Raw genomic sequence first — 452,009 nt, forward strand, 5'->3', positions numbered from 1 at the left:
CCGGCTACGTCGATGCCGAGGGCAAGGTGCTGCAGAAGACCGACTGGCAGCACATCGCCATCGCCAACCCCAAGCTCGCCCCCTACGGCCTGGCCGCGATGCAGGCGCTGGACAAGCTCGGCCTCACGGCCCAGGTGCAGCCGCGCATCGTGCAGGGCGAGAACATCGGCCAGACCTACCAGTTCGCTGCCTCGGGCAACGCGCAGCTGGGCTTCGTCGCGCTGTCGCAGGTGACGGAGAACGGCAAGCTGCGCGAGGGCTCGGCCTGGGTGGTGCCGGCGAACCTGCACGAGCCGATCCGCCAGGACGCCATCGTGCTCAAGCCCGGCCAGGGCAACGCCGCCGCCACGGCGCTGATGCAGTACCTGCGCGGCGACAAGGCGCGCGCCGTGATCCAGTCCTACGGCTATTCTTTTTGAAGCGCCTGGCGCTTGATGCAAGCGCCTTTGCGTATCATTCGGCCTTCAAAACGGCTTGCAGCAAGCGCTGCAAGCTCCTTTATCCATAGCAATCCCCTGCGTGCCGTTCAGCCTTGAAGACTGGGCCGCCATCCGGCTGACGCTGGAGCTGGCCGCCACCACCACCGTGCTGCTGCTGTTGCTGTGCACGCCGCTGGCGTGGTGGCTGGCGCACACGCGCTCGCGCTGGCGCGGCCCGGTGGGCGCGGTGGTGGCGCTGCCGCTGGTGCTGCCGCCCACGGTGATCGGCTTCTACCTGCTCGTCACCATGGGCCCCAACGGCCCCATCGGCCACCTCACCCAATCGCTGGGGCTGGGGCGGCTGCCCTTCACGTTCCCAGGCCTGGTCGTGGGCTCGCTGGTGTATTCGCTGCCCTTTGCCGTGCAGCCGCTGCAGCGCGCCTTCGAGGCCCTGGGCACGCGCCCGCTGGAGGCCGCTGCGACGCTGGGCGCCGGGCCGCTGGACCGTTTCTTCACCGTGGCGCTGCCGCTGGCGCGGCCCGGCTTCATCACGGCGGCGGTGCTGGCCTTCGCGCACACGGTGGGCGAATTCGGCGTGGTGCTCATGCTCGGCGGCAACATTCCGGGCGTGACGCGCGTGGTGTCGGTGCAGATCTACGACCACGTCGAGGCCATGGAGTACGCGCAGGCGCACTGGCTGGCCGGCGGCATGGTGGTGTTCTCTTTCATCGTGCTGATGGCGCTGCACTGGCTGCAGCCGCGCAGCAGGCCGCTGTGAAGCCCATGCGTGAAATCCTCGCCCGCCTGCGCATGGAGCGCCCCGGCTTCACGCTCGACGTGGACCTGCAGTTGCCCGGCCAGGGCGTTTCCGCGCTGTTCGGCCCCTCGGGCTGCGGCAAGACGACCTGCCTGCGCGCGCTGGCCGGCCTGGAGCGCCCCCCGGAAGGCCGCGTGGTGGTGCACGGCGAGGTCTGGCAGGACGAGGCCCGGGGCCAGTGGCTGCCCACGCACCGGCGCGCACTGGGCTATGTGTTCCAGGAAGCCAGCCTGTTCGACCACCTGAGCGTGCGCGGCAACATCGAATACGGCCTGCGCCGCCTGCCGCCCGCGCGCCGGCGCGTGCCCGTGGAGCAGGCGGTGGAGCTGCTGGGCCTGACGGCGATGATGGAGCGCCGCCCCGCCACGCTCTCGGGCGGCGAGCGCCAGCGCGTGGCCATCGCGCGCGCGCTGGCCGCCAGCCCGGCGCTGCTGCTGATGGACGAGCCCCTGGCCGCGCTCGACGCCGCGCGCAAGGCCGAGCTGCTGCCCTACCTCGACCGGCTGCAGCGCCAGCTCGACATTCCCATGGTCTACGTCAGCCACTCGCCCGACGAAGTGGCGCGCCTGGCGCACCACCTGGTGCTGCTGAGCGCCGGCCAGGTGGTGGCCAGCGGCCCCACGCTGGAGCTGATGGCGCGGCTCGACCTGCCGCTGGCCCAGGGCGATGCCGCCGCCTGCGTGGTGCTGGCCGAGGTGGCGGGCCACGACGCGGCGGCCTGCCTGACCACCGTGCGGTTTCCCGGCGGCGAGATGCACCTGGTGGGCACGCAGGCGCGCGTGCCGGGCGAACGCCTGCGCCTGCGCGTGCAGGCGCGCGACGTGAGCCTCACACTGGCGCGGCAGGAGGGCACCAGCATCCTCAACATCCTGCCCGCGCGCGTGGTGCAGCTGCGCGAGGACGGGCCGGGCCAGGCCATGGTGGCGCTGGACGCCGGGGGCACGGCGCTGCTCGCGCGCGTCACCCAGCGCTCGGCACAGATGCTGGCCCTGGCGCCGGGCCTGCCGGTTTTCGCGCAGGTCAAGGGCGTGGCGCTGCTCGATTAAGCCCCTCGGGTAAACCCGCAAAACATACGCAGTTTCCCGGATTGCTATGCTTTTCAAAGCAGTAGCGCCTTGGTGCATCAGGGGAAAACACGGCCTGCCCGTCTGCAAGGCGCGCCGTTGTTCCGTAGAATCGCGCTCCTACCCATGCTCCCGGCTGCTGCGCGCCCACCCCACGGCGCGTACCAGTGCAGCCCTTGCCAGCCTCACCATCGGAGACACCATGCAGGCGCTACTTTCCCTGTCCCGGGCCATCGACAGGCTCAACGCATTCGTCGGCAAATACAGCATCTGGCTGATCTTCGCCGCCACCTTCGTCAGCGCCGCCAACGCCATCGTGCGCAAGGCCTTCGACACCAGCTCGAACGCCTTCCTCGAAGTGCAGTGGTACTTCTTCGCCTGGTCGTTCCTGATTGCCGCGGGCTACACGCTGCTGCACCGCGAGCACGTGCGCATCGACGTGGTGAACAGCCGCCTGTCGAAGAAGGCGCAGGTGTGGATCGACATCATCGGCTTCGCCTTCTTCCTCACGCCGCTGTGCATCGTCATCCTGTGGCTGAGCATGCCGGAGGTGATCCAGAAATACACCTCGGGCGAGATGTCGGGCAACCCCGGCGGCCTGATCCGCTGGCCCGTGTGGGTGGCGATTCCGGTGGGCGTCACGCTGCTGATGCTGCAGGGCTGGTCGGAGCTGATCAAGCGCATCGCCTTCCTCACCGGCCACGGCCCCGACCCGATGGGCAAGCTCAGCGACAAGAGCGCTGAGGAGGAGCTGCTCGAGGCGCTGCGCGCCGAGGAAGCGAAGAAACAGGCCCCGGCACCCGCCGCCGCACACCGCTGACCCCGCCGCCGGAGCGCATACACCATGGAATTTCTCACCACCAACTACGCCCCCATCATGTTCGCGGGGCTGATCGTCTTCCTGCTGCTGGGCTTTCCCGTGGCGTTCAGCCTGGGCGCCTGCGGCCTGCTGTTCGGCTTCGTGGGCATCGAGCTGGGCGTGTTCCCCGCCTCGGTCATGGCCTGGCTGCCGCAGCGCCTCATCGGCATCATGGCCAACGACACCCTGCTGGCCGTGCCGTTCTTCACCTTCATGGGGTTGATCCTGGAGCGCTCGGGCATGGCCGAGGATCTGCTCGACACCGTGGGCCAGGTGTTCGGCCCGATCCGCGGCGGCCTGGCGCTGGCCGTGATCTTCGTCGGCGCACTGCTCGCGGCCACCACCGGCGTGGTGGCGGCCTCGGTCATCTCGATGGGCCTGATCTCGCTGCCCATCATGCTGCGCTACGGCTATGACCGGTCGCTCTCCAGCGGCGTGATCGCCGCCTCGGGCACGCTGGCGCAGATCATCCCGCCGTCGCTGGTGCTGATCCTGATGGCCGACCAGCTCGGCAAGAGCGTGGGCGAGATGTACAAGGGCGCGTTCATTCCCGGCTTCATGCTCATGGGCCTGTACGTGGTGTGGGTGGTGATCCTGGCGATCTTCAAGCCGCACACCGTGCCCGCCCTGCCGCCCGAGGCACGCATCTACCGCGAGGACGACGGCCGCTCCGGCTACCTGTCGCTGGCGGTGGTGATGGCGCTCTCCACCGGCCTGGCCATCTTCCTGGCAGCCCACATGGCCGACGTGCACACCTGGTGGCTGGGCGAGGAAGTGCTGGAGGTGCCGACCGACGAGAAGGTCGTCACCGCCATGTGCGGCGGCACCTTCCTGGCCTTCGTGCTCGCCAGCATCAACCGCGTGTTCAAGCTGGGCCTGCTGTCGCGCCTGGCCGAGCGCGTGACCTTCGTGCTGATCCCGCCGCTGCTGCTGATCTTCCTGGTGCTGGGCACCATCTTCCTGGGCATCGCCACCCCCACCGAGGGCGGCGCCATGGGCGCCATGGCGGCCCTGGTCATCGGCTTCGCGCGCGGGCGCCTGAACATGAAGCTGCTGCAGCAGGCGCTGTCTTCCACCACCAGACTGGCCAGCTTCGTCATGTTCATCATGGTGGGCGCCACCACCTTCAGCATGATCTTCCAGGCCGCCGATGGCCCGAAGTGGGTCGAGCACCTGATGTCCAGCCTGCCCGGCGGGCAGGTGGGCTTCCTGATCGTGGTGAACATCATGATCTTCCTCCTGGCGTTCTTCCTCGACTACTTCGAGCTGTCGTTCATCGTGGTGCCGCTGCTGGGCCCCGTGGCCGAGAAGATGGGCATCGACCTGATCTGGTTCGGCGTGCTGCTGGCCATGAACATGCAGACCTCGTTCATGCACCCGCCGTTCGGCTTCGCGCTGTTCTTCCTGCGCTCCGTGGCCCCGGACAAGCCCTACGTGGACCGCGTGACGCACAAGACGATCCAGCCCGTGACGACGATGCAGATCTACAAGGGCGCGATTCCCTTCGTGCTGATCCAGCTGGTCATGGTGGGCGTGCTCATCGCCTTCCCCGGCATCGTCACCGGCAGCCTGGACAAGAAGGTCGAGGTGAACATGGAAGCCGTGGGCAGCCAGATGATGGACGCCCTGCAAAACAACGAGAGCTACGGCAGCGGCGACGACCCGTTCGCCACCCCGCCCGATGGCGAGGAAGCCACGCCCGAGACGCCCGCCGCCGAGGACGCCAGCGACCCGGCCAAGGCAATGCAGGACGCGCTGGACGCCGCCGCCCAGCCCGCCTCCGAAGCGGCACGCTGACAAGCCCCCGCCGCCACACGAGCCAGCGCCCTCCGGGGCGCTGGCTTTTTTTCTTGCCGCACGCATAACGACATGCAATAAACATGCTTCGCCGCGCGCCGCCGAGGTTCTCTAATCGGCCCCAAGCCCCGGGGCTGGAGCCGCCCGGCACGCCTTGCGCACGCCACTGGCCCGGTCCCTTGCCCGTTGATTCCACACGACAAGGACTTCCCATGACCCAAGCCGCCACCGCCTCGCCGGAGATCTTCTGGTTCCTGCCCACGTCGGGCGATACGCGCTACCTCGGCACCTCGGACTTCGGCCGCGCGCCGACCAACGCCTACATGCGCCAGATCGCCGTCACCGCCGAGCACCTGGGCTACGACGGCCTGCTCATCCCCACCGGCAGCTCCTGCCTCGACCCCTGGGTGACGGCCGCGAGCCTGGCGCCCATCACGCAGCGCATCAAGCTGCTGGTGGCGCTGCGCACCTCGCTGGGCGCGCCGGTGTCCAGCGCGCGCCAGGCCGCCACGCTCGACCAGGCCCTGGGCGGGCGCCTGTTGCTCAACGTGGTGCCCGGCGGCGACGCCACCGAGCTGGCCGCCGACGGCATCTTCCTCGACCATGACGAACGCTACGCCCACGCCGACGAATTCCTGACCATCTGGCGCCGCCTGCTTTCGGGCGAGACGGTGGACTTCGAGGGCCGGCACTTCCAGGTGCGGCAGGGACGCAATTACTTTGCGCCCGTGCAGAAGCCCTACCCGCCGCTGTACTTCGGCGGCTCCTCCGACGCCGCGCACGACCTGGCGGCACGCCAGGTGGACGCCTACCTGACCTGGGGCGAGCCGCCGCAGGCCGTGGGCGAGAAGTTCGCCGACATCCGCCAGCGCGCCGCGCGCCAGGGCCGCCAGGTCAAGCTGGGCGTGCGCCTGCACGTCATCGTGCGCGAAACCAACGAGGAGGCCTGGGCCGACGCCGAGCGCCTCATCAGCAAGCTGACCGACGAAGACATCGCCAAGGCCCAGGCCAGCTACGCGCGCATGGACTCGGTCGGCCAGGCGCGCATGGCCGCGCTGCACGGCGGGCGGCGCGACAGGCTGGAAGTGGCCCCCAACCTCTGGGCCGGCGTGGGCCTGGTGCGCGGCGGCGCGGGCACCGCGCTGGTGGGCGACGCGGCCACCGTGGCCGAGCGCCTGCGCGAATACGTGGCGCTGGGGGCCGACACCTTCGTGCTCTCGGGCTACCCGCACCTGGAGGAATCCATCCGCTTCGCCGAGCTGGTGTTCCCGCTGCTGGGCAAGCAGGCCGTGACCGACGGCGGCCGCGCACAGACCGGCGGCGCCTTCGACATCCGTGGCGTGCAGCAGCAGAAGGTGTCGGCCTCATGAGCCGCCGCGTCATCGACATGCGCTGCAGGCCGGCGTTCCTGCACGACTTCTTCGGCGCCACGCCCGGCTCGCCCGAGTACGCCACGGCGCGCTGGCTCAACCGGCGCGTGGGCACGCGCGGCCCCGACGACCACTTCGAGCGCTCGCTCACGCAGGACGGCTTTCTGCAGGAAGTGCGCGACGCGGGCCTGGCGAAGGCCGTGGTGGTGGGCCGGCACACCCCGAGCCAGCATCTGCCCAACGACACCATCCACCGCATCGTGCACGGCCACGGCGCGCTGCTGGGCATCGCCGGGGTCGATCCAGCGCTGCAGGGCACGCAGGCGGCACTGGACGAGATCGAGCGCGCCATCAAGGTGCTCGGCCTCTCGGGCGTGGGCATCGAGCCCGGCTTCGGCGCGCCGCCCCGCCACCCCGACGATGCGCTCTACTGGCCCGTGTACGAACTGGCGCGCAGCCTGGGCGTGCCCGTGTTCCTGATGAGCGGCCCGACCACGCCCGACCCGCGCTTCAACGACCCGGCCGGCCTGGCCAGGGTGGCGCAGGCCTTCCCGGACCTGCCGCTGGTGGTCTACCACGGCTACTGGCCCCACGTGCAAGCGGCCATCGGCCTGGCCTTCCGCCACGAGAACGTGCACCTGGTGCCCGACATGTACCTGTTCCAGCCGGGCAAGGAAGCCTACGTGCAGGCGGCCAACCAGTTCCTGGCGGCGCAGCTGCTGTTCGGCTCCTCGTACCCGTTCCGCCCCATCGGCCAGAGCATCGACGACTTCGCCGCGCTGGGCTTCAAGGACGAAGTGCTCGACGGCCTGTTCTACGGCAACGCGGCGCGGCTGTTCAATCTGGCATAGCCATTTTCATGGCCAAAATGGCCTCCAGCGCTTGACTGACAAGCGCTGACAGCTATCAAACGAGGAGCATCAGCGGCGTGCCTTGCGCGCCTTGCCCTTGGCGGCCGGTTTTTCTGCTTTCGCCGCGGCCTTGGCATGCCGCTTGGGGCTGGCGCCCTCGGCGGGCGCGGGCTTGCGCGCCTCGGGCTTGCCGGCCTGGGGTGCCGGGCCGCCTTTGCCGCCCTTGTCCCGCGCGGGGCGCGCGGGCAGCGCGTCCCCGCCCTCCTGCACCAGGCGGAAGTCGATCTTGCGCCCATCCAGGTCCACGCGGCTGACCTGCACGCGCACGCGCGTGCCCAGCGCATAGCGGATGCCCGTGCGCTCGCCGCGCAGCTCCTGGCGGGCCTCGTCGTAGCGGAAATACTCGCCGCCCAGCTCGGTGATGTGCACCAGGCCTTCGACGTACAGCGCATCGAGCGTGACGAAGATGCCGAAGCTGGTCACGGCGGAGACCAGGCCGCTGTACTCCTCGCCCAGATGCTCGCGCATGTACTTGCACTTGAGCCAGGCCTCGACGTCGCGGCTGGCCTCGTCGGCGCGGCGCTCGTTGGCGCTGCAGTGCAGGCCCGCGGCCTCCCAGGCCTGGGTCTCCGCCACCGAGGCGGCCCCGGCGGCCTTGCGCGGGCGCTGGCGCGGCGCGCTCACGCGCTCCGCCAGGCGCTTGGAGAGCTTGGCATGCGCCTCGCCCGGGGTCGGCAGCGTGGGCAGTTGGTAACGCTGCCCCAGCAGGATGGCCTTGATGACGCGGTGCACCAGCAAGTCGGGGTAGCGCCGGATCGGGCTGGTGAAATGCGTATAGGCCTCGTAGGCCAGGCCGAAGTGGCCGCTGTTGATGGGCGTGTAGATGGCCTGCTGCATCGAGCGCAGCAGCATGGTGTGGATCTGCTGGGCGTCGGGCCGCTCCTTGGTGGCCTCGGCAATGGCCTGGAACTCGCCAGGCCGCGGGTCGTCGCTGATCGTCAGGCCCACGCCCATGGACTTGAGGTAGCCGCGCAGGATGTCCTGCTTTTCCGGCGTCGGCCCCTCGTGCACGCGGTACAGGCCGGGCTGGCCGCCCTGGGCAATGAAGTCGGCGCTGCACACGTTGGCGGCCAGCATGGCCTCCTCGATCAGGCGGTGCGCCTCGGTGCGCGTACGCGGCACGATCTTCTCGATGCGGCCGTTGTCGTCGCAGACGATCTGCGTTTCCGTGGTCTCGAAGTCCACCGCACCGCGCTGCTGGCGCGCCACCAGCAACGCCCGGTACACGTCGGACAGGTGGATCAGGTCCTGCACGCGCTCCTGGCGCCGCTGCGCCTCGGGGCCGCGCGTATTGGCCAGGATGGCCGCCACCTCGGTGTAGGTGAAGCGCGCATGGCTGTGCATGACGGCCGGGTAGAACTGGTAGGCCGCGACTTCGCCCTTGCCGCTGACCAGCATGTCGCAGACCATGCACAGGCGGTCCACCTCGGGGTTGAGCGAGCACAGGCCGTTGCTGAGCTTTTCGGGCAGCATCGGGATGACGCGGCGCGGAAAGTACACGCTGGTGGCGCGGTCATAGGCATCGACGTCGATGGCGCTGCCCGTCTGCACGTAGTGGCTCACGTCGGCGATGGCCACCAGCAGGCGCCAGCCCTTGCCGCGCCCCACCTTGGCGGGCTCGCAGTAGACCGCGTCATCGAAGTCGCGGGCATCCTCCCCGTCGATGGTGACGAGCGGAATGTCGGTGAGGTCCACGCGGCGTTTCTTGTCCTGGGCGCGCACCTTGTCGGGCAGCGCCTTGGCCTGCGCCAGGCAGGCTGCGGAGAATTCATGCGGCACGCCGTACTTGCGCACGGCGATCTCGATCTCCATGCCGGGATCGTCCACCTCGCCCAGCACCTCGGTGATGCGTCCCACGGGCTGGCCGTACAGGGCCGGCGGCTCGGTCAGCTCCACCACCACGACCTGGCCCGTCTTCGCCGTGCCGGTGGCGCCCTTGGGAATCAGCACGTCCTGGCCGTAGCGCTTGTCCTCGGGCGCGACCAGCCACACCCCGCTCTCCTGCAACAGGCGGCCGATGATGGGCTGGGCGGGGCGCTCAAGGATCTCGACCACGCGCCCCTCGGGGCGCCCGCGCCGGTCCTGCCCCACCACGCGCACGCGCACCCGGTCCTTGTGCAGCACCGCGCGCATTTCGTTGGGGGGGAGATAGATGTCGCTGTCGCCGTCATCTCGCACCACGAAGCCATGGCCATCGCGGTGCCCCTGCACGCTGCCTTCAATTTCCAGAGCCGGAGCGGCAGAGCGCGTGCGGGAGTTCATTTTTTTGCTATACAATCTGTGTCTTTCCTGAAATGCCCAGGTGGCGGAATTGGTAGACGCACTAGTTTCAGGTACTAGCGGGTAACTCCGTGGAGGTTCGAGTCCTCTCCTGGGCACCAAGTTTAACGAGAACCTGTGAAGGTTTTTGCTAAAAAGGCCACTGCTTCGTCAGTGGCCTTTTTTATGAGAGGGTTGCATGGTGAGACCGCGAGGTTGCAAAAAAGTTCGCAAAACACCAAGCAGCACCTAAAAGCACTATATAATTCAAATCTTTCCTGAAATGCCCAGGTGGCGGAATTGGTAGACGCACTAGTTTCAGGTACTAGCGGGTAACTCCGTGGAGGTTCGAGTCCTCTCCTGGGCACCAAAATTGAAAAGGCCGTTGCGCACGCAACGGCCTTTTTCTTTTTGCAATCACGGTACACCGCATTCGCGGCAATGCGGCACGGGAATGAAAAAGGGCTGCCTGTTGCAGCCCTTTCCCGTCAGGCCCATGGAAGAAGATCCACGGGCTTTCCTCCATCACGCTACTACTTCCGCAGCAACGCCTTCAGCACCGATTGCAGACGGCGCGCGCGCGCGGCATCGCTGGCGCTGGCCAGCACGCGCGCCGCGTCCTCGCCCCAGGTCTGCGCAGGCGCCGGATCATTGCGGCGCGTGAGCAGCTGCAGTTGCAGCGCACGACGCGCGTTGAGCTGTTCCGCTGGCGTCGGCACCTCCGCCGCCATCTCCAGGCGCAGCAACGCCTCCGCGGCATCGCCCTGGGGTGCAGACGACAGGGCCTGCGCCCAGGCATTGCGCACCGGCGCCGTCACGCGGCCGCCCAGCTCCTGGCCGCTGGGCAACTGGGCCGGATCACGCTTCTCCCACGCGGCCAGCAATTGGGTAAGCGCCTCGCCGTGGGCGTGCGCTGCCAGCTTCTTGAGCGCCAGTTGCGCATGTTCCATGGCTTCGCGCTGCGCGCGGAACGCGGCATCGCCCAGGCGTGGGCCGCGCTCCTCGCGCGCCGGGCGGTCGCCGAAGCGCCCGCCACGCTCCGCGCGGCCGTCCTGCCCGCGCATGGGCGGTCGGCCATCCCGGCGGTCACCCGGGCGGCCAGGACGGCTGGGCACCGCAGCGGCTTCGCGCTTCATGCCAGGACGGTCGTCGCCGCGCACCGCCACCACGGGTCGGGCAGGCGCAGCCTTGGGCGCGGCCTGTTCCTGCGGCGCTTCGGTTTCTGTAGCTGCTGGCGCTTGCCCATCCTGGGCTGGGGCCTGTTTTTCCTCCGATGCGGCGGCCTCGGCCTGGTGGCGCAACGCGGCTTCCAACGCCTGCATGGCACTGCGGATCTGCTGCGCGTCCCCGCTGGCATTGGCGGCCTCCAGCGCCTTGGAGGCGTCGAGCACGGCGCGGTCGCGCACGCTCAGTTCGGTGGCCGCGCGCTCGCGGTCGGCGCTCTTGCGGTTGAACGCCTCGTCGATGGGTTTGCGGAAGGCATCCCAGAGCTTTTGCTCCTGCTTGCGGTCGAGCGGCACGGCCTGCGCCTCGGCCTGCCAGCGCTGCTGCAGCGCCTTGATGGCGTCGATGCGCAACTGCGGCGCGGCGCCCAGCGCCGTGGCTTCGTCGATCATGGCGTGGCGGCGCACCAGGCTTTCCTTCTGCGCAGCCTCCAGCGGCGCGCTGGCCTGGGTGAAGGCCTGCTTCCACAGCGGCTGCAGCTCGGCGAACACTTTCTCGCCCACATGGCCGCCATCGCGCCAGCGGTCGGCGAACTGGTGCAGCGCGCGGTTCAGCGCCTTCCAGTCGGCCGATGCGGCCTCGGACTGGGATTGCGCCCAGGTTTTCAGCTCCTCGATCAGCGCCAGGCGCTTGGCCTTGTGCTCGGCGGACTCGGCGCGGATCTTGTCGAGCCAGGTTTCGACCACCTTGTGCGCGGCGTTGCAGGCCTCATCGAACTTGCGCCACAGCGCGTGGTTGGCCGGCCCACCCTGGTCGGCCTGCTTCCACTGTTCGCGCAACTGGCGCAGGGTTTCCTGCATCTTGCGCCCGCCCAGCGCCTGCCCCTCGGGGCGCAGCAGCAGGGCCTCGGCCTTGGCCACGAGGTCCTCGCGCACCTGGTCGGCACTCCAGCGCTGCCAGCCTTGCAGTTCGCCCGCGGCCACCAGCGCCTGGTGCACCTGCTGCTCCAATGCTGCGCCGATGTGGCGGCCCTGCGTCTTGAGCACGGCGCGCAGCGCGCCGGCCGCGCCCACGCTGGCCTTGCCATGGCCTTCGGCGGTTTCCTTTTCCAGCTTGGCCAATGCTTCGCGCACGGCGTGCTCGGCTTTCTCGACCACGGCGGGGTCGGTCTTCGGCTTGGCCTGCTTGGCCTCGGCCGCAGCCGCCGTGGCGGCGGCCTCGGTGGGCAGGCCGCGCGCCACGCGCAGCTCATCGGCCCACACCGGCACGGGGGGCAGCGGCGCATTGGCGTCCTGCGCGGCGGCGGCCGTCTGCGCCAGGGCGGACTGGAACGCCTCCCACACCACCAAGAGCTGGGTGCGCGAAGCATCGAGCAGCGGCGGGAAGCGTGCCTCGACGCTGGCCCAGCTCGCATCGCCGGTCAGCTCGGCGGCCTGCTCCTGCCAGCGGTCCACATCGGTGCGCAGCAGTTCGAGCGCGGCCTGGGCATCGGTCCAGGGCTTGGTGGACAGGACTTCGATGCGCTGCGCCAGCAGCACGGCGGCCTCGCGCTGCACCTGCACGCGGTGCTGCAGGTCTTCGATGACCTTGACGCGCTCGGCCAGCTGGGTCTTGAGCGCGGACAGCGGCTCGCGCGACAGCGGCGCGCCGGCCTTGGCGGCGTCGCGCTGCCAGGCCAGGGCGTCGGCGATGTTCAGGCGCGGCGCGGCCAGCAGGGCCTGCGCCTTTTCCGCCCATTCGGCGGCGATGGCTTCCTGGCCCTTGGCACGCTTGATTTCGTCGATGCGCTCGCGGATGGCGCGGGCAGCGCCCTTGTCGCGCACGCTCAATTCCTTGAACACCTCCTGCAGTTGCTCGGGCGAAGGCTGGGTGGCCAGCCAGTCGCGCACGCGCGCGGCGCGCTCGCCCGAAGTGGCGGCCGAGAAGGCGCCACCAGTCAGCGCATCGAGAGGATGCGGCTCAGGGGTCTTGGCCGGGGCCGGGGTCACTTCAGGAGCGTCGGACATTTTGCTGCGGGAAGAAAAAGGGAACATGGGTGATTTGAATGGAACAACCCCGGCCAGCGCCTTGAGCGGGCCGGGGTGAAAAGCGTATTTTCGCCGGGATTTGCTTCGATTCCCAAACGCCCTACGGCATGGCCAGGGTGAGTTGCGCGCGGGGCGTCCATTTGGCGTCATCCGGCCTGGTGTCGACTGCCCCCAGGAACAGGCGGTCCCTGGGCACCTGGTGCTGCGCCAGATAGTCGCGCACCACCACACCGCGCGCCACCGCCAGCTCGCGCATGGCGTTTTCGGGCACGGCAATGCTGGCCAGCAGCAGCGCTTCCATCTCCGGCCGGGGCAGGTCCTTGGCCAGGCCGATGAGGTTGCGCGGCTTGGGGATGTCGGCCCGGCGATAGACCTCCTTGAGCAATGCCGGCGCCTCCTCGGGCGTCACGGGCGCCACGTCACCGGCCTCCTGGCCATCGCGCCGCGCCGCGCGGCGCTTTTGCGCCAGCAGCATGCCCTGCAGCTGCGCCTGCTTCCAGCCCTCGCGCTCGCTGTCGAGCTGTGCCTGCCCGACGACCGTCATCGTCAGGGCGGGCCGGTCGGTCAGCGCCTTGGCGACCTTGTCCAGCCCCGCACGTGCGGCCTCGTCGAGCTGCGCGCTTCCTGGTGCGAAAGCCACCGTGCTCAGGTCGCTGGAGCCGCCCAGGGCGTTGGCCAGCAGCGCGAAAGGCGCGGTGACGGCCTTCATGATGAGGTTGCCGATGATCTTGAAGATCACCGGCGCCAGGCGGAATTCGGGGTCGTTGAGCGAACCGCTGACCGGCAGGTCGAGGTCGATGACGCCGTTGCGGTCGGCCAGCAGCGCCGTGGCCAGGCGCACGGGCAGGCTGGCCGGGGCGCCTTCGACCGGCTCGCCGAAGGTCAACTGGTTCAGCACCAGCTTGTTGCTGGCGGTGAGCTGCCCATCGGGCTCGATCTTGTAGGCCACGTCCATGCTGAGCTTGCCGCGCTCGATGCCGTGGCCCGCGTACTTCACCGTGTAGGGCGACAGCGGCGGCAGCTCCAAGTCGCGCATCTTGCCCACGATGTCGAGCGCCAGGGGCTGCACCAGCGGGTTGAGCTTGCCCGTGACCTCGAGCGACGCCGTGCCTTCTGCCCGGCCGCGCAGCTCCAGGTCGGCCATGGCCGGGGCCGCGCCCTGGGCGGGCGGCTCCGAGGAAAACGCGCTCAGGCGCCCGGTCAACTCGCTCAGGTCGGCCGAGTAATTGGGCTTGATGAAGTAGTCGGAGAAGCGCACCGAGCCCCCGGTGAGGGAAACCGGGCCGAAACGCACCACCGCCGCGGGCGCGGCAGCAGCGGTGGAAACGGGTGCCGACGCCTGCGGCTGCGGTGCCGCAGCCGTACCGTCCTGCGCAGGCGCGGCCTTGACCAGATCCTGCAGGTTGATGCGCCCGCTTTCCTGCACGATCAAGCGCGCGAAAAAGTCGCTGAGCGCGGTTTCCCGCACCTCCACCCGGGTGGCCTGCCCTGGCGCCAGAGCCACGTCCACACCGCGCAGGCCGAGGGATTTCCAGCGCAGCAGATCGTCGTCCTGTGCCGTGAGCCTGCGTGGCTGGCCATCGTCCTGCACGGCATCCTTGCCCTGCGTCAGCAGCGCCGAGCGCACCCGCAGGTCGTCGAGCGAGGCATCGCCCTGCACCCGGGCCGCGGCCCCCTGGGGCTGCTCCGCATATTGCACGCTGCCCTTGAAGCTGCCGTCGGCGCGCAGCACGCGCACGTTCAGCGCATCGGCCACATAGGGCTCGAAGGCATACAACGGCAGCTGGGTCGCCAGCACCTTGCCTTGCGCGCTGACAGGCGCCAGGCCAAGCGTGCCGTCATATTCCAGGCGTCCCGGATCGACGCGCCCCGCGCCAACGCGCGCAGCGAACTGCAACTGTGCGGGTTTGCCGCCGGGGGGCGCCAGCGGCACCAGGTTCTCCAGCCGCACGCGCAGCCCCGACACAGTAAGCGCCACGGGCCGCACGGGCTGTGCATCCTGCAGCGCCAGCGCGCCCCCGTCCACGTCGATGGTGCCCAGCCGCACGGCCCAGGGTGCCGCCTGGGCAGGCGCCCGCGCAGGCGGCACGGCGGAGGCCGGCGCATGGCGCGCCACCATCCATTGCTGCGCCATCCATTGGCCGTCCTTGCTGCGCGCCACCATGGCACGGGGCTGGGTGACGGCGATGCGCCCGACGTCAAGCGATTGGCGCAACAGGTCCAACCGCGCGTTCTCCACGCGCAAGACCTTGACCTCGGCCAGGCTGTCCTTGCCGCGCATGGCGACACCGGGCAGCCCCGCGCCCGCGCAAACCACCTTGGCGGGGCATGCCAAGGCGATGTCGTCCACGGACAGGCGCGCCAGGTGCGCCATGACCGCCGGGCCATTCCAGGCCAGCCCCAGGTCGGCATCCAGGCGTCCGCGCACCCGGGGAATCCATTGCTCTGCCACGTAAGGCGCACCGGCCTCCAGCGGCAGCCCGCGCACCGAGGCAGCCACCGTCGCCATGCGTTCGCTCGCTTCCCCTTGGAAGCCCAGCTCGGCACCCTGGAGCTGTGCGGAACCGGCGAACTGCAGCGGCTTGCGCAGCGGCACGGCAATGGCCGATGCATCCAGCCGCAAGGCCTGCAGCGCCAGTTTGGCGCCTCCGGCGACCGCATCGTCCTGCCAATCGACCTGCCCCGCACGCAATGCCACGCGGTCTACGGCCAGTTGCCATCCGGCGTCGTCCTGCGCCTTGGGCGCCGGCTTGGCAGCAGGCTTTGGGGCCGCGCCGGGCGGCGATGCCAGCCGCTGCCAGTTGATCTGCCCGTCCTGGGCGCGCCGGGCCAGCACCCGGGGCTCCTCGATCTCGACCGATGCGATGTGGCCCCTCTGTGCCAGGGGCTGCAGATCCGCGATCTCCACCGCCATCGATCCCACCTCCAGCAAAGGCTGCTGGCGGCTGTCGCTCAGGCGCAGCCCCCGGGCTTGCACGAGCCCGCGCACATGCACGGCCGCATCGGGATGCTGCTCGAACGAAAGCGTCAGATCCAGGCCGAGCACGCCCGACTGCAAGCGCACCGGCAGACTCTCGGGCAAGTAGCCCAGGTAAGGCGCCAGATCGAAATCCGCCAGGCGGATATGCGCTTGCGTCTTGCGGCTGGAGAGAAAGGGCGTGGCCTCGGCCGAGGAATCGAACGCGCTGTCATTGAGCTTGAAGGCCAGCCGCGGCTCCACCTTGATCTCGCGCTTGGACGGCAGGCTGCTCAGGAAGGGCACGCTCAGCGCCAAGTCGCGCACGGTGTGGGTGCGCGCCACGGTGCGGTCCTCAAAGTCCACTGCGCCATCGCGCAAGGCGATGTTGTAGAGGGCGAAGCGCGGCGGCGGACCTGCGGGTGCGGGATCGGGTTCGGCCGGCTGGGCGAAGCGGGCCAGGATGTCGTCGATGTCGTAATGCCCAGGCGCCACCTGCGCCAGGTGCAGCACCGGCTGGTCCACCTCCAGCGCATCCAGCACGGGGGCCAGGCGCAGCAGCGATGCCATGCCGACGTCCGCATGCACACGCTTGACGGAGAACTGGTCCCCCTGCCCATCCGCCCTGGCCACGGCCACGTCATGCACCGTGAGCTGCAGCGACCAGGGAGCGAACTCGATGCGCCCGATGCGTACGTCCCGCCCCAGCGCCTCGCTCGCCAGCTTCTGTCCTTGGCTGCGCAACAAGGGCGGCACCGCCAGCCAGCCCACGGCCCACAGCACCAGGACGGCCAGCACCGACCAGGCGGCGCGCCGCAGCCACGTCTTGTTTTTGAGTATGTCCACCAAGCCCCTGCTCCCGCAGTCCAAAAGCAGGATTGCACCAGATTTTGGGACACAGGGGTACATCAAAGAGAAAGCCCGGTGGCAGGCGCGAAGCCAACCACCGGGCTTGACGGCTGGCGCAACGGCCTTTGCCATCGATTGGCGGCAAGGGAGGATGGAGTCCCCCGCCAGCCAGGGGGCAAGGTATTGCCCCCAAGGGGTTTGCCTGGGAAGCGCTTCCTTGGCTGCGGGGCACTTGGCGCCCATGGTGCAGAAGGTGTTGCTTCGTTCGGCAGGTACCTGGAACATCCAGGCAGCTCTACCTTAGCAAAACTAGGCGCCAGACTCAAATCACATTGTTTATGAACAAGCCCTTGCCGATTGCCCCTCCTCGGTAGAACAAAGCCCTGGCACCCTCAAAACTGTCTTCAAATACAGTGTTTTCATGCAAAACAAATCTAAAAATTCACTTTTTTAGTATTGACTATGCATTTAATACACTTCTAGAATCCGCCAGCTTTCCAACAGCTAGTACAAACCCCAGCGCTGCCGACCCCGGCTAAGTCAGTTCGCCACCCCTTCGCGCCTGCGGCGCCCGGGCGAATTCGATGGCGTACCAATCCGAAGCCCGCCCTGCCCCGCCGACCAAACGGACGGCCATGGACAGGGGGCCCCACGAAAGGAAGAGCTATGACAGCGTCAGGAAAAGTGGCTGCCTCCGTGCGCACGTTCGTGTCCGATGTGACCGACGGTTTTCTTGAAATCACCCATAACAGCTTCGCCCTCCTGGGCCTGGCTGTGGCCTTCGTGGCCCTGACCCTGGTGGCGCGCCCCGACCTGCGCCAAACCGGGGAAGAAGAGCTGCGCGGCTGGCTGCAATCGCGCCAGGCGGCGCTGCTGGCCGCGCCCATCGAGCCGGACGCCATTGAGCGCGCCACGGCTACCAACCCTAAGGATCTGCCGAAGGAGCAGGCCACCGTGGCCTATTGGCTGAGCAAGAAATACCGCGTCGCGCCCGAACCAATCGCCGCGCTGGTATCCGAAGCCTACGAACTGGGCACGCGCAACAAGCTGGACCCGACGCTGATCCTGGCCATCATGGCGATCGAATCGAGCTTCAACCCCTTCGCCCAGAGCGCCGTGGGCGCCCAGGGGCTGATGCAGGTGATGACCCGCGTGCACCAGGACAAATACCAGCATTTCGGCGGCCATCTGGCCGCGTTCGATCCGGTGAGCAACCTGCGCGTCGGCGTCACAGTGCTCAAGGAGTGCATCGCACGCGCCGGTTCCCTCGAAGGCGGCCTGCGCTACTACGTGGGCGCGGCCAACCTGGAAGATGACGGCGGCTACGCCATCAAGGTTCTGGCCGAACACATGCGCCTGCGCCAGGTCGCCGCGGGCCGCGCGGTTCCCATGAACCAGCCCCAGGGCCCGATGCTCTCCACCCAGGCGCCAGCGCCGGCGCCGGCCCCCGCGGCAACCGCCAGCACCTCGGACAAGGTGGCCATGCTGTCGGATTCCAGCCTGTAAGCCGCGGGCCAGGGCACGGCCTCAGCTACACTAGCGGGCGTACGCGACTGGCGATAGGCGCGGCGCCCTGGCAAAGCCAAGGCACCGCCGCTGACGTGGAAACCAGCAGGAAACCTTTCCTGTGACCACTGGGGAGCGTACCGCGCGGGCCCTCCACCCCGCAGCGTTTCAGCCGTTCGCCTGGGCAGCCCTTGTTTCTCCAAGGGACTCCAATGCAAAAGGACTGCCATGTACCAACGCAATATTCTTGTCGAACAAACCGATCCCGAGCTCTTTGCCGCCATCCAGGCCGAGAACAAGCGCCAGGAAGAGCACATCGAGCTGATTGCCAGTGAGAACTACGCCTCGCCCGCCGTCATGTGGGCCCAGGGCACGCAGCTGACCAACAAATATGCCGAGGGCTACCCTGGCAAGCGCTACTACGGCGGCTGCGAATACGTCGATGTGGCCGAGCAACTGGCCATCGACCGCGTCAAGCAGATCTTCGGCGCCGATGCCGCCAACGTGCAGCCGCACTGCGGCGCCTCGGCCAACGAGGCCGTGTTCCTGGCCTTCCTCAAGCCCGGCGATACCATCATGGGCATGAGCCTGGCCGAAGGCGGCCACCTGACGCACGGCATGGCGCTGAACATGTCGGGCAAGTGGTTCAACGTGGTCTCCTACGGCCTGAACGCCAAGGAAGAGATCGACTACGACGCCATGGAAGCCAAGGCGCGCGAGCACAAGCCCAAGCTCATCGTGGCCGGCGCCTCGGCCTACAGCCTGCACATCGACTTCGCGCGCTTCGCGAAGATCGCCAAGGAAATCGGCGCCATCTTCATGGTGGACATGGCCCACTACGCCGGCCTGATCGCCGCCGGCGTGTACCCCAACCCGGTGCCGCATGCCGACGTGGTCACCTCCACCACACACAAGAGCCTGCGCGGCCCGCGCGGCGGCATCATCCTCATGAAGGCCGAGCACGAGAAGGCCATCAACAGCGCCATCTTCCCCGGCCTGCAGGGCGGCCCGCTGATGCACGTCATCGCAGCCAAGGCCGTGGCCTTCAAGGAAGCGCTGCAGCCCGAATTCAAGGCTTACCAGCAGCAGGTAGTGGCCAATGCGCGCATCGTGGCCGAGACGCTCACGCAGCGCGGCCTGCGCATCGTCAGCGGCGGCACGCAAAGCCACGTCATGCTGGTGGACCTGCGCTCCAAGGGCATCACGGGCAAGGAAGCCGAGGCCGTGCTGGGCCAGGCGCACATGACGATCAACAAGAACGCCATCCCCAACGACCCCGAGAAGCCGATGGTGACCAGCGGCATCCGCGTGGGCACGCCGGCGATGACCACGCGCGGCTTCAAGGACGAAGAGGCGCGCGCCACGGCCCACCTGATCGCCGACGTGCTGGACAACCCGCGCGACGAAGCCCACATCGCCGCCGTGCGCGCCAAGGTGCACGCGCTGACCAGCCGCTTCCCCGTCTACCGCTGAAGCGGCCCGCGCCATGAAGTGCCCGTTCTGCAGCCACCCCGAGACGCAAGTCGTCGAAACCCGTGTGGCAGAGGACGGGGACTTCATCCGCCGCCGCCGCCAGTGCGGCGCCTGCGACAAGCGCTTCACCACCTACGAGCGGCCGGACGTGAGCTTCCCGGCCATCGTCAAGAAGGACGGGCGGCGCGTCGAATACGACCGCCGCAAGCTCCAGGGCTCGTTCGCCATCGCGCTGCGCAAGCGGCCGGTGAGCACCACGCAGGTCGATTCGGCCATCGAGCGCATCGAGGAACGGCTGCTCAACCTGGGCCAGCGCGAGGTGCTGTCGAGCCGCATCGGCGAGTTGGTCATGCGCGAGCTGCAGAAGCTCGACAAGGTGGCCTACGTGCGCTACGCGAGTGTGTACCGCAGCTTCGAGGACATCGACGAGTTCAAGACCCTGGTGGACGAAGTACGCTGAATGCGTGCTGCGTACAACAGCCGGTCACTCCTGAAAACATAGCTGCCAGCGCTTGCCCCGCAAGCGTTGGAGCCGTTTTTCATTCACATCTCTGTACTCATGCGCCCACGCGCGTGATGCGGTCCGCCCGGGGCGGCGCCACCGGGCCGTGGGCACGGAAATAGTCCTCGAACACGTCCAGGTCCTGCCCGCCGCCCACCGCGTCCTGGCCTTCCAGGAACACGGTGAAGTTGTCGCCGCCCGCCGCCAGGTAGCTGCTGACGACCACGCGCAGCGTGTCCTGCGGCGCGATCGGGCGGCCCTGCAGCGCCAGGCCCTCCACGCGCTGGCCGCGCGGCCGGGAGAGGTCATAGCGGTAGGCGAAGCCCTCGGACACCGCCAGCACACGCGGGTTCTGCACGGTGTTGCTGCCGCTGTCGAACTGCTGCTCCAGCAGCGCCTGCAACTGGGCGCCGGTGTAGCTGCGCACCACCAGGCTGTTGCCGAAGGGCTGGACCGCGAACAGCTGGCCGTAGCGCACCAGGCCCTGCGCATCGGGCAGCAGGTCGGCGCGCACGCCGCCCGGGTTCATGAAGGAAATCTGCGCCCCGCCGCGCTCCGGCGCGCGCGTGGCGGCCAGTTGGGCATCGGCGATCAGGTTGCCCAGCACCGACTCGCCCGAAGGCTGCCGCCGGCGCAAGAACGGCCCGCTGGCCTGCCCCACCGGGCGCTGCGCCAGGGGCACGGCCGCTTCGCGGTAGCGCTCCACCAGGCGCGCCACGCCCGCATCGGGGGCGAACACCGGAAAGCCCGGGTGCAGCTCCACGCGCCCCTGCGCGCCGGTGAACGGCTCGCCCTGCACGATGACCTGGCGCGCGCTCTTGCGCACCACGCGGCGCGCCCGCGTGTCCACGGACAGACGGATTTCGGTCAGCAGCGTGCCGTAGTAGCCCGCGCTGGTGAGCAGGAAGGGCCGCGCCGCGTTCACCCGCCCGTAGTCGCAGACGTAGGCCTGGTGGGTGTGGCCCGACACCACCACGTCCACCGCCGGGTCGAGCCGCTCCAGGATGGGCACGATGTCGCCGCTCAGGCCCTCGCAGCCGGGCGCGGTGACCGGCGCATCGGCGCGGCCGCCTTCGTGCACCACGGCCACGATCACGTCGGCGCCCTGCGCGCGCAGCAGCGGCACCAGCGCGTTGGCGGTCTCTGCCTCGTCGGCGAAGCGCAGCCCGGCCACGCCGCTGGGCGTGACCATGGTGGGCGTGGCGCGCAGCGTCAGGCCGATGAAGCCGACGGTGATGGTGGCGCCACTCTCGCTGAAGCGCTTGAGCCCCGTGGCGGGCAGCAGGGTCTGGCCGTCGGCGCGCAAGGTGTTGGCCGTGAGGATGGGAAAGCCCGCGCCCGCGAACGGCTGGCTGAGCTGGCAGGGCTCGCGCACGGTGTGCTTCTCGCAGCCGCCCTGCTGCAGCCGCAGCAGCTCGCGCCAGCCCCGGTCGAACTCGTGGTTGCCGGCGGCGTGGAAGTCCACGCCCATGGTGTTGAAGGCCTCGACCGTGGGTTCGTCGAGGAACAGCGCCGACACCAGCGGCGACGCGCCCACCATGTCGCCCGCCGATACCACCGCATGGTGCGGGTGGCGCGCCTTGAGCGCGGCGATGGCGCTGGCGAAGTGCGCCGCCCCGCCCGCCGGCACCTGCGTGGCGCCGGTGCTGGCGGGCACCGGCACGGCCAGGCGCGGCGGCTCCAGGTTGCCGTGGAAGTCGTTGAAGCCGATCAGCGCGATATCCATGACCGGCGCCTGCGTGCTGCCACAGCCCGCCAGCACGCCGGCAAGGCCCGCGCACAGCGCCAGCGCCGCGCCGCGCAGGCGCGCGCCCATGGCCACGCTCATGGCCGTGCTGCGGCGATGGGCGGCACGGCCTGCGCCACGCCGCCGCACTGCGCGCGGTGGCGCAGCGCGTGGTCCATCAGCACCAGCGCCAGCAGCGCCTCGGCGATGGGTGCCGCGCGGATGCCGACGCACGGGTCGTGGCGGCCCTTGGTCACCACCTCCACCGGCTGCCCGTCGATGTCGATCGACGGGCGCGGGCTGAGGATGGAGCTGGTGGGCTTGATGGCAATGCCGACCTCGATGTCCTGCCCCGTGCTGATGCCGCCGAGCACGCCGCCCGCGTGGTTGCTGGCAAAGCCCCCGGGGGTGAGCGCGTCGCCATGCACGGTGCCACGCTGCGCCACGCTGGCGAAGCCGGCGCCGATCTCCACGCCCTTGACGGCGTTCAGGCCCATCATGGCGTGTGCGATGTCGGCGTCGAGCCGGTCGTACAGCGGCTCGCCCAGGCCCACGGGCACGCCCGTGGCCTGCACGCGCAGGCGCGCACCGCAGGAGTCGTGCGCCTTGCGCAGGGCGTCCATGTAGTCCTCGTAGCGCTGCACGTCGGCCACGGGGGCGAAGAAGGGGTTGTTCGGCACGTGTTCCCAGCCCTCGAACGGGATGGGCAGCTCGCCCAATTGCGTCATGCAGGCGCGGAATTCGGTGCCGAACTGCTCGCGCAGCCACTTCCTGGCCACGGCCCCGGCGGCCACGGTGGGTGCCGTCAGCCGCGCCGAGGAGCGCCCGCCGCCGCGCGGATCGCGCAGGCCGTACTTGTGCCAGTAGGCATAGTCGGCATGGCCCGGGCGGAAGGTGCGCAGGATGTCGCCGTAGTCCTTGCTGCGCTGGTCGGTGTTGCGAATCAAGAGCCCGATCGGCGTGCCGGTGGTGCGGCCCTCGTACACGCCGGAGAGGATCTCCACCGCGTCCGGCTCGTTGCGTTGCGTCACGTGGCGGCTGGTGCCGGGGCGGCGGCGGTCCAGGTCGTGCTGGATGTCGGCCGCGCTCAGTGCCATGCCGGGCGGGCAGCCGTCGATCACGCAGCCAATGGCCGGGCCGTGGGATTCACCGAAGTTGGTGACGCAGAAAAGGGTGCCTAGGGTGTTGCCGCTCATAGGGGTGGAATTATCGCGTACTCACAAAAAAATAGCTGCCAGCGCTTGTCTGGCAAGCCCTGGCAGCCGTTTTGGCGCGAAAAATATCAGGACTGCGCCTGGCTCGGCTCTTCCTGTGGCCAGTCGCGGATATAGGCCTTGAGCAGCTTGTTCTCGAAGTTCTGGCTGTCCACCACGGCCTTGGCCACGTCGTAGAAGCTGACCACGCCCATGAGCATGCGGTTTTCCATCACCGGCATGTAGCGCGCGTGGCAGCCCAGCATCATGCGGCGCACCTCGTCCATGTCGGTCTCCAGCGTGCAGGTCAGCGGCGCGTCGTCCATGGCGGTGCGCACCAGCATGGTGCCCACGCTGCCGCCGTTGCGCGCCAGCACCAGGTTGATCTCGCGGAAGGTGAGCATGCCCACCAGGTCGCCGTACTCCATCACCACGAGCGAGCCGATGTCGCGCTCGGCCATGGTCTGCACGGCTTGCGCCAGGTGTTCATCGGGGTGGACGGTGTAGAGGGTGTTGCCCTTGACGCGCAGGATGTCGCTGACTTTCATGGCGGTGTCTTCTCAAGAAATGCTCGAAGGAATATAGCCCACAAATACCCCACAATGGTGCGCGCATTGTTTACCTTGGAGACACCGAAGATGCCCGGATATTCCGACCCTGGCTTCGACACGCTCGCGCTGCACGCGGGCGCCCAGCCAGACCCCACGACCGGCGCGCGCGCCACGCCCATCCATCTCACGACCTCGTTCGTGTTCGAGTCGAGCGACCACGCCGCCGCGCTGTTCAACATGGAACGCCCGGGGCACGTGTACAGCCGCCTGAGCAACCCGACCAACGCCGTGCTGGAGCAGCGCGTGGCGGCGCTGGAAGGCGGCGTGGGCGCCATCGCCACGGCCAGTGGCCAGGCAGCGCTGCACCTGGCCATAGCCACGCTGATGGGCGCGGGCGGGCACATCGTGGCCAGCACGGCGCTGTACGGCGGCTCGCACAACCTGCTGCACTTCACGCTGCGCCGCTTCGGCATCGAAACCACCTTCGTGCCGCCCGGCGACCTGGACGCCTGGCGCGCCGCCGTGCGCCCGGCCACGCGCCTGTTCTTCGGCGAGACTGTGGGCAACCCGGGGCTCGACGTGCTCGACATTCCCGCTGTGGCGCAGATCGCGCACGAGGCCGGCGTGCCGCTGCTGGTGGACTCCACGCTCACCTCGCCCTGGCTCATCAAGCCCCTTGAACTGGGTGCCGACCTGGTGTACCACTCGGCCACCAAGTTCCTCTCGGGCCACGGCACGGTGATGGGCGGCGTGGTGGCCGATGGCGGCAGCTTCGACTGGGACGCCTCGGGGCGTTTTCCCGAGCTGGCCGCGCCGTACGACGGCTTCCACGGCATGGTGTTTTCCGAGGAAAGCAGCGTCGGCGCCTTCCTGCTGCGCGCGCGCCGCGAGGGCCTGCGCGACTTCGGCGCCTGCATGAGCCCGCACACCGCGTGGCTGATCCTGCAGGGCATCGAAACCCTGCCGCTGCGCATGGAGCGGCACATGCGCAACACCGGGAAGGTGGTGCAGTTCCTGGCCAGCCATCCGTTCGTGGCGCGCGTGGGCCACCCGCTGCTCGAATCCCACCCCAGCCACCAGCTGGCGCAGAAGCTGCTGCCGCGCGGCGCGGGCTCGGTGTTCAGCTTCGACATCAAGGGCAGCCGCGCGCAGGGCAAGGCCTTCATCGAGGCGCTGCAGCTGTTCAGCCACCTGGCCAACGTGGGCGACTGCCGCTCGCTGGTCATCCACCCGGCCAGCACCACGCACTTCCGCATGAGCGACGAAGCGCTGGCGGGCGCGGGCATCGGCCAGGGCACCATCCGCCTGTCGATCGGCCTGGAGGACGCCGACGACCTCATCGCCGACCTGCAGCGCGCGCTCAAGGCGGCCGAGAAATCCGCCGCCGCCCCCACGGCACAGGCACAAGCACAGGCACAAGCACAAGCACAAGCACAAGCAAAGGCAGGTGCATGATGTTCTACACCGTCAACGGCGCCCCCGCCTACTGCTACACCGCCGGCAAGCCTTTCGACCCCGCCAGGCCCACGGTGGTCTTCATCCACGGCGTGCTGTGCGACCACAGCGTGTGGGCGCTGCAAAGCCGCCACCTGGCCAACCACGGCTGGAACGTGCTCGCCGTGGACCTGCCGGGCCACGCGCGCAGCCAGGGCGAGGCCCCGGCGAGCGTGGAGCAGGCGGCGGATTTCATCGTCGCGCTGCTGGACGCCGTGGGCGCGCCGCGCGCCGCGCTGGCCGGCCACAGCTGGGGCTCGCTCATCGCCCTGGAGGCCGCCGCGCGCCTGGGCCAGCGCGCCACGCACCTGGTGATGGTCGGCTCGGCCTATCCCATGAAGGTGTCGCCCGCACTGCTCGACTCGGCCCTGAACACGCCCGAGAAGGCGCTGAAGATGGTCACCGTGTTTTCCTGCAGCACGCTGGCGCCGCCCTCGGGCGCGGGCTTCTGGGTGTTCGGCGCCGGCATGGCGCTGGGGCGGCGCGTGCTGCGCAGCAATGCCCAGGTGAACCTGCTGCACCGCGGCTTCACCGCCTGCGACAGCTACGCCGGCGGCGAGCAGGCCATGGCGGCGGTGCAATGCCCGGTGCTGTTCGTGCTCGGCGAGAAGGACCAGATGACCCCGCCCAAGGCCGCGCAAACGCTGGTCAACGCCGCGCGCAGCGCCGGGCGCCAGGTGCAGGTGGCGACGGTGCCCGTGGGCCACAACCAGATGACCGAGGCGCCCGACGCCACGCTGGCGGCGCTGCGCGGCTTCCTGGCGCAAGCCTGATCCTGGGAATTCGCGGTGTTTCAGGGCGCCAGCGCTTGTACAGAAAGCGCTGGCAGCTCTTATTTCAGGAGCACCTCGCCACCTTCCAGCGCGTCCGCCAGGCGCAAGTCGGCCAGGCCGGCGCGGCGCCACAGCGGCGCCAGGCTGTCGTCCGGCGCCACCAGCAGCCGGGCCACCAGGGGTGCCAGCGGCGTGGCCTGCACGTCGGCCAGCAGCACGAAGCGCGGCGGCTGGTCGCTGCTGCCCAGGGGCAGGTCGCTCAGCTGCCCCACCCAGTCGAGCGCGCACAGCGCCTCCAGCACGGGTTCGAGCTGCACCACGTCCACGCGCAGGCGCTGCGCCAGCTGCGGCATGCGCAGGCCCTTGTGCGGCAGCGCGCGCGCCTGGTGGAGCTGCTGCAGCACCTCCACCGCCAGCACGAAGCCCCCGCCCTGGCGGCTGGGCGTGCGCGCCACGCCGGCCAGCAGGCTCGGCAGGTAGGCCGTGACCACCGCCCCGGCCAGCACGATGACCCAGGCCACGTAGATCCAGACCAGCAGGATCGGCAGCGTGGCGAAGGTGCCGTAGATCACCGAGTACGTGGGCACCTGCGCCAGGTACAGGCCCAGCACCTTCTTGGCCAGCTCCATGGCCAGGGCGACGAAAAGCCCCCCGGTCCAGGCATGGCGCCACTGCACCTGCGTGTTCGGCACGTAGTGGTACAGCCCGGCCATGCCGGCGGCGAGCACGAAGAACTCGATCGAGTCGAACACCAGCCGCACGCCGGAGGGCAGCTGCTCCACCATGCCGCGCGAGGCCGACATGACGTAGGAAGTCAGCGCCAGGCTCAGCCCCAGCAGCAGCGGCCCCAGCGTGATGGCGGCCCAGTAGATGAGCACGCGCTGGCCCAGCGGGCGCAGCCGGCGCACGCGCCAGATGGTGTTCAGCGTGCGGTCGATGGTCAGGATCAGCATCAGCGCCGTGACCATGAGCACGGAAAAGCCCGCCATCCCCAGCCGGCTGGCCTTGGCCGCGAACTGCGTGATGTAGCCCAGCACCTGGCGCGCGATGGTCTCGGGAACCAGGCTGTCGATGAGCCAGCGCTGCAGCACCTCCTGCGCCTTGCCGAAGATGGGAAACGCCGTGAACGCCGCCAGCGCCACCGTGGCGAACGGCACCAACGCCAGGATGGTGGTGAAGGTGAGGCTGCTGGCCGTGAGGCCGAGCCGGTCCTCCCGGAAGCGCTGGCCCAGCGTGCGCACCGTGGAGCGCCAGGGAAAGCGCGCCAGCCGCGCCAACAGCGCCCGAACGTGCTGCATCGCATTCTGTAAGGACAAGGACATGGCCGATATGATGCCAGCCCGATGACGACCGACACCCCTTCCCGCCCCCCGGCCCCGGTGGCCGCCACCCGCTGGCTCGCCGTGGGCAGCCTGCTGGGGCTGATCCTGCTGTGCCTGGCCTGGGAGCTGGCCCTGGCGCCCGTGCGCCCCGGCGGCTCGTGGCTCGCGCTCAAGGCGCTGCCGCTGTGCATTCCGCTGGCCGGCCTGCTGAAGAACCGCATGTACACCTACCGCTGGGTCAGCCTGGTGGTGTGGCTGTACTTCACCGAAGGCGTGGTGCGCGCCTGGAGCGACAAGCCCCCGGGCAACTGGCTGGCGCTGGGCGAAATCGCCCTGTGCCTGCTGCTGTTCACCGCCTGCGCGCTGCATGTGCGCTTACGCCAGCGCGCCGCGCGCTTGAAATGAAACATCCCCTGAGTCGCCTTCGGCGCCTTCCCCCTCTCTCACGCTTCGCGTGGGAGGGGGACGCAGCCAGCGCGGCGGGGCGGCCCTTGCGCGGCTGCCCGCGCATGGGGCGCGCCAGTTTCATGCGACGCGCCATGAATCACTGAAAGACCTCTGCCATGACCGACCTGCTCGACACCCTGCGCGCCACCGTGGGCGCGGCCCACGTCCTCGTCGAGGGCGACCTCGCCGCCTGGGAACAGGACTGGCGCCGCCGCGCGCGCGGCAAGGCCCTCGCCGTGGTGCGCCCCGGCTCCACCGCCGAAGTGGCCGCCGTGGTGCGCGCCTGCGCCGCTGCAGGCCATTCCATCGTGCCGCAGGGCGGCAACACCGGCCTGTCGGTCGGCTCCACGCCCGACGCCAGCGGCACCCAGGTGGTGCTGAGCCTGGCGCGCCTGAACGCCGTGCGCGCCATCGACAAGGACAACCTGACCCTGACCGTGGAGGCCGGCTGCATCCTGCAGAACGTGCAGGAGGCCGCCGCCCAGGCCGGCCTGCTGTTCCCTCTGAGCCTGGCGGCCGAAGGCAGCTGCACCATCGGCGGCAACCTGGGCACCAATGCCGGCGGCACGCAGGTGGTGCGCTACGGCAACGCGCGCGAGCTGTGCCTGGGGCTGGAGGTGGTCACGCCCCAGGGCGCGGTGTGGGACGGCCTCAAGGGGCTGCGCAAGGACAACACCGGCTACGACCTGCGCGACCTGTTCATCGGCAGCGAGGGCACGCTGGGCATCATCACCGCCGCCACGCTCAAGCTCTTTCCGCAGCCCGCCGCCAGCCTCACCGCCTGGGCCGCCGTGCCGTCGATGGAGGCCGCCGTGCGCCTGCTGGGCCTGGCGCACCAGCACCTGGGTGCGGGGCTCACGGGCTTCGAGGTGATGGGGCGCTTCGCCCTGTCGCTCGTGGCCCGGCACATGCCGCAGCTGCGCGTGCCCTTCGCCGAACGGGAGGACGTGCCCTGCTGCGTGCTGCTGGAGAACGCCGACAGCGAATCCGAGGCGCATGCGCGCGCGCGCTTCGAGGCGCTGCTGGAAACCGCCTTCGAGGACGGCTGCGTGCAGGACGCCGTGGTGGCCGAGAGCCTGGCGCAAGCGCATGGCCTGTGGCACATCCGCGAGAACATCCCGCTGGCGCAGGCCGAGGAAGGGCTGAACATCAAGCACGACATCTCGGTGCCGATCTCGCGCATCCCGGCATTCTGCGACTACGCCGACGCGCTGCTGGCGCGCGAGATTCCCGGCGTGCGCCTGGTCAACTTCGGCCACCTGGGCGACGGCAACCTGCACTACAACGTGCAGGCACCCGAGGGCGGTGACGCACGCGCCTTCCTGCGCGACCAGGAAGCGCAGGTGAACCACCTGGTCTACGAGGCCGTGGCCCGGTTCGGCGGCTCGTTCTCGGCCGAGCACGGCGTGGGCGGGCTGAAGGTCGGCGAGCTGGAGAAATACCAGTCGCCCGTGGCACTGTCGATGATGCGGGCGATCAAGGGGGCGCTGGACCCGCAGGGGATCATGAACCCTGGGCGGGTGCTGAGGACGGAGGGCATTCAAAAACCATAGCTTCCAGCGCTTGCTGCATAAGCGCTGAAGGCCTATTTGATTCAAAGATAAGAGGAGAAGCCCGTCGCCGGACGGCTTCCTCACCCATGTATCAGAACTCGTAGCCCAGCCGTACGTAGAACTGGCGGCCCGGCAGGATTTCGGCCCAGCCGTAGCCTCTGTAGTCACGCTTGTTGAAGAGGTTCTTCAGGTTGACTTGCAGCGTGGCACGGCCTTGGCCCAGGCGCTGGCTCCAGGTGGCGGCCAAGTCTACCAGCGTGGCGGGTGGAATTTCCTGGTCATTGCTGGCGGTGACGAACATGTTTCCGTGATGGAACACGCCTGCGCCGGCAGTCCAGGCGCTGTCGAACCGGTAGTTGGCCCACAGGCTGGCCTTGGTGCGATACACGTTGGTGACCCACCGCCCATCGTTGGGGCCGCCCACCACACGGTTGTCGAGGTGCGTGAGGCCACCGGTCAGACTCAGGCGTGGCAGCACCTCGCCGCTGATCTCCAATTCGGCACCCTGGGTGCGCACCTTGCGCTCCTGCACCGAGAAGCCGATGCGCACGGGGTCGGACAGAGTGAGGTTGTGTTGTTCCAGGCGGAACACGCTGCCGGTCAGGAAGGCAGCATGGCCTATCTCCTGCTTGAAGCCCAGCTCCACCTGCCGCCCCTCGGTCGGCTCGAAGGTACCGCCGTCAAAGCGCCGGCCCACCAGTTGCTCGAACGATTCGGCGTAGCTACCGTACAGCGACAGCCCCGGCGCGGCCTTGTACAACAGCCCCAGGCTACCGGTAACAGCACCGTCCTTCTGCGCGGAATTGATGGTGTGCTTCGTGGTGTTGCGGCTCTCGCTTGCAACGCGGGTGTAGCGCAAGCCCGTCTGTGCTTGCAGGCGCTCAGTGATCCAACTGACGTTCTGCACGAACACGGCGCGTTCGCGCAGACGGTTGTCCTGGCCGTCATAGCGCGTAACTCCGGTGGCCGGGCTACAGTCGCGCAGCATGTCCAGCGGCGAGCGGCTGTAGTCCGGCGCGTCAATGGATGCGGTGTAGGCATTCAGGAAGTAGCTCGTGCACTCCCGGTAGTTGGAGAACCGGTTGTGCGCTTCCACGCCCGCCGTCAGCGTGTTGCGCGTGCCGCCCAGCGTCCAGCCATGGGTGCCGCGCAGCTCGAAGGCATGCTCATCGTTGTTCACCGTGGGCAGCACCGCCGTGCCGTACATGGTGTAGAGGCGGGTGGCCGGGTCGTAGTCCCCAAACCGGTAGCTGTACGACTCGTGGGTTGACCTGGCATGACTGTAGGTGGCCGTGACACTGGAATCCGGCGCGAACCGGCGCGTGGCCTGCACATAGGCCATGTCGTCGCCCTGCTTGCGGATGTTGTCGGGGTGTCCCAGGAAAAGCGTGCGCGGCAGGCTGGTGTCCGGCCTGCCATTGACGAAAGGATGCGCGCCGTAGCCCATGGTGCTTTGCTCGCGCCCGTATTCCAACCCCGCGTCCACCAGCCAGTCGGCATTCTGGTAGCGCAGCGAGGGCGCGATGAAATGGGACTTCTGCTGCGCGTAGTCGATGTGCAGGTTGGTATCGAGCCCTGCGGCGATCAACCGGTACGACAGTTCTCCCGATGCGCCGAGCGGCCCGGTCAGGTCTGCGTTGAGCTTCTTGTATGCCTCGGAGCCCAGCGTGACCGAGACTGCGCGATAGGACTCTGCCTGCGGCTTCTTGCGCGTGTAGGCGAGCAGCCCGCCGGGCTGGATGCTGCCGTACAGCACCGAGGCAGGGCCTTTCACCACTTCCACGGTCTCGATGTTGTCCAGCGGCAGATTGCCAATCGAATTGATGCGCAACCCATCCTTGTAGGCCGCGCCCGTGTAGAACCCCCGAAGGCTGTTGGCGCCCGTGCTGCCAACGTTGCCCGTCGTCGCCCAGGGCGTGACCGATGAGGCGTTGCGCAGCACCTCATCCACCGTCTGAGCCATCTGGTCCCGCATCACCGCCTCGGTGATCACCGTCACCGATGTGGGCGTGTCGATCAGGGCCGTATCGGTCTTGGTGGCCGCCGATGCGCGCTGCACGCGGTACGAGGTGCTGGCCTCGCCCTGCTGCGCGGCAGTCACGCGCACTTCGGAGAGCGTGGCCTGTGCCTGCCTCGGCACGGGCACAGGCACGGCTGGCGCGGACGCGGCGGCGGGCGCCGCCCGCAGCGTATAGCCCCCGCCCGTGGTGGCCAGCAGTTCCAGCCCCGAGCCGGCCAGCGCCTGGCGCAGCGCCTGCGTGGCGCTCAAGCGCCCGCGCACGGGCGCGGCGCTGCGGCCCTCGACCAATTGGGCCTCCATCGTCAGCGCCAGTCCCGCCTGGCGCGCGATGCGGTTCAGCGTGGCGGCCAGCGCGCCGGCGGGCAGATCGTAATCGCGCACGGACTCGGCTGCTGCGGCGGCGGGAGCCTGGGCATGCGCCTCGGACAGCAAGAAACCGCTGCTGCCCAGCGCCAGCAGCAAGGCAGCGGTGCCGGGACGCGGGCGGAAAGGGGCGGCTGGCGGCAAGATTCTGATGGTCACGGATCGGACTCCGAAAAGCATGAAGGAAGGCCGTGCGCCCACAAGGGGCACGCGGTGCTGCGGGACCGGCGAGCCGGTCTTGCTCCTCTTGCCGAACGAGAACGGAAAAGTGAGAGGGGGTGCGAAAAAAAACTTTCACCCATCTGCATTGATATGATGCGTGATGTTTGATGCTCCCGAAACCGGAGGCCCTGATGCGAACCACCCTCACCATTGATGACGATGTGCTGGCAACCGCCCGCCACCACGCCCAGCGCGAGCACAAGAGCGTGGGCGAGGTGATTTCCGCGTTGGCGCGGCAGGCGCTGCTGATGCAGAAGGCGCAGGGCGGGCTGGCTGCTCCGGCGCGCAGCCGCAATGGCATTCCGTTGCTGGCCGTTCCGGCGGGCAAGGATGCTGCCGTGGTGACGCCCGAGCTGGTCAACCAGTTGCGTGACGAGCTGCCATGACTGCGGCATATCTGCTGGACGTGAATGTGTTGATCGCGCTGGTGGATTCGCACCACGTGCAGCACGATGCGGCGCATGCCTGGTTCGCTGGCGAGGGACATGCGGCATGGGCGACTTGCCCGTTGACGGAAAACGGGCTGCTGCGCATCGTGGGCCATCCGCGCTATCCCAATTCGCCCGGCTCTCCGGCCTTGGTTGCGGGGCTGCTGGCGGGCTTGCGCAACCTGCCGGGGCATTGCTTTTGGGCGGATGACATCAGCTTGACCAACCCTGCCCTGGTGGACGCTACCCGGCTGCTGGATGCCGCGCAGGTCACCGACACCTACCTTCTGGCGCTGGCGCAGGCGCATGGAGGGCAATTGGCGACTTTCGACCGGCGGCTGGTAACCACCGCCGTGCAGGGCGGCGCCGGGGCGCTGCGCCTGATTCCTGTCTGAAACAGCAGATTGCTCTTGTATTCATAGCTTCCAGCGCTTTACCAGCAAGCGCTAAAGGCCAATTTGGCTATGAATTCACTGCCGGGGTTCCAGCGTCACCCACCAGCGCGTGGCGTAGGCCGCCTCCACCGGCACGGCGGCGGTGAGGGCCAGCAGGGCCTGGTCGGTGTCGGCCAGCGGCAGGGTGCCGGTGACGCGCAGGTGCGCCACGCGCGGATCAACGGCGAGGCGGCCTGGGCGGTAGCGGGCGAGTTGCGCCACCACGTCGGCCAGGGGCTGGTTCTCGACGACCAGCATGCCGTCCTTCCAGGCGTCGGGCTCGGGCGGCGCAGCCTCGGGGGCGTCCACGCGGCCACCGCGCAGCAGCGCGGTCTGGCCGGCGCGCACGATGCGCTCGCCCGCGCAGGGCCGGGCCGGGTCGGCGGCGCAATCCGCCGGGCGGGCAGCCACGGCGGACTGGGTGACGGTGACGCGGCTGGCGGCGCCCCCGCCCTCCTCCTGGGCCTGTACGGTGAAGCGCGTGCCCAGGGCGCGCAGGCTGCCGCCGGGCGCGATGACGACGAAGGGGCGCTGCTCCCCGGCATCGGCATGCGCGGTTTCGATGGCCACCTGGCCGGCGCGCAGCACGATGGCGCGGCGCGCGGCGTCGAAGGCCAGATCGACGGCGCTGCGCGTGTCCAGGTGCAGCACGGTGCCATCGGGCAGCGTGACGGCGCGGCGCTCGCCCGTGCCGGTGCGGTAGTCGGCCACCAAGTGCGCGGTGGGCTGGTAGCGCTCCAGCACGCCCCAGCCCGCAGCAGCCGCCACGGCCATGGCGAGGATGGCCGCCGCGCGGCGGCGCGCGGCCGCGGGGCGGGTGAGCGCCTGGCGCGCCGCCGGGCCGCGCACGGCGGCCAGGCGCGCGTCCAGCTCGGCGCCGAGCTGGTTCAACTGGCTACAAGGGCTTCCCCACATTCGCAAGCAATACCTCTCCCTGGGTTTATCGCGCAGCGATAGACCCAGGCATGGTCTTCAACGGTTTCAGCTCAGTTCCCAGCCTTGTGCGTGCAGCGCGTCGATGCTTCTTGGCAAACGGTGCGGACGGCGTGACTACAAACGGTCATTAGCGCTACCTTCTGTGTCGGCAGCAAACCCTGATGAAAGACGCGCGCCGGGGGCTCCATTCGTTAGTCGGGTCTTGGGATCTCTCCCATGGCTCCCCTCCAGTTAACCGAGCATTCCCCGGCGCAGGTCCAACCTTTTGCACATCAACGACTGCCTTCACGCGGCGGATTCCTGATCTGTTGGGCTTGTCTTGCTTGCGTTGTTTGTCTTGCCTGGCCTGATCGGCTCAGGCGGGCATCTTGAAGTTCTCCCCCCTTTGCAGCACGGCCCAGCACATGCGTGCGTTCTTGGCCGCTATCGCCACCACCGCGCGCCAGTAGCCCCGGCGCTCGGCCAGGCTGCGTGCCCAGCGGCTGAGGCTGTCTTGCTTGGGCGCTCGGGGGTTCATGGCGGCAGCCAGCACGGCCCGCGCTCCCATCACGAGCAGGCTGCGCAGGTAGGCGTCTCCTGCCTTGGTGATGCGCCCCAGGCGCTGTTTGCCGCCCGAGCTGTATTGCCCGGGCACCAGGCCCAGCCAGGCGCTGAAGCTGCGCCCGCAGGCGAAGTCGTGGCCGTTGCCCACGGTGCTGATGAGGGCCATGGCGGTGGTCTGGCCTATGCCGCTCAGTTGCATCAACTGCCGTGCCTGCGTGTTGTGGCGGGCCATGAAGGCAATGTGGCGGTCGTATTCGGCGATGCGTTCATCCAGCCCGGTGACTTCACTGAGCAGGTCGCCGATGACGGTGTTGGCCCAGCCGGGCAGGTCTTCGAGGTGGGCCAATGCTTCGCGCCGCACGGTGGCGGCCTTCAGGGGCAGCACGATGCCCAGTTCCGACAGCAGGCCCCGGATGCGGTTGAGGGTGGCGGTGCGCTGCTCCACGAAGCCCTGGCGGGCGCGGTGCACCATCAACTGGCCTTGTTGTTCAATGGTCTTGAGGGGCACGAAGCGCATTTGGGGCCGGGTGACAGCTTCGCAGATCGCCGCAGCGTCGGCGGCATCGTTCTTGCCTCGTTTGCCCGAGAGGCGGTAGGGGGCGACGAACTTGGGGGCCATCAGGCGCACGGTGTGGCCGAGCTTGTCGAATTCCCTGGCCCAGTGGTGTGCGCCGGAGCACGCTTCCATGCCGATGAGGCACGGGGGCAAGGCGGCGATGAGTTCCAGCAGTTTGTCTCGGGCCACGCTGGGGCGCACCAGCGCGGGCTTACCTGCTGCATCCACACCGTGAACGGCGAAGACGTTCTTTGCCAGGTCGATTCCTACGGTTACGATGGTCATGGACTTCCCCTTCCATAAAACAAGCGTGTTGATGAGAGATTGCACTTCCCATCGTGGCACTTGGTTGCCGTTCTGCGCAAATGCGCGCTGCGCTTGGGACGGGGAAGTCCCTTTCATTCGCCAGGCGCGCGCGTGGTCGGGGTGGCTGTCCAGCCAGCGGCGCAGGGCCTCGGGGTCATGGCCGGGCGGGCCTTCGGCCTCGCGCAATTGCCAGTCGATGGCCTCGCCCAGCACCTTGGCGGGCACGGGCACGGCTTGCGCGTCTGCGCTCGGCACGGTGGTCACGGCGCCACCCCGAAGCGCAGCGCATAGGCATGGCGCATGGCGCTGGCCAGGTACTGGCGCACGCGCGGCACGGAGACTTGCAGCTGCGCCGCGATCTCGGCGTGCGTGAGGCCGTCGAGCCGGCTCATGAGCCAGGCGGCACGGGTCTTGGGCGTGAGCCCGTGCAGCAGCGCATCGACGACCTGCAGCATCTGCACCGCGGCCAGTCGCTCCTCGGGCGAAGGGTGCAGCGCCTCGGGCTGCGCGGCCAAATCGGCCAGGTAGGCGCGCTCCAGCTCGCCACGGCGCCAGAAGTCCACCAGCAGGCCGCGCGCCACGGTGGTGAGGTAGGCGCGCGGCGCGCGCAGCACCTCGGGCGCGACGGCCTGGGCCGGGCGCGCGAGCAGGCGCACGAAGGTGTCCTGCGCCAGATCGTCGGCATCCTGCGCGCAGCCCAGGCGCCGCCGCAGCCATGCCTGCAGCCAGCCATGGTGGTGGCTGTAGAGCGCGTGCAGGGGGTGGGAATCGGCGGGCATACCTATGAATTAAGAACCATTCTCGATTATAGGAACACCGGACGCCCAACGCCCGGGTGCCTGACCCCAGGGGCCTAGAATCGCGGCCTTGCAGCGCAGGCACGGTGCCCGCGCGCTCCGCCCGCAGGTCTTTCGCCCATGTCCAGCCCCCGCCCCGTCCGCTCGCAGTACGAAGATTTCATGCGCCACGTGTTCACCCACGGCGTGGCCAAGGGCGACCGCACGGGCACGGGCACGCGCAGCGTGTTCGGGCACCAGATGCGCTTCGACCTCAGCGAAGGCTTCCCCCTGGTCACAACGAAGAAGGTGCACCTCAAGTCCATCATCGTCGAGCTGCTGTGGTTCCTCACGGGTTCGTCGAACAACCACTGGCTGCGCGAGCGCGGCGTGACGATCTGGGACGAATGGGCGCGCGCCGACGGCGACCTGGGCCCCGTGTACGGCGTGCAGTGGCGCAGCTGGCCGACGCCGGACGGCGGCCACATCGACCAGATCCAGCAGGTGGTCGACACGCTGAAAAGCAACCCCGACTCGCGCCGCATCATCGTGAGCGCCTGGAACGTGGCCGAGCTGGACAAAATGGCGCTCATGCCCTGCCATGCGTTCTTCCAGTTCTACGTGGCCGAGGGGCGGCTGTCGTGCCAGCTCTACCAGCGCAGCGCCGACATCTTCCTGGGCGTGCCCTTCAACATCGCCAGCTACGCCCTGCTGACCCACATGCTGGCGCAGCAGTGCGACCTGCAGGTGGGCGACTTCATCTGGACCGGCGGCGACTGCCACATCTACAGCAACCACTTCGAGCAGGTGCAGACGCAGCTGGCTCGCGCGCCCTACGCCTACCCGCGGCTGCACATCAAGCGCCGCCCGGACTCGATCTTCGATTACGCCTATGAAGACTTCGAGATCCTGGGGTACGAGCACCACCCCGCCATCAAAGCCCCCGTGGCGGTGTAGCGCCTTGCGCCGCCACCTCGCCTCCGCCCTGCTGGCCGGCCTCCTGGCGGGCAGCACGTACGCGGCCCCCGCCAGCACAGCCGGACTGGAAGCGGTCGCCGCAACCCTGGAAGGCCGCCTGGTGGTGGGCGGATCGACCTTCTACCGGGTGGCGCGCGTGCTGTCGATCGACACGCAGGACGGCACGGCCACCCTGCACGCCGAGGCCGACCCGCTGTACGAAGGCCAGTACGCGGGCAACCCCGAGGGGCAAACCGGCGACGGCCGCCTTTACTACAACGTCCGCATCGACCCCGGGGCCGCCTGCGGCCTGCCGGGCGTGAGCGCCCGGCTCGACACGAGCGACCTCCTGGTCTTTCACCAGGGCGCATTCGTCACCTTGCGCGAAGCCTTCCCCGGCATGCACCTGCGCGCCTGGGACCGGCCCATCAACTTCGTCACCCCGCAAACCCTCGCCAGACTCCGGCAATGCGCCAGACAGCTCGCGCAGGCGGCCGATGCCATGCCGTTTCGCAGCATCGCGGTGTATGCGGGCGCGCAGCCCATCGCCGAGGTCGGCCGCACCTCCACGGCTGCGTTCCGCTACGAAGAAGAACCAGGGGGAGAGCTGATCGGCGCCATGACGCACCTGGCCATCACGCCGAAAAAGCATGCGGCGCTCGGCGATTTCACCGTCAGCGTGCGTGCCATCTCCGTGATGCACTGCGACTACGAAGGGCCACACATCGAACTGGACCGCTGGAAGCAGGGCCAGGGGCCGGAAGTGCCCCTGGCGCGCGTCGGCAAGAAATTCGTGATAGCCCCCCAGGCGCTGCCCACCACGGCGCCGCCGTTTCCCCGCTACACGCCCACGGAGCTGCGCCGTGCCATTGCCCAGCACTGGGGCAACGCCGGCCTGGCGTCGAGCGAAGAGGCCAGGCCCTGCCAGCCATTCCTGCGCGGCTACCGTTTCGCCGTGCGCTACCAGTCCCGGCTGGTGCAGGAGCTGTCCGTGTCCTTCGCGGGCGGCTGCTGAGAGATACCGACTGGAGTCACCCCATGGAAATCGCACTCATCTACGCCCGCGCGGCCAACGGCGTCATCGGCAAGGACGGCACCATGCCCTGGCACCTGCCGGAAGACATGGCGCATTTCAAACGGCTCACGCAGGGCAGCCCCGTCATCATGGGCCGCAAGACCTGGGACTCGCTCCCGCCGCGCTTCCGCCCGCTGCCGGGGCGCACCAACATCGTCGTCACGCGCCAGCCGGATTGGCATGAAACAGGCGCCCAGCGCGCTCCCAGCCTTCGCGAAGCGCTACAAATGTGCGAGCACGCCGCGACGGCGTGGGTGATCGGCGGCGCGCAGATCTACGCCCAGGCCCTGCCGCTGGCCCAGCGCGTCGAAGTCACCGAGATCGGGCGCGACTTCGACGGCGACGCCTACGCGCCCGAGCTGGGGCCGCAATGGCGGGAGACGGCGCGCGAAAGCCTGGTCAGCGCCAGCGGGCTGCCGCTGCGCTTCGTCACCTACCTGCGGCAGGGTTGAGCTTTTTTGATAGCTGGTTGCGCTTGCTGGGCTTGGGTTTGCTGCGGTTTTGGCTGTGTTTTTGGGTTTGCTTTCCGGGGCCGGGACTCGCCCCGGCGGGCGAGGTACTTTCTTGCCGCGCGGCAAGAAAGTACCCAAAGAAACGAGCCCCGCAGTCTGCGACCCCTTCGCTGCGCTACGGGGCAAACCTGGGGCGAGGCGCTGGCGGGGTGCGCTGCGGAACTCGCTGCGCGCCTGCGGCGCTTCGCTCAAACAGCCACAGCGAGTCAGTTCACGAAGCATGCGCGACTTCGCGCATGCCACCCCGCCACCGCCTCGCCCCAGGCGCAGCCTGAAAGGGGGTGGAGACGACACGGGCCATCGCTGCGCTCGGCCTGGACTTCGCGGCGCGCAGCGCCTGCGTGTTGGGGGCCGAGCGCAGCGATGGCCCGTGTGGGGCTTCAAACCCCTTCTGGCCGTACCGAGGAGCGCAGGGCGTGGGGCGGGCGCGTGTGCCGCAGGACACACGCGCTTCGTGATCTGACTTGCCGCGTCTGTTTGAACGGAGCGCGTAGCGCGCAGTGAGTTACGCGGCACCGCCCCACGCCCGAGCACCGCAGGCTGCCCCGGAGCGAAGCGAAGGGGATACGGGCAGCAGGGGCGTGCTTCTTTTGCTTCCTTTTCTTGCACGAGCAAGAAAAGGAAGTCGCCCGCCGGGGCGAGTCCCGGCCCCGGAAAGCAAACCCACCACAAGCATCAAAACAGCCCCCAACCCAATCGCAGCAAGCGCAACCAGCTACAAAAACCGCAGCATCCATCGGCTCTCAAGCCGAACGCCCCTTCCCAGGCTTGCCCTTTGCCTTGCGCCGCGCCGCCACAGGTGGCGGCACGCCAGGCGCCTGCATCTGCTCCAGCCACAGCAGCGCATCGACATAGGGCACGAAGCGCTGCAGGTACTCGGGCGCGGTCTCGCGCATCAGCAGCAGGGCCCGGTACACCAGATGGCTCGAATTCAGCGGCCCGGCCTGCGGCGGCACATGGGCCAGCGCCTGCTGCACGCGCTCCTCGGCCGCCAGGCGCGACCAGGTGGCGCGAAAGCGCTGCAGCGCCTGCAGCTCGGGCAGCGCGGCCTCGGGCGCAGCGCAAAGGCCGGATGCCATGGCCGCCGGAGTGGCGGGCCCTGCATCGCCCCGTGCCAGCGCATCGGCCAGGCGGCCCAGGGGCCCGCGCACCGGGGCGGGCGCCGCCGCCTGCGGCACGGCAGCCACCGCCCCGCCCTGCTCCAGCGCCGCCAGCCGCACCGCGAGCCTGCGGCGCACCGGCTCGGGCTGCGCCGCGGCGCGGCGCGCCAGGGCCTCGGCCCAGAGCTGGCGCACCGCCGCGGCACCCGGCCGCGGCGCGGCGCTGTCGTCCAGGCTCATGGCGCCGCAGCCCCTTCGCGCGCGGGGCGCGGCATGGGCGCCATCTCCACGCGGCGGTTCAGCGCGCGGCCCGCGGCATCGTGGTTCGAGGCCACGGCCTGCTCGGCGCCGAAGGCGGCGGCAAACACACTGGATGCGGGGATGCCTTCGTCGATGAGCGCGCGCGTCACGGTGAGCGCGCGCTGCGCCGACAGCTCCCAGTTGTCGGCAAAGCGCGCCGCCCCGCCTGCGCCACCGCGCATGGGCCGGTCGTCGGTGAAGCCGCTGACCATGAGGATCTCGCCGCGCTGGCGCAGGTAGGCCGCCAGCGGGCCCGCCAGGCTGTGCAGCAGTTGCCGCCCTTCGGGCTGCAGCTCGTCGGAGTTGAAGGCGAACAGCACGCTGCCGCTGATGCCGATGCGCCCATGGGCCAGCGTGACGCGGCCGGCGGCCAGCGGGCCGGCCAGCGCCTGCTCCAGGCTGACCAGGCGCTGCGCCTGCTCGGCGCGCTGCGCCTGCTCGGTGCGCAGCCGCTCGGCCAGCTCCATCTGCATGCCCAGCGCCGCCACCAGGATGAGCGCGAACGCCCCCAGCGCCCCGGCCATCAGGTCGCCAAAGGCGGCCCAGACGGGCACGCTGCCTTCCAGGCCGTCTTCGAGCGCGTCGCCGCTCATGCCGCCGCCTCGCCGCGCGCGGCGGCCAGCTGCTGCAGCGCGTCGATGATCTGCTTTTGCGCGCCCACGCTCAGCTCGATCACTTCGCGCGCCTGGGCCACGTAGTAGTCGAGTTGTTCGTCGCTGCGCGCCAGCGACTGGGCCAGCGCCGCCTCGATGCGCTGCAGCTGCGCCAGCGTCTGCGCGTTGGCGTCGCCAAAGAGCTGTACCGCGCCGCCGAAGGCCTCGCCCAGGCTGGCCACCTCAACGGCGCTGGCGCCGACCTGGGCGCCCACGCCCTCCATCTGGGCGGCCTGGGCCTGCAGCGTGCCTTCGAATCGCGCCTGGACCTGCGCCAGCATGTCCGTGGCGGCCTGGACCAGCGCGTCGATGGCGCTGCGCTGCGCGGTGGCAGCGGCGCGCGCGGCTTCCAGTTGCGCGGCCAGCGCCTCCAGGATGCGCCCGCGCTCCTGCAGCATGGCGTCGTCGCGCGCCATGCTGTCGGCCAGCTTGGCGCGCAGCTCGCCCATGGCCTCGGCGGCGGCGCGCGGCGCCTCGCCCGCGGCCTGCAGCAAGGCGGCCACCTCGCCCAGGGTGCCCTGCGCCTGGGCATGGAGCTGGCGCGTGATCTCGCCCGCCGCATCGGCCAGCGCCGCGCTCACCTGCTGCTGCTGCGCCGTGGCCTCGGCGGCGGTCTGGCGCAGGGCTTCGTGCTGCTGCACGGCCTGGGCCTGCAGGGTTTGCGTCCAGGCCGCCAGGCGCTGTTCGTCCTGCGCGGCACGCTGGGCCAGGCCGTCCAGCAGGTGCCGGGCCTGGGCGCTGCCCTGGGTGTGGATGTCGTGGGCCGCGCGGGCCAGGGTGTCTTGCAGTTGCTGCAGCTGCGCCTGGGTCTGGGCGCTGCCATCCTGCCACTGCGTGCGCAGGGCCTGGGCCTGGGCCTGCAGGGCCTGGGTCCAGGCCGCCAGGCGCTGTTCGTCCTGCGCGGCGCGCTGGGCCAGGCCGTCCAGCAGGCGCTGCGCCTGGGCTTCGTTCTGGGCGGTGACGTGGTCCGCCGTGCGCGCCAGGGTTTCATGCAGTTGCCGCATCTCCTCCTGGGCCTGGGCGCCGTGCGCCTGCCACTGGGCCAGCAGGGCCGCCGCCTGCGCCTGCAGGGCCTGGGTCCAGGCGGCCAGGCGCTGCTCGTCCTGCGCAGCGCGCTGGGCGTGGGTGTCGGCCAGCTGCTGGGCCTGGGCCTCGCCCTGAGTCTGCAGGGCCTGCGCCGTGTGCGCCAGGGCCTCGTGCACCTGCTGTAATTGGGCCTGCGCCTGGGTGCCGTGCGTTTGCCACTGGGTTTGCAGGGCGGCGGCCTGGGCCTGCAGGGCCTGGGTCCAGGCCGCGAGGCGGGTTTCATCCTGCGCGGCCCAGCGGGCCTGCAGCGCTTCGTGCGCCTGCCCCACCGTGGTCTGCAGGGCGGCGGCGTGGCCCGCCAGGCCGTCGGTGGCGGCCTGCAGCGCCTGCTGCTGCTGCGCCGCGAGTTGCCCGGCCTGCTGGCTCTGCTGCGCCAGCGCGGCCTCCCAGCGCGCGCTGTGCGCCTCGGTCTGCGCGCTGGACTGCTGCGCCAGCCGCTGCGCCAAGGCATGGGCATGCTGCGCAAAGCCCTCGGTGAACTGCGTCAGCGCAGCGCCCAAGGCCTGGCTGTGCGCGGCATGGGCCTGCTGGTGCGCGGCCAGGGCGTCGTGCCAATGGGCGGCGGTGGCCGCCGTGGCCTGGCCCCACTGGGAGGCCAGCCCGTCGAGCTGCTGGCGCAGTTGCCCGGCCATGGCGTCCTGCAGGCGCGTGCTTTCTTGCGCCAGGCCCGCCAGGGCGGCCTGCACCGCGGGCTGCAGCGCGGCGCCGGCACGCTCGGCGCTGTCGGCGGCGCTGCGGCTCAGGGTGTGCTGCACGGACGTGGCCAGGCCCTGGAAGGCCTGTTCGGTATCGCGGTAGAAGCGCGTCTGCTCGGCCTGCAGGCGCTCGCCCAGGGCCTGCTGCTGGCGCTCCAGCGCGTCCATGCAGGCCTGGATGCGTTCGGCCACGCCGGGCAGCAGGCCCGCCTGCTGCTCCATCAGGTGCAGTTGGGCTTCGCGCTGGTGCTGGCTGGAAAACGGCCGCAGGGCCGTGGCCATCGCCGCGTCGAGCTGCTGCGCGGCCTGGATGCGCTCGCGCCGCGCCAGCGCGGTCATCAGCCCGAGGGCGGCCGAAGCCGCCACGCCCGCCACCGAGGTGCCGAAGGCCAGGCCCAGGCCGCGCACCGGGGCCGAGAGCGCATCGCGAATGGCGGCCAGCCCCTGCGCGCCTTCCAGCGCGGCACCGGTGCCGTTCAGCGCCACGGCCATGCCGGCAAAAGTGCCCAGCATGCCCAGCAGCACCAGCAGGCCGCTGAGGTACGGCGCCAGCACCGGCCCGGGCAGCGCGGCACGGGTGCCTTCGATGCGCTGTTGCACCGCGCTGCGCAGGGCATCGGGCAGCGGCGCCAGCCAGTCGGCCAGGCGCCCGGGCGTGCCTTGCAGGGCCTGCAGGGCGCCGCGCAAGGCATCGGTGGCGCGCATGAAGCGCAGCAGCTCCAGCGCCCCCAGCACGTAGAAGCCCGCAATGAGCAGCGTGGTGGCCAGCGCCAGCGGGTGCGATGCGAGGTAGCCCGTGCCCACCCAGCCTACGACGGCCAGGCCTGTGGCGAATGCGGCGGCGAAAAACGGTTTCTTCATGGAGAAGGCGATGTAGAGAAAGGACGCAGGGCGGCGATCAGCCCCTCGACCGGTTGCAATCGGTGTTCCAGCTCGGCCAGCAGCAGGGCCTGCAGCTCCTGCCGCAGGGTGTCGGCCAGCACCGCCTCGGGCACGCCTTGCTGGCCCAGGCGCTGGCAGCGCTTTTCCAGCCAGCCAGGCAAGCCGCCCAGCAGGCGGCGCTCGTGTGGCGCCAGGGCCTGGGCCATGACGGCGTCCACGGCAGCCAGGCGGGCCTGCTGCGGGCCGCAGGCGGCCAGGGCCGCGCGCACGCGCTCGCGCAGCGGGGCAATGGCCAGTTCCATGGCCTGCTGGCGCGCCACATGGCACTGCCGGTAGGCGGCAAAGCCCAGCCCTGCTTCCAGCGGCGAGCGGCCCACGGCCTGCGTTTCGCGCGCAATGGCCTGGGCCAGCAGGCTGCGTAGCTGTTCACAGGCGGCATGCTGGGCCGCATGGCGGGCCTCGGCCTCCTCGCCGGCCGCCACGGGCAGGGCGGCGCCAGGGCGTTCGAGTGCGGAGGACAGGGCGATGGCATCCGTCCAGCCGGTCCATTGGCTCAGGCCATCGGCAAAAGCGCCCGTGCGGGCGTGGGCCTGCGGGCCGCCCATGCTGGACAGCAGACGAACCAGGGCCGAGCTGGTAATGCTGGTGCGCTGCGCCATCGTGCCGGATCAAAAAACCCGCCAGTCTACACGGCCGCGGCATGCGCCTGGGCGGGGCGGATAAACCCGCCTCCCCAGCATCAAAAAAGAGAGCTGCCAGCGCTTGCTGGCAAAGGGCTGGAGGCCAAAAACAGTAGAAATTCTTCCCCATGCCCCTGCGGATCGGTCAAAACCATTTGACGGAATGTCCACTTTCTTTGCCATTGTCAAAGCCCAGCCCAGGCCGAACAATCGGTGCCACCTTTTACGCACTGCCCGCCTGCCATGCCTCAGACGCCCCAAGCCTTCATCTGCGACGCCATCCGCACCCCCTTCGGCCGCTACGGCGGCGCCCTCTGCAGCCTCCGCACCGACGACCTCGCCGCCCTGCCCCTCAAGGCCCTGCGTGCGCGCAACCCCGGCGTGGACTGGGCTGCCGTGGCCGATGTGCTCTACGGCTGCGCCAACCAGGCCGGCGAGGACAACCGCAATGTCGCCCGCATGGCCAGCCTGCTCGCGGGCCTGCCCATGGAGGTGCCGGGGGCCACCATCAACCGCCTGTGCGGCTCGGGCCTGGATGCCGTGGGCAGCGCCGCGCGCGCCATCAAGGCGGGCGAGGCGGGCCTGGTGATCGCCGGCGGCGTGGAGAGCATGAGCCGCGCGCCGTTCGTCATGCCCAAGGCGCAGAGTGCCTTCAGCCGGGCCAACGCGGTGTATGACACCACCATTGGCTGGCGTTTCGTCAACCCGCTGATGCAGGCGCAGTACGGCGTGGATTCGATGCCGGAGACGGCGGAGAACGTGGCGCAGGCATTCGGCATCGAGCGCGCGGCGCAGGATCGCATGGCCCTGGCCAGCCAGTGCAAGGCGCTGGCCGCGCAGCAGGCCGGCCACCTGGCGCGCGAGATCGTGCCGGTGCACATCGCGCAGAAGAAGGGCGAGGCCCTTGTCGTGGACCAGGATGAGCATCCGCGCGCGACCAGCCTGGAGGCGCTGGCCCGGCTCAAGGGCGTGGTGCGCCCGGACGGCACGGTGACCGCGGGCAACGCCAGCGGCGTGAACGACGGCGCCTGCGCGCTGCTATTGGCCGATGAGGCCAGCGCCGCGCGCCACGGCCTGACGCCGCGCGCGCGCGTGGTGGGCATGGCGGTGGCGGGCGTGGCGCCGCGCCTCATGGGCATCGGCCCGGTGCCGGCCACGCAGAAGGTGCTGGCGCAGACCGGCCTGGCGCTCGCGCAACTGGACGTGATCGAGCTCAACGAAGCCTTCGCCGCCCAGGGCCTGGCGGTGCTGCGCCAGCTGGGCTTGCCGGACGACGACGAACGCGTGAACGCCTGGGGCGGCGCCATCGCCCTGGGCCACCCGCTGGGCGCCAGCGGCGCGCGCCTGGCCACCACGGCGGTGAACCGCCTGCAGGCCACGGGCGGGCGCTATGCGCTGTGCACCATGTGCATTGGTGTCGGGCAGGGGATTGCGCTGGTGCTGGAGCGCGTGTGATGACTGCGCTGCCTCCCTCCCTCCCTGGAGAACCGGGTACGAGAAAGACCCGGTACCGGCGGTGATGGAGGCTTTGCGCAAGGCCGCTGGTTGAATGCACGCGACAGCACAAAAACAAACGCCGCAACGAAACTCGTTGCGGCGTTGAATGAATCTGTGGCGGAGTGGACGGGACTCGAACCCGCGACCCCCGGCGTGACAGGCCGGTATTCTAACCAACTGAACTACCACTCCTGGCAGGAAGCGTTGCCAGCTCTCGCGAGCTTCAAGTGCTTCAAACTTGGCGACCCTACGGGGATTCGAACCCCGGTACTCACCGTGAAAGGGTGATGTCCTAGGCCTCTAGACGATAGGGTCAAAACCTAAGAACTTCCGTTCAATTCTCAATGGTGGAGGTAAACGGGATCGAACCGATGACCTCTTGCATGCCATGCAAGCGCTCTCCCAGCTGAGCTATACCCCCAAGGGAATCTGGCGGAGTGGACGGGACTCGAACCCGCGACCCCCGGCGTGACAGGCCGGTATTCTAACCAACTGAACTACCACTCCTGGCAGGAAGCGTTGCCAGCTCTTGCGAGCTTCAAGTGCTTCAAACTTGGCGACCCTACGGGGATTCGAACCCCGGTACTCACCGTGAAAGGGTGATGTCCTAGGCCTCTAGACGATAGGGTCAAAACCTAAGAACTTCCGTTCAATTCTCAATGGTGGAGGTAAACGGGATCGAACCGATGACCTCTTGCATGCCATGCAAGCGCTCTCCCAGCTGAGCTATACCCCCACTCAGATTTAACACAGCCATTACAGCCACATCGTTATCTGCTGAGCCTCGAATTATAGACAGGTTCTCAACGGTTTTTCAATCTCGCGCAAATTTTTTCGCGCCCCAGCAGCTCCAGCACCGCATCGACCGAAGGGGTGTGCGCCGTGCCCAGCGTCAGCACGCGCACGGGCATGGCGAGCTGCGGCATCTTGAGGCCCTGGGCCTTGAGCACGTCCTTGATGGCCGCGGCGATCGCGTCCTTGCTCCATTCGACCTGTTCGATGGCTGCGGCAAAAGCGGCCAGCGCGGGCTCGGCGGCGGGCGTGACGTGCCTGGCGAAGTCCTCGGCGTTGCGCTCGATGGAGTCCACGTAGAACAGGCGCACCCAGCCCGCCAGATCGGCCAGCGTCTCGCAACGGTCCTTGAACAGGCCGCAGATGCGCGGCAGGCGCGCGTCGAGCTGGGCCGCCGGCACGCCGGCCTGCTCGGCGAAAGGCGTCACCAGCGTGGCCAGTTGGGCGTCATCCAGGGCCTTCAGGTGCTGGGCGTTGACCCAGCGCAGCTTGGCCTCGTCGAACTGGCCGGCGCTGCGGCCCAGGTGGTCGAGGTTGAACCACTCCAGGAACTGCGCGCGGCTGAAGATTTCGTCGTCGCCATGGCTCCAGCCCAGGCGCGCCAGGTAGTTCACCATGGCGTCGGGCAGGTAGCCTTCGTCGCGGTACTGCGTCACGGCCTTGGCGCCGTTGCGCTTGCTCATCTTCTCGCCCTGCTCGTTGAGCACGGTGGGCAGGTGGGCGAACACCGGCACCTGGGCGCCCAGTGCCTCGAAGATGTGGATCTGGCGCGGCGTGTTGTTGACGTGGTCGTCGCCGCGGATGACGTGGGTGATGGCCATGTCGATGTCATCCACGCAGACGCAGAAGTTGTAGGTGGGCGTGCCATCCGGGCGCGCGATCACCAGGTCGTCCAGCTCGCTGTTCTGGAACTCGATGCGGCCCTTGCACTTGTCGTCCCAGGCGACCACGCCGTCCTGCGGCGTCTTGAAGCGCAGCACGGGCTTGACGCCTTCGGGGATGGGCGGCAGCACCTTGCCGGGCGCGGGGCGCCAGGTGCCGTCGTAGCGCGGTTTTTCCTTGTTCGCCATCTGGCGCTCGCGCAGGGCGTCGAGCTCTTCCACGCGCATGTAGCAGGGATAGACGTGGCCCGCGGCCTGCAGCTGCGCCAGCACTTCCTTGTAGCGGTCCATGCGCTGCATCTGGAAGAACGGGCCTTCGTCCGGGGTGAGCTGCAGCCAGGCCATGCCCTCCAGGATCACATCCACCGAAGCCTGGGTGGAGCGCTCGACGTCGGTGTCTTCGATGCGCAGGATGAAATCGCCGCCATTGGCGCGGGCAAAGGCCCAGGGGTACAGCGCCGAGCGGATGTTGCCCAGGTGGATGAAGCCCGTGGGAGACGGGGCGAAACGGGTGCGTACTTTGTGTGCGGTCATGCCAATGTGTCCAGTCCTCGGCTGAGGTCTGCTTTCAAATCGTCGAGGTGTTCCAGTCCCACGGAGACGCGGATCAGCCCCTGGCCGATGCCCGCCGCCTGGCGTTGCGCCTCGGTCAGGCGGCCGTGCGAGGTGCTGCCCGGGTGGGTGATGGTGGTCTTCACGTCGCCCAGGTTGGCCGTGATGGAGCACACGCGCGTGCTGTCGGCCACGTGGAAGGCATTGGCGCGCAGCAGCTCGGCGCCCTCGCCCACCACGTCGAAGGCGATGACCGAGCCGCCCAGGCCGCCCTGCTGGCGCATGGCCAGCGCGTGCTGGGCGTGGCTGGGCAGGCCGGGGTAGTAGACGCGCGCCACCTTCGGGTGCGCCTCCAGCCAGCGCGCCAGCTCCAGCGCCGCGGCGCTTTGCGCCTTGACGCGCAGGGACAGCGTCTCCAGCCCCTTGAGCACCACCCAGGCGTTGAACGGCGCCAAGTTGAGTCCGGCGCTGCGCATGAAGGCGCCCATCACCTTGTCCACCAGCGCCGTGCTGCCGCAGACGGCGCCGGCCATGACGCGGCCCTGGCCGTCGAGCAGCTTGGTGCCCGAATAGACCACCAGGTCCGCGCCCAGCTGCGCCGGGCGCTGCAGCACGGGCGAGGCGAAGCTGTTGTCCACCGCCAGCAGCGCGCCGTGGGCGTGCGCCAGCGCGGCCAGCGCGGCAATGTCGCACAGGTCGGTGAGCGGGTTGGTCGGCGTCTCGGCGAACAGCAGGCGCGTGTTCGGGCGGATCGCCGCTTGCCAGGCCTGCACGTCGGTCTGGGAGACGAAGGTGGTCTCGATGCCGAAGCGCGCCATCTCGCCGCCCAGCAGCTTGATGGTCGAGCCGAACATGGACTGCGAGGCCACCACATGGTCGCCCGCCTTGAGCATGGTCAGCGCCATCAGCAGGATGGCCGACATGCCGGTGCTGGTGGCCACGGCGCACTCGGTGCCCTCTATCGCCGCCAGGCGGCGCTCGAAGCTCGTGACCGTGGGGTTGGCGGTGCGGCTGTAGGTGTAGCCCGGCTCTTCGTTGGCGAAGCGGCGCGCGGCGCTGGCGCAGTCGGGCTGCACGAAGCTGCTGGTGAGGTACAGCGCCTCGCTGTGCTCGCCCCACGGACTGCGCTCCACGGCCTCGCGCACGGCGAGGGTGTCCGGGTGCAGGCCCGGGGGCAGGGTTGGTTCAGTCACGGTCGGATTCCTTGCTTCAAAAATAGGAGCTGCCAGCGCTTTATACACAAGGATTCAGGAATCCTTTAATGCGCAAACCGCCTGAAGATAAGCGCCAGGCGCTCATCTTTTCGCAGCAGCCGCCCGATGCGTTCAGTCCTGCGCGTTGGGCAGGGACAGGCGCGAGCTGTCGCCGTCGTCCTCTTCCTCGCCCCGGTTGCGGCCTTCGTTGAGCGCCGTCACCTCGGCGTCGGAGATGTCGCCGGTGATGTAGCAGCCGTCGAAGCACGACGCCTCGAAGCCCTGCACCGCCGGGTTGATCTTGCCCACGGCCTGCTTCATGGCCTGCACGTCCTGGTAGATCAGCGCATCGGCGCCGATCACCTGGCGGATTTCCTCCACCGTGCGGCCGTGCGCCACCAGCTCGGTCTTGGTCGGCATGTCGATGCCGTAAACGTTGGGGTAGCGCACCGGCGGCGCGGCCGAGGCCAGGTACACCTTCACCGCCCCGGCGTCGCGTGCCATCTGCACGATTTCCTTGGAGGTGGTGCCGCGCACGATGGAGTCGTCCACCAGCAGCACGCGGCGGCCCTTGAACTCGCTGCCGATGGCGTTGAGCTTCTGGCGCACCGACTTCTTGCGCGTGCCCTGGCCCGGCATGATGAAGGTGCGGCCCACGTAGCGGTTCTTGACGAAGCCCTCGCGGTACGGAATGCCCAGCAACTGCGCCAGCTGCATGGCACTGGGGCGGCTCGATTCGGGAATGGGGATGATGGCGTCGATCTCTCCCGGCGGCACGGTGGAGATGACGCGCTTGGCCAGCGTCTCGCCCATGTTCAGGCGCGCCTGGTAGACGGAGATGCCGTCCATGACCGAATCGGGCCGCGCCAGGTACACGTACTCGAACACGCAGGGGTTCAGGTGCGGGTTCTCGGCGCACTGCTGCGTCTCGATGCGGCCGTCGGTATGCAGGAACACCGCCTCGCCCGGCGCGATGTCGCGCTCCAGCACGTGGCTGGTGCCCTCCAGCGCCACGGACTCGCTGGCCAGCATCACCGTGCCGTCGCTGCCGCGGCCCATGCACAGCGGGCGGATGCCGAACGGGTCGCGGAACGCCAGCAGACCGTAGCCGGCGATCAGCGCGATCACGGCATACGAGCCCTTGATGCGCTTGTGCACCGCGCGCACGGCCTGGAAGATGTCCTCGCTGCGCAGCGGCGCGCCGCGGCTGGCGCGCGCCAGCTCGTGCGCCAGCACGTTGAGCAGCACCTCGGAATCGCTCTCGGTATTGGTGTGGCGGTGGTCGGTCTCCGACAGCTCGCGGCGCAGCGTGTGCGCGTTGGTCAGGTTGCCGTTGTGCACCATGACGATGCCGAAGGGCGCGTTCACGTAGAAGGGCTGCGCCTCTTCCTCGCTGGCGGCGCTGCCCGCCGTGGGGTAGCGCACCTGCCCCAGGCCGACGTTGCCCGGCAGCGCCCGCATGTTGCGCGTGCGGAAGACATCGCGCACCATGCCCTTGGCTTTGTGCATGAAGAACTTGCGCTCCTGCTGGGTGACGATGCCCGCGGCATCCTGCCCCCGGTGCTGCAGCAGCAGCAGCGCGTCGTAGATCAACTGGTTCACGGGCGCATGACTGACAACGCCAACGATTCCACACATAGGTCCGGTTCCATTCGTTTGCGGGACAAGCCCGCAGGTATCACGCCAGCCGCCACGGTATGCGGCGCACCGGCTTTCCAAGCGAGAACGCTCGCGCGCCCTCAGGAAGGCAGATGCCTCCCGAACTCCTCGGGCAGCGCCGGGCGCAGGCCCTGCAGCACCTGCGCCATCCATGGCGCCACGTGCGACTGCCGCCACCAGTCGGCCTCGTGCAGCGGCGTCCAGCCCGCCACCGCCGCCACCGCCAGCAGCACCAGGCCGCCGCGCAGCACGCCGAACAGGGCGCCCAGCGCCCGGTCGGCCGGCCGCAGGCCCACGGCCTCGATCAGCTTCTTGGCCAGCCAGGCCACGAAGCCGCAGGCGAACACCGCCAGCACGAACACCACGGCGAACCCCGCCGCGTGGCGCACCGCGTCCTGCGCCTCGCCCATGGGCAGCCAGGCCGCCATGGGTGCCGCCCACCACTGGGCCAGGAAGAAAGCCACCACCCAGCCCGCCAGCGACAGCAGCTCGAACACCAGGCCGCGCCAGGCGCCGATCAGCATCGAGGCCAGCAGCACGGCGGCGAAGATCCAGTCCAGGGCAGCCATGGGGCACGGGTGTCAGAACCTGTGGCTCTTACAGTGTCAGCACCGAGGCCGGCAGATCCAGCCCCTTGATGCGCGCCGCCGCCTTGTCGGCGTCCGTGCGGTTGTTGAACGGCCCCACACGCACCCGGGTGCGCTTGCCATCCTTGGTGTCCACCGTCTGCGCATAGGTCTTGAGGCCCGCGCGCTCCAGCTTGGCGCGCACCTCGCGCGCCTTGTCCATGTCGCCGAAGGCCCCCACCTGCACGATGAACCGCGCCTCCTGCGCGGCCGCGGCGGAGGCCGCCGCCGGCTCGAAGCTGCGCCCCTCCAGCAGCGCGCGCGCGCGGGCTGCATCGTCGGAGCGCGCAGGCGCCGGTGCAGGCTTGGGTTCAGGTTTCGGTTCCGGCTTGGGCTCTGGCTTGCGCTCGGGCTTGGGTTCCGGCCGCGATTCGAACTTGGGCTCCGGTTTGGGCACGGGCGCTGCGGCGGGCTTCGGCTCCGGCTTGGGCACGGCCACCGGCAAGGGCGGCGCCGGTATTGCCGGCCTGGCCGCAGGCGCCGGAGCCACTGCCACGACCTCCTCGCCGTCCGCCAGGCTCTCGGCCACGCCCGGCGTACCGGCGCCGCCGGCCAGGGCGGGGGCCTTGTTGCGGTCAGGAATCTCGATGGGGATATCAACGGGTACCGGACGCGGCTGCGTGTCGAACAGCAGCGGAAAGCCCACCACCCCCAGCAGCACCAGCACCGTGGCGCCGATCAGGCGGTGGCGCGCCCGCCTGCGCATGGCCTCGATGCTCTCGGCCTGGGGGGCGCGCGAGCGCTTGGCAGGCTTTTCGTCCTGCTCCTTGCGGCCAGGCCAGGGAAACTTGAAAAATGCCATGGAATGCGGAACGCGCGAGGGGTGGCCTGAAAAGTATGCGCTTTTACGCGGCAGGCGCCTGCGGCGAAGCCAAGTGCTTGGCCTCCAGCCGTGGCGTTCCATGCTGCAGGACGCCCCCTACGGTGTAGAACGAGCCAAAGACGACGATTCTATCAGCCGGGTCGGCGGCGGCCACGGCGGCGGCCAGCGCCTGCTCGGGGCTGGCGTGCAGGCTGGTGGTGACCGGCCGGCGCCCGCCCGCGGCCATCTGCACGGCGTTCCATTTCTGCTGCAGCACGGCGGCCGTCTCGGCCCGGGGCGTGGGCAGGCTGGTGAAATACCAGCGGTCGATCACCGGGCCGATGCGCGCCAGCATGGGCGCCAGGTCCTTGTCGGCCATGGCGCCGAACACGGCGTGCGTGGTGGGGAAAAAGCCCATGGCGTCGAGGTTGGCCGTGAGCGCCGCCACCGAATGCGGGTTGTGCGCCACGTCCAGCACCAGCGTGGGCTGGCCCGGCACGATCTGGAAGCGCCCCGGCAGCTCCACCAGCGCCAGCCCGGCACGCACGGCCTGGGCGTTGATGGGCAGGCGCTCGCGCAGCGCCTCCAGCGCCGCCAGCGCGCCCGAGGCGTTGACCAGCTGGTTGGCGCCGCGCAGCGCCGGGTAGGCCAGGCCGGCATAGCGGCGCCCGCGCCCGGCCCAGGCCCATTGCTGCTTGTCGCCGGAATAGTTGAAGTCATGGCCGAAGCGCCACAGGTCGGCGCCGATCTCGCGCGCATGGTCGATCACGCTCTGCGGCGCCATCGGGTCGCCCACGATCACCGGGCGGCCGGTGCGCATGATGCCGGCCTTCTCGCGCCCGATGCTTTCGCGGTCGGACCCGAGGAATTCGGTGTGGTCGATGTCGATGCTGGTGATCACCGCGCAGTCGGCATCGACGACGTTGGTCGCATCCAGTCGGCCGCCGAGGCCGACTTCCAGGATGGCCACGTCCAGCCGCGACTGGCTCATCAGGTGCAGGATGGCCAGCGTGGTGAACTCGAAATAGGTCAGCGAAATTTCATCGCCCGCGGTGCGCGCGCGCTCCACGGCCTCGAAATGCGCCAGCAGGTCGCCGACCGGCACGATCTCGCCATGGATGCGGCAGCGCTCCTCGAAATGCACCAGGTGCGGCGAGGTGTAGACGCCGGTGCGGTAGCCCGCCTGCAGCGCCACGGCTTCCAGCATGGCGCAGGTCGAGCCCTTGCCGTTGGTGCCTGCCACGGTGATCACCGGGCAGCCGAAGTGCAGGCCCAGGCGCTGCGCGACGGCGCGCACGCGCTCCAGGCCCATGTCGATGTTGCGCGGGTGCAGGCGCTCGCAGTGCGCCAGCCAGCCGTCCAGGGAGTCGAATCGGGTGTGCATACGGGGAGGGATTGTCGCCGAGCCCGGGCCAAGTGCATGATCGGGGGCATGAATCCCCCCACCATCACCGTCTACGGCATTCCCAATTGCGACACCGTGAAAAAGGCCCGCGCCTGGCTGAGCGCCCAGGGCGTGGACTACCAGTTCCACGATTTCAAGAAACAGGGCGTGCCCGCCGAGCGCCTGCCGCAATGGATTGCCGCCCTGGGCTGGGAAAAGCTCGTCAACCGCCAGGGCACCACCTGGCGCAAGCTCGATGCCGCAGCCCAGGCCCGCGTGCAGGACGCCGCCAGCGCCATGGCGCTGATGCGCGAGCAGCCCAGCGTCATCAAGCGCCCCGTGGTCGAGTGGCCCGCGGGCGCCATCACCGCCGGTTTCGACAGCGCCCGCTGGAGTGAACTGCACGGCCCGGCCTGACTCCAATTCCTTGCTTGTTTCGCATTTCTTTACCCAGCTTTACGCGACCGCCGACACGCAGCAGGCACACTGGCTCAACCCTTGGCACCCATCGCGCGTTATGGGTGGACTGACGAAGGAACCTCTCATGAAAAAGACCGTGCTCTTGATCCTTTTGGCCGGTGCGGCCTGCGCAGCCTCCGCGCAGGAGCAGGGCCGCGTGCTCTCCTCCACCCCCATCGTCCAGCAGGTGGCCATACCGCGCCAGGTCTGCGGCACCGACACGGTGTACGCAGGCTCGTCCAACAGCGGCGCGGGTGCCGTCATGGGCGCCATTGCCGGTGGCGCCATCGGCAACTCCATCGGCGGCGGCAGCGGCCGTGCGGCCGCCACCGCGCTGGGCGTGATCGGCGGGGCCCTGATGGGCAACCAGATCGAGGGCACCGGCCAGCCGCGCTACCAGAACGTGCAGCGCTGCAATACCGAGACGTACTACGAGAACCGCACCGTGGGCTACAACGTGGTGTACGAATACGCGGGCCGCCAGTACAGCACGCAGACGAGCCACGACCCCGGCAACTGGATCCCGGTGAGCGTGCAGCCCTCGCCCGGCTACGGCAACACCTACTCGACCAACAACGCCTACACCTACCCGGCGCAGCCCGGCGTGGTGCAGACCTACCCGGTGCAGCCGCCCGCCGCCTACGTGAGCCCGCCGGTGACCATCGAGTACAACTACTACCAGCGCCCGCACCACTACAACCCCTACTGGCGCTGAAACGGCCCCCGCCGCTGCACGAGAGCCCCTTGCGGGGCTCTTCGTCTTTGGGGCCTAGAATCCCGGGTTCTGTCCGTTTTCACCAGCCCGCACCACTCCATGACCACCGCAAGCATCGACGGCGTCGCCGTCACCACCCAGGCCAATGTGTATTTCGACGGCAAGTGCGTGAGCCACGGCATCACCTACCCCGACGGCACGAAGAAATCCGTGGGCGTGGTGCTGCCCGCCACGCTCACCTTCAACACCGGCGCGCCCGAAGTGATGGAGTGCGTGGCCGGCGGCTGCGAGTACCGCCTGGCGGGTACCGATGCCTGGCTGAAGTCGGGCCCGGGCGACACGTTCAGCATCCCTGGCAACTCCAGCTTCGACATCCGCGTGAACGAGGCCTACCACTACATCTGCCACTTCGGCTGATTCCCCCACCATCGCATCCGACACCGCCATGGCAACCATTCTGCAAAACCTCCCCGTCGGCCAGAAGGTCGGCATCGCCTTCTCGGGCGGCCTCGACACCAGCGCCGCGCTGCGCTGGATGAAGAACAAGGGCGCCCTGCCCTACGCCTACACCGCCAACCTGGGCCAGCCCGACGAGGCCGACTACGACGAGATCCCGCGCAAGGCGATGGAATACGGTGCCGAGCAGGCCCGCCTGATCGACTGCCGCACCCAGCTCGCGCACGAAGGCATCGCCGCCATCCAGGCCGGCGCCTTCCACATCAGCACCGGCGGCATCACCTACTTCAACACCACGCCGCTGGGCCGCGCCGTGACAGGCACCATGCTGGTGGCCGCGATGAAGGAGGACGACGTGCACATCTGGGGCGACGGCTCCACCTTCAAGGGCAACGACATCGAGCGCTTCTACCGCTACGGCCTGCTCACCAACCCGGCGCTGAAGATCTACAAGCCCTGGCTCGACCAGAAGTTCATCGACGAACTCGGCGGCCGCGCCGAGATGTCGGCCTTCATGACCAAGGAGGGCTTCGGCTACAAGATGAGCGCCGAGAAAGCCTACAGCACCGACAGCAACATGCTCGGCGCCACGCACGAGGCCAAGGACCTGGAGTTCCTCAGCAGCGGCATCCGCATCGTCAACCCCATCATGGGCGTGGCGTTCTGGAAGCCCGAGGTCGAAGTGCCGGCCGAAGAGGTCTCGATCACCTTCGACGAAGGCCAGCCCGTGGCCATCAACGGCAAGGAAATCGCCGACCCCGTGGAGCTGTTCCTCGAAGCCAACCGCATCGGCGGGCGCCACGGCCTGGGCATGAGCGACCAGATCGAGAACCGCATCATCGAGGCCAAGAGCCGCGGCATCTACGAGGCCCCCGGCATGGCGCTGCTGCACATCGCCTACGAGCGCCTGGTGACCGGCATCCACAACGAGGACACCATCGAGCAGTACCGCCTCAACGGCCTCAAGCTCGGCCGCCTGCTGTACCAGGGCCGCTGGTTCGACCCCCAGGCCATCATGCTGCGCGAGACCGCCCAGCGCTGGGTGGCGCGCGCCGTGACCGGCACCGTCACGCTGGAGCTGCGCCGCGGCAACGACTATTCGCTGCTCAACACCGAAAGCCCCAACCTGACCTACGCGCCCGAGCGCCTGTCGATGGAAAAGGTGGAAGACGCGCCGTTCAGCCCGCTGGACCGCATCGGCCAGCTCACCATGCGCAACCTCGACATCTCCGACACGCGCGACAAGCTCGGCGTGTACTCGCGCGCCGGCCTGCTGTCGCTGGGCGGCAACGCAGCGCTGGCGCAGCTGGAAGACGGCGGCGCCAAGAAATAAGCCCAAAAAGTGGCTCCAGCGCTTGCCTAGCAAGCGCCAGCAGCTACCAAAACATGAGCAAACCGCCTGCGCTGCAAAGCCAGGCGGTTTTTTCTTGGGGCAATTGTTCAGGCCGCGGCCGGCGCGGGCGGCGTACGCATGGCGCGCACGATGGCCGCCAGCGCCACGCCGTAGGCAGGCACGAACAGCAGCAGGCTCACCGTGAGCTTGATGACGTAATCGACCACGGCGATCTCGCCCCAGTGCGCGGCCATGAAGGCGTCCTGGCTGCGCCAGAAGGCGATGGAGAAGAACGCCGCCGTGTCCAGCGCCTGCCCGAACACCGAGGCCGCCGCAGGCGCCAGCCACCAGGCATGGCTTTGCTGGCGGATGCGGTCGAACACCTGGATGTCGAGCAACTGCCCCAGCACGTAGGCCGCGAAGCTGGCGAAGGCGATGCGGAAGACGAAGGCATTGAAGTCACCCAATGCGCCCCAGCCGTTGAAGCGGCCTTCATGGAACAGCACGCCCACGATGTACGAGGCCACCAGCGCGGGCAGCATGGCGCGCGTGATGACGCGCCGCGCGGGCTGCTTGCCGATGAGCCGCACCGTCAGGTCGGTGGCCAGGAAGATGAACGGAAAGCTGAACGCCCCCCAGGTGCTGTGAAAGCCCAGCAGCGTGATGGGCAGTTGCACCAGGTAATTGCTGGCGATGACGATGGCGATGTGGAACGCCACCAGCAGGGAGAGGAAAAGCGGCACGCGCGACGGCGTGGCCTGGATGGAACGCATGGCAGTCCTTTTTGGTGAATGGGGGCGAGGGAACCCATGGGCGGCAACAGTGCCGGGCGGCGATTGTAGCCAGCTTTGGCCGGCGGTGCGGGGATTCAGTCCACGGGGCGGCGGCGCGCGTCGATGAGAGGCTGGCCGTCGTACACCCACCACCCGGCCCCGGGAATCCGTGCCACCGGCAGCACGAACTGCGCGCCATCCGCCTGGCGGCGCCAGAACGACACGCCGGTGTTGATCTCGATGGGCGGTACCCCGGCCCCGGCCACCGGCCGCAGCACGATGGGGCCGGGGTCGAGGGTGCGCTTGTCGAGGGTGAACGCCATGGCCCGCGGCGGCTGCCATGCCCCGGCCCCGGCCCAGGGCAGCGCAGCGCCCGCCAGCCACGCCGCCATGGCCCCACCGAGCAGCGCCATGAAGGCCGCTGCCGCCCGCGCCTGCTGCCGTGCGGACGCCTGCGCCATGCCCGGCTGGTGCGCCACCTCGCGCGGCCACAGCAGCACGGCACCCAGGACGGTACCGGCCAGCCCTGCCCCCAGATACAAGGCCCACGGCGTGGCAAAGAACTGCCAGCGCTCCCAGGCCAGCAGGGCCAGCACGCTGGCCGCCAGCAGCGCCAGCAAGGCCCAGAGCCCCCGGCGCAGGGCCGGAACCTGGGCAAGGTCAAGCTGGCCGAAGGTTTCGAGCCGGGAAGGAAAGTCCTGCGTTTCACTCAAGCGAGGCAGCACCACGCCCCGCTGCTGCAAGGCCTGCACCAAGGGCAGTTGCGCCATGCGCCGGTCCAGATCGCGCAGCGCCGCGGCATCGACCGGCGGCGTGCGCATCAGGAACATCTGCCATGCCGTGGGTTGCGTCGCGGGCGCGGGCCAAGGACCGGAAACGTCCACGCCATCGCGCAGCGGCGCCCACTGCGCCGGGCTGAGGAGGCGGCGCGGCACCAGTGCGCGCCACGGCGCGCTGTCCGCCAACGGCAGTTCCAGCGCGAATGCCGGCAGAAGGTCTGGCGCCTGGGCCCTCTGCGGCCGATGCGGTACCCAGCGCGCACGCCGCGCCACCACGGGCAGCGGCACGCTCCAGCCCATCTGCCGATCCAGCCAGGCCCAGGGATAGCGCAGCGTCAGAAGGGAATCGGTGAGCACCAGCGCACGCCGGTCGCTGACCCACTGCGCAACGCCCAGGCCCAGGCCCACGGCACACCACAGCAGGATCTCCAGCACCAGGCCAAGGAACTTGGGATCGGTGAACGCTCGGGGCCAGGGCTGCGCTTTCCACGCCGGCACGGCCAGGTGCATGTTGATCGCCACCATCGCCAGCAAGGACGCCCCCACCAGCCAGGACCACGGATTGCCCGCGCGCTGGGCCTTGCCCTGGCGCCAGCGCACCATATCCACCGTCCTGAAGACCAGCGTTTCCCCCTGCGCCAATCCCTGGGCCTGCGCCGCCCACGTTGCCATGTTCCCCCCTGTCCGTGCGTATAGTGGCGCGAGTATGCCCGGCCGCTGTCACAAACCGCCGCCGCCGTGCGTCTTACCGGCATGCACCCCGCAATACCTTCCCCACTGGCCGGCCACACCGCCGTCTTCCAGCAGCACCGCCCGCGCCTGGCCGGCGTGGCCTACCGCATGCTGGGCAGCCGCGCCGATGCCGACGACGTGCTGCAGGACGCCTGGCTGCGCTGGCAGGCCACGCCCCTGGAACGCGTGCACACGGCCGAGGCCTGGCTGGTGACCACCGTCACGCGGCTGTGCCTGGACCGCCTGCGCGCCGCACGCACCGAGCGCGCGGCCTACGACGGCCCCTGGCTGCCCGAGCCCTGGATCGCACCCGACGCGGCGCCGCCCGCCGACGCCCGCGCCGAGCTGGCCAGCGACCTGTCGGTGGCGCTGCTGGTGGTGCTGGAGCGCCTCACGCCGGACGAGCGCGCGGCCTTCCTGCTGCACGACGTGTTCGACAGCGACTACGCCGAGGTGGCCGCCGTGCTGGGCAGGAGCGAGGCCGCGTGCCGCCAGCTCGTGCACCGCGCGCGCACCCAGGTGCGCCAGCGCAAGGCCCGCTTCACGGCCACGCCCGAGGCGGCGCGCGCGCTCATCGCGCGCTTCGTGCAAGCCATGCGCACGCAGGACCATGCCGCCCTGCTGGCCCTTTTTGCCGAAGACGCGCAATGGACCGCCGACGGCGGCGGCAAGGTGCGCGCAGCCAGCAAGGTGCTGCGCGGCCCGCGCGCGCTCGCGCGCCTGGCCGCGGCCGTGTGGCGCGTGTACCTGCACGGCCACCAGATCGAGCCCGTGCAGGTCAACGGCGCGCCGGGCCTGCTGCTGCGCGACGCTGGCGGCGTGCGCTCGGTGATGGCCTTCGAGACCGATGGCGTGCGCATCCGCGCCGTGTACTCGGTGCTCAACCCCGACAAGCTGCGCGGCCTGTAAGCCCCGCGCCCACGGGCCGCGCACGCGGCCCGGCCCCTTTTTTCACCCCCAGGAGAACACCATGCCCCATGCCCAGCGCATCGACCTGCCGCGCAACCACGCCGCGGCCTACGCGGCCATGTACGGCCTGCAGAAGCACGTGAACGCCGGCAGCCTGCCCGTGCAGCTGCACGAACTCGTGAAGATGCGCGCCTCGCAGATCAACGGCTGCGCCTTCTGCCTCGACCTGCACGCCCGCGTGGCGCGCGAGCACGGCGAGAGCGACCGGCGCCTGCACCTGCTCAACGCCTGGCGCGAGAGCGGCGCGTTCGACGCGCGCGAATGCGCGGCCCTGGCCTGGACCGAGGCGCTCACGCGCGTGGAGCAGTCGCAGGTGCCCGACAGCGTGTACGCCGAAGTGCGCGCGCAGTTCACCGAGGCGGAGATCGTCGAGCTGTCGCTGGCCATCGTCGCCATCAACGGCTGGAACCGGCTGATGGTCGCCTTCCGCACGCCGCCGGGCGGGCACACGCCGGGCTGATTCTTGTAGCCAAATCAGGCCGTAGCGCTTGCTGGACAAGCGCTGGAAGCTCTCATTTTTGGTGCACCTACCACGGCGCGCCCGCGAAGCGCTGCACCAGGAAGTCCAGCAGCGCGCGCACCGCCGGGGCCAGGTGGCGGCGCGACGGGTACAGCGCATACACCGTAAGCTGCGGCGGCGCCCAACCGGGCAGCAGCGCCTGCAGCGCGCCCACCTGCAGCAGCGGCCGCACCAGGTAGGCGGGCTGCAGCGCGATGCCCGCGCCGGCCTGCGCCGCCGCCATCAGCACCACGGCGTCGTTGGCCGTGAAGCGCGTGGGCACGCTCACCGCCTGTGCGCCGGCCTGCGCGTGGGTGAAACGCCATTCGCTGCGGCCGAAGTTGGCGTGGCCCAGGCAGCGGTGCGCAGCCAGGTCGGCCGGCTGCGCCGGGCGCCCCATGCGCGCCAGGTAGGCGGGCGCGGCCACCAGCACCGATTCGCACACGGCCAGCGGCCGCGCGATCAGGGCCGGGTCGGGGTCGGCGCTGATGCGGATGGCCAGGTCGATGCGCTCGGCCACCAGGTTCACCGCGCCCTCGCTCACGTTCAGGTCCACGTGGAGCTGCGGGTGCAGCACCAGGAAGTCGCCCAGCGCCGCCGCGAGCTGCGCGTAGCCGAAGGACATGCTGCAGGTCAGCCGCAGTTGCCCGCGCAGCGCGCCGCCGGCGGGGGCGGTTTCCTCCTCCACCTCCTGGGCGATGGCCAGCATCTGCTGGCAGCGGCGCAGGCACTGCTCGCCCGCGTCGGTCAGCGTCACGCGGCGCGTGGTGCGCTGCAGCAGGCGCGCGCCCAGCCACTGCTCCATGGCGGCCACATGGCGCGTGACCATGGCGCGCGACAGGGCCAGGCGCTCGCTGGTGGCGGTGAAGCTGCCGGTCTGCGCCACATCGGCGAAGACGCGCATGGCGGTGAGGCGGTCCATGGTATTTGCGCGAATAAAGAAACAATCAAGCGCATTCTGAGGCGTTTATCTGTTCCGTTTCAAGCAATAAAGTCCTGTCCATCGTTTTTTCAACCGGACTTCTCCATGACTTTGCGCACCACCCTGCTCTCCACCACGCTCGCCCTCGCCTTCGGCGCCGCCCACGCCGCCGGGCCCCTGCAGCTCACGGTCTACAACGCCGACGCGAACAGCTTCCACGTCAACTCCGTGCTGCTGAGCGGCGAGAAGGAGGCGATGGTGATCGACACCGGCTTCACGCGCGCCGACGCCTACCGCATCGCCGCCAACGTGCTCGACAGCGGCAAGACGCTCACCACTATCCTGGTGAGCAACGCCGACCCCGACTACTACTTCGGCGCCGAGACGCTCCAGGCCCTGTTCCCGCAAGCCAAGGTGGTGGCCACGCCCGCCGTGCGCGAGAAGATCCAGGCCAAGATGGCGGGCAAGCTCGCGTTCTGGGGCCCCAAGATGGGCGTGAACGCCCCCGCGCGGCCGGTGCTGCCCGAGGCCCTGGCTGGCACCACGCTCACCGTGGACGGCCAGGCCGTGGAGCTGCGCGGCACCACCGGGCCGCTGGCGCACCGCCCGTACGTGTGGGTGCCGTCGCTGCACGCCATCGTGGGCAACGTGGCGCTGTTCGGCAACATGCACGTGTGGACGGCCGATACGCAAAAGCCCGCCGAGCGCCAGGCCTGGATCGCCCAGCTCGACGAGATGAAGGCCCTGCAGCCGCGCGTGGTGGTGCCGGGCCACATGGCCGCCGGCACGGCGACCGACGCCGGAGTGATCGACTACACGCGCGGCTACCTGGTGAAGTTCGAGGCGGCGCTGCAGCAGTCGCAGGACAGCGCGGGCGTCATCCAGGCCCTGCGCGCGGCCTACCCGCAACTGGGCGAGAGCGCCTCGCTCGACCTCGGCGCCAAGGTGAACAAGGGCGAGATGGCCTGGTGATTCTTTGAGGGTTTTCGGGCTCCAGCGCTTGCTGGGCAAGCGCTGGGAGCTATGGAAACAGGAGTCTTACCCTACCCCGCCAGCCCAGGCCAGCACACGCAGCCAGCGCGGGCGCCAGGCCAGCGCCAGCCCCACCGCCAGCGCGGCGAAGGCCAGGGCCATGACCCACACGAGCGAGGCCATCGACGCATGGTCCACCGCCAGGCACAGGCCCAGCGCACCGAGCAGGCCCAGCGCGCCCAGCACACGCAGGCGCATCGCCTGGGCGGGGCGGGGCGCGGCGGCGCCGCGCACCTGCTCCCAGTGCACGTCCATGGCCAGGGCCAGCCAGCCCATGCCCGCCACGGCGCAGGCCACGGCGGCGGTCAGCAGCAGTGCGTCATGCATGGGCGGCCTCCGCTGCGGCCAGGCCGGGGGCGGCGGGCGCGGCCTGCGCGCGCTGCTTGAGCCGGCGCGCGGTCCACGCGGCCAGGGCGCCGCCGGCCAGGATGAACAGGTCCACCCCCGCCACCGGCCAGTAGCCCGCGCCCAGGGTCTTGAGCAGGTGGTCGCCGGTGGTCACCCAGTTGAGCAGCACGGTAGCCACGGCCATGGCGGCCACGGCCCAGCACTGCTCGTGCCACGCCGGGTTCCGGCGGCCCTGCGCCACCGGGGCGCTGCGCACGAAGGCGTGCGCCATGGCCGCTACCCAGCCGGCCCAGAACAGGTACTGCTCCAGATCGCCACGCGGGGGCCAGCCAGCGGGCAACACGTCGGGCAGCAGCCGGTTGGCGGTCAGGATGGTGAGCGAAGCCAGCAGCATGCCGGTGACGGTGGTCACGGCCAGCGCATCCACCACGCGCGCCCCTTGGCTGCCCTGCTTGGCATGCTGCTTCTTGCGCTTTTCCACGAAGAAGATGAAGCCCGTGGCGATGCACACGCAGCCCATCAGCCCGCCCAGCACGTACAGCCAGCGCAGCAGCCAGTGGCGGAAGTGCTGCAGGTGCAGCCCGGTGAGGAAGGTGTTGACGCTGTCCACCGCGGTGGGCGGCGGGTCTTCGCGCAGCACCTCGCCGGTGCTGGCCTTGAAGTGGATGCCGTCGCCCACGAGCGCGATGCGGTCCGTGCCCGCGCGGTAGATGCTGACGTAGCCGTTGGCATCGCCCACGTGCTGCACCGCGAGGAAGCCCACCTCGCCCGCCATGTCCTTGGCGGCCCAGCGGCGCTGGGCCTCGGCCACCATGGCGTCCACCGAGGCCAGCGGCGCGGCCACGCCGGCGCGGTCGTGCGGCAGGCCGGTTTCCTCGGCTTCGAGCTTTTCGTGCAGTTCGTGCAGCGGCTCCAGCTGGGTGTGCGACACGGGGAAGTAGATGCCCGCGAAGATCACCAGCCCGGTGAAGGCGAAGAAGAAGTGGAACGGCAGCGCCAGCACGCCGGTCATATTGTGCAGGTCGAGCGTGCTGCGCTGCGTGGCCTTCTTGGGGCGGAAGGTGAAGAACTCGCGGAAGATCTTGCGGTGCATGACCACGCCGCTGACCAGCGCCGCCAGCATCACCAGCGCCGCGAAGCCCACGATCCAGTAGCCCAGGCCCGCCCAGCGCAGGTTCAGGCTGTAGTGCAGCGGGTAGAAGAACTGGCTGCCGATCTTGAGCCGGTCGTCCGGCAGCGCCGCCCCGCTGCGCGGGTCGATGGTGCGGTTGCCCCAGGCGCCCTGCTCCGGGTCCTTGGCGTTGGGCACCTCGTAGCCCGCGAACAGGCCCAGCACCGGGTCGCGGTGGGTGGTGTAGGCGCCCCAGCGGCGCACGGTGTCGAAACGCTCGGGCAGCGCGCCGTTGACGCGGTCGCGCATGAAGTCCAGGCTCTGCTTACTGGGCTGCATGTCCTCGAACACCGGGCGCAGCAGCTTGTCGAACGACGGCATGGGCTGCGGCGCGAAGCGCGACTGCGGAATCGCCCAGCGGTCGATCTCGCGGTCGAACACCGACAGCGCGCCGAAGAAGAAGCAGGCCATGAGCACGAAGCCCAGCGCCAGGCCGAACCAGGTGTGCAGCCAGGCCATGGCCAGGCGGAAGTTTTGGAACATCGTGGCCTCCTTTACGCCAGCACGCTTTGCAGCAGCGAGGCCGCCGCCGCCATGAAGGCGCCGCCGCCCAGGAGCACGGCCCCCAGGCGGGCCAGGCTGCGGGCCGCGAAGGCCCACAGGAACGCCACCAGGTACACCAGCATGCCCAGCATGCTGCTGAGGTGCTCGGCGTCGTGGAACGACATGCCCAGCGCGAACAGGCCGGACATGCCCAGGGCGATGAAGCCCCACGTGAAGGCGTAGCCGCCCAGCACGGCGGCGGCGATGCGCAGCGCGGTGTGCAGGCGGGGACGGGTGGTGAGGCTGGCGGTCATGCGCAACGATCAAAAATGAGAACGGTTTGTATTATCGCAAATAAGGGAATTCCATGCCAAATCGGCCTCCAGCGCTTTCCCATCGGGCGCTGGAAGCTCTGTTTTCAGGAGCACCCCATTCAGAATCGGTGCCTGAGGCTCACCGAGAACCGGCGGGGCTCGCCGAACGGCGAGTACCAGAGGTTGTGCACGGTCGCGTAGTAGCGCTTGTCGAACAGGTTGTCCACCACGGCGTGCACATCGGTGCTGGGGCTGAGCTGGTACTTCGCCGTCACGCCGAACAAGGCCAGGCCCCCGCGCCGGATGTGGTAGGTGGTGTTGGTGATGCTGCTGTAGGCCCGCACGCTGCCGCCCAGCGTCCAGCCGGTGCCCGCGATCCGCTGGCTCGAGGCAATGCTCAGGCTGTGCCGCGGCAGGCTGGACATGTAGCGCTCGCCCTGCTGCTTGCCCGATGCATAGCGGCTGTTCACGTAGGTGTAGCCCGCCGCCACGTTCCAGCCCGGGCGGATCTCTCCGTTGAGGCCCAGGTCGACGCCCCGGCTGCGCACCGTGTCGTCGGCCACGTAGCACCAGCCGCCGCAGGCGTTGCTTCGGTCGAAGGGGATAGAGGCGTCCTGCCGGGCCAGGTTCTGCTGGTCGAGTTGGAACAGCGCCGCCGTGGCGTTCAGCCGGCCGCCCAGCAATGCGCCCTTGGCTCCCACCTCGTAGTTCGACCCGACCACCGGCTTGACCGTGCCGCCGCCAACACCCCGCTGGCTTTGCGGCGTGAAGATGTCGGAATAGCTGGCATAGACCGAATACTGCGCATGCAGGTCGTACACCAGCCCGGCATAGGGCGAGACCACGCCGCTCTCTTTCTGGTCGACCACGCCGTTGACGAGGTTGCGGGACTCGTACCAGCTGATGCGCGTGCCGGCGATGAGCTTGAGCGCATCCGTCAGGCCCAGGCGCGCCACGCCGTAGAGCCCCTTCTGGCGCGTCTTGCTGCCGTACTCGTAGGGCGCCCCGCCCACCGGATCGGGCAGCGCGTGCGGATCGAACCCCAGCACGTTGATCGCCGTGGGCAGGTAGCCAGACGCCTGCGCATAGTCATGGGCGCTGGAAACATTGGCCCCCAGCACGAACTCGTGCGTGCGGCCCCAGAACGACGCCGGGCCGGAGACGAACACGTCCGCGGTGTTGGCTTTGACCTCCCGATCGAACAGGCGTGCCTGGTAGAGCGAGAGCCCGTTGCCCGTGGCACGGTCCAGGGAGCCCGACAGCCAGCTGTCGTTGGGCTGCCGGGTGCTGGCGCGCCCATGGTCGTACGCTGCCTTCATGCGCCAGCCGGACGAGAGCTGCTGCTCCAGGCCCAGGGTGTAGAGCGCGTAGTCCTTGTCGTTGCGGCTGCGCGGATTGCCGAAGAACGCCGAGCGGTCGAAGCCCATGTCGCTGCCGTCGGCGCCATAGGGCACCCCGGAGTGGTCACGCCCCTGGTCCTTCTGGTACTGGACGCTGGCGCTGACCAGGGTCGTGGGCGTCAGGTCCGCATCGATGGCCCCATACAGCCCCCGCCGGTGGTTGAAGGCATGGTCCACGAACGCATCCCGGTAGTCCACCAGCGCCACGAGGCGGCCGCGCACCTGGCCGGACGCCGTGAGCGCGCCCGACACGTCGGCCATGGCGCGCTTCTGGTTCCACGAGCCCGCCTGGACTTCCACCTGCGCCTGGAAATCCTGCGTCGGCCGCTTGCGCACCAGGTTGATCGTGCCGCCGGGATAGCCCGCACCGCTGAGCAGGCCGGACGCGCCCTGGAGCACCTCCATGCGGTCCAGGAACGCGCTGTCCACCATCGGACTCTTGTTGTCGTTGCTGATGCCGATGGGGTTGGCCATGCCGTCGTACTGCGACTGCAGGTAGAAGCCCCGGCTGAAGTAGTAGCTGCCCAGGTTGCCGCGCTCGTAGACGAAGACCCCGCTGGTGGCCTTGAGCGCGTCATCCACCGAGTTCAGGCCGAAGTCGTCCATCTGCTGGCGCGTCACCACGGTAACCGTCTGCGGTGTCTCGCGGGGCGACAGGGCCAGCCTGGTGGCCGTGGCGGTATGCCCGGCCCGGTAGGAGCCCGTCCCTTCGGTGGTGCCGTCCCGCACGCCCTGGGCCGTGACCTTGACCGTCTGCAGCGTGGCAGCGCCGCCACCGGCATCTTCCCGCGCCGCCGGCGCCAGCGCATAGCTGCCATTGGCCTGGCGCACCGCCTGCAGGCCGGTGCCGGCCAGCAGCGCGGCCAGCCCCGCCTCGACCGAATAGCTGCCGCGCAGCCCCGGGCTGCGCAGCCCCTCGGTCACGGCGGGGCTGAACGGCAGCAGGATGCCGGCCTCGCTGCCGAAGCGGCCGAGCGCCTCGTCGAGCGGCCCTGCCGGTATGTCGTAGCCACGCACGGGCGCCGCGCCCGGCTGGGCCAGCGCCGCCACGGGCACGGCCAGCAAGGCCCCGGCGGCCAGGGCGCCCAGGCCCGGCCGGGCGATCGCCCGCGCGAGGGCGGAAGGGGAAAACAGGTGGCGGAGATGGCGGCGCAGCGCCCGGGTCTGGTTCATGCGGGAAATCCGATGCGGAAGGTGAAGGAAAAAGTGCGTTCCCCCTTCATGTCCCGCGAGGCGCAGCGAACCGGACAGGTTGATACAAATCGTTTCAACCAGGCGGCGTGCGCTGCGCCAGCTCGATGCGCACGGCCTGGCGGCCCCAGAAGCGGGTGACCGTGCGCACCTCCAGCCCTAGCACGGCGCTGAGCGCCTCGAGCGCCTTGGCGACGTCGTCCGTGGGGTACGAGCCCGAGACGCGCAGGTGGGCCACGGCCGGGTCGCACGCCAGCGGCGTGCCGCTGTAGCGGCCCAGCTCGGCGAGGAAGTCGTCCAGCCGCATCGACAGCGCCACGAGGGCGCCGCGCGTCCAGGCGGTATCGGCCTGGGCGGCGGGCCCGGGCGCGGACACGTCCGTGGCGCCGAAGCGGGCCTGCTGGCCGGCCTGCAGCCGCAGCGCGGGCGCGCCCGGGCTGCGGGGCCGGATTTCCACCGCGCCGTCGTACACGGCCACGCGCGCGTCCTGCGCCCCCTGGCGCACCGTGAAGCGCGTGCCCAGGGCACGCACCTCGCCCTGCGCGGTTTCGACCAGGAAGGGGCGCGGCGCGGGCCGCCCGTCCCTGGCGGTGGTGACGAGGATCTCGCCCGCCACGAGCACCAGGCGGCGCTCGGCGGCGCCGTAGCGCACGTCGATGGCGCTGGCGGTGTTCAGTTCCACCCGGGTGCCGTCGGGCAGTGTGACCACGCGGTGCTCCCCCACGGCGGTGCGGTGGTCGGCCAGCGCCTCGCGCCAGGGCGTGCGCTGGTGCACGGCCCAGGCGCCCCCCGCGCCGAAGGCCAGCACGGCCAGCGCCTGCACCGCGCGGCGCCGGCCGCGCGCGGCCTCGCCCGCCAGCTTGGCCTGCGCCACGGCCGAGGCGAAGGGCGAGGCACCGCCCTGCAGCGTGCGGCCCACGCGCTCGATGCGCTGCCAGGCCCGCTCGTGCACGGGGCTGGCGGCGCGCCAGCGCAGCCAGTCCTCGCGCAGGCGCGGCGCGGGCCCGGGGGTTTGCAGGTCGAGGAACCACTGCACGGCCTCGCGGGCCGCTGCGGGGGTGATGGAGGCGTCCGGGCCGTTCGTCCCGTCTTGTGGCGCGGCTGCGGTATTCATGCCCGCGCGCGGCCCAGCACGTCCGCGAAGAAGCAGGTTTCGGCGGCCTGGGTGAGGTAGCGGCGCACGGTGCGCTCGGTCACGCCGAGCCGCTCGGCAATCTGCGCCTGCGTGAGCCCGTCGAGCTGGCTGAAGAGGAAGGCGCGCTTGGCGGGCACCGGCAGGCCGTCGAGCAGCGCGTCGATCTCGCACAGCGCCTCCAGCAGCAGGGCGCGCTCCTCGGGGGAAGGCGCCAGCGCCAGCGCCTGCGGCAGGTGGCGCAGTGTCTCCAGGTAGGCACGCTCCAGCTGTTCGCGGCGCCAGTGGTTGGCCAGCACGCGCGTGGCCACGGTGGTCAGGAAGGCGCGCGGCTCTTCGACCGCCAGCGCCTCCGTGCGGCCGAGCAGGCGCAGGAAGGTGTCGTGCGCCAGGTCGGCGGCGGCGAAGGAGTCGCCCAGCCGCCGGCGCAGCCAGGCCTTCAGCCAGCCATGGTGGTCGGCATAGAGCCCTTCGATGCACTGCTGGCGCAGCGTGGTGTCGGTGGTTGGCACGGCGTGGACCTCCAATGCAGTCGGGCCGCGCGTGGCGTGTGGTGCGCCATCGAACCGATGCAAACAAGAATTAGTATCAATTCTAGCGAAATCGAGGAAAAACCAGCCAAAACGGCCTCCAGCCCTTTGCCAGAAAGCGCAAGCAGCTACTAAAACAGGAGTATCAGACCACCACCGGCTCGGGCTCCAGGCGGATGCCGAAGCGCTCGTACACGCTGGTCTGGATGGCACGCGCCAGCGTCATCACCTCGCCGCCGGTCACGCTGTCCGAGCGCGTGCCGCGGTTGACCAGCACCAGGGCCTGCTTTTCGTACACCCCGGCGCGGCCCACGGTCTTGCCCTTCCAGCCGCAGGCGTCGATGAGCCAGCCCGCCGCCAGCTTGATGCTGCCGTCCGCCAGGGGGTAGTGCACGATCTTCGGGTCGCGCGCGATGATGTCCTGGCACTGCTCGGGCGTCACCGTGGGGTTCTTGAAGAAGCTGCCGGCGTTGCCGACCACCGCCGGGTCGGGCAGCTTGGCGCGGCGGATCTCGCACACCCAGTCGAAGATCTGCCGCGCCGTGGGCTGGGCCACACCGCACTCCTGGCGCTTGCGCTCCAGGTCGAGGTAGCCCAGCGCGGGGCGCCATTCCTTGGGCAGCGCCAGGCGCACGTGCGTGATGACGGCACGCCCGGCCAGCCCCATGCCCCGGGGCAGGCCCGCACCCTCGTGCTCGGCCAGGGGGGCGGCGTGCTTGAACACCGAGTCGCGGTAGCCGAAGGCGCACTGCGCAGCGTCGAGCGTGAACGGGCGGCCGCTGGCGAAGTCCACCGCCACCAGCGAGTGGAAGCGGTCCTGCAGCTCGACGCCGTAGGCGCCGATGTTCTGCACCGGCGCCGCGCCCACGGTGCCGGGGATGAGCGCCAGGTTCTCCAGCCCGGGATAGCCCTGCGCCAGCGTCCAGGCCACGGCGTCGTGCCAGGCCTCGCCCGCGCCGGCCTCGACGATCCAGGCCTTGCCGGTTTCTTCGAGCAGGCGCAGGCCCTTGATCTCCATCTTCAGCACCACGGGCTTGACGTCGCCCGTGAGCACGATGTTGCTGCCCCCGCCGAGCACGAACAGCGGCTGGCGCGCCAGGCGGTGGTCGGCCAGCAGCGCCTGTAGGTCGTGCGCCGAACGCACGCGCACCAGGGTGTGCGCGCGCGCGGCGATGCCAAAGGTGTTGCAGCTTTGTAAGGGGACGTTTTTCTCGACTAACATCGGCCGGATTGTCGCACCCGCCCCTGGCGGGGCGTTTGTCCAGAATCCGCCAGGAGTCACGCCATGCCCTCTTTCGATACCGTTTGCGAAGCCAACCTCGTTGAAGTGAAAAACGCCGTGGAGAACACGGCCAAGGAGATCGGCACGCGCTTCGACTTCAAGGGCACGTCGGCCGGCATCGAGCTGAAGGACAAGGAAATCACCCTGTTCGGCGACGCCGATTTCCAGCTCCAGCAGGTGGAGGACATCCTGCGCAACAAGCTCACCAAGCGCAGCGTGGACGTGCGCTTCCTCGACGTGCAGAAGCCACAGAAGATCGGCGGCGACAAGCTCAAGCAACTGGTCAAGGTGAAGAACGGCATCGAGTCCGAGCTGGCCAAGAAGATCCAGAAGCTGCTCAAGGAAAGCAAGCTCAAGGTGCAGGCCGCCATCCAGGAGGACAAGGTGCGCGTTACCGGTGCCAAGCGAGACGACCTGCAGACGGCGATGGCGCTGATCCGCAAGGAGATCGACGACACGCCGCTGTCGTTCGACAACTTCCGCGAATGACCATCGCACAACCCCCTGAGCGGCTGCGCCGCTTCCCCCTTCTCTCGCGTTGCTGCGCAACGCGGGAAGGGGGACGACGCCCGCGCGGCGGGGCGGCCCTTGCGCGGCGTCTGCTGAGGTGGGGCGCGCCAGTCAGTGCCGCCGCGCTCCTCGCCATCCTTGTTTCAATGCCGCTGCGGGCGAACGCGCAGGCGGTCGCCCTGAGCGGGGTGCTGGGCAGCAAGGCGCTGCTGGTGGTCGATGGCAGCGCGCCGCGCGCCGTGGCGGCGGGCGAGGCGCACAAGGGCGTGCAGGTCGTCTCCGTGGGGCGCGAGGAGGCCGTGGTGCTGGTGGGCGGCGAGCGCCGCATGCTGCGCCTGGGCGAGTCGCCGGTGAGCGTGCGCAGCGCCGTGCAGCGCGTGGTGCTGCAGGCCGACGCGCAGGGGCACTTCGTCCACCACGGCCGCATCAACGGCAAGGCCATGCAGTACATGGTGGACACGGGCGCCAGCGCGGTGTCGATCGGCCAGAACGACGCCGACCGCATGGGTATCCGCTACCGCAGCGGCCAGCCAGTGCAGATGCAGACGGCCAACGGCGTGGCCTCGGGCTGGCGCCTGCGGCTCGACTCGGTGCACATCGGCGACGTGGAGCTGCGCGGCGTCGAGGCCATCGTCACCCAGCAGTCCATGCCCTTCGTGCTGCTGGGCAACAGCGTGCTGACCCAGTTCAACATGACCCGCAGCGGCAACGAAATGGTGCTGGAAAAGCGCTGAACCCCTCCCCTTCCCCCGCCATGCACCCGCGCGACCACGCCACCCCCGCCGACGACCAGTACGAGGATCTGCTGGGCCTGTGGTCCGACCTGGAGTCGGCGCTGTCGGTGGTGCTCGCGCGGCCGCTGCAGGTGCAGGAGTTCGCCGCCAAGGTGCAGCAGGTCGACCGCTGGCTGCAGGACCTGGTGGCGCACGACATCGACGCCGCGCTGTACCTGATGTTCCAGCTTGCCACCACCTCGACGGTAGGCTACAGCGCCTCGCACGCGCTGGTGTGCGGCACGCTGTGCCACATCCTGGCGCTGGAGCTGCGCCTGCCGCAGCCCGAGCGCGACAGCCTGGTGCGCGCCGCGCTGACCATGAACATCGCCATGACCGCGCTGCAAGACGTGCTGGCCGAGCAGCGCGAGCGCCCCAGCGCGGCGCAGCAGGACGCCATCCGCAACCACCCGCACGAGAGCCAGGCGCTGCTCACGCGCCTGTTCATCAAGGACGCCCTGTGGCTCGACGTGGTGGGCCAGCACCATGCGGCGCTGCCCGAGCGCGTGCCGCTGGCGCAGCAGCCGGCCAAGGACCGGCTCACGCGCATCCTGGGCACCATCGACCGCTACGCGGCCATGATCAGCCCGCGCAAGTCGCGCGCCGGGCGCAGCGCCACCGATTCGGTGCGCGCCATCGTGGGCCAGGAGAATGCGCTGCGCGACGAAGTGAGCTACACGCTGGTGCGCGCCGTCGGCCTGTGCCCGCCGGGCACCTTCGTGCGCCTGGACAACGGCGACATCGCCGTGGTGCTGCGGCGCAGCGACAAGGCCAACCACCCGCTGGTGGCCAGCATCATCGACGCGCGCGGCGAACACCGCCACGAGCCCCGGCTGCACCAGACCGCCGTGAGCAAGCCGCGCGTGCAGTCGGCCCTGGCGCGCTCGGCCGTGACGGTGGAGCTGAACCACCGCACCATGGTGCGCCTGGGCCTGTACGCGGCCCAGCACAGCCAGGAGCTGCGCAGCATGGTCACGGTGCCCGGGGCGCTGCACTAGGCGCCATGACAAGCGCCGTGCCCGGCGGCTCAGCCTGGGGAGAAACTTCTTTTTTGATAGCTTCCAGCGCTTGCCCCATAAGGGATGGGGCCGTTTTTCATGCCCAAACCCTGTACGGCGCCTCTCAGCGCGGCTGCTTCGGGTGGCGCCGGCCGTGCTTGGCCGGCTTCGGAGGATGCGCCGCCGCCGCGGCGGCCTCCGGGGCCTTCTTCTTGCCCAGCCTGGACTCGGTGCCCGCCAGCAGGCGCTGGATGTTTTCCTTGTGCCGCCAGCCCAGCAGCGCCGCCATGGCCGCCATGGCCACGGCAATGGGCGTCTCGGCGTACCACAGCGTGCCGCCGCCCAGCAGGTAGATGACCGGCGCGCACACCGCCGCCACCAGCGAAGCCAGCGACGAATAGCGGAACACCACGGCCACGAACAGCCACACCAGCCCCGCCGCCAGGCCCAGCCAGGCGCTGAAGCCCAGCAGCACGCCCAGCGCCGTGGCCACGCCCTTGCCGCCTGCAAAGCGGAAGAACACCGGCCACAGGTGGCCCAGGAAAGCCGCCAGCCCCACCAGCGCGGCCGTGCCCTCCTCCAGCCCGTAGGGCTTGCCGAACCACTGCACCAGCGCCACGGGCAGCCAGCCCTTCACGGCGTCCAGCAGCAGGGTGACGGCGGCGGCGGCCTTGGAGCCCGAGCGCAGCACATTGGTTGCGCCAGGGTTCTTGCTGCCGTAGGTGCGCGGATCGGACAGGCCCATGGCCCGGCTCACGATCACGGCGAACGACAGGGAACCGAGCAGGTAGGCGGCGACAGTCGCCAGGGCGGAATAGGCAAGGGACACGCGATGGCTCTCTCGAAAGCGGGCGGTTGGAAGGGTGGCGGAGCCGCGCATGGGGCAGGCGCTGGTTTGGAACACGCCCCCGATCGCGGCGCGCCATTTTGCCATCCGCCGCGCCCCTGGCCCGCAGGATCAGGCCGCCGCGCCGGGAGCTGCGGCAGAGGCATCGTGCCCCCGCTCGATGCGGTTGCGCCCGGACGCCTTGCCCCGGTAGAGCGCCGCGTCGGCCTCCTGCATGGCCGCGTCGAACCCGTCCAGGCCGTGAAAGGCGCGCGCGATCCCGATGGTCACGGTACAGCGCAGCGGCACCTTGGCACCCGGCACGGGCACCGCCTGCTGCGCGATGGCGCCGCGCAAGCGCTCGGCCAGGCCCATCACGCCCGCGTCGTCCGCGTCGAGGCAGACGATGACGAACTCCTCCCCGCCCGTGCGGCTGGCCAGGTCCCCGCGCCGCAGCGCGTCGCGCAGCACCTCGGCCACATGGCACAGCACCACGTCGCCGGCCTTGTGGCCATGGGCGTCGTTGATGCGCTTGAAATGGTCGATGTCGAGCACCAGCAGGCGCGCGGGCCCTGCCGCACGCGCGCTGAAATGCCCCTCCAGCCCCGCCAGCAGGCCGCGCCGGTTCAGCAGCTGCGTCAACGGATCGCGCGCCGCGGTGGCCCGCAGCGCATCGGTCAGGCGGCGCAGCACCAGCCAGATCATGGATGGCGCCAGCACCGTGGCCAGGAAGGACATGTAGATATAGAACACGACCTGGAAGGGGTGCCCCATGTCCAGCGCCGCCAGCCCGCCCTGGGCCACGCGCAGGCACTTGATGGCGTTCAGCACGCCCAGCCCGCCGCTGAACAGCGCGAAGAACGCCATCTCCACGCGCAGGTCCTTCGCCACGCCGCGCATGGCGTGGACCACGCCCCCGGCCATGGCCGCGAGGAGCAGCGCCGAGGCGAGCGACAGCATGGCATAGCGGGCGACCGGGCCCAGCAGCCACTGCACCAGCACCTGCGCCGCCGTGTAGGCCAGCGCCAGCATGCACAGGGGTTTCAGCAGGGGCGTGGAGCGGCCGAAGAACCGCATGCCCCCCACCCCATAGACCATGGGCACGCACAGGGTCAGCGTATGGTTGGCCACGCTCAACGCATCCCAGGCCGGCGGGCCGCCCAGCAGCTGCAGCACATAGGCCAGCCCCAGCATGGCATTGCCGACGGCGAAGGCGTCCATGCCGAGCTTGCTGCCCTCCAAACGTGTGCTGATGAGCCAGAACATGACGGCAAAGCACAGCAAATGCACGCACAGCATGCCGACGATGACGGTTGCGACCATGGAGCCTCTCGCCGTGCGGCCTACCCGCGCCCGGGGGACTCGTCGCCCAGCGCGCACTGTACGGGCCGCGCGCCCAGCAACTGCACGCACACCTGCGGGTCGATCTGCACCAGGAAGCCGCGCCGCCCGCCGTTGATGGCGATGCGCGGCAGCTGCAGGATGCTTTCCTCGATGAACACCGGCATGGCCTTGCGCGTGCCGAAAGGCGAGGTGCCGCCCACCAGGTAGCCGCTGTGGCGGCTGGCCACCTCGGGCTTGCACGGCTCCACGCTCTTGGCGCCGATCTGGCGCGCCAGGTTCTTGGTGGAGACCTTGCAGTCGCCGTGCATGAGCACGATCAGCGGCCTGGCGTCCTGGTCCTGCATTACCAGCGTCTTGACCACGGTGTGTTCGTCCAGCCCCAGTTGGCGCGCCGATTCGGCCGTACCACCGTGCTCCACGTAGTCGTAGGGGTGCTCGGTGAATGCCACCTGGTGCTGGCGCAGCACCTGGGTGGCGGGGGTTTCGCTGACGTGGACGTTCTTCTTGCGCATGGCCTCAATTTTTATTGTTTTACAATAAATTTTTATCGAATCAATTGCACAATCGATTCACCATGGACTATACGCCAGCCCTCCCGGACGCGCCGCTGCGGCGCCATGCGCGCATCGCCCGCGCCTTGATCGTGCTGGGTGCGGCGCTGCTCGCGGCCCTGCCCCCGGCCTTGCTGCTGCTGGGCGAGGCCGGCATTCCCCCGGGCCAGGCCGATAGCCTGCTGGGCCTGCCCGCCATGCCGCTGGACGCCGGTGCGCGCTGGCGCACCGCCCTGGCCAGCCTGCTGCCGGTGGGCGGCGGCCTGTACGCCCTGCGCCAGCTATGGGTGCTGTTCGGCGCGTACAGCCAGGGCCGGGTGTTCTGCGCCACCGCGCAGCAGGCGCTGCTGCGCTTCGCCTGGGCGGTGCTCGGGCTGGCGCTGGCGCTGCCGCTGGCACGCGCGCTGATGTCGGTGGCCGCGAGCCTGGGCAACGCGCCGGGGCAGCGTTTCGTCAGCCTGAGCCTGTACTGGCATGACGGCGTGCATCTGCTGCTGGGGCTGGCGCTGCTGTCGATCGCGCATGTGATGGCCCAGGCGCAGCGCCTGGCCAACGAGAACGCTGGCTTCGTCTGAGAAGGTTGAACGAACCCGCCATGGCCATCATCGTGCACCTGGACGTGATGCTCGCACGCCGCAAGATGCGCTCGCGCGAGCTGGCCGAGCGCGTCGGCATCACCGAGCAGAACATCTCCCTGCTCAAGAGCGGCAGGGTGCGCGGCGTGCGCTTCGACACGCTGGAGCGCATCTGCGCCACATTGGAATGCCAGCCCGGCGACCTGCTGGAGTGGCGCCCGGACGGCACGCCATGACGACGCCCTCCTCCGCCGGCACCCGGCGCCTGGGCTGGGCACTGGCCGGCGCCGTGGCCCTCCACCTGCTGGCGCTGTGGCTGCTGCGCGATGCCCTGGGGCCGCGCCAAACACCCGCCACCGGCCAGGCACGGCCGCACATGGTGTGGGTGGAGGCAGCGCCCCGCGCCACGATCGCCACCGGACCTGCCGCCCCGCCCCGGGCCCTGCCCATGCGCCGGGCAGAGGAAAGCACCAGGCCACCACCCCGCCGGCCATCGCCGAATGCGCCAGCACGCCACACGCCGCCCGGCATGGAAGCTGCCCGCGCAGAAGCCGCCGAACCCGCTGGCACAACCGCCGCCGCGCCACCACCAGACGCAGGACACGGCCCGGGCAGCGCAACCGCGCAGTTCCTGGACGCCCCGCACAGCCAACGGGCCTTGGCCCGGGCAGCGCGTGCCGCCACGCCGGCGGCACAAGCCATGCAGGCCCTGCCGCACGGCGGCCTGAGCACACAAGAAAAGCTCACCCATGGGCTGCAGCAGGCACGCCATGGCGACTGCGCCAAAGGCGAATTCAAGGGCGGCAACATGGGGCTGCTGAGCCTGCCCGCGCTGGCCGCCGCCGTGGCCCGGGGCGAATGCAGCCGCTGAGCGCCTCCCGGCCGCCCGGCGTTACTGCGCCGGGTCGCGCAGCGCCCAGCGGATGCGGTCGATCTCGGCCAGCAGCTCGGGCGACAGGGTGGTTTGCCAGGCATCCAGGTCTTCATCGAGCTGCGCACGCGAGGTCACGCCGATGATGGTGCTGGCCACGCGCCAGTTGCGGTAGCAGAAAGACAGCGCCATCTGCACCGGCGTCAGGCCATGGTCGCGCGCCAGCTGGTTGTAGCGGCGCGCCGCCGCCAGCGCCTCGGGCCGGCCCCAGCGCTGCTGGCGTACCGAGGCGTAGCGGGCCAGGCGCGCAGCCTGGGGTGCCGCGGCATCGGCCGGGGCATGCACGTCGAACTTGCCCGTGAGCAGGCCAAAGCCCAGGGGCGAATAGGCCAGCAGCGACACGCCCAGGCGGTGGCAGGTTTCGTCGAGCGCGTTTTCCCAGCTGCGGTTGACTAGGCAATACGGGTTCTGCACCGAGGCCACGCGCGGCAGGCCATGCTGCTCCGCCAGCCGCACGAACTCATGCACGCCATAGGGCGTCTCGTTGGACAGGCCCACATAGCGCACCTTGCCCGCGCGCACCAGCCGGGCCAGCGTGTCGAGCTGCGCGTGGATCGGCGTTTGCGACGCCTCCTTGGCAGGGTCGTAGTGCAGTTGGCCGAACATCGGCACATGGCGCTCGGGCCAGTGGATCTGGTAGAGATCGATCATGTCCGTCTGCAGCCGGCGCAGGCTGGCCTCGCACGAGCGCACGATGTCGTCCGGCGTCAGGCCCTTGCCCTCGCGGATCCAGGGCATGCCGCGCGACGGGCCCGCCACCTTGCTCGCCAGCACCACGCGCTGGCGCACGCCCGGCCGGCTGGCGAACCAGCGCCCCAGGATGGTTTCGGTGGCGCCGCAGGTCTCGGCACGCGCCGGCACGGCATACATCTCGGCCGTGTCGAGAAAGTTCACCCCGCGCGCCAGGGCGTGGTCGAGGATGGCGTGGGCCTGGGTCTCGTCCACCTGCTCGCCAAAGGTCATGGTGCCCAGACAAATGGGCGACACGCGCAGCGCGCTCTGCCCCAGGGAAATGCTGTTCATACGTATGATCTCCTGCGCGCAGTGTACGGACTCCCTCCGATGCCTGCAGACATAAGCAAACACCCTCTCCCCCACCACGCGCCCATGTACCAGCCGCAACGCCCCAGCCGCTCCGAAACCCTGCACATCCGCGGGCTCGACTACCACGTGCGCCTGTGGGGCCAGTCCCAGCCCGGCCAGGCCCCGCTGGTGCTGCTGCACGGCTGGATGGACACCAGCGCCTCCTACCAGTTCATGGCCGACGCGTTCAGCGACGCCTTCGCGGCGCAGCGCCTCATCGTCGCGCCGGACTGGCGCGGCTTCGGCCACACCACCCTGCCCTGGCCCTGCGACAGCTTCCACTTCGCCGACTACCTGGCCGACCTCGACCTGCTGCTGGACCACTACGCCGGCACCCAGCCCATCGATCTGGTAGGCCACAGCATGGGCGGCAACATCGCCATGGTCTACGCGGGCGCCCAGCCCGCCCGCGTGCGCAGCCTGGTCAACCTGGAAGGCTTCGGCCTGCCCGCCACAACGCCCGCCGACGCGCCGAAACGCCTGGCGCAGTGGCTGCGCGAACTACGCCAGCACCGCGAGGGCGCCATGGCGCTGAAAGACTACGACAGCGCCGACGGCGTGGCCCAGCGCCTGACCAAGACCAACCCGCGCCTGCCCGCCGACAAGGCCGCCTGGCTGGCACGCCACTGGGCATGCCAGGGCGCCAACGGCCGCTGGGCCATCATGGGGAACGCCGCACACAAGGTCGTCAACCCCCAGCTCTACCGTGTGGAAGAAGCCAATGCACTCTACGCCGCCATCACCGCACCCGTGCTGAGTGTGCAAGCCAGCGACGACAGCCTGGCCGGGTGGTGGAAGGGCAAATACAGCTTGGCGGAATACCACCAGCGCTTGGCCCACGTGCGCCGCTGCAGCACCACCACCGTGCAGGACGCAGGCCACATGCTGCACCATGACCAGCCGCAGGCGGCGGCGCGGCTGATCGAACAGTTCGCTTTGCAAGCGGTTGAATGAATCGACCTGGCACAGGCCAAGATTGGGGCTTGGCGCCAAGACTATAACGGGGAACCTCTCAATACCCGGGCTTTCTATCAGAACCGGCTCAAGCGGCAGCTTCGATGCGAACGCAGGGTGAACCCAGCACGCTTTCACGCGTTGCCGCCTCACGCAAGGTCTTGGATGGTGGTCGCAGGCGAGCGACTCGATTGCCCGCCGCCAGGCTTTTTGGCGCTCGATGGCCCCGTTGAGGCCCTGCGCCTACGCCTGGGCGTGTTTGTAGAACGAGTCCACGCCCTTGTGCAAGAACATCGCCAGCCGCTTGATGTTGTAGCACGCAGCCATCATCGTCATCGCCACATCCGCGCGCGCCTGCCCTATGGTGCGGATGAACTTGCCTCCCAGGTGCCGGATCCCGGCGAACACGTGCTCGACCTTGGCCCGCTTTCTGGCGATGCGTTGGTTTCGCCGCTTCTGGCATTCACTCAGAGGCTGGTCTTTGCCCGCCCTGCGCTGTATGCCATCGCGCCAGCCCAATACCTTGAGCATTTCCTGCCTGCGCTTGGACGGGTAGGCCTTGTCGGCGTAGACATCCCGCCCGGTGTTGTCTTCGTCCAGCACTTCTTCAAAGTGGTGGCCGTCGTGCTCGCTGGCTGTGCCGGTGGCGATCTTGCGGATGAAGCCGTGCTTGAGGTCCACGCTCACACTGAGCTTGTAGCCGAAGTGGCTCTTCTTGCCGTGCTTGCTGGTGTGCGTGGCATCCAGGTCCTTTTGCCTGCGCTTGGCTTCGTTCCAGTCAGGCGCCTTGCCCTGGGCCAGGCGTTCCTTGTCTTGCTTGCCGATGTGCTGGCGCGGGGCTGGCACCAAGGTGGCATCGATGGCCTGTCCTCCCGGGCGATGTAGCCATGGCGCTGCAACTGGGCATCCACGCCTTGGAACAAGGCCGTGGCGCCGTCCACCCCGATGCGCTGGGCGAAGCGCCAGATGGTGTTGCGGTCGGGGATGTTCATGGCATCCTGCAGCAGGCAAAAGCGCTGGTAGCTCATGCGGTCCAGCAATTGGTACTCCATCTGCTCATCCGAGAGGTTGTACAGGCGCTTCAAGACCAGCACGCGCACCATCACTTCGCTGGGGTAGGCGGGCCGTCCACCCTTGCGGCCGTCGCCCCGTGCAAGAAGACCATCCACCAGCGCAGCCAGTTCGGCGAAATCGATGTGCTGGGCGATGGTCTGCAGCGGGTCACCCACCTCGTCGATCTTGCGCTGGCGCGAGGCGTCGGCGAACAGGTCGAACTTCAGGGCACTGCGAGGGCTGATCATGTGGCGGTCAGGACAGGTGTAAAGGGCTCTGGGTTGAGCAGTGGGGTTTTGAGAGGTTCCCAACGAGAGTCGCCACCCACTCTGCGCTGGAGTGGGCGACACCTGCCGAATTCGCCCGCCAATGCAGGCTGCAGTCGGCCTTGGCGAATTCCGAGGGAGCGGAAGTTTCTACTTCTGAGTCACCGTCTTGGAAGTCAAGCACCGTGAAGCGATTTGTCCCAAGGTTTGCCGGTAACCAGAACACTTGCCTACCTCGGCGTGTCGCTAGACATCATTGATCGCTGCCAAAACCACATCTTGCCTGGTTCCAAGGTGCGCCGCCACTATTTGCACCATCAGTACGCCGCTGAGACTCGCACGGCCTGGAGAAAGCTAGGCAAGCACATAGAAGCTGTCTTGGCAGAACCGACTACGTATAGCGATCCTCGATGAAATCCACCCACAGAGAAACCGACGAGTCAGACCGAATAGCCTAATTGGGTCTGACAGCAGACGCTCAGGGTCTTTGGCAAGGCTCTGCCTGACCCATCCTTAGAACGCTGCAGATCGCATGAAAGCTGCGCAACTATGACCTTAACGGTCTGATCGGCGGCGGCACTTAGCAGACTGCGCAACTCAAACCCAAACAGTCTTTCCCGAACCTAGCCGTAGCGGCAAGACTTGCTTTGCCAGCCTTCTCACATCAACCAAGCCGATGGATCATCATACCCGCTCTGCTTACGAATTGATACAGGCGATTGCAGGCTCGTAGCGCGAAGGAAATCCAACCCCTGCGCGCACCTTAGCCGCGACCGCCCACGGCAAGCACGAATACACCGCTTAAGGTCATGTGAGGCTGCGCCCGCGCCTGCCCCACAAGTAAGTCGGATGTTTCAAATCAACATCAATCAGGTGGGGTCGCATGGACAATTCGCTCTCTCCCAAGAAACGTGTCAAGGTGTTTTACAGCCCCATCGAAGCAGCCATCCGATGGACTGGCCTTTCGCGCCAGGAACCGCGCATCCTCCTGGCCCTGGTGGATACCCGCCTGCCGGAGCAGGCCGACTTTCCGCGCTGGCAACAGCTTCTGCTGAACGCGGAGCGCATCCAGGACGCGTTGGTGCACGGCGACTTGCCATACGGCAAGAGCGGCATCACCACCAACGACCCGGCGCTTCTCGAGGACCCCGACCTGACCATCCGCCATGTCGACCTGCGGGCCTGGATGATCCGCTTCTATCCGGATCAGCGGCCAGGCTTCCTCTTCGACGCCTTCGAACGGCATCTCCATCCCGCAGTCAGCATGGACGCCGTCAAAGCCCTTCTCATGGACCGAGAAGCCCTGAAGGTCCAGCTCGCCGATCGGTTGCGGGCCTGGGATGCTCTGCATGCCGAGTTCGAGACGCTCACCGCAGCCTACGAGGCCAGCGCGACCGAGGACAAGCATGTCGCCGATCTGGGGCCCCGCAGCGAATCGACCTACCTGAACATCGTCGGTGGATTGCTGACCCTGCTGCTAGTCTTACTGTGTCAAAAACGTAGCCTAGCGTTGATGCGCATGCAACATGGACACCTGGGCAGCGTCCTGAGCAATGCTGCGGCGATACGCAGCCGCAACGTCGTGATGGATGATGGGACGTGGCGCTGCGTGCGCTGGGCTTCCGCGAGGCTTGTAATGCGTGGGTAGGGCAGATTCTTCGCCTCGTGCGGCGTTTTTTTTGCTCACCCCTTCCTGATGGCGCAACTGCTGCGCCATCAGAAAGCCGTAGGCCGCAATGCTCAGGCTGGCGTGGTGGTGGAACCCGCGCCAGCCCCGGCCTTCGTAGTGTCCCAGTCCCAGATCCTGCTTGAGGTCCTGGTAGTCGCGCTCGATGCGCCAGCGCATCTTGGCCTCAAGCACCATGCGTTGCAGTTCTGTGTCTTCGGGCAGCGTGTTCAGCCAATACTTCATTGGCTCTTTGTGGCCTTCGGGCCATTCGATGAGCAGCCACTCTTGTGGCCGTTGCTGCGTGCGTAGCTGCTCTCGGTGGGCTGCCTTGACACGCACACGCGCAAAGCGCGAGCGCAGCGTGAAGTTCGTGCCCTCTCGCCATTCAATGCTGTGCCACTGGGCAGGTTCCAGGCCGAACGCCACGTCCCTGGCCGACAGGGGCCGCTCGTGCATGGCATCACCCAGCCGCTGGCGTTTGGGAACTGGGCCGCGACCGCTGTAGGGCGCTGGCGACAGCGGTGCATGCCCTGGTGGCCATACCGTCACGGGGCCCGTCACACCCACCACGTAGGGCAGACCCATCTCGCTCAGCCCCTCTCGAAACGCGGTATCCACGCCGTAGCCTGCATCGGCCAGCACGCAGTGCCTGGGTGCGCCTTGCGCCACCAGGTGCTTGATCTGGGCCAGCGCGATCTGCCCCTTGGTGGCGAATTGCAACTCTTGAGGGATGCCAGCCTTGTGGCGCCGCACCGGATCGTCCGCCCATTCCTTGGGCAAGTACAGCTGCCAGGCCACCGGCAGACTTCCCGCCTGACAGGCCAGGCTCACGCTGACCGCCACTTGGCAGTTGTCCTGCTTGCCCAGCATGCCGCAGTACTGCCGGGCCACGCCCACCGAATGGTGGCCTTGCTTGGGAAAGCCCGTGTCGTCCACGATCCACCAACCGCCCTCCTGGAAGTCCATCGCGGGCACCACCCACTGGGCTACGCGCAGCAGCATCTCTTCATCTGACCACGCAGAGTCGGCGACAAAATGATGTAGTGACTGGTGGCGCGAGCGTGTGGCCTGCGGCGCCAGGTGTGCGGCCATGGGCTCCACGCTCTTGCGCGAAAGCGGTGCCATCAGCCCGGTGCAGTACCCGCGCAGCCCGGCCTGCCGGTCTGCATGACCAAGCCCGCCACCCAGGTGCGCGAGGTAGCGCTCAAACTCTTGAAGTTCTTCCATCAAGGCTCACCTCCTGCGCGACGATTCTCGCATAAGGCCTTGATTTTATTAACACAGTAAGACTAGGCAAATCCCCCAGCGGGGTGCCCTACTCATCCTTTGACACGCTGGAGGCCGTCATCAGCGCGCTGGTGGCGCACTTCGGTGATCGCTCGGGCATCAGCGAACGCACGCTGTGGTCCAAGCTGGCGGCCGCGCGGCGCCATCTCTCCTCGTGATGCACCCGACTGCAACTGCAGACACGCACTCTGCAGTTGCAGTGCTTTTTCAGCTCTTGCGCTATTGAATACATGGCACTTCCACAACGGACGCTGCACAGCGTCAAGGAGTGCCTCTCATGTCTTCGCAGATCATCGCCCCGGCGGCAGCAACTGAGCACCGCATCCTGCGTCGCGCCGAAGTCGAGGCCAGGACCGGCTTCAAGCGCGCGCACATCTACAGCCTGATGAAGGAGGGCAAGTTCCCCAAGGCGCTGCGCTTGGGCGTGCGTGCTGTGGGCTGGGACTCGGCCGAGATCGACCAGTGGATCACCGAGCGCCTCAAGGAGCGGACCTGATCGGCCTCACGCCGAACGGTCCCTTCCACCAGGAGAGCGCACCATGCAGGTGGTTTCCATCATCTCGACCAAAGGCGGCGTCGGCAAGACAACCACTGCGGCAAACCTCGGCGGATTTGCCGCCGACGCCGGACTGCGCGTGCTGCTGCTGGACCTCGACGTGCAGCCCACGCTGTCGAGCTACTTCACCCTGGACGTGCGCGCGCCCGCCGGCATCTACGAGCTTCTGGCATTCAATGAACGGCATATAGAGCAACTGGTGTCCCGCACCGCGATCGAGGGCCTGGATCTGATTCTGTCCAACGATGACCGGGGCGAACTGAACACGCTGCTGCTGCACGCGCCCGACGGACGCCTGCGCCTGCGGCATCTGCTACCGACGCTGGCCCCTTTCTACGACCTCCTGCTGATCGACACCCAGGGCGCTCGAAGCGTGCTGCTGGAGATGGCGGTGCTGGCCTCGAACCTGGCACTGTCGCCGGTCACCCCGGAAATCCTCGCGGCGCGCGAGCTGCGGCGCGGCACGTTGCAGCTGATCGAGGACATCGCCCCCTACCGCCACCTGGGCATCGAGCCGCCGCCGCTGCACCTACTCATCAACCGCGTGCACCCGGTCTCGTCGAACGCGCGGCTGATCCAGCAGTCCCTGCGGCAGATCTTCCAGGGCCATACAGACGTGCGCGTGCTCGACACCGATGTGCCAGCCATTGAAGCCTATCCCCGCGCCTCGACGCGGGGCCTGCCCGTGCATCGCATCGAGTACCGGCAGCCGGCGGGCCGCGCGGCGCCGGCGGCGCTGGAGACGATGCGCGCACTGGCCTGCGAGCTGTTCCCGGCGTGGCGGGACCAGTTCGCCCGCGTCACTGGCCGGCCCGCAGCGAGCACAGCGACCAGGAGCGCAGGCCATGGCGAACGCCCATGAGCTGGCACGCGGCCACAAGCGGTTGCGCACGCTGATCGAGTTCGCCCTGGGCGAAGGCTGGTCCGTGGCGCGCACATCGGGCGGGCACCTGAAGTTCACCAAGCCAGGCTGCGCCTCGATCTACACGAGTTCGACGGCGAGCGACCACCGAGCCGGCCGCAATGCCCAAGCGACGCTGCGCCGCGCCGACCGCTTGGCGCACGGCGCTGGCAGTGCGCTGCAGCCTCGTGAGAACAACCATGGCTGACCTCACGCCGCAGGAGATGGCAGGCAAGCTGATGGCCGTGGGGTTCGAGCGCAGCGGCCCGTCGGCCACCGCGCTGACCGATCCCATCGCCGACACGCCGATGGTCGTGACCCTCGACCAGTTGCGTCCCTACGATCATGACCCGCGCGTGCGGCGCAACCCAGCCTACGAGGAGATCAAGGCGTCGATTCGCGAGCGCGGGCTGGATGCGCCGCCGGCCATCACGCGCCGCCCCGGCGAAGCGAGCTACATCATCCGCAACGGCGGCAACACCCGCTTGGCGATCCTGCGTGAGCTTTGGGCCGAGACCAAGAACGAACGCTTCTTCCGGGTTCCTTGTCTGTTTCGCCCGTGGCCGCAGCGCGGCGAGATCGTCGCGCTCACAGGCCACCTGGCCGAGAACGAGCTGCGCGGCAGCCTCACCTTCATCGAGCGCGCGCTGGCCATCGAGAAAGCGCGCGAGTTCTACGAGCAAGAGAGTGGACAGGCGCTGTCGCAGTCCGAGCTGGCGCGGCGCCTGACGGCCGACGGCTACCCGGTACAACAGTCCCACATCAGCCGCATGCAGGACGCGGTGCGCTACCTGCTGCCAGCCTTGCCGACCGTGCTCTACGCCGGGCTGGGACGGCACCAGGTCGAGCGGCTTTCCGTGCTGCGCAGGGCCTGCGAACGCACTTGGGAGCGGCGCGCGATCGGCCAGCGGTTGCCGGTGGACTTCGCTTCTCTGTTCCAGGACGTGCTGGCCCAGTTCGATGCCCGGGCGGACGACTTCTCGCCCCAGCGGGTGCAGGACGAGTTGATCGGGCAGATGGCCGAACTGCTGGGCACGGACTACGACTCGCTGACGCTGGAGATCGACGACAGCGAAGCCCGACACCGGGTGCTGACCAGTGAGCCCACGCCGGCCGGTGTGCCGCCGACGCCTTCCCTGCCTGCCGCTGCGCCGGTCGCGCTGCCGCCGTCTTCGCCCCCTGTGGCCCCCAGCCCACCCCCGACCAACGCACCACCGTCGCCGTCCGCCCCGTCACCTCCGGCAGTCGACGATACCGATGGCGGTGAACAGGAGGGCCGGCTCCAGGGGCACATCGTGTCGCCCGCGCCGACCACCGAGCGCCTGCAGGCCATCCAGCGGCTGGTCGCCGACCAGATGGGTGACACCCTGCCCGACTTCGAGACCAACGTCCTGCGCGCAATCCCGGTGCAGGTCGGCGGCCTGTACCCAATCTCCGACGTCTGGTACGTCGAACCCGGGCTGGATTCGCCCGAGCGGCTGCGGGTGCACATCGCGCAGTTCGCGCGCGAGATCGCCGAGGAAGCCACGCTGGCCGATTGCGTCGAACCCAGCGATGCAGGCATCGGCTTCGCCTGCAAGACGCCAGCGACCACGGATGCCAAGGCGCTCACGAGCCTCGCCCGCGCGGTACTGCTCCTGTTGCATGCCCTGAGCGGTGCGCGCACGACGCTGGCAGGGCTGGACGGTGACCTCGCACCGCTGCTGCGCGGTGGTGGCCAACACACGCGATTGAGCGATGCAGGCCTGGTCAAGCTGTTCCGACTGCTGCGCCTGGCGCGCCGGCTGCTGGACCTGGAATCCAGCGCCGCCGACGGTGGTGGCTGAGCCGGCAGGAGGCGCGCATGTCAGGACCGAACCCCCTGAACCAAGCTGTCATCGCCCAGGCACTGCACGACCTGCGCAACGGACAGTTGCGCCGCTGCAAGGCAATGGGCTTCGGTGACGAAGAGCTGGAAGCGCTCAAGCACCCGGCCCTGGTCAGCGTCCTGATGAATGCCGCGGTATCGTGGTGTTCCGTGTCGGTCAACCGCGAGGTGCTGCAGCGGCTGGTGAACCAGGTCCACGACGTGGAGCAGGAGATCGCCACGGTCGACCGCATGCTGCGCCTGGGCGCCAGCACGGAAATGGTGAGCCACTTCTACGGCCTCACGCACCAGGAGGTGGCGCTGCGGCGGGACATCCTGGGCCTGCCCAAGCGCAAGGGGCGCTATCCGGTGCTCGATGAGGCGCAGGACGCGGCCTTGTGGAAGCGATGGAAGGCCGGCATCACGGAGCACGGCATCGCTCTGGACAACGACACCGCCATGCTGGCCTTGGCCATGGATCTGTCCGAAACCATGAGCCTGCCCATGTCGGTGGTCTGGGCGGCGATACGGAACTGGATCGACCAAGGACTGGTGTAGGCCATGGCGACGGACCCGGCTCCCCGGCGCCATGGCCCCGTTACCCTGTCGTCGGTGTTCGACGAGGCGCTCGAGCATCTGACCCCCGAGCCGGGCCCCATGCCACCGCCACCGGGCGACGGCTTCCTCTACAGGGGCAACCGCCACGAGAGCGTGCCCCGTGCGCTGTTCCTCGACCGGCGCCTGACGCCGCTGGAACGCAACGCCTGGCAAGTCTTCCGCCTGCAACTCAACGACGACGGCGTGACGGCCTTCCCTACCTATGACCAGTTGCGGCCCTATCTGGCCTCCATGCCCTGCGCGGCACAGGCCTCACACGAGACCGTGGCGCGGGCCTTGACGCTGCTGCGGCTGACGCGCTGGCTCAGCCTGGTCCGGCGCCGGCGCGATGCCAAGACTGGCCGCATCCTGGGCAACCTCTACGTGCTGCACGACGAGCCACTGACGCCCTTCGAAGCGATGCAGTTGGACCCGGACTACCTCGGCCTAGTCAGCCAGGCGCTCACCCATGCCGCCAAGGCGGTGCAGGTCGTGGGCGCGAACACGCTGCGCGAGATCGCCGAAGACCCCTTGCTCAACGGCCGCACGCTGCCGACGCGCCTGCAGGTACTGACCCAGCGCATGGCGCGGCATGGCTGGGCGACTGAAAGTTATCCACAGGGCGAGGCCGGCCACGAATCCGAAGAAGGCCCAGAAGCCCTTCTTCGGAATGGCGCACGCCCGTCTTCGGAATCCGAAGCAGGGGCGAAACCCGCGCCGGACGGCGCTCTTCGGAATCCGAAGGAAGACCGTACAGTACGTAGTAGTCGTATCAATGAAGTACGTACAGTACCGCGTGCACGAGGGTTGCAGGGCTTGCAGTTGCCCCAGAGCTTCCTGGGCCTGAAGGACGAGCAGCAAATGGGCGCCGCGGTGGCGCTGCAGCAGGTGGACGAGGCCCTGCGCCAGGCCGTGCTCGACGAGTGGGCCGCGCGTTGCCGCAGCAGCACGGTGCGCAATCCCGCTGCGTACCTCTTCGGCATCATCCAGAAAGCGCTCCGGGGGGAGTTCAGGGCATGGGCGGCCGAAGGCGAGGAGTTCACAGGCCGTCACCCGACCACCGCCCCGCCAGGGCCCCCCTCCCCGCCACCCCCACCGGGGGACGAACAGCGCCCAGCGCACCCCGACGTGGCCAAGGCACATCTGGCGCGGATACGGGCTGCGTTGCGTGGCCCCTGATGGCTCCTGCTATCCCCAGGGGATAGCCTGGGCCCGCAATCATTTGCCACGAAGGGGAGCGATCTTGAGCAACACTCCTTCCGGGTCATACATGCGCAGTTGGTCCGCAGGCCGAGCAGAACGTCGGTGGATCGCCAGGTTGGTGCCATCGGGGCGTGCCTGCGAAGGCTTCAACCGGTGGCGTTCTTGGCAGTTTCAACCTAAGATTTGCTGCGCAGCAAACTTAGGCATTTATGCTATATTTGCTGCGCAGCAAATCAAGCCGTATGCCCGACCACACCACCGCCCTCCTGGACCGGTTCGTCACTGAGTTGCACGACGCAACCTCGATATCGCTCGCACGCCGGAAGATGGAGGTGCCGTTTGCGACCGACGACAGCCGGGCACGGCTCGATGCGTTGCTACGCATGACCCTCCCGATGGGTGACAAAGTCGAGTTGGCCGTCGAAGTGCTGAGGGCGGGATACCCGCGCGACGTCCGGCTGGCCGTCCATCAGCTCCATGCCTATCAGGCGGCACGCCGAGACAGCGCCGTGCCGCTGGAACTGTGCGTCCTGGCTGACTACCTCAGTCCCGGCTCCCGCAAGGAGCTGAAGCACGCCGGCATCAACTACTACGACGGCACTGGCTCGATGCACTTCAAGCACCGAACCTATCTGGTGGTCGTGGAGCGCGAGCCGCGCAACCCGTCGCCGCGTCGGGCCCAGAAACTGTTCTCGGGTGCACGCGAACAGGTGGTCCACGCCTTGCTCGAACACTGGCGGCAGACCGGCGGCCAGGACTTCATCTCGGGCGCCGAACTGGCTGAACGAGCGCAGACCTCCCCCTACACCGTATCGCTCACGATGCAGGAGCTTGAACGGGAGGACTGGGTGGAGACCACCGGCAAAGGCCCTGCCCAACGCAGGCGCGTGTCCGATGCCGCCGGACTGCTCGATGCCTGGGCCGCCGACTGGACCTCACGGCGCGAGCCAATAACCCGCTGGTACACCTACGCGCCGCAGTCCAACCCCACGGACGCACTGCTGTCGCGCCTCGCCCATCGTCAAGGCTGGGCCATCACCGGCGCGGCCGCGGCCAATGCCGTGGTGGCTCATCTCACCCATGTCGATCGCGTGCAGGTCATCGTGCCGCCGGGCCAGGCCGAAGCCTGGGGCCATGACTTGAAGCTCAAACCGGTCGACAAGGGCGCGAACGTCGTCTTGATCGAGCGCGAAGGCGCGTCCCTGATGTTCCTCGACGAGCATCCCGAACGGCTAGGCTCGCGCTTCGCGAGCCGCTTCATCCAATATCTGGACCTGCTGGACAGCTACGGCCGCAACAAGGAGTTGGCCGACGAGTTCCGGCGCAGGGCCTTGAAGATCGAGAAGGCGCCTACGCCATGAACGAGAAGTTCAAGACCGCGGCGGGCTACAGCGCCGATCTCACCCGCGACTGCGAGACGGCTCTGGTCGTGCTGTTGCAGGCGTTCGGTTCACTCAAGAACACCTTGCGTCTCGTCGGCGGACTCGTGCCGCGCTACCTGACGCCAGCCCGCCCGCCCGAGGTTCCCCCGCATGCAGGCACCACGGATGTCGATGTGGTCTTGAATGTATCGGTGTTGGCTGCCAGGGGCGTCTACGACAAGCTGCGCAGGCAGCTCAAGGACAACGGCTTCGTCCCCTATGAACCGGCCCCCGGCAAGGTCAGTAGCTGGCAATGGGTGTATGAACTGAACGGCCACCCGGTGCGCATCGAGTTCCTTCAGAACACCGACGATCCGGACGAGAGCGGCAAACTGGGAACGGTCGATGGCGAAGGAGTCTCCGCTGTCCAGTTCCTCCATGCGGGCGTGGCCCACGAGTGGTTCGAGGAACATGCCATCACCACCGAACTGCCAGGGGGCAACGGCGTGGTGACCGAGGTGGTGCGTTTCGCCGACGTTGTGGCTTTTATCGTTTTGAAGGCGGTGGCTTTTCATCAGCGGCACGAACACAAGGACGTGGCCGACCTCGTTCACGTCATGCGCTACTGGGGGTCGATCGATGACCTGGCATCGCTCTATGCACAGCGGCAGTTGGACAGCCCCCACAGCGGCATCTTGGGCGAAGTGCTGCAGTTGCTGGAAGCGCATTTCTGCGACAGCGAAGACGTCGAGGGCTGGCGCAAGGACGGACCGGCCAAGTTCGCGAACTTCCATCAGATCGGCCAGCCCGGCAGCGACGAATTCGTCCGCGAGCAGCGGGACGTGAGTGCCATGGTGGACTACTTCGTCGGCCGGGTGCGCGAGCAGTTGTCTCCGTCGTCGGAACCCTGACCGCATCAACTCGGGATCCGCCGCACCGCCGACCTATCCCCTGGGGATAGCCCCTGACGCCCTGGTAAGCAAGTAGGAGTATCACGCGGGGTTTGCCGATGCTCCAGCTATCCCCAGGGTATCGTCACCATCCAGCCTTGGCCAACCGGGCATGCGCCGGATGCGGTTTGTTGACTGACCGCCTTCCGGTCCATATCCATGCTGGCGACTCGTTTCCCCTTGCGAGTCGTCCTCATGGCCACGAACGAACCTCTCCAACTCAACCTCGGGTCGCTGCGTAGCGCAATGTCGCTGACGCTGCACACGCACCACGCCTCCCGCATCTGGCACGGCCGCGCACCGGCCGAGGGACGCCCCGGCATCGTCGGGCTCAACGGCTTCATCAGCGTGATGACCAAGATGAAGCGCGGCGCCGAGCAGGACGACCCGTACAGCGACTGGTGGATGCTGCGCATCGAAGACAAGCTGGAGCAGACCAGGGAGGTGCTCAAGACGCTGCGGGAACAGGTGGACCAGACGCTGGCCGATGTCCCGCCCGCGCTCAGCCTCGGCGAGAACCTGAACGTGCAGCCCGTGAAGCTGCCGCTGTTCGTGAACGCCCAGCTCGGCTTCATGGCGGTCTACCTGCTCGCCGACTACGACGATCTGGCGCGGCGCCTGATCCTGGCGCACCACACGGCGCTGATCGACCGCGGCACGCTCGAACGCTGGCTCGCCGAAGGCGCGCATGCGCTGCGCAGCCTGTTCAGCCTGGCCCAGCAGTACCGCTTCTCCGGCTGCACCCGCGGGGATTTCGCGGCCAGGAACGCTGCGGCGCGCGCGGCGCTGGAGAAGTTCGGCGAACTGCCCGTGGAGGTGATGACGGGCACGCGCCGCTCCCGCTTCGCGCCGCCGATCGCGCGGCGGGGCACCGCCTCCGATGCATCCGAAGCGCCTGCAGTCCCGCCAGAGGCCGAGGCCCCTGCCCCCGTGGCGCCGGATGACGGGGCCAGCGCGGCCGGGACGGCGGCAGACGACGGGGACGCCACGGCATGACGGCGACATCGTCCGGCGGCGCACCGGCGCGCTTCGCTCCGCTGGAACAGGCGGACTTCCAGCGGCTGGAACACGCGGGCTACCTAAAAGGCCTTTTGATGCCTTTTAAAGGTAAGGGGCCATTGGACACCTGGGCCAGCCAGTGCCAGGCCTTGCGCGACGGCCTCGTGGTCCTGGCGCAGCGGCGCGTATTGACCCAGGCGCGCGCCTATCCCTTCAGCCTGCTCGGCGCGCAACTGGCCCAGCAGACGACTGGCCCAGCAGACGACTGGCGCAGGCACGGCGTTCCTGCGCTGGCGCAACCAGGACCGCTCCGCGATGGGCGTGTCCCTGTGGGAGGCGCTGCTGGCCCAGCGCTCGACGCCCGCCTCGCTGATCGGCGACCTGTACGCGATCGAGCGCCAGCGCGTCGTCCTCAACATGCAGATCAGCCTGACGCACAGCATCGCGCGCCAGGCGCTCGAATGCGCCAGCAAGCTGGCCCATGCCGAGGCGGTCTACCTGCACCGGATGGACGCGGACCGGACGCGCCCACGGCCGGTTCCTTGAACCTCAGCACCTGCACGGATGCCCCGGCGCAGGATCATTCCCACCACCATGGAGGATTCACCATGAGCACCCATTTCAGCGGCGAGGGCAACATCGGCTCCGCGCCGGAATACCGGGAGTTTCCCAACGGCAACGACGAGCCCAGCAGGCTGCTGCGCCTGAACGTCTATTTCGACAACCCGGTCCCGAAGAAGGACGGCACCTATGAGGACCGCGGGGGCTTCTGGGCGCCGGTGGAACTGTGGCACCGCGATGCCGGGCAGTGGCTGGCGCTGTACCAGAAAGGCATGCGCGTTCTGGTCGAAGGCCGCACGGTGCGCGACGAATGGGAGGATTCGGAATCGAACGAGCGCGTCACGTTCAAGGTCGAGGCCCGCCGCGTCGGCATCCTGCCGTACCGCCTCCAGGCCGTCACGCTGAGCCCGAAGCAGCAGGAGATCGAAACGGAACCCAGGCCGAAGGAAGCCAAGGGCGCGAAGACGCCGAAGGATGCGAAAGCCAAGGGCTAGCACCGCTGCGCGGGCGGCCGCGACGGATCACGGCCATCCTCTCTGCGCCAGCCTCGCTATACCCGGGGTATAGGGCCATCGGCGTTGCGCGGACCCAAGGCGCCCGCCTACCAATCGAGCACAACCGACACCGGCTTGTGGTCGCTGGGACGGCTGTCGCGCGACGCCTCCGAGTTTCCAACCACGCCCATCTGCCAGGCCGCCTCCTCGACCTGGCAACTGCCGGCCTTGATGGCGTACGCGCCCAGGCCGCTCCAGATGGCAGGTGACACGACGATGTGGTCGATGAGTTCACCCACGATCTGGCCATTCTGGAGCGGGTCAGGAAACCGCGTCGTGCTGGCGGACGACAGCACGGCGGGGTCCATCGCGTGCTTGAAGTAGGTGTTCGGATCAAGGAAGGAGCCCACCAGCTCATCAAGAATGCTCTTGGTGAGGAACTCGGTTTCCATGAGGTCCTTGAAAGGCCCGTCGTTGAAGTCGCCGACCACCACGACGCTGGCCTGCGCTGGGCCGACGGCCACGACGGAAGTCAGGACTTCCCGGAGGCGAACGATTTCCGCCGAAAGCTTCTGGCGGCTGCTGAGCGCGTCAAGGACCGGCCCGGGGTTGGCTCCCCGTTCGTCCCACTGCCTCTTGGTCTTGAGCAGCGAGAACTTCGACTTGGTGTGAACGCCGCCGAGGATGAGATCCTGCCCGGCGGCAAGCTCGGCCCGCAGCAGGAGCGGATAGCGCGCGAGGCTGTGCTGCTTCCGGTCGGCCGCGGCGATCTTTCCCCAAGGGTAGAACGGAACGTTCCGCCAGAGCTTCTGCGGTGTGCTTCCAGCGGGCAGCCACGGTGTCACCTTCTGGGCAAGGCTCCTGCGCACCAGTGCATGGATGGCCTGATCGGTCCGGTTTGACCGGTGGACCGCATACTCGTCGTCCAGGAATGTCTTGACGAAGAGTTCCATCTGTTCCTGCAGCGGTGGCCCCTCCTGGACAAACAGCACGTCCGGATCCACGGCCCGGATGCCGGCGGCGATGCGCTGGCACAGGCCGTGAATGTCACCGATGGGGCCCAGCCTGATACCCCCGGCGCTTTTGCGAACGACTGGGGAACCACCTGGTCCGCGAGCCAATCGGCATCGCGCCTGGCGCCGAAGAACGACGTCATCCACTCGATGTTGTACGTGCAGACTTTGATCTGTCCCATGTGAGGCCCTCCCGTCCTTCGCAAAACGCCCGGCCAGCGGCGCTGGTGGTTTGCTGGCGCGCCGGACGACCGCTGCTGTTCCATTCGGGCCGCCGCTCACCGTACTGCAACGGCCTGCGTCGCTCTTCGTGCATGTCGCGCCAGCGGCCATCCTTCTGGCAACGCACAGTCCGTCCGCACAGTTTAGCGAGGGGGCGCTGTCGCGCCCAGGGACCGGAAAGCCCGACGGTTGCCTGGCTGGCCATGGCCGAAGCCATAGGCAGATGCCAATCCCTCCACCATCCGCACTCCCCGGCTTCCGTTTCTCCGGCACGGCATGCACGCTGCACCCAGGCAATCCGGTGCCTGCCGGGTCCGCCTTATTGGCTGCCGTCACGGCGGCATTCGGAGATGCTGACGGCCAGTCGAGATCGTCACGCACACCCGGAGGCTTCATGCGCGTGTTTCTGTGCGAGAAGCCTTCGCAAGGCAAGGACATCGCCCGTGTGCTGGGCGCCGGGCAGCGGGGCAGCGGCTGCTACACCGGTTCCGGTGTCGTCGTGACCTGGTGCATCGGCCATCTGGTCGAAGCCGCTCCCCCCGAGGGCTACGGCGAGCAATTCAAACGCTGGTCCATTGACCAGCTTCCCATCCTGCCGGAGCACTGGCGCGTCGAGCCGAAGCCGGCGACCGCCGCGCAGTTCAAGGTCGTCAGGCAATTTCTCGGCCAGGCCACCGAACTGGTGATCGCCACCGACGCCGACCGCGAAGGCGAGATGATCGCCCGAGAGCTGGTTGACCTGTGCGGCTACCGTGGTCCCATCCAGCGGCTGTGGCTATCGGCGCTCAACGACGCGTCCATCCGCAAGGCGCTCGGCGCGCTGCGGCCATCGGCCGAGACGCTGCCGCTGTACCACTCGGCACTGGCCCGCTCCCGAGCCGATTGGCTGATCGGCATGAACCTCAGCCGTCTCTTCACGCTGCTGGGCCGCCAGGCCGGCTACCAGGGCGTGCTGTCGGTCGGCCGCGTGCAGACACCCACGCTCAAGCTGGTCGTCGATCGCGACCGCGAGATCGCGCGTTTCGTCTCCGTGCCCTACTGGACGGTGGAGGCCACGCTGTCGCAGGCCGGGCAGAGCTTCGTCGCACACTGGATCGCGCCCGAAGGCACGACGGACGAAGCTGGAAGGTGCGTGCAGCAGCCGGTCGCGCAACAGGCGGCCGAACGCATGCGCAGTTCCCCCGAAGCGCTGGTGCAATCGGTCCAGACCGAGCGCATGCGCGAAGCACCGCCGCTGCCTTTCGACCTGGGCACGCTGCAGGAAGTGTGCTCCAGGCAGTTGGGCCTCGACGTGCAGGAGACCCTGGACATCGCCCAGGCGCTGTACGAGACGCACAAGGCCACGACCTATCCGCGCTCCGACTCGGGCTACCTGCCCGAGAGCATGCTGGCCGAGGTGCCCGCCGTCCTCGATGCCCTGCTCGTTACCGACCCCGGCCTTCGGCTACTGCTCGCCCAACTCGACCGGACCCAGCGCTCGCGTGCCTGGAACGACGGCAAGGTGACGGCCCACCACGGCATCATTCCCACGCTCGAACCCGCGAACCTGGCGGCCATGAACGAGAAGGAACTGGCGGTCTACCGCCTGATCCGCGCGCACTACCTGGCGCAGTTCCTGCCCCATCACGAGTCCGACCGCACCGTGGCGCGGCTCACCTGCACCGGGCAATCGCTGCAGGCGGCCGGCAAGCAGGTCGTGGTGCCGGGCTGGCATCTGGCCCTGGGCCAGCCCGGCCAGCACCCGCAGGACGCCGCGGACGACGAGCCGGCGCAGCGCGGCCAGATCCTCCCGCCGTTGGCCGATGGCCAGCGCTGCAAGATCGAACAGGTCGCGCCGAAGGCGCTGAAGACACTTCCGCCGAAGCCCTACACCCAGGGCGAACTCGTGAAGGCGATGAAGACCGTCGCCAAACTGGTCACCGACCCGCGCCTGAAGCAGAAGCTCAAGGAGACGACGGGCATCGGCACCGAGGCCACGCGCGCCAGCATCATCAACGGCCTGCTGGGCCGCAGCTACCTCGTGAAGAAGGGGCGCGGCATCCGCGCGTCGGACGCCGCCTTCACGCTCATCGACGCCGTGCCCGCGGCGATCGCCGATCCCGGCACCACCGCCGTCTGGGAGCAGGCGCTCGGCATGATCGAGGCCGGCCAGATGACGCTCGACGCCTTCATCGCCCGGCAATCCGCCTGGGTCGCCCAGCTCGTGCAGCAGTACCGCGGCGCGGAGCTGTCCATCAAGCTGCCGCCGTCGCCGCCGTGCCCGCAATGCGGTGCACCGATGCACCAGCGCACGGGCAGGAGCGGCGCCTTCTGGTCCTGCAGCCGCTACCCCGGCTGCAAGGGCACGCTGCCGGCCGAGTCCCAGCCGTCCCGGCGCGGTGCGCCGTCCGGGCGGCGTCCGGCACGCAAAGCCCCCTAAGGTCCCCGGACCCGTAGCCGCGCCCCCTGGACGGCGCGGCACACCGCTCCCGCAGCCCTGCGGGAATCCCCGAGCGCGTCCCGCCTTCTGCAACGCGATGCACATCCCGTCCGGCCGGCCCCGGCGCGCGGGATGGGAAGGTTTTTTCCGTCCCCGGATCGCCCTTGCGGCCATCCCCCTGATCAGGTTCTTCCGTCCATCGCGAGAGGTCTCCCGGCGCCTTGCCGCGCGCCGCCGTGGCGAGCCGCGGGGAGACCCCTCGGGTCGACGGTATTCGGCGCCGGCGCCCTCCGGTGAAACAACGGGTTCCCTTTGTGCGCGGATGTGTGCCAGAGGTTGCCGGCCCCAACCACGACACGGGCCGGGTGTGACGCTGATGCAGCGACAGGCTCCACCGACGGCCGCGTTCCTGCGACAGCCCACGGGTGGCTTCTTCATCCGCAGCCGGAGGCCCTGGGCCTTCGGCGTCTTTCTCCTGCCCACCCGAAACCCCTGAACAGGAGACAGCCCATGAACCCCCAACCACCACCCGCCTTGCGCTACGGAAGCGTCTGCAGCGGCATCGAAGCCGTGAGCCTGGCCTGGCAGCCCCTCGGGCTGGAGCCGGACTGGTTCGCAGAAATCGACCCCTTCCCTTGCGCGGTCCTGGCCCACCACTACCCCGAGGTCCGCAACCTCGGTGACATGGCGCTGATCCCGGACCAGGTGCGCGCCGGCACCGTGCCCGCCCCCGGCATCCTGGCCGGCGGAACCCCCTGCCAGGCCTTCAGCGTGGCAGGCCTGCGCGAGTCGCTGGCCGACGTCCGCGGAAACCTCACTCTCACATTCGTGGAGATCGCTGATGCAATCGACCAAGCTCGTACCCGGCTCGGCGAAGACGGGTGCATCGTCTTCTGGGAGAACGTCCCCGGCGTCCTCTCGACCAAGGACAACGCCTTCGGGTGCTTTCTGGCTGGGCTTGCCGGAGAAGATGGCGCGCTGGAACCGCCAGAGCCCAGGCCGGCAGCAGGCAAGTCCTCGCGGCACTGGAAGTGGGACCGCAAGCTCCACGCCCACACTCCACGCTGGGCGAACGCTGGTGCTGTGTATGGACCCCGGCGCGCAGCCGCCTGGCGGACCCTGGACGCCCAATATTTCGGAGTGGCCCAACGACGCCGCCGTGTGTTCGTTGTCGCAAGCGCTCGAAAAGGGTTCGATCCCGCCACGGTTCTTTTTGAGTGGGGCGGCATGCGCAGGGATACTGCGCCGGGCAGAGAAGCGCGGCAAACGGCTCCCACCCTCCCTGCACGCCGTACTGCAGGCGGTGGCCTCGGCACGGACTTCGACTGCGATGGCGGACTGATTGCGGCGCTGCCGCCGCCATGGGCTGCGGACGCAGGCCCGTGGCATGGGGGCGAGGCCATTGCCCCCGTCGCGCACAGCCTTCGCGGCGAAGGATTCGACGCCAGCGAGGACGGGACCGGGCGCGGCACGCCCCTGGTGGCGGTTGCCGTGGACTGCACGAACGGGCGATTGGCGCCAGGCGGACCCAGTGGAACGCTGGAGGCGGCCCAAAGCAAGGGCAACCGGGGCGCGGGGGTTCTCGCATTCGACACCACGCAGATCACCAGTGCGGCGAACCGCAGCAACCCGCGGCCTGGCGATGCATGCCATCCGCTGGCCGCGGGGGCGCACGCTCCGGCGATTGCGCTCCCGGCGGATCCATCCAGCACCCCGTACGCAGGCGCCGAGGGCACCACCCCCTCCATGGGCGCGCCCGATCCAGCGGCGGTTGCATTCCAGGCGTCTCAGTCAGGCGTGCGCGTTTGCGGCGTGCATGCGACGCTGGACAGCCACAACGGGCCGCGCCGCCACAACGGCGCGCTGCAGGGCTCGCGGGTCCGCCGCCTGACCCCGGAAGAGTGCGAAGCGCTCCAGGGCATTCCCCATGCCGCCGAGACCATCACCTTTGCATCGCGCATCGACCACCAAGGAAACGCCATGCTGGTGGCGCTGCAATGCCGCACATCGCGAAGCAGCGCCTTGCCTGCCGGTGAAGGCGGACCGGCGCGGACGGCCAGCCTCGCGGAAGGCGGCTCCAGTGCAGGCCACGCAAGCCCCGCGCCGCTTGCAGCCCTGCGCATGCGCATGCGCGCCGAGGACACGCTCTTGGAGGTATGCAGCCATGGAAGACTGGTCTGGTCCACGCATGCCGCGGGCGCCAACCTGGCGCCGCACGGATCCACGCTTCCCGCCAATGCGGCTGACGGGCTTGCACGGCTGCTGCGCGATCTGATGGGAACCGGCCCCCATGGACGGGTGGCATCGTTTTCCAGCGCGAGGCTTTCTTTTCCTGCGCCAGCTGGCGGGATGGGTGCGGGGGGATTCATGCCAGAAACCGCGGGAAATCCGTATGCCGGTGGTGCGAAGAGCGAACGGAAAGGGGCAGGGTTCACCGCGTCCGATCTTGGACGCCTCACGCCGGCATGCGGCTCGGCGGCGGCCGCCTTGTGCCGCTCCGTCATGGCCGCCGCGAGCGGGTTCATCCCCAGCGGGCCCCTGCCCGACGCATTCTCGGTGGAACTGACGGTCGAGACGCCGTACACGGCCATCCCCTGGCGTGGCAAGCCTGCCAACCAATGCCCGGACGGCCCGCGCTACAAGGCGATCGGCAACTCGATGGCCGTGCCCTGCGTGGCCTGGCTGGGCCGGCGGATCGTGCAGGCATTGCGCTGAACGCGGGGACGGCCGGTTCCGGCTTGGTGCACGACAGTGCGGACGGACATATCGATTCTGTGCCCCAAGCGCCGCTGATCCGTCAGCGCCAGCCCAGGCAGCCCCCGGTCTTCGAGGCTGCGCCGCGTTTTCCCGCGCGCCGACCGGCAACCCCGTCCGCCCCGCATCGCCTTCGCGGACATGCGCCCTCCCCGGGCGCTGATGCCTTCCTTCGTCCCACCCCATGTGGTCCGCCGTCTTCGCCGTTCCCAGGCGGGCCGGTCCGCCACGCCATCCTTTCCGGAGGTCCCATGACCATTGACCAACAACGCATTCGCCTCAAGAACCTCAAGGTGGCCGACTTCGCCAGCGAAGAGACGCTGTGCTTCACCGCCACCGTGCTGTTCGACGGCAAGCCGGTCGCCACGGCCAGCAACGACGGGCATGGCGGTTCCACCCACCTGCTCGCGCTCCAGGGCCAGCGCGATCGCTTCGCCGAGGCGCAGGCTTTCGCCGCCACCCTGCCGCCGGACGTCACCGAGTACGACGATCCCAAGGACAGTGCGGGCCGATTGACCATCGACATCACGCTGGACTACCTCGTCGATGACCTTGCCGCCAGCGAGAACGCGGACAAGAAGCTGCGTGCCGCCTTCAAGCGGCACATGAACAGCAAGCTCCTGTTCGTCAAGAACGGCAAGCTGGTCTTTCTCAAGGGCGTCAACCCCAAGACCATCCCCGACCGGCCGGCCTACTTCGCCGCGCTGCGCGCGAGGCAGACGCAGCCCATCGTCATCCTGGCGGAGCTGCCGCCCGCCGAAGCCTTCGACGTCTGGCGGCGCCACGTGCTGGCCGACGATCCGAAGTGAGCGGCGCCAAGGGCCTGGCCCGGCGGGCTCCGGCGCCCCGCGCCTGACGCCCTCCAGTCCTCTTCGACGCGCAAGGCAAGCTGGCCTCGGCAGTCAGCGGCTGAGTGCCTTGAACGCTCCTTCGGGAGCGTTTTTTCTTCTGGTCCGCACGGTGAATGGCGCGGGAGTGGTGGCATGGGAAATGGGGATGCCCGCGGCTTCCGATTGCCGGATGACAGGGCGCCTGCCGCGGGCCATGCTTGTCCGCATGTGTCGTCGGCCCCGTCCGACACCATGCCAGCAGTCCGGGCCCCATGACTGCGCCGCGGATTCCTCCGCGCCGGCCCAGCCAGTCCGCCCCGCATCGCCCCCGCGGACGAGCGCCCTCGTGGCGCCGATGCATTTTTCTTCCACCCCAGGGAGGGCGCCGTGCCCCTGGGGGCGTGGCGCTGTTCCGCCTGTCCCAGGAGCCTGCCATGTCCCTCGCTGCATCGTCAGCCCCGTTGAGCGCCGCACAGGCCAAGTCCGAAGCCATCGGCTATCTGTCCCTGACCTGCACAGGTAAACGCCTGTCGCTGGACGTGCTGCACAGCGCGGCCGGCCACTACATCGGCACCGCCGACCTGGATGGTCCGGTGTCGCGCGAGTCCGTCCAGTACTTCCGCTCGTACCAGGCCGCCGACCGCGCCCTCTCCACGGGGCGCTGGCAGCAGCGGCTCCATCCCTGAACCGTTCCCGACCGGAGATTCCTCATGAACCAGTCCCTGCCCCAATCCATGCTCGACCAGATCAGCCGGGAAGAGATGCACTTCGCGCAGGCACCCGAGGCCTTCTTCAAGGCCTGGAAGCGGGGTGTCCAAATCGCCGGCTACCAGTGGTTCGGCGACGGCACCCGCGAGGGCTTCGCGCGCGCCACGACCAAGTGGGAACTGCGCCCCGCGCTGCTGCGGCTCAACGACGCCCTGGGCGTCCTGAGCAGCGGCGAGCGGATGTTCCTCTCCGCCATGGTGAGCATCTACAACGCCCCCGAGGGCGGCGCGATGCTCAAGCGCTGCGGCTATGAAGGACTGTCCGACCTGGGCGGCCTGGATCTGCAGCGCCGCCAGGTCATCGCCGACCTGGTGCTGCACTACAACGGCTGGTGAGCCGGCTGCGCCGTCCCGCCGACCGTCTCTCCATTCTTTCTTTTTCTCCCACCCCGCGAGGGACATGCGCTCCTTCGGGGCCATGTCCCTCGTGTTCTTTTTAAGGAGCGGCACATGCCCCGAATTCCCTCCATCGCGGTCGTCCTCGAAGGCGGCCTGGTCCAGTCCTTCATCGTCGAGGACTGGCCCGCCCAGCTCGTCCTGCCCCGCGTCGCCGTCGTCGACCACGACATCGAGGGCGCCGATGCCGGCGAACTGACCCGGTTCACCATCGGCAACGATCCCGTCGAAGCCTTCTGCCGTGGCGAAGCGCCTCTGGTCTACAAGAGCGGAGACGATGTCCTGTCTCCCAGGACCGTGCTGGCGGCGATCAGCGAGCCCGCCGATGACGAGGAAGAGCGCTCGCCGCTGGAACTCGTCCACGAACTGCGCAAGACCATAGCCGAGACCGACGAACTGATGATCCGCACCGACCAGGCACCGACCGGCCAGAACTACAACGACCTGTACCAGTTGGTTCACGACAGCCTGATCGAACTGCTGCAAGCCATGGGCGAGCCCGTCACCGGCTGAGCCCCATCACCTTCTACTGCCCGATGCCGTAACAGCGACGGGTTTCCCCCGCGGATGCCTGCGTCCGCCAGGGCGTGGCTCCGCGCCTTCATTCCAAGGAGCCACCATGGCCAACAACTACTACGACGCCACCGGCGTGCTGGTGCTCGACCGGGTCACGCCGGTCATCACCGCGCTGTTCGGGCGATACCGGCTGGACCCGGCCCATCCCGGCGACGGGCAGGCCTACATCGCCCGCATCTCCGAGACGCGCACACCGCAATGGTGCGATGTGCTGCTCGATCTGGTGGCGCTGGCCGCCACGCTGGACCTGCCCGCCCCCGGATACGACGCGCGGGAAGGCGAAGACGGCCTCGAAGGCAGTGACGATCTGGCGATCGAGGCCATGCTGGACCTGCTCGCGGGGCACTTCCGCGCCGAAGGGAATGCCGACCTGCTCAATCTCATCGAGCACCATGCGTTCGATGGAGAAGCGGACCTCGAGGCGCTGTTCCTGATCGCCACCTGTTTCGATGACGGCCACCATCTCGCCGCCATGCTGTTCGAGGGCTGCTGGCATTGCAGCCGGCCCCGGCTGTTCGAGTTCGGCGGCGACAGCTGCTTCCTGAGCCGCGAGGTCCGGCTCCTGGGCAACTCCACCAGCGCGCTGCAGCTCGGCGAGGGGCTGCGCAAGGCCATCCTGGCCAACGATGCCGGCGCGGCCGCCGCGCTGATCGCCAAGGAAGCCCAGGCGCTGCTCGGCGGCATTTTCGACGACCACTTCCGTATGCGCGTGGTCCAGCGTGTCGCCGCGCGGCTGCTCGAAGGCCCCGCCTCCATCCCTGACCCGGCCTGAGCGGCCGCAGTCCTTCATCCACCCGCCGGGGCCGATCCCCCGCGCGGGATGGGCCCCGGCTCCCCATGCTGGAGCCCATCCATGACCCAGATCCACAATCCCTTCGTGCGGGGCTACTGGAACCTGCGCATTGTCCGCACGCTGCTCATCACCTGCAGGGACGACAATCCGCCGGTCTGGCGGCCGCTGCATCCCAGCCAGGCGCACCTGTCGAACGACGCAGTGGAAGAGTTTCCCTGCCTGGTCGGCCAGGACTTCGCGCTGGTCACCGAAGGCCAAAAGGTGCCGCGAGCCCTGGAGAACCAGGCCCGGACCGAGGGCCTCGTGCGCGCGGTGGTCTATTTCATCATCGCGGACGATGCCGATGGCAAGCCGGTGCACCTGGGCGACACCTACTCCGAGGAAGCCGCCCGGGAAACAGTGCGGCGCCTGACGTTCGAGACGGGTTTCTACAGCCGCTGCTGGGAGATCAGCAGCGCGCACATCACCGAAGAAACCGGCCGGTATCTGGCCAATCTGGCGGACCTCGCGACGCCCGAGGCCTTTCTATTCATCGCCTTCCGTGTTCCGTACAGCCCGGCGATCGGCGTCAAGCTGATCTCCACGCCGTGGACGGACGAGAACCTGCTGCAGGCCCAAGGCATCACCGCCGCGCAGCTTCGGCAGCAGCACCGGAACAAGGGCATGCCGGACGACCTGGCCAACATCCTTGAACTGGCCGGGCAGGCCGACGTGCGCATCCTCATCCTCGACGCCGACGCACGTGTGCTGCCGGGGCTCCCGCTGAGCGGGCCCTAGCGGTCAGGCACCACGTCCGCCTTCCCTCTCACCACCCATGCCAGCCCGTCTCCCGCCAGGGAGCCGGGCTGGTTCACTTTCAAAGGAGCAATCCCCATGTTCCCGGACCTCATCACGCCCGCCCAGGACTTCGAGCAGCAGCTCGGCGCCTGCGTCAATGCCATGAGCCAGGACGATGCCATCGGGCAGACCCTGGTGTTCAAGCGCGACAAGGGCACGCTGCACATGCGCCACATTGCCATCCCCGACCTCGTGGACACCGGCATCGATCGCTACGAGATGGTGGTGTTCGATGGTGGCGACGCCAGCGGCGGCTGGAAGCATGTCTTCTTTCCGCGGCAGCGCGCGCACTGTTTCGTGTCCGACGCCTGACCCCTGCAGCCCCTCCAACCGAGGGGCTTTTTCCTGCCCGCAGTGCAGGAAAGCGGGTGCGCCGCGGTGCTGCTTCCTGCGAATCGGCGGCCCGCGCCAGAGCCATTCTTGCGCGCATGTTCGTCGGCGATGCCGACGCATGCCCAGGCAGCCAAGACCTTCGAGGCTGCACGCGCGGGAAACCACGCTGGTCGTTTCATTCCACGGGCGCGCCGCGTCCATCCACGCCACCCACAAGGGACCTTTCCCTTGGGGGCGAGGAATCCCTTGTTCATTCTCAAGGAGATTCCCATGGACCGTTCCCTCATCAAGTCCCTGATGCCCTCGCTCGTCGCGGGCCACGTGCCCCGCAACGTGCGGTCGTTCAAGTACCGCGTGTTCGATGACCAGCCGCAGTCCTCGACACTGGGCTTCGCCATCGATCCCCAGCCCTTCGACGGGCGGGTGGTCGCGGCCACAAACGACGCCATCGTCGTCAAGCTCAAGCCCAGCGAGTTCGCGGTGCTCGATCCCGGCCTGGTGACCACCGTCCCCGAAGAAGGCGCCAAGGTGCATGTCCAACCCTACGCACGGCGCCGTTTCGACGGCCTGCGCGCGGACACCCCGGAGGTCATCACCGAGAAGGCTTCGGACGGCACGCCTTACACCATCACGAGGCATATCCTCGGCTCCGCGCCGGCCAAGCTGCCCATCCCCAAGCCGCAGTGCCTGGAACTGGGCCAGCTCATCGAGCAACTGGAGGAATTGCCGGCGCCCGATGGCTTGCGGCGCATCACCCACATGCTGGTCGATGCGGGCGCCCGGGATTTCTCCTGGGTCGATCCGGCGCCGTCCAGGATCATCGAGACGCCTCCGGCGATCAGCTTCACGGTCTCGACCGCGAAGTTCGAGGGCCGGGTGACGGTGCTGTACGACCGCGCGGGCGACGCCTACGTGGTGGAGCTGCACCGCGACGGTGAACTGGTCGATCGGCACGACGAGGTGTATTTCGACATGCTCGGGGAAGTGCTGGAGCGGCTCATCGACGACGGGCGCTGGCGCCTGATCGGCGTGAGCGTGATCGGCGCGAAGGCGGCCCGACAGCGCCAGGCCGTCCCGGCATGACGCCTCGCACAAAAGCCGGGCGGCTCTTCGGCTGATCCGAGGCTCCCGGCCGCGGCGTTTCAGCCCATGCGGCCGCATGCCGCACAGGCCCTCCATCCATCCGGGTGGAGGGCCTTTTTTCTTTTCAACGCACAGGAGATTTCATCCATGTCACTGCGATTCAAAGGCTCCGACCTGCGCCCCGTGCTGACCGAGGCGATCGCCAACCAGTGCCGCGCGGTGCTCGTCAAGGACCATGGCGTGTACTTCCTCGCTGAGCGCGGGGAGCGCCGCGCGGACGGACGCCAGAAGCTGCTGGCCTTCGCGGTCGGCTGCAACCCGGAGACCGACCCGTCCGGCGACTGGTGGCACCTCGCCAATCGCGAGCTGGGCGGCGACGACTTCGCGGAGTACCTCGATCCGAAGGACGGCATCTTCACCCGCCTCCTGCACACTGCGGACGATCTGATGCTGTCCGCCACCGCCACGCACCTGACGTTGGAGGTGGTGCCTCCCGGATAGGGCGGCATCCATCGCCCGGCCCTCACGGCTCCCCCACAGCGGGGGGCTTTCTTTTCTTCGTGCCGCGGCTATAGCCGCGGGCGCGCGTTCGTCTCCGGTCGCCAAGGCCTGCCTAGCAGGCCAGCCCGCCGACGTGCCACCGGAGACGCTACGTGATGCTATGCGCGGGATGTGTCGTGCCACTGACCGCGACCAGGATGACTGGGCGCGATGACCAGATGGGGTCACGCCGTGGCCAACCGCTCCTTCGCCAGCTTCGTGCCTGCTGCCAGCGCTTGCAGCTTGCGCCACGCCACGTCCCGCCCCATCGGCGCCAGGCCGCAATTCGTGCACGGGAACAGCCGCTCCTTCGGCACGAACTCCAGCGCCCGGCCGATGGTGCCCGCCACTTCCTCGGGTGTCTCGATCACGTCGCTGGCCACATCGATCACGCCGACCATCACGTCCTTGCCGGCCAGCAGCTTCATCAGGTCGGGCGGCACATGGGAGTGGATGCATTCCAGGCTCACCTGGTCGATGCGGCTCTTGGCAAGTGCGGGGAACACCGTCTCATACTGGCGCCATTCCTCGCCCAGGGTGCTCTTCCAGTCGGTATTGGCCTTGATGCCGTAGCCGTAGCAGATGTGCACCGCCGTCGTACAGGTCAAGCCCTGCGCCGCGCGCTCGAGCGCCTGCACGCCCCAGTCGGCAGCATCCTTCATGTAGACGTTGAAGGCGGGCTCGTCGAACTGGATGATGTCCACGCCATCGGCCTGCAGCGCGAGCGCTTCCTGGTTGAGCAGTTCTGCAAATGCAAAGGCCATCTTGACCTTGTCACCGTAGAAGCGGTCTGCCACGGTATCGACGATGGTCATCGGACCCGGCAGAGTGAATTTCAGCTTCTTCTTCGTGTGGGCGCGCGCCAGCTGTGCTTCGAAGGCATGCACGCGCCCCTTCAGGCGCAGGGCCGACACCACCTGCGGCACCATCGCGTCGTAGCGGTTGTCGCGGATGCCCATCTTCACCTTGTGCTCAAAGTCGATGCCCTCGACCTGCTCCAGGAAGCCGTGCACGAAGTGCTGGCGGGACTGCTCGCCGTCGCACACGATGTCCAGGCCTGCGTCTTCCTGGGCCTTGATCCACAGCAGGGTCGCGTCGGCCTTGGCCTGGCGAAGCGCATCGCCCTCAGCCCTCCACTGCGGCCAGAGCTTGTTGGTTTCAGCCAGCCAGGCGGGCTTCGGCAGGCTGCCGGCGATGGAGGTTTCAAACATCTGAGAATTCCTTTCAAGCAAAGATGGGTGGGGCGAGCGTACTTCGGGACCGCTATGCCCGGGTGAAGAACGGTCTGTGTATTTCTAGCTGGTCAGAGCGCGCAATTGGCGGCCCATTGTTCAAGAACGTTCCTGTACGGTTTGATGAAGTGCTCCTCTGCAAATTTCCCCTGCTTGACGGCCAACTGGCTGCGTTCTTCCCGGTCATAGACGATCTGCGTCGACGAGTAATCCTGGTTCTTCAGGCTTGGTCGATAGAGTTTCCCTGCTGCAGAATTGGCGTTGTAGATTTCAGGGCGATAGATCTTCTGGAAGGTTTCCATTGTGCTGATCGTGCCGATCAACTCGATATTTGTGTAGTCGCCCAGCAGGTCGCCGTGAAAGTAGAAAGCCAATGGTGCAACGCCATTCGGAGGCATGAAAAAGCGAACCTGCATCCCCATCTTTGCGAAGTATCGGTCGGTCGAGGACAGTTCATTCTGTTGGTACTCGACACCCAGCACGGGGTGCTGGTTTCCGGTCCGCTGATAGGTCTTGCTGGTCGAGGCGCTGATGCAGATGACAGGCGGCTTTTGGAAGCGCTCCTTGTAAGTGCGCGAGTTGGCAAACTGCCTGAACAGCTTTCCATGCAAGTCGCCAAAATCATCCGGCGTGCTGAACTCCGCCCGATGGGCGTTGTACTCCGGAAGCAAGACACTGAAATCGTAGTCGCGCACGTAGGAGGAGAAGTTGTTCCCCACGATGCCGTCGATGCGTTTGTTCGTTTTCTTGTCGATGATGTTGGTCTTCAGTATCTCGATCAACGGAAATACATCACTGCTGCTCCGGGAATCAATGGGGAACCTCTCACAACCCCATGATTGACGGATCCGAATAGGCACGATTGGACGCCAGCCGTTTTGAATGCGCGATGAGGCCTTACGGCGGTCTGCACCTCGTGCATTGAGGGGCCTTGCAGCCCCGATGGCTCAGGCTTTCGCCGTTTGCAGGCGCACCTGTGCCTTGGTGGTCGCCGGTTTGAAGAACGCATCCACGCCTCGCTCAAGGAACGAGGCCAGGCGCTTCATGTTGTAGCAGGCAGCCATCATCGTCATCGCCACCGTGGCCCGCGCCTGCCCGATCGTGCGTACGAACTTGCCGCCCAGGTGCCGGATGCCGGCAAACGCATGTTCGACCCGGGCACGCTTGCTGGCAATGCGCTGGTTGCGCCGCTTCTGGCACTCGCTCAGGGGCTGGCCCGGCTGGGCCCGGCGCTGCATCGCGTCCACGAAGCCCAGCACTTGCAGCATCTGCCGGCGCTGCCGGCTCGCGTAGGCCTTGTCCGTGTGCACGCTGCGCCCGGTGTTGTGCATGTCCAGCACCTCGTCGAAGTGGTGTCCGTCGTGCTCGCTGGCCGTGCCCGTGGCGATGCGGCGGATGAAGCCGTGCTTGAGATCCACGCTCACGCTGAGCTTGTAGCCGAAGTAGCTCTTGCCGTGCTTCTTCGTGTGCGTGGCATCCACATCCCTTTGCCGGCGCTCGGCCTCACTCCAATCGGGCGTTCTGCCTTCGGCCAGGGCCTCGCGCTCCGGCCTGTCCAGGCGCTGGCGCGGCGCGGGCACCAGCGTCGCATCGATGGCTTGTCCGCCCCGGGCCATGTAGCCATGGCGGTGCAGTTGCGCATCCACTCCCTGGAACAGCACCGTGGCCCCATCCACGCCCAGCCGCTCGCCGAAGCGCCAGATCGTGTTGCGGTCCGGCACGTTCATCGCATCCTGCAGCAGGCAAAAGCGCTGGTAGCTCGCCCGATCCAGCAACTGGTACTCCATCTGCTCGTGCGAGAGGTTGTACAGCTGCTTCAAGACCAGGATGCGCACCATCACCTCGGTGGGATAGGCCGGCCGGCCACCCTTGCGGCCATCGCCGCGCTCGATCAAGGCATCCACCAGCCCGGCCAGGGCTCCGAAGTCGATGTGCCGCGCGATCACCTGCAGCGGATCGCCCACCTCATCTCTCTTGTGTTGGCGCGAGGCCTGGGCGAACAGGTCGAACTTCAGCGCGCTGCGGGGTGTGATCATGGCAAGGGGCGGGTCAGGCTTCTCGGGTCAGGAAGAGAGCGGATGGGTTTTGAGAGGTTCCCAATTGTGTGCATTTCGCAATTCAAGGCATTATGCTAATCCGATGACACCAGAATTGCTGGAGCGGCAATTTAAATAAAATTCTGAACCGCTCCGATCCAGGATTTTAATGCCTTCAACAAGGATGCTGAATTGTGCAGCTTAATTATGTGCTGAATCAATGCCATCGATCGCATGGTATTTATATTATCGACGCTTCGGCTTGATGATGTGATAATTTCTCCATCTGCCACAAAAATGAGATTATGGAGGAGTGAAAATTTGTTATATTAAAAACCACTCCATTTTTCTATTTAAGAATTAAAAATTGAGGGTTTATAGCGATTGCATTAAGAATTTTTTACGAACGTGCTCCCGTATTGTGTAAGAAAATGAATTGTTGCTTTCGCGCTGATTTTTGCAGCGTATACCTGATAATCGTCATTTTTGGCGATATCTGCCTTATCGCACACCGACTTCAAGGAAATGACATTAATATGCCGGCCAGCGGCAGCTACTGCTGCATATACTGCATATGATTCCATGTCGACACCGACGACATTTTTGTTCTGTTGCTCTTTTATTCGACGAGTCACCTTTTCATCGGCGATTACCGAGGCTCCTGTGGCAAGAGGGCCTGTGAGGAGTTTGGGAAGAGATAATTTATATTCTAATGCATTCGGCGTTAGAGTTTGCCAGAATGATATATCTTTCTTCATTAGCAAAAGGACATTGCGCATCTCGGTTGAGATGTGCAATTGATGAGGTGCAAACTCGAAGTCAGCTTCGGATGAGTCTATATATTTACCACTTTGCCAATCCCAAGTTGGATCGGCCGCGATAATATCCCCTATCAAAGCATTTTTTGCAATTCCGCCACAAATGCCAGGCATGATAATTAGAGATGGCCTGAGATATTCGATAACTTTAGTCGCCAATATCGCCGATGCCACTGGGCCCATTCTTGCGGCAAAAGCCAGACCAACGCTCAATTGACGGCCGTTCGATTCAATGCTGCAATATCGGACCAACTGATTCGCATCCAAGGGGCGGTAAGGCCCCAAATTAGGAAACTCTGACTCCACGGCTTGCATTTCAGGCTCGTCTAGAGCAGTCAAAATAAACACATCACAGTGCTGTGGCCTAGCTTCACCCACAATTTCATTATGAATCCATCGGCCAATATTCTCGAGATCATCAATACATTGATCAGAGCTTTCGCTGTATCGTAAGCAACCCCAAGGTCGACTGCGATAGAAATCCTGTACCTTCGTACTGATAGATTCCGCGGAGCTAATAGAGACGATATGTCTTGGTTTTTGAATGCCCATTGCTGACGAATCTATTCGCGAAAGAACGTCTATTGCATTCTGCTCCTCTGGATCAGAGGTGGGGTCTCGTGGGATTAATAGATCTAGAATCAAGAGATCATATGATTTTGCTTTCAGTCGTTTGATTGCTTCAGCGGTATTTATTACCACATCAGGCTCTCCAAAGATCTGGGGATGCTGTTGGAACCGCTCGAACATCCGTTTTTTCTTGGCAGGAGTGTCTTCGACGATTAAAATCTCCAAAGGCCTATTTGTCATGATTTAAACACCTTTTCGATAATCAAAAGAAGCTCGTTTTCCCAAGTGAGATAAGTAGAATCAAAAAAAACATACCCAGAGAAATTTTCTGGATAGTCAGTGGCAAGCTTTGCCGACAGTGCCGGTAAAGTTAGCGTTGTAGTTCCTTCTACAATCGCTGGATAAGAACTTACCACAGCCACTGGGGTTAGCTTTCGTTTGCGCTGTAGGTAGTCAAATATCTCAATTCCACCAAAAGGTCTAGGTGTGCCACCACGCTCTCCGGTCTTTACATCGTAGGTTGGTAGAGACATATCAGCAATCACCATCAAAAACTCGGCGGACTTTAATGCTTTTAACGCGCTTTTCACTGAGCGAGAGCATTGAATCTGCTCACGCGGGAAGACGGTTGTGATCGCTAATATGATACTTGCAAGCTTTGCCTCACTGTCTTCCACGACTAGAATTTGACTATTTGCAGAGATTTCCATAAATCGTCTATTTCTCTATTCTGGCATGTGCAACATACGTGAGTTCGAAGTACAGCCTGAATATTGAATTTGATTCCTGAGGGCCAAATTCAATCCGGCAATTGTCGCGCTGCATCACGATCGCTGCTAGCTTTGCAATGCCTGATTCTGAAGCCTTCTTCGCTCTGTCCGTATACGTTTTTCGGCGGATGTCATCCTTAATGGCTTCTAGTTTGGTGGCACGTTCTCGCGTCCAAGAGTCCTTCAACATATCGCTTTCAAAAGAGAAGCAGAGCTTATCCTCTTCTGGGTTTAGATTAATATCTACGCTTAAACGATTTTGCTTAAGATTAGAGTGTTTTGCGATATTCTCGATGGCTATTCGTACGGCGTCAAAGGCAATGGGAAATCCATGAGCGTCCAAACTCACATTCTCGGCAATGCTTACCTTTGTCACGGGTTCAAATCCAGGTCGTTTAGATTTTGCGAATGCCATGGCGGCATCGTAGACCATATTTAAGGGATAGGCTTTCCCTTCGGCGCTAATCTTGGGTACTCTAATCCAGTCTTTAATAAACTCACCACGGATTTGAAGGTCTTCGGATGCGCGCTGAATAGTGGCCGAGAACTTGGCGTCGAGGTATCCAGCAGCTTTTAGATCTAGTTGGAGTTTACTAAAGCTGTCTTTTAGATTCGTTGCAATAAATTCGCCAACTTGTGGCCGATGATGCTCGACGGAATTACTTAGCTGAAACCAGAATGTATCAAAAAGCTCACGAATAAATACTTCAACAGATTCCGATACTTGGGCGACATCTCGAGCCACAGCAATTACCAATACTCCCACTTGCAATTCGAAAGCCGCAGGACGCCTATTTTTGGCTTTTGCTAGTTTTGGTTGGCGTGAGTAGAAAACTTCGTCGCGGAGTATCGCGACCAAGTTGTCGATTGACGATGAAAAACGATTGAATGCCCGACTTACACCGGCGCGAACTGCTACATCATACTGTTCTACTGCAGAGCGCACCGCGTTTGGTGTTTTGTAATCTACTCCTGTGCGAGGGCGATGCCCTATTAATTGAACTTGCTCAAGTGCGCCACGTAATTCGTCCGAAATGGTGCCGTGCCGGATACGCCTTCCAACAATGGCATCGAGACCATAGACAGGATCTTCAATAAATCGATCCAGAACTGTGAAAATCATCTGGACTAGCAGATCATCGGCCTCATTTTTGGGTATCTGAAATGTCGATGCCGACTGTTGCTTCAGGCTTATGACGAGCTCTTCAACTGAGCTAGTGCTTAGACTATTGAGCGGCTTTAACTTCTTATAGCGCTCGAAATCACCTGATATTTCTCGAGCGACAATGGGAATGAGTGATTCTTCGTCGACTGATACCTTGGTTTTGTCCAACTCCTCGAGAACGCCATCAAGTTGTAACTGTTCCTCTATGGAGTCAGCTTCTGCAGCCAATTGAGCACTTGAATTTTGGCTAATAGATGACGCGATTTTTAATAAGTTGGCTCGTATTTCAAGCGATTGAATGGTGCCATCGGTTTCCGATAGTAGTTCAATGGTTCCAACGTCGCAAGAGTTCGCCAAAAAATATTCGGTATTGCGTCTATCTTCCGCTGCCAAAACTACTGCCTTGGCGAATAGCTGTAGATCGTCGGTTCCTGCCATTTCCACCAGTTCTTCAATCGCAAAACGCTTATAGGTTTTTACCTTTCTATCAATATTTATCTGTGTGTACCGATGGAGGCAATTGCATAAGTCAATGCTTATTCCATAAGAGCGAATTTTGTCATAATCGGCGCCGCCAAACATGAATTCAAGCGGCAACGCAGGAAGCAGTCGTACGTTATGAAACATAGCGGACTGTATTAGCTTGAGAGCCAACGAGTAATCAAAATCCTCCAGAGCTTTCCAGGTGTCACGAATAGCGATGCAATCTATTGTGGCACGAGTCAAATGCCCCAAGCTTGACCAGCGCTGATCAGAGGCGCTATTAATTCCGTATGGCACTTGAAGAGATGAAATTTGTGCGGATGCAATATTTTCAAAAATTGCTAGGCACTCAGAATTAATTGGATGCGCCGCGTTATTTTCCAGGGAGGCCGTGGTTATATAGATATCCGGAAGTCTAATGATGCTTTGGGCGGATTCAATAAGCATTGCGTCAGTACGCCACCAATAGTTTAGGCACTCCTTTTTGAGCGCATCCTCGTCTGCCTCACTCCCGCTGTAGGAGAAAATCGCGGCCAGTCCTTCAGAGAGTTTTATCGCACTTGGGCGCTCCAACTCGATGGACGATTTTTTACCAAAGCATTGATGGATGGCCACATCAATTGCAAATTTAAGATCGCGGGAAAGGCTAATTGATGTGAGGTCTGATTGCGTTACAGGTTCTTTTTCTTCCGGAAATGCGCTTAGGATCCTCCGTGCCACGGCTATTTCGCGATCAGAGAAAGATGATGGATTACAGATAATCTGTATTGCAACACGCCGAGAAGTTAGGAGTAAGTCGATCTTTGTCGTTAGAAGTTCATAACTCAATATGTTCGCCAGGTCTTCGCTAGATGCATCAACAATGCGTGCTGATCTGTATAGTGCATAAATCTTGAAGGCAGGAGCTAGTGTTGATTCGGCGATACGTCTTTTAACAATGCTCCGATAGCGAGATGTTGACTGCGAACTCTCATTCCTCATTCCAAAATGATAGAAATAGAACTCATTTAATCCAGCTGCGCCAATGGAAAGATCCTTGATATAATCCTTTGCCTCGATAGCTTGATCAATGCTATAAAGTAAGGCGATTTTGGCTTCAATTGCCCAGTATGAGTGGCCATCTCTAGCTATTATTTCATCTACCTTCTCGCAGGCTTTGGCTAAATTGCCTTCTTCGATGCATTTGTTAACGAGTCGCAGCTGTGCATCGAATTCACTTAGCGACAATCTCTGGCGCGTTAGTGCATCAAGTGACTGCTGCAGTACATCGATTAGCTTTGCACTTTGAATTTTCTCGGGGAGAATGCCAAGCACTTCTCTGGCAACGCCAGTTTCCTTCGCTGAGTGCAAGGCCTTGCTTTGTGCTTCGACCCATGCCTCGAACTGTAGTAATTCTCCCTTGGGAAGAGAGGACTTGGCGATAGAAAGTGCGGCATTAATTGCTCGTGCCGCCGATCGCATCGCAATAATTTGATGATTTTGATTTTGAGATGGCTTGCGTTTACCAAGAAGCGAAAACGCACCCCGCACTTTGTTCTTCAAGCTCGAAAGGTCTGCGCGACTCCCTCCTGGCCGACGAGCGCTTTTTGATTTCATATGTCCCCTCTACTTGCCCTCTGTTCTTAAAAATTACGGCGCCCCTGCTGCGATAGCTTCCCAGTGGCACCAACGATATCTTTGAAGCGAACCTCGCGAAAAAAGCCATGAATCGCCCCGGTTTCCGCGGAGGCGGTTTGGTTTAAGTCAGGCCGCCGTTGTGGTGTTCTGACTGGCGAGTTGCCGGTAGTAGTTTGCCTCAGCGGGCGGGATGTAGCCGATGGGTTCGAGCAGGCGTTGGTGGTTGAACCAGGACACCCACTCCAACGTAGCGAACTCAACGGCCTCCCTGGTTTTCCATGGCGCCCGGCGGTGAATCAGCTCGGCTTTGTACAGGCCGTTGATGGTCTCTGCCAGAGCGTTGTCATAGCTGTCGCCCTTGCTGCCCACGGATGGCTCGATGCCGACCTCGGCCAGCCGCTCGGTGTAGCGGATGCTGACGTATTGCGAGCCCCTGTCCGAGTGGCAGACCAGGCCGCCATCGCGCTCGGGCTGGCGGGCGTACAGGGCCTGCTCCAGCGCGTCGAGCACGAGGTCCGTGCGCATCGAACTGCTCACCCGCCAGCCCACGATGCGCCGGGCGAAGACGTCGATGACGAAGGCCACGTACAGCCATCCCTGCCAGGTCGGGACATACGTGAAGTCGCTAACCCACAGCTGGTTCGGCCGCTCGGCACGGAACTGCCGGTTGACCCGGTCCAGCGGGCACGGGGCCTTGGCATCGCCGATGGTGGTGCGCACGACCTTGCCGCGCACCACGCCGCGCAGCCCCATGCTGCGCATCAGCCGCTCGACTGTGCAGCGGGCCACAACGACGCCTTCGCGCGCCAGTTGCCGCCACACCTTGTCGGCACCGTAGACCTGCATGTTGACCTGCCAGATGTTCTGAATCTGCTGCTTCAGCACCTCGTCACGTCTGGCGCGGGCGCAGCGCCTGTGGGGCTCGCGCAGCAGCGCGGCGTGGCGCCGATACGCCGACGGGGCGACCTGCAACACCTTGCAGAGCGGCTCGACCCCGAAGGCATCGCGGTGCTTGTCGATGAAGGCCTTCACGACTTCAGTCGGCGGTCGAACTCCGCCTGAGCGAAAAACGCACTGGCCAGCTTCAGTATCTCGTTGGCACGGCGCAGCTCCTTGACCTCGCGCTCCAGTTCCTTCATCCGCTGCGCCTCGCTGCTGGTCACGCCCGCGCGCACACCGACATCGACCTCGGCGCGCTTGACCCATTCGTTCAACGTCTGCGGCACGCAGCCAATCTTCGGGGCGATGGACTCGATGGTCGCCCACAGCGAGGGGTATTCCCCGCGCTGCTCCTGCATCATCCTCACTGCGCACTCACGCACCTCGGGCGAGAACTTGTTCGACTTGCTCATGGCTCAATCCTCTCAGAGTGTTGAGCCTCCGCGAAAACCGGGGCGATTCACCACGACGGCTACCAAATGCAGGTGCTATCGGCTCATGAACTTCCATTCTAGTGCTTCATAAGGCGTCTCCAGTAACGTGACCATCGGGTAGCGTGGGTTCAAAGCACCACCGCTTGTAGAGTAGGGTGTGACCATAAACAAGTTGCTCATCTAAACTGAACAATCAGGAGCGGTCCCTCCTTCGGTCAGCATCTTCATGATGCTGAAGATGCAGGCGTATCCCGGACTGAGTGCCGAGTTAGTGCGGCCCGGGCCCTTTCACGGGCGTTAATGCTTGTTCCGTGCATACTCGCGCTGCAACTCGGCGCGAAGTTCGGTTAGCAGATAGACTAGAGCGCGGTTTTTGCGAATTTCTGCTGCCAGTTCTTCGCGTAGCTTTTTCATGACCGTTGGCACGGATGCAGGCTGTACATGCGGGGAAGCAGGTACTTCCTTGCGCAGGCTTTCCACTACATCCTTGTGCGATGCGTAGATGTTCGCCCGGCTGACACCGGCAACTCGACACAATTCACTGACGGTGATCTGGGCGCGTGGGTTGTCTCGGCGCAGCAGGACCAGGGCAGCATCCACACGCTCTCGAACCGACAGTTGCTGATGCTTCCTCATGAAGTCCGCGCCCGCTGACCGTTACCCTTCACCACCAGATTCCGCAATATCGTCTTCGAGTTGCTCAAGCGCCTCTCCACCAACTCCCTGGCCTGCGCCGACAGATCCCTCTGCGCCAGGAACTGCTCCTCTCTCTGAGCTCGCTCGTTCCACCAGGCATGGTGTTCCTGAGTGACGACGAAGTTGGCGCAGGTCGCACACACGTCAGGAGCCCTGAAAATGTCATTCGGGCCAATGGCGTCGCCATGGCAGGCCGAGTGGGCTTCCGAGTAGACGCAATAGCCCCAACTGCATGGCGCCAGCTTGATGCCCTTGGAGACCAGGCTCTCCACCAGCGTGTGCAGGCTGGCTCTGCCGGCGAAGGATGGATCATTTCGATGCGTTCGCCTGTAGTCCTCGATGCGCTCTGCCGCCTTGCCAGCCATCCGCGAGCTGCTCAGCAAGTTCGTCAGCGTCCGAACCAGATCCTCGCGATCCTCCTCTTCAAGCAGTTGCATGAGCTCGAAGTCTGTGCCAACGTAGACTCTGTCCGTGAATTCCCGGTAGGCATGGCCGTAGTGGGCTGAGAGGGCTTCCAAGGCTTTCTTGTCCCTTTTCACGACGAACTTTGCGAACGTCTTGCGCGCGGCGTGCGGATGCAGCCGTACCGCAACCGGCTTGTCCGACCGGAACGGTGCCTGCGCAAATGCCTACATCATGATGATGGGCATCGTTGCTCCCAGGCGCCGAGCGGCGGTTGCGGGATCAGGCACCAGCGACCCCTGGGAGCGGGTCAAGAACAGCGCGACGCTGCCGCTCTCCGTTCTGGCGAGCTGGAACACCGACCGAAGCCACTCGATGACCGACGGCAAGGGCTCGCCCGCCACCCAGCGGCGCTTGCGCCCGGATGCCTTGGCCGCCACGCCCTTAACGTAGGTGATCGGAAGCCCTGAGGGACTCTCTTGCTCTTCCAGGCAGTCCACATCGAGCCGGACCAGTTCCCCGACCCGCAGGCCCACCATGAACAACAACACTGTGACCGCTGCACCGAGCGTGATGGTCATGGCGCGGCACAGCAAGCGGTAATGTGCTGGGCTTGGCATGCACAGCGCGCGCGCCAGTTCGCCGGCTTCCGGTGTGCCGCACAACTGCTCGTAGGCCGCGCGGATGCGTTGCGTGCGGGCCCGCGGTGCCAGCTTTGAAGCGAGCCGTTTCTCCTGCCACAGTTCCTCGGCCGCTCGGATCATGAAGGGCCCCACCCGTTGCAGCCATTCGATAGCGTCGTTAATCAGCGGCAGAGCGACCTCCTCAGGGATCGCCTTGAACGGGCGGGCTGCTCGCCCTCGAAGCAACTTGGCATCCGCCTCGATCAAGCCGGGGTTGACGCTCAACGGCGATCTGTACTTGCCGCGAAGCTCCCACATCCGCCGATACAGCAAGGTGTACCCGTGCCACGTAGCATCACTCGGCACACCTCGCCCGTGCCGCTCGCGACGGGTCTTCAGGAACTCCAACAGGTGGTCGGGACCGAGTTGGTCGAAGCGCCAGATGTCCTGCGTGGCCATCCAGCGCACAAGATAGCGGAGCTGCCGGCACCATAGCAGTACGGTGGAATGGGCCAGACGTGCCCTCCCCTTCGTGACGGGGTACTCGATCAGCGCGAGGAGAAGTTCCTTGAGGCTCTTGAGCAACGCCGAGCGCGCGGCTGGTGTGCCGTCAAAGGGTAGTACTTCGCGCCAGTCGATGACCGCTTCTCCATCTTCGTAGAAGTCCGACGTGGCCAAGTACCATGCGTACCGCGTTCTGCGGCGAATCAGCGTTGACACCGGCATGGCTATTCGATCAACGGCAGGCGTTTCACATCGACCAGCAAAGTGGCTTTCTCCCGCACGGCGCTCGATACCAGCGGCAGGATCTCCTGCTCGATGATCGTTTTGACGGGCCCGTATATCGCGTCGAACCGAGCTGCCCACCCCTCGCGAATCGAGCGCAGCCGTGCTTGGTGCAGGGCTTCGCCTGCCCCAAGCAGTCGGGCCACGACATATGCATCATCGACGGGGATGATCGCGCCCGGACATGTCGCGCATTGGTAGAACTGCATGCACATGCGACCGCGCGTGCTTCCTGCGGCGAGACCAGCCAGCGGATCCTTGCAGGCGAAGCCGAAGACGGTTTCCATTGCGGGTCCGACTGGGCTGTCGCCGGTCACTGCGGTGTGGGCGCCTCGACCTCGTGAGCGCTGGCTCTCCCGCAGCAAAACGCCCTGGAACCTGAGGATCGTCTGATCGTGCTGTGCCTGGAGGTCGACGACCGATGTGTACCGCTGCGTGGTATCCACGCCGGCATGGTTCAGGCGCTTCTTCGCGGCACGGATGGAGCCCCCTGCGACATGGTGCAGCTTGGCTCCCGCGCGTCGCAAGTCGCTCAGATGGAATCCGGCGAGCGCGTGTCTTTGCAGGAAGGCGGCCAGGTAATTGTGCAGAGACTGCCAACTGATAGCGCGGCAGCCAGCTTTTCCCCGAGAGATGAATACCAGGCTTCCTTCCTCCGGCCTGGCAGACGAGACGAGTTCCTGATTGAGGGCACACAGGCGCCGCACGAGGTTCGGTGCACTCCACTCACGGCCCACGGGGAAGTCCGCACTTTGCTCCCTGCCTGCCCTGGGCTTGGCCCACACCAGCCGCTCCAGGTCCGCCCGGATCGCGTGCGGCTCGATGCAGGAGCGGGTCAGCAGGCGGAGCGCCTGAGGGTTGCTGCTGGTCTGCACCAGGATCGCTAGGTAGAACGGGAACACGTCATGGATGGTGGGGTACAACTGCGACGAGATGCTTTCCAGTCCTCCCACGGCGCGCGCACGGGCCAGTACGCGCGAGCCTGCTCGCGCTTCGAGAACCGCCTGCTGCCTGGGGAGGTCTCCGTAGCCAATGTCCAGCAGTTCGCGGATGACACGAACGAACGGCTCATCCGCCTCAGATTCAGCGACACCCGAGCGCATCAGTTTTCCCTTTGCCAGGCGCGCTTCGGTGCTCTCGATGTCGGCGTAGCAGCAGCGTAGGATCTCTTTCAGCTGTCCCTCGTCCATGGCGGGCCGGACCCGTGGGGCCGGCCGCTGGAATTGCGCGGGAAGGAGACTGGCGTCGGGGTCCACCGTGCCTCGCACATTCCTCATGCACCATCGGAGCAGGCGGCAGATGGCATTCATGCACTCCTGCGCAGCCTTTGGTCCATACTGAGATCGCCGCAGCCAGACCGAGAGGTCTGCAATGCAGTTCGCCGGCAGCGGTTGCTGTGCAGCCTTCTTGGCCAAAGCCAGGGCAAAGCAACGGATTCCACGCCAGGCCAGCCGCTGAGAGTCGATGGTGTTGTGGCCGTGCATGGCAATGAAGCCACGGATCAGCGCACTGGCTACGCGGGGATGGAAGCCCAGTGTGCCGAAGTCGAACAAGGACCTGGGAGGGCCTCCCTGCGGACCACTCACCTGGATCTGCAGGCCGCGAACTTCGTGAGTCAGTTCCAACCTCATAGCGCGCTCCCGTACAAGAAGTCCAGCGCATCGAGCACCGCGTCGCTGTTCGCCTCCACGGCCCGCAAATAGATCTCGGTGGTCGCGATGTTCGCGTGGCCCAGAAGAACCTGCAAGGTCTTGATGGAGTTCATGGGCTTGCCCTTGCCCTGGTAGTTCTCCAGGGCGTTGAGAACTTGCACTGCGAAGGTGTGCCGCAGGTGATGCAACGTCGCCTTGCTCCCGATCTCATCGGCACAGTGGCGGAACGCGCGTGTCAGGGCACTCCTGCTCACGGGATTGCCCCGGCGCGTCAGGAAGACGACATCTCGTGCGTGCTCGTCCGCGGGCTGGGGCCGCTCCGTCAGGATGTACCACTGCGTCGCCTCGATCAGTTTGGCTGGTGCCTGGATGGTCTGCAGCCGAGATCCCTTGCGAAGAAGCTCGATTGGAACGAGTCCTCCGCCCTGCATGGCGACCTGGTTCGACGTGGGCAGGTCCCTGATCTTCAGGGAACATGCTTCGAACCGGCGTGTGCCGGTGGCGATGCACCACTGAAACAGCAGGCGGTAGCGCGCTGGAGTGACGGTGAACAGTCGCGAGATCTCCTCGATGCTCAACACCTTCGGCAGTCTCTTGTCCACGCGTGGTGCGATGGGGTTGCTGCTTCGAGCTCTGACGCCGGTTGCCCATGATGGCGCGCCCGACGCACGCCCGGCGGACCTTTCGAGCAGGAATGTGCCCAGGGCCGATTGCATCACGCCGCGCCGCGCCCCCCAGGTATGGAACTGTGCTGCCACTACCACCCGATGGTTGGCGGTTGACGAGGCGTACTGCAGCCTTCGTTCACCGTGGCGTCCGTTGATCAGATGGTTCTTGTAGAGCCCGAGGTGTTCCTCCGTGACCTGCACAAGCTCCGTCTTGCAGCGTTGCAGAAAGTGCAGCCAGGGAATCAGCGCTTCGGCATACGTGCGCACCGTGTCGCCTGTGACGCTGCGACTCACCAACGCGGTCTCTGTCAGGAATGCACACGGCAACTCCAGCGGCAGGCCATCCCCATCGACGATGAAGGCCAAGGGCCCCACGTCGAAGTAATGCATCAGGTCGGCATCTGCTTTCTCGCCTTCTGTCAGTTCAACTACCGACTCTCGGCTATTGAAATCCTTTCGAGGATTGACGAGCAATACCTTCAATTCACTGTCGTGCATTTTCTCTCCAGCTGATTCTTTTCAATTGAAACAGTACTGGGTTGTCACCAACATCGATACATACAGACAGATAACGTCACATAACGCACGAGTACAAGAACGGTGGCAGTGCCCAGGGCCAGGCCATGGGCGTGCTGGCGGCGAAGGCTCGCAAGGCCTTGCTGCTGACCGGCACGCTGATGGGCGGCTATGGGGACGACCTGTTCTACCTGCTGTTCCGGGCCCTGCCGGGGCGGATGATCGAAGACGGCTACCGCCCGACCACGAGCGGCAGCATGACCGCGGCCGCGATGGCGTTCATGCGCGATCACGGTGTCCTGAAGGACATCTACTCCGAGAGCACCGGCACGGCGCACAAGACGGCCAAGGGCACCAAGGTATCGGTGCGCACGGTCAAGGCCCCGGGGTTCGGCCCCAAGGGCGTGCTGCGCTGCATCCTGCCGTTCACCATCTTCCTCAAGCTCAAGGACATCGGCGGCAACGTGCTGCCGCCGTATGACGAGGAGTTTCGCGAAGTCCAGATGGACGTGACGCAAGCCGCAGCCTACCGCGATCTGGCGGGCCGGCTGACCGCGGAGCTGAAACAGGCTCTGGCGCGGCGCGATACGACCTTGCTGGGCGTGGTGCTCAACGTGCTGCTGGCCTGGCCGGATTGCTGCTTCCGGTCGGAGACGGTGGTGCACCCGCGCACGCGCCAGACCTTGGCGTTCGTTCCGGCGCAGTTCAGCGAATTCGAGGCGATGCCGAAGGAGCGCGAGCTGATCGAAATCTGCAAGCAGGAGAAGGCGCAGGGACGCAAGGTCCTGATCTATACGGTCTATACCGGCACGCGCGACACGACCAGCCGGTTGAAGATGCTGCTGGAGCAGGAAGGCTTCAAGGTGGCGGTGCTGCGCGCAAGCGTGGATGCCAGCCGCCGCGAGGACTGGATCGCCGAACAGCTGGACCGGGGCCTCGACGTGCTCCTCACCAATCCCGAGCTGGTCAAGACGGGGTTGGACTTGCTGGACTTCCCCACGATCGTGTCCATGCAATGCGGCTACAACGTGTACACGCTCCAGCAGGCGGTACGCCGCTCCTGGCGCATCGGGCAGAAGCAGTCCGTGCGCGTGGTCTACCTCGGCTATGCCGATTCCTCGCAGATGAACTGCCTGGAACTGATGGCCAAGAAGATCATGGTGTCTCAGTCCACTTCTGGCGACGTGCCCGAATCGGGGCTGGATGTCCTGAACCAGGACGGCGATTCCGTCGAGGTCGCACTGGCCCGGCAACTGGTCGCCGCCTGATCCGCACTGCACGGGGGCCTTCGGGCCTCCGTTGCTTCTTTCTTCTTCCCCCCTATCCCACGCGGACCGTCCGTGCCCAGTCCGGGCATGGCGCCGCGTTTTCACAAGGAGATTTCCATGAATGCACTTGCTCACCCTGCCCCGGACGTCAAGGTCCGCCTGACGCTGGACATGGCCTATATCCTCAACGGCGAGGTTGCCGGAGACCTCGTCGCCCGCCTGTACATGGCGTGCGAGCGCGCTGTGGCCAACGGTCTGCTGACCGGCGGCACGGCAACGCAGGTGAAGGAACACACGATCGACGTGTCCCTGCCACGAGAGCCATTGTCCGAGCATGAGATCGCCGACTTCCTGCGCCAGCGCATCGAGGATGGCAACCTCGCCGCGGATGGCATCCCCGTGCGATTGGCGCGCTATGGTCTGATGGCTCCCGATGCGTTTGTCGCCGAAATGCGCGAGCGCATGGATACGGGCGCAGACGACGAGGTGGCGTGCCGGGCCACTGTAGTCCCATCAGCCGCTCCCGCGCATCGTGGCGAGTTGGACAGGCCGGTCGCGGTCGCATGCGTCAACGCTTCGGGCATGTCCGACATGCCGGTTATCACCGTCAGGGCCACCCGGGAGGAATATGACCTGGGTGTCCACTGCGGCAAGGCCAAGGAACTGGCCGAGGAAGCCGGATACGAAAGGCCGTTCATCTGCTTCGACGCCGACGAACACAGAGCCGTCCTGTCAGCCGCCCGAGAACTGGATCTGGTCCCGCAGGTCATCGTGGTCGATATGACCGGCCGCCAAATCCAATCTGTCCGCTGCGACGCCGGCCAGGTCAAGGTCATCTGCTACGACACCAGCGACCTGGGCGGATATTCGTCAGCGATGGCGGTTCGGCCCGTCGGCGAAAACGGCCAGTTCGTGTGCTGCTGGGCGCATACGCAGCTGGCGCAGGTCGATCCCGGCCTGAAGCTGGCCAGGGATTGATCCGGCGAGTACGACAACCATTTTCACAGGCCCTTCGGGGCCTTTCTTCTTGCCCGCGTACTGCCCGCCTTGCTGCGTGGCCAGGCATGGGCCAGATCGAACAGGGGATAGGACCAGCGAAACAGAAACCAATGCTCCGGCACAGTTCTCAGACCGGTTTCGACCCAGTCATGCTCCGAACTTGCGCTTCCAGAATCTGAACCGCCATCTCCTGGACCGCACGGTCCACACGTCCCGCATTTGCTAACCGTACCGGGTCCGTGTGGCGGCTGTAGATGTCGGCAGTCATTGCTTCGCGAAGGTGGGCCTGAAATTCGAATTCATCGGCAAACAAGGATTCGACGGCCTTCCCCTCATCGTGTATCAGCAAGGCCTTCAAAGGACAGCATCGGATCGCGCTCAGCAAACCTTCATCTAAAGTGGTCACGGCCGGAACATAGAAGCTGAAGGCGTTGAGCTGCTGATCGGCCGGGGGTTTCTCCGTCATCTGCGTTTCGCACCACCGAAAAAGAAACAAGTCCCACGCAACGGCATTGATCCTGGCAAGTGACTCTGATTTCGGTTGCTTCAACGATGGCTCGGAGAACAGATCCAGTGCGAACTCAGGTTGATGGACGCCGCGCAAGAGCTTCCAACCGAAATACAACTCCTTGAGAGGGACCGAGCCCAGGAAATCAAGACAAAACGTGAGCATTCGCCTGAGAGCATCCACAACCTGGCTGCCACTCCATGCCTCCGTGAAAGCCAGCAGCATCACGATATAGACGGTATCGCGCCGCCGAACCTGATGCCACATGGAATCGCTCTTCAGCCAGTTTTGCCACTGGTCTTGCGCCAACAGCTTGAACTCTTCAAATCGATCATGACTCGGTCTGGAACGACCGTAAGCCAGATAGTGGCGCGCAGCCGCGGATTTGCGTGCCGGCCATGGATTCATTGGCTTCGCAGCCTCACGCATGTTTTCCAAAGAGGCAAACGTCCAATCCAGAAGGTCGGGGCCAAACGTCAAGGTCAAGTAGTCCAACGTCGCCTCAACGCGCTCTCGTGTCGGAAACTCTTCACCAGCCAACAATGCGGGCAGATCTGAGAAAAGATTGGTGTCTATCAATGGGCGAACGCCGATATCGATTGCCGCCTCGCCCGACTGCATCACCGCCTCTATCTTGTCGGAGAATGCGAGCAACCCCTTGCCGGCAAAAATTGACTGCACGTTTCCGTCGTTTGACAGCTTGCCCTGTATTGGCTCACCAGCTACGTCGGATGCATAGAGCACACGCATACCGGAGAAGGCCGAACGATCCTTGTAGATCAAATCACTGAAGCTATGGGGGCCATTGGTGTCCAGAAGGGCCTTCTTCGCCCGTCGCATTTGATCGCGCACCGCACCTCTGTCAATAGTCATGTCGCTTTATAGATTGCTACCGGTGCGCAATTCTCGGCCATCCTGTCGACCCCGGCAGTGCGTGCACATCGATTGGACGCGGCGCGTTGCGAGGTACAGAGAAGCAGAAGCGTGCGCATGCCCTCGCAGGCGTCCAGGACATCCGAGAGGTACTCAGGCCAGGCGATCCAGGATTGCAGTCGATTCGCGCAATGCACCATTTTTCGTCCCACAACGGATATTGACTGCAAAACTTCTCTTGCGGGGCTGATAATCGGCTGGAGGCGACGGCTGTCCTCCACCAGGACGATACGCAACCCATCGTCCCATCACCCCTCCTCCAGAAACGGGTAACCCGGGTTTCGCATTCCTGGCTGACCGCGCCGCCGCGCGCCGCCAAGGTATCGGCATCGCAACACAAGAGCCGATGCCATGCCCGCAATCCATGTATCCCAGCGTCTGGTCGGCGCCTGCCTCCTGGCCGCAGCCTTGGCCAGCGGCTGCGCGACCACCACAGCGCCGTTCGCACCCGGTGCCATCGAGGAGGTGTCACCCGCGCCCGAATCCGCAACGCCCGAGTTCATTCCCGTCGTACGCTATGGCCGCTACACCCTCGTGGAACTGGCCCCTATGGCGGCGCAGCGCGACCTGCTGCTGCAGACCGTCGATGTTTCCATGCCCGAGGACGCCCGCGCCACGGTCAGCGACGGGCTGCGGCACTTGCTCAAGCGCAGCGGCTACCAGCTTTGCGAAACGGCGCCTGCAATGGCCGATCTGTATGCGCTGCCTCTGCCTGCTGCGCATCTGCATCTCGGCCCCATGAGCCTGCGCGATGCGCTGCTCACCCTGGTTGGCCCGGCCTGGGAACTGCGCGCGGACGACCGCACGCGCCAAGTCTGCTTCAAGACTGTCGGCGACGACGCGGAGGCCGAGCCAATTCCTGAACTGCCCGCAGCCGACGCAACGCAGACGTTTCCGCTCTCGGGAGCTGAGCCATGAGCACCCCGCAATCTCCTCACCGCCCAACCACCGCTGTGGTTGTACAGAGCCTGCTCTGGCTTTGGCTGGTCTGCCTCAGCGTCTTCGTGTTCCTGGGCCACCAGGTGATGAACGGCCTGGCCGATCAGGAACGGGTCGATGCGGGCCTGCAGCGCCTGGAAGCGCAGGTGGCCAACTTGGCCGAGACCACGCAAGCGCTGCAGCAACGGCCAGCGGCCGCGACAGCGGCAGGACTGCAAGACGCCCGCGAGGCCCTGGAAGTCCGCATTGCGCAGATCGAGCAGGCGCTGGGTGGCCTTGCCGCCACGGATGACCTTCAGTCGCTGCGCGCGGAGGTCGAGCAGATCAAGGCACACCAGGCGGCGGCCCGTGCCGCTACGCTTGCGCAGCCGCGCTCGCCGGGCAGGCCCGCCGCTTCCAAGCCTGAGCCACTCCCACTGCCGTTCCGAATCGTGGGCACCGAACTGCGCGCCGGCCAGCGCAGTGTGACCATCGCGCCGGCCACAGGCGATTTCACCGCCGACCAGGTTCAGGTGCTGCTGCCCGGAGATGCGGTCGGCCCGTGGCGCTTGCAGGCCATCGAAGGGAACACCGCCGTGTTCCAGGTCGGCGAGCAGCTCCGCCGCGTGGCGCTTCCTTGAGGCGGAGGCCGTGCGATGAAACACCATCCCATTCTCATGCTCTCGCTGTTGGCAGCACTGCACCTGCCAACGCCGGCCCAGCAGCTTGCCACGGTCCAGCCTCGCAACGCGCAAAGCCAGGAGCGCCCCTTGATCGCTCGCATCCTGGACGACCCCGTGGCGAGCGACTGGGGACTGCAACCGCAGGAATGGCAGCGCTACCGCGAACTGATGGAAGGGCCGCTGGGCATCTACTCGCCCAACCTGGACCCGCTTTCCGCGCTGGGCATCGAGGCCCGCTCGGACGAGGAGCGGCGCCGCTACGCCGAAATGCAGGTGCAGGCCGAGGCACGCCGCGTCGAGAAGCTGCTTGCCTATCAGCGCGCCTACGACGAGGCGTGGCAGCGCCTGCACCCCGGCATGCAGCGCGTGAACCTGCCCGACGCCACGCCGAGCAATGCAGCCGCGCGCGGCAGTGGCCGCACGGCGGTTTTCGTCAAGGACGGCTGCGCGCCCTGCGGTCAGGCCGTGCAGCGCCTGCAAACCTCGGGTGCCGAATTCGACGTGTATGTGGTCGGCAGCCGCCAGAACGACGCACATATCCGCGACTGGGCCAGGCGCGCGCAGATCGACCCGGCACGGGTGCGCAGCGGCAGCATCACGCTCAACCACGACAGTGGCCACTGGCTGTCACTGGGCCTGCCTGGCGGCCTGCCGGCCGTGGTCCGCGAGGTGAACGGCCAATGGCAGCGTCAGCCGTAGCCGCGATGCCCGCCTTGCGGCCCCTGCGCGTGCTGCTGCTCACTGCGGGCGTGTGCGTCGGCACCGTCCCTGCCCAGGAGCTTCCACCACCGGCCTACCAGCTCGCCGCACAGCGCGCGGGCGTTCCTTCGGCGGTGCTCTACGCCGTGGCCCTGCAGGAAAGCGGGATTCGGCGCAATGGGCGACTAGTGCCATGGCCGTGGTCGCTCAACGTCGCCGGGCAGTCACGCCGCTTCGCCACCCGCGCCGATGCCTGCTCCGGCTTGCAGCAGGCGATGCGCTCCACGCCGCACACGCGCATCGACGCGGGCCTGGGACAGATCAACCTGGGCTACCACAAGCACCGCTTCACCAGCCCCTGCGATCTGCTTGACCCATATCGCAACTTGGCGATCGCCGCCGAGATCCTGAAGGAGCAGTACGTCTCCGGCGAGGACTGGCTGCTGGCGATCGGCCGCTACCACCGCCCCGCGGGCGGAGAACCCGCCGCGCGCTACCGGCGCAGCGTGTCCCGACACCTCGCCCGCGTGCAGGGCACACGCCCAACCGCTGCGGTGCGCGCCGCGCGCCAGGAGACCACCCCATGACGAAATCCTTTCCGCCCCATCTCACTTTGAGGGGCCTGCTCGTGCTGCTCGCGGCCCTGCCATTGGTCGCACACGCCGCCGAACCGCTGATCGTGGTCGAGGACCGCGGCGGCACATCGGCGCTGCCGTACTACGAGGCCCTGAACCTCCAGCCGCGCGCCGATGCCCCGGCCCGGCCGCCCATTCCGATGCCCCAGGTTCCTGCCACACCAGCAGATGAAGCCGCGATGCTGCCCATGCGCAGTACCAAGCTCACGCCCGGCACCGTTGCGCGGCGCGTGATCGAAGCGCCTGGCCTGCGGCCGTTCGTGGTCATCGGCGACGACGAGGCTTCCCGGGCCTGGTTGCAGCGCCGCGCCGCGGCTCTGCGCGAGCGCGGCGCGGTCGGCCTGGTGGTCAACGTCGAGACCGTGCAGGGCCTGGCGCGGCTGCGCGCCCTGGTTCCGGGCGTGCCCCTCGCGCTCGTGGCTGGCGACGACCTGGCCGAGCGCCTGGGCCTGCGGCACTACCCGGCGCTGATCACGGCCACCGGCATCGAGCAATGAAGCCATGTCGGGGAAGCAACCCGTCGAAGTTCTGTTGCGGCCAGCGGTGGAGCTATACACCGTCGCGGCGTGTGCGGGCGCCGCGTTTCTGTCCCTGGTGGCCCCGTGGTCGCTCGCGCTGAGCCCGGCCATGGGCGTTGGCAGCGCCCTGGCGTTCGGTGCCTATGGCGCGATCCGCTACCGCGATGCCCGCGTGATCCTGCGCTACCGGCGCAACATCCGCAGGCTGCCGCGGTATGTGATGACGAGCCGGGACGTGCCCGTCAGCCAGCAGCGGCTTTTTATCGGCCGAGGCTTTCTATGGGAACAGAAGCACACCCATAGGCTCATGCAGACGTACCGGCCGGAGTTCCGCCGCTACGCCGAGCCGACACCGGCCTACCGGCTCGCACGCAGGCTGGAGGAACGGCTGGAGTTCGCGCCATTCCCGCTTTCACACCTGTCGCGGCTCACGGGCTGGGATGTGCCTTTCAACCCCGTGCGGCCGCTGCCGCCCGTGGGCGGACTGCCGAGGCTGCATGGCATCGAACCCGACGAGGTGGACGTCAGCCTGCCGCTGGGCGAGCGCGTCGGGCATTCGCTGGTGCTCGGCACGACGCGCGTGGGCAAGACGCGGCTCGCCGAGTTGTTCGTCACGCAGGACATCCGCCGCAGGAACGCCGCCGGCGAGCATGAGGTGGTCATCGTCATCGACCCCAAGGGCGATGCCGACCTGCTCAAGCGCATGTATGTCGAAGCCAAGCGTGCGGGCCGCGAGGGAGAGTTCTACATTTTCCATCTGGGCTGGCCGGAGATCAGCGCGCGCTACAACGCCGTGGGGCGCTTCGGCAGGATCTCGGAAGTCGCCACGCGCATCGCGGGGCAACTCTCCGGCGAGGGCAACTCGGCCGCCTTCAGGGAGTTCGCCTGGCGCTTCGTCAACATCATCGCCCGAGCCTTGGTGGAACTGGGGCAGCGCCCGGACTACATGCTGATCCAGCGGCACGTCATCAACATCGACGCGCTGTTTCTGGAGTACGCCCAGCACTACTTCGCCAAGACCGAACCCAAGGCCTGGGAGGTGATCGTCCAGATCGAGGCCAAGCTCAACGAGAAGAACATCCCGCGCAACATGATCGGGCGCGAGAAGCGCGTGGTGGCGCTGGAACAGTACCTATCCCAGGCCCGCAACTACGACCCCGTGCTCGACGGGCTGCGCTCGGCGGTCCGCTACGACAAGACCTACTTCGACAAGATCGTCGCATCGCTCCTGCCCCTGTTGGAAAAGCTCACCAGCGGCAAGATCGCGCAGCTCCTGGCGCCGAACTATTCCGACCTGGCCGACCCGCGCCCGATCTTCGACTGGATGCAGGTGATCAGGAAGCGCGCCGTCGTGTATGTCGGCCTGGACGCGCTGTCGGATGCGGAAGTCGCCGCGGCGGTCGGCAACTCCATGTTCTCCGACCTGGTGTCGGTGGCCGGGCACATCTACAAGCACGGGATCGACGATGGCCTGCCAGGTGCATCGGCAGGCACACGGGTGCCGATCAACGTCCATGCCGACGAGTTCAACGAATTGATGGGGGATGAATTCGTGCCGTTGATCAACAAGGGCGGCGGCGCAGGGATGCAGGTCACGGCCTACACACAGACGCTTTCCGACATCGAGGCCCGCATCGGCAACCGTGCGAAGGCTGGCCAGGTCATCGGCAACTTCAACAACCTATTCATGTTGCGGGTGCGGGAGACGGCGACCGCCGAACTGCTGACCCGGCAGTTGCCGAAGGTGGAGGTCTATACCACCACCATCGTCTCGGGCGCGACCGACAGCTCGGACATCCGCGGCGCGACGGACTTCACGTCGAACACCCAGGACCGCATCAGCATGTCCAGCGTGCCGATGGTCGAGCCATCGCACGTCGTCAGTCTGCCCAAGGGACAGTGCTTCGCTCTCATTCAAGGCGGACAGCTTTGGAAGATCAGGATGCCGCTGCCCGCACCGGACCCGGATGAGCTGATGCCGCAGGACCTGCAGCAGCTCGCCGGCTACATGCGCCAGAGCTACACCGACGCGGCCCAGTGGTGGGAGTTCACAAGTTCGCCCGGCTTGCAGGACGCGGCCTTGCCTGACGATCTGCTCGATGAGGTGGTTCCCGGCACGCCCACCACCACCGGCTCGGGCGGAGCGGCCGGCGACGAGGCCGCGCCATGAGCGATGCCGCCACTACCACGCAGCGCGAGCAGAACCGCCGGCAGGGCCTGATCGCAGGCACCATCACCTTGCCGTTCCGGCTTCTCGGGGTGTTGATCGGCTCGCTGCTGTTCTCGATCGTCGTGGAGTGCGTCGGCATGCACCTGTTCTGGAAGGACCAGGGCTGGCGGCACTCCCAACAGATGTTGCAGTACGAGCTGGGGCACCTGTCGAATCACTTCACGCGCAGCGTGGTCGTGCAGGAGCCGGGCCGCACGGCGCACGAACTGGTGGATACCGGCTACGAATGGGTGTTCGTGCGTTCGGGGCTGCTGGAGCGCATGAGCCAGGCCGCCAAGCGCGCCCGCGCGCCGAGCCAAGGGCAGATCCAGGACGGGGGGCGCAACTTCCGCCACTACATCAGCCAGGTCTATGTCTGGACGGAGAGCTACCTGATTGCCGCGGCGTTCACGACGCTCACCTTCCTCGTGCGCCTGCTGATCCTGGTGCTCACGCTACCGCTGATCTTCACCGCGGCATTCGTCGGCCTGATCGACGGCCTGGTGCGGCGCGACGTGCGCCGGTTCGGCGCGGGCCGGGAATCGGGCTTCATCTACCACCGTGCCAAGGCGAGCTTGATGCCGCTGGCCGTGCTGCCCTGGGCCACCTACCTGGCCTTGCCGATCTCGGTGCATCCGCTGCTGCTCCTGCTGCCAAGCGCCGCCTTGCTGGGATTGGCCGTGAGCCTGACCGCAGGGAGTTTCAAGAAGTACCTGTGAGGCCATCGAAGACTGGCCTGCTTCGCCTCACTGACCACTGCGCCGCGCTTCGCATGGGGCTCAGTCGCACACCCTGTCGGGTCGGCCCCCGCCCGACCGCTCCCCGCACCCGTCGGCTTCCAGCCAGTCCATCAGCGCGTCGAGGTCATGACCCAACTGGAAAAGCGACGCCTCGGCCATCATGTGCCAGGTGGCGCACTCATCCGCATGGCGCGCGTTGCTCACCACGGCGCTGAGCTGCTCATGCAAGGCAAAAAGCCGCTTCTTCTCCGATTCAACCGTCTCTCGGTCGGTGGTCCAGATCATCGAGGGTAGGAAGATGCCCCGAATCGGGGTTGGGGGCGCTGAAGGCTGCTGCGGCATGGAAAGCTCCTGAAGTGGCGGAAACCTCACGATAGGCGGGCACCTGTTTCCTCTCCAGTCGAAATTCGCCCCAAAACACACCGATTTCGGCATCAGCTCCCGCCCCCCTCGCCGACAGACCGGCGTGCGAGTCCATCCGGCGTCAATCCGGTCACCCGCGGGTTCCTATTGTTTGCGGCCGAAAGCCATCCCTCTCTCCACGATCAAGCCCTTGCTGATCACACAGGAATGGCGCGATGGTGGCTTCAACCTGGCAGCGCGCCGCGCATCGCGGCGTGCCCCCTCTTCTCGTGACGGCCCTGCTGCTGGGTCAGTCCCCGATGGCGTCGGCCGAATCCCCGGCCCAGCGCCAGGAGCTGGCCGCCGCGCTGCGCCAGCTCGACGCGCTGGAGCGCATCGTTACCGACAGCGCCGCGCATGCCCCCGTCCAGCCGGGCGAGCGCTACCACTTCGACTACCCGCGGCTCCTGGCTGACCTGGCGCGCGTGCGCGCGGGCATCCAGTCCTATCTCGTGCCATCGCGCGCCCAGCCGCGTGATCCCGCCGAACTGGCAGGCGACTACCGCGTCGAGCCGCCCGCCCCACCCCCACCCAGGAGCGCGCCATGACCGGCGCCCAGCTCTCGGCCTTCCAGGCCAACAGCGGCATCGCGCCCACCGCGATGGCCACCGTGCTCGTGGGCGCCGTGTTCTCCGCGCTGCTGGTGTGGGGTGTCTGGGCCATCCGAACAGCCTACGTCGGCTGGGCCGAGAACCGCCTCAGCCAGCGCCAGTTCCTCGGCGTCGTCGTGCGCTTCCTGGCGCTGTACCTCGTGCTGACCTTCTTTCTCCTCTCCTGAAAGGACCTGACCATGCAAAGCTACACCCTTCCCTCTCGCCTCGCGCGGCGCATCACTACCACCCTGGCCGCGTTGCCCGCGCTTACATTCGCGCAAGGCCTGCCCCAACTGGAGAACCCCACGCGCGGCGCCGGCAGCGGCATCATGCAGACGATCCGCAACTACGGCTACGACATCATCATGCTCGTGGCCCTGCTGGTGGTGGCGTCGATGTTCATCGGCGTCTGCTACCACGCCTATGGCACCTATGCGGAAATCCACACCGGCCGCAAGACCTGGGGCCAGTTCGGCCTCACGGTCGCCATCGGTGCCGTGCTGCTCGTGATCGGCATCTGGCTGCTCACCACGGCCACCGGCATCCTGTAGGCAGGGCTGGCCATGTCCGAGCACCAGCACATCCGTGCCGACGGAACCGTGACGTTCCTTCCGCACCGGCTCAACCGCCATCCGGTGGTCGTGCGCGGCCTCACTGCCGATGAGCTGTGGATCTGCTGCGCCCTGTCCGGCGGCGCCGGCCTGCTGGCCGGCGCGCCCCTGTCGTGGGTGTTCCGCACGGTCGCGCTGGCCCCCACGTGCGTGGTCCTGGGCGTGGCCCTCGGCGTGTTCGTGGGCGGCGGCATCCTGCGCCGCCTCAAGCGCGGGCGCCCCGACACCTGGCTGTACCGGCAGTTGCAGTGGCGCATCGCCACGCGCCATCCGCTGATGGCGGGCTGGGTGGGCGGCCATGGACTGATCTCGCGCTCGGGCTTCTGGAGCACCCGCAGGAGCACGCAATGAGCCGTTTCAAAAACGAAATCTCACACCTGCAGGCGCACATCAAGACGCTTCGCCAGGGTGCTGGCGCGCTGGTCGTCATTGGCCTGGTCATGGGCGGCGGCTGGTGGAGCGCGCCGCGCGACCTGACCATCCACGTCCCGCCCGACCTGCGCTCCGGCAGTACCCGCAAGTGGTGGGAAGTGCCACCCGAATCGGTCTATGCGTTCACGTTCTACGTGTTCCAGACCCTCAACCGCTGGCCGACGAATGGCGAAGAGGACTACGCGCGCAACCTCCACGCACTCTCGCCGTACTTCACCCCGTCCTGCCAGGCCTTCCTGCGCGCGGACTACGACTACCGCCGCAGCGCGGGCGAGCTGCGCCAGCGCGTGCGCGGCATCTACGAAATCCCCGGCCGCGGCTACGGCGACGACCCCACGGCGCGCGTGCGCGTGGTATCCGACCGTGACTGGGTGGTGACGCTGGACATCACCGCCGACGAATACTACGGCGCCGAGCAGATCAAGCGCGCCCTGGTGCGCTACCCCGTGAAGGTCACACGGGTGGACGTCGATCCCGCCCGCAACCCGTTCGGCCTGGCGCTCGACTGCTACGACGGCGCCCCCCAGCGCATCAACGCCCCGGGATCGACGCGCCCCGCGCCTGGCGGCCTGTCTCCGCAAGCGCCCCAAGGAGAATCCTCATGAAGCACCCTGTACTCACGCTGCTGGGACTGCTGGCCGCGGCCGTGGCTCCCGCCGTCCAGGCGGTGGAAATCCTGCGCTGGGAGCGCATGCCATTGGCGGTGCCCTTGAAGGTCGGCCAGGAACGCATCGTGTTCATCGACCGGAACGTCCGCGTGGGCGTGCCCGCAGCCGTGGGCGAACGCCTGCGCGTGCAAAGCGCGGGCGGCGCGGTGTACCTGCGCGCCAGCGAGCCAATCGAGCCGACGCGGCTGCAATTGCAGGACGCCGACACTGGCGCGCTGATCCTGCTGGACATCGCTGCCGAGCCGCCCAAGGACGGCGAAGCCGCGCTGGAGCCGGTGCGCATCGTCGAGGGCAACGGCACCTCAACACGCTACGGCGATCAGGCTGAGGCTGCCAGTGAGGCCCCGGATCAGGCAGGGGCGCGGGCGGCGCGGCGCGAAACCCCGGTGCCGGTCGTCCTCACGCGCTTCGCCGCGCAGAACCTCTACGCGCCGCTGCGCACTGTGGAGCCGCTGCCCGGCGTCATGCGGGTCAACCTGCGCCGCGACCTCGACCTCGGCACGCTGATGCCGACGCTGCCGGTGCGCGCGGTCGCGCTTGCGTCGTGGCGTCTGGAAGACCAGTGGGTCACTGCCGTGCGCCTGACCAACAGCAGCAGCGGCTGGATCACCCTCGACCCGCGCGTGCTGCAAGGCGACTTCCTCACCGCCACCTTCCAGCATGAGGCGCTTGGCCCGCGCGGTACGCCCGAGGACACGACCATCCTGTACCTGGTGACGCGCGGGCGCGGCCTCGCGCAGTCGCTGCCGCCGGCCATCCACCGCTTCGACCCGGCCGCGCATCTGCCGCAGCCAGCGCCCCAAGCCACGGACGGCAAGGAGACCCGCCATGCGCAGTAACGGACTCCTGAAGTGGCTGATGATCCCGGTCGCCTTGCTGGCGTTGTTCGTCACCATCCGGCTGTTCTCGGGCGGGAGCACGTCGGCGCTGCCCGGCGCGGATGCAGGCGCCAAGCTCACGCCCGAGGAGATGAAGGCGCTGGGCATCGAGGGCGACACCCCCCGCGACACCGTGGCAACGCTTGTCGCCCAGGTCAAGCAGTTGCGCACCGAGCTTCAGACCGCGCTGTCCGACAACAAGTCGCAGCGCGAAGAAAACCAGCGGTTGCGCCAGCGCGAGAACTCCATCGACCAGCGCATCAATTCGGCGCTGGAGTCCGAGCGCTCCAGCCTGCGCCGCGACCAGGAGCAGGCAGCCGGCGCGCGCCAGCAGACCGAGGGGCTGCTCGCCGACCTGCAGCGGCGCCTGGACAGCATCGGCGGGCGCGGCAGCGGCCATGCCGACCTGCCGGTGGGCCTGGGGCTGCGCGATGGCGATGAGGCCGGCATGGAAGGCGGCATGCGCTGGGTCGAACCCCAGGATGCGAAGAAGGCCGAGGGACGCAGCGGCAGCCGCGGCACGGGCAGCGGCATGAGCTTTCCAACGAGCTTCGGCCCCGCGCAAGGCACGCTGGAAACCACCGCAAAAACCGTCGCCAACGCGGGTGCCCGCGCCGCCGGGGTGAAGACCGCGAAGGCCGTCTATACCGTGCCGACGAACTCCACGCTCATGGGATCGGTGGCGATGACGGCGCTCATCGGACGGGTGCCGATCGACGGGACGGTGAACGACCCCTACCCGTTCAAGGTGCTGGTCGGCCCGGACAACCTCACGGCCAACGGCATCGACATTCCCGACGTGGCCGGCGCCGTGTTCTCCGGCACGGCCTCGGGCGACTGGACGCTCTCGTGCGTGCGCGGGCAGGTGCGCAGCATCACCTTCGTCTTCCATGACGGCACGATCCGCACCATTCCCGAAGACCGCGAAGGCAACCAGCAACAGAGCCAGCAGCGCGATGGCCTGGGCTGGATCAGCGACCCCTACGGCGTTCCCTGCGTCAGCGGCGAGCGCCGCAGCAACGCACAGCAGTACCTCGGTTCCCAGGCCCTGATCACGGCGGCGGGCGCGGGCGTGGCCTCGCTCATCAAGAGCGACAGCGGGCGCATGTCCTACGTCGGCGCGGACGGTTCCATCGGCAGCGTCGGCATCTCGGGCAACGAGGCCGTGGGCCGCATCCTTGCTGGCGGCGTGCGCGACATGGCCGAATGGGTCAACAAGCTCTATGGCCAGGCCTTCGCCGCCATCTACGTGCAGCCCGGCGCCAAGGTGGCCATCCACCTCGACAAACCCCTCGCCATCGACCACGACCCCGAGGGCCGCAAGGTCGATCACCGTACCGGAGAAAGCCATGCGCCTGAACTTGACTGACCTGCCCCGGGGCCTTGCACTGGCCGTGGCCGCCGCCGCCGCACTCTGCGGCTGCGCCACCAGCAAGGATGAACTGCTCACCCACGGCGGACGCACCATGATGGACATCTGGCAGCAGCAAACAGGTGGCGACGGCGGGGGCGGCAACGGCCAGGTGGCGCACAGGCAGTTGCTGGACGCGCGCCAAAGCCTGCGCCGCCCATTGACCGATGCCGACGTGCAGGCCGCACCCGCCGAGCAGATGCGCTACACGCGCACTGCGCGCAACGAGGTCCAGCGCCAGTTCCAGCGCCTGCCCAACCCCGACCTGGCGATGTACGTGTACCCCCACCTGGCGGGCACCGACCCCGTGCCCGTGCCGGGCTACACCACCGTCTTCCCGCTGTACCAGCGCGTGCAGTACGCCATGCCGGGCGAGCGCGTGGAGAACTACTGATGCGCTGGAGCCTCTCCTGGCCGAAGCTGGCAGCATCCGGCGCAGGCGATGGCGCGCCGCCGGACGGCTGGCAGCGCCACGTCGAGGCCCTGCGCCGCGCGGGCCTGCCCGAACCCGGCGCGGCGGTTAAGGACCGCAGGCCTGCCACGCTGGCCGATGAGCAGGCGCTGTACGGCATCGCACCGTCGTTCGTGGAGCTGCTGCCCTGGGTGGAGTTCCTGCCGGGCTCCAAGTCCATGCTGCTCGAAGACGGGCAGTCGGTGGCGGCGTTCTACGAGCTGGTGCCCCTGGGCACCGAGGGCCGGGAACCGGGCTGGCTCGCCCAGGCACGCGATGCCCTGGAGAACGCGCTGCAAGACAGCTTCGATGAGCTGGACGACAACCCCTGGATGCTCCAGCTCTACGCCCAGGACGAACCCAGCTTCGACCAGTACATGGAAAACCTGCGCGGCTACGTGCAGCCGCGCGCCCGCGGCACGGCCTTCACCGAGTTCTACCTGCGCTTCTTCGCCCACCACCTGCGGTCGGTCGCCAAGCCGGGCGGCCTGTTCGAGGACACCACGGTCACGCGGCTGCGCTGGCGCGGCCAGACGCGGCGTGTGCGCATGGTGGTCTATCGCCGCGTGACCGGGCAGGCAAGCCGCCGCGGCCAGACGCCCGAGCAGATGCTGAGCATCGTCTGCGACCGCCTGTGCGGCGGGCTGGCGAACGCGGGCATCCAGGCGCGGCGCATGGGCGCCGCCAGCATTCACGACTGGCTGCTGCGCTGGTTCAATCCGCAACCGGCACTACTCGGGCCAGGCGTCGAGGATCGGGAGCGGTTCTACGCGCTGGCGCGGTATCCCGATGAGATCGAGGAAGGCGAGATCGAGCTGGCGAGCGGGCGGGATTTCAGCCAGAGACTGTTTTTTGGTCAGCCGCGCTCGGACGTGGCGCAGGGCGCCTGGTATTTCGATGGCATGCCGCACCGCGTGCTGGTCACCGACCGTCTGCGCGCGCCACCGGCCGCCGGGCACCTGACCGGCGAGACCCGCAAGGGCGATGCCATCAACACCCTGTTCGACCAGATGCCCGAGGACACGACCCTGTGCCTGACCATGGTGGCGACGCCCCAGGACATCCTCGAATCCCACCTGAACCACCTCGCGAAGAAAGCTGTCGGGGAAACGCTCGCCTCGGAGCAGACGCTCAAGGATGTCCAAGAGGCCCGCTCGCTGATCGGCAGCGCGCACAAGCTCTACCGCGGCGCCCTCACCTTCTACCTGCGCGGGCGCGACGAAGCCGAGCTGGACCGGCGCGGGCTGCACCTGGCGAACGTGATGCTCAACGCCGGATTGCAGCCCGTACGTGAAGACGACGAGGTGGCACCGCTCAACAGCTACCTGCGCTGGCTGCCATGCTGCTACAACCCCGCGCAAGACAAGCGGCAGTGGTTCACCCAACTGATGTTCGCCCAGCATGTGGCGAACCTGGCGCCGGTGTGGGGCCGCGCCCAGGGCACCGGGCATCCGGGCATCACGCTCTTCAACCGGGGGGGCGGGCCGATCACCTTTGACCCGCTCAACCGCCTGGACCGGCAGATGAACGCCCACCTGTTCCTGTTCGGCCCCACGGGTTCGGGCAAGAGCGCCACGCTCAACAACCTGCTGAACCAGGTCACGGCCATCTACCGGCCCCGCCTGTTCATCGTCGAGGCGGGCAACAGCTTCGGCCTGTTCAGCGACTTCGCCCGGCGGCTGGGCCTGACCGTGAACCGCGTCAAGCTGGCGCCTGGGTCGGGCATCAGCCTGGCGCCGTTCGCCGACGCACGGCGGCTGATCGAGACACCCAGCGACGTGCAGACGCTGGATGCCGATGCGCTGGACGAAGACACGCCACCGGAGACCGCCCACGCAGACGAACAGCGCGACGTGCTCGGCGAACTGGAAATCACCGCGCGGCTGATGATCACGGGCGGCGAGGACAAAGAAGAGGCCCGGATGACACGGGCCGACCGCTCGCTCATTCGCCAGTGCATCCTCGACGCGGCCGAGCGCTGCCACGGCGAGGGCGGAGAGAATCGCACGGTGCTCACGCGCGACGTGCGCAACGCCCTGCGCGCCCGTGGCCTGGACACGGCGCTGCCCGAGATGCGCCGCGCACGGCTGCTGGAGATGGCGGACGCCATGGACATGTTCTGCCAGGGCACGGACGGCGAGATGTTCGACCGCGACGGCACGCCCTGGCCCGAGGCCGACATCACCCTGGTCGATCTGGCGACCTATGCACGCGAGGGCTACAACGCGCAGCTCTCCATTGCCTACATCAGCCTCATCAGCACCGTGAACAACATCGCCGAGCGCGACCAGTACCTGGGCCGCCCGATCCTCAACGTGACCGACGAAGGCCACGTGATCACGAAGAATCCGCTGCTCGCGCCCTACATCGTGAAAATTACAAAAATGTGGCGCAAGCTGGGGGCCTGGTACTGGCTGGCCACACAAAATATCGACGACCTGCCGCGCGCGGCCGAGCCCATGTTGAACATGATCGAGTGGTGGATCTGCCTGTCCATGCCACCCGATGAAGTGGAGAAGATCGCGCGGTTCCGCGAACTCTCGCCCGCACAGAAGGCGCTGATGCTCTCGGCGCGCAAGGAAGCTGGCAAGTTCACCGAGGGCGTCATCCTCTCCAAGAGCATGGAAATGCTCTTCCGCGCCGTGCCGCCAAGCCTGTACCTCGCGCTCGCGCAGACCGAGCCCGAGGAGAAGGCCGAGCGCTACCAGTTCATGCAGCAATACGGCTGCACCGAGCTGGACGCCGCCTTCAAGGTGGCCGAGAAAATCGACCTGGCGCGCGGGATCGAGTCGCCTGCACTGGATTTGCCGCAATGACCCAAGGAGCCGCACATGCCGCCACCTGAACGCCCGACAACACGCTCCGGCATCCCCTTCGAGATCGAGGCGTTCCGCACGCGCCCGCGCCGTGGCAGGCGCGCGCTGTGGGCGCTGCTCGCCTGCCTGGCAGCAGGCGTGACCGCCTGGGCACTGTTCCAACCCGCCCCCGAATCCCCCGCACCGCCCACTGCCAGCGCGTCGCAGGCACTGCCGCCCGGCCCGCCATGGCTCCTGGGCAGCCCGGACGCCCGCTACACCCTCACCCTGTACGCCGACCTGGAATGCCCCTTCTGCCGCTCCTACGTCCCAACGCTGACCGCGTGGGTGGAGCAGCACCCCGAAACCCGGCTGCGCTGGCGCCACCTGCCCCTGCCCGCCCACGAGCCCCAGGCCAGCGCGCTCGCCAGCCTGGCCGAATGCGCGGGCGCCACCGGCGGCCACGCCGCGTTCTGGCACACCGTGGCCTGGATCTACGCGCACACGCGCGGCAACGGCCAGGGCCTGCCCGAAGGCGCGCAGCCGCCCGACCTTGATGCCGCCGCCTGCCTCGCCAGCGGCCAGCCGCAGGCCACCGTGCGCGAACAGGCCCAGGGCGCCGCGCGCGACGGCATCGCCGCCACGCCCACCCTGCGCCTGCATGACGAACGCAGCGGCCAGGCGCTGCTGCTGCCCGGCCCGGTGGAGGGCGATGCGCTGCTGTCCGCGCTCGACCTGCTCGCGGCCGGCGAGGCGCCCGCCCCCGCATCCGCCCCCTTACCCGCCCGGTAACTCCCCCTGCCGCAGGGCGTGCGGGTCGGCCGGCCCCTGCTCGGGCAGCGCGTGGAACTCCACCACCATGCGCATCGGCCCCAGCGGCTCCACGAAATGCACCACCTGCGGCGCCACGATGCCGGGCGTGCCCGGCTCCAGCACCTCATCGTGGCCCCAGTCCGGCACGCAGTAGCGCACCCGGCCCTCCAGCACGTGGATCAGCGCCCACACGCCGGGCTTGGTGGAATGGTCGTTGCGCAGCCCCGTGGGCAGCGTCAGCTCGGTGAACTCGCCGGTGCGGCGGTAGGCCGCAAGGCCCGGCGGCAGCGCGCCGGGATGCTTCGGGAAGGCTTCGGACATCGGTTCTCCAATACGTCAGGTATGCCGCGCGGGCAGCCGCTGGGCCGCAGCCACCACGCTCTCGGCCATGCCAGTCTGCACCAGATAATCGCGCGGCGAGCGAGGCCGCCCATCGGCGCCCGCCCAGCAAGGCGCGGGCGTATCCAGCCACAAAAGCACGTCCAGCGGCCCCAGCCGCGCGGGCAGCGCACGCAGCACGCGAGCCAGCCCGGGAACCTCCACGCCCTGATGGAACTGCAACGCCGGCACGCGCATCGTCCCCCCCGCCGCCAGCGCCACCAGGCTCCCCTCGCGCAGGCGCTGGCGGATGCATGCCACGTCATGGCCCAGCATCGCGGCCACCTCCGCCGTCGGCAGCGCATCGGCAAAGAAGTGGCGAAACACCGCCACGTAGCCGCCCCGCCTGGCGTACTCGCTCACACCCATTCCCCCGCCTGGCCTCTCAAACCTTGCTGGCGCGCCCCCGCCAGTCCGGCGTCGCCGCACCCGGGAACGGCGGCGAAGGCAGCGGCGTGCCGGGCAGGCCGTGCGCCCCCTGCGCCGTCACCACCGCGATGGAATCGTCCAGCAACTGCGTGATCTCCAGCGTGATGCTGGTCGTGCCGTAGGGGCCGAGCGGCGCCCCCACCGGGAACACCTGCCACACATAGGACTGCACGGTGTACGTGCCGTCGCCGTTGTCCGTCAGCGGCAAGGCCGCACCGCCCCCGGTGGCCCTGGCCTCGTAGTTCAGCCACGGCAGCGGCAGGCCGGGGGCGGGCGTCAGGCGGCCCTTCTCCAGCGTGACCGTCTTGGGCTCGCTGCTGAAATCGAACGACCACGCCACCCCGCCCTGGCCGCCGCCCAGCGGCCCGCTGTACGCCTGCACCTTGCCACCTTCCTTGCGAACCACCACGTCGTAAGCGCCTGCGTACCGACCGCTGATGTTGGGAGTGCCCATGGTTCAAACCTCCAGTGCTTCATGAAAAACCAAAAAACAAAGCCCGCCCCGCTGACAGCAGCGCGGGCGGGCTTTGCACATCGCACCCTTGGGCGCGGCGGGCCGTTCAGCCCGCGCGCCGGGCCACCGCCCGCCGCGAAGCCGTGGCGCCCAGCGCCAGCAGGCCCAGCACCGCCAGCAGCAGCCAGTCCATGCTGCCGCCCTTGCCGCCGCCGCTGGCATTGCCCGAGCCGCCCTCGTGCCCGCCCAGCGTGTTCTCGGCAGGCGCAATGCCCAACCGCACCAGGCCGTTGTCGGGGTTCATGTCATGCGGGCCGTTGTCCTGCACCGTCACCGTCAGCGTGTTGTTGTCCACGCGCGTCCACTCGCCCTTGTCCAGCAGCGTGTAGCGCTCCTTGCCATCGACGATGGTGGTGGCGTACACCAGCAGCTTGCCGGCGGCAGGCAGCGGCGACTCGAAGGTGTAGGTCAGCGTCACCGCACCCATCGGCGCGGCCGCAGGCGCATACGCCGCCTTCACCGCCGCCGCCGCGCCCGAGGCGGGCAGCAGGCTCGCGCTGCGCATCCGCACCTGCACGAAGCCGTGCTTGTAGTCCAGCCCCGCGTCGCCCAGCGTCACGTCGGGGATGGCCCCGCCGTTGTCGCCGGTAGCCGTCACCTGCATCAGGCCCGTCTCGGCGCCGGTGAACAGCCACACATTGCCCGCCTGCACACCCACCGCCGTGCCCGCGTTCGGCATCGCCTCCAGCAGGCGGCCCGGAATGCCGTCCAGCAGCGCCAGCCCGGCGATGCGGCGCGCATCCTGCGCGGCGTTGCCCGGCTCCAGCGCATCGATCACGCCGTCGCCGTCGCTGTCCAGCGGGTTGTCCAGGTCGTCGCCCAGCTCCGTCGCGTCAGGGATGCCGTCGCCATCGGTATCGGCGTTCGGCGCATCCGGGTTCAGGCCCAGGCGCTCCTTCACCGAATCGGGAATGCCGTCGCCGCCGCTGCTGCTGCCCTCCTTGCGCGCCGTGCCGCGGAAGTCCGGCTGGATCGTCATCGGGAACACGCCCACGATCTGCGTGCCCGGGATGCCGTCCGCCTCGCCGTCCAGCGTCACGATGCGCAGCAGGTTCTTGTTCGTCGCATCGCGGGTGATGCGGAACGTCGTCACCGTATCGGCGCGCGGGTTGCCCACGTTCGGGTTGTAGATCTGGAACCCGTGGTGCACCGTGTACGTGCCGTCGCCGTTGTCGGTGATGGGGGCCGTCAGGCGCGCGTCGCCCGAGCCCTTGTTGCCCACCGACTGCACCTCGTAGTTGAAGCCCACCGTCAGCGTGGTGCCGGTGATCAGCACCGTCTTCTTGTCGAAGTCCCACACCCACGGCGAATTCTTCATGCCCGTGCCCAGCACCACCTCCTTGCCCGCCGCGCAGGCCGCCGGGCAGCCGCGCATGGTGACCATGTGCTGGCCCGTGAACACGCCCGTCAGGCTGGCCGTGCCCGCGTCGCCGGGGTTGTCCGGGTCGGCCGGATCGGTGCCGCCCCCGCCGCCCGGGTTCGTGGTGCCGCCGCCCGTGGCCGTCACCGTCACCGTGCTGCTCTTGGTCTCGGTGCCCGCCTTGCAGGTCAGCGTGAAGGCATAGCTGCGCGCCGTGTCCAGCTTCACGCTCTCCGTGCCCGCCTTGGCCTTGGTGCCCGTCCAGTCGCCCGAGGCCGTGCAACTCTCCGCGCGCACCGCCTGCCAGGTCAGCGTGACCGACCCGCCCTTGGCTACGCTCGCGCTCGACGCCTGGAACAGCCCGATCAGCCCCGTGTTCGGGTTGGTCGGGTCGGTCGGATCGGTCGGGTCGGTGCCGTCCTTCGTCAGCACACCATCGAAGCCCGGCGACACCGTGAGCGGGAACACATTGGGCACCGGCAGACCCGGCACGCCGTCGCCGTCCGGGTCCAGCGTGCTCACCTTCAGCCCATCACCGTCGATCGTCACGCGGAACGTCGTGCTCATGTCCGTGCGCGGGTTGCCCACGTAGGGGTTGTAGATCTGGAAGCCGTGCTGCAGCGTGTACGTGCCGTCGCCATTGCTGGTGAAGTAAGCCCGGTCGCCATCGGCATCCGCATTGCCCACGTCCTGCACGTGGAACGGGAAGCCCACGCTCAGCATGCCCTGCGCCATCTCCACCCAGCCCTCGGTGAAATTCCACGTCCAGGCATTGCCGTGGCTGTCGCCCAGCACCGTGCCGCTCTCGGCCACGCGCATCGTCAGGCTGAAAGTGCCCTTCCACGTGCCCTTGACCGCGCTCGGGTCGGTCGGCGTGCCGGGGCTCGTGCCCCCGCCGCCCGAAGCCGACTTGACCAGCACCGTCGTGGTGCGGCTCATCTGCTCCGACGCGCTCACGCACAGCAGCTTGTAGGTGTGCGAGCCTTCCGACACCGGCGTGATCTGCATACCGCCCACAATCGGCAGGCCCGGCAGGTACAGTTCATCGCCCTCGCTGATCGCGCAGCTATTGGCATTCGCCACCTGCCACGACAGGCGCACGCTGGCACCCAGCTTCACGCTCGCCTCGGACGGCGCGAAGCTCTTGATGTCGATCGCATCCACCGGCTTCGTGCTGCCCGTCACCACCACCGACACGCTGCGCGTGCTGGTATTAGTGCCATCGGTACAGGCCAGCGTGTAGGTATGCGTGCCCGTGGTGGCAGGCATCACCGCCTGGCCACCCGCCGTGGCCTTGGCACCGCTCCACGCGCCGCTGGCCGTGCAGCCCGTGGCGCCGCTGGCCGCCTGCCACGCCAGCGTGGACGACTCGCCCAGCTTGATGCTGGCCGGCGTGGCCGTGAACGCGCTGACCAGGTTGCCCGGGTTCACCGGCCCGCTCTGCTGCTGCGCCACGCCGTCGAAGCCCGGCGACACCGTGAGCGGGAACACCCCAGGCACCTGCACGCCCGGCACGCCGTCGTTGTCCGTATCCACCGTGGAGAACGTGAGCTGGTTGCCGTTGCGCGTGATGCGGAACGTGGTGTAGATGTCCGTGCGCGGGTTGCCCACGTTCGGGTTGTAGATCTGGAAGCCGTGGTTCAGCGTGTACGTGCCGTCGCCATTGCTGGTGAAATAGGCCCGGTCGTTGCTGGCGCTGGCGTTGCCCACGTCCTGCACGTGGAACTCGAAGCCCACGCTGAGCATGCCGCGCGCCATCTCGGCCCAGCCCTCGTCGAAGTTCCAGGTCCAGGCGTTGTCGTGGCTGTCGCCCAGCTTGATGCCCTCGGGCGCGGTGCGCATGGTGAGGTTGAACGTGCCCGTCCAGGTGCCAGTGATCGCGGCGCCGGGGCCGCCCGGGTTCGGGGTGCCCGGCGTCGTGGCCTGGGTGACCTGCACCGAGGCGGTGCGGCTCATCTGCTCGGACGCGCTCACGCACATGAGCTGGTAGCTGTGCGTGCCCACGCTGGCCGGCGTGACCTGAATGGAGCCCGAGATCGGCAGGTTGGGCAGGTACAAGTTGCTGCCCTGGCTGATGGAACAGCCGTTGGCATTCACCACCTGCCAAGCCAGGCTCACGCTGGCGCCCAGCTTCACGCTGGACTCCGAGGCCGCGAAGCTCTTGATGTCGATCTTGTCCTGCGGCGCCGTCGTAGCGGTGACCACCACCGACGCGCTGCGCGTAGTGGTGTTGGTGCCGTCGGTACAGGCCAGCATGTAGGTGTGCGTGCCCGTGGCGGCCGGCAGCACGCTCTGGCCGCCGGCCACGGCCTTGGCGCCGCTCCACGCGCCGCTGGCCGTGCAGCCGGTGGCGCCGGTGCCCGCCTGCCAGGCCAGCGTGGCCGACTCGCCCAGCTTGATGCTGGCCGGCGTGGCCGTGAAGGTGGGCAGCAGGTTCACCGGGCCAGGCGAAGTGCTCTCTTGCGCCACGCCGTCTAAGGCTGGCGACACCGTGAGCGGGAACACCCCGGGCACCTGCACGCCCGGCACGCCGTCGTTGTCCGAGTCCACCGTGGTGAACGCCAGTTGGTTGCCGCTGCGCGTGATGCGCACGGTGGTAAAGATGTCCGTGCGCGGATTGCCCACCGACGGGTTGTAGATCTGGAAGCCATGGTGCAGCGTGTACGTGCCATCGCCATTGCTGGTGAAGTAGGCACGGTCGCCCGTCTTGTCCAGGTCGCCCACGTCCTGCACGTGGAACTCGAAGCCCACGCTCAGCATGCCGCGCGCCATCTCGGCCCAGCCTTCGTCAAAGTTCCACGTCCAGGCGTTGCCCAGGCTGTCGCCCAGCTTCTGGCCCTGCGGCGCCGTGCGCATGGTCATGTCGAACGTGCCCGTCCACGTGCCCGTGATCGCATTCGGGTCTACCGGCGGCGTGCCGGAATTCACCTGCACCTGGGCCGTCTTGCTGAGCGAATCGCTGCCGCGCGAGCACACCAGCTCGTAGCTGTGCAGGCCCGCCGTGGACGGCGTGACCGTGAAGCTGCCCGACAACGCCAGCGCAGGGCCGCTCAGCAGATTGCCGCCCTCGCGGATCGCGCAACTGGTCGCGTTCGCCGCCACCCATTGCAGTTGTACGCTGCCGCCCAGCGTGACGCTGGCGGGCGATGGCGCGAAGGTGGTGATGGTGATCGGGTCTTGCTCGGGTTCCGGGGGCACCGTCCCCGCTGCCTTGGCCAGCAGCGCCTGATAACCAGGTTCGGTCTTGTCGAATGTCGCTACAACACGGTTGGTTTCCGTATGGCCCAGGGCAACATGAACATGCTGACCGATAGTCGCCTTCGGGTTGTCGAACTCGATGGTGTGTGCGTCGATCTTCTGGTGCGCCAGGATGGCGTAGCTGGTGACACGCGTATAACGCTGGGCCGCATAGTCGATATCCACCTGGTCTTTGTCTTCCAGCCTGAACAGCGTCAGCCCCTCGGGCACGCCGTTGGCAAAATACATGCGCATTCTTCCGTCAGCCCCGCCGATCCGGTTGTTGAACACGAGCATGCCCAGCCCATAGTTCATGGTCGCGTTCGTCGTCGGGTGCTTTGTCGGCAATTGCTGGCCGGCATCCTGCGTGAAGGCATAGAAGGGCCGGGTGCGCCCGAACCAATCCTCGGGAATCGCCTTGCTGAAAATCGGGTTGTTGCCGTCGTAGTGGTTGCTCCCCGGCTCCCCCGGCTCGAAATACAGCACCACCTTCTCACGGTTGCCCAGCGCGATCAGGCCCACAAAATCCGGCTTGCCCACGAACTCCTTGGGCTGCAACACGTCATAGACCAGGTTGTCGCGGAAATCATCGCCCCGGCCCTTGCGGTACGGCAACGCCCAGTTCGGCCCGATTTCTTCCACGTCCGAAATGCCGTCGCCATCGTTATCGCTCAGGCACGGGTCGAGGCCCAACTGAACCTTCACTTCATCGGGAATGCCGTCGCCACTGCAACTGGCCGTGCCCACTTTCACCAGAGGGTAAGGCGACGAAAAAGAAGGACTCACCCACGCCGGGAACAACCCGTCCACAACAACGCCGGGAATTCCGTCCAGCGCGCGCTGGTTCGGATCTGCCGCCTTGCCGATCGCCACCATGTTGCGCCCGTCAGCGTCGCCATCCTCATGGCGAATCACCAACCCGCCATCCTGCATGCGCAGGCTCATGATGTTCGCCGTCGGCAGGTAGGGGTAACCCACCAGCTCGAAGAAGATTTGCAGGTTGAAGCGCACGTCATACGTGCCATCGGACCGCCGGGTGAAGGTGCCCAGGTGCTCGGACAGCGGCGGCGCATTCTGCGGCTTGGTCTGGTCGAGCTGCTTGGGGCGTGACGGCGAGAACAGGCGGTAGTCCAGGCGAATCGCCCCCATGGCCAGCAGCATGCTGCTGCCCAGGTAAATCTTGCCCGTGCCGGTGGCCGCCAGTTCATCGAAGTCCCACATCCAGTACGCAGGAACGTAGCTCAGGCCCATGGTTTTGTAACGCTGGTTCGGCCACGTGCCCGGCAGCCTGTTGGCAAGCCCCAACAGGATGAAGTTGGCTTCATCTGCCTGCGACATCAAAAACGTGTATTGCCCGAACCATCGGCCAGTGGGTACCTCGGTCATCCAGTCGGCATCTTCCTTGCGTACGGTCAAGGTTTTGGTTTGCGAGTTCGCAAAACCAGAGCCGTATGCCCCTTGGGCCTGACACACCAGGGTGTGGGTCTTGTCGTCCGCACCCAGGGTAAATCCCTGGCCGCCGCTCGTGCCCACGGCTGCGCCATCCAGCGTGCAACTGGCGGCATCCGTGCTGGCCCAACTCAGGGTATAGCTGCCGCCCTGCGCCACCGTGGCAGCGTCCGATGCAAAGCTATCGATCTTGGCAAGCGGGTGCAATGTGATCGGCACGGCCTTGCTGGCACCATTCACCAAATCCGGGGCCGTAGTAGAAGTGCCGCCGCAGGCCAACTCGAACAGATAGCCGCCTGCAACGGTTGGCGAAACAACTGCCCGGGCTGAAGAATTCCGGGTCGATACCGTACCTGCATACACATAAGTAGGCGACCCGCCCACCGGGTAAAACGCCGTAAAGCAGCGTTCAGTACTGCCAAATCCGGTCAGTACCGTCCGGTAATAAAACTCTTTTCCCGCCACCAAATCGCTGCGCAGCTCCTGGATTTCGCTGCCGTTCAGGCCCACGCCAGTCGTTAAGCTAATGACGCTTTTGGAAGACGCATTCACCGTCAGCGTCGTGCTAGAGACGGCATCTGGGCCATCGCCGCTGCAAGTCAGGGTGTAGCTGTAAGTGCCAGCCGCAGAGGGCGTGACGGTTTCCGTACCAGTGAGCGACCGACTACCCGCCCATGCGCCCGAAGCCATGCATGAGGACGCATTGGCAGCCGTCCAGTTCAGGGTGGCGCTCTGCCCCACGGTAATGCTGGTCGGGCTAGCCGACAGCGCCGCGGTGAACGACGGCGGGGTAGCGGCCGCTGTGACCGGCAGGGTCACGCTCTTGACACTCTGTGCCGTGCCGTCCGTACAAGTCAGGGTGTAGGTTTTGGTGCCAGTCATGGCAGGCGTAACGGACTCGCTGCCGCCTGCCGCAGCCTTGCTGCCGCTCCAGTCACCCGACGCCGTGCAGCCCGTGGCGTGTTCCACCGTCCAGGATAGGGTGGCCGCCTGCCCCAGCGTGACGGCGGCAGGCGCCACCGTGAAAGCCGTGATTTCAACCGGGGCCGCAGCGGCTTCTTCCACCGTCACCGATACATTGCGCGTCAGCGTGTCGTAGGCCAATACGCCCACGCATCGCAGTGCGTGGCTCTTGGCGCCCAACGCCGCTGCGGTCACTATTTGGCTACCGCTCACGGCCACGGCTGCATCATCCAGCGTGCAACTGGCGGCGTCCGTGCTGGCCCAGTTCAGGGTATAGCTGCCGCCCTGCGCCACCGCGGCAGCGTCCGATGCAAAGCTGTCGATCTTGACGGGCGGGTGCAGCGTGATCGGCACGGCCTTGCTGGCGCCATTCGCCAAATCCGGGGCCGTAGTAGAAGTGCCGCCGCAGGCCAACTCGAACAGATAGCCGCCTGCAACGGTTGGCGAAACAACTGCCCGCGCTGAAGAATTCCGGGTCGATACCGTACCTGCATATACATAAGTAGGCGACCCGCCCACCGGGTAAAACGCCGTAAAGCAGCGTTCAGTACTGCCAAATCCGGTTAGTACCGTCCGGTAATAAAACTCTTTTCCCGCCACCAAATCGCTGCGCAGTTCCTGGATTTCGCTGCCGTTCAAACCTGTCCCCGTGGTCAGGCTGGTGACTTCTTTAGCATGCACAGACCCCCAGGCCATCAGTGCAGCAAGCAACCCCGTCAGCGCACCATACCGCCGCAGCAGCGATTTCCAAACTAACATAACAACTATTCCGCAACAACAACCAGCTACGCCAAAGCAGCCAGGAACGCATTGCACAAATGCGCCCCTGGCAACAGGAAAAAGGCGAGAAGCTCAATGGAGCCGAGGCAAACCCGGCACTGAAGGAAATGGGGGCGCAGCCATCCGGCAGCACCCCCTAGGGCTACTTACTTGGTCTCCGGCGGCCACATGCCGCAGCCTTCCCACGACGGCGTCGCATTCAGGAAGAACTGCCCCGGACTACCCGACGGGAACGGACGGCCCGGAATGCCGCGCCAGAAGTCCTCGACCGTGGTGACGGAGATGCGGTTGAGCGTGCCCTCGCCAGGCGGCATGGACGAACTGCAATCGTGCAGCAGCGAGATCTCCAGGCGAATCGTGGTATCCGCCTGTGCTGCCTGCACCCCGGCATTGGTGATAGTGAACTGGTAGGGCACCGTATAGGTGCCATCCAGGTTGTCCACAAAGGGAATCGGCTGCGCCCCACCGCCCGGCCGCCGAATGGTGTACCCCACGCAGTGATTGAACAGCGGCGGCGCAATTTGCGACGGGTAGAGATTGCCGTCGTCGATAGTCAGCGTGTGGGTGTCGAAGTCCCACTCCCACGCAACATTACACATCGACGCCGCCACGGTCTGGCCCGCAAGATCGGGCGTAGAACCGGCGCGAACCAGAATGCGGCCAACGCCGCTGAAAATGCCACTGATGGAAGGTGTTCCCATGATTAATCTCCTTGAGGAAATGGGAAATACACGAACACAAGGCTTAACTTCTAGCTGTTGCTTGGGCACCCTTTTGATCGGACACCCTGGCGGGCTACGTAGCAGCCGCTTGCCCCTGTCTGGGGCCTGTGCCCCGGGATGGGGCAGGTGGATATTGCGACGTATTCGCATTCGCAACCAATGATTTTTGTCATGGGGTACCCGCAACTTTCCCCCCTTCCGCCAACGTCGGCATTCAGCCCGCATGCTCCTGAAAACATAGCTTCCCGCGCTTACCTTGCGGCCTCTTGCAGCCCGCTCGCCTTGCACCGCCCCCCAGTGCGCCCGCCCGCACACCCACCGCCCCCGAAAAAAAGCGGCCCCGGCGCTCGCCCGCCGGGGCCGCTTGTCCATCCACCGCCAACCGCCCGCCCGGCGGCTACGTGCCATACGCTCGCTTTACTCCCAAAACCATAGCTGCTAGCGCTTGTCTGGCGGGCGATAGAGGCCGATTTGGCTCATAAACAAAAACCCCGGCACAGCATCAGCCGCACCGGGGTTCGCACCTGCTGGCGCGCGGTTTTTTCAATCGTCGCCGAAGACTTCTTGCAGGCTGCGGGCGCTGAGGATGTTGTCGGCCCACCGCTCCAGTTCTGCGGGGCTGGCCACTTGCACCCGTTCGATGGTCGATGCGCCCTGCGGCCCAAAGCGCCGCACGAGCTGGCGCAGCAGGATGGCGGCTTCGCCTTCCTGACGGCCTTCCTGGCGGCCTTCCTGGCGGCCTTCCTGGCGGCCCTGGCTCAGCAGGCTTTGGCTCCATGTGGTCATGATCTTTCCTTCTTCCGGGTAGCGTTGGGTGAGTTGCTGGCGTTCGCTGTCGGTGAGCTTGCCATAAGTGTGTACGAAGTCCAGGTATTTGAGGTATTTCTCGCCATCGGGTTCCAGGGCTCTCAGCCCCTGCATGGCCCAGGCCACCAAATCGATGATCTGCTCGCGGCGCTTGTGGCCCTGGGTGGGCAGGGTGATGCGCGCGACGATGTTGGGGCTGTCCTTGTGCTGCTCTGCGGGTATGTCGGGCAGCACGCGGGCGATGTAGCGGAATGACAGGAAGGTGAGGTTGTCGCCGCCCAGGTGCAGTTCCCGGCGGATACGCGGGCTGCTTTTGAGGAAGATGACGATGGGCACCACGCGGTCGGTGTCCATCAGTTCGGACAGTTCCATGCAGTAGCACCCGAGCCGCTGGATAGAGAAGCGCCCGGGGTCGCTTTCTTCTTCGAGCAGGAACAGCAGCGCGGCGCGGCTGCCATCGGGCCATTCGACCTTGAGGGGTACGTCCAGTTCATGGAAGCGGTCGCCCAGCCGGTTTTTCAACTGCTCCTGGCGGATGGGGGTGATGACCACGCTGTCGTCGATGCCCGCCGCTTCTTCGGGCGCGAAGAATTCCAGCGCCTGGCGCGGGTAGTCCAGGATCAGGTTCTTGAAGTTCTGGTCGTGGCTGGTGGGGTCGGTCATGGCGGCGGGCGGGATGCAGTGGCGCCATTGTGGGGCAAGGAGTCACGCCACTGGGGCTCTAACGGCCACGCGAGCCTGGGCGCCGCTTGCCAGGCAGCGCAGGCTTCTTCTTGTCCGGCAGTTGAGCAATGGGCCGCAGTGTTGCCTCAGGCTGGCGAACCGTAGTCGAAACCGGCGCCGCACTGCTCTTTGCTTCCTGTCCACGCTGTAGCCTGACTGTCAGCCATCCCGTCAGCAGGGCCGCAACGATGGTTGCGAGCATGCCGAGAATCGTCCCGCTGTGTTGCGCCACCATGCTGCTCGGGTTGACCTTGACGTCCACTTTCTTGCGATAGTGCTTCACGATCCGAGGCGTTGCTTGCCCGTTTTTCACGACATTGGTTGACAACTGAAAAACCAGGGTCAGTACCCCCGAGCGCTTTGCCTTGACGTCCCACTCCCACGTGGTGTCTCCGTCAGGGTTTAACGCCTGGGTTTGCGGATCGCTGGGTGATACTTCAAAGTCAACGCCCGAGATGCGGGCAACCATCACCGGGGCCATCGACACGGCTGTCTGCATAGCCTCTGCGCGATTTCCTGGCGCATCGGCTTCAAGCCCTGCTATCAGTTCGCTCATTTCGACTTTGGATACTCGAAGCAAGGCCCGAAACGATGCGCCCTCCTCAACCGTAGAGGGTGCGCTGACGGCCGAGTTTCCCTTTTCCTCAGAGGCAGCTACTTGTGTCGCGGGGCCTACTGATGTGGCAGGGGTGCTACCCATAGTGAGATCGCCAGCCCCAGCGCCAGAGCCAGCCCCAGGCCCGCCTACGGCGATACCGGCAGTAGTTGCACCGCCTGCAAAAGCACCATCGCTATCAGGCGCAGACTCAGATCCGGCTACAGGAACAGGCGGCGCGCTTTGAACGGCTTGCTGTCGCAGGGAATCCTGCTGAGAACTCTGCAGCAGTGCACGCTCTCTCGACATTGAGTTGTGCGGGAGGGGCAAACGGGGTTGCCAGCCAGCCGAAGCTTCCAACTGCCCGCTTTGCGGTCTTGCTTGTGCTTGGTCAATCTGCCGTTGAGGCTCTGGCTGGAGCCTGGGCAACTCACCGCCGCCGCCGAGGCTCGCAATCAAGCCGTCGCCAACCGGACTTGGCGTTCTCATTCCGAAGCCAGCAATCAGACCGTCGCCAGATAAACTTGGCCGCACTCCCCCCAAAAGCCCACCCAGCATGACGCTATAGGCGGCACCATTGAAGATAGCTGCTGGGGCCACTGGCGGCTGGGCGACTGCAAGCGGCTCATCAGGAAGAGCGACAGGAAGTGCGGTAGCGCTTTCTGGCTCTCGCGATTTTTTACCCGGCTGCGTGTCCTGACCTACTTGCTGCTGTTGCAAAGAACGCTGCGACTGCTCGGACGACGCATTCGACGATGAGTCGCGCACTTCGCGCAAGCGCTCGCCATACAGGACGCATGACTGGAGCAAGGTGGCCAAGCCCACCCCTAAACATAGCGCGCATGCTCGGAGCACTCGCCGCATCATCAGTTCCTCCTGTGTTTCCTCATTCTAGGAAGGAACAGCCTTGCCGCCCATAGGTGCCTTGTGGAACTGGCACACGTGGTCAATGCACATCGAAATATCGAGTTCTGTCTTTCGCCAAGCGCTGGTCGTAGTGCTGGACACTTTTTATCAATCCGGTGCCGCATGAGACAGGCTACAGTCCTCGGCACTCTCCCCGCGCGCCCGGACGTGCAGGTACCACCCTACCACCACTTTCTCTATTTCGACAATGAACCGCGTATGTTCGTCCTGCTTCGCTGACAAAGACCTGCGTTCGTGGATTCGAGGGAAAAACGGCCCGCATGGTTGCAGTGCATGCCAAAAATCTGACTCGCCTACAGTGGAGTTTCACAAATTGGTCGAACACATAGAGAAGTGTCTTCGACGCTACTACGGGCGGGCCGTGGATCAACTTGGATATTGCTCGGCAGAAGGCGGCTATTTAGGAAATCACTGGAATTCGTGGGATATGCTGGACATGATCGATCTGGCATTGCCCCGCGACGACGGCAAACTGTTAGCTGCCATTGCGCAATCCATGACGGATGAAGACTGGTGCGATTTCGATGCAGGGGCTCTCGATCTTGACCACGCACTGCGGGTTAGCTGGAAGGCATTTTGCGAAACGGTGAAGCATGAGCGAAGGTTTTTCTTCCATGCAATTGGCGCTGATGATCAAGACTCGTTCACCCCTGCATCCCTCCTGCATCGAATCGCAGCCATTAGCGATAACATCGGTTTAATCAAGAGCATCCCCACAGGTACGGGTTTCTGGCGCGCCCGGACTGATATCAAAAAAGGCAAACGTGGGGTGGCCGCTGACTTTGGGCCGCCGCCGATTGAGTATGCACTGCAAAGCAATCGCATGAATCCGTCTGGTATCCCGATGTTATATCTTGCATCGACGGTTGCAACGGCGCTCCGGGAAACAAAAACAACCGCGGCAAAGGTAGGTCTCTGGCGCACGACTCGTCCAATACGGGTTTTGGATTTGCGCACACTGCCATCCGTGCCAGGCTTTTTCTCAAACGCTGACAGGGCACACGCACTTACGCTCCGCTTCTTGCATTACTTCGCGGCGGACATCATGAAGCCTGTGGCGAGGGATAAGCGCATCCATATTGACTATTTGCCGTCGCAAGTGGTCACTGAGTTCATGCGGGACTTTCCATTCAAGAGCGGCAAGGTGGACGGGATTGCATACGGCAGCACCGTGCACCGCCCAGGCTGGAACATTGCGCTCTTCCTCGGGCCAGCCGACTTGGGGTTGGCGAAACCGAAATGGGGGGCTGCACCATCACCAAGCCTTGTTTTCGAGCGCGCCAAATGGGCGGCTTGTACATAAAAGCCAAGGCAGGCTCGAATCCGCGTACCCTGCTCCAGGCGTCATGCTCACCGAAAGGTGGAACGATGGGCTCGGGGCTTGGGTGTTTTAGCAAAGGAATGGAATGACTAACGAAGATATTGAAGAATCATCCGATGAAGCGATGCAACGCTTCTTTGGCATGATCTCCGACGGGCATCTCTTTTTGGATGGAGCGATGTCGCCTCTTACTCGGCAACTAATCAAGCGTTTTGGTGCCGAATACGTCGACATGACCCTCGGCTGGGTATGTACCCCCATGGACTGGGCCTGCCCTGCCTGCGGCAGGATAAAGCGGGATATCGCCCGCCTGAATGCGAAAGGCGATTTGAACTGTCGACTCGTCGAACACCACGACCACATGAAGGATCTCGTCAAGTCAGAGTTTGAAAGCCAATGCAAATCCCATAGCAAAATTGTCGCGGATGAGTTTGCGCAGCGTTTTGCGGAACGCGCCTCGCAGATGATTTCAGCGTACGACAACGCGATCATCTGTGACGACTGCAATGGTGCGGACCCAAGGGCCAAGAGAGCGGTGGGGGCACCCGAGGACTTCTCGTACTCACCCCAGGAGATCAGACGTTTCGTGCGGCCTCGGCCCAATGCGCCGCATGAAATCGATGAAGAGGCGGCGGCGCGCATATGGCAAGAGAATGCAGAAGCATTCAAGTTGCGGCTCAAGATAGTGAAACGCATCGCTGCCATCGCAGCCGACAACACACATTGGTATCAGGAGCTTCCTCGCACACAACGTGCGAAAATCATTTACCGCAATGCCGAGCAGACTGCGCGAAACTACGGCGTCCCCAACGCGCTCTATAGACTGGCTGGTGAGAAACGACGGCCAGCCCCCTCTGCCGATGTAAGCACATGGCGCCATACTCGGCATGAATGTCCTCGCTCCAGTCCAGCCCCAGAGGATATCGAATATCTCGCGAAAATGTCCTTCACTCGACCGTGGCAGACCGTTGACGAATCATGGCGATGCCCCACTTGTCTCCGAACGAAGGTCGAAACAGTGCGCAAGTCCAACAAAGGCCAGTGGGCTTTCCGGATTTCAGACCGCAGTTTCTTCACGTCCGACATGCGGCGTGACAAAGAGCGTGCAGTGATCTGTGGAGACTGTGCCGAGGTGGCTTCCGAACTTGGGCGGGAGGCCTGCAGGGTCGCCGAGGCAGCAACGGGCAGCAACTATGCGCAATTCCTTACGGTTGCAGAAATCGCGCTCGTTGTCCGCCCCCAGCCCCATGGAAGGCACAACGTCAAGAACGATGCCGCCGACCGCCTGGTGAGGGAACTCGTTGAACGGATCATGTACCTCGAACAACGGCGAAATTGAAGGTGCCCGGTACCACGGCTGCCCCGCAATCTCAATTAGGGTCGGCAGAACAGAAAGCGGCCCCGGCGCTCGTCCGTCGGGGCCGCTTGTCCATCCACAGTCAGCCGCCCGCGCGGCGGCTACGTGCCTTGCTTTCACCCCATTCCCAAAACAATAGCTGCTCGCGCTTGTCTGGCGGGCGCTAGAGGCGGATTTGGCTCATAAAAATCCCCAGTGCAGCAGTGGCCATGCAGGGGCGCACGCGTGGCGTGCGGCTCAGGCCGCTGCCGCGCTGGGTATGAACCAAACCCAGTCTGGCTTGCCGGGATAGTCCCTGTGGGCGCGGGGCTCCGCGCCCAGGCGCTGGAAGAAGCGCTCATGCGCCGGGGAGTACACGCGTTCGCTGAACACGATGGTCTCGGCGCGCAACTCATCCCGGAAAGCTCTCGCAAGGCCGCGTGCGAGCGCCAAGCCAAAGCCCTTCCCCACGAATTCGGTTTCGACCGCGAGGTGTCCCACCGTCACGGTCTTTCCGTCACCGCTCCAGCGCCACTCGTGAACATAGGCAACCTGCTTGCCGTTGATCTTGACGTACAGGTTCGGGGTGGACGCCCTGACGGTCTGCAGTGACCCGATGCCCTCGTTCTGCTGAAAGAGGCAGGCGTACTGGAGAAGCCGGTGCTCCAGCGCCTGCCTGATGGCGTCGTCGTCCAGCATGGGCGCTGGCGCGCTTGCCCGGCGAAGCCATGGCAGTTTCCAGCCCATCATCGTGCCTGCTGCCGGGGTCGATCCAGGCCGGCCACGCGGGCCGCGAGGCCTAGGAGGTGCCGGAGCCGACGCATTCGATGCCCAGGCTTTTCTTGGCCTGGGCCAGCCCGCGGGCACGTGCCAAGGGCTGGTAGGTGGCGGCGCCGAACTTCGCCCCCGCCCGCTCGAACACGACGGCGGCCCGCTTGTTGTTGAGCTGCCTGGAGACGAAGAGAAAGCCGTCCACGTTCGCCGGGTGCGCGTGGACGGCCGCGGCCCATTGCTGGGTCGTGTCGTAGGGGCACTCGGCCGACAGGCTGTTGTCCCCGCCCAGGCGCTTGAGGTGCGCCCCCGTGAGGTCGGCAAGCCTCAGCTCGCCTTTGCCGGCGCCTTCCGCGAAGGTCACCAGGTAGCGCGCGTCGATGTCTTCCTGCCGAATCTTGAACTGCCCTTTCTCGGGCACTTCGTCGTGCAGCACGGTTTCCGCGATGGCGGTGTCCAGGTGCTGGCCGCAGTAGCAGGTGCCGAAGCCTTTGCGCGGGTCGTCGAACCGGTTGGCGGCGTTCTTGCCAAAGTAGGGTTCACCGCTGTCGTGGCGGCCAACCCGCCGGAGCGACGTGACGGGCACGTTCCTGATGTGCAGGGGCAGGTCCGCGAAGTCGGCGGGCGGGGGCGGCAGCGCCATGCCGGTCAACCCTGAACGGGCACTTCCGCGAACGCGGCGGCGATGTCCTTGACCTTGGCGACGCGGCCGGCGGCCAGGGCCTGCAGCGGTGTCTCTCCGCCCAGGGAGCCCTTGCGCGTGAGGAAGAACTGCAGCTTGGAGCCGCCCGGCAGGTCGCCGAGCACCTTGGTGACGGCCTCAAGGTGCTTGCGGTCGTAAGCCGGGTCTGCATAGAACGCGGGGAAGTAGCGCTCCGCCTTGTAGTCGAGGTAGAAGATGCGGTGGCTGCCCGCGGCCTTGGACACCGCCTGCCGGCTGGACCAGCCCATCAGGCGCTGGAATTCGACGGGCGTCACCAGCTGCTTGTTCTTGACCATGGCCTCGGTGGTGTCCAGCACCAGGGCCGCAGGCGCGCGCTGCAGGTCGTCTTTCTTGCGGGGGGCGGGCTTGAATGCCTCGGGGGCTTGCGCCCGGCGCGCTGCCGCCGGGGGAGCCTCCCCGAGGGTCGCCCCTCGCAGGATGTGGATGCTTGCCTCCAGTTCGGCCAGCACGTCGGCCCATTCCTTGCGCGCGTACAGCTTCGCGGCCTTGTCGCCGACAGGCGCCTTGGCGATGCGCGCCGCTTCCTTGTTGAGTTGGCGGACGTGATCGACGAACGCCAGGATGTCGGATTCCTTCCGCCGAAAACCGTGCGCCCTGGCGCCGGAAGCAGGGAACTCCTTCAGGGTTTTGTCGGGCGTTTTCTTTCGGAAACCACGGGTCATGGTACTGGGCATCGGCTGCTCCTTCTGGCGTTCAATGTACTTGCGCGCGTCAACCATGTCAACCAAGACAACCGCGTCATCCATTCTATCTGGCGCTGGAAGGCTGTCTGGATGGCGCAGGAGCCCCGCGCGGTAGGTTGCGCACCCCGCGCCCAAGGCGGCAGGCGCGAGCGCTGCAAGGCTGCGGCCACGCCTTGCCGGAAGGCCGGTCGAGCAGGAGGTGGAGCTTGAGGAAACGCGCCACTACTTCTCCTATCGCGAAGACAAGGCGGGCGACGATGGGTTGTGCCGTTTCCGAAGCTGGTTCTCCGAGCAAAGCGGCGTTCCGGACGCCGTGGGACGAAGTGCATAAAGGCGGGTAAGAGCCCCAGGCATGGCGCATCGGCCTGCCCGGGCGTGGCAAGGCCATGCTCGCTCTTCTTCCTGCGGTTTTGCAGGTGCCGCCTGGCACGGGCTGGAGACCGCGCCAGGGCTTCTACGGTAGCTTGGGGAACGGCTGGTCGAAGGGCCCAGCCTTCATTGCGTACCACGAGCCGCCCCAGCCGCGCCGGTTCAGGATGCCCGCCACCGTGGAGGTATCCATCTCCACGCAGGCCGTCTGCTTGCGGTGCGAATTCGGTCCGCGCGCGCTCTCGCAGGCAGCGGCTTCGGCGTGGCAGTGCACGCCGAAGCGCTGCGAACCGTTCTGCATGCTTTCCTCCTGGTAGCAGAAAGCCCGGCCGGGCGGCGGAGTGACCTGGGCGGCGGGCGCCGCGGGCGCGTTTGCCGTCTGGCCGGCCGGCGCTGCGGGGAGCGGCGGGATCCAGACTTCGATCGTGCCCGGAGTGCCGCTGAGCTGCGGCGACAGTGAGCGGACGATCCAGGGACTGGGGCTGTCGGGTGGCGGCAGTTGGTAGGCGCAGTCCTCCGAGCCCCTGTCGTGGAAGATCACGGTGGGCTGGGACGGCGCCTGCGGTGCATTCCGGCCACGGCGGCGAGCGGTGTCCAGGACATCTTCCACCGGCGGGACGCTGGCTCCCAGGTCGCGCCAGGGCTCGCGCAGCAGCCGCACGCGGTCGCGCAACTCGGGGCCGAAGATCTGAATGTAGACGGTCTTGCCCTTGCAAGCGTTGGGGTCCGACGGAGGCTTGCTATCTGCCGGGGGCGCGGCGGGTGCCGGTGCGCCGCTGGCGGCTGGTGCGGGAGCGGGGCTGGCACTGGGCGGCGCGTCCGGGTCGGACGGGCCATCGGTGCCGGTGTTTGGCGATGGCGGCGGCGCAGAAACTTTTGCAGAGCGCAAGCCCAGCCATTCGAGGATATCCAGGAGGTTGAAGACCTTCAGCTGGGATTCGGCGGCTTCGCCTTCGGGGGGCGCCTCGGGGGGTTCAGGCGGCGGCGTCACGAGGCAGTTCTGCCGTGCGGGGTCGGTCTCGCTGAAGTCGCGCAGCCAGTAGCGCGGCCCGCAGTTGACCTGGGTCTGCTCGTGCAGGCAGGCGACCGAGCGGTCTTCGTCGAGCAGCACGTCGCACGAGGGGTGGCGCGGGGTGGCTTCGCGGCAACTGCGCTTGGTGCTGGTGAGGATCAGTTTCATCAATACCGAGCGGCGGAAGGCTTCGGTGTTGTCCAGCGTGCATGCCGCGTCGCCGATGCGCAGCAGCGCGGTCGCCATCTCGCCGAGCCGGGTGGAAGTCTTCTCGGTGTCCGCTGGCGCGGCCGTGGCGGCCGTGGCGGCCGTGGCGGCCGTGGCGGCCGCTGCGCCCGTTGCGGAAGCTGCGGGCTGTGCGGCCTGCGCCTGCGCTGGCACTGGCGCCGGCGCTGCTACGTCGGCCGCCAGCGCCTGGGTGGTCAGCAGCGCGTCGGGCATCAGCTTGCCGTAGAGGTCTGTCAGTTCCTTGAGCGCGGCCGGGTCCATCTTGCGGGCCTCTTCCCGCGCTTTCATCTGCTGGTCGACCGCCTGCCACGCGGTCGCGCCCAGCGTGGCGAGGGCGCCCAGGCTCACCGAGGCGGTGACGGCGCCGGTGGCGGCGATGCGCGAGGGCAGCCGCTTGGGCGCCGCCGCGACATGCGCCTCGCCGCTTTCGTCGCGCACGACCACGCTGCCGTCGTCGAATTCGAAGTGGTCGGCGGCGAAGCGCGGCAAGTCGTCCAGCATCTGGCGCTGCAGGTGCAGGCCCATCGTGTAGCCCAGGTGGAAGTAGCTCTCCCACTGGGCTTCACTGAAGAACTGGTCGGTGGTGGGCTCCTGCGGGAACAGCGGATGGTCCGCCTTGAAGTTCACCAGGTCCACGGGCACACCGGCGCACATGTTGGGTTTCACGACGACCATGTACCCCGCCTTGCCGCTGCGGTAGCCGATGCGCGCCAACGCCAGGCAGGCCTGGCTGTCGGCCGAGACGAGGTCGTTCAGGGAGCCGAAGATCGTTGGGGCGGCGTGTCCGGCGGCCGGTGGCGGTGCGCCGCCCGAGGGCGGCCGCGCGGCCTGGGCTTCGTGCTGCGGGAGGGTTGCTCCAGCCTGTCCGGCGGCTGCGCCGGCGGTGGCGGCTTCACGCTGCATCCGCGGCTTCAGGAAGGTAATTTCGGCCTGCAGGTCGATGCGGGCCTTGCGCACCAGGTTCTCCAGGTCGCCAAAGGCATAGCGCGGGTCGGCGCCGCAGTCGGCCACCACCACCAGCGCGCATTCCTCGCGCAGCAGCGCATAGGCCGCGGTGTTCTCGAAATGGCCACCGTCGCTGAGGTACCAGTCGGCGTACTCGGTGCCGTCGAAGCAGCCCCGCAGTTCGGCCTGCAGCTGCGCGTACTTGCCGACACGGCGCGGTACAGCGGCGTCCGCGTCGCGCGGCAGCGACTGCGTGTTCCACCAGTAGCCCAGGCGTATACCCGACATGGTGAGCAGCGAGGCAATGCCCGACTTGGTGCTGCTGCCCAGGCCCGGTGCCACGGCCGCGCCCGAGATTGCCATCCACGAGCCGAGCGTCAGGCTGTCCGGCCCCTGCACCGCGCGCCAACCACCGTCGCCCACGCGCACCCTGCCCTGCGGCCCGACGGTGATCGACAGGCCCTTGCGGTCCTGGTTGAACAGGCCGCCACGCCGGTCGCGGGTCTGGTTGACGCAGGCGTTGATCAGGTGCACTGGGCCGCCGCCGGCATGCGGCGCATACGCTTCCATCGCCACGTCGTCGTCCGCATGTACATCCTGCACCGCCACGCCGTCGGCGCTGGCGATTTCATGGCGCTGGCAGGCCGCGGTGGCGGCCTGCGGATGCCCGCCGAACCGCGCCACGTTGCCCGCCCCCAGGTAGGCGCGCACCAGGCGCGCCCGGTAGAAGGTGTAGAGCGAGGAGCGGTTGAGGAAGTCGCGGTTTCTGAAGGAGACGGCGATCATCAGCGCCACCGGCAGTGCGATCACGGCCAGCCAACTCCAGCCGAGCGAGAACTGCAGAACGCGCCGCGTGCCGTCGAACAGCGCCAGCGTGGTGCTGCGGTGCACGATGCTGACCCAGAACACCAGGAGCAGCAGCAGCACGGCCAGGCCGGCCAGGTTGATCAGGCCATTGAGGTTGATCCGCGTGCCAGGCGTCAGGCTGCGCGGCAGGTCGGCGATCTTGGGCAGCACCGCGCGAAGCGCCACCACGGTGAGCACGACTGCGGTGCCGACCGCGCCCTGGTGCTGGGCACTGGAGTTGGCCAGCAGCCAGGCCATCACGTCTACCAGGCCCAGCACGAGGATCACCAGCCCGCCCTTGAGGGCATGCGCCAGCCCGGAGGTGAGCCGGTTGCGCGATAGATCGGGCGATTCAGGGTACATGCACGCCAGGACCTGCGCGATGACCGATCCGATGACCCAGGCCAACAGCACGCCGCCAGCGGCCAGCACCAGCCAGCCCGGAAGCTGCAGCCCGTCGGTGCTTGCCCCGGCCGCTTGCTGCGCCAACCAGTAGGTCCTCAGTTTCCAGCATCCCAACAGGCACAGCGCGGCCGCGATCCAGCGCTGGAGCGACAGGCGCTCGCCGGCCTTGGACGGCAGGGCCCAGTAGGCCGCTGCCAGAGAGGCCGCGAACAGGGTCACCGGCAGCAGCAGGATCCAGAGGCTGGGCCATCGGGACACGGAGTCCAGCGTCTTCAGCGTCACCCAGCCGGGTTGCCAGCAAGCGTTGCGGCTGTACAGGCAGTCGGCCCACTGCCACAGGAACAGGTCAAATCCCACCAGCACCGTGCCCAGCAACAGGCATAGCAGCGCCAGTTCGATATGCACGCCCACGAGGTTGCGGCCGAAGTTGGCGGCGGCGAACAGCAGGTCCTTGCCGCCGCGGGGGATGAGGTAGCGGCCGTTGGCGCGCAGCCAGAACGCGAACCAGCGGGTGTCCGCGTCGGCCAGCGCGGCTTCGACCTCCTGCGCCGGTTGCCCGGTCCGGCCGGCGTCGTGGAACAGGCGGCCGACCGTGGCGCCGATGTAGCCGCCGCCCGAGACGGTCGAGAGCATGTCGAAGCGGTGGAATACCTGGTTCTTCGCCAGCGCCTTGAGCAGCCCGAAGCAGAACGTGGCGCTGCGGATGCCACCGCCCGACAGCGCCAGGCCCCAGGTGCCGGCGTCGGCTGCCGTGCGCTGGTCGCCGGCCAGCTGTTCCCGCCGGCGAGTCACCAGGGCCTTCAGGCCGGCATCCGGCGCCGCGTCGTGCAGGGGCTCGGCGGGACCGGGCTGGGGTTGCGATGGAACGTCGAACATGGCAGGCCTCCACAAGATCAGCTCAGTCGTGCACCGGGATTCTCGAGAGTGTTGAATGCCACCTCGCCGTCGAATTCGCCTTGCAGGCCTTGGACGCCTGTTTCATGTGCCCGGCCTCGGCGGCATCGCCAGAGATCGCGGTCCGACTGTTTTCTCTGCGGCTCGCGAGGAGCCACAGCGCCGGGCGCATGCCCTGCCCGGGCGGGGCAAGGTCTCCCGACGGGTCCGTGGAAGATGATCCCAGCCGCCAGGCCCGTGGCCTTGGCCTCGCAGGGCGCGGAAAGCCGGTCGGCAGGGGCGGCGAACCTGCGCGCCGGAAGCAGCATGGCAAATGCGCGCACCATTCGCGCGACAGGACGGATACAGCGTGGCATCACTCCCTCCACCCTCGTTGGAATGATCCATTATGTGGAACATCCCACTACGTGTCATTCTTTGCATGGAGCAAGGTATGTCCTCCGCCGAGCCCGGTGCAGGGCCACGAAGCCGTTGCGCCCACCAAGCCGGACCCGGCATGACGCCATGAACAACGAGAAACCTGAAGCATCCGCCATAGACGTCAGCAGCCTCCGGCCCGGCGGGCTGGACTTCATGCCGAACATCCACAAGCGCTACACGCTGTACTACGACGAGACGAATAACATCCGCCGCCTACCTGTTCCGAAACTTCGCGACCATGGCGCTGTGCGACCTGCTGCAGGATGCCGCGTGCGACACCACGCTCGACCTCCTGGTCGACAATGAGCCGGACGTGCTGCTGAACAGCTTCGACGCCATGTTCCTCCATCAGTTGGCCACCTTCACGAACGCGGTGCATGTGTTCGACGAAGAACCCCAGATCCGCGCATGCCTGGGGCGGCGGCGGATCCATTGCGACGGTGAAGCCATTACGTACCGCTTTGCCAATTCGCAGGACGAGCCAGCCATCCAGGTTTCGGACGTTCTGTGCGGCATCCTGGGCAAGCATTTCAGTTACATGGAAAAGCTCGGCATCGAGGAATTGGAAGCCTGGCGTGCGAACCTCTCAGACCAGCAGCGCCGCAACGCCAGCCCTGCTGGCCCAGCTGATCGACAAGGCCGACGGGGAATGCCAAGCGTTGATCTTCAACCAGGCGCCCAACGAATGAAAGGGACTTCCCCGTCCCAAGCGCAGCGCGCATTTGCGCAGAACGGCAACCAAGTGCCACGATGGGAAGTGCAATCTCTCATCAACACGCTTGTTTTATGGAAGGGGAAGTCCATGACCATCGTAACCGTAGGAATCGACCTGGCAAAGAACGTCTTCGCCGTTCACGGTGTGGATGCAGCAGGTAAGCCCGCGCTGGTGCGCCCCAGCGTGGCCCGAGACAAACTGCTGGAACTCATCGCCGCCTTGCCCCCGTGCCTCATCGGCATGGAAGCGTGCTCCGGCGCACACCACTGGGCCAGGGAATTCGACAAGCTCGGCCACACCGTGCGCCTGATGGCCCCCAAGTTCGTCGCCCCCTACCGCCTCTCGGGCAAACGAGGCAAGAACGATGCCGCCGACGCTGCGGCGATCTGCGAAGCTGTCACCCGGCCCCAAATGCGCTTCGTGCCCCTCAAGACCATTGAACAACAAGGCCAGTTGATGGTGCACCGCGCCCGCCAGGGCTTCGTGGAGCAGCGCACCGCCACCCTCAACCGCATCCGGGGCCTGCTGTCGGAACTGGGCATCGTGCTGCCCCTGAAGGCCGCCACCGTGCGGCGCGAAGCATTGGCCCACCTCGAAGACCTGCCCGGCTGGGCCAACACCGTCATCGGCGACCTGCTCAGTGAAGTCACCGGGCTGGATGAACGCATCGCCGAATACGACCGCCACATTGCCTTCATGGCCCGCCACAACACGCAGGCACGGCAGTTGATGCAACTGAGCGGCATAGGCCAGACCACCGCCATGGCCCTCATCAGCACCGTGGGCAACGGCCACGACTTCGCCTGCGGGCGCAGCTTCAGCGCCTGGCTGGGCCTGGTGCCCGGGCAATACAGCTCGGGCGGCAAACAGCGCCTGGGGCGCATCACCAAGGCAGGAGACGCCTACCTGCGCAGCCTGCTCGTGATGGGAGCGCGGGCCGTGCTGGCTGCCGCCATGAACCCCCGAGCGCCCAAGCAAGACAGCCTCAGCCGCTGGGCACGCAGCCTGGCCGAGCGCCGGGGCTACTGGCGCGCGGTGGTGGCGATAGCGGCCAAGAACGCACGCATGTGCTGGGCCGTGCTGCAAAGGGGGGAGAACTTCAAGATGCCCGCCTGAGCCGATCAGGCCAGGCAAGACAAACAACGCAAGCAAGACAAGCCCAACAGATCAGGAATCCGCCGCGTGAAGGCAGTCGTTGATGTGCAAAAGGTTGGACCTGCGCCGGGGAATGCTCGGTTAACTGGAGGGGAGCCATGGGAGAGATCCCAAGACCCGACTAACGAATGGAGCCCCCGGCGCGCGTCTTTCATCAGGGTTTGCTGCCGACACAGAAGGTAGCGCTAATGACCGTTTGTAGTCACGCCGTCCGCACCGTTTGCCAAGAAGCATCGACGCGCTGCACGCACAAGGCTGGGAACTGAGCTGAAACCGTTGAAGACCATGCCTGGGTCTATCGCTGCGCGATAAACCCAGGGAGAGGTATTGCTTGCGAATGTGGGGAAGCCCTTGTAGACAGCAAAGCCAAGAGCCTGTGGTTCCTGCATGGGATCGAGTACCCCGAGGACTACCGGGACTGTTGAGCAACGCGCCGGGCCCACTGCGAGGCAAGGACTGGCTGCCGCCCGGTCCCTTTGCTGCAGCCACTGAAGCGGCCAGCGACCCAGCCGGGATTCACCTCAGCATTCCTCTGGCAAATTATCTGTTGCCTTGTTCCGCCGCAACGCTACAGTGCGCGAAGACGCGCGCTCCTCCAGTGTTGCTCTTCCCCTAGCCTTGCGCGTTCCAACAACCTTCGGAGGCTTGCATGAAAGTCGTCAGTTTCTCCCTGGAAAATGGCAACCAGTACTTCGGCAGGATCGACGGACAGCGGTTCTTCATCGGCAGCCGGGTTTCCTACCTGGGCGGCAAGGGCATCCAGAATCTGAAGGGAGCCCCTGCACAGCGGTACGACCGGGAGGCGTTTCGGCCTGCCTATGGCTTCTGGGCGGATTTCATCCACCCGACGGCCTGGGCCGAGGGCGCGCTGTTCCACACCCTCAACACCTACGACAGGGCGCGCTTCACGTTCTCGTTCCTGCAGTTCGCGGCGCATGTCCCCAACGGCGACTTCGTCCGGTATCTGCGCGCACTGCTCGCGCTGCCCCTGGCCCAGGAATACTTTCCCGACCTCGCGCTGCACGGCGGCAGAGTCTGCAAGGTCACGGACAACGGCTTGGTGGCGCTCGAGTCCGATGCCTCCACCAGCGGGCTGATGGATTACCTGAACCCTTCGCTGGAGCAGGTGGAGGATACCGAGATCATCCAGGCGGCCAAGTTCATCCACTGGGCGCAGAACGATCCGCAGCACCGGGACGTGCAGCTCGACGTGGGCATCAGCCTCTTCAAGAGCCAGATGCTGGGCTATGCCAAGCAGTACAAACTCGACGGAGCAGACGACACGATCTGCCTGGTGGTGGCCGATATCCGCCACCAGGGCCGCGCCAAGAGCCCGGTCATCGTTTCGGCGCTGCAGCAGCCGAAGCCTCTCGACGCCCTGCTGAAGATCGGCGAGCTGGAATACCGGGAGCGGATCAGGACGCTGAAGGCGGAGATCAGCCGCCTCACGGCAGAGGGAACGCTGGGCGCGCGGCGGTACAGCGTGGAGCAGGCCGATTTCGTGTGAACTGCTCCCGGATCCACTTGCCATTTATTTTTGCTCACCGCTGGATGCCAGAACAGGAGGGATGGAATGCCAGGAAAAAAGCGCCTTGGAAGGCCCCGTTCGTTGTTGAGCGCCAGCATCCTCGCGCTGGCGTTCGCCCTGCCCGGCTGCACGATCAAACTGATCAGCAGCTACGACGAAACCACCGACAGGACCGTGACGGCGCTCCAGAAGAAGACCGAGGCGCACTTCATCGCCCTGGAGAATTCCGAGGGCCTGCCGGAGTGCAGATACGAGAAGCACAAGCCGTTCTACGACGAAGCGAAGGTGGAGGCAAGCGCCATCTCGGTGCGCGCTGCCGCGATCCCGAAGAACGACCCCACCACCCAGGAAACCGCCCTGCTCTCGAACAGCCTCGACAGCCTGGAGAAGCTCCACAGGATCGCGTGCCTGACCAATGATCAGATCAAGCCGCTGCGCATCCAGTTCAACTCGATCTTTACCGCGATCCTCAAGCTCGAACTCGCAAAGCGCCGCGGCGAATAGTACGACGCCCCTGCCCACCGCCCACCGCCCACTGGAGAGTGAAATGGCTCTAAGCGCATCCCAGCTCGGAAAAGACATCTTGGCCGCCTTCAAGGGCGTCTTCAAGAAGCAATGGCCCGACATCAAGGAGTACGGCGAAGCGGAGGCCAAGAAAATGGCCCAGGCCCTCCTCATGATCGAAGCCCTCACGGCTTCGGGCAAGATCAACGGGGAGCAGGCGGCGCTCCATCTGGATATCCAGAAGAACGCGAGCCGCGCCGTTCTTTTGACCATCGAAGGGCTGGGCATTCTCGCGGCCGAAGCGGCGATCAATGCGGCGCTCGACGCGGTCAAGGAATCGGTGAATACCGCCCTGGGATTCACACTGCTTTAGATCCAACGCGCCTGCCGGCAGAGGCGAGCAACGCAGCCTGGCGGCTCCGGCGAGAATGGGTGACCAGCTCCTTCCGGCGACCTCCCGGTATCGCGTCGCCTGGGCGCCTACCGAATGCGCTCCTGCGAAGCTTTGGGCAAACCCGTCTCGGGCCCCGCCTGCGCCGCCGTGGACGCAAGCGATCAGCGATCAACGGTTCACGAGGACTTTCCATGACCGAATCAACACGGGTTTTCCGCCGCTATACCGACCTGGCTTCGCTGCTGGACTTACTGCGCCGCAAGGCCATCACGCTGCTGCCGCCCGATACCTGGGACGACCGGAACGACCGGCTCATGATGCAGACCTATGCGGACTGCCGGAAGCTCGGGACGTTGCGGGCCCTGTGCCTGACGAGCCGCGGCGAGACCTACCACCACTGGAAGGTCTTCACCGACAGGAGCAACGGCGTCTGCATCCAGTTCCTGCGACAGGAATTCACCGAGGCCATGCGGGCCGCAGGAGTCAGGGTCAGAAAGGTCAAGTACCTGAAGCTGGACGAGCTCGACGGCGAGAGGCCACCCATCGCGCGGCTACCCTTCCTGAAGCGTTTCGGCTATGGCGATGAAGGCGAGTACCGGGCCGTCTATGAGAACGAGGCCGTCGAGGAGGGACCGAAGCGCGTCAAGGTCGACCTCGCCATCATCGAGCGGATCAGCCTGAACCCCTGGATGCCGAAGCCGGTCTTCGAGTCGGTGCGCGCCGCTATTCTGGACGCGTGCGGCGAGTTCGCGTGCCCGGTCATCAGCCACTCGTCGCTCATCGAGAGCCAAGGCTGGCGCGAGTTTGCCCGGCGCTACAAGGCAAAGTCCCATCGTGCCTGACGGACCTCACCGAACGCATGCCTCGCCGTCGCACGCCCCGCCCGGATCCGGAGCTCCGCGAACTCGGGCAGGACGAATGCGTCCACTACCGCGACCGCCTTCGGGAGGCTCGCTACACGGCGCTGGCGGATGCGGAAGGCTTTGGCGCCATCTGTTTCGCACTCGAGTCGCTCGGCCTGCGGCTGCTTGGCGAGCAAGCCGCGCTGGAACGCTACAAACCCCGCATCGCGGTACGCGCGCGGAAAGCCCCTGTCCTGACGGCGCTGGCCATGAGCTTCCCTTCGACGTTCAAGCCCTTCGACGCGCTCTTCCGGACGGTCCAGGCCGCGCGCAACGACGCCATGCACACCGGCGCCTACGCGCGCCATGCGACCGATGCCGCCATCGCGCTGTGCATCGGGCTGGAGGACGCGCTGATGGCTGATGTAGAAAGAACCGTGGGCAACCTGATGGTCGCGTCACCCGTGACCGTCATGCAGTGGCAACCCGTCGCCCATGCCCGGCAACTCATGCTGATGCACTCGTTTTCTTTCTTGCCGGTGCGTCTCGAGGGATCATGGTCCCTGATCTCGGAGCTCGGCCTGGCCAAGTACCTGGGCGCTGCAGGGACAAAGAGGGCTCGCCTGGGCGAGACCATTGAGCACGCCAGGGCCGCGGGCCTGGAACTGGTGCAACTGCGCGATGAGGATCTGCTGCGGGTGGACATGCCCGTGGACGAGGTGTTGCAGAGATCGCGGGTCCGCGACGGCCCGATGCTCTGGCTGGTGGTGGACAAGGAGCGCCCAGAACACCTCGCTGGCGTCTTGTCGCCGTTCGAGCTGATGTAGCGCTCGTGCAAAACCGACAAGGAGCGGTTCTTTGTCAGCCGCCGGGCGCCATCCCAGTGGCCGACGGCAACTGCCCGGTGGCCCAGTCATCGTCGATCATTGCCTCGGCCACGTTGCGCGGCAGCGGCTTCCAGTTCTGCGTGGAGTCCGGGATATCCTTCTTGAACCACCACGCCAGCACCGCGAGCGCCTTGTGCCGGTGCTTGAGCGTGAGGTCTTCTCCGTCCCAAGCCCAGAGCTCGTAGTGCCAATCCTTAGAGATGAGGACATGGCACGCCTTCGATGTCCCGAAACGCGGAACGGAAACGCGGATCTCGAATCCCCCGCGAACGGCGCGCGTCAGCAGCTCTTTCGCCGGGGCGGGCAAACGATAGTACGAGACCTTGGCCTTGAGCAGCCGCGCGTCGCCGCCTTTCCGGGCTATCAGCCAATTCTTCCCGGCCACCAGCCGGTGATTTCCGTTGCCAACCTGGCAGGCGCCCCCTACGCATTGGAGACGCAGCTCGCGCCTGCTGCCCGGTGCAGGAAACTCCTTGTCCCTCAGTTCCGACTCGAAATAGCCGAAGATCTCGCTGGGCCACCCGTCCCCCCTGATATTTGCGAGGGCCTGGGTCCAGCTATCGCCGGTCTTCCAGAAGTCTTTCCGGCCCAGCGCCACAACAGATCTGAGCGGCACGTCGATAAAGCACTCGCAATGGCTTGCGGCATCCGCCAGGTTGTACAAGCCGATCTCGCTGTCCAACCAGACGATTCGCGCCAGCTCAGGATGCCGGCAATCCTCAGCCGCTTCTTTGATGGTTTCTATTGGCGTCGCGGTCATTGTCTGCATTGGAGTGTGTTGGGCAGGCACCCTTCCCTGCGGATCGCATGTCCCCATGAAGAATCAGTGCCGGCGTCGGCGCGGCTCGTCCATGCCGTGCCGGCGTAGCCTTATGGGGAAACCACCATCGCCGATTTGCGACCCGGGCCGTCATGCCCGCGAGGCGCATCGATGCCCTGCCGCCGCCATGCCCGGTCACCGCAGGCGGGTGCATCCGCCCCGCAGCATGGGCCATCGGCGCGACTGCGGCGGGCGAGCCGCGTCCGCGCTCATCAGAAACTGTAGCGCGCACCCACGAAGAAGTGCCTTGCGGGGCCCGGCACGAAGCTCGGCGCGCTCAGCCCCGACGTGGCATCCTCGGCCGAGAGGCCACGCACCACGTAGGCGGTCTGGTAGGTCTTGTTGGTGATGTTGTGCAGGTCGAGGTACACCTCCCACTGCTTGGTGGGCCGCCACGTGACGTTGGCGCCGAGCAGCAGGAACTTGTCCTGCTTGAGGCCGCCGTTGTAGTGGTCGATGTGGGTGTCCTTGGGCTGCCAGCGGGCATTGAGGCTGAAGCCGAGCTTGTCGTTGACCTGGTAGCCGATTTCGCCCATGAGCAGATGCACGGGCACGCCCGCGATCTGCTTGCCGTCGTAGCGGCCGCCCTTGAAGCGGAAGTGGCTGTAGTTGTACACGCCGCGGAAGCTGACCGAATCGGTGCGGGTGAAGACGCCGCGCGGGGTGCGGGCGTTCAGGCCCAGCTCGATGCCCTGGTGGACGGTGTCATGGTCGTAGTTGACGGTGGTGCCGTCGATGGCGAAGTTCTGCACTTCGGCGATCAGCTCGTTCTTGACGCGCGAGTAGAAGTAGGTGGCTTCCCAGGCGATGGGGCCGGTGCGCTGCGAGGTGCCGATCTCGAACGTGGTGGCCTCCTGCATCTTGAGCGGCTTGGTCATCAGGTACAGGCTGTTGGGCGATGCGGGCACGCTGCCGGGGCCGAGGTCCACGAGCTGCCAGAAGGTGGGTGCCTCGGAGCTGCGGCTGATGTTGGCGTAGTAGCGCTGGTGCTCGGCGGGCTTCCAGATCAGGCCGACCTTGGGGTTGAAGGCCTTGTAGTCGAGGTCGCTGTCGAGCAGGCCGGGCGCGCGCAGGTCGGCGACCTTGCGGCGGTTGTAGACGTACTGCCCGGCGGCGAGCGCCTGCAGGGTGTCGGACAGGTCATGGATGACCTGGCCGCCCGCGACGACGTTGGTGGCGTCGAGGTCCACGCTGCCGAAGGTGCGCACGAGGCTGCCGTCGTCGGGGTGCACCATCCAGTAGTCGCGCGGCATGGTGCCGGTGTTGGCCGATACGAAGCCTTCCAGCCGGGTCTTGCGGCCGTTGGCGCGCGTGAGGGTGTGGTCGATGGATGCGTCGAGCCCGTAGTTGCGGGCCTTGGTGTTGGCCTGCCAGGCGGGGCCTTTGAGCTTGTCATCGACGTGCTCGGCGTAGAAGCCGAGGGAGCCGTTGGTGGCGTCGCCGTACCAGTTGGTCTTGTTGGCGATGCGCACCTGCTCGGTGTCGCGCATGGGCTTGCGCACGCGCACGTTCAGGAAGTCCTCGATGGAGCGGTTGTTGGGGTCGGCGTAGTCGCCGATGACCGAGCGCGGGTCGGACAGCGCGCGTTCCTTGGTGAGCAGGAACGGCACGTCGAAGTGGTTGTCGGTGTAGTTGACGTAGGTGCGGTTGGCCCAGGTGCCCCGGTCGATGCCGATGTTGAGCCCGAGGTTGCTGCGCTCGCCGCCGCTGTGGCTGCGCCAGCCGTCCGATTCCTGGCGGCTGGCGCGCAGGTAGATGTCCCATTCCTTGTTCTCGCCGAACTGGCGGCCCAGCGCAGCCGCCGCCTTGCGGGCGCCCCAGGAGCCAGCCTCGACGTTGATGGAAGAGAGGCTGTTGCGGCCGTTGCGCTGGCTGAAGTCGATGGCGCCGCCCAGGGTGGTGCCGCCGTAGCGCAGGGCATTGGAGCCGCGGTAGACGCTGATGTACTGCGCCTGCTCGGGGTCGAACAGGCCCATGATGAAGGAGCCGTCGGCCTGGTTCAGGGGCAGGCCGTCCTGCAGCACCTGGATGCCGCGCGAGACGGGGTTGTCCTGGATGCCGGAGCCGCGGATGTTCAGGCGCGGCTGGTCGTTGCCGCCGAAGAATTCCTGGATGATGATGCCAGGCTCGAAGTCGAGCACCTTGGCCACGGTGGATTGGCTGCCGGTGTGCTGGTCCAGGTCGATGAGGTTGGTGCCGCCGGGCACCTGCTGCAAGGTCTGCTGCAGTTCCCCTTTCTGGATCGCGGCGGCGCCGCCCGATTCCTTGATGGTGACGGAAGGAAGGGTGGCCTGGGCTTCGGGCTTCTGCTGAGCGTGTGCGTATCCGCCAGCCAGCAGGCCCGCCACGATGGCTGCGGCCAGGGGCCGCATACGCAATTGGGTCATGGTGTTTGAGTGCTGTTGCTTGGATGAAGTAATGCCCTGCGGCCTGGAAACCGTGGTTTCCCGATCGCAAGGCAACTGACACGCATTCTCAATCCGCTTTGCAACGCTACCCAATGACAATTGTCATGGGGTCAATTGCGCCCGCTGTGCGAAGATTTTTTGCGGAATCGTGCACATAAAATGTTAAATGATTATTATTACCATTTCGAATGTAGGCGCACGTACCAGTCTGCCCAGGCGGCCATCCCCCGCCCGCGCATGACGATGCGGCCACGCTCCGACAGGCAATGACGCCGGTCGTTCGCAGCGTGAGCACCGAAGAAACCCGCTTTTAGGCTATTGAAAGTGTTGCCCACACACTCTCCTTTTTCGTCCGTATCCGCCCGCCGTGACGTGCTCGCCACCCTGGCGGCCCTGGCGCTGCCTTCCTGGGCAGCCGCCGGCGCCGAACCGCTCGCGAGCGCTCCCGTGCGCGAGCGGCTGGTACTTTCCGGGCCGCCCGCGGCGGTGTCGTTTCCGCTGATGCACATGGTGGAGAGCGGCGCGCTGGCCGGCGTGGCCCGCCACGTGGAGTTCCAGCCCTGGTCGAACCCGGATCAGCTCCGTGCGCTGGCGATGGATGCCAAGGCGGATTTCATGGCGATGCCGACCAACGTGGCGGCCAATCTCTACAACCGGGGCGTGCCGCTGCGGCTGGTGAACGTGTCGGTGTGGGGTTTGCTGTGGATGGTGTCGCGCAATCCCGATTTGAAGACGCTGGCGGATTTCAAGGGCGAGGAAGTGGCGGTGCCGTTCCGGGCCGATATGCCGGACATCGTTTTCACGTTCCTGGCCGAGCGTTCGGGGCTGGACCCGCGCCGGGACTTCACGGTGCGCTACATGCCTTCGCCGCTGGATGCGATGCAGTCGCTGGTGAAGCGGCAGGTGAACCATGCGCTGCTGGCCGAGCCCGCGGTGTCGATGGCGCTGCGCAAGACGCGCTCGTTTCCGATGTCGATGGTGGCGCCCGATCTGTACCGCAGCGTGAACCTGCAAGCCGAGTGGGGGCGCCTGATGAAGACCGAGGCGCGCATGCCCCAGGCCGGCATGGTGGTGGTGGGCGATGCCCGCAAGGATGACGCGCTGGTGGCCCGCCTGGAGGCGGCCTACGCGGCCTCGTACCGCTGGTGCCTCGATCATCCGCAGGAGTGCGGCACGCTGGTGGCCAAGTACGTCAACATGCTGACGCCGGAAGCGGTGGCCGATTCGATCGCCGTGCTGCCGCGGCACTATGCGACGGCGGCGGATGTCCGCGCGGAGCTGGAGACGTTCCTGGGCCTGCTGCTGGAACGCTCGCCCGCCACGGTGGGCAACAAGCTGCCGGACGCGGCGTTCTACGGACTGACGCCATGATCCCGCTGCTGTGGCTGCGCGGCGCCTTGGCGTCGGTGCTGGGCTATTTGTGGAGCGGCTGGGGGGCGATCACCAGCATCTTGCTGTTCCTCGCGGTGTGGGAGTTCGGCGGCAAGGTGTACGGCGACCTGGTGCTGCCCGGCCCCATGGCGACGTTCAGCCAGCTCAAGTTCATGGTGGGCTCGGGGCTGGCGGCGCCGGAGCTGGTGATTTCGGCGCGGCGCGCGCTGTACGGGCTGGGCCTGGCGCTGGCCGTGGGCACGGCGCTGGGCGTGATGGCCGGGCGCTCGATGACGGCGGCGATGGCGTCGCGCCCGCTGGTGACGCTGCTGCTGGGCATGCCCCCGATTGCCTGGCTGGTGCTGGCCATGCTGTGGTTCGGCATGAGCGATGCGACGACGGTGTTCACGGTGTTCGTGGCGTGCTTTCCGCTCGTTTTCGCCGGGGCGATGCAGGGCGCGCGCACGGTGGACAACAAGCTGCGCGACGTGGCGCGCAACTTCCGCCTGCCGGGCTGGATGATGGTGACGGACGTGTACCTGCCGCACGTCATGTCCTACCTGTTCCCTTCCTGGATCACCGCGCTGGGCACGTCGTGGAAGGTGGTGGTGATGGCCGAGCTGCTGACCACGGTCGATGGCGTGGGCGCGGCGCTCGCGGTGTCGCGCGCGCAACTGGATACGGCCACGTCGCTGGGCTGGATCGTGGCGGTGCTGGGGCTGCTGCTGGCGCTGGAGTACCTGTTTCTTGAACCCGTCAAGCGCCGCGTGGAACGCTGGCGCACGGAGTCCGCACGGTGAGCGAGCTGCATATCCGCCATCTGTACCACCGCTATGGGCTGACCGAGGTGCTGAGCGACGTGGGGCTCGATCTTTACGCGGGCGAGACGCTGGCGCTGGTGGGGCCGTCGGGCTGCGGCAAGAGCACGCTGCTGCACATCGTGGCGGATCTGCTCACGCCCTCGGAGATCGTGATGAAGTCCACGTTCCGGGGCGCGTCGTGCGTGTTCCAGGAACCCCGGCTGATGCCGTGGAAGACCGCGCTGGACAACATCGCGCTGGGCCTCAAGGCCCTGCGGGTGCCCAACCCCGCGCGGCGCAGGCAGGCGGCCGAGCTGGGCCAGCGCATGGGCCTGAGCGTGGACGACCTCGCGAAATACCCGCACGAGCTGTCGGGCGGCATGCAAAGCCGCGTGTCGCTGGCGCGCGCGCTGGCGCCCCACCCCGACCTGTTGCTGCTGGATGAGCCGTTCTCGGCGCTGGACGTGGGCCTGAAGGCCGAGCTGTACCGCCTGCTGCTGGAGCAGGTCAGGCGCTACCGCACGGCGGTGCTGATGATCACCCATGACCTGATGGAAGCGGTGCGGCTGGCCGACCGCATCCTGATGATGGTGCCGGAGCCGGGCCGCGTGGTGCGCGAGTTCGCGCTGGAGACGCCCCAGGCCGAGCGCGACGGCACCTGGGTCTACCAGACCACCGCCGAGCTGATGATGCTGGACGAAGTGCGCATCGGGTTCGGGCTGGCCAAGGGCGCCATCGTGCTGCCCGACAGCCACGAGCACGCGCGCCATGCGGGGTGCGCGGTTTGAGTGCCGCCCTGCCCCGCCTGCGGGCCATGCTGCGCGCAGCCGTGCACGGCCATGGGCCGCTGTACATGTGCGGCTTCCGCCCGTTCTTCGTGCTGACGGCGGCGAGCGCCGCCATCCTGATGGTGCTGTGGCTGCTGATGCTGTATGGCCTGCTGCCGGCCACGATGCCGGGCGGGAGCCTGCCGTGGCATGGGCATGAACTGATCTTTGGCTTCGTGGCCGCGTCGATCGCCGGCTTTGCGCTGACAGCCATCCCCGAGTTCACGCAGACGACGCCGATCGGACGCCCCGCGCTGGCGCGGCTGGCGCTGCTGTGGCTCGCGGCGCGGCTGGCCTATGCGCTGGCGGGCTGCTGGCCGCAGTGGCTGGGCCTGTGGCCCGCGGCGCTGCTGAACCTGGCGCTGTGGGTGTGGCTGCTGGTGGAGCTGACGCCCGCTGTGTGGCAGGACCCGCTGCGCCGCCATGTGAGCTTTGCCTGGGCGCTGGGCCTGCTGGCGCTGCTGGAAATGGGCTTCTTCGCGGCGCTGGCGCTGGAGCGCGATGCGATTGCCTGGCTGCGGCTGGCCGTGGGCGCGGTGATGGTACTGATCGTGATCGCCGCCAGCCGCGTGTCGATGGCGGTGGTCAACGGCGTGATCGAGCAGGGGCGCCCCGGCGAGCCCGATCCTGGCGACGTGGGCTATCTGGCACGCCCGCCGCGGCGCAATCTGGCGACCTTCTGTATCGGCGTGTGCAGCGCCACGGAGTTCGCGCTGGGCCACGACTACGTGACCGGCTGGACGGCGCTGGCAACCGCTACCGCGATGCTGAACCTGCTGAACGACTGGCACGTGGGACGGCCGCTGTTCAAGCGCTGGGCGCTGATGATGTATGCGTTCTACTGGCTCATCGCGCTGGGCTACGCGCTGATGGGCGCGGCCTGGCTCGGCGCCCCGATCACGGCCTCCACCGGGCGGCACGTGCTGATGGCGGGCGCGATGGGCTTGAGCATTTTCACGATCATGGCGCTGGTGGGGCGCATCCATGCCGGGCGCTGGCTGGACCGCCGCCCGTGGCTGCCCGCGACCGCCGCGACCCTGGTGCTGGCGGTGCTGCTGCGCACCGTGGCGGGCACGGAAGCGGCTGCGCCGTGGGTGCTGGCCGTCTCGGGCCTGCTGTGGGCCGCGTGCTTCGCCGTCTATCTGGCGATGACGTGGCCGGTGCTGACGGGGCCGCGCATCGACGGGCTGGAAGGCTGCGCCGAGCCCTTGGAGCGCACGGACGAACATAGTGGCGGGGTCAAGGCATGCTGAGGCCGCGCCGCTGGCTCGGAAGCTGGATGGCCGCGGCGGCGCTGGCGCTGCCCGTGCCGGGCCACGCCGGTGACGTGTACGGCTACGTGGACGACGACGGGGTGACCCACCTGTCCGCCGAGCCGCTGGACGGCCGCTACCTGGTGTTCTTCCGGGCGCAGGATCTGCTGGACTCGGTTCGGGAACGTACCCTGGGCGTGACGCTGGCCACGGGCATCCCGCCGAGGCCGCACCCCGCCGCACCACGGGACGGCCCCTGGCGCGACGCGGTGCAGGAAGCGGCGCGCGCGCATGCGCTCGACCCGGAGCTGCTGCACGCGCTGATCGCCACGGAATCCGCCTTCGATGCCGGCGCGGTGTCGCCCAAGGGCGCGCGCGGGCTGATGCAGCTCATGCCAGCCACCGCGCAGCGCTACGGTGTGCGGACCGACGACCGGCTGTCCCTGGAAGCGAAGCTGCACGATCCGCGCGTCAACATCGCAGCGGGCTCGCACTACCTGGCGGACTTGATACGCATGTTCGGTGGCAGCCTGGAACTGGCGCTGGCGGCCTACAACGCCGGCGAGGGCGCGGTGCGGCGCGCGGGCAACCGCATTCCGGGCTACCCGGAAACGCAGAACTACGTGAAGACGGTGATGCGGCTGTATGCGCAGCGCAAGCCGCCGCAACAGCAACAGCCTGAAAGAAAAAACGGAGCGGCCCTGCCGCCCTGGTGATCCGGTGAACGCGCAGCCGGTCGCCCGAGGGGCGCGTCAGACCGGCGGGATTAGCGGTGTGTGCCCAAGGCCTCCCATGCCATCAACTACCGCAGATCGTGGGCGTACCTCCTTCGCAGTGCGATCCGGTTCCCTGGCGCCGATCACCGGGGGCTTCTTTGCGAGCCAAATTGGCCTCCAGCGCTTACCAGTCAAGCGCTAACAGCTATTATTTGGGGAGCACCCGCCCGGCGTTGCGCCGGGCGGGTAGAAGCTTACCCAGCGGGCTTGAGCGCCATGCGGCCCAGCGTGACGCTGGCGTAGTTGCAGCAGTCGAACAGGCTGCTGCCCAGGCGCCGGGTGGGCTTGGCGCGCTCGAATTCAGGATCGGGCGCCGGCAGGTCGACGGCCTTGCACAGGCCCGGGATGTCCAGCAAGGTCACGTTCATCTGCTGCGCGTTGTATTCCTTCTGCACCACGTTCTCGCCGATCAGCCCGGCCCGCCGGAAGTTGCTCATCTGGCGCGAGAGGGTTTCGGGGGTGATGTTGAGCTGGCGCGACAGCACGGCCTGGCTCGCGGGCAGCACCAGCCAGGCCGTGCCTTGCTGGATGTAGACGTCCATCAGGTACAGCACCAGGCGCTGCGCGGCGTTGCCCACGGTCAGCAGGTCGATGCGGTTGAGCGACTGCGAGATGCGCACCGCCATACCTTCGAGCATCGCGAGCCCGAAGTCCGGCGACCCCCTGCACAACCGCAGCAGGCTGGCGCGCGGGAAGCGGTAGAGCACGGAGTTGCTGACCGCCATCGCCGACAGCGGGTATTCGGGCGGGTCGAGGAACATGGCCGTCTCGACCAGAAGGTCGCCGTCCTCCATCGTGCGGAAGATCTTGCGGTCGCCGGAGTAGCTGGGCCGGTAGAGATTGATGGAGCCCGTCGTGACCAGATAGAAGTGCGCCGCGGGCTCGCCCATGAAGAACAGGTGCTTCCTGGCCTTGAGCTGCATGAGTTCGGCGTCCGCCGCGAGCGAGCGCAGCGTCTCGGGGCCCGCCTTGGCGAAGACGGGCGATTGCGCGAGCATGTCCAACACGGCCGCAGTTTTCATGGAAGTACCCCTATCGTCTGAGCTTCGTGGGTGCCTTTCGTTTTCTGAATGAGAACTATTTGCAATCATTTTAATCGATTCGGTTTCCCATCAGCGGACCAATTGATTGATTTCCATGATCGGCAGCATGATGGCGAGCACGATGAGCAATACGACGCTGCCCATCACCAGGATCATCACGGGCTCCAGCAGGGCCGTGAGGGTCATGGCCCGGCGCTCCAGGTCGGCGGACAGCGTTTGCGAGGCGTGCTGCAGCATGGCGGGCAGCTCGCCGGAGCGCTCCCCGCTGGCGACCATGTGGATCAGCAGCGACGGGAAGACCTTCTGGGTCTGGAGCGCCTGCGCGAGGGGGCTGCCTTCGCGAACGCGGTCCGTGGCGTCGCGCACGGCGGCGCGCAGCCGGTCGTTGGCGAGCGTGCGCTCGGCGGCTTCGAGCGCGGCCAGCAGCGGCACACCGCTGTCGGTGAGGATGGCGAGCGTGGCCGCGAAGCGCGCCACATCCACTCCCAGCGTGTAGCGGCCGAACAGCGGCAGGCGCAGCTTGCGCGCATGCCAGGCCAGGCGCGCGGCGGGCGCGCGCAGCCGCAGCCGCCACAGCACGAACAAGCCCGCCAGCCCCGCCGCGGCGGGCAGGCCCCAGGCGCGCACGAAGTCGCTGCCCGCCAGCATGATGCGGGTCAGCAGCGGCAGTTGCTGCGCCGTGCGGGTGAAGGCGCCCACCACCTGCGGCACGACGTAGCTCAGCATGAAGACGACGATGCCGATGGAGACCACGCTGACGATGGCCGGATAGATGAAGGCGTTGAGCACCTTGCCGCGCAGGCTGCCGCGCGACTCGATGTAGCCGGCCAGCCGCACCATGATCTGGGCGATGTCGCCCGCTTCCTCGCCCGCATCGACCAGCGCGCGGTAGACCTCGGGAAAGTCGCGCGGGTGCGCGGCCAGGGCCTGGCCGAGGCGGTGCCCGGCGCGCACGTCGGCGAGCACGCTGGCGAGCAGTTGCTGGGTGTGGCGGTTTTCCGCCTGGTCGAGGGTGGCCGTGAGCGCGCCTTCGAGCGACAGGTGCGCGAGCAGCAGGCTGGCGATCTGGCGGGTGAGCCAGCCCAGCTCCGCATCCGACAGGCGCGGGCCGAAGCGCAGGCCAGCGCCGGCGCGCTGGATGCCCGCCTCGCGCACCGTCAGGGCCAGCAGGCCGCGCGCGCGCAGGGTCTGGCGTGCATGGCGCTCGCTCTCGGCTTGCAGCCTGCCCTTTTCGGTGCGGCCGCTGGCGTCGGCGGCCTCGTACTGGTAGGTCGGCATGGCGCTAGTTGTCCCGGGTGACGCGGATGATTTCCTCGTCGGTGGTCACGCCCTGGGCGATCCAGCGGTCGCCGTCCTGGCGCAGGGTGCGCATGCTGGCCGCCAGCGCACTCTGGCGCAGCACCTGTTCGCTCTCGTTCGCATGGATCATGGCGCGCAGCCGTTCGTCGATGACGAACAGCTCGTGGATGCCCGTGCGTCCGCTGTAGCCGGTGTGGTTGCACTGCGCGCAGCCGGCGGGGTTCCAGGCGGCGCTGCCGTCGGCTTGGGGTTGCCGGCAGGCCGGGCACAGCTTGCGCACCAGGCGCTGGGCCAGCACGCCCTGGAGCGTCGAGGCCAGCAGGAAGGGCTCGATGCCCATGTCGATCAGGCGCGTGACGGCGGACACCGAGTCGTTGGTGTGCAGCGTGGCGAGCACCAGGTGGCCGGTGAGCGACGCCTGCACGGCGATCTGCGCAGTCTCGAAGTCGCGGATCTCGCCGATCATGACGACATCCGGGTCCTGGCGCAGGATGGCGCGCAGCGCGGCGGCGAAGGTCAGGTCGATGCGCGCGTTGACCTGGGTCTGGCCGATACCGGGCAGGTCGTATTCGATCGGGTCTTCCACCGTGAGGATGTTGGTGGTGCGGGCGTCGAGCCGCCCGAGCGCGGCGTACAGCGTGGTGGTCTTGCCGCTGCCGGTGGGGCCGGTCACGAGCACGATGCCGTGCGGCAGGTGGATGAGCCGGTCGAGCTGGGCGCGCACCTCGGCGGCCATGCCCAGGCGCTCCAGCTCCAGCCGCCCGCCTTCCTTGTCGAGCAGGCGCAGCACGGCGCGCTCGCCATGCCCGGTGGGCAGCGTGGACACGCGCACGTCGATAGGCCGCCCGCCCACGCGCAGCGCGATGCGCCCGTCCTGCGGCATGCGCTTCTCGGCGATGTCCAGGTGGGCCATGACCTTGATGCGCGAGACCAGCGCATTGTGCAGCGCGCGGCGCGGGTTGACGATGTCGCGCAGCGTGCCGTCCACGCGGTAGCGCACCACCGAGTGGGTCTCGAAGGGTTCGATGTGGATGTCGCTGGCGCCGTCGCGCGCGGCCTGGGTGAACAGCGCGTTGATCATGCGGATGATCGGCGCGTCGTCGCGGGTTTCCAGCAGGTCTTCGACCTCGGGGATGTCCTGCATCAGCCGGTCGAGATCGACCTCGTTGGCGGCGGCATCGACCACCGCGGCTGCGTCGCCGGTCTGCGCGTAGCTGGCGGCCAGCAGCGTGTCGAGTTCGCCATCGCCGACCTCGCGCACGGGCAGATCGCCGTGGCGCCGCCGGATTTCCGTGCGCGCCCAGCGCGGCGTCGAGGGGCTGACGGCGAGCGTCAGCCCCTCGGGCCGGACCTCGATCAGGGCGCGCTGCGCGCGCGCCCAGGCGTAGGGCAGCCTCACGCTCATGGTGCTGCGGTGCCTCCTGGCACTGGGGCTGGCGCTGGCGCTGGCGCGGCCGGCTCCTGCACTGCATCCTGCACCGGCGCTGCGGACGCGCCGCCCGGGGCCGAGCCCCGCATGTCCAGCAGTTGCGTTTGCGGGTCCTGCTGCAGCGGCGGCAGCGTCGTGCGCGACAGGTCGGGCAGCAACTGGCTCATCGTGTCGCGCGGCAGTTGCGTCTGCGAGCCGCGCATGTAGTTGTAGCGGTCGAGGGTCAGGCTGGCGGCGTCCTGGCTGTTGCGCACGATGTGCGGGCGCAGGAACACCATGAGGTTGGTCTGCGTACGGTTGTTCTTGTCGTAGCGGAACAGGCGGCCCACCACGGGCAGGCTGCCGAGGCCGGGCACCTCGGACGTGCCGTTGTCCACCGAGTCTTCCAGCAGCCCGCCGAGCACGATGATCTGGCCGTCGTCCACGAGCACGTTGGTCTCCAGCGCGCGCTTGCGCGTGACCAGCGTCGCGGCCGATTGCGAGGCCACCGTATCGATGCTGGAGACCTCCTGATACAGCGCCAGCTTGACCGTGCCGCCCTCGGAAATCTGCGGCCGGATGCGCAGCGTGAGGCCCACGTCCTCGCGCTCGACGGTCTGGAACGGGTTGCTCGCGCCGTCGCCGCTGGTGGTGTAGCGGCCGGTCACGAACGGAACGCGGCGCCCGACGATGATGCTGGCCTCCTCGTTGTCCAGGGTCATGAGGTTGGGCGTGGACAGGACGTTGGTGCCCGACTGGTTTTTCAGCGCCCGCGCCAGCAGGCCCAGGTTGATCACTTCGTTACCGAGGACGTCCACCGTGCCGCGCACGATGCCCAGGTTCAGGCCTTGGCCCAGCGCGTCGATGGTGCTGGCGGTGGCGCTGGAGGCCGAGAGGCCGCTGCCCCCGAGGTTGGTGCCGCCGATGACAGCCGTGCCGCCGTTGGCGATGCGGTCGCCGCCGAACATCCACTGCACGCCGAGCTGGGCGGCGTTCTCGGAATTGACCTCCACGACCAGGGCCTCGACCAGCACCTGGGCGCGCCGCTGGTCCAGCAGGTCGATGACTTCGCGGATGCTGCGGTACAGCGGCGGCGGCGCGGAAATGATCAGCGTGTTGGTCGTCGGGTCGGCCTGCACGGTCGCCCCGCCCGCCGTGAACGACACGGGGCGGCTGGCGTTGCGGTTGGCGGTGCCGGTCGTGCGCTGCACCGTGGCGGTGCTGTTGCGCGCACCAGTCTGCGTTGCCGCCTGCTGCAAGGTGCCGGTGCCGCTGGCCGTGGCGGCGCCCGGCGTCGTGGCGGGGGTGCTGGACAGCGCGTTGCTGGCGGTATCGGTCGTCTGGCCGCTGCCCTGCCCCGACAGCGCGCCGCGCAGCACCTCGGCGAGTTGGGTCGCCTGGGCGTTGCGCAGGTTGACCACGTGCAGGTTGCCCGCGCGCGCCTGCGGCACGTCGATGCGCGCGAGCAGGTTGCGCGCCAGTTCCAGCCGCTCCGGGCTGCGGGCGCTGACCAGCAGGGCATTGCTGCGCGGATCGGCGACGATGGTGACGCGCTCGTTCGCGTCGCGCGCCTGGGAATCCAGCAGTTGCGAGGCGATGGCCGCCACGTCGAGCGCCACGCCATGGCGCACCGGAATGTAGTCGCTGGCGAGCGCGATGGGGGTGTCGATGCCCGCGATGACCTGGGCGATGCGGTCGAGATTGTCCGCGTAGTCGGTGATGACCAGGCTGTTGTTGCCGGGGAAGGCGTTGATCGTGTTGTTCGGCGCGATGAGCGGGCGCAGCACCGGCACCAGCGCCTCGGCGCTCTCGTAGCGCACCGGGAAGATGCGCGTGACGATCTCGCCGCCGCGCGGCGCGGCAGCGCCGCGTGCCGCGCCCACCACGGGGCTGGCCTGGAGCTTGGCGTCGGCCTCGGGCACCACGCGGCTGACGCCGCCCGCGTCGATGACCGCGAAGCCCTGCATGCGCAGCGCCGACAGCAGCATGGCATAGGCCGTGTCGGGGGCGACGGGGGTCTCCGACACCAGGGTCAGGTTGCCCTTGACCCGGGGATCGATGACGAAGCTCTTGCCGGTGAAGCGCGCCAGCGTGGCCACCACGGCGCCCAGGTCGGTGTTGGGGAAATTCAGCGTGATCCGCTGGCCGTCGCCCGCAGCGCGGCTTGCGCTGCGCAGCGGCGCCGCGGCTGGCCGCGTGCTGCGCGCGGTGATGCGCTCGGGCTGCGCCTGCGTCTCGGCCTCGGCGTCCACCCGCTGCGCCGGCGGCAGTGCGGCCGGCCCCGCGGGCGCCGCGGCGGCCCAGCCGGTGGGCGGGGCGCGCTCGATCAGCAGCGCACGGGGGGGTGCCGCGGGGTTTTCGGAAGATGCGCAACCAGCCAGCAAAGCAGCCAGAACCAGCGGAGCGAACGCCGGGCGGCATCCCCCCTGCCTTGGCGGGAAATTGGGGTCAAACGAAAGCATGGCGGTCATGGTTGGCGGTGCGCCCCGTTTACTGGAAGCTCAGTTGGTAGTAGTCCGCCCGCCGCGTGCCGAGGGCGGCCAGCAGTTCGCGCAGCGCGATGCGGCCTTCGCGCGTGGTGGCGGTGTCGAAGCGGGCCTTGCCGTCCAGATGCAGTCCCTCGGCGGGCGAGTAGGTGCCGGCACCTTCGAGCATCAGCGGGCTCATGAGCGTGGACAGGGCGAGGTCGATGCGCGCGCCGTCGCCCTGGGTGAGCAGGAGACGGTAGGCCCCCATGGGGCGCACGGGCGTCATCCACGAGGCGGCGCCGTTCCAGCGCACGTCGAGCCGTTCGCTGCCCACGGGCGGCGCGGAGCCCCAGCCGATCAGCGTGGACGGCCAGCGCAGTTCCAGCTCGCCCTCGGGCGCCACGATGGCGAAGCGGGAATACGCCGCCGCCAGCAGCCCGGCAGGCAGGCGCAACGTCTGCGGCGAGGCGCGCAGGCCGCCCCAGGTCAGGTCGAGCCGGAGTTCGCCCTTCAGCCCGGGGTGGGTGGCCGCCAGGTGGGGGCCGCCGTCCAGGCCCAGCCGCCAGCGCAGTTCGCCGGGAACCGGCTTGCGCAGTTCGGGCCGGCCGAACGAGAAGGTGGCCCCGCCGGACCAGAGGGTGCCGTGGGCATCGACCGCGAGCATCGGGCCGGGGATGGACAACGCCGAGACGGCCCAGCGCGCGGGCGTGAGCGCGATGGCCAGAGCGGCCAGCACGAGGCAGAGCAGCGCGCCCAGCGCGATGCGCACCGGGCGTTTGCGCAGCCATGCCCGGGGGGCGGCCTTCGCGCCGGAAGGTGGCGGGGCCACGGTGGTGGTGGCGGGGGCGGCGGTGGCCGCGGTGACAGTGGCAGCGGTGTTCATGGAACGAGACCTCCTAGCGGAACTTCAATGAGTGGATGTCGCCCTGGCGCGGGCCGATGGCGTTGAGCAGGTCGCCGAGGGCGGCGCGGGTGTCGGGCGGGGCCGTGGCTTCGGCCCGGGCGGTGCCATCGAAGCGCAGGCCGCCCTCCGGGGCATAGGTGCCCTGCCCTTGCAGCATCAGCGGGCCGGACTGCGTGGACAGGGAGACGTCGATGCGCCCGGCCTCGCCACGGGTGAGTTCGATGCGGTAGGCGCCCAGCGGGCGCACGCGCGCCAGCGACGACGTGGCGTTGTTCCAGCGCACGTCGAGCACCGGACTGCCGCCCTGCTCCAGGGCCAGTCCCAGGGTGGTGTCGGGCCAGCTCAGCACCAGTTCGCCGCCGGGATTGAGCGCGCCGAGCGTGGCGTGCAGCGTCGGCAATACGCTGGCGGGCAGGCGCAGTGTCTGCGCCGACGCGCGCAGGCCACGCCAGGAGGGTGCGATGCGCACTTCCCCGCCCAGCGCCGGATGCGTGACGGCGAAATGCGGCCCGCCGCTCCAGCGCAGTTCCCAGCGCAGCGGCTCGGGCAGCGCGCGGCGCAGTTCGGGCCGCCCGACGGCCAGCATCGCATTGCCCGACCAGATCGAGCCGCCGGCATCGACGGCCACCAGCAGCCCTGAGGCAGGCAGCGCGGCGACAAGCCAGCGCGCGGGCATCACCGCGAGGGCGCACACCCCCGCCACCAGCACCAGCAGGGCGGCATGCAACAGCCTGCGCTTCATCGGGCCGCCCCCTCATCCCGTGCCAGGACGACCCGGCCGCTGACGGCGCCGGGCCGCTCGCGCCCCTCGACGACGGTGCGCTCCAGCACCACCGAACGGGTTTGCGTCTGCACCAGCAGGGGCACGCTCGCGAGCCAATCCATCAGGCGCGCGGCACCCGCGCCATCGACCGTGATCTCCCAGCGTCCCGTGCCGTTCTCGGCGGCGGTCACGGTGTCGTCCAGGCCGGCGCGCGCCAGGCTGCCCTTCAAGGCCGCAAGTACCTGCGAAGCCGCCACGCTGCCGGAGCGGCCTTGTTGCAGGGCCTGGGCCTCGCGCACGATGGCCTGCACCTGCACCATTTCGCTGCGCAGCAGCGGCAGTTGTTCACGTGCCTCGGCCAGTGTCCGCCAGGCGGGCCGCAGCACCGCCAGCCAGACGATCGCCGCCACCGCCAGCGCGGCGCAGGCACCGAGCAGCCAGCGTTCGTGGGGCGGGTGGTGCTCCCACCACGCCGCGGCCTGGCGGCGCAGGCCATCGGCGCGCACGCGCCAGGCCTGCGGCACCTGGATTTGTTCGATCAGGCGCTGCACGCTCATGGCCGCCCTCCCCCTTGCGCTCCACCTTGCGCCCCTGCTTGCGCGGGCGAGGCCGCGCGGCGCACGTGCCAGGTGTGCAGGAGCTGCTTGTCCTTTTCCAGGTTCAGCGCCTGGGCGGCGGCGGCCTGCACCAGCGCGGCTTCGTTGCCCGGCGGCGCGTAGCCTTCCGCGAGGGTCAGCGTCAGGGTTCCCTCCGCGAAGCGCATGGCGCGCACGTGGCCGGCGGCGAAGGGCAGCACGCGGGCGGCGCCCAGCGCGAGGGGCATGAAGTCGTCCCCGCCCGCCACGCCGCGCGCCAGCCGCAGGGCGTCGCGCGCATCGGCGGCCTGCTTGAGGGGCGCGATCACCATGGGAATCTGCGGGAAGGTTTCCTGCACGATGCCTTGCATGCCGTCCTGCAAGGCGACGATTTCCCGCTCCTGCTGGCCGGCGTAGAAGTGCAGCCCCGCGAGCCACAGCAGCGCGGCGGCGCCAGCCCAGGCGATGGCACCGCGCCAGGGGCGCGACCGGCTCGCGGGCCGCACGTCGCTGCGGGCCAGCGACCAGCCCGGCAGCGGCGCCAGCCAGCGTGCGTCGGCGGGCAGCGACAACGGGCTGTCGGGATGCGGATCGTCCGCCGGCAGGGCCAACTCGTGCGGGACGATGGCGGCCACCTGGAGGCCCGCCGCGTCCAGCAGCTCCCAGGCGCGGGCGATGGCGCGGCGCTCCGCCCAGGCCACGGCCGCCTCGCCGCTGGCACCGCGCGGGCCGTGGGCGATGCACAGATCGGCAATGTCCGACAGCGCCAGCGGCTCGATGGCGGAAGCCACGGCCGCATCCATCTGGCGCGGGGGCAGCGGCGGCACCGGCACGCTGACGGTGATCGCATCGCCTGGCGCCAGGATGGCGTGCAGGTGCTCGACGGGGACCTCGGCGGCGATGCGGTCGAGCGGCAGTTCGCCCGCGCGCAGCAGCGCGCCATGGCGGTCCACCAGCGCGAAGGCGCAGGGGGACCCGGGAACGAGGCGGGCCAGGGGCGGCAGCGCGAGGCGCAGGTGCTTCTTCATCACCGGGCCGCCCCAAATACTCTTGATTTGATAGCTTCAAGCGCTTTACTGGCAAGCGCTATAGGCCATTTTTGTTCACATTTATTTGCCATGGCCATCGTCCTATCCGCCCACCATCCAGCGGACGACCGGCTGCTGGCCTGCACGGCGCTGCAGCAGCGCCTGCACGCCCACCACGGCCTCGTTCACGGCCACCTCGCCGGAAACAAGGAACCAGTCGCTGCGCACGGCCACCCTCCCCGTAGTGGCGCCTGCGCTGGTGCCCAGGCGGTTGAAGAAATCGGCGCCGCTGGTGAACCACAGCCCACGGTCGCGCTCGGTGATGAGTTCACGCGCGGCCGCCAGCGGCAGGCTGGGCAGCGCAGTGCCCAGCACCTCGGCGCTCGCGGTGTTGACGTTGACGGCGGTGGCGCCCGGCAGCACGGTCAGGTAGGGACGCAGGATGCGCAGTTGCTCGGCGGTCATGCCCGGCAGCCCGGCCAGGTCGGCCAGCCTGCGCAGGCCGGGCGCGCGCGCCGGTTCGTCCTCGATCGGCTCGGCATCCAGCAGGCGCTGCGCCACGGCGCCCGCCAGTCCGGCGGGGATGTCCAGCGAAGTGAACAGGCGGCCCAGCGCCTCGACTTCCTCGGGGAGGATCTTGCCCTTTGACACGAGGTGGCGCAGGTTGTACTTGCCCTGTTCGTCCTCGATGCGCCCGGAAAACAGCGCCTCGCGGCCGTCGTCGAACGCGCTGACGTTCAGGCCGACGATGGGCTGCGCCCAGACGCCGTCGAGCCGTGTGGTGGGGCTGCGTACGCCGTCGTTGCGCAGGATGATGCGCGCCCAGTCGAGTCCGCCGCGCAGTATCCATTCGGCCTGCGCGCGGTCGCGCTCGCCCACCAGCGTGTCCACGAGCAGGCCCTGGCGCTGAAGGACCGCGGCCGCCGCCACGGTGGCGGCCAGCGCGATGAGCAGCGCGGCGATGATGGCCGCGCCGCGCTGGTGGAATCGCGAAAGGGCTTTCATGGCAGCAGCACCACCTTGCGGTACGGTTCGGCCCCGGTCTTCCCCGCGCGCACGACGACGACCTCCAGCCCGGTGGCCACCGTGGCGGCGGGCAGCGGCGGCGCGGTCCAGCCGCGGCCGGACAGCCATGCGCGCACGGAGAAGTCCTCGACCGGCTCCAGCACCACGTCGTCGTTCGCTACGTCGGGCAGGGGCAGCGTCGCGCTCGCGGGCCCTACCGCGCGATGGAGCGCGCCGTTCTCGAAGCGCCAGCGCACACGCTGCCACGCCCCGTCGCCCGCGGCGCGCACCAGTGCCAGTTCCTTGTTGCCCGCGGCGATGCCGGGCGGCAATGCGCCCGCGGGCGGCTGCGCGGCGGGGACGTTCGACGGCGCACTTGCCGCCGGCCGGATCGGCGCGGGCGGCAGGATATCGATGTCGGCATGCTGGCGGATGTCGCGCTCGATCTGGCCCACCACGCGGATCAGCGCGAGTGTGTCGTCCGCATGCAGGAAGATGCGTTCGCTGGTGCGCTCGACCGCATCCAGCCCGCGCCAGCCGATGAGGCTCAGGATGGCCATCAAGGTGATGGCCACCAGCACTTCGAGAAGCGTGAAACCGCGCAGCCGGCTCATTGCAGTCATGGCAGGCTCGAAAGAAGGCCGTGCAGCTCGGCAAGCACCGGGCCGTCGTCGGCCAGGCGCACGCGCACCGTGACCTGCCGGAAACCGTTGTTGGCGGACACCCGAACCACCGCATGGCAGACCAGCGCGAGCGCGCCCTGGGGGCACGGCTGCTGGTATTCGCCCGGGTTGACCAGGGTGCGCTGAAGGCGCAGCTCGGCCAGGCGGTTCTCGGCCGCCCACTGGGCCAGGCTGCGCTCGCGCATGCCCAGCACGCCATCGACGCCGACGCCCAGGGTGCGCAGAACCGCGCCCAGCGAAACGCCGACGATGGCCAGCGCCACCAGCACCTCGATGAGGGTGAAGCCGCACAGGCGCTTCATGGCACCACCTCGTAGCTGCCATCGCCATGGCGCCGCACGGCGACCGTGGTCTGGCCGTCGCTCAGCTCGACCGTCATCAGCGCGGGCATCCATTCGCCATCGAACTGTTCGGCGCCCGCAGGCTCGACATGCACACGCATGCGCCCCGCGGCATTCCACTGCCGGGGACGCAGCGCTGCGTTGTTCAAGGCGCCCGCGCGCCCGACAGGGCCGTACATCGCCATGTCGGCCGGCAGCACCAGGGCGCGCGGCAGGTGACGGAAGCTGTAGCCGTCTTCGTCGTACTCCCAGACGATGGGCTGCCCGCTGGTACGCGCCTGCGCCTGCGCGACAGGGAACAACTGCGCGAGACGCCGTGCGTCTTCGCGCAGATCGTGCGCCGCCGAGCCGACGGCGCCGACACCCAACCCCACCATGGCCGTGGCAATGCCGATGACGACCAGCACCACCATCAGTTCGAGGAGCGTGAAACCGTGCTGGCCTTTGCTTCGGCTACCCATCCCAGGACCCAATGTCTGCCGCCGGCCCCGTGCCGCCCGGACGCCCGTCAGAACCCAGGGAGAAGACGTCGATCTCGCCGTGCGCACCCGGATTGAGGTACTGGTACGGACGGCCCCAGGGATCGGTGGGCAGCTTGTCGAGGTACGAGCGTGCATTGCCGCCAAGCTGCCCGCCGGACGGTGCGCCGACAAGCGCGCGCAGGCCTTGCGCCGAAGGATACTGGCCGTTGTCCAGCCGGTAGAGCTTGAGCGCCTGCACGATCGCGCCAATGTCCTGGCGCGCCGCGACGGCACGCGCCTGGTCGGGGCGCTCCATGACGTTCGGCACGATGAGCGCGGCGAGGATGCCCATGATGACGACCACGACCATGATCTCGATCAGCGAGAACCCGTGCATCGACGCGAGCCGGCCGCGGGCGAGCGCGGGGGCAAAAAACAAGCGTTTCATCAGAACCCAAAACAAAGGGAAACAAGGGCACGAGGCGGGAGTGGTCTCCGACCGCCTCGGCGGAAAAACGGCGCTGCACGAGAAGCCGTTCCGCGACTGCTCAGCCCAATGGAATCAATTCACCAACATGCGAACGCTTCTCATTTGCGTAATAATACGGCATTCGGCGCGCGGGAGGGGTTGACAATTGTCATTACCCCCATGCAACCTTTTCGGGGGAAACTTTCCGGTTTATCGGCCCGGTGAGCGCGCCTGAAAGGCGGTGCCCCGCCCTGCCAATCTCCCTGTAGCGAGGCGATGCCGTCAGCTTGCGGGCCTGGCATCCGCCACCATCAAGCCCTTGACCGGGCCTTCGTCCATGCAGAAGAACCCGTTTCTCCCCCTGTCGCACGCCGTGGACTGGCCCGCCGCCAGCCGCCAGCTCGGGCTTGTGGCGTTCGCCGCAGGCGTGGGCGTCTGGGGAGCGCTGCTGCTCGCGCCCTCCCCCGCTGCCATGCCGCCCGCGCTGGGGGTCGCCGCCGCCCAGGGCACGGACACGGCGCTGGTCGCCCGATGGTTCGGCGGCGGCAGTTCACGCCTGCGCGTCACCGTCGCGGGGCTGATGGCCCACGAGACAGGCGGCGCGGTGCTGCTGGCCATCAACGGCGGGCTGCCCCAGGCCTACCGGGTCGGCCAGGCCCTGGCGCCCGGCGTGACCCTGGCGGGCATCCAGGCCGACGCCGTGCTGATTGACCAGGACGGCACGGTCGAGCGTCTGCCTACCCCCGCGCGGCCGGCAGCCGTGGATGGATTCATCCCCGCCGGTCCTGCGCCCGGCAATGGCTGACGCACCCTCACGGCTCCTGCGCTCCGCGTGGGCGTGGGCCGGTGCGCTGGCATTCCTTCTGCTCATCCTTCAAGCGGCAGGTGACGGTGCGCGGCTGGCGCTGCGCCTGGAATCCGCCGCGGTGGCGCGCGGCGAGTGGTGGCGCTTGTTCACGGCGCATGCCGTGCATCTGAGCTGGCCCCACGCGCTGCTCAACGCCGCGGGGGTCTTCGTGTGCTGCGCGCTTGCGCCGGCGGTTTTCAACGGATGGCTCGCCCTGCGAATCGGCGCCCTCGCCCTCGGCATCAGCCTGTGCCTGTACCGCCTCTCCCCCGAGGCGCTACCCTATGTGGGGCTGTCCGGGGTGCTCTATGGCCTGTTCGTGCTGGGCCTGGCGCCGCAAGCGCGGAGACTGGACGCCGTTGCGATCGCTGCCCTCATCGCCATCACGGGCTGGATGCTGCGGCAATGGCTCACCGGGCCACTGCAATCCGAGGAGCGCCTGATCGGCGGCGCCATCGCCAGCGTCGCCCACCTCTACGGGTATGGACTGGCCTTCCTGGGGCTACTGGCAGCGCCCCTTGCCCAGCGGATGCCCCGCAGCAAAGCGAGAGGCGACCGGCCGCTTCGGGGCTGAAAACCCAACACCCGCGATCCCTGCGCACGCGAAACAATGGGAGCGAGGCGATTTCCTATTGTCTGTCGCGCGCCGCCGCCCGATGGGTTCGACTACCGCCATGATCAACTTCGCGGTGGCTCGACATGCCCTTCCTTCCCCGCTCCCTGGATCCGCGATGCAAGCCCTTCATCGGCTTGTGCGCGCTGCTGGTCAGCGTCTGCTGTTTCGCCGCGGACGTCATCGCCGTCACCGATAGCCGCCATCCGGTGCGGGCACCTGCGGGAACGCGGGTGATTTTGCTGGATGCGCCTGCGCGCATCGAGGCGGAACTGGCCGCGCATCTGCCTGCCGACCCTGCGCGCAGCGCTGCGCTCGTCCGGCAGCGCCTGGGGGATGGCGGCGCGGCGCTGCAACGCCGCATCGCGCCGGCCTACCAGGGCGTGGTCGATGCCTGGAGCCTGCGCGTCACGACGATTCCCGCGGTCATCGTGGACAGGCGCTACGTGGTGTACGGCGAGACGGACGTGGCCAAGGCGACGGCGCGGGTCGCTGCGTACAGGGCTGCGCAGCCATGATGCCCGCCCGCCGCCTGCGCCGTGCCATCGGCGCGCTTTTTCTGACCCTCGCCTCGCCGTCGTTCGCACTGCTCGATACCGCAACGATCATCGCGTCCTCGCGTTCGCTCGATTGCCTGGAATACCGCGTCGTCGGCATCTGCTACTGGCTGTACTGCACCTGGACGGGATGCACGGTGCGCACGTCGGTCAAGGTCAGGCACTACGTTCCCGATGCCGTGGTGTCCAGTTACTCGAACACCGGCGAGAACCCCTGGCTGGAGATGCGGGCGCTCAGCCTGCCCAACCCGACGGCCCTGGGCGGCGGCGACGGCACGACCAACGAAGATCACGAGAACAACCTGGCGAAGTTCAAGAACGCCGACGTGATCGGCCACCCCGGGGGATCGACGCTCGGCCTGTTCACCAGCACCTTCGGCTTGGCCTGCCAGGGAGCAGGCACGGCGTTCGCGCCCTACCTGCTGAGCACCCTGGACACGCTGGCCTGGCGCTACAACGTGCCGGAGATGGCTTACCCCGAGGCGCTGATCCCCGGCCTGCGCGAGGTCGGCGCGCGCACCACGCTCAATCTGTGGGGCAACGTGTACCCGCGTGGCGGATTCCTGCACCAGTCCGACGATCACAAGGCGGGGGCGGTCGTGGCCCAGCGCGCAGGCGATGTCGTCACCCGGCTCGGGCAACCGCACGTCTATCAGCCCTTGCTGGCGAGTCCGCGGCCCGGTTACTGGCCGGCGGGCGCGCTGGTGGAAGGCAATGCCTCGACGGGCAAGTGGCAGGAACTGACGCCCGTCCTGTCGCCCTCCTGCACCGTGTTCCCGCGCGGCGGCTTCCTGACCCAGGCCCAGCAAGGCGACTACGCCTGGGCGCTGTGGCGGCCCTATGCCTGCTGCATGCGCGTCGGGCAGGTGTTCCTGGGCAGTGTCGATTTCTGATGAGGTGCCATGATGAAACGTCCTGAAACCAAGCACGTTGGCACCACAGGCCGCCGGTTTGGCCCGGTTGCACTGGCCTGTGCCATGGCCGTGGCATGCGGGCTGGCCTGGGGGCAGTTGCGCTACCAGAGCAGCGGCAGCGTCATCGGCGATGACGTCATGTACTCCATCGGAGGGGGAAACGCGGTCTCCATGGGGCATGCCCCAGGCATGCGTTCGATCGGCGTGGGCGTGGGCTGGAACAGCAATTTGGTCTGCGGCGACATGAGCATCACGACGACGCTCAAGAACCAGCTCAACGGCATCACACAGGGCTTCCAGCAGATCATGAGCAGCGTGATCCAGAGCGCCACCAGCGCGGTGGCGTCGCTGCCCGCGCTGATCATCCAGCGCGCCGATCCGGGCCTGTACAACCTGCTCACGAATGGCGTGCTGCAGGCGCGACTGGACTTCGACCGCTCCAAGCTCACCTGCCGGGCGATGGCCGAGAAGATGGCGGACATGGCGGGCGGGCAACTGGGCTGGAGCCGTGTGGCCGAAGGCATGGCGCTGCGCGAAGCCGTCGCCAGCACCGACGCCGTATCGGCCGTCGAGCAGGCGGAGAAACGCCGGGGCAACGGCGGCGTGCCCTGGGTCGGCGGCAGCAACGCGGGCGGCACCAGCCAGCCGCCGATCAAGGTGGTCAGCGACGTGACGCGCGCGGGCTACAACCTGGTCAACGGCCGCAGCGTCACGGACACCACCGCGATGGCCCCATCCAGTTGCAACAGCCTGGCCTGCCAGGCCTGGACAACGCCCCAAGCGGCCGTCGAGTGGGCCACGCGGGTGCTGGGCGAGAAGGAGCAGCGCACCTGCGATTCCTGCACCAAGACCCAGACCGTGCCTGGTGTGGGCCTGACGCCGCTGATCCAGGAGGAGTACGACGTCAAGCTGCAGGCGCTGCAAGATTTGGTCTCCAAAGCGAAGAACACGACGCCGGAGAACCTGCGCGAGGCTGGTAGCGCGTCGCTGCCCATCACGCGCAGCGTGGTCGAGGCGCTGCGCGATGAGCCGGACCAGGACCTGCTGGCGCGGCGCCTCGCATCGGAGGTCGCCCTGTCGTCGGTGCTGGAGAAGGCACTGCTGCTGCAACGCACGCTGCTCACCGGGAAGAAGGAGCCCAATGTCGCGGCCAACGAACTCGCGGTCGAGGCCGTGAACAAGGAGAGCGACACGCTCGACCGGGAAATCCGCAATCTCAAGACCGAACTGGAACTGCGGCGCGAGCTGGCGAGCAACTCGCCCATGGCGATCATCCAGCGCCACGGCACGCGGGCAGCGGGCTCGCGCGGGATCTACGAGGGTGATCCGGTGCCCGACCGGCTCGACAAGTTGCAGAAGGGGCGTCCCGGGAGCACGCCATGAGCCGGATGCGCGCGGCCTGGTTGCGCCCGCGCTGGCTGTTCAGCCGGAGCGCGGCGAAGGCGCTGCTGTGGACGGCGGTGCTCATCGCCGCCGCCGTGGGCGCCAATATTGCCGGCATCTACCTTGTGGGCAGCGTGGCCGGCTGGGAGCGGTGGCTGGCGGCCGCCTCGGGCTACTTCCTGGTGTGGCGGCTGTGCCTGTACGGGGCGACGGCATACGGATGGCTGTGGATGCGCCGCCGGCTGCTGGCGCGGGAAGCCGACGCGCACGCGCGGCGCCTGGTGCGCAGCGAGATCGCCGGCGTCGTCGCCATCGCTGCGCTGGAAGCCAGCCTCTGGATGCAGGGTTGAGGGACGGGCCATGACGATTTTGACGACCGACTATCTGGAGTATTACCTGACCCTCGTATCCTGGATCGTCCATAACGGCATCTGGGCAGTGCTGGTGGCGAGCGGGGTATTCGCCCTGCCCTTTCTGGCGATCGTCGTGCAGGAATGGCTCAAGGCCCGTGCGGAAGGTGCCGACGAAGGCAACAAGGGGGTACTCTCGGCGGCGCGCATCGAGAACCGGGTGTTCGTGGCCATCGTGGTGGTGATGTTCGCGGGCATCCCGTTCATGGACGTGAACCTGGGCACTATCCAGTACGACAGCTCGCGTTCCGCACAGTGCCAGGTCAGCGTGCCGCAGCCCACGGACACAGGCTGGTCGCAGTCCTTCAGCACGCTCAACAACCAGTCGGCGAAGCTGCCGGTCTGGTGGGCCTTCATGCATGTGCTGTCACGCGCCGTCACCGGCGCCTCGGTGGCGGCGATCCCGTGCGGCGCCGACCTGCGGCAGATGCGCATGGAGATCGACGCCACACGCATCAACGATCCCGTGCTGGCCCAGGAAGTGGCCGACTTCACGCACGACTGCTACGGCCCGGCGCGCGCCAAGCTGTTCATGCTGCGCCCTCAGTTGGACGACGCGCAGATGCACGACGTGACCTGGATCGGCTCGCGCTTCTTCACGGAGACGGGCGGCTACTACGACAGCTATCGGTCCAGCACGCCGCGCGACGCCTGGCCCTACGACAGCACCCGCGACGCAGGGCTTGCGCAGGTCAACAGTGGTGGCGGCTATCCGACCTGCAGGCAGTGGTGGGCCGATGGCGGCAACGGCCTGCGGGCACGCCTGCTGGGTCAGGTGGACCCGAGCCTGTTGAATCGCTTGGCGGGCTGGGCGGGGCTCCTGAGCCGGGCCGAGGCGGACGACTCGGTTATCCGCACGATCGCGGCGCCGCGGCAGCAGAAACTGAACCAGGGCAGCGTCTACACGGACTACGGCGGCCAGATCGACAAGTCCCTGCCGAACATCGTGACGCGGGCCGCGGGTGACCTGGGGATGGCGTCCGGTGCGATGGCGGCGTTTCCTGCCATGGACGTGGTGCGCCAGGCGCTGCCCATGGTGCTTGCACTGCTCAAGATGGCGCTGGTCATCTGCATCCCGCTGGTGCTGGTCGTGGGCACCTATGACTTGAAGACGGTCGTGACCGTCAGCGTCGTGCAGTTCGCGCTGTTCTTCGTGGATTTCTGGTTCCAGCTTGGACGCTGGATCGACAGCACCATCCTTGATGCGCTCTACGGGCAGGGATGGGGGTGGAACCGGCCGCACAGCAATTTTGATCCGCTGGTGGGGCTGAACAATGCGTTCGGGGACATGCTGCTGAACTTCGTCATGGGCACGATGTTCTTGGCCTTACCGGGATTTTGGCTGGCGAGCCTTACGTGGGTTGGGATTCGGGCTGGGCACGCCATCCAGGGACTTTCTGATGGCAGCAAGAGTGCCGGCCAAGCTGGCGGCAAGGGCGCCGGGGCGCTCACCGGGGGCAAGCTGAAGTAGCGCGGGGCCGGTCAGTCGTCTGTGTACAACTCGTGCGACGTGTCGTTGTACAGATTGGGATCGTAGCCCGGCGTTTTACGCAACTCGGTCAGGTCGGTGAAGGGCCACTCGCCGTCATCCGAGGTATTGGCAGCAGCCGCCCATCCCGCAGCTGCCACGCCCAGCAGCACGAGTGCGAACCAGAAAGCAACGTAGAGCAGCACCCCGAGCACAGCCAGCTTGACCACCCACAGCAGCACGCCGGCACCAACCTGCGGCACGCCCTTGGAAACCAGCCAGTTCGACGCCCTCCGTTCGCCACGCGCATAGGCACGCCATCCCCGGCCAAAGGCGCGGCCGAGGCGTTCTGCGGTGCTGATGCGGGCTGTCGTGTTCATGACCGTCTCCTGTTACAGGGGTGGCTACTCCAGTTTGTTCCAATTCAGTTCTGTTTGTGACTTCAATGTGTTCTCTGGCTGCTTCAGGATTCTTCGTCATCCGGTTCTACTGGGCCGGGGTCGGGCTCCACGCCGATGCGGTAGGCAGCAACGAAACGCGGCCAGTCCACATGGTCAGCCAGGTCGATGTCCCCGATGACGCTGACCTTCGCTCCCGCCCGCTCGAACAGGGCGATGCTCTTGGCGGGATAGTTGTTGCGCGACGGGTAGAGCACCCCGTCGAACAGCGGCTGGCCATCGTTTCCGAGCACCGCATGCACCTGGGCGGACACCTGCTGCGTGTGCGTGTAGTCGCGGCTGGCCAACTGCTCCAGGTTCAGGCCGAAGTAGCCCGCCATGACGCCCGGCGCCGTGAGGTCGGCCAGGAGCGCATGGTCCAGCACGCCTACTGCGCGCACCATCCGGGCCTGGACTTCTTTCAGCGCGATCGAGCGTTGCGTGTCCGCAAGCCACTGGTGCTTGTGAAACACTGACTCCATCAGCGCCGTGGGCAGGTCGCGCCCCAGGTAGAGCACGCCATAGGCCCGCGCCGGATCATCGTAGCGATTCGTGCTACTGCGGCCATAGAACAGCGGACTGCCTCGATAGACGACACGGCTCACGTGCTGGAGCAGTTCGCCGGCGTCAATCTGGAACGATGGCAGCTCACGGCTCATGGCGACCTTGCTTCAATACACCTGCACGCCCAGCACGTTGAACACGGCCTCGGCCACGTCGTCGATCGTGCGATGCGTTACCGCATCCACCGGCGAGCGGCCGCCCAAGCCTTCGAGCGGTTCGGACAGCGCGCGGTAGATCGCCCAATGGTCGATGCCTTCGACCTCTTGAAGCACGGTTTGGGTCAACTGCTGCTTCACCGGGTCGAGCTGCCAGTCGGGCAGCTTCTGGCCGCGCGGCCCCACGTTCAGCGCGAGCAGCCGGCGGGCGAGGATGTCCTTGTAGATCTGCTGGCGCGACTTGTCCGCCAGCTTGGCGAACTCGGGGATCGGCAGGTTGTGCGGCTGGCCGAAGGTTTCCAGCAGCGCGGCGCGGCCTCGCTGGATGTCGGTTGCATTCGGTGCCCAGCGCGTGTCGGCACGCAGCGCGGCCGCCTTGCGCGCCAGGGCCTGCCCCACCGTTTCGCCTTCCAAGTTGGCGGGCAGCTTCACGGCCTCCACCCGCTCGTGGACGAACGCCTGCAACTCAGCCGCGAACGCCGTGGCATCCCGGATTTCGACGGTATCCGCGAAGCGGCGCACATCCTCCACCGTGACACGCGGCAGACGGTCGGCAATGAATTCAATGGCAGTGGGCATGGTCATCTCCCAGGTTAGTTTGAGATGGGATTCACTTTAGTCTCGTTTGTCGCATTTGTCAACCAAACAACTCGAGGGCAAGAGCCTGCTTGGCGAAAGCGGCGCCCCGCAGCATAGGCCGAGGGCGGCACCCGGTCGCCATCTAATCCATTCGTGCGGATTCCACATTGACGCTGGAGCCGCAGGCCGGGCCACGCTATATCCAAACGGTTAAAGGCCAAAGGGCCGAAACGGCAAGGGAATGGGGTGCAAGGGGAAAGGCCCTACCTCGAAAAGGCAAAAAAGGCCTCCCGCTCGGCCCGCCACCAGGACACCACATGCTTTCCCTGTTCCAGCGAAAACGCCGCCCGGCCGCAACCGCCCCATCGCCCACGCCAGCCCCCGATCCTCCAAAAGGGCTGCTGCGGCCCGAATCCGCCGCATCGCTACTGGCGACGCCACGCCGGCAGAAGCTGCTGGAACACATCTGGCAGCGCACCTCGCTCTCGCGTCAGCAGTTCGCCACCCTGTACCACACGCCGCTGGAACGCTACGCCGAGCTGGTACAGGCCTTTCCTGCTTCCGAAGCGCACCACCACGCATACCCCGGCGGCATGCTCGACCATGGCCTGGAAATCGTCGCCTACAGCCTGAAGCTGCGGCAGTCCCATCTGCTGCCCATCGGCAGCAGCCCCGAAGACCAGGCCGCGCAGTCCGAGGCCTGGACCGCCGCCGTCGCCTACGCGGCACTGCTGCACGACATCGGCAAGGTGGCCGTCGATCTGCACGTCGAGCTGGCCGATGGCAGCACCTGGCACCCATGGCACGGCCCACTGCGCCAGCCTTACCGCTTCCGCTACCGCGACAACCGCGAGTACCGCCTGCACAGCGCTGCGACAGGCTTGCTCTACCGGCAACTACTCGACGGCGATCTGCTGGACTGGCTCAGTGGCTATCCGCCCCTGTGGGCACCGCTGCTCTACGTCCTGGCCGGGCAGTACGAGCACGCCGGCGTGCTGGGCGAGCTAGTCGTGCAGGCCGACCGCGCCTCCGTTGCCCAAGAGCTGGGCGGCGATCCTGCACGCGCCATGGCCGCGCCCAAACACTCGCTGCAACGCAAGCTGGTCAACGGGCTGCGCTACCTGCTCAAGGAAGAGCTGAAATTGAACCAGCCCGAAGCCTCCGATGGCTGGCTCACCGACGATGCGCTGTGGCTGGTGAGCAAGACCGTTTCCGACAAGCTCCGCGCACACCTGCTGTCCCAGGGCGTCGATGGCATCCCGGCGAACAACACCGCCGTATTCAACGTACTGCAAGACCACGGCATGCTGCAGCCCACAGCGGACGGCAAGGCGATCTGGCGCGCGACCGTGACCAGCGCCACCGGCTGGTCCCACTCGTTCACCCTGCTGCGGCTGGCACCCGCGCTGATCTGGGAGCCTGGCGAGCGGCCTGCGCCGTTTGCGGGCACTGTGGCGATGGACACGGCATCTGCCGACAAAGACGTCGAGGCCTCGTTGTCCCAGCCGACGTTCACGGCCGATCAAGCAGCGGAAGGCCCGGATGCTGTGCCATGGGAAGAAGCAGGAGCCGCCGCACCCATGCCCTCGCCTGCCGCTCCAACCGCGCCCGACGTCATGGAAGACATGCTGGCGATGGTAGGCATGGGTGCACCGTCCAGCACGCCCCTGGATGCGCAAGCCGGTGCGGCCGATGTACCTGCGGCGCGCGCCGAAGCGTCCGTGCCGGAAATGACTGTGCCCATGCCCGCACCGCCAGCATCGACCGCACAGCCATCCGGCGAGCATTTCATGGAGTGGATGCGGCAGGGCATCGCCACGCGCAAGCTCATCATCAACGATGCGAAGGCGCTGGTGCATACCGTGAGCGATACCGCGTACCTGGTCAGTCCGGGCGTGTTCCAGCGCTACGCACAGGAGCAGCCGCAAGTAGGTGCGTTGGCCAGACAGGAAAGCCTGCAAGATTGGCAATGGGTGCAGAAGCGCTTCGAGCGGCTGCTGCAGCACCGCAAGCATCCCAACGGCCTGAACATCTGGAGCTGCGAGGTCACCGGCCCCCGGAAATCACGGCGCCTGCACGGTTATCTGCTGAACAACCCGGCCACGCTGTTTCAGGAGTTGCCGCCGAACAATCCGTATCTTTCACTGCGTGCGCCGTGAACTCGGCTCGGAGTGCATCAGTTCAAGCACAGCCCCACCTCTCATTTGGCCGATCAGGTTGTCTCGTGCAACACGCGCGCCCGGCAGCAATCAACCGATGGTTGCCACTGGGCCTGACGCCTCGAATTTCTGCTGTGCAGCGATTTCTGTCAGCCGGTTAAGACCCTATAGGGTCACAGTTTCGGCCGTATAGCGGCCGTTCAAGCTTGTGGCGTCGTACCTCGCTCAGCCTCGCAGCGTGGCTCACGGTTGGCCAAGCCTCAGTCCCCGTCATCGGAGACGTGCAGCTTGACGAGGCCATCCCGCGCGAGTTGCTCGAGCGCGCGGCTCATGAGATTTGCAGCAACCTCAGGCGCGCTTTTGCCGTAGAGTCCCACCGGCACGAGGGCGTCAAGGTACTGGCGTATCTGCGGAGATACGCTCAGAACCAGTTTCTCCGAAGGCTGCTGCTGCTTGGGTCGTGCCACGGTACGTTGCGAGGCGACTGAAAGCTCAATTATGGGATATAAATGGTGTTTTTATAGTATCTTCGAGGGATCATGCTAGCCCTCGTTGAACGCTTCTGCGAACGCCTCGGTTACCGCGGCGACAGCGGCCTTCTCGAGCCTATCGATTTTTCCCGAGTGGCTGGCGTCGCGCAGACGCTTTGGGCGGCGCACGATCAAGCGAAGTTGCAGGCGTGCTTTGGCGCTTGGGAGGATCGTTGGGGTCCGAACAGCTCGCAGCGTTTCACTCCCTTGGTCTATATTGCCTTGGCAGACGATGAAGACGATGCCCGACGCATCCATCGCTGGGTTTGGAGTCAGGGTAAAGCACCGTGCTTGGTCATCATCTGTCCCGACGAAGTGATTGTCTGCAGTGGTTTCCACTTCTTGACTGACACTCGGTGGAACGACGCGGTGCAACGGGAGCCGTTGTCCTGGTCGACCGAAGGCGATCTCGCACCTTTGCTACGGGATCTTGCGCCCGACCGATTGCGCGCGTCCATCACATGGCGGGACTTCACGAAGTCGGGGAAGGTGGGGGTGGATACGGCCTTGCTAGAGGGTCTCGAAGGGCTGCACGAGTACCTTGCGGACAGCATCAAGTCGGAGAAGCTGAAAATCCCGCCAGACCTGATCAATCGACTCATTGGCAGACTGATCTATACGTACTTGCTCACCGACAAGAAGGTAATCAACGTCGACGGTTGGGAGCGTGATGCAGCGGACGGCGAGAACTCTCTTGAACAGCAATCGTCAGATTTTTGGACGCTGCAGGACCGAATCGATGAAATCTTCAACGGCGGAGTTTTCCAGATCAGCGAGCACGAGCGCTCACTGATCACGCCCTCCCTTCTGGATCTCGCCATCGGCTTCATCCGAAGAGGCGAGAAGTACGATGGCAAGTATCGACAAACTGCGTTGTTCTCAATCGACCTTTCTGCCATTCGCATTGAGACCCTGTCGGCTGTCTACGAGAAGTTCCTCCGGACGGAGTCAGTCGAAGACGCCAATCGCGATGGCGTCGTCTACACGCGCCCGTTCCTAGCGGACTTCATGTTGAATCGGGTTGCAGACAGCTGCAAGTTCAACAGCGACACGAAGGTGCTGGACCCGACGTGTGGCTCGGGCATCTTCTTGGTTGCGGCGTTCCGCCACATTGTTGAAAGCGAGCTTGCAGGAGGCGTACAGCGGGGCCGTCGATACCTTTCCCTGTGGAGGTTACACGACCTGCTCAAACGCTGCATCTATGGGGTGGAGAAATCTTCTTCGGCGGCGCAGGTTGCTGCGTTCAGCTTGTACCTGAACCTTCTGGACTACCTCGATCCCGCAGATCTTGCGTCTCGCGTCAACGAGGTGAGCGCTGAAAAGGTGTTCCCTCGGCTGCTTGGGTCGAACATCCTCGTGGCAGACTTCTTTTCCAGCAAACGCTTTTTTCCCGAAGTCAGTTTCGACGTCACCGTTGGCAACCCGCCATGGAAGAAGTTGGCCGACGTCACCAAACACAGCGGCGACGTAGAGAAATACGAAATAGAGTGGCACGACGCCTCCCAACACGTGGCATGGAGCGTCGTGAAGAAGTACCTCAAGTCCGGCGGACGGCTTGCTTTGGTGCTGCCAGCCAAGTCCTTTGCGGCACCGGCCGCAGGCCGTTTCGTCACGGCCTTTGCGCGGGAAGCCGACATCGACTTGGTTGTGAACATGTCCAGTTGGCGGCGTTACCTCTTCGCAGGCGCTGAGGATCCGGCAGCTCTGATGTTTGCCACCAATCGACGTCCGAAAGCAATGGGACGCACCTGGTTCTACATGCCTCGGCTGTGGTCTCAGCCCTTCAAGCCCGACGCCATGTGGATGCTCGCCGTCGATCGAGCCGACGTGAACAGCCTGCCCAGCGCTATGGCGTTTGCCAACCCCGAAAGCGTGTTTGATGCTTTCGTCCTCAAGCCGTATGACCGTCGGGTCAAGCAGCGGCTCATCGATCTGTACCACGGAGACAAAGTCACCTCTCTTCGGAGGTTGCTGGACGATGCGGGTTTGGAGCTTGCGCGGGGGGTGACCGCCGCAGAATTGCAAGTCCCCGGCGCTGCAAGAGCTGCTGCTGCGCAACTTGATCCAAAGTGGCGCGATGAGAGGCGTTCAGTCATCACGGACCTGACTTCCATCTTTGCTGCTCACCCGGACCTTCAAGACCTGTCGATCAAGCAACTGCCGAAGAACTCCGTCGGTGCACGCTGCAAAGGACCTCGGCTGATCCTGGCTCGCAGCATGCAGTACTGCTACTGCACCTCGCAGGTCTTTGCGGTCAACCCGACTTTCAATTTGATCTTCTCGATCAAACCAACGCCCAAGCGCGACGAGGCGGCTCTGCTCGAGCTGCTATCCCGCATAGGCCAATATCTGATGAGCGATTTTGCGCGGTACCAATTCGCATTGTTCGGCAAGCTCTGGCAGATCGATGGGAAGCGAGCGGAGAAGCTCGATTTGGAACGCATCGTGGTGCCTTCGCTTTTTTCGCTGCAAAGCCATGCTGATTGGGATTGCTCGGCTTTCAAAGCGAGAGACATCCTGAAGCGGATGGAGATGGAGGAATTTCTGGCACCTCTCGAGGACTACGCAAGCTTTCGCCGTGAACTTGAGAACGCTCGTTGGCCCACACCTCGTCCGTCAGAAGATGCAAGCGTGCCGAAGACCTATTTGGCCATGCTTGAAGAGGTGTTGGCTAGTCGCCTGAACGAGCAAGTGGAAGTCAAAGCCGGTAGAGGAAACTCGTTGATGACCGAGATTGTGCTTGGCTTCCAGGGCGACTTGGAAGATTCTGCATTGGGGGCATTAAGTGATGGCGACGGATTCCAGTTCTTTGACTCGGCAAGACTCAAGCGAGGCAATGGACGCTCACAGGTCATCATTTGCAAGCCCAAGGGCCCTGAACACATGACGCTCGAACGCGCGTATGCCGACGGTCTCCACGTGATCAACCGCTTGTTTCTACACTGACGCGCGATGCACAACCCATTGCTCGTTGACCTTCAGGCGTCGCTTCAAAGTTGCGTCCCCGACAAACGCCGGTCTGCCATGATCGGAAAGTTTGTGAGCCAGTGTTTGGGGCTCGCCCATGCTGCTCATGACAATCTGATCGGTCCCAACTGGACCACGTTCTTGCAGAAGAAGGGGGCCCTTTCCAAGACAAAGACCAGCGCCCCTCGCGTGAAGGAAACGGCGCTGTCAGCCGACATTGCGCTTGAAGCACAGGCGCTGCTGAAAAAAGGCTCACAGCAGCAACGCGCAACGGCACCCCTGGGCTTTAAACCTTCTGATGCGATCTCCTATGTTCAAGCGGATGCGCTCATGCCCAGCAAAAAGGCCACAGGCAACAGTTCAAAGCGTCCCGACCTTGTTTTCATGCCGGCCGATCCCGAACTGAACCTGGCATTCGCAGTTGAGGCAAAGGTCCTTGAAGGTCAGAACGACTGCAAGGATGTGCTCTTGGGACCCGAAGGGATAGGTTGTTTCACGCGGCCAGATGATCCTTACGAAACCAGCGGCGTCATTGGCCTGTTTGGATACGCGGACCAAGCGACCGTTGCGCAGCATCAGGCGGCCCTGCACTCGGCCATGACCATTGACTCGGTGACCGGCTTCCTCGGCGTGGTCACTGCGCAGCGCGGCTGCACCTGGGACAACGTCACGACCTCCCGAGAAAGTACTTTGGCGACGATCAAGTCCTCTGGGATGGTCTGCCTTGGCGTCGTGCTTAGTTTCCCCAGCATTCGCCAATCCAACTCTGTACCAGCGAAAAAGCGAGCAGCAACTGCAAAGGCTCCGACGAAGCCTCCCGCAAGAACGACGACGTCGACATCGTCCGCAAGGCACATTGGACGGGACACAGTCCGTCCTCCGCAGTCAATCAAGCAAAAGACGCGTTAGAGAGTAGCTAGCAATACTTTGTCCTTGGCCACTCGACGCAGGCGAGTGCCGAGAACCAAGCGCTTGCCGTGCAGATCGTGGCCACCGCGCACGAACGCCGCAGTTCTGGGAAGCCACCAATTTCCGCTCCGCACATTTGTGCCGTTGATTCTGCGTATCCGTCCGGCCAACCCATCTACCCCGATCAAGGCATTGCAAGCACCATCGTGTCCACGTAAACCATCGTGCACACCATGTCTCAAGACATCCCCACTTCGCGCTACTCAGTCCCTCGCACACGCCGGGTCTACAGCGCGCAATTCAAGGCCGAGCTGGTTGCCACCTGCCAGCAACCCGGCGCATCCATTGCCGCCACGGCACGTCAACATGGCATGAATGCCAATGTGCTGCATCGCTGGCTCAGGGAGCATCGCCTGGGTCTGCATCAGGCCGCCTCCAATACCGCCCATGTTGCTGCGCCCAGCAGCGCCCCTGCCTGCGTCGATGCGGCTGTTGAACCAGTGGTCAATGCACAACCTGCTCGCACCCCGACGCATCCGGCCCATCCGGTGCTTGCCAGCACGGTGCCCGCCTTCATCGCGATGGCACTGGACCCGCAGGCGATGCACCCTCAGGCAGCGAATGCGCAAGCTGCCTCCAGTGCTGCATCGTCAACTCCCTCATCAGACATCCGCATCGAGTGCTGTCACCATGGCACCCGCGTGACGGTCAATTGGCCGGTGGCAGCGGCTGCCGAGTGTTCCCGCGCATTGCAGGGTTTGCTGCAGGTGCTGCGGCAATGATCCGCATCGACGCCGCCTGGCTTGCCACCGCCCCGCTGGACATGCGCGCCGGCACCGACACGGCCCTGGCCCGGGTGGTCGCCGTGTTCGGCGCGGCCCGTCCTCATCACGCCTATCTGTTCACCAACAAACGCGCCAACCGCATCAAGGTGCTGGTGCACGACGGCATCGGCATCTGGTTGGCGGCTCGGCGCCTGCACCAGGGCAAGTTCGTCTGGCCGGCAACCAGCAATGAGCAGTGGCAGTTGGAGTCCGATCAGCTTCAGGCTCTGGTGCTGGGCCTGCCTTGGCGACGCATGGGAGACGCTGGCGTCATCACCGTGGTCTGAAGCGGGTGTGCAATCGGTACATCTGCGCGTGAAAGCGCCGTGCCATCCTTGGCACACTGGCGCTGATGTTGATGCCGCCCCAATCCCTGGAGGATCTGAGCGCAGAGCAACTGCGCGAGATGACCACGCGGCTGCTGGCCCAGTTGCGCCATAGCCAGGCCCTGAACGCCAAGCTCACCCACGAGAACGCGCTCTTGAAGCGCATGAAGTTCGCCGCCCAGTCGGAGCGCTTCAATGCCGAGCAGCGTAGCCTGCTCGATGACGAGATCGAAGCCGATCTGGCAGCCGTCGCCCACGAGATCGAGCAGTTGCAGCCGCCTGCAGCATCCCCCGAGACCAGGCAGCAACCCAAACGCCAGCCGCTGCCCGCCCATCTGCCGCGCCGCGAGATCCAGCACGAGCCCGAGTCCACCACCTGCGCCTGTGGCTGTGTGATGAAGCGCATCGGTGAAGACGTGGCCGAGAAGCTGGACTATGTGCCGGGCGTATTCACCGTCGAGCGCCACGTGCGTGGTAAATGGGCCTGCGCGAAGTGCGAAACCATCACCCAGGCACCGGTCGAGGCGCATGTGATCGACAAGGGCATCCCGACTGCCGGCCTGCTGGCCCAGGTGCTGGTGGCCAAATACGCCGACCACCTGCCTTTGTTCCGCCAGGAGGGCATCTATGCGCGCGCCGGCCTGGCCATCCCGCGCTCCACCTTGGCGCAATGGGTCGGCACCTGCGGCATGCGGCTGCAGCCGCTGGTGGATGCGCTCAAGGCCGAGATGCTCGGGCGCCAAGTGCTGCATGCCGACGAGACGCCGGTGCAGATGCTCAAGCCCGACAAGGGAGCAATGCACCGGGCGTACCTCTGGGCCTACGCCCCTGGGGTCTTCGAAGACATGAAAGCCGTGGTGTACGACTTCTGCGAGTCCAGAGCCGGCGAGCATGCGCGCCACTTCCTGGGCGACTGGAAGGGTGCGCTGGTCTGCGACGACTTCGCTGGCTACAAGGCCTTGATCGCCAGTGGCGTGACCGAAGTTGGCTGCCTGGCGCACGCCCGGCGCAAGTTCTTCGATCTGCATGCGGCGAACAAGAGCCAGATCGCCGGCTTCGCGCTGGAGCAGTTCACCAAGGTCTATGACATCGAACGCGAGGTCAAGGAACTGAACGCCGATCAGCGCAAGGCCATGCGGCAGCAGCACACCAAACCACTGCTCGATGCACTGCACGATTGGATGCGGTTACAGCGACAAAAACTGCCCGACAGCTCGGCCACGGCCAAGGCGCTGGACTGCGTTGACGCGCTTCGTTGATGACGGGCAACTGCCCGTGGACAACAACTGGATCGAGAACCAGATCCGGCCGATTGCGATGGGGAGAAACAACTGGCTGTTCGCCGGGAGCCTGCGTGCGGGCCAGAGGGCGGCGGCGGTGATGAGCCTGGTGCAGTCGGCGCGCATGAACGGGCATGACCCCTATGCCTACCTGAAGGACGTGCTCACGCGCCTGCCCACGCACCGGGCCAGCCGGATCGAGGAATTGCTGCCGCATCGCTGGCAGGGCCCGAACTCCTGATCAATGCCTGTGCAACCGGCTGCGGTCAACATGGGATCGCCGGACGCTTACGATTCTGCGTGCCGAGATCAGTGTTTTTGGCCTTCCTCGACCAACGGCTTTCGGTCAAAGCAGTCGTTCCGCCAGGCGTCCGCCGGCGGCAGCTTGCAGCCTGGAGCTGCCATGCCAGAGGTCAGTTCTGCAGCGGTTGCTGTCAGTCGTTGCTGCGAGATCAACTGACGCTGACTGCCACAAAGCGGCCGTTCCAAGCTGGCTTGAGCAAAATACCATGCGCGCCTCTTTATGATGACCACCACACCATCAGACTAAGACTTACGCCAATACGGGAGGAGACATGAAGGTTGTCCGGCTGACCATCTCGAACTTTCGCGGCATCAAGTCGGCCGAGCTCCTGTTCGACGGGCACACCCTGATGGTGGGCTCTAACAATGTCGGCAAGAGCACGCTCTGCGAAGCCCTGGACCTGGTCTTGGGCCCCGACCGGCTCAACCGCTTCCCTCCGGTCGATGAGTTCGACTTCTACAACGCTGAATACCTGGCCCCTGCCGCAGAGGAAGGCGCGGAGCGGATACCGACTCCGCTTCGGATCGAGGCGATCCTCATTGAACCCGGCGCCGAGATCGGAGCCAAGTGCGGCGGCAACATCGAGTTTTGGCATGTAGCCGAGCAAAGACTGCTTGGGCCGGGAGAGGCGGACGCCGCCAATCCGCCCCATGCCGTCCCCTGCCTTCGGATCGAGACCATCGGCCAATACAACCCCGAGGAAGACGAGTTCGAGGCACGCACCTACTTCTCCCATAGTCCCGACGCTCCCCCCGGGGAGCTGACCAAGCTTCCCAAGCCGATCAAACGGCTGTTTGGCTTCCTCTACCTAAGGGCGCTTCGGACCGGCTCGCGGGCGCTGAGCTTGGAGCGTGGGTCGCTTCTCGACATCATCCTGCGGACCAAGGGCGTGCGCACCAGCCTGTGGGAGAAGACCATCGAGCGCCTGCGCGGCCTCGACATCGAAGCCGACGCGGCCGAGATCGCGCCGGTTCTGCGATCCGTGGAGAGGCGGCTGGCCCGCTACATCGCATTGGAGTCGCCCGGCAACGCCACCAAGCTGCATGTCTCGGAGCTCACGCGTGAGCATCTGCGCAAGACGATGACGTTCTTCTTGGCGCTATCGGCCGACCAAGGCCACGTCCCATTCCCCCACGCCGGCACGGGCACCATAAACACGCTGGTGCTCGCGTTGCTGTCGTTCATCGCCGACCTCAAGCCCGACACGGTCATCTTCGCCATGGAGGAGCCCGAGATCGCGGTGCCGCCGCACACCCAGCGACGCATCGCCCAATACCTGCTGACCAAGACGACACAGGCCTTCGTGACCTCCCACTCGCCATTCGTGATCGAGAAGTTCGAGCCATCTAAGACACTGCTGCTGGCTCGCAATGCCGGCGTGGTCACGGCGCGAAAGGTCTCCGACGCCACCGGCCTCAAAGACAACGACTACAAGCGCTTCTCTCGCTCCGGCCTGTCTGAATGCATGCTGGGACGAGCAGCCATCGTCGTCGAAGGCGTTACCGAGTTGCATGCGATGCCCGTCGTCGCACGGCGCATGGAAGAGAGCGATCCCAACTTGCAGCCGCTGGACATCGCGGGTGTGGCCTTCTTCGACGCTGATGGCGAGTCGAACATGCCCAAGTTCGGAAAGTTCTTCAAGACGCTGGGGCTGCACACCTTCGCCTTCTACGACCTTGACTACAAAAAGAAGCGCAAGGCCGAGCAGGCGCAGGCTCTGGCGGAGAACTTCGAAATTAATGTTGAGCACGCCTACAAGGGCTTCGAAGACCTCGTCGTGGCGGAGGTGCCCGTGGATCGGCTGTGGTCCTTCCTGTCGGGCCTAAAAGCCAATGATGAGAACGGCAACGTCGCCATCCCCGATGCGCGCCCGAACGACGACGCGGTCAAGGCCATCGCCAAAGAAGCCCTCGGCGGCAACAAGGGCGCCGGCTGGTCGGCGCGCCTGTTCGAGGAGTGCGAGCTCCAGGAGCTGCCGGCCACGGTGACGAAGTTTCTGGCGTCAGTGTTCGCACTGTTCCCACCTCCACCCCCGATCGACGACGGCGATGGAGCCCCACCTGAACCGGCCGCCGCTGCTGCCGCTCCATGAACGAGCCTTGCAAACTGCGCGAAAGCGTCATGGTTTGCGAGGGCCATGTCTTGGTCATCGGCGGCCCCGGCAGCGGCAAGACGACGCTCGCGCTGCGCAAGGCGGTCAAGCGAATTCGCGACGGCATGCTTCCGGGTCAATCGGCCTTGTTCCTGAGCTTCTCGCGGGCGGCAGTGGCGCGCATCTTGGATGCCGCCAAGCTCGAGTCCACCAAAGCCGAACAGGATCAGCTCTCCATCCAGACGTTTCATTCGTTCTTCTGGGACATCCTCAAAGCCCACGCCTACCTGCTTGGGGCACCGCACAGGCTCTCGATCTTGCTGCCACACGACGAGAAGGCCCTGTCGGGCGGCCTCGGCGACAAAGACGATGGCTGGGACGAGTGGCTCGCCGAGCGTGAGCGGCTGTTTCGAGAAGAGGGGCGGATCGCGTTCGATCTGTTCGCGCCCAATGCGACAGCTCTGTTGGCCCGCTGCTCGCATCTTTTGGCGTCGATCGCCCATCGGCATCCCATCATCATCGTGGACGAGGCCCAGGACACCGGCCAATACGCGTGGCAGTGCATCCAGATGCTCGCGCCACACACGCAGGTGCTGTGCCTAGCAGACCTCGAGCAGCAAATCTTCGACTACCTGCCAGGCGTCGGCCCGGAGCGCGTGATCGCCATCCGGGCGGCGTTGAAGCCGCACGAGATCGACCTTGGGACGCAGAACCACCGCAGCCCGGACTCCGAAATCTTGGCGTTCGGCAATGACATCCTGACGGGCAAGCCACGCGGCGCGCCCTACAAGGGCGTATCCGCCCTTGCCTACCGCCCCGAGAAGCCACCGCCGAACTGGAATCATCTGTTGCGCCGAGCCCTCGGGGAGCTCTTGAAATCAATTCGGGCTCAGAGCGACAAGAAGGTGGAGACGATGGCGATACTGGTCACCAACAACCGCAGTGCGTTGAAGATGTCCAACGCCCTCAACGCGTTGGGGGCCAATATCGGGAAGCCGGTTCGGCACAAGCTGCTGTTCGACGAGGCCGAAGCGCTGCTGTCAGCCCGTTTCGCGGCCTTTCTGCTGGAACCCAAGGATCTCGCCCAACTGGAGGCCGATGTCGCCACCAGCATGGAAATGATCGCCGCCGCGAGGCGCGCGACGGGACAGGGCCGGAAGGAAGTCGCCAAACTCTTGGAGCAGGCCAACAAAATCAAGGGTGGCAAGGCCCTGAACATCAACATCGCCAACGCGCTGCGCGGCCTGATTTCAGGCTTGTCAGTCAACGATTTCAGCGGCGATCCCGCCGAGGACTGGCTCACGGTCAAACATGAGCTGCGGGCGACCAATCAAGACGAACTCACGCGGGTCGCAGCGCAGTTGGACTTCTTGGTCGCGTTCCGTCGGGGACATCGCATCTCGGCTGCTCTCTCTGATGAATGGCTTCGCGACGGCGCCTACACTAACGCCCGCACCGCCCTCGACTTGGCTCTCGCACAGGAGCAAATCCTCGACGGCGTGGAGCCGCCGATGGGATTGCAAGTCATGAACTTCCACAAGGCCAAGGGCAAGCAGTTCGACGGAGTCATCCTCGTCCGCGAAGCTCGTCGGACCGGCCCCGCCGTCGAATCATCTTTCGTTTGGCGAGGCGACCCTGCCCCGTATCCCAAAAGCCGACGTGTGCTTCGAGTCGGCATCACGCGAGCAAAAGTCCACACGCTCATCCTCGATCCGCTTTGGCCGCAATGCCCCCTGCTCAAGGGGCACAAGCTCTAAGGAAAACTCCTCGTCAGTCGGACTGGCGCGTGGCGTTATGACGTAGGACGATTGGTGACGGAGTTTTGCACGAAGACCAAGGTCATTCCCTCTTGAACCGTCCGGACTGGCTACAGATTCCGACTGAGAGTTGTCGGCGGCGAGGGGAATGGCTTCTCACGAGGAAGGTCAATGACCGGTTCCGGCAGCCGCTGACATTAGCTGTAGAACGGCGAACGACCGTACCCAGCCTGAACAAGGCGGTCATAACTATGCAGCCACTGGCCCGTGAATTACTCAGATCAGCCTGGATCAGTTGCTCGGCACCGATGTTCAGAACGACCGTTGATAGCCGGATTCTGCCCCGCACTCCGGCAGTGCCCACGTCGCTGAGAGTTTGGCACGGCCTACTGGAAGGGGTATTTATCAAGCACAAGCGCCCGTATTCAGAGTAGCCCCGTGCGCCTCCACCGCACTACGTGCGCGACCGCCCAAAGACGGTCACCACATAGTCGGTCATTTCGAGCCCGTGCTCCTGTGAAATCACAGCCAGGCGCGCCTCTATCTGCGGATCGAAGAACTCATGCACCTGACCGTCGGTCACCGAAACCAGATGCCCATGGTGTGGTTCGCCGTCGCACAGTTCATAAATCGTGCGGCCCCCACCCAATTGGCTTTTCTGAAGAATGCCCGCCTGCTCGAACTGTGACAGCACGCGGTAGACCGTCGCCAGACCCAGATCACCGCCCAGGTCGGCCATCTGACGATAGACATCTTCGGCCGTGAGATGCCGCCGCTCGCTGCGCTGGAACAATTCCAGCACCTTGATGCGCGGCAGTGTCATCTTCAGGCCTGTGTCCTTGAGCCTGTCTAGTTGTTGCAACGCTGCTCCATTGGCCGCGAGGTGCCGTCACATAGGTTCATGGGAAAAAAGCATGGCTGGCCGGCGAACCGTTGGCTAGCAAAAACGACCTTGGAGGTGCTTGAGACCTCGGGTCGCCCCACGATGAAACTTTGGATGAGAAGCAGGCTGTCTTCCCCTGTTCTCGCATGCCTGCATCATAGCTTAATTTTTAATGATTCTCATTTGTATAAATTGAAGCGGGATAAATTTGGCGTTCAGCGACGCAGCTGCTGCCCAAACAAAAGCCGCCCGAGGCAACGCCTGCGGGCGGCTTTCAATGAGGCGCAATGGCTTACTTGCCGGCCTTCTCGGCCTTGCGCTTGGCGGCCTTGCGCTTGGCGGCCTTGGGATCGACCACAGCCTTGAACTTCGCGCCAGGCACGAACTTGGGCACGGTGGATGCCGGGATCTTGAGCGCCGCGCCCGTGGCCGGGTTCTTGCCGGTGCGCGCTGCGCGCTTGGCCGACTTGAAGGTTCCGAAGCCGACCAACTGCACCGCATTGCCCTTCTTCACGGCGGTCTGGATGGTGTCGATCAGGGTGTCGAGAACGGCATTGGCCGCCGTCTTGGACAAGTCGTTCTTGGATGCGAGGATTTCAACGAGTTCGGTACGGTTCATGGTCGAAGCATCAGCGAGTAGGAAACAGCGGTTATATCCGATGCCCCACACACAGCATGCATCCCGCTGGGTCGGCAATCGACACCATCCTGCACATTGCCATCGTGCCGTTCCCGTCCAGTACCTGCTGACCATGATGATTTAATGGATCTCCAACTCGGACTCGATGCCGATGGAGCATCGATTGCGCAGTTCATCAAGACCCATCAGTTGCCGACTGACGTAGGACTGGCAGAGGCACCCTGCTGGAACGACGCCCAGCGCCAGTTCCTGACAGAACAGCTCAAAGCCGATGCAGCCTGGGCCATCGTGGCGGATCAGCTCAACGAATCGCTGCACGAAGACGCGGTCAAAGCCAGCACCGGCCTCAGATGATCGAAGGCATCGGGCCACCCTCGCCGGACAACCCAATGCCCCGCGTCCACCCATGTGCTTCAGAAAACTACGATTCCAGCCATCGGTCGGCGAACTTCTGTTTGTTCGCCACACGTGTGGATAGATTCCAACGGCCTACGGTAACTGAACCACAACCTCTGGCCGCTTGATGTCGCGTCTACGTCAGCCGCGCGGTGCAGCAGACACTGCTCAGTTCGATTGGAAACGGGGTAAGTAGAGACTGTTTTCTAGGACACCGCTAGGACACGGACCCTGAGAAAGAGATAAGGGGCTACAACTTTGATAGCTGTAGCCCCTTACGGATAGTGGTCGGCGTGGCGGGATTCGAACTCGCGACCCCTTGCACCCCATGCAAGTGCGCTACCAGGCTGCGCTACACGCCGACAAGACCTAGATTATTACACACTTTCAGGCCTGAAAAGAAAGCAGCGCCCGAATCTCCCATAATTCCTGGCGCACCGATTGCACGTCCAGAACGTACTCTTGCGCATCCACGACCGGCGGCCGCTCCAAGGGCAGACTGCTCTCCTCCATCTCCCCGATCACTTCTTCCTCGGGTGCCGCCTGTTCATCCCGGCCGGCCAAGGCCAGCTCCTGCAGGCGGTTGCGCGCGCCGCTGATGGTGAACCCCTGGTCGTACAGCAGATCACGGATGCGGCGGATCATCAGCACCTCGTGGTGCTGGTAGTAGCGGCGGTTGCCGCGCCGCTTCATCGGCCGCAGTTGTGTGAACTCCTGCTCCCAGTAGCGCAGGACATGCGGCTTGACGCCGCACAGCTGCGCTACCTCACCGATGGTGAAATAGCGCTTGGCGGGAATGGAAGGAAGCGTGTTACCCATGGATGCAATCACCGTGCGCGAGAACAACCTGAAAGCCTACTGCACTCGCACGCGCCGCGCCAGCAGCGCGTGCAAGCGGCTGTAAAGCGCTACGCACCGCCCTGGATCTGCTCCTTGAGCTTGCTGCTGGCATGGAACGTGACCACGCGGCGTGCCTGGATCGGGATGGCCTCGCCGGTGCGCGGGTTGCGCCCCGGGCGGGGCGCCTTGGTGCGGATCTGGAAGTTGCCAAAGCCCGAGAGTTTGACGTCCTGCCCCTGCGCCAGGCGTTCCGAAATCAGGTCGAAGAAGGCGTCGACCATGTCCTTGGACTCGCGCTTGTTCAGGCCGATCTGATCGAACAGCAAATCGGCCAGTTGCGCCTTGGTCAGCGCCGGGGTTTCCAGGCTCTCTACGGCAAATTCGATCACGTCAGCTCCTCCTGTGGTTTGGTCTGGCCCATTACACGCGCAGCTTGGCACCCGTGCGTGCGGCCAACTGTTCGACGACGGCCTGCACGGCCGCCTCGATTTCCGCCTCGGCCAGGGTCGCGGCATCGCTGCCCAGCGTCAGGCGCACGGCCAGGCTTTTCTCGCCCGGCGCCAGGCCGCCCGCGGGGGCCGCCTCGCCCGCACGCAGGGGCTTGGGACGGTACACGTCGAACAGCACGGCACCGCGCAGCGTGGCGGCGGGCAGCGCGGCCTCGATGGCGCCCATGAGCTGGGCATGGGTCACGCTCTCGGCCACGACCACGGCCAGGTCGCGCTGCACCGACTGGTGCTTGGCCACCGGGCGGAAGGCAGGCACGGGGCGCTGCAGCACGGCGTCCAGCTCCAGCTCGAACAGCACCGGCGCCTGCGGCAAGTCCCAGGACTGGCGCCAGCGCGGATGCAGCTCGCCCACGTAGCCGATCTCGCGCCCGGCCACGCGCACCCGCGCGCAGCGGCCCGGGTGCATGGCCGGATGCTCGGCGGGCTCGAACTGCGCCTGCACCGGGGCCAGCAGCGCCTCGACGTCGCCCTTGACGTCGAAGAAGTCCACGCCCTGCTCCTTGCGCCCCCACTGCAGCGGCTGCGTCGCGCCATAGGCCAGACCGGCCACGCGCATGGGCTGGTGAAAGCCTTCGACCGCGATGTCCGAGCCCTTCACGCTGGCGTCGCGCAAAAACACCCGGCCCAGCTCGAACACGCGCACGCGCTCGGCCTTGCGGTCGAGGTTGAACTTCAGCACCTGCAGCAGCGAGCCGAGCAGCGTGGAGCGCATGACGCTCATCTGGCTGGCAATCGGGTTAAGCAGCCGGACGGGCTGGGCGTTGCCGGCCAGCTCGTGCTCCCAGCGCTCCTCGACGAAGCTGAAATTGATGGTTTCCTGGTAGCCCAGCCCGGCCAGCTGGCGCCGCACGGCGAACGGATCGCGCGTGGACTCCAGCGGCAGTTTCGGCGTGATGGGCGCCAGCGGCGGCGTGGTGGGCAACTGGTTGTAGCCCACCATGCGCGCGATTTCCTCGATCAGGTCTTCCTCGATGACCAGGTCGAAGCGGTAGGACGGCGGCACCACGGTGACCACGCCCTCGCCTTCGGTCACGGCCAGGCCCAGGCGCTGCAGTGCCTGCACGCATTGCGCCTGGGTCAGGGGCATGCCGATGACCTTGGCGGCGCGCGCCACGCGCAGCGTGACGGGCTGGGGCTGGGGCACGTTGACGCACTGGTCGTCCATGGGGCCGCACTGCGTCTCGGCGGTGCCGCAGATCTGCACCACCAGTTCGGTGATGCGCTCGATGTGCTCCACCGTCAGTTGCGGATCGACGCCGCGCTCGAAGCGGTGGCCCGCGTCGGTCGAGAAGTTGTAGCGGCGCGAACGGCCGGCAATCGCCTTGGGCCACCAGAAGGCCGCCTCGATGTAGATGTTCTTGGTGGCGTCGGACACCGCCGTGGCGTCGCCGCCCATGATGCCGGCCAGCGACTCCACCTCGCGCGCGTCGGCGATCACGCCCACCTTCTCATCGACAGTGACGGTGCTGCCATTGAGCAGCTTGAGCGTCTCGCCCGCGCGGCCCCAGCGCACCTCCAGGCCGCCGTGGATCTTGTCCAGGTCGAAGATGTGCGACGGGCGGCCCAGCTCGAACATCACGTAGTTGGAAATGTCCACCAGCGGCGCCACGCTGCGCTGGCCGCAGCGCGCCAGGCGCTCCACCATCCACTGCGGCGTCTGGGCCTGGGTGTTGACGTTGCGCACGATGCGGCCCGAGAAGCGCCCACACAGGTCGGGGGCGCTGATCGCCACCGGCAGCGTGTCGGCATGGCCGACGGGCGCCACGGGGAAGGCCAGCGCCTTCAGCGGCGCGCCGGTGAGCGCCGCGACTTCGCGCGCGATGCCATGGACGCTCAAGGCATGCGCCAGGTTCGGCGTGAGCTTGAGGGTGAACAGCGTGTCGTCCAGGTTCAGGTACTGGCGGATGTCCTGGCCCAGCGGCGCGTCCAGCGGCAGCTCCAGCAGGCCGCCGTGGTCGTCGGCCAGTTGCAGCTCGCGCGCCGAGCACAGCATGCCGTGGCTTTCCACGCCGCGCAGCTTGCCGACCTTGATGAGAAAGGGCTTGCCGTCCCCTTTTTCGTCATCCGCCGGCGGCAGCTCGGCGCCCACCTGGGCACAGGGCACGCGGATGCCGGGGCGCGCATTGGGCGCGCCGCAGACGATGGTGAGCGGCGCGGCGCCGCCCACGTCCACCTGGCACACGCGCAGGCGGTCGGCGTTGGGGTGTTGCACGGCCTCCTTGATTTCGCCGACGACGATCTTCGAGAACGGGGGCGCCACGGGCGCCAGCTCCTCGACCTCCAGGCCGGCCATGGTCAGGGTCTCGGCCAGTTCTTGGGTGGTCAGGGGCGGATTGCAGAATTCACGCAGCCAGGATTCGGGGAATTGCATAGTCGGATAGCTCGGTATTCAGGGCGCTGGAGCGCGGCAGTGCGGGTTTGCTCTTAAAACAGGAGCTGGTAGCGCTTGTCCCATAAGGGTTTCATAATTAAATTGATATGGAACCCTTGTGTATCAAGCGCCAGAAGCTCTCTTTTCAGGAGCGAAACTGCGACAGGAAACGGATGTCGCCATCGAAGAACAGGCGCAGGTCGTTCACGCCATAGCGCAGCATGGTCAGGCGGTCCGGCCCCATGCCGAAGGCGAAGCCGATGTATTTCTCGGGGTCCAGCCCCATGTTGCGCACCACGTTGGGGTGCACCTGGCCCGCACCCGACACCTCCAGCCAGCGGCCCGCAAGCGGCCCGGTCTGGAACTGGATGTCGATCTCGGCGCTCGGCTCGGTGAACGGGAAGAAGCTGGGGCGAAAGCGCAGCACCAGGTCGTCCTGCTCGAAGAAGGTCTTGCAGAAGCCGGTGAACACGACCTTCAGGTCCTTGAAGCTCACGTTCTCGCCGATCCACAGGCCCTCGCACTGGTGGAACATGGGCGAGTGCGTGGCGTCGCTGTCCACGCGGTAGGTACGGCCCGGGGCGATGACGCGGATCTCGGGCATGGCCTGCCCGGCATCGAGCAGCGCACGGTACTTCTTCACGTGCTGCACGGCAAAGCGCACCTGCATCGGGCTGGTGTGCGTGCGCAGCAGGTTCGGCGCCTCGGGCGTGCCGCCCTCGACGTAGAAGGTGTCGTGCATGGAGCGCGCCGGGTGGTCCTCGGGCGTGTTCAGCGCCGTGAAGTTGAACCAGTCAGACTCGATCTCGGGGCCCTGCGCCACGTCGAAGCCCATGGAGCCGAAGATGCGCTCGATGCGCTCCAGCGTGAGCGAGACCGGGTGCAGCCCGCCCTGCCCCTGCTGGCGGCCGGGCAGGCTCACGTCCAGCGCCTCGGCCTTGAGCTGGGCCTGCAATTCGGCATCGGCCAGGGCCTGGCGGCGCGCCGTCAGCGCGGCCTCGATGGCCTGCTTGGCCACGTTGATGGCGGCGCCGCGCGACTTCTTTTCCTCGACGGAAAGCTGGGCCATGCCCTTCATCAGCTCGGTCACGCGGCCCGACTTGCCCAGAAACTGGGCCTTGGCGTTTTCCAGCTCGGCGGGGGTGGCGGCCTGCGCAAACTGCTGCTGCGCGCTCGCCACCAGGGAATCCAACTCGTTCATACGACTCTCGTGCATTCGTGCATGCGTGAAAAGAAACAAGGGCTAGCGCCTTTTCAAGCCCTAGCCCTTGCTGGTAGTGCGCTGGCAGCTATCGAAAAGATAGCTACCGATCGTGAACTCAAGCAGCCAGCTTGGCCTTGACTTGCTCCACGATGCTGCCGAAGGCAGCCTTGTCGTGCACCGCGAGGTCGGCCAGCATCTTGCGGTCGATCTCGATGGCCGCCTTCTTCAGGCCGTTGGCGAACTGGCTGTAGGTCAGGCCCAGTTCACGGGCAGCGGCGTTGATACGGGCGATCCACAGCTGGCGGAACACGCGCTTCTTGGTACGGCGGTCACGGTAGGCGTACTGCCCGGCCTTCATCACCGCCTGCTTGGCGATGCGATAGACGTTGCCGCGGCGGCCGCGGAAACCCTTGGCCAGAGCCAGAACCTTCTTGTGACGGGCGCGTGCCGTTACACCACGTTTGACGCGAGGCATGTGTTTTCTCCTTGTTCGTCAGTGAATTACAGGCCGGCCTTGGGCAGCATCTGCGCCATGTGACCCATGTTGGTCTCATGCACAGCAACCGCACCGCGCAGGTGGCGCTTGTTCTTGGTGGTCTTCTTGGTCAGGATGTGACGCTTGAAGGCTTGGCCGCGCTTGACGGTGCCACCCGGACGAACGCGAAAACGCTTCTTCGCGCTGCTCTTGGTCTTCATTTTGGGCATGTGAATGCTCCTTTATGCGTGCCCGCGAGGCGTTTGCGCTGAATGCGCAACCTTGTCGGCCCCCGAGTCACTTCTTCATCTGCCAGCACCCCTTGCGGGGTGCCAGCGGATCCTTGGCGCTTCAGGCCGCCGGAGCGGCCGCCGCTGCACCTTCCGCCGCCGGCTTGCCGGCGGGCTTTTTCTTGCCCGGCGCGATCATCATGATCATCTGCCGGCCTTCGAGCTTGGGGAACTGCTCCACCACGATCAGGTCCGCGAGATCGTCGCGGATGCGGTTGAGCAGCGCCAGGCCCAGCTCCTGGTGCGTGATCTCGCGGCCACGGAAGCGCAGCGTGATCTTGCACTTGTCGCCTTCCGCCAGGAAACGGCGGATGTTGCGCAGCTTGATGTTGTAGTCGCCATCGTCGGTACCGGGACGGAACTTGACTTCCTTGATCTCGATGACCGTCTGCTTGGCCTTGGCCTCCGCCGCCTTCTTCTGTTCCTGGTACTTGAACTTGCCGTAGTCCATCAGGCGGCAGACCGGCGGGTTGGCCGTGGCGGCGATTTCCACCAGGTCCACGTCCATGTCGCCCGCCATGCGCAGGGCTTCTTGCAGGCTGACGATGCCGATAGGCTCGTTCTCAGGGCCAGACAGGCGCACTTCGGGCGCCGTGATTTCACGGTTCAGGCGGTGCTTGCGCTCCTCGCGCTGCCGACGGTCACGAAATTCAGTAGCGATGGTTTTCACCTTCAATCAAAATGCTACAAAAAGCGTAGCTGCTGACGCACGAACGACAATGGTTTGCGCGCAAACTCATGCAAGCGGTGATTCACGAATCAGGCTTTGGAGGCAATGTCCCGTGCGATCAGTTCGACGAAGGCGTCGATGGACATCACACCGAGGTCTTTGTTCCCCCGGGCGCGCACCGCAACCGCACCGGCTGCCTTTTCCTTGTCGCCGGCGACGAGGATGTAGGGCAGCTTTTGCAGCGCATGCTCGCGTATTTTATACGTGATCTTTTCGTTACGCAGATCAGTCACCACCCGCAGGCTTTGATTCGGCAAGGCTTTGTGCAGCTTTGCGGCAATTTCACGACAGTAGTCGGCTTGGGCATCGGTGATGTTCAGCACCGCCACCTGCACCGGCGCCAGCCACACCGGCAGCGCGCCAGCGAATTGCTCGATCAGGATGCCGATGAAGCGCTCCAGGCTGCCCACGATGGCGCGGTGCAGCATGATGGGGCGGTGGCGCGCACCATCCTCGCCGACAAATTCGGCGTCCAGCCGCTCGGGCATGTTCGGGTCCACCTGGATAGTGCCGCACTGCCATTCGCGCCCCAGCGCGTCCTTGAGCACGTATTCGATCTTCGGGCCGTAGAACGCGCCCTCGCCCGGCAGGTACTCGAAGGTGCAGCCCGAGGCGCGCAGCCCTTCGGCCAGGGCCGACTCGGCACGGTCCCAGCTTTCCTCGCTGCCGATGCGCTTTTCCGGGCGGGTGGAGAGGCGGTAGAGGATCTCGGTAAAGCCGAAATCCTTGTACACGCGCTGCAGCAGCGCCGTGAAAGCCGCCACTTCCGTCTGGATCATGTCCTCAGTGCAGAAGATGTGGCCGTCGTCCTGCGTGAAGCCGCGCACGCGCATGATGCCGTGCAGGCCGCCCGTCGGCTCGTTGCGGTGGCAGTTGCCAAACTCGCCGAAGCGCAGCGGCAGGTCGCGGTAGCTCTTGATGCCCTGCTTGAAGATCAGGATGTGCCCCGGGCAGTTCATCGGCTTGAGCGCGTAGTCGCGCTTCTCGCTCTCGGTGATGAACATGTTCTCGCGGTACTTGTCCCAGTGGCCGGTCTTTTCCCACAGCGTCTTGTCGAGGATCTGCGGGCCCTTGACCTCCTGGTAGCCGTTGTCGCGGTACACGCGGCGCATGTACTGCTCCACTTCCTGCCACAGCGTCCAGCCCTTGGGGTGCCAGAACACCGTGCCGGGCGCGTGTTCGTCGATGTGGAACAGATCCAGCTCACGGCCGAGCTTGCGGTGGTCGCGCTTCTCTGCCTCCTCCAGCATGTGCAGGTACTGCTGCAGTTCGTCCTTCGACGCCCAGGCCGTGCCGTACACGCGCTGCAGCATTTCATTGCGGTGGTCGCCGCGCCAGTAGGCGCCGGCCACCTTCATCAGCTTGAAGTGCTTGAGCTTGCCGGTGCTGGGCACGTGCGGGCCTCGGCACAGGTCCTCGAAGCTGCCCTCGCGGTACAGGCTGACATCCTCGTTGCTCGGAATGCTGGCGATGATCTCGGCCTTGTAGTGCTCGCCCAGTCCCTTGAAATACGCCACCGCCTCGTCGCGCGGCAGCACACGGCGCACCACCGGCTCGTCCTTGGCCGCCAGTTCCGTCATGCGCTTTTCGATGGCCGCCAGGTCCTCGGGGGTGAACGGGCGCTTGCACGAGAAGTCGTAATAAAAGCCGTTCTCGATCACCGGGCCAATGGTGACCTGCGCCTCCGGGAACAGCTCCTTGACCGCATAGGCCAGCAAGTGGGCGGTGGAGTGGCGGATCACCTCCAGGCCCTCCGGATCCTTGGCCGTGATGATCGACAGCGGGCTGTCCTGCGTGATCCGGTAGCTGGTATCCACGACCTTGCCATCGACCTTGCCGGCCAGCGCCGCCTTGGCCAGGCCTGCGCCAATCGAGGCCGCCACCTCGGCCACGGTGACCGGGCCGGGGTACTCGCGCCGGGAACCGTCGGGGAGCGTAATCTGAAGCATGTGTGCAAATCCTTGTTCAACTGAGAGATACGGTGCGCGCTCCCGGCCGCAAAGCAAAAAGCGCGGAACACGGTCCGCGCTTTTCGAGGGGAAAGAGAAGGCTCTCGTGCAGGCGCGAACGGCCAGCCTCAACGGCTGGGGAAAATCTCCGTGGTAGTTCGCGGTGTCATAACCAGCAATGCCTTTCTCGCCCTTGTGTGTTGAAAACAGGCATTTTAACCTGCACCAACGAAAAAGGCCCGAAGCCGAAGCTCCGGGCCTTCCTCACAACGCAAAGATCAGTGGAACTGCTCTTCTTCGGTGGAACCGGTCAGCGCCTTCACACTGGAAGAACCGCCCTGGATCACCGTGGTCACGTCGTCGAAGTAGCCCGCGCCCACTTCCTGCTGGTGCGACACGAAGGTGTAGCCCTTGTCGCGTGCGGCGAATTCGGGCTCTTGCACCATGTTCACGTAGTGCTTCATGCCTTCGCCACGAGCGTAGGCATGGGCGAACTGGAAGGTGTTGAACCAGTTGATGTGGATACCGGCCAGCGTGATGAACTGGTACTTGTAGCCCAGGGCCGACAGTTCTTCCTGGAAGGAAGCGATCTGGCTGTCGTTGAGGTTCTTCTTCCAGTTGAACGAGGGCGAGCAGTTGTACGACAGCAGCTTGCCGGGGTTGGCGGCCAGCACGGCCTGGGCGAATTCGCGGGCGAAGCCGATGTCGGGCACGCCGGTTTCGCACCACACCAGGTCGGCGTAGGGCGCGTAGGCCACGCCGCGGCTGATGGCTTGCTCCAGGCCGTTCTTGACGCGGTAGAAGCCTTCTTGCGTGCGCTCGCCGGTCAGGAAGGGCTTGTCGTTGGCGTCGTGGTCGGACGTGATCAGGTTGGCGGCTTCGGCATCCGTGCGGGCCAGGATGATGGTGGGCACGCCCATGGTGTCGGCGGCGAAGCGCGCGGAGATCAGCTTCTCGATGGCTTCCTGCGTGGGCACCAGCACCTTGCCGCCCATGTGGCCGCACTTCTTCACAGCGGCCAGTTGGTCTTCGAAGTGAACACCGGCAGCGCCAGCGGCGATCATGTTCTTCATCAGCTCGAAGGCGTTCAGCACGCCGCCGAAACCGGCTTCGGCATCGGCCACGATGGGCAGGAAGTAGTCCACGAAGCCTTCATCGCCAGGGTTCACGCCACGGCTCCACTGGATTTCGTCGGCGCGCTTGAAGGTGTTGTTGATGCGGCGGACCATGGTGGGCACCGAGTCATACGCATACAGCGACTGGTCGGGGTACATGGTTTCCGACGTGTTGCCGTCGGCGGCGACTTGCCAGCCCGACAGGTACACGGCTTCCAGGCCTGCCTTGGCCTGCTGCATGGCCTGGCCGGCGGAGATGGCGCCAAAGGCGTTCACATAGCCCTTCTTGGCGCCGCCGTTGACCTTGTCCCACAGCTTCTCGGCTCCGCGGCGCGCCAGCGTGTACTCGGGCTGCAGGCTGCCGCGCAGGCGCACCACGTCGGCTGCGGTGTAGCCGCGCTTGACACCCTTCCAGCGGGGGTTCTGGGCCCAGTCTTTTTCCAGGGCGGCGATCTGCTGTTCGCGGCTCAGTTGGCGGTTCAGGGAATCAGGCATGAAGTCACTCCATCGGGTTGGTTGATAACGGTGGGCATCCAGCGCTGCCCATGGGGATAACTCTAAGTCTTCTATAAGACCCATGCAAGCTCTTATGTCTTATACAAGAGATAAAAATTTTCTCTTCAAAATCAACAACATGAGCAAAAAATATCTCAATGTGAAATAAATTTTCTCAGATTGAGAAATCACACGATCGCACAAGGCACGCAGTTTTTTGCATGGTGAAGTCATTCTTTCGCTCTATGGAATCTGTTGGCTACGGCTCCAGCATGGATAGGGCATGATGCGCCATTCATCGCCCCCCCCTCTTTCTCGTGAGCACCCCGAGCCGCCCCCTCGCCTATCTCTGCCTGGCCCTGAGCATGTCGCTCGTGGGCAGCTACGTGGCACTGTCCAAGCCACTGGCGGCCACGCTGCCCATCTTCCTGCTGGCCTGGCTGCGTTTCGGCATCGGCGCCATTGCCATGGCGCACTGGCTCCCCAAGCCTGCCGACGAACCCCCTTTGACGGCCTCGACGCGCAGGCTGCTGTTCCTGGAAGCGTTCCTGGGCAACTTTCTGTTCACGCTGTGCATGATTTCCGGCGTGAGCCTGACCAGCGCCGTCACGGCCGGAGTCATCATGGCAGGCATTCCTGCCGCCGTGGCGGTGATGAGCTGGTTTTTCCTCAAGGAGCGGATCAGCGCCCGCACCTGGTTCGCCGTGGCCTTGGCCGTGCTCGGCATTGGCCTGTTTGCGCTATCGAAACCAGAGCAGTCAGCGCACGGTACACCGGCCCTCGGAGGCGAAAATGCCCCAAACATGGCGTGGCTGGGTCACCTGCTCCTGGTGGGCGCCGTGCTGTGCGAGGCAGCGTATTCGGTGATCGGCAAGAAGCTCACCGGCACGCTCGGGCCGAAACGCATCACCTCGTTGATCAACCTGTGGGGGTTTGCCCTTGCCACGCCGCTGGGCGTTTATACGGCGCTGCGCTTCGACTTCAGCGCCGTGGGCTGGAATACCTGGCTGCTGCTGCTGTTTTACGCACTCGCGGCCTGCATGTGGACCGTGTGGCTGTGGATGACGGGCCTGAAAGCCGTTCCGGCGGCCCAGGGCGGCATCTTCACCGTACTGCTGCCGGTCAGCGCCGCGCTGGTGGGCGTGCTGGCGCTGGGGGAATCCTTCAACGCCATGCAGCTTCTCGCCTTTGCCCTGGCGCTGGCCAGCGTCCTGCTGGCTACCCTGCCCTCGCGCCTGGCAAGGCGCGTCGGCTCATAGCGGTCGGCTGCTGACGACCATCCCATCGGCATCAGCGTAAAGCCAGTCGCCAGGCCGCACCCACACACCCTGGATCTGCACAGGCACATCGCTGCGGCCCTCGCCACGGCGCTCGGTGGGCATCGGCACCAGGCCCAACGCACGAATGCCCACGGCCGCCGCCTGCAGCTCGGCCACGTCGCGCACGCAGCCATTCACCACCAGGCCCGCCCAGCCGTTCTTGGCCGCGGCTGCCGCCAGATTGCCCCCCACCAGGGCGCGACGCAGTGAAGCGCCGCCATCGACCACGAGCACGCGCCCCTGGCCCGGCGACTCGACGGCGGCCTTGACCTGGGTGTTGTCCTCGAAACATTTGACGGTGCTCACCGGACCGCAGAAAGAGGCAATGCCGCCATAGCCATGGAACACCGGGGGCAGCACACGCAATTCGCCCTGGTCATCGCCCTTGTGGGCGTCACAAAAATCGCAGGTGCTGAAGGAAGGAGAAGAAGCCGCTGTGGTCATGTATGCATCCCTTTCGAATCGTTGCTCAGGTTACGGCCGCCACACCAGCGCCACCGCGGGCGCATTGTCGCGCCAGCGAGCCCCTGGGGTTTGCCCGCAGTGCCCCAGCGCAACAATTAGAGGCAAAAAAGCATGCCGCCAGCTTGGAAAGCGGATTTTTTCCCAGTAGCATCGCCCTGCCAGTGGAGCAGTGCCGTTTTCGCTGGTGTTACCTACGACTCCCAGAAGGATTGAACCGCTATGGCAACTGCTGCAAAGAAGGCCACCGCACCCAAGACCGAAGCCGCCGCTAAAAAGCGCACCCCCAACGCGGCCTTCATGAAACCCCTGACGCCCAGCCCTGCGCTGGCTGCCGTCGTGGGTGCCAAGCCGCTGCCGCGCACCGAGATCATCAGCAAGCTGTGGGCCTACATCAAGGAACACAACCTGCAAGACCCCGCCAACAAGCGCATGATCAACGCCGACGCAAAGCTCAAGGACGTGTTCGGCAAGCCCCAGGTGTCGATGTTCGAGATGGCTGGCCTGATCGGCAAGCATGTGAAGTAAGCAGATTTCACCCCCAAAGCCGGCACCGCCGGCTTTTTTTACGCCTGCCGTATCGGTGATTTCAGGCCGGGTGAAGGCAAGGCACGAACCCAAACGACGGCCCGCCCCCACTGCAAACAATGAAATAGCCAGGCCAAGAATTACAAATGCGATGAATTCGTATTTATAATGCGCTTCATCTTTTCTTCAACAGCCAGCCATCCGGCCCGTCGCCATGATCGTCTGTGTTTGCCGCCGCATCTCTGACCGTGAAATCGCACGCCATGCCCGCGCGGGCATGAGCTTTGACGAGATCCAGTTCGAGCTCGGCGTCGCCACCCAATGCGGCTGCTGCGAAAGCAGCGCGCGTGACGTGGTGGCGCAATGCTGCGCCAGCCAACCCATGGCAGCATTGCGCAACGAGACGCATGCCGGGGCCAACCAGCTTGCCAACATCCACTTGGAAAGCTCCGCATGCCATTGCTCTCAACCCTTGCAGGCAGCCTGATATTGGTCGTAGGCTCTGCCTGGTGGATTTTCCGCAAGTAAACACCGATAGACCCTCTGCTCCGGGGCACGCCACCCAAGTGCCTGTGGCCCCCTCCTATGTCCTCATCCGATAGATTCGCCCCGGCGCCCGGCCTGAGCCGCAACGCCGTCATCATCCTGTCCGTGGTGCTTTTTCATGTAGCCGCCCTCTGGGCGCTGCAGACGGGCCTGCTGCGCCGCGCGGCGGAAATCGTCATTCCGGCCCAGGTGCTGGCCGAATTCCTGGCCCCCCCCGCCCCCGAGGTCAAGGAACCGCCACCACCCGCTCCGCCGCCGCCCAAACCCGCGCCGCGCCAGCCCGTGGTGCGGCAGCAGGCGCCGCTTCCCGTGGCCAAACCCGATCCCACCCCGTCGCCCAATGCGCCCGTGGGCGTGGCCGAGCCCATGCCAGCGCCCGTCACCGAAGCGCCGCCCGCACCTGCAGCACCGCCAGCCCCCCCCGCGCCACCGGCTCCGCCACGCATCGAGCTGCCATCGAGCAACGCGGCCTATCTGAACAACCCCAAGCCCACGTATCCGGCAATCAGCCGCCGCATGGGCGAACAGGGCAAGGTGGTGCTGCGCGTGTTCATCGACGCCGAAGGCACCCCCCAGCAAATCGAGATCCGGCAATCCAGCGGCTATGAGCGGCTGGACCAGCAGGCCCTGGATGCCGTACGCCGCTGGCGCTTCGTGCCCGGCAAGCGCAACGGCGTGCCCGAGGCCATGTGGAACATCGTCCCCATCAATTTCGTACTCGAATAATTTTCAGGAGTTTTCATGGATTCGCATTTCGGCCTTGCCAGCGTCTGGACCCAAGGTGACTTTGTCACCCGCGCCGTCGCAGTGATTCTTCTGGCCATGTCGCTGGCCTCTTGGATCGTCATCCTCATCAAGGCACTGGACATCGTGAAGTTCAAGAAGCATGCCCGCGGGGCGCAGGACTTCTGGCACAGCGAGGACTTTGCCGCCGGCCTGGCCAAGCTCGGCACTGATCCCACCAACCCCTTCCGCCACCTGGCGCTGGAAGGACGCGAAGCCACCGCCCACCACCGAAATACCAAGGCCCACCTGCACGACACCCTGGACGTCAGCGATTGGGTCACGCGCTGCCTGCGCAACTGCATCGACGAATTCACCGCGCGCCTGCAATCGGGCCTGGCCATCCTGGCCTCGGTGGGCTCGACGGCTCCCTTCATCGGCCTGTTCGGCACCGTGTGGGGCATCTACCACGCGCTGGTGGCCATCGGCACGTCGGGGCAATCGACCATCGACAAAGTCGCAGGCCCCATCGGCGAGGCGCTCATCATGACGGCCCTGGGCCTGGCCGTGGCCATTCCCGCGGTGCTGGGCTACAACGCGCTGGTGCGCGGCAACAAGTCCATCCTGAACCGCCTCAACAGCTTCGCCCATGACATGCACGCCTACTTCGTGACGGGCGCGCGCGTCTCGGCCAGCGGCGAGACGGCCAAGGTGCTGCCCCTGAAGAAAGGCGCGTAAGCCATGGCTTTCGGAACCCAGGACGACGCCGATGAGGTGATGAACGAGATCAACATGACGCCGCTCGTCGACGTCATGCTGGTGCTGCTCATCATCTTCATCATCACCGTGCCGGTGATGAAGCACTCGGTCAACGTGGACCTGCCCAAGGCCCAGAACCAGCCCGAGGAGACCAAGCCGGAAACCGTGCGCCTGACGGTGGACGCCGATGGCAAGTACCACTGGAACGAGTTCGCCATCACCGACGAGGATCTCGTGCGGCAACTGGAGGCCGAGGCGGCGAAAGAGCCGCAGCCCGACCTGCACATCCGCGGCGACAAGAACGTGCGCTACGAGCGCGTGGCCCAGGCCATGGCGGCAGCCCAGCGCGCCGGCGTGCGCAAGATCGGCTTCGTCACCGACCCCCAGTAAACGCCCCGCGCGGCGGGCTGCGCAGGCAGCCCGCCCCCCTCCCCCTCTCACCACACACCCTCCAACAAAAAAACTTCAAGCCCTCTTGCATTTTTAAATGCTAATGGTTATCATTAACAAAGTTGATTGAAGGACTCGACATGCACAGCAGCCTGACCGCCACGACGCCGTACCACCTGCCTGTTCTGAACGCCCAGGGCATGCCCGCAGCCGCCGCCCTGTTCGATGGCCCGCTGCCTGCGGGTGCCGTGGACAGCAGCGCCCTGCTGCAAGGACAAAAGGCCGTGTCCATCGTGCACAACGGCTCCATTTACCGCTTGCAAGCCACCAAGCTCGGCAAGCTGATCCTGACGAAATAGGTTTCATCGTGGGGCGACTCCGGCCTGGTACGGGCCCAAGGGTCGTTTTTGCCAGCCAAAGGGTTCTCCTCCCTGGTAGCCAGGCGTTTTTTCCCCACCGCGCGGCAGCCCCGCGCACCGCCCTCCGGGCGCAGGCGGCTGCCTTTGGTTATGATTCCAGCCTGCTATGGAACCTCCTCCCCGATGGCGCATGACTGCGCCCCTCTCCCTCCTCCCTCCCTCCCCTGATTCCGCGCCGCGCCCCGCGCCATGTGCACCCCGCCCTGACACGGCTGCAGGAGCTTCGCCATGGAATGGCTGAACCTGCACTGGGTCTCGGACCCTTCGATCTGGATCGGCCTGTTCACGCTGATCGTGCTGGAGATCGTGCTCGGGGTGGACAACCTCGTGTTCATCGCCATCCTGGCCGACAAGCTGCCGCCCGACCAGCGCGACAGGGCCCGCGTGATCGGCCTGGGCCTCGCGCTGGGCATGCGCCTGGTGCTGCTGTCGGCCATGTCCTGGCTGGTCACGCTCACCACGCCCCTGTTCAGCGCCGGGCCGGTGAGTGTTTCGGGGCGCGACCTGATCCTGCTGGTCGGCGGGCTGTTCCTGCTGTTCAAGGCCACCACCGAGCTGCACGAGCGCCTGGAAGGCTCGCAGCACAGCAGCAGCGATGCCCCGCGGGCCTACGCCAGCTTTGGCGTGGTCGTGGCGCAGATCGTGCTGCTCGACGCGGTGTTCTCGCTCGACTCGGTCATCACCGCCGTGGGCATGGTCGACCACCTGGCCGTGATGATGGCGGCCGTCGTCATCGCCATGGCCGTGATGCTGCTGGCCTCCAAGCCACTGACACGCTTCGTCAACGCCCACCCCACCGTGGTGGTGCTGTGCCTGAGCTTCCTGCTCATGATCGGCCTGAGCCTGCTGGCCGAGGGCCTGGGCTTCCACCTGCCCAAGGGCTACCTGTATGCGGCCATCGGCTTCTCGATCATGATCGAGTTCTTCAACCAGTGGGCGCGCCGCAACGTGCTGCGCAACGAGGCGCGCGTGCCGCTGCGCGAGCGCACGGCCGACTCCATCCTGCGCCTGCTCGGCGGCCGCAACACCCCGGCCAGCGATACCCCGCATGCACCGGACAGCCCCGCGGAAGCACCGGCCTTCGGCCAGCAGGAGCGCCACATGGTCAGCGGCGTGCTGTCGCTGGCCGAGCGCAGCGCCCAGTCGGTGATGACGCCGCGCGCCGACATCCAGTGGATCGACCTGGACCAGGAGCCCGAAGCACTGCGCGCGCAGCTGGTGCAGACGCGCCACGGCCTCTTTCCGGTGGCCCATGGCGAGCTCGACCGCCTCGCGGGCGTGGCGCGCGCGCGCGACCTGCTGGCCGACCTGCTGGCCTACGGCAAGATCGACCTGACGCGCAGCCTGCGCCAGCCGCTGGTGGTGCCGGCCTCGGTGAACGTGGTCAAGCTGGTGGAGCAGATGCGCCACTCACGCGCCCAGGTGGCGCTGATCAGCGACGAGTTCGGCAGCATCCTCGGCCTGGTGACGCCCATCGACCTGCTCGAAGCCATTGCCGGCGAGTTCCCCGACGAAGGCGAGCAAACCGAGATCCAGCCCCAGGCCACGCCGGGGCACTGGATCGTCGATGGCCTGGCCGACCTGCACGCACTCGAAGCCGCGACCGACGTGCGCCCGCTGGCCGACAGCGACGACTACAGCACGGTGGCCGGCTTCCTGCTGGCGCGGCTGGAGCAGTTGCCCGCCGAGGGCGAGGTGCTGGAGGCCATGGGCCTGCGCTTCGAGGTGCTGCGCATGGACAAGCGCCGCATCGCGCTGGTGGACGTGCGGCGCATCGAACCGGCTCTGGCAGCGGCGTGAAACTATTAAAAGAATAGCTGCCAGCGCTTGCCCAGCAAGGCCAAACCCCGAAAAACCCTTAAAAAAAACCCGGCAGCGCCGGGTTTTTTGCATGGCGGGAAGGGCTTATGCGCCTTCGCGGCTGGCGCGCTTGCGCTCGTGCTCTTTCAGGTGGCGCTTGCGCAGGCGAATGCTCTTGGGCGTGATTTCCACCAGTTCGTCGTCCTCGATGAACTCGACGCCGTATTCCAGCGTCAGGTCGATAGGCGGCGTGATCTTGATGGCATCTTCCTTGCCGCTGACGCGGAAGTTGGTCAGCTGCTTGGTGCGGGTGGCGTTGACGATCAGATCGTTGTCGCGGCTGTGGATGCCGACGATCATGCCTTCGTACACCGGATCGCCGGCCTTGACGAACATGCGGCCACGGTCGTCCAGCTTGCCCAGGGCGTAGGTGAAGATTTCACCGTCGTCCATGGAGATCAGCACGCCGTTCTTGCGGCCGCCGATCTCGCCCTTGTGCGGCTCGTAGCTGTCGAAGATGTTGGAGATCAGGCCGGAACCACGGGTCAGGTTCAGGAACTCGTTGGTGAAGCCGATCAGGCCGCGCGCCGGGATGCGGTACTCCAGGCGCACGCGGCCCCGGCCATCGGGTTCCATGTTGACCAGCTCGCCCTTGCGTTCGCCCAGGGCCTGCATGACGCCGCCCTGGTGGCCTTCCTCGATGTCGGCGGTCACCAGCTCGATCGGCTCGCAGCGCTCGCCGTCGATGTCCTTGAACACCACGCGCGGCTTGGACACCGCGAGCTCGTAGCCTTCGCGGCGCATTTCTTCCAGCAGGATGGTCAGGTGCAGTTCACCGCGACCGGACACTTCGAAAATGCCGTCCTCGTCGGTTTCCTTGACGCGCAGCGCCACATTCGAGCGCAGCTCCTTCTGCAGGCGGTCCCAGATCTGGCGGCTGGTGACGAACTTGCCTTCGCGGCCGGCCAGCGGCGAGGTGTTCACGCAGAAGTTCATGGTCAGCGTGGGCTCGTCGATCTTCAGCATGGGCAGCGGCTGCGGGTTCAGCGGGTCGGTGATGGTCTCGCCAATGCCGATGTTCTCGATGCCGTTGACCAGCACGATGTCGCTCGGGCCGGCCTCGTTGACCTGCACGCGGTCCAGGCCCTGGAACTTGTGGATCTGGTTGACGCGGCCCTTGTAGCTGGCGCCATCGGGCCCGGCCATGACCACCACGTCCTGGCCCGCGCGCAGCGTGCCGGTGTTGATGCGGCCCACGCCGATACGGCCCACGAAGGTGGAGTAGTCGAGCGCGGAAATCTGCATCTGCACCGGCGCGTCCGGGTCACCCTTGACCGAAGGCACATGCTTCAGGACGGTGTTGAACAGGGCCGACATGTCGGGGCCCCACTGCTCGCCCGGGGCGCCCTGCTCCAGCGCGCTCCAGCCGTTGATGCCCGAGGCATAGACCACGGGGAAGTCGAGCTGCTCGTCGTTCGCGCCCAGCTTGTCGAACAGGTCGAACGCGGCGTTCACCACCTTGTCGGGGTTGGCGCCGGGCTTGTCCACCTTGTTCACCACCACGATGGGCTTGAGGCCCAGGGCCAGCGCCTTCTTGGTGACGAAGCGCGTCTGCGGCATCGGGCCTTCCTGCGCGTCGATCAGCAACACCACGCCGTCCACCATGGACAGGGCGCGCTCCACCTCGCCGCCGAAGTCCGCGTGGCCGGGTGTATCGAGGATGTTGATGTGCGTGCCTTCCCAGCTCACGGCGCAGTTCTTGGCCAGGATGGTGATGCCGCGCTCGCGCTCGATGGCGTGGTTGTCCATCACGGTATCGACGACCTTCTCGTGCGCAGCGAACGTGCCGGACTGGCGCAGCAGCTGGTCGACCATGGTCGTCTTGCCATGGTCAACGTGGGCAATGATGGCGATGTTGCGGATTTGAGTGCTCATAGCGGGTGGCTTTCAATGTGTCTTGGAGGGTTCGGCACCGTTGTGCGGGCCTTGCAGGATTTGCTGTATTTCGAGGGGACTGAGCAGGCGGTCGGGAATCAGTTCGCCCTGCCGCGCATGGGCCACGCCCAGCAGCGCGGGCGGATGCTCGGCGTAGACGGCCACGGCGCCGGCATCGGGCCAGGGCCCGCGCCGGCGCATGCCGGAGAGGAAGCGCCCGGCATCCTGCTCATTCAGCGTGACCACGGCATGACCAGCCAGCAGGGTCTGCACCGGCTGCACGCAGGCCAGACGCTCGTCTTCGGCCATGGCTTCGAGCTGCGCCAGCGTGACGCAGCGCGCCACGCCAATGCCGCCGGTTTCGACGCGGCGCAGAAAGCTGAGGTGCGCACCGCAGCCCAGTGCCTGGCCGATGTCCTCGCCCAGGGTGCGGATATAGGTGCCCTTGCTGCACTGGACTCTTATTTTGATAGCTGGTTGCGCTTGCCCAGCTTGGGTTAGGGCCAGATTCAATGCATGAATCTCGACATCGCGCGCGGGCCGCTCGACTTCCACGCCGGCGCGCGCGTACTCGTACAGCGCCTTGCCGTCCTTCTTCAGGGCGCTGTGCATCGGCGGGACCTGGCGGATGGGGCCGGTGAACTGCGCCTGCACGGCGGCCAGGCGCTCGGGCGTGAGCTGGGCGGGATCGACCTCGCGGCGCTGCAGCACCTCGCCCTCGGCGTCGCCGGTGCTGGTGGTCATGCCGAGCAGGGCGACGGCCTCGTAGGTCTTGGGCGCATCGAGCTGCAGCTGGCTGAACTTGGTGGCGGCGCCAAAGCACAGCGGCAGCACGCCACTGGCCAGCGGGTCGAGCGTGCCGGTGTGGCCGGCCTTCTCGGCGCGCAACAGCCACTTCACCTTCTGCAAGGCGTCGTTGCTGGAAAAACCCAGGGGTTTGTCGAGCAGCAGCACTCCGTGCACCGGGCGCCGCTGCACCCGGATGCGGGGAGCGCGTTCGGTCATGCTGCGTCGTCGTCCTTGGAACGCGAGGCGACCGCGCGCGCGATCAGCGCATTCATGTCGGCCGCGCGCTCGGTGGTGCGGTCGAACAGGAAATGCAGCGTGGGCACCGTATGGATGTGCAGGCGCTTGAACAGGCCGTTGCGCAGGAAGCCCGCGGCCTGGTTCAGCGCCTCCTGGGTGGCGTCCGCGTCGCCGATGAGGACGCTGAAGAACACCTTGGCGTGAGCGTAGTCTGGCGTCACCTCGACGGCCTGCAGCGTCACCATGCCGATGCGCGGGTCTTTCAACTCGCGGATCAGCTCGGACAGATCGCGCTGGATCTGGTCCGCGACCTTGAAGCCGCGGCCCGGCGTGGAGGATTTCTTCGCTGCCATGGCTTACAGGGTCCGCGCGATTTCCTTGATCTCGAAGAGCTCCAGCACATCGCCTTCGCGGATGTCGTTGTAGTTCTTGAGCTTGATACCGCACTCGAAGCCTTCCTTGACTTCCTTGACGTCGTCCTTCATGCGGCGCACCGACTCGACCTCGCCCGTGTAGATGACGACGTTCTCGCGCAGCAGGCGGAAACGGCAGCCGCGCGTGACCTGGCCCGACGTGACGTACGAACCGGCCACTGTGCCAATCTTGGAGGCCACGAACACCGTGCGGATTTCGGCCGTGCCGAGGGCTTCCTCGCGCTGCTCGGGGGCCAGCATGCCGGACATGGCGGCCTTCAGATCATCGACCGCGTCGTAGATGATGTTGTAGTAGTTCAGCTGAACGTCGTTGGTCTCGGCCGCCTTGCGGGCATTGGCGTCGGCACGCACGTTGAAGCCGATGACCAGCGCCTTGGAGGCGATGGCCAGGTTCACGTCGCTTTCGCTGATGCCGCCCACGCCGGCGTACACCAGCTGCACGCGCACTTCGTCGGTCGAGAGCTTGAGCAGCGAGGCGGCCAGCGCCTCCTGCGAGCCCTGCACATCGGCCTTGATGATGATGGGCAGGGTCTGCACCTCGCCCGCCTGCATCTCGGCGAAGACGTTCTCCAGCTTGGCGGCCTGTTGCTTGGCCAGCTTGGTGTTGCGGAACTTGCCCGCACGGTAGGTGGCGATTTCACGGGCGCGGCGCTCGTCGGACAGCACCATGAATTCGTCACCGGCCTGCGGTACTTCCGACAGGCCCTGGATTTCCACGGGGATGGAAGGGCCAGCAGATTTCGTCGCCTTGCCGTTTTCGTCGTTCATGGCGCGCACGCGGCCATAGGTCTGGCCGGCCAGCACCACGTCGCCCACCTTGAGCGTGCCGGACTGCACCAGCACCGTGGCCACGGGGCCGCGGCCCTTGTCGAGCTGGGCCTCGATCACCAGGCCCTTGGCCATGGCGTCCACCGGGGCCTTCAGCTCCAGCACCTCGGCCTGCAGCAGCACCTGCTCCAGCAGCTCGTCGATGCCCATGCCGGTCTTGCTGGAGACGGCCACGAAGGGCGAGTCGCCGCCATATTCTTCGGGCACCACCTCTTCGGCCACCAGCTCCTGCTTGACCTTCTCGGGATTGGCTTCGTGCTTGTCGGCCTTGGTGATGGCGACGACGATGGGCACCTTGGCCGCCTTCGCGTGCTTGATGGCTTCGCGCGTCTGGGGCATCACGCCGTCGTCGGCCGCGCACACCAGGATGACGATGTCGGTCGCCTGGGCGCCGCGGGCACGCATGGCCGTGAAGGCCTCGTGGCCGGGGGTGTCGAGGAACGACACCACGCCGCGCGGCGTTTCCACATGGTAGGCGCCGATGTGCTGCGTAATGCCGCCGGCTTCGCCCACCGCCACCTTGGAGCGGCGGATGTAGTCCAGCAGCGAGGTCTTGCCGTGGTCCACGTGGCCCATGACAGTGACCACGGGCGCACGCGGCAGCAGCTCGGCCTGCTGGTTCGACACTTCCTCGTCGGTGAAGGCCTCGGGGTCGTCCAGCGCAGCCACCACGGCCTTGTGGCCCATTTCCTCGACCACGATCATGGCCGTATCCTGGTCCAGCGGCTGGTTGATGGTGACCATCTGCCCCATCTTCATCAGCGCCTTGATGACCTCGCTCGCCTTGATGGCCATCTTGTGCGCCAGCTCAGCCACGGTGATGGTCTCGGGCACGTGCACTTCGATGATGCGCGCCTCGACCGGCGCGGCCTGCTGGTGCTGGCGCTCATCACGGTCATTGCCACGGCGGCCGCGCGGACCGCCGCGCCAGTTGTTGCGCCCCACGCCGCCACTGGTATCGCCGCGGGTCTTGATTTCCTTCTTCTTGGCGGTGTCGTTGGCCCAGCTCGAGGACAGCTTGGCGGACTTGACCTCCTTGCCGGCACCGCCAGGCGCCGCCGCCGGGGCACCGGCGCGTGCGCCAGCGCTGCCTGCTGCAGGCTTGTGCAGCGTGCCCTTCTTGGCGTCGGCCGCGGGCGCAGCGGCGGGCTTGGGCTCTTCCACCGGCTTCTTGGCCACCAGCACCTTCTTGGGCGCGGCCATCATGGCGCGAATGGCCTCGGCCTCCGCCAGGGCCTTGCGGCGGCGCTCGTCCAGATCCTTGGCACGCGCGGACTCCTCGGCCGCACGGGCCTGGGACTCGGCTTCCGCCTTGGCGCGGGCCTCGGCCTGGGCCACGGCACGGGCCGAGGCGTCGGCAGCGGCTTGCTGCTGGGCTTCCTCGCGCGCGGCGTTGGCCTGTGCCTTTTTCTGCGCCTCCTGCGCAGCGTAGGCAGCAGCACGCTCCTCGGCCTCGCGCTCGCGGCGTTCGCGCTCCTCGCGTTCGCGGCGCTGCTCCACCAGCTCTTCTTCCTGGCGGCTGATCAGCTCGGCCTGGCGGCGCGCCTCTTCCTCGCGGCGCACCAGTTCCTGGTCCTCCTGGGACGGCGCGGCATGCATGGCAGCGCCAGAGGCCTCGGCGTCGGTCTCGTCACGCTTGATGAGGGTGCGCTTCTTGCGCACCTCCACCTGGATCGTGCGCGCCCGGCCCGTGGCATCGGCCTGCTTGATCTCGCTGGTGGACTTCTTGACCAGCGTGATCTTCTTGCGCTCGGCCGTGCCATGGCTGGCCTGCAGGTAGGCAAGCAGCTTCTGCTTGTCAGGCTCGGTCAGGGCGTCCTGCGACGAAGCCTTGGCCACCCCGGCGGCCTTGAGCTGCTCCAGGAGGGTTTCGGGCGATTTTTTGAGTTCAGCGGCAAACTCGGCGACAGTGTTCATCGACATATTCGGTACGTACCTCCCTGACCTTTACTCTTGCCCCGTGAACCAGTGCTCGCGCGCCTTCAGGATCAATGCCTTGGCGTCTTCAGCGGACTGGCCGGTCAGTTCGGTCAGCTCATCAATGGCCAGATCGGCCAGGTCGTCGCGCGTGTGCACGCCGCCCTCGGCCAGCTTGCCCAGCAAGTCTGGCGTCAGGCCTTCGAGGTCGCGCAGGTCCTGCGACGCGCTGCCCACGCTTTCCTCGCGGGCGATTTCCAGGGTGAGCAGCGCATCCTTGGCACGCGCGCGCAGCTCGTTGACGGTGTCCTCGTCGAAGCTCTCGATGTCGAGCATCTCCTGGATCGGCACATAGGCCACTTCCTCCAGGCTCTCGAAGCCTTCGGCGATCAGGATGTCGGCGATTTCCTCGTCCACATCGAGCTTTTCCATGAACAGCTTGCGCGTGGCGCTGGTTTCCTCGGCCTGCTTCTGCGCCGACTCGGCCGCGTCCATGATGTTGATCTTCCAGCCCGTGAGGTCGGAAGCCAGGCGCACGTTCTGCCCGCCGCGGCCGATGGCGATGGCAAGGTTTTCCTCGTCCACCACCACGTCCATGGCGTGCTTTTCCTCATCGACCACGATGGACTGCACGTTGGCAGGCGCCAGCGCGCCGATGACGAACTGCGCTGGATCGTCGCTCCACAGCACGATGTCCACGCGTTCGCCCGCGAGCTCATTGGTCACGGCATTCACGCGCGTGCCACGCACGCCGACGCAGGTGCCGATCGGGTCCACGCGCTTGTCATGGCTCAGCACGGCGATCTTGGCGCGGCTGCCAGGGTCGCGCGCGCAGCTCTTGATTTCCAGCAAGCCCTGCTCGATTTCGGGGACTTCGTTGCGGAACAGCTCGATCATGAACTCGGGCGCCGCACGCGACAGGATGATGGGCGCGCCGCGCAGCGTCAGGTCCACCTCCATGATCATGGCGCGCACGCGGTCGCCGTTGCGCAGGTTTTCCTTCGGGATCATCTCGGAACGGCGCAGGCGGCCTTCCACGCGGCCGGACTCGACGATGATGTCGCCCTTGTCCATGCGCTTGACGGTGCCGGTGAAGATGCGCTCGCCACGGCTCATGAAGTCGTTGAGCAGCATCTCGCGCTCGGCGTCGCGAATCTTCTGCAGGATGACCTGCTTGGCGGCCATGGCACCGATGCGGCCGATGGGCAGCGACTCAATGGTTTCCTCGATGTACTCGCCTACCTGGATGCCTTCGACACGCTCTTGCGCATCCATCAGCAGTTCCTCGGCATCGGGATTCTGCAGGCCGGCATCGTCGGGCACGACCAGCCAGCGGCGGAAAGTCTCGTAGTTGCCGCTGTCGCGGTCGATGGACACGCGAATGTCCACCTCGCCCTCGTACAGCTTCTTGGTGGCTTGGGCCAGGGCCAGCTCCACCGCCCCGAAAACCACGTCGCGCTCGACGTTCTTCTCGCGCGAAATGGCCTCGACCAGCATCAACAGTTCGCGATTCATGCGACGACTCTCCTATTTTTCCAATCACCCGGGCGCCAGCCGCACCCAGCCGATCACCCCATGCTTTTTGACGACTAGCCCTGCGCCGGCGCCTTCTTGGCGCCGCGCCCCTTGAAATCGACGATGGGCGCGAGGCGCGCCTCGCGCAGCTCATCGAGCGTGAAGCCCAGCACCTGCAGCGGCGCGGGCACACGCTTCTTGCTGACCTTCTGTCCCGGCTTCAGGGGAGGCTCGTCACTCCAGACGATCTGCCAGCCCCCGGCCTCGGCACGGGAGAGCTGGCCACGAAATTTCTTGCGGTTGGCGCTGACCTGGCCCGCGGCAGCAGCCCCCATGGGGGCCTTCAGCGTGATGTCGATCACTTCGCCGGTGAAGCGCTCGAAATCCAGCGTGTTGCGCAGCGGCCGGTCGATCCCCGGGGAAGAGACCTCCAGGCGCTTGTAATCGACACCATCGACCTCCAGGGCGAATTGCAGCTGGCGCGTGACCTTTTCGCAGTCCTCGACGGTAACGAACTGCTCCGGCAACGGCTGCGCGCCTTCCACGGGCGGCTGCCAGGGCCAATCGATGGTAATGCGCAGCAAGCCCCCGGCGGAACGCTCTATTTCCACCAGGTCGTAGCCCAGTCCGGTCACGGTTTGTTCAACGATTTGCTGCAATGCCACGGGTTCGGTTCGATCCTGCCAATACGAAAAACCCGACAGCCACCCGAACCCTGGTTCTCTCCCCTGGTTCCGGCAGCTTCGAGCTCCACAATCCATTCGACCAAAAAAAACGGGCGGTTGGTACCCGCCCGTTTGGTCGTGAGACTCGCATTGTATCCTTTTGCGCCCTCTTTGGCAAAGACCGGCGCCCATCCGCCCCTTATTCACGCGCGGCGCGCAGACGCAGCCACAGCGCCTGCGCCTCGGCGGACGCGCCCTCCGAACCGGATGCGCCGCGCTGCAGATTGGCCAGCAGCCGCTCCAGCACGCCCGCCTGGGGCAGCAGCGGACCGAAAAAATGCGCCTGCCGCGCATCGGCGATCAGGAGCGTGGGAAAGGTTTCGACATCGACATCGTCCACCAGCGCTTCTTCGTCCTCCACGTCCACCCAGTCGAAACGCACCTGCGGATGCGCCACGGCCAGCGCGTCGAACACGGACCGGTACTCGCGGCAGACGCCGCACCAGCCCGCGCACAGGCACACGACCCGCCAGGCGGCGGGCGTGGGGGATGCAGCGGTGTCGAGCGTCATTCGGAACTCCTGCGGGCTTCAGCCAAAGACCGCGATGGTAGCGCCGCCGGAACCCGAAGCGCGGGCAATGCACGTCCGCATTGATTGCAATCAATTCTCATTATCAAAACACCATGTAACATGCATTTCTTTCGTGCCTCCCCAGCCTTTCGCCAGGTACAGGCCTCAGCTTGTCTCTCGACGAAAGGAACCGTCATGTCTCAACTGGGCCGCGCCCTCATGCTCGGCGCGGGATTCTGCGCAGCCGCCGCCACCGCACCCGCCCTCGCGCAAACCGAAGTCAAGGAGCTCGACACGGTCACCGTCATCGGCACCGGCCTGCCGACCGAGGTGATGCGCAGTCCCGCCTCGATCACGGTGATCTCGGGCGAAGCCATCGAACAGACCGCGCCGGTGTCCATCGCCACCTTGCTGCGCGACGTGCCGGGCGTGCAGATCTCGGAGGAAGGCATCGAGCGCATCGCCATCCGGGGCGAATCGGCGCGGCGCGTGGCCATCCTGATCGACGGACAGAAGCTGACCGACCACACCAACTACGGCCAGCCCGTGCTGGTGGATCCGACGACGATCGAGCGCATCGAGATCGTGCGCGGCTCGTCCTCAGTGGTCTCGGGCAGCAGCGCCATCGGCGGGGTGATCAACATCGTCACCAAGACGGGTGCCGCCAAACCCTTCAGCCTCAGCGCCACGGCGGGCTACCTGTCGGCCACGCGCGGCCACCGCGCCTCGGCCACGGCGGCGGGCACCGTCAACGCGGGGCCGGGCGCGCTGGACTACAACCTCAGCGCAGGCCGCATGAAGCAGGGCGACCGCCGCACGCCCGAAGGCACGCTGGCGCCCTCCGACGTGGAAGACCGCAACGTCTCGGGCCACCTGGGCTACCGGCTCGGCCAGCATTACTTCGGCGTCAAGGCCCAGGCCTACGACCTGGCGGCCAATGTGTACGTGGGCCAGCCGGGCTTCCTCATCGCGCTGCCGCACCGCGACCTGCGCAAGGTCTCGCTGTTCTACGAAGGCACGCAGCTGACGCCATGGCTGACCAAGCTCGGCGTCAACCTGTACCGCCAGACCATCGACCGCGATTTCCGCAACGACGTCAGCACCGCCGCCGGCCCGATGAAGATCCGCGTGCTGTCCACGTCCATCGACAAGCAGACCACCAGCGGCCTGACCATGCGCGCGGAGATGAAGTTCTCGCCCGGCAGCCGCACCGTGGCGGGCGTCGAATGGGAGGACGACGGCCTGGCCGCCGACAAGGCGACGGACACCACGCGCACCCCGCCGGGCACCACCACGACCTCGCTGCGCTACGACGACGCCAAGACGCGCACGCTGTCGGTGTTCGGCCAGCACGAGATCGCACTGAACGACACCCTGACCGCCACCCTGGGCGCGCGCGGCTCGCGCGTGCGCTCGGACCTGCGCGAATCCGCCACCAACGGCAAGGCCAACGCGACCAAGGACGGCTCCGACAGCCAGTTCCTGGGTTCAGCCGGCCTGGTGTGGACGCCTTCCAGCCGCCTGGCGCTGCGCGCCAACGTCTCGCAGGGCTACATCTACCCGACGCTGGGCCAGCTTTTCCTGACCACCACCGGCGGCGGCACCACGCTGACCGGCAACCCCGACCTGAAGCCCGAGACATCGACCACCTACGAACTGGGCGCGCGCTACGCGGCCGACGGCACGGTGCTGGACGCCACGCTGTTCCACGCCCGCTCGAAGGACTACATCGCCACCGTGTCCTCCGGCACCACGGGCACGTACCAGAACGTCGATGCCGCGCACAGCTCGGGCCTGGAGCTGTACGCCGAGCACGCGCTCGGCGCATGGGGCCTGACGCCGTACACCTCGTTCGCCGCCATGCGCCGCCAGCTGCGCTACGGCAATGGCTACAACACGTATGACGGCGGCTCGCCCACGTTCTCCGGCAAGCTCGGGCTGCGCAAGGACTGGCGCTGGGACCACATCACGGGCAGCGTGGACCTGTTCGTGCGCGGCGAAAGCAAGGTCGAGCTGCGTGGCGACACCGGCACGCTGGCCGGTTCGGCCGCCGGCTACGGCACGCTCAACCTGCGCGCCCATGCGGACTTCGGCGCCGGCCTGGGCATGGTGGCCGAGCTCAACAACCTGACCGACCGCCGCTACGCCCCGTATGGACAGATGCCGGGCGCGGAGCGCTCGCTGAACCTGTTCGTGACCAAGAAGTTCTGAGCAGGCCTGCCGCCATCCCGGAAAGCGCTTGCCCGGAAAACAAAACCGCCCCAGGGCGGTTTTGTTTTTTCACAGAAGGCAAGATGCCCCGTCAGGCCGATGCCACTTCAATGCCCTTGAACTCCCCGCTGGCAATGCGCTTGCTCCATTCCGCCGGGCCGGTGATGTGGGCGCTGGTGCCGCCCGCGTCCACGGCCACGGTGACGGGCATGTCCACCACGTCGAACTCGTAGATGGCTTCCATGCCCAGGTCCTCGAAGCCGACGACCTTGGCCTGCTTGATGGCCTTGCTGACCAGGTAGGCGGCGCCGCCCACGGCCATGAGGTAAGCGCTCTTGTGGTTCTTGATGCTCTCGATGGCCACGGGGCCGCGCTCGGCCTTGCCGATCATGGCGATGAGGCCGGTTCTCTCCAGCATCATGTCGGTGAACTTGTCCATGCGCGTGGCGGTGGTGGGGCCGGCGGGGCCCACAGCCTCATCGCCCACGGGATCCACGGGGCCCACGTAGTAGATGACGCGGTTGGTGAAGTCCACGGGCAGCTTCTCACCCTTGGCCAGCATGTCCTGGATGCGCTTGTGCGCGGCGTCGCGGCCGGTGAGCATCTTGCCGTTCAGCAGCAGCGTGTCGCCGGGCTTCCAGCTCGCCACCTCTTCCTTGGTCAGCGTATTCAGATCGACGCGCTTGGACTTGTTGTAGTCGGGCTCCCAGTCGATCTTGGGCCACAGGTCCAGGCTGGGCGCCTCCAGGTACACGGGGCCGCTGCCGTCCAGCACGAAGTGCGCGTGGCGCGTGGCGGCGCAGTTGGGGATCATGGCCACGGGCTTGCTGGCCGCGTGCGTGGGATACATCTTGATCTTGATGTCCAGCACGGTAGCGAGGCCGCCCAGGCCCTGCGCGCCGATGCCCAGCGCGTTGACCTTCTCGTACAGCTCCAGGCGCAGCTCTTCCACCTGGTCCAGCTTCTCGCCGCGCGCGGCCTTGGCCTGCAGCGCGTACATGTCCAGGTCTTCCATCAGGCTTTCCTTGGCCAGCAGCACGGCCTTCTCCGCCGTGCCGCCGATGCCGATGCCCAGCATGCCGGGCGGGCACCAGCCCGCACCCATCGTGGGCACGGTCTTGAGCACCCAGTCCACCAGGTTGTCGCTGGGATTCATCATGACCATCTTGGACTTGTTCTCGCTGCCGCCGCCCTTGGCGGCCACGGTCACGTCCACCGCGCTGCCGGGCACGATCTGCACGCTGATGACGGCGGGGGTGTTGTCCTTGGTGTTCTTGCGGGCGAACTGCGGGTCGGCGACGACCGAGGCACGCAGCGTGTTGTCCGGGTGGTTGTAGCCGCGGCGCACGCCTTCGTTGATGGCGTCTTCCAGGCCCAGGCCGGCGGGAAAGCCTTCCCAGCGCACGTCCATGCCGACCTTCAGGAAGACGTTGACGATGCCGGTGTCCTGGCAGATCGGGCGGTGGCCCGTGGCGCTCATCTTGCTGTTGGTGAGGATCTGCGCCATCGCGTCCTTGGCCGCCGGGCTCTGCTCGCGCTCGTAGGCGCGGGCCAGGTGCTGGATGTAGTCGGCGGGGTGGTAGTAGCTGATGTACTGCAGGGACGCGGCAATGGATTCCACGAGGTCGTGGTACCGGATGGTGGTGCTCATGGTGGGGGGCTGTAGTTGTTGGGAAAACGAATGCTCCTGGATTATCGCCGCGCACCCTTGCGCAAAGCTGATACCCGGTTTGCCGCGCACCCCATGAATGAGAATGGTTTTCGTTTTATGTATGCTTGCCGGTGGCTGCCCGAACCACCGCTGCGGGCGGCGCCTGCGTTTTCATTCCTGACCTTCTCCATTCGTTGTCCATCGGAACCCGCCTGACATGACCACCCGCAATGCCTCCCGCATCGAACGTGACACCTTCGGCCCCATCGAAGTCCCCGCCGACAAGCTCTGGGGCGCGCAGACGCAGCGCTCGCTGCAGAACTTCGACATCTCCGGCGAGCGCCAACCGCGCGAGGTCATCCGTGCGCTGGCGCAGGTCAAGCGCGCCTCGGCCGCCGTCAACCACGCGCTGGGCCTGCTCGACGCGAAGAAGAAGGACGCCATCGTCGCCGCCGCGCAGGAAGTCATCGACGGCAAGCACCCCGATGAATTCCCCCTCGTGGTCTGGCAGACCGGCTCGGGCACGCAGACCAACATGAACCTCAACGAAGTCATCGCCAACCGCGCCAGCGAGCTGCTGGGCGGCGAGCGCGGCGAAGGCCGCCTGGTGCACCCCAACGACGACGTGAACAAGAGCCAGTCGAGCAACGACGTGTTCCCCACCGCATCGCACGTCGCGGCCGTGGATGCGCTCACTAACAAGCTGCTGCCCGCCATCGAGGTGCTGCGCAAAACCCTGGCGCAAAAGGCCAAGGACTTCGACGGCATCGTCAAGATCGGCCGCACCCATTTGCAGGACGCCACGCCGCTCACGCTGGGCCAGGAAATTTCGGGCTGGGTTGCCCAGCTGGAGCACGGCGCCCGGCACGTGAAGGACGCGCTGCCGCACCTCTACGAACTCGCGCTCGGCGGCACCGCCGTGGGCACGGGCCTGAACGCGCCCAAGGGCTACGCCGAAGGCGTGGCCCAGGAACTGGCCGCCATCACCGGCCTGCCCTTCGTCACCTCGCCCAACAAGTTCGAGTCGCTGGCCACGCAGGACGCGCTGGTGCACGCCCACGGCGCGCTCAAGACCCTGGCCGCCAGCATGAACAAGATCGCCAACGACGTGCGCTGGCTCGCCAGCGGCCCGCGCAGCGGCATCGGCGAGCTGAGCATCCCGGAGAACGAGCCCGGCTCGTCCATCATGCCCGGCAAGGTCAACCCCACGCAGAGCGAGGCCGTCACCATGCTGGCCGCGCAGGTCATGGGCAACGACGTGGCCATCAACATCGGCGGCATGTCGGGCAACTTCGAGCTGAACGTGTTCCGCCCGCTCGTCGCGCACAACTTCCTGCAGAGCGTGCGCCTGCTGGCCGACGGCATCGTGAGCTTCAACGACAACTGCGCCGTGGGCATCGAGCCGAATCGCGAACGCATCGACTACCTGGTCAAGCAGTCGCTGATGCTGGTGACCGCGCTGAACCCGCACATCGGCTACGACAAGGCCGCCTACATCGCCAAGAAGGGCCACAAGGAAGGCACCAGCCTGCGCGAGGCGGCCATTGCCTCGGGCCACGTCACGGGCGAGCAGTTCGACCAGTGGGTCGTGCCTGAGAACATGGTCGGCCGCTGATAACGCCATGACCGCCCAGGCCGCCGCCTCGCCGCTGCTCGCGAGCTTTCGCGACAGCTACCGCGACCTCGTGCGCTACCTCACGCGCCGCACCGGCAGCGCCGATGAGGCCCGCGACGTGGCGCACGATACCTGGCTGCGTCTGGCCGACATGGGCCTGCGCGACACCCCGCCCGTGCAGTGCGAATCCGAGGCCCGCGCCTACGTCTTCACCATGGCGCGCAACCTCGTCACCGACCGCCGCCGCCACGACAGCGTGACGCAGCGCCACGCGCAGGCGCTGCCCGGCGTGGGCCAGGGCGTGCCCGACGAGTCCGAGGCGCTGATGTACCGCCAGGCCATCGACGCGGTCGAGGCCGCGCTGGCCACCGTGCCCGAGCGCGCGCGCCAGGTCTTCCTACGCCACCGCGTCAACGGCGAGGACCAGGGCGCGCTGGCGGCGGAGTTCGGCATCTCGCGCAACATGGTCGAGCGCGACATGATGCTGGCCATGGACCGCGTGCAGGCTGCCATGGAGCGCTGGCACGGCGGCGCGCCGCAAGCCAAGCGCGGCAGCGGGCGTCGCCGCGCGCTCTCGGCCCTGCTCGGCGTGGCGGGCCTAGGCGTGCTGGGCTCCGGCGCATGGCGCGCCCTGCGCCTGCTCCTACCCCAGTGGCAGCACCTGGCCGCCACCGGCCACGGGCAGACGCTGCGCCAGCCGCTGCCCGACGGCGGCAGCGTCACGCTCGACGCGCAAAGCCGCGTGCAACTGGCCTACTACGCCGCGCGGCGCAGCGCGCAACTGCTCGCGGGCGCGGCATTCTTCGACGTGGCGCGCGACGCGGAGCGCCCCTTCGTCGTGGACGTGCCGCAATCCGGGAGTGGCGGCGACGGCGGCGTGCGCGTTACCGTGCTCGGCACGCGCTTCGGCGTCGAGCGCCTGCCAGGCGGCGACGTGGAAGTACAGGTCGAATCCGGGCACGTGCGCGTCGAATCCCTTGGTGCGGACGGCGAGGTGCGCGCCGCACACGAACTGCACCCGGGCCAGGCCCTGCGCGTGCCAATGGCCCCCGGGAAAGGCCCCGCCGCCCCGCAGGTACGCTCCGGCGTGCCCGCCGCCCCCTGGCGCCAGGGCGTGGTGGCCCTGAACGACGTGCCGCTGGGCGAAGCCGTGGAGCGCCTGCGCCGCTACCTGCCGCGCCCCGTGGACGTGGATGGCGGCGCAGCGGCGCTGCGCCTGTCGGGCCAGGTGCGCATCGCACAGGCCGAGGACTTCGTGCGCGCCCTGCCATCCGCCGTGCCCGTGCGCGTGCGGCTGGCCCAGGGGCGCTGGAGCGTCGCGGCCCGCTGAGCCATCCAAGAATTCAAGCAAAAATGGCCTCCAGCGCTTGTCCAGCAAGCGCTAGAAGCTACTGTTCTTGTAGCAACCGAAATTTCCATTCAGGAAACAAAGGCCCTGGTTCGTTGTAGCGGTGAAAGGAAAACCACCTCATGCAACGCAACCGCTTCCGCCTCACCCTGACCGCCGCCGCGCTGGCCGCCCTGTGCCTGCACGCGAACGCGCAGACCGCGCAGTTCGACATCCCCGCCCAGCCCCTGGCCGACGCGCTGGCGCGCTTCGCCCAGCAGTCGGGCGTGCAACTCGTGTTCTCGCCCGCCCTGGGCACGGGCAAGACGAGCCAGCCGGTGCATGGCGCGCACAACGCCGAGGCAGCGCTGCGCCAACTGCTGCGCGGCTCCGGCCTGGAGGCGCGGCACAACGGGGCGACGTGGACGCTGGCTCCCGCCCCCTTGGGGGCGGACACCACCCTGGGCGAAGTCAAGGTGACGGGACAGACCGAGCGCAACGCCGCCACGGAAGACTCGGGCTCTTACGCCACGCGCGGTGCCACCTTGTTCAAAGGCGTGCAATCCCTGAAGGACATCCCGCAGTCCGTCACCGTGATCACACGGCAGCAAATGGACGATCAAGGGCTGGAAACGGTGGAGGAGGTCTTGGCAAACACCCCTGGCGTCACTGTTTACAAGCGGCCAGGCGGCGGAAGCGACTTTTATTCACGCGGATTCCAGGCCCCCAACATCCAATACGATGGCGTGCCGCTGCTGCGCACTTCGAGCTGGGGGAATACCTTTACGGCCAGCTCTGCCTATCTGGACCGCATCGAGGTGCTGCGCGGCGCCCAGGGATTGCTCGAAGGAGCCGGGAATCCCGGAGGTGCCATCAACCTGGTGCGCAAGCGCGGCCTGGCGGAGAAAACGCTCAAAATCGATGGCCGGATCGGCTCCTGGGACAACTACGGAGCCCGGCTGGAAACTGGCGGAGCCCTGGACAACGAGGGGCGGGTACGCAGCCGCGTCGTGCTGGACTATGAGGACAAGCGCTCTTTCATCGACACCATCCACGACCGGGGCCTCAACGCCTATGCGGCACTGGATTTCGATGCGACGCCAGATACCAGCGTGGGATTCGGCATTGCGCATTCGGGCTTGAATGGCGCCAGTTTGACGGGCACCGGCATTCTGCGCCATGCGGATGGGAGTGCCCTGGATATACCCCGCTCCACCTATATGGGGGCTGGATGGAATGACGCGAAGCGTCGCGAAACCCAGGTTTTCCTTGACCTGGACCACCGCATCAGTTCCAACTGGAAATTCAAGTTCTCCAGCACTTACGTCAATGAAAAATATGACTCAACCGAGTCCACCGCCAGTGGAGGTGTTCCCCTGAATGGCGGAACCGTTGGCTCTTGGGGGTATATCTATGACTATGGTGCGGAATCCCTGGGTTTCGACGCGACCCTGTCCGGTCGATTCAACACCTTCGGAATAGCACACGATGTGGTGCTGGGCGGAAATTACGCCAAGCAAAGAAGAGACGATGGGTACATCCAGTACAAAAATCACACGACCTATGACGTCTTCCATCTCAACCATGACGCCCCGAGGCTGGGAACGACCGCGCCGACGCAAATTGTGGATGCCGAGAGGGAAACGCTGCAAAAGGGCCTGTATGGCATGCTCCGCAGCCACATGACGGACGATCTGGCCCTTGTTCTGGGCGGGCGTGCCAGCTGGTATCGGTATGCGATGCGCACGGAAATAAGTACGGCCGCGACCACTTACCAGGATATGAAGGAAAAGGGGATTTTCACGCCCTACGCAGGCGTGGTCTATGCCTTGACGCCCCAGTGGTCGCTTTATGCCAGCTATGCCGATATCTTCCAGCCGCAGACAGCCACGGATGTGCAACTGAACGTCTTGCAGCCAATCGTGGGCACCAATTACGAAACCGGCATCAAAGGCGAGCTTTTCGATGGAAAACTCAACATATCAACGGCTGTTTTTCGTGTCGACCAGAAGAACCGTGCTGTTCGGGACGACGATGCCCCGATGGTCTGCGGCAATGGCGGCAACGGTTATTGCTCGCGTGCCGCAGGCAAGGTTCGCAGCGAAGGCATCGAGATGGAAGCACATGGCCAGTTGGCACTCGGCTGGCAAGTCAGCGGGGGTTACACCTACAGCCGCAACGAATATATGGAGGACCGTATTCCATCGAATATTGGCAAGCCATTCGATTACAACTCGCCCCAGCACATGCTGCGCCTGTGGTCCGACTGGCAACTGCCCGGCGAATGGAGCAAGTGGCGCTTCGGCACCGGCGTCAATTACCGCAGCAAGCAGAGGACCGGCAATGCCACCAAGGTAGACCCTGTTCAGGGAGGATATTCAATCTGGAATGCACGGGTCGCGTACCAGGTCAACAAGACCTGGTCTGCCGCATTGAATATCGAGAATTTGTTTGACAAGTATTACTACGCCTCTATTTACAACAGCTACAACGTCAGCCAGTTTGGCGCGCCCCGCAATTTCCTGCTGACCCTGCGCGGCAACTTCTAACCTTGCGCCGTCAGAGGGCGGGGGCATCGTGAATGCCTCGGCCCATGCGCTCGCGACTCCCCCATGCACCCATCCAAATCCTCCGCCCGCTGGTGGTTCCTGGCCCATAGCTGGCTGGCTCTGCCCATCTGGGTCTTTCTTTTCTTCGTGTGCCTGACCGGCACCATCGCCACCGTCAGCCAGGAGATCGTCTGGCTGGCCGACCCGGCGGTGCGCGCCCATCCGCCCGAGGGCGATGCCAGGATGCTGGGCTACGACGAAATCGTCGCCGCCATTGCCCGCGAGCATCCCGAAGTCGTCATCCGGGGCATTACACGGCCCGTGAAGTCGATGTTCGCCTGGACGGTACGCGCCAACCACCCGGACGGCAGCCTGGTCTCGCATTACGTCAATCCCTACACCGGGCGCATCCAGGGCAGCGAGCCGGACGGGCTGTCGTTTCGCCAATTCATCCGGGCGCTGCATGGCTGGCTGCTGATGCCGCTGACCAACGGCTACAGCCTCGGCTGGTACGCGGTTTCACTGCTGTCCTTGCCGCTGCTCGGTTCGCTGGTGACCGGGATGGTCGTCTACAAGCGCTTCTGGCGCGCGTACCCGCATCCCCGGCTGCGGTTGGGCAAAGGCGGCCGAGTGTTCTGGGGCGACCTGCACCGGCTGGCCGGCATCTGGTCGATACCCTTCATCCTGGTCATGGCGGTGACGGGGCTGTGGTTCCTGGTGAATGCCATCCTGCACGACACCGGCAACGAGCTTCCCTCCACGGCGCCCGATCTGCCGGTGCTGGTCGCCCGCGAAGACATTCCCGTGGTGGCCGCCGGCCAGCCGGCGCCGCGTATCGGCCTGGACCGGGCAGCGCAGGCGATGCGCGAACACTTCCCGGCGGTGGAGCCGTTCTCTCTGGGCTTCGGCGCGCATGCCTTCCACACCATCGGTGTGCGCGGCCAGGCGGCCGGTTGGCCCTTGCTGAGCGAATCCATCCAGGTCAACCCCTATACGGCCCGGGTGGAATACGTCCAGCGCCTTGCCGACTACTCCAGGCTGGAGCTGTTCACCAAATCGATGCGCCCGCTGCATACCGGAGACTTCGCCGGGCTGTGGCTGAAGCTGGTGTATTTCTTCTTCGGGCTGCTGCTGACCGCCATGGTGGCTTCCGGCCTGCTGGTCTGGCTGAAGCGCACGGCCAAGGCAACCGCGGCGGCGCTGCAAGGAAAGGCCGCCACCGGCGCGTGGAAACGCTGGCGCTTCCATCTGAGCGGCCTGCTGCTGATCCTGCCGCTGGCCTATTTGCCGGCGTACCTGGCCATGCAGAAACCGGCCGCCCGCGCCAGCCTGGGGCAGCGCGAAATCGGCCCATTCCAGGTCGGCCCGTGGCCGGTCAGGCTGGCGGAGGCCCGCGCCGAAGCCCCGAAGCTGCATGACGGGGTTTACGAGAAAACATTCCGCCTGGCGTGCCCGCGCTGCGTGAACTCGCTCAAGGCGGCCTATCTGCGGGCCGGCAAACCACGCGGCGACATGCGTACCTCCGGCGTCTTGTTCACGCGCAGTCCGTACCGGATGGACGCCAGTTTGCGCGTGCCGGAAAACCTCGATCCCGACGCCGAACTCTGGCTGACGCTGGAGGGCTGGGACGGCAGCGTGCACCGCCTGGCCATTCCCCTGGCGGACGCTTCGCCCGCCACCGTGAAATGGGCACAGGAAAGAAAGCAACAACCATGAAATGGACACATTGCCCGCCGGCCCTCGGCCTGCTGCTGGCCTGCGTGGCCGCCGCGGCCCACCACCCGTTCGGCGAATGCCGGCAGATGGAGCGCCAAACCGTCCGCTGCACGGGCGGGTTCGACGGCAAGCCGGTTCCCGGCATGCGCATCGACGTGCTGAACGGCAGCGACCACATCCTGGTCCGGGGGAAACTCGATGCGCAGGCATCGTTCACCTTCGACAGGCCGGCGGTTCCTTTCTATGTGCTGATCGATGCCGGCCCCGGGCAGGTGGTGGAGATCGACGCCGCGCAGATCCGCTGACCGCCACGGCCACGGCCCAGGCCGCAGCCCATGGTCAGCCGGTCACCGGATGGTCCTCCAGCCCCGCGGCCGCCACCAGCCGCTGCGTGTAGGGGTGCTGCGGCGCATCCAGCACCTGGGCCACGCTGCCCTGCTCCACCACCGCGCCGTCCTTCATCACCAGCACGTCGTGCGCCATGGCGCGGATCACCTGCACGTCGTGGGTGATGAGCAGGTAGCTCAGGCCGCGCTCCTTTTGCAGCCGCTGCAGCAGCCCCAGCACCTGCTGCTGGATGGTCACGTCGAGCGCGCTCGTGGGTTCGTCCAGCACCAGCAGGCGCGGGCCGGTGATGAGCGCGCGCGCAATGGCCAGGCGCTGGCGCTGCCCGCCCGAGAACTCGTGCGGGTAGCGCGCCAGCAGGCCGGGGAACTGCGCCTCGGCCAGCCCCACGTCGGCCAGGGCCTGCTGCACGCGGGCGCGCCGCGCCGGCGCGGACAGGCCTCTTTCGTGCACGTGCAGGCCCTCGCCGACGATTTCCTCGACCGTCATGCGCGGCGACAGCGACGAGAACGGGTCCTGGAACACCACCTGCACCTGCCGGCGCAACTGCTGGTTGGCGTGCGTGTTGCGCATGGCGGGCTGCTGCCAGGCCTGCCCGGCCACCTGCAGCGCGCCGGTGCAGGGCAGCAGGCCCAGGATGGCCTGCGCCAGCGTGGATTTGCCCGAGCCCGACTCGCCCACCACGCCCAGCGTGCGCCCGGGCAGCAACTGCAGGCTGGCGCCCTGCACGGCGACGAATTCGCCCTTGCCGAACCAGCCGCGCACGCCCGGCAAGGCCGTGGGGTAGGCCACGCGCAGGCCCTGCGCCTGCAGCACCGGCGCCGTACCGGGGGCGGATGCGTGCTCGGGCACGTCGCGGCGCGGCTGGCTGGCGATGAGGCGGCGCGTGTAGGCATGCCGCGGCGCGGTGAACACCTGCGCCACACTGCCCTGCTCCACCAGCACGCCCTGCTCCATCACGGCCACGCGGTCGGCGAAGCGGCGCACCAGGTTCAGGTCGTGCGTGATGAGCAGCACGGCCATGCCGCTGCTGCGCTGTAGTTCGGAGAGCAGGTCGAGGATCTGCCCGCGCAGCGTCACGTCGAGCGCCGTCGTCGGCTCGTCGGCCAGCAGCAGCGCGGGCTCGCTGGCCAGGGCCATGGCGATCATGGCGCGCTGGCGCTGGCCGCCGCTGAGCTGGTGCGGGTAGCTGCGCGCACGCCGCGCGGGCTCGGGGATGCCCGTTTTCGCTAGCAGTTCGATAGCTGCTTGCGCGCTCTGGGCGGGCGTTAGCGCCTTTTTTTGTTCCAAAACCTCGGCGATCTGGCGGCCCACCGTCATGAGCGGGTTGAGCGCCGTCATGGGCTCCTGGAACACCATGGCGATCTCGCCGCCGCGCACGCCGCGCAGCGCGCGCTCCGAAAGCCGTAGCAGGTCGCGCTCGCCCAGCAAGGCCTGGCCGGTGATTTCGGCATCGCCCGCGAGGCGCAGCAGGCTCAGGGCGGTCAGGGTCTTGCCGGAGCCCGATTCGCCCACCAGCGCAAGCTTCTCGCCCGGGGCGATGTCGAAGTCCACGCCATGCACCACCTCCTTGGCGCCAAAGCGCACGCGCAGGCCGCGCACTTGCAACAGCGGGGGAGTCGTCATCGGTCGGCCTTTCGGGGGTCGAGCGCATCGCGCAGCGCGTCGCCCATGAAGGTGAGCAGCAGCAGCGTGGTGACGAGCACGGCGAAGGTGGACAGCGAGATCCACCACGCATCGATGCTGCCCTTGCCCTGCGAGAGCAGTTCGCCCAGGCTCGGCGTGCCCGGCGGCACGCCCAGGCCCAGGAAGTCGAGCGAGGTCAGCGCCAGGATGGCCGCGCTCATGCGGAACGGCAGGAAGGTGACCACCGGCGTGAGGCTGTTGGGCAGGATGTGGCGCCAGATGATCTGGCCGTTGGGCACGCCCAGCGCGCGCGCGGCCTTCACGTAGTCGAGCTGGCGGTTGCGCAGGAACTCGGCGCGCACGTAGTCCGACAGGCCCATCCAGCCGAACAGCGACAGCAGCACCAGCAGCAGGCCCACGCTGGGCGCGAATACGGCGCTGAAGATGATGAGCAGGTACAGCTCGGGCATGGAGCCCCAGATCTCGATGAAGCGCTGGAAAGCAAGGTCGGTGCGCCCGCCGAAGAAGCCCTGGATGGCCCCCGTGAGCACGCCCAGCAGCACGCCCGTCACCGTCAGCGCCAGGCCGAACAGCACGCTCACGCGAAAGCCGTACAGGAGCTGGGCCAGCAGGTCGCGCCCGCGGTCGTCGGTGCCCAGCCAGTTGTCGCGCGAAGGCGGCGAAGGGTTGGGCGCCTGGGCGAAGTAGTTGATGGTGTTCTTGCCATAGGGGTTGAGCGTGTACAGGGCCCAGTTCCCGTCCCTGGAGAGCTGCGCGCGGATGAAGGGGTCGAGGTAGTCGGTGGTGGTCTCGAAGTCGCCGCCGAAGGTCTTCTCGGGGTAGTCCTTCCACAGCGGCCAGTAGGTCTGGCCCGCGTAGCGCACGGCCAGGGGGCGGTCGTTGCTGATGAGCTCGGCCCCCAGGCTCAGAACCACGAGCACGCAAAACAGCACCAGGCTCCAGTAGCCCAGCCGGTTGCGCACGAAGCGCCGCCAGGCGCGGCGCGTGGGGGAGAGGGAGGCAGCGGTCTCAGGCATCGGCATCGTGCAGCAGGAGGGCCTTGCTGTACTGAAGGAATTCATCGAGGTGTCTTTCGATGATGGCGACGGTGATCGCCAATTGCAGACTCTGGTAGTCATGCATCGCGATGTTGCGAAAGCCCACCATGCGCTGCAGGCCTTCGGCAAGCGGCACGGCGATACGGCCCTCGCGGGCGAGCAGCGCGAACACGTCCCGCGCGCTTTGCGGAACGCCCAGCCGGTCGCGCCGGATCAGGTGCTGCCCCATGTCCAGCGCGGCCTCGCAGGCACGCTGGATGTTCAGGATGGCGGCATCCTGGCGGGTGAAATCGGTGGCGAAAGTGGCCGAGGCGCTGAAATACTCCTCGCGCGCCCGCGCCACACAGCGCTCGATGGTCGCGGCCTTGTTGATCAGCACGTCATCGGCCATACACGCTGCCTCTTTCCCGAATGTCGGCCAGCAGTCCGGCCCGCGCCGTGTCCAGAGCGGTTTTCTCGCTCAGGATGGCGCTCTCGAACAGCGCGGCCTGGGCATCGCGTGCCCACCAGCGCTGGCCCGTGGTGATGACCTGGTACTGCATCACCGTGGAGGCCGCGCGCAAATCCAGCAGATCGACAGGGCAGCCGGCCACGCCGGCCAGGTCGCCCGCCAGCTGCCACAGCCGCACCGGGTCGGCATAGCCCGCCACCAGCACGGCCAGGTCCAGGTCGCTGTCCGGCCCCGCCGTGCCCTGCACGCGGCTGCCAAAAGCGTAGATGGCCAACAGGCCCGGCACCTGGGCTTGCAGCAAGCGCGCAATGGGTTCGGATGCAAGGGGCTGCGCGTTCATGGCAACGTGAAGGGGTTGAGCACTGCGACACCACAGTCGTCGAAATCGCGCACATTGCGCGTGACCAAGGTCAGGGCGTGTACCTGGACGGTAGCGGCAATCAGCATATCGGCCTGGCTGCGCACCTGGCCGCGTGCGGCGAGAAAGCCGCGCATCTCACCCGCGCGGCGGGCGATGGCCTCCGTCACGCCCAGCACCATGCTGCCTGCGGCCAGGAGATTGAACAAGGCAAGCGAGCGGGGACGGGGCTTGTGCGTGAGGCCAAAGACGATTTCATCGAAGGAAATGACCGACACCGCGAAGCCCGCAGCCTGATCCAGGCCACCCGCCCAGCGCAGCACGCCCGCGTTCGGAGCAGGCCGCATCAGTTCGCTGATGACGTTGGTATCCGCGAGGTACATGGCCATGGGTCAACGTCCTGCGCCATCGGGCTCACCATCTCCCCCATCGTCCCAGTAATGCGGGTCGTCCGTCATGGGGTTGTAGCGGTCGGTGCGCGGCGGAATCTCGATACCGTCCTCGGCCCCCTCGGCAATCAGCATGGCGCGGATTGCAGCGAACTGGTTCAGCAGCCCGGGCCGCCGGCGCTCGGCCTTCCACCTGGAAAACGCCTCGAACTCCTCGACCGAAATCATCATCGCCACCGGCTTGTCCCGGTTGTAGATGGCCTGCGGCCGCTCGGCGGTCAGGCGCACCACTTCAGAGAACTGCTGCTTGGCGTTGGCAATGCTCCACGTCATGATGACCTCCGCAAATAGACATGAACATCTCGATTATGGCCATTTTTCAATCGAACTTCACGCGCGGATCGACCCACACGTAGCACAGGTCGGACACCAGCTTGGTCACCAGGCCGATCAGCGTGAACAGGAACAAGGTGCCCAGCACCACCGGGTAGTCGCGCCGGATGACGCTCTCGTAGCTCAGCAGACCCAGGCCGTCGAGCGAGAACAGCGTCTCGATCAGCAGCGCGCCCGTGAAGAACGCCCCGATGAACGCCGCCGGAAAGCCCGTGACGATGGGAATCAGGGCGTTGCGGAACACGTGCCGGTACAGCACCTGCCGCTCGCTCAGGCCCTTGGCGCGCGCTGTCAGCACGTACTGCTTGCGGATTTCCTCCAGGAAGGCGTTCTTGGTCAGCATGGCCGTGACCGCGAAGCTGCCCGCCACCATGGCCGTCACGGGCAGGGTGATGTGCCACAGGTAGTCCACGATGCGCGCGCCCCACGACAGTTCGTCCCAGTTCGCCGAGGTCAGCCCGCGCAGCGGAAACCACTGCAGTTGCCCGCCGAAGATGACCAGCAGCGCCACGCCCAGCACGAAGCCCGGGATGGCGTAGCCCACCAGGATGAGCAGCGTGGTCACCAGGTCGAAGCGCGAGCCCGCGCGCACCGCCTTGGCCACGCCCAGCGGCACGGCCACCAGGTAGCTGATGAGGAAGGTCCACAGGCCCAGGCTGACCGACACGGGCAGCTTCTCCTTCACGAGCTGCCACACGTCCTTGTTCTGGAAGAAGCTCTGGCCCAGGTCGAAGCGGGCGAAACGGCCCAGCATCTGGAGGAAACGCTCGTGCGCCGGCTTGTCGAAGCCGTACAGCGCCTTGATCTGCTCCAGGCGCTTCGGATCCACGCCCTGCGCGCCGCGGTAGGCCAGCCCGCCGCCCTCGGCACCCGCCCCGCCCACGCCCGCCTTGGCCTCGGCCAGGTACTGCTCCACCGGGCCGCCGGGCACGAACTGGATCACCACGAAAGTCAGCAGCAGCACGCCCAGCAGCGTGGGCAGCATGAGGAGGATGCGCTTGAGGACGTAGGCAAACATGGTTGACGATTATGTCGCGGCGGCTGGGGTAAGCTTGGCTCCGTTGTTGCACTTTGATACATGACTGCCGCTCTCGACTTTGACCGCACCCGGAGGGCCTGCCTCGCCGCCGTGGCGGCCTGCCTGGCCCCGGTGGCACCCGCCCGGGCCGCCGAGGCGGTGTTCGTGGTGCAGGACGAGCCCCACCTGGCCCACGCGCGCGCCCTGGTGCGCGCGGCGCTGGACGCGGCGGGCATGCCGACGCGCTTCGCCGATGCGCCCGGGGGCAACGAAACGCGCAACGTGCACCAGATCAGCAGCGGCCAGACCGACATCGACATGATGCCGGCCACGCCCACGCGGCTGCGGCTGGTGCGCGAGGGGCGGCTGCGCATGGTTCCCGTGCCGCTGGACCGCGGCCTGCTGGGCTGGCGCGTCAACCTGCTGCTGCAGTCGCAGCGCGACAAGCTGGCCGGCGTGCGCACGGCGGCCGGCCTGGCGCGCTTCACCATGGGCCAGAACGTCGGCTGGATGGACGTGGAGATCTACCGCGCGGCAGGCATTCCGACCAAGGAAATCAAGCACTGGAGCGAAGGCGAGTTCGCCGAGCAGATGGAGGCGGGCTTTCTCGACCTGTTCCCGCTCGGGCTGGAGGAGACGCTGAACTACTTCCTGCCGCACTTCCGCAAGCGCTACCCGCAACTCACGGTGGATCCGCACATCCTCGTGCACTACCCCTGGTTCCGCTTCGTCTGGGTGGCCCCGGGGCCGCGCACCGACGCGCTGTACGCCGCGCTGCACAAGGGCTTCGGCCAGATCGCCGCCGACGGCACCTTCCTGCGCGTGTGGTCGCAGCACCGCCAGCCACCCGGCACGCAGGCCTTCGCCCGGCGCACGCGCATCGACATTCCCAACCCGTTCTACGACCACACCCTGGTGCCGCCGCGCTTTCGCCACCTGCTTTTCGAGCCCGGCCCCGCAACCCCGCCATGACCGCCGCGCCCAAGCCACGCCGCCCGCTGCACGCCCAGTTCGTGCGCTGGCTGCTGCTGCCGCTGGTGCTGGCGTTCGGGCTCGCGGCCTGGCTCACCGCGGCCATCAACTACCACACCGAGAAGCAGCACCACGCCGCGCTGCGCGCGCAGACGCTGGACGCCTTCGCCCACGCCCTGTCCAAGCCGCTGTGGGACTGCGACAGCGCCACCGTGGCGGGCATCGTGCAGGCCCTGGCCCGGCAGCCGCAGGTGCGCGGCGTGCTGCTGGACGACGCCTGCACCGCCGCCACGGTGGCGGCGGGCGCGCCCCAGGGCAGCGCCGGGCAGCCCCTGCCGGGCAGCCTGCGCGCCCCGCTGTCCCATCTCGATGCGCTCGGACGTGCATACGCCGTGGGGCAGCTGTACATCGAGTTCGCGCCGCCCTCCGTCACCTCCGCCGCGCTGCAGGGGCTGTGGCAGCAGTTGGCGGTGTTCGGCGTGGTGCTGGCCGTGGTGCTGGCGGGGGCGGTGCTGGTGTTCCGCCGCATCATCGGCCGGCCGCTGGCGCATTTCCGCCAGGCCATCCTGGCGCACCACACGGTGCATGACCATGGCCCGCCGCCCAGCAGCGTCACCGACGAGCTGGACGACGTGACGCACGCCTACGACGAACTGGTGCACACGCTGCAGCGCCTGGCGCGCCACGACCCGCTCACCGGGCTGGGCAACCGCATGCTGCTCGAAGAGCGCCTGGGCCATGCGCTGGAGCGCGCGACGCGCCAGGGCACGCGCCTGGGCGTGCTGCTGCTGGACCTGGACGGCTTCAAGCCCATCAACGACACGCACGGCCACGCCGTGGGCGACGCGGTGCTGCAGGCCATCGCCCAGCGCCTGCAGGCAGCCGTGCGCAGCGTGGACACGGTGGCGCGCCTGGGCGGGGATGAATTCGTCGTCGTGGCCGATGGCCCCGACCTGCCCGCGCTGCTGCCGCGCGTGCGCGACGCCGTGGAGGCGCCCATCGCCTGGGAGGGGCTGCGGCTGCAGGTCCGCGCCAGCCTGGGCGTGGCGGAATTCCCGCGCGACGGCACGTCCTGCGACGCGCTGCTCGCCCACGCCGACCAGGCCATGTATGCGGCCAAACAGCGCAAGCCCGGGCCAGCGCCCAGAAGTTAACAATAGAAAAAGGCTCCAGCCCTTGCTGGACAAGCGCCAGCAGCTATCGTTTTTGCAGATTTTCCGGGGTGGCCCACCAGGTATTCACCACCCACATCTCGCCCGGCGAATACGGCGGCGGCACCTCGGGCCGCGCCAGGCGCCAGGCGTTGTAGGCCATGCGGTGCGTGGGCGCCGTCCACTGCGGGATCAGGTAGTGGCCATGCGCGATGACGCGCTCCAGCGCATGGCAGGCGGGCAGCAGCCCGGCCTGGGTCTTGGCGGCGGTCATGGCCGCGACCAGGGCGTCCACTGCGGGGCTCTTCACGCCGGCGAAGTTGCCCGAATCCTCGGCGTCGGCGGCCTGGCTGCCGAACAGGTCGGCGAACTCCTGACCCGGGTTGTTGGTGCCCTGGTAGGCGATGGAGGTGATGTCGAAATCGAACTTCTGCAGCCGCTGCTGGTACAGCGCGAAGTCCACCGGCCGGAAGCGCACCTGGATGCCGAGCTTTTCGAGGTTCCGGGTCCACGGCGCCACGGTGCGTATGCTGCCTTCGTTGCTGTCGAGGTACTCCAGCACCAGCGCCTGGCCCTTGGGCACGCCCTGGGCGCTGGCGCTGCGCAGCACGCCGTCCTGCACCTCCCAGCCCGCTTCGCGCAGCAGGGCCTGGGCGCGGCGCAGGTTCGCGCGCAGCGACGAGGGCGGGTCCGTGCTGGGCGGCACGGTCATGGGGCCGAAGGCCGCCACCGGGATCTGCTGCCGCCAGGGCGCCATCAAGGCCAGCTCCTCGGGCGAGGGCGTGCCGTGCGTTTCACAGGCCGTGTTGCCGAACAGGCCGTTCACGCGCCGGTAGGCGCCGTAGAACATCTGGCGGTTCATCCACTCGAAGTCCATCGCCAGCCCCAGCGCCTCGCGCACGCGCACGTCCGCCAGCAGCGGGCGGCGCACGTTGAGCACGTAGCTCTGGAAGCCCGCGGGCAGCTTGTGCGCGAACTCGCCCTTGACCAGCTCGCCGGTGCCGAACTTGCGGCCCGTCACGCGCCGCGCCCAGTCGCCCGCGCTGAAAAAGCGCATCAGGTCGAACTCGCCCGCCTTGAGCGCTTCGAGCCGGGCCGTGTTGTCGCGGTAGATCTTGACGCTGATGCGGTCGAAGTTGGCCTGGCCCTTGCGCACGTTCAACTCGCGCGCCCAGTAGCCGCCGTCGCGCACGTAGGTAATGTCCTTGCCGAAGCGCACCGGGCCGATGCGGTAGGGGCCGCTGCCGATGGGCTCATCCATCACCACCTGGTCGAACGGCTTGGGCTTGCCGTCTTCGCCCAGGCCCCAGTCGCGGCTGAACACGGGCAGGCTACCCACCGTCAGCGGCAGTTCCCGGTTCGGCTTGTGGAAGCGAAAGCGCACCGTGCGCGCGTCCAGCACGTCCGCGCCCGCCACGTCGGCGAGCAGCGTCTTGTAGCCCGGCGAGGTGTAGGGGCCCAGGAGCGTGTCGTAGCTGTGCTTCACGTCCTCGGCCAGCACGGGCTTGCCGTTGTGGAAGCGCGCCTCGGGCCGCAGCCGGAAGGTGGCGGAAAGCCCGTCCGGCGCCACATCCACGTCCTCGGCCAGCAGGCCGTAGCCCGCCGCCGTCTCGTCCATGGAGCCCGCGAGCAGGCTGTCGAACAGCAGATCCGCCAGGTAGGCCGGTGCGTTGCCCTTGATCGTGAACGGGTTGTACTTGTCGAAGGTGGACACGCGCAGGTTGCTCACCAGGCGCAGCTCGCCCCCCTTGGGCGCCGCGGGGTTCACATAGTCGAAGTGCGCGAACTGCGCCGGGTACCTGAGCGGGCCCCACAGCGCGTAGCCATGCCCGGCCCAGGCGGCCCCAGGCAGGCCCAGGCAGGCCGCGCCCGCCACCCACGCCACGGACAGCACGGCGGCCCGGATCTTGCAACGACTCTTGCCCATCACCACGACTGCATCCTCGAAACCCTTGTTCCACGGCGCCGAATGCGCGAACGCCCGAGTGTATCGGCGCACGGCACGAATCAAAGACAATCGCCGCCCATGCCCTGGCACGCCCACCTTTACCTGCAATACCAGCGCGACGACACGCACACCGGCGGCGCGCGCACCGTGCTGCGCCACCGCCACCAAGGCCCGCTGCGCATCTTCAAAAGCCTCTACCCCGAGGGCCCGGGCATCTGCCACAACGTCATCGTCCACCCCCCGGGCGGACTCGTGCAGGGCGACCGCCTGGAGATCGACGTGGCCGTGGGCCCCGGCGCCCATGGGCTGGTCTCCACCCCGGGAGCCACGCGCTTCTACCGCTCGGCCACGGGCGAAACCGCCGAGCAGAGCGTGCGCCTGGCCCTGGCGGAAGGCGCGCGGCTGGAGTGGCTGCCGCTGGAGACCATCGCCTACCCCGGCTGCCAGGCGGTGAACCGGCTGGACCTGGCCCTGGCCCCGGGGGCCGAGCTGCTGCTCTGGGACGTGATAAGCCTGGGCCTGCCCGCCACGGGCCAGGCCTTCGCGCAAGGCCGCATCACGCAGCACCTGGACTGGCCCGGCGTGTGGCTGGAGCGCGCGCGCATCGACGCCGGGGACGGGCGCCTGCTCGGCAGCCCCCTGGGGCTCGACGGCCAGAGCACCCTGGCCACCCTGGCCCTGGCCTGCGGCACGCCCCTGGACCGGGCGCGGCGCGAAACCCTGCTGGAAGCCTGCCGGGCCGTCATCGACCGCCACCCGCTGGCCGCGCGCTGCGGCGCCACCTGCCCGAACGCGCAGGTGCTGGTGGTGCGCGCGCTGGCGCCGCAGGTGGAGCCCGCCATGCGGCTGTGGCAGGAACTCTGGGCCACGCTGCGGCGCGCAGCCTGGGGCCTGGACGGCACGCCGCCGCGCATCTGGAGCGTGTGAGCGGCCCAAACGCCCACGCCCCATACGCCACATGGCGTACAGACGTTCCGGGAGGGTCTCCCTAGCATGGACCCGTCCGCTTGAGAAGGGCGCCGCGGGCGCCCGCACCCCAGGCGGCAGAGTCCTCCTCTCCCTCTTTGACAGAAACGGAACGCACCATGTCCACCTCCCGCCGCCTGACGCTCAAGACCCTCTCGGCCGCTGCCGCCGTGGCCTCCATGGGCCTGATCGGCCTGCCCGCGCAGGCCGCCGACACCATCAAGGTCGGCGTGCTGCACAGCCTCTCCGGCACCATGGCGATTTCCGAGACCGTGCTCAAGGACACGGTGCTCATGGCGATCGACGAGATCAACGCCAAGGGCGGCGTGCTCGGCAAGAAGCTGGAGCCGGTGGTGGTCGACCCGGCCTCCAACTGGCCGCTGTTCGCCGAGAAGGCCAAGCAGCTCATCGACCAGGACAAGGTGGCCGTGGTGTTCGGCTGCTGGACCTCGGTCAGCCGCAAGTCCGTGCTGCCGGTGTTCGAGGAAAAGAACAGCCTGCTCTTCTACCCCGTGCAGTACGAGGGCGAGGAGCTGAGCAAGAACGTGTTCTACACCGGCGCTGCCCCCAACCAGCAGGCCATTCCGGCCGTGGAATACCTGATGGGCAAGGACGGCGGCGAGGCCAAGCGCTTCGTGCTGCTGGGCACCGACTACGTGTACCCGCGCACCACCAACAAGATCCTGCGCGCGTTCCTCAAGTCCAAGGGCGTGGGCGACGCCGACATCATGGAGGAGTACACCCCCTTCGGCCACAGCGACTACCAGACCATCATCGCCAAGATCAAGAAATTCGCCTCCGAGGGCAAGAAGACCGCCGTGGTCTCCACCATCAACGGCGACTCCAACGTGCCCTTCTACAAGGAGCTGGGCAACGCCGGCCTCAAGGCCAAGGACGTGCCGGTGGTCGCCTTCTCGGTGGGCGAGGAAGAGCTGCGCGGCGTGGACACCAAGCCCCTGGTGGGCCACCTGGCCGCCTGGAACTACTTCATGAGCATCAAGAGCCCGGCCAACGATGCCTTCGTGAAGAAGTGGAGCGACTACGCCAAGGCCCACGCCATCCCCGGCCACAAGGACAAGCCGCTCACCAACGACCCCATGGAAGCCACCTACATCGGCGTGAACATGTGGGCCCAGGCCGTGAACAAGGCCGGCAGCACCGACACCGACAAGGTGATCGCCGCCATGGCCGGCCAGACCTTCCCGGCGCCGGGCGGCTTCGTGTCCACCATGGACAAGGAAAACCACCACCTGCACAAGCCGGTGTTCATCGGCGAAATCAAGGCCGACGGCCAGTTCAAGGTGGTGTGGAAGACCAAGGGCCCGGTGGTGGCCGACCCGTGGAGCGACTACATCGCGGAAAACGCGGGCAAGAAGAACGTGCCCGAGAAGAAGTAAGCAAGGCCCGCCGGGGCCGCCCCGCTGGCGGCCCCCCAGAAATCGACTCCCGAAAGCGAGCTATGCATCCCACACTGCTGCATGCGTGCCGCCGGCTGGCCCTGGCCGCCGGCCTGGGCACCGCGCTGCTGCTGCCCTGGAGCGCCTGGGCGCTCACCAGCGAAGAAGCCCTGCGGCTGGCCGAGGGCGACGGCGACACCCGCATCGAAACCCTGATGCACCTGGCCGCCGGCACCGATGCGCGCGGCCATGCGCTGGTACGCGCCCTGGCCGACGAGGCCGTGCAGGTGCAGGACGGCCAGGTGCTCATCGTGCGCGACGGCCGCGCCACCGCGGCCGTGGACGGCCAGCCCGTGGCCCTCACCGCCAGCGCCGAAGAGGCGGTGGTGAACAACCGCCTGCGCGGCGCGCTGGACACGGCGCTGGCGGGCATGGATCTTTTCACCGGCGACCCGGCCCGCCAGCGCGAGGCCGCCGCCACCCTGCAGCGCGGCGCCTTCGACGACCCCAGCCCGGCCCAGTTGCCGCTGGTGGAGCAGGCACTGTCGCCCGCGCATGCCGGCCAGCTCTCGGCCCCCGCCGCCCAGTCGCTGCGCCTGGCGCGCGCCGCGCTGCAGCTCGGCAGCCCCGAGGCGGCACAGCGCAGCGACGCCGCCACGCTGCTGGCGCAGGCGCGCGAGCCCATCGTCAAGGCGCTGCTGGCCCAGCGCCTGGCCCAGGAGCGCGACCCGGCCGTGCAGGCGGCGCTGCGCCAGTCGCTGGAGCGCATAGAGCGCGCCCTGGCCGCCAGCGCCTTCCTGGGGCAGCTGTTCACCGGCATCAGCCTGGGCTCCATCCTGCTGCTGGCCGCGCTGGGCCTGGCCATCACCTACGGCCTGATGGGCGTGATCAACATGGCCCATGGCGAACTCATCATGGTCGGCGCCTACGCCACCTACGTGGTGCAGGGCCTGTTCCAGCGCTACCTGCCGGGCGCGTTCGACGCCTACCTGCTGGCCGCCCTGCCGGTGGCCTTTCTCAGCGCGGCGCTGGTGGGCGCGGCCATGGAGCGCAGCGTGATCCGCTTCCTGTACGGCCGCCCGCTGGAGACGCTGCTGGCCACCTGGGGCCTGAGCCTGGTGCTGATGCAAGGCGTGCGCTCGCTCTTCGGCGCGCAGAACGTGGGCGTGGAAAACCCGAGCTGGATGAGCGGCGGCATCACCGTGCTGGGCAGCCTCACCCTGCCCTGGAACCGCATCGTCATCATCGGCTTCGCCGCCGCCGTGCTGGTGGCCGTGGCGCTGCTCATCGGCAGGACGCGGCTGGGCCTGTTCGTGCGCGGCGTCACGCAGAACCGCCCCATCGCCGCGTGCATGGGGGTGAACACGGCGCGCATCGACACCTACGCCTTCGCCCTGGGCTCGGGCATTGCCGGCCTGGCGGGCGCAGCGCTGAGCCAGGTGGGCAACGTCGGCCCCGACCTGGGGCAGAACTACATCGTGGACTCGTTCATGGTGGTGGTGCTGGGCGGCGTCGGCCAGCTCGCGGGCACCGTATACGCCGCGCTGGGCCTGGGCATTCTCAACAAGTTCCTCGAAGGCTGGACCGGCGCCGTGCTGGCCAAGATCGCCGTGCTGGTCTTCATCATCGTCTTCATCCAGAAGCGTCCCCAGGGCCTCTTCGCCCTCAAGGGCCGCAGCGCCTGACCGCCCGGAGTTCTCCATGACGACAAGCGTCTCCCCCCTGCCCGCCGCGCTGCCGGCACTGCCCGTGCTGCCCGCCAAGGGCCCCCTGCTCACGCGCGGCGGCTGGTCCGGCGTGCTCGCGGCCCTGCTGCTGGTCTGCGCCCTGGTGCCGGTGCTCAACCTGGCCGTGCCCGCGGGCCACCCGCTGCACCTGAGCGACTACCTGGTGGGCCTGATCGGCAAGATCATGTGCTACGCCATCTGCGCCCTGGCCATGGACCTGATCTGGGGCTACACCGGCATCCTCAGCCTGGGCCACGGCCTGTTCTTCGCCCTGGGCGGCTACATGATGGGCATGTACCTCATGCGCCAGATCGGCCAGGACGGCAACTACCAAAGCACGCTGCCCGACTTCATGGTGTTCCTCGACTGGAAGGAGCTGCCCTGGCACTGGGCGCTGTCCGACAGCTTCGCCGCCACGCTGGTGCTGATCGTGGCCGTGCCGGGGCTGCTGGCCTTCGTGTTCGGCTACTTCGCCTTCCGCTCGCGCATCCAGGGGGTGTACTTCTCCATCATCACCCAGGCGCTCACGTTCGCGGCCATGCTGCTGTTCTTCCGCAACGAGACCGGCTTCGGCGGCAACAACGGCTTTACCGACTTCAAGCGCATCCTGGACCTGCCCCTGGCCACGCCGGGCATGCGCATGGCGCTGTTCGTGCTCACCGGGCTGACGCTGCTGGGCTGCTACCTGGGCGCGCGCTGGCTGGTGGCCAGCAAGTTCGGCCGCGTGCTGCAGGCCATCCGCGACGCGGAAAGCCGCGTCATGTTCTGCGGCTACAACCCGCTGCCCTACAAGCTCACCATCTGGGTCCTCTCGGCCGTGATGTGCGGCGTGGCCGGCGCGCTGTACGTGCCCCAGGTGGGCATCATCAACCCCGGCGAGATGAGCCCGGCCAACAGCATCGAGATCGCCGTCTGGGCGGCCGTGGGCGGCCGCGCCTCGCTGCTCGGCCCCATCGTCGGCGCGTTCATCGTCAATGGCGCCAAGAGCATCCTCACTGTGACGTTCCCGGAATTCTGGCTGTACTTCCTGGGGGCGCTGTTCATCGCGGTGACCCTGTTCATGCCCCAGGGCGTGGTGGGCCTGGTGCGGCAGCTGCGCCGCAAGGAAGAACGCCAAGGAGAGCGCGCATGACCCCCGACCTGATGGACGAAGGCGCGCGCCGCATGGCCCGCGCCCATGCCGAACCCCATGCCCAGGGCAAGACCGCCTCGGGCGACCGCAGCGCCGCCTTTGGCCGCCCCGTGGTGCCCGGCACGGTGGACGTGGCGCATGGCCGCATCCTGTACCTGGAGGACGTGAGCGTGAGCTTCGACGGCTTCAAGGCCATCAACCAGCTCTCGCTGGACATCGCGCCGGGCGAGCTGCGCTGCATCATCGGCCCCAACGGCGCGGGCAAGACCACGATGATGGACATCATCACCGGCAAGACCCGGCCCGACGCGGGCACGGTGTACTTCGGCTCCACGCTCGACCTGCTGCGCTACACCGAGCCCGAGATTGCCGCGCTGGGCATCGGCCGCAAGTTCCAGAAGCCCACGGTGTTCGAGGAACTCAGCGTGTTCGAGAACCTGGAGCTGGCCCTGGCCACCGACAAGCGCGTGGTGCCGAGCATGCGCTTTCGCCTCGGCGGCGCGCAGCGCGACCGGCTGTGCGAGGTGCTCGAAACCATCCAGCTGCAAGGCGCCGTGGCCCGGCGCGCCGGCGACCTGAGCCACGGCCAGAAGCAGTGGCTGGAGATCGGCATGCTCTTGATGCAGGAGCCCAGGCTGCTGCTGCTCGACGAACCCGTGGCCGGCATGACCGACGAGGAAACCGCGCGCACCGCCGAACTGTTCCTGCGCCTCAAGGGCAAGCATTCGCTGATGGTGGTGGAGCACGACATGGGCTTCATCCGCACCATCAGCGAGAAAGTCACGGTGCTGTGCGACGGCGCCGTGCTGGCCGAGGGCACGCTGGACCAGGTGCAGGCCGACGAGCGCGTGATCGAGGTCTACCTGGGCCGCTGAACCGCTGAAGGAATTCCCATGCTTCACATCGACAACATCCAGCAGTACTACGGCGGCTCGCACATCCTGCGCGGGGTCAGCCTGCAGGCGCAGGCCGGCGAAATCACCGTGGTGCTGGGGCGCAACGGCGTGGGCAAGACCACCTTGCTCAAGTCGCTCATGGGCCTGGTGCCCACGCGCGCGGGGCGCATCGCCTTCGCGGGGCAGGATCTCACGCGCGCCGCGCCCTACGAACGCGCGCGCGCCGGCATCGGCTACGTGCCGCAGGGGCGCGAGATCTTCGCCCGCCTGAGCGTGCACGAAAACCTGCGCATGGGCCTGGCCACGCAGAAGGCCGGAACGCCCATTCCGCCGCAGCTTTTCACGCTGTTTCCGGCGCTGCAGCAGATGCTGCAGCGCCGGGGCGGCGACCTCTCGGGCGGGCAGCAGCAGCAGCTCGCCATCGCCCGCGCGCTCGCCCCGTGCCCGCGCCTGCTGGTGCTGGACGAACCGACCGAGGGCATCCAGCCGAACATCATCAAGGACATCGGGCGCGTGCTGAAAAAGCTCGCGCGCGAGGGGCTGGACGGGCGGCCCATGGCCATCGTGCTGGTGGAGCAGTACTACGACTTCGCCGAGGAACTGGCCGACCGCTACGTGGTGATGGAGCGGGGGGAGGTGGTGGCCCATGGGGCGGGGCATGAGATGGCTGAGCGGGGGGTGCGGCAGTTGGTGGCTATTTGACTTGGAGTGCTTTGTTATTGGTAGCTGGTTGCGCTTGCTGGGCTTGGGTTTTGGGCTGTTTTGATGCGTGTGGTGGGTTTGCTTCCCGGAGCCGGGACTCGCCCCGGCGGGCGAGGTACTTTCTTGCCGCGCGGCAAGAAAGTACCCAAAGAAACGCGCCCCGCAGTCTGCGACCCCCACGCTGCGCGTGGGGGCACACCTGGGGCGAGACGCTGGCGGGGTGCGCTGCGGAACTCGCTGCGCGCTGCGCGCTTCGCTCAAACAGCCGCAGCGAGTCAGTTCACGAAGCATGCGCGACTTCGCGCATGCCACCCCACCATCGCCTCGCCCCAGGCGCAGCCTGAAAGGGGGTGGAGACCGACACGGGCCATCGCTACGCTCGGCCCCCAACACGCAGGCGCTGCGCGCCGCGCGCGCCAGGCCGAGCGCAGCGATGGCCCGTATGCGGGCTTTAAACCCCTTCTGGCCGTACCGAGGAGCGCAGGGCGTGGGGCGGGCGCGTGTGCCGAAGGACACACGCGCTTCGTGATCTGACTTGCCGCGTCTGTTTGAACGCAGCGCCGCAGGCGCGCAGTGAGTTACGCGGCACCGCCCCGCGCCCGAGCACCGCAGGCTGCCCCTTCGCGACAGCGAAGGGGATACGGGCAGCAGGGGCGTGCTTCTTTTGCTTCCTTTTCTTGCACGAGCAAGAAAAGGGAGTCGCCCGCCGGGGCGAGTCCCGGCTCCGGGAAGCAAACCCACCACACGCATCAAAACAGCCCCAAACCCAAGCCCAGCAAGCGCAACCAGCTATCAAAAAAACCTACCGCTGCAACGCCTTCACCCGGTTCATCGCCATGCCCGCAGCCGAGGTGCGCGTCTCCACGCCCAGCTTGGCATACACCCGCTCCAGGTGCTTCTTCACCGTGGCGGGGCTGGCGCCGACGATGTCGCCGATGTCGCGGTTGATCTTGCCCTGGGCCACCCAGTACAGCACCTCGGCCTCGCGCGAGGTCAGCCCGAACGACTGCGACAGGGCCTCGATGGCCGCGCCGTCCGACGCCTCCTCCATCACAATGAGCCAGTCGCCCTCGGGCCCGGACTCATCGCCCGTCTGCCGGTGCAGGCGGAACGTCAGGCGGCTGCCCCCCTCCTGCAGCGTCAGCCGGGGCGCCTCGCCCAGACCCGGCAGGGCGGGCAGGCAGCGGCGCAGCCACTGCAGCACGGGCGCGGGGGTGGCGGGCGCCTCGGTGCAGCAGTAGCGCCGCAGCAGCTCGCGCGCCAGGGGCGTTTGCCACATCAGCCGGCCGTCGCCCGCGCGCACCATGATGGTGGCGTAGCCGAAGGCGTCGAGCGCGCTGCGCGCCTGCTGGCGCTCGCGCACCTCGCGCGAGGCCTGGCGCGCGGCGCGCAGGTGCACCCCCATGCGCGCCATGACCTCGGCGGGCTTCACCGGCTTGGTCACGTAGTCCGCGCCGCCCGCCTCCAGCGCGCGCACCAGGTGCTCGGTTTCGGTCAGGCCGGTCATGAACAGCACCGGAATCGGCGCCGTCGCCGGGTCGCGCTTGAGTGCCCGCGCCACTTCGAAGCCGTCCATGCCGGGCATCACCGCGTCGAGCAGGATCACGTCGGGCCGCGCCTGCCGCGCGCGCTCCAGCGCGGCCGCGCCGCTCAAGGCCACGAGCACGGTGTAGCCCGCCGCGTCCAGCGCGTCGTGCAGCATCGCCAGGTTGTCGGGCACGTCGTCCACGATCAGCACCACGGTATCCACCGGGTCCACGTCACTCCAGGGCATCGCGTTCCTTCTTCGGGTCCGGCGGCAAGCGCAGGCCTTGCAGCGATTCGGCCAGGGATTCGGTCAGGGCCTCGAAGCGGAAGGCCCGCGCCTCGGCCTGCAGGTGCTGCAGCCACGGCGCCCAGCCGGGGTGCAGCGCCTGCAGCGCTTCGAGCCGCTTGACGAAGCCACGGTAGTAGCCCAGGCGTGCCAGCTCCAGCAGGCTGCCCAGGGCTTCGGCGTCCAGGTCGGGTGGCGGCACGGGCGGCGCGCCGCCCGCCGCCGGGGCCTGGGCATCCGGGTTCGGGCCGGGCGCCTCGCCCTGCACCCAGGCCAGTGCCAGGCGCCCGGCCATCCAGTGCAGCAGGTCCTGCCGGCGCACGGGCTTGACCAGGAAGTCGTCGGCCCGCAGCCCCACGGGGTTGTCCAGCCCCTTGTCGAAGGCGTTGGCCGACACCACCGCGCACACCGGCCTGGGCTGCAGCGCCAGTTGCTGCATGCGGTGCAGCGTCTCCCAGCCGTCGATGCCGGGCATGGCCAGGTCCATGAAGACCACGTCGGGCCGCAGCCCGCGCGCGAGCTGCGCCAGGGCGTCCTCCCCGTGCATGGCGGTGTGCACCCGGAAGCCCAGCGGCTCCAGCCAGCGCACGAGCAGCTGGCGGTCGGCTTCTTCGTTATCGACCACCAGCACCGTGCGGCGCGCGCCGGCGTACCCGCACACCCCGGCCAGCGCGGCGCGCTGCGGCAGGCCGGCCGCCTGGGCCTCGGCATAGACCTCGGGCAGGAAAAGCCGGCAGCGAAAGCAGGTGCCCTGCCCCGGCGCGCTGCGGGCGGTCATCTCGCCGCCCATGAGGTCGGTCAGCATCTTGGCGATGGTCAGCCCCAGGCCCGAGCCCGGGGCGTCCGCCACGGGCTGCGCGCTGCTGCGCACGAAGGGCTCGAAGACGCGCGCCAGGTCGGCCGCGGCGATGCCGGGGCCGGTGTCCTCGACCTCGAACACCGCCATCTCGCGCCGGTAGCGCACGCGCAGCCGCACTTCGCCACGCGCGGTGAACTTCACGGCGTTGCCCAGCAGGTTGATGAGAATCTGGCGCAGGCGCTTTTCATCGGCGCGCACGGCGCGCGGCCACCACTCGGGCTCGTCGAACACGAAGCGCAGGCCCTTGGCCTGGGCCTGCAGCTCGAACAGCCCCGCCACTTCGTGCAGCGCCGCGCGCAAATCCAGGACCTGGGGCTGCAGGGTGAGCTTGCCGGACTCGATGCGCGCAATGTCGAGCGTGCCCTCGATCAGCGACAGCAGGTGCTCGCCGCCGCGCAGGATGACGCGGGTCGCATGGCCGTGCCGGGGCGGCAGGCCCGGGTCTTCCTGCAGCAGTTGCGCGTAGCCCAGGATGCTGTTGAGCGGCGTGCGCAGCTCGTGGCTGATGGTGCTGATGTAGCGCGTCTTGGCCTGGCTGGCCTGGTCCGCAAGGGCACGCGCGCGCTGCAGCTGCTCGTCGGTCTGGCGGTGGGACGCGATCTCCTGCATCAGCAGCCGGGTCTGCCGGTTCGACTCTTCCTGCGCCACTTCGCGGCTCTTGTGTGCCAGCGCCACCCACCAGGCCACCAGGGCGAGCACCGCCAGCAGCGCCACGTAGGCGCGCACGAACCCGGTGCGCAGCACCGCGGCCAGCCCTTCGCCCGCCTGGCCGAAGGTGGCCAGCACGCCCTGCAGCTCCTGCCGGTACAGCAGCCCCAGCACCACCGCCAGCACGGGCGCGAGCATGAGCATGAGCCACAGGAAATGCGCCAGCCCGGCCTCCAGGTAGGGCTGGCTGCGCGCGGGCAGGAGCCGCCGCAGCAGCGCCAGCCACTGCGCGGACAGGCGCGCGTGGGGCTTGCACAGGTCGTTGCAGCGCGCGTCCAGCGTGCAGCACAGCGAGCAGATGCAGCCCTGGTAGGCCGGGCAGTCTGCGGTGTCGGGCGCCTCGAACGCGCCGCCGCACACCACGCACTGGCGCAGCACCGGCTGGCACGGCCCCGAAACCTGCGCGCCGCAGCCCTGGCAAGCATCCCCGCCAGTGCCCGCGCACGGCGCGGGAGGCCGCGCCAGGTAGTAGCGCCCCCGGGTGGCCCAGGCCAGGGCCGGTGCCGCCAGCAGCGCCGTGGCCATGGCCACGCCGGCCGAGAACGCCTGGGCCGTGGGCCCCATCGCCCCCAGGTGCGCGGCGATGGACAGCACCGAGGCCAGCCCCATGGCACCCAGGCCCACCGGGTTCACGTCATACAGGTAGGCGCGCTGGAACACGATGCCCCGGGGCGACCAGCCCAGGGGCTTGTTGATGACCAGGTCGGCCACCACGGTCATGATCCAGGCGATGGCGATGTTGGCGTACAGCGCCAGCACCTCGGCCAGCACCTGGAAGAGGTCCATCTCCATCAGCAGGAAGGCGATCAGGGTGTTGAACACCACCCAGACCACGCGCCCCGGGTGGCTGTGCGTGAGGCGCGAGAAGAAGTTGCTCCACGCCAGGGAGCCCGCGTAGGCATTGGTGACGTTGATCTTCAGCTGCGACACCACCACGAAGACCGCCGTGGCCCACACCGCCCAGCGGTAGGGCAGCAGGTATTCGTAGGCGGCCAGGTACATCTGGTTCGGGTCCACCGCGCGCTGCGCCGGCACCATGTGCTGCAGCGCCAGCCAGGCCAGGAAGGCGCCGCCCAGCATCTTCAGCACCCCCGGCAGCACCCAGCCGATGCCGCCGCCCAGCACGCCCAGCCACCAGCGCCCGCGGCGCCCCGGCCGCGCCGGGGGCATGAAGCGCAGGTAGTCGGCCTGCTCGCCCATCTGCGTGATGAGCGCGGCCGCCACGGTCATGGCGGCACCAAAAAGGTGCCAGTCGAATCCAGCGCCCCGCCCGCCCTCACCACCGTAGTGCATGAACGCCTGCCATGCACCAGGTTCGTACCAGAGCACCGCGGCATAGGGCGCCAGCATCATCAGCAGCCACACCGGCTGCGTCCATACCTGGAAGCGGCTGATGGCCGAGATGCCGTGCGTGACCAGCGGCAGCACCACCAGGGCGCACAGGCCGTAGCCCCAGACCGGCGGGATGCCCAGCGCCAGCTCCAGCGCATAGGCCATGACGGCGGCTTCGAGCGCGAAGAAGATGAAGGTGAAGGAGGCGTAGATCAGCGACGTGACGGTGGAGCCGATGTAGCCGAACCCCGCGCCACGCGTGAGCAGGTCCATGTCCACGCCATGGCGCGCGGCATAGACGCTGATGGGCACCCCGGCCAGGCAGATCACCAGCCCTGTGGCGACGATGGCCCAGAACGCGTTGAGAAAGCCGTACTGCACCAGCAGGGTGGCCCCCACGGCCTCCAGCACCAGGAACGAGGCGACGCCGAACGCCGTGTTGGCCACGCGCCACTCGGACCAGCGCCGGAAGCGCTCGGGCGTGTAGCGCAGGGCGTAGTCCTCCAGCGTCTCGCGGGCCACCCAGCGGTTGTAGTCGCGCCGCACCTTGACGATGCGCTGCACCGGCGCGGGGCCGGGGGGTGTGGGAGGAGGCGTGGGCGTGGCGGTCACGCACCGGGCCGTGCAGCTTTCATGCCTGGCATGTCTTTTGCAAAAAAGCGGGCCATGGAACCCACTCCCCGTGTTCGGCCGACAGGCCGCACGCGCTAGCAACCCCCGCATTGAGCGAAGCGAAATGGAATTGACTCCGCGTGAAAAAGACAAGCTGCTGGTCTTCACCGCCGCCCTGCTGGCCGAGCGCCGCCAGGCCCGGGGCCTGAAGCTCAACTACCCCGAGGCCGTGGCCCTCATCAGCGCCGCCGTGATGGAAGGCGCGCGCGACGGCAAGACCGTGGCCGAGCTGATGAGCGAAGGCCGGGCCGTGCTCACCCGCGCCGACGTGATGGACGGGGTGGCCGAGATGATCCCGGACATCCAGGTGGAAGCCACCTTCCCCGACGGCACCAAGCTCGTCACCGTGCACCAACCCATCGTCTGACTGGAGACCCCCCCGCATGCGCCCCTACCGCAAAGCTCTCTTTTTCATAGCTTCTAGCGCTTTATCCATCAGCGCCAGCGCCCATATTGGCGCTGAATCGCACAGCCACAACAGCTTGATCGACGGCTTCCTGCACCCGCTGCTGGGCATGGATCACCTGGCCGCGATGGTGGCCGTGGGCCTGTGGAGCGCGCTGGCCGCACGCCGCGCCGGGCCTGATCTGCTCTGGGGGCCGCTGGGCTTTGCCGCGCTGCTGCTCGTCGGCGCGGTGCTGGGCCTGCAAGGCGTGGCCGTGCCTGCGGTGGAGCCGATGATCGCCGCATCCCTGCTCGCCACCGGCCTGCTGGTCGTCTCGCGCCTGCGCGTGCCCGGCATCGTCGCGGCGCTGGGCGTGGGCGCATTCGCCCTCTTCCACGGCGTGGCGCACGGCTACGAACTGGCGGGCAACGGCCAGGCGTGGCAAACGCTGGCGGGCATGCTGCTCGCCACCATGCTGCTGCACTGCGCGGGCCTTGCCGCAGGCTGGGCGCTGCGCCAGCGGCACGTGTGGCTGGCGCGCGCCGCTGGCGCGGGCGTGGCGGCTTTTGGTGGTGCCCTTCTGCTGCAAATGACATGACCCCCGGCGAACTCCTCATCGACGCGGGCGAGCACGCCCTGAACACGGGCCGCCGCACGCTCACGCTGGTGGTGCGCAACACGGCGGACAGGCCCATTCAGGTCGGCTCGCACTACCACTTTGCCGAGACCAACGGCGCTTTAGGCTTCGACCGCGAGGCCGCGCACGGCATGCGGCTGAACATCGCCAGCGGCACGGCAGTGCGCTTCGAGCCCGGCCAGGAGCGCACGGTGGAGCTGGTGGACTTTGCAGGCGACCGCGTCGTCCACGGCTTTCGCGGCCTGACGCAAGGCCCGCTCTAGGAATATGAGTCAAATCGGCCTCCGGCGCTTGCTAGCCAAGCGCCAGCAGCTATCAAAACCATAGGAATCACAATGGCCACCATCGCCCGACGCGCCTACGCCGAGATGTTCGGCCCCACCGTGGGCGACCGCCTGCGGCTGGCGGACACCAACCTCGTGCTGGAAGTCGAAGCCGACCACACATTGCGCGCAGGCAGCTATGGCGAAGAGGTGAAGTTCGGCGGCGGCAAGACCATCCGCGACGGCATGGCGCAAAGCCAGCGCACCCGCGCGGAAGGCGCTGTGGACACGGTGCTGACCAACGCGCTCATCATCGACCACACCGGCATCGTCAAGGCCGACATCGGCCTCAAGGATGGCCGCATCGCGGCGATCGGCAAGGCAGGCAACCCCGACGTGCAGCCCGGCGTGGACATCATCATCGGCCCCGGCACCGAGGTCATCAGTTGCGAGGGCAACATCGTCACCGCGGGCGGCATCGACAGCCACATCCACTTCATCTGCCCGCAGCAGGTCGAAGAGGCCCTTGCCAGCGGCATCACCACCATGCTCGGCGGCGGCACCGGCCCGGCCACAGGCACGCTGGCCACCACCTGCACGTCCGGCCCCTGGAACATGGAACGCATGCTGCAAGCGGCGGACGCCTTCCCCATGAACCTGGGCTTTCTCGGCAAGGGCAACGCCAGCCTGCCCGGCGCGCTGCGCGAGCAGATCGACGCCGGGGCCATCGGCCTCAAGCTGCACGAGGACTGGGGCACCACGCCCAGCGCCATCAGCAATTGCCTGGACGTGGCCGAAGAAACCGACACGCAGGTGGCGATCCACAGCGACACGCTCAACGAAAGCGGCTTTGTCGAAAACACCATCGCCGCAGTCGGCGGGCGCGGCATCTGCGCCTTCCACACCGAGGGCGCGGGGGGCGGCCACGCGCCGGACATCTTGCGCGTGGTGGGCGAAGAAAACTTTTTGCCCAGCTCCACCAACCCCACCATGCCCTACACGCGCAACACGCTGGACGAGCATGTGGACATGCTCATGGTCTGCCACCACCTGGACGCCTCCATCGCCGAAGACCTGGCCTTCGCCGAAAGCCGCATCCGCAAGGAGACCATCGCCGCCGAGGACATCCTGCACGACCTGGGCGCCATCAGCATGATGAGCAGCGACAGCCAGGCCATGGGCCGCGTGGGCGAAGTCATCCTGCGCACCTGGCAGACCGCGCACAAGATGAAGGTGCAGCGCGGCAGCCTGCAAGGCGACAGCGCGCGCAACGACAACACGCGCATCAAGCGCTACGTCGCCAAGTACACCATCAACCCCGCCATCGCCCACGGCATCAGCCACGAAGTCGGCTCGGTGGAAGTGGGTAAGTGGGCCGACCTCGTCATCTGGAAGCCCGCCTTCTTCGGCATCAAGCCCGCGCTGGTGCTCAAGGGCGGCTTCATCGCCCTGGCCGCCATGGGCGACCCCAATGCGTCCATCCCCACGCCGCAGCCGGTGCACTACCGGCCCATGTTCGGCGCGTTCGGCGGGGCGATTGCCAAGACCTCGCTCACCTTCGTCTCGCAGGCGGGGCTGGCTGCGGGCATTGGCGAGCGCTTCGGCCTGGCCAAGCAGCTCTGCGCCGTGCGCAACGTGCGCGGCGTGCGCAAGCGCGACATGGTTCACAACGCCTACACGCCGCGTATGGAAATCGACGCGCAGACCTACACCGTGCGCGCTGACGGGCAACTGCTCACCTGCGAGCCCGCCACGGTGCTGCCGATGGCGCAGCGCTACTTTTTGTTCTGACCATGCGCACCGCCAACAAGCTCATTCCCCAGGGCCGGGGCCTCGCGCCCGTGCTGCTGAAGCGCGCCGCCATCCTCGAACTCGACTGGGACGTGCGCCAGAAAAGCCGCTTTGCCGCCACCGACTCCACGGGCCGCGAACTCGGCGTGTTCCTGCTGCGCGGCACGCTGGTGCGCGGCGGCGACGTGCTGGTGACGGAAGACGGCGCACTGGTGCGCGTGCTGGCTGCGCCGCAGCCGGTGCTGGTCATCACCGCCTGCGCGCAACACGGCACGCCCTTCGACCTGACGCGCGCCGCCTACCACCTGGGCAACCGCCACGTGCCCATCGAGCTGCAGCCCGGCCACCTCAAGATCGAACCCGACCACGTGCTGGCCGGCATGCTGCGCGCCATGCACCTCACCGTGACGGCGCAAAACCTGCCCTTCGAGCCCGAGGGCGGCGCCTACGCGACAGGGCACCACCATGGCCACGGGCACGACCATGACCACCACGGCCACCACCACGCCCACTGACGGCGCCCTGCCCGCCGCGAGCCTGTTGCAGCTCATCTGGCTGGCCTCGCCCGCGCTGCCCGTGGGCGGCTTCTCGTATTCCGAGGGGCTGGAGTCCGCCATCGAATACGCGGGCATCGGCAGCGAAGCCGCCGTGGCCGACTGGCTGCTCGACCAGTTGTACATCGCCCAGGCACGCGGCGACATGGCCGTGGTGGCCCAGGCGCTGCACGCATGGCGCAGCGACGACCATGAACGCGCCCGCGCATTGAACGAATGGGTGCTACGCACCCGCGAGACCAGCGAGCTGCGCTTGCAGGCCGAGCAAATGGGCCGCTCGCTGGCCGACTGGCTGCGCAACCAGCACCAGGGCCATAACGATGGTGATTACGAACGCCTGCGCGCCGTGCAGTTCCTGGCCGCGCTGCCGCCCACGTACCCCGTCGCCTTTGCGCTCGCCGCGTCCGCCACCCAGGCCCCGGCGCGCGACGTGCTGCTGGCCTACGCCTTCGGCTGGGCCGAGAACATGGTGCAGGCCGCGCTCAAGTCCATGCAGCTCGGCCAGAGCGCGGGCCAGCGCATCCTGGCCCGGCTGGCGCAGGCCATCCCGGTAGCCGCCGACCACGCCGTCCAGTTGGCGGACGGCGAGCGTCAGGCCTTCTCCCCCATGCTGGCCATCCTCTCGGCCCGGCACGAAACCCAGTACTCACGCCTTTTCCGATCATGACGACCACCAACACCCTGCACCACATCCCGAACCGCACCAAGCTCCTGCCCCCGCTGCGCGTGGGCATCGGCGGCCCCGTGGGCTCGGGCAAGACCACGCTGCTGGAGATGCTCTGCAAGGCCATGCGCGACGACTACGACCTCATCGCCATCACCAACGACATCTACACCAAGGAAGACCAGCGCCTGCTCACCATCAGCGGCGCGCTGCCGCCCGAGCGCATCCTGGGCGTGGAAACGGGCGGCTGCCCCCATACGGCCATCCGCGAGGACTGCTCCATCAACCTCGAAGCCATCGACCGCATGCTGGGCGAGCACCCGAATGCCGACATCGTCTTCGTCGAAAGCGGCGGCGACAACCTGGCCGCCACCTTCAGCCCCGAGCTGAGCGACCTCACCATCTACGTCATCGACGTGGCCGCGGGCGAGAAGATCCCGCGCAAGGGCGGCCCCGGCATCACCAAGAGCGACCTGTTCGTCATCAACAAGACCGACCTCGCGCCCCACGTGGGCGCGGACCTGGAAGTGATGAAGGCCGACACCGCGCGCATGCGCCCCGACGCGCAGCGCCGCCCCTGGGTCATGACCAACCTGAAGACCCTCAGCGGACTCGACGAGGTGGTGCGCTTCATCGAAGCACGGGGCATGCTGGCGGCCTGAGCTGCGTCCCCTGCTTCGACTATCATCGGGCACCTTTTTCCACCGCCCTGCGCGGGCTCCGGCGCCAGCTGGCGGGGCATTGCGCGCGGCGCGTGTCCCTCAGTCACCAGCGCACAGCGTTCAGGAGAAAAACAATGGGTTTCCTCGCCGGCAAGAAGCTGCTCATCACGGGCGTGCTGTCCAACCGTTCCATCGCCTACGGCATCGCCAGGGCCTGCCACCAGCAGGGTGCCGAACTGGCCTTCAGCTACGTGGGCGAGCGCTTCAAGGACCGCATCACCGAATTCGCCGCCGAATTCGATTCCAGGCTGGTTTTCGACTGCGACGTGGCCGATGACGCGCAGATCGAGGCCATGTTCAAGGGCCTGGGCGAGGCCTGGGGCACCTTCGACGGCTTCGTGCACAGCATCGGCTTCGCGCCGCGCGAGGCCATCGCGGGCAACTTCCTCGAAGGCCTCTCCCGCGAGGGCTTCCGCGTGGCGCACGACATCAGCGCCTACAGCTTCCCGGCCATGGCCAAGGCCGCCCTGCCGTACCTGAACGACAAGTCGTCGCTGCTCACGCTGAGCTACCTGGGCGCGCTGCGCTCCATCCCCAACTACAACACCATGGGCCTGGCCAAGGCCAGCCTGGAGGCCAGCGTGCGCTACCTGGCCGAAGCCGTGGGCCGCACCGCCGATGGCCGCGCCATCCGCGCCAACGGCATCAGCGCCGGCCCCATCAAGACCCTGGCGGCCAGCGGCATCAAGGACTTCGGCAAGCTGCTGGGCCGCGTGGCCGACGCCGCGCCGCTGCGCCGCAACGTGACCATCGAGGACGTGGGCAACGTGGCCGCCTTCCTGCTGTCGGACCTGGCCAGCGGCGTGACGGCCGAGATCACCTACGTGGACGGCGGCTTCAGCCAGACCGCCGGCCTGAGCGCGGACCAGGTGTAAAACCGCCCCGCCCCCCGGCAAAAAGCCCCGTCGCCTGGCATGGCGCACGGGGCTTTTGGCATTCAGCGAACGCAAAAAAACCGGGAGGCTCCCGGTTTGCTTTCGGCCCAAGCCGGCTCAGGCTTGCGCGGCTTCCGCCTGCCGCAGGTGGGCGTAGAGCTGGTCCTTGAGATGGAGCTTTTCCTTCTTCAGCGTTTCAATCTCCAGCGCCGTCGCCTGGACGATGCGGGACTCCATGTTCTTGATCTGCTGGTCCATCTCGTTGTGCTTGTCGAACAAGCGCGTGAAATGGGCGTCATTGCCCTTGAGCTTGGTGATCAGGTCGCGGTATTCGGGAAACATCGGCTCTCCTTGAAGTAAGGGTTGTGTCACGCTATTTTACGAATCTGCATGATCCCTACTGCTTTGCTCAGCACAAGAAATGACATAGGTCATGCACCACATCCGTGCAGCCCCAGGAGGGCCTATGCCGTTCATGCATCTTTTTGGCCGCAAATGCCCGCCCACCCTGCGCTGGGCGCTATGGTTCTTGATAGCCTGCTGGCACGCCGGGAGCGGTGCCGCGGCGCCCGCGCCCACGCTGGCGCAGGTCTACCGGCCCGGCATCGACGTGACCGCCTACTGGGTCAGCGAGAAGTACGACGGCGTGCGCGCGCTCTGGACGGGCCATGAACTGCTCTCGCGCCAGGGCCTGCCGATCCGCGCGCCCGCATGGTTCACCGCCGGCTGGCCCAGCGTGCCGATGGACGGCGAACTCTGGGCCGGGCGCGGGCGGTTCGAGCAGGTCCAGGCCGCCGTGGCCCAGGCCGCGCCGCAGGATGCGCCGTGGCGCGCGCTGCGCTACATGGTGTTCGATCTGCCCGGCCAGCCGGGCGGCTTCGGCGAGCGCCTGCCGCCCCTGCGGCACACCGTCGCCGCGCTGGACCGGCCCTGGGTGCAGGCCGTGCCGCAGTGGCGCGTGGCCAGCCATGGCGTGCTGATGCAGCAGTTGCGCACGCACGAGAAGGCCGGCGCCGAAGGGCTGATGCTGCGCCGGGACGACGCGCCCTACCGGGGCGGGCGCAGCGACGACCTGCTCAAGCTCAAGTCCTTCGAGGACGCGGAGGCCCGGGTCGTGGGCCATCTCCCGGGCCGGGGCAAGTACGCGGGCCAGACCGGCGCGCTGCTGGTGCAGATGCCCGGCGGCCAGCGCTTTCGCCTGGGCAGCGGCCTGCCCGATGGGCTGCGCCGCACGCCGCCGCCCATCGGCAGCGTAGTGACCTACCGCTACAACGGCACCCACGCCAGCGGCCTGCCGCGCTTCGCGCGCTTCTGGCGCGTGCGGGCGGATGCGCCGCCTGCGCCAGGATTTGAAGCCAAATCAGCCTCCAGCGCCCGTCCATCAAGCGCTGGCAGCTCTCAATAGAGGAGCATCAAAGGGTGCGGCCGAACGGTCCGTCGTCCCCCACCTGCACCAGCCGCCCCTTGGTGGCCTTGGCAGTCTTGCCGGCCTTGGCGGGGTGGCCCGGCTCGGCCACGCAGTCGGCGTAGTAGCGCACGTTGCCTTCGTCGTCCTCGATCTCCACCAGGCCGTGGATGTCGGTCTCGAAGCCCGGGCACAGCTTGGCGAACTCGCGCGCGAACTTCAGGTAGTCCACGATCTTCTTGTTGAACACCTCGCCCGGAATCAGCAGCGGAATGCCCGGCGGGTACGGCGTGATCAGGCTGGTGGTGATGCGGCCTTCCAGCGCGTCGATCTCCACGCGCTCGGTCTTGCGCTGGGCGATGTGGGCGTAGGCGTCGCTGGGCTTCATCGCGGGCGTGAGGTCCGAGAGGTACATCTCGGTCGTCAGGCGCGCGATGTCGTACTTCGCGTAGAGCTGGTGCACGTGCTGGCACAGGTCGCGCAGGCCCATGCGCTCGTAGCGCTTGTGCTGCTGGCAGAACTCGGGAAGGATGCGCCACATCGGCTGGTTCTTCTCGTAGTCGTCCTTGAACTGCTGCAGCGCGGCCAGCAGCGTGTTCCAGCGGCCCTTGGTGATGCCGATGGTGAACATGATGAAGAAGCTGTACAGGCCCGTCTTCTCCACCACCACGCCATGCTCGGCCAGGTACTTGGTGACGATGCTCGCGGGAATGCCGGTCTGGTCGAACTTGCCGTCCAGGTTCAGGCCCGGCGTGACGATGGTCGACTTGATCGGGTCGAGCATGTTGAAGCCGTCGGCCAGGTCGCCGAAGCCATGCCACTTGGCGGCGCCGTTCTTCTTCTTGCCCTTGTTGCGGAAGATCCAGCTCTCGGCCGTGCCCAGGCCCTCGTCCACCAGCTCCTCGGGGCCCCAGACCTTGAACCACCAGTCATCCTTGCCGAACTCCTCGGCCACCTGGCGCATGGCGCGGCGGAAGTCCAGCGCCTCGACGATGCTTTCCTCCACCAGCGCGGTGCCGCCGGGCGGCTCCATCATGGCGGCGGCCACGTCGCAGCTGGCGATGATGCTGTACTGCGGGCTGGTCGAGGTGTGCATCAGGTACGCCTCGTTGAACAGGTGGCGGTCCAGCTTCTCGCTCTGCGAGTCCTGCACCAGCACATGGCTGGCCTGGCTGATGCCGGCGAGCAGCTTGTGGATGGACTGCGTGGAATAGACCACCGAATGCTGCGGCCGCGCGCGCTTCTTGCCCATGGCGTGGTAGCTGCCGTAGAACGGGTGGAAGGCCGCGTGCGGCAGCCAGGCCTCGTCGAAGTGCAGGTTGTCCACGTAGCCGTCGAGCATGGACTTGATGGTCTCGGTGTTGTAGAGCACGCCGTCGTAGGTGGACTGCGTGAGCGTCAGCACGCGCGGCTTGACCTGCTGCGCGTCCACGCCCTTGAGCAGCGGGTTGGCGCGGATCTTGGCCTGGATGGTGGCGGGCTCGAACTCGCTTTGCGGGATCGGGCCGATGATGCCGAAGTGGTTGCGCGTGGGCTTGAGGAACACCGGCACCGCGCCCGTCATGATGATGCTGTGCAGGATGGACTTGTGGCAGTTGCGGTCCACCACCACCACGTCCCCCGGCGCCACGGTGTGGTGCCAGACGATCTTGTTCGACGTGCTGGTGCCGTTGGTGACGAAGAAGCAGTGGTCGGCATTGAAGATGCGCGCGGCGTTGCGCTCGGATTCGCCGATGGCGCCGTTGTGGTCCAGCAGTTGGCCCAGTTCCTCCACGGCGTTGCACACGTCGGCGCGCAGCATGTTCTCGCCGTAGAACTGGTGGTACATCTGACCCACCGGGCTTTTCAGGAAGGCCACGCCGCCCGAGTGGCCGGGGCAGTGCCAGGAGTACGAGCCGTCCTCTGCATAGTCGAGCAGCGCCTTGAAGAACGGCGGCTGCACGCTCTCGAGGTAGCTCTTGGCCTCGCGGATGATGTGCTTGGCCACGAACTCGGGCGTGTCCTCGAACATGTGGATGAAGCCGTGCAGCTCGCGCAGGATGTCGTTGGGCAGGTGGCGCGCGGTCTTGGTCTCGCCGTAGATGTAGATCGGCACGTCGGCGTTCTTGCGCCGCACCTCGCCGATGAAGCTGCGCAGGCTGTGGATGATCGGGTCCTGCCCCGCGCCCAGCGTGAACTCCTCGTCGTCGATCGACAGGATGAACGCGCTGGCGCGGCTTTGCTGCTGCGCGAACTGCGACAGGTCGCCGTAGCTGGTCACGCCCAGCACCTCGAAGCCCTCGGCCTCGATGGCTTGCGCCAGGGCGCGGATACCCAGCCCCGAGGTATTTTCGGAACGGTAGTCCTCGTCGATGATGACGATCGGAAAACGGAACTTCATGCGCGGCCTCCTAGGCTCAACGGGCTCAAAAACGAAATAGGCGCGAAGTGTAAGGAATAAGCGTGACTTGCCTGGGGTACGCTGCATTTTTCGCCCAGAATGTGGTGAACTACAGACAAACCCTGAGGAGGCATACACATGGAAGACTCCACCCTCTGGTGGCTGGCTGCAGGTGCGGCAGTGATCGTGGAACTGCTCACGGGCACGTTCTATCTGCTGATGCTGACCCTCGGCCTGGCGGCCGGAGCGCTGGCGGCGCACGCGGGCCTGGGCCTGGCGGCGCAACTGCTGGTGGGCGCGGCCGTGGGCGCCAGCACCATCACCGCCGCCTACCTCTACCGGCGCGGCCGCCCCGGCGACCCGCCCGCGCGCGCCGACCGCAGCGTGAACCTGGACGTGGGCGAAACCGTCCACATCGAGGCCTGGCAGCCCGACGGCACGGCCAGCGTGAAGTACCGTGGCGCGCAGTGGACCGCCATCCACCGCCCCGGCGCCACGCCCGTGCCGGGCGCGCACCGCGTGGCCGAACTGGTGGGCAACCGCCTGCTCGTCGATCGCATCTGAAATTTCCCCAGAAAGGACACCATGGAAATCGCCATCGTCATCGCCATCGCCGTCGTCATCGCCTTCGTGCGCTCGGTGCAGATCGTGCCGCAGCAGCACGCCTGGGTGCTGGAGCGCCTGGGCAAGTACGCGGGCACGCTCGCGCCGGGGCTGCGCTTCATCATTCCCTTCGTTGATCGCGTGGCCTACCGGCACAGCCTGAAGGAAATCCCGCTCGACGTGCCCAGCCAGGTCTGCATCACGCGCGACAACACCCAGCTGCAGGTGGACGGCATCCTGTACTTCCAGGTCACCGACCCGATGCGCGCGAGCTACGGCTCCAGCAACTACATCATGGCCGTCACCCAGCTCGCGCAAACCTCGCTGCGCTCGGTCATCGGCAAGCTGGAACTGGACAAGACCTTCGAGGAACGCGACATCATCAACGCCCAGGTCGTGCAGGCCATCGACGAGGCCGCGCTGAACTGGGGCGTGAAGGTGCTGCGCTACGAGATCAAGGACCTGACCCCGCCGAAGGAAATCCTGCACGCCATGCAGGCGCAGATCACCGCCGAGCGCGAGAAGCGCGCGCTGATCGCCGCTTCCGAAGGCCGCCGCCAGGAGCAGATCAACATCGCCACCGGCGAGCGCGAGGCCTTCATCGCGCGCTCCGAGGGCGAAAAGCAGGCCGTCATCAACAAGGCCCAGGGCGAGGCCGAATCCATCAAGGCCGTGGCCGAGGCCACCGCCCAGGCCATCGAACGCGTGGCCAGCGCCATCCGCCAGCCAGGCGGCGAGCAGGCGGTGCAGCTCAAGGTGGCGGAAAAAGCCGTGGACGCCTACGGCAAGGTGGCCTCCGACGCCACCACCACGCTCATCGTGCCAAGCAACATGACCGAGGTATCGGCGCTCATCGGCTCGGCCATGAAGATGGTGAAGATGGGCACAACCCCCTGAGCCGCTGCGCGGCTTCCCCCTTCTCTCTACGCGCTGCGCGCTACGGGAAGGGGGACGACGCCAGCGCGGCGGGGTGGCCCTTGCGCGGCGTCTGCTGGCATGGGACGCGCCAGTTTCAAGGCCGCAGGCGGTGGCTTGGCAGTCAGCCCAGCACGTCTTTAAGGGCTGCTTCGTACAGGTCGGTGAGCCGGTTCATGACCTCGAGCAGGCGCTCGCTGGTCGTGGCCACGGCCTCCAGGCCGCGATTGTCGGTCTGGCGCTGCAAGGCCGCGTCGAAGAACACCCACTGCCCCTGCGCCAGGTCGAGCTGGGTGCGGATGGCGGACGTGGAGATCGGTGCCTTGCCCAGGTCGTCGAGCGCGCGCTTGAACTCCTGCGCATCGGCGCCCAGCAGATCGCGCGCGGCCTTGCTGTCCAGGCCGGTGGCCTGGAGGTTGTAGTTCTTGGCCATGCGCTGCGACAGCATGCGCTGGCGCCCGGCCAGGTTCACCAGCTTGGCCGTACCGCCCTGGGCCAGCTTTTCCAGCGCCAGCGTGGCGGCATTGGCGGCATCCATCATGCGGTCGGACTGGACCGCCACCTGCGCCACCAGCTCCTTGGTGGGCGCCTGGGCCGTCAGCGCCTCCAGCCGCCCCGACTGGGTGCGCACCTCGGCCAGCAGCTTGGCCACGTCGGCCGGCCACTCGTGCTGGGCCAGCTCGTCGAAGCCCGAATGCACCAGTTGGCGCGCCGTGGTCAGCACCTCGCGCGCGCGGTCCGGCAGCACCCCCAGGAACAACTGCACGTAGGCCTTGGCCATGCGCTGCGACAGTGCACGGAAGCGCGCCGTGCGGTTGATGGCCGTGGACAGCGCCAGGCGCGCCTGCGCCGACAGCGGCAAGGCGGCCATCAGCGCCACGCCGGCCACCGTGCGCAGCGCCCGGCGGCGGCTGGCAGTCCGGGATGACATGAATATGAAATCTATGTTTTGCATGCCGGGCATTCTGAAAGTGCGCCAGCGCGCGAACACTGACGACGGTCAACAACCACGCAGGCACCAGCGGGGCCGCGGCAATCCCCCTGCGGCGAATATCCCTACACGGGCCATGCGGCACAATTTCCGCCATGGCTGAACGTGTCATTCCCCTCGTGGACCAGCGCACCCCGGCGCTTGCGCCCACCGTGCCGCAGGGCCTGCTGCCGCCCTCCGGCCACCTCGCCGACAGCCTGGCCCGCCCCCTGCGCGACCTGCGCATCAGCGTGACGGACCGCTGCAATTTCCGCTGCGGCTACTGCATGCCCAAGGAGGTGTTCGACAAGCACCACCGCTACCTGCCGCACAGCGACCTGCTGCGCTTCGAGGAGATCACGCGCCTGTCCACCCTGTTCCTGCAGCACGGCGTGCGCAAGATCCGCCTCACAGGCGGCGAGCCGCTGCTGCGCAAGGGGCTGGAAAACCTGGTCGAACAGCTCGCCGGGCTGCGCACCCTGGAAGGCCGCGCGCCCGACCTGACCCTCACCACCAACGGCTCGCTGCTGGCGCGCAAGGCACGCACGCTCAAGGCGGCGGGCCTGAACCGCGTGACCATCAGCCTCGACAGCCTGAACGACGCCGTGTTCCGGCGCATGAACGACGTGGACTTTCCGGTGGCCGACGTGCTCGCGGGCATCGACGCCGCGCAGGCCGCGGGCTTTTCCCGCATCAAGGTCAACATGGTGGTCAAGCGCGGCACCAACGACCACGAGATCGTGCCCATGGCGCGCCACTTCCGCGGCAGCGGCATCACGCTGCGCTTCATCGAATACATGGACGTGGGCGCCACCAACGGCTGGCGCATGGACGAAGTCGTGCCCTCATCCGAAGTCATCGCGCGCCTGCAGCAGGCGCTGCCCCTGGTGCCGCTGCCCGCCGAATCGCCCGGCGAGACCGCGCAGCGCTGGGGCTGGGCCGATGCCCAGGCGCGCCACGACCCGGCGCTGGGCGAAGTGGGCGTCATCAGCAGCGTCACCCAGGCGTTCTGCGGCGATTGCAACCGCGCGCGCCTGTCGATGGAGGGCCGCCTGTACCTGTGCCTGTTCGCCAGCCAGGGCTGGGACCTGCGCCGCCTGCTGCGCGACGGCAGCAGCGACGCCCAGATCGCCGCCGCCATCGCCGGCATCTGGCAGGCGCGCGGCGACCGCTATTCCGAACTGCGCGCCAGCCTGCCGCCCGACACCGGCGGCAGCCCGCGCCGCCGCATCGAGATGAGCTACATCGGGGGCTAGCCAGTCCATGCCTGACCCCATCGCCCTTGCCGATATCACCGGCCTGGTTCTCGCCGGCGGCCAGGGCAGCCGCATGGGCGGCGTGGACAAGGGCCTGCAGCCGTTTCGCGGCCAGCCGCTGGCGCTGCATGCGCTGCAGCGCCTGGCGCCGCAGGTCGGCGCGCTGCTGCTCAGCGCCAACCGCCACCAGGGCGACTACGAGGCGCTGGCGGCGCCCTTCCACGCCCCGGTGCTGGCCGATGGGCTGGCGGGCTACGCCGGGCCGCTGGCCGGCTTCCTGGCCGGGCTGGCGCACTGCGCCACGCCCTGGCTGCTCACGGTGCCGTGCGACAGCCCGCGCCTGCCCGCCGACCTGGCCCGGCGCCTGGCCGACGCCGCCGCGCGCGAGGGCGCCGACATCGCCGTCGCCTGCGCGCCCGAGAGCGCCACGCCCGGCGCGCCCCTGCGTCCGCAGCCAGTGTTCTGCCTGCTGCGCGCCGGCCTGCGCCCCAGCCTGGAGCGCTACACGCACGAGGGTGGCCGCAAGATCGGCGCCTGGACCGCGCAGCACCACTGCGTGCGCGTGCCCTTCGACCGCCCCGGGGACGACCCGCACGCCTTTGGCAACGCCAACACGCCCGCCGAGCTGCAGGCGCTGGAAAGCCTGGGCTGAGGCCATGCAAATCCCCATCCGCCCCCTGAACGCCAGCGACGTGCACGCCTACAAGGCCCTGCGCGACGCGGCCCTGCGCCACGCGCCCGAGGCCTTCCTCTCCGACTACGAAAGCGCCGTGCAGCGCCCGGCCGGGGCCTATGCGCAGCGCTTCGGCAAGCCGCTGTCGGGCACCTTCTTCCTGGGCGCGTTCGATGCCGAGGGCCGCCTGGTGGGCAGCATGGGCTGCGAGCGCGAACTGCGCGCCAAGCAGCGCCACAGCGCCACCCTGGTCGGCATGATGGTGGCGCCCCACGCCCAGCGCCAGGGCATGGGCCGGGCCCTGCTGCACGCCTGCGTGGCCGTGGCAGGGCGCGTGCCGGGGCTGGAGCAATTGACCCTGAGCGTCACGGCCAGCAACACCCACGTCGTGCGCCTGTACGAGAGCGCCGGCTTTCGCGCCTGGGGCCTGCTGCCGCGCGCCATGCTGGTGGACGGCGTGGCCTACGACAAACTGCATATGATCCGCCCGCTGCACGCCCCCTGAGAGCATGCGAAAGAACCCATGAGCACCCTCGCCGACATCGCCGCCGAACTGCCGGGCTACGACCCCGCCGACCTGTGCGTGGCCGACGCCACCGCCTTCCTCGAAGCCCTGGCCGAGCCCGTGCAAGGCACCGAAACCCTGCCCCTGCACGAAGCCCTGGGCCGCGTGCTGGCGCAAGACTTGGTCTCCCCCCTGTCGGTGCCGCCGCACGACAACTCCGCCATGGACGGCTACGCCTTCGACGGCGCGGCGCTGCGGCCCGGCCAGGCCCTGCAACTGCGCCCCGTGGGCCAGGCCCTGGCGGGCCGGCCGTGGCAGGGCCAGGTAGGGCCGGGCGAGTGCGTGCGCACCATGACCGGCGCCGTCATGCCCGCGGGGCTGGACACCGTGGTGCCGCAGGAGCTGACCACCCCCGGCCCGGATGGCACCATCGCCATCGCCGCCGATGTGCTGCGCCCCGGCGCCAACCGCCGGCTGCGCGGCGAAGACCTCCAGGAAGGCGCCATCGCGCTACAAAAAGGAGAGCTTCTTGCGCCTGCTGCCATTGGTCTGGCGGCCAGCCTGGGCCTGCAAACGCTGGACGTGGCGCGGCGCCTGCGCGTGGCCTACTTCTCCACCGGCGACGAAATCCTGCGCCCTGGCGAACCCCCGCGCCCCGGCGCCATCCACGACAGCAACCGCGCCACGCTCACCAGCCTGCTGGCCCGCCTGGGCGCGCAGGTGATCGACCTGGGCGCCGTGCCCGACGACCCCGCGCAGATCGCCGCCGCCTTCGCCCGCGCCGCCGCGCAGGCCGATGCCGTCATCACCAGCGGCGGCGTCAGCACCGGCGACGCCGACCACACCCGCGCCATGCTGCAGCAGCTGGGCGACGTGGTGTCGTGGCGCCTGGCCATGCGGCCCGGGCGCCCCATGGTGGTGGGCCGCATCGCCCGTGCCTTGGATGCAAAAACGGCCTCCATCCCTTGCCAGCCAAGCGCTGGCAGCTATGAAAACAAAAGCATCCTGTTCGGCCTGCCCGGCAACCCGGTGGCCGCGATGGTGTGCTTCCTGGTGCTGGTGCGCCCGGCCCTGCTGCGCATGATGGGCGCGCGCCCCCAGGCCATTCCGTACCTGCAGGCGCGCAGCAGCGAGATCATCCGCAAGCGCCCGGGGCGCACCGAATACCCGCGCGGCATCGTCTTCACCGCGCCCGACGGCAACCTGCAGGTCTGCACCACGGGCAGCCAGGGCTCGGGCATGCTCAGCTCCATGGTGCGGGCCAACGGCCTGCTCGTGCTGCGCCACGAACAGGGCGACGTGGCCATGGGCGACCTGGTGGACGTGATGATGTTCGACGCAGCGATGTGACCATGCACCAGGCCCGCCACCTGCCGCAAGCCCCCGGCCGCGCCACCGTGGACGCCCTGCCCGGCGCCACCCTGCTGGAGTTCGGCACCCCCTGGTGCGGCCACTGCCAGCGCGCGCAGCCGCTGATCGAGGACGCCCTGGCGGCGTGGCCTGCGGTCGCCCACGTGAAGGTGGAAGACGGCCCGGGCCAGCGCCTGGGGCGCAGCTTCGGCGTCAAGCTCTGGCCCACGCTGGTCGTGCTGCGCGACGGCCGCGAGGTGGCACGCTGCGTGCGCCCGCAGCAGGCGCAGGAGATCCACGACGCCATCGCCCAGGCGGAGTCTGGCGCCGCCTGAACCTTACCCCGGCAACGGCACCTCAAGCCCCGCCTTCAGGCACTCCAGCGCCACCGACGTGCGAAAGCGCCGCACGTTGCCATCGCCGCCGAACAGCCGCGCGGTGACGTCCTGGTACTCGGCCATGGTGGCGGCAGTGACCACCAGCAGATAGTCCGCCTCCCCCGTGATCGCGTGGCACTGCTGCACCGCCGGCTCGGCCAGGATGCGCTCGCGCAGGCCGGCGGTGCGCAGCGGGTGCTCGTCATGCACGTGCACCTCCACCATCAGGGTCAGCGGCCGCCCCAGGCGGCTGGCGTCGAGCACCGCCACCTCGGCGCGGATGACGCCGCTGTCGCGCAGGCGGCGGATGCGCCGTTGCACCGCCGGGGCCGAGAGGTGCACGGCCTGCGCGATTTCGCGCTGCGCGACCGTGTTGTCGCGCTGCAGGATGGCAAGAATCGCCCGGTCGAACGCATCGAGCGCGGGCATGGTGGCGGATTCAGGGAGCATGGGTGAGCGAAAGTTGCGTGGCATGGCGGTAAATGGAGTCTAAATATCCCGGGCTGCGCAATAAAGTCTTGCGCATGCTGCGCACACGCTTTTCCTCGCTGCTCCCGGTACTCGCCATCCTGGGCTCGGTCACCTTCCTCGGCCTGGGCACCTCCTGGGCCAAGCACAGCCTGTTTCCCCTGGTCGGCGCCCAGGGCACGACGGCGGTGCGCGTCGGCCTCTCGGCGCTGCTGCTGATGGTGCTGTGGCGCCCCTGGCGCTGGCGCCTGCGCGGGCACGACGCCCGGCTGGTCGCCTGCTACGGCGCGGCGCTGGGGCTGATGAACCTGGGCTTCTACATGGCGCTGCGCACCATCCCGTTCGGCGTGGCCGTGGCCATCGAGTTCGCCGGGCCGCTGGCGGTGGCGCTGTGGGCCTCGCGCCGCGCGCTCGACTTCGTCTGGGTGGCGCTGGCCGTGGCCGGGCTGTGGCTGCTGCTGCCGCTGGGGCACGGCGTGCGCGGGCTCGACCCGGCGGGCGTGCTGTGGGCGCTGGCGGCGGCGGTGTGCTGGGCCGTCTACATCCTGTTCGGCAAGCGCGTGGGGCATCTGCACACGGGGCATTCGGTCTCGCTCGGGCTGGCCGTGGCGGCGCTGGTGGTGGTGCCGGTGGGCGCGGCGCACGCGGGCGCCGCCCTGCTCTCGCCCGCCGTGCTGCTGGCCGGGCTGGGGGTGGCGGCGCTGTCGAGCGCCATTCCGATCATGCTGGAGATGGTGGCGCTCAAGCGCCTGCCGCCGCAGGCCTTCGGCATCATGATCAGCATGGAGCCGGCCGTGGCGGCGCTGCTGGCGCTGGGCCTGCTGGACGAACGCCTGAGCGCGTCGCAGTGGCTCGCCATCGGGCTGATCGTCGCGGCGTCGATGGGCTGCGCCTTCACGGCGCAGCGGCGCGCGCGGCCCGCCGAGGCGGTGCTGCCGGCCTAGGAATACTTACATGGACGTCTCCAGAAGAGCAAGATTCGGCGGTGTGAAGGTCTGAAGGGTTTGCAGTCTTACATACGGCCTGTCGGTGCAGGGGTTTCGTCCTGCTGGCCCTGATGGCATTCGCGGGTGAGGATCCTGTCTGCATATCGGGCTTGATGCCCTTTATCCCTATCGGATTGCCCCCACCCCGGTTTGACCTGTTGACCCATCACATCGCTTGTTGCGTGCTCTCCTTCAAAACGGTTTCTTGGCGTTTGGTGTGTTCAGATCATCGTTGCGGTCTTAGGCTGCGGCGATGTCAACCGGATTCCATCTCACCGGGTCGAAGGTCTTGCCTTTGACAAGGACCGCCCAAGCTGTTCGGGCCAGTTTGTTGGCCAGTGCTGCGACCACTACGCTGTAGGGGCGGCGCAGTAAAAGCCGCTCGGTCCAGCCGCTTCGCTGACTTCTGGCAATGACCGAGCGAGCACCGTGCATCAACATGGTCCTCACATAGGGGTCGCCGCGCTTGGAGATCCCCAACTGCCGGGTCTTCCCGCCGGTGCCAGTCTGTCGGGGCGTCAGACCCAGCCAGGCGGCAAACTGCCTGCCCGAATCGAAGCTGGACAGATCGGTCGCTGTGGACACCAAGGCTGTCGCGGTCAACGGACCGATGCCCGGGATGGCTTGCAGTGCCTGCATGTGCTGGTTCTGCTTGACCATCGAAGCCAGGCGTTTGTCCAACTGGTCGATGTCGTCCTGCAGACTGTCGATGCGACGCAGTTGATCCTGAACGCTGACAACCACCACCTCGGGCAGCTTCGCCTGTTCCTGGGCTTTGGCCAGTTCGTCGTGAATGTGCTTGAGCAACACGCGATGCCCCTCGGGCAGCACGATGCCGAACTCGTAGAGCAAGCCGCGCAACGCGTTGGTTTGCATGATGCACACCTTCATGAGCTGAGCACGCATGCGGTGCAGGGTCAGACAGGCTTGCTGCTGCTCGTTCTTGACCGGCACGGCCTTGATGTGAGGTTGCTGGGCCGCGACCCAGATGGCCTGGGCATCACGGGCATCGGTCTTGTCGCGCAGGACAAAGGGACGGACATGTCTGGCAGGCAGCAGCTTCACTTCATGCCCCAGTGCCTGCAGCGTTCTGGCCCAATGGTGTGCACCGCCACAGGCCTCCATCGCGACAAGCGAGCTGTGACGATTGGCAAAGAACGTGGTAACCCGGTCACGCCTGAGTTTGTGTCGTGTGACCTCGCCGGTCTCTGCGTCCGTTACGTGCAGCTGGAACACGTTCTTGGCAATATCCATTCCGATGACTGGCAGCGTTGCGGTAGATTGCATGGTGGGGCCTCCGGTTCTCCAGTGGTTGCGACGAACTTCCACTTTGGCACTTTGATGCCGTTACCGCGAGGCCCCACTTTGTATCGATTCATGGGCCAGCGCCATCAACGGCGGTGTAGGTGGAGACGTCCATGCCATCTGCACGAATCAGGTGCGAGTGAGCTACACCCGTCCGTGAGATAAAGCCTGCCCCAGCAGGGCGCCAAAGCGCTGTCCACGCGCCGCCTGGGGGCGCAATTCCCCGATTTCGTAGGCATTACGCCCCTTGCACGCGCACCTGCCCCATGGCCAGCAATTTGTGCCTGACCATCCACAGGTTGGACAGGGCAAACAGCGTCACGATCTGCGCCGTGTTTTTCTTCAAGCCACGGTAGCGCACCTTCACATAACCAAACTGCTGCTTGAGCACCCTGAACGGGTGTTCCACTTTGGCCCGGATGCGTGCCTTGGTGCGCTCCAGTTGGTCTATCAGCGCATCCACAGGCTTATCCTTGTCCAACGACCTGCGCAGACTTGGGCGCATGGCGACGTGCCAGTTCACGGTTTGCCTGGCATCGGGCCGCTTGTCCACCCCTTGGTAGCCCGCATCACCAAAGGCATCTGTCTCCTGCCCGTGCAGCAGGCTGTTGGCCTCCACCACGTCGCTGACGTTGCCGCTGGTGCCTCGCACCGTATGTACCAGGCCCGAGTCCGCATCCACCCCAATGTGGGCCTTCATCCCGAAGTACCACTGGTTGCCCTTCTTGCTCTGGTGCATCTCGGGGTCTCGCGCCTTGTCTTCGTTCTTGGTCGAACTGGGCGCGGCAATCAGCGTGGCGTCCACCACGGTGCCCGCCTTCAACTGCAATCCCTTGGCTTGCAGCAGCGCGTTGACCGTGGCCAGGATTTGTTCGGCCAGCTTGTGGCGCTCCAGCAGGTGCCTGAAGCGCAGGATGCTCGATTCGCTGGGGATGTGTTCGTCCCAGTGGGACAGGCCTGCAAAGTCACGCAAGGCTGGCACATCATGCAGGGCTTCTTCCATTGCAGGGTCGCTGAGCTTGAACCACTGTTGCATGAAGTGGATGCGCAGCAGCGTCTGCACCGCAAAGGGCTGCTGGCCCCGCCGTCCACTCTCGGGGGCGTAGGGCTCTATCAGCGCCACCAGTTCGGCCCAGGGAACCACCAGCTCCATCGCATCAAGGAATTCGCGCTTGCGTGTGCGCTTGACTGTGTTGCTCAGGCCCAGGCTGCTTTGCTTCATGTCTGTATTGTCTGAGCTTCAGGCCCTTGCAAGCACATCAGGCGATGATTCGTGCAGATGGCATGGACGTCTCCACCTACACCGCCGTTGATGGCGCTGGCCCATGAATCGATACAAAGTGGGGCCTCGCGGTAACGGCATCAAAGTGCCAAAGTGGAAGTTCGTCGCAACCACTGGAGAACCGGAGGCCCCACCATGCAATCTACCGCAACGCTGCCAGTCATCGGAATGGATATTGCCAAGAACGTGTTCCAGCTGCACGTAACGGACGCAGAGACCGGCGAGGTCACACGACACAAACTCAGGCGTGACCGGGTTACCACGTTCTTTGCCAATCGTCACAGCTCGCTTGTCGCGATGGAGGCCTGTGGCGGTGCACACCATTGGGCCAGAACGCTGCAGGCACTGGGGCATGAAGTGAAGCTGCTGCCTGCCAGACATGTCCGTCCCTTTGTCCTGCGCGACAAGACCGATGCCCGTGATGCCCAGGCCATCTGGGTCGCGGCCCAGCAACCTCACATCAAGGCCGTGCCGGTCAAGAACGAGCAGCAGCAAGCCTGTCTGACCCTGCACCGCATGCGTGCTCAGCTCATGAAGGTGCGCATCATGCAAACCAACGCGTTGCGCGGCTTGCTCTACGAGTTCGGCATCGTGCTGCCCGAGGGGCATCGCGTGTTGCTCAAGCACATTCACGACGAACTGGCCAAAGCCCAGGAACAGGCGAAGCTGCCCGAGGTGGTGGTTGTCAGCGTTCAGGATCAACTGCGTCGCATCGACAGTCTGCAGGACGACATCGACCAGTTGGACAAACGCCTGGCTTCGATGGTCAAGCAGAACCAGCACATGCAGGCACTGCAAGCCATCCCGGGCATCGGTCCGTTGACCGCGACAGCCTTGGTGTCCACAGCGACCGATCTGTCCAGCTTCGATTCGGGCAGGCAGTTTGCCGCCTGGCTGGGTCTGACGCCCCGACAGACTGGCACCGGCGGGAAGACCCGGCAGTTGGGGATCTCCAAGCGCGGCGACCCCTATGTGAGGACCATGTTGATGCACGGTGCTCGCTCGGTCATTGCCAGAAGTCAGCGAAGCGGCTGGACCGAGCGGCTTTTACTGCGCCGCCCCTACAGCGTAGTGGTCGCAGCACTGGCCAACAAACTGGCCCGAACAGCTTGGGCGGTCCTTGTCAAAGGCAAGACCTTCGACCCGGTGAGATGGAATCCGGTTGACATCGCCGCAGCCTAAGACCGCAACGATGATCTGAACACACCAAACGCCAAGAAACCGTTTTGAAGGAGAGCACGCAACAAGCGATGTGATGGGTCAACAGGTCAAACCGGGGTGGGGGCAATCCGATAGGGATAAAGGGCATCAAGCCCGATATGCAGACAGGATCCTCACCCGCGAATGCCATCAGGGCCAGCAGGACGAAACCCCTGCACCGACAGGCCGTATGGGAACCTCTCAAAACCCAACCGCTCTCTTCCTGACCCGAGAAGCCTGACCCGCCCCTTGCCATGATCACACCCCGCAGCGCGCTGAAGTTTGACCTGTTCGCCGAGGCCTCGCGCCAGCACAAGAGGGACGAGGTGGGCGATCCGCTGCAGGTGATCGCGCGGCACATCGACTTCGGAGCCCTGGCCGGGCTGGTGGATGCCTTGATCGAGCGTGGCGATGGCCGCCGGGGTGGCCGGCCGGCCTATCCCACCGAGGTGATGGTGCGCATCCTGGTCTTGAAGCGGCTGTACAACCTGTCCGATGAGCAGATGGAGTACCAGTTGCTGGATCGGGCGAGCTACCAGCGCTTTTGCCTGCTGCAGGATGCGATGAACGTGCCGGACCGCAACACGATCTGGCGCTTCGGCGAGCGGCTGGGCGTGGATGGGGCCACGGTGCTGTTCCAGGGAGTGGATGCGCAACTGCACCGCCATGGCTACATGGCCCGGGGCGGACAAGCCATCGATGCGACGCTGGTGCCCGCGCCGCGCCAGCGCCTGGACAGCAGGCCGGAGCGCGAGGCCCTGGCCGAAGGCAGAACGCCCGATTGGAGCGAGGCCGAGCGCCGGCAAAGGGATGTGGATGCCACGCACACGAAGAAGCACGGCAAGAGCTACTTCGGCTACAAGCTCAGCGTGAGCGTGGACCTCAAGCACGGCTTCATCCGCCGCATCGCCACGGGCACGGCCAGCGAGCACGACGGACACCACTTCGACGAGGTGCTGGACATGCACAACACCGGGCGGGCAGTGCATGCGGACAAGGCCTACCCGAGCCGCCAAAGGCGCCAGATGCTGCAAGTGCTGGGATTCGTGGATGCGATGCAGCGCAGGGCCCAGCCGGGCCAGCCCCTGAGCGAGTGCCAGAAGCGGCGCAACCAGCGCATTGCCAGCAAGCGTGCCCGGGTCGAACATGCGTTTGCCGGCATCCGGCACATGGGCGGCAAGTTCGTGCGCACGATCGGGCAGGCGCGCGCCACGGTGGCGATGACGATGATGGCTGCCTGCTACAACATGAAGCGCCTGGCGTCGTTCCTGCATCGGGGAGTGGATGCGTTCTTCAAGCCCCAACCCGGCACCTGCAAGGCACAGGTGCGTCCGCACACAGCGAAAGCCTGAGCCATCGGGGCTGCAAGGCCCCTCAATGCACGAGGTGCAGACCGCCGTAAGGCCTCATCGCGCATTCAAAACGGCTGGCGTCCAATCGTGCCTATTCGGATCCGTCAATCATGGGGTTGTGAGAGGTTCCCGTATGTAAGACTGCAAACCCTTCAGACCTTCACACCGCCGAATCTTGCTCTTCTGGAGACGTCCATGTAAGACCTTCCCTAGGAGTGGAAAACAAAAAACGCCAAAGACAGCCACAGAGCAGTCATGACGCCATTCAGGCTCATGGCCAGCGCTGCGAAAGCCCCCGCCGTTCCGCTGATCTGCAACGCACGGGCAGTGCCAATCGCGTGGGCGGTCAGTCCGAGCGCAAACCCTTGTGCGGCGTCATCCAGCGGGCCTAAAACCCTTCGCAGCACAGGCCCGGATAGCATGGTACCTGCAATGCCTGTCAGAGCCACAGCCGCCGCCGCCAATGGGACAAGACCGCCGAAATGGCCACTCAGGCTGGTTGCAATTGGCATCGTCGATGACTTGGGCGCCAACGACACCAACGTCTGCGCATCGCCACCAAAAGCCCATGCAATCAGGACCGCCGACCCTATGGCTACCGCCGAACCGACGCACAGAGCGGCGGTAACAGGCAACCAGATGCTCCGGAGTCGGAAAAGCTGCCCGAACAGCGGCACGGCCAGCGCCACGGTCGCCGGCCCGATCATGAACACCAGCGGCGCCACCGCAATAAAGTAGTTTTCGTAGGAAGTTCCCGTCGCCAGCAGCAGCGCGACAACAACCGCAGTACCGGTAAGCACGGGCAGCAGGAAGGGGTGGCCTGCGCTGCGACGATACAACGTCATCGTCGAAAAGTAGGCGGCCAGCGTCACGCCTGTCCACAACAGGCTGGCGTCACCTGGAAAGGCCGCGAACCAGGCTACGGCACCGGCGAGCGCACTCAACGTTTCAGGCATCATGGCGGGCAGCCCTTTCCTGACGTTTGAGCATCCACTGGAATGCCCAGGCCGTGGCGATTAGCGATAGGACAGCCCCCAACACGCAAGACGCCACGAATGGCAACCACTGGGCCCGGACATGTTCGAGCTGCGCGAGGATGCCGGCGATGAAGGGAATGAACAGCAGCATCAGGTTCTGCAGCAGCGCCTCGCTCGTGCCCTGCAACTCCGGGCTTACGCGTCCTCGGATTAGCAACGCCGCAAGCAATAGGAGCATGCCGATCAGGCCACCCGGTAAAGGCAGGTGAAGCAGCCTAGCCAGGAATTCTCCGACGAGCTGCAGCACCACCAGTATTGTTAGGGCGCGTATCACAAGCTGGCTCCTCGAACGCTCAGAGAGCACGCCCAAAGAGGGGCGGTCACCGAGGATAGATCGACGGACTCTGGACGCTCGAATCCAGAAACACCTTCCAGCAGCAGAAGCGCTTCCCCAAAATCAATCTCCAGCAGCGTAGCCATGGGCCTCCTGTATCAACGCAATCGGTATTGCGCGCCAATCGACGCTCAGCGAACTCGACATGGGAAAAGCACCCTGCGTGTCGAAAAAGAATGCCCACACAAGGCGCACATGGTCTCCATCAACCGCCAAGCCCCCCTGATCTTGCCTAGACAATGGCATGAACACCTCGCCGTGGCTTCTGCGCAATCAGCGTTGCAACCGCCCGAAGTGCCTGGGCCAACTCAGCCTGGTCACGCGCTCCCCCCAAGGAGATGCGTACCGCGTCTTCCATGACAGGCTCCAAACTGAACGATTGGGCACAAGCCACGCTGACTCCGGCCCCATCCAGCGCATGGGCAAAACTGTGCTGATTCCAATGCGTTGGCAGCGGCATCCAGACATGTATCCCGGTGGGATGCGCCTGCGACTGTGCGGGCAGCAGCGATCGGGCGAGAGTCTGCCGGGCCCGCGCTTCGCGCTGGATTTCCTGAACGAGTTGTCGAGCGCCCCCACTGCGGATCCAGTATTCGACAAGCGCCCCAAGCAGTGGAGATCCACCCATGCTCACCCCACGCAATGCTTCCTGGAGAGGGCCGCCGTCATCACCGCGCGGCGGCAGGACGAACGCCGTGCGCAGTGCGGGGGACAGGCACTTCGACAACGAAGCCAGATAGTAGGTCTGCACACCGCCATTGAGCGCAGCAATGGGGGGAGGCACATCATTCAAGAGGAAGCGATACGGATCATCTTCGATCAATGTCATGCCCAGTCGCGCCAGCGTCGAGGCAATCTGCTGGCGACGGTTCTCCGGCATGGTTCTCGTCGTAGGGTTGTGCAACGTCGGATTCAGGTACAGCAACTGGGCGCGGGAACTACGGTGCGCATGTTCAATCGCGTCCGGCATGACCCCGTCATCGTCAATGTCGAGTCCGATGACCTGCAGACCGAGCTGACGAGCGGCTTGCAGGAAACCCGGATAGGTCAGCTTTTCGCATAGCACGGTCTGACCGGGACGTGTTGTCGACAAGAGAATCGCGAAAAGCGCAGCCTGAGCCCCTTCGCTTAGGAGGAGTTGTTGACCCGCCACGTCACCGAGTGCTGGCCGTAGCCAGGCCCGGGCAGCCTGAACAGCTGAGGCACTCGAAGCGTTGCCCGGATATCGAGACAACACATCGATTGACTGGCGTGCCAGTACATCCTGCAAGCCCGCCTGGATCCGCGCGACCATCGAACCATCCGCAGGCTGCGGCGGCGTGTTCATGGCCAGATCCACCTGATGCGGCCCCGTTGGCCCGGCATCACCCAGGACAAAGGAGCCGCGCCCACCGAAAGATGCAATCAAGCCTCGGTCTCGCGCTTCTGCGTAGGCGCGGGTCACCGTCGTGAGATCCACCTGCAGCTCTGCCGCCAGCCAGCGTTGTGATGGCACCTGATCGCCTGCATGCAGTTGGCCGGACTGTATGGATTTTGCAATGAGGTCTGCAATCTGGAGGTAGCGCGGCCCCGAGCCCGTGGACAGAGGCTTGACCCAGGTGTTTCGTGCTTTTTTGTTCATCTCTTGATCTGGTTCCGCATACGAGGCGATTGCCAATTCATGCGAGTCACCATAGAATAATACATACACAACATGATTTTATCCATACATGATGTTTTTGTATGGATTTGCATAAGCTGATCGCTGCGCCACGCATCATGAGCGGACAGGCGTACCGAGGTGATGCACAGGAGTTGCCCCGATGACTGATTTCCGCGTTGTTTCTGCCAGCCAAGTCGAAGATGGCGTAGCTGTTTGGCTCACTGACAAGCACACACGGGTCGGGGCACTAGCCCAAACCCAGCCCCTTGCCCGCCCCCGCACATTGCTTGGGCGCCTCTCTCAGAACAGGCAGGCATGACCATGCTCGACTTCAGCGCCTTGGACCTCGCCAGGATTCAATTCGGCTTCACCATCTCCTTTCACATCATCTTTCCGGCCATCACCATCGGTCTGGCGGCCTTCCTGGCTGTGCTTGAAGGCCTATGGCTGTGGAAAAACGATGACACCTACCTCGAGCTCTACCACTTCTGGTCCAAGATCTTTGCGGTGAACTTCGCCATGGGCGTGGTCTCCGGCTTGGTGATGGCTTACCAGTTCGGAACCAACTGGAGTTTCTATTCACAGTTCGCGGGCAGCATCACGGGCCCATTGCTGGTCTACGAGGTACTGACCGCCTTCTTCCTGGAAGCGGGCTTCCTGGGCGTCATGCTCTTTGGGTGGAACAAGGTGGGGCGCAGTCTGCACTTCTTCGCCACGGTCATGGTCGCCCTCGGCACGATGATCTCGGCTACATGGATCCTGGCATCCAACAGCTGGATGCAGACACCGCAAGGCCATGAGGTCATCAACGGAGTGGTCGTTCCAGTGGACTGGATCGCGGTGATTTTCAATCCGTCCTTCCCCTACCGCCTAGCCCACATGGTGACGGCAGCAATGCTTGCTACGGCATTGTTTGTTGGCGCTTCGGGTGCCTGGCACCTGCTGCGGGGACATCGTCAACCTGCGGTCAAGCGCATGTTTTCGATGGCGCTGTGGATGGTGCTCTTCACCGCACCTCTGCAAATTTTCATTGGCGACATGCACGGGCTCAATACCCTCAAACACCAGCCTGCCAAGATCGCCGCGGTTGAGGGCCACTGGGAGAACACCCCTGGAGAAGGCGTACCCCTGATCCTGTTCGGCCTACCCGATATGCAGGCAGAGGCCACCCGCTACAAGATCGAGATACCCAACCTGGCCAGTCTGATCCTCACCCACAGCAAGGACGGCCAGATCCCCGGCTTGAAGGAATTTGCGCCTGAGGATCGGCCCAACTCTCCCATCGTCTTCTGGTCTTTTCGAATCATGGCTGGGCTTGGCATGCTGATGTTGTTGCTCGGGCTGTATGGCGCCTGGGCGCGCTGGCGGCGGCGACTATACGAGAGCCTGTTACTGACACGTTTTGCACTTTGGATGGGGCCCTCCGGTTTGATCGCCATTCTGGCTGGTTGGTACGTCACTGAAATTGGACGTCAACCTTGGGTTGTCTACGGTCTGATGCGGACCAAGGATGCCGTTTCCAACCACTCTGCCATGACCCTCTCCATTGGATTGATCATCCTGGTCGTGATGTATCTGTTCATATTTGGCCTGGGCATTGCTTACATGCTGAGGCTAGTCAAGCAGGGGCCCGAAAGCCTGCACAGCGAAGCCGCACCGCATGGTCCTTCGATCAATCAAAGACCCGCGCGTCCGCTGTCCGCGGTCAATGAACCCATGTCTTCGACGACAAAAGCACCATAAAACAAGGGGTACACCATGGGAATCGATCTTCCCCTTATCTGGTTTTTGATCATCGGCTTCGGCATCATGATGTACGTCATCATGGACGGCTTCGACCTGGGAATCGGCATCCTGTTTCCGCTGATCCCTGGTCGCGAAGACCGCGACACCATGGTCAACACCGTCGCGCCGGTCTGGGATGGCAACGAAACCTGGCTGGTTCTGGGCGGCGCGGGCCTGATGGCCGCGTTTCCCAAGGCCTACGCCGTGCTGTTGAGCGCACTCTACATTCCCGCGCTGTGCCTGTTGGCTGGCCTGATCTGGCGCGGCGTCTCCTTCGAGTTCCGATTCAAGGCCGACGAAGCCCACAAGCCATTCTGGGACAAGGCCTTCATGGCGGGCTCTTTCGTGGCGGCCTTCTTTCAAGGCGTCATCCTTGGCGCGTTCCTCGATGGGCATCAGGTGGTCAACGGAGTTACCGTCGGCAATGCAATGAGTTGGCTCACGCCGTTCAGTGTGTTCGCCGGCCTGGGAATTGTCATCGCCTATGCACTGCTCGGCGCCACATGGCTGATCCTGAAAACGGATGGGCTTTTACAAAGCAGGATCAAGGACATGACGCGTCCGATCCTCTTGGCCCTGTTGGCGGCGATGGTCATCGTGAGTCTCTGGACACCACTCACCCACGCCAGCATCGCGGCTCGCTGGTTCGACTGGCCCAACCTTGCATTCTTCGCGCCGGTTCCGCTCCTTGTCGTGGTATCGGCCTACGCCATACTTCGCTCGCTGCAAGGCGCCCCGCATGCAGGGCCCTTCGTCTGGTCGTTGATTCTGGTGTTCCTAGGCTACTCGGGGCTCGTCATCAGCATCTGGCCTAACATCCTGCCACCGGACATCTCCATCTGGGATGCTGCCGCTCCACCGCAGAGCCTGGGATTCGCACTCGTGGGCGCATTGCTGATCATTCCCTTCATCCTGGCCTATACCGCATGGTCGTACTATGTCTTCCGTGGCAAAGTGAAAGCTGGAGATGGGTATCACTGAGATGAAACAACACCCCCCTGAGGCGCTTCGCGCCTTCCCCCCGCTCTCGCATGGCTGCGCCATGCGGGCAGGGGGACGCAGCCAGCGCGGCGGGGCGGCCCTTGCGCGGTGGCCCGCGCATGGGCCGCGCCGGTTTCATGGGCTGCGGGTGGCGCGCAGCGCCATGGAAAACTGAAATGAAGCACCCTGTCTCCCCCACCTACGGGTGGGGCAAACGCCTCATCTGGCTTGTCGCCATTTGGACCTGCAGCATCACCGCCTTAGGTGCTATGGCATGGGTGATGCGCATGATAATGCGCGCCGCAGGCATGGCCTCATAAGGTAGCCGCAGCATCCCGGACGATCATATCGTCGCTTGTGGCATAGCTGTGCGGATGCGCCGGGTGCTGAAGTCCCCTCGAAAATCAGCGCCCCCTCCTCCTCCATCCCCTGAACGCCGGAATCACCCGGGAAACAGGTTTCGCTGCCCCGCCTGCTCCAGCGCCAGCAGCGCCTGCTTGCGCGGCAGGCCGCCGCCGAAGCCGGTCAGGCGGCCGTCGCTGCCGATCACGCGGTGGCAGGGCACGATGATGGAAACCTTGTTGCCCCCATTCGCCGCCGCCACGGCGCGGAAAGCAGTGGGGCGGCCGATGGTGCGGGCCTGCTCGGCGTAGCTGCGCGTCTGGCCGTAGGGAATGGCGCACAGCGCCTGCCAGGCCTGCTGCTGGAACGGGGTTCCCACCAGGTCGAGCGGTACGCCGAAGCACTGGCGCTGGCCTGCAAAGTACTGCGCCAGCTCGGCGCCTGCCTGCGTCAGCACGGCGTCCATGCCTGCGCACGACGGCCCGCCACGCGCGGCCTCCACCTGGCGCTGCTCCCGCTCCACACCGTGCTGGCCCACAAACTCCAGCAGGCACAGCCCGTTGGACGAGGCAATGGCGAGCATGTCTCCCAGCGGGGTCGGCAGGCGGCAGTGCAGCAAGGCCATGGACGTGGACTCCGATTTCAAGGAAAAAACCGTGCCAGCGCTTTCCCATCAAGCGCCAGAAGCTATCAAAACAGAAGCAGCCTCAATCCTCGATGCCGCGTTGCGCGGGTATGCCGGCCTGAAAGGCATGCTTGACGAGCCGCATTTCCGTCACGGTGTCGGCGATGGCAACGATTTCCTCCGGACAGCGGCGCCCCGTGAGGCAGACGTGCACGTCCCTGGGGCGCGCCGCCAGGGTTTCGAGCACGTCCGGCAGCGGCAGCCAGCCATAGATCAGCGGATAGGTGATCTCGTCGAGCACCACCAGGAAGTACGCCCCCGAGAGGATGGCCGCGCGCGCCTTGGCCCAGCCGTCGCGCGCGAGCTGGGCCGAGTGTTCCAGGTCCTTGCTCTTCCAGCTGAAGCCATCGCCCAGGCCCTCGATGGGCAGCCCCACCTGCTCGGCCAGGCGGTGCTCGCCGAAGCGCGCGCTGGGCACCTTCATGAACTGGAACACCTTCACGGCCTTGCCGCGCCCGGTGGCGCGGAACGCCAGGCCGAAGGCGGCCGTGCTCTTGCCCTTGCCGTCGCCGGTATTGACGATGACCAGGCCGCGGCGCTCGCCTTCGGCCTTGTCATAGGGTTTGTCGCTGGGGGGCGTTTCGATCTGCATGGGCAAGCGGCGTGTGTTTCCTGAAGGGGCACCGAGGATACACGCCGCCACAAAGCACCCACCCGGCCTGCTGTCATGAAACCGCAACATGGGACGTGCAACATTTCCTCACACTTGCTCCGTGCAGCCTCCATGCCAGAGACCTCCGTTTACCTGAGCGACTTCCGCCCCCACTTGCGCCAGCCGAGCGCGGCGGATCTGTGCCTCCCCGTGCCCTGCATGACGCCGGAGGAAACCAACGAGAAAGTGCTCGAAGTCTTCGCGCAGCACCGCGACCTGGTCAGCCTGCCCGTGGTGGAAGGTGCGCAGCCCATCGGCCTGATCAACCGCAACATCTTCCTGTCGCAGATCAGCAAACCGTTCCGCATGGAGCTGTATGGCCGCAAGAGCTGCATCGCCTTCATGGACAAGGAGCCGCTGGTGGTGGAGGCCTCGATGGACATCGAGGCGCTGACCTTCAAGGCCGTGGAGTGCGGCGAAAAAGCGCTCTCGGATGGTTTCATCATCACCCGCGAGGGCCAGTTCGCAGGCGTGGGCAACGGCCTGCAGCTCATGCGCGTGGTGGCGGACATGCAGGCCGCGCACAACCGCCAGATCCTGCACAGCATCGAGTATGCGAGCGTGATCCAGCAGGCCACGCTGCACAGCTCGCGCGAGGTTCTGGCCCGCGTCTGCCCGGTGGCGGACCTGGTCTGGGAGCCGCGCGACATCGTGGGGGGCGACTTCTACCAGTTCCACGCCGAGGACGGCGGCTGGTTCGCCACCGTGGCGGACTGCACCGGGCACGGCGTGCCCGGTGCCTTCATGACCTTGATCGCCTCCAGCAGCCTGGACCAGGCCGTGCGCCAGCACGGCGCCCGCGACCCGGCGGCGCTGCTCGCGCAGGTCAACCGCAGCATCAAGCAGATGCTGGGCCAGGTCGACGGCCAGGACGGCACGCCGGCCTCGGACGACGGCATGGATGCCGCCTGCTTCTGGTTCGAGCCGGCGTGCGGGCGGCTGGTCTTCGCGGGGGCGCGCCTGTCGCTGTTCGTGCTGCGCCCGGGCGCCGATGCCGTGGACAGCATCGACGGCCAGCGCAAGGGCGTGGGCTACGTGGACAGCGCATTCGACTTCGCCTGGCACAACGTGGAACTGGCGCTGCCGCCCGGCAGCCTGGTGTTCGTCACCACCGACGGCCTCGTCGACCAGGTGGGCGGCGCGCGCGCCATCGCCTTCGGCAAGCGCCGCATACGCGAGCTGCTGCTGGAGCACGCGCACGGCACGCCCGCCGAGGTGAACCGTGCCATGCGGGCCGCGCTGGGCGCCTGGCAGGGCACGCAGCACCGCCGCGACGACCTGACTTTCTTCTGCTTTCGCACCTGATTGAGCACCGCATGCGCGCCAGCCCCATCGCCGACAGATACGGCCCGTTCCTCGAACTGGCGCACCAGCACCAGGTCATCTTCTACTACGTCGGGTATTTCTCCCAGAACATCGTCGCTGCCATGGCGGAGGCGGTGAAACTGCAGCTCGAAGTGGCCGGCGTGTCCGGCCCCACGCGGCGCAAGCTGTTTTCCGCGTTCATCGAGATGGCGCAGAACATCATCCACTACTCGGCCGACACCCTCACCCCGCCGAGCCTGGACGACGGCGAGCTGCGCCATGGATCGGTCTGCATACGCCAGGAGAGCGATGGGCGCTTCCTGCTGCTGTGCGCCAACCCCATCGACCCCGAAACGGCCCACGGCCTGCGCGCCAAGCTGGACACGCTGCGCAGCATGACGCTGGACGAGATCAAGCAGGCCTACCGCCAGACCCTGCGCGAGGAAAAGCCCGAGGGCAGCAAGGGCGCCGGCATGGGTTTTCTCACCGTGGCACGCGACGCCCGGGAGCCCCTGGAGTTCGACTTCGTCCCCGCGGACAGGGCGGGCGGCCCTCCCGTGTTCTATCTCAAGGCGGCGCTGTGAACCGCCCTGGCAACGAATCGAGATAACGCATGGACAACCTCTACATCGCACCGACACCAAGCTCCCCGGAAGTGGACTTCCGCTTCGACACCCACCGGCTCAGCCTGCGCGGAGAGTCCTACCCGGAAAACGCCGCCGCCTTCTACGCCGACGTGATCGCACAGCTCAAGGCCTATCTGGCGCAGCCGCAGGACCGCCCCATCGACGTGCAAATCGCCCTGGCGTACTTCAACAGCTCCAGCACCAAGATGCTGTTCAACCTGATCGAAGCGCTCAACGACGCCGCCCAGGCAGGCCGCCAGGTCGACCTGCACTGGTACCACGACGAGGAAGACGACACCCTCTTCGAGTTCGGGCAGGAGCTCAGCAGCGACTTTCCCGCCCTGCGCTTCCTGAGCCATCCGGTGAGGCCCGCCTGAATGCAAGTCCCGTCCATCCTCTCGCCGCCCGACCTCTTCGGCGCCGAGCACCAGGCCCTGCTGGCGGCGCAGGCGGCCCACGCGGCCGGCGCCGCCACGGGCGCCGCCGCGTGCCACCAGGCGCTGGGCGACCTGCTGGCGGCCTACGAACGCCTGCTGCGGGAAACGCGCCGGCTCGTGCGCCGCAGCGACCGGGCGGAGCTGGAGATGACGCGGCTCAACCAGCGCCTGCAGGACCTGGCCGCCGAGCTGGAGCACCGGGCCACGCATGACCCGCTGACCGGCGTGTTCAACCGGGCAGCGATCATCGAGCACGTCAACCGCACCTTCGCGCGCCAGGACCTGGGCCTGATCGTCCTGGACATCGACCACTTCAAGCGCGTCAACGACGCCTTCGGCCACCCGGTGGGCGACACGGTGATCCTGGGCGTCATCGCCTGCCTCCAGCAGGCCGTGCCGCCGGCCGCGGAGATCGGCCGCGTCGGCGGCGAGGAATTCACGGTGCTGCTGCCGGGGCAGGACATCCAGGCCAGCGAGCAGGTGGCGCACGCGGCACGCCAGGCCATCGCATCGCACCGCTTCCGCCTGCCCGATGGCAGCGGCATCACGGCCAGCTTCGGCGTGAGCTGGCTGCCTTGCGGCCATTGCTTCGACGATGCCTACGACCTCGCCGACCAGGCCCTGTACGCGGCCAAGCGCGCCGGCCGCAACCGGGTGGTGCGGGCGCCCATCCCCGAGCATGCCTAGCGTGCTGTCCCGCCAGGAGCCGCACGCCATGCAACCAATGGACCCGCATTCAGCGCCAGGCGACCTGCACAGCCGGGAGCTGCTCGAACGCCTGCACCGCGCGGCCTACTACGACCCCCTGGTGCAGCTGCCCAACCGGGCGCTGTTCATCGAGAAGGTCGATGCATGCGTGCAGCGCCAGGCACAGGACCATGTCCTGGCGCTGGTGGACATCGACGACTTCAGCGCCACCAACGACCTGATGGGCCACCGCTTCGGCGACCGGCTGCTCGGCGCCGTCACCCGCTGCCTGGCCCATGCCCTGCCCGCCAGCGTACTGCTGGCCCGGGTGGGCGCAGATACCTTCGGCATCCTGGGCTGCGCGCAGGAGGTGCAGCCCCACCGGCTGCTGGAATGCGTGCGCCAGCCCCTGGCCATCGAAGGCACGCCGCACAAGGTTTCGCTGACCTGCGGCTACGTGCTGCTGTCGGGCGGCACCCGCTGCGGCGACGACCTGGTCAAGGACGCGACCATCGCGCTCAAGCGCGCCAAGCGCGACCACCGGGGGCAGCACCTGCGCTATTCGCCCCAGATGGGCGCCGAGGCGCGCCGCCGCGCCAGGCTGCTGTCGGACCTGCGCGCCGCCATCGAAGGGGCGGAACTGTTCCTGGTCTACCAGCCGCAGATCCACCTGGGCCACGGCACCCTGGTGGGCCTGGAGGCGCTGCTGCGCTGGCGCACCCGGGACGGCACGCTGGTGCCGCCCGACCAGTTCATCCCCATGGCCGAGCACTCCGGGCTGATCGTGGCGCTGGGCCAGTGGGTGCTGTCCACCGCATGCCAGGCCATGCGCATGCTCCTGGACGCCGGGCTGGCGCCGCAGCGCATGGCCGTCAACGTCTCGATGGTGCAGTTGCGCGACCCCGGCTTCCTGGAAAGCGTGTATGCCGCACTGGCCGCAAGCGGCCTGCAGGGCCAGCACCTGGAGCTGGAAATCACCGAATCCGTGGCCGTGCTGCCCACGCAGTTGCTCGAATCCACGCTGAGCGCGCTGCGCGCCCGGGGCATCACCGTGGCCATCGACGACTTCGGCACCGGCTACTCGTCGCTGAGCTGCCTGGAGCGCCTGCCGCTGGACCGCATCAAGATCGACCGCAGCTTCGCGCAGCAGCTCGGCGTGCCCCATGGCGCGCGCATCGCCGAAATGATCGCGCAGCTCGGGTGCAAGCTCGGCCTGCAGGTCCTGGCCGAAGGCATAGAAGACCACGCGACCCAGCTGGCGCTGCTCGCCATGGGGTGCCACGAAGGCCAGGGCTACTACATCGCCCAGCCCATGGAACTGCCCGCGCTGTCCGACTGGCTCAGGCGCCAGGCCGCCCTCACCCTGGCGGCCTGAACCACGCTCATACGGGTGTGCATTCAACCGTATAGCTAGGCGGGAAGCCTACGATCAGTGCTGTAGCACGGCAAGGCGAACCAACGACGTTAGACGGTTGAAGGCAAATCCGTATCAGTTTTCCATGGCGCTGCGCGCCACCCGCAGCCCATGAAACCGGCGCGGCCCATGCGCGGGCCACCGCGCAAGGGCCGCCCCGCCGCGCTGGCGGCGTCCCCCTGTCCGCAGTGCGCAGCACTGCGAGAGCGGGGGGAAGGCGCGAAACGCCTCAGGGGGGTGTTGTTTCATCTCAGGCGTCAGACACGCGGCAGCGCCATCCACATGCCGTCGATCTGGCGCACCTGGATGCGGCGCCCGAACACCTGCTCCAGCGCGGCATGGGTGGCGCCGTCCCGGCAAGCGCCGTGGTGCACCACGCGGCCCGCGGCCATGATGACCATGTCGTCGGCCTGCAGCGCGATGGAGACTTCGTGCAGCACGCTGACCACGGTGCCGCCGCCCGCGACCAGGGTGCGCACGGTGTGCAGCCAGTCGGTCTGGTGCGGGGGGTCGAGGTTGGCCAGCGGCTCGTCCATCAGCAGCACGCGCGCCTGCACGGCCAGGGCGCGGGCCAGCAGCACCCGCTGGCGCTCGCCGCCCGAGAGTTGGGCCAGGGGCCGGTCGCGCCAGTCCCAGGCCTGCGTGGTGCGCAGTGCGTGTTCCACCGCCGCATGGTCGGCATCGGACGGCGGGGCCAGCCAGGGCTGGTGCGGCAGGCGGCCGAGCATGGCCACGTCGTAGCTCGTGAGGTCGTCGGCCGAACCTTCGTTCTGCCCCAGCCACGCCAGCAGGCAGGCGCGCTCGCGGGCCGGGATGGCGTGCAGCGGGCGGCCCAGCAAGGCCACCTCGCCGCTCGCGGAAAGCAGGCCCGCCAGCACCTTGAGCAAGGTGGATTTGCCCGCGCCGTTGGGGCCGACGATGCTGGTCCAGCGCGCCTCGGGCAACTGCAGGTCGATACCGTGCAATATGGGGCTTTTTCCGATGCTGGCCCTTATCTGGCGCGCGCTGACAGCTACTGAATTCATAGTACCGCGCCCTGCGAGGTGCGCCGGTGCATCAGCCACAGCAGGTAGGTGCCGCCCAAGGCGGCGGTGAGCACACCCACGGGCAGCTCCTGCGGCGCGAGCACCCAGCGCGCGAGGATGTCGGCGGCCAGCAGCAGCACGGCGCCCATGAGGCTCGACAGCACGATGTGCCGCTCGTGCGTCACGCGCACGATGGAGCGCACGAGGTGCGGCGCGGCCAGGCCCACGAAGGCGATCAGCCCCGTCTGCGCCACCGCCGTGCCCGTGGCCAGCGCCAGCGCCGCCACCAGCCCCACGCGCATGGGCGCGAGCGGCAGGCCCAGGCTGGCGGCCGTGGCCTCGCCCAGCGTGAGGCCGTCGAGCGCGCGCGCCAGCACCCAGGCCAGCACGGAGCACACGCCCCACGCGGCGGCCATCAGCGCGCAGGCCATCCAGCCGACGAAGCTGGTGGTGCCCAGGGTGAACGACTGCATGGACTGCAATATGTCCGGCGATGCCAGTTCCACCAGATCACGCAGCGCGCCCAGCACCACGCCCACGATCACGCCCGCGAGCAGCAGGCGCAGCGTGTGCTGCACGCCCTTGGCCAGCACCAGCGTGAGCCCCACGGCGCCCGCCGCGCCGATGAACGCCATGCCCGTGACGCCCAGCCGCGTGAACCACTGCGCGGCCAGCGGCGAGGTGCCGAACAGCGCCATCGCCACGGCACCGCCCAGCGCCGCGCCCGAGGCGCTGCCCAGCAGGTACGGGTCGGCCAGCGGGTTGCGGAACAGGCCCTGCGCCACCGCGCCCGCCAGCCCCAGCAGCGCGCCCGCCAGCCACGCGCCCAGCGTGCGCGGCAGGCGGATGTCCCACACGATCTGGCGGGCCACGGGCTCCTCCCACATGCGCAGCACGCTCTCGAAGCCGGTGCTGCCCACGCCCACGCCGCACAGCAGCAGCACGACGCTGGCGAGCAGCAGCCACAGGGCGCACCACAGGGCGCGGCGGTGCGGGTTCATTTGGCCTTGTCGCTCAGGCACTGGGCCATGATGCGCGCCGCCTCGGCCATGCGCGGGCCGGGGCGCACCACCACGTCGGATTCGCCGGGGCCGAACACGCACACGCGCTGCTGGCGCACGGCTTCGATGCCATTCCAGCCGGGGTACATCACCATGGGTTGCATGCTGCGGTTGCCGACCATGATGACGCTGGGGTTGGCGCGCACCACGTACTCGGGGTTCAGGCGCGGGAAGGGGCCCAGGTCGGCGCTGACCACATTGACCGCGCCCAAGCGCGCCAGCGTCTCGCCGATGAACGAGGCCGTGCCCGCCGCGTACGGGCCCCGGCTCACCTCGAAGTACACCCGCGCGCCGCGCGCCTTGGGCGGCAGCGACTGCACGGCCGCCTGCACGCCCGCGTCGATCTCGCGCCAGAGCCGGTCGGCCGCCGCCTGGTGCTCGGACAGGTGCAGCGCGCGCGCCACGTCGCCGAGCACGCGGCGCACGTCGGCGTGCGTCTTGGGTTCGAGCGCCAGCACTGTGAGGCCCAGCGCCTCCAGCCGCTCGCTGGCACGGGTGCTGCTGGAGACAAGCACCAGGTCGGGCTTGAGGGCCACCACGGCCTCGATGCTCGGGTCGATGTAGCCGCCCAGTTGCGGTAGCTTCTTCACGGAGTCCGGCCAGTTGGAGAAGCGATCGACACCCACCAGCCGGTGGCACTCGCCCAGGGCGCAGACGCTCTCGGTCAGCGACGGCAGCAGGCTGGCGATGCGCTGCGGCGGCTGCGCGATGGTGACCACGCGGCCCCGGCCGTCGGTGATGCGCACGGGCTCGGCGCGGGCCAGCCCGGCCATGAGCAGGGCCAGCACGAGCAGGATGGCGAGCACCCAGAGGATGCGGCGCAGGGGTGTGGGTTTCATGGGTTCTTCAGGAAAAGCGGCAAACCGGCCGCCATGAGGGTAACGCGCGCGCAGGCCTGGGCCGCCTGCTGGTTCAGCGCGCCGAGCGCATCGACGAAGGCGCGCACTTCGCGCCCCATCGGAATGACCCCCAGGCCGATTTCGTTGCCCACCAGTACAACGGGCCCGGGGGTCTGCCGAATTGCTTCAAAAAAAAGAGCTGCTTGCGCTTGCCAGTCCTGGGCTGGAGGCCGATTTGGCTCATATTCCGGCGCAGCGGCGGCGGGCATCAGCCAGTGGGTCAGCCACAGGGTCAGGCAATCGACCACGACCAGGGTCTCTGGCGCGCCGTGGCGCGCCAGCGCGCCGGCCAGGTCGCGCGGCTCCTCCAGCGTGGCCAGGCCCGGCACGCGCGCGGCGCGCTCGCGCTGGTGGCGCGCGATGCGTTCGCGCATTTCGTCATCCCAGGCCTGGCCGGTGGCCACGAGCAGCGCGCGGTGCGCGGGCGACTGCGCCAGCCACTGGCGCGCCAGCAGTTCGGCGCGGCGCGACTTGCCGCTCTTTTGCCCGCCCAGGATCAGCTCGCTGCGCGCGATGGACGACGGCGTGCTCATGCGGCCTCCGCGCCGAACAGGGCCGCCGCGGCCTGCGGGCTGGAGGCGAACCAGGCGTGGAAGTAGCTCGCCCGCAGGCCGCCCAGGCGGTACACGGCCTCGCCCGCATCGGGCGCGGCGTCCTGCCCTGGGCGCGCGGTGCGTGCGTCCACGGGCGCCGTGCTGTCGCAGGTGGAGTAGTGGAAGGTATGGCCGCGCAGGCAGCCCTGCGGCAGCGCCAGTTGCTGCGGCCCCAGCGCAGCCAGGCGCCGCTGCATGGCCACGCGGCCGGGCAGCAGGCCCCACAGGGGCACGGTGCGGCCGTCGTGCAGCGTGATGGCCTCGCACAGCGCCATCATGCCGCCGCACTCGGCCCACAACGGCCTGCCCGCCTGCACGTGGGCACGCAGGCTGGCCTGGAACGCGCCGTTGGCGGCCAGCGCCTCGGCATGCAGCTCGGGGTAGCCGCCGGGCAGCCAGACGGCGTCGCAGGCGGGCAGCGCGGCGTCGTGCAGCGGCGAGAAGAACACCACGCGTGCGCCCAGCTGCTGCAGCGTCTGCACGTTGCTGGGGTAGATGAAGCAGAAGGCCGCGTCGCGCGCCACGGCCACGGTGCGGCCCGCGAGCAGCGGCGCCACGGGCGGACGCGGCGGCGGCGCGGGGAAATCGACCGCGAAGCGCTGCAGGGCCTGCGCGTCCATGCGGCCCAGCGGCGTGGCGGCCAGCGCGTCGGCGGCGGCGTCCAGGCGCTGCAGCGCGTCGGGCAGCTCGTGCGCGGCCACCAGGCCCAGGTGGCGCTCGGGCAGCAGCGGCGCGCGCGCATCGTCGCCCGGCGCCAGGCGCGGCAGCGCACCGAGCCAGTCGGCATCGTCGCGCAGGCCGGCGCGCAGCATGGCTGCATGGCGCTCGCCCGCCACGCGGTTGGCCAGCACGCCGGCCCAGGGCAGGCCCTCGCGGTAATGGCGCAGGCCATGGACGATGGCGCCCAGCGTGCCGCCCATGGCGCCGGCATCGACCACCGCGAGCACGGGCATGCCAAAGCGCTGCGCCAGGTCGGCCACGCAGTCCTCGCCGTCGAACAGGCCCATCACGCCTTCGACCAGGATCAGGTCGGCCTCGCGCGCGGCGGCGTGCAGGCGCGCGGCGCAGTCGGCGGGGCCGGTCATCCACAGGTCGAGCTGCTCCACCGGCGCGCCGCTGGCGAGCTGGTGCCAGTACGGGTCGAGGTAGTCAGGCCCGCACTTGAACACGCGCACGCGCCGGCCGCGCCGCGCGTGCAGGCGCGCCAGCGCGGCCGTGACGGACGTCTTGCCCTGCCCCGAGGCAGCGGCGGAGACGACCAGGGCCGGGCAGCGTGCGCCGTGGCTCATGCCGTCACCGCGCGGGCGCCCACTTCAGGCCGACGAAGAAGGTGCGGCCGGCCGTGGCGTAGCCGCGTGCCAGCTCGTAGTCCTTGCCGGCCAGGTTGTCCAGGCGCACGACGACCTGGTAGTCGCGCGCCAGGCGGGTGCTGGCGTAGAGGTTGAGCAGGGTGTAGCCGCCGAGTTCGGTGGTGTTGGCGTTGGTGTCGTAGCGCCGGCCGGAGGCCTGTGCCTCGGCCCCCAGCGTCCAGCCCGCGAGGCGCGTGTCGGCGCCCAGCACGGCGTGCTGCTTGGCGCGGCGGCCGAGTTGCTTGCCGGTGTCGAGGTTCTTTGGATTCTGCAGGTCGAGCGAGCCGCGCAGGTTCACGCTGCCCAGGCGGTAGGCGCCGGCCAGCGTCAGACCCTCGTAGCGCGCCTTGCCCACGTTGGCGTAGCAGCCCGGATAGGGGCCGGAGTTGCCGGGGCAGGTGCCGGTGCTGCCCTGCCAGTCGATCAGGTTGCTGACGTTGTTGCGGTACAGCGTGGCCGAGAAGTGGTTCGCGCCTTCGGCCCATTTCACGCCCAGCTCCACGTTGCGGCTGGTTTCGGGGCGCAGCGTGTCGTCGCCGTACAGGCTGAAGCGCTGGTACAGCGTGGGCGCCTTGAAGGCCGTGCCCGCCGAGGCGGTGGCACGCCAGTTCGGCGCGAAGGCGAAGCCGTAGGCCGCGCTGCCGGTGGACTTGCCGCCGAACTCGCTGTCGTCGTCATGGCGCGCGTTGAGCTGCAGCGTGTGCGCGCCCAGGCGCAGGCCCCAGCCCAGCGCCAGCGCGTTCTGCGAGCGGTTGCGCGTGCCGCTGCTGACGCTCTCGTTGGTCAGCTCGTCCTCGCGCCGCTCCAGCGCCGCCGTGAGCTGGTGCGCGCCCAGGCGCAGTTCGTTGAAGAACAGGTAGCCACGCTGGCGGGTGTCGGTGAAGTAGACCGAGGGCTTGGTCTCGTAGCGGTCGCGCGAGTCGGTGACGGACAGGCGCGTCTTGTAGCTCTCGCTCCACTGCGCCTGCCAGTTCAGGCCCAGCGTCTGCAGGCGGTGCAGGCTGCGGTCGTCTGCGGTCTTGCTCACGTCGTAGCCGCTGTCGGTGTCGTTGTAGAGGAAGTTGCCCTCTAGGCGGTGCGCGGTGTTGAGCTGCCAGCCCAGGCGGCCGCTGGCGGAAGTGGCGTGGTGGTCGTCGCGGTCGGGGTTGCCGTCCTTCTTGGCGTTGAAGCCCTTGCTGGTCTCGCGCGCAATGCCCAGGGCGTAGTCCACCGCGCCGCTGGCGCCGCTCACCCCGGCCTCGGCGCGGTAGGTGCCGTGCGTGCCCGCACCCACGCCCACGTAGGGCGCCACGCCGGGCTCACCCTTCTTGGTGAAGATCTGGATCACGCCGGCCACGGCGTCAGAGCCGTAGATGGCGGCGGCCGGGCCGCGCAGCACTTCGATGCGCTCGACCTGCTCCAGCGGGATCGCCTCCCAGGTGGTGCCACCCGAGCCGGCCTGCGAATCGACGCGCACGCCGTCGATGTAGACGGCGGTGAAGCGCGTCTCGGCGCCGCGCACGTACATGCTGGTGGTGCCGCCCGGGCCGCCAGTGCGGCCCATCTCGATGCCCGGCAGGCGCGCCAGCACGTCGCCCAGCCCGGTGGCGCCGCTTTGCTCGATGGTTTCACGGTCGACGACGGACACGTCGGCCACGACGTCGGTCAACGGCTGCGCGGTGCGCGTGGCCGTGACCACGACCTCTTTCAGAGCAGGGGCAGTGCCCTCCTGGGCCTGGGCGGTACAGGCGGCCATGGCGGCCAGGGCCAGCGCGGCAGGACGCAGTGCGCCAGCGCGGAAGGACGAATTCATCATAGGGAATCAGAGTCAGCAGGGTTACCCGTGCCGGCCTCCCCGCCAGCGTTGGGTGATACAGCCGCGCACGCACTGAAAACCAGGCGCGGGCAACCTCCATGTTGGCCGGTATCCGGGCTGGCGGAACACGCTCCAGCGCCTTCCCGCAGCGCTTGTTCAAGGCGCGCAGTGGCTGTGTGCTGGAGAGGGAATCGGCATGCGACTCGTCCGCTGACCGTTGCGGGGGCAGCGCAGGCCCGGAGGGCCCTTGGCGGGCCTCCTCCCTGCTTCCCGTTGAACTGCGGCCTGTGAACCACGCCGCGAGCACCAACGGAAGCGATTTTACGTGCAATTACACACAGCGCACGCCTACAATCGCCTGTTCTATGGCCTCACCGTCCCCCTTCGATCTGATCGCCGAGCGCGTCGAGCGCCTGCTGCTGCGCCACGCCGAACTGCAGCGCACCAACGCCCTGCTGTCCGAGCAGGTGGCGGCCCTGGCCCAGGAGCGCGACGCACTCAAGTCCCGCCTCGGCGCCGCGCGCGCCCGGGTCGATGCCCTGCTGGAACGCCTGCCCGGGAACGTTCCCCACAAGGAGTCGGAATGAAGCAGATCGAGGTCCAGATCCTGCAGCAAAGCTACCTGCTGGCCTGCCCCGAAGGGCATGAGTCGCGCCTGCTCGAAGCCGTGGAGCGCGTGGACACGGCCATGACCCGCATCCGCGACGCGGGCAAGGTGCGCGCGCGCGAGCGCATCGCCGTGCTGGCGGCCCTGAACATGGCCTTCGAGATCGCCGACCGCGACAGCGCACTGGCGGCGGCACAGCCGTCCGGCGGCAGCGCGGAAACCCCTTCGGCCGACGTGGAGCGCGCCCAGGCCCTGGCACAGCGCCTGGACCAGGCCCTGGGCACCGACGGGCAGCTGTTCTGACGGTTCCGGCGGCCGCATCTGGCCCTACAATGCAGATGTCCGTGGTGCTGCCGGGCTTTATATTTCCTTGAACCAATGCTCCCTGAGCACGGGCTTGGTACATTGCCTGGTGAGCGTGATCATCTCGCGTCAGATGAACCCAACGTCAGGTTGCCCTCGCCCACCTGAACCCCCGGTTCAGGATGCCGGTCCGGTGGCATTCACGGACACCTTTCTTCCCGGCCCGCCCCGCACGCGCGGCTGCACCCCCTCCTCCCCATGATCGACCCACTCCTGCTCGCGCAACTGGCGGCGCTCGGCCTGTGCACCGGCTTCCTGGCCGGCCTGCTGGGCATCGGCGGCGGCATGCTGCTGGTGCCTTTCCTCACGTACTTCCTGGGCCAGCGCATGGTGGCGCCGGACCTGGCGGTGAAGATGGCGATCGCCACCTCGATGGCGACGATCATGTTCACGTCGGTCTCCAGCGTGCGCGCGCACCACAAGCGCGGCGCCGTGCGCTGGGACCTGGTGCTGCGCCTGGCGCCTGGCATCGCGCTGGGCGGGCTGCTGGCCAGCCTGGGCGTGTTCGCCTTGCTCAAGGGGCGCTTCCTGGCGCTGTTCTTCGGTCTGTTCGTGGGCTTCTCGGCGTTCCAGATGTACAAGGGCAGCAAGCCCGCGCCAGCGCGCCAGATGCCCGGCACGGCCGGCCAGACGGCGGCGGGGGGCGTCATCGGCTTCCTCTCGGGCCTGGTGGGCGCTGGCGGCGGCTTCGTCAGCGTGCCGTTCATGACCTGGTGCAACGTGCCCATCCACAACGCCGTGGCGACCAGCGCGGCGCTGGGCTTTCCGATCGCCCTGGCGAACGTGCTCGGCTACGTGATCGGCGGGCAGTCGGTGGCGGGGCTGCCCCCGGCCTCGCTGGGGTACGTGTGGCTGCCTGGCCTCGCGGCCATCGCCGCGTGCAGCGTGCTCACCGCGCCGCTGGGCGCACGCGCCGCCCACGCGCTGCCAGTGCAGCAGCTCAAGCGCGTATTCGCCGGCCTGCTGCTGTGCCTGGCGCTCTACATGCTCTGGAAGGGCTGGACGGCAGCCTGATCCTGGGTTTGCAGCAAAAAACGGCTCCGGCCCTTTGCTGGCAAGCGCTGGCAGCTATCAAAAAAGAGTCAGCTTGGCTGTACGGGCAACGCCTTGACCTGCCGCTGCGCCAGGAAGGCGCGGAACGCCCCGGCCTCCAGCGCCGGAGCGCACAGGTAGCCCTGGTACTGCTGGCAGCGCATGCCGATGAGCGCGGCGCGCTGCGCCTCGGTCTCCACGCCCTCCGCCATGACCGCGATGCCCAGCGCCTGCCCCATGCTGACGATGGCGCTGACGATGGCCCGGTCGCCCTCGTCGTCGGGCAGCCCGCGCACGAAGGACTGGTCGATCTTGAGCTTGTGGATGGGCAGTTTCTTCAGGTAGGCCAGGCTGGAGTAGCCCGTACCGAAGTCGTCGAGCACCAGCCCTACGCCGAGCGCCGCCAGGGCGCCAAGCCGCTGCGCCATCTCCTGCGCATCCTGCAGCAGGATGGTCTCGGTGATTTCCAGCTCCAGCCATGCGGGCGGCAGCCCCTCGGCTTCGAGCAGGCGCATCAGGCGCTCGACGAAGTCGGGCTGGCGGAACTCCAGCGCCGAGACGTTGACGGACAGGCGCACCGGGCGGCCCGCCTGCATCCACCGCACCGCCTCGCGCACCGATTGCTCCAGCACCCAGGCGCCCAGCGTGACGATGTAGCCCGACTCCTCGGCCAGGGGGATGAAGACCGAGGGCGACACGGCGCCGAACTCCGGGTCACTCCAGCGCAGCAGCGCCTCGGCCCCGACGATGCAGCCGGTGTCGATGCACACCAGGGGCTGGTAATGCACCGCCATGCGCCCATGCTGCAGTGCCTGGCGCATGGCATGCTCCAGCTGCATGCGCGACAGCAGGCCCGCGTTCATCTGCGGCTGGTAGAAGCCGTAGGCGCCACGCCCCCGCTCCTTCACGCGGTACATCGCCGTGTCCGCCTGCTTGATCAGTTCGTCCAGGGTGTCGCCGTCCTGCGGGAACAGGGCCATGCCGATGCTGCACTGGATGGACAGCCCCATGCCATCGAGCGCGAAGGGGCGCAGCATGTCGTCGATCATGCGCTGCGCCACGCCCTCGGCCACGGCGGCGTCGCCGCCATGAAGATAGACGACGAACTCATCGCCGCCCAGGCGCGACAGCATGTCGGTCTGGCGCAGGCAGGCCTGCAGGCGCTGCGCCACCAGCTGCAGCACCCGGTCGCCGAACGGATGGCCCAGCGAATCGTTGATGATCTTGAACCGGTCGAGGTCCATGAACAGGATGGCAAAGCCGGTGCCGTTGCGCCGCGCCTCGCCAATGGCGTGCTCGACGCGCTGCGCCAGCATCAGGCGGTTGGGCAGGCCCGTGAGCGCGTCGCGGTAGGCCAGCTCCTCGATGCGCTTTTGCGCAGCGTGCTGCGCCGTGAGGTCGCGCATGAAGCCAATGCTTTGCACGATGGTTCCGCTGTCATCGCGCAAGGCGACCCACGACAGGTGCACCGCGCAGGGCTCAGCCGCGGCACGCGGCAGGCGCAGTTCGCCCTCCCAAAAGCCCTCGTGCTCCCAGCCGGTGAGCACCTGGGCCATGAAATCCGTGCAAGCGCCGGCATCGAACAAGGCGGCCGCGGGCTGGCCATTGAGGGCGGCACCGCTCTTCCCCACCAGGCGCTCGCAGCCGGGGTTCATGCGCATGAGGCGGTGCTGGCTGTCAGCGATGAAGATCGCATCCAGGCTGGACTCGAACACCCGCGCGGCCAGGCGCAGTCCGGCCTGGATCTCGGCCTGGTGCGTGATGTCGCGGAACGAGAACACCCGGCCCACGGGCAAGCCACGGCTGAGCTGCGGCACGCAGCGGCGCTCCACGACCAGGCCGGAGCGCAAGGTCAGGATGTCGGTGCTCTCGTGCATGGGGTCGCGGGCAATGGCATCGAGCCGTTCGCGGTACAGCCCGGCATCCGCCACCTGCTCTGCCATGTGCCGCTGCACCGCGGCATCGTCGCGGTGCACGAGCAGGCCGCGCGGCATGCTCCACAGCGCAGCCAGGCGCTGGTTGAAAGCGCGCACACGGCCGTCCATGCCGCATACCAGCATGCCGTCGGCGGCGGAATCGAGCGTGGCGCGCAGCTCCGAGAGCAGGGTTTCCAGCTCGCGCTCGCTGGCCTGCTGTTCGCTGCGGTCGAGCATCGTGACCATCAGCGCCGGCCCGTCGGGAAGCGCGATGCGCTGCACGCGCTGCTCCACGGGCACGAGCTTGCCGTCGCTGCGCAAGACCTGCGTGAAGGACTGGAAGCCGTCGCGCGCCGCGACGGTCTCCGTGCTCCACAGGGCCTGGTCCTGCGGCGTTGCGGCCAGATGCTGCATCGACCGGCCCAGCATCGCCTCCGGCGGCAGGCCTGCGAGCTTGCTGGCAGCGCGGTTGACCAGCGCAATCGTCAGCGACGCTTCATGCACCAGCCACACCGCCTCGAACAATGCATCCAGGGCCGTCTGCCAGGCGGAGGCGCTCAGCGGCAGCATCAGGCGCCCACCTCGGCTGCGCCCAGGCCCACCGCGCGTTCGAAAAAGTAGCACACCCGTTTGCGCGGCGACAGATAGTCGAGCGCGTCGCGCGGCAGCTGTGCGGGGCGCAGGCTGCGGCGGATTCCCAGCTCGGGCGAGCGTTCCAGATCCAGCACCAGCGCCTGCTCCTTGGGCACCTGCGGGTCGTACAGCACGACCCGCGGCCGCAGCGGGCGCGAGGAGTTGACGGACACCACGATGGCATAGCCGTCGTTCACCAGTTGCACCACGGAGCCAGGCGGGTACACCCCCATCATGCGGATGAAGGCTCCCAGCAGCACGGGGTCGAACTTGGACTGGCACTGCGCGAACATGACCGACAGCGCCTCATGCGGCGTGAGCGCCTCGCCCCCATGCGACGGGTTGCACAGGCGGTCGTAGTGGTTGACCAGGGCGAGTATCTGTCCGTGCTGCCCCAGGTCCTCGCCCAGCAGGCTCAGCGGGAACCCCGAGCCATCGGTCCGCTCATGGTGCTGGGCGATGGCCGTGACCACCGACACCGGCAGCCGCATGCGCTCCGCCAACGCCACCGATTCCCCGACGTGGCTGCGGTAGCGCTCCATGTCAGCCACCGACAGGTGGGCATAGGGCTCGTTGACGTGCAATGGCAGGGCCTGCTTGCCCAGGTCATGCAGCAGGGCGGCCGTACCCAATTCGCGCAGCGCCTGGCCCGGCAGCGCCAGCGCCCGCCCCAGCAACAGGCACAGCACCATCACATTCACCGGATGCTGTGCGCTGCGCACGCCGACATCCTCGGACAGCAAGCGGATCACGGAATCTCCGTGGCTGAGCAGTTCCTCCACGCAGTTGCCGATGAGACCCGTCGTCAATTCGCGCGCCGCCTCGGGCTGCAGGGCCACGGCCTGGCCAATCTGCTGGTAGCTGCGCGTGGCCTCGCCGAAGCTGCGCTCACAGGACTGCAGTTCCTGGCACTGCAGTTCGAGCGCCTGGCGCAGCGCCTGGACGCCTGCGCTCTCCACCACTGCGGGTTCGTCCGCCGGAGCAGCTTCACCCGCGCTTTCGGCTACGACAGGGTCGCTCTTGGCGGGAAAGTACCGGACCTGGGCCAGATTCAAGGCCCGCAGCGCCTCGATCTGTTCCGCCGAAGCCACCCGGAAACTGCTGACGGGAAAAGGATGGTTCATCCAGCCCACGTCCAGCTGGATGTACATGCCAATGCGCAATCGGCTGATATCGATAAGAACAGAGTGGCTCACTGGATGCGCGCCCGGAATCGCCTCCTGGGCGGCTGGAAATAGGTCGCTAGATTATCTCTACTTCCCTTGGGGCGAGAGGCAAACTCCCTGCCGGTGTGCGAGCTTGCAACATTGGCTTTTACAGGCGGGTTATCAACGGCACCACAAAGAGGGCTTGTAAACCAGATCCATCCACAGCGCCCACGCCGCAATGCCGAACAGCAAAAGGCCGGCCAAACGCGTGCCCCAGCTTCCGCGCCACTGGTTCAGGCGCGCACGCAACTGTCCCCACAGCAAAGGGCCGCCGACCAGCCACAGGCCACTGCCCACGGCAAAGCCCAGCATCGACAACGCGCCCTGCAGCGGGCCATTGCTCAATGCGGCCACCAGCAGCGCCGAATAGAGCAAGCCGCACGGCATGAGTGCCCAGCCGACCCCGACCGCCAGCACGCCACCGGGCATGGCCACCAGGGGCTGCGCCCGCCGCCACACGGCCCTTCCCGCGCGCTCGACCCAAACGGGCTGGCGCGCCTGCAGCATCATCAGCAGCCCCCATGCCAACATGGCCACGTGCGTCAATGTCCAGACAGGGCGCAGCGACCATGCCTGCTGTGTCACCCAGGCCAGGCCCTCCATGGCAAAAGCGGCCAAAGCCCCTGCCAAGGCGTAACCCAGGAGCCGCCCGGCATGGAACAGAACCATCCGCCCGCTGACACCGGCCTTCTGGCCCCCGTGCCACTGAATCACCTGCGGGGCTACCGCTGCGTCCTTGGAGGTGCGCCCCCCCGAAACCACGGCATGGCATGGTGCAGCGCACATGGCGAGGCAATGGGGCCCACCCGTGAGCCCCATGAGCAGGGCGGTCCAAACAAACGCAGCGTCCACGGACTTCAGATGATCCGCGAGAAGCGCGCGCGGTTGCGGTCAGCCTGGAGATAGCGGTCGAACACCATGGCGACGCCGCGCACGAAGAACCAGCCCAGGGCCGTGACCTCGATGCCTTCGTCGTTGACACGCACCAGCCCCTGGCCCTGCATTTCGCGCAGTTGCTCCAGCTCTACCGCGAAATACTGGCGAAAATCGATCAGCCAAGCCTGATCAACCGGCTCGAACAGGACTTCACCCTGGCACATCAGCGCCATGATGACCGTGCGCCGCACCAGATCGTCGCGCGACAGCGCCAGACCCCGCACGACGGGCAGGCGCCCTTGGTCGATGAAGTCATAGTATTCCTCCAGGGTTTTGGCGTTCTGGCTGTAGGTTGCGCCAACACGGCCAATCGCTGACACGCCCAGTCCAATCAGGTCGCAGTCCGGCTGCGTGCTATAGCCCTGGAAGTTGCGATGCAAGCGCCCCTGGCGCTTGGCGACGGCAAGCGCATCCTCGGGCAAGGCAAAGTGATCCATGCCCACGTAGACATAGCCCGCGCTCATGAACGCATCCAGGGAACGCGCCAGCATGCTCACCTTCGCCGATGCACCCGGCAACTCCGCAGTGATGATGCGCCGCTGGGCCTTGAAGCGCTCGGGCAGGTGGGCGTATGCATACAGTGCGATACGGTCCGGCCGCAACTCGGCCACCTGGGCCAACGTGCGATCGAAGGACTCCGGCGTCTGGCGCGGCAAGCCATAAATCAGATCGACATTGACCGACTCGAAACCCAGCCGGCGCGCGGCGGCAACCAGCTCGAACACCTGCTCTGCAGGCTGGATGCGGTGCACGGCCTTCTGCACTTCCGGATCGAAATCCTGCACGCCAAAACTCAGGCGGTTGAAGCCCAGCTCGGCCAGCAGCGCGAGGCGGTCCACCGTGACGGTGCGCGGATCGACCTCGATCGAATACTCGCCGCCAGGCGCCAGGGAGAAGCTGCGGCGCAGCATGCCCATGAGTTCCCGCAGCCCTTCGTCGGAAAGAAACGTGGGCGTCCCGCCGCCAAAGTGCAGCTGACTCACGACCTGCCCTTGGCCGCAGTGGGCCGTGTGCAAATCGATCTCCCGGGCCAGATAGCGAAGGTAAACCTCCGCGCGGTCATGGTGCTTGGTGATGATTTTGTTGCACGCGCAGTAGTAGCACAGCGATTCGCAAAACGGGATATGCACATACAGCGACAAGGGCAATGCCTTGGCCGACGTGCCTAGCTTGCGCTGCTGCAGCGCCAGCGTGTACTCGTCCTGGCCAAAGGCCTCGACGAACCGGTCTGCGGTGGGATATGAGGTATAACGAGGCCCGGACACGTCAAAACGACGCAGCAACTCGGGGGTGACAGCGGTCATAGCGGGATTCCTTGCGTGCGAGGGTAATATGCCGTACCCTCAGGCTCAAGACCTTGACTTCAATCAATTCAAACCATCAACTCCCCCTGGGACAATTTGACGCACGTCAGTCATTTCCTGTCGGCCGACAATCCCGGGCTCACGCTGAAACGATTACGCCCCGGGCCAAGAATCGGCCTTTGCCGACATGAATTTTCAATCCACCATCAAAGTTGCCTGTTCCAATTGCAATCTGCGAGAGTTGTGCATGCCCATGGGCTTGAACGACCAACAGTTGCAGCGCATTGATGACATCGTTGCGACACGGCGCAAAATCAAGCGGGGCAGCACCTTGTTCCGCAACGGCGAATCCTTCGCCTCGCTCTACGCAATCCGCACGGGTTTTTTCAAGACCTGCGTAGCCACCGAGGATGGACGCGATCAGGTGACGGGATTTCAGATGGCCGGAGAGATCATTGGCTTGGATGGAATCGTCAACGACCACCATACCTGCGACGCCGTGGCGCTGGAAGATGCGGAAGTCTGCGTCATGCCTTTCGATCGCATCGAGGAGCTGTCACGCGAGGTGACCGCGCTGCAAAACCACGTGCACCGCATCATGAGCCGCGAAATCGTACGCGAGCATGGCGTGATGCTACTGCTTGGCAGCATGCGTGCCGAGGAGCGTCTGGCCGCGTTCCTGCTGAATCTCGTCCAGCGCCTGCACGCACGTGGTTTTTCCCAGTCCGAACTGGTACTGCGCATGACACGCGAGGAAATCGGCAGCTACCTCGGGCTGAAACTCGAAACCGTAAGCCGCACCTTCTCGAAATTCGTCGAGGATGGAACCGTGGAGGTCAAGCAACGCCACGTGAAAATCCTCAATACGGATGCCCTCAGGCGTCTGGTGAACAACCAGCAACCCTGTCAGTGATGGCTCTCCGGCGCACGCCGGAAAGCCATCCAGGCCCCTCAGGGTGAACGAGGCTGATCTTCCGCCGGAGTGGCGGCGTGGTTTCGGCCCGCAATGGCAGGGGCAAGGCTCTGCTCTGGTTGCGCCAGTGTCTTGTTGATTTCAACGCCCCGGCGATAGTAGTCCTCTGCTACCACGGGGTCCGGGCGGCTCATGGCCAGCCACAGGGTCACGAATCCTGCGACCACCACGATGGCAGGACCGGCAATCAGCATCCATACATGGCCAAACTTCCACCATGGCTGAGCCTGGGGAGTCGTACCGGAAGAGGCTGTGGTCATATGTATAAGCTCCTTTGCAATCCAGCGGATCCCTTGCCCTCAGCGAGGCACCAGGAACACCGCTTTTTCCTGAACATGGGCACGCTTTTCGCCCAGTGACTCAATGTCGAAATGCACCGTGTGCGATCCCGCCGGCGCAGCACCATAGGGAATCTGCAAGCGTACAGCGACCCAGCGCGACTGTGCAGGCTCGATCTCGATTTCCGACTCCGACGCCACCTCGATGCCTTCAAGGCCCTGTGCACTGATGCGATAGCGCTGAGGCGCCTCCGTCGCATTCATGATCTGGAGACGATAGACATTCTCCAGCCGCCCGCCCGCAACGATACGCGAAAGCGCTGCACGGTCACGCACCACATCCACCTTGAGCGGAGTACGTGCCATGAGACTGAACACCATGGCCACACTGATGCCTAGCAGCACTGTGGAATAGACCAGCACCCTGGGCCGCAGCACCCGGCGCAGCATCTGGCGGCTCGTCCAACCTTGTGCCACTCCGTTCTGCGTGGTGTAACGTATCAACCCACGCGGGTACTTCATCTTGTCCATCACGGTATTGCACGCATCCACGCACAGCCCGCAGCCTATGCAGTCATATTGCAGGCCATGGCGGATGTCGATTCCCGTGGGGCACACCTGCACGCACAGGGAGCAGTCAATACAGTCGCCCAGGCCTTGCGCCTTGTGATCGATGCTCTTGTTGCGTGGCGCACGCGGCTCCCCACGCACAGGGTCGTAGCTCACCACCAGCGTGTCCTTGTCGAACATCGCACTCTGGAAGCGCGCATAAGGGCACATGTACTTGCACACCTGCTCCCGCAGGAAGCCGGCATTGCCGTACGTGGCGAACCCGTAGAAAAACACCCAGAAAATCTGCCAGGAGCCCTGGAAGGCCAGAAGTTCTCCTGCAAGCTGGCGAATCGGGACAAAGTAGCCCACGAAGGTAAAGCCAGTCCACAGCGAAACAGCTATCCAAAGAAATTGCTTGAGTGATTTCTTGCGGATTTTCTCGAACGTCCAGCCCCCGTTGTCGAGGCGCATGCGGGCACTGCGGTCTCCTTCGACCTTGTGCTCGATCCACATGAATATCTCGGTGTAGACCGTCTGCGGACACGAGAAACCACACCACAAGCGCCCGGCTACCGCCGTGAACAAAAAAAGGGCCAGTGCCGAAATGATCAGCAGGCCAGTGAGGTAGATGAAATCCTGCGGATAGAGAACCAGGCCGAAGAGGTAGAAGCGCTTCGCGTCCAGGTCGAACAGCACCGACTGCCGCTGCCCCCACTCAAGCCATGGCAGGCCATAGAACACCAGCTGGGTCAGGAACACCAGAATCCATCGCCAGCGCGCAAATACGCCACTGATGGAACGTGGATAGACCTTTTTCTGCGCTTCGTAAAAAGAAGCAGCTGCCCCGTCTTTGGACGGGTCAGCAGGGGTGATGGGGATGACTTTACGAGGCTTCCCGGAAGGGGTTGTCATGAACTCAGAACAAATCGTGGGGCGAAACAAAAAGGCGGCACCTGGGTGCCGCCTTTTTGTTTACCGGGCTGCGCCCGGCTTATTCGACAGGCCCCAAACGTAGGCCGTCAGGACGTTGATCTGCGCATCGGTCAATTTACCTTCCTGCGCCGGCATTTCGTTGGTTTTGCCGTTATTGATCATGGCGATGATAGCGTTTTCACCCCAGCCATGCAGCCAAATGTCATCGGTCAGATTAGGGGCACCCAGGGCTTGATTGCCCTTGCCATCCATGCCGTGACAAGCCGCGCAGGCACCGAACTTTTCCTTGCCCAGCGACGCGCGCAGCGAATCATGGGGGCTGCCAGACAGGCTCAGCACATACTGGGCCAAGTTGCGCACATCCTCGGGAGAGCCCACTGCCGCAGCCATGGGAGGCATGACGCCCACGCGGCCCTTGGTGATGGTCTCATGGATCTTGTCGGGCGTACCGCCGTGCAGCCAGTCACCATCGCTCAGGTTCGGAAAACCCTTGCTGCCGCGCGCGTCGGAACCATGGCACTGCGCGCAGTTGTTCATGAACAAGCGCTCGCCGATAGCCATGGCCTGTGCATCACCAGCCATGTCCTCGGGCTTCATGCTGGCAAAGCGTGCATACATCGGCTCGAGTTCCTTGTTGGCCTTGTTCACCTCGCTATCGTACTGATCAAGCTGCGTCCAGCCCAGCTTGCCGCCATAGCTGCCCAGCCCCGGGTAGACCGCCAGGTAGCCCAAACCGAAGACGGAAGTGATGACGAACAGCCACATCCACCAGCGGGGCATGGGGTTGTTCATCTCCATCAGGTCGCCATCCCAGACGTGGCCTGTGGTGTTGTCGGCAGTCGACTCGACTTTCTTGCGCGCCGTGATCCACAGCAGCAACAGACAACCAAAGATGCCCAGAAGGGTCAGCGCGGTCACATAAATCGACCAGAAATTACTAGTGAAGTCACTCATGGGGTGTTCTCATTCCGGTTGAACTCAGTCCTGCTCGAAAGGCAGTTGCGCGGCTTCGTCGAAACGTGCCTTGTTGCGGCGCGAGTACGCCCACACCCAGATGCCCACAAAACAGGCAAACGAGACGAGGGTGACCGTGATACGCATGGTGGTGATGTCCATGGCGGCTCCTCTTACTTGAGCGCACGGCCCATGCTCTGGAGGTAGGCGATAAGGGCTTCCAGTTCGGTCTTGCCCTTGACCTCTTCGGCTGCAGCAGCGATCTGCTCGTCGGTGTAAGGCACACCCACGGTACGCAGCGCGCTCATGCGCGGCGCCATTCCGGCGGCATCCACCGTGGCCTTCTCCAGCCAGGGGTATGCGGGCATGTTGGACTCGGGCACCACGTCACGCGGATTGATCAGGTGGATACGATGCCATTCATCGCTGTACTTGCCGCCGACACGGTGCAGATCGGGGCCAGTGCGCTTGGAGCCCCACTGGAACGGGTGGTCGTAGACGAACTCACCCGCGACCGAGTAGTGGCCATAGCGCAGCGTCTCGGCACGGAAGGGACGAATCATCTGCGAGTGGCAGTTGTAGCAACCCTCGCGCAGATACACGTCACGGCCAGCGAGTTGCAAAGCCGTGTAGGGCTTCAGCCCCTGGACGGGCTCGGTGGTGGACTTCTGGAAGAACAGAGGGACGATCTCGGCCAAACCGCCGACAGCCACCACCAGCACGATCAGAACGATCATGAGGAAGTTGCTGGTTTCCACCTTCTCGTGGCTAAAGCCGGTCGCTGTGTTGTTATGTTGGGACATGTAATGCTCTCCTCGGGTTCAGGCGTGGGCCGGATTCACCGCCGGGATGGCGACCTTGACCGAACGGCCGGAAATGGCAGTCATCCAGACGTTCCAGGCCATGATGCACATGCCGCCCAGGAACAACAGGCCACCCAGTACGCGGATCACGTAGAAGGGATAGGTCGCCTTCACGCTCTCGACGAAGGTGTAGGTCAGGGTGCCATCGGGGTTGATGGCACGCCACATCAGGCCCTGCATCACACCGGCGATCCACATCGCGGCGATGTAGAGCACGATGCCGATCGTCGCCAGCCAGAAGTGCAGCTCGATGGCCTTGATGGAATGCATCTTCTCGCGGCCGAACAGGCGCGGCACGAGGTAATACAGCGAGCCCATGGTGATCAGGCCCACCCAACCCAGGGCACCGGAGTGCACGTGGCCCACGGTCCAGTCGGTGTAGTGGCTCAGTGCGTTCACCGTCTTGATCGACATCATCGGGCCTTCGAACGTGGACATGCCGTAGAACGACAGGGACACGATCAGGAAGCGCAGGATGGGGTCGTCACGCAGCTTGTGCCATGCGCCCGACAGGGTCATGATGCCGTTGATCATGCCGCCCCAGCTGGGAGCCAGCAGGATCAGGGAGAAGACCATGCCCACGGACTGCGTCCAGTCCGGCAGCGCCGTGTAGTGCAGGTGGTGGGGGCCGGCCCACATGTACGTGAAGATCAGCGCCCAGAAGTGCACGATCGACAGGCGATACGAGTACACCGGACGGCCTGCCTGCTTGGGGATGAAGTAGTACATCATGCCCAGGAAGCCTGCGGTCAGGAAGAAGCCCACGGCATTGTGACCATACCACCACTGCACCATGGCATCCTGCACACCGGCGTAAGCCGAGTAGCTCTTCATGAAGCTCACCGGGATGGCGGCGCTGTTGACAATGTGCAGCAGGGCCACAGCCAGGATGAAGCCGCCGTAGAACCAGTTGGCCACGTAGATGTGCTTGACCTTGCGGGTGCCCACCGTGCCGAAGAACACGATGGCGTACGACACCCAGACCAGTGCGATCAGGATATCGATGGGCCATTCGAGTTCAGCGTACTCCTTGCCGCTGGTGTAGCCCAGCGGCAGGCTGATGGCGGCCGCCACGATGACGAGCTGCCAGCCCCAGAACGTGAATGCTGCCAGGGGGCCTGCGAACAGGCGCGTCTGGCAAGTGCGCTGAACCACGTAGTAGCTCGTGGCGAACAGCGCGCTGCCGCCGAATGCGAAGATCACTGCGTTGGTATGCAACGGACGCAGTCGGCCATAGCTGAGCCATGGAATGCCGAAGTTGAGTTCGGGCCACGCAAGCTGTGCGGCGATAAATACGCCCACCAGCATGCCAACCACCCCCCATACCACGGCCATGATAGAAAACTGGCGCACTACCGTGTCGTTGTAATGCGCAGCTACATTTGTACTTGGTGAATCCATCGGGTACCTCTTTGATTGCAGCAAAAATGTTATTGAGCTAGGGCAAGATCGGGTTGACACACATCAACCGTCTCGCAGAATGCGCTCTCCCTCTTGTTCGACGCCTTCGAATTGCCCTCGGTAAACCGCCCACCACAGGGCCAAGAGGATCAAAAGCACCAACACCACGGACAAGGGAACCAGCAGATACAGGATGTCCATCAGGCCATCTCCCAGACAGGTTGAGCAGGGGGCGCCGACGCGTCCCCTGCGGGCGATACATTGATTTCAGGCAGCCGCTGCGACAGCCGCGCGGCATTGAGCACGACCAGCAGGGAACTCGCCGCCATGCCCAGGCCCGCCAGCCAGGCGGGCATCCAGCCCGCCACGGCCAGCGGCACGCTTAGCGCGTTGTAGCCGGCAGCCCACCACAGGTTCTGCCGCACGATGCGCAAGGTGCGGCGGGCCAGCAGCAGAGTCTGCGGCACCAAGGTCAATTGATCGCCGAGCACGACGAAATCGGAACGCGATTGCGCCAGCGGCACCGCACGCCCAAAAGCGAAGGAGACATGGGCCCCGGCCAGCACGGGACCGTCATTCAGGCCATCCCCCACCATTGCCACACGCCGCCCCTGGGCCTGGGCCGCCTGCATGCGCTCCAGCTTGTCTCCCGGCGTACAGCCGCCATAGGCCTCGGCAATGCCGACCTGCTGTGCCACACGCTGCACCGCGGAGGAACGATCCCCGGACAAAAGCAGAACCTGAACGCCGTCATGCTGCAATTGGCGCACCACGGCAGCCGCTTCAGGGCGCACGTCCTCGTGCAGATCGAAGTGCGCCAGCGCATGCCAGCCATCGGCACGCTCCTCGGCCAGCACAACCTGCTGCCGTGCACTGTCCTCGGGCATGTCTGCGCCTGTGTACTGCGGTGAACCCAAACGCAGCCTGCGCAGCGTGCCTGCAGCGCCATGCACCAGACCTTCCAGCCCCTGCCCAGGCAGTTCCTGGACGGCTTCGGCGGTCATGACGGCCTCCTCCGCCCCGGCGGTCCCCCAAGCTGCTGCCACGGCACGCGAGACCGGATGAATGGAATGGCGTGCCAGCGCCGCAGCCCAAGCCAAGGCCTGCTGCGCCTCCACGCCTTGCGCGGGATGCACGGCCTGAAGCGCCATGCCATCACGGGTGAGCGTGCCGGTCTTGTCGAAAACCAGGGTATCCACGGCGGCCAAGGCCTCCAGCCCCTGCAGGTTGCGCACCAGCACGCCATGGCGGGCCAGTGTGCCCGCGGCGGTGAGCATGGCCACCGGCGTCGCCAACGACAAGGCGCATGGGCAGGTGACGATCAGCACGGCCACCGCCACCATGAGCGCATGGCCCGGGTCGGTCGGCCACCACCAGACCGCCGCCAAGCCGGCAGCCACCAGCACCCCCACCAGGAAAGGCCGGGCGATGCGATCCGCCAGTTGGGCCAGGCGAGGTTTTTGCAGCGAAGCGCTTTCCATCAGCGCCACGATTTGCGCAAAGCGCGTCCCCTCGCCCACCCCCTGCACGCGCACCTCCACGGCCGCCTGCAGGTTGTAGCTGCCCGCAGTCACGCTAGCGCCCTCGCCGCGTGTCACCGGCGTCGACTCCCCCGTGAGCAGGGCCTCGTCGACCTGGGTACTGCCACGCGTGATGCGGCCATCTGCGGGGAAGGCTTCGCCAGGCAACACGCGCACCACGTCGCCCACGGCCAGGCGGCGCACGGCCACGCGTTCGAAACGGCCATCGGCTACCAGGCGCTCCACGCTGTCGGGCAGGCGGTTCATCACCGCCTCCAGCGCGCCCGCCGTGCGGTCACGCAGGCGCAGCTCCAGCCAGCGCCCCGTGAGCAGGAAAAAGACGAACATGGTCAGCGAGTCGAAGAACACCTCGCGGCCAAAGAGTCCGGCCGGCTCGAAGGTACCTGCCGTACTGACGACGAAGGTGATCAGCATGCCCAGCGCCACCGGCAAATCCATGCTGACGCGGCGCAGGCGGATGTCACGCAGCGCGCTGGTAAAGAACGGGCCACAGGCGAACAGCACCACCGGCAGCGAGATGACCCAGGAAGCCCAGCGCAGCAGCGTCTCCATTTCCAGCGAAAGGTCGCCCGGCTGCGCCACGTACGCGGGCCACGCATACATCATGACCTGCATCATGCAAAAACCGGCCACCAGCCAGCGCCACAGCATCTTGCGGTTCTCGGCCACGCGCCGGTCACGCGCATGGGCATCCATGGCAGGCAAGGCTCCGTAGCCAGCCTTCTGCACCGCCGCCATCCACTGCGAAGGCCGGACCTGCGCGGGCCGCCAGACTACACGCGCACGGCGCGTGGCGGCGCTGACCTCGACACGCTCCACGCCAGGCACGGCGCGCAAGGTTTCTTCAATGGTGAGCGCGCAGGCAGCGCAATGCATGCCCTCGAGCACCACTTGCGAATCCCAGACAGTGGCCTGAGCGGGATCCTGCGGCGCCTCTCCCGCCGGGCGCCCAAACGAGCCCCACTCCTGCGGATCGTCCAGCAACGCCGCGGACGATTCTGGCGCAGGAGAGTCTTCCACCGGCATCGCTGCGGGCGGATCGGCATTGACTTGGGACATGCCCGGAGTGTAGCTCCCGTGACATTCTGTTCCCAAAATTGATGTGTATTAAGACGACCAATTCACTCGCGCATAAGCTGTGGGACAGTTGGCAGTTGTTGTGGTCACCATTCCTCTCCCATCACAAGCAAGGAGCATCCCATGTACAAGCGCATTCTGATCGCCACCGATGGCTCACCCCTGTCCGACAAAGCCGTGGCCAGTGGCTTGGCGCTGGCCCGGCTGAGCCGCGCCAAGGTGGTGGCCCTGAAGGTGATACCGCGCTACCCGCGCAACTACTTCGAGGGCGGCCTGCCCATCGACAACGCTGATATCGAGCGGGTGGAAAAGCAGTGGAGCGATGCCGCCCAGACACTGGTGGACAAGGTGCGCGACATGGGCGAAGGCGAAGGCGTGGAAGTCAAGGCCGTGCTCGCCAAGTCCGACCTCGTGGCCGAAGCCATCATCACCGCCGCCAAGAAGCACAAGTGCGACCTGATCGTGATGGCCTCGCACGGACGCAAGGGCCTCAAGCGCCTGCTGCTTGGCAGCGAAACGCAGCACGTGCTCACACACTCGCACATTCCGGTGCTGGTGCTGCGCTAACTGCCGCCCCGGCTGCGCTGCGCGCCTTCGTCAGGGAAACTTCATCGGTTCCAGTGACGCCCACCACCATAGCCGTGGTGGTGATGGTGGCGATAGCCGTAGTTGTAATAGCCATAGCCGGGGCCATAAACCACTGGCGGGGGTGGAGGCGCGTAGTACACCGGCGGGGGCGGCGCGTACACCACACGGGGCGGCGGAGCGTAATACACCGGGGGCGGCGCCACATAGGCCGGATAGCCATTCGAGGCGCCTACGACGATACCTGGCACGCCGACACCAACGCTCCAGGTCACATCGCTACGGGCATGGGCAACAGGTGCACCGCCCAGAGCAGCCAGCGCCACACCAACGGCAGCGGCCATGGCGAACAGAGAACGGGTACGTGTCATGAAAGTCTCCTTGCAAAGGGTGAAGGCGTGGGCTCCAAGGAGCTTGATTCCACGCCCACACCACGCATAACGCACGGCATGCCCAAAAGGATGTCAGAAAACGGCTTTACGCTTGTTTCCGGACGTACACAGCCCCCAGCCTAAAATTGCTGGATGAGCTCCACCACCCCCATCGAAAACGCCAAAGACGCCGTCCGCCCCAGCAACTTCCTGCGCCAGATCATCGAGTCCGATCTGGCCGAAGGCACCTATGCCAGCCGCCGCTGGGGGGGCAGCCCGGGCGACGCGGCCCACCACGCCGCAGGCGAGCCCGACCCGGCCAGGATCCGCACCCGCTTTCCGCCCGAACCGAACGGCTACCTGCACGTGGGCCACGCCAAGAGCATCTGCCTCAACTTCGGCCTGGCGCGCGACTATGGCGGCGTGTGCCACATGCGCTTTGACGACACCAACCCCGAAAAAGAGGAAAAGGAATACGTCGACTCCATCCTCGACGCCGTGCAGTGGCTCGGCTTTGGGTGGGACAGCCACTTTGGCGGGACGAACGAAAGCCATCTGTACTACGCCAGCAACTACTTCGACTTCATGTACCGCGCGGCCGAATACCTGATCGAGGCCGGCCACGCCTACGTGGACGAGCAAACGCCCGAAGAAATGCGCGTGAACCGGGGCGACTTCGGCAAGCCCGGCGTCGATAGCCCCTTCCGCAGCCGCACCCCCGCCGAAAACCTGGCGCGCCTGCGTGCAATGCGCGATGGCCAACTGGCCGACGGCGCCGCCGTGCTGCGCGCCAAGATCGACATGGCCTCGCCCAACATCAACATGCGCGACCCGGCTATCTACCGCATCCGCCGTGCCACCCACCACAACACGGGCGATGCCTGGTGCATCTACCCCATGTACACCTTCGCGCACCCCATCGAGGACGCGCTGGAGCAGATCACCCACTCCATCTGCACGCTGGAGTTTGAAGACCAGCGCCCCTTCTACGACTGGCTGATGGAACGCCTGTGCGAAGGTGGCCTGCTGGCCGCCCCCGCACCCAGGCAGTACGAATTCGCGCGCCTGAACCTCACCTACGTCATTACCAGCAAGCGCAAGCTGGCGCAACTGGTCAACGAAGGCAAGGTCAATGGCTGGGACGACCCCCGCATGCCCACCATCGTCGGCCTGCGCCGCCGCGGCTACACACCCGCAGCCATCCAGCTCTTCGCCGAACGCATTGGCGTCACCAAGTCCGACAGCTGGATCGACTACGGCACGCTGGAAGGCTGCCTGCGCGAAGACCTGGAAGCCAAGGCCCACCGCGGCATGGCCGTGCTCGACCCCGTCAAGCTCGTGCTGACCAACTGGGACGACGTGATGGGCGCCGGCCACCTGGAGCCCTGCCAGTTGCCCGCCCTGCCCCACCCGCCCGAAGGCACCCAAAGCCCCATCCGCCACTTCACCATCGGCAAGGAAGTGTGGATCGAGCGCGAAGACTTTGCCGAAGTGCCGCCCAAGGGCTACAAGCGGCTTTTCCCCGGCAACAAGGTGCGCCTGAAGGGCGGCTACGTCATCGAGTGCACCGGCTGCAACAAGGACGCGGCCGGCAACATCACCGAAGTGCTGGCCTCCGTGGTGCCCGACACCAAGAGCGGCACCCCCGGTGCCGACAGCGTGAAGGTCAAGGCTGCCATCACCTGGGTAGGCGTAGCCGATGGCGTGAGCGCCGAAGTGCGCATGTACGACCGCCTGTTCCTCGATGCCAACCCCGACGCGGGCGGCAAAAACTTCCTGGAAAGCCTGAACCCCAACAGCCTGAAGGTGGTGACCGCCATCGTGGAGCCCTCACTGGCCAACGCCAAGCCGGACGACAAGTTCCAATTTGAACGCCACGGGTACTTTGTGGCGGACCGGGTCGATCACCGGGCGGAAAAGCCGGTGTACAACCTGGCAGTGGGATTGAAGGATTCCTGGGGGAAATAGTCCCCTGGGCATTTGCTGAAAAGCCAGCGAGCCATGGCCACTCGCTGGCTTATTTCATGCAGTCGAAGCAAAGAACAGCTATTTTTTAATAGCTATCAGCGCTTGACTGGAGGGCGCCAGAGCCCATCAGGAGACAAAACCATGCCACAGTCGCCCCTGCACACACCCGCCACACCCGAAGACGTTCTGCACTTCTGGTTCGAACAACTCACGCCGCAGCAGCACTTTGCCAAGGACGCGGATCTCGACGCCGCCATCGCCCAGCGCTTCGGCCCCACGCTGGAAGCCGCCGCGCGTGGTGAACTGTGGGGCTGGCGCGCCAGCGCGCAGGGACGGCTGGCCGAGATCGTGGCATTGGACCAGTTCTCGCGCAACGTGTGGCGCGACACCCCGCGCGCCTTCGCGCAAGACGGCATGGCGCTGGTGCTGGCGCAGGAGTTGGTGGCCCACGCGCTCGACCGCGCCCTGCCCATGGTGCAGCGCGCTTTTGCCTACATGCCCTACATGCACAGCGAATCGGCCACGGTGCACACACAGGCGGTCGTGCTGTTTTCCCAGCCGGGGCTGGAGAGCAACCTGGCGTTCGAGCTGCGCCACCAGGCCATCATCGAGCGCTTTGGCCGCTACCCGCACCGCAATGCCGTCTTGGGCCGTGCATCCAGCACGGAAGAACTGGCTTTTCTGAGCGAGCCAGGGTCGTCGTTCTAGATACCCGCAGCGGCCTACACTCGCAGCCATGCCTCTTTCCCGCCGCCCCCTGCTGGGCACGCTGCTGGCCAGTGCAGTGCCGTTGCTTCTTCCCGCCCGCACCCGGGCAGCCCCGCCCCCCGCCGAAACCGGCCCCTGGCCCCGCGCCCTGGCCGTGCCCGGTGGCGTCGCCCGGCTGCCACTGGGCCCGGCAAGCACAGCGCCCCAAGTGTTCACCGAAGCGGGCGGCGAGCGCGTCCCCGTGCTGGTGCAGGGTGACGCCATCACCTGGACGGCGCTGGTAGGCATTCCCCTGGCCGCGCCCGTGGGGCCCGCACACCTGCGCGTGGTGCCGGCCGAGGGCAGCGAGCGCGATCTGGGCTACACCGTGGCACCCAAAAAGTACCAGGAGCAGCGCCTCACGGTAGCGCCGCGCACGGTGGATCTGTCGCCCGAGGACAACGCCCGCTACGAGCGCGAGCGCACCCACCAGCAGCAGGTGATGGCCACCGTCACCACCCCGCTGCCGGCCCAGTTGCGCATGCGCGCGCCCGTGCCAGGGCGGCGCTCCAGCTCCTTCGGGCTGCGGCGCGTGTTCAACGGCCAGCCGCGCAATCCGCACAGCGGCATGGACATCGCCGCGCCCACGGGCACGCCGGTGGCGGCGCCGCTGCCGGGCCGGGTCATCGACACGGGGGACTATTTCTTCAACGGCGGCACCGTGTGGCTGGACCACGGCGGCGGACTGCTGACCATGTACTGCCACCTCAGCCGCATCGGCGTCCAGGTGGGGCAGACGCTGGGCACCGGCGAGCCTCTGGGCGACGTGGGCGCCACCGGCCGCGTGACCGGGCCGCACCTGCACTGGGGCGTGATGCTCAACCGCTGCATGGTCGATCCGGCGCTGTTTCTCTGAACTCTGCCACCCGCTCCGAGTCAAAAACGCCTATGTACACATCCACAGCCAAAACCCTGACCGCCCTGGCCCTTGCCAGCCTGGCTGCAGCCTGCAGCAGCACACCGCCCGCCGCGCCCATGCCCGCCTCGTCCCCTGCCGCACCGCAATTGCAAGCCTACGACTGGGATCTGGCAGCCGCCTTCGACAGCAGGAACCAGCCGGCCACCCAGTGGCAGCTGCCAGGCCAGAAGCCCGCGCGGCTGCACTTTGCCGGGCAGCGCGTAGCGGTGCAGAACCTGTGCAACGCCGCAAGCGCCGGATACCGGCTCGACGGCGAACGCCTGCAGGTGGAGCGCCCCATGTCCACCCTGCGCGCCTGCGCCGAGCCCGGCCTGATGCAACTGGAGCAGCGCGTGCTCCAGCAGTTGCCGCAAGCGCAGCGCTACACCCTGCAAGGCGGTGCCGAAACGCCCCGCCTGGTCCTGCACTTCGCCGATGGCAGCCGCTGGGAAATGGCCGGCACGCCCACGCCCGAAACGCGCTTTGGCGCGGCCGGCGAGCGCATGTTCCTGGAAGTGGCGCCCCAGCGCGTGGCCTGCAACCACCCGCTCATGCCCCAGGCCCAGTGCCTGCGCGTGCGCGACGTGCACTACGGCGACAACGGCGTGCGCCAGTCGGTGGGCGAATGGCGCATCTTCCATGGCGAGATCGAGGGCTACCAGCACGAGGCCGGCATGCGCAACGTGCTGCGCCTGCAGCGCTACCCGGCCACGCGCCCTGGCCAGCCGCAGCCGGCCGATGCGCCGCGCCACGCGTACCTGCTGGACATGGTGGTCGAGACCGAGCGCGTGGCCCCTTGATGCGCCAGCAGCCCGCGCCCGCGCCGGGCGCGCCGCGCCTGATCCGCTTCAACAAGCCCTACGGCGTGCTCAGCCAGTTCACGCCCGAGGGGCGCTGGCAGGGGCTCAAGGCGTTCATCGACGTGCCCGGCGTGCACGCCGCCGGGCGGCTCGACGCCGACAGCGAGGGCCTGCTGCTGCTCACCAGCGACGGCGCCCTGCAGGCGCGCATCGCCGACCCACGCCACAAGATGGAAAAGACCTACTGGGCACAGGTCGAGGGCCTTCCCACGGAAGACGCGCTGGCCCGCCTGCGCGCGGGCGTGCTGCTGAACGACGGCCCCACGCGGCCCGCGCTGGCCCGCCTCCTCGACCCGCCCCCGGCGCTGTGGGAGCGCGACCCGCCGATCCGCACGCGGCGCGCCATTCCCACGGCCTGGATCGCGCTGACCCTGCGCGAGGGACGCAACCGCCAGGTGCGCCGCATGACCGCCGCCGTGGGCCACCCCACGCTGCGCCTGGTGCGCGCCGCCATCGGCCCCTACACGCTCGACGGGCTGGCGCCCGGCGAATGGGCCGTCGTGGCCCCCTGCGCAAGCGTATAGTGGCGCCCTCCACGCAAGGGGCATCCCAGCCCCTGCGGGTGTTTTTCCGGTTCCATCCCGCGTGCCAGCCTCCGTCCTTTTCTGCCTCGTCATCGCCATTGCCGATGGCGACACCCTCACCGCGCGCTGCGGCCCGCCCGGCGCCTCCCGCAAGATGCAGGTGCGCATTGCCGCCATCGACGCGCCAGAGCGCCGCCAGGCCTACGGCGAGCGTTCGCGCCAGCACCTGGTGTCGCTGTGCTACAGGCAGCGCGCCACCATCCAGCCCCTGAACAAAGACGCCTACGGCCGCACCGTGGCCCACGTGCGCTGCCGCAGCACCGACGTGAACGCCGCGCAGGTGCGCGCGGGCATGGCCTGGGTGTACACGCCCTACGCCAAGGACTCCCCGCAGCTGGCGCCCCTGCAGCGCCAGGCACGCGCCCAGGGCCGGGGCCTGTGGTCGCAGCGCCGGCCCATGCCACCGTGGGAGTACCGCCACCGCTACGCCACGGCGCGCTCCAAGCCCTGACCGCCCCACCCCCGGCCCATGCACGAGCCCCTCACCATCCTCTGGCGCGACGCGCACGCCATCGCCGTGTACAAGCCCGCGGGCTGGCTGGTGCACCGCACGGGCCTGGACGCGGGCGAGACGCGCTTTGTGGTGCAGACGCTGCGCGACCAGATCGGCCAGCATGTGTACCCGGTGCACCGGCTCGACAAGGGCACCTGCGGCGTGCTGCTCCTGGCCCTGCACGGCGCGGCGGCGCGCCAGTTGGGCATGGCGTTCGCGCAGCACGCCGTGCGCAAGCGCTACCTGGCGCTGGTGCGCGGCTGGGCACCCGAGGCCGCCGAGGTGGACCACCCGCTGCGGCCCGACGATGCTCCGCCGGACGCCCCGGCCCAGCCCGCGCACACGCGCTTGCAGTGCCTGGCGCGGCTCGACTGGCCCGAGGCGGCCGACCCGCGCTTTCCCACCACGCGCGTATCGCTCGCCGAGGCCTGGCCGACCACGGGCCGGCGCCACCAGGTGCGGCGCCATCTCAAGCACCTGGCCCACCCCATCATTGGCGATGCCACCCACGGCAAGGGCCCGCTGAACCGCTGGTGGGCACAACGCCTGGGCCTGCAGCGGCTGTGGCTGCACGCGTGGCAATTGGAGGTGCCCCACCCGGAGACGGGCGCGCCGCTGCGGATCGACAGCGGGCTGTGCTGGCCCCCCGTGCCCGTGCCCGCGCCCCTCCCCGCGCAGGCGCCGCCGCCCGGTGCGCAGGACTGGCAGCGGCTGCTGTGCCTGCCCGGCTGGGAGCGCCGGGGCGGCTGAGGACATGCCACTCACGATTTTGGTGAAATCCGGCTCCAGCCCTTATCCGGCAAGCGCTGGCAGCTATTCTTTTTGAAGCTCCATCGCAAGCCTGGCGGACAGGCACCCGCACCCGCTGGGCCCCAAAGACCGGGCTACCCGCGCCCGCGCCCCTTGTTCTTGCGCTCCCGGTCGCGCTCGGCCTTGCGCGCTTTGCGTTCCTCTTCCTGGGCCTCGCCCGCGGCCAGCCAGGCCGCGAACTCGGGCGGCGTCTCCAGCGTCACGCGGCCAATGGCGCCCGCGCGCAGGTCGGTCAGCACCAGCTCGGCGGCCTTCTGGATGTTGACGCGCCCGCCCGACATGACGGCGCCGCGCTTGCGGCCGATGGCGGTGAGCAGCTCATCATCGTGCAACTGCGCCACGGCCTGCGGCGCCATGTCCAGCCTGTAGCGTTCCACCAGGGCCTGCGCATAGTGGCGCTGCAGGTAGCCCAGCAGTTCCAGCACCACCAGCTCCTCGTCGTAGGCGTTGCGGCCCACGGCGCCGCTGGCGGCCAGGTTGAAGCCGCTCTGCGCCACGATGATGCGCGGCCAGAGCATGCCAGGCGTGTCCCAGAGGTAGAAGTCGTCGGCCACGACGATGCGCTGCTCCTGCTTCGTGATGCCGGCCTCGTCGCCCGTCTTGGCCTGCGCGCGGCCGGCCAGGCTGTTGATGAGCGTGGACTTGCCCACGTTCGGAATGCCGCAGGTCAACACGCGCATCGGCCGCGCCAGGCCGCGCCGCTCGGGCGCCAGCTCCTGGCAGGCGGCCAGCAGGCGCCGCGCGGGCGCGCGCTCCGAGGCGTCGAGCGCGATGGCGCGCGTGCCGGGCCGGGCGTTGTACCAGTCGAGCCAGGCGGGGGTGCGCGCGGGGTCGGCCAGGTCCTGCTTGTTCAGGATCTTGAGCGTGGGACGGTGGCCCGTGAGCTCGGACAGCAGCGGGTTGGCGCTGGAGCCGGGCAGCCGCGCATCGAGCAGTTCGATCACCACGTCGATGTCTTTGATGCGCTCGGCGATCGCCTTGCGCGTGAGGTGCATGTGACCGGGGAACCACTGGATGGCCATGGGGAAAACCGCTTCGTGCTGACGTCAAAGGGCGCAAGGATAATCGCCTGCCCTTGCCCCACGCCGCCGCCATGCCATCCGAGCCCCCCTCCAGCGCCATCCCCGCCACCGACCTGGCCAGCGCCCGCGCGCTGTTCGCCGCGCTGCAGGCACGGGCCCAGGCGCGCGGCGTGGCGCTGCGCCCGCCCCCGCCCGAGCCCGCGAGCTGCTGCGGCCGGGGGTGCAACGGCTGCGTGTGGGAGGGGTTCTTCCACGCCACCGAATACTGGCGCCAGCAGGCGCTGCGGCAGCTCGAAGGCCCGGAAACGCACGCCCCCCGCATGCGCGGCGATGCATGATCCAGCGCCAGGCAGCACCCCATGCCCCATGACACGCGCCCCCTCTCGCTGCCGGGGTTTCTGATCCTGATCGCCACCGCCGTCGGCCCGATGCTGGCGCTGGCGCTCGATGCGGCGGCACGGCGCACCGGCGGGCTGGAGCTGGGAGAGGGCATCCCCATGCTGCAGCACGTGGACCGCGCCGGCACGCTGGACATCGCCGGCGTGGCCGCCCTGCCCGCCACCACCCTGGCGCACACCACGGCCCTGCGCGGCTACGCCCAGCTCTGGCTGCCCGAAGGGCTGGACCTGTGGGGCAGCGACATGCTCAGCGCGGGCACCTTCGTGCTGGTCGCCACGCTGGCCTGGCAAACGCGCGAGCTGCTGACCCGCGGCACCGCCTGGCGCCGCACCGACAGGGTGCTCGCCGCGCTCGGGCTGCTGGCCCTGGCCGGCGTGGCCAGCGTCCCCCTGGGGCGCTACAACGCCTGGGCCTGGACGGCCAGCATCATCGCCTGGCTGGTGAACATCCTGGGCACCGGCGTGGCCGCCGCCAACCTGCGCTGCCACGGCGCCAGCGCCGAGCGCGTGCTGGTGTGCGTGCCCTATGCCGTGCACACCGTGGCGGGTACGCACCTGGCGGCGTACTTCCTGGGGCTGGCGCACGCGCGCTACGAGGCCGGGGTACTCTGGCAGATTGAGGCGTTCTTCTTCTACACCCTGATCACCGTCGCCGCCGCTACCGGGCTCATGCAGAAATACCGCGCTTCGGCCCTGGCGCAAAAGCAGCTGCTGGCAGAGCTTGCGCACTCCGAGCAGGTGCTGGAAGAGCGCGTGCTCCAGCGCACCAGCGAGCTGCTGCAGGCCCAGAACGCACTGCACGCCGCGCTGCACAGCGAGCGCGAGATGCGGCAAGAGCAGCGCCACTTCTTCGACATGGTCAACCACGAGTTCCGCACGCCCCTGGCAGTGGTGGACAGCGCCGCCACCGAACAGCAGGCCTTCCCCAGCCCGGAAACCGCTCCGCAGGTGGAGCGCGCGGCCCAGATCCGCCGCGCCTGCCGCCGCCTGATGGCGCTGGTGGACAACTGCCTGGTCAGCGACCGCCTGGACGCCCAGGCCTTCAAGCCCCAGTGGCGCGACGTGCCGCTGGCCGACATCGTCGATGCGGCCGCCGAGCTGGTGCAGTGGTCCCGCCGCCACCACCTGCGCCTGGACACCGCACGCGCCCCGGCGTGGTGGACCTGCGACCCGGCGCTGGTGCGCATCGCCCTGTCCAACCTGGTGGACAACGCCGTCAAGCACGCCGGGCCCGGGGAGATCACCCTCAGCGCGCACAGCCCGGCGCCCGGCCTGCTGGCACTGGCCGTGAGCGACCAGGGGCCTGGCCTGCCGCCCGAGGCGGCGCAGCACCTCTTCGCGCGCTACGAGCGCGGCGCACGCACCGGCCAGGCCAGCGGCTACGGGCTGGGCCTGTGGGTGGCGCGGCGCATCGCACAGTTGCACGGCGGCGACGTGCAGGCCACGGCGTCGGCGCAGGGCGGCACCTGCTTCACGCTCACCCTGGCGAGCGGCGGGGCCGCGGCATCCGCCGGGCGCTCCTCATTCAATAGCTGATAGCGCTTGCCAGCAAAGGGCTGGAGGCATTTTTTATGTGTGAATGCCTCTTTCAGCGCATGCGCCCACCACAGCCTACGGCCAACCCAGCAATCAGCATAAAAATAGCCTTCAGCCCTTACCCATCAAGCGCTGGCAGCTCCTGATTCGGGAGCACGCACGCGCTCGGCATCGGCACGCAGGCGCGCGGCCAGGGCCTCGGCCTGGGCCAAGCGGCGCAGCAGCCAGGGCGTGAGGTCGTCCTGCGCCAGCGGCGGCAGGGGTTCGGGCTCGGTGCCCTGCGCGTCGGCATGGCCCGCCGCCGGGGCCGCGCCCAGCAGTTGCGCCTCGATGCGCCGGGCCGCCGCGTCCAGCAAGGGCTGCAGTTCCTCGACGCGCAGATGCCCGCGGCGCAGCAGCAGCAAGGTCTTGACGGCGGTGAGCTGCGCCAGCAGCTGGTAGGCGTGCGTCTGCATGTGCTCCAGCGGCGCCAGGGGCGGACGCACGGCGCGCGGCTCCTTCCAGGCGCGCCCGGTGGCCTGCACCAGTTCCGAGAGGCTGTCGTAGGCCTCGCGCCGCGCCAGGCGCCAGGCCAGCTCGGGCTGGTTGTCCACGGCCTGCAGCTGCGCCAGCCCCAGCGCCTCGCGCGCATGGCGCGCCTGGGCGGCCAGCGTGCGCTCGACCAGCGCCGGCACCTGGTGGCGCTCCCACGACGGCAGCACGTAGGCGAAGGCCCAGGCCAGGCCCGCGCCGATGAGCGTGTCGGCCATGCGCTCGAACAGCGCGAAAGCCGTGCTGTCACCCGTGTGCAGCATGTGCGACTGCACCAGCCCCAGCACCGTGGCGGCCACCGCCGTGACCAGGTAGAAGCGGATGGCGAAGGCATGCGCCACGGCCTGCGCCAGCGTCAGGCACACCACCAGGCCGAGCGGCGGCAGGTGCGCCGCCAGCACGGCCGAGGCCAGCACGCAGCCCAGCAGGGTACCGCCCACGCGCGCGTTGCGCCGCTCCAGCGTCTGCGCCAGGCTGCCGCGCAGCACCACCACGATGGTCAGGATGATCCAGTAGGGATGCACGCGCCAGGGCACCAGCAGCGACACGGCGTAGCCCGCGCCAATGGCCAGCGCGGCGCGCAACGCGTGGCGCAGCGGCGCGGCCTGCCAGCGCCACACACCCCACAGCGGCTGCCAGCCCCAGCCCACGGGGCTGACGAACATCTGCCAGCTCGCACGCACCACCGCCAGGTTGGGCGCGGCCTCGCCGCGCGCCACTGCCACAAGGCGGCCCGCCTCCTCATGCAGGTGGCCCACGCGCTGCGCCAGCCCCTGGGCCAGCAGCGCCGGGGTGAAGTAGCCGGGCGGCGGCCCGGCCTCGGGGGCCGCGGGCGCCAGGGGGGCCAGCGTGAAGGGCGCGGGCCGGCGCCCGAGCAGCAGGGCATCCGCCAGGCGCTCGATCTCGCCGGCCAGGGCATGCAGCATGGCCTGCAGGCGCTCGAGCGCCGGGGCCTGCGCGGGCTGGCCGCGCAAGGCGTCCAGGTCCAGGCTGCAGGCCAGGAGGTGGTCGCGCATCTCCAGCACGCACATCAGCATGTCGGCCAGGCGCAGGCGGCGCGCGGTGGAAGGGGCTTCGAGCACGATGTCGCGTGCGGCCTGCAGCTGGTCGGTCAGCGCCGCCTGGCTGCGCAGCAGGCCCGCCATGAGCCGCGCGCCCCCGCCCGGCCCGTCCGGCGGTTGCTGCGCGGGCGTGAACTGCCGCGCCTGCAGGCGCATCAGCGCCGCCAGCGACAGCAGCGCGTCGGCCAGGAACTGCACGCGGTAGCGCGCGTTGAGCAGCCGGTTGGCCAGCACGGCATAGGGCAGGTACAGCAGGGCCCCGATCCCGAAATGCAGCGTGGCAGTGAGCGCGGCCTGCGTGGTCTCGCCCTGCGGCGCCGGCGTGGCCATGGAGAACACCAGCGCGAACATGGCCGCGATGGCCACGGGCGCGCCGCGCTTGCCCCAGGCCATGGCCAGGAAGGCCAGGAACGTGGCCGGCACCAGCAGCAGGCCCAGCGCCCAGGGCAGGGCTTCGAGCCGCTGCACGGCGAAGAACAGCGGCATGCCCAGCAGCGGCGCGGGCAGCATGTGCCAGAACTTGCCGCGCCGCGGCGCCGGCATGTCGGGCGGGATGGCCACAATGGCGCCCACGGCGGCCACCGATGCCGCACCCATCCCCAGCCACAGGTGCACGCCCACGGAGACCAGCAGCAGCCCGAGCGCGGCGGCCACGCCGCTGGCGACGTAGTGGCTCAAGGCCACGCGCAGCGCGGCGCGCAGGTGCGGGCTCACCCGAGCTGGCTCGGATCCATGTACTGCTGGCGCCATTCCTCGAACCCCAGCGTGTCGGCGGCTTCGATGGCTTTTTGCGCGGCCCAGGACTCCTCGGCCAGCGCCGCCTGGCGCGCCTGCTGCGCCGCGCTCCAGGGCAGCGCCAGCAGGTGGTCGCGCGCGCGCTCCGACTGGGCTTGCGAAAACGCCTGGAAATTGCAGCCGTGCGCCTGCGCCATGGCGGCCAGCACGCGCGCCGAAGGGGCGCGCGCCGCGTCGGCCAGCGTGGCCTGGGCGTCGCGCAGCGCCGCGCCGTAGGCCTGGGTGCCGTGCGTGGCGTCGAGCGCGGCGGCGATCGGCGCGCACTGCGCCAGCACCTGCGCGGCCCAGTCCACCAGTGGCACGCTCTCGCCCTGGCGCTTGAGCAGCAGCCCCGGCTCGCGCCCGCGCTCGGCCGTCTGGTGCTGGTTGTGCTTGAGTTCGGCGATTTCCGCCGGGGTGTCGGGCGGGCTGTCGGACAGCAGGCAGTGCAGCAGGAACACGTCGAGCAGGCGCATGGTCTGCGCCGTGATGCCCACGGGCTCGAACGGGTCGAGGTCCATCAGGCGCACCTCCACGTACTCCACGCCGCGCTCGCGCAGCGCGTGCAGCGGGCGCTCGCCGCGGCGCACGGTGCGCTTGGGGCGGATGGTGCCGTAGAACTCGTTCTCGATCTGCAGCAGGCTGGTGCCGAGCTGGTTGTAGTCGCCGCCGAGGTTGCGGATGCCGATGGCCTCGTAGGGCGCATAGGGCCGTGTCAGCGCCTCGTACAGCGAGTTGGCGTAGCCCTCCAGGCCGTTGTAGCTCACGTACAGGCTGGCCTGCGCGTCGCTCTGGTAGCCCAGGCGCCCCATGCGCAGCGAGGTGGCATACGGCAGGTGCAGCGCCTGGCCCTGGCTGCCCAGCGGCTGCAGGCTGTGTTCGCGCCCCTCGACGAAGCACGGGCACAGCGCGGGCGAGGCGCCGAACAGGTACAGCAGCACGAAGGCGTGGCGGCGGAAGTTACGGATCAGCGCGAAGTATTCCTCGCTGCCCACGCCGGGCAGCGACCAGTTGTAGTGGATGCCCGAGATGGTCTGCATGCGCCGGCCATAGCGGTGGCCCAGGCCCATGCGGTAGATGCTCTTGGCGCGGCCGATGTGCGAATTGCCGTAGCGGCCCAGCGGAATGGTTTCATCGGTCGGCAGGCCGCAGGGCATGCTGGACACCCAGAGCATCTCGCCGCCCGCGCCCTGGAGCGTGCGCAGCACGTACTGGTGGGTCTCGGTCAGCTCGCCCAGGGTCTCCTCCACGCCCCGGTGGGCGCCGGTGATGAGCTCGATCTGCGATTCGCTGTAGTCGGTGGTGATGCTGGGGTGCGTCAGCGCGGCGCCCAGCGCCTGCGGGTGCGGGGTGAGCGCCAGGCCGCCCGTGGGCAGGACGCGCAGGCCTTCTTTCTCGATGCCGCGCCGGATACCCGCGAGGCGCCCCGATTCCAGCGCGGCCACGCGCTCGTGCAATGTGTTCATAGGGTCACAACCTGTTTCTTGTTGGAGCCGGAACTTAGCACGGCACGCGCCGCCCGCGCTGGAGCGGGGGGACATGCCCGTTATTCATTGCGCTACGCGCCACCCGCAGCACATGAAACCGGCGCGCCCCAGGCGCGGGCAGCCGAGCAAGGGCCGCCCCGCAGCGAGGGCTGCGTCCCCCTCCCACGCGCAGCGTGAGAGAGGAGGAAGGCGCCGAAGGCGACTCAGGGGGTGCTTCCTGTCACCCCCGTGCGGCCAGTGCCTTGCCCACTTCGTTGGTGCCCTGGGCAGCGCCGCTTTGCGGCACTTGTTCGCCCGCGCGGTCGGTCACCTCGACCAGGCGGGCCGCCAGTTGCTCGGGCACGCCGGCGCCCAGGCCCAGGTGGATGCCCTGGGTGAGCGTGATGTGCGCCGCCTCGAAGGTGCCCGCGCCCGCGCACAGGATGGCGCGCGTGGGCGCGCTCTCGTGCGCCAGCACCAGCATGGCGGGCACCACGGCCTCGGGGCGCAGGGCGTCGAGCACCTGCGGCGGGAACAGCGCCTCGGTCATGCGCGTGGCCGCCGTGGGGGCCAGGGCGTTCACGTGGATGCCGTGCTTGGCGCCTTCGATGGCCAGGGTCTGCATCAGGCCCACCTGGGCCAGCTTGGCGGCGCCGTAGTTGGCCTGGCCGAAGTTGCCGTACAGGCCCGTGGACGAGGTGGTCATGACGATGCGCCCGTACTTCTGTTCCACCATGTGCGGCCACACCGCCTTGCAGCAGTGCGCCGCGCCCATCAGGTGCACCTGCACCACCAGGGCGAAGTCGTCCATCTCCATCTTGGCGAACGATTTGTCGCGCAAGATGCCGGCGTTGTTCACCAGGATGTCCACGCGGCCCCAGGCATCGACGGCCTGGCGCACCATGGCCTGCACGGCGGCGAAATCGGTCACCGAAGCGCCGTTGGCCAGCGCCTCGCCGCCCGCCGCGCGGATTTCGTCGGCCACCTTCTGCGCGGCCGAGGCAGAACCGCCGCTGCCGTCGAGCGTGCCGCCCAGGTCGTTGACCAGCACCTTGGCGCCGCGCGCGGCCAGCGCCAGCGCATGCTGGCGCCCCAGGCCGCCGCCCGCGCCCGTCACGATGGCCACGCGGCCCTTGAAGTCCAGTTCCATGTGCATCCACTCCTCTTGTCTTGATGTGATGTCGTTGCCGCGCGCGGCGGCGCGGGCCACTGTACGCCAGGGCGCGGTCCGCGCCAGTTCCGCGCGCGACTCCCGTGGCTCGCGTCAGCCCCCGGGCACGGCCACGTCCTCCAGCGCCAGGCGGTGGCGCGGGTCGCGGTGCCAGTCCCAGTAGGTCTGCACCATGCGCCGCGTGACCGGGCCCACGGCGGCGGCGCCCACCGGCAGCCCATCGACGCGCGTGACCGGCAGCACGCCCCCGGCCGAGGAGGAGAGGAACACCTCGCGCGCCGCGCGCAGCTCGGCCGCGGGCAGCGCGCGCACCTGCAGCGGCAGGCCCGCGGCCTGGGCCATCTCGATCACGGTGCGGCGCGTGATGCCTTCGAGCACGCCCTGCGCCGGCGTCACCAGCACGCTCTGGGCGTTCACGCAGAACACGTTGAAGCCCGGCCCCTCGACCACATGGCCCGCGCCATCGGTCAGCACCACGGTGTCGCCCCCGGCGTCGAGCGCGCCCAGCAGGCCCATGGTCAGGTCGTTCCAGTGGTAGTTCTTGGCGCGCGGGTCCACGCTGCCGGCGGGAATGCGCTGCACGCCGCTGACCACCAGGTCCAGCCCGCGCTCGCGCTGCCCGGCGTTGGCGATCCAGACATAGGGCACGGCGAAGGCGTAGAACTGGTTCACCGCCAGGCGCGGGTCGCGCGAGCCCCAGGGCGGCTGGCCGCGCGTGACGACCATCTCCACGTAGGCGCTGCGCAGGCCCGCCAGGCGCACGCACTGCGCCAGCACCTGCGTGATGCCCTGCGCGGACAGCCCCGGGTCGAGGCGAAAACGCGCGCAACTGGCGAAGAACCGCTCCAGGTGCGCGTCGAGGCGGAAGAAGGCGCCGTCCCACACGGTCACCACGTCGTAGGTGGCGTCGGAGCGCAGGAAACCCCAGTCGGTGAGGGGAATCGCGGCGTCGCCGATGGGCACGTAGCGCCCGCGCACAAAGGCGGCGCCCTGGGAGAAATCGGGAGGGGTGTCGAGGGCAGGCATGCGGCCATTGTGGCCGCGGCCAACGCGCGCGGGTTATCCCGCACGGGACTGGACAAGCATGTGGACAAGTTTTGGCAAGTCCTGTATGGCCCATGCAAGCCATTGATTTACAAGGCCAATCCTTGTGGCGCCTATTTTTTAGGCAAGCCGGCCACGGGTTTTCCCGCGCCTTGTTGGACAATCATGTGGATAAGTTTTGACAAGTCCTGTATGGGCGCGCCAAGTGCTTGATTCACAAGGGATTGGCTTGTATTGCCTAAATTTTGGGCAATACCGGGACGCCGTCGCGGCGCCCCGCCCTGGCGGCCATGCGCTCCTTTTTACGTAGCTGCCAGCGCTTTCCACATAAGCGCCGGAGCCATTTTTCATTGTTTTTTCCACTCCGCCATGAATGCTCCCCTGATGCCCCCGCTGTACACCGCCCGTCTGCACGCCAGCGACGCCCAATGCGACGCCTGGGGCGACCAGCCCCTGCTGGATGCGCTCGAATCCGGCGGCATCGCCTGGCCCAGTTCCTGCCGCAACGGCACCTGCCGCACCTGCCTGGGCCAGCTGGTGCAGGGCAGCGTGCGCTACGCCATCGACTGGCCGGGCCTGTCGCCCGAGGAAAAGGCCCAGGGCTGCGTGCTGCCGTGCGTGGCCTACCCCGAGTCCGACGTGGTGCTGCAGCGCGAGGAATGAAGTGAAACACCCCCTGAGTCGCCTTCGGCGCCTTCCCCCTTGTATCTTCGAGACCCTGAAGTTCAGAGACATTTTTTGGGAAGTTGTCCACAGCCTGTCATCCCCTTGGGAGCCTTGGCATCCCGTGAGAGAGCATTTGGCGTGGACAGCCAACCGTTTGCAGCAAGCCCGAACAGTTGCTTGTTGGCAATACATGTTCTTTGGATCTGTATTGACCGCGTATTTTGCAAGGATGGGCAATGACTAACGAATCCCAGGAATCTGTGTTTGTTGGTGTCGACGTCTCCAAGGCTGTGCTGGAAGTGGCCTTGAGTGACAAGGGTGCGAGTGAGCGCTTTGACAACGATGAGCGCGGCATTGCGGCACTGATTGAGAGCCTCAAGCAAGTGCATGCGGGGCTTGTGCTCATGGAGGCTACAGGGGGTCTGGAGCGCAAGCTGGCACAGGCGCTGTACCTGCAGAACTTTGATGTCATGGTCGTCAACCCGCGTCAGGCCCATGACTTTGGCAAAGCCATGGGCTACCTGGCCAAGACCGATCACGTGGATGCACGGGTGCTGTCGCACTTTGCGCGCACACTGCACCAAAGCGAGCGGCGCGACAAGCTGCTGTTGAAGCTGCCCTCACAGCAACAACAGCACGTTGCTGCACTGGTGATGCGCCGGGGGCAACTGGTGCAAATGCGTGTAGCTGAGAGCAATCGGCTGGAGCAGGCCCACCCGCTGTTGGCCAAAAGCATCGCTGCCATGATCAAGGCGCTGGACAAGCAAATTGACGTGCTGGACGACGACATCGGAGGGCGTCTGAAGATGCACTTCAAGCGTCAGACAGAGCTGCTCAAGGGCTTGAAGGGCATAGGCCCGAATACGCAGGCGGTGCTCATGGGCATGTTGCCGGAGCTGGGGCAATTGAGCCGGCGCGAGATCAGCAAGCTCGTGGGCGTTGCCCCGCTGGCGCGCGATAGCGGCAAGTCACGTGGCAAGCGCAGCATCTGGGGAGGTCGTGCGGATGTGCGCTCGGCGCTGTATATGAGCACGCTCAGCGCCATGCGCCACGAGCCGGTGATCATGCAGTTCAGAGACCGCCTGCGCGCGGCAGGTAAAGCGCCCAAGGTCGTCATTGTGGCCTGCATGCGAAAGCTGCTGACCATAGTCAATGCGGTGATCAAGTCTGGTCAGCCTTGGTCTGCTACTTATTCACAGGCGGGTAATGCGCTGCAAACCGCTTGACTTTGAACACAGTTGCTCTCTCTACGCGCTTCGCGCTATGGGAGGGGGACGCAGCCCTCGCTGCGGGGCGGCCCTTGCTCGGCTGCCCGCGCTTGGGCCGCGCCAGTTTCATGCGCTGTGGGTAGCGCGCAGCGCCGTGGACAACTGCGATGAAACGACACCCCCCTGAGCGGCTGCGCGGCTGCCCACGCATGGGCCGCGCCGGTTTCATGGAGCGTGGGTTGCGCGCAGCGCCATGGCTAACCGATACATCCACAAACCACGCGCGGCGCCCGCGCTGGACTAGAATTTCGCTCTTTGGGCGGCCCCCCGCCCCCTTTGCGGCAGCGCTGCATCGCATGTTCTTTGGCTCTGGCGCCCGCGCCCATGGAACCTGCATGGCGCGCGCCGCCCAGGCCCCAAGGAAAGCCCCCCTCCATGACCTCTCCCCTCACCCCCGTGCCCGTCTCGCCCGTCGAGGAGATCGTGGCCGAGATGCGCGCCGGGCGCATGGTCATCCTCGTCGATGAGGAAGACCGCGAAAACGAAGGCGACCTGGTGCTTGCCGCCGACCACGTCACGCCCGAGGCCATCAACTTCATGGCGCGCTTCGGCCGCGGCCTGATCTGCCTGACCCTCTCGCGCGAGCGCTGCGAGCGCCTGCAGCTGCCGCCCATGGTGGCGCGCAACGGCACCAAGATGGGCACGGCCTTCACCGTCTCCATCGAGGCTGCCGAGGGCGTCACCACCGGCATCAGCGCCGCCGACCGCGCGCGCACCGTGCAGGCCGCCGTGGCGCCGCACGCCAAGGCCAGCGACCTGGTGCAGCCCGGCCACATCTTCCCGCTGCAGGCGGTGGATGGCGGCGTGCTCATGCGCGCCGGCCACACCGAGGCCGGCTGCGACCTGGCCGCCATGGCCGGCTGCAGCCCCGCCGCCGTGATCTGCGAGGTGATGAAGGACGACGGCACCATGGCCCGCCTGCCCGACCTGCAGCTCTTCGCGGCCGAGCACGGCATCAAGATCGGCACCATCGCCGACCTGATCGAGTACCGCAGCCGCAACGAATCGCTGGTGGAGAAAGTGGGATCGCGCACCGTGCAGACGGCCTGGGGCGAATTCACCGCGCACGCCTTCCGCGACGGCCCCAGCGGCAACGTGCACCTGGCGCTGGTGCGCGGCCAGTGGGACGCGCAGGCCGAGGTGCCGGTGCGCGTGCACGAGCCGCTGTCGGTGCTCGACGCGCTGGAAGTCAACCGCTCCATGCACTCGTGGAGCCTGGACACCAGCCTGGCCTACATCGCCCGCCAGGGCCAGGGCGTGGCGGTGCTGCTGAACTGCGGCGAATCGGGCGCGCAGCTGCTGGAGCAATTCGAGGGCAAGGCGCGCGCCGCGCAGGCCCCCGAGCGCGGCCGCATGGACCTGCGCACCTACGGCGTGGGCGCGCAGGTCCTGCGCGACGTGGGCGTGGTGCGGATGCGCCTCATGGGCCAGCCGCGCCGCCTGCCCAGCATGGCCGGCTACGGGCTGGAGATCACCGGCTACATCACCAAGGAATGAACCCCTATGCAAAACGCTGACAAAGGCACGGCCGCCACCCCGCTCGACGGCAAGGAACTGCGCATCGGCATCGTGCAGGCGCGCTTCAACGAAAGCATCACCGACGCGCTGGCCGCCGCCTGCCGCGACACCCTGCTCGACCTGGGCGTGCAGGCCGAACACGTCACCCACGTGACCGTGCCCGGCGCGCTCGAAGTGCCGCTGGCGCTGATGGCCCTGGCCGAGCGCGACGAGTTCGACGCGCTGATCGCGCTGGGCTGCATCATCCGCGGCGAAACCTACCACTTCGAGCTGGTGGCCAATGAATCGGGCGCGGGCGTCTCGCGCGTCGGGCTGGACTACGGCATCCCCATCGCCAACGCCATCCTGACCACCGAGAACCTCGACCAGGCCGTGGCGCGCCAGACCGAGAAGGGCCGCGACGCCGCCTACGTGGCCGTCGAAATGGCCAACCTGCTGGGCGGGCTGGCGGCATGAGCGGCGACTTCTCCAGCGCCTCCAAGCGCCCGCCGCGCCAGCCGCGCAAGGGCCTGACCAGCACCGGCGCGCGCAAGGCGGCGTCCAAGTCGGCGCGTTCGCGCGCGCGCGAATTCGCGCTCCAGGCGCTGTACCAGTACATCGTCGGGCGCAACGAGGCCAGCGCCATCGACCTGTTCACGCGCGACCTGGCGGGCTTTCACAAGGCCGATGCCGCGCACTACGACGCGCTGCTGCACGGCTGCGTGCGCACCGAAACCGCGCTGGACGCGCTGATCGTGCCCCAGCTCGACCGCCCGCTGGCCGAGATCTCCCCCATCGAGCACGCCGTGATGTGGATCGGCGTGTACGAGTTCCAGCACTGCATGGACGTGCCCTGGCGCGTGGCGCTGAACGAATGCATCGAGCTGGCCAAGGAATTCGGCGGCACCGACGGGCACAAGTACGTCAACGCCGTGCTCGGCGGCCTGGCACCCAAGCTGCGCGCGGCCGAGGTGGCGGCCGACCAGCAGCAGCGCGCCCCGCAGGCCGCGCCCGACGCCTGAGCCCCGCCCCTTTGCCCATGAAGCTGTCCACGCGCGCCCAGCGCATCGAACCGTTCTACGTGATGGAAGTCGCCAAGGCTGCGCAGGCCCTGGCACGCGAAGTGGCCGGCGGCCACGACCCGATGATCTTCCTGAACATCGGCGAGCCCGACTTCACCGCCCCGCCCCTGGTCCAGGAGGCCGCCGACCGCGCCGTGCGCGCCGGCCTGTCGCAGTACACCCCGGCGCTGGGCCTCGACGCGTTGCGCGAGCGCATCAGCGGCTGGTACGCCGGGCGTTTCGGCATCGACGTGCCCGCGCGGCGCATCGTCGTCACCGCCGGCGCCTCGGCGGCGCTGCAGCTCGCCTGCCTGGCGCTGATCGACGCGGGCGACGAAATCCTGATGCCCGACCCGAGCTACCCCTGCAACCGCCACTTCGTCACGGCGGCGCAGGGCGAAGCGGTGCTCCTTCCCACCACGGCCGAGGAGCGCTTCCAACTGAGCGCCGCCAAGGTCGAGGCGGCCTGGGGCGCGCGCACGCGCGGCGTGCTGCTGGCCTCGCCGTCGAACCCCACGGGCACGTCGATCGCGCCCGCGGAGCTGCGCCGCATCCACGAGGCGGTGCAGGCGCGCGGCGGGCTGACCATCGTCGATGAGATCTACCTCGGCCTGTCGTACGACGCGGCCTACGGCCAGACGGCGCTGGCCATCGACGACAACGTCATCAGCATCAACAGCTTCAGCAAGTACTTCAACATGACGGGCTGGCGCCTGGGCTGGATGGTGGTGCCCGACGTGCTGGTGCCCGCCGTGGAGCGGCTGGCGCAGAACCTGTTCATCTGCGCCAGCACCATCGCGCAGCACGCCGCGCTGGCCTGCTTCGCGCCCGAGAGCATCGCCGAGTACGAGCGCCGGCGCCTGGAGTTCAAGGCGCGGCGCGACTACTTCATTCCCGCGCTGAACCAGCTCGGCCTGATGGTGCCCGTCATGCCCGATGGCGCCTTCTACGCCTGGGCCGATTGCACGCAGGCGGCCGAAAAACTCGGCGTGCAGGGGAGCTGGGACTTCGCCTTCGCGCTGATGCAGCGCGCCCACCTGGCCATCACGCCGGGGCGCGACTTCGGCGCGGCCGAGACGGCGCGCTACGTGCGCTTTTCCACCGCCAATTCGATGGCGCAGCTGCAGGAAAGCGTGGCGCGCCTGGCGCGGGTGCTGGGCTGAACCGGAGCGGTGCACCATGGCAGCATTTGAATTCCCCATCCGCGTGTACTGGGAGGACACCGATGCCGGCGGCATCGTGTTCTACGCCAACTACCTGCGCTTCTTCGAGCGCGCGCGCACCGAGTGGCTGCGCGCGCTGGGCCTGTCGCAGCATGCGCTGCGCGAGGAAACCGGCGGCATGTTCGTGGTGACGGCAGCGCAGTTGCAGTACCACCGCCCGGCACGGCTGGACGATGAACTCATCGTCACCGCCGCTGTCATAGAGCAGGGCCGCGCCTCGCTGACCATGGCGCAGCAGGCCCTGCGCAAACCAGGCTCCGCGCACGAAGCGCCCACGCTGCTGTGCGAGGGCCAGGTGCGCATCGGCTGGGTGGACAGCGCCACGCTGCGCCCCGCCAGGATTCCCAACGCCGTGCTGGAAAGATTTGCATGAATTCCCAAGACATGTCCATCGTCAACCTCGTGCTGCACGCCAGCTGGGTGGTGCAGTTCGTCATGCTGCTGCTGCTCGGCGTCTCGGTGGCGAGCTGGACGGCCATCTTCCGCAAGCTGTTCGCACTCAAGCGCGTGAAGTCGCTCAACGAGGAGTTCGAGCGCGAATTCTGGTCGGGCACCAGCCTGAACGAGCTGTTTGCCGCCGCGGCACAGAACGCCAAGCACGCCGGGCCGATGGAGCGCATCTTCGCCAGCGGCATGCGCGAATACCAAAAGCTGCGCGAGCGCCGCATCGCCGACCCCGGCACGCTGCTCGACGGTGCGCGCCGCGCCATGCGCGCCAGCTTCCAGCGCGAGATGGACGTGATCGAGTCCAGCCTGTCCTTCCTCGGCTCGGTGGCCTCGGTGTCGCCCTACGTGGGGCTGTTCGGCACCGTCTGGGGCATCATGCACGCCTTCACGGGCTTCGCCGGCATGGAGCAGGTCACGCTCGCCACCGTCGCGCCGGGCATTGCCGAGGCGCTGGTGGCCACCGCTATCGGCCTGTTCGCCGCCATTCCCGCCGTGGTGGCCTACAACCGCTTCGCGCGCGACATCGACCGCGTGGCCACGCACCAGGAGACCTTCATCGAGGAGTTCTCCAACATCCTGCAGCGCAACCTGGGCGCCCACCCCGGTTCGCCCTCGGGGCATTGAAGGGAGCGCCGTCATGCCCGCCATGGCCTCCCGCAGCGGCAGCCGCCGCCGTTCGATGAACGAAATCAACATGGTGCCCTTCATCGACGTGATGCTGGTGCTGCTCATCATCTTCATGGTCACGGCGCCGATGCTCACGCCCAGTTCCATCGACGTGCCCAGCGTCGGCAAGGGCAAGGCGCAGCCCAAGAGCTTCGCCACCGTGATCGTCGGCAAGGACGGCGACCTGCGCTTCAAGACCCGCGACGCCGAGCGCACGCTCAACCTGCGCGAGATCGGCGCCACGGCGCGCCAGTGGCAGGAAGGCCAGCCGGCCGAGTCCGCCGTCATCATCGCCGCCGACAAAAGCGTGCAGTACGAGGCCGTGGTCAAGGCCATGGACGCGCTGCAGCGCGCCGGCGTGCAGCGCGTGGGCCTGTCAGTCAAGCAAGGGAACCCCTGAGCGGCCAGGCCCCTCTACCCCGTCCATGCAGGCCTTCAACGACCGCGACCAGTTCGCCCCGCCCCGCCCGCCCGGGCGCCTGCGCGCCATCGCGCTGGCGGTGCTCGCCCACGGCATCCTGATCGGTGCGCTGACCTGGGGCGTGCAGTGGAAGACCAGCGCCGACCAGCCCGCCGTGGAGGCCGAACTCTGGGCCGCCATCCCGCAGCAGGCGGCGCCGCGCGAGGTGGCCCCGCCGCCACCGCCGCCCGTGGCGGCGCCCGAGCCCGCGCCAGTGGCCCCGCCGCCCCCGCCCGCCCCGCCGCCACGCCAGGCGCAGCCCGATACGCACGAGGCCGACATCGCCCTGGAGCGCCAGAAAAAGCGCCAGGAAGAAGAAAAGAAGCGCCAGCACGAGCAGGAGCTGGAACGCAAGGAGCACGAGCGCCGCGAACGCCTGGAGCAGGAGAAGAAGGAACGCCTGCAGAAGGAAAAGGCCGCGCACGAAAAAGCCGAACGCGAGAAGGCCCAGCGCGAGAAGCAACTGGCCGAGCAGAAGAAGCTGGAGCAGCAGAAAGCCGAGCAGGAAAAGCAGAAGAAGCTGGCCGAGGAAAAGCGCAAGGCCGAAGCCGAGGCCAAGCGCGCCGAGGAGTTCCGCAAGGAGCAGATGCGCCGCATCGCCGGCCTGGCGGGCGCCACCGGCGGCGAGACCGCCACGGGCACCGCGCAGCGCAGCGCCGGCCCCTCTGGCAGCTACGGCGGCAAGGTGGCGGCCAAGGTCAAGCCCAACATCATTTACCCCGACGCGGTGTCGGGCAACCCGCGCACCGAGGTGGAGGTGCGCGCCGCGCCGGACGGCACCATCGTCGGCACGCGCATCCTGCAGTCCAGCGGCAACAAGGCCTGGGACGACGCCGTGGTGCGCGCCCTGCAGAAGACCGAAACCCTGCCGCGCGACGTGGACGGGCGCGTGCCCTCGTCGCTGGTGATCGGCTTCCGCCCGAAGGACTGAGCTACCAAAAAGAGAGCTGCCAGCGCTTGCTGCGCAAGGATTTCAAATGCTTCCATGCATCAAACCCTTGCACAGCAAGCGCTGGCAGCTCCTGTTTTCAGAGCATCACACGCGCTGCTCGATCAGCCGGTTGATGCGCAGCGCCCCCAGCGTGCACACCACGCCCGACAGCAGGTACAGCGACACGGCCCCCAGGCCGAAGCGCGCCGACAGCCCCAGCGCCACCAGCGGCGCGAAGGCCGCGCCCAGCAGCCAGGCCAGGTCGGCCGACAGCGCGGCGCCGGTGTAGCGGTGGCGCGCGGCGAAGTTGGCCGTGACCGTGCCCGAGGCCTGGCCATACGACAGCCCCAGCAGCACGAAGCCCAGCAGCAGGAACAGGTTGTGGCCCGCCGCCGTGCCGGCGCCCAGCATCCACGGCACAGCCAGGCTGAACAGGCCGATGAGCACGGCCATGGCGCCCAGCAGCGTGCGCCGCCCCACCCGGTCGGCCAGCCGGCCCGAGGCCACCATGGCCCCGGCCGCCAGCAGCGCGCCGACGATCTGCACGCCCAGCACCTGCGGCACCGGCTGGTCGGCATAGAGCACGATCCACGACAGCGGGAACACCGTGACCAGGTGGAACAGCGCAAAGCTGGCCAGTGCCGCGAACGCGCCCAGCAGCACGTTGCCGCCCGCGTCGGCCAGCACGCGCGTGACCGGCACGGGGTGCAGCTCGCGCTCTTGCAGCAGGTCGGCATACGACTGCCCCACCACCAGGCGCAGACGCGCGAACAGCGCCACCACGTTGATGGCGAAGGCCACGCAGAACGGGTAGCGCCAGCCCCAGTCGAGGAACTCGTCCGGCGTCAGGCTGGCGTACAGGTAGGCGAACAGGCTGGCCGCCAGGGCAAAGCCCAGCGGCGCGCCCAGCTGGCCCAGCATGGCGTACCAGCCGCGGCGCTGGCGCGGCGCGGCCAGCGCCAGCAGCGAGGGCAGCCCGTCCCAACTGCCGCCCAGCGCCAGGCCCTGGCCCAGGCGCAGCAGCACCAGCGCCGTGATGGCCGAGGCGCCGGCCTGCGCGTAGCTGGGCAGGAAGGCCATGCCCACGGTGCACGCGCCCAGCAGCACCAGCGCCAGCGTGAGCTTGGTGCCGCGCCCCCAGCGCCGCTGCACCGCCATCGACAGCGCGGTGCCGAACGGCCGCACCACGAAGGCCAGGGCGAAGATGCCGAACGCGGCCAGCGTGCCCTCAAGGCGCGGCAGGAACGGGAACAGCAGGCTGGGAAAGACCAGCACGCTGGCGATGCCGAAGACGAAGAAGTCGAAGTACTCCGACGACCGGCCGATGACCACGCCCACGGCGATGTCGCCCGGGGCCACGTCTTCGTCGGTATGCGCCTGCGCCAGGGCTGCGCCGCCCCAGGCGGGCGCATGCAGTGCATGCACTGTCGTTTGGCCATGGTTGCTCATATGCACGCTCCTTGGTGGACTGGAACAGTGCCGTTCTACACCTGGCGCCACCGCGCCACAAGCGTGGCGAAACCCCGCTTGTCAAGCGCTGCGGCAGGCCTTATTGCGCCCGGCCAAAGTCATCGCACGGCGCCGCCACACAAGGACGATTCATTGACATTGGACAAAATGTCCCATACGCGATTGGGATAGCCGCGCTACATTTCGCAGCCTCCGTACCCGCGTTGGCGCGCCAACGCCCACTTAGGCGTCCCTCCCATGAGAAAACCCAAGGAACCCCGCAGGCTGGCCTGGCCTGCTGCGGCCCTGGCCGCGGCCACGGCCCTGGCCGGCTGCAGCAAGGCCGTCGTGCTCAACCCGGCCGGCGACGTTGCCGCGCAGCAGGGCCAACTGGTCGTCACGGCCACGCTGCTGATGCTGGTCATCATCGTGCCGGTCATCGCCCTGACCCTGTTCTTCGCCTGGAAGTACCGCCAGGGCAACGCCGAGGCCGAGTACGACCCCGAATGGCACCACTCCACCAAGCTGGAGCTGGTGATCTGGTCGGTGCCGCTGGTCATCATCATCATCCTGGGCGCGCTGACCTGGGTGACCACGCACAAGCTCGACCCGTACCGCCCGCTGGACCGCATCGATGCCAGCCGCCCCGTCCCGGCCGGTGTGGAGCCGCTGGAAGTGCAGGTGGTGGCGATGGACTGGAAGTGGCTTTTCGTCTACCCCGAGCAGGGCATTGCCCTGGTGAACGAGCTGGCCGCGCCGGTGGACCGCCCGATCCACTTCAAGCTCACCGCCACCTCGACCATGAACGCCTTCTACGTGCCCGACCTGGCCGGCATGGTCTACGCCATGCCCGGCATGCAGACCGAGCTGCACGGCGTGATCAACCAGGCGGGCGTGTTCCCCGGCCTGGCCTCGCACAACAGCGGCGCGGGCTTCTCGGGCATGACGTTCAAGTTCCACGGCCTGTCGGACGCCGGCTTTGCCCAGTGGGTGCAAAAGGCCCAGGCCGAGGGCAAAGCGCTGGACAAGGCGACCTACCTGCAACTGGCCAAACCCAGCGAGCGCGACCCGGTGCAGCGCTTCGCGCGCGTGGACGCCGACCTGTACGACCGCGTGCTCAACCGCTGCGTGGAAGAAGGCCAGGTGTGCATGCACGAGATGATGGCCATGAACGAGCGCGCCCGCGCCGCGCTGCCACCCGACCAGTGCACTCCGGCCAATGCGCCGCAAACCATCGCCGCCCTGGAGCGCCAGGAGAACCCGCATGACTGAACACACACCCGCCGCCGCGCCCCACTGGCTGCTCGGCCGCATCACCTGGGATTCGATCCCGATGGCGCATGAGCCCATCGTGCTCTACACCTTCCTCGCCACCATGCTGGGCGGCCTGGCCGTGGTCGCTGCCCTGGCCAGGTTCCGCCTCTGGGGCCCGCTGTGGAAGGACTGGATCTGCTCGATCGACCACAAGAAGATCGGCATCATGTACATGGTGCTGGGCCTGGTCATGTTCCTGCGCGGCTTCGCCGACGCGGTGATGATGCGCCTGCAGCAGTCCATGGCCTTCGGCGAGAGCATGGGCTACCTGCCGCCGCACCACTACGACCAGATCTTCACCGCCCACGGCGTGATCATGATCTTCTTCGTGGCCATGCCGTTCGTCACGGGGCTGATGAACTACCTCGTGCCGCTGCAGATCGGCGCGCGCGACGTGTCGTTCCCGTTCCTGAACAACTTCAGCTTCTGGATGACCGCCGGCGGTGCCGTGCTGGTGATGCTGTCGCTGTTCCTGGGCGAGTTCTCCACGGCCGGCTGGCTGGCGCTGTCCAACCTGGGCGCGCAGAACCCGGGCGTGGGGCTGGACTACTACATCTGGGGCCTGCAGGTCGCGGGGGTGGGCACCACGCTCTCTGGCATCAACCTGATCGTCACCATCGTCAAGATGCGCGCGCCGGGCATGAGCCTGATGAAGATGCCCGTGTTCACCTGGACCGCGCTGTGCACCAACGCGCTGATCGTGGCCTCGTTCCCGGTGCTGACGGCGGCCCTGGTGCTGATGTCGCTCGACCGCTACGTCGGCACCAACTTCTTCACCAACGACCTGGGCGGCAACGCCATGCTGTACGTGAACCTGATCTGGATCTGGGGCCACCCCGAGGTCTACATCCTGGTGCTGCCCTGCTTCGGCATCTTCTCCGAGGTGGTGGCCACGTTCAGCCGCAAGCGCCTGTTCGGCTACACGTCGATGGTCTATGCCACGGTGTGCATCACGGTGCTGTCGTACCTGGTGTGGCTGCACCACTTCTTCACCATGGGCTCGGGCGCCACGGTGAACACCTTCTTCGGCATCACCACGATGATCATCTCGATCCCGACGGGCGCCAAGATCTTCAACTGGCTGTTCACCATGTACAAGGGCCGCATCCGCTTCACCGTGCCCATGCTGTGGACGGTGGGCTTCATGTGCACCTTCGCCATCGGCGGCATGACCGGCGTGCTGCTGGCCGTGCCCCCGGCCGACTTCGTGCTGCACAACTCGCTGTTCCTGATCGCGCACTTCCACAACGTCATCATCGGCGGCGTGGTGTTCGCGGTGTTCGCCGGCATCAACTACTGGTACCCCAAGGCCTTCGGCTACCGGCTTGACGAGTTCTGGGGCAAGTGCTCGTTCTGGTTCTGGCTGGTGGGCTTCTGGGTGGCGTTCACGCCGCTGTACATCCTGGGCCTGATGGGCGTGACGCGCCGCGTCAGCCACTTCGAGGACGCATCGCTGCAGGTCTGGTTCGTCATCGCCGCCTTCGGCGCCGCGCTGATCGCGCTTGGCATCGCCAGCTTCTTCATCCAGCTGTTCGTGAGCTACCGCAGGCGCGACGCGCTGCGCGACGTGACCGGCGACCCCTGGGACGGCCGCACGCTGGAGTGGGCCACCTCCTCGCCCCCGCCGCAGTACAACTTCGCTTTCACCCCGGTGGCGCACGAGATCGACGCCTGGTGGGACATGAAGAAGCACGGCTACCAGCGCCCGCTGGCGGGCTTCCAGCCCATCCACATGCCCGCCAACACGGGCGCGGGCATCGTGATCGCAGGCCTGTCCACGGTGTTCGGCTTCGCCATGATCTGGCACATGTGGCCGCTGGCGGCGGCCTCGTTCGCGGCCACCGTGCTGGCGTCGATCATCCACACCTTCAACTACCAGCGTGACTACCACATCCCGGCCGCCGAAGTGGCGGCCACGGAAGCCGCACGCACCCAGCAACTGGCAGCCGCCCATGTCTGATACACACGCCCTGACCCCGCGCGCATACCACCTCGCGCACGAGCCCCACCCCGAGAACGGCACGGCCCTGGGCTTCTGGCTCTACCTGATGAGCGACTGCCTCATCTTCGCCGCGCTGTTCGCCACCTACGGCGTGCTGGGCCGCAGCTACGCCGGCGGCCCCACGGGCGCCGAACTGTTCGACCTGCCGCTGGTGGCGCTGAACACGGCCTTCCTGCTGCTGTCGTCCATCACCTTCGGCTTCGCCATGCTGCAAAAGCAGCAGAACAAGGTGGGCGGCACGCTGGCCTGGCTGGCCATCACCGGGCTGTTCGGCCTGTGCTTCCTGGGGCTGGAGCTGTACGAGTTCCACCACCTGATCCACCAGGGCGCGGGGCCGCAGCGCAGCGCCTTCCTGTCGGCCTTCTTCACCCTCGTGGCCACGCACGGGCTGCACGTCACCTTCGGCCTGGTCTGGCTGGTGGTGCTGATGGTGCAGATCGCCAGGCACGGCCTGATCCACGAGAACCAGCGGCGCCTGATGTGCCTGTCCATGTTCTGGCACTTCCTGGACGTGGTCTGGATCGGCGTCTTCACCTTTGTCTACCTGATGGGAGTGCTGTAAATGAGCGCCTCGCACACACCCACCCATGCGCATGACGCGCACCACCACGGCGGCCATCACCACGACGCCGGCCCGCACAGCACGCTGTCGGGCTACATGGTCGGCTTCGTGCTGTCGGTCATCCTCACCGCCATTCCGTTCTGGCTGGTGATGGGCAAGGTGATCGCCGACAAGGGCACCCTGGCCCTGGTGCTGGGCGCCTTCGCCGTGGCCCAGATCCTGGTGCACATGGTCTGCTTCCTGCACATGAACGGCAAGGTCGAGGGCGGCTGGACGCTGCTGTCCACGCTGTTCACCGTGGTCTTCGTGGCCGTGGGCATCGCCGGCACGCTGTGGGTCATGTTCCACATGAATGCCAACATGATGCCCACCCACGCCCCTGGCCACGCCCACACGCCGGCCGTGGAGCAGCGCGCGCCCTGATGCCGCGCCCGCACCCGCCCTGGCTCCTGGCGCTGCTCGCGGCGCTGGGCCTGGCCCTGCTGCTGGGCTTTCTCGGCCTGGGCACCTGGCAGGTGCAGCGCCGCGCCTGGAAGCTCGACCTGATCGCGCGCGTGGCACAGCGCCTGCACGCGGCACCCTCTGCCCTGCCCCCCGCGGCGCAGTGGCCCGCCCTGGCGGTGGCGGACTACGAATACCGCCCCGTGCAGGCCGAGGGCCGCTGGCTGCCGGCCCACACGGTGCTCACCCAGGCCACGACGGCGCTGGGGGCCGGCTTCTGGGTGCTGACGCCGCTGCAGCTGGACAGCGGCGGCACGCTGCTGGTGAACCGCGGCTTCATTCCCCAGGCCCAGCGCGCGCACTGGCAGCCCGACCCGACGCCAGCCGGCATGCCCGTGCGCATGCGGGGCCTGCTGCGCGCCAGCGAGCCCGGCGGCGGCTTCCTGCGCCGCAACGACCCGGCGCAGCAGCGCTGGCACTCGCGCGACGTGGCGGCCATCGCCCAGGCGCAGGGCCTGGCCCAGACAGCACCCTTCTTTCTCGACGCGGGCATCCCGGATGCCAGCCCCCCCGCGCCGGCCGAAGGCGCGCTGCCTGCGGGCCCCTGGCCCTACCCGGGGCTGACCGTGGTGCGCTTCTCCAACAGCCACCTGGCCTACGCCTTCACCTGGTATGGGCTTGCACTGCTGACGGTGGTGGCGGGCGTGCTTGTGGCACGCTACGAGCTTCGGCTGCGCGCGGCCGCAAGCCTCCCTCCCCCCGATGCTGCCCAGCCCTGACCCTTCCTCTCCCACCCACCCCCTGCGTTCGGCCAACGCGCAGGCGGGCCTGACGAACCTCTACCAACTGATCCAATGGCGCTGGCTGGCGCTGGCCGGGCAGGTGTTCGCCATCGCCGTGGCGCACTACGGCCTGGGCCTGCCGCTGCCGCTGGAGGAAATGCTCACCGTGGCGGCCTGCCTCGGCGCCTACAACGCCGTGAGCCTGCTGCGCTGGCGCACCGGGCGCGGCGTGCGCAACGTCGAGCTGTTCCTGGCCCTGCTGGTGGACGTGGCGGTGCTCACCGCGCAGCTCTACCTCAGCGGCGGCACCAGCAACCCGTTCGTCTTCCTGTACCTGCCGCAGATCGCCGTGGGCGCCATGCTGCTGCGCGGCAGCTACACCTGGTCCATCGTCGCCATCGCGGCGGCCTGCGTGGCCCTGCTGGCGCGCCACAACCTGCCGCTGCCCCTGGCGCTGGACATGCACCAGGGGCTGGCCAGCCCCTACGTGCTGGGCCTGCTGGTGTGCTTCGTGCTCAACGCCGTGCTGCTGGTGGTATTCATCACGCGCATCAGCGGCAACCTGCGCCAGCGCGACGCGCGCCTGGCCGCCGCGCGCCAGCGCGCCGCCGAGGCCGGGCACATCGTGCGCATGGGCCTGCTGGCCTCGGGCGCGGCGCACGAGCTGGGCACGCCGCTGGCCACCATGGCGGTGATCCTGGGCGACTGGCGCCGCGACCCCGCCATCGCCGGCCAGCCCATCCTGCGCGACGACGTGGCCGAGATGCAGGCCCAGGTGCAGCGCTGCAAGCGCATCGTCAGCGGCATCCTGCTGTCCGCCGGCGAGGCACGCGGCGAATCCTCGAACCAGACCACCGTCTGCCGCTTCCTCGATGCGCTGGCCCGGGACTGGCGCGCCACGCGCTCGGTGGCGTGCTTCGCCTACGACAACCAGGTGCGCGCCGACCGCCCCATGGTGGCCGATGCCACCCTCGAGCAAATGGTTTTCAATGTGCTGGACAATGCGCGCGACGCATCGCCGCACTGGGTCGGCATGGCCGCCTGGCAGGACGCGCAAGCCCTGCACATCCGCGTGCGCGACCGGGGGCCGGGCTTCGCACCCGCTATCCTGGCGCAGTTGGGCCAGCCCTACCAGTCCACCAAGGGCCGCCCCGGCGGTGGCCTGGGCCTGTTCCTGGCGATGAACGTGGCCCGCACCCTGGGCGGCAGCGTACAGGCGCGCAACCACCCCGAGGGCGGCGCGCAGGTCACCATCACGCTGCCGCTGGCCGCGGTTGCACTGGCTGATACGGGTTTGCCTTCAACCGTATAACTAGGCGGGAAGCCTACGATCAGTGCTGTAGCACGGCAAGGCGAACCAACGACGTTAGACGGTTGAAGGCAAATCCGTATGAAACATGACAAGCATCCCCCCTGACAATGACCGCTGGCTGCTGATCGTGGAGGACGACGAAGCCTTCGCGCGCACGCTCGCGCGCTCGTTCGAGCGGCGCGGCTACCGCGTGCTGCACGCCGACAGCCTCGCGCGCGCCGAAGAACTGCTGGCGCAGCACACGCCCGGCTACGCCGTGGTCGACCTCAAGCTCAAGGGCGAGGCCACGGGCCTGGCCTGCGTGCGCGCGCTGCATGCGCACAGCGCAGCGATGCTCATCGTCGTGCTCACGGGCTACGCCAGCATCGCCACCGCCGTGGAGGCGGTGAAACTCGGTGCCTGCCACTACCTGGCCAAGCCGTCGAACACCGACGACATCGAGTCCGCCTTCGGCCTCGCCGAAGGCAATGCCGACGTGGAGCTGACCAACCGCGCCAGCTCCATCAAGACACTGGAGTGGGAGCGCATCCACGAGGTGCTGGCCGAAACGGGCTTCAACATCTCCGAGGCCGCGCGCCGCCTGGGCATGCACCGGCGCACGCTCACGCGCAAGCTGGACAAGCGCAGGGTTTAGGCAACGACCATGTGGCTGCCCAACAGCAGCAGCCCCGCCATCAGGCAGCGCCGGAACCACAGCGGCGACAGCCGCTGGCGCAGCCGACCGCCCAGCGCCATGCCCAGCAGCGCGGGGGCCAGCATCAGCAATGACCAACCCAGCGCGCCGCCCGAAAAGCTCGCGTTGCCCGCCAGCCCCACGGCCAGCGCCAGGGTGGAGACGGTAAAGCTCAGCCCCATCGCCTGCACGAACGCATCGCGCTGCAGCCCCAGCGCCTGCAGATAGGGCACCGCCGGCACCACGAACACGCCGGTGGCCGCCGTCACCAGCCCCGTGGCCGCGCCCACCAGCGGCCCCAGCCAGCGCTGCACGCGCGGCGGCGCCTGCAGCACCGCCCCGGCCAGCGACCACAGCGCATAGGCGATCAGCGCCGCGCCCAGCGCCACGCGCGCCCAGGCCCCGGCGGGCGCGCCCAGCAGCCAGGCGCCCAGCCACATGCCCGCGCACACGCCCAGCAGCAGGCCCGCGAGCCGCCGCGCCAACGGCGCCAACGTGCCCCAGGGCCGCGTCTGCCACACGTTGGTGACCAGCGACGGCACGACCAGCAGCGCCGCCGCCTCGGCCGGCGGCAGGCGCAGCGCCAGCAGGCCCATGGCCACCGTGGGCAGGCCCAGCCCCACCACGCCCTTGACCAGCCCAGCCAGCACGAAGATGGCCAGGGCCACGGGCAGCCAGGAAGGCAGCGATGCAAGCGTCATGCGGGAATCCTTTCCATGAAGATGCGGCCGATTGTTCCGGCCGGACGCACGCATGCCAATGCGGCATTGGCGCACCCGGCCTTCGCCCCGGCCGAAGGCTGCTAAGGTGGCGCGATGCACTTCGACCTGACCGACCTGCGCCTGTTCGTGCACGTGCACGAGGCCGGCTCCATCACCAGCGGCGCGCAGCGCAGCCACCTCGCGCTGGCCTCGGCCAGCGAGCGCATCCGCGCCATGGAGGCCGGCCTGGGCGCGCCGCTGCTGGTGCGCGGCCCGCGCGGCGTGCAGCCCACGGCGGCGGGCCACACGCTGCTGCACCACGCGCGCCAGATGCTGCGGCAGATGGAGCACCTGCGCGGCGACATGGCCGGCCACGGCGCGGGCCTCGCGGGCCACGTGCGCCTGCTGTGCAACACCTCGGCGCTGGGCGAGCACCTGCCGCCGCTGCTGCCCGCCTTCCTGGCCACGCACCCGCGCGTGTCGGTGGAGCTGCAGGAGCGCGGCAGCCAGGACATCGCCGACGCCGTGCGCAGCGGGCTGGCCGAGTTGGGCGTGGCGTCCGACGCAGTGGACCTGCAAGGCCTGTCCACCCTGCCCTTCCGCCCCGACCCGCTGGTGCTGGCCGTGCCCGCCGCGCACGCGCTGGCCAGCGCGCGCGCTGTGCACCTGGAGCAAGTGCTCCATGAAGACTTCATCGGCCTCCCGCACGACAGCGCGCTGCAGGCCATGGTGAGCACCCAGGCGCGCCGCCTGGGCCGGCGCCTGGACTACCGCGCCCGGCTGGGCCACCTGGAAGCCGTGTGCCGCCTCGTCGGCCTGGGCGCGGGCGTGGCCGTGGTGCCGCAGGCGGCGGCGCGGCGGCACGCGCGGGCGCTGCGCATCCGCCCCGTGCCGCTGGCCGACGGCTGGGCCCGGCGCTCGCTGGTGCTGTGCATGCAGGACCTGGCGGCGCTGCCCCCGTTCACGCGGCGGCTGGCGGAGCACCTGCGCCCGGGTTCATAGCTTTTTTGGCCTCCAGACCTTACCAGGCAAGCGCTGGCAGCTATCGTTTTCAAAGCACCATTCCGAGGGGTCCACGCCTTCGCCGATAATGCGATTAATTCCCATCTGAGCACACGCACTCGCCACCGCCACGCCGCGCTGCCATTTGCCGAGGGAAGCCCCCCTCCCTTGCCGTGTTCGAGCGCTACTACCGAGAACTGCTGAATTTCCTTTCCCGCGCCGTGCGCGACCGCGACACCGCGGCCGATCTGGCGCAGGAGAGCTACGTCCGCGTGCTCGCGGCGCAGCAAGCCGGCCAGCCCGTGCAGGATCCGCGCGCGCTGCTGTACCGCACGGCACGCAACCTCGTGATCGACCAGCACCGCCGCGCCAGCGTGCGCGCCGGAACCGACGCAACCGCCCCGCCCGGCGGCGAAGTGTGCGAGCCCGACCACCTGCACGGCCCGCGCGCCCTGGAGCCCGACACCATCCTCGCCTCGCGCGAGGGCCTGGCGGCCGTCATCGCCACCATCGACCAGTTGCCGCCGCGCTGCCGCGAGGCCTTCATCCTCTACAAGTTCGACGGCCTGTCCTACGCCGAGATCGCTGCCCGCATGGGCATCTCCACCCGCACCGTGGAAATGCAGCTCCAGATCGCCATGGCCGCCTGCTGGTGCTGCCAGGACGCACTCGACGGCACGCAGCCGCCCGCGCCGGCCCGGGGCCGGAGAAAGCGCCCCGCCGCATGAAACGCGCTACCGTACCGGGGGCTGCCCGTGCGTCAGCACAAGAACCGCAGAATCCTTTTCCCATGACCCCTTCGCTCCCGCCACCCGAAGACCCCCCTGGCCTGCGCCAGGACGTGCTCGGCTGGTTCATCCGCCGCCAGCGCGACGGCTGGAGCGCGCGGGACGAATCCGCCTTCCAGGCCTGGCTGGCCGCCGACGCGCGCCACGCCCCGGCCTACGCCCAGTGGGAAGCGCACTGGAGCGCCATGGACGGCATCCCCGCCGACGCGGTGGCCCAGTTGCGCCGCAACCTGCAACGGGACAAGGCGCCCAGCCTGCCCCGCCGCCGCTTCCTGGCACCCGCGTTCGGCATGGCGGCAGCGGCGGCCGTCGCCTGCGGCACCGGGCTGCTGGCCTGGAACCACTGGCAGGCGCAGCCCGTGTTCACGCAAGCCTTCAGCACGCCGCGCGGCCAGCAGATCGAGGTAGCGCTGCCCGACGGCAGCCGCCTGCGGCTGGACACGGCCACCCGGATCGAAGTGGCCTACTACCGCCAGCGCCGCGAGGTCAAGCTGCTGGACGGCCAGGCCGTCTTCCGCGTGCAGGCCGATGCGGCCAGGCCCTTCCACGTGCTGGCCGGCCCCGTGGGCGTCACCGTGGTCGGCACGCGGTTCTCGGTGCGCTACACCCCCGGCCTGCCGGGCAACGCAGGCGTGCGGATCGCCGTGGAAGAAGGCAGGGTCCGCGTGGTGCGGCGCAACGCGGAGCCGGGCGATGCGCTGCACAGCCTCCCCGATGCCGCCTATCTGACCGCTGGCGAGCAGGTGGCGGCCAGCGCCGCAGGCCCCTTGGCGCCCGTGGCGGCCGTGCCCGCCGAGGGCATCGCCCCCTGGCGCGACAGCCGCATCAGCTTCGTCGATACCCCGCTGGCGCAGGCCCTGGCCGAACTGGAGCGCTACGGCGATACCGGCCTGACGGTGCGCGACCCCGCCGTGGCGGCGCTGCGCCTGTCCGGCACCTTCGACCCGCGCGACGCCCGCACGCTGCGGCGCATACTGCCCAGCGCGCTGCCCGTGCGGCTGCGGGAAGCGGGCGGCACCACCGAGGTGGTGCCAGCCCGCTGAGCACGGGGCACAAGCCATGCACGCCCGCCCATCACACGAATCGAACGATTTGACTAAAATGGACGAAAATACCGGAGCCACACCATGCAAACCATGACGGCCAACCAGGCCAAGACCCAGTTCGGCGCCTTCATCGACATGGCGCAGAAAGAGCCCGTGCGCGTGCTGCGCCACGACCGGGTGGTAGGCGTGATGGTGTCGCCAGCCGACTACGAAGCCATGCGCGCCTTCTACGCCGACCGGCTCGCGCACACGCTGGAGCGCACCGCCGCCCAGGCCCAGGCCGCCGGCCTGACGCCCGAGGCACTCGAAGCCCTGCTGCGCGATGACAGTTGAGCTGCGGGCGGTCATCGACACCAACGTGCTGATCAGCGCGGCGCTGTCCAGCCGCACTCCGCCCGCACGGGTCGTGCAGCACATGCTGGCACGCGGGCGGCTGCTGTTTTCCGACGCCACGTTCGCCGAATTGCAAACGCGGCTGTGGAAGCCGAAGCTCGACCGCTATCTGCGCATCGAAGACCGCAAGCAACTGCTGCACGACTTCGGCGCCGCAGGCACGTGGGTGGACGTACCACCCGCGATCCAGGCCCGCCGTTTCAGCCGCGATGCGGACGACGACGCCTTCGTCCACGTGGCCCTGGCAGGCCAGGCGCACTGGCTGGTCAGCGGCGACCAGGATCTGCTGACACTGGGCGCCGTGGAGTCCATCGCCATCCTCACGCCGGCCCAGGCGTGGGCACGTCTGGAAGGCGAACCAGACGCCGGGAACTGACCGCGGCCCAAAAGCTCCTCATTTGATAGCTACCAGCGCGCTCCCAGCAAGCGCTGGAGGCCAATTCGGCTTGTAATCCATCGGCACGCCCGCCCCCATCGCGGCGGCATCGGCAAAAAATCCGCTGCGGCTACCGTATTTCCAGCACCCCGTGCGTCTACCCAAGCAGGAAGCATTCGTATTCACTACTTGGAGCACATTCATGCGTCGCCACACCCTCCGGCCGGCCCCCCTCGCCCTGGCCATCGCCCTTGCATCCGGGGCTGCCGCCGTTCACGCGCAGGGCGCCGGGGCGCCGGTCCAGATCGCCATCAAGGCCCGGCCGCTCGCGCAGGCGCTCAACGACTGGGCGCGGCAGACGCGGACCCAGCTCATCGTCCAGCAGGGATTGGTCAGCGGCAAGAGCGCCCCGGCCGTATCGGGCACGCTGACGCCAGCCCAGGCGCTGGAGCGCCTGCTGGCCGGCAGCGGGCTGGTCGCGGTGCCGGAGGGCAGCGCCATCGTCATCAAGGCGGCGCCCACGGGCCCGACGGGATCGCTGGAGACGGTGACCGTGACGGCGCAAACCGAGCGGGACGGCACCACCGAGGGATCGGGTTCGTACAGGGCCACGTCCACCAGCACCGCCGCCAAGCTCACCCTTTCGCCGCGCGAGACGCCGCAGACCCTCAGCGTGGTGACGCGGCAGCAGATGGAGGATTTCGCCATGACGACGGTGGATCAGGCGCTGCACACGACAAGCGGCGTCGTCGTCAACGACCAGGCTTCCTCCCAATACTTCTACAGCCGTGGCTTTGAAATGCAACTGCAGTACGACGGCGTGGCCAACCCGTCGGGGATTTCAAATGTCTACAGCCCTTCGATCGACAGCGCCTTCATCGACCGGGTCGAAGTCCTGCAAGGCGCCGCGGGGCTGCTGACGGGGGCCGGCAGCCCCGGCGGCACGATCAACCTGATCCGCAAGCGCCCGACCGAGACGTTCCAGGCGCAGGCGGAAGTGCAGCTTGGCGCATGGAACCAGAAACGCATCGTCGGCGACATCGCGGGGCCGCTGGTCGCGTCGGGAAGGATTAGGGGGCGCCTGGTGGCCGTCATCGAGGACAAGGATTCCTTCATCGACTACACCTATCTGAAGCGGCAAGGCGTGTATGGCGCGATCGACGCCGATGTGTCACCCACCACCAGACTGAGCGCCAGCTTCCAGTACCAGCGCGACAAGAGCCGCGGCGACATCGGCATTCCGATGGCCGCCGACGGCAGCGACCTCGGCCTGCGGCGCAGCGCATTCTTTGGCGATCCCCGGGGTTCCATCCTCTACACCTACGCCCTGTACTCCGCGGCGCTTGAGCAGCAGCTTTCGGCATCGTGGAAGGCGAAATTCGCCGTTCAGCACGCCGTCAACAACCAGTACCTGGAGAAATACGGCTTTCTCGCAGGCGCCGTGGACCAGGCCACCGGCGAGGGCCTGAGCTTCTATGGGGGTTCCGACTACAAGAACCCGTCGCACTACGATGCCTTCGATCTTTCCGTCACCGGCCCGGTGACGCTGTTCGGGAGAACGCATGAACTGGCCTTCGGGGCCAGCCATTCCGATTGGAAATCACCCCAGGACGGGTCGATGTATTCCTTCGATGGCCATGCGCTCAATGCCTACACCTTCGATCCGGCGTCCCTGCCGGAATTCACCCCCGCAGGCACCTACGCCAATGCGCAGAACACCCGCCAGACGGGCGCCTACGCCGTCGGCCGGTTCGCGCTGACCGACGCGCTCAAGGCCATCGCCGGGCTGCGCGCCAGTTGGTACCAGGCGGGAAGCGCCTATTCCAACTCCCTCGGCACCCGCGTCGGCTCGGAGCAGTCGGAGGCGGGCGTCCTCTCGCCTTACGCGGGCCTCACCTACGACGTGAACCGCACGTTCACGGCCTACGCGAGTTATTCCGACATCTTCACGCCGTCGACCTACAAGGGCACGCATGGCTACCTGAAGCCGGTCGTGGGCAGGAATTACGAAGCCGGCATCAAGGGGGAATTGCTGGAAAAGCGGTTGAATGTGGCCGCCGCACTCTTCCACCTGGAACAGGTCAACCTCGCCCGACAGGACAACGCCATCCCCTACGACGCCACCAACGTCTGCGGCGGCTACTGCTACACGGCGGCGGACAAGGTGGTCAGCCAGGGCGTGGACTTGAGCGCCTACGGCGAAATCCACCCCGGCTGGAACGTCGCGGCCAGCTACACCTATGTGGACAGCAAGTACGCCTCCGGCGCCGATGACGGCCAGCGGTTCAAGACCGACCTGCCCCGGCACAGCCTGCGCGTGGCGGTCAACCACCGGCTGGCTGGCACCGGGTGGACGCTGGGCGCCAGCCTGCGCGCCCAAAGCACGATCTACGCCACCGACGCCACCTGGACGCTTCGCCAGGGCGGCTATGCCCTGGCGGGGCTGACGGCGAAATACGCCATCGCCCCCAGGACGGACGTGCTGCTGGCAGCCGAGAATCTTTTCGACCGGCGCTACTACGCCTCGGTCTACTCGCCGAACTACATGCGCTACGGCACGCCGCGCGCGGTCACGGCCACGCTGAGGCACCGTTTCTAACTCTGGAGACGGCTTCATCAGCCCATTCCGCCCCCAGCGCTTGCCAGGCAAGCGCTGGCAGCTATGCTTTTGGAAGCAGGAATTACCCGCGCGGCCCGCCCCGCCATGGCGCATCGGAGAAAATCCCGCCCCATGACCCTGAAAGCCCCCGAACTGCTGCTGCCCGCCGGCTCGCTCGACAAGATGCGCGCGGCATACGACTTCGGCGCCGATGCCGTGTATGCCGGCCAGCCGCGCTACTCGCTGCGCGCGCGCAACAACGAATTCCGCCTGGAGCAGATCGCCCAGGGCATCGCCGAGGCGCACGCGCGCGGCAAGAAGTTCTTCGTCACCAGCAACCTCATCGCGCACAACGACAAGGTGCGCACCTACCTGCGCGACATCGAGCCGGTGATCGAGTGCAAGCCCGACGCCTTCATCATGGCCGACCCCGGCCTGATCATGATGGTCAAGGAAAAGTGGCCCGAGACCGAGGTGCACCTCTCGGTGCAGGCCAACACCACCAACTGGGCCACGGTGAAGTTCTGGCAGAAGGCGGGCGTGTCGCGCATCATCCTGTCGCGCGAGCTGAGCCTGGACGAAGTGGAGAAGATCCGCCAGGAATGCCCCGACATGGAGCTGGAGGTGTTCGTGCACGGCGCCCTGTGCATCGCCTACTCGGGCCGCTGCCTGCTCTCGGGCTACTTCAACCGGCGCGACCCCAACCAGGGCACCTGCACCAACGCCTGCCGCTGGGAATACAAGACGCACGACGCGGCCGTCGATCCCAACACCGGCGAGGCGCTGGCGCAGGCGATGGAGAACGGCTTCGACTTCGCGCAGGCGCGCGACGAGGCCGACAGCCAGTTCACCAGCACCTGCGGGGGCGGTGCGCGCCACCCCAAGGCCGAGCAGGTCTACCTGATCGAGGAAAAAGGCCGCCCCGGCGAGCTGATGCCCATCATGGAGGACGAGCACGGCACCTACATCATGAACAGCAAGGACCTGCGCGCCGTGGAGCACGTGGAGCGCCTCGTGAAGATCGGCGTCGATTCGCTCAAGATCGAGGGCCGCACCAAGAGCCTGTACTACGTGGCGCGCACCGCGCAGGTGTACCGCCGCGCCATCGACGACGCGGTGGCCGGCCGCCCGTTCAACCCGCACCTCATCACCGAACTGGAGGGCCTGGCGAACCGCGGCTACACCGGCGGCCTGCTGGAGCGCCGCCCGGCCAACGACTACCAGAACTACGAGACCGGCAACAGCGTGCTGCAGCGCGCCCACTTCGTCGGCGAAGTGCGCGGTTATGAAGATGGCATGGCCGAGGTGGAGACCAAGAACCGCTTCCAGGTCGGCGACACGCTGGAGATCATCCACCCGCAGGGCAACCGCCAGGTGCGGCTGGAGACCATGTTCAACCTCGACGGCGAGCCCGTGCAGGTGGCCCAGGGCAGCCCGGTGCGCGTGCGCATCCCGCTCGAAGGGCCGGTGGAGGGCGCGCTGATCGCGCGGCTGCTCTGAACCGGCCATCTCTCCCAACCAACCCGCCGCTGGCGGGTTTTTTTGCGCCTGCGCCGCCAGCGCCGCCGCAGCCTTTTAAATCAATATATTTGCACACTAGCGCGATACGAAGGACCACCGGCCAGCAAGCTCCGCCCTCCATAAATTCCCTATATCACCAGGGTTAACCATGATCCCATCGCAACGCCCCACCCTTGCGGAGCATGCCTATTGCCTCTAGAATTTTAGTAAACATATTTACTTAATTCGCCGCACACCATGCGGCATTACCGGCCCACGCGGCCCTCCTGGCAAACCATGGGATATGCAATGAAACGCTTTGAAGACAAGACAGTGATCGTGACCGGCGGCGGCGGCGGCATTGGCGGAGCCACCTGCCAGCGCCTGGCGGCCGAGGGCGCGCGCGTCGCGGTGTTCGACCGCGACCTGGCCGCCGCCGAGCGCACCGTGGCGGCCATTGCCGCCGCTGGCGGACAGGCGGCGGCCTTCGCCTGCGACATCACCGACCGCGCGCAGGTGGATGCCGCCGTGGCCGCTGCCGAGGCACGGCTCGGCCCGGTGGCCGCGCTGGTCAACAACGCGGGCTGGGACGTGTTCAAGCCCTTCCTCAAGACGAACCCCGGCGAGTGGGAGAAGCTGATCGCCATCAACCTGACGGGCGCGCTGCACATGCTGCACGCCGTGCTGCCGGGCATGGTGCAGCGCGGCTATGGCCGGGTGGTGAACGTGGCATCGGACGCGGCGCGCGGCGGCTCCTCGGGCGAGGCGGTGTATTCGGCCTGCAAGGGCGGGCTGGTGGCGCTCTCGAAGACGCTGGCGCGCGAGCATGCGCGCCATGGCATCACGGTGAATGCGGTGTGCCCCGGCCCCACCGACACCGCCCTGCTCGCGGGCGTGGCCGAGGGCGCGCGCGACCCGGCCAAGCTGATCGAGGCGTTCAAGAGCGCCATTCCCATGGGCCGCCTGGGCCAGGGCGACGACCTGGCCTCGGCCATCGCCTTCTTCGCCAGCGACGACGCGGGCTTCGTCACCGGCCAAGTGCTGAGCGTGTCGGGCGGCCTGACCATGCACGGCTGATTCGGCGCATCCATTCATCCAAGGAGAAAACACCATGAACTTTGAAGACATCCTGTACGAAGTGAAGAACGGCGTGGCCTGGATCACGATCAACCGGCCGGAGAAGATGAACGCCTTTCGCGGCCAGACCTGCGACGAGATCATCCGCGCGCTGAACAAGGCGGGCTACGACCGCGCGGTGGGCGCCATCGTGCTGGCGGGCGCCGGCGACCGGGCCTTCTGCACCGGCGGCGACCAGTCGGCGCACAACGGCAACTACGACGGGCGCGGCACCATCGGCCTGCCGATGGAGGAGCTGCACACCGCCATCCGCGACGTGCCCAAGCCGGTGATCGCGCGGGTCCAGGGCTTCGCCATCGGCGGCGGCAACGTGCTGGCGACGATCTGCGATTTGACGATCTGCTCCGACAAGGCGCAGTTCGGCCAGGTCGGGCCGAAGATGGGCTCGGTCGATCCGGGCTACGGCACGGCGTTCCTGGCGCGCGTGGTGGGCGAGAAGAAGGCGCGCGAGATCTGGTACCTGAACCGCCGCTACAGCGGTGCCGAGGCGGTGGCCATGGGCCTGGCGAATTTCTGCGTGCCGCACGACCAGCTCGATGCCGAGGTGCAGAAGATCGGCGAGGAGCTGTGCGAGCGCAGCCCCACGGCCCTGGCCATCGCCAAGCGCAGCTTCAACATGGATACCGCCCACCAGGCCGGCATCGCCGGGCTGGGCATGTATGCGCTCAAGCTCTACTACGACACCGATGAGTCGCGCGAAGGCGTCAATGCGCTCAAGGAAAAGCGCAAGCCCGAGTTCCGCAAGTTCGCCAAATAAGTCCTGGAGCGCAGCGCATGGCACTCGACGCCGAATCCTTTGACCTCCTGCTGGCCACCATCCAGCGCTTCGTGCGCGAGCGCCTGGTGCCGGCGGAGAACCACCTCGAAGAACACGACGAGGTTCCCCCCGGCATCGTCCAGGACATGAAGGAGCTGGGCCTGTTCGGCCTCACCGTGCCGGAGGAATACGGCGGCATCGGCCTCTCGGCCAGCCAGGAGGTGCTGGTCAACTACGAGCTCGGGCGCACCGCGCCCGCCTTCCGCTCGGTGTTCGGCACCAACATCGGCATCGGCTCGCAGGGCATCCTCATGGACGGCACGCCGCAGCAGAAGGCCGCGTACCTGCCCCGGGTGGCCAGCGGCGAGCTGGTCATGTCCTTCGCGCTGACCGAGCCCGACGCCGGCACCGACGCCGCCTCGCTCAAGACGCGCGCCGCGCTGGATGGCGACCACTACGTGCTCAACGGCACCAAGCGCTTCATCACCAACGCCCCGCGCGCCGGCGCCTTCACGCTCATGGCGCGCACCGGCGGGGAAGGCGCGGGCGGCGTGTCCGCGTTCATCGTCCCGGCGGACACGCCGGGCCTGAAGCTGGGCCGGAACGACCGGAAAATGGGCCAGCGCGGCACCAAGACCTGCGACGTGATCCTGGAAAACGCGCGCGTGCCGGCCGCGAACATCATCGGCGGCGTGCCCGGGCAGGGCTTCAAGACCGCCATGAAGGTGCTCGACCGCGGGCGCCTGAACATCTCGGCCGTCTCCTGCGGCCTGGCGTCGCGCATCCTGGACGAATCGCGCCGCTACGCCCGCGAGCGCAGGCAGTTCGGCAAGCCCATCGGGGAATTCCAGCTCATCCAGGCCATGCTGGCCGACAGCCAGGCCGAGCTGCTCGCCGGCTGGGCCCTGGTGCGCGAGGTGGCCCAGCGCTTCGACGGCAAGCCGGCCCACGTGTCCGACCCGGACGTTTCCATGCGCGTTTCCTGCGCCAAGCTCTTCGCCACCGAAATGGTGGGGCGCGTGGCCGACCGCGGCGTGCAGATCCATGGCGGCGCGGGCTACATCAACGAATACCCCGTGGAGCGCTTCTACCGCGACGCGCGCCTGCTGCGGCTGTACGAAGGCACGACGCAGGTCCAGCAGCTCATCGTCGGGCGCGAGCTGCTACGCCAAGACTGAAGCACGCCCCTCTTTCCTCTTTTCGACGCAATTCACCACCATGGCCAACCACCACAACGCCTTCCGCTGGGACGATCCGTTCCTGCTCGACCAGCAACTCAGCGCCGACGAGCGCGCCATCCGCGATGCCGCCGCCGCCTACTGCCAGGACCAGCTCGCCCCGCGCGTGCAGGACATGTTCCGCCATGAAAAAACCGACGTTTCCATCTTCCGCGAGATGGGCGCCCTCGGCCTGCTCGGGCCGACCATTCCCGAGGCCTACGGTGGCGCGGGCCTGAATTACGTCAGCTACGGCCTGATCGCGCGCGAGATCGAGCGCGTGGATTCGGGCTACCGCTCCATGGCCAGCGTGCAGTCGTCCCTGGTGATGGTGCCGATCCATGCCTTCGGCACCGAGGCGCAGAAGCAGAAGTACCTGCCCAGGCTGGCCAGCGGCGAATTCATCGGCTGCTTCGGCCTGACGGAGCCCGACCATGGCTCGGACCCCGGCTCCATGGCCACGCGCGCCTACAAGGTCGATGGCGGCTACAAGCTCAAGGGCAGCAAGATGTGGATCACCAACAGCCCGGTGGCCGACGTGTTCGTGGTCTGGGCCAAGGAGGTGTCCGAAGGCGGCGCGGTGGGCCCGATCCGCGGCTTCATCCTGGACAAGGGCATGAAGGGCCTGAGCGCCCCCGCCATCCACGGCAAGGTGGGGCTGCGCGCTTCCATCACCGGCGAGATCGTCATGGACGATGTGTTCGTGCCCGAGGAGAACGCCTTCCCCGAGGTGCGCGGCCTCAAGGGGCCGTTCACCTGCCTGAACAGCGCGCGCTTCGGCATTGCCTGGGGCGCCATGGGCGCGGCCGAGTTCTGCTGGCATACGGCGCGCCAGTACACGCTGGACCGCCAGCAGTTCGGCCGCCCGCTGGCGGCCAACCAGCTCGTGCAGAAGAAGCTGGCCGATATGCAGACCGAGATCACCCTGGGCCTGCAGGCCGCGCTGCGCGTGGGCCGCATGAAGGACGAGCACCAGAACGTGGTGGAGATTACTTCACTCATCAAGCGCAACAACTGCGGCAAGGCGCTGGACATCGCCCGCCTGGCGCGCGACATGCTCGGCGGCAACGGCATCAGCGACGAGTTCGGCGTGGCGCGCCATCTGGTGAACCTGGAGGTGGTCAATACCTACGAGGGCACGCACGATGTGCATGCGCTCATCCTGGGGCGCGCGCAGACCGGTATCCCGGCCTTCGCCAACTGAAACTATCAAAACAATAGCTGCTTACGCTTGATGGACAAGCGCTGGAGGCCGATTTGACCATGACCCATTCCCCAGGCACCCACGGCGCGGCCCCGCCTTGCGACACGGCGCAGGCCGATGCGCTGCACCACCTGGCCCGCGCGGAGCGCGAGGCCACGCACGCCCCCGCCCCGGAGCAGGCCACGCCCCGGCCGCTGCAGACCCTCGCCGTGATCGGTGCCGGCACCATGGGGGCGGGCATCGCCATCGCGGCGCTGAATGCCGGGCTGGAGGTCATCCTGCTCGAACAGAACGCCGAGGCGCTGCGTGCCGGGCGGCAGCGCGTGGCCAGCCACTACCAGGGCCGCGTGGAGGCCGGCAAGCTCAAGGCCTCCCAGGCCGCGGCCGCCGAGGCCCGGCTGACCGCCTCCTGCGACTGGCCCGACGTGGGCCGCGCCGACCTGGTGATCGAGGCGGTCTTCGAAGACCTCGCCGTGAAGCAGGCGGTGTTCCACCAGATCGACCAGCATGCGCGCCCCGGCGCGGTGCTGGCCACCAACACCTCGTACCTGGACGTGGACGCCATCGCCAGCGCCACCGCGCGGGCGCAGGACGTGCTGGGTCTGCACTTCTTCAGCCCGGCGCACGTCATGAAGCTGCTGGAAGTGGTGCAGGCCACGCAGACGGCGGCGGACGTGCTCGCCACCGGCATGCAGTTGGGCCAGCGCCTGGGCAAGCTGCCCGTGGCGTGCCGCAACGCCTTCGGCTTCATCGGCAACCGCATCTACAACGCCTACCGCCGCCAGTGCGAATTCATGCTGGAGGACGGCGCCTGGCCCGAGGACGTGGACCGCGCCCTGCAGGACTTCGGCATGGCCATGGGGCCGTTTGCCGTGGCCGACCTCTCCGGCCTGGACATCGCCTGGCGCATGCGCAAGGCCCAGGCCGCCACGCGCGACCCGCGCGAGCGCTACGTGGACATCCTCGACCGGCTGTGCGAGCAGGGCCGCCTGGGCCGCAAGACCGGCGCGGGCTACTACGCCTACACCGGCGGCCGCCAGGCCCCCGCCAGCGACGCCACCGTGCGCGCGCTGATCACCGAGGCATCGGCGCGGCGCGGCATCGCGCGCCAGCCGCTGCCGGCCGCGGCCATCCAGCGCCGCGCCCTGCTCGCCATGGCCAACGAGGCCGCGCTGCTGCTGGCGCAGGGCGTGGCCCGGCGCGCCGGCGACATCGACGTGGTGCTGGCGAACGGCTACGGCTTCCCGCGCCGGGAAGGCGGCCCGGTGTTCTGGGCGCGCCAGCAAGGCCTGCCGGCCCTGAACCAGGAGCTCGGCGCGCTGGCCCGCGCCAGCGGCCACGGCTTCGCCGCTGGCGACCTGTCCATCCTGCTGCAACCCTGAATTTCCTTTCTCGCCCCATGCCCCAAGCCTTCATCTGCGACGCCATCCGCACCCCCTTCGGCCGCTACGGCGGCGCCCTCTGCAGCCTCCGCACCGACGACCTCGCCGCCCTGCCCCTCAAGGCCCTGCGTGCGCGCAACCCCGGCGTGGACTGGGCTGCCGTGGCCGATGTGCTCTACGGCTGCGCCAACCAGGCCGGCGAGGACAACCGCAATGTCGCCCGCATGGCCAGCCTGCTCGCGGGCCTGCCCATGGAGGTGCCGGGGGCCACCATCAACCGCCTGTGCGGCTCGGGCCTGGATGCCGTGGGCAGCGCCGCGCGCGCCATCAAGGCGGGCGAGGCGGGCCTGGTGATCGCCGGCGGCGTGGAGAGCATGAGCCGCGCGCCGTTCGTCATGCCCAAGGCGCAGAGTGCCTTCAGCCGGGCCAACGCGGTGTATGACACCACCATTGGCTGGCGTTTCGTCAACCCGCTGATGCAGGCGCAGTACGGCGTGGATTCGATGCCGGAGACGGCGGAGAACGTGGCGCAGGCATTCGGCATCGAGCGCGCGGCGCAGGATCGCATGGCCCTGGCCAGCCAGTGCAAGGCGCTGGCCGCGCAGCAGGCCGGCCATCTGGCGCGCGAGATCGTGCCGGTGGCTATCGCGCAGAAGAAGGGCGAGTCCCTTGTCGTGCGCCAGGATGAGCATCCGCGCGCGACCAGCCTGGAGGCGCTGGCCCGGCTCAAGGGCGTGGTGCGCCCGGACGGCACGGTGACCGCGGGCAACGCCAGCGGCGTGAACGACGGCGCCTGCGCGCTGCTATTGGCCGATGAGGCCAGCGCCGCGCGCCACGGCCTGACGCCGCGCGCGCGCGTGGTGGGCATGGCGGTGGCGGGCGTGGCGCCGCGCCTCATGGGCATCGGCCCGGTGCCGGCCACGCAGAAGGTGCTGGCGCAGACCAGCCTGACGCTCGCGCAGCTGGACGTGATCGAGCTCAACGAAGCCTTCGCCGCCCAGGGCCTGGCGGTGCTGCGCCAGTTGGGCTTGCCGGACGACGACGAACGGGTGAACGCCTGGGGCGGCGCCATCGCCCTGGGCCACCCGCTGGGCGCCAGCGGCGCGCGCCTGGCCACCACGGCGGTGAACCGCCTGCACGCCACGGGCGGGCGCTATGCGCTGTGCACCATGTGCATTGGTGTCGGGCAGGGTATTGCGCTGGTGCTGGAGCGCGTGTGATGCACCCCTACGACATCCTCAGCACCTACGGCCCGCGCGAGTCCATGGAATACGACGTGGTGGTCGTGGGCGGCGGCCCCGCAGGCCTGGCCACGGCCATCCGCATCAAGCAACTGGCGGCCGAGAAAGGCCAGGAGGTCTCGGTCGTGGTGCTGGAGAAAGGCTCCGAGCCCGGCGCCCACATCCTCTCGGGCGCCATCATGGACCCGCAGGCGCTGACCGAGCTGTTCCCCGACTGGAAGGCGCGTGGCGCGCCGCTGCACCAGCCGGTGACGGACGATGCCTATGTCTTCCTGGGCGAGACGTCTTCGTTTCGCGTGCCCAACCTGTTCCTGCCGCCTTTCGCGCACAACCATGGCAATTTCATCGTGCGCCTGGGCGATGTGACCAAGTGGCTGGCCGAGCAGGCCGAGGGCCTGGGTGTGGAGATTTTCCCGGGCTTCGCCGCCGCCGAGGTGCTCTACACCGAGGGCGGCGCCGTCAGGGGCGTGGCCACGGGCAACCTGGGCCTGGGCAAGGACGGCGAGCCGACCGGGAATTTCCAGCTCGGCATGGAGCTTCTGGCGAAGTACACCATCTTCGCCGAGGGCGCGCGCGGCCACCTGGGCAAGCAGGTCATCGCCAAATACCACCTGGACGAAGGCCGCGATCCGCAGAGTTTCGGCCTGGGCATCAAGGAGCTGTGGGAGATCGACCCGGCGCGCCACCAGCCGGGCTTCGTCATGCACACCGCCGGCTGGCCCATGGACAGCAAGACCTATGGCGGTGCTTTCCTGTACCACCTGGAGGGCAACAAGGTGGCGCTGGGCTTCGTCACGGGGCTGGGCTACACCAATCCGTACCTGAGCCCGTTCGAGGAGTTCCAGCGCTGGAAGACGCATCCCAACATCCGCTGGTACTTCGAGAACGAGAAGGGCGAGGTGACGGCCAAGCGCCTGTCCTATGGCGCGCGCGCGATCAATGCCAGCGGCATCAATTCGCTGCCCAAGACGGTGTTCCCGGGCGGCGCGCTGGTGGGCTGCGATGCGGGGTTCCTGAACGTCAGCCGCATCAAGGGCAGCCATGCCGCGATCAAGACCGGCGCCCTGGCGGGCGAGGCGGCGTACCACGCGGTCACCGCGGGGCGCCAGCACGACGAGCTGGCGGACTACCCCAAGGCGTTCGAGTCCAGCTGGCTGCATACCGAGCTGAACAAGGACCGCAATTTCAAGAACTGGTTCAAGCACGGCCTGGCGGTGGGCACGCTGATGAACGGCTTCGAGCAGTTCGTGCTGCGCGGGCACATTCCCTGGACGCTGCACCGCGACAAGCCGGACCACGCGTACCTGAAACCGGCCAGCGAATGCCAGCCCATCGACTACCCCAAGCCCGATGGCAAGCTGACCTTCGACCGCCTCTCCAGCGTGTTCATCAGCAACACCAACCACGAGGAGAACCAGCCGGCGCACCTGACGCTCAAGGACGACGCCGTGCCGGTGCGCATCAACCTGGCACAGTACGCCGGGCCCGAGGCGCGCTACTGCCCGGCCGGGGTGTACGAGTTCGTGAAGAACGACGACCACACCGAGCGGCTGCAGATCAATGCGCAGAACTGCGTGCACTGCAAGACGTGCGATATCAAGGATCCGACGCAGAACATCGTGTGGGTCACGCCCGAGGGGGGCGGTGGGCCTAATTACGCGGGCATGTGAGACTTTGAAGGTTCTCCAAGGTGCTATCCGAAAGATAGCTTGCGGCGCTTTCCCGTAAAGGGCTGGCGCCGTTTTTTATCTATATCTCATCGGGCGCATCGGCCGCATCGGCCTCCTGGCCGCCATTGACCCAGTCGGCGTCGATGCGCTGCATGTTCTCCAGGATCTTGAGCAGGTAGTGCAGCGTGTGGGTCACGTCGTTGATCGAGAAATCGCCCAGGATTTCCTGGTAGTAGGCCAGGATCTTCGGGCGCGCCAGCACATGCCAGACATGCTGGCCCGAGGCCGTCATCGTCACCAGGCGCGAGCGGCGGTCGCGCCCGTCCGGGGCCACGGCGACGTGGCCGTCGCGCTCCATGCGGCCGATCAGGCCCGACAGGTTCTGGCGGCTCACCATCAGGTACTTGGCCAGCTCGCCAATGCCCATGCCGCCCTGCGCCTGCGCGCGCGACAGCGCGCCGAGGACGGCCCACTGCTGCGTCGTCAGCCCCTCCTCCTCCACCGCCCGCGTTCCCGTTTTGTGCAACATATTTGCACACTGATAGAGCCTGAAGAACAACCTGTTGGCAAGCTCCATCTTGGCCGAATTGCCCTCTTCACTCGGGTTAACCATGATTATTCTCTCGTGTTGCAGGCTTGCCATCCGTCCGGGGCATCCTTAGAATTTTGGTAAACATATTTACTTAATGCGCTGTGAACTACGCAGCATCATCAACCAACCGGGACAACTTCGCAAACCATGGGACATGCCCACAACCCTTACATCACCGAAGACCTGCAGGCGCTGGCCGAGACCGTGCGCCGCTTTGCCCAGGAGCGCGTGGCGCCGGGCTTCCTGCAGCGCGACCAGAGCCGCACCTTCGACCGCGCGCTGATGCGCGAGATGGGCGCGCTGGGCTTCATCGTGCCCGAGCTGCCCGAGCAGTTCGGCGGCCTCGGCATGGGCTGCCTGGCGGCAGGCGTGGTGCATGAGGAAATCGCGCGCGCCGACCTGAGCTTTTCCTACGTGAACCTGCTGGCCTCGCTGAACAGCCAGATCCTGTCGCGCTACGGCCAGGCGGAAGTCGTCACGCCGTGGCTGCAGAAGATCATCGCGGGCGAGAGCATCTGCGCCATCGCGCTGACCGAGCCGCGCGGCGGCTCGGACGCGGCCAACCTGCGCCTGAAGGTCGAGCGCGTGGGCGACGAATACGTCATCAACGGCGAGAAGACCTCGATCTCCGCCGCCGACCAGGCCGACATCTGCGTGGTGTTCGGCCGCACCGGCACGCCCGAATCGGGCGCGCACGGCGTGACCGCGCTGCTCGTGCCCATGGACACGCCCGGCGTGACCACCAGCCGCTTCGACTGCCACGGCCAGCGCGCCATCGGGCGCGGCTCGATCTTCTTCGAGAACGCGCGCGTGCCCGTGAGCCACCGCCTGGGCGACGAGAACAAGGGCTTCGTGCAGGTGATGCACGGCTTCGACTTCTCGCGCTCGCTCATCGGCCTGCAGTGCTTGGCCGTGGCGCGCGTGGCGCTGGAGGAAACCTGGCAGTACATCACCGAGCGCGAGGCCTTCGGCCAGCCGCTGGCGGCCTTCCAGGGCGTGACGCACCCGCTGGCGAGCTACGACACCGAGGTGGAGGGCGCGCGCCTCTTGTGCCTGCAGGGCCTGTGGCTCAAGGACCAGGGCCTGCCGCACAGCGCCGAGGCCGGCATGGCCAAGTGGTGGGGGCCGAAGCTGGCCTACGACGTGATCCACCAGTGCCTGCTGTGCTTCGGCCACGGCGGCTACGACCGCGGCCCGATGGAGCAGCGCCTGCGCGACGTGCTGGGTTTCCAGATCGGCGACGGCACGGCGCAGATCATGAAAACCATCATCGCGCGCACGCGCGCCGGGCGCCGGTTCGTGCCGGCCTGAAAAAAACCATAGCAGCTTGCGCTTGCCGCACAAGGGTTTGCAAATGAAAACAATGCAAAAACCCTGTGCAGCAAGCGCCAGCAGCTCCTCTTTTTGATAACGACCGACGGAGACACACCATGCAATTCGACGCCATCCTGCTGCCGCCGCGCCGCGCGCACCTGATTGCCCAGGGCCTGTGGCACGACCGCACCATCAACGGCGAGCTGGACGCCTGCGCCGCCGCCTGCCCCGACCAGCTGGCGCTGACGGCGGTGCAGGTGGAAACGGGCGAGGTGCGCCGCTTCACCTACCGCGAGATGGCGCGCATGGCCGACCGCATCGCCGTGGGCCTGGCGCGCCTGGGCGTGGGCCCGGGCGACGTGGTGGCCTGCCAGCTGCCCAACTGGTGGCAGTTCACGCTGACCTACCTGGCGTGCTCGCGCATCGGCGCGGTGATGAACCCGCTGATGCACATCTTCCGCGAGCGCGAGCTGTCGTTCATGCTCCAGCACGGCGAGGCCAAGGCCATGATCGTGCCCAAGGTCTTCCGCGGCTTCGATTTCGAGCAGATGGTCACCGGCCTGCAGCCCAGCCTGCCCGCCTTGAAGCACGTCATCGCCGTCGGCGGCCAGGGCGCGAACAGCTTCGAGGCGCTGCTGTCCGGCCCCGAATGGGAAAAAGAAGCCGACGCGCAGGACATCCTCACGCGCAGCCGCCCCGGCCCGGACGACGTGACGCAGCTCATCTACACCTCGGGCACCACGGGCGAGCCCAAGGGCGTGATGCACTCGGCCAACACGCTGCTGTCCAACATCATTCCCTACGCCGCGCGCATGGAGCTGGACGCCGGGGACGTGGTGCTCATGGCCTCGCCCATGGCGCACCAGACGGGCTTCATGTACGGGCTGATGATGCCCATCGTGCTCAAGGCCAGCGCGGTGCTGCAGGACGTGTGGGAGCCGAAGAAGGCCACGGCGCTGGTCCAGTCGGAGCAGGTCACGTTCACCATGGCCTCGACCCCCTTCCTCACCGACCTGGCGCGCACCGTGGCCGAGGACGTGCAGGCCGGCGGCCCCGGCGTGCCCACGCTGCGCACCTTCCTGTGCGCTGGCGCGCCCATTCCCGGCGCGCTGGTGGAGCAGGCGCGCGCGGCGCTGGGCGCCAAGGTGGTGTCCGCCTGGGGCATGACGGAGAACGGCGCCGTCACCACCACGCTGCTGGATGACGGCGACGAGCGCTCCGTGAACACCGACGGCCGCCCGCTGCCCGGCGTGGAGATCAAGGTGGTGGACGTGGACGGCCGCGCCCTGCCCCCGGGCGAATCGGGCAAGCTGCTGCTGCGCGCCTGCTCCAACTTCGGCGGCTACCTCAAGCGCCCGCAGCTCAACGGCACCGATGCCGAGGACTGGTTCGACACCGGCGACCTGGCGCGCATCGACGCACTTGGCTACGTGCGCATCACCGGGCGCAGCAAGGACGTGATCATCCGCGGCGGCGAGAACATCCCGGTGGTGGAGATCGAGTCGCTGCTGTACAAGCACCCGGCCGTCGCCATGGCCGCCGTCGTCTCCTACCCCGACGAGCGCCTGGGCGAGCGCGCCTGCGCCGTGGTGGTACCCAAGGCCGGCCAGCGCATCGACCTGGCCGAGGTGCAGCGCTTCATGAAGGAGCACAAGGTCGCCATCCAGTACGTGCCCGAGCGCGTCATCGTCCAGGAGGCCATGCCCGCGACCCCCTCGGGCAAGATCCAGAAGTTCAAGCTGCGCGAGTCCATCCGGGAACTGATCCGCAACACGCCGGAGTAAGCGGAGCAAAGCCATGCACAGCGACAACGACACCCCCATCCAGACCCGCGTGCAGGGGCGCGTGGGCTGGATCACGCTGCACCGCCCGCGCCAGCGCAACGCGCTCAACGACGCGCTGATGGACGCCCTGGGCGCGGCCTTGCTGGCCTTCGATGCCGACCAGGCCATCGGCGCCATCGTCATCACCGGCGGCGACAAGGCGTTTGCCGCCGGCGCCGACATCGACGCCATGGCCAACGCCTCGTACATGGACGTGGTGCACGGCAACTTCATCACGCGCAACTGGGAAACCATCCGCCAGGTGCGCAAGCCCGTGCTGGCCGCCGTGGCGGGCCCGGCCATGGGCGGCGGCTGCGAGCTGGCGCTGGCCTGCGACATCGTCGTCGCGGCCGAGTCGGCGCGCTTCGCGCTGCCCGAGGTGAAGCTGGCGCTGCTGCCCGGCGCCGGCGGCACGCAGCGCCTGCCGCGCGCCATCGGCAAGGCCAAGGCCATGGACATGTGCCTGTCGGCGCGCGTGCTGGACGCGCACGAGGCCGACCGCTACGGCCTGGTCTCGCGCGTGGTGCCCGACGCCGAGCTGGCCGAACGCACGCAGGCGCTGGCGGCGCAGATCGCGGGCTGCTCGCTGCCCGCGCTGATGGCCATCAAGGCATCGGTCAACCGCGCCTGGGAAGGCGCGCTCACCGAGGGCATCGCGTTCGAGCGCCAGGCGCTGTACGGGCGCTTCGCCAGCGCCGACGCGCGCGAGGGCATGCGCGCCTTCCTGGAAAAGCGCCCGCCCGAATTCACCCACGGCTGATTCCCAGCCCCGGCGGCCCTGCCTGCACAACGACACACGACAAGGGCCGGCCGCCCGCATCACGAGAAAAGACCGGCGCCCGCCCCGCGGGCGCCCAAGGAGACAACGCAATGTTGACGATCAATCTGTTCAACGGATTGGTGTACGGCGCCCTGCTCATCATCATGAGTTCGGGCCTGGCGCTGATCTACGGCCTGCGGCGGGTGGTGAACTTCGCCCACGGCGCGCTCTACATGCTGGGGGCGTACATCGGCTTCACCGTGGCCATGCACAGCAACTTCTGGGTGGCGCTGCTGGCGGCCCCGCTGGCCATGGCCGTGGTGGGCGTGCTGCTGGACCGCTACGGCCTGCGCCTGCTGCAGGACCGCGAGCCGCTCAACGTGATGCTGGTCACCTTCGGCCTGCTGCTCATCCTGGAAGACCTGGTGGCCTTCGTCTGGGGCAAGGGCAACCACTCGCTGTTCACGCCCGGGCTGCTGAACTTCTCCGTCAGCGTGTTCGGCGAAAGCCTGCCGGCCTACCGCATCGGCGTCATCGTGGTCGGCGCGGCCGTGGCGCTGGGGCTGACGCTGTGGCTGCGCTTCTCGCGCATCGGCCTGTTCGTGCGCGCGGCCAGCACCGACCCGGTGACCACCTCGATGCAGGGCGTGAACACCGACACCCTGAGCGCCGGCGTGGTCGGCCTGGGCGCGGCCCTGGCGGGGCTGGCGGGCGTGGTGGCGGCGCCGTTCCTGTCGCTGTCGCCGCACATGAGCTCGGACGTGCTGATCGACTCCTTCGTCGTGGTCGTCATCGGCGGGCTGGGGTCGCTGGCGGGCGCGTTCGCCGCCGCGCTGCTGCTGGGGATGATGCAGGCCATCGGCGCCGTCTACCTGCCGCAGGTGTCGGTGCTGCTGCCCTTCCTGTTCATGATCGCCGTGCTGGTCTGGAAGCCCTCGGGGCTGGCCGGCAGCCGCACCTGATGCCGGGAGCCATGCCATGAGTCTCTCGCGCATCGGTTTTCTCGCGCTGCTCGCCCTCCTCGGTGGCGCGCTGGTCATGGGGCTGACCCAGTCCGCCAGCCTGCTGGGCATGTTCACCCAGGCGGTGATCTACGCCATCTTCGCTCTCGGCGTGGGCGTGCTGCTGCGGCAGAACGGCCTGGTCAGCTTCGGCCACGCGCTGTTCTTCGGCGCGGCGGGCTACGGCATGGGCGTGGCCCTCACGCTGCAGTGGATGCCGGCCGAGCTGGCGCTGCTGGCGGTGCTGGCGGCCATCGGCGCCGGGGCCTTCCTCATCGGGCTGGTCATCGTGCGCGTGCCGGGCATCGCCTTCGGCATGCTGACGCTGGCCATCGGCCAGATGGCCTACCTGCTGGCCTCGCGCGCACGCGGCCTGACCGGCGGGGCCGACGGCATGGGCATTCCCTGGCCCGACACGCTGTTCGGCGTGCCCCAGGCCACGCTGCTGCAGCCGGCCACGCTGTTCATGCTGGCCTGGGCGCTGATGGTGGCCGTGACCTGCGCGCTGCTGTGGCTGCTGGGCACGCGCTTTGGCGCCGTGACCGAGGCCATCCGCGACAACGAGGAGCGCGCGCGCTTCATCGGCATCCAAACCACCGTGCCGCGCGCGCTGGTGTATGCGCTGTCGGCCGTGGTCACGGGCATCGCGGGGCTGCTGTCGGCGCTGAACACGGGCTTCGTCTCGCCCGAGAGCCTGCACTGGAGCGCCTCGGCCATCACGCTGCTGATGGTGGTGGTGGGCGGCTTCAAGCGCGCCACCGGGCCCATCGTCGGCGCCATCGTCTATTTCCTGTTCAAGGACCTGCTGGGCGAATGGGCCACGCACTCCATGGCGCTGTTCGGCGCGGCGCTGATCGCGGTGATCGTGTTCTCGCCCGACGGCATCACCGGCGCGCTGGCCAAGCTGCGCCAGCGCCTGCGCCACGGCCCCCTGAAGAAAGGCAGCCACCCATGACCACCCACTACGTGCTCCAGGCCGAGGACGTGGCCATCCACTACGGCGGCGTGAAGGCGCTCGACGGCGTCGCGCTGACGCTGGAAAAGGGCCAGATCCGCGGCCTCATCGGCCCCAACGGCGCGGGCAAGTCCACCGTGATCGACGCCATCACCGGGCGCCGGCGCCTGACGCGCGGGCGCGTGCTGCTCGACGGCGAGGACGTGACCGCGCTGGGCGCGGTCGAGCGCCGCCAGCGCGGCCTGTCGCGCAGCTTCCAGCGCACCAGCATCTTCGCGGGCATGGCAGTGCGCCGCCAGGTGGAGCTGGCCTCGCACCGCATGGGCGTGGCCGACAGCGGCGCCGATGCCGACGCCGTGCTGGAGGAGCTCGACCTGGCGCGCCTCTCCCACATGGTTGCCGAGGACCTGGGCTACGGCGAGCAGCGCCGCCTGGACCTGGCGCTGGCTCTGGTGGGCCGCCCCAAGCTGCTGATGCTGGACGAGCCCATGGCGGGCCTGTCGGTGAAGGAGTCGCACGACCTGGCGCGCCACCTGAAGGCGCTGACCTCGCGCTGGGAGGTGTCGGTGCTGCTGGTCGAGCACGACATGGACGTGGTGTTCGGCATCTCCGACGCCGTCACCGTGTTCGAACTGGGCCGCGTGATCGCCAGCGGCGACCCGGCCAGCGTGCGCGCCGATGCGCGCGTGCGCGAAGCCTACCTGGGGAGCGCTGCATGACCGCCCTGCTGACATTGAACGAAGCCGATGCCTTCTACGGCGCGGCCCACATCCTGCACCGCCTGAGCCTGCACGTGGAGGCCGGCGAGCGCGTGGCGCTGATCGGGCGCAACGGCGTGGGCAAGACCACGGTGGTCAACACCATCCTGGGCCTGGCGCAACTGCGCCACGGCACGGTGCGCATCGGCGGCGAGACCATCGCGCGCCCGCGCCCCTACATCGCCGCACAGCGCGGCGTGGTGGTGGTGCCGCAGGGGCGGCGCATCGTGGCCAACCTGACGGTGGAGGAGAACCTGCTGCTCGGCGGCGCCACCGCCCGCAAGGGGCCGTGGACGGTGCCCGGGATCTACAAGCTGTTCCCCATCCTGCAGGAGCGCGCGCACACCCCCGGCACGGCGCTGTCGGGCGGGCAGCAGCAGATGCTGGCCGTGGGCCGCGCGCTCATGTCCAACCCCAGCCTGATCCTGCTGGACGAGCCGACCGAAGGGCTGGCCCCGGTCATCGTCGATCAACTGGCCGACATCTTCAACCTGGTCGCCGGCCAGGGCACCGCGCTGCTGCTCATCGAGCAGAACCTGAGCCTAGTGGCCCGCGTGGCGCACCGCTACCTGGCCATGGCCAAGGGCGCGGTGGTGGCCGAGGGCCCCGTCGATGCCTCGCCCGAAGGCATGCGGGCACTGGCCGAACACGTCGCGGTTTAACGCTTTTTTCTCAACCCCAACCACAAGGAGACAGACATGTTGAAAACCCACACCCTGCTGGCCGGTGCCGCGCTGGCGGCCGCGCTGCCCCTGGCGGCCCTGGCCCAGGCCAAGGAGCCGGTGAAGATCGCGCTGGTCACGTCCAAGTCCGGTGCCTTCGCCACCATGGGCGCGGACGTGGCCAACGGCATCAAGTTCGCCGTCGATGAAGCCAACGCCAAGGGCGGCGTCGATGGCCGCAAGGTCGTGCTGGCCGAGGGCGACGACGAGAGCACGCCCGACGCCGGCCGCCGCGTGGCCGAGAAGCTCTCGCGCGAGGGCCACAACCTCATCATCGGCCCCATCACCTCGTCCATCTCGCTGGCCATCAGCCAGAATCTGGCGCGCTGGGACGCGGCCTTCATCGGCACCATCAGCAAGGCCGACAAGCTCACGCAGGACGCCTGCAGCCCGCGCTTCGTGCGCACCAACCACTCCGACGCCATGGACCTGGCGATGATCAACGAGTGGGCCAAGACCCTGCCCGGCAACAACTTCGCCATCATGGCCGCCGACTACGTGTGGGGCCAGGACTCGGCCAAGTCCTTCGAGGCCGCCGTCACCGCGCAGGGCAAGAAGGTCGGCACCAAGCTGTTCGTGCCGCTGGGCACCAAGGACTACGCGCCCTACATCCAGCAGCTCAAGAACGCCAACGCCGACGCCGTCTGGGTGGCCGACGTGTCGGGCGCCATCGCCTTCACCAAGCAGGCGGCGGACTTCGGCCTGATCCCGAAGACCCCGCTGATCGGCCACGCGCTGCTGTCCAACTTCATCGTCAACGCCACGGGCAACGCGCTCGCCAACGTGCCCGGCAACGTCGGCTACACGCCCGACATCGACACGCCGCAGAGCAAGGCCTTCGCCGCCGCCTTCAAGGCAAAACACAACCGCCTGCCCTCCGACACCGAGGGCCAGGCCTACAACGGCGCCATGGTGCTGCTGCAGGGCGTGAAGCTGGCCGGCAGCACCAAGCCGCTGGACGTGACGAAGGCCCTGCGCGGCGCCGAGGTGGAGACGCTGTACGGCAAGGCCACGGTGCGCGCGGCGGACAACCAGCTCTTGATTCCCAACTACATCGCCCGCGTGAAGGTGGCCGACGGCGTGCTGCGCCCGGTGATCGAGCAGAGCTACCCCGCCACCCTGACGCCGCCCGCCTCGCCGCTGTGCAAGCTGTGACCCGGCCCACCCCGCCAACCACCACCCCCAAAGGAGACCCCATGCAACGCACCCCCCTGTCCCTCGCCAGCGCCCTGGCGCTGTGCGGCGCCCTCGCCGCCCCGGCATATGCCCAGAGCAACGTCACCCTCTACGGACTCATCGACGCGGGCGTCGAGCGCCTCAACCACACCAGCGCCGGCGGCGGCATCACGCGCATGCCCAGCATCGCCGGCTCGGCCGCCTCGCGCTGGGGCCTGCGCGGCAGCGAAGACCTGGGCGACGGCCTGAAGGCCGTGTTCACGCTCGAATCGGGCTTCGGCTCCGACAACGGCGCCTTCCAGCAAGGCGGCCGCGCCTTCGGCCGCCAGGCCTTCGTCGGCCTGTCCGGCGGCTGGGGCACGGTGTCGCTGGGGCGCCAGTACTCGATGCTGTTCCCCGGCGCGGCGAACACCGACATCTTCCTGGCGCAGATCTACGGCGCCGGCGCGTTCGACACCTACCTGGCCGGCCCGCGCCTGGACAACGCCCTGGCCTACCTGGGCAAGTTCGGCGGCGTGACGCTGGGCGCGCTCTACAGCCTGGGCAAGGACGCGCAGACCTGCCCCGGCGAGCGCGGCAAGGGCAGCGAGTGCCGCGCCTGGTCCGCCGTGCTGAAGTACGACGCGCCCGGCTGGGGCGTGGGCACCTGGATCGACGAACAGCGCGGCCTGGACGGCAGCGGCGACACCCCCGCCACCGCCGACCTGAGCGGCAAGAAGGACCAGCGCCTGGCCCTGAGCGGCTACGCCACGCTCGGCCAGACCAAGCTGGTGGCCAACTACATGCAGCGCAAGAACGACGCGGCGGCCGATGCCTACCGCAAGAGCAGCCTGTGGTCGCTGGGCGTGGCCCACCCGGTCACGCAGGCCATCACGCTGGAGGCGCAGTACTACCACTTCGCCTACAAGGACAGCGACGACGGCGGCAAGATGCTGGCGCTGCGCGGCACCTATGCGTTCTCCAAGCGCACGGCCGCCTACGCCACCGTGGGCGCCCTGCGCAACGACGGCAACGCGCGCTTCTCGCCCTCGGTGGGCGTGAGCAACACCGCGCTGGCACCCGTTGCGGGCCAGAACCAGACGGGCATCATGGTCGGGCTGCGCCACGCGTTCTAAAAGTGCCCCCCTGAGACGCTTCGCGTCTTCCCCCCGCTCTCGCGCTTCGCGCGGGCGGGGGGACGCCACCAGCGCGGCGGGGCGGCCCTTGCGCGGTGGCCCGCGCATGGGCCGCGCCAGTTTCATGCGCAGCGCCATGGAAAACTGACTTGGAGCTTCGCGGTGCAAGCCGCGAACCAGCACCCACTATGAAAGCAGCCTTCATCACCGGCCACGGCGGCAACGACATCGTGCAGGTGCGCGCGCACCATCTGCCGGAGCGCGCGCCCGGCGAGGTGCGCGTGCGCATGCGCGCGGCCACCCTGAACCAGGTGGACCTGTACATGCGCAACAGCGGCGCGGGCATCACGCACCGGCTGCCGCAGGTCATGGGCCTGGACGGCGCGGGCACCATCGAGGCCTGCGACGAAGGCGACCCGCTGCTGCGCCCCGGCCAGGAGGTGGTCATCCACCCCGGCGTGGCTTGCGGCCGCTGCGCGTTCTGCCAGCGCGGCGACAGCGTGCTGTGCACACACATCCAGTACCTGGGCGAGCACCGCGACGGCACCTTCGCCGAGGCGATACAGGTGCCCGCCACGCAGGTCTTTCCCAAGCCGGCGCACCTGGGCTGGGCCGAGGCGGCGGCCCTGGGCGTGAACCACCTGACGGCCTGGCGCATGCTGTTTTCCAAGGCGCGCCTGCAGCCGTGGGAGACGGTGCTGGTCTTCGGCATCGGCGGCGGCGTGTCGCTGGCCGGGCTGCAGCTGGCCAAGGCCATCGGCGCGCGCGCCATCGTCACCTCGCGCGACGGTGCCAAGCTGGAGCGCGCCCGCGCCCTGGGGGCCGACCACGGCATCAACGGCAAGACCCAGGACGTGGCCAGGGAGGTGCTGGCCCTGACCGGCGGGCGCGGCGTGGACGTGGTGTTCGAGAACGTCGGCGAGGCCGTCTGGCCCTCAGCCATGAAATCGCTGGTGCGCGGCGGCCGCCTGGTCACCTGCGGCGCCACCAGCGGCGACCAGCCCGCCGCCGACCTGCGCCGCATCTTCATACGGCAGTTGCAGATCCTGGGCTCCACCCTGGGCACGCTGGGCGAGTTCCGCGACCTGCTCGGCTTCGTCGAGCGCACCGGCCTGCGCCCCGTGATCGACAGCGAATACCCGCTGGACCAGGTGCACGCGGCGCTCGACCGCCTGGCGTCCGGCGCGCAGTTCGGCAAGGTGGCGCTGCGCATCGGTTGAACGGGGCGCGGCGCTAGCCGCCGCCCTGGCTACGCTCTTCCATCACCGCCAGCAGCGTTTCGCGCAGCCAGCGGTGCGCCGGGTCGGCGTCCTGGCGCGGGTGCCAGGCCAGCCGCAGCGGCACGGCGGGCAAGGACAGCGGCAGCGCGAAGACGTGCAGCCCCAAGGCAGCGCCCATGGCGCGCGCGGTGCGCTCCGGCACGCAGGCCACGAGGTCCAGGCGGGCGCAGGTCAGCAGCGCCGCGACGGCGCTGGGCACCACCAGGGCGACATGGCGGCGCAGGCCGCGCGCCGCCAGCGCCGCGTCCACGGCCAGTTCCTCGCCCGGCAGCGTCGCCACTTCCACATGGCGCGCGGCGGCCAGGCGCTGCGCCGTCACCCGCCCGCGTGCCAGCGCATGGCCGGCCGCCACCACGCCCAGCAGGTTGCGGCTGGAGAGCGGGTGCACCACCAGCTCCGGGTCCTGCCGGTGCCCCGCGCCCAGGTCCAGGTCGATGCGGCCCTCGCGCAGGCCCGCCGGGTCGTGGTGGTTCTCGGGCAGGACCTGCAGGCTGGACAGCGGCATGCGCTGCGCCATTTGCATGGAGAGCCCCACGCCATAGCCCACCAGCACGCCCTCGGTTGCCCGGACCACGAAGCGCCGCTGCACGGCGGAAAAGTCATCGGGGTCGGCGTGCGCGCGCAGCGCATCGGCCTGCGCCAGCAACTGCCGCACCGGCTCGGCCAGCGCCAGCGCGCGCGGCGTGGCCACCAGCCGGCGGCCGGCACGCACCAGCAGCGGGTCGCCGAACACCTCGCGCAGGCGCGCCAGCGTGTGGCTCATGGCGGGCGTGCTCAGGTGCATGCGCTCGGCCGCCGCCGTCACGCTGCCGGTGGCCAGCAGCGCATCGAGCGCGCGCAGCAGGTTGAGGTCGTAGTGTTTCATCTGGTGCAAGTATTCCTTCCAAACATTGCACTGTACGGACGAATCGGCATCTTCGACACTGCCGGGCATGGCCGCCATTCCTCCCGCTCCCCCCTCGTCCCGCCAGCCGCTGCTGGCCTTCGCCATGCTGGCCCTGATGCTGGTGCTGGCCGCGCTGGACCAGACCATCCTGTCCACCGCCCTGCCCGCCATCGCCCACGACCTGCCGGACACGGCATCGGGTGATGTACCGCTGGCCTGGGTGTTCTCGGCCTACCTGCTGGCCGCCACGGTGGTGGTGGCGCTCTACGGCCGCCTGGCCGACGTGTGGGGCCGCAAGCCCATGCTGCTGCTGGCGATCGCGCTGTTCCTGCTCGGCTCGCTGGCCTGCGGCGCCAGCCACAGCCGCGCGCAGCTCGTGCTGGCGCGCGCGCTGCAGGGCGCGGGCGGCGGCGGGCTGATGACGCTGACCATGCTGACCGTGGCCACGCTGTTCCCGCTGGCGCGGCGCGGACGCTTCCAGGCGCTGCTGGGCGCGAGCTACGGCATCGCCACCATGTTCGGCCCGCTGCTGGGCGGCTGGCTGGTGGAATACCTGTCGTGGCACTGGGCGTTCTGGATCAACGCGCCCCTGGCCCTGCTGGCCTGGGGCGTGCTGGCGCGCACGCTGCCGCCGCCCGAGCGCCACCCCGCCCCCATCGACTGGTGGGGCGCCGCCGCCCTGGCCGTGGCGCTGGTGGCCGCGTTGCTGGCCACGCAGCACGGCAAGCTGCGGCTGCCCGCCGCGCTCACCCTGGGCGTGCTGCTGCTCATCGCCGCCAAGGCGGCCGCCGCCTTCGTCTGGCGGCAGTTGCGCGCCGCGCACCCGCTGGTGCCGCCGCGCCTGTTCAGCCACCCGGCCTAAGTGGCCGCCGCCGCCATCGGGCTGTGCTCGGGCGTGGCGATGTATGCGGCCGTGGTGTTCGTGCCGCAGTACCTGCAGACCATGCTGCACCTGTCGCCCACGGCGTCGGCGTGGCGGCTGCTGCCGCTGATGGCGGGCATCACCTGCGCGGCCATCGCCAGCGGCAGGCTGCTGCGTGCGCAGATGCCCGCGCGCCGCCTGGCGGGCGTGGGCAGCGCGCTGCTGGCGCTGTCGTTCGCGGCGCTGGGCGCGGTGCTGGCATGGGCGCCCGACGCGGCCGCGCTGCTCTCGGCCAGCCTGCTGCCGGCGGGCCTGGGGCTGGGGCTGCTGTTCCCCATCGTCACCGTGGTGTCGCAGCGCACCGCGCCGCCGCAGCTCATGGGCATCGCCACGGCCACGCCGGTAATGCTGCGCAGCCTGGGCGGCAGCGCGGGCGTGGCGCTGATGGCCGCGCTGCTGGCGCACCGCATGACGGATGAGCTGGCCCCGCTGCGGGCACTGGCCGCGGGCGGCGGCGCCGGAGTGCAGGAGGCCGTGCGCACGGCCATGGCGCACGGGCTGCAGGCGGTGTTTGCCTGTGCCGCCGGGGCAGCGCTGCTGGCCCTGCTGGCGAGCCGCTGGCTGGCGCCGCGGCGCACGGACCAGCCGGTTTGATGCCAAAACGGCCTCCAGCGCTTATCCAGAAAGCGCTGGAAGCTATTAAATCAATAGCTAAACAAACAGGCCCTTGTGCTGCTCGCGCAGCAGGTTCTTCTGCACCTTGCCCATGGTGTTGCGCGGCAGTTCGGGCACCACGTAGCACTGCTTGGGCACCTTGAAGTGGGCGACCTGCCCCTTGAGCTGGGCGAGGATGGCGCTGCCGTCGAGCTGCGCGCCGGGCCTGGCGGTGACCAGGGCCACGCCCACCTCGCCGAAGTCGGGGTGCGGCACGCCGACCACGGCGCTTTCATCGACGCCCGGCAGCTCGTTGATGAAACCCTCGACCTCGGCCGGATAGACGTTGTAGCCGCCGCTGATGATGAGGTCCTTGCTGCGCCCGACGATGCTGACGTAGCCGCGCGCGTCCTGCTGGCCGACGTCGCCGGTCTTGAACCACCGATCCCCCTGTTCATCCTGCGTGAACTCCTCGGCGGTTTTCTCCGGCATGCGCCAGTAGCCGTGGAACACGTTGGGGCCGCGCACCTGGATGTTGCCGATGGCGCCCGCCGCCACGGGCTGGCCCTGGTCGTCCACGATGCGCAGGCCCACGCCCGGCAGGGGAAAGCCGACGGTGCCGCCGCGCCGCGCATCCTGCCCGCCGTGGCGCGCGTCGGCGGTGTACGGGTTGGAGGTGAGCATGATGGTTTCGCTCATGCCGTAGCGCTCCAGGATGGTGTGGCCGGTGCGCTCCTGCCAGGCGCGGAAGGTTTCGATGAGCAGTGGCGCCGAGCCGGAGATGAACAGGCGCATGGCGCGCGCCGCCTCGCGCGTGAGCGCGGCCTCGCCAAGCATGCGCACGTACAGCGTGGGCACGCCCATGAACACGGTGGCGCGCGGCATGGCGGCGATCACGGCGCGCGGGTCGAATTTGCCCAGCCAGAGCATCTTGCTGCCGCCCAGCAGCGCCGCGTGGATGGCGACGAACAGCCCATGCACGTGGAAGATGGGCAGCGCGTGGATGAGCACGTCATCCGCGCGCCAGCCCCAGTAGTCCTTGAGCACCCGCGCGTTGCTCAGCAGGTTGCCGTGCGTGAGCATGGCGCCCTTGCTGCGGCCGGTGGTGCCGCTGGTGTAGAGGATGGCGGCCAGGTCGTCTGCCTGGCGCGGCACGGGCGGGTGCGTGTCGCCATGGTGCGCGGCGCGCTCCAGCAGGCTGCCGCTGCGGTCGTCGCCGAGCGTGAAGACGTGCCGCGTGCCGGCGGTGAAGGCGATTTTCGACACCCAGCCGAAGTTGCCGGGCGTGCACACCACCACGGCGGGCTCGGCGTTGCCGATGAAGTATTCGATCTCGGCGCTCTGGTAGGCGGTGTTCAGCGGCAGGAAGACGTAGCCTGCGCGCAGCGTGGCCAGGTACAGCAGCATGGCCTCGACCGACTTTTCCACCTGCACGGCGATGCGGCTGCCCTCGGGCAGTTGCAGCGACGCGAGCAGGTTGGCGATGCGGGCGCTGGCCTGGTCCAGGTCGCGCCAGGTGTAGTGCAGCGGCTCGCCGCCGGGGCCCGTGGCCTCGACGGCGGTCTGGCCGAGGTCGGCGGGAAACGCGGCGCGCAAGGCGCTGAACAGGTTGCAGGACTCCATGCGCATCACTCCAGAAAAAGGTCAGAAAACCGGGGGCCGCTTGGCAAGAAAAGCGCCGATGCCCTCCCGGTGCTCGGCGCTGTCGGCATAGGCGTAGGGGTCGGCGGCGCCGTTCACTATGTTTTCAATAGCTGGCAGCGCTTGCCCTGCTTGGGCTGCAGGCGTTTTCAATGCCCGAAGCGTCTGTTTGTTCAGGCGCGCCGCGCCGGGCGCCAGGGCGGCGATGCGCTGCGCGCTGGCCTGCGCCTCGGCCTGCAGCGCCTCGGGCGCCGCCACGCGGCTGAGAAAGCCCTGCGCCAGCAGGTCGGCCGCGCCGAAGGTGGCGGCCTCCAGCAGCATCTGCCGCGCGATGGTTTCGCCCACGGCACCGGCGACGAGCTGCGCCTCGCGCGGCGCCATGGGAAAGCCGAGCTTGGCGATGGGTGCGCCGAAGCGCGCATTGGCGGCGGCGATGCGGATGTCGCAGCAGCTCGCGATCTCCACCCCCGCGCCCATGCAGGCGCCGGCGATGCGCGCGACGATGGGCACGTCGCACGCCAGCATGGCCGCGAGGCCGCCCCACACGTCGTTCTCGTGGAAGTCACGCAGCAGCGCGGCATCGAAGCGGAACGCCGGGTACTCGGAGATATCGCCCCCGGCGCAGAAGGCCTCGCCCTCGCCCTCGATGAGCACGCAGCGCGCGCCAGCGCTGCGCTGGATGCCCTCGAACACCGCGCGCAGCTGGCGCCACATCGGGCGCGACATGGCGTTGAGCCGCCCCGCGTTGCGCAGCACCACGCGCACCACGCCGGGCTGCGCGCCCCCCTCTTCCACCGCAATCACTTCACCTGCCATGGCTTGCCTTGTTGCCTTTTTTCTTGCCTGCGGCGCCGCTCAGTCGAGCAGCAGCGCGCTGATTTCCTTCGATACCGGAACCTGCCCCTGCGCCAGCTGGGTGCGGTGCTTGTCCAGCCGCTTGAGGTCGTAGAGGTAGTTGACCATGAGGCCGAACGACTGCTTGAGCCCCTTGGAGGACGGGTCGCCCGCCCAGTTGAGCCGCTCCACGCGCGCGCCGTTGCCCAGGTGGAAGCGCGCCACCGGGTCGAGCGGCTTGCCCTCGTGCAGCGCCCGGCCCAGGTAGTGCGCGGCGCAGTGCAGCAGCACCTGGCGCACGGGCGACCTGGCGTCGAGCGCCTGGGCCTTGTCCGCGGCATCCACCGCGCTGGCGAGCTGCGCCGCCTGCGGCGCGTCGGACTGCAGCGCCCGGCCCAGCTCGGCGCGCAGCTTGTCCGGGAGCTGCTGCAGCAGCGTGCCGGCGTTCTTGCCCAGCCAGGCGCGAAAGCCCGGAATCGGCGACAGCGTGGCGAAGGTGCGCAGGCGCGGAAACTCCGCCTGCAGCGTCTCCACCACCTGCTTGATGAGCGAGTTGCCGAAGCTCACGCCGCGCAGCCCCGTCTGCGTGTTGCTGATGGAATAGAAGATGGCCGTGGTGGCCTTGCCCAGGTCAGCGGGCGCGGCCTGTTCGTCGAGCAGCGGAGTGATGCTGCCGCAGAGGTGCTCCACCAGCGCCACCTCGACGAAGATCAGCGGCTCGTTCGGCAGGCGCGGGTGGAAGAAGCCGTAGCAGCGCCGGTCGCTGTCCAGGCGGTTCTTCAGGTCGGCCCAGGAGCGGATGTCGTGCACCGCCTCGTACCTGATGAGCTTTTCCAGCAGCGAGGCGGGGGAATCCCACGACAGGCGGCGCAGCTCCAGGAAGGCCACGTCGAACCAGGTGGAGAAAAGCTGCTCCAGCTCGGCGTCGAGCGCCAGCAGGCGCTTGTCGCCGCGCAGCAGCGGCAGCAGCTCGGCGCGCAGGTCCACCAGGAAACGCATGCCCCCGGCCGGCACGGCGAAGCGCTGCAGCAGCCGTGTGCGCGGCGACACCAGCGCGCGGCGCAGGCCGATCTCGGCCTGGCCCTCGTCGGCCGTGCCCGCCGCCGCCTCGTAGTGCTGGCGCGCGTGCTTCACGCGCTCGGCGTCGGGCGTGAACTGCTCGCACATCAGCAGCCACAGGTCGCGCCGCTGCGCCGGGGTGGCCTGGGCATGCCAGTCGATCACCGTCTGCGCGCTGCGCCCGCCCTCCAGCTCGCTCACCTGGGGCGCAGCCACGGCCTGCAGGTCGGCCAGCAGGCGGCGCAACTGGCGCGGGGGCAGCGCCTCGTCGGCGCGGCGCAGCGTGGCGGCCAGGCGCTCGTGGGTGCTGCGCGGCGCGGGCGCGGGTTCGGGCGCGGCGGCGCCCTGCTCCTTGGCGGCGGAGCGCAGGCGCGACACGTTGCGCGCGATCCAGGCGGAAGGGTTCTTCATGAATGCTTCTATATCAATAGCTGCCCGCGCTTGCTGCAAGCGGGCTGGAGGCGATTTTTGATCAAATCCTGGCCGGCTGGCGCTGCGCCCACAGCCACAGCGCCGCGCCGCAGGCGATCATGGGCAGGCACAGCCACTGGCCCATGCTCATGCCCAGCGACAGCAGGCCCAGGAAGCTGTCGGGCTCGCGGAAATACTCGGCCGTGAAGCGCAGCGCGCCATAGCCCACGAGGAACGCCGCCGCCACCTGGCCCGGGCGCCGCTCGCGCCGCGCGTACAGCCACAGCAGCACGAACAGCAAGAGTCCTTCGAGCAGGAACTGGTACACCTGCGAGGGGTGGCGCGGCAGCATCGAGCCGCTTTGCGGAAACACCATGCCCCAGGGCAGGTCCGGCGGCGCGAAACGGCCCCACAGCTCGCCGTTGATGAAGTTGCCCACGCGCCCCGCCGCCAGTCCGGTGGGCACGCAGGGCGCGACGAAATCGGCCACCTGCAGCCACGGGCGCTGGCGCGAGCGCGCGAACCACAGCAGCGCGGCCACGACGCCCAGCAGCCCGCCGTGAAAGCTCATGCCGCCCTGCCACACGGCGAACACCTCCAGCGGGTGGGCGAGGTAGTAGCCGGGCTTGTAGAACAGGCAGTAGCCCAGACGCCCGCCCACGATCACGCCCAGCACGCCGAGGAACAGGATGTCCTCCACGTCGCGGCGCGACCACGCCTGCGGCCCGCGCAGCGAGGCGAACGGTTCGTGCCGCAGCCGCAGCACGCCCAGGAGCATGAACAGGCCGAAGGCCACCAGGTAGGTGATGCCGTACCAGTGCACAGCCAGCGGGCCAATCTGTAGGGCGATGGGGTCGATCTGCGGGTACATCAGCATGGCAGGGATTGTGCCGCAGGGCGCCCACGGCACGGAGCAGCACAGAGCAGCACGGCGGGGCCCGCACCGATGCGAATGCACCTGCGTACAGCCTGCATCCAGAGCGCATGCGCACGGGTATAGGCCGCCCCGCTTTGATCTGCGGCGCCATGCGCGAGATACTCAAGGCTTCGCCACCCTACAGAGAACAACACCATGCAAGGCCATCCCGCTGTCATCGACTGCCTGAAAGACCTGCTGCGCGGCGAGCTGACCGCGCGCGACCAGTACTTCATCCACTCGCGCCAGTACGAGGACCAGGGCCTGACGCGCCTGTACGAGCGCATGGGCCATGAGATGGAGGAAGAGACCCAGCATGCCGACGCCATCCTGCGCCGCATCCTGATGCTGGGCGGCAAGCCCGACATGCGCCCCCAGCCCTTCACCCCGGGCGAAACGGCGCAGGAGATGCTGCAGCTGGACCTGCAGACCGAGTACGGCGTGCGCCAGCACCTGCAGGACGCCATCGCCCTGTGCGAGCGCCACAGCGACTACGTGAGCCGCGACCTGCTGCTGGCCCAGTTGCGCGACACCGAGGAAGACCACGCCTACTGGCTGGAAAAGCAGTTGGGCCTGATCGAGAAGATCGGCCTGCAGAACTACCTGCAGACGCAGGCGGGCGGCACGCCCGGCTGAGCATGAAAAACGGCTCCAGCGCTTGTCCAGAAAGCGCTGGCAGCTCATCTTTCAAGAGCAAACCGCGCCATGGCAGCGCGGTTTTTTTCTTTCAGAAGATGCCCATCTCCAGCCCTGTCGCCAGCGCCTCGCCCAGCGCGCGGCAATCCGCCAGCGCTTCCGGCGCCAGGGTCTTGGGCGCGAGGATGGCCTCGGGCGTCTGCGCGCCGGTGCAGACGATGAGCGGCGCAGCCGCCGCCTTGAGGCGCCAGCCGGTGGCGATGCGCTCCATCTGGCGCACGGCGTTGCGGCCATCGCTGCCCGCGCAGACCAGCAGGGCGAAGGCGCGGCCGTTGATGCGGTCGAGCACGCCGTAGTAGCTGCGGTCGAAAAAGTCCTTCATCACGCCGCTGACGGCGGCCAGGTTCTCGGGGCAGGCGAACACGTAGGCATCGGCGGCCAGCAGGTCGGCCGGCCCGGCATCGGCGGCGGGCAGCAGCCGCACCGCCACCGCCGCGCCGCAGCCCCGCGCGCCGGCCTGCAGCGCCTCGGCCATCTGGCGCGTGCCGCCGGTGCGCGAGTGGTAGACGATCAGCAGTGTCTTGGCCATGCAAGCCTCCATGAAAAAAGCCGCCCCGGCCTGGGCGCGGGAGCGGCTCGCGGTGAATGCGCGGCGGATCAGTCGAGCAGCGACAGGTCGCGCACCGCGCCCTTGTCGGCGCTGGTCACCAGCTTGGCATAGGCCTTGAGCGCGGCCGATACCTTGCGCGGGCGCGGCTGCGCCGGCTTCCAGCCCAGGGCGTCCTGCTCGGCGCGGCGCTGGGCGAGTTCTTCGCTGCTCACCAGCACGTCGATGCTGCGGTTCGGGATGTCGATGCGGATGCGGTCGCCATTGCGCACCAGGCCGATGGCGCCGCCGGCCGCCGCCTCGGGCGAGCAGTGGCCGATGGACAGGCCCGAGGTGCCGCCCGAGAAGCGCCCGTCCGTCAGCAGCGCGCAGGCCTTGCCCAGGCCCTTGGACTTGATGTAGCTGGTGGGGTAGAGCATCTCCTGCATGCCGGGGCCGCCCTTGGGGCCTTCGTAGCGCACGATGACCACGTCGCCAGCCTTGACCTTGTCGGCCAGGATGTTGGCCACCGCCTCGTCCTGCGATTCGGTCACGTGGGCCGTGCCCTCGAACACCAGGATGGATTCGTCCACCCCGGCGGTCTTGACCACGCAGCCGTCCAGGGCGATGTTGCCCGTGAGCACGGCCAGGCCGCCTTCCTTGCTGAAGGCGTGTTCGTAGGAACGGATGCAGCCGGCTGCGCGGTCCAGGTCCAGGCTGGGCCAGCGGCGGGACTGGCTGAACGCCACCTGCGTGGGAACGCCGCCCGGGCCGGCCATGTAGAAGGTGCGCACGGCTTCGTCCTGCGTGCGCGCGATGTCCCACTGGTCCAGCGCTTCGCCCAGGGTCTTGGCGTGCACCGTGGGCACGTCGGTGTGCAGCTTGCCGGCACGGTCGAGCTCGCCCAGGATGGCCATGATGCCGCCGGCGCGGTGCACGTCCTCGATGTGGTACTTGTCGGTGTTCGGCGCCACCTTGCACAGCTGCGGCACGCTGCGCGAGAGGCGGTCGATGTCGGCCATGCCGAACGCGATGCCCGCCTCCTGCGCGATGGCCAGCAGGTGCAGGATGGTGTTGGTCGAGCCGCCCATGGCGATGTCCAGCGTCATGGCGTTCTCGAACGCCTTGAAGCCCACGGCGCGCGGCAGGATGGAGGCATCGTCCTGCTCGTAGTACTGGCGCGCCAGCTCGACGATGCGCTGTCCGGCGCGCTTGAAGAGCTGCTCGCGGTCGGCGTGCGTGGCCACCACGGTGCCGTTGCCGGGCAGCGACAGGCCGAGCGCCTCGGTCAGGCAGTTCATGGAGTTGGCGGTGAACATGCCCGAGCAGGAGCCGCAGGTGGGGCAGGCCGAGCGCTCGACCTCGACCATGTCGGCCTCGCTCACCGCGTCGTCCACGGCCATGACCATGGCGTCCACCAGGTCGAGCTTCTTGAACTGCAGCGTGGCCTGGCCGGGCACGGCGAGCTGGGCCTTGCCCGCTTCCATGGGGCCGCCGGAGACGAAGATCACCGGGATGTCCAGGCGCATCGCGGCCATGAGCATGCCGGGGGTGATCTTGTCGCAGTTGGAGATGCACACCATGGCGTCGGCGCAGTGCGCGTTGACCATGTATTCCACGCTGTCGGCGATCACGTCGCGGCTGGGCAGCGAGTACAGCATGCCGTCATGGCCCATGGCAATGCCGTCGTCCACGGCGATGGTGTTGAACTCCTTGGCCACGCCGCCCGCGGCCTCGATCTCGCGCGCGACGAGCTGGCCCAGGTCTTTCAGGTGCACGTGGCCGGGCACGAACTGGGTGAAGGAGTTGACCACCGCGATGATGGGTTTGCTGAAATCCTGGTCCTTCATGCCGGTGGCACGCCACAGGGCGCGCGCACCAGCCATGTTGCGGCCAGCGGTGGAGGTTTTGGAGCGGTAGGCAGGCATCGTGGATGGAGGGAAAGAATGTCTCGAAGGGTTCCGGCCCTTGCGCTTCGGGGCCGCCGGGCGCCGCGGCGCAGGCTTCTTGGGCCCCGCCTTGCTGGATCGCGCTGTTTTGATTATGTCGCAGCCCCAATGCCCTGGTGGCGCGCAAAAAAAGCCCGGGGACCACAGGGCCCGGGCTGGCAGGGAGAGAGCGTGCGTCAGCGCGGCCGGCGCGAGCCCATGCCCATCGCTTCCTTGTGCTTGTTCACGCGCGCCTGCTTGCGGCGCTCGATCTTCTCGACTTCCTTGCGCTTGGTGTAGCCAGAGGCGTCGGCCCAGGCCCACCACGCCGCAGTCAGGCCGTAGGGGGCCAGTACCCACCACCAGGACCAGTTGGCCACCGGGCCAATTTCGAGATACTTGAGCAGTGTCAGAACAAGCGCCAGCCCTAGCATGTACATATCTGCCTCCGTAGGCGGAAGATGGTAATTCCGTAGCGCCAAGGTCAACCAGGGCCACTACAATTTCGTTCAAACTAATGTACCCCAACCACAGAGAAAGACCACGATGAACCGTACTCTGATCACTCTCGCCATGGCACTGTCGGTGGCCGCTCCGGCGATGGCCGACGAAGCCCTGGCCAAGTCCAAGAACTGCATGGCCTGCCACGCTGTCGACAAAAAGCTGGTCGGCCCCGCCTACAAGGACGTCGCCAAGAAGTACGCCGGCCAGAAGGACGCCGAGGCCACCCTGGTCACCCACGTGATGAAGGGCAGCAAGGGCGTGTGGGGCCCGGTTCCCATGCCCCCGAACAACGTGACCGAAGCCGAAGCCAAGAAGCTGGTGGCTTGGGTGCTGTCGCTCAAGTAATTCCGGGCGGCTCCACCAGAAACCGCGGCGTGCAAGCGCTGCGGTTTTTTGTTTTCCGCACCGCCGAAAACAGAAAAAGCCCGCGTCGCGGGCTTTTTCCATGGTAGCTGCGCCGGGGCTGGCGCGTGCGTCAGTTGGTCTTGGCCAGCTGGTCCAGGATGGTCGGATTTTCCAGCGTGCTGGTGTCCTGGGTGATCGCCTCGCCCTTGGCCAGCGAGCGCAGCAAGCGGCGCATGATCTTGCCGCTGCGCGTCTTGGGCAGGTTCTCGCCGAAGCGGATGTCCTTGGGCTTGGCGATCGGGCCGATTTCCTTGGCGACCCAGTTGCGCAGCTCGTTGGCCAGCTGCTTGGCCTCCTCGCCCGTGGGCACGGGACGCTTGAGCACCACGAAGGCCACGATGGCCTCGCCGGTCAGGTCGTCGGGGCGGCCCACCACGGCGGCCTCGGCCACCAGGTCGGTCTTGGCCACCAGGGCGGACTCGATCTCCATCGTGCCCATGCGGTGGCCCGAGACGTTGAGCACGTCGTCGATGCGGCCGGTGATGCGGAAGTAGCCGCGGTCCTCGCTGCGCACGGCGCCGTCGCCAGCCAGGTAAATGGTGCCGCCCATTTCCTCGGGGAAGTAGCTCTTCTTGAAGCGCTCGGGGTCGCCCCAGATGGTGCGGATCATCGACGGCCACGGGCGCTTGATGACCAGCATGCCGCCCGCGCCGTTGGGGATGTCCTTGCCCGTCTCATCGACGATGGCGGCCTGGATGCCCGGCAGCGGCAGCGTGCACGAGCCCGGCACCAATGGCGTGGCGCCCGGCAGCGGGGTGATGACGTGGCCGCCGTTCTCGGTCTGCCAGAAGGTGTCCACGATGGGGCAGCGCTCGCCACCCACGTTGCGGTAGTACCACATCCAGGCTTCGGGGTTGATGGGCTCGCCCACGCTGCCCAGCACGCGCAGGCTGGTCAGGTTCCAGTTCTTCGGGTGCACCTTCTCGTCGGAGTCGGCCGCCTTGATGAGCGAACGGATGGCCGTGGGCGCAGTGTAGAAGATCGAGACCTTGTGGCGCTCGATCATTTCCCAGAAGCGGCCGGCGTGCGGGAAGGTCGGCACGCCCTCGAACACCACCTGCGTCGCGCCCGCGGCCAGCGGGCCGTAGGCCACGTAGGTGTGGCCGGTGATCCAGCCGATGTCGGCGGTGCACCAGAACACGTCGCTCGGCTGCAGGTCGAAGGTCCACAGCATGGTCTGGCGCGCCCACAGCGTATAGCCGCCGGTGGAGTGCTGCACGCCCTTGGGCTTGCCGGTGGAGCCGCTGGTGTAGAGGATGAACAGCGGGTGCTCGGCGCCCACGGGCACGGGGGCGCACTCGGTGGCCTGGCCCGCCAGGGCTTCGGCAAAGCTGATGTCGCGGCCGGCGACGCGGTTCCACGCAGTGGCCGTGCGCTCGTACACCAGCACGGTCTTCACGCTGTCGCAGCCGCCCATGGCCAGGGCTTCGTCGATGATGGACTTGAGCGGCAGCTCCTTGCCGCCGCGCAACTGGTAATTGGCGGTGACGACGGCGACAGCGCCAGCGTCGATGATGCGCTCGTGCACGGCCTTGGCCGAGAAGCCGCCGAACACCACGCTGTGCGTGGCGCCGATGCGCGCGCACGCCTGCATGGCCACCACGCCCTCGATGGTCATGGGCATGTAGATCAGCACGCGGTCGCCCTTTTGCACGCCGCGCGCCTTGAGCGCATTGGCGAACTGGCTCACACGGGCGAGCAGTTCCTTGTAGGTGACCTGCGTGACGGTGCCGTCGTCGGCCTCGAAAATGATGGCCGTCTTGTTCTCGACCGGCGTGCCGATGTGGCGGTCCAGGCAGTTGGCGCTGGCGTTCAGTTCGCCGTCGGCGAACCATTGGTAGAACGGGGCGTTCGATTCGTCCAGCGTCTGCGTGAACGGCCGGGTCCACTGCAGGTTCTCGCGCGCCAGGCGCGCCCAGAAGCCCTCGAAGTCTTTCGCGGCTTCGGCGCACAGGGCCTCGTAAGCCTGCATGCCGGCAATGCGGGCATTCTTCACCGTGTCCTCGGACGGCGGGAAGACGCGGTTTTCCACCAGGACGGATTCGATCGCGGATGTGGGCTCACTCATGGTGTTGTCTCCTAGGTTTGATGAAATTCGGCCATTACTTTGGGCGGCCGCACTTACAAGCCACTGACTGGCGCGAAACTTACGGGGAGCCCGGCAGCCGACTCCCATGCGAAAGTCACTAGCACACCCTGGAAAACCTGTGTTTTGACTCAAAAACACCAAATCCCTATACTTCTCTCGTGTTTTACAACCTGCAACGCAGGTAATTTGCCCTCACAGCCAGGGCAAATCGTTCCCGGTGGAGGCGCTCACAGCCACCGTCCACCGGCCGGGCCGCCACACCGGCCCTGACGCACCGAACCTTGCGGCGCCTCTCGCGGGCACCGCACGCGCCAGCCGCGGGGCCTTGCCCTGCCCGGCGCACCCAGGCCCTTGCGCACCGCTGCGGTGCCATCCGGGCCGCTCTTTGCCACGACGCGAACCACCCCGCCCGCGCCCCGCCGCCTGCGGGCGGGCTGCCGCATCCGGTTTTTCCAGCGCACCGGCGCTGCATTCAACCCATTTTTGGAGGGAGGACACCCACATGGCCAAACCCATCGCCATCGAACATGTGTTCAAGGTCTTCGGCGACGCGCCACAAGCCGCGCTGGACCTGGTACGCCAGGGCTGCAGCAAGCAGGACATCCTGGAACGCACCGGCCAATCCATCGGCGTTTTCGACGCCCATTTCCGCATCGAGGCCGGCGAGATCTTCGTCGTCATGGGCCTCTCGGGCTCCGGCAAATCGACGCTGGTGCGCATGCTCAACCGCCTGATCGAGCCCACGGCGGGCCGCATCCTGGTCGGTGGCGAGGACATCAACCAGCTGTCCGACCGCGCCCTGCGCGCGCTGCGCCGCAAGGACATCTCCATGGTTTTCCAGTCGTTCGCGCTGCTGCCGCACCTCACGGTGCTGGACAACACCGCCTTCGGCCTGGAGCTGGCGGGCGTGGAACGCGCCGAGCGCCAGCGCCTGGCCGCCGCCGCGCTGGAGCAGGTGGGCCTGGCCGGCTGGGGCGCGAGCTACCCCGACGAGCTCTCGGGCGGCATGCAGCAGCGCGTGGGCCTGGCCCGCGCGCTGGCGGCGGACCCGTCGATCCTGCTGATGGACGAGGCCTTTTCCGCGCTCGACCCCATCATCCGCACGGAGATGCAAAGCGAGCTGCTGCGCCTGCAGCAGGAGCGCCGCCGCACCATCGTCTTCATCTCGCACGACCTGGACGAGGCCATGCGCATCGGCGACCGCATCGCCATCATGAAGGACGGCCACGTGGTGCAGGTCGGCACCCCCGACGAGATCCTGCGCAACCCGGTCAACGACTACGTGCGCAGCTTCGTGCGCGGCGTGGACGCCGCCGCCGTCTTCAAGGCCGGCGACATCGCGCGCCAGCGCCTCACGGTGGTGCGCGAGCATTCCGACCGCGGCTGCCGCGCGGCGCTGCAGCTCATCGAGGGGCACGACGACAACTTCGCCTACGTCGTCAGCCCCACGCAGCGCTACCTGGGCACCGTCTCGGCCGACTCGCTGCGCGCGGCGCTGCACGGCCGCCACGGCCCGCTGGGGCTGCAGCATGCCTACCTGGGCGACGTGCCACCCATTCCCTCCGACGCCGCCGTGGCCAACCTGTTCGGCCAGGTGGCGCATGCCCCGTGCGCGCTGCCGGTGGTCGATGGCGACGGACGCTTTCGTGGCGCCATCAGCAAGACCACGCTGCTGCGCTTTCTCGACCGCGACACGCCGCCCATCCCCCCCGACGCCCCCCAGCCCGGCCACCAAGATACCCTCACCGGGAGCCCCGCATGAACGACAACGCGCCACTGACTCCACCCACCGCCCCCGACGCACCGCCCGCCCTGGCCACCGCCACGCCCTGGGACGCGGGCGCCAGCCCCGGGGCCACAGCGCAGCCCATGGAGCAGCCCATGGAAGCCTCGCCCTGGGACGCGCCGGCGGCGCCCGCCACGGCGGCCCCTGCCAACGATCCTTCGGCCGACCCCTGGTCCGCCGCCAGCACCGTGCAGCCTGACGCCGCCTACGGCGCCGCCAGCACCTCCCCCGACTGGCTCGCGGCGCCCGACCACACCGCCAGCGCGGCCCACGCCCTGCAGGACGCCGCCTCGCCCGACGCGCTCGCCAGCACCGACCCGTCGGCGCTGCAGCAGCTGCTGGACGGCACCCTGCCCATCGAGGCCTGGATCAACCAGGGCCTGGGCTGGGTGGTGGAGCACTTCCGCCCGTTCTTCCAGAGCGTGCGCGCGCCCATCGACGGCACGCTCGCCTGGGTCGAGGGCCTGCTGACCAGCCTGCCCGCCGCCGCCCTCATCACCCTGCTGGGCCTGCTGGCATGGCAGTTCGCGGGCCGCGCCCTGGCCCTGGGCACCGTGGTGTCGCTGGCGCTGGTGGCGCTGCTGGGCATCTGGCCCGAGGCCATGGTCACGCTGTCGCTGGTGCTCACCTCGCTGGTGTTCTGCATCGCCATCGGGCTGCCGCTGGGCATCGCCCTGGCCGCCAGCGACCGCGCCCAGCGCTGGGTGCGCCCGCTGCTCGACGCGATGCAGACCACGCCCGCCTTCGTCTACCTGGTGCCGGTGGTAATGCTGTTCGGCATCGGCAACGTGCCGGGCGTCATCGTCACCATCGTGTTCGCGCTGCCGCCGCTGGTGCGCCTGACCACGCTGGGCATCCGCCAGGTGCGCCCGGACCTGGTGGAGGCGGCGCGCTCCTACGGCGCCTCGCCCTGGCAGCTGCTGACCAAGGTGCAACTGCCGCTGGCCATGCCGTCCATCATGGCCGGCATCAACCAGGCGCTGATGCTGTCGCTGTCGATGGTGGTCATCGCCTCGATGATCGCCGTGGGCGGCCTGGGCCAGATGGTGCTGCGCGGCATCGGCCGCCTCGACATGGGCCTGGCCACCGTGGGCGGCCTGGGCATCGTGCTGCTGGCCATCACGCTCGACCGCCTCACCCAGGCCATGGGCCAGACGCGCCGCGACAGCGCCAAGGGCGTGCGCCACTGGTGGCAGACCGGCCCCGCGGGCCTGCTGCTGCGCCTGCTCGCCCCGCTGCTGCGCCCCGCACAGCCCGCAGCCCCGCCTGGCACCGCCCCGCACGCGGCCCCGCACGCGGCCCCGCACCACTGATTCCCCCGCCACTCAACAAGGAGCACACCATGACCGATCTGCGCCACATCCTGCCGCGCCTCCTGCGCCCTGCCGCCGCCACCGCCCTGCTGGCCCTCGGCGCCGCCTTCACCCTGACCACGCAGGCCAGCGAACTGCCGGGCCAGGGCGTGAAGGTCCAGCCGCTGAAAAGCTCGATTGCCGAAGAAACCTTCCAGACCCTGCTGGTCATGCGCGGCCTGCAGAAGCTCGGCTACGACGTGCAGCCCATCAAGGAAATCGAGTACGCCACCGCCCACGTCGCGCTGGCCAACGGCGACGCCACCTTCATGGCCGACCACTGGGACCCGCTGCACGCCGACTTCTACAAGAACGCCGGCGGCGACGCCAAGCTCTGGCGCAAGGGCGCCTACTCCACCAACGCCGCCCAGGGCTACCTGATCGACAAGAAGACCGCCGACGCGCACCAGATCACCAGCATCGCGCAGCTCAAGGACCCGCAGATCGCCAAGCTGTTCGACACCAACGGCGACGGCAAGGCCGACCTCACCGGCTGCACGCCCGGCTGGGGCTGCGAGGCCGCCATCGAGCACCAGCTCACCGCCTACGGCCTGCGCGCCACGGTCACCCACGTGCAGGGCAGCTACCCGGCGCTGATGGCCGACACCATCACCCGCTTCAAGGCCGGCCAGCCGGTGCTGTACTACACCTGGACGCCGTACTGGGTCAGCGCCGAACTGCGCCCGGGCAAGGACGTGGTCTGGCTGCAGGTGCCCTTTACCGCGCTGCCCGGCGACCAGGCCGGGCTGAAAACCGCCCTGCCCGACGGGCGCAACTACGGCTTTCCGCTGAACACGCAGAAAATCGTCGCCAACAAGGCCTTCGCCGAGAAGAACCCGGCCGCCGCCAGGCTGTTCGAGGTGATGCAACTGCCCGTGGCCGACATCAACGCGCAGAACCTGGCCATGAAGAACGGCCAGAACCAGAACGCCGACATCGAACGCCACGTGGACGGCTGGATCCGCGCGCACCAGAAGACCTTTGACGGCTGGCTGGACAACGCCAAGGCAGCGGCGCGGTAAGCCTGGAAATTCGGATAAAAATAGCTTCCAGCGCTTGTGCATCAAGCGCTGGAAGCTATTTTTTTGATAGTCTGCCGCGCCGTTGCCTCGCGCCATGCCTGCCCATGGCGTGCCTCGCGGGAGCACGGCGCCCGATCACATCGGCAAGGGAACGCCCCATGACCGCCTCCATCCGTCGCCCCTGGTTCGGCCTCAGCGCCACCCTGTTCGGCTGCCTGGCCGTGCTGGCCGCCGTCCTGCCCCTGTGGGTGCTGCCGGTGCTTCTGCCCCCGGAGCCGCTCGACAAGGTGATCGTCAGCACGGCCGAAAAGGTCAAGGCGCGCATCGCCGCCAAGGCCAAAGGCGTGGCGTACCAGGAACCTGCGCGGCGTACCGACTGGTACAGCGTCCTGGCGGCAGCGGCGGCCACGTTCGGCGCCCTGGCCATCGTGCTGGCAGCGGTGTCGGCTGTCGCGCGCGAGCCCCGGCGCTTCGCGGCGGTCGCGGCGGCCCTCGGAGTGGGCGCCCTCCTGTTTCAGCTGAGCGTGGCGGTGGCCACGGCGCTCATCGTCTGCGTGCTGGTCCTGGCCGTGCTGTCGGCGCTGGGCATCACGCTGCCGTTCTAGTGTGCTGTTCTTTTGCCCCTCAGCCCAAGCGGGGCAAGCGCCAGCAGCTCGCATTTGTGTAGCATGCGCGCCATGCTCCTGCTGAAAACCCTGGGTCTGTTCTTCGTCACCGCGCTCGCCGAGATCGCGGGCTGCTACCTCCCCTACCTGTGGCTCAAGGAGGGCAAGAGCGCCTGGCTGCTCCTGCCCGCCGCCGCCAGCCTGGCGCTGTTCGCCTGGCTGCTTTCGCTGCACCCCACGGCCGCCGGGCGCGTGTACGCGGCCTACGGCGGGGTGTATATCGCCGTGGCGCTGCTGTGGCTGTGGGTGGTCGATGGCATCCGCCCCACGGCGTGGGACGCCGTGGGCTGCGCCGTGGCGCTGGCGGGCATGGGCATCATCATGTTCGCGCCGCGCGGCGGCGCCTGACAGCCATGGCCCCGCACACGGCGACAGACACGGCCATCGCGCTGCTGCGCGGCGTCAATGTGGGAGGGCGCGGCATCCTGCCCATGCACGCGCTGGCTGCCCTGCTCGAAGCCCTGGGCGCGCGCCAGGTACGCACCTACATCCAAAGCGGCAATGCCGTGTTCGAGCCGCCCACGAACGCACTCGCGCCGCTGGCACGCGCGCTTTCCGCTGCCATATTGGAGCGCCACGGTTTCGCGCCGCAGGTGCTGCTGCTCCATCGCGCGGCGCTGGACCAGGCCATCGCGGGCAACCCGTTCGCCGCCGCTGCGGCGCAGGCGCCAGGCAGCGTGCACCTGGGTTTTCTCGATGCGCCGCCGCCCCGGCCCGATCTGGCGGGGCTTGCCGCCTTGCGCAAGGACAGCGAGCGCTTCCACCTGGATGCCGCCGTGTTCTACCTGCACGCGCCCGAGGGCATTGGCCGGTCGCGGCTGGCGGCGCAAGCCGAGCGGCTGCTGGGCGTGCCGATGACGATGCGCAACTGGAAAACCACGTGCCAGCTCCAGGCCATGGCACATGGCATGGCTGAAGGCGACGCGGAACAAGTCGCCTGAACGATCACCGCCGCCGCCCCAGCCACAGCACCGCGCCCCACGACCCCAGCGCCATGGCCGCGAGCCAGGCCAGCGGCGCCAGCGCGGCCGCCAGCGGCGCGCCCATCTGGTTCAGGCGCAGGCTGGCCTGGATGCCCGCCGTGCTCGGCGAGAGCCAGCGCAGCCACTGCAGCGGCTCGGGCAGCGCCTCCACCGGCCAGGTGAAGCCGCCCAGGAACGCCAGCGGCAGCGAGGTGAACAGCACCACCTGCATGGCGCGCTCCCGGTCGGCCAGCCACCAGCCCAGCAGGCTGGCGCAGCCCGCCACCGCCGGCACCAGCACGGCCAGCAGCGCCAGCGCCCCGGCCGGGTTGCCGCCGTGCGGGTAGTCCTGCCAGACGAAGATCCAGCCGAAGTAGAACAGCCCGGCCAGCCAGCCCGGCACGCACAGCGCCAGCAGGCGCGCCAGCCAGGTGCGCGCGCCTGCCCGCGCCTGGCCCTGCTCGCGCAGCGTGCCGACCCACAGCGCCCCGCCCATCAGCAGCGTCTGCTGCAGGATGAGCAGCGCCACGGCCGACACCACGAAGCTGCCGTAGCCCTCGGTGGGGTTGAACAGCGCCACGGCCTGCAGGCCCACCGGCGCGCGGCTGGCCGCCGCCTGCGGCGCGCTCTGGCCGCCGGCCTGCAGGCGGCGCAGCTCCACCCCGGCCGAGACGGTGCCGAACGCCTCGGCAAAGCCGTATTGCACCTGCTTGCTGGCGATGGGGTAGGCGCCGTTGGCGTACACGGGCACGACCACGTTGCGCGCCTGCACCACGTCGCGCTTGAGGTCGCGCGGCAGCAGCGCGTAGCCCATGACCTCGCCGCGCAGCAGCGCGGCCTGGGCCTCGCCCTCATCGCCCGTGACCAGGCGCGGGTCGATGCGCGGGCTGGCCTGGGCGAAGCGCAGCATCTGCCGGCCGAGCGATGAGCTGTCCTGCACCACCACCGCCACCGGCACGCGCTGCGCCACCTGTGTGGCGTAGAACCAGGGGTAGAAGAAACCGTAGAGCACCGGCGCGCCCACCACCAGCAGGGCCACGCCCTTGTCGCGCAGCAGCGTGCGCAGTTGCTGCCCCAGCAGGGCCAGGAAGGAGGGCGCCACGTCAGCCGCCCTCCCGCGATTTTTTGAACAAAAAACGGCCCCAGCGCTTATGCAGCAAGCGCGGGCAGCTATCAAAACAGAAGTTCCTGCGCCTCATCGCCCGCCCCACTTGTGCGGCAGGCGCAGCCCGCGCGCCAGGCCCGCCGTGGCCGCCAGCAGCAGCGCCAGCGTGGCCAGCAGCAGGCCGCCGGCCACGGACAGGCTGTGCGCCACGGGCGCGCCCATCTGCCACTGTTCGAGCTGCAGGCGCGCGTAGTGCGTGTAGGGCATGGCCAGCGCCCAGGTGCGCGCGCCCTCGCCCATGGCCAGCAGCGGGTAGGCCACGCCGCTGAAGGCGAACGCCGGGGCAGAAAGCAGGCCCGCGCCCGACAGCGCCGTGCGCAGCGACAGCGTGACGCCCGCCAGCGCCGCGCCGGCCGCCAGGCTCACGGCCACCAGCGCCGCCAGGCCGGTGCCGATCCAGGCCATGCTGCCCGCCACGGCCCAGCCGCGCAGTTGCGCCAGGTACAGCAGGCAGGCCATGGCGCAGGCCCACAGCGGCACGAAGGCCACGGCCAGCTTGCCCAGCAGCGCGGCCAGCACCTGCGCGGGCGAGGCCCGCGCGCCCAGCCAGTCGGCCACGGTGCGGTCGCGCAGCTCGCGCCCCACGCTCCAGGCGCCGGCCGTCATGGCCAGGATGTGCACCAGCGCCGGCACCAGCGCGGCGGCCAGGAACTGCTCGTAGTTGGTGGAGACGTTGAACAGCGCCACCAGCTGCGTCTTCACCGGCTCCATGCGCGCCTGCAGCGCCTGCGCGGGCGTGCCGCGCTTGGCGGCGGCCTGCATCTCGATGCCGGCCGAGAGCGTGCCCACCACCTGGCGCAGGTCGCGCTGCAGCAGACTGGACGCGGTGGCCAGCTGCGCGTTGTGCAGCAGCGTGACGCTGGCGCCGCGCCCCTGCTTCACGTCGCGCGCCATGCCGGGCGGAATGTGCACCACGCCGTACACCGCCATGCGCTGCAGCGCGCCGGCGGCCTCGGCGCGGTTCACGGCCTGCACGCGCAGCGCCAGGCCGGGCGTGGCCTCCAGCATGCGCACGAGCTGGCGCGAGAGGGCCGAATGGTCCTCGTCCCACACGGCGATGGGCAGGCGGTAGGGCTGGCCGGCGGCGAAGATCCAGCACAGCAGCGCCATGGCCAGCAGCGGCACCCAGGTGAGCATGGCTGCGTCCCACGGGCGGGCGCGCAGCAGCCGCGCCTCGCGCCGCAGGCTGGCGGCGAACAGGCTCACTGCACCACCACCACGCTCATGCCGGGGCGCGCGCCGTCAATGGGGGCGGCCGGGCGCGCGCGGACCTCGAAGGTGCGCGCGTCGAACCCCTGGCTGCCGCGCGTGGTGCGCCAGGTGGCGAAGTCGGGCAGCACGCCCAGGTACGTGACCTCGAACTCCGCCTCGCGCCCGCCCAGCCCGGGCAGGCGGCCGGTGAAGCGGCTCTTCAGCGCGAAGCGCTGGAGCTGGTCCTCGCGCACGTTCAGCACCACCCACTGGTCGCGCAGATCGACCACCGTGACCACGGCCACGCCCTGCGGCGAGAGCTCGCCCTCCTTGGCCAGCACCTTGGCCACCTCGCCGCCCACGGGGCTGCGCAGCTGCGTCTCGGCCTCGGCGGCCTGCACTTCGGCGATCACGCCGTCCACCTGGCGCGCCTGGGCGGCGGCGGCGGCCTTGTCCTCGGCGCGCGCGCCGCTGGCGGCCATGTCGTACTGCGCCTGGGCGGCTTCGGCCTGGGCGGCGCTGGCGCGCCAGTTGGTGTGCGCCTCGTCGCGCTTTTGCGCCGACACCAGCCCCTGGTCGTACAGGCTCTGCACGCGCCGGTACGAGGTCTGCGCCAGCTCGGCGGCGGCCTGCGCGCGCTGCCAGGCCAGGCGCGCCATGCGCACCTCCTGCGGGCGCGCGCCCTGCTGCGCCTTGTCGGCCACGGCCTGGGCCGCGTCCTTGGCGGCCTGGGCCTGGGCCAGCTTGGCGCGCACCTCGGGGCTGTCCATTTCCACCAGCAGGTCGCCGGGCTGGATCTGCTGGCCCTCGGTCACGGCCACGCGCGCGATGCGCGCCGTGACCTTGGGCGCGATATCGGCCTCGCGCGCCTCCATCTGGCCCTGGAAGTACGGTGCCGGCGGCTGCGCGGCGCGCCAGAAGCCCCAGACGACGAAGCCCAGCACGGCCACGCCGATGAGCCCGAGAACCCAGGGCAGGCCCGTGCGCGAAGAAGAGGAGGATGCGGTCATGGTGCGTCGGAAGGAATCTGGATATCGGCCTCGGCCATGTAGCGGCCGAACGCATCGCTCTGCCCGGTGCTCTGCAGCAGCGCGGCCAGGGCCTGGATGTACTGGTGGGCGGTCTGCGCGCGCTCGGTCTGCACCTTGGCGAGGTTGACGCGCGCGTCCATCCACTCCAGCAGGGTGCCGGTGCCCTCGCGCTGGCTGGCCTCGCGCAGGCGCAGCAGCTCGCGCGCCAGGTCTTCCTGCGCCTGCTGGGCCAGGTACTGGGTGCGCGCGTGCTCCACGGCCAGCCAGTTCTTTTCCACCAGCAGGGCGATGTCGCTGCGCGCCTGCTGCTCGGTCAGCTCGGCCTGCTCGATCTTGCGCTGGCCCGAGGCGGCGAGCTGGTCGCGGTCCACGCTGTCCCACAGCGTCCAGCGCACGGCCACGCCGGCCACCCAGTTGGGCTTGCCGCCGCCGGTGCGGATGTCGCTCAGGCCGAAGCCCAGCACCTGCGGCTTGCGCAGCGCCTCCTGCGCATCGTGCAGCGCGGTGGCCTCGCGGCGCTTGGCCTGCACCTTGGACAGGCCGGGGTGGCGCTCCAGCGCCGCGTCGATGAAACCCTGCAGCGCGGGCAGCGGCTGGCTGGCCACGAACAGCGGGCTGGACGGGCGCAGCGGCGCCACCGCCTTGAGCGTGCGCGCCAGCGCCGTGGCGGCCAGTTGGGCCTCGTCGCGCGCCTTGCGCGCCTGCTGCGCGGCGTCGGCCAGCGCGGCCTGGGCCTGCAGCCGCTCCAGGCGCGAGATCACGCCCGTGGCCAGCATGCGCTGGGCGGCGTCGTCGTGTTCGCGCACCGTGGCCAGCGCCGCTTCGCGCAGGCGCGCGGCACGCTCGGCCAGCTGCGCGCCGAAGTAGCGCTGCACCAGCAGGGACTGCAGTCCCTGCGCGTCGGCGCTGGCGTCGGCCTGCGCTTCGTCGGCCTGGGCCGCGAAGCCGCTGCGCACGGCGTCGCCCAGCCCGCCGATGTACAGCGGCCACAGCAGCGAGACGCTGCCCGAGGTGCGCGTGTCCTGGCGCTCCAGCGTGTAGTTGGGCGGCAGTTGCGGCAGCTGGGAGATGGCGCCGTCCAGCGGCGGCGGCAGCATGCTGACGATGCCGCCCAGCGCCTGGCGCGCGGGGTCGAGGTCGATGTCGGCGCTGGCGGCGTAGCGGTAGGCCATGCCGGTGACGGCCACCGAGGGCCCGCCCAGCCCCTGCACGCCCTCGCGGCGCAGGCGGGCGCTGTCCACCGCCCTGGCGGCGGCGGCGAGCTGGTCGGAATTGGAAAGCAGGAGCTGCTGCGCCTGCGCGAAGCTCAGGGAAGGGGCCGCTGTGGCCGATGCAGCCGCTGCGGCGGCGGGCACGCCCCCCCCGGCCTGGGCCAGGCCCGCTCCCCACGCCAGCAGGGCAGCAAGGCCCCAGGTTGCATGCACGTTCACGGTATAGGCAGGTTGCAAAGGGGCCCATTGTGCCCAAACCGGCGCCCGCCACGCCCTGGCACGCCGCCGGGCGGTAACACTCCCGGCCCCAGGGGCTTGCGCGCCGCAAAAACAATCATTTCAAATGAATCTTAATATTCACCCCGCCAAGCGTTAGCACAGGGTTGCCCGAGCCGCCCTGCGCTGCATCAAACCAGGACGCCCGCCGCGCCCTGGCCGCAAGAAGAAAGGAAACACCCCATGGACAGTGCCATCCTGAGCCTGCTGGGCGCCTTCCTGCTGTCGATCATGGGGCTGTTCGTCTTCATCTGGTCGATGCGCAAGGGGCTGCTGGTGGAGAACCCCCAGGCCGCGTCGGTGATCTTCGCGCCCGGTGAAATCGGCCGGGTGGACGACCCGGCGCTCCCGGCCCCGGCCCAGGCCGGCCTGCAGGCCGCCGCCGCCGAGCCGGGCGACGCCACGCCGGGCGACGCCGCGCATGCGCCCGGCCCGCAGGCGCTGGCCCAGCGCATCGCCGCCGACCGCTCCAGCGCCTTCCCGGTGTTCATGTTCATCGCCTTCGCCTGCCTGTGGCTGCTGCTGGGCTCGGTGGCCGGGCTCACCGCCTCGCTCAAGCTGCACATGCCCGACTGGCTGACGGGCGAAGCCTGGCAGACCTTCGGGCGCGTGCGCACCGTGCACCTGACGGCCGTGCTCTACGGCTGGATCACCAACGCGGCGCTGGGCGTCATCGTCTGGCTGCTGCCGCGCCTGCTGCGCACGCCGCTGGCCGGCGCCATGTGGGTGATGCTGGGCGGCGCGCTACTGAACATCGGCATCGCCAGCGCCATCGGCGCCATCGGCGCGGGCTGGAACGACGGCATGGAGTACCTGGAGATGCCCTGGCAGATCGGCCTGTTCGTGGTCGCGGGCATGGTGTGCATCGTCGGCCCGGCGCTGTACACGCTGGCGCGCCGCCAGGTGGAGTCGCTGTACGTGAGCGTGTGGTACCACGTCGCGGCGCTGCTGTGGATCACGCTGCTGTTCCTCGTGGCCAAGCTGCCGGGCGTGCATTTCGGCGTGCAGCAGGCCACCATGAACTGGTGGTACGGCCACAACGTGCTGGGCCTGTGGTTCACGCCGGTGAGCGTGGGCGCCATCTACTACTTCCTGCCCAAGGTCATCGGGCGGCCGGTGCGCTCGTACAACCTGTCCATCCTCGGGTTCTGGACGCTGGCCTTCTTCTACGGCCAGGTGGGCGGCCACCACCTCGTGGGCGGGCCGGTGCCGGGCTGGCTGGTCACGCTGTCCATCGTGCAGAGCATGATGATGGTCATTCCCGTGGCGGCCTTCAGCATCAACATGGCGGGCACCCTGCGCGGGCGCATGCACCTGGCGCGCCAATCGCCCACGCTGCGCTTCATGATGTTCGGCGGGCTGATGTACATGCTCTCGTCGCTGCAGGGCTCGTTCGAGGCACTGCGCGCCGTCAACCAGGTCACGCACTTCACGCACTTCACGGTGGCGCACGCGCACCTGGGGGCCTACGGCTTCGTCACCATGGTGCTGTTCGGCGCCATCTACTTCATGCTGCCGCGCGTGCTGGGCTGGGAGTGGCCGTACCCGCGCCTGATCGCGCTGCAGTTCTGGCTCGCGGCCACCGGCATCGGCATCTACTTCACGGGGCTGACCATCGGCGGCTGGCTGCAGGGCACCTACATGCTCGACGCCACACGCCCCTTCATGGATTCGGTCGCCGTCACCCTGCCCTGGCTGCAGTGGCGCAGCGCGGGCGGCGCGCTCATGCTCGCCAGCCACCTGGTCTTCGTGGGCCACGTCCTGGCCATGGCGCTGCGCTTCGGGCCGCAGCGCACGGGCGCCGCCCTGTTCTCGCAGCCCGCGGTGGAGTTCGCCCATGGAAAATGAAGTCAAGCTGGCCGCGGGGGCCATGGTCACCGTGGGCCTGGCCACCGCCGCGCTGGTGGTGCTGCCCTACATCCAGGTGCGCGACGTGCAGGCGCCCGAGGGGCTCAAGCCCTACAGCAGCGCCGCGCTGCGCGGGCGCGCCGTGTACATCGCCAACGGCTGCGTCTACTGCCACACGCAGCAGCCGCGCGACAGGGGCTTCGCGCCCGACTTCGAGCGCGGCTGGGGCCGCGCCTCTGTGCCCGGCGACTACGTGTACGACCGCCCGCACCTGCTGGGCAGCATGCGCACCGGGCCAGACCTGCTGAACATCGGCGTGCGCCAGCCCAGCAAGGACTGGCACCTGGGCCACCTGTACCAGCCGCGCGCCTACGTGCCGGGCTCGATCATGCCCGCCTACCCCTACCTGTTCGAGGCCAAGGCCGCCGCCGAGCCGGGCGACGCAACGCTCAAGCTGCCGCCGGGCTACGGCCCGCCGGGCCAGGTGGTGGTGGCGCGGCCCGAGGCGCTGGACCTCGTGGCCTACCTGCAGGCGCTCAACCGCAGCTACCCGGTGCTGCCGCCCGCGCCGCGATGAGCGCGACCCACCCCACGAAGGCGCACGCCATGCCTCCCATCCACGACACCACGCCCCACGACCCCGCCCACCGCGCGCAGGCGCGCGAGAACGCCGACCCGGAAGAAAGCATCCGCCCCGTGCCGCTGGCCGCCGCGCTCATCACGCTGGCGATGGTGCTGTTCGGCGTGTCCTACATCTTCCTGACCGAGCCCCCGGGGCCCGCCGCGCTGGGCGACCGGCGCACGCCGGCCGACCTCGCCGGCCCCGCGCCCGCCGCGGCGGGCGCCACCGCCGACGGCAAGGCCGTGTTCGCCGCGCAGTGCGCCGCCTGCCACCAGGCCGCGGGCCAGGGCCTGCCCGGCGTGTTCCCGCCACTCGACGGCTCGGAATGGGTGCGGGGCGACGCGCGCGTGCTCGCCAACATCCTGCTGCACGGCATCACGGGCGAGATCCACGTCAAGGGCATCGCGTACCAGGGCGCCATGCCCAGCTTCCAGCAGCTCGGCGACGCCGAGCTGGCCGGCGTGGCCAGCTTCATCCGTTCGAGCTGGTCGAACCAGGCCGAGGCCGTGCCCGCCAGCCTGTTCGCCCAGGAGCGCCAGGCCAGCGGACGCACGGTCCCGTTCGAGGGCGAGGCGGCGCTCAATGAAACGACACCCCCCTGAGGCCCTGCGGGCCTTCCCCCCGCTCTCGCATGGCTGCGCCATGCGGGCAGGGGGACGCAGCCAGCGCGGCGGGGCGGCCCTTGCGCGGCTGCCCGCGCTTGGGCCGCGCCGGTTTCATGCGCTGCGGGTGGCGCGCAGCGCCATGGATTACTGAAATGCTGCGCACCGCCCTGCTCAGTACCGTGCTGCTGCTGTGCGGCTGGGCGGCGGCGGCCTGGCTGACGCACGGCTTCCAGGCCTGGACCGACGAAAGCGCGCGCCGCCGCGCGGTGGCGCTGCACCCCGTGGCCGCGCCCGCCGTGCCCGTGCAGGGCCCCGGCGTGGCCGCCGCCACGCTGCCCGCGCTGTTGGCCGAGGGCGGCGGCGTGACCATCGCCGATTTCATCTACACCCGCTGCGAGACGGTGTGCCTGTCGCTGGGCGGCAGCTTCCAGCAGTTGCAGGCGGCGCTGCGGGCCGACGCCCAGGCGGGCGCGGCGCCGGGGGTGCGCCTGCTGTCGATCAGCTTCGACGGCGCGCGCGACGACCCCGCCGCGCTGCGCGCCTACGCCCGCTCGCTGGGCGCCGACCCGGCGCTGTGGCGCTTCGTGCGCGTGCCCGGCGCCGGGCCGCAGCAGGCCCTGCTGCGCCGCCTGGGCGTGGTGGTCGTGCCCAACGGGCGCGGCGACTTCGAGCACAACGCCGCGCTGCTGGTGTTCGACGCACGCGGGCGCATGGTGCGCGTGTTCGACCTGGCCGAGCAGCAATTGGCGCTGGACTACGCGCGCCACCTGGCGCGGGGGCCCCGGTGAAGCCGGGCCTGGCCGGCCTGGCCCTGCTCGCGCTGCTGGCCCTGCCCGGGCCGCGCCAGGCGCTGGAGGCCAGCATGTGGCGCCACATGGTGCTGCAGTTTCCGCTGCTGCTGCTGGCGGGCGCGCTGCTGGCCGCCGCCCTGCCGGCCCGCGCGCGCGGCGCCGTGGCGCGCTGGAACGCCCACGGCATCAGCGGCCTGGTGCTGGCGGGCGTGGTGCTGGCGGTGCTGATGGTGCCGCGCGCGCTCGACCTGGCGCTGCGCGACGCGGGCGTGGAGCTGGCCAAGCACGCCGCGCTGCTGCTCGCGGGCGCGGCGCTGCGGCTGTCGTGGCGCCCGGCGGGGCGGGTGGTGCAGGGCTTCTTCCTGGGCAACGTGCTGCCGATGACGGCGGTGGCCGGCCAGCTCTACCGCGACGCCCCGCTGCGCCTGTGCAACGCCTACCTGCTGGACGACCAGGCGCGCCTGGGCGGCTGGCTGACCGGCCTGGCCGCGCTGGCGGCGCTGGGCTGGCTCGGGCGCGTGGCGTGGCAGCTCACGCGGCCGGAGCCCGGCGGCCCCTGAGCGCCCGCACCCTGACAGGCTTCCTGCTTCTCTTTCAGTAGCTGCTCGCGCTTTGCTGGAAAGGGCTGGCGCCTGATTCGGCATGTTCACTCCCGGGCCTGCCCGGCAGCATGCGCAGCACCACACTCACCGCCGTGCCCCCCGCGCTGGACGCCACCTGGAACACCGCGCCCATGCGCTCGGCGCGCGCCGCCATGCTGCGCATGCCCACCGACAGGCCCGCGCGCTGCACGGCGTCCACGTCGAAGCCCCGACCGTCATCCTCGACGCGCACCACGAACACCCCGGGCAGCGGCAACGCGCACTCCACGCACACGCGCCGCGCCTGGCTGTGCTTGATGACGTTGGACAGCGCCTCCTCCACCAGCCGCGTCAGCAGCAGGCACTGCAGCGCGCTCGGGCAGCCGCCCTCCTCCACCGGGCCCCGCCACTGCGCGGCGATGCGCCATTCGCTGGCCACGCCCATCTCGTCGAGGATGCGCGTGACGCGGTGGCGCAGCGGCGCGGCCCACTGCACCGGCGTCGCGGGCACGGTGGCGCCCGCGCTCGATCCGTGGTCGATCACCTGGCGCAGGTCGTCGCGCAGCGTCTTGAGCAGCGACAGCACGCGCTCACCGGGCAACTGCCCGCCCGCCTGCTCCAGCAGCGCCATGCCGCGCACCAGGCTGCCGCCCAGGCCGTCGTGCAGGTCGTGCGCGATCTGCATGCGCTCCTGCAGCTTGGCGTTGTCCAGCGCCTGCGCATGCTCGCGCGCCACGGCGTGGGCCAGTTCGGCGCGCGCCTCGGCCACGCGCGCCTCCAGTTCGCGCTGGAAGCGCTCGGCGCTGCGCATCTGCTGCGCCAGCTGGCCGCCCAGCAGCAGCATGACCAGCACGATGGTGGCAATGCCGCTGAGCGCCGCCCAGTTGCGCGCCACGTGCCACACGTCCGGCACCAGGCCCAGCGTGAACAGCGCCACCGCCACGAGCACCAGCCAGCACAGCGCCAGCAGCCGCTGCGCCACGCCGCGCCCCGGCCGCCACGCATGCCACTGGAATTGCAGCCCGTTGAGCAGGAACACCGCCATGGCGCCGCGCCAGATGGCAGCGAACCAGGCACTCTCGGCGCCCTGCGGCGCCCACCACGCCGCCGCCGCACCCAGAGCCGCCAGCAGCCACAGCGCGCGCTCGGCCCACGGCAGGCGCTGCGCGCCGAAGCGGAAGGTGAACAGGCAGGCGCACAGCACGTAGCCCACCAGCGCCACCAGGCTGGCGCGCGCGCGGTCCAGCGAATCGGCGAAAGGCCAGGGCGTGTCGGCCAGGTAGGTGCTCAGGTAGGCCAGCCAGCACAGCGACATGAGGGCGAACCAGCCATAGGCCCGCTCCTGCCGCCGCAGGCCCCACACCAGCAGGAACAGCGCCGCCGCCATGCCGGCGAGCACGGCGTTGACGAAGTACACCGTGCGCTGGCGCCACTGGGCCTGCTCCTGCGCGCGCGCCACGTCCGCCGCATCGCCCAGGCGCAGTGTGCCCACCAGGCCGGACGACAGCGCGGCCACGCTCACCACGCGCACCCACACGGTGTTGCTGCCCGCGCGCAGGGTGGACGCCGGCAGCAGCCACCAGCGCGGCACGTTCCAGCTGCGCGAGAGCGGCTCGGCCAGCGAGGCGTCGCGCCACAGCAGGTCCTCGTTGATGAACACCTCGCCCGCGCTGCCGATGCCGTCGATGCCCAGGCCCAGGGCGGCAGGCGCGCAGTCCGCGCGCTCCCAGTCGATGCGGTACCAGACCGTTCCGCTGTAGCCGGGCCAGCGGCGCCCCCACCTGTCGGGCAGCGTGACGCGCTCCCACCCCTGCACCGGCCGGGCGCCATCGGCCGAGCGCGCGGCCTGCGCCGACACGATGCGCGGCGCGCAGGCCACGGCCTCCATCCCGTCGGCCCATGCCGCGGGCCACGCCAGCAGCCACAGCGCCAGCCACAACCCCAGCCGCCGCATCAGCCCAGCCACCCGCGCGTGCGCGCCGCGCTCACCGCGCCCATGCGCGACGATACGGCCAGCTTGCGGTAGATGCGCTTGACGTGGCTTTCCACCGTGTAGCGCGACAGGAAAAGCTGCTCGGCGATCTCGCGGTTCGAGAGGCCATCGGCCACCAGCCGCAGGATCTCGCCCTCGCGCTCGCTCAGCGCCTCGGCCGGGGCCGCGCCCGCCGCCGCGGGCGCAGGCGCCGGCAGCAGTTGCAGAATGCGCCGCGCAATGAACGGGTCGATTGGCGCGCCGCCGCGCAGCACGCTGCGGATGGAGAGCTGTACCTCCACGTCGTCGCGCTCCTTGAGCACGTAGCCCGTGGCCCCGGCGCGCAGCGCGCCCAGAATCGCGTCCTCCGAACTCCAGGCCGACACCACCAGGATGCCCAGGCCAGGGTCGTCGGCGCGCAGCTGCGCGATCAGATCGCACCCGTTGCCGTCGGGCAGTTGTAAATCCACCAGCGCCAGCGCCACGGGCTGCTGCGCCAGGCCGGCGCGCGCCTCGGCCAGCGTGGCCGCGAACAGCAGCGCGTCCGGCGCGTAGCCCAGCGCCAGCAGCACGCCGCGCAAACGCTGCTGCAGCAGCGGCTCGTCTTCCACCACCAGCACGGGCGCGGGCAGTACGGATTCGGGGGCAGGAAGGGCAACGGTCATGGCATGGCGGCGTCGGCAACGGGGAGTGCAAGGCAGGCGCCATCCTAGGCCACCCCGGCCCGGCGGCATATCCCTGAAATTGGGTAATTTGCGCCGGCCCGCGCCGTGGCGGCGGTACTGAGGCAGGCGCGCCGCCACGGCGCCCCACCCCCTCAAATTACCCAATTTCAGGGATACCGCAACACGCCACGAATCCCTACGATGCCTCCCCACACGCACCTGGTTCAACGGTGTTTCCGCCCCCAGCGCCCACCAGAAAAGCGCCAGCAGCTATCAAAAAAAGAGTAACCCATGCAGCCCACCACGCCCCTCGCCTTGACCCTGGCCCTGGCCCTGGCCGCGCCGCTGCTGGCGCAGGCCCAGCCCTTCATGCCCGTGGCGGGCGACGACAGCATCCTCGTCAACGGCAACTCCAGCCCCCAGGCCACGCACGAGATGTGGCAACGCTGCGCCGAAGGCCAGCAGTGGAGCGGCGGCACCTGCACCGGCACGGCCACGCTCTATACCGCCAGCCAGCTTGCCGCCGCCATCGCTGCCGCCAATGCCGAGAACGGCGGCGCCGGGCGCAACGGCTACAACGACTGGCGCAGGCCCGGCTACAGCGAACTGGCCGCCCTGCACAACCCCGGCGCCGGCGGCGCGCCCTACACCTACGCGACGGATTTCCCCAACACCCCTGCCAGCGTGTTCTGGGCGGTGGACCTGATCCCGGGGATGGTCAGTTTTGCCGTGGACTTCGGCAGCAGCAATGCCAGCGCCACCATCGTCGCCCCCGGCGGCAACCCACTGCGGCTGGTGCGCGGCGGCAGCGGCTACCACGCCACCGCCACGGCGCAGCCGCCCGAGGCCTTTTCCGCCCTGGCGCCCGCCGAGCGGCGCCACCTGCCCCAGGCCACCGGCACCACCTTCACCGTCACGCCCCGCCCCGGCTGGCAGGTGGACAGCGCCAGCACCAGCACGACCGACGGCAGTTGCCAACCCATCGTGGACAAGAGCGGGCTGACCGACCGCAACACCGTCACCGTCCTCAACATGCAAAGCGACTGCGCCATCGCCATCACGCTGGCGCGCATCCCCGGCGTATGGCGGGTGGGCGTGCAGCAGCCGCCCGCCGCGCAAGGCCGCATCGACTGCCCGGCCACCGTCAGCAGCGCCGCGCCCGCCACCTGCACCGCCCAGCCGGAGCCCGGCTACGTGCTCGCGGCCTGGGGCGACGACTGCGCTGGCGCCAGCGGCAGCACCTGCACGCTGGCGAGCCCCGGGCGCGACGCCATGGTGTCGGCCCGCTTCATGGCCAGCACCGCGCTGGCGCTGGCCGCCAGCCCCGCCAGCCCAAGCGCGGCAGGCGTGCCCGTGACCTTCACCGCCACGCTCTCCGGCGCGGCCAGCCCCACGGGCGCCGTCACCTTCAAGGACGGCACCGCCACCCTGTGCACCGTGCCCGCCGCGCCGTACACCTGCACCGCCACGCCGCTGACGGGGGCACACGGCGTTACCGCCAGCTACGCGGGCGACGCCGGCCACGCCGCCGCCTCGGCCGCGCTGGCACACCAGGTGGACGCCGCCGCCTTCCCCGTCTCGGGCGGCACGGCCACGGTCAGCGTCGCCGGCCCGGCGGGCTGCACGTTCGCCCGCCTGGCGCTGGACAACGCCACCCCGGCCGACGGCCTGCCGGCCCGCGCCACCGCCCCGCTGGGCGTGCTGCGCTTTGCCGCCACCGGCTGCACGGGCGCCACGCTGCAGGTGCAGGTGCGCTACCCCACGGGCAGCCTGGCGGGCCTGGCGCCGCACAAGCACGGCCCGCACGGCGGGCAGACGGGCTGGTTCGCCCACGGCGCGGCCAGCGGCGACACGGTGGCCTACACCGTGGCCGACAACGGCGACGGCGACAACGACCCCGCCCCCGGCGTGATCGCCGACCCCTTCGCCCCGCTGCTGCTGGGCGCCGCGCCCCCCGCCGGGGCACAGGCCATTCCCACGCTGTCGCAGTGGGGCGTGCTGCTGCTGTCGCTGCCCGTGGGGCTGCTGGGCTGGCGGCGATCACGTGCCAAAACGACCCGCAACGCTTGATGGACAAGCGCCAGCAGCTATCAAAACAGGAGTTTTCATGCACCACGCCACCGGAGAACGCACCATGCCCACATCGACTTCCCCCGCCAGCCGCCGCGCCACCCGGCTGGCCGCCGCCGTGGCCCTGGCAGCCAGCCTGGCCGCCTGCGGCGGCAGCAGCAGCGATAGCCCGCCCGACCCGCTGCAGAAGTACCGCACGCAGGCCGTGCAATGGGCGGAATGCGACGCCACCATCATCGGCCCGCGCAGCCCCAAGCTCGACGCACTGTGGGCGCTGGCGGGCGAGCGGCTGCGCTGCGCCCAGGTGAGCGCGCCGCTCGACTGGGCCGACCCCGGACGCGGCGACATCACCCTGGCGGTGATGCGCCTGGCGGCGGGCACGCCGCCCAAGCGGCGCGGCGCCCTGCTGTTCAACCCCGGCGGGCCGGGCGGCGACGGGCTGGGCAATGCCCTCACGCTGCTGGGCGCCTTCGCCCTGAGCGACCCCGGCAGCCCGCAGGGCGCGCAGCAACTGCGCCTGCTCGCCGAGTACGACATGGTGGGTTTCTCGCCGCGCGGCTTGGGCGCCAGCACGCGGCTGCACTGCGCCACCAACGAGCTGGAGCGCTTCGTGGACTACAGCCCGGCGGGGTGGGACACGCCCGCGAACCTCGCCAACGCCCACTACAACGGCCGCAAGACGGCCGAGGCGTGCGGGAAAAACCCCCTCACCCCCTACATCAACACCGACGCCACGGCGCGCGACATGGACTTGCTGCGCGGCCTGCTCGGGGACGGCAAGCTCAACTACCTGGGCTACTCCTACGGCACCTGGCTGGGCGCCTGGTACGCCAGCCTGTTCCCCGAGAAAGTCGGGCGCATGGTGCTCGACAGCGCGCTGGACTTCGGCACCACCATCGAAAAATCGCTGCTGCACTCGCAGCCCCCCGCGCGCCAGCGCCTGTTCGACGAGGTGATGGTGCCCTACGCCGTGCGGCACCCAAACTTCTTCCGCCTGGGCGCGACCGGGGACGAAGTGCGCGCCGTGATGCCGCGCCTGCACCCGCGCGTGCAGGCCGTGCTGGCCGAATCCCTGAGCGGCCTGGGCTACAACCGCGCGGACGCCATGGCCTACCTCGGCCACATCGCGGCGGCCCGGGGACTGGATGCGGCGCTGCAAAGCGTGCCCGATGCGGCCGACGCCAGCGCGGTCCGCAACGCGCTGGCGCAGCAGGTCTTCGACCCCGACAGCAGCCAGCACGACGCGCTGCTGCACAAGGCCGCATGGACGCTCTACGGCAGGTACCGCACAACCTGGCTGGCGCCCGAGGCGCACAGCATCCAGGTGGACGGCGCGGCCGGCGTCGCCATCCGCTGCAACGACACGCCCGCCATCACCGACCTGGCGCAATGGACCGCCACGGTGCGCGGCGCGGCGCAGCAGGCGCCCATGTACTTCGGCGGCCTGCTGGCGCTGAACGCCTGCGCCTTCTGGGGCGGCCCCTCGGTCCACAAGCCCAGCCCGGCGGCCATGCAACAGTTGCCGGTGCTGTTCGTGCAGACGCAGTACGACGCAGCCACCAACACCGACGGCGCCAACACCTTCTTCGCCCAGTTGCCCGGCGCCCGCCGCGTGTACGTCACGGGCGATTTCCAGCACGGCGTCTATCCCTACGCCGATGGCTGCGTCGATCCGCAGGTGACGGCCTACCTGCTGGGCGAGGCGCCCGCGCAGCGCGAAACCGTGTGCCCCGGCAAGCCGCTGGAAGGAGAAGACCAGGCCGCTGCGCAGAAGGCGCAGCCAGCGGACGGCGCGCCGCCGGTCTACACCGACCCCGAAAAGGCGCGCGCGCTGATCGACGAGTTCAAGCGCAGCCTGGTGCCCCCCAGCCTGCGGCCCTGAGCCGCATGGGTTCTTTCCTTCACGCGCCCATCCACCCCACCACTGAGAGGACTTTCATGCCCCCCATTTCACGCCGCCACATGCTCGGCACTGCCGCCGCCCTGCTCGCCGGAGGGCTCGCCGCCTGCGGCGGCAGCGGCGGCGGCGCCAGCCCGGCCCGCACCACGCTGCTCGTCTACCTGCTGGGCTCCAACCTGGAGAGCATGGGCAACGCGGGCACCGGCAACCTGCAGGAAATGCTGGCCGCGCAAGGCTCGGCGTACACCCGCGTCATCATCACCACGGGCGGCGCCGACAAGCGCGACCCGGGCGGCCTGGTGCCGAGCTGGAAGACGGTCAAGCGCTTCGAGCTGGCCAATGGCACATTGAAAGAGCTGGCGGACCTGGGCGCACAGGACATGGATTCCGGCGACACGCTGCAGGACTTCCTGATCTGGGGCACGCGCGCCTACCCCGCCGAGCGCACCATGCTGGCGCTGTGGGACCACGGCAGCGGCTACTACGGCTATGGCGGCGACGAGAACCATCCGGGCGAAGGCAAGATGATGCCGCTGCCCGCCATGGCAGGGGCCCTGCAGGGCTTCAAGGCCGCCACGGGCATCACGCTGGACTACATCGGCTTCGACGCCTGCCTGATGGCCACGCTGGAAGTGGCCAAGGCGGTCCAGCCCTATGCCCGCTACCTGGGCGCATCGCAGGAGCTGGAGCCGGGCTCGGGCTGGGACTGGAAGAGCGTGATCGAAACCGCGGCGCGCCAGCCCGCACCGGGCCTGCCGGAATTCGGCCAGATCGTGGCCACGGCCTTCCACGACAAGCAGCTGCGCGAGCGCCCCGGGGACAGCCCGATCCCGCCGCTGTCGGACTACGTGACCTTCAGCATCATCGACCTCGCGCGCATCGGGCCGCTGCTGGAGCGGCTGGAGCAGTGGGCGCGCGCCGTGCACGCCCACTACGACAGCGGCGCCAAGCGCGCGCATGCGGGCGGCGGCGTGTTCTGGCCGCCCACGTTCGCCGCGGTGCTGCCGCGGGCCAAGGCCCTGCCCGGCACCCGGCTCGCCGAGGGCGATGCCGCCATCGAGCGCTGGAAGCAGGTCGCCATGGCGCGCGTGCGCACCACCACCTTCGGCTACGAGCCGGATGCCAAGGACGCCCTCGACCTGGTGGACCTGCGCCAGTTCGCCGCGCTGCTCGGCGCCGACGGCATCGCCACCGGCCCCCAGGCGGCACTGAACCAGGCCTTGCAGGACGCCATCGTCTTCAACATCACCGGCCCCCAGGCACGCAACGCCAGCGGCCTGAGCATCTACTTCCCCCTGCGCACGCGCAGCGCGCGCCAGCGCAGCGTGTACCAGGCGCTGGGCATGCCCGCCGGGTACATGGGCCTGGTCGAGCGCCACACGCGCCAGGCGGAGCAAGCGCCCTCGGCCATCCACGTCGCGCCGCTGCAAGTCCGGGGCGACACCATCTTCGGCGACATCACCTCCCTGTATGGCGTGCAGCTTGCCGACCTGCTGCAGGTGCAGCCGGCGGGCGCCGGCGTGGTCAAGATCACCGGCAGCACGCCCTTCGCCTCGGCCGAGATCGTCGAAGGCTACGGCCAGTTGCTCTACGACACGCAGCGCTGGCTGCAGCTCGGCGGCCAGCCCCTGCTGCTCCATACCCTGTCGATCGAAATCAGCGAGGGCGGCAGCCTCAACGCGGCCCTGTACGGCGCGCCGGTGCGCCTGAAAAGTGCCCGAACCGCTGAAACGCGCATCGTGCTGCTGTTGCTGAACTACAAGCTGGACCCGGCGACCCTGCGCATGGCCGGTGAAATCATCGGCGCACGGGACATCGACTTCGCCGACCCCAGCGCCCCGCCCGACCGCGTGGACCGCGACATCTACGCGGGCGACACCGTGGAGCCCCTCCATATCCTCTACGACGTGGAGAAGAACGCCCCCGTGGAAGCCCCGGGCGGCGGCATCGCCCACGCATTCGGCCCGCCCGTGACCATGGCGCTCGACTCCGCCCTGCGCCCCGCGCCGCTGGCCGCCGGCGCCCACACGCTGATGTTGTCGGTCACCGACCTGGCTGGCGCTGTCGGGCTCTCGCTGCCGCTGGCTTTCACCAAGCGCTAACGCCGTGCGGAGCGACTGGATCGCTCCTCTTTCAATAGCTTCCAGCGCTTGCTGCACAAGCGCTGGAGCCCATTTTCATTGAAAACCCCGCGTCAGCCGAACAGGCGCGGCACGTTGCCCGGCGCAATGGCCAGGCCGAAGAAGCGGGCGATTTCCACCATCTGCCCGTACAGCATGCCGTGCCCCGGGTGGGCCGTGGCGCCGCGTGCGCGCGCGGCGGCGAGCAAGGCGGTGTCGCGCATCACGGCCTCGCACACCAGGGTGCCGGGCTGCAGGGTCTCGGTGGGCAGCGGCGCCGGGTCGCCGTCGTGCAGGCCCAGGGCGGTGGCGTTGATGACCACGTCGAAGCCCGTGGCGTCGGCCGTGCCGGTGCGCACGTCCACGCCCGGCAGCGCCGGGGCCAGGCGCTGCACGGCCTCCTCGGCGCGCGCCATGGAGCGGTTGCTCAACACCAGCGCGGCCGGCCGCTCGCGCCCCACGGCGTAGGCGATGGCCTTGCCCGCGCCGCCTGCGCCCAGCAGCAGCACGCGCTGGCCCGCCAGGGTGTGCCCGCGCTCCTTCAGCCCGGCGACGAAGCCGTCGCCGTCGAGGTTGCCGCCCACCCAGTGGCCCCGCGCGGCATCCCAGCGCAGCACGTTGGCGGCGCCCACCAGGCGCGCCGCCGGGGTCAGTTCACCGCAATGCGCGGTCACGGCCTCCTTGTGCGGGATGGTGACGACCAGCCCGGCCAGGTTCTGGCAGCCGGCCAGCCCCGCCAGCAGCTGCGGCAGGTGCGCGGGCGCCGCGTGCAGCGGCACGCACACGGCGTTCAGCCCCTGCTGGGCGGCGGCGGCGTTGAAGAGCTGCGGCGTGCGCACGTGGGCGATGGGGTCGGCCACGATGCCGACCAGCCGGGTCTTGCCGTCGATCTGCATCGCTCAGATCCCCGCCATGTTGATGTACTTGACGACCAGATAGTCCTCGATGCCGTAGTGCGAACCCTCGCGCCCCACGCCCGACTGCTTGACGCCGCCGAACGGCGCCACCTCGTTGGAGATGAGGCCGGTGTTCACGCCCACCATGCCGTACTCCAGCCGCTCGGCCACGCGCCAGACGCGGCCCAGGTCGCGCGCGTAGAAGTAGCTGGCCAGGCCGAACTCGGTGTCGTTGGCCATGGCCACGACTTCGTCCTCGGTCTCGAAGCGGAACAGCGGGGCCAGCGGGCCGAAGGTTTCCTCCCGCGCCACGGCCATGTCCTGCGTCACGCCGGCGAGCACGGTGGGCTCGAAGAACGACTGCCCCAGCGCATGCGGCTTGCCGCCCGCGAGCACGCGCGCGCCCTTGGCCACGGCGTCGGCAATGTGCTCCTGCACCTTGGCCACGGCCTTGGCGTCGATCAGCGGGCCGATGCGGACGCCGTCCTGCAGGCCGTCGCCCACCGGCATGGCCTGCACCGCGGCCACCAGCTTCTGCGCGAACGCGTCGTACACCTTGGCGTGCACGTACAGGCGGTTGGCGCACACGCAGGTCTGGCCCGCGTTGCGGTACTTGGAGACCAGCGCGCCCTCGACGGCGGCGTCCAGGTCCGCGTCCTCGAACACGATGAAGGGCGCGTTGCCGCCCAGCTCCATCGACACCTTCTTGATGGTGGCGGCGCTTTGCTGCATCAGCGTGCGGCCGACCTCGGTGGAGCCCGTGAAGGTGAGCTTGCGCACCAGCGGGTTCGTGGCCAGCTCGGTGCCGATCTCGCCGGCCGCGCCCGTCACCACCGACAGCACGCCCGCCGGAATGCCCGCGCGCTCGGCCAGCACGGCCAGCGCCAGCGCGGTGAGCGGCGTCTGCGAGGCCGGCTTGACCACCATGGTGCAGCCCGCCGCCAGCGCCGGGCCGGCCTTGCGCGTGATCATCGCGGCCGGGAAGTTCCACGGCGTGATGGCTGCGCACACGCCGATGGGCTCCTTGGTGACGACGATGCGCTGGCTGCCCAGGGGCGCCGGAATGGTGTCGCCATAGACGCGCTTGCCTTCCTCGGAGAACCACTCGATGAACGAGGCGGCGTAGGCGATCTCGCCGCGCGCCTCGGCCAGGGGCTTGCCCTGCTCGGTGGTCATGATGCGCGCCAGGTCTTCCTGGTTCGCCAGGATCAGCTCGTACCAGCGGCGCAGCAGCGCCGCGCGCTCCTTGGCGGTGCGCGCGCGCCAGGCGGGCCAGGCGCGGTTCGCCGCCTCGATGGCCTGGCGCGCCTGCGCGGCGCCGAAGCGCGGCACGGTGGCGATGTGCGCGCCCGTGGCCGGGTTGGTGACGGCGATGGTCTGCCCGGAATCCACCGCGCCCACCCATTGGCCGTCGATCAGGCACTGCGTGCGCAGCAGCGAAGCATCTTGCAAATTCAGCATGTCGTTGACTCCTTCAGCCTGCGATGTAGAGGCCGCCGTTGACGTGGATGACCTCGCCCGTGATGAAGCTCGCCGCGCTGCTGCACAGGAAGCCGATCACGCTGGCGATCTCGCCGGGCTGGCCCAGGCGCTTGAGGGGCGTCTGCTCCACCGACTCCTGGCCGCGCCGCGCGATGAGGTCATTGGTCATGGGCGTGGCGATGACGCCGGGCGACACGGCGTTGACCCGCGTCTTCGGGCCCAGCTCGCGCGCCAGCGAGCGGGTCAGGCTCATGAGCCCGCCCTTGGACGCGCTGTAGTGCGCGTTGTAGAACGCACCGCGGTGGCCCGCCATGGAAGTCAGGTTGACGATGGCGCTGCCGCCCTGCAGGTGCGGGATGGCGCGGCGCGTGAGGTAGAACACGCCGTCGAGGTTGATGGAAATCGTCTGGCGCCACTGCGCGTCGGTCATCTCCTGCACCGGCTGCGCCAGGTACAGCCCGGCCGAGGGCACGAGGTGGTCGATGCCGCCGAAGCGCGCCTGCGCCACGTCCACGGCCTTTTGCGCGTCATCGGGGTTGGCGGCGTCCATGCGCAGCACGGCCACGCGCCGGGCCACATCGCCGCCCAGCCCGTGGGCGAAGGCCTCCAGGCCCGCGTGGTCCAGGTCGGCCAGCACCAGGTTGGCGCCATGGGCGTAGAAAAGCGCCGCCACGGCGCGGCCGATGCCGCCGTTGGCGCCGGTGAGCAGCAGCGTCTTGTCCTGAAAGTCGTACATCAAAAGTCTCCTGGTCAGATATGCAGGGCCCGGCCATAGGCCGCCAGCACGGCCTCGTGCATGGACTCGGACACCGTGGGGTGCGGCACGATGGTGGCCATGAGCTCGGCCTCGGTGGTCTCCAGGCTCTGCGCGATGGCGAAGCCCTGGATCATCTCGGTCACCTCCTCGCCCACCATGTGCGCGCCCAGCAGCTCGCCGCTGGCGGCATCGAACACCACCTTGGCGAAGCCCTTGGTCTCGCCCATGGCGATGGCCTTGCCGTTGGCGGAGAAGGGGAACTTGCCCACCTTGACGGCGCGCCCCGCCGCCCGGGCCTGCGCCTCGGTCCAGCCCACGCTGGCCACCTGCGGGTGGCTGTAGGTGCAGGCCGGCACGCGGCGCGGGTCCAGCGCGTGCGGGTGCAGGCCGGCGATGTGCTCCACGCACAGCACGCCCTCGTGGCTGGCCTTGTGCGCCAGCCACGGCGGCCCGGCCACGTCGCCGATGGCGTACACGCCGGGCTCGGCCGTGCGGCACTGCGCATCGGTGACGATGTGGGTCTTCTCCACCTGCACGCGGGTCTTGTCCAGGCCCAGGTCTTCCACGTTGCCGACGATGCCGGCGGCCACCAGCACCACGTCGGCCTGCGCCTGCAGCGCGCTGCCGCCGCCCTGCGGGCGCAGCGTGAGCTGCCACGCGCCATCCACGCGCGTGGCCTGCTCCAGCGCCACCTGGGTGTGCACCTGGATGCCGTCTTTCTGCAGGCTGGCGGCCACCTGGGCGGAAATTTCTTCGTCCTCCAGCGGCAGCACGCGCGGCGCCATCTCGACCACCGTGACCTCGGCCCCCACGGCGCGGTAGAAGCTGGCGAACTCGATGCCGATGGCCCCGGCGCCCACGATCAGCAGGCGCTTGGGGCAGGCGGGCGGCGTGAGCGCCTCGCGGTAGGTCCACACGCTCTGGCCGTCGGCGGGCAGCTGCGGCAGCTGGCGCGCCCGTGCGCCCGTGGCCAGCACGGTGTGCGCGGCGCGCAGCACCTGCGCGCCACCGCCCTCGCCCGTGACGGCGACCGCGCCGCCGCCCTGCAGGCGCGCATGGCCAGTGAAGACCTTGACGCCATTCTTTTTCAGTAGGCCGGTGACGCCCTTGTTGAGCTGCGCCGCCACGGCGCGCGAGCGCGCCACCATGGCGGGCAGGTCGGCCTCGGGCGGCTGCGCCTTGACGCCGAACTGCGCCGCGCCGCGCACCATGCGCAGGACGTCGGCCGAGCGCAGCAGCGCCTTGGTGGGAATGCAGCCCCAGTTCAGGCAGACGCCACCCAGTTGGGCTTTCTCCACCAGCGCGGTTTTCATGCCCAGTTGCGCGGCGCGGATGGCGGCCACGTAGCCGCCCGGCCCGCCGCCGATGACCAGCAGATCGAAAGTGTGCTCAGACATTTCTGTATTCCATGGCGCTATGCGCCGCTTGCGTCGTACGAAACCGGCGCGGCCCATGCGCGGGCCACCGCGCAAGGGCCGCCCCGCCGCGCTGGTGGCGTCCCCCTGCCCGCATGGCGCAGCCATGCGAGAGCGGGGGGAAGCCGCGTAGCGGCTCAGGGGGGTGTTGTTTCATCTCAGATCAGCATGGACAGGGGCGCCTCGATGGCGCGCTGGAACGCGGCCAGCCACTGCGCGGCCAGGGCGCCGTCGATGGCGCGGTGGTCCACCGACAGCGTGCAGGCCATTACCGTGCCCACCTTGAGTTCGCCGTTTTCGACCACCGGCTTGTGCTGCGACGCGCCCACCGCCAGGATGGCGGCCTGTGGCGGGTTGATGATGGCCGAGAACGCGCCCACGCCGTGCATGCCCAGGTTGCTCACGCTGAACGAGCCGCCCTGGTATTCCTCGGGGCGCAGTTGGCCGGCGCGGGCGCGCGCGGCCAGGTCGGCGATCTCGGCGCTGATCTGCGACAGCGTCTTGCGGTCGGCCGCGCGCACGATGGGCGTGATGAGGCCGGTGTCGGTGGACACGGCCACGGCCACGTCGGCCTGCGCGTACTGGCGCATGGCGGTCTCGGTCCAGCCCACGTTGGCCTGCGGCACCTCGCGCAGGGCCACGGCCACGGCGCGCACGATGAAGTCGTTGACCGAGATCTTGCGGCTCGCGGCCGCGTTGATCTCGGCGCGCAGCGCCAGCAGGCGCTCCATGCGGCACTCCACCGTGAGGTAGAAGTGCGGGATGGTGGACTTGCTCTCCGCCAGGCGCCGGGCGATGGTGCGGCGCATGCTGGAGTGCGGCACCTCGGTGAAGGCGCTGGCGCCGGAGCCCGCCGGCGCGGCGGCCGGGGCCGCAGCCACCGGCGCGGGGGCCGGTGCGACGGCCTGGGCGCGCTCCACGTCGATCCTGACGATGCGCCCCCCGGGGCCGCTGCCCTGCAGCCGGGACAGGTCCACGCCGCGCTGGGCCGCCAGGCGGCGCGCCAGCGGGCTGGCGCGCAGGCGGCCGCCACCGGCCGGGGCCGCCGCAGGGGCCGCAGCGGCCGCTGGGGCAGGCGTGCCGGAGACGGCGGGCGCCGCCCCGGCAGCGGGCGCGGCGGCCACGCCCCCCGCGGCCTGCAGCAAGGCCTGCACATCGGCAGCCGCCTCGCCCGCAGCCAGCAGCACGGCAATGGGCGCGCCCACTTCCACCTCCTGGCCTGCCTGCACCAGCCACTGGCCCATCACGGCCGCGCTGTCGGCGCTGATCTCGACGATGGCCTTGTCGGTCTCCACTTCGGCCAGGCAGTCGCCCACGGCGATCAGCTCGCCCTCCTTCTTCGACCACGCGGCCAGGGTGGCGTGGGTGGCGTTGGCCGCCACCTCGGGCATTCGCAGCAAAGTCGCCATGTCACACGCTCCCGTTCTTCAGGTCAGGCCGGTAGGCGTGAATGTCGGCGTACTGCACCAGCTCCAGCACGTTGCCCTCGGGGTCGCGGCAGAACGACAGGAAGGTGCCGGGACGCACTTCCACGCGCGCGGGGCCGGTGAGGAATTCCGCGCCGTGCGCCTGCAGGCGCGCGATGGCGGCGTCGATGTCATCGACGATGAACGTCAGGTAGCAGGCGTTGGGCTGGTCCAGGATGGGGCCGCCGTGCGTGGCGGCGGCGGCGGGCGGATTGACCGGCGCCAGCAGCTTGATGCGCTCGCCGTAGCTGGTCTGCAGGCGCACCACGATGTAGCCGCCGTCGGACAGCGCCGCCTGGCGCGCCTTGTCGGCCGGCACGGCCACTTCGCTCACGAACTGGCAGCCCAGCGCGTTTTCGTAGAAGTGGCGCATGCGCGGCAGGTCGCGCACGCCCAGGCCCACTTCGAGGGGGGAAATCATCTTCATCGACATGGTGTGTCTCCTTGGCTCAGGCGCGGCCTTGGTCGCGCATTACTTGTTGCAGGCCCTGCACCACTTCCTCGGTGCGCGCGGCGGCGGCGCGCTCCAGCACCTTGGAGATGCTGGGCGAGGCCTCGGCGCCGGTCACGCGCTGCACGGGCTGGTCCAGCCAGTCGAAGCAGCGGCGCTGGATCTCGTCGGCCAGCCAGCCGCCGTAGGAGGTGCCGCGCGCGCCCTGCTCGACGATGAGCACGTTGTTGGTCTTGCGGATGCTGGCCTCGATGGTGTCCCAGTCCAGGCTGGCGCGGTCGAGCCAGCGCAGGTCCACCACCTCGGCGTCGATGCCGGTCTGCTCCACGGCTTCCAGCGTGTGCTGCACCATCGACAGGTAGGTCAGCACCGTCACGGCCTGGCCGCTGCGGCGCACCGCGGCCTTGCCCACGGGGATGATGTAGTCCAGGTCGTCCACGGGCGCGGGGCCGGTGCCGTTGTAGAGGTCCACGTGCTCGATCACCAGCACCGGGTCCTTGCAGGCCAGCGCGGCGTTCATCAGGCCCACGTAGTCGAACGGGGTCGATGCCGCGACGATGCGCCAGCCCGGGCTGGTGGCGAAGATGCCCGCCGGGTCCATGGAGTGCTGCGAGCCGTAGCCCGTGCCCATGGCCACCTTGGTGCGCAGCACCAGCGGCACCTCGAAGCCGCCGCCGAACATGTGGCGCGCCTTGCCGATCTGGTTGAACACCTGGTCGGCCGCCACCCACATGAAGTCGGGGTACATGAACTCCACCACGGGCTTGTAGCGCCCGTCCATGGCCAGGCCGCCGCCCAGGCCGGCGAAGGCGTTCTCGCTGATGGGCGTGCCCAGCACGCGGTCGGGGAAGCGGTCGCGCAGGCCGCGCGTGGCGCCGTTGGTGCCGCCCTTGAGGCGGTGCACGTCCTCGCCCATGACGACGATGCCCGCATCGGTCTCCATGCGGCGGGCCATCACGTCGGCCACCACGTCGACGAACTTGCGCGGCTCGGTCTTGCCGGTGAACGTGGCCGCTTCTTCGGCGCGCAGGCCCTGCAGCTCCTGCAGGTCGCCGCGCACGCCCACGTCGCGGAAGTCGGGGCTGGGCCAGAGCTCGGGGCGGATGCGGCGCTTGCCGGGCTTGCCCGAGGGGTCGGCCTCCAGCAGCTGGGCGCAGGCCTGGGCCATGGCGTCCTTGACGCGCTGGCGCAGCGCCTCGGCATCGTCGGCGGTGAGCAGGCCGCGCGCCTGCATCCGGCCGGCCAGCAGCGCCAGCGGGTCGCGCGCACGCCACGCCTGCTCCTCGGCCTTGGTGCGGTAGCCGAAGGCGCTGCCGGGGAAGGGGCCGTTCTGGTGGAAGAAGCGGTACACGTCGGCCTCGACCACGGCCGGGCCCTTGCCCGCGCGCATGTGTGCCAGCGCCTCCTGCATGGCCAGGTGCACGGCCAGCGGGTCCATGCCGTCCACCTTCCAGCTCGGGATGTTGAAGGCCAGGCCGCGCGCCGACAGGCGCGTCTCGGCCGTGGACTCTTCCACCGTGGTGGAGACGGCGTAGCGGTTGTTCTCGATGAAGAAGCACAGCGGCAGCTTCCAGGCGGCCGCCAGGTTCATGGTCTCCAGCACCGAGCCGATGTTGACGGCGCCGTCGCCAAAGTAGGTCACGGCCACGGCGTCGGTGCCCGCATGCTTGTGCGCCCAGGCCGCGCCGGCGGCCAGCGGCACGCCGCCGCCCACGATGGCGTTGGTGCCTAAAGCGCCGGCCTCGACCCACTGCAGGTGCATGGAGCCGCCCCGGCCGTGGCAGAAGCCCTGGTCCAGCCCCAGAATTTCGGCCAGCGTGCGCTGCAGCAGTTGCTGCACCGCGCCCTCCAGCGGCGCCTTGGGGTCGATGCCCTGCGGGGCGATGTGGCCCAGCGCCTTGGAGAGGAACTGGTGGTGCCCGCGGTGCGAGCCGTTGATCTGGTCGGCCGTGGTCAGGCCGACGATGGAGCCGGCGGCGCCGCCCTCCTGGCCGATGCTGGAGTGCGCGGGGCCGTGCACCAGGCCTTCGCCGGCCAGCTCCAGCACGCATTCCTCGAAGCCGCGAATGATGTGCATGTGGGCCAGCAGCGCGCCCAGCAGCGCCGGGTCGGCCTGCGCCCAGTCCGCATCGGTGGTGGAGAGCTGGACCCAGTCGCTCGCGGGGGCCAGGGGGGTATGCAATGGCATGGGGTGTTCCTGTCAGGTTCTGTGCACAGTGGAAATTTCAAGCAAAATTGGCATCCAGCGCTTATGCAGCAAGCGCTGGCAGCTATTTTTTCAATAGCGTTTATCTCAGAAGGTGTGAATGAATCCGGCGTGCCCGAGCAGGCCGCACAAACATGCGCCATCAAGGCGCAAAGCGCAGCCATAGCGTGGGCTATGGCGAGCATTTGCAACGCCGAGGGCGTGCGTTTTTGCGGGATGAGCGGGCATGGCGGATTCGTTCACACCTTCTTAGTAGCCGTTGGCCAGCCAGCCGCCGTCCGACACCAGGGCGTGGCCGGTGATGAAGGCCGCGGCGTCGGACGCCAGGTAGAGCGCGGCCTCGGCCATTTCCTCGGGGCGGCCCAGGCGGTTCATGGGGGTCTTGCCGCACAGTTCGGCACCGTCGATGACGCCCTTGTCCATCAGGTCGTCCATGAGGGCGGTGTGCGTGTAGCCGGGGCAGATGGCGTTGACGCGGATGCGGTGCCGCGCCCACTCGGCCGCCAGGCATTTGGTGAGCGACACCACGCCGGCCTTGGCCGCGCAGTACGCCAGGCGGTTGGCCGAGGTGGACAGCCCCCAGATCGACGCGGTGCTCAGGATCACCCCGCCGCCCTGCCCGACCATGCGCCGGCCGGCGGCCTGCGCGCAGTAGAAGACGCCCGAGAGGTCGATGTCGATGGCGCGGCGCCACTCGGCGGGCGTGAGCTCCAGCGAGGGCTTGTTCATCGAGATGCCGGCGTTGTTCAGCAGGATGTCGATGCGGCCGAAGCGCGCCTCGGTGGCGGCGCAGGCCTGCTCCACGGCCACGTCGTCGGCGATAGAGGCCTGCACGATGTGCACTTCCACGCCCGGGAAGGCCTCGCGCAACTGGGCGCGCGTCTGCTCCAGTCCGGCGGTGTCGATATCGAGCAGCATCAGCTTCGCGCCGTGGCGCGCGAAGGCGTGGGCCATGGCGCGGCCGATGCCGCTGCCCGCGCCGGTGTTCAGCACCACCTTGCCCGACAGGCCGGGGTAGCTGGCAGGGGTGAAGGGCTGGGCCGCGGGGTAGCCCTGGGGAATGGGTGCGGTCGTCATACAGCGAGCCAATCTTTCATGAGTTGGGGGTTGGAAGTGAGGTCGTGCGGCGTGCCCTCGAAGACGATGCGGCCATGGCCCATGACGCACACGCGGCTCGACACCTTGAGCGCGATGGCCAGCTTCTGCTCCACCAGCACCACCGACACGCCCTTGCCGTGGATGTCGCGGATGGCCTCGCCGACCACCTGCACGATCTTGGGCGCCAGGCCCTCGGTGGGCTCGTCGATGAGCATCACCAGCGGGTTGCCCAGCAGCGAGCGGCACATGGTCAGCATCTGCTGCTCGCCGCCCGAGAGGCTGCCGGCCTTGGTGTTGCGCCGCTCCTTGAGGCGCGGGAAGTAGTCGAACATCTGCTCCACCGACCACTGCACGCGGCCGGCGCGCGCGGCCTGCTCGCCCATGCGCAGGTTCTCGTCCACGGTGAGGTTGGCGAACACCTCGCGCTCCTCGGGCACGAAGGCCACGCCGGCGCGGCAGATCTCGAACGAGCGCGCGCCGCTGATGCGCCGGCCCTGCAGCAGGATCTCGCCGCCGGTGGCGGGCACCAGGCCCATGATGGTCTTCATGGTGGTGGAGCGGCCCGAGCCGTTGCGCCCCAGCAGGCTCACCACCTCGCCGGGGGCGACATGGAAGTCCACGCCGTGCAGGATGTGGCTCTTGCCGTAGTGGGCGTGCACGCCCTTCAATGCCAACAGGGCGCTCATGCTGCGGCCTCCTCGCCCAGATAGGCTTCCTTGACCTTTTGGTTGTTGCGGATCTCCTCGGGCGTGCCGGTGGCGATGACCTGGCCGTACACCAGCACGCTGATGCGGTCGCACAGCGAGAACACCACGTCCATGTCGTGCTCCACGATGAGCAGCGAGCGGCCCCGGGTCACGGTCTTGATGAGCTCGACCGCGTAGTCGGTCTCCTCGTGCGACATGCCGGCCATGGGCTCGTCGAGCAGGATCACCTTGGGGTCCGAGGCCAGCGCCATGCCGATCTCCATCGAGCGCTGCTCGGAGTACGACAGCTCGCCGGCGCTGGCGTCGCGCCGCCCGGCCAGGCGCACCAGCTCCATGAGCTGCTCGGTCTCCTCGCGCACTTTGGCGTAGCCGGCGATGAAGCGCCACAGCGTGTGCTGCACGCCGTGGCGGCGCATCACGGCGATGCGCAGGTTCTCGTACACCGACAGCTTGGGGAACAGGTTGGTGATCTGGAACGAGCGCGCCAGCCCCAGGCGGTTGATGTGCTGCGGGCTCGCGCCCTGGATGTCGTGGCCGTCGAAATGGATGCACCCGCCCGTGGGCGCGTAGTGGCCCGAGATCAGGTGGAACACCGTGGACTTGCCCGCCCCGTTGGGGCCGATCACGGCATGGCGCTCGCCGGCGCGCAGCTCCAGCTCCACGCCGCGGATGATCTCGGCGTCGCCAAAGGACTTGCGCACGCCGCTCAAGGCCAGGATGGGTTGCATGGGGTTTTGGCTCACAGTGCGCTCCCTTGCTGGGCGGTGGGGGATTCGGCGGCCTCGGCGCGTTCCTGCAGCGCGTGCCACAGGCGCGCCGTGGCGCGCACCAGCGCCGCGCCCACGGCCCACAGGCCCAGCGGCACAGCCCAGGTGGCCACGGCCGTGGGCAGCCAGTCGCGCCCGAACAGGGCGATGGGCGCCCAGCCCGCGCCGGCATTCAGCGCCGCCATGGCGCGGTAGTCCTGCGAGAAGAAGCGCTGCAGCAGCTCGACGGTGAACACCGTGCCCGCCGTGAGCAGCAGCCCGGCGAGCAGGCCCGCGCACAGCATGGGCAGCAGCGCCACGGTGCCGTGGGCGCGCCGCGCCGTGCCGACCCAGCGGATGAACCCGGCAAGGCCAGTGGGCATGAACATCATCACCAGCACGAACAGCACGCCCTGGTAGAGCAGCCACGAGCGCGTCAGGTCCGACACGGCGTAGCCGAAGAAGGTCATCAGGGCCGCGCCCAGCGCCGGGCCGAGGAAGACCGTGACGCCGCCGATGTAGCTGTTGAGCACCACGGCGGCCGAGACGTGGCTCTCCAGCAGCACGTAGTTGGCCGACTCGGTGTTGAGCGCCTGCAGCCCGCCCGCGATACCCGCGAACATGGCCGAGATGGCGAACACCGTGACGTTGAGGCGGTGCACGTCGTAGCCCAGGAACCTGAGGCGCTGGCTGTTCTCGCGCAGCCCCAGCGTCAGCCGCCCCACGGGGGTGAGCGTGAACAGGTACAGCAGCGCCAGCGACAGCAGCACCCAGGCCAGCACGAGGTAGTACACCTCGGTGGACGAGCCGAAGCCCAGGCCCCAGGCCGGCATGCGCATGGCGGAGATGCCCGCCTCGCCGCCGAACACGCCCTTGAGGTGCGGCGCCAGCGCGTGCATCAGCTCGGCCAGGGCCAGCGTGATCATGGCGAAGTAGGTGCCCGTGCGCTGCGTGGCGAACCAGCCCGCGGCGATGCCGGTGAGCAGCCCCACCACGGCGCCGGCCAGCGGCATCAGCGGCGTGGGCAGCAGGCCTGCGCCGTTGAAGGCGTTCATGGCGTGCACGGTGGCGAAGGTGCCCACGCCGAAGTACGCGGCGTGGCCGAACGAGAGCATGCCGGCCTGGCCGCACACCAGGTTGAAGGCGCAGGCGAACAGCGCGGCGATCAGCATCTGGATGGCGGCGTTGACCAGCGACTGCGACAGCAGCGCGGGCAGCGCCACGAGCAGCGCCACGCCGACGGCCAGGGGAATCCACAGTTTCGATTGCATGGTTGGCACTCCTGGCGGGGGTCAGCTCTTCTCGCCCATGAGGCCCGAGGGGCGCACCATGAGGATCAGCAGCATCAGGGCGAAGGGAATCGTGGCGGAGATGCTCGACAGCTTGAGCGTGAGCAGCCCGCCCACCTGCTCGGCCCAGGCGCGCGCGCCGAACCAGGCCAGGATGTCGGCCAGGCTGTAGTCCACGCCCACCGACAGCGAGGTGATGACGCCGATCAGCAGCGAGGCCAGCATGGCCCCGCCCATGGAGCCCAGGCCGCCCACCACCACGACCACGAACACCATGACGCCCAGCTCCAGCGCCATGTTCGGGTTGGTGGTGTAGAAGGCCCCGGCCACCGCGCCGGCCAGCCCGGCCAGGGCCGCGCCCACGCCGAACACGCCCATGAACACCAGCGGCACGTTGTGGCCCAGGGCCTCGGCCATGCGCGGCTTGTAGATGGCTGAGCGCACCACGATGCCCACGCGGGTGCGCGTCAGCAGCAGGTAGACCAGGACGAACATGACCACCGCCACCGAGCCCATCAGGATGCGGTACGCGGGGTAGTTGGCGTCGCCCAGGCGGAACAGCGCGAAGTCCATGCTGGCCGGGATGCGGTAGTCCACCGGGAAGTTGCCGAAGAACAGCTTGATGAGCTCGGCGATGATGAACGACAGCCCGAAGGTGAGCAGCAGCTCGTGCGCGTGCCCGTGGTGGTGCACGCGGCGCAGGAAGTACTTTTCCACCACCACGCCGACCAGGCCCACCAGGATGGGCGACGCCAGCAGCGCGCCCCAGAAGCCCAGGCTGCCCTGCAGCGCGTAGGCGAAATAGGCGCCCAGCATGTAGAACGATGCGTGGGCGAAGTTGAGCACGCCCATCATCCCGAAAATGAGCGTGAGGCCGGCCGAGACCATGAACAGCAGCAAACCGTAGATCACGCCGTTGAGCAGCGAAACGATCAGGTTCTCCATGAGGGTTTTCCTTTTTTCAAGCGCGCATGCAGCGGCCGAGCCCGGTGGCTCCAAGGGGAGAAGAAAAGGGGAAGGGCCAGGGCGCCCGCCGCGCGGCGGCGCGGGCGCCCCGGGGCCGGGCGATCAGCCCGGGCGCTGCATCCTGCAGTTGCCCTGCACCGGGGCCGCGGCCTCCTGGGCGCTGAACAGCTTCACCGTCTGGAAGCCCATGGGCGTGTTGTCGGCCTTGAACTTCGCGTCCTTGCTGACCTTGGACACCGCGATGGGCAGCAGAATCTGGTGGTCGTCGGCGCGCATGGCCGACTCGCCCAGCGGCGTCTTGAACCGGGCCGACTCCAGCGCCTTGGCGAAGGCGTTGACGTTGAGCTTGCCGTCCTGCGCCTTCACGCCCTTGAGGACGGACGCCACCATCTGCAGGCCAAACACGGTCTGGCCCTCGGTGTAGACCGGGTAGTGGCCGGTCTTGGCCTTGTAGTCCTCGGCGAACACCTCGCTGTCCTTGCCATTGGCGTCGGCGTTGAAGGAGTGCGCCACGTAGTGGCCCAGCGCGGCGTCGCCGGCGTTGGCGATGTTGCCCGGCTGGTCGAGGAAGGCGGTGCCGAAGCGCGCCGTCAGGCCGGCGGCCTTGGAGGCCTTCATCATCAGCAGCAGGTCGTTGGACCAGTTGCCGGTGATCACCGTGTCGGCCTTCGAGGCGGCGATCTTGTTCACGTAGGGCGCGAAGTCCTGGATCTTGTTGGTGTCGTGCAGCGTCTTCTCGACCACCTGGTAGCCGCCCGCCGCGGCGTTGGCCACGATGGCGGCCTCCATGTCCTGGCCCCAGGAGTAGTTCTGGTTGATGGAATACACCTTGGTGCCCAGCGCGTTGTCCTGCTTCATGGCGGACACCAGTGCCTTCACGCGCACCTGGGCGTTGGGGTTGAAACGGAAGTGGTGGAAGTGACACTTCTCGCCCGTCAGCTCCAGCGCCTCGCCGCCGACGTTGAGGAACACCACCTCCTTGCCCGGGTTGCGCAGGTTGAACTTGCGCACGTCCTCGGTGATCTGGCCGCTCACGGCCGACGAGGAGCCCTGCACGATGAGCTGCACGCCATCGGCCAGCGCCGCCTTGACCTTGTCCGACGCGCCGGCCGGGCCGCCCTGGTTGTCGTACTCGACGAGCTGCACCGGCTCGCCGTTCCAGCCCCCGCCGGCGTTGATCTGGTCGATCACGTAGCGCGTGGCGGCCTTGAACATCAGGCCGGTGGAGGCCTGCGGGCCCGACAGGGTCTCCACGAGGCCGATCTTCAGGGGAGCGGCCTGGGCACTGGCACCCATCGCCACGAGGGAGGCGAGCACGATGTTTCTTGCACTGGACATTGCGGACATTCAGGTCTCCATGTTTCGTATTCCCACGGGCTGGACGCCGGCCTATCCGCCGCCTGCCCCGCAGAGGTGTCTGACATTGATTTGCACTGGTCAGACCACAAAGTCTAATGGTCTGGCAGGATGAAATCAAAGAAAATCCAATGAACCTAGGGTAAGCCCCAATGCCACGCCTACCTGCTTTAGAGGGCCGGCATCAGATTCATGCAAGTGAATCCACGGAGAATGGCGGAACCGGTTTAACATGTCTGACAACTTTTCCCGCAGCGGAGACATCACCCCCATGGCCCTTACTTCCATTGCCGCCTCAGACGACAACAGGCCTGCCGCCGCGCCGGAGGGCGGACGGCATCTCCCCGACGAAATCGCCGCCACCATCAACACGCGGGTGCAGCGCGGCGAGCTGCTGCCCGGCGAGCGCCTGCCCAGCGAGCGCGAGCTGTGCGAGCTGTTCGGCGTGAGCCGCTCGGTGGTGCGCGAGGCGCTGTCGCAGCTCAAGTCGGACGGGGTCATCGAAACCCGGCGCGGCAGCGGCGCCTATGTGCTGGAGCGCGATCAGCGCCAGTCCTTCCGCATGCAGGACGTGGCCATCGACGAGCGCGACAGCCTGGCGCTGGTGATGGAGCTGATCGTCACCGTCGAGGTGGCGGCCACGCGGCTGGCGGCCACGCGCCGCACGCCCGAGGACCTGAAGATGATCCGGCGCGCGCTCATCGGCATGGAGTACGAGATCGCCAACGACCGGCTGGGCGACGAGCAGGACTTCGCCTTCCACCAGGCCATCGTCGAGGCCACGCACAACCCGCACTTCATCGCCCTGAGCTCGCACCTGGAGCAAGGCGCGCGCCGCGTGATCCGCCAGGCCCGCACCAACACGCGCACGCGCCACACCGACCTGATCGAGGCCGTGCAGGAGGAGCACCAGGCGATCTTCGACGCCATCAAGGCGAGCGACGCCGACGCCGCCGCGCGCGCCGCCGAGGACCACCTGAAGAACGCTGCCCGGCGCCTGGACATGTACCTCAAGCGCTGACCCCCGGCCTCATGCCAAGACATGGCAACGCCCCGGCAACCCCGGGGCGTTGTGCTTTGGCGCGTGGCCAGGGCGGCGCCGCAAATTCACACAAGGTAAATTCATTACGGATAGTACAATTTCAGCCCCACTCCAGGAGACGGCCATGGCCCTGCCCGCACCCGCAGCCATCGAGCAGCTGCACCACTTCGCCTACCGCTGCCGCGACGCCGAGGAGACGCGCCACTTCTACGAAGACCTGCTGGGCCTGCCGCTGTACCACATCATCCAGAGCGACTACGTGCCCAGCACGGGCGAGTACTGCCCGTACACGCATTTCTTCTTCCGCCTGCGCGACGGCTCGTTCATCGCCTTCTTCGACCTGGGCGACGACGTGAAGCCCGCGCCCTCGCCCAACACGCCGGCCTGGGTCAACCACATCGCGTTCCGCGTGGACAGCGTGCAGGCGCTGGAGGACACCAAGGCGCGGCTGCAGGCGCACGGCGTCGAGGTGCTGGGCGTAACCGACCACCACATCTTCAAGAGCATCTACTTCTTCGACCCCAACGGCATCCGCCTGGAACTGGCGGCCCAGGTGGCCGGCGCCGACCAGATGGCGCGCGAGAGCCAGACCGCCCACGCGCGCCTGGCCGCCTGGACGCAGCGCAAGGCGCAGTGGCGCGCGGAGCGCGCGCAGGGCCAGTCCAGCGCGCCCCTGAAGCCGCAGCAGAACGACCGGCCCGAGTACGTGCCCAGCACCAGGGTTTGAGCCCAATCGGCTTCCAGCCCTTGCCAGACAAGCGCTGGCAGCTACTGAATGATGAGCGGCACAGGGGCGATAAAATCGCCCCTCCTCCACACCACTGCCTCAGCGGCATCCTGCGGGATGCCGTTTTTCATTGCCATGAGCGACACGATCGAACAACCCGGCCTGAACAGCCTGTCCAAATCCTTCGAGCCTGCGGCCCTGGAGGCCCACTGGGGCCCCGAGTGGGAGCGGCGCGGCTACGGCGCCGCCGGCGTGCGTGGCACGGGCCAGGCGGACGCCGGCCAGCCGTCGTTCTGCATCCAGCTGCCGCCGCCCAACGTCACGGGCACGCTGCACATGGGCCATGCGTTCAACCAGACCATCATGGACAGCCTCACGCGCTACCACCGCATGCTGGGGCAGAACACGGTCTGGGTGCCGGGCACCGACCACGCCGGCATCGCCACGCAGATCGTGGTGGAGCGCCAGTTGCAGGAGCAGGGTGTGAGCCGCCACGACCTGGGCCGCCCCGATTTCGTGAAAAAAGTGTGGGAGTGGAAAGAGCAATCGGGCAACACCATCACCACGCAGATGCGCCGCCTGGGCGACAGCGTGGACTGGCGCCGCGAGTACTTCACCATGGACGACAAGCTCTCCAAGGTGGTGACCGAGACCTTCGTGAAGCTGTACCAGCAGGGCCTGATCTACCGCGGCAAGCGCCTGGTGAACTGGGACCCGAAGCTGCAGTCCGCCGTGTCGGACCTGGAAGTGGAGAACGAGGAAAAGGACGGCTCGCTGTGGCACATCGCCTACCCGCTGGCCGACGGCTCGGGCCAGCTGGTGGTGGCCACCACGCGCCCCGAAACCATGCTGGGCGACGTGGCGGTGATGGTGCACCCCGAGGATGCGCGCTACGCGCACCTGATCGGCCAGAGGGTCAAGCTGCCGCTGTGCGACCGCGAGATCCCGGTGATCGCCGACGCCTACGTGGACAAGGAATTCGGCACCGGCGTGGTCAAGGTCACGCCCGCGCACGACAACAACGACTACCAGGTGGGCCAGCGCCACGGCCTGCCCATGGTTTGCGTGCTCACCCTGCAGGCCACGGTGAACGAGAACGCGCCGGCGAAGTACCAGGGCATGGACCGCTTCGTGGCGCGCAAGGCCATCGTGGCCGACCTGGAGGCGCTGGGCCTGCTGGTGGAGACCAAGAAGCACAAGCTGATGGTGCCCATCTGCACCCGCACCGGCCAGGTGATCGAGCCCATGCTGACCGACCAGTGGTTCGTGGCCATGAACAAGGCCGGCGAAGGCGACGCCACCGGCAAGAGCATCGCGCAAAAGGCCATTGACGCCGTGGCCGGCGGCCAGGTGCGCTTCGTGCCCGAGAACTGGGTCAACACCTACAACCAGTGGATGAACAACATCCAGGACTGGTGCATCTCGCGCCAGCTCTGGTGGGGCCACCAGATCCCGGCCTGGTACGACGACGAGGGCAACGTCTACGTGGCCCGCAGCGAGGCCGAGGCCCAGGCGCAGGCCCCCGGCAAGGCGCTGACGCGCGACGCCGACGTGCTCGACACCTGGTACTCCAGCGCGCTGGTGCCGTTCAGCACCATGGGCTGGCCGGACCAGAGCGAATCGGCCACCGACGACTACAACCTGTACCTGCCCTCCTCCGTGCTGGTCACGGGCTACGACATCATCTTCTTCTGGGTCGCCCGGATGATCATGATGACCACGCACTTCACCGGGCGCGTGCCGTTCAGGCACGTGTACATCCACGGCCTGGTGCTGGACGCGCAGGGCAAGAAGATGAGCAAGTCCGAGGGCAACGTGCTCGACCCGGTGGACCTGATCGACGGCATCGCCCTGGAGCCCCTGCTCGACAAGCGCACCCAGGGCCTGCGCCGCCCCGAGACCGCGCCCAAGGTGCGCCAGGCCACGCAGAAGGAATTCCCCGAAGGCATTCCGGCCTACGGCGCCGACGCGCTGCGCTTCACCTTCGCGGCGCTGGCGTCGCTTGGCCGCAGCATCAACTTCGACAGCAAGCGCTGCGAGGGCTACCGCAACTTCTGCAACAAGCTGTGGAACGCCAGCCGCTTCGTGCTGATGAACTGCGAGGGCCAGGACTGCGGGCTCGACACCGCCCAGGGCTGCACCAACGAATACCTGCACTTCAGCCAGGCGGACCGCTGGATCGTCTCGCTGCTGCAGAAGACCGAGGCCGAGGTGGCCAAGGGCTTCGCCGAGTACCGCCTGGACAACGTGGCCAACACGCTCTACGACTTCGTCTGGAACGCGTTCTGCGACTGGTACCTGGAGATTGCCAAGGTGCAGATCCAGACCGGAAACGCCGCCCAGCAGCGCGCCACGCGCCGCACGCTGATCCGCGTGCTCGAAGCCATCCTGCGCCTGGCGCACCCCATCATCCCCTTCGTCACCGAAGCGCTGTGGCAGGTGGTGGCCCCCATCGCCGGGCTGAAGGGCGACTCCATCGCCGTGGCCGCCTACCCGCAGGCCCAGCAGGAAAAGATCGACGAAGCCGCCGAGGCCTACGTCGCCCGCCTGAAGAACATGGTGGACGCCTGCCGCACGCTGCGCGGCGAAATGGGCGTATCGCCCGCGCAGCGCCTGCCGCTGCTGGCCGTGGGCGACAGCGCCGAAGCCACGGCCTTCCTGCGCGCCAACGCCGACGTGCTCAAGAACCTGGCCAAGCTCAGCGAAGTCAAGGTGTTCGACGCCGAGGCGCCGTGGCAGGCCGCGGCGCAGAGCGCCCCCGTGTCGGTGGTGGGCGATGCGCGCCTGGCGCTGTTCGTCGAGGTCGACGTGGCCGCCGAGAAGGCCCGGCTGGCCAAGGAGGCCGCCCGGCTGCAGGGCGAAATCGCCAAGGCCAACGCCAAGCTGGGCAACGAAGCCTTCTGCGCCAAGGCCCCCGCCGCCGTGCTGGAGCAGGAGAAGAAGCGCGTGGCCGACTTCGGCGCCACGCTGGCACGCATCCAGGAACAACTGGCCCGCCTGGGTTGATTCAAAAACGATAGCTGCTCGCGCTTGCCCCAAGCGGGTTTGCATGCAAAAACCATGTGAATCCCTTGAAGGACAAGCGCCAGCAGCTCATTTTCCAGGAGCGCACTCCATGCACCCCACCCGCATCCGCAAGGCCGTTTTCCCCGTCGCAGGCCTGGGCACGCGCTTTCTGCCCGCCACCAAGGCATCGCCCAAGGAGATGCTGCCGGTGGTGGACAAGCCGCTGATCCAGTACGCCGTGGAAGAGGCCTACGAGGCCGGCATCCGCGACATGGTGTTCGTCACCGGCCGCAGCAAGCGCGCCATCGAGGACCACTTCGACACCGCCTACGAGCTGGAAAACGAGCTGGAGCAGGCCGGCAAGCAGGAAATGCTGGCGCTGGTGCGCAGCATCAGCCCGGCCGACATGAACTGCCTGTTCGTGCGCCAGCCGCGCAGCCTGGGCCTGGGCCACGCCGTGCTGTGCGCCGAGCCGCTGGTGGGCCAGGAGCCCTTCGCCGTGCTGCTGGCCGACGACCTGATGGTCGGCGAGCCTGGCGGCCCCGGCGTGATGGCGCAGATGACGGCGGCGTTCGCCAAGCAGGGCCGCTCGCTGCTGGCGGTGCAGGAAGTGCCCTTGGCGCACACGCGCCGCTACGGCATCGTCCAGGGCGAGCCCGCGGGCGGCGCGCTGCTGCGCATCGACTCCATCGTGGAAAAACCCGCGCCCGAGGTGGCGCCCTCGCGCATGGGCGTGGCCGGACGCTACGTGCTCACGCCGCGCATCTTCGCGGAAATCCGCAGCCAGCCGCGCGGCGTGGGCGGCGAGATCCAGCTCACCGACGCCATCGCCCGCCTGATGGCGCACGAAGCCGTGTACGCCTACCAGTACGAGGGCAAGCGCTACGACTGCGGCAGCAAGGAGGGCTTTCTGGAAGCCACGGTGGAACTGGCGCTGCAGCACCCGCAGGTGGGCGAGGCGTTCCGCGAGTACCTGAAGGGGCTGGCGCTGTAGCGCGTGCGGTGCGCGGCGCGGCGCGGCTGCTGCACAATCCCCCCACCCCGGCCGCCGCAGGCACTGTCGCCCGCTCCCCGGCGCCGGAGGAGCCGCCATGCAACGCCTTCTCGCCATCCTCGCCGCCACGCTCACCCTGGCCCTGGGCCTGACGGGCTGCGGCTACAACGACTTCCAGCGCCTGGACGAGCAGACCAAGGCCGCCTGGAGCGAGGTGCTGAACCAGTACCAGCGCCGCGCCGACCTAGTGCCCAACATCGTCGCCACCGTCAAGGGCGAGGCCGCGTTCGAGCAGGACACGCTCACCAAGGTGGTCGAGGCGCGCGCCAAGGCCACGTCCATCCAGGTCACGCCCGAGACGCTGAACAACCCCGAGGCGTTCAACAAGTTCCAGCAGGCGCAAGGCGAGCTCTCCGGCGCCCTGAGCCGCCTGATGGTGGTGGCCGAGCGCTACCCCACCCTGCAGGCCAACCAGGCCTTCCGCGACCTGCGCGTGACGCTGGAGGGCACCGAGAACCGCATCACCGTGGCGCGCAACCGCTACATCGAGGCGGTGCAGCAGTACAACGTGCTGGCGCGCAGCTTCCCCACCAACCTCACGGCCATGGCGTTCAGCTACGCGCCCAAGCCCAGCTTCACGGTGCAGAACGAGGCGCAGATCAGCACGCCGCCGGCCGTCGATTTTTCCAAGTAAAAAGTGCCTCTCGCCCTTGTCTGGCAAGCGCTGGCAGCTATTCTTCTGATAGTTGCCGGGCTGGCGCCCGCCACGGCCCAGCCGCTGCCGTCGCTGCGTCCGGTGCCCGCGCTCACGGCGCATGCCATCGACCAGACCGGCACGCTGAGCGACGCCGAGCGCCAGGCGCTGGAGGCGCAGCTCGCCGCCATCGAGCAGCAGCACGGCGCGCAGGTGGTGGTGCTGATGGTGCCCGCCACCGCGCCCGAGGACATCGCCACCTTCGCCAACCGCGTGGGCAACGCCTGGAAGATCGGCCGGCGCGACGTGGGCGACGGCGTGCTCGTCATCGTCGCCAAGGACGAACGGCGCATGCGCATCGAGGTGGCCAAGGCGCTCGAAGGCGCGATTCCCGACATCGCGGCGGCGCGCATCATCGACGGCGCGATGAAGCCGCGCTTCCGCGAGGGCGACTTCGCCGGCGGGCTGCAAGCCGCCGTGCAGCAGCTCGGCGCGCGCATCGCAGGCGAAGCGCTGCCGCCGCCGCAGCCGGGCGCGCAACAGGGCGCATCCGGCGGCACCGACGAGACCGATGGAGCCGACCTGGCCATCTTCTTGTTCTTCGGCGTCATGGTCGCGGGTCCGGTGGCGCGCGCGCTGTTCGGGCAGCGCCTGGGCGGGCTGGTGGTGGGCGGCGGCGCGGGCACACTCGCCTTTCTCGCTACGTCCAGCCTGCTGCTGGCCGGTGGCGCCGGCCTGGCGGCGCTGCTCTACACCTGGATTTTCGCCGGACGCGGCGCGCCCATCATCTGGGGCGGAGGCGGCCACGGCGGTGGAGGCGGCGGCTGGGGCCACGGCGGGGGCGGGGGCGGATTCAGCTCCGGCGGCGGCGGGGACTTTGGCGGCGGCGGCGCCTCCGGCGACTGGTGAGGCACCCATGACACACACCCCACTCCTGCACCGCATCGCCCGCCTGCTGCGCCACCGCTGGGCCGAAGGCGGCCTGCGCCAGGCCCTGCCGCCCGGCCTGCTCGACCGCCTGGGCCAGCGCGTGGCCGCGAGCGAGCGCCGCCACACCGGCCAGGTCCGCATCTGCATCGAAGGCGGCCTGCCGCTGTCCTACCTGTGGCGCGGCGCCAGCGCGCGCGAGCGCGCCATCACCCAGTTCGGCAAGCTGCGCGTGTGGGACACCGAGCACAACAACGGCGTGCTCATCTACCTGCTGCTGGCCGAGCACGCCATCGAGATCGTCGCCGACCGGGGCCTGGCCCGGCGCGTGCCCGCCGCCGACTGGCACGCCCTGGCCGCGCGCCTGGGCCAGGCCCTGCACCAGGGACGCTACGAGGACGGCCTGACCGACGCGCTGGCCGAAGTCTCGGCGCTGCTGGTGGCACACTTCCCCGCCAGCGGCGATGCGCCCGGCGGCAACGAACTGCCCGACGCGCCCGTGCTGCTGTAGCGCACGCCATGCGACGCATCTTGTCGCACGCAGGCCCATGATGGGCACACCGGCTGCCCCTCGCAGCCCGGGCCCCTCACAGGAAGCCACCATGACCACCAACCCACCGCCCGCAGGCCGGGACGACCCGCTGTACCTGCGCGCCCGCCAGAGCGTGCTCTTCCGGCGCGACCCCGGCATCGCCACGCTGCAGCGCAGCCTGCGCATCGGCCACCACCACGCCACGGCGCTGCGCGACGCCCTGCGCGGCGACATCCTGGAATGCCACGCGCCGGACGGCAGTTGGCGCATCACCGAGAGCGCCTACGAGGGGCCGGACCTGCTGCTGCAGGACAAGCTCGCCCAGGCCGCCGAATGGGTACGCGGCGCGCAATGCATGGTGGTGGCGGCCGGCGCCGGCATGGGCATCGACTCCGGCCTGCCGGACTACCGGGGCGACAACGGTTTCTGGCGCGCCTACCCCGCGCTGGGCCGCAGCCGCCTGCGCTTCGAGGACATCGCATCGCCCCGCGCCTTCGACAAACGCCCCGCCACCGCCTGGGGCTTCTACGGCCACCGCCTCAACCTGTACCGCGCCACCACGCCGCACGCCGGACTCGGCCTGCTGCGCGACTGGGGCCAGCGCATGCCGCAGGGCTGCTTCGTCTTCACCAGCAACGTCGATGGGCACTTTCAGAAGGCGGGCTTCCCCTCCGCGCGCGTGTATGAGTGCCACGGCTCCATCCACCGGCTGCAATGCACGGCCAACTGCAAGGGCCTCCTCTGGCCCACGGCGGACCTGCACCCGCAGGTGAACGAGGCCACGTGCCAATGGCCGGGCGAGTTGCCCGCGTGCCCCCGCTGCGGCGCGCTGGCGCGGCCCAACATCCTGATGTTCGACGACTGGCAGTGGAACCCCACGCGCAGCCACCAGCAACGCGCCCTGCTCGACCTGTGGCTGGACAGCGCCCAGGCCCCGCTGGTGCTGGAGATCGGCGCGGGCCGCGCCGTGCCCACCGTGCGCCATTTCAGCCAGCGCATGCGGCAACGCGGCAGCCGGCTGATTCGCATCAACCTGCATGAGGCGAACATCCACAACCCCAACGACATCGAGCTGGCGCTGGGGGCGAAAGAAGCGCTGGAAGGGATTGCGGCGCACCTTCAACACGGCTGAACATGCCCCAGGCCTTTTTCCGCAAGGCGTTCGGGCATTGGCTCGGGCAGAACCGCCACCGCTTCCAGCGCCCACCCCGCATCACGTTGCAGCGCAGGGACTACCTGGAACTGAGCTTCCAGGGCGTAACACCGCAGATCAAAGGTTTCATTTCCAGGAACGGCACGTCATTTCATATCTGGCATGGGGGCCAGGTCATTGACATGCTGAACGACATCGACATCGTGGAACGCCGCCGCAGTGATAACAGGCATTGCTGCGCACTGTGCCTGGAGCCCGTTGATAACTACGCTTCAAGACAGGAACTGTGGGAACGGCATTGCTTCGGGCCCATGCTGGAATGGGCCAACGCATTCTTTCAACCGGGGCAGTGGCTGCATATCACGGTGCTCCATGGCGGCTCCAGTTGGGCGCAAATCAAGCCCCACGGCGGCTGCCGCCAGGATTCAGAGCGCCTTGGGCTTTCAGGCGCCTGGCCTGTGCTATTGAACAGCACCCGCGAATGAAGGGGGTAATTTCTGGAAATCCTCGTAGCAAGACTTAAAGCAAGACCATATTACATCAGCCAATGCGTCAGCCAGATCATGTGATTCACCCTGATTATCAATATGAATTCTCAGAATACCATCCGAATCCCAATCCAGCAGTGGCCGCAGAAGAGAAATTTCACGCAAATCCGCCCAACCAACCCAACCCCACCAAAGATCCGGCTTCAATCCAATACTTCGTAATTTTTCTTGAATCTCTGCGGCAACGGGCGATGAGCCATCTCGCACCCTCGCTGGCGCCCCCCAGCCAAAGTAGCCCTCTGACCCATCAAACTTCAATTCAGCGATACAACAGTACCCCGGGTGGCCTCCTCGTGGAACCAGTCCAAGCCATGCTTCATTCTGGACGGCGATGCCCACAGTCCA

General features: G+C 67.8%; 406 protein-coding genes, 9 tRNA genes, 11 pseudogenes, 1 riboswitch and 1 other annotated feature (2 of these 428 only partly in view). Of the genes and pseudogenes, 239 read left to right on the forward strand and 187 right to left on the reverse strand.

Annotated elements, in window-relative coordinates; genetic code table 11:
* The 7 genes from modA to YS110_05625 form a co-directional block, all read left to right on the forward strand.
* Positions 1-419, forward strand: the 3' portion of a protein-coding gene (modA, locus tag YS110_05595) for a molybdate ABC transporter substrate-binding protein (GenBank protein ID UJB64265.1). 334 nt of this gene lie to the left of the window's left edge; 419 of the gene's 753 nt are visible here — the last part of the coding sequence; its start codon lies beyond the left edge, outside the window; the stop codon is at positions 417-419.
* A 100-nt stretch (positions 420-519) separates the two neighbouring features.
* The gene (gene modB, locus YS110_05600) at positions 520-1,197 is read left to right on the forward strand and encodes a molybdate ABC transporter permease subunit (protein ID UJB64266.1); all 678 of its coding nucleotides are present in this window, start codon (positions 520-522) and stop codon (positions 1,195-1,197) included.
* A 5-nt stretch (positions 1,198-1,202) separates the two neighbouring features.
* On the forward strand, positions 1,203-2,282 hold the full coding sequence (gene modC / locus YS110_05605; GenBank protein UJB64267.1) for a molybdenum ABC transporter ATP-binding protein: 1,080 nt from the start codon (positions 1,203-1,205) through the stop codon (positions 2,280-2,282).
* A 220-nt stretch (positions 2,283-2,502) separates the two neighbouring features.
* Positions 2,503-3,120, forward strand: a complete 618-nt coding sequence (locus tag YS110_05610; protein UJB64268.1) for a TRAP transporter small permease subunit — start codon at positions 2,503-2,505, stop codon at positions 3,118-3,120.
* Between the two features lie 24 nt (positions 3,121-3,144).
* Positions 3,145-4,956 (forward strand): TRAP transporter large permease subunit, encoded by a 1,812-nt coding sequence (locus YS110_05615; protein ID UJB64269.1) that lies wholly within the window; start codon positions 3,145-3,147, stop codon positions 4,954-4,956.
* Positions 4,957-5,168: 212 nt separating this feature from the next.
* Positions 5,169-6,326: an FMNH2-dependent alkanesulfonate monooxygenase gene (ssuD, locus tag YS110_05620; GenBank protein ID UJB64270.1), complete on the forward strand. Its 1,158-nt coding sequence runs from the start codon at positions 5,169-5,171 to the stop codon at positions 6,324-6,326.
* Positions 6,323-7,177, forward strand: a complete 855-nt coding sequence (locus YS110_05625) for an amidohydrolase family protein (protein ID UJB64271.1) — start codon at positions 6,323-6,325, stop codon at positions 7,175-7,177. Before ssuD ends, YS110_05625 begins: the two co-directional genes overlap by 4 nt.
* Positions 7,178-7,246: 69 nt before the next feature.
* Here the strand turns inward: YS110_05625 and rnr are convergent, their stop codons facing one another.
* Complete coding sequence (gene rnr / locus YS110_05630) at positions 7,247-9,499, reverse strand: ribonuclease R (protein UJB64272.1); 2,253 nt, start codon at positions 9,497-9,499, stop codon at positions 7,247-7,249.
* A 34-nt stretch (positions 9,500-9,533) separates the two neighbouring features.
* Here rnr and YS110_05635 point away from each other — a divergent pair.
* Positions 9,534-9,618: transfer RNA gene (locus tag YS110_05635), tRNA-Leu, on the forward strand.
* Between the two features lie 163 nt (positions 9,619-9,781).
* Positions 9,782-9,866, forward strand: a tRNA-Leu gene (locus tag YS110_05640).
* A 163-nt stretch (positions 9,867-10,029) separates the two neighbouring features.
* On the opposite strand, the gene YS110_05645 is transcribed toward YS110_05640, so the two are convergent.
* Positions 10,030-12,693, reverse strand: coding sequence for a DUF349 domain-containing protein (locus tag YS110_05645; protein ID UJB64273.1), 2,664 nt, complete (start codon positions 12,691-12,693; stop codon positions 10,030-10,032).
* Positions 12,694-12,787: 94 nt separating this feature from the next.
* Positions 12,788-16,552, reverse strand: coding sequence for a DUF748 domain-containing protein (locus YS110_05650; protein UJB64274.1), 3,765 nt, complete (start codon positions 16,550-16,552; stop codon positions 12,788-12,790).
* A 606-nt stretch (positions 16,553-17,158) separates the two neighbouring features.
* Between YS110_05650 and YS110_05655 the strand changes: the two genes are divergently transcribed.
* From YS110_05655 to nrdR, 3 genes are all read left to right on the forward strand, one after another.
* On the forward strand, positions 17,159-17,998 hold the full coding sequence (locus YS110_05655) for a lytic transglycosylase domain-containing protein (protein ID UJB64275.1): 840 nt from the start codon (positions 17,159-17,161) through the stop codon (positions 17,996-17,998).
* 228 nt (positions 17,999-18,226) lie between these two features.
* On the forward strand, positions 18,227-19,471 hold the full coding sequence (locus YS110_05660; protein ID UJB64276.1) for a serine hydroxymethyltransferase: 1,245 nt from the start codon (positions 18,227-18,229) through the stop codon (positions 19,469-19,471).
* 13 nt (positions 19,472-19,484) lie between these two features.
* Positions 19,485-19,931, forward strand: coding sequence for a transcriptional repressor NrdR (gene nrdR / locus YS110_05665; GenBank protein UJB64277.1), 447 nt, complete (start codon positions 19,485-19,487; stop codon positions 19,929-19,931).
* A gap of 97 nt (positions 19,932-20,028) precedes the next feature.
* Here the strand turns inward: nrdR and YS110_05670 are convergent, their stop codons facing one another.
* From YS110_05670 to YS110_05680, 3 genes are all read right to left on the reverse strand, one after another.
* On the reverse strand, positions 20,029-21,789 hold the full coding sequence (locus YS110_05670) for a bifunctional metallophosphatase/5'-nucleotidase (GenBank protein ID UJB67365.1): 1,761 nt from the start codon (positions 21,787-21,789) through the stop codon (positions 20,029-20,031).
* Between the two features lie 8 nt (positions 21,790-21,797).
* Positions 21,798-22,895 (reverse strand): chorismate synthase, encoded by a 1,098-nt coding sequence (aroC, locus tag YS110_05675; protein ID UJB64278.1) that lies wholly within the window; start codon positions 22,893-22,895, stop codon positions 21,798-21,800.
* Positions 22,896-22,981: 86 nt separating this feature from the next.
* Entirely contained in the window at positions 22,982-23,440 is a 459-nt protein-coding gene (locus YS110_05680; GenBank protein UJB64279.1) for a CBS domain-containing protein, read from the reverse strand.
* Between the two features lie 90 nt (positions 23,441-23,530).
* Between YS110_05680 and YS110_05685 the strand changes: the two genes are divergently transcribed.
* A complete protein-coding gene (locus tag YS110_05685) occupies positions 23,531-24,898 on the forward strand; it encodes an O-acetylhomoserine aminocarboxypropyltransferase (protein UJB64280.1) in 1,368 nt (455 codons plus the stop codon).
* Positions 24,898-25,710 (forward strand): alpha/beta hydrolase, encoded by an 813-nt coding sequence (locus tag YS110_05690; protein UJB67366.1) that lies wholly within the window; start codon positions 24,898-24,900, stop codon positions 25,708-25,710. The genes YS110_05685 and YS110_05690 overlap by 1 nt, the downstream gene beginning before the upstream one ends.
* Before the next feature lie 59 nt (positions 25,711-25,769).
* Here the strand turns inward: YS110_05690 and YS110_05695 are convergent, their stop codons facing one another.
* A complete protein-coding gene (locus YS110_05695; protein UJB64281.1) occupies positions 25,770-27,032 on the reverse strand; it encodes a YihY family inner membrane protein in 1,263 nt (420 codons plus the stop codon).
* A 21-nt stretch (positions 27,033-27,053) separates the two neighbouring features.
* Between YS110_05695 and YS110_05700 the strand changes: the two genes are divergently transcribed.
* Together YS110_05700 and YS110_05705 are read left to right on the forward strand one after the other, a co-directional pair.
* Positions 27,054-27,437 carry a DUF2069 domain-containing protein gene (locus tag YS110_05700; protein ID UJB64282.1) on the forward strand — a complete coding sequence of 128 codons (384 nt, stop codon included), beginning with the start codon at positions 27,054-27,056 and terminating at the stop codon, positions 27,435-27,437.
* A 158-nt stretch (positions 27,438-27,595) separates the two neighbouring features.
* Complete coding sequence (locus YS110_05705; GenBank protein ID UJB64283.1) at positions 27,596-29,032, forward strand: FAD-binding oxidoreductase; 1,437 nt, start codon at positions 27,596-27,598, stop codon at positions 29,030-29,032.
* 91 nt (positions 29,033-29,123) lie between these two features.
* Here YS110_05705 and YS110_05710 read toward each other — a convergent pair whose 3' ends face one another.
* Positions 29,124-31,574 (reverse strand): TonB-dependent receptor, encoded by a 2,451-nt coding sequence (locus YS110_05710; GenBank protein ID UJB64284.1) that lies wholly within the window; start codon positions 31,572-31,574, stop codon positions 29,124-29,126.
* Between the two features lie 194 nt (positions 31,575-31,768).
* Here YS110_05710 and YS110_05715 point away from each other — a divergent pair, with 194 nt between their 5' ends.
* Complete coding sequence (locus tag YS110_05715; GenBank protein UJB64285.1) at positions 31,769-32,023, forward strand: ribbon-helix-helix protein, CopG family; 255 nt, start codon at positions 31,769-31,771, stop codon at positions 32,021-32,023.
* Positions 32,020-32,460: a PIN domain-containing protein gene (locus tag YS110_05720; GenBank protein ID UJB64286.1), complete on the forward strand. Its 441-nt coding sequence runs from the start codon at positions 32,020-32,022 to the stop codon at positions 32,458-32,460. Before YS110_05715 ends, YS110_05720 begins: the two co-directional genes overlap by 4 nt.
* Positions 32,461-32,535: 75 nt before the next feature.
* Here YS110_05720 and YS110_05725 read toward each other — a convergent pair whose 3' ends face one another.
* The 3 genes from YS110_05725 to YS110_05735 all read right to left on the reverse strand — a co-directional run bounded on the left by YS110_05725 (position 32,536) and on the right by YS110_05735 (position 35,619).
* Positions 32,536-33,390 carry a FecR domain-containing protein gene (locus tag YS110_05725; protein UJB64287.1) on the reverse strand — a complete coding sequence of 285 codons (855 nt, stop codon included), beginning with the start codon at positions 33,388-33,390 and terminating at the stop codon, positions 32,536-32,538.
* A gap of 400 nt (positions 33,391-33,790) precedes the next feature.
* Entirely contained in the window at positions 33,791-34,819 is a 1,029-nt protein-coding gene (locus YS110_05730) for an IS110 family transposase (protein ID UJB67367.1), read from the reverse strand.
* A gap of 281 nt (positions 34,820-35,100) precedes the next feature.
* The gene (locus YS110_05735; GenBank protein UJB64288.1) at positions 35,101-35,619 is read right to left on the reverse strand and encodes a sigma-70 family RNA polymerase sigma factor; all 519 of its coding nucleotides are present in this window, start codon (positions 35,617-35,619) and stop codon (positions 35,101-35,103) included.
* Between the two features lie 138 nt (positions 35,620-35,757).
* Between YS110_05735 and YS110_05740 the strand changes: the two genes are divergently transcribed.
* From YS110_05740 to YS110_05750, 3 genes are read left to right on the forward strand one after another with little or no spacing between them, the layout of a single operon-like run.
* Positions 35,758-36,573, forward strand: a complete 816-nt coding sequence (locus YS110_05740) for a thymidylate synthase (GenBank protein UJB64289.1) — start codon at positions 35,758-35,760, stop codon at positions 36,571-36,573.
* 4 nt (positions 36,574-36,577) lie between these two features.
* On the forward strand, positions 36,578-37,588 hold the full coding sequence (locus YS110_05745; GenBank protein ID UJB64290.1) for a hypothetical protein: 1,011 nt from the start codon (positions 36,578-36,580) through the stop codon (positions 37,586-37,588).
* Between the two features lie 23 nt (positions 37,589-37,611).
* On the forward strand, positions 37,612-38,100 hold the full coding sequence (locus YS110_05750; protein ID UJB64291.1) for a dihydrofolate reductase: 489 nt from the start codon (positions 37,612-37,614) through the stop codon (positions 38,098-38,100).
* An 803-nt stretch (positions 38,101-38,903) separates the two neighbouring features.
* Here YS110_05750 and YS110_05755 read toward each other — a convergent pair.
* The 4 genes from YS110_05755 to YS110_05770 are packed head-to-tail and all read right to left on the reverse strand — an operon-like array spanning position 38,904 to position 43,535.
* Positions 38,904-39,500 carry a DUF2894 domain-containing protein gene (locus YS110_05755; GenBank protein UJB64292.1) on the reverse strand — a complete coding sequence of 199 codons (597 nt, stop codon included), beginning with the start codon at positions 39,498-39,500 and terminating at the stop codon, positions 38,904-38,906.
* Positions 39,497-40,153 carry an OmpA family protein gene (locus YS110_05760; GenBank protein ID UJB64293.1) on the reverse strand — a complete coding sequence of 219 codons (657 nt, stop codon included), beginning with the start codon at positions 40,151-40,153 and terminating at the stop codon, positions 39,497-39,499. The genes YS110_05755 and YS110_05760 overlap by 4 nt, the downstream gene beginning before the upstream one ends.
* A complete protein-coding gene (locus tag YS110_05765; GenBank protein UJB64294.1) occupies positions 40,150-42,855 on the reverse strand; it encodes a DUF802 domain-containing protein in 2,706 nt (901 codons plus the stop codon). Before YS110_05765 ends, YS110_05760 begins: the two co-directional genes overlap by 4 nt.
* A complete protein-coding gene (locus YS110_05770) occupies positions 42,852-43,535 on the reverse strand; it encodes a DUF3348 family protein (GenBank protein UJB64295.1) in 684 nt (227 codons plus the stop codon). Before YS110_05770 ends, YS110_05765 begins: the two co-directional genes overlap by 4 nt.
* A 264-nt stretch (positions 43,536-43,799) precedes the next feature.
* On the opposite strand from YS110_05770, the gene pcaF (YS110_05775) reads away from it, so the two are divergent.
* Complete coding sequence (gene pcaF / locus YS110_05775; protein ID UJB64296.1) at positions 43,800-45,011, forward strand: 3-oxoadipyl-CoA thiolase; 1,212 nt, start codon at positions 43,800-43,802, stop codon at positions 45,009-45,011.
* 157 nt (positions 45,012-45,168) lie between these two features.
* On the opposite strand, the gene YS110_05780 is transcribed toward pcaF (YS110_05775), so the two are convergent.
* The 12 genes from YS110_05780 to folC all read right to left on the reverse strand — a co-directional run bounded on the left by YS110_05780 (position 45,169) and on the right by folC (position 52,942).
* Positions 45,169-45,245: transfer RNA gene (locus YS110_05780), tRNA-Asp, on the reverse strand.
* A 47-nt stretch (positions 45,246-45,292) separates the two neighbouring features.
* Positions 45,293-45,368: transfer RNA gene (locus tag YS110_05785), tRNA-Glu, on the reverse strand.
* 30 nt (positions 45,369-45,398) lie between these two features.
* Positions 45,399-45,474, reverse strand: a tRNA-Ala gene (locus YS110_05790).
* 9 nt (positions 45,475-45,483) lie between these two features.
* Positions 45,484-45,560, reverse strand: a tRNA-Asp gene (locus YS110_05795).
* Positions 45,561-45,607: 47 nt separating this feature from the next.
* Positions 45,608-45,683: transfer RNA gene (locus YS110_05800), tRNA-Glu, on the reverse strand.
* Positions 45,684-45,713: 30 nt separating this feature from the next.
* Positions 45,714-45,789, reverse strand: a tRNA-Ala gene (locus YS110_05805).
* Between the two features lie 67 nt (positions 45,790-45,856).
* Positions 45,857-47,260, reverse strand: a complete 1,404-nt coding sequence (locus YS110_05810) for a glutamate--tRNA ligase (protein UJB64297.1) — start codon at positions 47,258-47,260, stop codon at positions 45,857-45,859.
* Positions 47,257-48,471, reverse strand: coding sequence for an O-succinylhomoserine sulfhydrylase (locus tag YS110_05815; GenBank protein ID UJB64298.1), 1,215 nt, complete (start codon positions 48,469-48,471; stop codon positions 47,257-47,259). The genes YS110_05810 and YS110_05815 overlap by 4 nt, the downstream gene beginning before the upstream one ends.
* A gap of 132 nt (positions 48,472-48,603) precedes the next feature.
* Positions 48,604-50,109: an amidophosphoribosyltransferase gene (purF, locus tag YS110_05820; GenBank protein ID UJB64299.1), complete on the reverse strand. Its 1,506-nt coding sequence runs from the start codon at positions 50,107-50,109 to the stop codon at positions 48,604-48,606.
* Between the two features lie 101 nt (positions 50,110-50,210).
* On the reverse strand, positions 50,211-50,699 hold the full coding sequence (locus YS110_05825; protein UJB64300.1) for a CvpA family protein: 489 nt from the start codon (positions 50,697-50,699) through the stop codon (positions 50,211-50,213).
* 28 nt (positions 50,700-50,727) lie between these two features.
* Entirely contained in the window at positions 50,728-51,558 is an 831-nt protein-coding gene (locus YS110_05830) for an SPOR domain-containing protein (protein UJB64301.1), read from the reverse strand.
* A 43-nt stretch (positions 51,559-51,601) separates the two neighbouring features.
* Positions 51,602-52,942 (reverse strand): bifunctional tetrahydrofolate synthase/dihydrofolate synthase, encoded by a 1,341-nt coding sequence (gene folC / locus YS110_05835; protein ID UJB64302.1) that lies wholly within the window; start codon positions 52,940-52,942, stop codon positions 51,602-51,604.
* Between the two features lie 48 nt (positions 52,943-52,990).
* Between folC and YS110_05840 the strand changes: the two genes are divergently transcribed.
* From YS110_05840 to argG, 4 genes are all read left to right on the forward strand, one after another.
* Entirely contained in the window at positions 52,991-53,359 is a 369-nt protein-coding gene (locus YS110_05840) for an ArsC family reductase (GenBank protein UJB64303.1), read from the forward strand.
* Positions 53,360-53,486: 127 nt separating this feature from the next.
* Positions 53,487-54,116 carry a glycine zipper 2TM domain-containing protein gene (locus tag YS110_05845; GenBank protein ID UJB64304.1) on the forward strand — a complete coding sequence of 210 codons (630 nt, stop codon included), beginning with the start codon at positions 53,487-53,489 and terminating at the stop codon, positions 54,114-54,116.
* A 99-nt stretch (positions 54,117-54,215) separates the two neighbouring features.
* Entirely contained in the window at positions 54,216-54,533 is a 318-nt protein-coding gene (locus YS110_05850; protein ID UJB64305.1) for a pyrimidine/purine nucleoside phosphorylase, read from the forward strand.
* A gap of 28 nt (positions 54,534-54,561) precedes the next feature.
* Positions 54,562-55,905: an argininosuccinate synthase gene (gene argG / locus YS110_05855; GenBank protein ID UJB64306.1), complete on the forward strand. Its 1,344-nt coding sequence runs from the start codon at positions 54,562-54,564 to the stop codon at positions 55,903-55,905.
* A gap of 107 nt (positions 55,906-56,012) precedes the next feature.
* Here argG and YS110_05860 read toward each other — a convergent pair whose 3' ends face one another.
* Together YS110_05860 and YS110_05865 are read right to left on the reverse strand one after the other, a co-directional pair.
* Positions 56,013-56,678: a 7-cyano-7-deazaguanine/7-aminomethyl-7-deazaguanine transporter gene (locus YS110_05860; protein UJB64307.1), complete on the reverse strand. Its 666-nt coding sequence runs from the start codon at positions 56,676-56,678 to the stop codon at positions 56,013-56,015.
* 95 nt (positions 56,679-56,773) lie between these two features.
* A complete protein-coding gene (locus tag YS110_05865) occupies positions 56,774-58,129 on the reverse strand; it encodes a hypothetical protein (GenBank protein ID UJB64308.1) in 1,356 nt (451 codons plus the stop codon).
* Positions 58,130-58,210: 81 nt separating this feature from the next.
* Between YS110_05865 and sigJ the strand changes: the two genes are divergently transcribed.
* Entirely contained in the window at positions 58,211-59,098 is an 888-nt protein-coding gene (gene sigJ, locus YS110_05870) for an RNA polymerase sigma factor SigJ (GenBank protein UJB64309.1), read from the forward strand.
* Between the two features lie 61 nt (positions 59,099-59,159).
* Positions 59,160-59,618, forward strand: a complete 459-nt coding sequence (locus YS110_05875; protein ID UJB64310.1) for a carboxymuconolactone decarboxylase family protein — start codon at positions 59,160-59,162, stop codon at positions 59,616-59,618.
* A 67-nt stretch (positions 59,619-59,685) separates the two neighbouring features.
* On the opposite strand, the gene YS110_05880 is transcribed toward YS110_05875, so the two are convergent.
* Positions 59,686-60,579, reverse strand: a complete 894-nt coding sequence (locus YS110_05880; protein ID UJB64311.1) for a LysR family transcriptional regulator — start codon at positions 60,577-60,579, stop codon at positions 59,686-59,688.
* A gap of 105 nt (positions 60,580-60,684) precedes the next feature.
* Between YS110_05880 and YS110_05885 the strand changes: the two genes are divergently transcribed.
* Positions 60,685-61,551, forward strand: coding sequence for an MBL fold metallo-hydrolase (locus YS110_05885; protein ID UJB64312.1), 867 nt, complete (start codon positions 60,685-60,687; stop codon positions 61,549-61,551).
* Between the two features lie 66 nt (positions 61,552-61,617).
* On the opposite strand, the gene YS110_05890 is transcribed toward YS110_05885, so the two are convergent.
* The 7 genes from YS110_05890 to murB form a co-directional block, all read right to left on the reverse strand.
* Positions 61,618-61,938: a DUF3325 family protein gene (locus tag YS110_05890; protein ID UJB64313.1), complete on the reverse strand. Its 321-nt coding sequence runs from the start codon at positions 61,936-61,938 to the stop codon at positions 61,618-61,620.
* Positions 61,931-63,613, reverse strand: coding sequence for a PepSY domain-containing protein (locus tag YS110_05895; protein UJB64314.1), 1,683 nt, complete (start codon positions 63,611-63,613; stop codon positions 61,931-61,933). Before YS110_05895 ends, YS110_05890 begins: the two co-directional genes overlap by 8 nt.
* Positions 63,614-63,624: 11 nt before the next feature.
* Positions 63,625-63,927: an iron uptake protein gene (locus YS110_05900; protein UJB64315.1), complete on the reverse strand. Its 303-nt coding sequence runs from the start codon at positions 63,925-63,927 to the stop codon at positions 63,625-63,627.
* Positions 63,928-64,046: 119 nt separating this feature from the next.
* Positions 64,047-66,500 (reverse strand): TonB-dependent siderophore receptor, encoded by a 2,454-nt coding sequence (locus tag YS110_05905; protein ID UJB64316.1) that lies wholly within the window; start codon positions 66,498-66,500, stop codon positions 64,047-64,049.
* A 94-nt stretch (positions 66,501-66,594) separates the two neighbouring features.
* Positions 66,595-67,632 carry a FecR domain-containing protein gene (locus YS110_05910; protein ID UJB64317.1) on the reverse strand — a complete coding sequence of 346 codons (1,038 nt, stop codon included), beginning with the start codon at positions 67,630-67,632 and terminating at the stop codon, positions 66,595-66,597.
* Entirely contained in the window at positions 67,629-68,162 is a 534-nt protein-coding gene (locus YS110_05915) for a sigma-70 family RNA polymerase sigma factor (protein UJB64318.1), read from the reverse strand. Before YS110_05915 ends, YS110_05910 begins: the two co-directional genes overlap by 4 nt.
* A gap of 163 nt (positions 68,163-68,325) precedes the next feature.
* A complete protein-coding gene (murB, locus tag YS110_05920) occupies positions 68,326-69,402 on the reverse strand; it encodes a UDP-N-acetylmuramate dehydrogenase (protein ID UJB64319.1) in 1,077 nt (358 codons plus the stop codon).
* Between the two features lie 63 nt (positions 69,403-69,465).
* Between murB and YS110_05925 the strand changes: the two genes are divergently transcribed.
* The 3 genes from YS110_05925 to YS110_05935 all read left to right on the forward strand — a co-directional run bounded on the left by YS110_05925 (position 69,466) and on the right by YS110_05935 (position 71,743).
* A complete protein-coding gene (locus YS110_05925) occupies positions 69,466-69,951 on the forward strand; it encodes a YajQ family cyclic di-GMP-binding protein (GenBank protein UJB64320.1) in 486 nt (161 codons plus the stop codon).
* A gap of 167 nt (positions 69,952-70,118) precedes the next feature.
* A complete protein-coding gene (locus YS110_05930; protein ID UJB64321.1) occupies positions 70,119-70,706 on the forward strand; it encodes a TIGR02281 family clan AA aspartic protease in 588 nt (195 codons plus the stop codon).
* A gap of 20 nt (positions 70,707-70,726) precedes the next feature.
* Positions 70,727-71,743, forward strand: coding sequence for a phosphodiesterase (locus tag YS110_05935; GenBank protein UJB64322.1), 1,017 nt, complete (start codon positions 70,727-70,729; stop codon positions 71,741-71,743).
* Between the two features lie 124 nt (positions 71,744-71,867).
* Here YS110_05935 and plsY read toward each other — a convergent pair whose 3' ends face one another.
* The 3 genes from plsY to ybaK all read right to left on the reverse strand — a co-directional run bounded on the left by plsY (position 71,868) and on the right by ybaK (position 74,425).
* Positions 71,868-72,623, reverse strand: a complete 756-nt coding sequence (gene plsY / locus YS110_05940) for a glycerol-3-phosphate 1-O-acyltransferase PlsY (GenBank protein ID UJB64323.1) — start codon at positions 72,621-72,623, stop codon at positions 71,868-71,870.
* A gap of 78 nt (positions 72,624-72,701) precedes the next feature.
* Positions 72,702-73,892 carry a GGDEF domain-containing protein gene (locus tag YS110_05945; GenBank protein UJB64324.1) on the reverse strand — a complete coding sequence of 397 codons (1,191 nt, stop codon included), beginning with the start codon at positions 73,890-73,892 and terminating at the stop codon, positions 72,702-72,704.
* Between the two features lie 20 nt (positions 73,893-73,912).
* Entirely contained in the window at positions 73,913-74,425 is a 513-nt protein-coding gene (gene ybaK, locus YS110_05950; GenBank protein ID UJB64325.1) for a Cys-tRNA(Pro) deacylase, read from the reverse strand.
* Between the two features lie 62 nt (positions 74,426-74,487).
* Between ybaK and YS110_05955 the strand changes: the two genes are divergently transcribed.
* From YS110_05955 to YS110_05965, 3 genes are read left to right on the forward strand one after another with little or no spacing between them, the layout of a single operon-like run.
* Positions 74,488-75,039 (forward strand): DUF2975 domain-containing protein, encoded by a 552-nt coding sequence (locus tag YS110_05955; GenBank protein ID UJB64326.1) that lies wholly within the window; start codon positions 74,488-74,490, stop codon positions 75,037-75,039.
* A 20-nt stretch (positions 75,040-75,059) separates the two neighbouring features.
* Positions 75,060-75,275, forward strand: a complete 216-nt coding sequence (locus YS110_05960) for a helix-turn-helix transcriptional regulator (GenBank protein UJB64327.1) — start codon at positions 75,060-75,062, stop codon at positions 75,273-75,275.
* Positions 75,272-75,910: a hypothetical protein gene (locus tag YS110_05965; protein UJB64328.1), complete on the forward strand. Its 639-nt coding sequence runs from the start codon at positions 75,272-75,274 to the stop codon at positions 75,908-75,910. The genes YS110_05960 and YS110_05965 overlap by 4 nt, the downstream gene beginning before the upstream one ends.
* A 21-nt stretch (positions 75,911-75,931) precedes the next feature.
* Here the strand turns inward: YS110_05965 and YS110_05970 are convergent, their stop codons facing one another.
* The gene (locus YS110_05970; GenBank protein UJB64329.1) at positions 75,932-76,993 is read right to left on the reverse strand and encodes an aldo/keto reductase; all 1,062 of its coding nucleotides are present in this window, start codon (positions 76,991-76,993) and stop codon (positions 75,932-75,934) included.
* An 84-nt stretch (positions 76,994-77,077) separates the two neighbouring features.
* On the opposite strand from YS110_05970, the gene YS110_05975 reads away from it, so the two are divergent.
* A complete protein-coding gene (locus tag YS110_05975) occupies positions 77,078-78,007 on the forward strand; it encodes an alpha/beta hydrolase (GenBank protein UJB64330.1) in 930 nt (309 codons plus the stop codon).
* Between the two features lie 243 nt (positions 78,008-78,250).
* Here the strand turns inward: YS110_05975 and YS110_05980 are convergent.
* Positions 78,251-79,305 (reverse strand): annotated as a pseudogene (locus YS110_05980) (IS5 family transposase).
* Between the two features lie 904 nt (positions 79,306-80,209).
* Here YS110_05980 and YS110_05985 point away from each other — a divergent pair.
* Positions 80,210-80,806: pseudogene (locus tag YS110_05985) on the forward strand (hypothetical protein).
* A gap of 24 nt (positions 80,807-80,830) precedes the next feature.
* Here the strand turns inward: YS110_05985 and YS110_05990 are convergent.
* Positions 80,831-82,222 (reverse strand): IS701 family transposase, encoded by a 1,392-nt coding sequence (locus YS110_05990; protein UJB64331.1) that lies wholly within the window; start codon positions 82,220-82,222, stop codon positions 80,831-80,833.
* A 53-nt stretch (positions 82,223-82,275) separates the two neighbouring features.
* Here YS110_05990 and YS110_05995 point away from each other — a divergent pair.
* The 12 genes and pseudogenes from YS110_05995 (at position 82,276) to YS110_06050 (ending at position 91,750) form a co-directional block, all read left to right on the forward strand.
* Positions 82,276-82,440, forward strand: a pseudogene (locus YS110_05995) (ferric iron reductase).
* A gap of 119 nt (positions 82,441-82,559) precedes the next feature.
* Positions 82,560-82,778 (forward strand): AlpA family phage regulatory protein, encoded by a 219-nt coding sequence (locus YS110_06000; GenBank protein UJB64332.1) that lies wholly within the window; start codon positions 82,560-82,562, stop codon positions 82,776-82,778.
* A gap of 43 nt (positions 82,779-82,821) precedes the next feature.
* Complete coding sequence (locus tag YS110_06005; protein ID UJB64333.1) at positions 82,822-83,700, forward strand: ParA family protein; 879 nt, start codon at positions 82,822-82,824, stop codon at positions 83,698-83,700.
* Positions 83,684-83,947 (forward strand): hypothetical protein, encoded by a 264-nt coding sequence (locus YS110_06010; protein ID UJB64334.1) that lies wholly within the window; start codon positions 83,684-83,686, stop codon positions 83,945-83,947. Before YS110_06005 ends, YS110_06010 begins: the two co-directional genes overlap by 17 nt.
* On the forward strand, positions 83,940-85,565 hold the full coding sequence (locus YS110_06015; GenBank protein UJB64335.1) for a ParB family protein: 1,626 nt from the start codon (positions 83,940-83,942) through the stop codon (positions 85,563-85,565). The genes YS110_06010 and YS110_06015 overlap by 8 nt, the downstream gene beginning before the upstream one ends.
* A gap of 17 nt (positions 85,566-85,582) precedes the next feature.
* Positions 85,583-86,143, forward strand: coding sequence for a DUF2857 domain-containing protein (locus YS110_06020; GenBank protein UJB64336.1), 561 nt, complete (start codon positions 85,583-85,585; stop codon positions 86,141-86,143).
* Between the two features lie 3 nt (positions 86,144-86,146).
* Positions 86,147-87,361, forward strand: coding sequence for a hypothetical protein (locus YS110_06025; protein ID UJB64337.1), 1,215 nt, complete (start codon positions 86,147-86,149; stop codon positions 87,359-87,361).
* A gap of 266 nt (positions 87,362-87,627) precedes the next feature.
* Positions 87,628-88,746, forward strand: coding sequence for a hypothetical protein (locus YS110_06030; protein ID UJB64338.1), 1,119 nt, complete (start codon positions 87,628-87,630; stop codon positions 88,744-88,746).
* A complete protein-coding gene (locus YS110_06035) occupies positions 88,743-89,657 on the forward strand; it encodes a hypothetical protein (GenBank protein UJB64339.1) in 915 nt (304 codons plus the stop codon). The genes YS110_06030 and YS110_06035 overlap by 4 nt, the downstream gene beginning before the upstream one ends.
* A gap of 234 nt (positions 89,658-89,891) precedes the next feature.
* On the forward strand, positions 89,892-90,692 hold the full coding sequence (locus YS110_06040) for a TIGR03761 family integrating conjugative element protein (GenBank protein UJB64340.1): 801 nt from the start codon (positions 89,892-89,894) through the stop codon (positions 90,690-90,692).
* Positions 90,689-91,241 (forward strand): annotated as a pseudogene (locus YS110_06045) (DUF3158 family protein). The gene YS110_06040 and the pseudogene YS110_06045 overlap by 4 nt, the downstream one beginning before the upstream one ends.
* A 62-nt stretch (positions 91,242-91,303) precedes the next feature.
* On the forward strand, positions 91,304-91,750 hold the full coding sequence (locus YS110_06050; GenBank protein ID UJB64341.1) for a single-stranded DNA-binding protein: 447 nt from the start codon (positions 91,304-91,306) through the stop codon (positions 91,748-91,750).
* A gap of 107 nt (positions 91,751-91,857) precedes the next feature.
* On the opposite strand, the gene YS110_06055 is transcribed toward YS110_06050, so the two are convergent.
* Positions 91,858-92,754 (reverse strand): hypothetical protein, encoded by an 897-nt coding sequence (locus YS110_06055; GenBank protein UJB64342.1) that lies wholly within the window; start codon positions 92,752-92,754, stop codon positions 91,858-91,860.
* 625 nt (positions 92,755-93,379) lie between these two features.
* Here YS110_06055 and YS110_06060 point away from each other — a divergent pair.
* The 12 genes and pseudogenes from YS110_06060 to YS110_06115 all read left to right on the forward strand — a co-directional run bounded on the left by YS110_06060 (position 93,380) and on the right by YS110_06115 (position 104,274).
* Positions 93,380-95,404 carry a DNA topoisomerase III gene (locus YS110_06060; protein UJB64343.1) on the forward strand — a complete coding sequence of 675 codons (2,025 nt, stop codon included), beginning with the start codon at positions 93,380-93,382 and terminating at the stop codon, positions 95,402-95,404.
* Positions 95,405-95,914: 510 nt separating this feature from the next.
* Positions 95,915-96,889, forward strand: a pseudogene (locus YS110_06065) (DNA cytosine methyltransferase).
* Positions 96,890-97,984: 1,095 nt separating this feature from the next.
* Positions 97,985-98,119 (forward strand): annotated as a pseudogene (locus YS110_06070) (DNA cytosine methyltransferase).
* Positions 98,120-98,409: 290 nt separating this feature from the next.
* A complete protein-coding gene (locus YS110_06075) occupies positions 98,410-98,967 on the forward strand; it encodes a hypothetical protein (GenBank protein UJB64344.1) in 558 nt (185 codons plus the stop codon).
* 455 nt (positions 98,968-99,422) lie between these two features.
* Positions 99,423-99,674 carry a hypothetical protein gene (locus YS110_06080; GenBank protein ID UJB64345.1) on the forward strand — a complete coding sequence of 84 codons (252 nt, stop codon included), beginning with the start codon at positions 99,423-99,425 and terminating at the stop codon, positions 99,672-99,674.
* A gap of 24 nt (positions 99,675-99,698) precedes the next feature.
* Positions 99,699-100,091: a hypothetical protein gene (locus YS110_06085; protein UJB64346.1), complete on the forward strand. Its 393-nt coding sequence runs from the start codon at positions 99,699-99,701 to the stop codon at positions 100,089-100,091.
* Between the two features lie 114 nt (positions 100,092-100,205).
* Positions 100,206-100,664 (forward strand): hypothetical protein, encoded by a 459-nt coding sequence (locus tag YS110_06090; protein ID UJB64347.1) that lies wholly within the window; start codon positions 100,206-100,208, stop codon positions 100,662-100,664.
* Positions 100,665-100,770: 106 nt separating this feature from the next.
* A complete protein-coding gene (locus YS110_06095) occupies positions 100,771-101,499 on the forward strand; it encodes a hypothetical protein (protein ID UJB64348.1) in 729 nt (242 codons plus the stop codon).
* 81 nt (positions 101,500-101,580) lie between these two features.
* A complete protein-coding gene (locus tag YS110_06100) occupies positions 101,581-102,297 on the forward strand; it encodes an ABC transporter substrate-binding protein (GenBank protein UJB64349.1) in 717 nt (238 codons plus the stop codon).
* Between the two features lie 96 nt (positions 102,298-102,393).
* Complete coding sequence (locus tag YS110_06105) at positions 102,394-102,669, forward strand: uridylate kinase (GenBank protein ID UJB64350.1); 276 nt, start codon at positions 102,394-102,396, stop codon at positions 102,667-102,669.
* Between the two features lie 291 nt (positions 102,670-102,960).
* Entirely contained in the window at positions 102,961-103,773 is an 813-nt protein-coding gene (locus YS110_06110) for a GTPase (protein ID UJB64351.1), read from the forward strand.
* A gap of 147 nt (positions 103,774-103,920) precedes the next feature.
* A complete protein-coding gene (locus YS110_06115; protein UJB64352.1) occupies positions 103,921-104,274 on the forward strand; it encodes a DUF3085 domain-containing protein in 354 nt (117 codons plus the stop codon).
* 224 nt (positions 104,275-104,498) lie between these two features.
* Here the strand turns inward: YS110_06115 and YS110_06120 are convergent, their stop codons facing one another.
* The 11 genes and pseudogenes from YS110_06120 to YS110_06170 form a co-directional block, all read right to left on the reverse strand.
* Positions 104,499-105,524 carry a methionine synthase gene (locus YS110_06120; protein UJB64353.1) on the reverse strand — a complete coding sequence of 342 codons (1,026 nt, stop codon included), beginning with the start codon at positions 105,522-105,524 and terminating at the stop codon, positions 104,499-104,501.
* A 92-nt stretch (positions 105,525-105,616) separates the two neighbouring features.
* Complete coding sequence (locus YS110_06125; protein ID UJB67368.1) at positions 105,617-106,489, reverse strand: DUF1852 family protein; 873 nt, start codon at positions 106,487-106,489, stop codon at positions 105,617-105,619.
* 3 nt (positions 106,490-106,492) lie between these two features.
* Positions 106,493-107,578: an IS5 family transposase gene (locus tag YS110_06130; GenBank protein UJB67369.1), complete on the reverse strand. Its 1,086-nt coding sequence runs from the start codon at positions 107,576-107,578 to the stop codon at positions 106,493-106,495.
* A 392-nt stretch (positions 107,579-107,970) separates the two neighbouring features.
* Complete coding sequence (locus YS110_06135; GenBank protein ID UJB64354.1) at positions 107,971-109,209, reverse strand: hypothetical protein; 1,239 nt, start codon at positions 109,207-109,209, stop codon at positions 107,971-107,973.
* Positions 109,206-109,679: a hypothetical protein gene (locus YS110_06140; GenBank protein ID UJB64355.1), complete on the reverse strand. Its 474-nt coding sequence runs from the start codon at positions 109,677-109,679 to the stop codon at positions 109,206-109,208. The genes YS110_06135 and YS110_06140 overlap by 4 nt, the downstream gene beginning before the upstream one ends.
* Positions 109,680-109,686: 7 nt before the next feature.
* Positions 109,687-112,929, reverse strand: a complete 3,243-nt coding sequence (locus YS110_06145) for a hypothetical protein (protein ID UJB64356.1) — start codon at positions 112,927-112,929, stop codon at positions 109,687-109,689.
* 201 nt (positions 112,930-113,130) lie between these two features.
* Positions 113,131-114,356 (reverse strand): IS3 family transposase gene (locus tag YS110_06150; protein ID UJB64357.1). Its coding sequence is split into 2 segments (ribosomal slippage): positions 113,131-114,068 and positions 114,068-114,356, totalling 1,227 coding nucleotides; the frame shifts between segments, so codons are not numbered across the junction.
* Positions 113,962-114,078 (reverse strand) — a sequence feature (AL1L pseudoknot). Its footprint overlaps the gene before it by 117 nt.
* A 318-nt stretch (positions 114,357-114,674) precedes the next feature.
* Positions 114,675-114,995: a hypothetical protein gene (locus YS110_06155; protein UJB67370.1), complete on the reverse strand. Its 321-nt coding sequence runs from the start codon at positions 114,993-114,995 to the stop codon at positions 114,675-114,677.
* A gap of 14 nt (positions 114,996-115,009) precedes the next feature.
* Positions 115,010-116,818 (reverse strand): annotated as a pseudogene (locus YS110_06160) (site-specific integrase).
* Between the two features lie 8 nt (positions 116,819-116,826).
* Positions 116,827-118,515, reverse strand: coding sequence for a hypothetical protein (locus tag YS110_06165; GenBank protein ID UJB64358.1), 1,689 nt, complete (start codon positions 118,513-118,515; stop codon positions 116,827-116,829).
* The gene (locus tag YS110_06170) at positions 118,512-119,702 is read right to left on the reverse strand and encodes a tyrosine-type recombinase/integrase (GenBank protein UJB64359.1); all 1,191 of its coding nucleotides are present in this window, start codon (positions 119,700-119,702) and stop codon (positions 118,512-118,514) included. The genes YS110_06165 and YS110_06170 overlap by 4 nt, the downstream gene beginning before the upstream one ends.
* 86 nt (positions 119,703-119,788) lie before the next feature.
* Between YS110_06170 and YS110_06175 the strand changes: the two are divergent.
* Together YS110_06175 and YS110_06180 are read left to right on the forward strand one after the other, a co-directional pair.
* A pseudogene (locus YS110_06175) lies at positions 119,789-120,988 on the forward strand (DEAD/DEAH box helicase).
* A 282-nt stretch (positions 120,989-121,270) separates the two neighbouring features.
* Positions 121,271-121,966 (forward strand): hypothetical protein, encoded by a 696-nt coding sequence (locus YS110_06180; protein ID UJB67371.1) that lies wholly within the window; start codon positions 121,271-121,273, stop codon positions 121,964-121,966.
* A gap of 148 nt (positions 121,967-122,114) precedes the next feature.
* Here the strand turns inward: YS110_06180 and YS110_06185 are convergent, their stop codons facing one another.
* Entirely contained in the window at positions 122,115-123,368 is a 1,254-nt protein-coding gene (locus YS110_06185) for a hypothetical protein (GenBank protein UJB64360.1), read from the reverse strand.
* Between the two features lie 411 nt (positions 123,369-123,779).
* On the opposite strand from YS110_06185, the gene YS110_06190 reads away from it, so the two are divergent.
* Genes YS110_06190 through YS110_06220 form a run of 7 tightly spaced genes read left to right on the forward strand, consistent with a single transcriptional unit; the run spans position 123,780 to position 129,809 of the window.
* Positions 123,780-124,346, forward strand: a complete 567-nt coding sequence (locus YS110_06190; protein UJB64361.1) for an integrating conjugative element protein pill, pfgi-1 — start codon at positions 123,780-123,782, stop codon at positions 124,344-124,346.
* The gene (locus tag YS110_06195) at positions 124,343-124,987 is read left to right on the forward strand and encodes a hypothetical protein (protein UJB64362.1); all 645 of its coding nucleotides are present in this window, start codon (positions 124,343-124,345) and stop codon (positions 124,985-124,987) included. Before YS110_06190 ends, YS110_06195 begins: the two co-directional genes overlap by 4 nt.
* Positions 124,988-125,002: 15 nt before the next feature.
* Complete coding sequence (locus YS110_06200; GenBank protein UJB64363.1) at positions 125,003-125,728, forward strand: TIGR03759 family integrating conjugative element protein; 726 nt, start codon at positions 125,003-125,005, stop codon at positions 125,726-125,728.
* The gene (locus YS110_06205; protein UJB64364.1) at positions 125,710-126,315 is read left to right on the forward strand and encodes a transglycosylase SLT domain-containing protein; all 606 of its coding nucleotides are present in this window, start codon (positions 125,710-125,712) and stop codon (positions 126,313-126,315) included. Before YS110_06200 ends, YS110_06205 begins: the two co-directional genes overlap by 19 nt.
* Positions 126,312-126,860, forward strand: a complete 549-nt coding sequence (locus YS110_06210; GenBank protein UJB64365.1) for an integrating conjugative element protein — start codon at positions 126,312-126,314, stop codon at positions 126,858-126,860. Before YS110_06205 ends, YS110_06210 begins: the two co-directional genes overlap by 4 nt.
* 4 nt (positions 126,861-126,864) lie before the next feature.
* Positions 126,865-129,051, forward strand: coding sequence for a type IV conjugative transfer system coupling protein TraD (gene traD / locus YS110_06215; GenBank protein UJB64366.1), 2,187 nt, complete (start codon positions 126,865-126,867; stop codon positions 129,049-129,051).
* Positions 129,048-129,809 carry a TIGR03747 family integrating conjugative element membrane protein gene (locus YS110_06220; protein UJB64367.1) on the forward strand — a complete coding sequence of 254 codons (762 nt, stop codon included), beginning with the start codon at positions 129,048-129,050 and terminating at the stop codon, positions 129,807-129,809. Before traD ends, YS110_06220 begins: the two co-directional genes overlap by 4 nt.
* A 60-nt stretch (positions 129,810-129,869) precedes the next feature.
* Here the strand turns inward: YS110_06220 and YS110_06225 are convergent, their stop codons facing one another.
* Entirely contained in the window at positions 129,870-130,115 is a 246-nt protein-coding gene (locus YS110_06225) for a hypothetical protein (protein UJB64368.1), read from the reverse strand.
* A 293-nt stretch (positions 130,116-130,408) separates the two neighbouring features.
* Between YS110_06225 and YS110_06230 the strand changes: the two genes are divergently transcribed.
* From YS110_06230 to YS110_06275, 10 genes are read left to right on the forward strand one after another with little or no spacing between them, the layout of a single operon-like run.
* The gene (locus YS110_06230) at positions 130,409-130,780 is read left to right on the forward strand and encodes an RAQPRD family plasmid (protein UJB64369.1); all 372 of its coding nucleotides are present in this window, start codon (positions 130,409-130,411) and stop codon (positions 130,778-130,780) included.
* On the forward strand, positions 130,777-131,010 hold the full coding sequence (locus YS110_06235; GenBank protein ID UJB64370.1) for a TIGR03758 family integrating conjugative element protein: 234 nt from the start codon (positions 130,777-130,779) through the stop codon (positions 131,008-131,010). Before YS110_06230 ends, YS110_06235 begins: the two co-directional genes overlap by 4 nt.
* Before the next feature lie 12 nt (positions 131,011-131,022).
* Complete coding sequence (locus tag YS110_06240) at positions 131,023-131,376, forward strand: TIGR03745 family integrating conjugative element membrane protein (GenBank protein UJB64371.1); 354 nt, start codon at positions 131,023-131,025, stop codon at positions 131,374-131,376.
* A gap of 12 nt (positions 131,377-131,388) precedes the next feature.
* A complete protein-coding gene (locus tag YS110_06245) occupies positions 131,389-131,787 on the forward strand; it encodes a TIGR03750 family conjugal transfer protein (GenBank protein UJB64372.1) in 399 nt (132 codons plus the stop codon).
* Positions 131,784-132,473: a TIGR03746 family integrating conjugative element protein gene (locus YS110_06250; protein ID UJB64373.1), complete on the forward strand. Its 690-nt coding sequence runs from the start codon at positions 131,784-131,786 to the stop codon at positions 132,471-132,473. The genes YS110_06245 and YS110_06250 overlap by 4 nt, the downstream gene beginning before the upstream one ends.
* The gene (locus tag YS110_06255; protein ID UJB64374.1) at positions 132,470-133,375 is read left to right on the forward strand and encodes a TIGR03749 family integrating conjugative element protein; all 906 of its coding nucleotides are present in this window, start codon (positions 132,470-132,472) and stop codon (positions 133,373-133,375) included. Before YS110_06250 ends, YS110_06255 begins: the two co-directional genes overlap by 4 nt.
* Positions 133,365-134,783, forward strand: coding sequence for a TIGR03752 family integrating conjugative element protein (locus tag YS110_06260; GenBank protein UJB64375.1), 1,419 nt, complete (start codon positions 133,365-133,367; stop codon positions 134,781-134,783). The genes YS110_06255 and YS110_06260 overlap by 11 nt, the downstream gene beginning before the upstream one ends.
* A complete protein-coding gene (locus YS110_06265) occupies positions 134,764-135,219 on the forward strand; it encodes a TIGR03751 family conjugal transfer lipoprotein (GenBank protein UJB64376.1) in 456 nt (151 codons plus the stop codon). Before YS110_06260 ends, YS110_06265 begins: the two co-directional genes overlap by 20 nt.
* A complete protein-coding gene (locus tag YS110_06270) occupies positions 135,219-138,092 on the forward strand; it encodes a conjugative transfer ATPase (protein UJB64377.1) in 2,874 nt (957 codons plus the stop codon). The genes YS110_06265 and YS110_06270 overlap by 1 nt, the downstream gene beginning before the upstream one ends.
* Before the next feature lie 15 nt (positions 138,093-138,107).
* Positions 138,108-138,863: a thioredoxin domain-containing protein gene (locus YS110_06275; GenBank protein UJB64378.1), complete on the forward strand. Its 756-nt coding sequence runs from the start codon at positions 138,108-138,110 to the stop codon at positions 138,861-138,863.
* On the opposite strand, the gene YS110_06280 is transcribed toward YS110_06275, so the two are convergent.
* The 7 genes from YS110_06280 to YS110_06310 form a co-directional block, all read right to left on the reverse strand.
* Entirely contained in the window at positions 138,849-139,205 is a 357-nt protein-coding gene (locus YS110_06280) for a DUF1971 domain-containing protein (protein UJB64379.1), read from the reverse strand. The genes YS110_06275 and YS110_06280 overlap by 15 nt on opposite strands.
* 15 nt (positions 139,206-139,220) lie before the next feature.
* Positions 139,221-139,631: a hypothetical protein gene (locus YS110_06285; protein ID UJB64380.1), complete on the reverse strand. Its 411-nt coding sequence runs from the start codon at positions 139,629-139,631 to the stop codon at positions 139,221-139,223.
* A 16-nt stretch (positions 139,632-139,647) separates the two neighbouring features.
* Complete coding sequence (locus YS110_06290) at positions 139,648-140,145, reverse strand: hypothetical protein (protein UJB64381.1); 498 nt, start codon at positions 140,143-140,145, stop codon at positions 139,648-139,650.
* 106 nt (positions 140,146-140,251) lie between these two features.
* Positions 140,252-147,568, reverse strand: a complete 7,317-nt coding sequence (locus tag YS110_06295; protein UJB64382.1) for a hypothetical protein — start codon at positions 147,566-147,568, stop codon at positions 140,252-140,254.
* Between the two features lie 572 nt (positions 147,569-148,140).
* Positions 148,141-148,695 (reverse strand): hypothetical protein, encoded by a 555-nt coding sequence (locus tag YS110_06300; GenBank protein ID UJB64383.1) that lies wholly within the window; start codon positions 148,693-148,695, stop codon positions 148,141-148,143.
* A gap of 564 nt (positions 148,696-149,259) precedes the next feature.
* Complete coding sequence (locus tag YS110_06305; protein ID UJB64384.1) at positions 149,260-150,186, reverse strand: DUF4351 domain-containing protein; 927 nt, start codon at positions 150,184-150,186, stop codon at positions 149,260-149,262.
* 58 nt (positions 150,187-150,244) lie between these two features.
* The gene (locus tag YS110_06310; protein ID UJB64385.1) at positions 150,245-150,802 is read right to left on the reverse strand and encodes a hypothetical protein; all 558 of its coding nucleotides are present in this window, start codon (positions 150,800-150,802) and stop codon (positions 150,245-150,247) included.
* A gap of 1,153 nt (positions 150,803-151,955) precedes the next feature.
* Between YS110_06310 and YS110_06315 the strand changes: the two genes are divergently transcribed.
* The gene (locus YS110_06315; protein ID UJB64386.1) at positions 151,956-153,071 is read left to right on the forward strand and encodes an RES domain-containing protein; all 1,116 of its coding nucleotides are present in this window, start codon (positions 151,956-151,958) and stop codon (positions 153,069-153,071) included.
* A 103-nt stretch (positions 153,072-153,174) separates the two neighbouring features.
* Positions 153,175-154,428, forward strand: a complete 1,254-nt coding sequence (locus tag YS110_06320) for a hypothetical protein (GenBank protein UJB64387.1) — start codon at positions 153,175-153,177, stop codon at positions 154,426-154,428.
* A 255-nt stretch (positions 154,429-154,683) separates the two neighbouring features.
* Here the strand turns inward: YS110_06320 and YS110_06325 are convergent, their stop codons facing one another.
* From YS110_06325 to YS110_06345, 5 genes are all read right to left on the reverse strand, one after another.
* Positions 154,684-155,124: a hypothetical protein gene (locus YS110_06325; protein ID UJB64388.1), complete on the reverse strand. Its 441-nt coding sequence runs from the start codon at positions 155,122-155,124 to the stop codon at positions 154,684-154,686.
* Between the two features lie 100 nt (positions 155,125-155,224).
* Complete coding sequence (locus tag YS110_06330; GenBank protein UJB64389.1) at positions 155,225-155,839, reverse strand: RES family NAD+ phosphorylase; 615 nt, start codon at positions 155,837-155,839, stop codon at positions 155,225-155,227.
* Positions 155,840-155,844: 5 nt separating this feature from the next.
* Positions 155,845-156,594, reverse strand: a complete 750-nt coding sequence (locus tag YS110_06335; protein ID UJB64390.1) for a hypothetical protein — start codon at positions 156,592-156,594, stop codon at positions 155,845-155,847.
* Positions 156,595-157,057: 463 nt separating this feature from the next.
* A complete protein-coding gene (locus tag YS110_06340; protein UJB64391.1) occupies positions 157,058-161,284 on the reverse strand; it encodes a patatin-like phospholipase family protein in 4,227 nt (1,408 codons plus the stop codon).
* 589 nt (positions 161,285-161,873) lie between these two features.
* Complete coding sequence (locus YS110_06345; GenBank protein ID UJB64392.1) at positions 161,874-162,251, reverse strand: hypothetical protein; 378 nt, start codon at positions 162,249-162,251, stop codon at positions 161,874-161,876.
* Positions 162,252-162,524: 273 nt separating this feature from the next.
* On the opposite strand from YS110_06345, the gene YS110_06350 reads away from it, so the two are divergent.
* From YS110_06350 to YS110_06375, 6 genes are all read left to right on the forward strand, one after another.
* Positions 162,525-163,553 carry an IS110 family transposase gene (locus YS110_06350; GenBank protein UJB64393.1) on the forward strand — a complete coding sequence of 343 codons (1,029 nt, stop codon included), beginning with the start codon at positions 162,525-162,527 and terminating at the stop codon, positions 163,551-163,553.
* Between the two features lie 688 nt (positions 163,554-164,241).
* Positions 164,242-165,099: a hypothetical protein gene (locus YS110_06355; protein ID UJB64394.1), complete on the forward strand. Its 858-nt coding sequence runs from the start codon at positions 164,242-164,244 to the stop codon at positions 165,097-165,099.
* A gap of 105 nt (positions 165,100-165,204) precedes the next feature.
* Positions 165,205-165,624 (forward strand): hypothetical protein, encoded by a 420-nt coding sequence (locus YS110_06360; GenBank protein UJB64395.1) that lies wholly within the window; start codon positions 165,205-165,207, stop codon positions 165,622-165,624.
* Positions 165,625-165,667: 43 nt separating this feature from the next.
* Complete coding sequence (locus tag YS110_06365) at positions 165,668-165,997, forward strand: hypothetical protein (GenBank protein ID UJB64396.1); 330 nt, start codon at positions 165,668-165,670, stop codon at positions 165,995-165,997.
* A gap of 212 nt (positions 165,998-166,209) precedes the next feature.
* Positions 166,210-166,860 carry a DUF2971 domain-containing protein gene (locus YS110_06370; GenBank protein ID UJB64397.1) on the forward strand — a complete coding sequence of 217 codons (651 nt, stop codon included), beginning with the start codon at positions 166,210-166,212 and terminating at the stop codon, positions 166,858-166,860.
* Positions 166,861-166,877: 17 nt separating this feature from the next.
* Positions 166,878-167,687, forward strand: coding sequence for a hypothetical protein (locus YS110_06375; protein UJB64398.1), 810 nt, complete (start codon positions 166,878-166,880; stop codon positions 167,685-167,687).
* Positions 167,688-167,721: 34 nt separating this feature from the next.
* Here YS110_06375 and YS110_06380 read toward each other — a convergent pair whose 3' ends face one another.
* On the reverse strand, positions 167,722-168,507 hold the full coding sequence (locus YS110_06380) for a hypothetical protein (protein ID UJB64399.1): 786 nt from the start codon (positions 168,505-168,507) through the stop codon (positions 167,722-167,724).
* Between the two features lie 272 nt (positions 168,508-168,779).
* The gene (locus YS110_06385) at positions 168,780-170,954 is read right to left on the reverse strand and encodes a TonB-dependent receptor (GenBank protein ID UJB64400.1); all 2,175 of its coding nucleotides are present in this window, start codon (positions 170,952-170,954) and stop codon (positions 168,780-168,782) included.
* Positions 170,955-171,422: 468 nt separating this feature from the next.
* Between YS110_06385 and YS110_06390 the strand changes: the two genes are divergently transcribed.
* Genes YS110_06390 through YS110_06410 form a run of 5 tightly spaced genes read left to right on the forward strand, consistent with a single transcriptional unit; the run spans position 171,423 to position 175,942 of the window.
* Positions 171,423-172,346 carry an ABC transporter substrate-binding protein gene (locus YS110_06390; protein UJB67372.1) on the forward strand — a complete coding sequence of 308 codons (924 nt, stop codon included), beginning with the start codon at positions 171,423-171,425 and terminating at the stop codon, positions 172,344-172,346.
* A 5-nt stretch (positions 172,347-172,351) separates the two neighbouring features.
* A complete protein-coding gene (locus YS110_06395) occupies positions 172,352-173,146 on the forward strand; it encodes an ABC transporter permease subunit (protein ID UJB67373.1) in 795 nt (264 codons plus the stop codon).
* Positions 173,143-173,934, forward strand: a complete 792-nt coding sequence (locus YS110_06400) for an ATP-binding cassette domain-containing protein (GenBank protein ID UJB64401.1) — start codon at positions 173,143-173,145, stop codon at positions 173,932-173,934. Before YS110_06395 ends, YS110_06400 begins: the two co-directional genes overlap by 4 nt.
* Positions 173,935-173,960: 26 nt before the next feature.
* Complete coding sequence (locus YS110_06405; protein ID UJB64402.1) at positions 173,961-175,226, forward strand: NnrS family protein; 1,266 nt, start codon at positions 173,961-173,963, stop codon at positions 175,224-175,226.
* Positions 175,220-175,942: a lytic transglycosylase domain-containing protein gene (locus YS110_06410; protein UJB64403.1), complete on the forward strand. Its 723-nt coding sequence runs from the start codon at positions 175,220-175,222 to the stop codon at positions 175,940-175,942. The genes YS110_06405 and YS110_06410 overlap by 7 nt, the downstream gene beginning before the upstream one ends.
* 254 nt (positions 175,943-176,196) lie before the next feature.
* Here YS110_06410 and YS110_06415 read toward each other — a convergent pair whose 3' ends face one another.
* The 13 genes and pseudogenes from YS110_06415 to gspG form a co-directional block, all read right to left on the reverse strand.
* Positions 176,197-177,024 (reverse strand): Crp/Fnr family transcriptional regulator, encoded by an 828-nt coding sequence (locus YS110_06415; GenBank protein ID UJB64404.1) that lies wholly within the window; start codon positions 177,022-177,024, stop codon positions 176,197-176,199.
* Between the two features lie 90 nt (positions 177,025-177,114).
* Positions 177,115-178,323 carry a type II secretion system inner membrane protein GspF gene (gene gspF, locus YS110_06420; protein ID UJB64405.1) on the reverse strand — a complete coding sequence of 403 codons (1,209 nt, stop codon included), beginning with the start codon at positions 178,321-178,323 and terminating at the stop codon, positions 177,115-177,117.
* A gap of 4 nt (positions 178,324-178,327) precedes the next feature.
* A complete protein-coding gene (gene gspE, locus YS110_06425) occupies positions 178,328-179,749 on the reverse strand; it encodes a type II secretion system ATPase GspE (GenBank protein ID UJB64406.1) in 1,422 nt (473 codons plus the stop codon).
* Entirely contained in the window at positions 179,746-182,214 is a 2,469-nt protein-coding gene (gene gspD, locus YS110_06430; GenBank protein UJB64407.1) for a type II secretion system secretin GspD, read from the reverse strand. Before gspD ends, gspE begins: the two co-directional genes overlap by 4 nt.
* A 28-nt stretch (positions 182,215-182,242) precedes the next feature.
* Complete coding sequence (gene gspN, locus YS110_06435; protein ID UJB64408.1) at positions 182,243-183,103, reverse strand: type II secretion system protein N; 861 nt, start codon at positions 183,101-183,103, stop codon at positions 182,243-182,245.
* A 13-nt stretch (positions 183,104-183,116) separates the two neighbouring features.
* A complete protein-coding gene (gene gspN, locus YS110_06440; protein ID UJB64409.1) occupies positions 183,117-183,866 on the reverse strand; it encodes a type II secretion system protein N in 750 nt (249 codons plus the stop codon).
* On the reverse strand, positions 183,863-184,444 hold the full coding sequence (locus YS110_06445; GenBank protein ID UJB64410.1) for a type II secretion system protein M: 582 nt from the start codon (positions 184,442-184,444) through the stop codon (positions 183,863-183,865). The genes gspN (YS110_06440) and YS110_06445 overlap by 4 nt, the downstream gene beginning before the upstream one ends.
* Entirely contained in the window at positions 184,441-185,490 is a 1,050-nt protein-coding gene (locus tag YS110_06450; GenBank protein UJB64411.1) for a general secretion pathway protein GspL, read from the reverse strand. The genes YS110_06445 and YS110_06450 overlap by 4 nt, the downstream gene beginning before the upstream one ends.
* A 102-nt stretch (positions 185,491-185,592) precedes the next feature.
* Entirely contained in the window at positions 185,593-186,495 is a 903-nt protein-coding gene (gene gspK / locus YS110_06455) for a type II secretion system minor pseudopilin GspK (protein UJB64412.1), read from the reverse strand.
* Between the two features lie 509 nt (positions 186,496-187,004).
* Positions 187,005-187,118, reverse strand: a pseudogene (locus YS110_06460) (prepilin-type N-terminal cleavage/methylation domain-containing protein).
* Positions 187,115-187,480 carry a type II secretion system minor pseudopilin GspI gene (gspI, locus tag YS110_06465; GenBank protein UJB64413.1) on the reverse strand — a complete coding sequence of 122 codons (366 nt, stop codon included), beginning with the start codon at positions 187,478-187,480 and terminating at the stop codon, positions 187,115-187,117. The pseudogene YS110_06460 and the gene gspI overlap by 4 nt, the downstream one beginning before the upstream one ends.
* Positions 187,477-187,980 (reverse strand): prepilin-type N-terminal cleavage/methylation domain-containing protein, encoded by a 504-nt coding sequence (locus YS110_06470; protein UJB64414.1) that lies wholly within the window; start codon positions 187,978-187,980, stop codon positions 187,477-187,479. Before YS110_06470 ends, gspI begins: the two co-directional genes overlap by 4 nt.
* A complete protein-coding gene (gspG, locus tag YS110_06475; GenBank protein ID UJB67374.1) occupies positions 187,973-188,377 on the reverse strand; it encodes a type II secretion system major pseudopilin GspG in 405 nt (134 codons plus the stop codon). The genes YS110_06470 and gspG overlap by 8 nt, the downstream gene beginning before the upstream one ends.
* Positions 188,378-188,786: 409 nt before the next feature.
* On the opposite strand from gspG, the gene YS110_06480 reads away from it, so the two are divergent.
* The 7 genes from YS110_06480 (at position 188,787) to YS110_06510 (ending at position 194,644) form a co-directional block, all read left to right on the forward strand.
* Positions 188,787-189,254, forward strand: coding sequence for a hypothetical protein (locus YS110_06480; GenBank protein ID UJB64415.1), 468 nt, complete (start codon positions 188,787-188,789; stop codon positions 189,252-189,254).
* Positions 189,247-189,870, forward strand: coding sequence for a rhombosortase (gene rrtA, locus YS110_06485; GenBank protein UJB64416.1), 624 nt, complete (start codon positions 189,247-189,249; stop codon positions 189,868-189,870). The genes YS110_06480 and rrtA overlap by 8 nt, the downstream gene beginning before the upstream one ends.
* A gap of 125 nt (positions 189,871-189,995) precedes the next feature.
* Entirely contained in the window at positions 189,996-190,427 is a 432-nt protein-coding gene (locus YS110_06490) for a TIGR03757 family integrating conjugative element protein (GenBank protein UJB64417.1), read from the forward strand.
* Entirely contained in the window at positions 190,424-191,359 is a 936-nt protein-coding gene (locus YS110_06495) for a TIGR03756 family integrating conjugative element protein (GenBank protein UJB64418.1), read from the forward strand. Before YS110_06490 ends, YS110_06495 begins: the two co-directional genes overlap by 4 nt.
* Before the next feature lie 12 nt (positions 191,360-191,371).
* Entirely contained in the window at positions 191,372-192,763 is a 1,392-nt protein-coding gene (locus YS110_06500) for an integrating conjugative element protein (protein ID UJB67375.1), read from the forward strand.
* Entirely contained in the window at positions 192,760-193,113 is a 354-nt protein-coding gene (locus YS110_06505; protein UJB64419.1) for a hypothetical protein, read from the forward strand. Before YS110_06500 ends, YS110_06505 begins: the two co-directional genes overlap by 4 nt.
* Before the next feature lie 10 nt (positions 193,114-193,123).
* Entirely contained in the window at positions 193,124-194,644 is a 1,521-nt protein-coding gene (locus YS110_06510; protein ID UJB64420.1) for a conjugal transfer protein TraG N-terminal domain-containing protein, read from the forward strand.
* 11 nt (positions 194,645-194,655) lie between these two features.
* On the opposite strand, the gene YS110_06515 is transcribed toward YS110_06510, so the two are convergent.
* The 3 genes from YS110_06515 to YS110_06525 form a co-directional block, all read right to left on the reverse strand.
* Positions 194,656-195,021, reverse strand: a complete 366-nt coding sequence (locus YS110_06515) for a DUF3742 family protein (GenBank protein UJB64421.1) — start codon at positions 195,019-195,021, stop codon at positions 194,656-194,658.
* Between the two features lie 83 nt (positions 195,022-195,104).
* On the reverse strand, positions 195,105-195,737 hold the full coding sequence (locus YS110_06520; GenBank protein ID UJB64422.1) for an RES family NAD+ phosphorylase: 633 nt from the start codon (positions 195,735-195,737) through the stop codon (positions 195,105-195,107).
* A gap of 12 nt (positions 195,738-195,749) precedes the next feature.
* Positions 195,750-196,376: an integrase gene (locus YS110_06525; protein UJB64423.1), complete on the reverse strand. Its 627-nt coding sequence runs from the start codon at positions 196,374-196,376 to the stop codon at positions 195,750-195,752.
* Positions 196,377-196,693: 317 nt separating this feature from the next.
* Between YS110_06525 and YS110_06530 the strand changes: the two genes are divergently transcribed.
* Positions 196,694-198,535 carry a TraI domain-containing protein gene (locus YS110_06530; protein UJB64424.1) on the forward strand — a complete coding sequence of 614 codons (1,842 nt, stop codon included), beginning with the start codon at positions 196,694-196,696 and terminating at the stop codon, positions 198,533-198,535.
* 260 nt (positions 198,536-198,795) lie between these two features.
* Here the strand turns inward: YS110_06530 and YS110_06535 are convergent, their stop codons facing one another.
* A complete protein-coding gene (locus YS110_06535) occupies positions 198,796-199,002 on the reverse strand; it encodes a hypothetical protein (protein ID UJB64425.1) in 207 nt (68 codons plus the stop codon).
* 72 nt (positions 199,003-199,074) lie between these two features.
* Between YS110_06535 and YS110_06540 the strand changes: the two genes are divergently transcribed.
* From YS110_06540 to YS110_06570, 7 genes and pseudogenes are all read left to right on the forward strand, one after another.
* Positions 199,075-202,011, forward strand: coding sequence for an N-6 DNA methylase (locus tag YS110_06540; protein ID UJB64426.1), 2,937 nt, complete (start codon positions 199,075-199,077; stop codon positions 202,009-202,011).
* A gap of 6 nt (positions 202,012-202,017) precedes the next feature.
* The gene (locus YS110_06545; protein UJB64427.1) at positions 202,018-202,941 is read left to right on the forward strand and encodes a hypothetical protein; all 924 of its coding nucleotides are present in this window, start codon (positions 202,018-202,020) and stop codon (positions 202,939-202,941) included.
* Between the two features lie 233 nt (positions 202,942-203,174).
* Positions 203,175-203,723: a transposase gene (locus YS110_06550; GenBank protein UJB64428.1), complete on the forward strand. Its 549-nt coding sequence runs from the start codon at positions 203,175-203,177 to the stop codon at positions 203,721-203,723.
* Positions 203,720-204,052 carry an IS66 family insertion sequence element accessory protein TnpB gene (tnpB, locus tag YS110_06555; protein UJB64429.1) on the forward strand — a complete coding sequence of 111 codons (333 nt, stop codon included), beginning with the start codon at positions 203,720-203,722 and terminating at the stop codon, positions 204,050-204,052. Before YS110_06550 ends, tnpB begins: the two co-directional genes overlap by 4 nt.
* Positions 204,053-204,123: 71 nt before the next feature.
* Positions 204,124-205,612, forward strand: a pseudogene (locus YS110_06560) (IS66 family transposase).
* Between the two features lie 334 nt (positions 205,613-205,946).
* A complete protein-coding gene (locus YS110_06565; protein ID UJB64430.1) occupies positions 205,947-207,767 on the forward strand; it encodes an AAA family ATPase in 1,821 nt (606 codons plus the stop codon).
* Positions 207,764-209,524, forward strand: coding sequence for an ATP-dependent helicase (locus tag YS110_06570; protein UJB64431.1), 1,761 nt, complete (start codon positions 207,764-207,766; stop codon positions 209,522-209,524). The genes YS110_06565 and YS110_06570 overlap by 4 nt, the downstream gene beginning before the upstream one ends.
* Before the next feature lie 454 nt (positions 209,525-209,978).
* On the opposite strand, the gene YS110_06575 is transcribed toward YS110_06570, so the two are convergent.
* On the reverse strand, positions 209,979-210,386 hold the full coding sequence (locus tag YS110_06575; protein UJB64432.1) for a transcriptional repressor: 408 nt from the start codon (positions 210,384-210,386) through the stop codon (positions 209,979-209,981).
* 313 nt (positions 210,387-210,699) lie between these two features.
* Positions 210,700-211,026 carry an HU family DNA-binding protein gene (locus YS110_06580; protein UJB64433.1) on the reverse strand — a complete coding sequence of 109 codons (327 nt, stop codon included), beginning with the start codon at positions 211,024-211,026 and terminating at the stop codon, positions 210,700-210,702.
* A 144-nt stretch (positions 211,027-211,170) separates the two neighbouring features.
* Here YS110_06580 and YS110_06585 point away from each other — a divergent pair, with 144 nt between their 5' ends.
* The gene (locus tag YS110_06585) at positions 211,171-211,401 is read left to right on the forward strand and encodes a DUF2789 family protein (protein UJB64434.1); all 231 of its coding nucleotides are present in this window, start codon (positions 211,171-211,173) and stop codon (positions 211,399-211,401) included.
* Positions 211,402-211,728: 327 nt separating this feature from the next.
* On the opposite strand, the gene YS110_06590 is transcribed toward YS110_06585, so the two are convergent.
* The 10 genes from YS110_06590 to aceA all read right to left on the reverse strand — a co-directional run bounded on the left by YS110_06590 (position 211,729) and on the right by aceA (position 221,421).
* Positions 211,729-211,805: transfer RNA gene (locus tag YS110_06590), tRNA-Pro, on the reverse strand.
* Between the two features lie 25 nt (positions 211,806-211,830).
* Positions 211,831-212,262 carry a MerR family transcriptional regulator gene (locus YS110_06595; protein ID UJB67376.1) on the reverse strand — a complete coding sequence of 144 codons (432 nt, stop codon included), beginning with the start codon at positions 212,260-212,262 and terminating at the stop codon, positions 211,831-211,833.
* A gap of 89 nt (positions 212,263-212,351) precedes the next feature.
* Positions 212,352-212,672, reverse strand: coding sequence for an integration host factor subunit alpha (locus tag YS110_06600; protein UJB64435.1), 321 nt, complete (start codon positions 212,670-212,672; stop codon positions 212,352-212,354).
* A 31-nt stretch (positions 212,673-212,703) separates the two neighbouring features.
* On the reverse strand, positions 212,704-215,163 hold the full coding sequence (locus YS110_06605) for a phenylalanine--tRNA ligase subunit beta (GenBank protein ID UJB64436.1): 2,460 nt from the start codon (positions 215,161-215,163) through the stop codon (positions 212,704-212,706).
* A gap of 145 nt (positions 215,164-215,308) precedes the next feature.
* Entirely contained in the window at positions 215,309-216,364 is a 1,056-nt protein-coding gene (pheS, locus tag YS110_06610; GenBank protein UJB64437.1) for a phenylalanine--tRNA ligase subunit alpha, read from the reverse strand.
* Between the two features lie 118 nt (positions 216,365-216,482).
* Positions 216,483-216,842 carry a 50S ribosomal protein L20 gene (gene rplT / locus YS110_06615; protein UJB64438.1) on the reverse strand — a complete coding sequence of 120 codons (360 nt, stop codon included), beginning with the start codon at positions 216,840-216,842 and terminating at the stop codon, positions 216,483-216,485.
* 26 nt (positions 216,843-216,868) lie between these two features.
* On the reverse strand, positions 216,869-217,072 hold the full coding sequence (gene rpmI, locus YS110_06620) for a 50S ribosomal protein L35 (protein UJB64439.1): 204 nt from the start codon (positions 217,070-217,072) through the stop codon (positions 216,869-216,871).
* A gap of 121 nt (positions 217,073-217,193) precedes the next feature.
* Positions 217,194-217,802: a translation initiation factor IF-3 gene (gene infC / locus YS110_06625; GenBank protein UJB67377.1), complete on the reverse strand. Its 609-nt coding sequence runs from the start codon at positions 217,800-217,802 to the stop codon at positions 217,194-217,196.
* Between the two features lie 89 nt (positions 217,803-217,891).
* A complete protein-coding gene (thrS, locus tag YS110_06630; protein ID UJB64440.1) occupies positions 217,892-219,811 on the reverse strand; it encodes a threonine--tRNA ligase in 1,920 nt (639 codons plus the stop codon).
* A 278-nt stretch (positions 219,812-220,089) separates the two neighbouring features.
* Positions 220,090-221,421, reverse strand: coding sequence for an isocitrate lyase (aceA, locus tag YS110_06635; GenBank protein ID UJB64441.1), 1,332 nt, complete (start codon positions 221,419-221,421; stop codon positions 220,090-220,092).
* Between the two features lie 293 nt (positions 221,422-221,714).
* On the opposite strand from aceA, the gene YS110_06640 reads away from it, so the two are divergent.
* Positions 221,715-222,680 carry a DMT family transporter gene (locus tag YS110_06640; protein UJB67378.1) on the forward strand — a complete coding sequence of 322 codons (966 nt, stop codon included), beginning with the start codon at positions 221,715-221,717 and terminating at the stop codon, positions 222,678-222,680.
* Here YS110_06640 and rraA read toward each other — a convergent pair.
* A complete protein-coding gene (gene rraA, locus YS110_06645; GenBank protein UJB64442.1) occupies positions 222,675-223,184 on the reverse strand; it encodes a ribonuclease E activity regulator RraA in 510 nt (169 codons plus the stop codon). The genes YS110_06640 and rraA overlap by 6 nt on opposite strands.
* 240 nt (positions 223,185-223,424) lie before the next feature.
* Between rraA and YS110_06650 the strand changes: the two genes are divergently transcribed.
* The 7 genes from YS110_06650 (at position 223,425) to YS110_06680 (ending at position 228,367) form a co-directional block, all read left to right on the forward strand.
* A complete protein-coding gene (locus YS110_06650; GenBank protein ID UJB64443.1) occupies positions 223,425-223,730 on the forward strand; it encodes a DNA topoisomerase III in 306 nt (101 codons plus the stop codon).
* Between the two features lie 214 nt (positions 223,731-223,944).
* Positions 223,945-224,217, forward strand: a complete 273-nt coding sequence (locus YS110_06655) for a (2Fe-2S)-binding protein (GenBank protein UJB64444.1) — start codon at positions 223,945-223,947, stop codon at positions 224,215-224,217.
* 98 nt (positions 224,218-224,315) lie between these two features.
* Entirely contained in the window at positions 224,316-225,002 is a 687-nt protein-coding gene (locus tag YS110_06660) for an energy transducer TonB (protein ID UJB64445.1), read from the forward strand.
* A 15-nt stretch (positions 225,003-225,017) separates the two neighbouring features.
* The gene (locus tag YS110_06665) at positions 225,018-225,737 is read left to right on the forward strand and encodes a MotA/TolQ/ExbB proton channel family protein (protein UJB64446.1); all 720 of its coding nucleotides are present in this window, start codon (positions 225,018-225,020) and stop codon (positions 225,735-225,737) included.
* Positions 225,738-225,740: 3 nt separating this feature from the next.
* A complete protein-coding gene (locus YS110_06670; protein UJB64447.1) occupies positions 225,741-226,148 on the forward strand; it encodes a biopolymer transporter ExbD in 408 nt (135 codons plus the stop codon).
* Between the two features lie 200 nt (positions 226,149-226,348).
* Positions 226,349-226,507 (forward strand): hemin uptake protein HemP, encoded by a 159-nt coding sequence (locus YS110_06675; protein ID UJB67379.1) that lies wholly within the window; start codon positions 226,349-226,351, stop codon positions 226,505-226,507.
* Positions 226,508-226,810: 303 nt separating this feature from the next.
* Complete coding sequence (locus tag YS110_06680; protein UJB67380.1) at positions 226,811-228,367, forward strand: TerC family protein; 1,557 nt, start codon at positions 226,811-226,813, stop codon at positions 228,365-228,367.
* Positions 228,368-228,472: 105 nt separating this feature from the next.
* On the opposite strand, the gene typA is transcribed toward YS110_06680, so the two are convergent.
* From typA to YS110_06715, 7 genes are all read right to left on the reverse strand, one after another.
* Positions 228,473-230,302 carry a translational GTPase TypA gene (gene typA / locus YS110_06685; protein ID UJB64448.1) on the reverse strand — a complete coding sequence of 610 codons (1,830 nt, stop codon included), beginning with the start codon at positions 230,300-230,302 and terminating at the stop codon, positions 228,473-228,475.
* Positions 230,303-230,314: 12 nt separating this feature from the next.
* Positions 230,315-231,307 (reverse strand): tRNA pseudouridine(55) synthase TruB, encoded by a 993-nt coding sequence (truB, locus tag YS110_06690; protein UJB64449.1) that lies wholly within the window; start codon positions 231,305-231,307, stop codon positions 230,315-230,317.
* Positions 231,304-231,681, reverse strand: coding sequence for a 30S ribosome-binding factor RbfA (gene rbfA, locus YS110_06695; GenBank protein UJB64450.1), 378 nt, complete (start codon positions 231,679-231,681; stop codon positions 231,304-231,306). Before rbfA ends, truB begins: the two co-directional genes overlap by 4 nt.
* Before the next feature lie 3 nt (positions 231,682-231,684).
* Positions 231,685-234,513 (reverse strand): translation initiation factor IF-2, encoded by a 2,829-nt coding sequence (gene infB, locus YS110_06700; protein ID UJB64451.1) that lies wholly within the window; start codon positions 234,511-234,513, stop codon positions 231,685-231,687.
* Between the two features lie 24 nt (positions 234,514-234,537).
* Positions 234,538-236,022, reverse strand: coding sequence for a transcription termination/antitermination protein NusA (gene nusA / locus YS110_06705; GenBank protein ID UJB64452.1), 1,485 nt, complete (start codon positions 236,020-236,022; stop codon positions 234,538-234,540).
* 74 nt (positions 236,023-236,096) lie between these two features.
* Entirely contained in the window at positions 236,097-236,687 is a 591-nt protein-coding gene (gene rimP / locus YS110_06710; GenBank protein UJB64453.1) for a ribosome maturation factor RimP, read from the reverse strand.
* Between the two features lie 199 nt (positions 236,688-236,886).
* Positions 236,887-237,258 carry a thioredoxin family protein gene (locus YS110_06715; GenBank protein ID UJB64454.1) on the reverse strand — a complete coding sequence of 124 codons (372 nt, stop codon included), beginning with the start codon at positions 237,256-237,258 and terminating at the stop codon, positions 236,887-236,889.
* 195 nt (positions 237,259-237,453) lie between these two features.
* On the opposite strand from YS110_06715, the gene YS110_06720 reads away from it, so the two are divergent.
* Positions 237,454-239,469: a TonB-dependent receptor gene (locus YS110_06720; GenBank protein ID UJB64455.1), complete on the forward strand. Its 2,016-nt coding sequence runs from the start codon at positions 237,454-237,456 to the stop codon at positions 239,467-239,469.
* A 91-nt stretch (positions 239,470-239,560) separates the two neighbouring features.
* Here the strand turns inward: YS110_06720 and YS110_06725 are convergent, their stop codons facing one another.
* The gene (locus YS110_06725; protein UJB64456.1) at positions 239,561-241,120 is read right to left on the reverse strand and encodes a fumarate hydratase; all 1,560 of its coding nucleotides are present in this window, start codon (positions 241,118-241,120) and stop codon (positions 239,561-239,563) included.
* A gap of 217 nt (positions 241,121-241,337) precedes the next feature.
* Between YS110_06725 and fumC the strand changes: the two genes are divergently transcribed.
* From fumC to YS110_06750, 5 genes are all read left to right on the forward strand, one after another.
* On the forward strand, positions 241,338-242,735 hold the full coding sequence (gene fumC / locus YS110_06730; GenBank protein ID UJB64457.1) for a class II fumarate hydratase: 1,398 nt from the start codon (positions 241,338-241,340) through the stop codon (positions 242,733-242,735).
* Between the two features lie 7 nt (positions 242,736-242,742).
* Positions 242,743-244,065, forward strand: coding sequence for a sigma-70 family RNA polymerase sigma factor (locus YS110_06735; protein UJB64458.1), 1,323 nt, complete (start codon positions 242,743-242,745; stop codon positions 244,063-244,065).
* 140 nt (positions 244,066-244,205) lie between these two features.
* On the forward strand, positions 244,206-246,611 hold the full coding sequence (locus YS110_06740) for a TonB-dependent siderophore receptor (protein ID UJB64459.1): 2,406 nt from the start codon (positions 244,206-244,208) through the stop codon (positions 246,609-246,611).
* A gap of 63 nt (positions 246,612-246,674) precedes the next feature.
* Entirely contained in the window at positions 246,675-248,327 is a 1,653-nt protein-coding gene (locus YS110_06745; protein ID UJB64460.1) for a PepSY domain-containing protein, read from the forward strand.
* Entirely contained in the window at positions 248,324-248,632 is a 309-nt protein-coding gene (locus YS110_06750; GenBank protein ID UJB64461.1) for a hypothetical protein, read from the forward strand. Before YS110_06745 ends, YS110_06750 begins: the two co-directional genes overlap by 4 nt.
* Before the next feature lie 34 nt (positions 248,633-248,666).
* On the opposite strand, the gene YS110_06755 is transcribed toward YS110_06750, so the two are convergent.
* Genes YS110_06755 through YS110_06785 form a run of 7 tightly spaced genes read right to left on the reverse strand, consistent with a single transcriptional unit; the run spans position 248,667 to position 253,965 of the window.
* Entirely contained in the window at positions 248,667-250,298 is a 1,632-nt protein-coding gene (locus YS110_06755; GenBank protein ID UJB64462.1) for an ABC transporter ATP-binding protein, read from the reverse strand.
* Complete coding sequence (locus YS110_06760) at positions 250,295-251,335, reverse strand: ABC transporter permease (GenBank protein ID UJB64463.1); 1,041 nt, start codon at positions 251,333-251,335, stop codon at positions 250,295-250,297. The genes YS110_06755 and YS110_06760 overlap by 4 nt, the downstream gene beginning before the upstream one ends.
* Positions 251,328-251,747: a DUF86 domain-containing protein gene (locus YS110_06765; protein ID UJB64464.1), complete on the reverse strand. Its 420-nt coding sequence runs from the start codon at positions 251,745-251,747 to the stop codon at positions 251,328-251,330. Before YS110_06765 ends, YS110_06760 begins: the two co-directional genes overlap by 8 nt.
* Positions 251,737-252,147 carry a nucleotidyltransferase domain-containing protein gene (locus YS110_06770; protein ID UJB64465.1) on the reverse strand — a complete coding sequence of 137 codons (411 nt, stop codon included), beginning with the start codon at positions 252,145-252,147 and terminating at the stop codon, positions 251,737-251,739. The genes YS110_06765 and YS110_06770 overlap by 11 nt, the downstream gene beginning before the upstream one ends.
* Positions 252,144-252,548 carry a type II toxin-antitoxin system VapC family toxin gene (locus YS110_06775; protein UJB67381.1) on the reverse strand — a complete coding sequence of 135 codons (405 nt, stop codon included), beginning with the start codon at positions 252,546-252,548 and terminating at the stop codon, positions 252,144-252,146. Before YS110_06775 ends, YS110_06770 begins: the two co-directional genes overlap by 4 nt.
* A gap of 9 nt (positions 252,549-252,557) precedes the next feature.
* Complete coding sequence (locus tag YS110_06780; protein ID UJB64466.1) at positions 252,558-252,887, reverse strand: type II toxin-antitoxin system Phd/YefM family antitoxin; 330 nt, start codon at positions 252,885-252,887, stop codon at positions 252,558-252,560.
* 46 nt (positions 252,888-252,933) lie between these two features.
* Entirely contained in the window at positions 252,934-253,965 is a 1,032-nt protein-coding gene (locus YS110_06785; protein ID UJB64467.1) for an ABC transporter permease subunit, read from the reverse strand.
* Between the two features lie 60 nt (positions 253,966-254,025).
* On the opposite strand from YS110_06785, the gene YS110_06790 reads away from it, so the two are divergent.
* Both YS110_06790 and YS110_06795 read left to right on the forward strand, forming a co-directional pair.
* Positions 254,026-254,937, forward strand: coding sequence for an amino acid ABC transporter substrate-binding protein (locus YS110_06790; protein ID UJB64468.1), 912 nt, complete (start codon positions 254,026-254,028; stop codon positions 254,935-254,937).
* Positions 254,934-256,091, forward strand: a complete 1,158-nt coding sequence (locus YS110_06795; GenBank protein ID UJB64469.1) for a diguanylate cyclase — start codon at positions 254,934-254,936, stop codon at positions 256,089-256,091. Before YS110_06790 ends, YS110_06795 begins: the two co-directional genes overlap by 4 nt.
* 43 nt (positions 256,092-256,134) lie before the next feature.
* On the opposite strand, the gene YS110_06800 is transcribed toward YS110_06795, so the two are convergent.
* Positions 256,135-258,015, reverse strand: a complete 1,881-nt coding sequence (locus YS110_06800) for an ABC transporter substrate-binding protein (protein ID UJB67382.1) — start codon at positions 258,013-258,015, stop codon at positions 256,135-256,137.
* A 99-nt stretch (positions 258,016-258,114) separates the two neighbouring features.
* Between YS110_06800 and YS110_06805 the strand changes: the two genes are divergently transcribed.
* The 6 genes from YS110_06805 (at position 258,115) to urtE (ending at position 264,856) form a co-directional block, all read left to right on the forward strand.
* Positions 258,115-258,963 (forward strand): urease accessory protein UreD, encoded by an 849-nt coding sequence (locus YS110_06805; GenBank protein ID UJB64470.1) that lies wholly within the window; start codon positions 258,115-258,117, stop codon positions 258,961-258,963.
* A gap of 158 nt (positions 258,964-259,121) precedes the next feature.
* Complete coding sequence (urtA, locus tag YS110_06810) at positions 259,122-260,399, forward strand: urea ABC transporter substrate-binding protein (protein ID UJB64471.1); 1,278 nt, start codon at positions 259,122-259,124, stop codon at positions 260,397-260,399.
* Between the two features lie 62 nt (positions 260,400-260,461).
* Positions 260,462-262,084: an urea ABC transporter permease subunit UrtB gene (urtB, locus tag YS110_06815; protein UJB64472.1), complete on the forward strand. Its 1,623-nt coding sequence runs from the start codon at positions 260,462-260,464 to the stop codon at positions 262,082-262,084.
* Between the two features lie 16 nt (positions 262,085-262,100).
* A complete protein-coding gene (gene urtC / locus YS110_06820) occupies positions 262,101-263,258 on the forward strand; it encodes an urea ABC transporter permease subunit UrtC (GenBank protein ID UJB64473.1) in 1,158 nt (385 codons plus the stop codon).
* Complete coding sequence (gene urtD / locus YS110_06825; GenBank protein ID UJB64474.1) at positions 263,255-264,133, forward strand: urea ABC transporter ATP-binding protein UrtD; 879 nt, start codon at positions 263,255-263,257, stop codon at positions 264,131-264,133. The genes urtC and urtD overlap by 4 nt, the downstream gene beginning before the upstream one ends.
* A gap of 18 nt (positions 264,134-264,151) precedes the next feature.
* Positions 264,152-264,856, forward strand: coding sequence for an urea ABC transporter ATP-binding subunit UrtE (urtE, locus tag YS110_06830; GenBank protein UJB64475.1), 705 nt, complete (start codon positions 264,152-264,154; stop codon positions 264,854-264,856).
* Positions 264,857-265,658: 802 nt separating this feature from the next.
* Here the strand turns inward: urtE and YS110_06835 are convergent.
* Both YS110_06835 and YS110_06840 read right to left on the reverse strand, forming a co-directional pair.
* The gene (locus tag YS110_06835; GenBank protein ID UJB64476.1) at positions 265,659-266,630 is read right to left on the reverse strand and encodes a response regulator transcription factor; all 972 of its coding nucleotides are present in this window, start codon (positions 266,628-266,630) and stop codon (positions 265,659-265,661) included.
* Complete coding sequence (locus YS110_06840; GenBank protein UJB64477.1) at positions 266,617-270,291, reverse strand: response regulator; 3,675 nt, start codon at positions 270,289-270,291, stop codon at positions 266,617-266,619. The genes YS110_06835 and YS110_06840 overlap by 14 nt, the downstream gene beginning before the upstream one ends.
* A 13-nt stretch (positions 270,292-270,304) precedes the next feature.
* Between YS110_06840 and YS110_06845 the strand changes: the two genes are divergently transcribed.
* The 8 genes from YS110_06845 to fabI all read left to right on the forward strand — a co-directional run bounded on the left by YS110_06845 (position 270,305) and on the right by fabI (position 276,131).
* On the forward strand, positions 270,305-270,607 hold the full coding sequence (locus YS110_06845) for an urease subunit gamma (GenBank protein ID UJB64478.1): 303 nt from the start codon (positions 270,305-270,307) through the stop codon (positions 270,605-270,607).
* A gap of 16 nt (positions 270,608-270,623) precedes the next feature.
* On the forward strand, positions 270,624-271,223 hold the full coding sequence (locus YS110_06850) for a HupE/UreJ family protein (protein UJB64479.1): 600 nt from the start codon (positions 270,624-270,626) through the stop codon (positions 271,221-271,223).
* Positions 271,220-271,525, forward strand: coding sequence for an urease subunit beta (locus tag YS110_06855; protein ID UJB64480.1), 306 nt, complete (start codon positions 271,220-271,222; stop codon positions 271,523-271,525). Before YS110_06850 ends, YS110_06855 begins: the two co-directional genes overlap by 4 nt.
* Before the next feature lie 72 nt (positions 271,526-271,597).
* Positions 271,598-273,316: an urease subunit alpha gene (ureC, locus tag YS110_06860; GenBank protein UJB64481.1), complete on the forward strand. Its 1,719-nt coding sequence runs from the start codon at positions 271,598-271,600 to the stop codon at positions 273,314-273,316.
* 2 nt (positions 273,317-273,318) lie between these two features.
* Complete coding sequence (gene ureE / locus YS110_06865) at positions 273,319-273,831, forward strand: urease accessory protein UreE (GenBank protein UJB64482.1); 513 nt, start codon at positions 273,319-273,321, stop codon at positions 273,829-273,831.
* The gene (locus YS110_06870) at positions 273,782-274,537 is read left to right on the forward strand and encodes an urease accessory protein UreF (GenBank protein UJB64483.1); all 756 of its coding nucleotides are present in this window, start codon (positions 273,782-273,784) and stop codon (positions 274,535-274,537) included. The genes ureE and YS110_06870 overlap by 50 nt, the downstream gene beginning before the upstream one ends.
* Positions 274,534-275,196 carry an urease accessory protein UreG gene (ureG, locus tag YS110_06875; GenBank protein ID UJB64484.1) on the forward strand — a complete coding sequence of 221 codons (663 nt, stop codon included), beginning with the start codon at positions 274,534-274,536 and terminating at the stop codon, positions 275,194-275,196. Before YS110_06870 ends, ureG begins: the two co-directional genes overlap by 4 nt.
* 134 nt (positions 275,197-275,330) lie before the next feature.
* Positions 275,331-276,131 carry an enoyl-ACP reductase FabI gene (gene fabI, locus YS110_06880; GenBank protein UJB64485.1) on the forward strand — a complete coding sequence of 267 codons (801 nt, stop codon included), beginning with the start codon at positions 275,331-275,333 and terminating at the stop codon, positions 276,129-276,131.
* Between the two features lie 117 nt (positions 276,132-276,248).
* Here fabI and YS110_06885 read toward each other — a convergent pair whose 3' ends face one another.
* Positions 276,249-276,473, reverse strand: a complete 225-nt coding sequence (locus YS110_06885) for a YdcH family protein (GenBank protein ID UJB64486.1) — start codon at positions 276,471-276,473, stop codon at positions 276,249-276,251.
* 91 nt (positions 276,474-276,564) lie between these two features.
* Here YS110_06885 and YS110_06890 point away from each other — a divergent pair, with 91 nt between their 5' ends.
* Positions 276,565-277,536, forward strand: coding sequence for a DNA ligase (locus tag YS110_06890; GenBank protein UJB64487.1), 972 nt, complete (start codon positions 276,565-276,567; stop codon positions 277,534-277,536).
* 7 nt (positions 277,537-277,543) lie between these two features.
* Here YS110_06890 and YS110_06895 read toward each other — a convergent pair whose 3' ends face one another.
* Positions 277,544-279,916, reverse strand: coding sequence for an arginine/lysine/ornithine decarboxylase (locus tag YS110_06895; protein ID UJB64488.1), 2,373 nt, complete (start codon positions 279,914-279,916; stop codon positions 277,544-277,546).
* Between the two features lie 138 nt (positions 279,917-280,054).
* Here YS110_06895 and YS110_06900 point away from each other — a divergent pair, with 138 nt between their 5' ends.
* Together YS110_06900 and YS110_06905 are read left to right on the forward strand one after the other, a co-directional pair.
* Positions 280,055-280,480: an NfeD family protein gene (locus YS110_06900; GenBank protein ID UJB64489.1), complete on the forward strand. Its 426-nt coding sequence runs from the start codon at positions 280,055-280,057 to the stop codon at positions 280,478-280,480.
* A 21-nt stretch (positions 280,481-280,501) separates the two neighbouring features.
* Complete coding sequence (locus YS110_06905) at positions 280,502-281,416, forward strand: paraslipin (protein ID UJB64490.1); 915 nt, start codon at positions 280,502-280,504, stop codon at positions 281,414-281,416.
* 142 nt (positions 281,417-281,558) lie between these two features.
* Here the strand turns inward: YS110_06905 and YS110_06910 are convergent, their stop codons facing one another.
* Positions 281,559-282,389, reverse strand: coding sequence for a type IV pili methyl-accepting chemotaxis transducer N-terminal domain-containing protein (locus YS110_06910; GenBank protein UJB64491.1), 831 nt, complete (start codon positions 282,387-282,389; stop codon positions 281,559-281,561).
* A 131-nt stretch (positions 282,390-282,520) separates the two neighbouring features.
* Between YS110_06910 and moaA the strand changes: the two genes are divergently transcribed.
* From moaA to YS110_06935, 5 genes are read left to right on the forward strand one after another with little or no spacing between them, the layout of a single operon-like run.
* Entirely contained in the window at positions 282,521-283,660 is a 1,140-nt protein-coding gene (gene moaA / locus YS110_06915; protein UJB64492.1) for a GTP 3',8-cyclase MoaA, read from the forward strand.
* 7 nt (positions 283,661-283,667) lie between these two features.
* Positions 283,668-284,312 carry a molybdenum cofactor guanylyltransferase MobA gene (mobA, locus tag YS110_06920; protein UJB64493.1) on the forward strand — a complete coding sequence of 215 codons (645 nt, stop codon included), beginning with the start codon at positions 283,668-283,670 and terminating at the stop codon, positions 284,310-284,312.
* A 4-nt stretch (positions 284,313-284,316) separates the two neighbouring features.
* The gene (locus YS110_06925; protein UJB64494.1) at positions 284,317-284,838 is read left to right on the forward strand and encodes a GNAT family N-acetyltransferase; all 522 of its coding nucleotides are present in this window, start codon (positions 284,317-284,319) and stop codon (positions 284,836-284,838) included.
* A gap of 18 nt (positions 284,839-284,856) precedes the next feature.
* Entirely contained in the window at positions 284,857-286,188 is a 1,332-nt protein-coding gene (locus tag YS110_06930) for a molybdopterin molybdotransferase MoeA (protein UJB64495.1), read from the forward strand.
* Between the two features lie 2 nt (positions 286,189-286,190).
* Positions 286,191-286,523 carry a thioredoxin family protein gene (locus YS110_06935; GenBank protein UJB64496.1) on the forward strand — a complete coding sequence of 111 codons (333 nt, stop codon included), beginning with the start codon at positions 286,191-286,193 and terminating at the stop codon, positions 286,521-286,523.
* Positions 286,524-286,526: 3 nt separating this feature from the next.
* Here YS110_06935 and YS110_06940 read toward each other — a convergent pair whose 3' ends face one another.
* The gene (locus YS110_06940; GenBank protein UJB67383.1) at positions 286,527-286,994 is read right to left on the reverse strand and encodes an Lrp/AsnC family transcriptional regulator; all 468 of its coding nucleotides are present in this window, start codon (positions 286,992-286,994) and stop codon (positions 286,527-286,529) included.
* A gap of 95 nt (positions 286,995-287,089) precedes the next feature.
* Between YS110_06940 and YS110_06945 the strand changes: the two genes are divergently transcribed.
* Positions 287,090-287,977 carry a DMT family transporter gene (locus YS110_06945; protein ID UJB64497.1) on the forward strand — a complete coding sequence of 296 codons (888 nt, stop codon included), beginning with the start codon at positions 287,090-287,092 and terminating at the stop codon, positions 287,975-287,977.
* A gap of 282 nt (positions 287,978-288,259) precedes the next feature.
* Here the strand turns inward: YS110_06945 and YS110_06950 are convergent, their stop codons facing one another.
* Both YS110_06950 and YS110_06955 read right to left on the reverse strand, forming a co-directional pair.
* A complete protein-coding gene (locus YS110_06950) occupies positions 288,260-289,306 on the reverse strand; it encodes an IS110 family transposase (protein ID UJB64498.1) in 1,047 nt (348 codons plus the stop codon).
* A gap of 256 nt (positions 289,307-289,562) precedes the next feature.
* Positions 289,563-290,546 carry an IS5 family transposase gene (locus tag YS110_06955; protein ID UJB64499.1) on the reverse strand — a complete coding sequence of 328 codons (984 nt, stop codon included), beginning with the start codon at positions 290,544-290,546 and terminating at the stop codon, positions 289,563-289,565.
* A gap of 195 nt (positions 290,547-290,741) precedes the next feature.
* Here YS110_06955 and YS110_06960 point away from each other — a divergent pair, with 195 nt between their 5' ends.
* Positions 290,742-291,788, forward strand: a complete 1,047-nt coding sequence (locus YS110_06960) for an IS110 family transposase (protein UJB64500.1) — start codon at positions 290,742-290,744, stop codon at positions 291,786-291,788.
* Between the two features lie 275 nt (positions 291,789-292,063).
* Complete coding sequence (locus YS110_06965) at positions 292,064-293,158, forward strand: IS5 family transposase (protein ID UJB67384.1); 1,095 nt, start codon at positions 292,064-292,066, stop codon at positions 293,156-293,158.
* 209 nt (positions 293,159-293,367) lie between these two features.
* On the opposite strand, the gene YS110_06970 is transcribed toward YS110_06965, so the two are convergent.
* The 4 genes from YS110_06970 to YS110_06985 form a co-directional block, all read right to left on the reverse strand.
* Positions 293,368-294,114 carry an LrgB family protein gene (locus tag YS110_06970; GenBank protein UJB67385.1) on the reverse strand — a complete coding sequence of 249 codons (747 nt, stop codon included), beginning with the start codon at positions 294,112-294,114 and terminating at the stop codon, positions 293,368-293,370.
* A complete protein-coding gene (locus tag YS110_06975) occupies positions 294,107-294,469 on the reverse strand; it encodes a CidA/LrgA family protein (GenBank protein ID UJB64501.1) in 363 nt (120 codons plus the stop codon). The genes YS110_06970 and YS110_06975 overlap by 8 nt, the downstream gene beginning before the upstream one ends.
* Complete coding sequence (locus YS110_06980; GenBank protein ID UJB64502.1) at positions 294,466-294,615, reverse strand: hypothetical protein; 150 nt, start codon at positions 294,613-294,615, stop codon at positions 294,466-294,468. The genes YS110_06975 and YS110_06980 overlap by 4 nt, the downstream gene beginning before the upstream one ends.
* Before the next feature lie 146 nt (positions 294,616-294,761).
* Positions 294,762-296,150, reverse strand: coding sequence for a PLP-dependent aminotransferase family protein (locus YS110_06985; GenBank protein ID UJB67386.1), 1,389 nt, complete (start codon positions 296,148-296,150; stop codon positions 294,762-294,764).
* A 342-nt stretch (positions 296,151-296,492) separates the two neighbouring features.
* On the opposite strand from YS110_06985, the gene YS110_06990 reads away from it, so the two are divergent.
* The 3 genes from YS110_06990 to YS110_07000 all read left to right on the forward strand — a co-directional run bounded on the left by YS110_06990 (position 296,493) and on the right by YS110_07000 (position 299,257).
* On the forward strand, positions 296,493-297,914 hold the full coding sequence (locus YS110_06990; protein UJB67387.1) for a cytochrome ubiquinol oxidase subunit I: 1,422 nt from the start codon (positions 296,493-296,495) through the stop codon (positions 297,912-297,914).
* Positions 297,915-297,929: 15 nt separating this feature from the next.
* Positions 297,930-298,937 (forward strand): cytochrome d ubiquinol oxidase subunit II, encoded by a 1,008-nt coding sequence (cydB, locus tag YS110_06995; protein ID UJB64503.1) that lies wholly within the window; start codon positions 297,930-297,932, stop codon positions 298,935-298,937.
* A gap of 176 nt (positions 298,938-299,113) precedes the next feature.
* Positions 299,114-299,257 carry a DUF2474 domain-containing protein gene (locus tag YS110_07000; GenBank protein UJB64504.1) on the forward strand — a complete coding sequence of 48 codons (144 nt, stop codon included), beginning with the start codon at positions 299,114-299,116 and terminating at the stop codon, positions 299,255-299,257.
* Between the two features lie 122 nt (positions 299,258-299,379).
* On the opposite strand, the gene YS110_07005 is transcribed toward YS110_07000, so the two are convergent.
* Positions 299,380-299,904: a methylated-DNA--[protein]-cysteine S-methyltransferase gene (locus YS110_07005; GenBank protein ID UJB64505.1), complete on the reverse strand. Its 525-nt coding sequence runs from the start codon at positions 299,902-299,904 to the stop codon at positions 299,380-299,382.
* A gap of 82 nt (positions 299,905-299,986) precedes the next feature.
* Positions 299,987-300,556 (reverse strand): cob(I)yrinic acid a,c-diamide adenosyltransferase, encoded by a 570-nt coding sequence (gene cobO, locus YS110_07010; GenBank protein UJB64506.1) that lies wholly within the window; start codon positions 300,554-300,556, stop codon positions 299,987-299,989.
* A 132-nt stretch (positions 300,557-300,688) separates the two neighbouring features.
* Here cobO and YS110_07015 point away from each other — a divergent pair, with 132 nt between their 5' ends.
* From YS110_07015 to YS110_07035, 5 genes are read left to right on the forward strand one after another with little or no spacing between them, the layout of a single operon-like run.
* Positions 300,689-301,921, forward strand: a complete 1,233-nt coding sequence (locus YS110_07015) for a SpoIIE family protein phosphatase (protein ID UJB64507.1) — start codon at positions 300,689-300,691, stop codon at positions 301,919-301,921.
* 11 nt (positions 301,922-301,932) lie between these two features.
* Positions 301,933-302,505 carry a hypothetical protein gene (locus YS110_07020; GenBank protein ID UJB64508.1) on the forward strand — a complete coding sequence of 191 codons (573 nt, stop codon included), beginning with the start codon at positions 301,933-301,935 and terminating at the stop codon, positions 302,503-302,505.
* A gap of 29 nt (positions 302,506-302,534) precedes the next feature.
* Positions 302,535-302,924, forward strand: coding sequence for a DUF1987 domain-containing protein (locus tag YS110_07025; protein UJB64509.1), 390 nt, complete (start codon positions 302,535-302,537; stop codon positions 302,922-302,924).
* Positions 302,925-303,671, forward strand: coding sequence for a GGDEF domain-containing protein (locus YS110_07030; GenBank protein UJB64510.1), 747 nt, complete (start codon positions 302,925-302,927; stop codon positions 303,669-303,671).
* On the forward strand, positions 303,580-305,046 hold the full coding sequence (locus tag YS110_07035) for a bifunctional diguanylate cyclase/phosphodiesterase (GenBank protein UJB64511.1): 1,467 nt from the start codon (positions 303,580-303,582) through the stop codon (positions 305,044-305,046). The genes YS110_07030 and YS110_07035 overlap by 92 nt, the downstream gene beginning before the upstream one ends.
* Positions 305,047-305,342: 296 nt before the next feature.
* On the opposite strand, the gene YS110_07040 is transcribed toward YS110_07035, so the two are convergent.
* Genes YS110_07040 through YS110_07065 form a run of 6 tightly spaced genes read right to left on the reverse strand, consistent with a single transcriptional unit; the run spans position 305,343 to position 311,747 of the window.
* Positions 305,343-306,110 (reverse strand): ABC transporter ATP-binding protein, encoded by a 768-nt coding sequence (locus YS110_07040; protein ID UJB64512.1) that lies wholly within the window; start codon positions 306,108-306,110, stop codon positions 305,343-305,345.
* The gene (locus tag YS110_07045; protein ID UJB64513.1) at positions 306,107-307,111 is read right to left on the reverse strand and encodes an iron ABC transporter permease; all 1,005 of its coding nucleotides are present in this window, start codon (positions 307,109-307,111) and stop codon (positions 306,107-306,109) included. The genes YS110_07040 and YS110_07045 overlap by 4 nt, the downstream gene beginning before the upstream one ends.
* The gene (locus YS110_07050; GenBank protein UJB64514.1) at positions 307,108-308,010 is read right to left on the reverse strand and encodes an ABC transporter substrate-binding protein; all 903 of its coding nucleotides are present in this window, start codon (positions 308,008-308,010) and stop codon (positions 307,108-307,110) included. The genes YS110_07045 and YS110_07050 overlap by 4 nt, the downstream gene beginning before the upstream one ends.
* Positions 308,007-308,603 (reverse strand): bifunctional adenosylcobinamide kinase/adenosylcobinamide-phosphate guanylyltransferase, encoded by a 597-nt coding sequence (locus YS110_07055; GenBank protein ID UJB64515.1) that lies wholly within the window; start codon positions 308,601-308,603, stop codon positions 308,007-308,009. Before YS110_07055 ends, YS110_07050 begins: the two co-directional genes overlap by 4 nt.
* Positions 308,600-309,952: a cobyrinate a,c-diamide synthase gene (locus YS110_07060; GenBank protein UJB64516.1), complete on the reverse strand. Its 1,353-nt coding sequence runs from the start codon at positions 309,950-309,952 to the stop codon at positions 308,600-308,602. Before YS110_07060 ends, YS110_07055 begins: the two co-directional genes overlap by 4 nt.
* Positions 309,953-309,956: 4 nt before the next feature.
* Positions 309,957-311,747 (reverse strand): TonB-dependent receptor, encoded by a 1,791-nt coding sequence (locus YS110_07065; GenBank protein ID UJB67388.1) that lies wholly within the window; start codon positions 311,745-311,747, stop codon positions 309,957-309,959.
* Between the two features lie 145 nt (positions 311,748-311,892).
* A riboswitch (cobalamin riboswitch) is annotated at positions 311,893-312,133 on the reverse strand.
* A 39-nt stretch (positions 312,134-312,172) separates the two neighbouring features.
* On the opposite strand from YS110_07065, the gene YS110_07070 reads away from it, so the two are divergent.
* From YS110_07070 to YS110_07080, 3 genes are all read left to right on the forward strand, one after another.
* Positions 312,173-312,394: a DUF904 domain-containing protein gene (locus YS110_07070; protein ID UJB64517.1), complete on the forward strand. Its 222-nt coding sequence runs from the start codon at positions 312,173-312,175 to the stop codon at positions 312,392-312,394.
* Complete coding sequence (locus YS110_07075) at positions 312,391-312,717, forward strand: cell division protein ZapA (protein UJB64518.1); 327 nt, start codon at positions 312,391-312,393, stop codon at positions 312,715-312,717. The genes YS110_07070 and YS110_07075 overlap by 4 nt, the downstream gene beginning before the upstream one ends.
* Before the next feature lie 258 nt (positions 312,718-312,975).
* On the forward strand, positions 312,976-313,791 hold the full coding sequence (locus tag YS110_07080; GenBank protein ID UJB64519.1) for a sulfite exporter TauE/SafE family protein: 816 nt from the start codon (positions 312,976-312,978) through the stop codon (positions 313,789-313,791).
* A gap of 68 nt (positions 313,792-313,859) precedes the next feature.
* Here the strand turns inward: YS110_07080 and YS110_07085 are convergent, their stop codons facing one another.
* From YS110_07085 to hemN, 4 genes are all read right to left on the reverse strand, one after another.
* Entirely contained in the window at positions 313,860-316,295 is a 2,436-nt protein-coding gene (locus tag YS110_07085; GenBank protein UJB64520.1) for an EAL domain-containing protein, read from the reverse strand.
* Entirely contained in the window at positions 316,295-317,554 is a 1,260-nt protein-coding gene (locus YS110_07090; protein UJB64521.1) for a DUF3391 domain-containing protein, read from the reverse strand. Before YS110_07090 ends, YS110_07085 begins: the two co-directional genes overlap by 1 nt.
* A gap of 132 nt (positions 317,555-317,686) precedes the next feature.
* Positions 317,687-318,418 carry a sulfite exporter TauE/SafE family protein gene (locus tag YS110_07095; protein ID UJB64522.1) on the reverse strand — a complete coding sequence of 244 codons (732 nt, stop codon included), beginning with the start codon at positions 318,416-318,418 and terminating at the stop codon, positions 317,687-317,689.
* Positions 318,419-318,423: 5 nt separating this feature from the next.
* Positions 318,424-319,806 (reverse strand): oxygen-independent coproporphyrinogen III oxidase, encoded by a 1,383-nt coding sequence (hemN, locus tag YS110_07100; protein ID UJB64523.1) that lies wholly within the window; start codon positions 319,804-319,806, stop codon positions 318,424-318,426.
* A 187-nt stretch (positions 319,807-319,993) separates the two neighbouring features.
* On the opposite strand from hemN, the gene fnr reads away from it, so the two are divergent.
* On the forward strand, positions 319,994-320,719 hold the full coding sequence (gene fnr, locus YS110_07105; protein ID UJB64524.1) for a fumarate/nitrate reduction transcriptional regulator Fnr: 726 nt from the start codon (positions 319,994-319,996) through the stop codon (positions 320,717-320,719).
* 38 nt (positions 320,720-320,757) lie between these two features.
* Here fnr and YS110_07110 read toward each other — a convergent pair whose 3' ends face one another.
* From YS110_07110 to YS110_07145, 8 genes are all read right to left on the reverse strand, one after another.
* On the reverse strand, positions 320,758-321,039 hold the full coding sequence (locus YS110_07110) for a FixH family protein (GenBank protein UJB64525.1): 282 nt from the start codon (positions 321,037-321,039) through the stop codon (positions 320,758-320,760).
* 39 nt (positions 321,040-321,078) lie between these two features.
* On the reverse strand, positions 321,079-322,521 hold the full coding sequence (gene ccoG, locus YS110_07115; protein UJB64526.1) for a cytochrome c oxidase accessory protein CcoG: 1,443 nt from the start codon (positions 322,519-322,521) through the stop codon (positions 321,079-321,081).
* Between the two features lie 60 nt (positions 322,522-322,581).
* A complete protein-coding gene (gene ccoP, locus YS110_07120; protein UJB64527.1) occupies positions 322,582-323,496 on the reverse strand; it encodes a cytochrome-c oxidase, cbb3-type subunit III in 915 nt (304 codons plus the stop codon).
* Positions 323,497-323,520: 24 nt separating this feature from the next.
* Complete coding sequence (locus YS110_07125; protein UJB64528.1) at positions 323,521-323,658, reverse strand: cbb3-type cytochrome c oxidase subunit 3; 138 nt, start codon at positions 323,656-323,658, stop codon at positions 323,521-323,523.
* Between the two features lie 11 nt (positions 323,659-323,669).
* Positions 323,670-324,299: a cytochrome-c oxidase, cbb3-type subunit II gene (ccoO, locus tag YS110_07130; protein UJB64529.1), complete on the reverse strand. Its 630-nt coding sequence runs from the start codon at positions 324,297-324,299 to the stop codon at positions 323,670-323,672.
* Between the two features lie 18 nt (positions 324,300-324,317).
* Positions 324,318-325,760, reverse strand: a complete 1,443-nt coding sequence (gene ccoN, locus YS110_07135; protein UJB64530.1) for a cytochrome-c oxidase, cbb3-type subunit I — start codon at positions 325,758-325,760, stop codon at positions 324,318-324,320.
* A gap of 63 nt (positions 325,761-325,823) precedes the next feature.
* Positions 325,824-325,961, reverse strand: coding sequence for a cbb3-type cytochrome oxidase assembly protein CcoS (gene ccoS, locus YS110_07140; protein UJB64531.1), 138 nt, complete (start codon positions 325,959-325,961; stop codon positions 325,824-325,826).
* Positions 325,961-328,360 carry a cation-translocating P-type ATPase gene (locus YS110_07145; protein ID UJB64532.1) on the reverse strand — a complete coding sequence of 800 codons (2,400 nt, stop codon included), beginning with the start codon at positions 328,358-328,360 and terminating at the stop codon, positions 325,961-325,963. Before YS110_07145 ends, ccoS begins: the two co-directional genes overlap by 1 nt.
* A gap of 141 nt (positions 328,361-328,501) precedes the next feature.
* On the opposite strand from YS110_07145, the gene YS110_07150 reads away from it, so the two are divergent.
* Positions 328,502-328,945 (forward strand): universal stress protein, encoded by a 444-nt coding sequence (locus tag YS110_07150; protein UJB64533.1) that lies wholly within the window; start codon positions 328,502-328,504, stop codon positions 328,943-328,945.
* 41 nt (positions 328,946-328,986) lie between these two features.
* Here the strand turns inward: YS110_07150 and YS110_07155 are convergent, their stop codons facing one another.
* Positions 328,987-329,334 (reverse strand): hypothetical protein, encoded by a 348-nt coding sequence (locus YS110_07155; protein UJB64534.1) that lies wholly within the window; start codon positions 329,332-329,334, stop codon positions 328,987-328,989.
* Positions 329,335-329,487: 153 nt separating this feature from the next.
* Here YS110_07155 and YS110_07160 point away from each other — a divergent pair, with 153 nt between their 5' ends.
* The 7 genes from YS110_07160 to YS110_07190 all read left to right on the forward strand — a co-directional run bounded on the left by YS110_07160 (position 329,488) and on the right by YS110_07190 (position 335,634).
* Positions 329,488-331,302 carry a glutamine--tRNA ligase/YqeY domain fusion protein gene (locus YS110_07160; GenBank protein ID UJB64535.1) on the forward strand — a complete coding sequence of 605 codons (1,815 nt, stop codon included), beginning with the start codon at positions 329,488-329,490 and terminating at the stop codon, positions 331,300-331,302.
* 141 nt (positions 331,303-331,443) lie between these two features.
* Entirely contained in the window at positions 331,444-332,010 is a 567-nt protein-coding gene (locus YS110_07165; protein ID UJB64536.1) for a DUF924 domain-containing protein, read from the forward strand.
* A 28-nt stretch (positions 332,011-332,038) separates the two neighbouring features.
* Positions 332,039-332,905, forward strand: coding sequence for a peptidoglycan DD-metalloendopeptidase family protein (locus tag YS110_07170; protein UJB64537.1), 867 nt, complete (start codon positions 332,039-332,041; stop codon positions 332,903-332,905).
* 32 nt (positions 332,906-332,937) lie between these two features.
* Positions 332,938-333,747: an META and DUF4377 domain-containing protein gene (locus YS110_07175; GenBank protein UJB64538.1), complete on the forward strand. Its 810-nt coding sequence runs from the start codon at positions 332,938-332,940 to the stop codon at positions 333,745-333,747.
* A complete protein-coding gene (locus YS110_07180; GenBank protein ID UJB64539.1) occupies positions 333,747-334,331 on the forward strand; it encodes a pseudouridine synthase in 585 nt (194 codons plus the stop codon). Before YS110_07175 ends, YS110_07180 begins: the two co-directional genes overlap by 1 nt.
* 61 nt (positions 334,332-334,392) lie before the next feature.
* On the forward strand, positions 334,393-334,842 hold the full coding sequence (locus tag YS110_07185; GenBank protein ID UJB64540.1) for a thermonuclease family protein: 450 nt from the start codon (positions 334,393-334,395) through the stop codon (positions 334,840-334,842).
* 18 nt (positions 334,843-334,860) lie between these two features.
* Positions 334,861-335,634 carry a pseudouridine synthase gene (locus tag YS110_07190; GenBank protein UJB64541.1) on the forward strand — a complete coding sequence of 258 codons (774 nt, stop codon included), beginning with the start codon at positions 334,861-334,863 and terminating at the stop codon, positions 335,632-335,634.
* A gap of 134 nt (positions 335,635-335,768) precedes the next feature.
* Here YS110_07190 and ylqF read toward each other — a convergent pair whose 3' ends face one another.
* Positions 335,769-336,716 carry a ribosome biogenesis GTPase YlqF gene (ylqF, locus tag YS110_07195; protein ID UJB64542.1) on the reverse strand — a complete coding sequence of 316 codons (948 nt, stop codon included), beginning with the start codon at positions 336,714-336,716 and terminating at the stop codon, positions 335,769-335,771.
* 71 nt (positions 336,717-336,787) lie between these two features.
* On the opposite strand from ylqF, the gene YS110_07200 reads away from it, so the two are divergent.
* Entirely contained in the window at positions 336,788-337,054 is a 267-nt protein-coding gene (locus YS110_07200; protein ID UJB64543.1) for an oxidoreductase, read from the forward strand.
* A 21-nt stretch (positions 337,055-337,075) separates the two neighbouring features.
* Complete coding sequence (locus YS110_07205; protein ID UJB64544.1) at positions 337,076-338,650, forward strand: HAMP domain-containing histidine kinase; 1,575 nt, start codon at positions 337,076-337,078, stop codon at positions 338,648-338,650.
* A 125-nt stretch (positions 338,651-338,775) separates the two neighbouring features.
* Here YS110_07205 and YS110_07210 read toward each other — a convergent pair whose 3' ends face one another.
* From YS110_07210 to YS110_07225, 4 genes are all read right to left on the reverse strand, one after another.
* Positions 338,776-340,992 (reverse strand): FUSC family protein, encoded by a 2,217-nt coding sequence (locus YS110_07210; GenBank protein UJB64545.1) that lies wholly within the window; start codon positions 340,990-340,992, stop codon positions 338,776-338,778.
* Entirely contained in the window at positions 340,953-342,482 is a 1,530-nt protein-coding gene (gene gshA / locus YS110_07215) for a glutamate--cysteine ligase (protein UJB64546.1), read from the reverse strand. The genes YS110_07210 and gshA overlap by 40 nt, the downstream gene beginning before the upstream one ends.
* A 241-nt stretch (positions 342,483-342,723) precedes the next feature.
* Positions 342,724-343,632, reverse strand: coding sequence for an SDR family NAD(P)-dependent oxidoreductase (locus YS110_07220; GenBank protein ID UJB67389.1), 909 nt, complete (start codon positions 343,630-343,632; stop codon positions 342,724-342,726).
* Between the two features lie 114 nt (positions 343,633-343,746).
* A complete protein-coding gene (locus tag YS110_07225; protein ID UJB64547.1) occupies positions 343,747-344,679 on the reverse strand; it encodes an aminotransferase class IV in 933 nt (310 codons plus the stop codon).
* 387 nt (positions 344,680-345,066) lie between these two features.
* On the opposite strand from YS110_07225, the gene YS110_07230 reads away from it, so the two are divergent.
* The 10 genes from YS110_07230 (at position 345,067) to tolA (ending at position 352,916) form a co-directional block, all read left to right on the forward strand.
* Positions 345,067-345,360 (forward strand): 2Fe-2S iron-sulfur cluster binding domain-containing protein, encoded by a 294-nt coding sequence (locus YS110_07230; protein UJB64548.1) that lies wholly within the window; start codon positions 345,067-345,069, stop codon positions 345,358-345,360.
* Between the two features lie 239 nt (positions 345,361-345,599).
* Positions 345,600-346,589, forward strand: a complete 990-nt coding sequence (locus tag YS110_07235; GenBank protein UJB64549.1) for a transposase — start codon at positions 345,600-345,602, stop codon at positions 346,587-346,589.
* Positions 346,590-347,006: 417 nt separating this feature from the next.
* Positions 347,007-348,128 carry a 3,4-dihydroxy-2-butanone-4-phosphate synthase gene (ribB, locus tag YS110_07240; protein UJB64550.1) on the forward strand — a complete coding sequence of 374 codons (1,122 nt, stop codon included), beginning with the start codon at positions 347,007-347,009 and terminating at the stop codon, positions 348,126-348,128.
* Positions 348,129-348,134: 6 nt separating this feature from the next.
* Positions 348,135-348,605, forward strand: coding sequence for a 6,7-dimethyl-8-ribityllumazine synthase (locus tag YS110_07245; GenBank protein UJB64551.1), 471 nt, complete (start codon positions 348,135-348,137; stop codon positions 348,603-348,605).
* Positions 348,602-349,150, forward strand: coding sequence for a transcription antitermination factor NusB (gene nusB / locus YS110_07250; protein ID UJB64552.1), 549 nt, complete (start codon positions 348,602-348,604; stop codon positions 349,148-349,150). The genes YS110_07245 and nusB overlap by 4 nt, the downstream gene beginning before the upstream one ends.
* 17 nt (positions 349,151-349,167) lie before the next feature.
* Positions 349,168-350,352 carry a pyridoxal phosphate-dependent aminotransferase gene (locus YS110_07255; protein ID UJB64553.1) on the forward strand — a complete coding sequence of 395 codons (1,185 nt, stop codon included), beginning with the start codon at positions 349,168-349,170 and terminating at the stop codon, positions 350,350-350,352.
* Between the two features lie 16 nt (positions 350,353-350,368).
* Entirely contained in the window at positions 350,369-350,785 is a 417-nt protein-coding gene (ybgC, locus tag YS110_07260) for a tol-pal system-associated acyl-CoA thioesterase (GenBank protein ID UJB64554.1), read from the forward strand.
* The gene (gene tolQ / locus YS110_07265) at positions 350,782-351,483 is read left to right on the forward strand and encodes a protein TolQ (protein UJB64555.1); all 702 of its coding nucleotides are present in this window, start codon (positions 350,782-350,784) and stop codon (positions 351,481-351,483) included. The genes ybgC and tolQ overlap by 4 nt, the downstream gene beginning before the upstream one ends.
* Positions 351,484-351,496: 13 nt before the next feature.
* Complete coding sequence (locus tag YS110_07270) at positions 351,497-351,925, forward strand: biopolymer transporter ExbD (protein ID UJB64556.1); 429 nt, start codon at positions 351,497-351,499, stop codon at positions 351,923-351,925.
* 25 nt (positions 351,926-351,950) lie between these two features.
* Positions 351,951-352,916 (forward strand): cell envelope integrity protein TolA, encoded by a 966-nt coding sequence (tolA, locus tag YS110_07275; GenBank protein ID UJB64557.1) that lies wholly within the window; start codon positions 351,951-351,953, stop codon positions 352,914-352,916.
* 105 nt (positions 352,917-353,021) lie between these two features.
* Here the strand turns inward: tolA and YS110_07280 are convergent, their stop codons facing one another.
* Positions 353,022-354,365: an MFS transporter gene (locus YS110_07280; protein UJB64558.1), complete on the reverse strand. Its 1,344-nt coding sequence runs from the start codon at positions 354,363-354,365 to the stop codon at positions 353,022-353,024.
* A gap of 258 nt (positions 354,366-354,623) precedes the next feature.
* On the opposite strand from YS110_07280, the gene cyoA reads away from it, so the two are divergent.
* From cyoA to YS110_07315, 7 genes are all read left to right on the forward strand, one after another.
* Positions 354,624-355,637 (forward strand): ubiquinol oxidase subunit II, encoded by a 1,014-nt coding sequence (cyoA, locus tag YS110_07285; GenBank protein UJB64559.1) that lies wholly within the window; start codon positions 354,624-354,626, stop codon positions 355,635-355,637.
* Positions 355,630-357,639: a cytochrome o ubiquinol oxidase subunit I gene (gene cyoB / locus YS110_07290; GenBank protein UJB64560.1), complete on the forward strand. Its 2,010-nt coding sequence runs from the start codon at positions 355,630-355,632 to the stop codon at positions 357,637-357,639. The genes cyoA and cyoB overlap by 8 nt, the downstream gene beginning before the upstream one ends.
* Complete coding sequence (gene cyoC, locus YS110_07295) at positions 357,632-358,243, forward strand: cytochrome o ubiquinol oxidase subunit III (GenBank protein ID UJB64561.1); 612 nt, start codon at positions 357,632-357,634, stop codon at positions 358,241-358,243. The genes cyoB and cyoC overlap by 8 nt, the downstream gene beginning before the upstream one ends.
* Positions 358,244-358,666, forward strand: a complete 423-nt coding sequence (cyoD, locus tag YS110_07300) for a cytochrome o ubiquinol oxidase subunit IV (protein UJB64562.1) — start codon at positions 358,244-358,246, stop codon at positions 358,664-358,666.
* Positions 358,666-359,463, forward strand: a complete 798-nt coding sequence (locus YS110_07305; protein UJB64563.1) for an SURF1 family protein — start codon at positions 358,666-358,668, stop codon at positions 359,461-359,463. Before cyoD ends, YS110_07305 begins: the two co-directional genes overlap by 1 nt.
* The gene (locus YS110_07310; protein ID UJB64564.1) at positions 359,447-360,778 is read left to right on the forward strand and encodes a HAMP domain-containing histidine kinase; all 1,332 of its coding nucleotides are present in this window, start codon (positions 359,447-359,449) and stop codon (positions 360,776-360,778) included. Before YS110_07305 ends, YS110_07310 begins: the two co-directional genes overlap by 17 nt.
* Before the next feature lie 85 nt (positions 360,779-360,863).
* Complete coding sequence (locus YS110_07315) at positions 360,864-361,412, forward strand: response regulator transcription factor (GenBank protein ID UJB64565.1); 549 nt, start codon at positions 360,864-360,866, stop codon at positions 361,410-361,412.
* Here YS110_07315 and YS110_07320 read toward each other — a convergent pair.
* Positions 361,409-362,152, reverse strand: coding sequence for a sulfite exporter TauE/SafE family protein (locus YS110_07320; protein ID UJB64566.1), 744 nt, complete (start codon positions 362,150-362,152; stop codon positions 361,409-361,411). The genes YS110_07315 and YS110_07320 overlap by 4 nt on opposite strands.
* A 114-nt stretch (positions 362,153-362,266) precedes the next feature.
* Here YS110_07320 and YS110_07325 point away from each other — a divergent pair, with 114 nt between their 5' ends.
* The 14 genes from YS110_07325 to YS110_07390 all read left to right on the forward strand — a co-directional run bounded on the left by YS110_07325 (position 362,267) and on the right by YS110_07390 (position 378,464).
* A complete protein-coding gene (locus YS110_07325; GenBank protein UJB64567.1) occupies positions 362,267-363,154 on the forward strand; it encodes a LysR family transcriptional regulator in 888 nt (295 codons plus the stop codon).
* 173 nt (positions 363,155-363,327) lie between these two features.
* Positions 363,328-363,882 (forward strand): sigma-70 family RNA polymerase sigma factor, encoded by a 555-nt coding sequence (locus YS110_07330; protein ID UJB64568.1) that lies wholly within the window; start codon positions 363,328-363,330, stop codon positions 363,880-363,882.
* 62 nt (positions 363,883-363,944) lie between these two features.
* Positions 363,945-364,985, forward strand: a complete 1,041-nt coding sequence (locus YS110_07335; protein UJB64569.1) for a FecR domain-containing protein — start codon at positions 363,945-363,947, stop codon at positions 364,983-364,985.
* 84 nt (positions 364,986-365,069) lie between these two features.
* Positions 365,070-365,321, forward strand: coding sequence for a type II toxin-antitoxin system Phd/YefM family antitoxin (locus tag YS110_07340; protein ID UJB64570.1), 252 nt, complete (start codon positions 365,070-365,072; stop codon positions 365,319-365,321).
* Entirely contained in the window at positions 365,311-365,757 is a 447-nt protein-coding gene (locus tag YS110_07345) for a putative toxin-antitoxin system toxin component, PIN family (protein UJB64571.1), read from the forward strand. The genes YS110_07340 and YS110_07345 overlap by 11 nt, the downstream gene beginning before the upstream one ends.
* Before the next feature lie 202 nt (positions 365,758-365,959).
* The gene (locus YS110_07350) at positions 365,960-368,356 is read left to right on the forward strand and encodes a TonB-dependent siderophore receptor (protein ID UJB64572.1); all 2,397 of its coding nucleotides are present in this window, start codon (positions 365,960-365,962) and stop codon (positions 368,354-368,356) included.
* A 132-nt stretch (positions 368,357-368,488) separates the two neighbouring features.
* On the forward strand, positions 368,489-369,856 hold the full coding sequence (locus YS110_07355) for a tRNA 5-hydroxyuridine modification protein YegQ (protein UJB64573.1): 1,368 nt from the start codon (positions 368,489-368,491) through the stop codon (positions 369,854-369,856).
* A gap of 309 nt (positions 369,857-370,165) precedes the next feature.
* A complete protein-coding gene (locus YS110_07360) occupies positions 370,166-370,933 on the forward strand; it encodes a glucose 1-dehydrogenase (protein UJB64574.1) in 768 nt (255 codons plus the stop codon).
* A gap of 34 nt (positions 370,934-370,967) precedes the next feature.
* Positions 370,968-371,750 carry a 2-ketocyclohexanecarboxyl-CoA hydrolase gene (badI, locus tag YS110_07365; protein ID UJB64575.1) on the forward strand — a complete coding sequence of 261 codons (783 nt, stop codon included), beginning with the start codon at positions 370,968-370,970 and terminating at the stop codon, positions 371,748-371,750.
* Positions 371,751-371,767: 17 nt separating this feature from the next.
* Entirely contained in the window at positions 371,768-372,928 is a 1,161-nt protein-coding gene (locus YS110_07370) for an acyl-CoA dehydrogenase family protein (protein ID UJB64576.1), read from the forward strand.
* A gap of 40 nt (positions 372,929-372,968) precedes the next feature.
* A complete protein-coding gene (locus YS110_07375) occupies positions 372,969-374,171 on the forward strand; it encodes an acyl-CoA dehydrogenase (protein ID UJB64577.1) in 1,203 nt (400 codons plus the stop codon).
* A 59-nt stretch (positions 374,172-374,230) separates the two neighbouring features.
* Positions 374,231-375,553 (forward strand): hypothetical protein, encoded by a 1,323-nt coding sequence (locus YS110_07380; GenBank protein UJB64578.1) that lies wholly within the window; start codon positions 374,231-374,233, stop codon positions 375,551-375,553.
* Between the two features lie 17 nt (positions 375,554-375,570).
* Positions 375,571-376,773: a 3-oxoadipyl-CoA thiolase gene (pcaF, locus tag YS110_07385; GenBank protein ID UJB64579.1), complete on the forward strand. Its 1,203-nt coding sequence runs from the start codon at positions 375,571-375,573 to the stop codon at positions 376,771-376,773.
* Complete coding sequence (locus tag YS110_07390) at positions 376,773-378,464, forward strand: electron transfer flavoprotein-ubiquinone oxidoreductase (GenBank protein ID UJB64580.1); 1,692 nt, start codon at positions 376,773-376,775, stop codon at positions 378,462-378,464. The genes pcaF (YS110_07385) and YS110_07390 overlap by 1 nt, the downstream gene beginning before the upstream one ends.
* Positions 378,465-378,543: 79 nt before the next feature.
* Here the strand turns inward: YS110_07390 and YS110_07395 are convergent, their stop codons facing one another.
* Positions 378,544-379,077, reverse strand: coding sequence for a MarR family transcriptional regulator (locus tag YS110_07395; GenBank protein UJB64581.1), 534 nt, complete (start codon positions 379,075-379,077; stop codon positions 378,544-378,546).
* A 126-nt stretch (positions 379,078-379,203) separates the two neighbouring features.
* Between YS110_07395 and aliB the strand changes: the two genes are divergently transcribed.
* From aliB to YS110_07445, 10 genes are all read left to right on the forward strand, one after another.
* On the forward strand, positions 379,204-380,367 hold the full coding sequence (gene aliB, locus YS110_07400; GenBank protein ID UJB64582.1) for a cyclohexanecarboxyl-CoA dehydrogenase: 1,164 nt from the start codon (positions 379,204-379,206) through the stop codon (positions 380,365-380,367).
* Between the two features lie 119 nt (positions 380,368-380,486).
* Positions 380,487-382,154, forward strand: a complete 1,668-nt coding sequence (gene aliA / locus YS110_07405) for a cyclohexanecarboxylate-CoA ligase (GenBank protein UJB64583.1) — start codon at positions 380,487-380,489, stop codon at positions 382,152-382,154.
* 13 nt (positions 382,155-382,167) lie between these two features.
* Positions 382,168-382,953: an enoyl-CoA hydratase/isomerase family protein gene (locus tag YS110_07410; protein ID UJB64584.1), complete on the forward strand. Its 786-nt coding sequence runs from the start codon at positions 382,168-382,170 to the stop codon at positions 382,951-382,953.
* Between the two features lie 110 nt (positions 382,954-383,063).
* On the forward strand, positions 383,064-383,915 hold the full coding sequence (locus tag YS110_07415) for a branched-chain amino acid ABC transporter permease (GenBank protein ID UJB64585.1): 852 nt from the start codon (positions 383,064-383,066) through the stop codon (positions 383,913-383,915).
* Between the two features lie 16 nt (positions 383,916-383,931).
* Positions 383,932-384,909 carry a branched-chain amino acid ABC transporter permease gene (locus YS110_07420; protein UJB64586.1) on the forward strand — a complete coding sequence of 326 codons (978 nt, stop codon included), beginning with the start codon at positions 383,932-383,934 and terminating at the stop codon, positions 384,907-384,909.
* Positions 384,906-385,628, forward strand: coding sequence for an ABC transporter ATP-binding protein (locus tag YS110_07425; GenBank protein UJB64587.1), 723 nt, complete (start codon positions 384,906-384,908; stop codon positions 385,626-385,628). Before YS110_07420 ends, YS110_07425 begins: the two co-directional genes overlap by 4 nt.
* On the forward strand, positions 385,625-386,329 hold the full coding sequence (locus YS110_07430) for an ABC transporter ATP-binding protein (GenBank protein UJB64588.1): 705 nt from the start codon (positions 385,625-385,627) through the stop codon (positions 386,327-386,329). The genes YS110_07425 and YS110_07430 overlap by 4 nt, the downstream gene beginning before the upstream one ends.
* 36 nt (positions 386,330-386,365) lie before the next feature.
* Positions 386,366-387,544: an ABC transporter substrate-binding protein gene (locus YS110_07435; protein ID UJB64589.1), complete on the forward strand. Its 1,179-nt coding sequence runs from the start codon at positions 386,366-386,368 to the stop codon at positions 387,542-387,544.
* Positions 387,545-387,585: 41 nt separating this feature from the next.
* Entirely contained in the window at positions 387,586-388,680 is a 1,095-nt protein-coding gene (locus YS110_07440) for a porin (protein ID UJB64590.1), read from the forward strand.
* A 188-nt stretch (positions 388,681-388,868) separates the two neighbouring features.
* Complete coding sequence (locus YS110_07445) at positions 388,869-389,900, forward strand: zinc-binding dehydrogenase (GenBank protein ID UJB64591.1); 1,032 nt, start codon at positions 388,869-388,871, stop codon at positions 389,898-389,900.
* A gap of 13 nt (positions 389,901-389,913) precedes the next feature.
* Here YS110_07445 and YS110_07450 read toward each other — a convergent pair whose 3' ends face one another.
* Positions 389,914-390,825 carry a LysR family transcriptional regulator gene (locus YS110_07450; protein ID UJB64592.1) on the reverse strand — a complete coding sequence of 304 codons (912 nt, stop codon included), beginning with the start codon at positions 390,823-390,825 and terminating at the stop codon, positions 389,914-389,916.
* 67 nt (positions 390,826-390,892) lie between these two features.
* Here YS110_07450 and YS110_07455 point away from each other — a divergent pair.
* Positions 390,893-392,362, forward strand: a pseudogene (locus YS110_07455) (MFS transporter).
* A 57-nt stretch (positions 392,363-392,419) separates the two neighbouring features.
* Here the strand turns inward: YS110_07455 and YS110_07460 are convergent.
* The 4 genes from YS110_07460 to YS110_07475 form a co-directional block, all read right to left on the reverse strand.
* On the reverse strand, positions 392,420-393,985 hold the full coding sequence (locus YS110_07460) for a malonyl-CoA synthase (GenBank protein ID UJB64593.1): 1,566 nt from the start codon (positions 393,983-393,985) through the stop codon (positions 392,420-392,422).
* A gap of 21 nt (positions 393,986-394,006) precedes the next feature.
* Entirely contained in the window at positions 394,007-394,819 is an 813-nt protein-coding gene (locus YS110_07465) for an enoyl-CoA hydratase/isomerase family protein (protein ID UJB64594.1), read from the reverse strand.
* A gap of 39 nt (positions 394,820-394,858) precedes the next feature.
* A complete protein-coding gene (locus tag YS110_07470; protein UJB64595.1) occupies positions 394,859-396,307 on the reverse strand; it encodes a malonyl-CoA decarboxylase in 1,449 nt (482 codons plus the stop codon).
* Positions 396,308-396,368: 61 nt separating this feature from the next.
* Positions 396,369-397,184: a prolipoprotein diacylglyceryl transferase gene (locus tag YS110_07475; protein ID UJB64596.1), complete on the reverse strand. Its 816-nt coding sequence runs from the start codon at positions 397,182-397,184 to the stop codon at positions 396,369-396,371.
* 195 nt (positions 397,185-397,379) lie between these two features.
* On the opposite strand from YS110_07475, the gene bfr reads away from it, so the two are divergent.
* On the forward strand, positions 397,380-397,859 hold the full coding sequence (gene bfr, locus YS110_07480) for a bacterioferritin (protein ID UJB64597.1): 480 nt from the start codon (positions 397,380-397,382) through the stop codon (positions 397,857-397,859).
* Positions 397,860-397,950: 91 nt separating this feature from the next.
* Here the strand turns inward: bfr and YS110_07485 are convergent, their stop codons facing one another.
* From YS110_07485 to YS110_07495, 3 genes are all read right to left on the reverse strand, one after another.
* The gene (locus YS110_07485; protein UJB64598.1) at positions 397,951-398,460 is read right to left on the reverse strand and encodes an NAD(P)H-dependent oxidoreductase; all 510 of its coding nucleotides are present in this window, start codon (positions 398,458-398,460) and stop codon (positions 397,951-397,953) included.
* A 56-nt stretch (positions 398,461-398,516) separates the two neighbouring features.
* Positions 398,517-400,373 (reverse strand): dihydroxy-acid dehydratase, encoded by a 1,857-nt coding sequence (gene ilvD / locus YS110_07490; protein ID UJB64599.1) that lies wholly within the window; start codon positions 400,371-400,373, stop codon positions 398,517-398,519.
* Positions 400,374-400,570: 197 nt separating this feature from the next.
* A complete protein-coding gene (locus YS110_07495; protein ID UJB64600.1) occupies positions 400,571-400,813 on the reverse strand; it encodes a TIGR04438 family Trp-rich protein in 243 nt (80 codons plus the stop codon).
* A gap of 106 nt (positions 400,814-400,919) precedes the next feature.
* On the opposite strand from YS110_07495, the gene YS110_07500 reads away from it, so the two are divergent.
* On the forward strand, positions 400,920-401,222 hold the full coding sequence (locus YS110_07500) for a c-type cytochrome (GenBank protein ID UJB64601.1): 303 nt from the start codon (positions 400,920-400,922) through the stop codon (positions 401,220-401,222).
* A 130-nt stretch (positions 401,223-401,352) separates the two neighbouring features.
* On the opposite strand, the gene acs is transcribed toward YS110_07500, so the two are convergent.
* Positions 401,353-403,350 carry an acetate--CoA ligase gene (gene acs / locus YS110_07505; GenBank protein ID UJB64602.1) on the reverse strand — a complete coding sequence of 666 codons (1,998 nt, stop codon included), beginning with the start codon at positions 403,348-403,350 and terminating at the stop codon, positions 401,353-401,355.
* A 523-nt stretch (positions 403,351-403,873) separates the two neighbouring features.
* Between acs and proV the strand changes: the two genes are divergently transcribed.
* The 6 genes from proV (at position 403,874) to YS110_07535 (ending at position 409,137) form a co-directional block, all read left to right on the forward strand.
* Positions 403,874-405,133 (forward strand): glycine betaine/L-proline ABC transporter ATP-binding protein ProV, encoded by a 1,260-nt coding sequence (gene proV / locus YS110_07510; GenBank protein ID UJB64603.1) that lies wholly within the window; start codon positions 403,874-403,876, stop codon positions 405,131-405,133.
* A 119-nt stretch (positions 405,134-405,252) separates the two neighbouring features.
* Positions 405,253-406,470 carry a glycine betaine/L-proline ABC transporter permease ProW gene (gene proW, locus YS110_07515; GenBank protein ID UJB67390.1) on the forward strand — a complete coding sequence of 406 codons (1,218 nt, stop codon included), beginning with the start codon at positions 405,253-405,255 and terminating at the stop codon, positions 406,468-406,470.
* Positions 406,471-406,499: 29 nt separating this feature from the next.
* Complete coding sequence (proX, locus tag YS110_07520; GenBank protein UJB64604.1) at positions 406,500-407,531, forward strand: glycine betaine/L-proline ABC transporter substrate-binding protein ProX; 1,032 nt, start codon at positions 406,500-406,502, stop codon at positions 407,529-407,531.
* Between the two features lie 158 nt (positions 407,532-407,689).
* Entirely contained in the window at positions 407,690-408,136 is a 447-nt protein-coding gene (locus tag YS110_07525; protein ID UJB64605.1) for a hypothetical protein, read from the forward strand.
* Between the two features lie 72 nt (positions 408,137-408,208).
* Positions 408,209-408,544: a YnfA family protein gene (locus YS110_07530; protein UJB64606.1), complete on the forward strand. Its 336-nt coding sequence runs from the start codon at positions 408,209-408,211 to the stop codon at positions 408,542-408,544.
* Between the two features lie 5 nt (positions 408,545-408,549).
* The gene (locus YS110_07535) at positions 408,550-409,137 is read left to right on the forward strand and encodes a DUF1697 domain-containing protein (GenBank protein UJB64607.1); all 588 of its coding nucleotides are present in this window, start codon (positions 408,550-408,552) and stop codon (positions 409,135-409,137) included.
* Positions 409,138-409,141: 4 nt separating this feature from the next.
* Here YS110_07535 and YS110_07540 read toward each other — a convergent pair whose 3' ends face one another.
* The 4 genes from YS110_07540 to YS110_07555 form a co-directional block, all read right to left on the reverse strand.
* Positions 409,142-410,260, reverse strand: coding sequence for an ABC transporter permease (locus YS110_07540; GenBank protein UJB64608.1), 1,119 nt, complete (start codon positions 410,258-410,260; stop codon positions 409,142-409,144).
* A 93-nt stretch (positions 410,261-410,353) separates the two neighbouring features.
* Positions 410,354-411,529, reverse strand: coding sequence for an ABC transporter permease (locus tag YS110_07545; GenBank protein ID UJB64609.1), 1,176 nt, complete (start codon positions 411,527-411,529; stop codon positions 410,354-410,356).
* Positions 411,526-412,524: an efflux RND transporter periplasmic adaptor subunit gene (locus tag YS110_07550; protein UJB64610.1), complete on the reverse strand. Its 999-nt coding sequence runs from the start codon at positions 412,522-412,524 to the stop codon at positions 411,526-411,528. The genes YS110_07545 and YS110_07550 overlap by 4 nt, the downstream gene beginning before the upstream one ends.
* Positions 412,521-413,975, reverse strand: coding sequence for a TolC family protein (locus YS110_07555; GenBank protein UJB64611.1), 1,455 nt, complete (start codon positions 413,973-413,975; stop codon positions 412,521-412,523). Before YS110_07555 ends, YS110_07550 begins: the two co-directional genes overlap by 4 nt.
* Positions 413,976-414,215: 240 nt before the next feature.
* On the opposite strand from YS110_07555, the gene YS110_07560 reads away from it, so the two are divergent.
* The 5 genes from YS110_07560 (at position 414,216) to YS110_07580 (ending at position 418,458) form a co-directional block, all read left to right on the forward strand.
* Positions 414,216-415,880 (forward strand): cbb3-type cytochrome c oxidase subunit I, encoded by a 1,665-nt coding sequence (locus YS110_07560; GenBank protein UJB64612.1) that lies wholly within the window; start codon positions 414,216-414,218, stop codon positions 415,878-415,880.
* Positions 415,870-416,457 carry a cbb3-type cytochrome c oxidase subunit II gene (locus YS110_07565; protein UJB64613.1) on the forward strand — a complete coding sequence of 196 codons (588 nt, stop codon included), beginning with the start codon at positions 415,870-415,872 and terminating at the stop codon, positions 416,455-416,457. The genes YS110_07560 and YS110_07565 overlap by 11 nt, the downstream gene beginning before the upstream one ends.
* Before the next feature lie 29 nt (positions 416,458-416,486).
* Complete coding sequence (locus YS110_07570) at positions 416,487-417,104, forward strand: c-type cytochrome (protein UJB64614.1); 618 nt, start codon at positions 416,487-416,489, stop codon at positions 417,102-417,104.
* A 155-nt stretch (positions 417,105-417,259) separates the two neighbouring features.
* Positions 417,260-417,895 (forward strand): SCO family protein, encoded by a 636-nt coding sequence (locus YS110_07575; protein UJB64615.1) that lies wholly within the window; start codon positions 417,260-417,262, stop codon positions 417,893-417,895.
* The gene (locus tag YS110_07580; GenBank protein ID UJB67391.1) at positions 417,850-418,458 is read left to right on the forward strand and encodes a hypothetical protein; all 609 of its coding nucleotides are present in this window, start codon (positions 417,850-417,852) and stop codon (positions 418,456-418,458) included. The genes YS110_07575 and YS110_07580 overlap by 46 nt, the downstream gene beginning before the upstream one ends.
* A 34-nt stretch (positions 418,459-418,492) precedes the next feature.
* Here the strand turns inward: YS110_07580 and YS110_07585 are convergent, their stop codons facing one another.
* Both YS110_07585 and YS110_07590 read right to left on the reverse strand, forming a co-directional pair.
* On the reverse strand, positions 418,493-420,433 hold the full coding sequence (locus tag YS110_07585; GenBank protein UJB64616.1) for a histidine kinase: 1,941 nt from the start codon (positions 420,431-420,433) through the stop codon (positions 418,493-418,495).
* Complete coding sequence (locus YS110_07590; GenBank protein UJB64617.1) at positions 420,433-421,116, reverse strand: response regulator transcription factor; 684 nt, start codon at positions 421,114-421,116, stop codon at positions 420,433-420,435. Before YS110_07590 ends, YS110_07585 begins: the two co-directional genes overlap by 1 nt.
* A gap of 291 nt (positions 421,117-421,407) precedes the next feature.
* On the opposite strand from YS110_07590, the gene YS110_07595 reads away from it, so the two are divergent.
* From YS110_07595 to YS110_07605, 3 genes are all read left to right on the forward strand, one after another.
* Positions 421,408-423,186 (forward strand): IPTL-CTERM sorting domain-containing protein, encoded by a 1,779-nt coding sequence (locus tag YS110_07595; protein UJB64618.1) that lies wholly within the window; start codon positions 421,408-421,410, stop codon positions 423,184-423,186.
* Positions 423,187-423,250: 64 nt separating this feature from the next.
* The gene (locus YS110_07600) at positions 423,251-425,068 is read left to right on the forward strand and encodes an alpha/beta fold hydrolase (protein ID UJB64619.1); all 1,818 of its coding nucleotides are present in this window, start codon (positions 423,251-423,253) and stop codon (positions 425,066-425,068) included.
* A gap of 56 nt (positions 425,069-425,124) precedes the next feature.
* Positions 425,125-427,188: a hypothetical protein gene (locus YS110_07605; protein UJB64620.1), complete on the forward strand. Its 2,064-nt coding sequence runs from the start codon at positions 425,125-425,127 to the stop codon at positions 427,186-427,188.
* Between the two features lie 92 nt (positions 427,189-427,280).
* On the opposite strand, the gene YS110_07610 is transcribed toward YS110_07605, so the two are convergent.
* The 13 genes from YS110_07610 to YS110_07670 all read right to left on the reverse strand — a co-directional run bounded on the left by YS110_07610 (position 427,281) and on the right by YS110_07670 (position 442,023).
* Positions 427,281-428,102 (reverse strand): shikimate dehydrogenase, encoded by an 822-nt coding sequence (locus YS110_07610; protein ID UJB64621.1) that lies wholly within the window; start codon positions 428,100-428,102, stop codon positions 427,281-427,283.
* 3 nt (positions 428,103-428,105) lie between these two features.
* Positions 428,106-429,563 carry an NADP-dependent succinate-semialdehyde dehydrogenase gene (gene gabD / locus YS110_07615; GenBank protein UJB64622.1) on the reverse strand — a complete coding sequence of 486 codons (1,458 nt, stop codon included), beginning with the start codon at positions 429,561-429,563 and terminating at the stop codon, positions 428,106-428,108.
* A gap of 13 nt (positions 429,564-429,576) precedes the next feature.
* Positions 429,577-430,323: an SDR family oxidoreductase gene (locus YS110_07620; GenBank protein ID UJB64623.1), complete on the reverse strand. Its 747-nt coding sequence runs from the start codon at positions 430,321-430,323 to the stop codon at positions 429,577-429,579.
* Positions 430,324-430,334: 11 nt separating this feature from the next.
* Positions 430,335-431,738, reverse strand: coding sequence for a dihydrolipoyl dehydrogenase (gene lpdA / locus YS110_07625; protein ID UJB64624.1), 1,404 nt, complete (start codon positions 431,736-431,738; stop codon positions 430,335-430,337).
* Between the two features lie 176 nt (positions 431,739-431,914).
* Positions 431,915-433,165, reverse strand: a complete 1,251-nt coding sequence (locus YS110_07630) for a pyruvate dehydrogenase complex dihydrolipoamide acetyltransferase (protein ID UJB64625.1) — start codon at positions 433,163-433,165, stop codon at positions 431,915-431,917.
* Between the two features lies 1 nt (position 433,166).
* Entirely contained in the window at positions 433,167-433,655 is a 489-nt protein-coding gene (locus YS110_07635; GenBank protein UJB64626.1) for a VOC family protein, read from the reverse strand.
* Between the two features lie 16 nt (positions 433,656-433,671).
* Positions 433,672-435,861, reverse strand: a complete 2,190-nt coding sequence (locus YS110_07640) for an MFS transporter (protein UJB64627.1) — start codon at positions 435,859-435,861, stop codon at positions 433,672-433,674.
* Positions 435,862-436,128: 267 nt separating this feature from the next.
* Complete coding sequence (locus tag YS110_07645; GenBank protein ID UJB64628.1) at positions 436,129-436,956, reverse strand: SDR family oxidoreductase; 828 nt, start codon at positions 436,954-436,956, stop codon at positions 436,129-436,131.
* Positions 436,953-437,663, reverse strand: coding sequence for an ABC transporter ATP-binding protein (locus tag YS110_07650; GenBank protein UJB64629.1), 711 nt, complete (start codon positions 437,661-437,663; stop codon positions 436,953-436,955). Before YS110_07650 ends, YS110_07645 begins: the two co-directional genes overlap by 4 nt.
* A complete protein-coding gene (locus tag YS110_07655) occupies positions 437,660-438,412 on the reverse strand; it encodes an ABC transporter ATP-binding protein (protein ID UJB64630.1) in 753 nt (250 codons plus the stop codon). The genes YS110_07650 and YS110_07655 overlap by 4 nt, the downstream gene beginning before the upstream one ends.
* A gap of 11 nt (positions 438,413-438,423) precedes the next feature.
* Complete coding sequence (locus YS110_07660; protein UJB64631.1) at positions 438,424-439,701, reverse strand: branched-chain amino acid ABC transporter permease; 1,278 nt, start codon at positions 439,699-439,701, stop codon at positions 438,424-438,426.
* A 21-nt stretch (positions 439,702-439,722) separates the two neighbouring features.
* Complete coding sequence (locus YS110_07665) at positions 439,723-440,664, reverse strand: branched-chain amino acid ABC transporter permease (protein UJB64632.1); 942 nt, start codon at positions 440,662-440,664, stop codon at positions 439,723-439,725.
* 123 nt (positions 440,665-440,787) lie between these two features.
* Positions 440,788-442,023: a branched-chain amino acid ABC transporter substrate-binding protein gene (locus YS110_07670; protein UJB67392.1), complete on the reverse strand. Its 1,236-nt coding sequence runs from the start codon at positions 442,021-442,023 to the stop codon at positions 440,788-440,790.
* A 289-nt stretch (positions 442,024-442,312) separates the two neighbouring features.
* Between YS110_07670 and YS110_07675 the strand changes: the two genes are divergently transcribed.
* The 9 genes from YS110_07675 (at position 442,313) to YS110_07715 (ending at position 451,601) form a co-directional block, all read left to right on the forward strand.
* A complete protein-coding gene (locus tag YS110_07675) occupies positions 442,313-443,062 on the forward strand; it encodes a FadR family transcriptional regulator (protein ID UJB64633.1) in 750 nt (249 codons plus the stop codon).
* Positions 443,063-443,207: 145 nt separating this feature from the next.
* A complete protein-coding gene (locus YS110_07680) occupies positions 443,208-443,810 on the forward strand; it encodes a VOC family protein (GenBank protein UJB64634.1) in 603 nt (200 codons plus the stop codon).
* A 135-nt stretch (positions 443,811-443,945) separates the two neighbouring features.
* Complete coding sequence (locus YS110_07685) at positions 443,946-446,816, forward strand: valine--tRNA ligase (protein ID UJB64635.1); 2,871 nt, start codon at positions 443,946-443,948, stop codon at positions 446,814-446,816.
* A gap of 109 nt (positions 446,817-446,925) precedes the next feature.
* The gene (galU, locus tag YS110_07690) at positions 446,926-447,810 is read left to right on the forward strand and encodes a UTP--glucose-1-phosphate uridylyltransferase GalU (GenBank protein UJB64636.1); all 885 of its coding nucleotides are present in this window, start codon (positions 446,926-446,928) and stop codon (positions 447,808-447,810) included.
* 97 nt (positions 447,811-447,907) lie between these two features.
* The gene (locus YS110_07695; GenBank protein ID UJB64637.1) at positions 447,908-448,504 is read left to right on the forward strand and encodes a LemA family protein; all 597 of its coding nucleotides are present in this window, start codon (positions 447,908-447,910) and stop codon (positions 448,502-448,504) included.
* A gap of 3 nt (positions 448,505-448,507) precedes the next feature.
* Complete coding sequence (locus YS110_07700; protein UJB64638.1) at positions 448,508-449,413, forward strand: TPM domain-containing protein; 906 nt, start codon at positions 448,508-448,510, stop codon at positions 449,411-449,413.
* 7 nt (positions 449,414-449,420) lie between these two features.
* Positions 449,421-449,942 carry a TPM domain-containing protein gene (locus YS110_07705; GenBank protein UJB64639.1) on the forward strand — a complete coding sequence of 174 codons (522 nt, stop codon included), beginning with the start codon at positions 449,421-449,423 and terminating at the stop codon, positions 449,940-449,942.
* A 376-nt stretch (positions 449,943-450,318) separates the two neighbouring features.
* A complete protein-coding gene (locus tag YS110_07710) occupies positions 450,319-451,095 on the forward strand; it encodes an NAD-dependent deacetylase (GenBank protein ID UJB67393.1) in 777 nt (258 codons plus the stop codon).
* Positions 451,096-451,097: 2 nt separating this feature from the next.
* A complete protein-coding gene (locus YS110_07715; GenBank protein UJB64640.1) occupies positions 451,098-451,601 on the forward strand; it encodes a hypothetical protein in 504 nt (167 codons plus the stop codon).
* Here YS110_07715 and YS110_07720 read toward each other — a convergent pair.
* Positions 451,578-452,009: the final stretch of a PD-(D/E)XK nuclease family protein gene (locus YS110_07720; protein UJB64641.1), read on the reverse strand. The gene runs 864 nt beyond the window's last position; the window shows 432 of its 1,296 coding nt (coding positions 865-1,296); its start codon lies off the right edge, out of view; it ends in the stop codon at positions 451,578-451,580. The genes YS110_07715 and YS110_07720 overlap by 24 nt on opposite strands.

It is taken from the genome of Acidovorax sp. YS12 (assembly GCA_021496925.1).
Classification (GTDB): Bacteria; Pseudomonadota; Gammaproteobacteria; order Burkholderiales; family Burkholderiaceae_C; genus Paenacidovorax.

What these genes read in the sequence shown, in the direction of transcription:
- YS110_05825 (UJB64300.1), bottom strand. Translation starts at nt 50,699, where the DNA reads ATGGCTGCCCTGGACTGGATCTTCGCCGCCGTGCTGCTGGCCTCGATG.
- YS110_07000 (UJB64504.1), top strand. Translation starts at nt 299,114, where the DNA reads ATGAAGCACCCTGTCTCCCCCACCTACGGGTGGGGCAAACGCCTCATC.
- YS110_06450 (UJB64411.1), bottom strand. Translation starts at nt 185,490, where the DNA reads ATGAAGAAGCACCTGCGCCTCGCGCTGCCGCCCCTGGCCCGCCTCGTT.
- YS110_07145 (UJB64532.1), bottom strand. Translation starts at nt 328,360, where the DNA reads ATGTCCCAAGTCAATGCCGATCCGCCCGCAGCGATGCCGGTGGAAGAC.
- mobA (UJB64493.1), top strand. Translation starts at nt 283,668, where the DNA reads ATGCCTGACCCCATCGCCCTTGCCGATATCACCGGCCTGGTTCTCGCC.
- YS110_07335 (UJB64569.1), top strand. Translation starts at nt 363,945, where the DNA reads ATGACCCCTTCGCTCCCGCCACCCGAAGACCCCCCTGGCCTGCGCCAG.
- cyoC (UJB64561.1), top strand. Translation starts at nt 357,632, where the DNA reads ATGTCTGATACACACGCCCTGACCCCGCGCGCATACCACCTCGCGCAC.
- YS110_07355 (UJB64573.1), top strand. Translation starts at nt 368,489, where the DNA reads ATGACCCTGAAAGCCCCCGAACTGCTGCTGCCCGCCGGCTCGCTCGAC.
- bfr (UJB64597.1), top strand. Translation starts at nt 397,380, where the DNA reads ATGCAAGGCCATCCCGCTGTCATCGACTGCCTGAAAGACCTGCTGCGC.
- YS110_06545 (UJB64427.1), top strand. Translation starts at nt 202,018, where the DNA reads ATGCACAACCCATTGCTCGTTGACCTTCAGGCGTCGCTTCAAAGTTGC.
- YS110_07125 (UJB64528.1), bottom strand. Translation starts at nt 323,658, where the DNA reads ATGGACATCACCACCATGCGTATCACGGTCACCCTCGTCTCGTTTGCC.
- YS110_06140 (UJB64355.1), bottom strand. Translation starts at nt 109,679, where the DNA reads ATGGAAATCTCTGCAAATAGTCAAATTCTAGTCGTGGAAGACAGTGAG.
- YS110_06655 (UJB64444.1), top strand. Translation starts at nt 223,945, where the DNA reads ATGATCGTCTGTGTTTGCCGCCGCATCTCTGACCGTGAAATCGCACGC.
- YS110_07665 (UJB64632.1), bottom strand. Translation starts at nt 440,664, where the DNA reads ATGGAGAACCTGATCGTTTCGCTGCTCAACGGCGTGATCTACGGTTTG.
- YS110_07500 (UJB64601.1), top strand. Translation starts at nt 400,920, where the DNA reads ATGAACCGTACTCTGATCACTCTCGCCATGGCACTGTCGGTGGCCGCT.
- YS110_07375 (UJB64577.1), top strand. Translation starts at nt 372,969, where the DNA reads ATGGCCAACCACCACAACGCCTTCCGCTGGGACGATCCGTTCCTGCTC.
- YS110_05670 (UJB67365.1), bottom strand. Translation starts at nt 21,789, where the DNA reads ATGGGCGCGCGCCTGCGCGGCGCGGCGCTGGCGCTGTGCGCGGGCCTT.
- YS110_07465 (UJB64594.1), bottom strand. Translation starts at nt 394,819, where the DNA reads ATGGCAGGTGAAGTGATTGCGGTGGAAGAGGGGGGCGCGCAGCCCGGC.
- YS110_06105 (UJB64350.1), top strand. Translation starts at nt 102,394, where the DNA reads ATGTTCCCGGACCTCATCACGCCCGCCCAGGACTTCGAGCAGCAGCTC.
- YS110_07030 (UJB64510.1), top strand. Translation starts at nt 302,925, where the DNA reads ATGCAAGTCCCGTCCATCCTCTCGCCGCCCGACCTCTTCGGCGCCGAG.
- YS110_06315 (UJB64386.1), top strand. Translation starts at nt 151,956, where the DNA reads ATGAACCGCGTATGTTCGTCCTGCTTCGCTGACAAAGACCTGCGTTCG.
- tolQ (UJB64555.1), top strand. Translation starts at nt 350,782, where the DNA reads ATGAATTCCCAAGACATGTCCATCGTCAACCTCGTGCTGCACGCCAGC.
- YS110_07705 (UJB64639.1), top strand. Translation starts at nt 449,421, where the DNA reads ATGACACACACCCCACTCCTGCACCGCATCGCCCGCCTGCTGCGCCAC.
- YS110_05890 (UJB64313.1), bottom strand. Translation starts at nt 61,938, where the DNA reads ATGCATGACGCACTGCTGCTGACCGCCGCCGTGGCCTGCGCCGTGGCG.
- YS110_06670 (UJB64447.1), top strand. Translation starts at nt 225,741, where the DNA reads ATGGCTTTCGGAACCCAGGACGACGCCGATGAGGTGATGAACGAGATC.
- ybaK (UJB64325.1), bottom strand. Translation starts at nt 74,425, where the DNA reads ATGCGCAAGAAGAACGTCCACGTCAGCGAAACCCCCGCCACCCAGGTG.
- acs (UJB64602.1), bottom strand. Translation starts at nt 403,350, where the DNA reads ATGAGTGAGCCCACATCCGCGATCGAATCCGTCCTGGTGGAAAACCGC.
- YS110_06305 (UJB64384.1), bottom strand. Translation starts at nt 150,186, where the DNA reads ATGACCGACCCCACCAGCCACGACCAGAACTTCAAGAACCTGATCCTG.
- YS110_07170 (UJB64537.1), top strand. Translation starts at nt 332,039, where the DNA reads ATGCCTCTTTCCCGCCGCCCCCTGCTGGGCACGCTGCTGGCCAGTGCA.
- YS110_07160 (UJB64535.1), top strand. Translation starts at nt 329,488, where the DNA reads ATGAGCTCCACCACCCCCATCGAAAACGCCAAAGACGCCGTCCGCCCC.
- YS110_06230 (UJB64369.1), top strand. Translation starts at nt 130,409, where the DNA reads ATGGTGGCTTCAACCTGGCAGCGCGCCGCGCATCGCGGCGTGCCCCCT.
- ccoG (UJB64526.1), bottom strand. Translation starts at nt 322,521, where the DNA reads ATGACAACCCCTTCCGGGAAGCCTCGTAAAGTCATCCCCATCACCCCT.
- YS110_06040 (UJB64340.1), top strand. Translation starts at nt 89,892, where the DNA reads ATGGCCACGAACGAACCTCTCCAACTCAACCTCGGGTCGCTGCGTAGC.
- modC (UJB64267.1), top strand. Translation starts at nt 1,203, where the DNA reads ATGCGTGAAATCCTCGCCCGCCTGCGCATGGAGCGCCCCGGCTTCACG.
- YS110_07150 (UJB64533.1), top strand. Translation starts at nt 328,502, where the DNA reads ATGTACAAGCGCATTCTGATCGCCACCGATGGCTCACCCCTGTCCGAC.
- YS110_06265 (UJB64376.1), top strand. Translation starts at nt 134,764, where the DNA reads ATGCGCCTGAACTTGACTGACCTGCCCCGGGGCCTTGCACTGGCCGTG.
- galU (UJB64636.1), top strand. Translation starts at nt 446,926, where the DNA reads ATGCACCCCACCCGCATCCGCAAGGCCGTTTTCCCCGTCGCAGGCCTG.
- YS110_07020 (UJB64508.1), top strand. Translation starts at nt 301,933, where the DNA reads ATGCGCGCCAGCCCCATCGCCGACAGATACGGCCCGTTCCTCGAACTG.
- YS110_05925 (UJB64320.1), top strand. Translation starts at nt 69,466, where the DNA reads ATGCCCTCTTTCGATACCGTTTGCGAAGCCAACCTCGTTGAAGTGAAA.
- YS110_06940 (UJB67383.1), bottom strand. Translation starts at nt 286,994, where the DNA reads ATGCCCGCGCTCGATGCGTTCGACCGGGCGATTCTTGCCATCCTGCAG.
- YS110_06260 (UJB64375.1), top strand. Translation starts at nt 133,365, where the DNA reads ATGCGCAGTAACGGACTCCTGAAGTGGCTGATGATCCCGGTCGCCTTG.
- ilvD (UJB64599.1), bottom strand. Translation starts at nt 400,373, where the DNA reads ATGCCTGCCTACCGCTCCAAAACCTCCACCGCTGGCCGCAACATGGCT.
- YS110_07530 (UJB64606.1), top strand. Translation starts at nt 408,209, where the DNA reads ATGCTCCTGCTGAAAACCCTGGGTCTGTTCTTCGTCACCGCGCTCGCC.
- YS110_06100 (UJB64349.1), top strand. Translation starts at nt 101,581, where the DNA reads ATGACCCAGATCCACAATCCCTTCGTGCGGGGCTACTGGAACCTGCGC.
- gspE (UJB64406.1), bottom strand. Translation starts at nt 179,749, where the DNA reads ATGAGCGTGAGGCTGCCCTACGCCTGGGCGCGCGCGCAGCGCGCCCTG.
- YS110_06990 (UJB67387.1), top strand. Translation starts at nt 296,493, where the DNA reads ATGCTCGACTTCAGCGCCTTGGACCTCGCCAGGATTCAATTCGGCTTC.
- YS110_06165 (UJB64358.1), bottom strand. Translation starts at nt 118,515, where the DNA reads ATGAGGTTGGAACTGACTCACGAAGTTCGCGGCCTGCAGATCCAGGTG.
- ssuD (UJB64270.1), top strand. Translation starts at nt 5,169, where the DNA reads ATGACCCAAGCCGCCACCGCCTCGCCGGAGATCTTCTGGTTCCTGCCC.
- YS110_06225 (UJB64368.1), bottom strand. Translation starts at nt 130,115, where the DNA reads ATGATCTGGACCACCGACCGAGAGACGGTTGAATCGGAGAAGAAGCGG.
- YS110_05885 (UJB64312.1), top strand. Translation starts at nt 60,685, where the DNA reads ATGACTTTGCGCACCACCCTGCTCTCCACCACGCTCGCCCTCGCCTTC.
- YS110_06050 (UJB64341.1), top strand. Translation starts at nt 91,304, where the DNA reads ATGAGCACCCATTTCAGCGGCGAGGGCAACATCGGCTCCGCGCCGGAA.
- cyoD (UJB64562.1), top strand. Translation starts at nt 358,244, where the DNA reads ATGAGCGCCTCGCACACACCCACCCATGCGCATGACGCGCACCACCAC.
- YS110_05720 (UJB64286.1), top strand. Translation starts at nt 32,020, where the DNA reads ATGACTGCGGCATATCTGCTGGACGTGAATGTGTTGATCGCGCTGGTG.
- YS110_05695 (UJB64281.1), bottom strand. Translation starts at nt 27,032, where the DNA reads ATGTCCTTGTCCTTACAGAATGCGATGCAGCACGTTCGGGCGCTGTTG.
- YS110_07310 (UJB64564.1), top strand. Translation starts at nt 359,447, where the DNA reads ATGCTGCCCAGCCCTGACCCTTCCTCTCCCACCCACCCCCTGCGTTCG.
- typA (UJB64448.1), bottom strand. Translation starts at nt 230,302, where the DNA reads ATGAGCACTCAAATCCGCAACATCGCCATCATTGCCCACGTTGACCAT.
- YS110_06015 (UJB64335.1), top strand. Translation starts at nt 83,940, where the DNA reads ATGGCTGACCTCACGCCGCAGGAGATGGCAGGCAAGCTGATGGCCGTG.
- YS110_07435 (UJB64589.1), top strand. Translation starts at nt 386,366, where the DNA reads ATGTTGAAAACCCACACCCTGCTGGCCGGTGCCGCGCTGGCGGCCGCG.
- YS110_07060 (UJB64516.1), bottom strand. Translation starts at nt 309,952, where the DNA reads ATGAGCCACGGCGCACGCTGCCCGGCCCTGGTCGTCTCCGCCGCTGCC.
- YS110_06080 (UJB64345.1), top strand. Translation starts at nt 99,423, where the DNA reads ATGTCCCTCGCTGCATCGTCAGCCCCGTTGAGCGCCGCACAGGCCAAG.
- rraA (UJB64442.1), bottom strand. Translation starts at nt 223,184, where the DNA reads ATGACCACAGCGGCTTCTTCTCCTTCCTTCAGCACCTGCGATTTTTGT.
- YS110_07415 (UJB64585.1), top strand. Translation starts at nt 383,064, where the DNA reads ATGTTGACGATCAATCTGTTCAACGGATTGGTGTACGGCGCCCTGCTC.
- cydB (UJB64503.1), top strand. Translation starts at nt 297,930, where the DNA reads ATGGGAATCGATCTTCCCCTTATCTGGTTTTTGATCATCGGCTTCGGC.
- YS110_07495 (UJB64600.1), bottom strand. Translation starts at nt 400,813, where the DNA reads ATGTACATGCTAGGGCTGGCGCTTGTTCTGACACTGCTCAAGTATCTC.
- YS110_07590 (UJB64617.1), bottom strand. Translation starts at nt 421,116, where the DNA reads ATGACCGTTGCCCTTCCTGCCCCCGAATCCGTACTGCCCGCGCCCGTG.
- YS110_05880 (UJB64311.1), bottom strand. Translation starts at nt 60,579, where the DNA reads ATGGACCGCCTCACCGCCATGCGCGTCTTCGCCGATGTGGCGCAGACC.
- YS110_06495 (UJB64418.1), top strand. Translation starts at nt 190,424, where the DNA reads ATGATGCCCGCCCGCCGCCTGCGCCGTGCCATCGGCGCGCTTTTTCTG.
- YS110_06000 (UJB64332.1), top strand. Translation starts at nt 82,560, where the DNA reads ATGTCTTCGCAGATCATCGCCCCGGCGGCAGCAACTGAGCACCGCATC.
- YS110_07165 (UJB64536.1), top strand. Translation starts at nt 331,444, where the DNA reads ATGCCACAGTCGCCCCTGCACACACCCGCCACACCCGAAGACGTTCTG.
- YS110_05900 (UJB64315.1), bottom strand. Translation starts at nt 63,927, where the DNA reads ATGACCGCCAGCCTCACCACCCGTCCCCGCCTGCACACCGCGCTGCGC.
- urtA (UJB64471.1), top strand. Translation starts at nt 259,122, where the DNA reads ATGTCCACCTCCCGCCGCCTGACGCTCAAGACCCTCTCGGCCGCTGCC.
- YS110_05750 (UJB64291.1), top strand. Translation starts at nt 37,612, where the DNA reads ATGGAAATCGCACTCATCTACGCCCGCGCGGCCAACGGCGTCATCGGC.
- YS110_06210 (UJB64365.1), top strand. Translation starts at nt 126,312, where the DNA reads ATGACGAAATCCTTTCCGCCCCATCTCACTTTGAGGGGCCTGCTCGTG.
- YS110_05770 (UJB64295.1), bottom strand. Translation starts at nt 43,535, where the DNA reads ATGGCGCAGCGCACCAGCATTACCAGCTCGGCCCTGGTTCGTCTGCTG.
- YS110_06375 (UJB64398.1), top strand. Translation starts at nt 166,878, where the DNA reads ATGCCTCGCCGTCGCACGCCCCGCCCGGATCCGGAGCTCCGCGAACTC.
- YS110_07575 (UJB64615.1), top strand. Translation starts at nt 417,260, where the DNA reads ATGCTGCGCACCGCCCTGCTCAGTACCGTGCTGCTGCTGTGCGGCTGG.
- YS110_07045 (UJB64513.1), bottom strand. Translation starts at nt 307,111, where the DNA reads ATGAACCCGCACCGCCGCGCCCTGTGGTGCGCCCTGTGGCTGCTGCTC.
- YS110_06075 (UJB64344.1), top strand. Translation starts at nt 98,410, where the DNA reads ATGACCATTGACCAACAACGCATTCGCCTCAAGAACCTCAAGGTGGCC.
- YS110_06905 (UJB64490.1), top strand. Translation starts at nt 280,502, where the DNA reads ATGGAAATCGCCATCGTCATCGCCATCGCCGTCGTCATCGCCTTCGTG.
- tolA (UJB64557.1), top strand. Translation starts at nt 351,951, where the DNA reads ATGCAGGCCTTCAACGACCGCGACCAGTTCGCCCCGCCCCGCCCGCCC.
- YS110_06060 (UJB64343.1), top strand. Translation starts at nt 93,380, where the DNA reads ATGCGCGTGTTTCTGTGCGAGAAGCCTTCGCAAGGCAAGGACATCGCC.
- gspN (UJB64408.1), bottom strand. Translation starts at nt 183,103, where the DNA reads ATGAACACCGCTGCCACTGTCACCGCGGCCACCGCCGCCCCCGCCACC.
- YS110_06550 (UJB64428.1), top strand. Translation starts at nt 203,175, where the DNA reads ATGTCTCAAGACATCCCCACTTCGCGCTACTCAGTCCCTCGCACACGC.
- urtD (UJB64474.1), top strand. Translation starts at nt 263,255, where the DNA reads ATGACCCCCGACCTGATGGACGAAGGCGCGCGCCGCATGGCCCGCGCC.
- YS110_05610 (UJB64268.1), top strand. Translation starts at nt 2,503, where the DNA reads ATGCAGGCGCTACTTTCCCTGTCCCGGGCCATCGACAGGCTCAACGCA.
- YS110_07360 (UJB64574.1), top strand. Translation starts at nt 370,166, where the DNA reads ATGAAACGCTTTGAAGACAAGACAGTGATCGTGACCGGCGGCGGCGGC.
- ylqF (UJB64542.1), bottom strand. Translation starts at nt 336,716, where the DNA reads ATGGCCATCCAGTGGTTCCCCGGTCACATGCACCTCACGCGCAAGGCG.
- YS110_07110 (UJB64525.1), bottom strand. Translation starts at nt 321,039, where the DNA reads ATGACCACAGCCTCTTCCGGTACGACTCCCCAGGCTCAGCCATGGTGG.
- YS110_07430 (UJB64588.1), top strand. Translation starts at nt 385,625, where the DNA reads ATGACCGCCCTGCTGACATTGAACGAAGCCGATGCCTTCTACGGCGCG.
- YS110_06800 (UJB67382.1), bottom strand. Translation starts at nt 258,015, where the DNA reads ATGGGCAAGAGTCGTTGCAAGATCCGGGCCGCCGTGCTGTCCGTGGCG.
- YS110_07710 (UJB67393.1), top strand. Translation starts at nt 450,319, where the DNA reads ATGGTGGTGGCGGCCGGCGCCGGCATGGGCATCGACTCCGGCCTGCCG.
- YS110_06110 (UJB64351.1), top strand. Translation starts at nt 102,961, where the DNA reads ATGGACCGTTCCCTCATCAAGTCCCTGATGCCCTCGCTCGTCGCGGGC.
- YS110_06020 (UJB64336.1), top strand. Translation starts at nt 85,583, where the DNA reads ATGTCAGGACCGAACCCCCTGAACCAAGCTGTCATCGCCCAGGCACTG.
- YS110_06850 (UJB64479.1), top strand. Translation starts at nt 270,624, where the DNA reads ATGCGCCCCTACCGCAAAGCTCTCTTTTTCATAGCTTCTAGCGCTTTA.
- tnpB (UJB64429.1), top strand. Translation starts at nt 203,720, where the DNA reads ATGATCCGCATCGACGCCGCCTGGCTTGCCACCGCCCCGCTGGACATG.
- YS110_06565 (UJB64430.1), top strand. Translation starts at nt 205,947, where the DNA reads ATGAAGGTTGTCCGGCTGACCATCTCGAACTTTCGCGGCATCAAGTCG.
- pheS (UJB64437.1), bottom strand. Translation starts at nt 216,364, where the DNA reads ATGAACGAGTTGGATTCCCTGGTGGCGAGCGCGCAGCAGCAGTTTGCG.
- YS110_06245 (UJB64372.1), top strand. Translation starts at nt 131,389, where the DNA reads ATGTCCGAGCACCAGCACATCCGTGCCGACGGAACCGTGACGTTCCTT.
- YS110_06795 (UJB64469.1), top strand. Translation starts at nt 254,934, where the DNA reads ATGACCGCCGCGCCCAAGCCACGCCGCCCGCTGCACGCCCAGTTCGTG.
- YS110_07390 (UJB64580.1), top strand. Translation starts at nt 376,773, where the DNA reads ATGCACCCCTACGACATCCTCAGCACCTACGGCCCGCGCGAGTCCATG.
- ccoP (UJB64527.1), bottom strand. Translation starts at nt 323,496, where the DNA reads ATGAGTGACTTCACTAGTAATTTCTGGTCGATTTATGTGACCGCGCTG.
- YS110_06735 (UJB64458.1), top strand. Translation starts at nt 242,743, where the DNA reads ATGACCGCCCAGGCCGCCGCCTCGCCGCTGCTCGCGAGCTTTCGCGAC.
- YS110_06190 (UJB64361.1), top strand. Translation starts at nt 123,780, where the DNA reads ATGCCCGCAATCCATGTATCCCAGCGTCTGGTCGGCGCCTGCCTCCTG.
- YS110_06335 (UJB64390.1), bottom strand. Translation starts at nt 156,594, where the DNA reads ATGCCCAGTACCATGACCCGTGGTTTCCGAAAGAAAACGCCCGACAAA.
- YS110_06765 (UJB64464.1), bottom strand. Translation starts at nt 251,747, where the DNA reads ATGGCCGATGACGTGCTGATCAACAAGGCCGCGACCATCGAGCGCTGT.
- YS110_06470 (UJB64414.1), bottom strand. Translation starts at nt 187,980, where the DNA reads ATGGGTAGCCGAAGCAAAGGCCAGCACGGTTTCACGCTCCTCGAACTG.
- YS110_07635 (UJB64626.1), bottom strand. Translation starts at nt 433,655, where the DNA reads ATGTCGATGAAGATGATTTCCCCCCTCGAAGTGGGCCTGGGCGTGCGC.
- YS110_06675 (UJB67379.1), top strand. Translation starts at nt 226,349, where the DNA reads ATGCCCGCAGCCGCCGCCCTGTTCGATGGCCCGCTGCCTGCGGGTGCC.
- YS110_07470 (UJB64595.1), bottom strand. Translation starts at nt 396,307, where the DNA reads ATGAAGAACCCTTCCGCCTGGATCGCGCGCAACGTGTCGCGCCTGCGC.
- YS110_06290 (UJB64381.1), bottom strand. Translation starts at nt 140,145, where the DNA reads ATGGGCACTCCCAACATCAGCGGTCGGTACGCAGGCGCTTACGACGTG.
- YS110_06035 (UJB64339.1), top strand. Translation starts at nt 88,743, where the DNA reads ATGAACGAGAAGTTCAAGACCGCGGCGGGCTACAGCGCCGATCTCACC.
- YS110_06195 (UJB64362.1), top strand. Translation starts at nt 124,343, where the DNA reads ATGAGCACCCCGCAATCTCCTCACCGCCCAACCACCGCTGTGGTTGTA.
- YS110_06520 (UJB64422.1), bottom strand. Translation starts at nt 195,737, where the DNA reads ATGAGCCGTGAGCTGCCATCGTTCCAGATTGACGCCGGCGAACTGCTC.
- YS110_06385 (UJB64400.1), bottom strand. Translation starts at nt 170,954, where the DNA reads ATGACCCAATTGCGTATGCGGCCCCTGGCCGCAGCCATCGTGGCGGGC.
- YS110_07685 (UJB64635.1), top strand. Translation starts at nt 443,946, where the DNA reads ATGAGCGACACGATCGAACAACCCGGCCTGAACAGCCTGTCCAAATCC.
- urtC (UJB64473.1), top strand. Translation starts at nt 262,101, where the DNA reads ATGACGACAAGCGTCTCCCCCCTGCCCGCCGCGCTGCCGGCACTGCCC.
- ribB (UJB64550.1), top strand. Translation starts at nt 347,007, where the DNA reads ATGACCTCTCCCCTCACCCCCGTGCCCGTCTCGCCCGTCGAGGAGATC.
- YS110_06285 (UJB64380.1), bottom strand. Translation starts at nt 139,631, where the DNA reads ATGGGTGTGAGCGAGTACGCCAGGCGGGGCGGCTACGTGGCGGTGTTT.
- YS110_06845 (UJB64478.1), top strand. Translation starts at nt 270,305, where the DNA reads ATGGAATTGACTCCGCGTGAAAAAGACAAGCTGCTGGTCTTCACCGCC.
- YS110_06405 (UJB64402.1), top strand. Translation starts at nt 173,961, where the DNA reads ATGCTGCGCGCAGCCGTGCACGGCCATGGGCCGCTGTACATGTGCGGC.
- urtE (UJB64475.1), top strand. Translation starts at nt 264,152, where the DNA reads ATGCTTCACATCGACAACATCCAGCAGTACTACGGCGGCTCGCACATC.
- YS110_06300 (UJB64383.1), bottom strand. Translation starts at nt 148,695, where the DNA reads ATGGGAACACCTTCCATCAGTGGCATTTTCAGCGGCGTTGGCCGCATT.
- YS110_06715 (UJB64454.1), bottom strand. Translation starts at nt 237,258, where the DNA reads ATGACGCTCGACACCGCTGCATCCCCCACGCCCGCCGCCTGGCGGGTC.
- ccoO (UJB64529.1), bottom strand. Translation starts at nt 324,299, where the DNA reads ATGTCCCAACATAACAACACAGCGACCGGCTTTAGCCACGAGAAGGTG.
- YS110_07270 (UJB64556.1), top strand. Translation starts at nt 351,497, where the DNA reads ATGCCCGCCATGGCCTCCCGCAGCGGCAGCCGCCGCCGTTCGATGAAC.
- YS110_06740 (UJB64459.1), top strand. Translation starts at nt 244,206, where the DNA reads ATGCAACGCAACCGCTTCCGCCTCACCCTGACCGCCGCCGCGCTGGCC.
- YS110_05755 (UJB64292.1), bottom strand. Translation starts at nt 39,500, where the DNA reads ATGAGCCTGGACGACAGCGCCGCGCCGCGGCCGGGTGCCGCGGCGGTG.
- fabI (UJB64485.1), top strand. Translation starts at nt 275,331, where the DNA reads ATGGGTTTCCTCGCCGGCAAGAAGCTGCTCATCACGGGCGTGCTGTCC.
- YS110_06255 (UJB64374.1), top strand. Translation starts at nt 132,470, where the DNA reads ATGAAGCACCCTGTACTCACGCTGCTGGGACTGCTGGCCGCGGCCGTG.
- cyoA (UJB64559.1), top strand. Translation starts at nt 354,624, where the DNA reads ATGAGAAAACCCAAGGAACCCCGCAGGCTGGCCTGGCCTGCTGCGGCC.
- YS110_06345 (UJB64392.1), bottom strand. Translation starts at nt 162,251, where the DNA reads ATGCTTGCCCAGGATGCCGCACAGAACGTCCGAAACCTGGATGGCTGG.
- YS110_05945 (UJB64324.1), bottom strand. Translation starts at nt 73,892, where the DNA reads ATGGTCGCAACCGTCATCGTCGGCATGCTGTGCGTGCATTTGCTGTGC.
- YS110_06960 (UJB64500.1), top strand. Translation starts at nt 290,742, where the DNA reads ATGCAATCTACCGCAACGCTGCCAGTCATCGGAATGGATATTGCCAAG.
- YS110_06205 (UJB64364.1), top strand. Translation starts at nt 125,710, where the DNA reads ATGGCAGCGTCAGCCGTAGCCGCGATGCCCGCCTTGCGGCCCCTGCGC.
- YS110_06930 (UJB64495.1), top strand. Translation starts at nt 284,857, where the DNA reads ATGAGCACCCTCGCCGACATCGCCGCCGAACTGCCGGGCTACGACCCC.
- traD (UJB64366.1), top strand. Translation starts at nt 126,865, where the DNA reads ATGTCGGGGAAGCAACCCGTCGAAGTTCTGTTGCGGCCAGCGGTGGAG.
- YS110_06720 (UJB64455.1), top strand. Translation starts at nt 237,454, where the DNA reads ATGTCTCAACTGGGCCGCGCCCTCATGCTCGGCGCGGGATTCTGCGCA.
- YS110_05730 (UJB67367.1), bottom strand. Translation starts at nt 34,819, where the DNA reads ATGACCATCGTAACCGTAGGAATCGACCTGGCAAAGAACGTCTTCGCC.
- YS110_07350 (UJB64572.1), top strand. Translation starts at nt 365,960, where the DNA reads ATGCGTCGCCACACCCTCCGGCCGGCCCCCCTCGCCCTGGCCATCGCC.
- YS110_06870 (UJB64483.1), top strand. Translation starts at nt 273,782, where the DNA reads ATGGCCACGGGCACGACCATGACCACCACGGCCACCACCACGCCCACT.
- YS110_07200 (UJB64543.1), top strand. Translation starts at nt 336,788, where the DNA reads ATGCCATCCGAGCCCCCCTCCAGCGCCATCCCCGCCACCGACCTGGCC.
- YS110_05650 (UJB64274.1), bottom strand. Translation starts at nt 16,552, where the DNA reads ATGTACCCCTGTGTCCCAAAATCTGGTGCAATCCTGCTTTTGGACTGC.
- YS110_07315 (UJB64565.1), top strand. Translation starts at nt 360,864, where the DNA reads ATGACAAGCATCCCCCCTGACAATGACCGCTGGCTGCTGATCGTGGAG.
- folC (UJB64302.1), bottom strand. Translation starts at nt 52,942, where the DNA reads ATGCACACCCGATTCGACTCCCTGGACGGCTGGCTGGCGCACTGCGAG.
- YS110_06510 (UJB64420.1), top strand. Translation starts at nt 193,124, where the DNA reads ATGACGATTTTGACGACCGACTATCTGGAGTATTACCTGACCCTCGTA.
- YS110_06025 (UJB64337.1), top strand. Translation starts at nt 86,147, where the DNA reads ATGGCGACGGACCCGGCTCCCCGGCGCCATGGCCCCGTTACCCTGTCG.
- YS110_06090 (UJB64347.1), top strand. Translation starts at nt 100,206, where the DNA reads ATGCCCCGAATTCCCTCCATCGCGGTCGTCCTCGAAGGCGGCCTGGTC.
- YS110_06525 (UJB64423.1), bottom strand. Translation starts at nt 196,376, where the DNA reads ATGCCCACTGCCATTGAATTCATTGCCGACCGTCTGCCGCGTGTCACG.
- fnr (UJB64524.1), top strand. Translation starts at nt 319,994, where the DNA reads ATGAATTTTCAATCCACCATCAAAGTTGCCTGTTCCAATTGCAATCTG.
- YS110_07420 (UJB64586.1), top strand. Translation starts at nt 383,932, where the DNA reads ATGAGTCTCTCGCGCATCGGTTTTCTCGCGCTGCTCGCCCTCCTCGGT.
- YS110_07535 (UJB64607.1), top strand. Translation starts at nt 408,550, where the DNA reads ATGGCCCCGCACACGGCGACAGACACGGCCATCGCGCTGCTGCGCGGC.
- YS110_05955 (UJB64326.1), top strand. Translation starts at nt 74,488, where the DNA reads ATGGACTATACGCCAGCCCTCCCGGACGCGCCGCTGCGGCGCCATGCG.
- YS110_07410 (UJB64584.1), top strand. Translation starts at nt 382,168, where the DNA reads ATGCACAGCGACAACGACACCCCCATCCAGACCCGCGTGCAGGGGCGC.
- YS110_06970 (UJB67385.1), bottom strand. Translation starts at nt 294,114, where the DNA reads ATGCCTGAAACGTTGAGTGCGCTCGCCGGTGCCGTAGCCTGGTTCGCG.
- YS110_07600 (UJB64619.1), top strand. Translation starts at nt 423,251, where the DNA reads ATGCCCACATCGACTTCCCCCGCCAGCCGCCGCGCCACCCGGCTGGCC.
- YS110_07245 (UJB64551.1), top strand. Translation starts at nt 348,135, where the DNA reads ATGCAAAACGCTGACAAAGGCACGGCCGCCACCCCGCTCGACGGCAAG.
- ybgC (UJB64554.1), top strand. Translation starts at nt 350,369, where the DNA reads ATGGCAGCATTTGAATTCCCCATCCGCGTGTACTGGGAGGACACCGAT.
- YS110_06790 (UJB64468.1), top strand. Translation starts at nt 254,026, where the DNA reads ATGACTGCCGCTCTCGACTTTGACCGCACCCGGAGGGCCTGCCTCGCC.
- YS110_06320 (UJB64387.1), top strand. Translation starts at nt 153,175, where the DNA reads ATGACTAACGAAGATATTGAAGAATCATCCGATGAAGCGATGCAACGC.
- moaA (UJB64492.1), top strand. Translation starts at nt 282,521, where the DNA reads ATGGCTGAACGTGTCATTCCCCTCGTGGACCAGCGCACCCCGGCGCTT.
- YS110_07425 (UJB64587.1), top strand. Translation starts at nt 384,906, where the DNA reads ATGACCACCCACTACGTGCTCCAGGCCGAGGACGTGGCCATCCACTAC.
- YS110_06490 (UJB64417.1), top strand. Translation starts at nt 189,996, where the DNA reads ATGCCCTTCCTTCCCCGCTCCCTGGATCCGCGATGCAAGCCCTTCATC.
- YS110_07550 (UJB64610.1), bottom strand. Translation starts at nt 412,524, where the DNA reads ATGACCGCATCCTCCTCTTCTTCGCGCACGGGCCTGCCCTGGGTTCTC.
- rpmI (UJB64439.1), bottom strand. Translation starts at nt 217,072, where the DNA reads ATGCCCAAAATGAAGACCAAGAGCAGCGCGAAGAAGCGTTTTCGCGTT.
- YS110_07440 (UJB64590.1), top strand. Translation starts at nt 387,586, where the DNA reads ATGCAACGCACCCCCCTGTCCCTCGCCAGCGCCCTGGCGCTGTGCGGC.
- YS110_06120 (UJB64353.1), bottom strand. Translation starts at nt 105,524, where the DNA reads ATGTTTGAAACCTCCATCGCCGGCAGCCTGCCGAAGCCCGCCTGGCTG.
- YS110_06890 (UJB64487.1), top strand. Translation starts at nt 276,565, where the DNA reads ATGCACCACATCCGTGCAGCCCCAGGAGGGCCTATGCCGTTCATGCAT.
- YS110_07280 (UJB64558.1), bottom strand. Translation starts at nt 354,365, where the DNA reads ATGAGCAACCATGGCCAAACGACAGTGCATGCACTGCATGCGCCCGCC.
- YS110_06725 (UJB64456.1), bottom strand. Translation starts at nt 241,120, where the DNA reads ATGAGCACCACCATCCGGTACCACGACCTCGTGGAATCCATTGCCGCG.
- YS110_06665 (UJB64446.1), top strand. Translation starts at nt 225,018, where the DNA reads ATGGATTCGCATTTCGGCCTTGCCAGCGTCTGGACCCAAGGTGACTTT.
- YS110_07255 (UJB64553.1), top strand. Translation starts at nt 349,168, where the DNA reads ATGAAGCTGTCCACGCGCGCCCAGCGCATCGAACCGTTCTACGTGATG.
- gspK (UJB64412.1), bottom strand. Translation starts at nt 186,495, where the DNA reads ATGAAAGCCCTTTCGCGATTCCACCAGCGCGGCGCGGCCATCATCGCC.
- YS110_06955 (UJB64499.1), bottom strand. Translation starts at nt 290,546, where the DNA reads ATGAAGCAAAGCAGCCTGGGCCTGAGCAACACAGTCAAGCGCACACGC.
- YS110_05715 (UJB64285.1), top strand. Translation starts at nt 31,769, where the DNA reads ATGCGAACCACCCTCACCATTGATGACGATGTGCTGGCAACCGCCCGC.
- YS110_05850 (UJB64305.1), top strand. Translation starts at nt 54,216, where the DNA reads ATGACCACCGCAAGCATCGACGGCGTCGCCGTCACCACCCAGGCCAAT.
- YS110_07585 (UJB64616.1), bottom strand. Translation starts at nt 420,433, where the DNA reads ATGCGGCGGCTGGGGTTGTGGCTGGCGCTGTGGCTGCTGGCGTGGCCC.
- sigJ (UJB64309.1), top strand. Translation starts at nt 58,211, where the DNA reads ATGCACCCCGCAATACCTTCCCCACTGGCCGGCCACACCGCCGTCTTC.
- fumC (UJB64457.1), top strand. Translation starts at nt 241,338, where the DNA reads ATGACCACCCGCAATGCCTCCCGCATCGAACGTGACACCTTCGGCCCC.
- YS110_06785 (UJB64467.1), bottom strand. Translation starts at nt 253,965, where the DNA reads ATGTTTGCCTACGTCCTCAAGCGCATCCTCCTCATGCTGCCCACGCTG.
- YS110_06085 (UJB64346.1), top strand. Translation starts at nt 99,699, where the DNA reads ATGAACCAGTCCCTGCCCCAATCCATGCTCGACCAGATCAGCCGGGAA.
- YS110_07075 (UJB64518.1), top strand. Translation starts at nt 312,391, where the DNA reads ATGAAGCAGATCGAGGTCCAGATCCTGCAGCAAAGCTACCTGCTGGCC.
- YS110_06910 (UJB64491.1), bottom strand. Translation starts at nt 282,389, where the DNA reads ATGCAAAACATAGATTTCATATTCATGTCATCCCGGACTGCCAGCCGC.
- YS110_07560 (UJB64612.1), top strand. Translation starts at nt 414,216, where the DNA reads ATGGACAGTGCCATCCTGAGCCTGCTGGGCGCCTTCCTGCTGTCGATC.
- cyoB (UJB64560.1), top strand. Translation starts at nt 355,630, where the DNA reads ATGACTGAACACACACCCGCCGCCGCGCCCCACTGGCTGCTCGGCCGC.
- badI (UJB64575.1), top strand. Translation starts at nt 370,968, where the DNA reads ATGAACTTTGAAGACATCCTGTACGAAGTGAAGAACGGCGTGGCCTGG.
- rrtA (UJB64416.1), top strand. Translation starts at nt 189,247, where the DNA reads ATGGCTGACGCACCCTCACGGCTCCTGCGCTCCGCGTGGGCGTGGGCC.
- YS110_06330 (UJB64389.1), bottom strand. Translation starts at nt 155,839, where the DNA reads ATGGCGCTGCCGCCCCCGCCCGCCGACTTCGCGGACCTGCCCCTGCAC.
- YS110_06775 (UJB67381.1), bottom strand. Translation starts at nt 252,548, where the DNA reads ATGTACCTCGCGGATACCAACGTCATCAGCGAACTGATGCGGCCTGCT.
- YS110_07055 (UJB64515.1), bottom strand. Translation starts at nt 308,603, where the DNA reads ATGAGCACGCCGTCGTCCATCGCGCGCAGCGAGCTGATCCTGGGCGGG.
- YS110_06530 (UJB64424.1), top strand. Translation starts at nt 196,694, where the DNA reads ATGCTTTCCCTGTTCCAGCGAAAACGCCGCCCGGCCGCAACCGCCCCA.
- YS110_06005 (UJB64333.1), top strand. Translation starts at nt 82,822, where the DNA reads ATGCAGGTGGTTTCCATCATCTCGACCAAAGGCGGCGTCGGCAAGACA.
- YS110_05685 (UJB64280.1), top strand. Translation starts at nt 23,531, where the DNA reads ATGCCCGGATATTCCGACCCTGGCTTCGACACGCTCGCGCTGCACGCG.
- YS110_06220 (UJB64367.1), top strand. Translation starts at nt 129,048, where the DNA reads ATGAGCGATGCCGCCACTACCACGCAGCGCGAGCAGAACCGCCGGCAG.
- YS110_06745 (UJB64460.1), top strand. Translation starts at nt 246,675, where the DNA reads ATGCACCCATCCAAATCCTCCGCCCGCTGGTGGTTCCTGGCCCATAGC.
- YS110_06415 (UJB64404.1), bottom strand. Translation starts at nt 177,024, where the DNA reads ATGAAAACTGCGGCCGTGTTGGACATGCTCGCGCAATCGCCCGTCTTC.
- YS110_06340 (UJB64391.1), bottom strand. Translation starts at nt 161,284, where the DNA reads ATGTTCGACGTTCCATCGCAACCCCAGCCCGGTCCCGCCGAGCCCCTG.
- YS110_07035 (UJB64511.1), top strand. Translation starts at nt 303,580, where the DNA reads ATGCCTACGACCTCGCCGACCAGGCCCTGTACGCGGCCAAGCGCGCCG.
- YS110_05865 (UJB64308.1), bottom strand. Translation starts at nt 58,129, where the DNA reads ATGGCAACGTGGGCGGCGCAGGCCCAGGGATTGGCGCAGGGGGAAACG.
- YS110_05895 (UJB64314.1), bottom strand. Translation starts at nt 63,613, where the DNA reads ATGTTCCAAAACTTCCGCCTGGCCATGGCCTGGCTGCACACCTGGTTC.
- YS110_05990 (UJB64331.1), bottom strand. Translation starts at nt 82,222, where the DNA reads ATGGAAGAACTTCAAGAGTTTGAGCGCTACCTCGCGCACCTGGGTGGC.
- YS110_07220 (UJB67389.1), bottom strand. Translation starts at nt 343,632, where the DNA reads ATGGAACTGGACTTCAAGGGCCGCGTGGCCATCGTGACGGGCGCGGGC.
- YS110_07715 (UJB64640.1), top strand. Translation starts at nt 451,098, where the DNA reads ATGCCCCAGGCCTTTTTCCGCAAGGCGTTCGGGCATTGGCTCGGGCAG.
- YS110_06185 (UJB64360.1), bottom strand. Translation starts at nt 123,368, where the DNA reads ATGACTATTGACAGAGGTGCGGTGCGCGATCAAATGCGACGGGCGAAG.
- YS110_06030 (UJB64338.1), top strand. Translation starts at nt 87,628, where the DNA reads ATGCCCGACCACACCACCGCCCTCCTGGACCGGTTCGTCACTGAGTTG.
- rnr (UJB64272.1), bottom strand. Translation starts at nt 9,499, where the DNA reads ATGAACTCCCGCACGCGCTCTGCCGCTCCGGCTCTGGAAATTGAAGGC.
- YS110_05845 (UJB64304.1), top strand. Translation starts at nt 53,487, where the DNA reads ATGAAAAAGACCGTGCTCTTGATCCTTTTGGCCGGTGCGGCCTGCGCA.
- YS110_07320 (UJB64566.1), bottom strand. Translation starts at nt 362,152, where the DNA reads ATGACGCTTGCATCGCTGCCTTCCTGGCTGCCCGTGGCCCTGGCCATC.
- YS110_07015 (UJB64507.1), top strand. Translation starts at nt 300,689, where the DNA reads ATGCCAGAGACCTCCGTTTACCTGAGCGACTTCCGCCCCCACTTGCGC.
- YS110_06750 (UJB64461.1), top strand. Translation starts at nt 248,324, where the DNA reads ATGAAATGGACACATTGCCCGCCGGCCCTCGGCCTGCTGCTGGCCTGC.
- YS110_07080 (UJB64519.1), top strand. Translation starts at nt 312,976, where the DNA reads ATGATCGACCCACTCCTGCTCGCGCAACTGGCGGCGCTCGGCCTGTGC.
- YS110_05905 (UJB64316.1), bottom strand. Translation starts at nt 66,500, where the DNA reads ATGAACCAGACCCGGGCGCTGCGCCGCCATCTCCGCCACCTGTTTTCC.
- YS110_05860 (UJB64307.1), bottom strand. Translation starts at nt 56,678, where the DNA reads ATGCGTTCCATCCAGGCCACGCCGTCGCGCGTGCCGCTTTTCCTCTCC.
- YS110_07005 (UJB64505.1), bottom strand. Translation starts at nt 299,904, where the DNA reads ATGGCCTTGCTGCACTGCCGCCTGCCGACCCCGCTGGGAGACATGCTC.
- pcaF (UJB64579.1), top strand. Translation starts at nt 375,571, where the DNA reads ATGCCCCAAGCCTTCATCTGCGACGCCATCCGCACCCCCTTCGGCCGC.
- YS110_06200 (UJB64363.1), top strand. Translation starts at nt 125,003, where the DNA reads ATGAAACACCATCCCATTCTCATGCTCTCGCTGTTGGCAGCACTGCAC.
- YS110_06410 (UJB64403.1), top strand. Translation starts at nt 175,220, where the DNA reads ATGCTGAGGCCGCGCCGCTGGCTCGGAAGCTGGATGGCCGCGGCGGCG.
- YS110_05875 (UJB64310.1), top strand. Translation starts at nt 59,160, where the DNA reads ATGCCCCATGCCCAGCGCATCGACCTGCCGCGCAACCACGCCGCGGCC.
- YS110_05705 (UJB64283.1), top strand. Translation starts at nt 27,596, where the DNA reads ATGACCGACCTGCTCGACACCCTGCGCGCCACCGTGGGCGCGGCCCAC.
- YS110_07670 (UJB67392.1), bottom strand. Translation starts at nt 442,023, where the DNA reads ATGTCCAGTGCAAGAAACATCGTGCTCGCCTCCCTCGTGGCGATGGGT.
- aroC (UJB64278.1), bottom strand. Translation starts at nt 22,895, where the DNA reads ATGAGCGGCAACACCCTAGGCACCCTTTTCTGCGTCACCAACTTCGGT.
- YS110_06280 (UJB64379.1), bottom strand. Translation starts at nt 139,205, where the DNA reads ATGTCCGAAGCCTTCCCGAAGCATCCCGGCGCGCTGCCGCCGGGCCTT.
- lpdA (UJB64624.1), bottom strand. Translation starts at nt 431,738, where the DNA reads ATGTCTGAGCACACTTTCGATCTGCTGGTCATCGGCGGCGGGCCGGGC.
- YS110_06585 (UJB64434.1), top strand. Translation starts at nt 211,171, where the DNA reads ATGGATCTCCAACTCGGACTCGATGCCGATGGAGCATCGATTGCGCAG.
- truB (UJB64449.1), bottom strand. Translation starts at nt 231,307, where the DNA reads ATGACCGAACGCGCTCCCCGCATCCGGGTGCAGCGGCGCCCGGTGCAC.
- YS110_06350 (UJB64393.1), top strand. Translation starts at nt 162,525, where the DNA reads ATGACCATCGTAACCGTAGGAATCGACCTGGCAAAGAACGTCTTCGCC.
- YS110_06950 (UJB64498.1), bottom strand. Translation starts at nt 289,306, where the DNA reads ATGCAATCTACCGCAACGCTGCCAGTCATCGGAATGGATATTGCCAAG.
- YS110_06945 (UJB64497.1), top strand. Translation starts at nt 287,090, where the DNA reads ATGCTGCGCACACGCTTTTCCTCGCTGCTCCCGGTACTCGCCATCCTG.
- rplT (UJB64438.1), bottom strand. Translation starts at nt 216,842, where the DNA reads ATGCCTCGCGTCAAACGTGGTGTAACGGCACGCGCCCGTCACAAGAAG.
- YS110_06540 (UJB64426.1), top strand. Translation starts at nt 199,075, where the DNA reads ATGCTAGCCCTCGTTGAACGCTTCTGCGAACGCCTCGGTTACCGCGGC.
- YS110_05655 (UJB64275.1), top strand. Translation starts at nt 17,159, where the DNA reads ATGACAGCGTCAGGAAAAGTGGCTGCCTCCGTGCGCACGTTCGTGTCC.
- YS110_05930 (UJB64321.1), top strand. Translation starts at nt 70,119, where the DNA reads ATGCCGCTGCGGGCGAACGCGCAGGCGGTCGCCCTGAGCGGGGTGCTG.
- YS110_05680 (UJB64279.1), bottom strand. Translation starts at nt 23,440, where the DNA reads ATGAAAGTCAGCGACATCCTGCGCGTCAAGGGCAACACCCTCTACACC.
- YS110_07460 (UJB64593.1), bottom strand. Translation starts at nt 393,985, where the DNA reads ATGGAGTCCTGCAACCTGTTCAGCGCCTTGCGCGCCGCGTTTCCCGCC.
- YS110_06605 (UJB64436.1), bottom strand. Translation starts at nt 215,163, where the DNA reads ATGCAATTCCCCGAATCCTGGCTGCGTGAATTCTGCAATCCGCCCCTG.
- YS110_05975 (UJB64330.1), top strand. Translation starts at nt 77,078, where the DNA reads ATGTACCAGCCGCAACGCCCCAGCCGCTCCGAAACCCTGCACATCCGC.
- YS110_05740 (UJB64289.1), top strand. Translation starts at nt 35,758, where the DNA reads ATGTCCAGCCCCCGCCCCGTCCGCTCGCAGTACGAAGATTTCATGCGC.
- YS110_05660 (UJB64276.1), top strand. Translation starts at nt 18,227, where the DNA reads ATGTACCAACGCAATATTCTTGTCGAACAAACCGATCCCGAGCTCTTT.
- YS110_06095 (UJB64348.1), top strand. Translation starts at nt 100,771, where the DNA reads ATGGCCAACAACTACTACGACGCCACCGGCGTGCTGGTGCTCGACCGG.
- urtB (UJB64472.1), top strand. Translation starts at nt 260,462, where the DNA reads ATGCATCCCACACTGCTGCATGCGTGCCGCCGGCTGGCCCTGGCCGCC.
- YS110_06885 (UJB64486.1), bottom strand. Translation starts at nt 276,473, where the DNA reads ATGTTTCCCGAATACCGCGACCTGATCACCAAGCTCAAGGGCAATGAC.
- YS110_07450 (UJB64592.1), bottom strand. Translation starts at nt 390,825, where the DNA reads ATGAAACACTACGACCTCAACCTGCTGCGCGCGCTCGATGCGCTGCTG.
- YS110_06500 (UJB67375.1), top strand. Translation starts at nt 191,372, where the DNA reads ATGAAACGTCCTGAAACCAAGCACGTTGGCACCACAGGCCGCCGGTTT.
- purF (UJB64299.1), bottom strand. Translation starts at nt 50,109, where the DNA reads ATGTGTGGAATCGTTGGCGTTGTCAGTCATGCGCCCGTGAACCAGTTG.
- YS110_05965 (UJB64328.1), top strand. Translation starts at nt 75,272, where the DNA reads ATGACGACGCCCTCCTCCGCCGGCACCCGGCGCCTGGGCTGGGCACTG.
- YS110_06855 (UJB64480.1), top strand. Translation starts at nt 271,220, where the DNA reads ATGACCCCCGGCGAACTCCTCATCGACGCGGGCGAGCACGCCCTGAAC.
- YS110_06835 (UJB64476.1), bottom strand. Translation starts at nt 266,630, where the DNA reads ATGCCCTGGAGTGACGTGGACCCGGTGGATACCGTGGTGCTGATCGTG.
- aliB (UJB64582.1), top strand. Translation starts at nt 379,204, where the DNA reads ATGGGACATGCCCACAACCCTTACATCACCGAAGACCTGCAGGCGCTG.
- YS110_07645 (UJB64628.1), bottom strand. Translation starts at nt 436,956, where the DNA reads ATGACGACCGCACCCATTCCCCAGGGCTACCCCGCGGCCCAGCCCTTC.
- YS110_07175 (UJB64538.1), top strand. Translation starts at nt 332,938, where the DNA reads ATGTACACATCCACAGCCAAAACCCTGACCGCCCTGGCCCTTGCCAGC.
- YS110_07225 (UJB64547.1), bottom strand. Translation starts at nt 344,679, where the DNA reads ATGCCTGCCCTCGACACCCCTCCCGATTTCTCCCAGGGCGCCGCCTTT.
- YS110_06760 (UJB64463.1), bottom strand. Translation starts at nt 251,335, where the DNA reads ATGCCTGAGACCGCTGCCTCCCTCTCCCCCACGCGCCGCGCCTGGCGG.
- ureE (UJB64482.1), top strand. Translation starts at nt 273,319, where the DNA reads ATGCGCACCGCCAACAAGCTCATTCCCCAGGGCCGGGGCCTCGCGCCC.
- YS110_05935 (UJB64322.1), top strand. Translation starts at nt 70,727, where the DNA reads ATGCACCCGCGCGACCACGCCACCCCCGCCGACGACCAGTACGAGGAT.
- cobO (UJB64506.1), bottom strand. Translation starts at nt 300,556, where the DNA reads ATGCAGATCGAAACGCCCCCCAGCGACAAACCCTATGACAAGGCCGAA.
- YS110_06325 (UJB64388.1), bottom strand. Translation starts at nt 155,124, where the DNA reads ATGCTGGACGACGACGCCATCAGGCAGGCGCTGGAGCACCGGCTTCTC.
- YS110_06365 (UJB64396.1), top strand. Translation starts at nt 165,668, where the DNA reads ATGGCTCTAAGCGCATCCCAGCTCGGAAAAGACATCTTGGCCGCCTTC.
- YS110_06135 (UJB64354.1), bottom strand. Translation starts at nt 109,209, where the DNA reads ATGACAAATAGGCCTTTGGAGATTTTAATCGTCGAAGACACTCCTGCC.
- YS110_06250 (UJB64373.1), top strand. Translation starts at nt 131,784, where the DNA reads ATGAGCCGTTTCAAAAACGAAATCTCACACCTGCAGGCGCACATCAAG.
- gabD (UJB64622.1), bottom strand. Translation starts at nt 429,563, where the DNA reads ATGCTGAATTTGCAAGATGCTTCGCTGCTGCGCACGCAGTGCCTGATC.
- YS110_06515 (UJB64421.1), bottom strand. Translation starts at nt 195,021, where the DNA reads ATGAACACGACAGCCCGCATCAGCACCGCAGAACGCCTCGGCCGCGCC.
- YS110_06505 (UJB64419.1), top strand. Translation starts at nt 192,760, where the DNA reads ATGAGCCGGATGCGCGCGGCCTGGTTGCGCCCGCGCTGGCTGTTCAGC.
- rbfA (UJB64450.1), bottom strand. Translation starts at nt 231,681, where the DNA reads ATGGCAGCGAAGAAATCCTCCACGCCGGGCCGCGGCTTCAAGGTCGCG.
- argG (UJB64306.1), top strand. Translation starts at nt 54,562, where the DNA reads ATGGCAACCATTCTGCAAAACCTCCCCGTCGGCCAGAAGGTCGGCATC.
- YS110_05960 (UJB64327.1), top strand. Translation starts at nt 75,060, where the DNA reads ATGGCCATCATCGTGCACCTGGACGTGATGCTCGCACGCCGCAAGATG.
- YS110_07085 (UJB64520.1), bottom strand. Translation starts at nt 316,295, where the DNA reads ATGCTGCCGCTGAGCGCCTCCGCCTGGCAGACGGCCCTGGATGCATTG.
- YS110_07655 (UJB64630.1), bottom strand. Translation starts at nt 438,412, where the DNA reads ATGCAACCCATCCTGGCCTTGAGCGGCGTGCGCAAGTCCTTTGGCGAC.
- ccoN (UJB64530.1), bottom strand. Translation starts at nt 325,760, where the DNA reads ATGGATTCACCAAGTACAAATGTAGCTGCGCATTACAACGACACGGTA.
- YS110_07340 (UJB64570.1), top strand. Translation starts at nt 365,070, where the DNA reads ATGCAAACCATGACGGCCAACCAGGCCAAGACCCAGTTCGGCGCCTTC.
- YS110_07235 (UJB64549.1), top strand. Translation starts at nt 345,600, where the DNA reads ATGACTAACGAATCCCAGGAATCTGTGTTTGTTGGTGTCGACGTCTCC.
- YS110_07650 (UJB64629.1), bottom strand. Translation starts at nt 437,663, where the DNA reads ATGAGCGCCCTGTTGGCATTGAAGGGCGTGCACGCCCACTACGGCAAG.
- YS110_07610 (UJB64621.1), bottom strand. Translation starts at nt 428,102, where the DNA reads ATGCAGATCGACGGCAAGACCCGGCTGGTCGGCATCGTGGCCGACCCC.
- YS110_07190 (UJB64541.1), top strand. Translation starts at nt 334,861, where the DNA reads ATGCACGAGCCCCTCACCATCCTCTGGCGCGACGCGCACGCCATCGCC.
- YS110_05615 (UJB64269.1), top strand. Translation starts at nt 3,145, where the DNA reads ATGGAATTTCTCACCACCAACTACGCCCCCATCATGTTCGCGGGGCTG.
- YS110_05645 (UJB64273.1), bottom strand. Translation starts at nt 12,693, where the DNA reads ATGTTCCCTTTTTCTTCCCGCAGCAAAATGTCCGACGCTCCTGAAGTG.
- YS110_06895 (UJB64488.1), bottom strand. Translation starts at nt 279,916, where the DNA reads ATGAAGTTCCGTTTTCCGATCGTCATCATCGACGAGGACTACCGTTCC.
- thrS (UJB64440.1), bottom strand. Translation starts at nt 219,811, where the DNA reads ATGCTTCAGATTACGCTCCCCGACGGTTCCCGGCGCGAGTACCCCGGC.
- YS110_07570 (UJB64614.1), top strand. Translation starts at nt 416,487, where the DNA reads ATGCCTCCCATCCACGACACCACGCCCCACGACCCCGCCCACCGCGCG.
- YS110_05625 (UJB64271.1), top strand. Translation starts at nt 6,323, where the DNA reads ATGAGCCGCCGCGTCATCGACATGCGCTGCAGGCCGGCGTTCCTGCAC.
- YS110_07180 (UJB64539.1), top strand. Translation starts at nt 333,747, where the DNA reads ATGCGCCAGCAGCCCGCGCCCGCGCCGGGCGCGCCGCGCCTGATCCGC.
- YS110_07025 (UJB64509.1), top strand. Translation starts at nt 302,535, where the DNA reads ATGGACAACCTCTACATCGCACCGACACCAAGCTCCCCGGAAGTGGAC.
- YS110_06770 (UJB64465.1), bottom strand. Translation starts at nt 252,147, where the DNA reads ATGAACGCGCAGCCCCTTGCATCCGAACCCATTGCGCGCTTGCTGCAA.
- YS110_06310 (UJB64385.1), bottom strand. Translation starts at nt 150,802, where the DNA reads ATGAGCGAACTGATAGCAGGGCTTGAAGCCGATGCGCCAGGAAATCGC.
- YS110_07525 (UJB64605.1), top strand. Translation starts at nt 407,690, where the DNA reads ATGACCGCCTCCATCCGTCGCCCCTGGTTCGGCCTCAGCGCCACCCTG.
- aceA (UJB64441.1), bottom strand. Translation starts at nt 221,421, where the DNA reads ATGCCTGATTCCCTGAACCGCCAACTGAGCCGCGAACAGCAGATCGCC.
- YS110_06170 (UJB64359.1), bottom strand. Translation starts at nt 119,702, where the DNA reads ATGCACGACAGTGAATTGAAGGTATTGCTCGTCAATCCTCGAAAGGAT.
- YS110_05690 (UJB67366.1), top strand. Translation starts at nt 24,898, where the DNA reads ATGTTCTACACCGTCAACGGCGCCCCCGCCTACTGCTACACCGCCGGC.
- YS110_07230 (UJB64548.1), top strand. Translation starts at nt 345,067, where the DNA reads ATGAATGCTCCCCTGATGCCCCCGCTGTACACCGCCCGTCTGCACGCC.
- YS110_06355 (UJB64394.1), top strand. Translation starts at nt 164,242, where the DNA reads ATGAAAGTCGTCAGTTTCTCCCTGGAAAATGGCAACCAGTACTTCGGC.
- YS110_06235 (UJB64370.1), top strand. Translation starts at nt 130,777, where the DNA reads ATGACCGGCGCCCAGCTCTCGGCCTTCCAGGCCAACAGCGGCATCGCG.
- YS110_07675 (UJB64633.1), top strand. Translation starts at nt 442,313, where the DNA reads ATGGCCCTTACTTCCATTGCCGCCTCAGACGACAACAGGCCTGCCGCC.
- YS110_06115 (UJB64352.1), top strand. Translation starts at nt 103,921, where the DNA reads ATGTCACTGCGATTCAAAGGCTCCGACCTGCGCCCCGTGCTGACCGAG.
- gspG (UJB67374.1), bottom strand. Translation starts at nt 188,377, where the DNA reads ATGCACGGGTTCTCGCTGATCGAGATCATGGTCGTGGTCGTCATCATG.
- YS110_07565 (UJB64613.1), top strand. Translation starts at nt 415,870, where the DNA reads ATGGAAAATGAAGTCAAGCTGGCCGCGGGGGCCATGGTCACCGTGGGC.
- proV (UJB64603.1), top strand. Translation starts at nt 403,874, where the DNA reads ATGGCCAAACCCATCGCCATCGAACATGTGTTCAAGGTCTTCGGCGAC.
- pcaF (UJB64296.1), top strand. Translation starts at nt 43,800, where the DNA reads ATGCCTCAGACGCCCCAAGCCTTCATCTGCGACGCCATCCGCACCCCC.
- YS110_07680 (UJB64634.1), top strand. Translation starts at nt 443,208, where the DNA reads ATGGCCCTGCCCGCACCCGCAGCCATCGAGCAGCTGCACCACTTCGCC.
- YS110_07660 (UJB64631.1), bottom strand. Translation starts at nt 439,701, where the DNA reads ATGCAATCGAAACTGTGGATTCCCCTGGCCGTCGGCGTGGCGCTGCTC.
- YS110_07205 (UJB64544.1), top strand. Translation starts at nt 337,076, where the DNA reads ATGCCCCATGACACGCGCCCCCTCTCGCTGCCGGGGTTTCTGATCCTG.
- YS110_07445 (UJB64591.1), top strand. Translation starts at nt 388,869, where the DNA reads ATGAAAGCAGCCTTCATCACCGGCCACGGCGGCAACGACATCGTGCAG.
- gspI (UJB64413.1), bottom strand. Translation starts at nt 187,480, where the DNA reads ATGAAGCGCCTGTGCGGCTTCACCCTCATCGAGGTGCTGGTGGCGCTG.
- YS110_05765 (UJB64294.1), bottom strand. Translation starts at nt 42,855, where the DNA reads ATGAAGAAACCGTTTTTCGCCGCCGCATTCGCCACAGGCCTGGCCGTC.
- YS110_06445 (UJB64410.1), bottom strand. Translation starts at nt 184,444, where the DNA reads ATGAGCGTGCAGCGCCTGATCGAACAAATCCAGGTGCCGCAGGCCTGG.
- nusB (UJB64552.1), top strand. Translation starts at nt 348,602, where the DNA reads ATGAGCGGCGACTTCTCCAGCGCCTCCAAGCGCCCGCCGCGCCAGCCG.
- YS110_06650 (UJB64443.1), top strand. Translation starts at nt 223,425, where the DNA reads ATGGCAACTGCTGCAAAGAAGGCCACCGCACCCAAGACCGAAGCCGCC.
- YS110_07695 (UJB64637.1), top strand. Translation starts at nt 447,908, where the DNA reads ATGCAACGCCTTCTCGCCATCCTCGCCGCCACGCTCACCCTGGCCCTG.
- YS110_06380 (UJB64399.1), bottom strand. Translation starts at nt 168,507, where the DNA reads ATGACCGCGACGCCAATAGAAACCATCAAAGAAGCGGCTGAGGATTGC.
- gshA (UJB64546.1), bottom strand. Translation starts at nt 342,482, where the DNA reads ATGAACACATTGCACGAGCGCGTGGCCGCGCTGGAATCGGGGCGCCTC.
- ccoS (UJB64531.1), bottom strand. Translation starts at nt 325,961, where the DNA reads ATGGACATCCTGTATCTGCTGGTTCCCTTGTCCGTGGTGTTGGTGCTT.
- YS110_07040 (UJB64512.1), bottom strand. Translation starts at nt 306,110, where the DNA reads ATGAATTCAGTAGCTGTCAGCGCGCGCCAGATAAGGGCCAGCATCGGA.
- YS110_06270 (UJB64377.1), top strand. Translation starts at nt 135,219, where the DNA reads ATGCGCTGGAGCCTCTCCTGGCCGAAGCTGGCAGCATCCGGCGCAGGC.
- proX (UJB64604.1), top strand. Translation starts at nt 406,500, where the DNA reads ATGACCGATCTGCGCCACATCCTGCCGCGCCTCCTGCGCCCTGCCGCC.
- YS110_05910 (UJB64317.1), bottom strand. Translation starts at nt 67,632, where the DNA reads ATGAATACCGCAGCCGCGCCACAAGACGGGACGAACGGCCCGGACGCC.
- proW (UJB67390.1), top strand. Translation starts at nt 405,253, where the DNA reads ATGGAAGCCTCGCCCTGGGACGCGCCGGCGGCGCCCGCCACGGCGGCC.
- gspN (UJB64409.1), bottom strand. Translation starts at nt 183,866, where the DNA reads ATGAAGCGCAGGCTGTTGCATGCCGCCCTGCTGGTGCTGGTGGCGGGG.
- murB (UJB64319.1), bottom strand. Translation starts at nt 69,402, where the DNA reads ATGTTAGTCGAGAAAAACGTCCCCTTACAAAGCTGCAACACCTTTGGC.
- YS110_07155 (UJB64534.1), bottom strand. Translation starts at nt 329,334, where the DNA reads ATGACACGTACCCGTTCTCTGTTCGCCATGGCCGCTGCCGTTGGTGTG.
- YS110_07070 (UJB64517.1), top strand. Translation starts at nt 312,173, where the DNA reads ATGGCCTCACCGTCCCCCTTCGATCTGATCGCCGAGCGCGTCGAGCGC.
- YS110_07210 (UJB64545.1), bottom strand. Translation starts at nt 340,992, where the DNA reads ATGGCGCCAGCAGTACATGGATCCGAGCCAGCTCGGGTGAGCCCGCAC.
- YS110_06595 (UJB67376.1), bottom strand. Translation starts at nt 212,262, where the DNA reads ATGGGTAACACGCTTCCTTCCATTCCCGCCAAGCGCTATTTCACCATC.
- ureG (UJB64484.1), top strand. Translation starts at nt 274,534, where the DNA reads ATGACGACCACCAACACCCTGCACCACATCCCGAACCGCACCAAGCTC.
- YS110_05840 (UJB64303.1), top strand. Translation starts at nt 52,991, where the DNA reads ATGAATCCCCCCACCATCACCGTCTACGGCATTCCCAATTGCGACACC.
- YS110_06570 (UJB64431.1), top strand. Translation starts at nt 207,764, where the DNA reads ATGAACGAGCCTTGCAAACTGCGCGAAAGCGTCATGGTTTGCGAGGGC.
- YS110_07345 (UJB64571.1), top strand. Translation starts at nt 365,311, where the DNA reads ATGACAGTTGAGCTGCGGGCGGTCATCGACACCAACGTGCTGATCAGC.
- YS110_05735 (UJB64288.1), bottom strand. Translation starts at nt 35,619, where the DNA reads ATGCCCGCCGATTCCCACCCCCTGCACGCGCTCTACAGCCACCACCAT.
- YS110_05700 (UJB64282.1), top strand. Translation starts at nt 27,054, where the DNA reads ATGACGACCGACACCCCTTCCCGCCCCCCGGCCCCGGTGGCCGCCACC.
- YS110_07475 (UJB64596.1), bottom strand. Translation starts at nt 397,184, where the DNA reads ATGCTGATGTACCCGCAGATCGACCCCATCGCCCTACAGATTGGCCCG.
- YS110_06275 (UJB64378.1), top strand. Translation starts at nt 138,108, where the DNA reads ATGCCGCCACCTGAACGCCCGACAACACGCTCCGGCATCCCCTTCGAG.
- YS110_06660 (UJB64445.1), top strand. Translation starts at nt 224,316, where the DNA reads ATGTCCTCATCCGATAGATTCGCCCCGGCGCCCGGCCTGAGCCGCAAC.
- YS110_06935 (UJB64496.1), top strand. Translation starts at nt 286,191, where the DNA reads ATGCACCAGGCCCGCCACCTGCCGCAAGCCCCCGGCCGCGCCACCGTG.
- YS110_07485 (UJB64598.1), bottom strand. Translation starts at nt 398,460, where the DNA reads ATGGAGGCTTGCATGGCCAAGACACTGCTGATCGTCTACCACTCGCGC.
- YS110_06780 (UJB64466.1), bottom strand. Translation starts at nt 252,887, where the DNA reads ATGACGTGGAGCATTGCCAACGCCAAGCAGCAGTTCTCTGAAGTGGTG.
- YS110_07640 (UJB64627.1), bottom strand. Translation starts at nt 435,861, where the DNA reads ATGCCATTGCATACCCCCCTGGCCCCCGCGAGCGACTGGGTCCAGCTC.
- YS110_07605 (UJB64620.1), top strand. Translation starts at nt 425,125, where the DNA reads ATGCCCCCCATTTCACGCCGCCACATGCTCGGCACTGCCGCCGCCCTG.
- hemN (UJB64523.1), bottom strand. Translation starts at nt 319,806, where the DNA reads ATGACCGCTGTCACCCCCGAGTTGCTGCGTCGTTTTGACGTGTCCGGG.
- YS110_06755 (UJB64462.1), bottom strand. Translation starts at nt 250,298, where the DNA reads ATGACGACTCCCCCGCTGTTGCAAGTGCGCGGCCTGCGCGTGCGCTTT.
- YS110_06805 (UJB64470.1), top strand. Translation starts at nt 258,115, where the DNA reads ATGCCCTGGCACGCCCACCTTTACCTGCAATACCAGCGCGACGACACG.
- YS110_07595 (UJB64618.1), top strand. Translation starts at nt 421,408, where the DNA reads ATGCAGCCCACCACGCCCCTCGCCTTGACCCTGGCCCTGGCCCTGGCC.
- YS110_07050 (UJB64514.1), bottom strand. Translation starts at nt 308,010, where the DNA reads ATGAAACCCACACCCCTGCGCCGCATCCTCTGGGTGCTCGCCATCCTG.
- YS110_06985 (UJB67386.1), bottom strand. Translation starts at nt 296,150, where the DNA reads ATGAACAAAAAAGCACGAAACACCTGGGTCAAGCCTCTGTCCACGGGC.
- YS110_06010 (UJB64334.1), top strand. Translation starts at nt 83,684, where the DNA reads ATGGCGAACGCCCATGAGCTGGCACGCGGCCACAAGCGGTTGCGCACG.
- aliA (UJB64583.1), top strand. Translation starts at nt 380,487, where the DNA reads ATGCAATTCGACGCCATCCTGCTGCCGCCGCGCCGCGCGCACCTGATT.
- YS110_05760 (UJB64293.1), bottom strand. Translation starts at nt 40,153, where the DNA reads ATGAGCGGCGACGCGCTCGAAGACGGCCTGGAAGGCAGCGTGCCCGTC.
- YS110_07380 (UJB64578.1), top strand. Translation starts at nt 374,231, where the DNA reads ATGACCCATTCCCCAGGCACCCACGGCGCGGCCCCGCCTTGCGACACG.
- YS110_07370 (UJB64576.1), top strand. Translation starts at nt 371,768, where the DNA reads ATGGCACTCGACGCCGAATCCTTTGACCTCCTGCTGGCCACCATCCAG.
- YS110_06900 (UJB64489.1), top strand. Translation starts at nt 280,055, where the DNA reads ATGGAAGACTCCACCCTCTGGTGGCTGGCTGCAGGTGCGGCAGTGATC.
- YS110_05830 (UJB64301.1), bottom strand. Translation starts at nt 51,558, where the DNA reads ATGGCATTTTTCAAGTTTCCCTGGCCTGGCCGCAAGGAGCAGGACGAA.
- infB (UJB64451.1), bottom strand. Translation starts at nt 234,513, where the DNA reads ATGTCGATGAACACTGTCGCCGAGTTTGCCGCTGAACTCAAAAAATCG.
- nrdR (UJB64277.1), top strand. Translation starts at nt 19,485, where the DNA reads ATGAAGTGCCCGTTCTGCAGCCACCCCGAGACGCAAGTCGTCGAAACC.
- YS110_06480 (UJB64415.1), top strand. Translation starts at nt 188,787, where the DNA reads ATGCAGAAGAACCCGTTTCTCCCCCTGTCGCACGCCGTGGACTGGCCC.
- nusA (UJB64452.1), bottom strand. Translation starts at nt 236,022, where the DNA reads ATGAATCGCGAACTGTTGATGCTGGTCGAGGCCATTTCGCGCGAGAAG.
- plsY (UJB64323.1), bottom strand. Translation starts at nt 72,623, where the DNA reads ATGCGCGGCTCCGCCACCCTTCCAACCGCCCGCTTTCGAGAGAGCCAT.
- YS110_06580 (UJB64433.1), bottom strand. Translation starts at nt 211,026, where the DNA reads ATGAACCGTACCGAACTCGTTGAAATCCTCGCATCCAAGAACGACTTG.
- YS110_06240 (UJB64371.1), top strand. Translation starts at nt 131,023, where the DNA reads ATGCAAAGCTACACCCTTCCCTCTCGCCTCGCGCGGCGCATCACTACC.
- gspF (UJB64405.1), bottom strand. Translation starts at nt 178,323, where the DNA reads ATGCCGACCTACCAGTACGAGGCCGCCGACGCCAGCGGCCGCACCGAA.
- YS110_06370 (UJB64397.1), top strand. Translation starts at nt 166,210, where the DNA reads ATGACCGAATCAACACGGGTTTTCCGCCGCTATACCGACCTGGCTTCG.
- YS110_07395 (UJB64581.1), bottom strand. Translation starts at nt 379,077, where the DNA reads ATGGTTAACCCGAGTGAAGAGGGCAATTCGGCCAAGATGGAGCTTGCC.
- YS110_07305 (UJB64563.1), top strand. Translation starts at nt 358,666, where the DNA reads ATGCCGCGCCCGCACCCGCCCTGGCTCCTGGCGCTGCTCGCGGCGCTG.
- gspD (UJB64407.1), bottom strand. Translation starts at nt 182,214, where the DNA reads ATGCTTTCGTTTGACCCCAATTTCCCGCCAAGGCAGGGGGGATGCCGC.
- YS110_07065 (UJB67388.1), bottom strand. Translation starts at nt 311,747, where the DNA reads ATGGCCGCCTGTACCGCCCAGGCCCAGGAGGGCACTGCCCCTGCTCTG.
- YS110_06980 (UJB64502.1), bottom strand. Translation starts at nt 294,615, where the DNA reads ATGGCTACGCTGCTGGAGATTGATTTTGGGGAAGCGCTTCTGCTGCTG.
- YS110_07630 (UJB64625.1), bottom strand. Translation starts at nt 433,165, where the DNA reads ATGGCGACTTTGCTGCGAATGCCCGAGGTGGCGGCCAACGCCACCCAC.
- YS110_07325 (UJB64567.1), top strand. Translation starts at nt 362,267, where the DNA reads ATGCACTTCGACCTGACCGACCTGCGCCTGTTCGTGCACGTGCACGAG.
- YS110_06840 (UJB64477.1), bottom strand. Translation starts at nt 270,291, where the DNA reads ATGCGGGGGTTGCTAGCGCGTGCGGCCTGTCGGCCGAACACGGGGAGT.
- YS110_05970 (UJB64329.1), bottom strand. Translation starts at nt 76,993, where the DNA reads ATGAACAGCATTTCCCTGGGGCAGAGCGCGCTGCGCGTGTCGCCCATT.
- ureC (UJB64481.1), top strand. Translation starts at nt 271,598, where the DNA reads ATGGCCACCATCGCCCGACGCGCCTACGCCGAGATGTTCGGCCCCACC.
- YS110_06925 (UJB64494.1), top strand. Translation starts at nt 284,317, where the DNA reads ATGCAAATCCCCATCCGCCCCCTGAACGCCAGCGACGTGCACGCCTAC.
- YS110_05810 (UJB64297.1), bottom strand. Translation starts at nt 47,260, where the DNA reads ATGACCGCACACAAAGTACGCACCCGTTTCGCCCCGTCTCCCACGGGC.